The sequence below is a fragment of the Thermodesulfobium narugense DSM 14796 genome, from assembly GCF_000212395.1.
Lineage (GTDB): Bacteria > Thermodesulfobiota > Thermodesulfobiia > Thermodesulfobiales > Thermodesulfobiaceae > Thermodesulfobium > Thermodesulfobium narugense.
In genome coordinates this window covers 1,421,030-1,882,402 of the sequence record NC_015499.1, presented here as the reverse complement: position 1 = coordinate 1,882,402, position 461,373 = coordinate 1,421,030, and the positions used below count along the sequence as shown (strand labels likewise).

Below are 461,373 nucleotides of genomic sequence, written 5' to 3'. Positions count from 1 at the left end.
GCCAAGAAAAGGTTTTGATGAAGAGAGTATTTTGAAACTATCTGAATCAATAAAAGAACACGGAGTGCTTCAGCCAATAGTAGTAAGAGAAAAGGGACAACTCTATGAGCTAATATCTGGCGAAAGAAGGGTTAAGGCCTGTGAAAGGATAGGGATCTCAGAGATACCTGCAATAGTTAAAGAAGTAACCGATGAGCAAATGGCTATACTTGCTTTAGTTGAAAACTTGCAAAGAGAAAATCTTTCTGCAATTGACGAAGCTCGGGCATATGTTGAACTTCAAGATAAGTTTTCTATGACTCATGAAGAGATAGCGAATTCAGTTGGGAAATCAAGATCATATGTTACCAATACAATTAGACTTCTTCAACTGCCTGATGAAGTAATAAAATATATAGAGAACAATACTTTAAGTCCTGCTCACGGAAGGGTGCTGCTTTCGTTGAAGGATGAGATAGAAATATTAAACTTTGCAAGAAGAATTGTTAAGGATGGCATACCGGTAAAAGTTGCCGAAGAGTTAAAACTAGAATTTATTTCAAATAAAGATAGCATTAAGGGTTTATCTAAAAGCATTAAAAGCAAGTCTAGGCCTTTAAAAAGCCAAAAAGAGGTGAAACAAGATGAAGAGCTTAAGTTTATTGAAATTGAAATCTCAAAAAAACTTAAAACTCCAGTTCATATATCATTCTCCGGTAATGTTGGACGTTTTGTCATCGAGTTTTACTCGAAGGAGGAGCTCGACAGTCTTGTCGAAAAGATTTTTAGTATTTATGGGCTCGAGGATTAACTTGTAATAATTTTAAAATTTAATTTCTTAAGGAGGAAAAATATTTGGAAAGAACTTTAGTATTAATTAAGCCTGACGCCGTAAAGAGGCAGCTTACAAGCAAGATACTTTCAAGATTTGAGGATAAGGGATTAAAGATAGTTGGTCTTAAACTTATGCAGCTTTCTAAAGAAAAGGCGATGGAACACTACGCAGAGCATAAGAAAAAGCCATTTTTTGACAACCTTGTTTCTTTTATTACTTCTGGTCCAATAGTAGCTATAGTGTTAGAAGGAAAAGATGCGGTTACTGTGGTAAGAACTATGATGGGAACAACAAATCCTCGAGATGCTGCTCCAGGCACAATAAGAGGAGATTTTGCGATGGATTTGGGCAGAAATGTGATACACGGTTCTGACTCAGTATATTCAGCTGAGAGAGAAATCAAGATCTTCTTCGAAGAGGATGAAGTGTTAGACTATGAAAGGGTAATTGATAAAGACATATATGAAAATTTAGAATGACATATGGAGTTTTTAAAGGTTCTTGAAAACAAACTCTTTGATCTAAGGTCGAACTTTAACTTTAGATCTATAAGATCTATTTCAAATGGCGCCGAAAAATATATAACTATAGATGGCAAAAAACTTCTTAATCTTGCGTCTAATAACTATTTGGGCTTAACAAATAACAAAGTAATAAAAAATATGTCAATTGAAGGGATAAAAAGGTTTGGTACAGGGGCCTCTTCTTCAAGGCTTATCACAGGTAACAACATTTTATATGATGAACTTGAAAGAGAGATCTCTGATTTTAAAAATAAACAAAACTCTTTAGTGTTAAACAGCGGATATTGCGCAAATCTTGCGGCTTTATCCATCGCAAAGAATTGTGACATCTTTATGGATAGACTTTGCCATGCAAGCTTGATAGATGGTGCTATTCTTATAGGAGCAAGGTTTCACAGGTTTAAACATAATGATTTAGATCACCTGGAGAAAATGCTAAAGAGTTCAAATAATCAGAAAGTAATTGTTACAGAAAGCGTATTTAGTATGGACGGAGACAAATGTGATTTAGTTAATTTGGTTAAGCTTTCAAAAGAATACGATGCTTTCCTGATTTTAGATGAAGCACATGCTACTGGAATATTTGGGAATGGAAGAGGTTTGGCACATGAATATTCTTTGGAGAATGACGTTCATCTTAATGTAGGAACCTTTTCAAAGGCGCTTGGAAGTTTAGGTGGATACTTATCTGGGGATAAAGTTACTATAGAATATCTTATTAATTTTGCAAGATCTCTCATATATACTACTGCTCTCCCCCCATCTGTTATAGCTGCCAATCTTGCGGCATTAAAATTTATCAGAGAAAACCCATCTTGTGGGGCAGTGCTTCTTCAGATATCTGATGATGTTAGAAATTATTTAAAATCTTTGGGTTTTGAAACACTAAACTCGTCTTCCCAAATTATTCCTATAGTTTTGGGCGATAGCGAGAAGACTTTGAGAGCCCAAGAAATGTTGTTTGATATGGGCTTGTTTGTAGCAGCGATAAGAGAGCCAACTGTACCAACAAATTTTGCAAGACTTAGAATTTCTCTCAGATCCGATCTAAACTTAGATGAAGTTAAACTTATAAAGCAAGCATTTACTTCACTGGCAGGCAAAATTTGATATTTTTATCTGGTTGGAGCGGTTTTAGCGAAATATATCCTGAAATATCTAAAAGGTCTAAATTCATTGTTCCTTTTCAAGATTATAATTTTTTGGATTGGTACTTAGATGAGATAAAGCGCGAAGAGGATATGATTGTAGGGTGGTCTTTGGGAGCGAACTTAATCTTAAGAGATATTGATAAATTAAATGCAAAAAAAATAATTCTCATAGCGCCCTTTTTGAATTTTACTGATTACGTTAATGAAAGAATTGTAAATCTTATGATTCGAGCTTTTGAAGAAAATAAAAAAAGGTGTATTAGCGACTTTTGGACTAGAATAGGCATTAAAATGGATATAAAAACAAAAATAAGCAGTTCTCTTAAAGATGGTTTAATATTTCTTAAAGAGAGAAACAGTTTTAAAGAATACCCCCATAAGAAAAATATATGTTAACGGACAGTGATATTGTCACCCCTTAAGAAGACAGTAATAATGTCACTATGATGGGAGAGATATTTTTGAGTGTTAAGGAATCACGCAGAGTTTTTGTAATTGAACAAGCAATTGAAGGCAATATCACTAATAGACAGGCAGCTGAAGTTTTAGGCTTAAGTAAACGTCAAATTATTCGTTTGAAGGAGAGGGTGAAAACAGAAGGCGTTACTGGTCTGGTTCACAAAAATAGAGGCAGAGAATCAAAACAGAGAATACCTAAAGAAACTAGAGAAAGGATTGTTAAATTAGCTCAGGATAGTCTTCACAATGCCAGTTGTCAGCAAATAGCTGAAATACTTGAAGAGTTTTATAACATAGATGTTTCATCCAAGACAGTAAATCGTATCTTAAAGAAAAATAATATTCCATTAAGTCATACGCACAGGTCATCTAAGCTTAAGAGGTCACGTAAACGTTTACCTCAGGAAGGTCTACTTTCTCAAATAGACGCCAGTCCTTTTGAATGGCTTGAAGATAGAGGACCAATGCTTTCTTTGCACGGTTCTATTGATGATGCTACTAGTAAGGTTCAGGGATTACATTTTGAACTTCATGAATGTCTTTTTGGTTACTTAAAACTTATTCAACAAGTAGCACAGAACTTTGGAATACCTAAAAGCATATACAGTGATCGTCATACCATTTTCTTTTCACCTAAAGAGGATAAGTTATCAATTTCAGAAGAATTATCTGGGCAAACTGTTCCCTTAACTCAGTTTGGCAGAGCTATTTCAGAATTAGGGATTAGACATATACCCGCTCGTTCTCCACAGGCCAAAGGACGTATTGAACGTCTTTGGGGCACATTACAAAAGAGACTAACAATTGAACTGCGTATGGCAGGTATATCTACTATTGAAGCAGCAAATGAATTTCTACCAGACTTTATTAAAAGGTTTAATCAAAGGTTCGCTGTTGTTCCAGATAACCCCAAGTTAACTTATAGCCCTTGCCCTTCATTAGACAAACTAGAAGAGATTCTGTCATGGCATCAAGAACGCAAGGCATCTCACGGCTCTTATATATCTTACCTGGGTCATATCTATCAATTAGTAGATTCTAATGGCAAGGTAATACCTTTAACTCCTAAAAGTACAGTAAAAGTTCTAACTCATCTAGATGGATCATTCAGCGCATTATACGCTGATAAATATTACTTACTACAAGAATTACTCATACCACCTAAAGAAAAAGTAAAGAATGGCTCTAAAAACACTTCAACCAAAAAACCTTATATACCTGCTGCAGACCACCCCTGGCGTCATATGGTTATCAACAAGTTTAAAAGACCTAATTCAAATTCTAATTCAAGTTCTAATTCAAATTCAAATAGCAATGACAATTCATCATTATTTGATAAAAGAGGGGTGACAAAATCAGTGTCTCATTAATTTACTTTTGTAGTGACAAAATCAGTGTCCCTTGACACCCATAAGAAAAATATATTGACTATAGCTTTAACAAATGATAAAATCTTGCCCCTTAAGGCCTTTATGGACGTTCACAAAAAGATTTCTGGAGGACTTATTAAGATATATTCAAATCACTACGTTGAAGAGAAAATTTTAGAAAAGATTATTTTTGAAAATATATGATCCAGAAAATGCAATCTATAAAAAATTTTACCAAGAATTCATTTGATAGAGCTATTCTTTATGAAAGCCATACTCCTATACAAAAGGAGATAGCACATTTAATCTCGCTAAATATTGGATCAGAATATTTTGAGAGCGTTTTAGAAGTTGGCGCTGGAACAGGACATTTGACTCAATGTGTAACTATTGGCTTCAATAATTACACATGTATTGATATTTCAGATAAAGCCTTAAATAGACTGAAAAGCAAACTTAAGAATCGAAATGGCTTTGATTTTATAACTGATGATGTAGAAAATTACGACTTCTCTGGGAAACAATTTGACTTGATTTTATCTTCTTCCTCTATACAGTGGCTTCTTTACCCTGAAAAAACTTTGAAAAAGTTTATATATCTTTTGAAAGATATGGGTCAGATACATTTTGGAGTTTTTATTGAACCCACTTTTAAAGAAATGCAACTAACAAGCATTTTTTCTGGTTTTGGTTCTACATTGAAACTTAAAGATGAAAGGTTTTACCTAGATATTTTCAAAGATTTAAATTTGATTTATAAATACGTTTGCACCAAAAAGCTATACTTTCAAAATCCGATTGAATTTCTAAGATTTCATAAGGCTTCTGGTGCAAGATTTACAAATTTTAATTCACTTTGCCCTAAAGAAAAATTTAAAAAATTTTGTGATTTTTATGAAAAAAATTTTAAGACTAAAGATAGAATATACACAACTTACAGTTATCTTATTGCTGGTTTTTATAAATGATCAGAATTGTTTAACGAAAACTTTTCTATCATTTTTACAGTTTCTAAGTCGATTTTTGTACCTCTTGTTTTTAATTTTTCAATTAGATTTTTGTTATCTAAATAGCTTCTGTGTTGATCAAACTTAAATTTAGCGCTGATAAAAGAAACTTTTAGCTTAAATAACAATACATTTTCTATGACCTTTAAGTATTTTATATCTTCTATAGTAATAGGGTCAAAGCGTCCTTCGGGCTGATACTTTTTCATTAAGAGATTTAGATACTCACATTTTTTGAGACTATTTTCTATTTCATTTATTTCGCCCTCTAAATAAATTGAGGCATATAATTGACCTGCAAAGCATGCTTTTTTTTCATTTTTAAAATAAGACGGCAAAAAAGAATAGGGTTTTACTGCTAAAAAACAACCTAGTGGATTTTTCCTTATGATATCAACCTTTTTCCCTTTTGTTGCACTATGAAAGAAAATATTATTTTCAGAATAAAGGAAGCTTAAAGCTACTGAATACGGCTTATTGTTCAAATCAACTAAAGACAAAACCCCATATTCTATTTTATTTAATAAATTGTGTATTTCTACAGAGTCTGAGATTAAAAATTCCTTTCTTCTCATCTTTTTCCCATTTATATTGTTATTATGTCATCTTTAAATCTATACTTGATTTTGCGAGTAAGTTTTTCTAAAACATCAAAATTGTCAAATGTTGTCATAAAAAAGTCGTTTAGCGCAAAACCATATAAATTTATGCCTTCTTTTTCACAATAATATAAGTTTAGTAACGTTTGGTTTATACATCCAAGTTTGTTTGGCACAACTACAATAGTTCTTAGGTTCATTCTTTTTGGTATATCAACTATAAAGTTATTTTTGTCTAAAGGCACTAGTAAGCCGCCAGAGCCTTCTACAATTGTATAATCAACTTCCTCGCTTTTGAGTCGAGATATTGCTTCATCTACTGGAAAATTTTTAAAGATGAAATATGGAGCTAGGGGTTCTTTTCCAAAATACAATGTTTTTGCTTCAGCTTTTGATTTTGACACAAAGGCACTGTCATCATCTTCGGGGTAACCAGTTTGAACTAGTTTAATATATTTTGTTTTCTTTCCCTCACTTAAAAATTTTTTTGCTAGGAGATAGGAAAAATAAGTTTTGCCTACTCCAGTATCTGTAGCGCTTATAAAAAAAATCATCTATTTAATACCTCCAAATATGATTGGTGTGCCGCCTCAACCAAGGCTTCAATTTGATGCGGCTCTATTATATATGGTGGAAGAAAGTAAATTATATCTCCTAAGTTTCTAAGTAAGGCGCCTCTCTTAAGCGCTTCTCTGTAGATATTAAATCCAATTCTTCTTTTCCAATTAAAGGGCTTTTTTGTTTTTTTATTTTCTACAATTTCAACAGCGCTAATAAATCCAATATGTCTAATTTCTCCTACATGACTTAATTCACAAAATTTATCTTCTATAAGGCTTCTCATATATTTGTACTTTTCTTTGTTTTTCTCTAGGACATTCTCTTCTTTAAATATTTTTAAGGTTTCAACAGCTACAGCAGAGGATATGGCATTGCCATTATAGCTGTGACTGTGTAGGAAGGCTTTAAGAGTTATATAATCATCATAAAAAGCTTTATAAACTTCTTCGGTTGTAAGCACTACTGAAAGAGGTAGATAGCCGCTTGTTATTCCTTTTGAAAGGCACATAAAATCCGGTTTAACATTTGCCCATTCACACGCAAACATCTTACCTGTTCTTCCAAAGCCAGTTGCAATTTCGTCAAGGATTAAATGAATTCCAAGTTCTGAGGTAAGATTTCTTAATTTTACCAAGTATTCAGCGGGATAAATTTTGAAACCGCCTGCAAATTGTACTAGAGGCTCAACTATTACAGCGCATATCTTTTCGCTGTTTGACATCAATATTTTTTCGATATCTGAAAAGCATTCTGTATTGCAGGTCTCTCTTGAATATCCGAATTTACACCTATAACAATCTGGAGAAGGGGAAACAATATTTTTTGGCAAAATATTTTTATAAGCCTTTTTGTATAAATCTTCACCGCTAACAGAAAGCGCGCCTATAGTTTCGCCGTGATAACCATTTTTTAATGATACAAATTTTTTTCTTTTTCTTTGACCTATGTTTTGAAAGTAGTGAAAGCTCATCTTAAGTGAAATTTCTACTGCACTTGAACCAATTTCTGCAAAAAACATTCTAGAAAGATTGTCCGGCACAACTTCTGAAAGAAGCTTTGCTAGTTCTAAAGCTCGTTCGTGTGTAAAGCCGGCAAAAATTACTTGCTCAAGTGAAGCAATCTGATTAGAAATAGCTCTGTTTAATCTTTCATTGGAATGTCCAAAGAGGTTTACCCACCAGGAGGATATTCCGTCAATGTAAGAATTACCTTCAAAGTCGTAAAGATACACCCCCTTTGCGTTTTTTATCTTTATTAATGGATATTTTTCGTGGTCTTTCATCTGTGTACAAGGATGCCAAATTTGTATCAACAAAATACCTCCTAAAGCATAATTATTGTAGTGATTTATAATATTTATATGTTTAAAACACTCAATAATTATAGATCAGAATTTGTCTTACTTACCCTGGTTTTGTTCATCCTTTTTGGAATAGGCACATGCATATTTTTTTCTTTACCACTCTTTTTAGGATTAATACCTGCATATTGTATTTTGTTTGTTTACCTTTTAGCTTTAAAAAATGGCTTTATCCAACTACTTTTTGTTTCATTAGAGGGGGTACTGATGGTAAAAGAGGTAGTGGGTATACTTATAGGTGTTGGAATAATGCTTCCTTCATTCGCACTGTCTGGGACTCTAAACGAAATACTAAATATTTTTATATCTACCTTAAATCCAAGATATCTAGCTTTGTTTTCGTTTATATTTGCATCAATTCTTTCTTTGATTGTTGGAAGCATTACTGGTGCTTTGTGTATTCTTTCTGCTCCAATTATGGCGCTTTCAAATAGTGTACACTACCCATCTTATTTGGTGGCAGGTGCTCTAGTTTCTGGTGCAATGCTAGGGGATAGAACTTCTGTTTTTTCTTCTGCGCTTAGATTGACTGCAATATGTGTGGGGGTTGATGTGAAAACTCACTTTATGGCAATTTTACCTACTACGATAATTTCTGTTATTTTAATTTTAATCTTTTATTCATTAGTTTTGCCTCTTTTTTTTGAACTTTCCATTAATTCAGTTAACTTAAATATTAATTATTTGTCAAAAATTTCCTATTTTAAATTGCTTCCTATTTTAATCTTGCTTGTTTTGTTTATGAAGAAAGTGCCACTTTTTTTCTCTTTTCTTCTTTCATCTATATTTGCCCTCATTATAAGTAGTGTAAGTTTTAACATTAATCTTATGCAATATATTTTTTATGGAATAAGCATTTGGCCATTCAATCACTTAAACGGTATTTTTTCTATGTTACCCTTGGTAGCACTTGTTTGTATCTCTTCTGCATTTAATTCACTGCTTCAGAAGAGTAGACTTCTAGACTCCTTTATAAAGAGAATCATAAACCCTAAAAGCTATAATCAGTCAGTTTTTAGAGTCATAGTTCTCAATCTCATATCCTCAATGCTTTTTTGTAATCAAGCCTTGCCCATAATGCTTGCTGCACAGCAATTAAGAAATGAATGGAAAAAGTCGTTTAGCCTCTCTCTTTTGTCAAGAGTTATTGCAGATAGCGCGCATGTCTTTCCAGGAATTGTTCCCTGGAATCTACTGGCTCAAATATGCGCAATTTTACTTGGGGTTAAGCCAATATATTATATACCCTTTGCACTTCTTTTGTGGATCTTACCGATAACAAATCTTCTTTTTAGCTTTTTTGCTCAAAAAGATTAAATAAAATAATTTTTTTTAATTTGATTTGTCATTAATAAATTCAATATATTCATAATTATTCCTTTTGGAAAAACAATATTGTTTTATGGTAATTGAGTCTATAATAAAAATATAGTCAATATAAAACTAAATACTGTGAAGTACACCCCCTAACTATAATTAGTCTTGCCTTGAAAGAGCGAGGGTAAGACTAATTTTTTTTACCATTAAGATTAAACAAGCAAAGCATTGATTTCCAATTTAGAACTAAATGTAGAATCGCAAAAACACAAAAGACTATCCCAAATTCTACGTGCAAAAACAAAACCCAGGACGGTAAAAGAAGGCTTATAAGACCATCGTATTTAAGTGAAAGGATCATTCCAAGAGTTGCAGATATTACAAAAGATATTGCTAAGACAAAGTTACATATTTTTAGAAGTGTTTGTTTTTTTATTATTTTCTTCTGTACTAAAAAGCTAGATACTAAGGAAAAAAGAATTGCTAATATGGACAGTGTTCCTGTATTATAACTTTCAATAATTGAGCGTCTTCTTTCTCTGTTTGCTGCTTCAGCTATGTCGTCACCAAACAATGGTTGTGTGCTTTTAAAGTTTTCGTCTGTATTGGGTGAATAAGATGGATTTATATTGGATGTAGATTTTGGAGGTGGCTCTGAATAGTCACAGTAGCCATCGTTGTTTGTGTCAATGTATCTTGAGCATTTGCCAGGATATGGGTCATATTGAAGCCCTTTTGGGCATTGACCCCACACCTCGCTAGATGAATCCGCAAGTGAATCTGAGCTAATTGAAAACAACTTGAAAGCAACAAAGCTACCAATAAGTTTTTTAATAAAAGATCTTCTGCTGCACACATTGCACATCTTTTACCTCCGAACTCACACTTTTTTATAAAGTACGTTAAGAATATGCTAATAGTAACAAAAAAAAGAAGAGAGCATTGTCTCTTCTTTTTTTTGTATTCCAAAAAACCCTTAGACCAAGGGACTAGCAGCCCGGTCCTCAGGAACTTTGTGGTGGAGCAAATAATTCACCGATTTTAGTCATCCAAAATTCTGCTTCCTCAGTCATGCCATACGTATTAAACACGTATTCTGATTCTGTTTTAAATTTTTCCATCTTATCTGGCAATATAAGGCCTGATCTTGCCATCGAGAGAATGGAATAATAGACTAATCTCGAGTAAAGTCCAACAAGTTCTGGCCTTTCTTTTAAAGAATCTATAACAATATCGATACTTTTTCTGAAATCGTCAATTGAATCTTGAGTTTTTGCTACCTCTACGTTGTTTATACCTCTGTTCATATAAGTTATAGCAAGGTCTAAGTTAAGAGAACTGTCAACTTTTGTTTCTTTTTCTAAAATATCTATGGCCTTGTTAAAGGCTTCAAAAGAAGATTCAAAATTGTTCATATTTTTTTGTGTAATTGCAAGCTGATTTAGAGCATGAGTATAGAGTCCGGCATTGGAAAGAGAGCCATTTTTGTAGCATTCTTCATATAACTTAATTGCTTCTTTGATTTGAGAAAGGGCTTCATCAAGCTTGCCCATCTGTCCTAAGTTTATTCCCTTGTGCGTTAATAACCGAGCAATATCTTCCTGATTTTTACTAAAATTTTCGCTAAAAAGAAACCTTCTAAGAGAAATCGATTCATCAAGATCTTTCATTGAACCTTCAAAATCTCTGCCATAGGCTCTAATAAGACTTCGTATATCCAGTGCAGTTGCAAGAATGTCTTTTTCTTCGTTTGTTTGACTTTCATAAAGCTCATCAATTAATTCTTGTAACACTTCCCTTCCTTGGTCGAGCTCGTTTTTGTTGACTAAGTCAACGGCATTTTGTAGCTTTTCTTTGTAATTGGTTAATGACATAATTCCTCCAAAAATTTTATTTACTAACTCACTTTATAAATACTATCTTATTTTTTTAAATTTGTGTAGAAGTTTGTGTAAACAATATTTTTTGGATCTTCACTCTTAGGAGCTAATATGATTTAATATATATAATGATATCTTTAACTAAAAAGGCAATAAAACTAATTGAAAGTAGCGGCAAAGAAATATATATCTTGCCATCGAGGGATTTGTTGTGTAGCACTTGAGGAACTGGTTCAGGAATCCCATCAGTTAGATGGGGAAGACCTAAGAAAGAATTTGATAAGTATGTTTGTATGTATTTTAATGATATTGTAGTTTATATACCGAAAAATTTTTCTTACGACAAAGATCTAGTGGTCGATGCAAAGAGAAGCTCTTATGGCAAGGAATATATTTTTATATATGCTTTAGATGGAGGTAAAGATGCCTAAATTTGAATTTGATAAAGAAGCTAAAGAATATATAAAATCAAAGGGTTCAAAGATTTTTTTTATAAATGCTTCATCATGTTTTTCTTGAAGTAGGGTTCCTTTGCCTCCCTCAGTTAGAGCGGGAGAACCACTTGAAGGTATAGCCTATAAAGTTTTTGAACAGGAGGGAATAGAAATTTATATACCAAAGGAGTTGAACCTTAAGAATAAGACAAGAATTGGTTTGAAAAAATTTTTATTTTTCAAAGAACTTATAGTGGTAGCTTGATATGTTTAAGGGTACTCTATTTAAAAGTTCTCTTTCAAGATATATTTCATTTAGAAAATCTTTAAAAAATTATCAGGAAAAAGGTTTTGCAACTTCGTTAAGTAAAGGTTTAGAAAAGATAAAATATGAAATTTTTAAAGCAAAAGATTTCTGGCAAGATCTAAGAGTTGTTAAGATAAATTTTGACTACTCTCCTAAAATTCCTGTTCAACATAAAGATGTTGCGTTTACTATAATTAACAAAGACGAGATGCACTACGCTCTTAATTTAAGGGATAGCTTTTTAAGAAATAATCCAGAAATTGATTTTGTAGTAGTAGTTGTAGACCTTTTAAAAGATATTAGAGAGTTTAGACTCTTTAATGAGTTAGTATCTAAAGGCATTAAATTTTTTTTCTTGTGTGAGCTTTTGTCAGAAATTTCCTGCAGAGATATGCATAAAGTTCTTTGGACATCCACAAAGGACGAAGCGAAAAACTGGATTTTGCCGTATGTTTTCGAATACTTTGCTTATGTTGGCTTTAAGAAGAGTTTGTACTTATCGAAAAATATTTTTTGCCTTTCTGACGTAAGGGGCTTATACGATCTTTTGGACGATTATGACGTAATTCGTTTCAAAGAATCAATATATGCCTTAAAAAACACCGAAGCTAATATTTCCTATTTCCATAAGAAAGAGATTTCAAAGCTTAAATATCTTGAGCTAGACGATTTGCAGTATACTTTGACTTTTTATAACGTTAAAAAAGAAGATATCGTATTTAAAGAATCTAGTTATTTTGTAAACAGAAAAAATCAACTTAGGAAATTGTCACTTTTTGAATTTAGTGGATTTTATTTAGATGACCTATTTTTGTTCGATCATGTGAGCTTTTTTGGATCAATAAACAAATCATATGTAAAGTTAATAAATGAATACTATAATAAAGACTTTTTCCAGAACAAAAGAAAGTTTGAAGAATTGCCATATTATTTCGAATACCTCCCATTAACAAAAATAAGAGTACCTCTTGAAGTAAGAAAGAGGTACTCAGAAGAAATATTTAAGAGATTTAGAAATCCATATTTACCTGACAGTGAGAACGTAAGAGCAATACTTTCCTTTCTACACCCAAAATATAGTTCTATAAGCAGGTTTGCGAGATGTGTGATCGAGTCGAGGCAGGATTTAAACTTAGCTTTTTCCAGTACGGGCACAATAAACACGGCAGCATTGAAGGATATCTTAAGGGTTAATTACAACCTCACTTATACTTCTCGTATTGAACATAGTTCCTTTGGGATAAATATTGTTGGGTTTTTTGAATCAAAAATTGGACTTGGAGTTCAGGCGAGATCTTTTTTTAGAAAGGCCTCTTCACTGGGCATTCCATGTTCTCTTTTCTTTTTGCCCGTTGCTTCAAATTTGAGAGTTTCTGAAGAAGAGATTAAAAATATCGCATGCTTTAATGTTAATAATCTGTCATTTAATAACACAATATTTTTCATTAACTCAGAGGATTTGGCTTATCTTAAAGATATATCGAGTAATATTTTTAGAGGCAGAACGTCTGCAATCTGGAATTGGGAATTTGACAAATATTTTGATGACCCAAGGGCTTTTTCTTTGGTGGATGAAGTTATGTGTTATTCGGATTTTGTAAAAGGTGCTTTAATAAAAGCTGGAGGAGAAAAAGTATATAAATTCCCATATCCATTCACTTACGATTGGAGAATATTACAACACAGAAAGAATCTTCGAGCAACCTTTGGTTTTTATGATTCATTTGTTTTCATGTTTATTTTAGACTTTTTCAGAGATTTTGACAGAAAAAGGCCGTTTTTGCTTCTGAAGGCTCTCTCGAGAGTTGTAAGAGAATGTAGCGATGTATATCTAATTTTTAAGACTTTTCAGGCTGCAAAATATTCTGAAAATCAAGTAAAACTTACAAAATACATTAAAGAATTGGATATTATTGACAATGTTGTGTTTGTAGACGAAACTACAAATAGAGATGGTTACATTACAATATTAAATGCTGCTGATGCGTATGTTTCGCCTCACAGCTGTGAAGGTATGGCTCTTCCTTTAATAGAGGCTATGTGGCTTGGAAAGCCAGTTATAGCTACAGCGTATGGTGGGAATCTTGAGTTTATGAATAAAGATAATTCCATACTTTTAAGCTATAAGTTTGAAAAAATAGGTCAGAATAATTCAGGATATAACCCAGATTGGGAATGGGCGCTCCCTGATGAAGATGAGTTGTATAGTGCTATGATTAAATTGGCTAAAGATAGAGATTTTGCTAGAGAACTTGGAGAAAGGGCAAGAGCTTTTGTGATGGAAAAGTTTTCCGTCCAAAACTTTTCCAAAGAGATGCTCAACTTTTTTGAAAGAGAAAGTAAATGATTGTAAAAGATGAAATTAAAAAAGCAATATCTGAATCGCTGGAGCTAAAAAATAGACTGCTTTCTGATGATAAATTTTTAGAAACTGTTAAAATGAGCGTTAAAGTTATATCTGCAGCGCTAAGATCTGGGAAAAAACTTTTGATTGCTGGAAATGGCGGTAGTGCTGCTGATTCTCAGCATATTGCAGCAGAGTTTGTTGGAAGATTCTTATTGGAAAGAAAAGCACTAAGAGCTATAGCTCTTACTACTGACACTTCAATTATTACTGCTGTTTCAAATGATTTTGGATATGAAAGCGTTTTTGCAAGACAGATTGAGGCACTGGGTGAGATGGGCGACGTCTTTTTTGCAATTTCAACAAGTGGAAATTCTAAGAATTTAATAAAGGCTTTAAGAATTGCTCAACTTTATCATATAAGCACAATTTCACTTACAGGTATGACTGGCAACGAAATGGAAAAACTATCTGATATTTGTATAAGCGTCCCATCAAAAAAAGTGCCAAGAATACAGGAGTGTCATATTATGATCGGACACATAATTTGTGATATGGTTGAAAAGACTCTTACTTCAAAATCTACTTGATTCAACCTATCTTAAATAAAATTAGTTTTTTTGTCGATAATTCGATAGAGTAATTATTTTTTAATAAAGGAGTATATAGTCTAAAGACAGAAAGGAGGTGAAGAATTGAATTCCTTGCCTTTAGTTAATTTGCCCATAGTGCAGTCTGGCAATTCTGTGTCAAATCAGAATCAGTCATCTATCTCACAGGACGAAGCCTTCTCTTCGATTTTAGAACAAATTGTTAGCGAAGCTACTCAAAATGAGACTAATGTAGCTCAAAGCTCACAAACCAATGTCCAAGCACCTACATCAAAATCTCAATTGCAATCTGGAAATGAAAGTAGCGATCAGAGCGTTTCAGGACAAATGCAACCTTCTGTCGTGCCAATTTCAGTATCAAATCAAATGCCAATTATAAATTTGCCAGTTCAAATTCTTGCTCTTCAGGGCTCAAATTCATCTCAGGATCAAATCAGCACTCAAAGCTCTTTAAAAGAGCAAACTAACGCAAGCATCAATACTCTTACTCAACCGAATACCCAGATCCTAGGACCACTGCAAGACGTTCAATTAGTTTCTATACAGCCACCTAATATTTTACTCACAAACCAAAGTAAAGATCTTGGTAATTTAATAAATAATGACAATATGCCTGCTAGTGTTCCTGTTTCTGAAAGCACTGTTATAAACCAGTTACTTTCAAATGTTTTAAATTCTCCTCCTGTCTCAAATTCTCAAATAAATAGTGTTGCAACTAATTCTCAAAGTAACTCTAATGTATCAAGTACTTTGCAAACAAGTAATCAAACTCCATTCTTATTAGATACCCAATTAAATATTTTTCAAGCACAATCAGCGCCTCAAAGTACACCTGTCCAAGCTGCTAATTCCACACTTTCTAATCAGCTAGCTCAGAACAATATTGTGCCTAATTTTAGCTATATTCAAACATTACAAACCCCTGGCAGTATGTCTCAGGATAATTCTGGAGCAAATGCTGCTACCTTAAATACTTTGTCAAATCTTTCGCAAAATTTAGAGACAATTTCTAACAAATCATCTAGCATCCTACAGTTAATGCCAAATTTGCAAGTCGTTATAAATCAATCAAATTTGCCAAATTCTGTTACAGGACCTCTTTTATCTTCTCAGAACCTAAACCAAGAAGCCTTTATCTACCAAAATCAGGTTGCGGCACAAAATATCTCAAACAATATTACTTCTCAGATACTCAGCAACTTAAGTATACCCTCTTCTGTGAACTCTCAAATTAGTGCTGCTAACATTCTCTCCCGACAAATAATCTCCAACTTTAATCAGACAAATTCTTTGTCTAATTCACCTGATAGCAAATTAACAAGTACAAATGAAGCTATTCTTTCAGGCTTGCCTAATGTTTCTATATCAAATAGCAGTAATATGGTGATGCCAAATCAGGGGATATCTTATCACTCCATTTCACTCGACGCTTATCAAAAGATTCAGAATATGATGCAGGATTTGAGATTTAATTCTCCAAAGGATATAGAATTTTTGCTAGAACCGCCAGATTTGGGCAAAGTAAAATTAAACGTTTCACTTGATAAGGCTACAAACTCTGTAAACATGACGTTTTTTGTTGTAGACGATCTTGCAAAGCACGCCATTTTGTCAAATATGCAAGATTTTAGGCAGATTTTGCAGTCAAATGGTTTTGCAACAAATAACGTAAACGTCTATGTAAACTCTGATCAAAAAGGCCAAGGATTCAGTCAGGATTTCAGTCACGTAATTTATCCTTTAGATAATAATAATAATGTTTCTTTAGATACTGCGCTTATAACAGGTATCCAAAGCCTTAAAAGCGGTGTTGATATAAGAGTTTAGAAAAAGGAGGCATTAAAATGTCAGTTTCAAGCGTTGGTTCAACGAGTAATAGTACTAGTGCAAGTTCTAATACCAGTTCAAGTTCGAGCGCTAATAGCCTGGCAAGCACCAATGCTTTTTTGACCCTTTTAATTGCTCAGCTAAAAAATCAGGATCCTCTTGACGCTATGAGCACAAACGAGTTTATGAACGAGTTATCAGCTCTTACTACCACACAACAAATGACAAACATGAGTAATTCCGTACAAAATTCTATGACAAACATAAACAATCTGTATGCTACCAACTTAATAGGTAAAAAAATTCAGTATACCGCTGCTGACAACAGCACACAAAGCGCTACAGTTACCCAGGTTACTATAAAAAATGGAAATCCTTCTTTGGTATTAGATAACGGTTCTACTATAAATCTTTCGAGCGTAGTAAGCGTTTCATGAAGATAGATAAAATTCAAGGACAAGGCACTTCTAATAGCAGTTTTCCAAAACTTCAGTCAGATTCAAGTTTTGCCCAGATTTTAAACAGTGAACTTAGTAACATAAACCTTACAAATCACGCCTCAAAGCGCCTTGAATCAAGAGGTATAAGTCTTAGTTCTCAAGATATTTCAAAGATGAACTATGCTATGGAAAAGCTTTCAAAAAAAGGTTCAAGAGAATCTCTTGTGCTTATGGACAACAGGGCTTTTGTAGTCAATCCTAAAAGCAAAACTATTATAACTGCTGTAAGCCAGGAGAATTTAAAGGATAACGTTTTTACAAATATTGATAGTGCAATAATATTATAAAATGGGCTGGACCGCATGTCGGAGGCCCTCGAAAAGTTAAGGAGGGTGAAATATGTTAAGAGCTATGTCTTCTGCTGTTAGTGGTTTACAAAATAACCAAACAGCTATGGACGTAATAGGTAATAACATCGCAAACGTTAATACTATTGGTTTTAAGGCGAGTACAGTTACCTTTTCTCAAATGCTTTCTCAAACTCTCAGCGGAGCGTCAGCTCCTCAAAACGGTTTGGGGGGGATCAATCCAATGCAAATTGGTCTGGGCACTCAAATCGCTGCTATTTCTACTCCATTTACTAGTTCTTCTACTGAAAATACTGGAGTAAATACCGATCTTGCTATACAGGGCAACGGCTTTTTTATCGTGAACAACGGCTCTCAAAATTTTTATACCAGAGACGGCTCGTTTAACGTAGATGCAAACGGAAATCTTGTAAATAGTGCAGGTCTTAAGGTTCAAGGTTGGCAGGCTGATTCTAGTGGTGTAGTAAATCCCTCAGGTCCTGTGTCTGACTTGAAGATTCCAATAGGACAGTCTATGCCTGCAAAACAGTCAAACAACATTACTATGACGGGGAATCTTGACGCATCCCAGTACGCGAACACATCATCTTCTACTACTCCGTATGCCGTTACGTCATCTGGGGCAATATATGATTCTCTTGGCGTATCCCACTCTGTTACCACAGTTATTACCCCAACTGGTACTCAAAACACATGGAAGTGGAGAACTCTTACAACTCTTCCGTCTGCTGATGTTCCAAGTAAGACCGCTGCTGCTCCTAGTGGACCTGCTACTGCAACAGGGAACATAACCCTTTCTTTTAATGGCTATGCAATCCAGAGCATTGTTGGAGACAACGTGCCCTACAATATATCTATTACAGTTCAAAATGGTGACACGACCTCTACAATAGAACAGAAGGTCATAAACGCTATAAACAACGATCAAATACTGAAAAATTATTTTGTAGCAAGCAATAATAGTGGTAGCGTTAATTTGCAGTCAAAATTGGTGGATCCGACTGGTACTTATGGAACGAACTGGTTAACAATCACTGAGAATGATGGTTCAACAGGAGCTGCTACAGGGCTTAATAATTTTTCTTATGCTTCATCTGATGTAGGTACTACTCCTGTTTCAAACGTTTATGCTACTTCTGGCTACGGTACACTAACATTCAACTCTAATGGCTCACTTTCAAATGTTACTACTACTTATCCAACTCCCTCTACTTCTACAGCAACACTTTTGATAAATCCGTCAACAGGTGCTTCTACTCCATGGACTCCCACAATTAACTTTTCCGGCATGACGCAATACGGAGGATCGTCTAGTCTAAACTTTGCTAGCCAGGACGGTTATTCTTCTGGTTCTTTACAGAGCTATTCTATAGATCAGTCAGGCGTTATTACCGGAACTTATTCTAATGGTCTTACAAACGCTATAGGTCAGATTGCACTAGCTAATTTCCCAAATCCATCAGGCTTAACCAGTAATGGATCGAACATATATAGTACTTCTTCAAATTCTGGAACTGCCCAAATTGGTGCTGCTGGTTCTGGCGGTATAGGAACGATTATTCCAAGTGCCCTTGAAATGTCCAACGTAGATCTTTCCCAGCAGTTTACGAACTTGATTACTACTGAAAGAGGTTATGAGGCGAATGCCAGAGTTATAACCACATCTGATCAAATGCTTCAGGATTTATTATCGCTAAAGGCTGCTCCGTAGGAGTTTGTGAATTTTAGGAGGTTAAAGTTATGGATAATTCTATTTTTACTGCTGTAAGTGGTGCCCTCTCCAGCCAGAGTGCTCTGGATGTAGTGGCAAACAATATTTCAAACGTTAATACGACGGGGTTTAAAGAAAGCAACCCTACTTTTGCTGATGTCTTGTCACAAGAGCTTTCATTTGCAACCTCCAGGACAAACCCTCTTCAGATCGGAGCAGGATCTAAGCTTGACTCTACGTCGCTATCTTTTACTCAGGGACCAGTTCTAACTACTAACGACCCTACAGATTTTGCAATCAGCGGTAGCGGATTTTTTGTTGTTTCTGATGGGACAAATACCTATTATACGAGGGATGGATCCTTTAGCCTAGATAGCAACGGCAACCTTGTAACTGCAGATGGTTTGTATGTACAAGGTACAAATGGTAATATAAATATCGATACTACATCTAAAAATTTCGTAAACTTTACAGTTAAGCCGGACGGTTCAGTTTATTCAAATTTCTCGAATGGGCAGTCTGTTTTGGATGGGAAAATTATGGTAGTTGATTTTATAAACAAAAATGCACTTATAAACGTAGGAGGAAATAATTTTAGTCCATCTGTAAATTCTGGAAATCCAGTAGCGCTAAGCAACGGTTACTCAATAATCCAAAATGCTTTAGAAGGTTCAAATACTGACCTTGCAACTCAGATGGCCAATTTAATCGATTATGAAAGAACTTATCAGGTAAACGCTCAAGCTATTACTACAAGCGATAGTATGCTTCAGACTGCAATAGGACTTATAGTATGATAAAATTAACAAAGTTAAACGATGCAGAGTTTATCTTAAATTCAGATTTGATAGAATCTATAGAGAGTTCACCTGATACGACTATAACTCTTTTTACAGGAAAAAAATTTATGGTAAAGGAGACTCCCGAAGAAATAGTTGAAAAAATAATCGAGTATAATAAAAAGGTAGGTTTAAGGTTTGCCCAGGCCAGAATGCAAAACACATCCGAAAACAAGGGTTAATATATGGACATAGCAACAGTTGCAGGCTTTGCCATTGCTTTTGGCTCTATAATGTTATCTGTCATTATTGAAGGTGGGTCATTTTCACACTATTTGAGCCTACCAGCTTTTGTGTTGGTGCTTGGTGGAACTACTGGTGCAGTAGTCATAAACACAACAGTGGATCAATTAAAAATGGTTCCAAAAATTGTTAGAAAGGCCTTTTTTGCACCTAAGGATAATCCTGTGACAGTTATAGATCAGATTGTAAGGCTTGCTGAAAAGGCCAGGAGAGAAGGTCTGCTATCACTTGAAGCCGAGCTTGAGGGCGTTGATGATATGTTTATGAAAAGAGGAGTTCAGCTGGTAGTAGATGCTGTTGATCCTGAACTAGTTAGAGCAATTTTAGAAAATGATTTAGAGATAATGGAAGCGAGACACAAATTGGGCGAAAATTTCTTTGTAGGGTTGGGGGGATTTGCGCCCACTTTAGGTATTCTTGGTACGGTTATGGGTCTTGTTCACATGCTTGCAAATTTGGAAGATCCAAGTGGCGTCAGTCAGGCAATTGCTGGCGCCTTTATAGCTACTCTATATGGTGTTGGCGTAGCTAACCTTGTGTTTTTGCCCATTGCTGGGAAATTGGGCGTTAGGAGCAAAGAGGAAACGCAAATTAAGACAATGATAATGGAAGGCATACTCTCAATACAGGCAGGGGATAATCCAAGAATAATAGAAGAAAAATTGAAGGTATTTTTGCCCCCTACGCTAAGGTTAGCGTATGAGGCACAAAAAGAAAAGGAAAGAGTTAGTGCATAATGGCTGATGTTTTAAGCCAAGACGAAATAGATGCAATCCTAAATGCCTTTAATACAGGTCAGGTTAGCGCTGATCTGCTTGAAAAAGAGCCAGAAAAGACCGTAAAGACTTACGACTTCAAAAGACCTAGTAAATTTTCTAGAGATCATCTCAGAACGCTTGAACTGATCCATGAAACGTATGGAAGGTTAGTAGCGACCTCTCTTTCAAGCCTGGTAAGAGGCAGCATGAGGTTAGATTTTTCTGCAATAGATCAAGTTCCTTACGAAGAGTTTATAAACTCGCTAATCCCCCCTGCAATGATTGTAATAATTAGTTGGGAAAATACCGGACTATCAATGGTTTTGGAAATGAATTTGAACATTACTTTGGCTCTTGTGGACAGATTGTTAGGAGGTTCTGGACTCCCACCGCCTAGTCCAAGAGCTCCAACAGACATAGAAAATGCTTTAATTGCTAAGCTTGTTGATAGGCACCTTGTAGCCCTTGAGGAGGCATGGAGAACAGTTTACCCTGTAAGTCTTACCTTTGTAGGAACAGAAACAAATCCTGAATTTGCACAAATTGTCCCAGCGAATGAAATGGTGGTACTAATTACTATGGACATAGGCATTGGAGATCTTAGTGGTATAATGTCCTTAGCAATTCCATATAGTTTGTTAGAACCAATAGTTAATCACCTTTCTGCTCAAAGATTTTTTGTAAAGAAAAAGGCAGAAAATGACATAGAAAGAGAATACGTTTATCAACATGTTTTGAACGTAATGGTTAACTTGCAGGTATGTTTGGGACATATGCATATTCCTTTGAGAGATTTGATTAATTTAAGAGTTGGTGACACTTTATTGTTAGATACGAAGGTTGATAAACCACTTGATGTTAAAATAGAGAAGAAACAAAAATTTTTAGGAGTGCCTGGAAGGGTTGGTAAGAATTTGGCAATAAAAATTACTGAGGTGTTGAGGGAATGAACGTATGAATCTAACTGACGAACAAATAGATGCTATTGGTGAAGTCTTAAATATGGCTATGGGCTCTGCAGCCACCACTCTTTCACAACTGGTTAATAAAAAGATATCGATTACTTCTCCAATGGTTGACATAAGCGATATTGAACAGATTGCAGCTGATTTCGAAGACAATTCCATCGGCGTGATGATAGGTTATGAAGGAGAAGTGGAAGGTTCCTCTTTGCTTGTTGTTAAAAAAACTGATGGTTCAATTATTGCTGATCTTATGATGGGCGGAGAGGGAAATCCAGAGCTTCCATTCGATGAACTTGCTGAATCGGCTCTGCAGGAAGCTATGAATCAAATGATGGGAGCAGCTTCAACGGCTCTTGCTAGCCTTTTAGGTGGCAGGATTAATATAATGCCTCCTAGTGTAGTCAATTTTGATGAACAGCCGATTGTAGAATCGCTGAAGCAGATAGCATCAGGGAAAGAAGCGGTAGAGGTATTATTTGATTTTACAGGAGAAAATGTTTTTCAAACGAAGTTGGTCATGATATTATCGGAGCCCGTAGCCCAAAAAATGGCTCAGATGGCTGTTAATAAAGCTAAGGCTATGATTGAAAACCAAGATGACAGCGCGTCTAAAGCTTCTTCCTTAGAGAATCAAAGCACTACTATGTCGCCTCAAAGTGCTTCACAGCCTTTAAGTGCTGCGGGTTCAACGGCTGTTAATTCTTCAATTCCTCAGTCTGGAGTTCAGCAACCCCCATATTCGTATCCGCCACAAGCATCGCAGCAAAACCCCTATAATTATCCACCACCACCATATAGTTATCCGCCACCTCCACCTACATACCAACAACAACCTCAAATACAGGCTTCTCAAGCCCAATTTCAACAGCTTCAGCCATCACCTCAAGGGGATTCGATTAACATTGAAAATCTCTTGAATATACCTCTTGAGCTTAGTGTTTCACTTGGTAATGCAAAGATGACGCTAAAAGACGTGTTAGAGTTAAGGTCAGGGTCTGTTATTGAATTAAATAAGCTTGCTGGAGAGGCTCTTGAAGTAATGATAAACGATGAGTTAATTGCTCGAGGCGAAGTGGTAGTTATAGATGAAAATTTTGGCATAAGAATCACAGAAATAATAAGCCCCAGAGAGAGGCTGGAAAAAATTTAAACTATATTTATTTTAGTAAACAATTTTAAAATCTTCAAAGTCTAAATCGTGTTTATCCTTTTTTATTTCTATGTCAATTACTTTTGAACCGGGTGATCCCTTTTTTAATTCTTTTATTAACTTATTTATTTTTTCTTCCTCTCCAACGGCTACAACCTCTACAGAACCATCGCTTAGGTTTCTAACTGTACCTCTAAGGTCTAATTCTCTAGCTATCTTTTGCGTGAAAGCCCTAAAATATACTCCTTGAACTTTTCCTATTACTTTGGCATATAGGGTCATTTCTCTTCCCTCCAAATCGCGTTTAATTTTTCCTCATCATTTGCAATTAGGTAAGCTGAATCTATTAAGTTATTTCTAAATGAGCCAGGTAATGAGCTTCTTTGCTCGGCTACCTTTCCAACTGATTTGAAAAATATGCTTGCTCCAAGAGAAGCCATTAGTAAATTATCACTTTCTATGGCTGCAAAGGAGGCAACAATAGATCCTAACATACAACCACAACCGGTTACCTTTGACATCAAAGAGCTTCCACCCTCAATTTCAAATACTTTATCACCATCACTAACAAAGTCTTTTTCTCCTGTTACCAAAACTATGGCTCTATATTTCTTAGCAGCCTCTTTTGCTATATTAGCATAATTTTTGTTAGAAGGGGTGGCATCTACTCCTATGCCTTCAGCAGGCAAATCAATAAGAGTTGCTATCTCAAAGGAATTACCCTTTATAATACTTATTTTCAAATTTTGCAAAAGATTTTTTGCTGTTCTTGTTCTAAACTTGCTTGCTCCTGCCCCAACGGGGTCTAAAATTAGGGGGAGGTTTTTAAAATTTGCATATTTTCCGGCAACGAGCATGTGATTTATTTCATCTTGCTTAAGAGTTCCAATGTTTAGCAATACTGCTGAAGCCATATTCGTTATATCATCTAATTCAACCTCTTCCAGCGCCATTATTGGAAGAGCTCCAATTGCAAGCGTTATGTTTGCACTATCGTTCATTACGACGTAATTTGTAAGATGATGAATCAAGGGTTTTCTTTCCTTTATTTTCTGTAATATTTTTTTAATCCATTCGTAATCATTCACTTCTTTGGCTCCTTAAAGTCTTATTTTAGAATCCTATATTTTATAATACTATAGATTGTTATGTAAGGATTACTGAATCTTAAAATGAACCTCTTAGTAGTTATTCTATTTTATAAATTAATAAAATTTATTAATAAATTTCTTTAAAAAACAGTTTAGTTTTTAGCGTTATAATGTTTTAAAGGGCTTTTTAGGAGGGTAGTAGAATTGCACAAAGACATATCGCAGTTTATAGACGTTAAAAGAGTTTTAGATGAAATAATAATTAAAGATGATCTAAGGATATTAGATCTTGGTTGTGGAGGAGGAGCAATCTCTATACCATGTGCAAAAATGCTTACCAAGGGAACAATATTTGCTGTTGATAAAAATACTGAAGTTTTAAACATAATGTTAAATCGTGCAAAAAGTGAAAATATTAATAATCTAATTGCTCTTAATTCGAGTTTTGAAGACTTAGAGTTTCAAGAAGAATATTTTGATCTTGTAATAATGTCTTCTGTATATCACGAATTAGAAGATGCTCCTTTAATTCTGAAAAGAATAAACAGGTGGTTAAGATCTACAGGCATACTTTCTGTAATTGAGTGGAAAAAGGAAAGAAAAGAGAATTTTGGGCCACCGGCTGTAGTTAGGGTAGAGGAAGATTTACTTCTGGGTACTCTAATATTCTCAGGATTTGATCTGATTCACATGGAAGACCTAACGCCTTCAATTTATCACGTAATATTAAAAAAATCTGACAGAATTAGTAATTCAGAACAAAAATTTTAATCAAATAAATGATTAGAAAGGGTTTAAATTGTGGTTGACGTTGAGAAAGCTAAAATTTTGATACTGCAAAATGCATCTCTTCTGGGAACGGAATATGTCTCTCTCAAAGACTCAATAGGCAGAATACTAGCTGAAGATATTAAAGTAGAAGAAGATGTGCCAGCTAGAAACCTGTCTGCTATGGATGGCTTTGCAATAAAACTGCCATGTGATGACAAGTGTAAAATAATTGGTGAGTCCAGAACGGAGAGACCCTTCCTGGGGGAGATTTCTCAAAATGAAGCTGTAAAAGTTTCAACTGGATCAGTTCTTCCAAAAGGAAGCAATGCTGTAGTTCTGATCGAAGACACGTTGGTAAGTTCTGATGTGGTTTATATTAAAAAAATGCCTTTAGAGGGAAGAAATATTTTTAAAATGGGCGAAGAATATGAAGCCGGATCAATTGTTTCTTATAATGGCTCAAAGATTTCGCCATTTGATTTTGCTACTTTTTGTAGACTTAATAAAACTAAAGTAAAGGTTTTTAAAAAGGTTAAGATATCTTTACTGGCAGTTGGAAAAGAACTTGTAAGTTGTGAAGAAGAAGGCCTTTATAAAAATTTTTTAACTCCCACTTTCGAGGAAATTTTAAGAAGGCCTCATATAGAAATTAAAAGAAATATTATATGCAGGAACAATTATGAGATTGAAGGCGAATTGAAGAAGGCACTTGATGATTCAGACATAATAATTTCTTTTGGAAATGCGTCGTTTGATTCAAGTGATGGTCTTTTTCCTGTTGTCCAAAAAATATTTGAACCAATTTTTTGGAGGGTAAAAATGCAACCCGGAAAATCTTTAATGGCTTTTAAAAAAAATAAAACGTATTATTTTGGTTTGTCTGGCAACGTTTGGGCTGCTGTCTTGGGTTTCTATCTTTTTATAAGGCCTTTGATATTTTTGCTTTCTGGTCAAGATTATAAGTTTAAATCTTTTGAGAGCGTGCTTGGGGAAGCCTTTAATAAAAATTCTAAAGAAGCAAGATTTTTGCGAGGTACTTTAATTGACAACAAGTTTTATTTTAAAAAATTTTCACAACACAGTCACTCTCTTAAAGGCTTTAGAGATATGACTCATATTGCTATGTTAAATCCTGGTCCTCCACAGGATATAGGAGCTAAAGTAAGGGTATTTGAATTTTCTTTGGAGGTTTAACAATGTATCCTTCTAAAAAGGTGCCGGTTGAAGAAAGCGTTGGTATGACATTGGGATACGATCTAACAAGAATTGTTCCTGGCAAGCACAAAGAGGCTGTTTTTCGAAGAGGACATGTTATTACTGCAGATGATATACCTATATTGAAAGAGATCGGAAAAGATTTCATATGGGATTTAAAAATTGCTGAAGACGAACTTCATGAGGATGAAGCAGCTTTAAGGCTTGCAAGCGCGATTTCGGGTGATAATCTAATTGTCAAAATGCCTGGTGAAGCTTGGGCTGATGTGATTGCAGCAAAAAAAGGCCTTTTTAAAGTTAGGGTGAGACAACTTGATGCTATAAATTCAAGGGGAGATACACTTGTTGCCACTTTGAGGAACAATACTGTGGTTGAAGAAGGCAGGGTTGTTGCAAAGGCGAAGGTTCAAGGACTGGTTATAAAGAAAAGAGAAATAGAATTAATTGAGGGTGAGTGTAAAAATCTTGGAAAGGTTCTAACCCTTTATCCATTTATAGAAATGAGAGTAGGTTTGATTGTTACTGGTTCTGAGATTTATTATGGCAGAAAAGAGGATTCATTTACGCCGCTAATTGTTAGTAAAGTAGCAAAGTTTAACTCTGAAGTAGTTATGAGAGAATGTTTACCAGATGATCCTGATCTAATATCTAATGCTATTTTAAAATTTGTTCGAAATAAAGTTCAGATCATAATTATAACAGGTGGGATGAGCCCAGATGATGTTTCTGCCGAAGGTATAAGAAGATCTGGCGCATCTGTAGTAAGTTATGGTGCACCACTTTCACCTGGTGCAATGTTTCTTGTGGCCTATCTTGGTGACATCCCAATTTTTGGTATTCCTGGAGGTGCACTTAGATTTGATCCTGGGGCATTTGACTTGTTTGGTCAAGTTGCCTTTGCTGGTTTGAGGATTACCTATGAGATGATTAGACATTCTGGGCATGGAGGCTTATTAAGATGAATCAATTCAAAGTGTGTTTTCACGTTTCAAAACTTGAAGACTGGCCGGTTGCCTTAAAAAATATTAATAATTTTATTAATGATATATCAGACGAAAGTGAATTTGATATAAAGGTTGTAGCTAACTCGGCAGGAGTATTAATTTTAACAAATGAACTAAGAAGTGAGCTTGAACCTACTATGAAAAAATTGTCTGATAAGGGGGTTATCTTTGAATTTTGCAATAACGCTCTAAATCTTTACAAGATAGATAAAAAATTAGTATTTGATTGGGCTAAGGTTGTTAAGGCTGGTATTACTGAGATAGTAAGGCTTCAAGAGTTAGGCTTTTCATATATAAAGCCGTAAATATTAAAGGGGGAGCAAAAATGAAAAAAATAATATTATTGATTTTGTTCTTTTGCTTTATTGTCAATTCTAATGCTTGTGCTCAAGGATTTGATCCAAATATTTATACCTGTAGGGACTTTGTTCAAAGCTATTCAAATGATTCTGGCAGCGTTGCTTTGCAGACACTGTGGGCATGGGGTTTTCTAACATTTAAAGACGAAAGTCTTATGTCTTTAAACAGCGATATGTTAAAGTCTTTAACTAACGAACTAAGTGAAGGCTGTTCTCAAAATTTAGACGCATCTTTTATTGAATTTGTCAGAAAATATTTTACTTTTAAATATGTAGGAAGTTCAAAAAAGGGTGAAAATGTAGCAATATTTAACCCAAAAAGGTATACATGTAAAGCGTTCTTAAGCTCTCTTAATTCAAGCGACACAACCTCAGACGACCTTGTAGGATATGCACTGATATGGGGTCTGGGATATACAGCCGCTTACAGACCAGACGACGTTGATGTAGTTGACGACCAAAGCGCTGGCACCTTAGCTGGTTTTATGAAAAATCTGGTATGTAAAGATCCGAACGAAAGTTTTTATAATTCACTTCACGAACTGTATAAAAAATTAGAAAAAAGGTAATTATTTAGCGTTTCTCATTTTTAAAAGTTTTTCTGAGATTGCGTATAAATCTTCTGCTACTTTTGATAATTCATTTATAGACATTGCTTGATCTTCTGACACTTTGGCTATATTTTGAGAACTTTCAAGAATTTGTTTTACAGACATGCTTATTTCGTTTAATGTTTCGTTTATCTTATTTGCAAATTTCATCGACTCAGTAGCAAGCTTTTGTATTTCACTGGCTACAACCCCAAAGCCCTTGCCATGAACGCCTGCTCTAGATGCTTCTATTGCTGCGTTTAAACCAAGGAGTCTTGTTTGATTCGCAATCTTTTTGATAAAAGTATTTATTGCGTCAGTTTCGTCCAATTTGTTTCTTGCTTCATGAACGATTGCTGCTGTTTCTTCGCTTGACGCAGCTAGTTCTTCAGAACTTGCCGATAGTGAGCTAAGCGTTTGGGTTAATGAAGAAGATATTTTTTGGTTTTTGTTTATAGTTTCAAATAATTTCATTTCTTCTATTCTTGCTTCTACCTGAAACATGAGATAATTTGAGATGATTTTTCCAAGAGCGTCAAACATTACAGTAAAATTTCCTATTCTCTCTCTTGGATTTATGTGGGCAGTTTTTAAAGTTTTAAGTGCTTCTTCTACGTTTTCAACTCCAATTTCAGCAAAATACCTTCTAAAGTGTTCTGTCATTTCTTCGTCAGGTTGTTTTGGCAGGCACTGTCCCCCTGCAATATTTCCAATTCTTTTGCCATAAAGCAAAATTGGAACTATAAAATCTTGAATATTTGCATGACAAAAGTAATATTGAGGTTTGCCTTGTTCCATTGCGTCTTTTCCGCGCTTTGCCGCTTCTTGCTTGCATCTTGCCAATCCCTTCTCAGTGCCGCGTATAATTTTGCCACACAGGTCAGAATGGTTTATCACAGGTATAACAGGAGTGCCCTCTGGGTCTGATACCGTTACCGCAAAATCAAGTTCTCTTGAAAGTTTATCAAAAAAATCGTATATCCATTTCTTTTCTTCCTCTGTAAGTAACTTTGATAATTTTAGCTCTTCTTCTCCAAAATAACTTATTGCCTCTTTCAATCTTTCTTCTGACGACATTTACTCCTCCTAATAGCTTTTATTAAATATAAAATATTTTAATTAATAAGTTACTTAATGAATTTTAACATCTAATCTTGGTATACTACAAAAAGTTAAGTTTTCTAAATATTCAGAATAGTTAATATATATCTTAATTAATTTTTAACTTTTTTTGATAAAATACTAACATGAGATTGAAAATTTTGTTAATAGTATTTTTAGTTTTTTACACCCTTGTTCCAAAGGCTAATGCAGGTCCTATTGATGGGAAAAAGGCTGTAATACTTCCTTATCTTGCTGAGACGACTTTTTTGGACGAAGATCCTGGATACTCTGAATCGCAAATAAGAGCTTTTGACAACACACTTCCTGGATATTCTCTTAAATACGTGGATGCTGATGATGTTAAATTGTTTGAAAAGAAATTTAAAGGGATAAATAAGGAATTTATTATGTCTTGCGCATACTTTGCCTTAGGAAGTGTTAAGAATGACGATATAGTAGTATTGCCAATTATACACCTTGTTGATATTGTTAGTCTTCCAAATTTAATTTTTGATAAATATGAAATCAATATATGGCTTGAAATAAGAATTTATAACGCAAAGACTGGAGATTTAATTTATGGAGTAGCTCAAAGGAATATAAAAACTTTTAATTCTGGTCCTGTCAAATATTTGCCTGGTGGATTTCCACAAAGGATTAGAGAGATAGAATATCTTCAATACTTACACAGCGAGATAAAAACCGCATTAAAGCCTTTTTTGTCTGGAGTTAGGATACTAAATGCTCCATATTATCCTCTCGAGAAAAAGACTTCGGGAGTTGTACCATCAATTATAGTTTTTCCCCCGCAAGCAAAAAATGGAATATATCTTGCTTCTTATGAAGAAATACCTTTTCCTATGAAGATGTTTGTAGATTCTTTAAAAAAATATAAAAGTGATGTTATGCTTTTATCCTTTCAAGATGTTGCAGCATTTAATCCTGTGAATATGACTACTGATTCAAGAGCCTTTATAGCAGACAAAATGGGCTTTAAGCCTGAAGAAACGCTCTTTTTGGTCACAACTATATCTCACGTCCCAAACTTTCCTCAACCTCTTTTATTGCCCCAGCCAATAGCATCAAGTCCTGGAGCTATTCTTGATCTTTTAAGTCTACCATCTTTTGGTGGCTCCTGGTGGGTTGGAAGATTTTTGTCTTTATCTCCAAAAAAGAAGATTCTTATGAACGTGGACTTCAAGTTGATTGATGTGGAAGGGAGAACAGTTTGGTCAGACGAGATAAAAAAAGAAATATCTTTTCATTTACACCAAAACGAAACGTGGGTCACTAGGAAACAAATTCTCTTTGAAGAGGGGAAGGTTCTTTCTGACTTAGTTCCTGAGGTCTGGCCTGACATAAACAACGCTATTAATAATTGGGCAACAGAATAGGGCTAGTTTACTTGAAATGCGAATTCTATTAACACAAATAAATTGTAATGCTTGCAATTTTGTAATAAATATTTGATAATGTGAATTAAAATTTAATCTTCAGGAGGTACAAAAATTGATCCAAAACAAGCATTATTTTTTCACCTCAGAATCTGTTACAGAAGGCCACCCAGATAAGATTGCAGATCAAATTTCTGATGCCATTCTGGACGCAATAATAGAAGATGATCCAGCGGGGAGAGTTGCGGCTGAGACTACTGTTGCTACAGGGTTGGTGCTAGTGGTTGGGCAGATCACTACAAAGACGTATGTGGATATTCCTAGTATTATCAGAAAGACTATCAAAGAGGTTGGTTATACTAGGGCAAAGTACGGATTTGATAGCGAAACCTGTGCGGTTCTGACCTCTATAGATCCACAATCACCCGATATAGCTCATGGAGTTGACGTGGCTTTAGAAAAACGTGGTGAAAAAGTGAGTGCGCCTGAAGAAGAGCTTGGAGCAGGCGATCAGGGAATGGTATACGGATTTGCCTGTGATGAGACAGAAGAATATATGCCACTCCCGATTACACTTGCCCATAATTTGGCCAAAAGACTAGCTTTTGTCAGGAAAAATAGAATAATTCCCTTTTTAAGACCTGATGGCAAAACTCAGGTTACTGTAGAGTACGAGGGTTTTAGGCCAATAAGAGTTGATACCGTTCTAATATCTACTCAGCATAAGCCCGATATTGAAAATGAAGAAATTGAAAAAGAAGTTATAGAAAAGGTTATTATGCCAGTAATTCCAGAGAATTTAAGAGATGATTCAATGAAGATATTAATTAATCCCTCTGGAAGGTTTGTAATTGGCGGTCCGCAAGGAGATTCTGGTTTGACTGGTAGAAAAATAATTGTTGATACTTATGGAGGTATGGCTAGACATGGAGGAGGAGCTTTTTCTGGCAAAGATCCTACAAAGGTTGATAGATCTGGTGCATATTATGCAAGATACGTAGCGAAAAACATTGTGGCTGCAGGACTTGCATCAAGGGTTGAGATTCAAGTTTCCTATGCTATAGGGAAAGCTAATCCGCTTTCTATAATGATAGATACTTTTGGCACTAATAATGTGCCAGAGGAGAGAATAGAAGAACTAGTTAGGGATGTTTTTGATTTTAGACCAAGATCTATTATCAATCAGTTAGATCTCAGACGTCCCATATATAGGCCACTTGCTGCTTATGGTCATATGGGTAGAGTTGATCTGGGGGTTAGCTGGGAGAAATTAGACAAGGTTGAGGAACTTAAGAAGGGTTTAAATTAGAGTTTAAATCCAGAGTTTAACCTTGAAAGCCTTAAAAGATTTTTTTGCCCTCCTATTTGGAGGGCATTGTATTTTATGTGACGATTTAAGCCTTGAATATGTTTGCCCAAACTGTGTTTCAACGTTTGAAAACGCATTTGAATTTTTTTATCCCCCCTTTCGGAAGTCTTTTGCTATTGGGATATATAAAGACAAGTTTAAAGATTTAGTGATAAAAGCAAAGTCAAACACGATAGCAATGGAAGTGATATCTAAGTTAGTTCTGAAATTTCTAAAGGACAAAAAGTTTGAAGGGTTTTATATTTCGTGTATTCCTGATGACAGGTTTGGACGCTCACATCTTGACAGAATTGTAAATAATATTTCTAGAGAGAAAAAGCTTCCTATATATAGATTTCAGAAGATAAAGGAAACGAAAAAACAACATCTTTTGTACTTTGGTGAAAGACGCCTTAACGTAGAAAACTGCTTTAAGGCAGAATTTAGCCCTGAAAAAATATTACTAATTGATGACGTTATTACTTCAGGAGCAACCTTAAGAAGCGCATATAAAGAGCTAACCAGATCAGGTTCTAAAATAGTTTATTCTTTGACCTTTGCTGTTTCACCAGTTTTTTGGGAAAATTATAAAAACTCAGTGCACAAATAATTTCCCAGCTTGATAAACAAGGGTAGAAACGCTATATGAAATAAACAGTAGCATACAGATTTCAAATATAGTCCATTTTATTCCGTATTCTTGAATTAAAACGCTAATAGTAACAATGCATGGTACAAAGAGTAAAATGAATATCATAAATGAAAGAGCTGAAAGTGGGGTAAATAAAGTTTTTAGCCTGTTGATAAGTCCTTCATCTTTTTCTTTTTCCTGAAATGATTGAATTGTAAAGAAATTTAAGAGATTTGAAGCAGCTTCAATAAAAGAATCCTTAAACCTTACAGCTACCTTTGAAGTATCGCTTAGAAAATTGTATTCTTCCGAATCTTTGGCTGTATTTGAATTTCCTTGCTCTCCTTCAAGTATCTGACCCAGAGTTCCAATGACCGCTTCTTTGGCAACTACGCTTGGCAAAAGGGTTGCGACCGCTTCCCATTTATCAAAACCTGCAGGAGCAAATATAAACGAAATTGCTTTTGAACCTTGTGCAAGATAACTTTCGCCGCTAGGTGCGTTGTATGGTAAAGAATTTACGCTCCACACAAGTATCATTGTGAATAGTATTACCGACCCGGCCTTTCTTACGAAAGACTTTACTCTAAAACCTGTGAGTTTCAAGAGAAATTTTAGAGGAGGGATTCTGTATGGTGGAAGTTCTAATATGAACGGCGTGGAGTCCATCTTTAGAGATGGGACTGCAAGTTGTAGTAATATGACAAGTATTATTGCAATAAAGGCTCCCAGGAAGTATAGACAAAGTATTACTAATTCTTTAAAGTTTTCAAAAAAAGCAGCAGTAAACAAAAGATATACTGGCAATCTTGCTGAACAAGACATTAAAGGTATCATAAGACCAGCAAGAAGCCTATCCTTTTGGGAATCAAGACCTCTTGTGGCGTAAATAGCAGGAACATTACATCCAAAACCAAGTATAAGAGGAATAAAAACTTTGCCACTTAGACCAATTGAACTCATGAGTTTGTCAATAAGAAAAGCTGCTCTCGTCATGTAACCGCTTTCTTCAAGAATTGATATAAACAAAAAAAATACCCCTATTAGTGGAAAAAAGCTTATTACCGAACCTACACCGCCTATAATGGCTTCCTTTATAAGTGATTTGAGTATATCTGGCAAAAACCAGAGAAGATAAATTGTATACTTTCCAACGTAGTCATTTATGAAATAACTGGTAAAGTCTACAAATGGTTTTGACAGATCAAAGGTAAGTTTGAATACTATAAACATCATTATGAAAAAGAGTGGCAAGCCGAAAAATTTATTCAAAAGTATTGAATCAATTTTTTGAGTTATTTCATTGCTGTCTTTGTGTCTTACCAAAATCTTTTTGCATATTGAGGATATAAGTTTGTATCTTGATTCGATATATGTTGTGTTGTCAACAGCAAGCTCTAAAATACCTTTATCGAGAAGCTTTTTGTCGTTTAGCTCACTTATCACTTGCTGATCGTTTTCTAGAATTCTTGCAGCTACAAAAGATAAAGGATAACCCAATTTCTCTTTCTTATCAGATAATATTTCTTTAATTCGCTTAAATCTTTTATCGAGTTTTTCTTCGAATAAGATATTTGGCAAATCTCTTTCGCTTACACTTTTGTAAATCGCTTTTTTAAGCTCATCTATTCCTATTCCTTTTATTCCTGATGTAGGAACTACTTCTATTGATAAAATGTCTCTTAATTTTTTAATGTCTATTTCTGTTTTGTTTTTGATCATTTCGTCAAAAAAGTTTAGAGCTATTACCATAGGTATTTCAAATTCTGATAAAGCAAAAGTTAAGAAAAGACTTTTTTCGAGTTGATTACTATCTACTACGTTTACTATTACATCTGGTCTTTCTTTGATTAAGAAATCTCTTGTTATTTTTTCTTCTAAAGAAAAAGGGTTTAAAGAATATGCACCTGGCAAGTCTACCAGTGAAAACATCTGGTTATTTATAATAATGTTTGCTTCCTTTTTTTCGACTGTAACTCCCGGCCAATTGCCAACCTTTAGATTCGATCCGGAAAGTGCGTTTATAAGTGCAGATTTTCCCACATTTGGGTTGCCTACAAAAGCGACCTTTACGATTTTTTCGCTTAAGTTGGCTATTTGTCTTCTTCTATAACGATGCCTGAACAAACCGAATTCCTTAGCGAAATATTTTGACCGTTTACGCAGATGTGTATAGGATCTCCTAGAGGAGCCTTTCTTATCATGTGAATTTTTCCGCCTTTTACTATTCCCAACTCTTGAAGTCTTCTTGCAAGCTTTTCATCTAGTTTTATGTCAATTACTCTATACTTTTTGTTTTTTAATGCCTTATTTAGAACCATCTTTTTCCTCCTTGGGAAAGGTTTCTAGATCACAGCAGTTAAAATCTTTTGTTTTACAAGCTTTGTTGGGACAACTGTCGCATATAGTTTTTCTTTTTGAGAAAATTTTATATAACACAAAAAAGGAAACAATGCCTACTAATAAAATAAATAAAATATCCATAATTTTTCCTCCAAAGTTAGTTTTGACTAACAATTAAAGTTTAGTATAATTGTTGGTTTTTGTCAACCAGATGTTTAAAAGGATATTTATAATTGTTCAAGTGTAAAGCTTATGCTTTTTTAAAATTAATCTAATCTTATTTCATTTATAATATATAATGTATTTAATATAGTTGATAGCTAAAAATAATAGCTTTAAAATTAAAACCTTAATTTTGGAGGGAATGTTGAATTTTATAAGAATTTTTTTAGTTTTTTTTGTAACATTGTTTTTGCTTACAGGCATTTCTTTTGCTGAAACTCCAAATGTAAAAGCAGATCAAGTATATCTTGATTTTGGCTCTGGCACTTGGGTTGCCGAGGGAAATGTTGTAATTACTTACAAGGACTACGAGTTTACTGGTGAAAAGGCAGAATATTATCCTAATACATCTGTCCTAGACCTTTTTAATGGCAAATTAAGTGGAAAAGATGTAAGTTTTCTAGCGAAAAAAATTATTTTGAAGAAATCAGATAACAAAACTAATGTAGATGCCTTTAACGTTAAAGACGGAGTTTATAAAGAATATTCTTTTTCCTGTAACGAGCTAACTTTGTCTGATGATATAGCTACATTAATTGGAAACGCTTCAATTGGTTCTTCTTCTTCCAGAATGACAGGTGATAAGTTTTCTATAAATTTAAAAACAGGTAAGATTGAAGGAACAAACGTGAAGTCAGCCAACGTAGAAACTTCTTCAAAAAAAGATACGAACAATTCTTCTGAAACTAATACAAACACAGGACAATGAGGCTTCTTTTAAATAAACTTTTTTGGTCTTATATATTGAAAGATTTTTTACCTTTTTTTTTCTTTGGCCTTCTTGCGTTTTCTGGATTGATGTTGGCTGGGGAATCAATGAGAACCATAAAATTAGTTGCTGATAATCAAGGGTCGTTTTTGACAGGCGCAAAACTTGCTGCTTGTGGGCTGCCTTATTCTATAGCGTTTGCTTTTCCAATGGCAACTCTTTTAGGTGTTTTGATGGCAGTTTCCAGGATTTCATCAAATTGGGAGCTTGTAGCTTTAAGATCTGCAGGCTTGTCTATTTTCAAATTTTCTTTGCCCTTTATAATAATTGGCATTATTTTTTCAACAGTCTCTTTTTTTACATTTGAAAAACTAGCCTATCCTCTGTTAGATAAAAGTAGATATATTATTGCAAAGGACCTAAAAAAAGAGCTTAATACCGAAAGGCAAAATGTTTTATTTAAGTTGCCTCCTGATAGCCCTCAACCAAAATTTATAATCTTCGCAAAAGACTATAAACCTGCTACAATGTCTTTACAAGACGTTTATATTCAGGAATTTGACAATGAGTTTTTGAAAAGAACAATTTATTCAAGTGAACTTTCATTTACAGGTAACAGATGGGTAGCATCAAAGGGATTGTCTTATGAATTTTCAAAGGATGGAATTATTGTGGGGAGACTTGATTTCGAAAAATTAATTGTTCCTCTTGGGGTTTTGCCTCAAACTGTAAAGGCTTTGCCTACAAAAAAGCCTAGAGATATGAGCTTTTTTGAGTTATTGAGCTATCTTTCAAATTCCAAAGACATTGTCGATAAGTCTTTGTACGTTGATTTATATAACAAACTTTCTCTTCCATTTGCGTGTTTTGCTTTTGCATGTATAGGTGTAGCTTTTGGAATAGCTTCTGAAAGAAAGTCATCTGCTATAGGTTTTGGCATTGCTATAACTACTGTTCTTTTCTATTATCTAATTTTTAGCCTGTTTACAACCCTAGGTTATATGAGTTACCTTCCTCCCTTTATAGCTTCATTCGGAGCGGACATATTAATTACAATCTTTGGGATATTTATGGTTGTCAAGTGGGACACTTAGAATTAGGGTTCTATTTTATACCAATTCTTCTTGTTCTTAGCGCGGTAGTTGCCTACATCGCAGATAAATTAGGGAAAAAAGCTGGCAAAAAAAAGCTTTCTATTTTTGGTCTAAGACCTAAACATACTGCAACCTTTATGTCTGTTAGTTCAGGAATTTTAATAGCTGCAATAACTGTTGTTGTTATGCTTTCTCTTTCTCAAAATGCGAGAGTAGCTCTTTTTGGTCTTCAGACCTTAAAAGAAGAGATTTCTGTTCTCACAAAAGAAAAAAATAATTTGGCACAAGAAAAGGATAGGCTTTTACAGGAGTACAATAAAAGTTCAGATGAATTGAAAAATCTTAAGCTTGATCTAGATAACGTCAATAATGAAAAGCGAAAACTTATTTTAGATACTATAAATCTAAAAAACGAAAATAAACTAGCTCTTTCTCATATAAAAGAAATGGAATATCAAAAATCCTTGCTGGATGAAAAAATTGCTTCTTTAAATTCTGAAAAAGAAAATTTATTAAACGATATTAGTTCTTCGAGAGCCTTGCTAGATAAGCTAAAAACATCAATTCAGTCTCTTAGGACAGGCAAGCTTCAATTTGAGGCACATCAAATAATTGCTCAAACAATAATTCAGGGCGGAGACAAAACGATGTGTGAAAGTGAACTAAATGATTTTATACAAAGGACCAACTCTATTCTTGTAAATGAATTGGGGCTAAAAAATACTGATACTGTTCTTTTTATCCCAAAGCAAAATATTGTTGATTCTATTAACTTGATGGCAAGAAACAATATTCAATTTGCGGTGAGGATACTTTCTGAGGGCAACGTTGTGGTTGGTGAGAAACATATTCTTGCCTCTCTTCAAGTTTTTGAAAACAATCTTGTTTTTAGAAAGGATGAAACAATAGTATCTGCTGAAATAGATCCAAATCTTGACAGCAATTTGCTTCTTGCTAAACTAGGACTCTTGTTACAAGAGACCAATCACGTAGCGAAGTTAAGGGGGATTGTTCCAGATCCTTTAACCGGAACTGTTGGGAACGTATCATATCCTGTTCTTTATAATGCGATAAGAAATATTAAAAATTTATCCTATCAGAGTAAAGTCAAGGTTAGTATTCTTGCAGCAGAAGATACTTATGCAATTGGTCCCTTACACATTCAAATAATGGTTAATTAGTTATGAGATATTTTAATCTTATAATCATAACTTTTTTGTTTTGTTTTACTTTGTCTTTTTTTCATAAAGCTTATGCAGGAGGAATTTTAGTTCTACAGGTTAATGGTGCAATAGACCCCGTGGTGGCAAGGTATATAAAAAGTGGTATTGATAGCGCAAACAACAATAATATGTCACTTATAGTAATAGAACTTGATACGCCTGGGGGGCTTGATCAATCTATGAGAGAGATAGTTCAATCTATTTTAAAATCAAAGGTGCCTGTTGCAAGCTTTGTATACCCATCTGGTGCAAGGGCAGCATCTGCAGGTACTTTTATTGTAGAAGCGTCCTCTTTGGCTGTTATGTCTCCCAATACTTCTATAGGCGCTGCTCATCCTGTGATGATTGGAGGGGGAAATGATAAGACCCTACTTGAAAAGGCAGCTCAAGATGCAGCTTCATATATTAGGAGTCTTGCGAAAATTCATGGAAGAAATGAAAATTGGGCTCAAAACTCGGTATTAAATAGTCAAAGTCTAAACGATTCAGAGGCACTTAAAGAAGGTGCAGTAGATATGGTGGCTAAAGATTTAGATTCTTTAGTTTCTCAAGCGAATGGTAGGACAGTTGTAGCTGATAATAATAAAGTGACCTTAAATTTAGAGCCAAATTTTGTGTATTATAAAATGTCTTTTTTTGAAAATTTTTTACATCTTATTTCAAATCCTACTGTGGCAAGTATATTAATGATGATCGGAATCTATGGAATTATATTTGAGTTGGCAAGTCCTGGGTTAATTTTTCCAGGAATTATTGGTTTCATATGCGTTGTGTTATCATTTTTTGCGCTTGGGAATATACCATTTAATATCACAGGACTACTTTTTATAGGATTTGCTGTTGTTCTTTTTGTTACAGAGATTTTTGTATCCTCTTTCGGTATTTTGACTATAGGTGGTATTATAAGTTTAGTTTTTGGGATGTTCATGCTTTTTGAACCTTCTGAAAGATTGGGCTATCCATCAGTTCTTACAGTTGCAATCCCGGCTGCTATATTAACTGGTTTATTGATAGCTATGCTTTTTTATCTTGTTCTAGGAACCAGAAGAAAAAAGCCATTTATAGATTTTTCCAATATTATTGACAAGGAAGTCGAAGTAAAAGATGTCAGAGAAGGCACAAAATTGCTTTTAGTTTTTTTCGATGGAGAACTTTGGAGTGCAAAACCAGTAGACGATCAAATTTATAAAGTTGGCGATATGGTAAAAATAGTAGGGAAAGAAGGTATTGTGCTTAAAGTGAGAAAAGTAGAAACAACTTAAGTTATATAATTAACTAAACTATATTAAAAAGTTTTGAAAGGAGGTTAAGATGTACGAGATTGTTAGATTTGCTTTTAGTTCAGTTTTAATTTTTATTTTATTTGTAATATTTGTAATTGCAATAGTTCTTCCAAGTGCTATAAGAATTACTCAGGAGTATGAAAGAGGTGTTGTTTTTAGATTAGGAAGATTTGTAGGAGTGAGAGGACCAGGTCTTATACTTTTAATTCCTTTTGTTGAAAGAATGGTAAAGGTAGATTTAAGAACTATTACAATGGACGTCCCTCCACAAGAGATCATTACAAAGGATAATGTTCCTGTGAGGGTAAATGCAGTAGTATATTTTAGATTAGTTGATCCTGAACTTGGAGTGCTTAAAGTTGAGAATTTTGTGAGAGCCACATCTCAAATTGCACAAACTACTTTGAGATCAGTTCTTGGTCAATCTGAGCTTGATGAAATGTTGTCACAAAGAGAAGCCATAAACCACAGACTTCAACAAATTATAGACGAACAAACTAACCCATGGGGCATTAAAGTAAGCGTAGTTGAGTTAAAAGACGTTGAAATACCTCAAGAGATGCAAAGGGCTATAGCTAAACAGGCTGAAGCGGAAAGGCTCAGAAGAGCAAAGGTTATTATCGCAGATGGAGAATTTCAGGCATCAGAGAAACTAAAACAGGCTGCCGAAGTTATGGCGCAGAACCCCTTAACCATTCAGCTAAGGTTTTTACAAACAATTGCTGATATTTCTCCTGAGAGAAACACAACTACTATACTTCCTATTCCAATAAACCTCTTGAGCCACATTTTCAATCCTGCATATTTACAAAGTGTAGAAAAAGAGGATAAATAAGCATTTTAAAATTTCAAAATCTGCACATTTGAGATATCTCTTTTGTAAAAATATAAGATGGAGGATGATGATGCAAGAAGATTTTGTTAAAGTTCTTTTGAGTAGGCGATCTCATAGAAAATTTTTACCTGATTCAGTCCCAAAAGAGGATATTGAAAAAATTATATATATCGCAACTATGTCTCCATCTGCAACTAATTCTCAACCGTGGGAATATGTCGCGGTGTATGATAATGGTGTAAAGGAAGAGCTTGCAAATGCAGTTCTCAAAAAGCTTGAATTTCTAGCATCTACTCTTGATAAAGAAAAGGATGCCAGGCAGATAAAACTCATTTCAAAATCGAGTTTTTATTTTACCTTCTTTAAAGAGGCTCCCGTTGTAATATTTGCTATTGCGAAACCATACAAGTCTGTAATGGATTTTATAAATGAGTACTTTGTAGAAGAAGATGAACCTTCTTTTGCCTACGAGGCATCAATACAAAGCGTTTCAGCAAGTATTTTGCAACTTCAGATTGCTGCACATATATTAGGTTATGGAAGTTGTTGGATGACTGCACCAAATATTGCAAGAAAGGAAATGGGCAAGATTCTTGGGATTCAAGAAAATGATAAGATTGTTGCTACTATACCTTTAGGAAAACCTGCAATAAAAGATCTGGTTCCACCAAAACGCAAAAGCGTTAGTGAAGTGCTACGCTTTATGTAACTTTGTTTATATAATATAGATATAATATTTAAAATATTTAAATTCTTGCTTAGATTGAAATGTAGGAGGTTTGCCCCTTGACTTCAGATGACATTAGACGCCTTTTTTTAAATTATTTTAAAGAGAGAGGCCACACTGTTTTACCAAGTTTTTCGCTTGTTCCAGAAGATCCAACAATTTTGTTTACAATTGCAGGAATGGTTCCATTCAAGCCATATTTTTTAGGAAGAGAAGAACCGCCCTTCAAAAGAGCAACCACTTCTCAGAAATGTTTGAGAACCAATGACATTGAAGAGGTAGGAAAAACCGCCAGACATCATACGTTTTTTGAGATGTTGGGTAACTTTTCCTTTGGCGACTACTTTAAAGAGAAAGCTATCCCTTTTGCGTGGGTTTTTGTTACAGAAGTTTTACATTTGCAAAAGGAAAGGCTTTTTATAACTATATACAAGGATGACGATGAGTCATATGAGATTTGGAGGTCTTTAGACATACCTGCTGAAAAGATTTATCGATCAGGTGAAAAGGATAATTTTTGGTCTGCTGGACCCGTAGGTCCTTGTGGCCCCTGTTCTGAAATATACTATGATAGAGGAGAAAATTTTGGTTGTAAGAGACCTGATTGTTCGCCTCTATGTGATTGTGATAGGTTTCTTGAAATTTGGAATCTTGTTTTTATGCAGTACAATAGAGATGAAGAATCTAACTTAACTTTACTTAGTAAAAAGGGTATAGATACCGGAATGGGACTTGAAAGGATAGCCTCAGTTTTACAAGGAAAGGATTCTAATTATGAGACAGACTTAATATATCCTATTATTGAAAAGCTCTCTTCTATTACGGGAATAGAATACAAAGGAAAAGGGATTATTCCATTAAGAGTTATGTCTGATCATCTAAGAGGTGCTGTTTTTGCAATTTCAGATGGGGTACTTCCTTCGAATGAAGGGAGGGGCTATGTAGTCAGAAGACTTCTGAGAAGGGCTCTTACCTTTTCACACTTGTCAGGATATCAGACTCCATTCATATATAAGGCAGTTCCAACCGTTTCTAACATTTACCGTCATTCATATCCTGAACTCTTTGAGAAAAAAGATTATATTATAGATGCTATAAGATCGGAAGAAGAAAAATTTTCTCAGAGTCTCAAAGATGGTTTAAGCATGTTTAACAAATTAATGCCTCAAATTAAAAAAGATGGTATTATTTCTGGAGAAATTGCATTCTTGCTTTATGATACTTATGGCTTTCCTGTTGAGTTAACTAAAGAAATGGCTGCAGAATTCAATATAGGGGTTGATATTGAGGGATTTAACGAACTGTTGATGCAAAGAAAGAATCTTTCTAGACAGGGGTCCCAGTTTGTAGACGAAATTATAACTACTTCTTTTACTTCAGAATTTGTTGGTTATGATAACCTTAAAACTAATTCAAAAATACTTGGTATATACAAAAATAATAATGAAGTAAGAAGCCTATTAGCTGGGGAAGAAGGCTATATTATCCTGAATAAGACTCCTTTTTATCCGGAGAGCGGTGGTCAGGTTTCTGATATCGGCTATATTGTATCAGAAAATTCTACATTTAGAGTAACAAGTGTGCAAAGGGAAAAGGATGCAATATTTCATTTTGGGAAGGTAGAATCTGGAAGCTTTTGCGCTGGGGATTATGTAGAGGCAGAAATTGATATAAAGCGTAGAAGATTATCTTCAAGCAATCATACCTGTACTCATATTCTACATGCTGTACTTAGAGAAAAATTTGGTGAGACTGTTAAACAAAAAGGTTCGTTTGTTTCAGATGAACTATTAAGATTTGACTTTTTTTCAAATGCTTTGTCTGATGAAGATATTGCTGATATTGAAAGATCTGTAAACAAAATAATAATGGAAAATTTTAAAGTTATAGTTCAGGAAATGGATCTTGAGGATGCAATAAAATCAGGTGCTATAGCTTTGTTTTCAGACAAATATAAGTCCAGGGTTAGAGTGGTAAGTATTGACAGCGTTTCTTCAGAACTGTGTGGTGGTACTCATGTGAAAATGACTGGTGAAATTGGTACATTTGTTATTGTGAAACAAGAGTCTATTGCAAGTTCTGTTAGGAGGATTGAAGCGTTTACTGGACTTAAAGCTTTAAAATATTTTCAACAAAAACGAAAAGACCTTGATGAAATAGATAAAATTTTGGATGCAAGCGGTTCTCCGCTGAAAAAGTCACTTTCTATTTTGAAAGATTTTGATGAAACTAAAAAGCGACTTAGAGAAGTTACCATGAATTATTTGAGAATGAAAGCTAACAACCTTACTGTAGAAGAGATTGGGAAATTTTCCTTATACTCTGAAAATTTAGATGGTTTTGCTAGCGAAGATATGCTTTTTTTTGTTGATTTGGCAAGAAATCGTTTTGATAATTTGATATTGTTTATTTATTCGGTTAATAATCAAAGCGCCAGTTTCGTATTGTCGATTTCAGACAAATTGTCACAAAGTTTGAGTGCAAAGGAATTAGCGAAGGTCATTACAAGTGTTACGGGTGGAGGAGCTGGTGGTCGAGACAAGGTTTCACAAGGTGGGATTAAAAATATTAACAAACTTAACTCTGCTATCATTGCTTTAAAAGATTTTTTGAAAACTGTATAAATATAAAAAATAAAAACCCCCGAAAATTTACTTCGGGGGCAAAGTTTGTTTTCTCTAAACTATTCTACAACATATACAGGGCAAGGCGAAGTTTTTACTACTCTTTCTGGTACTCCACCAAACAAAAATCTCTTTATACCTTTAAGCCCTCTGTTTCCAATTACAATTCTTACTGGTTTTATTTTTTTAGCAACGTCGCATATTATTTCACTTCTTTCGCCAAATCTTACAAGTCCAAACGCTTCGACACCTTCTGATCTGAGATAGTCTTTTGCCTTTGCAATCTCGCTTTCTGCTTTTTTAAGAAGTTCTTCTTCAGCATTAGGGTTATATACCCCAAGGAAACTAGAGCGCTCGACTATGTTCAGAAGATAAACGACAGCATTATTTGACCTTGCAATCCTTGTAGCCTCTTTCAAGACAGATCTGTCTACATTAAAGTTCTTAAAGGCTACCAAAACAGACTTCCGATCCATGTCAAACGCCTCCTTAAAATATTTACTAACTAAATTATATCACTTTAAATAATTTGTAAATACCTTTTTTCATTAGAATTCTTTCTGTATCCAAAAAATTAAGTTATTTATAACAACCAACTATCAAAGATGAAACTCTGTCATTTTTAATTATATATATCTTTAAATTAGACTATTTTTCACATAAAATTATGTGGTTGACTGATTGGTCAGTATTTACTAAAATAATACTTTATCAATAAGAAACTATTTAGGAGGAATTATGTCAGACCAACTTAAAGAAAACAATATCAAGGCTAAGTTTAAACTCCCACAGCCAAAAAAGCCTTCCAAAAAGGGTTTTCTTATATTTCTCTTAGTTGTGCTTGTAATACTTTCTCCTTTTGCTTACCAAAAGATAGTTTATTCTCTTACCCACCAGAGCACAGACGATGCATATGTTGAAGGCACGTATATTTATATTTCTCCTGAGATATCAGGCAAGATTGTTGCAGTAAATGTAGAGAGATATCAAGAAGTGAAAAAAGGTCAAGTTCTAGCTGAAATTGAAACTTCTGATTATACAAATGCCCTTAATCTCAACGAGGCTACACTAAACAAAGCTAAGGCAACAATCAATGAACTCGAAAGTTCTGAAAAACAAGCTGAAGCTGCCTTGCAACAAGCAATGGATAACTATTCATCAGCTAAAGCACAGGCAGAGCTTGCACAAAAGGAAAAGGTGAGGTATGAAGATCTTTACAAACAAGATGCAGTCTCAGCTGACGTTTATGATACCTATGTTACCAAGGAAAAGACTGCTGTAGCTGCAATGGAAGCCGCAAAAAAAGCCGTTGCTCAGGCTAAGGCGGCTCTAGACACCATCAGGGCCCAAAAGGTTACAGCTTTATATGCTATTAAACAAGCTAAGGCAAATCTGGATCAAGCCCTTGTTAACGTTAAGAGAACGAAAATTTATGCTCCAGAAGACGGCTATATTGCAAAAAAGTTTGCAGAAGTAGGAAACTATGCTGTGCCGGGTCAGACTTTGTTCATTTTAGTAAAAAAGAATGATCTATGGGTTACTGCAAACTTTAAAGAGACTCAGCTTGACAAGATGAGAGTGGGTCAAAAGGTAGATATATACGTTGATGCTTACCCTGGAATTAAGTTTGAAGGGCACGTTGAAAGTTTCCAACCAGGCACAGGAGCAGTATTTAGTCTTTTGCCACCCGAGAACGCTACAGGAAACTTCGTCAAAGTTGTTCAGAGGGTACCTGTGAGGATAGCAATTGATAGCCCATATGATCCTAAACATCCTCTTTATCCTGGGCTTTCTGTAAATCCTTATGTGGATACAGGATTTTAGTTAACAGACCTTTTTGAACAACTTTAATTAGTTAGTTTAAAGTTTTCATTCCTAAATGAAGAATTAAACAAACTTTAATTTATTGTGCTTATACTTTATTTTCAATTCTAAGGATGTGAAAAAACTAATAATGTCTACAGATACTGCTTTACCGAATAAATGGATGGTAACACTTACAATAATGATAAGCACGCTGGTAGCCGCCCTTGACACCAGTATTGTAAACGTTGCTTTGCCGAATATGAGGGGTTCTCTTGGTGCGTCAGTTACTGAAATTACCTGGGTTTCAACAGCATATATGTTATCAAATGTGGTTGTGATGCCCGCGGTTGGTTTTTTAAGCGACTTGTTTGGCAAAGTAAGATTCTTCACGTTTAGCGTGATTATTTTTGGAGTAGGTTCATTTTTGTGCGGCCTTGCTTGGAATATGGAATCGATGATCTTTTTTAGAGTTATCCAAGGGGTGGGCGGCGGCGCTCTAATTCCTATGTCACAGGCAATTCTCAGAGAAACGTTTCCTCCAGAAGAACAAGGAAAGGCTATGGGTATCTTTGGTATGGGGGTTGTTTTGGGACCCGGTATTGGACCTACACTCGGCGGCTATATTACTGATAACTATAGCTGGAACTGGATTTTTTATATAAATATGCCATTTATAATATTGAACCTAATACTAATCTCTTTCTTTTTAAAAGAGTCTTCTGATCGAGAGAGACATACCGGTAAAATTGATTATATAGGACTTATATTAATGACGATAGGCCTTTCAACCCTACAGATAATGCTCGAAAAAGGCCAGGAAAATTCTTGGTTCGAGTCTGATTTTATAGTAAGACTTGCTGTTACCAGTGCAGTTTCTCTTATATTGTTTATAATTTGGGAGTTAAAAACTGATAAACCTATTGTTGAGTTAAGGGTTTTAAAGGACCTATCCTTTACCAGTGCTACTGCACTTGGTGGGATTTTTGGCATGGGTCTCTTCGGGAGCTTGTTTTTATTGCCGATGCTTTTTGAGAGCCTTCTTGGTTATTCGGTGATGGAATCTGGCTTGGCTCTTATGCCAAGAAGCCTTGCTATGGCTTTTGCCATGCCACTTGCAGGAAGAATATATAATTTTTTGGGACCAAAAAAGATGATTTTTATTGCTACAGTATTGGCTACAATTAGCTTTTACCCTCTAACTGTAATGAATCTTAACACTAATGCTTGGGATATACTGGTTCCTCAGTTAATTCAGGGAGTTGCCTTTGCTTTTATATTTGTGTCCTTGAGCACTGCAGCTCTAATGACTGTTGAAAAAAGGTATATGTTTGGAGCATCTGGACTTTTTAATCTTATAAGAACTGTATGTGGCAGCGTTGGGATAGCTGTTTTTGCTACCATGCTTGAAAACTCCACAACTATAAACAGAGCATATATGGTAGAACACATCGTTACAAACAACCCATTTTATACGCAAAGCTCTTTGGTTAGCCCTGCTACTACGTCTCCAATACTTAGCACTTGGTTTGCTGGCCTAAGTGGAGCTTTGATGCAAAATGCGGGCTCTACACCTGCTGATTTGCCGGACAAGACTTTTGCGATTTTGAGCAATTATATTGACCGTCATGCAGCTATTATGGCTTATAATACTACGTTTTTTTGGATACTCTTTCTATTTATTGTAGCTACTTTGTTTAGCTTTCTAATTAGAGATACTAGACCTGATAAGCTAAAGAATAAAGAAGATTCAAAGGTTATAGAAAGTGTTGTTGAGCTTTGACAAGAAAAGGGCATTCTTTGCAATCTGGTTTCTTCTTACAAAATTCTTTTCCAAGTTTTACAATTAGAGCGTGATATTCTTTGAACAATTCAGTTTCATTTGGCAAATTCTTCATAAAGAAATCTTGTGATTTATGATAAATCTCCTTTTTGTTACCAGAAAATTTTATATTAAGCCTTTCGAGCCATCTTAGAGTGTATGTGTCAATTACAAATATGGGGTATTCAAGAGCATAAAGAAGAATAGAATCAGCAGTTTCATATCCAATGCCGTTTATACCGAGAAGAAATCTTCTTGCATCGATTAAATCTAATTTTTTAACCTCTTCGATTTTTTTGAAATTTCTATATATTTCTGATATAAGGTTTTTTAATCTTTTGGCTTTTATGTTGTAATATCCAACAGACTTAATAAACATTGCAAGTTTGTCCTGTTCAATATCAACCAATTTATTAAGGGTCAATAAATTTTCCTGTTTTAATTTGAAGATAGCCTTTTCTACATTTTTCCACGAAGTGTTTTGAGTAAAAACAGCACCAACTATAACTTCCAATGGACTATCAGCTGGCCACCAGCCCTGAGGGCCAAAAGTATCATATAAAATTTCATAATTTTTTAAAAGATCAATTTCTTTTGTCAACTAATCCTTATACTTCAGCAGATTTTCAATATATCTTGATATAACGTCGACTTCAATATTAACGAGTGAGCCTACTTTCTTGTCTGAAAGAGAAGTTTCCTTTATAGTTAGAGGTATGAGCGCCACGTCAAAAGAATTTTCTTTTACTGCAGCTATAGTTAAGCTTATTCCGTTTATAGCGATAGAGCCTTTATGAGCTATATATTTTTTTAGTTGGAGAGGGAATTCTACAGTAAGTATTGTATTCAACTTTTCACTCTTGATGGATGCAATTTTCCCCACAGCATCTACATGACCAAGCACGATGTGTCCTCCAAATCTTGAGTCGTGTTTCATTGCTCTTTCAAGATTCACTTTCATTCCAGCTTTCAAATGTTTAAAAGTAGTAACAGAAACAGTTTCTTTTGAGATATCGGCTTCAAAGGATTGACCGTTTATTTTTGTTACCGTCAGACAAACACCATCAACTGCGATAGAATCAGAAATTTTTAAATCATCAAATTGTTTTTTAAAAGAAATTTTAATTTTATAGCCATATCCTTGTGGAGAAAAGGAAATTATTTGGCCAACATCTTCTATGATACCAGTAAACATATTTCTATTCTTATTCTGTTACCGATTCAAATTCTTTTTTCAAGTCGCTTGCAAGAATACATTGTTCACAGCCTATTACAAAAGCCTTTAGCGGTTCCCCTCCTTCAATTATAAGCTGATAGCTTGCGCCTGAGGGTAAAAGGATAGACATGTCCTTTTTTACATGATATTCAACGTCATTAATGTTTACTTTTAGACTGCCATTGATTACAACAATTATTTCATCGCCCACCTCTGTGTCAAGTTTGATTTCTTCTCCTGGCACACCCTCATAAAGATGCAGTGACAAAAAATGATTGCCATCAGTGTTTGGAGAAAATACGATCTTTTTGTTTATGCCGTTTTTTCTTTCGAAAGCGAGTTTGTTTAAATTTTTTAGTCTTGGTAGCATTATTTCACCCTTACTTTATGGAATAGTTTGGTACCATGCACAAAAACCTGCAAACTTTTGTACCGGTATTTTTAACAGTATGAAATTCACCAGGTTTTATAAAAATGAAGGACCCTTCTGATACCTTTGTCTCTGAATTATCTGAGACTACAGTTGCCTCTCCTTCTAATACAAACATCTCGTGTTCAAAATCGTGTGAATGAGCAGGACTTTGTCCATTTGGTTCAATGGTGATCATCCTCATTGCAAAATTAGGTGCGCCGTCTTCAGGCGTTATAAGCCATCTAATACTTGCACCCTTAGCGCCATCTACCTCCATTTTTTTGTTTTCAACTTCAAAGGAATTTCCAATTTTAGCCACTATAACCTCCTAAAATTTATTTTTTATTTTAATAAATTATTTTTAAAAAAAGGAAGAATATACATCAAAAAGTTTTTTTGTTCTACATCAGTTTTTGATGAAGTGTTCATCAGTTCTTCTAAAATATTTTTGCTGTTTAGCTTTTCTAATGTAATCTTTTTAACCCCCAGTAGATTTTTCATGTAATCTATAGTGTCGTTAAGAGTACCAAGTTCATCTATTAGTCCAAGCGACTTTGCTTTTGCCCCAGAAAAAACTCTTCCATCTGCTATACTTTTTAGCTTGTCAAGAGGGATATTGCGTCTTGTTGAAACGTCGTATAAAAATTGACCATATGAATCTCCAATAAGGCCCATTAAATATTCTTTGTCTTTTGGGGTGAGAGACCTGAACATAGAACCTGTATCTTTATATTCTCCAGTTTTTAAGGTTTCTTCCTTTATGCCAATGTTTTTCATAAGTTCATGGATATCTAATATATTAGCGATTACGCCTATGCTTCCAGTGAGAGTGGACGGCAGGGCAAAAATTTTATCGCCCGCTAAAGAAACATAATAACCACCAGAAGCGGCCACATCTCCCATAGAAACAATAATAGGCTTTCCTGTACTTTCTTTGTAGTTCATTAGGGTCTCAAATATCTCCTGGCTAGCACCAACCGACCCTCCGGGACTATTTACCCTTAAAAGTATTCCCCTAATATTTGGGTCTTGCTTAGCTCTCCTGATAGCTGATGATACTGATTCGCTGGTTTGATCGTTTATCGTTCCATTTATTTCGATATAACCGACTTTAGCGCCTGCTGGCTTAAACTTTGCTGCCATATAGCCCAAAGAAAAAACAATAGTTAATATCAAAAGAAATATAAGGGCTAGACTAAGTCTTTTAAGCATTTTTGACTCTCTTCATAATTTAGTATTCTCCTCTCCTACTTTCTTTTTCCATTGTTCTCTTTTTAATAGTCTCTCTCTTATCATATAATTTTTTGCCTCTAGCGAGTCCAACTTGGACTTTTGCTATTCCTCTTTTCCAATATAACTTTAGTGGTATTAATGTGAGCCCTTTACGCTTTACAGCATTGTATAACCTAAGTATTTCACTTCTGTGAGCAAGGAGTCTCCTTTTTCTTTTCGGATCAAGATTGAAAATGTTCCCCTGTTCATATGGGGATATGTGAAAATCATAAATCCAAAGCTCGCCCCTTTCAACCTGACAATACGATCCAGAAAAAGAAGCTTTGCCAAGTCGAAGCGATTTTACTTCTGTGCCTTTAAGTTCTATTCCAGTTTCAAGGGTTTCCAGTATCTCATATTCGTATCGTGCTTTTCTGTTTTCTATTATAGGAGAAAAACTACTCATCTTATAACTGATAAAGTGGCTAGTCCTGTAGCATATAATATAGTTTTATCGAGGCTTTCTATTTGAGATTTTGCATAAATTAGGCGACCCTTGTCTTCAGTTACTTTAGCAAATACCCTTACATAGGTGCCTATAGTGATAGGTTTTTTGAATTTTACTATTAGCTGAGCTGTTACTACGTTGTGCCCTAATTTAACCGCTGCCCAGGTGCTTAATTCATCTAGAAGCGTTGATATTATTCCGCCGTGCACAATATTATTCCATCCTTGGTGGTTTTTTTGAAATTGAAATGTGGTAAATACGCCTTCATTGTCTTGAGATATCTCAAGACGAAGTCCTAATGGGTTAGCCCTTCCACAAGCAAAACACCAATCATCTGCTATCAACATAACGTCCTTTCTCAAAATATTAAATATTAAAAAATAATATAATTAAGCTTAGATCAATCGTGCACCCCAGCTTCGACAATAGAGATACAACCGCTTTCTGTAAGTGCAACTCCTGCAAGGGAGACTTACGGCACCCGGTCTGACCGCTTACCGTTGCTACCTTCCGGTCCTGGCGGGGTTCACGATAGCGCCGCCGCGTAAGGCCTTGCTATCAACATTGCACTATACAGGGCTGCGTTACATCTCTAAGCCTCGGCTGGGGAATTAAGCCCTGCTATGGCGGATTGCAGGTACAGGGCACCGCCAGCTCCCCGCTTAGCACAATAATATTCTAACATGAAGTAAGGGTAAATATGTTATCTATCTATTTATAGCAAAGAAAGTTACACTATTCATTTTATATTTTTGATATTATTTTTAATCTTATTTAAAACTAATATACTGGTAGTAAAATTAAAAGTTAAAGTAGTTTAGCTAATTTTTTAGTTCTATCTTAAGGAGGGAAAAAGATGAATTTAATTAACAAGGCCTTACTAATGGGACTTGGCGTGATGGATATTACTAGAGAAAAAGCTGAGAAATTAGTTGATGAATTAGTTAAGAGAGGTGAAGTTGCAAAGGAAGAAAAGTATAAGGTAGTAAACAATCTTCTTGATCAGATAGATAAGCATGAAAAGGAATTGACGCAAAAGGTTTCTGAAGTAGTTAAAAAAACTATATCCGAAATGGGTGTGCCTACCAAAGATGATATGGAAAAAATTTTAAGGAGACTTGATGAGATAGAGAAGAAAAATTCTTAAAGATAATTGTTAATCTGTGTTTTTACTTAAAATAGGGAGAAGTTATAGAGAGTTAAAGCGCTATTTAACAATATTTTCAGTTTTAATTCGCTATGGCTTTGAAGATATTCTTGATAAGGTTGAAGGGCGCCTAGGGTTTAGATTTTTTATTTTCTGGCAAAGGGGAACTGTTAGAAAGGAAAAAACTGGTATAGAACGTCTTTCTACGCCAGAAAGAGTACGTTTAGTTTTAGAGGAACTTGGGCCTACTTTTATAAAATTTGGTCAGATATTGAGCTGTAGACCTGACCTTCTCTCGAATCAATTTATAGAAGAGTTAAGCAAATTACAAGACAATGTCCCCCCGTTTCCTTTTATAAAGGTTAGAGAAGTCATAGAAAGCCAGTTTAAAAGGCCCCTTGAAGAGATGTTTACATCTTTTGATGAAACTCCCATAGCAGCAGGTTCTTTGGCCCAGGTACACAAAGCTATAACTAAAACTAAAAAAGAGGTAGCTGTTAAAGTCCAAAGGCCTGGAATAGAAAAGATTATTGAATCAGATATCAAAATTTTATACGACTTTGCTATTTTATTGAAAAAACACTTTTCAGAAATCGGTTATTATGAGCCTGATAGAATTGTTGAGGAATTTGCGAAGACTATTCGAAAAGAATTAGACTTTATTAGAGAAGGGCGCAATATTGAGAGATTTAGTAAATGTTTTAAAAACGATAAGACAGTTTATTTTCCAAAGGTTTACTGGGATTTAACTGCACCAAAAGTTTTGACAATGGAATATATAAATGGATATAAGCTCTCTGAGGTTGATAACTTTCCCGATCTAAATGTGGACAAAAAGAGCGTTGCTCTTAACGGTGCTCATTTTATCCTAAGAGAGATTTTTGAATGTCATTTTTTTCATGCGGATCCTCATCCTGGAAATATATTTCTTCTAAATAACAACGTTATGGCCTTTGTAGATTTTGGGATGGTAGGCATTCTTGATGATACTATTGTAGATTGGCTTATCAGTGTCTTGAGAGCTATTTTAGATAAAAATGTAAATTTATTGATAAAGGCTATTTTAAGTCTTAACATAGCTCCTCAACCAAAAGATATAATAAACTTTAGAATTGATTTATTTGATTTTTTGGAACGATATTATGAAGTCCCTTTAAAAGATCTTAACGTGGGGACGCTGATTGAAGAATTTTTAGACATAATTAGAAAATATAAGATTCGTTTCCCAACCACGTTAGTATTAATGCTAAGAGCTTTAGTAATTCATGAAGGCATTGGTAGAGTACTTTATCCAGAATTTAACATGATAGAATACTTAAGATCTCATATTAAAAACCTAATGTTAAAAGACATAAATCTTTCTAGAATTTCTAAAGATTTTTCTTTTATCCTTGGAGATACAACTTCACTCTTTAAGGAACTCCCTTCTAATTTAAGAGAGATTCTTTCAAAACTTAGAGATGACAATCTTACAATTAGATTCGATCACAAGGGATTAGAAAGTCTTATCAATCACATTGATAAATTAGGAAATCGTCTTAGTCTTGCTATCATAATTGCATCGTTGGTGATAGGTTCATCAATACTTTTTCAATTTCAAACGAACCTTAAAATATTTGGCTATCCTTTGCCTGGATTTTTAGGTTTTGTTTTAGCGATTCTATTGTGCTTAAAATTGCTTATTGAAATTTTAAGATCCTAAAAGTTATAAATGTTTATATTTATGCAATATTATTTAGAAATAATTACAGCTAACTTTGAATGTTAAAATAAGTAGATATATTTATTTACTTTGAGGAGAGTGTTAGATCAATTTGACTGTAACTGGTTTAGATACGTTCAAGATCTTAATTATGATCTTTTGTAATGCTTTGCTTCTTGCAGCGCTGTTTTACCTTACAAAGAGAAAAAGGATTTTATACTATAAAAAAGGTGGAATGCTTTTCTTAGGTTTTATGGGGGTTGCAGTAATTACAATGATGGACGAATTAACGTCTATATTTTATGCTCCCGGTGAGGCTTTTCACTTTATTGGCAAACATGCTGTTTTCTACCTTGTTTTTACTTTTGCAATGGTAACTTTATATTCCTTTTCTCTAACTGAAGTTGCTGAAATTCTTGAAAAAAATAATCTTAAAGGTGGCGGAGTATATAATTTTTCTTATTTGGTTCTTGGTCAGACCTTTTCTTTTGTTGCTGTTGCTTCTATAATAGTTGACTATATTACGACTGCAGCAATGTCAAGCGTTTCTGCTATAGACAATATACACTCTCTCCTAGCATTTCCCCATGAACTAAAGATAATATTTGAAGTTTCGATTATATTGTTTATTGCCTTCCTTAATTTGATAGGCATTAAGGAAAATGTTAAAGTAACTTATTCTATATTTGTAATTGCAGCTGTCGTATTGGTGAACGTTGCAATTCTAGGACTTTTTAATATCAATACAGGATTGCCTTTTCTTATTGATGCATATCATGCTAGCTTAAAAGATATTTTAACTTCCAATCCGATCCACTCATACACGTCTATTACTTTTAATATGTCGGCTACTATACTTGCTTTTTCAGGTATCGAATCTGTATTGCAGACGCATTCACTAGTAGAAAATTGGAAAACTATCAAAAAGGCATATATTACGCTTGCTTTAACAGTTGGGATTATAATACCGTTGGTTGGAACGCTTGCCCTCTCACAAGTACCAAATCCAATAGATCACTCAGAAGATCTTATAACCTTTTTTTCACGTATGTTAGGCGGCTTACCACTAGCAATAATAGTAGTAATACTCGCAGCTGTTACTTTGATATTTGCTGTAAATACTGCGATGGTAGCGTCTGTTGAGCTTCTTGATAGGGTTGCGGAAAAGTATAAATTTAAACCGCTAACGAAAACCAATAGATTTGGTGCAGCGTATAGAATAATTATTATTATGTCTACTGCATTTATTTCGATAATTTTGATAACATCCGGCAATCAGCATACTGTAGCACAGATGTACGCAATAGGTCTTGTAGCCACATTTGTAATAAACCTTTTTAACCTTATAGTATATAGGGCGTACAGGGGTAGAGAAGATGTAAAAGAATATTCTACAAGCATACTTTTAAATAGTTTCCTTTTCATATTGTTTTTGGGAAGCTTTATATTTTTACTTAAAGACAAGCCTGATGGTGCTCTTTTATGGCTCTCTTCGTTAATTGTCTTCTTGATATTTGGAACTATTATTATAAGAAGTAAGAATATTGATAAAGCTGTCAAGATATCAACAGAGAAGCCCCAAGACGTGATAAACTACATAAAGGAAAATGATATATCCAATATTCATATCTATTTTAGAAGGCCTATGGAACGTACATCAGAAAGAATCGATGACTCTTCAAAAATTTTTGTAACGTTTTTTATGTCCAGGCAAAGCATACCTAAACGAATATCAAATAATCATTTTATAATTCCGGTCAATCATTTTTGGGGGATTGACGGCGGCATAAATGGCTTGCTTGGCTTATTGCAGGAGAGTTTTCCGGACAGAAGGATAGTTGTTCATCTGGGCTGGCCTACTTCTTCCTGGCTTGAAAGGGTTGCTATGGGTTTAAGAACTTATCATATCTTGAGACTACCGACCATTTACCCAAAATTTGAATTCAAGATGGAATTTTTCCCTCAAAAAACACCTAAGAAATGATTCGTTTTATTATGTCCCTATAAATTTTTAAAATCTCAATCTGTAATACAAACCGACAAATGTACCTCTATCGAACGATGTGTTGTCTGTTATTGAGTTTCTAATAACAAAAGAAGTAACCTTTGAAAGTTGCATATCAGCTTGATAGGTGGCTTGAGGTTTTACTCCAAGCGTATAGGTGACAGAAGTTGAAATTTTTTCATTCCAGGATTTTGAAATTGTGATTTCTGGTTTGCCGTCTACAGACATTCCAAAGGATAGTCGAGACAATCCTAATGCCTGCTTTATCGGTTCAAACAATATTCCCTGTGCCTGTGATACGGCAGTTATAGGTGACATTGCCGCTACTGTTGAAGCATAAGTAACAGGATTTTTGCCAGTGCCAATTAGGGCTATTATCTGAGATTCGCTTAGTTCTGGCACTGACGAGAAGGAAAGCTTTGGACTCTCTAGTTGTCCGCTTACTGTAAGGTATACTTTGTATTCTGATATGCTGCTTTGGGCTAAAATATTTACAGTATGACTAAGTGGAGTATACTTAATGTGTCCTCTTGTAACCTGAAATGGTTGATCGAAAACAGAAATTCTACCCGAATTAATATTCAGGTCTGCAAATATAATTGGATTGTTTAATGTGCCTGCTACTTTGACATTTCCAGAAGGATACAAAGTATAAAAATCGTTTTGAAAATCAACATTTTTTCCAATGTTTACACTAAGATCTAATTTAATATTTGGCAAGACAGAAGCACTGCTATTTGAAAAGCCTATATGCCCTTTTGTTAAATTAATGTTGCCCTTTAAGATTGGGTCAAATACATTTCCACCTAAATTTAAGTAAAAGTCTGCCAATCCATTATAAGCTTTTCCAAGATTTGCAGGAAAGTTTTTTCCTAAAATATTTATATCAAGATCCTTTGTTCTGCTGTTTATATGTCCATCTAAGCTTGCAATACCACCGTTTTCAATAAGATACCCTGCCAGATTTATTTCGTTGCCCGCAAGCTTTGCGCTGAAATCTTTTAGCTTGATCTCTTGATTGTCTAGAAGTATTGTCATATTAGGTATGTTGGCGCTTCCACTAAGGGTTGGTGAATCAAAGCTACCAGAGACTTGAAGATTTATATCTCCTTCACTTGATTTTATAGACATATTTTTTGGTAACAAAAAGGAAAGTAGTGCAATGCTTGAGTTTGATATTGAAAGCTTTAAGTCAGTGGCTTCACTGCTTTTGAGCGCTTCTTTGTTCATTGGAAGAGTGCCCTTAAGGATTGCTGTATGCCCATCATGTTCTAATGAGAGTTCGTTTACTTTTAGAAATGGATAATCTAAGGATACGTCCATAGACAATTTACCGCCGCTCTTTCCGTTGTAAGAAATGTTGTCAGAAGTAAGATTTATTGTGCCTCTGGTAGAGGATTCTGAATGATAAAAGCTAAATGTAGAGTCAGCTAGTAAACTAAAACCTTCAAAGTCTACCGGATAATTTTTCGTTTTTCCACTGATATTTAAGACAGGGGCTATAAAACCTGAAAAATTTAATCTTCCTGAATCCTTGTAAATACTTGCATCGTCAATAAAGAATTCATTGTTATTGCCATGAAATTTAACATTTGCGCTGGAAAATGAATAAAAATTTGAGTAAAAATTTTTTATACTTGTTTCTCCCTTCCAACTACCATTGTCATAAGTTATCTCAAATGATGTAGTGCCTTCAAGATAAGTTGGCGGTTGATAGGGTTTTATGCTTTTTATAACGCTTTGATAAAATGAAAGATATGACTCGGGCGAGAGTATCGTAGTGCCTTTGTTTAAATCTACTGAATATACCTGATATAGAATTTTGTTTGATGGGGGTGTTGGAAAGCCTCTTATAATTCCGATGTCGTATAAAAATTTTAAATTTGGTTTTTTAATCAACTTCCCTTCCTCAAAGGTAAAGGGAGAGAGTTGATATAATGCGTCAATGGAAATATCTTTTCCGCTTGCAACAAATTTGTTTTGGTTGCCTTTGATGTATGCTTCATTTGTACCTGAAAATAAAGAAAAATCGAATTCTATGTTGCTAGAGTTTTTGGCACAAATAGATCCTATCCCCTTTAAGGAAGCTCCATACCTCGTTAGCATTGCAAAGTTGACCTTTGTATTTAGACCAGTGTTTGAAGAATAATTTATATTGAGTTTTGCGTTGCCGCTTTCTACGTCCAAAAAATCTTTAAGATTTAATTCAACCTTTGATAAAAGTGTGTTTTTTACGATGCTTCCTGAAAAATTTCCTGAACCTAATGTTCCTGAGAAGTCTATAGGGTTACTTGATAAGTTAATGATCGAATTAAAGGAGATCTGCCTATAATTAAACAAAAAATTGCCCTGAATTTGAGCCAGGTTATTTATTTTGTGAAGGGTAAAGTTAACGTTTCTATAATTTCCCACAAATGCAAATTTGTCAGCGCTTATAGCATATCCTCCAGATATTGGATAGCCAAAGAGTGAAGCTTCTAAAGTTCCATGTGAAGAATATCCGTCTGTATTAATTTTACCGCTTACATTTTTTAACTCAATATCGTTAAAAGACATGTTTGTGGCATTAAACCTGCCATAAAAATAAGGAGAGTTAATGCTATCTGTATATAAATAAGCGCTTACAGTGCAGTTAAGGTCTTTCAAAGGGTATTGCGGCAAAAATATTTGAGCTTTTCCATCAGACTCCAAATTATATGATAGGCTCACTTTTATTGGTCCAAAATTAGACTTCCTTGAAAAATAGTTTAAATTCAAAGATGGGTAATTAATATATAGCTCAAGAGGACCGGCAAGGGCTTGGTTGTCTACTTCTGTTGATATATTATTTGATGTGATATAAATGTTAGTTAAGGGCTTTTCTTTTTCTAATATAAAACTGCCATTTGCTGAAATTTTGCCTGACTTTAGTGCTATTCTTTTGTCAAGGTTAATAAATTGTAGTAGTTCTTTGGCTTCTACGTTGTGGGCATAAAATAAAAACTCTTTTTTATCTGGCTCAATTTTTACTGTGCAATTTATATCTCCGTAATTTGAATTTGAAACTGCTTTAAGGTTTAACGAATTGTTTTCGACAAAACCGAAGGCATTTACAGGAAGAGTTATCATGCTATTTTTTATAATTAGAGTAGAGTTATAGGCATCCAGTATAAAATTGGCAGGTGGGACGCCTTCTTTTGGGGTAAACGCTTTTAAAACATCTTCAGGCAAAGAAAAACCCTTATTTTTGGTGAATATCAAATTTAGCGAAGCGTCGTAAAGCTTAATTTCAGTTGGTGTTATTTTAAAAGGTATTAGAGAAATAGAAAAGCTTACATAAACCTTTTTTGCTTTAAAGTCATTATTGATGCTTGCGTTATGAATTATGATCTTGTTAAGGCTAATGTCAGCTGATTCAAAACTTGTTCCTTCTGGTAAATTTGAACTTATTATAGGATATATAAAGGTTTTTTTTACATTATCGATATTTAGGAAGAGGATTAAACAAAATATACATAATATAAAGCTACACGTACTGGCATATTTAAGACATTTTAATGCCATTTGAAATCGGAAGGTTTTAGATTTTTTATGAAGTCTTTAAACTTTTTTGTTTCCTCCTCCTCATCATCTATTTCCTTTTTTATAAAGCTTACCGATGAAGACTCAAAAAGATCTCTTTTGACGTATATTGGAGCAAGAAGTCTCACTGCAATTGCAATAGAGTCAGATGGTCTACAATCTAAATATTCTTCCCTATCATTTTGAGAAATTACTATTTGAGCATAAAAGACGCCGTCTTTTAAAGATTCTATAATTACTTTTACTACATTTAGATCAAATACTTGCATAATATCACTTATAAGGTCGTATGCTATGGGTCTTGGGGGTTTTATCTTTTCTATAGCCATAGCGATTGCCCCGGCCTCAAACGGGCCTACCCATATTGGCAAAACTCTATCTGAGTCAATTTCTTTTAGTATTACAACAGTTTGGTTGTTGGTCGGGTCGATCGTTACGCCTAAAACCTTAACTTCTACTAGCTCTGTGGCCAATTTTATCCCCTCTGTTCACTCCTTGTAATTTCTTATAAGAATTTCCGAGAACTTCATCAAATAAGACTCTAATGAAATCCCTTTCCACACTTTTTGGGTGTGGGATGGTCAATTCTTTATTTGCTACATTATAAGAATGGTTTAATATTTCTATCATATCATTACTTCCTATACAATAATTATAACTTAATATATCAATGTCAATAACTCTTGGCCCATATCTAAATGTTTTAAACCTCCCTATTTCCTTTTCTATGTGTTTGCACAAATGAAGGAGAGAGATGGGTGAAAGCTTTGTTTTGACTTTTATCAAACAGTTTGCAAAATATGGTTGATTGGTAACCTCAAGAGGTTCTGTAGTGTATATATTCGAAACAGCTAGCAATTCACAGCAGTTTTTTCTTAAAAACTTTATTGCTTTTTTTAAATATTTTTTCCTATATCCAATGTTTGATCCAAGAGACAAATATGCAAATGGCATTAAATATTTAATTTTCTCATTTCTTCTGCCATATCACAAGCAAGTCTTATTTCTTTTACATCGTGGACTCGAAGTGCATGTATTCCCTTGTAAACACATATGCTGGATACGCTAATAGTTGCTGGCAATCTATCCTCAGTAGGAACGCCCTTTGAAACAAGTCCAGTAAAACTTTTTCTAGAAGGGCCTATGAGGTGAAGGAAATTGTCTTTTAAAAACCTTTCATAATTTGAGCACAGTTTCAAATTATCCTTAAAACTCTTCCCAAAGCCAAGTCCAACATCTAAGAGTATATTTTCTTTTGTAAAACCAGCACTGATGGCCTTTTTAGCTTGAGCGTGCAGAAATTCTGAGATTTCGTTAAAGATGTTGTCATACTCAGGATTAATCTGCATTTCTTTAGGATTCTTTTTCATGTGCATTATAATTATGCCAGGCTTAGGATTAAATGAAGAAATTGTTTCTAACATGCCCTCAGATCTAAGGCCAAAGATATCGTTAATTATGATAGCGCCTTCTTCCAGAGCAATTTTTGCCACCTCTGGCTTGTAGGTGTCAACTGAAACGCTTATATCATTTTTGACCAATTCCTTTAAAACTGGCAGAATTCTTTCTATTTCTACATCTAGCGGGGTAGGATCAACAAAAGGTTTTGTAGATTCCCCGCCTAAGTCAATTATATCTGCGCCTTCTTCAATCATTTTGAAGGCTCTCTTTATTGCTATATCGGGTTCACACCACCTGCCGCCGTCATAAAATGAATCGGGCGTTACGTTTAAAATTCCAAAGATAATAGTTTTTTTCAAATCAAAACTTCTGTTACGTGCTTTAAATATCATATAAGCCTTCCGAAGATCAAACTAAGAACTTCAGATCTTGTAGAAGAAGAAGCCTTGAAGGCTCCCCTTAAAGCAGAGGTAACAGTAGTGTGCCCCGGTTTTTTTATCCCTCTCATGCTCATGCAAAGATGCTCGGCTTCTACTACAACTGCCACTCCCAAAGGGTTTAGCCCTTTCATTATTGTTCTGGCAATTTCTGATGTTAATCTTTCTTGAAGTTGAGGTTTTTTTGATAGTATGTCTACAACCCTTGCGATCTTAGAGAGTCCAACAACCCTGCCATCTTTTGGAAGATAGGCAACGTGTGCTCTCCCTATAAAAGGAATGAGATGGTGCTCACAGATGGAATAAAACGGTATATCTTTTATAAGTACCATTTCGTCGGTATTTTCGTGATATTCTACGTTGAGCACTGAGAGGGGGTCTTCGTTTATGCCTGAAAATATTTCTTCATACATCCTTGCTATCCTCTCAGGTGTGTCCTTAAGGCCTTCTCTATTTGGGTCTTCCCCAATTGCTACCAATATATCGTAAATTGCTCTTTTTATTTTTTCTTGATCCAAAATTATTCTCCTTAAATGAAATATTAATTTTAAGTGCTAAAGAAATCTAGTAAATTCTCATATTTCTTAACCTCTTTATTCTCTCTTCAAAAGGTGGGTGAGTGCTGAATAGGTTGGAAATAAAGTCGCCTTTTAAAGGATTTACTATATACATGTGAGAGAGTGCAGGGGAGGTATCTGACGGGACTAACTCTACTCCTCTGTGTAATTTCTCTAATGCATCGGCTAAAGCATCAGGATCGCGTGAGAGTTTTGCCCCTTCTTCGTCAGCAAGAAATTCTCTAGATCTTGAAATGGCAAATTGAATGAGCATAGCTGCTATTGGAGCAAGTATTAGCATTAATATACTTCCAACAAGGGCTATAGGATTATTATTGTCATCTCTTTCTCTATCAACGCCAAAAAACATTGCCCATCTTGCCATGTCTGCTACAAAGGTTATTGTAGAAGCCAACACAGCTGCAAGGCTGGATATTAAAATATCTCTGTGCTTTATGTGTCCAATTTCATGTCCTAAAACTCCCTTTAGTTCCCTTGCATTAAGGATTCTTAGTATACCACTTGTTACTGCTACTGCTGAGTGCTCAGGATCCCTACCTGTTGCAAAGGCATTAGGTGAGGGGTCATCGGTAATGTATATTTTTGGTTTTGGGATATTTGCCCTGTATGAAAGCTCTTCAACGATGTCGTGAAGTATTGGTGCCTCATCTCTTGATACTTCTCTAGCGCCTGTCATTTTTAGAACAATTTTGTCAGAAAACCAGTAAGAAATAAAGTTCATACTTAATGCAATTAAAAAGGCTATCAAAAGGCCACTTTTTCCGCCTATTAAACCACCCATGCTAATTAAAATAACGCTTAACAGTCCAAGAAGTAAGAAGGTTTTAATTTGATCTCCCATTTGATTTTACCTCCTCTACATATGGTTTTAACCAATTTTCAATAGTAGTTACGCTTGTTTCGCCTACGTCGACGTCCCTTATAACTCCGGATGGGTCAACAAAAAATACTGCAGGAATTGAATTAACTTTATATAACCTTGCTACTTCACCGTTTTTGTCAGGAAGTATAGGAAACGATAAAGGATAATCGCTCATAAACTTCAAAATCCTGCTTTCTTCATCTTCTTCGTTTATCCCAAAAACCAATACTTTTTCTTTAAATGATTTATATAGGTTGTTAATTTGAGGCATTTCTACTCTACAATGTGGACACCATGTTGCCCAAAAGACCAACAAAATTGGTTTTCCTCTATACTGCGATAAATTTACTTCAAAACCAGCCATGTCCTTTAGTTTGAAGTTTGGAGCTAATTTTCCAATTAGTTGGTTTTCGCTTTCATTTCTGGTAGTTTCTTTTTGTTCAACCCTTTGGCCGCATCCAGATAAAGCTAAAATTCCAATTAACAACAAGGTAAAAAGGATGTATTTCAAAGCAAATATCTCCTACTTTTCAGTTATTATATTTTAACAAAAAAATATACTTTTTTCAAATTAAAATTGAATTAAATTGTTGTCTGTAATTTTAAAAAATCCAGAAAACTACTGCCATTATCTGTGTTCTAGCTAAATTACTAAATTAAACGATGTATTTTTTTTGTTTTAGTATTAGAATGATTGAAATTATATTTTAGAAAACAAAAACGTTTGGGGGAAGATTAAATGTCTTTCTTAAAGAATAAAAGAATTTTTTTGATACTGATTGTTTTGTTCCTTATAGCAGGTCTATTTCTTTACAGAAACTTTAGTGGAAACAGAAACAATTTTTATCAAGAGAGCAATAACTATGCTAAAAATAACTATGAAAACACCAAACAACCTAAGGAATTTAAAGATATTGAGGTTAAAGGAACAATATATAATGTAAAGTTTAAAACATCCAAAAAAGGAAATGAGTATACAACATTTAAGATAAAAACTGAAAATGCTAATGTTTATAATTGCTTTTCTTTTGGATGGCTTCCAATAAAGAATAATGATGTTTTGAAACTAAGTGGAAGATACTATGATATCAGGCAAGTTGGGAAATATACTTTTTATAACGAAATTGATGTAAAGAATTTTGAAGTTGTTAATAAAAGATTTTAACAATATATTTTTTCTTCGTTTTTGGACTTATTTGAATTTTATTTTTATGTTTGTTTTATTTGATTTTGGTAGTAAAATCAGATCATGGAATTCAGGGGAAAAATATTTTCAATTTATTCTTTTTATATAGCTGAAGAAATAGATCTTGCGCTTGCGCAAAATCTTCTTAATGCCTCAAAAAGGGTCAATTTTAGGAGATCGAAATCTACTCCCAAAAGGCTTCAATATGAAACTCCTCCTATTACTGTCAATTTAGATATTCCATTTGACTTTGATATCATTGATGATTTTTATCCATCAAATATAAACCTCAAGATTTTTGATTTTGGAGCAGTTTCAATTTCGCTTTTGTGGAACGGGAAGACTGAATTTGTAAACTTAAAGTATATTTCTTCAGATCTTTTTGACAGCAACCTTGAAGAAAAAGTTTTAAGTTATGTATCTGAACTTAAAAATTATTTAACCAAAACTCTAAAGAAGCCATTTGATGAAATAATTTTTGAGGACTACATAGTATTTCAAACTGATGAAATTGATTCTAAGCCTTCTGAATTTCTTAGAAACAATAAAGAAACTATAGCTCATATACTCAGAATGGAAAAGGAAAATCTTTCTCAGATGGAAATAGATGAGGCTACTCAGATAGCTCTTAGTTACTATGAATTTGATATGGTTGTCATAGATTACAATGCTTCTTTTGTTATTGATGCTGACTATGAAGATATTTTAGAAATTATTGAGTTCAGTCAGGTTGAATTAGCTCAAATTAGAGCACTAGATAGAATACTTGACAAAAGTTTGGACTATTTTGAGTCAATAATCGAAAAGAGATCAATTTTTCTCCCACCAATAAAGGAGATAAGCCTTTTCTTCTTAAACGTTTCACTTAATAGAGAAAGACTTGATAATGCTCTAAAATTAATGGGAGATTTGTATCTTGCAAGGATTTATAAATCTCTAGGCTTAAAGCTTCACGTGTCAGAATGGGAAAATTCTTTAGAAAGAAATCTCAAGACTCTTTCTGATATATATCAGCTCTTACGTGAAGACTTTTTCCAAAAGATTGCAAACTTTTTAGAAATCACAATTGTAATCTTAATATTAGTGGAAATAGTTTTAGGATTATTAAGGATTTTATAAAACTTTTCATAATAAAAGAGGCCATGAAGTAAGTCCTACCTTCATGGCCGTGCTGTGGGGGGAACCCAGAAAGTATTATATCAAAAAATTTTGAATTTTGAATAAATTCTTATAAAATTTCTATAAGTTTTATTTATATAATATTAATTAAGCTACTTTAATCCCTCTAAAAATTTATAATAATGAAAGTAAAAATCAGTCTTTCATTTGTAAAAAATTGTTATAAAACGTTAAAGAGATGATTCCCAAAAAATTTATTATGAAGTGAGCAATCATTGGAGCTAGAATGGTTCCTTGTTGAATATAAAGCGCTCCCAAAATGAATCCGATAAAAGAGATATAAATTGCATAAAACAAGCCTTTTATGCTTATTTCAGGAGTATGTAGTATACCGAAGAATATAGATGCTAAATATATTCCAAGAAACTCCTGCATTAGACCTCTAAAAAACATCTCTTCAGAAAAGGCGCTAAGAATTGATATATATAGCATTTCTAAAATATTAGCCTGTTTAAAAACATTAATATAAAGCGCCTGATCTATCCTTTTTGCAAATAAAAAAATTTTTGAAATATAAAAGCCTAACAAAAACACCAAGATTCCAACCAGTACAGAAGTGCAAAAACCCAATAAATCAATGTTAAACTCTGGCATCTGTTGAAACCTTTTCAAAATAAAAACGCTTACAGCTAGAAGAAAGAGTTCTCCAATAGTAGAGAAAAACAAAAATTTATTTTTCATTGGAGCTTTTTCGATATTTCTTTAAGATCCTTTCTTATTCTTTCCTTTCTTAAGCCGTATTCTATGCCGTCAACCAGCGCAATGTAGCTTGCTTCGATGATATTGCTCGATACGCCAAGCGTTGTCCAGGTTTCTTCTGAATCTGTGTGATCTATTAGAACTCTTACTCCTGCCCCTGTGCCAGAACTACCTCCTAGAACACGAACTCTATAGTCAGATAAGTGTATCTTTTCAAGAGATGGAAAGTGATTGGACAAAGCTGATCTAAGGGCTTTGTCCATTGCGTTAACTGGTCCGTTTCCATCTCCGACGCTGTGGCTAATTTTACCTTCTACAATCAACTTTATTACCGCTTCTGCATAAATTTCCTTTAACCTTTCGTTATATTCTACAGTCGTTTTCCAATATATAAGATCGAATAACTCATCTCTTGTACAAAGGCCTTTCCACAAAAGTATCTCAAAAGAGGCCTCAGCCGCTTCAAATTGATATCCTTGGTTTTCAAGTTCCTTAATAATTGACAATATCTTTCTTGTTTCAGGCCTGTTTTTGCTCAAATCTATTCCCATTTCTTTTGCTTTGAATATAATGTTGCTTGTGCCTGAGAGCTCAGATATTACTACTCTTCTTTTATTTCCAATTAATTCAGGATCTATGTGCTCGTAAGTTTTAGGGTTTGCTAGGACTGCGCTTACGTGTATGCCGCCCTTGTGAGCGAACACAGATTTCCCAACAAATGGTTGATGGTCATTTGGCGTTATATTGGCTATTTCGTCTATAAATCTAGAAAGAGGGGTTAGAGCTTTTAGTTTTTCCTCGTCAAATAGAGGGATATTCATTTTTAGTTGTAAAATTGGAATTAAAGAACAAAGATTTGCATTTCCTGCTCTTTCTCCAAAGCCATTTATTGTGCCCTGAACTTGTAGGACTCCCTCCTGAACAGCTGCAATTGAATTTGCTACAGCAAGTTCGCTGTCGTTGTGACAATGGATCCCAAGAGCCACATTTTTGCCAAGATAAGACTTTACTTCTCTTATTATTTCTCTAACTTCGTCTGGCAAAGTGCCACCATTTGTGTCTGCTAGGACTATTCTTTTTGCCTTTGCGTCTTTAGCTCTTTTTAAGACTGCAAGCGCATACTCTTTGTTATTTTTAAAGCCGTCAAAAAAGTGCTCTGCATCGAAGAATACCGATTTACCTTTTGAATTAAGATATGATATCGTATCTGAGACCATATTTAAGTTTTCATCAAGTGTGGTTTTTAAGGCCTCTTTGACGTGAAGGTCCCAGGACTTTCCAAATATTGTAATTGTGCTTGTGTTAGCATTCAAAAGAGATATTACATTTTTATCGTTTTCTGCAGGTGTATTTGCTCTTCTGGTGGAACCAAAAGCAACTAATTTAGCAAAGTTAAGTTTTAGGTCTTTAGCCTGTTCAAAAAATTTCTCATCCTTTGGATTAGAACCAGGCCAACCGGCTTCGATATAATCTATGCCAAAATCGTCTAATCTCTTAACTATTTTTAATTTATCTTCTAGGGTTAAAGATATTCCTTCCCGCTGGGCACCATCTCTTAAGGTGGTATCGTATAGTTCTATTTTTCTTTGTGCTTTTTTCATAGCTATAACTCAGCAAGCATTTTGCCAACTTCTAGGCACTTTTTTATTTCTTCTGGTTTTAAAGAAAATCTTGTTTCAATTTTTTCTATGACTTCTACGCCAAGAGGCTTTATGGCATCTTCTATTTCCTTCACGGCACCTCCAGACCAACCGAAAGAGCCAAATATAACTGCCCTTTTGCCCTTTAGTCTAAGAAGCCTCATTAATCTTAACAATGGCAATATGTTCGGAAATACTCCGTTATAAACTGTTGGAGAACCTATAGCGAAGGCTTTACAGGTCATAATTTCTCCCATAATAACAGAAACAGGATCTTCTCTTAAGTCAAAAACCTTGACCTCACAATCATTTTTACACCCTGCCCCTTCAGAAATTAGCTTTGCCATTTTTTCAGTTGTGTGCCACATGGTTGTATAAACAACTATTACTTTGTTTTCTGTCGGGTCGTTTATTAATTTTTCTGTGACGTCAAAAATATATTTTATATCTTCTGGTCTTCTATAAAAAGGTCCGTGTGCAGGCAATATCATTGTAGGATTAAGGGACTTATAGTAGTCTAGAGCTTTTTTTGTAAGCGATTCAAACGGTCTCATTAAGAAAGCAAAGTAATCTCTTATAAAGGGATATATGTCTGATTGCAACTGATCGTAAAACGGCCTTGAAATAGAAATAAGGCTGCCAAAAAAGTCTGAAGTGAAAAGCCAGCCCTTTTCTGGGATATAAGCACTTGTGGTGTCAGGCCAATGAGTCATTGGAAGAGATTTTAAGACGAGAGTCTTTTCGCCAAGTGACAAACTTTCTCCAGACTTTAAGACCAAAACTCTTGAACCATCAAGGTCAGGCAAAAAATTTTTTATAAATTCATAATTCTTCTCCAAACATACTAGCTTAATGTTTTTGAACTCTTTGAAATATTCAGTAATTGATCCTGCATGGTCTGGTTCTGTATGTAAAGATACAAGATAGTCTACATCTCTTTCCTTTATTATTTCTTTTATTTTGCATATTGTTTCTTTACCGAAGCACTCTTTTACGCTGTCTATAATAGCAATCTTTTCATCTAAGAGGAGAAACGAATTATATTTGCTGCCTTGAGGTGTATATACTCCGTGAAAATCTCTTATTTCCCAGTCTAGTGCTCCTACATCGTATAGTGAATCCGCTAGTTTACAGTTCATGTTTTTCCTCCTCTTCTTATTTTCTATAAAGTATTACAGGGTTGTTTCTTGCGCCTTGAGCTGGCAATATTTCAGGATAGCCTACAATTATGGGCGCTACAGCACTATAATCTAAGGGCACGTTAAACTTTGCTTTTGTTTCTTCTAGGTCCATATACTCTCTTGCAAATCCTATCCAACACGTTCCAAGGCCAATAGCGTGAGCTTCAAGCATAAGATTTTGTGCTGCAAGTGCACAATCTTCTTTGGGATACAGGCCATAACTTTTGGCATAAATAGTTATTAGAACAGGTGCATTGTAAAAGATATTATAATCATCCTTTTCTAACATAGATTTGTATTTTTCAAGGACTTTAAACTTATTCATATTTTCAACGAGAAATCTCTTTGAATTATCTGACAAAACTTTTAAGGTTGATCGATCTTGAATTACTACAAAAGCCCAAGGTTGAGAATTCATGGCGCTTGGAGCCCATATAGCAGCTTCTATCAGACGATCTATCTTTTCTGGCTCTATCACTTTATCCTTGTACTTTCTAACAGATCTCCTTGATTTTATAATTTCAAGTATGCTCATCAGAACCTCCTCAGTAATTTTTAATATTTTGAATAATAACTTATTTTATACGAAATTTTGTAATTGTTAAAATATACAAGAAACCCTTGTTCAACATTTGTTATATGTCAAACGTTGTTGAACAAGGGTTTTAAAAAAATTAATTAATTAAATTTTAAATTTTGACGTTTTTTCGTTTAATTTTTCTACATGAGCATTTAATTTCTTTGAGATATCTTCCACATCTTCCATCATAGAACTTAATTCCTTTGCAAGAGCTGATTCTTCACTAGCTGCAACTGAACCTTCTTTCGCAATTTCTGAGAGGCCATTTATATCCTTTTTTAGCTCTGCTGTTGAAGCGTTCATTTCTTGAGCACTAGCTGTATATTCTTCTGAAAGGGCTGCAAGGTTGCTAATATTGGTCTCTATGCTTCTAATATCTTCTTCAACTTTGGCTACGTTATTTTGAGCCGATTGTATCTCTTGAAGCAATCTTTCGATGTTTTGGCTTATCTGTTCAAATGCCTCTTTTGAATCTTTTGTTATAGTCCTACCCTTTTTGACTTCTTCTAGGGTAGTTTTCATTGCCTCTGATGCTAACGCCGTTTCTTTTCTGGTTTGCTCTATTAATTCTCCAATATTTTTAGCTGCTCTTTGAGATTCTTCTGCTAGCTTTCTTACTTCATCTGCTACCACCGCAAACCCTCTTCCAGCATCCCCAGCTCTTGCTGCTTCAATTGCTGCATTTAGTGCTAACAGATTTGTCTGCTCGGAAATTTGTGATATGATATCTACTATTTTTACTATATCGTTTGATCTCTCTGAGAGAGACAGGATAGTCTTTGAAAGTTCTTCAACAGAGTTTAAGATTTGTAAGGATGAGGAATCGTTTTGCTCAATTAACAAAGATCCCATTTTTGACTTTTCTTCAGCTTCTGTTGCAAGAGAACCCACCCCTTTGGTGGTCTTGAGTAGAATTTGAGCGTTTTCTGAAATTTTGCCCATTTTTTCAGCAACGTTTGAGGCTGAATTTGCTTGGTCTTCAGCTCCTTTTGCAATTGATTCTATGGCGCTTAGCAAGATATTTACGTGATTATTTAATTTTTCTAACGTTTGACTCAATTCTTCAGAATTTTGGGCAGTTTTTTCTGCATAGTTTGCGCTTTCGCTTGAAGCATATTTGGCATCAGACGAAAGGCTTGACAACTTGTTTGAAGCATGTGACAAATCGTTTAAAACGTTCTTTATATCGTGTAAAATTTCAGAGAAATTATCCCTAAGTTTTAAAGATGCCTGAGCAATTTGACCGATTTCGTCTTTTGATGAGACGCTTATATCAGAACACAGATCTCCTGTAGAAAGACAGTCGATATCAGACTTTGCTCTTGAAAGCGGTTTAATCAAAATAAATTCTATTCCTATACCAATTATTAAAAGGCCTATTAAAAGACAAAGAATAATTGTAATTATTTGTACTATAAGTGAGTTGTAAATAGGGCCGTCAATAAGAGATGGTGGATATGAAAGAATATAAGAACCCACAACTTTGTCATCTGAATTTTTAAGAGGAACCATTACATTGTAATAATCTTGACCAAGAAAATTAAACCTTTGAATAAAGCTTTCGCCCTTGGTTAGCTTGTCATAGATATTTTGAGGTATTTTTTGCCCCTTAAAATCTTTATTAAGCGTTGAAGTTACTACTTCGTTGCCAAATGTAAACGTAGCATTAATGTTTAGTAACTTTTTCATTTCGCTTGCAAGTCTGTTAGAGTCAAAAATTGTATAACCTGCGCTCACAGCACCTATAATATTGCCATTGTTGTCTCTTACTGGAGATCCTGCACGGATAGAGAGTTTGACAACTTTCCCTTCCTCAATACCAACAGTATTTTCTCCCCTAAGTGCTTTTTGGATGTTTAATTGATTTGCTATAGAGTCGCCTGTTGGAGTGTTTAAAGAGTGTGCTCTAATAATGACGTCTCCTTTGTTATCGGTTACAACTATATATAAATCTTTATATTCTTTTATATAGGGGACAAGAACAGTTTTTAGTAGATCGAAATTTTTTGTCTCTACTCCCTTTATTACGCTTTCTTTATCTGAAAGTAGTTTTGCCATGTCCTTTGATCTGGACATATAGCTTTGTAAAAGTTCGTTTGATGCATCCATTGCATAGCGAAGCTTTTCTTCAGCATTTTTGTGTCCGTTGTCAAAAAACTGAAATGATGTAAGAGTTATGAGTGCGAGCCCGAATATTAAAAAACTAAGCAAAGTAATTGAAAGAAGCTTTTTTCTCAAAGACCAATTCTGAATAATGTTCATTTTTAGTTCTCTCCCAAATTAAAATAAATTTTTTAATTTAAACTTTATTTTAACACTTAAATATTTCAAATTTTTAGCTTAAATTTGTTTTAGAATTAGAATTATTTATTATATTATTTATTTAGTTTATTTTTCTCTATAAGCTTCCCATGCTGGTTAAAGTGTCCATCCCGCCCCTTGTATTGTATATAAGTGTTACTTTCAATCTATCAGTTTTTAGAAGCCTTTTTAGGTCTTCGTATATTCTCTTTGTAACTGCTTCTTGATAAATCCCTACATTTCTAAACGATGTAAGGTAATATTTCAAACTTTTAAGCTCTACACAGACTCCTCCATCTGGAAAATATTCGATTATTAGTCTCCCGATATCTGGCAGACCACTAAAGGGACAAACTGCGCTAAATTCTTTAGTTTCAATCTTTATGTATTCTTCAGCCCTGAAACTAAATCCTTCAAGGAAATCTGTCATAATATGAGATTCGTCTTTGAATTCAAAAGTCTTACCGCTTGCTTCTGGCATAAATACCCCTTTTCTATCACTATTTTAAATTTAATAATAAACAATTCTTATAAACATTTTTACTAATATTTTGTTAGACTAAAAATATATTAATTAATAATTATAAATTATAATAGTTAAGAAAAAAATATTGTCTAAATTTTCTGTCAATTTTAAGAGAATTGATTTATAATATTTCAAATAAATTTGGAGGAGACTATGGGTAGCAAGAGGGTTTATAGTATTTGTGCGATGTGTACAGGAAGGTGCCCTATTGTGGTTGATGTTAACGGAAATGAAGTGGAACACATTTGGGGCAATCCACATCTTTTGGGCGGGTATCATTTATGTCCAAGAGGGGCTGCTGGCAAAGCTCTATTAAATGACACAGAAAGGCCACAAACGCCTTTGATACGTGATGGAGAGAGGGGTTCTGGGAAGTGGAAAAGCGTTTCTTGGGATGAGGCTCTAGATTATGTAGCAGAAAAGTTAAAAAAGATAATTGATACTTATGGAGCAAAAAGTGTCGTGTTATCTGATAGAGGGGGCGCAATAACGGAATTTGAGAAGACGTTTATTGCCGCAATTGGTTCTCCAAATTACTTTAATCATCACGCGGCTTGTTCTAATTCTATCCACAATGCTCATCTGTCAGTTGCTGGCCTTGCAAGAAACGGCGTGACTTATGATTACAAAAACTGTAAATATTTGGTCAGTTTTGGTAGAAATTTGCTTGAATCTCTTGTCACAGGAGAGGCAAAAAATGTTATAGACATGATAGATAACGGCGGAAAACTCATACAGATTGACGTGCGATGGAACTATACAGCTGCAAAGGCTGATAGGTTCTTTTTGATTAATCCAGGTACTGATTATGCTTTGGCTTTAGCTTTAATTCACGTGATTATAAAGGACTCTCTTTATGATTCTGACTTTGTTAAGAGATGGACTGTGGGGTTTGAGGAACTTTCAAACTTTGTAAAGCCATATACTCCTGAATTTGCTGAAAAGGAGACTGGCATTCCTGCAGCTGAAATTGTAAAATTAGCTCATGATGTGGGAAATGCCAAACCATCGGTAATATTTCACCTTGGCTGGATGACTGCTTGGTATTCAAATGACTTTTATCTAAGGCGAGCCATTTGTTCTCTCAACGCGCTTTTAGGCGTATATGAGGCAAAGGGAGGCTTAATAATTAATAAAGGACCTGCAGCCGTCGGAAAGCCTCTTAAGTCACTTTTGGCTCAGGTTCCAAAGCCAAAAGATCCAAGGTTTGACGGTTGTGGAACAAAATATCCCCACCTTAGCGGTCAATGGGGGTTAGCACAGGAATTAGCTCACGTACTTCTTACCGATGATCCCTACCCTGTAAGGGCGTATATTGTCTTTAGACACGATCCGCTTGCTTCTTTGCCCGATCCAGACTTCTTTAGAAGCGCTTTTAAGAAGTTGGATTTGTTGGTATCTATTGATGTAAATTATAGCGAAACAGGTTGGTTTTCTGACGTGATTCTTCCAGAAGATACATACCTTGAGAGGACTGATCACGTTATAGCAAGAAATGGCCCAAAGCCCGGTTATATTCTTAGACAAGCAGCAGTACAAAGAAGGTTTGATACCAGACCAAGGTGGTGGATATTTAAAGAACTTGCAAATAGACTTGGTGTGGGTCAATATTTTCCATACAACAGTATAGAAGAGTTAATTGCCTGGCAATTGGAAGGAACTGGATACAAATTAGAAGACTTTAACGAAAAAGGTTATATTGAATTGGTAGATAAGCCTATAATGTGGGATAGGACTGATGGACTAAAATTTAAGACTCCATCTGGCAAGATAGAATTTATTTCCAAAAAGTTAGAAGATGCTGGTGTTCCTTCCTTTATCCCATATGAAAAGCCGATAGAACTAAAACCAGGAAGGTTTAGGCTAGTTACCAGTAAGTGTGCTTTGCACACTCAGGGTAGAACTACTTCAAATAATAGGCTTCTAAACGAATATGTTAGCGAAAATCATTTATATATACATGAAGACAAAGCAGTAGAACTTGGGATAAAAGAAGGCGATCTTCTTGAGGTAGAAAATGAAGGAGAAAAACAATATATAAAAGCAAAACTTACAAAGTATATACATCCTGATGTAGTATTTATGCTTCATGGCTTTGGCGATGACGTGCCCCTAAGAACTAGGTCTTTTGGCAAAGGTGCATCTGATATAAGACTTCAAAAGGGGCTTGCAAAAGTTGCAATTGGTGGGAACTGTCCATATACGGAGTGTACAGTTTCAGTTAAGAAGGCTAATTAATATAAGTATAAATAAAAAAATTTTGGAGGAGTAATGTGGGAAAGTATTATATATTTCAAGATCAGAAGAGATGCATAGGTTGTTATGCCTGTGAGCTTCACTGCAAGACCAAGAATAACGCTCCAGAAGGCGCAAAGCTTTGTAGAATAGTGCCAACTGGTCCTCAGGTAGTAAAAGGCGTTCCTAGAATGCACTTTGTATTTATGCCCTGTTTTCATTGTGAAAAACCATGGTGTGTGTATGCATGCCCCACTGGCGCAATGACAAAAAGAGCAAAAGATGGCATTGTTTACGTTAATCAAGACCTATGTGTGGGTTGTAAAAACTGTATTACTGCTTGCCCATGGGGAGTTCCTCAATGGAATTCAGAGACGGGCAAAGTTATGAAGTGCGATTTTTGTATGGATAGGATTGACCAGGGGTTAGAGCCTGCATGCGTTACTGGATGTACTACAGGTGCTTTGAAATTCGTATCTCCTAGCGAGGCATCACAAATTAAAAGAGAAAAATTTGCGAAAGATATATCACCTTTGAAAAAATAACTCTAAAGTGATAGTATTATAAATGTTAATATTTTAAAGTTTTTATTGCTTAATGTTATTTTATACGTAGTTAATTTTTAGTAACTGTCAAGGAGGTTGATATGAGCGAAAACGGGGTTAAGGAAAGAGAAATAGAGATTGCTGATGGGGTGAAAGCAATTCCAGCAGCGAACGCCATTGTCTCTCCTATTGACAAGGCGATTAATTGGGTCGTCAACTGGGGAAGAGTATCTTCGTTGTGGCCTATGACCTTTGGTCTTGCATGTTGCGCTATTGAGATGATGGCTGTAGGTGCACCGCACAACGACCTTGACAGATTTGGCATCCTGTTTAGGGCATCACCCAGACAGGCGGATCTTATGATTGTTGCTGGAACGGTAACTTTGAAAATGGCTCCTGTTTTAAGAAGGGTATATGATCAAATGCCGCAGCCAAGATATGTTATATCAATGGGCAGTTGTGCAAATAGCGGCGGAATTTTTAACACCTATTCAGTTTTACAAGGAGTAGATCAGGTTGTTCCTGTTGACGTGTATCTTCCTGGATGTCCTCCAAGACCCGAAGCATTGTTACATGCTCTCTTATATCTCCAGCAAAAAATAAAGAAGGAAAGGATGGTATGGGGAGCATGGAGATAAAGGATATTAAAGAACAAATTTTAACAGATCAAAACGTGTGTATACTTCCTGAAGCTGAGGAGAATCTCGATACAAAAGAGATGATCCTGAACATGGGACCTCAACACCCTGCAACCCACGGTGTGCTTAGATTGGTGCTTAGACTTGACGGTGAAGAAATAGTTGGCATGGAGCCTCACATAGGTTATTTACACAGAGGAATAGAAAAACTAATGGAATCAAAAACCTACGCTCAGGCACTTCCTCTTACAGATAGGTTAGACTATATATCAAGTCCAGCCAATAACACCGCTTACGCCATTGCTATTGAGAAACTATTTGGAATTGAAGCGCCCATTAGGGCAAAATTTATAAGAACTATTTTCTGTGAGATGTCAAGGATATGTAGCCATCTTTTATGGCTTGCTACTCATGCGCTAGATATAGGAGCAATGACTATCTTTACCTATTGTTTTAGAGAAAGAGAGTGGCTTTTGGATCTCTTTGAAATGACCGTAGGTGCAAGACTACTTACAAATTTTGCAAGAATTGGTGGGGTAAGGTGTGATATTAGCCCTGAATTCGTTCAAAGTCTAAGAGAGTTTACAAAAGTATTTCCTTCAAAGGTACAAGAATATGAAACGCTTCTTACCAAAAATCCTATATGGATGGAGAGAACCATCGGAATTGCACAGATTTCGGCTGAAGATGCTCTTAACTGGGGTCTTACTGGACCTTGTCTTAGAGGCTCAGGAGTGGATTATGATCTTAGGAGAGACCAGCCTTATGACGCCTATCCATATGTAAAATTTTATGTTCCGACAGGTAAAAACGGAGACGTTTACGATAGATATCTTTGCAGGATGGAAGAGTTAAGGCAGTCTAATGAGATAATTAAACAACTTTTGGATCAGCTCCCTGATGGAGAAACAGTTAGCGATGATACTCCTGACCTAGTAATCCCAACGCCTCCTAGACAGGTTGAGGCGGCAGGAAGCGTTGCAAGCGCTTTTATAACGCTTTCAAAAGAGAGAAAGATGATAAATACTGGTGATTTGTATAGCGCTGTAGAGGTGCCAAAGGGTGAACTTGGCATTTATGTTGTAAGCGATGGTTCTGGAAAGCCATATAGATTAAGGCTTAGAACTCCTTCTTTTGTGCACATTTCTGCAATGCCAGTTTTGTCAATTGGCCACATGGTAGCAGATATTATTGCAATTATAGGTTCTATCGATATTGTCTTAGGGGAGTCGGATAAATGAAGATACAAAAATTAATTAGAGATGTGCTTTTAGTAGAATGGTTTAGGGGACTTTCTGTAACTTTTAGAACTATGCTGAAAAAACCTGTTACTAGACTTTATCCACATGTAAAAAGGCAGCCATTTCCAGGTTTTAGGGGCAGACAGGCTCTTGTAAGAGATCCAGATAAACTTAAAGAACGCTGCATCATGTGTTTGAGGTGTAAAACTGTTTGCCCGTCAAACTGTATAAAAGTTGAAGTGGGTAAAGATGAAAATAATGCAAGAGTATTAAAGGAATATTCTATAGATGCCACAAGATGTATTTACTGTGGCTATTGTGTAGAGGTTTGTCCAGTAAATGCACTTGTTTTGACTGAAGAATATGAATATCTGGGAGACAAAAGATCAGATCTTTTGTTTAACAAAGATAAGCTTCTTTCTAACTGGGATGATTTTTTGGCCAATTATCCAGGTGAATTTTATTTTAACAAGTTTTGGAGACCACCTGGAATGCCTGAAAAGATGCTTACTCCCCAAAAGAGAAATGAGAAGCCAATCGAAATCAAGAAAAAGAACGAGGAGATCGCATCATGATGCCGGGATCATATGTTCCTATAGGGTACTTGCCAGTTTTATTTATGATGATTGCTGCCTTTCTTTTTGCAGTTGGAATCTTAGTTTTTGGAAGCTTTTTTAGACTAAAGAGAAGATACTCTGAATCCTTGATACCGTACGAGTCTGGAAACGATCCAATAGGCGAAACAGGTGAGAGATTTTCGGTAAAGTTTTACGTTATTGCTATGCTATTTGTAGTATTTGACGTTGAAATTGCATTTCTTTATCCTTGGGCGATAAACTTTGATAACATTTCTTCTGTAGCTATGATTAGCGTATTGATATTTATAGCAATACTTATTGCTGGTTATATTTATGACTGGAAAAAGGGCGCATTTGATATGTATCATAGGAGGAAGAGGCAATGACTGTGGAAGAAATCTTGAAAGTGGTTAAAGATGAATTCAAAGAAAGAATATTATCTGAAGAAATTAATTTTGGTCAGCTTAGCATTAGCGTTCCAAAGGATGACAATACTGAAGTTATTCTCTTTCTAAAAGAGCACGAGAATTTAAAATTTGATCACCTAGCTGATCTATGCGGGGTTGACTATTATAAATTAAGGGATGTTAGGTACGAAGTAGTTTATAACCTTTATTCTATTAAGTTCAAGCATAGGATCAGAGTGAAGATTCAGGTTCCAGAAGATGATATGGAAGTAAACAGTCTTACCTGTATCTTTAAGGGGGCAAATTGGCACGAATGTGAGTGTTATGATATGTTCGGGATAAAATTTAGAGGCCATCCTAACCTAAGGAGAGTTTTTATGCCAGACAATTGGGTCGGGCATCCGCTAAGGAAAGATTATCCTCTTAAGGGCATAGGAGTTTGGGAAGATCACGAAAAGCTTCTCAAGAAAGTTCAAAGCCTCTCTAAATATGAAGTCAGGAGAGGAGGTTAGATATGCTGTTAGACCTTATTATTCTGATTGTTAAGGTTGCAATAGTTCTAGGAGTTTTGTTGCTTCACGTTGCTTATGCAGTGTATTTTGAAAGAAAGATTCTAGGACACATTCAGGCAAGACTTGGACCCACGGAAGTAGGACCTTTGGGTCTATTTCAGCCTTTTGCAGATCTTATAAAACTCTTTTTTAAAGAAGATAATATCCCATATGGAGCAGATAAGGTTTTGTTTACAATTGCTCCTGTAATAGTAGTAACCTGCGTTATGACGTCCTTTTCAGTTATCCCATATGCTGCGGGGTGGGTATTGGCAAATATAAACGTAGGCTTGCTTCTTGTTCTGGCTATGGGATCTTTGGGGATATATGGAATAATTATTGCAGGTTGGTCTTCCAACTCAAAGTATGCATTTCTAGGTTCTCTTAGATCCAGTGCACAGATAATAAGTTACGAAATACCAATGGGCGTTGCACTTCTTGCAGTCTTGATTATGTCTGGCTCTCTTAATCTTTCTGATATTGTGTACGCTCAAGAAAAACTGCCCTGGGGAATGTTTATATTTCCTCAAATAATTGGTTTTTTTGTTTTTCTTGTTTGTGCGTTTGCAGAAACTAACAGAACTCCTTTTGATTTACCTGAAGCAGAAACAGAGCTGGTTGCTGGATACTTGACTGAGTATTCTGGTTTTAGATGGGGTTTATTTTTCCTGGCAGAGTATTCAGCAATGTATGTTATGTCATCAATGCTTACTATTTGTTTCTTGGGCGGTTGGACACTTCCGCCATTTTTAACTTCTCTTTTGCCATTTCTAAACTTAGTGCCGGGCATTGTTTGGTTTTTACTTAAAGTTTATTTTTTTATGTTTTTCTATATATGGGTAAGAGGTACTGTTCCAAGATACAGATTCGATCAATTACTTAAGATTGGTTGGAAGTTTTTGCTACCTCTTAGCCTAACAAACTTGTTTATTATTATGATTATAAAGAAGGTGTTCTTGCCATGAGTGTACCAGTTTTGTTCTTTTCATACTTTGCCCTGGCTTCTATAGTTATATCTTTGATTGTAATTACCAGAAAAAATTATATACATGCAGTCTTGTGGACACTTCTTTTATTTGTACATATCTCAGGAATATATCTTTTTTTGAATGCTGAATTCTTTGCTATGATTCAGATGATAGTATACGCTGGAGCAATACTTGTAATGTTAATCTTTGTAATTATGCTTTTGAACGTAAAGCACGAAGATCACCTTAGTGATGTAAGCTCTTTGTCAATCCCAAAAGCATTCCTTGTTTTTTGCGTCTTAGGCGTATTAGCAATTGTGCTTCAGACTTCCTATTTGAATACTACAGGAAAATTTTCTATAGACCTAGTAAATAAAGTTTCGGACGCGAAACTTTTGGGACAAATTTTTTATTCTGAGGCCAACTTGCCGCTTATTATTATGGGCGTAGTGCTTTTCGTTCCAATGATTGCTGCTATAGTCCTGGCCGGAAAAAGGAGTGATGAGTAGATGGTGCCATTAAATGCGTATCTGATACTTGCAGCCACAATTTTTGCGATAGGTTTGATTGGCTTTATGACAAGACGCAGCATTATTATGATGCTACTTTGTGTAGAACTAATGTTAAATGCGGTAAACATTACACTAATTTCATTGAGCCACTACATGCAAGACTTTATGGGACAGGTTATTGCCCTTTTGATCATTGCTAATGCTGGCGCAGGAATGGCTACAGGTCTTGCTCTCTTAATAAACGGATATAGACTTAAGAAGACTGTAAAGATAGATCTATTTAAGGATATGAGAGGTTAGAGCATGGAATATTTACCTCTAATAATAATATTAACACCTTTACTTGCAATTCCACTAATCTTTTATAGTGGTGAAAGAAATAGAAACCTAAGAGAGTTTTGGTCAGTACTTGCTAGCGTAATAATGTTTTTGCTTGTTTTGTCGCTATTGCCATCAGTTTTGCAAGGGAAAGACTATCATTTTACGTTATTTCAGCTTTTGCCTGGAATTTCATTTTCTTTTAGGGTTGACGCCTTAGGCTTTTTATTTGCTGTTGGCGCATCCTTCTTGTGGATATTGACAACTTTTTATTCTATTGGTTATATGCGAGGTCACAAAGAACTTAATCAGACCAGATATTTTTCGTTTTTTGCAGTAGCTCTTTCCACAACAATGGGCGTAGCGTTTTCTGCAAACTTATTTTCTATGTTTCTTTTTTATGAGGCGCTTACCCTTGCAACATATCCATTAGTTGGTCACGGAACGGACGATGAAGCAAAAAGGGGTTCAAGAAAGTATGTTATATATCTTTTGGGTGCTGCTAAGCTTCTTTTGGTGGCTGCAATAGTAATAACTTACAATCTTGCAGGTACTTTAGAATTTCATTACGGAGGCATCTTTCCTCAAGCAGCTATTGCCCAAAAAGTTTTGCTTTCAATTTTATACTTAATGTTTATATACGGTTTTGCAAAGTGTGCAATCATGCCGCTTCACGGGTGGCTTCCCGCTGCAATGGTAGCTCCAACTCCTGTTAGTGCGCTTTTGCATGCTGTGGCAGTTGTAAAGACGGGCGTTTTCACAGTGCTGAGAGTTACACTTTTTATATTTGGTGCTCAGACTTTGGCTACTTTGTGGGGAAGAGATGTGGCAATTTTTATGGCAGCATTTACTATCACTGTTGCCTCTATCATAGCTCTTACGAGAGATAATTTGAAAGCAAGGCTTGCATACTCGACAATAAGTCAGTTGTCATACATCCTTTTGGGCGCTTTTATGCTAACTCCAAGCGCAATTATGGGCGCTATTTTTCACATTACTACCCACGCGTTTGCTAAGATTACCTTATTTTTCTGTGCAGGCTCTATAATTGTTTGTTCACACAAGACAGAGGTCAGTCAATTAAGTGGTCTTGCTAAGAGAATGCCTATAACAATGACAGCATTTTTTATAGGGTCTTTGAGCATGATAGGAATTCCCTCGTCAGGCGGATTTATTTCAAAGTGGTTCCTTTTAAACGGAACTATGGAGATGCACTCTACAATTCTTTTGTTTGTATTTCTCCTTAGCACGGTATTGAATGCTGGTTATTTCTTGCCTGTTGCTTATAAGGCATTTTTTGAAAAGGAGAAAGTTGATAACCATTCCCATCACTATACGAAAAACATTATAGAAAATCCATTTATGGCTGTTCCGTTACTTATAACGGCTATTATTAGCATCTTGTTAGGTTGGTTTCCGGGTATATTTTTACATCTTGCAAGAATGGTTCTTGCTGGGTTTTAGGATAGATAAATTTATGAGTTTTAATTCAAGGAGGGTTTTATGAAAGAGGATCACGAGGAGCCTTTGATGGAGTTAAAGCACGATCCTAAACCAGGCTTTCCACTTGTTTTTGCGATAGCATTTATTATAGGAGTATTGTACCTTAGTTACATTTTGTTAAATGGAAATTATAGAATTGTTTCACACCACTAATTATAAGGAAGGGAGGCAAAGAGTTGAATCCATATAAATTTTTTGAAAAGCCAAATAGCTTGAAAATTACACTTATTGTTTTGTTTTCTTTCTTAGCAATAGTTACTGTTCTTGATCTAATAATTCCTAAAGAAGCAGAATATGGCTTTGAGAAATTTCCCTCCTTTTTTTCTGTCTATGGATTCGTCGCATGCGTAGTTTTGGTTCTTGCAGCAAAGTATATCCTAAGGCCAATTGTAAAACGCAAGGAGGACTATTATGACAATTAGCTTTATGCCACCATTTTTAATATTTTTGATAGGCTCGTTTTTTGCACTTTTCCTTAGAGGCAAGGTACTAAAGTGGTGGATAATTATTGTTCCGGCTGTAGCTTTAGTTAATGCCTTTATATTGCCTAAAGGCTTTGTCTATAACGTTCACTTTATTGGGCTTGATCTAGCTCCTGTGAGAATAGATCAACTCTCATATGTTTTTGGATTGATATTTTGTATTATAAGCTTATTGAATTCAATTTATGCTTATGGACTTGATGATTATCGCCACCACGTAGCAGCGCTTTTAACAGAGGCTGCTGCACTTGGAGTAGTATTTGCGGGAGATTACTTTTCGCTGTTTTTCTTTTGGGAGATAAAGGCTTTGTCAACGTCTTATCTGGTGGCAATAGGCGGCAGGGAAGATTCCTTAAAAGCTTCATTTAGATATCTTTTGATGCACGTTACTGGCGGCGTGTTTTTATTGGGAGGGATACTTCTTCATTTCCACCAAACAGGCTCGATAGCATTTAATTATCTAGGTTTAACAAATTTAGCATCTTTGCTCATTTTAATAGGATTTGGTATAAATGCAGTATTCCCACTTTTACATACATGGCTTCCAGACGCTTACCCTCAGGCAAGCTACGCTGGAACAGTAGTTTTGAGCGCATTTACAACAAAATCTGCAGTTTATACTCTTGCAAGAGCCTTTCCAGGCACAGAAATACTAATTGTTGCGGGAGTAATAATGACGGCTTTTCCGATATTCTTTGCTGTTATCGAAAACGATATGAGAAAAGTTCTTTCTTATTCTCTGATCAACCAGGTTGGTTTTATGGTGACTGGAATAGGAATAGGAACTGAACTTTCGCTAAACGGTACTGTTGCACATGCTTTTGCACACATTCTTTATAAGGCACTGCTATTCATGTCTATGGGCGCAGTTTTAAAACAGACAGGAAAGATAAAGGCTACAGAACTTGGAGGCCTGTTTAGAACAATGCCGTGGACTTTGACCTTTTGTATAGTTGGAGCTGCATCCATATCTGGTGTACCTCTGACAAGCGGTTTTGTAAGTAAATCTATGATAGTTGCAGCATCTGCTCATCAAGGCCTTACAATTGCGTGGTTTTTGCTGTTGTTTGCCTCTGCTGGTGTTTTCCACCATTCTGGTATAAAAATTCCATTTTTTGCCTTTTTCTCACATGATTCGGGACTCAGGCCTAAAGAAGCGCCATTTCACATGCTACTTGCTATGGGGATAGCTGCGTTTCTTTGTATAGCAATAGGAGTTTACCCGTGGGCACTTTATTCTATACTTCCTTATCCAGTTCACTATATTCCATATGCTCCAAATCACGTTATGGAGATGGTTGAATTGTTAGGATTTTCAGCTCTTGCTTTTACATTGCTTATGCTATCAGGCATCTATCCACCTGAAATGAGGGCTATAAATCTTGACTTTGACTGGTTTTATAGAAGAGGTCTACAGTTGTTTATGTACCTTGACAGAAAGGTATTGGTTGAGTTTGAAGATAGGATAGTAAATACAGCTTACGAATGGCTATTTTTAAATCCTATGATGGCTTTTGCAAAATTCTTTAAAGGAATAGATACCTACGTCGTTGATGGGACAGTAAACGGTAGCGCAAAGGTAACTTATTCAGTAAGCAAAACTTTAAGGAAGCTTCAGACAGGAAACTTGCAGGATTACATGATCCTGTTTGTTATCGGAATACTTATTCTTGCCTGTGTAATTATATTGTTGAGAGGGGGGATTTAGGTGAACTTTCCTATATTGTCTCTTGTTCTTTTGATACCTGTAATTGGTGCTATTCTTATGCTATTTATGAAAAATTCAACTCTTATAAAGTCTACTGCTTTAATATTTGCTTTGATAGACTTTTTTGTTTCACTTCCTCTCTGGTTTTTGTTTGATAAGAATTCTCACTCTATGCAGTTTGTAGAAGTTCATCCATGGATACCCTTTATAAACGCAAAATATGCAGTAGGTGTAGATGGTATATCAGTTTTGTTCGTTTTGTTGTCAACTCTTATTACTGTGATAAGCGTAAGCGTTTCCTGGAAGGCAATAGACAAAAAGGTAAAAGAGTTCTTTATAATGATTCTTCTCATGGAGACTTCAATGATTGGAGTTTTTGTATCTTTAGACCTTTTGCTTTTCTACGCCTTTTGGGAAGCTATGCTTATCCCTATGTTTTTACTAATTGGAGTTTGGGGCGGGCCAAACAGGGTTTATGCGTCAATTAAATTTGTATTGTTTACTTTTGCAGGCTCTGTGTTGATGCTTGTATCTATCTTGGTATTATATTTTGCAGGCGGACATACTTTTGATATCCTTGAGTTAACAAAGCTTAATCTGCCAGTAAACATGCAAATATTCTTGTTTATTGCATTTACTCTTGCTTTTGCTGTGAAGGTTCCTATGTTTCCTCTTCACACATGGCTTCCGGATGCTCATACTGAAGCTCCAACAGCAGGTAGCGTAATACTTGCTGGAGTCTTGCTTAAACTTGGAGCGTATGGATTTTTGAGATTTTCTATGCCATTTTTCCCTGAAGCTACTCTGATGTTTTTGAGCCTACTTCAAGTTCTGTCAGTGGTAGCTATTGTGTACGGTGCATTTGTGACATTAAAACAGACAGATCTTAAAAGGCTTATTGCATATTCATCTGTTTCTCATATGGGATTTGTAACTCTTGGCTTATTTACACTTACTCAAATAGGAATGCTTGGTGGAATTTTGCAGATGATAAATCACGGAATTGTAACAGGGGCTTTGTTTTGTCTAGTTGGTATGATTTACGAAAGAACGCATACAAGACAGATTGCTGACTATGGAGGGTTGAAGCCTGCTTTGCCTATATTTATTTTGTTTTATACATTTTTTACTCTTGCTGCAATCGGGCTCCCTGGAACTAACTCATTTATGGGAGAATTTTTGATTCTTTGTGGTGCATTCTTAAGGTTTATACCGCTCGGAGCTTTTGCGGTTATTGGAATAATTCTCGGAACTACTTATATGATATGGCTTTACTATAGGGTTGCATATGGCAATTTGAACGAAAAGATTAAGGATCTAATATACGACCTTGGTCCAAGAGAGATATTAACGTTAATACCACTACTTTTACTGGTATTATATATCGGTTTTCAGCCAGGGGTGTTTACCTCGTATATGCAATCTTCTGTGTCCAATTTGATAGCTACAAAATTTAGTTCTACTACAATAGCTCACACTTTACCCTTAGTGGGGTGGTTAAGATGACGATGTTTAAAGTTATTGCTCCTGAACTGTTTTTGATTGCGTGCTCAATATCTATTTTTCTCTCAGCCCTTTTTATAAAGAACAGAAGGACTTTTTCAATTCTTGCAATATTGGGACTCTTAATTGCTGGAGTTTGGAAGTATTCTTTGCATGGTGCAATATTTAATTTATCTTTTTCGGTAGATTCATTTGACATTTTAGGTAGTTGGATCATTATTTTAATAGCTGTTTACGTAATATTGATTTCAATAGATGACATTGCAATACCAAATACCAGTTACGGAGAATTTTTAACGCTTATATTAACTTCTGTTGTTGGGATGCTCTTTATGATAGGTTCAAGAGACCTGATAATACTGTATTTGGGACTTGAAACTTTGTCTTTGTCACTTTATATACTATGTTCTTTTTATAGAAAAGACAAACTTTCAAGCGAGGCAGGGCTTAAATATTATCTAATGGGAACAGTTGCAACTGCTATTTTGCTATATGGCATAGCGCTCATTTATGGCGCTACAGGCACTACAAATTTCTACGATATAACAAAGTCTTTATCCTCTACCAAGGTATTAACAGATCCTATGTTTATAGCAGGTGTTGTAGCAGTGATTGTGACTTTTAGCTTTAAGTCTTCTGTCATACCATTTCATGCATGGACACCGGATACCTATCAAGGAGCGCCTACTCCAATAACAGCATTTCTTGCTACAGCTCCGAAAACCGCTTTATTATTGGCTTTTGGTAGATTTTTTATTGGAAGTTTGATACCAATATGGATTGAACCAAAAACAGTGCTTATTGTTTTGTCCATATTTACAATGGTTGGCGGTAATCTTTTAGCCCTATCACAGAAGAACGTAAAGAGAATGCTTGCATTCTCGTCTGTGTCTCATGTAGGTTATATGCTTCTTGGGATAATTGTTGGGACCCAAGAAGGTCTGAGTGCAATATTAACGTATTTGATAGCCTATGCAATTATGAATCTTGGGGCATTTGGCGTAGTATTTATGTTGAAAAACGGTGATGACATGTCTACTTATAATGGACTGGCAAAAAGATATCCGTATCTTGCTGGAATAATGATGATATTTATGTTCTCTCTTGCAGGAATTCCACCAACTGTAGGATTCATTGCAAAATTTCAGCTCTTTTTGGCAGCTGTGAACGCTGGTCTTACATCGCTGGTAATTATTGCTGTTTTAATGACTATTACAAGCGCATTTTACTATCTAAGGATCGTAATGAATATGTATATGAAGGAGCCAGATGCAGAAACAGAGGTTATTTCGAGCGATTTTACAAAGGGATTGGTTTTAAGCCTTTCGATATTAGTAATAGTATTGGGGACTTTGCCCTCAATATTTATCCATTAGAATTTAATATTTAATAATAAGCCGTAAGGATTTTGAAAAACTTGCGGCTTATTTATATTGCCTTACAATAGATGTGTTTGCACTCGTTTAGAGATAGTGCTATAAAATTATCATCGATTTGAAAGTTGATTATATCTTTGTAGGATTGAATTCTTTTTATCTTTGAACCCTTTTTTAGATCGAGTATAGCTAATTTTTCTTTGCTAATTTGATCGAGATTAATGTGAACTATGATTGCTTCTTCATCGTCTTGAAGTTCAATTAAACTTTTAGTTTCATTTAATTCAAACTTTTCATCGCTATCGAATATAAACTTCTTAAACTCTTCAAAAATTTCTGGATGTTTTTCTTCAAGCATTTCTATGAATGCAATCATTCTTTCCATTTTTCTAAATGTACTTTGGCTGAAGTCATGTTCTAAAAGACAGGCGTCCTGCTCTGCTAGACTTTCTTCTATTCTTAGGATTCGTACCAAGAAGTTAACTATTGTATTTTTTCTTCTTGAGAGGTTTTGAGCAAGAACTCTTCCCTTATTTGTAAGCTCTATATGACCATATCTTTCTTGAGTTACAAGGCCTTTGTTTTTTAAAGATTCAATTGCTGCTACTGCAGAAGGCGTTTTTACTTTAAGTTGCTTTGCAAGGTCTCTTACTCTGGCAATACCCTTTGACTGATTTATATCATATATAGTTCGAAGATAATTTTCTAAACTAGGCGTTAGTTCTGAATGATCTTCGTTTATAAAGCCCTCTTCTAAACAAGATTTTTCCACTTTTTTCTCCTGGCTCAAAAATGATTTAATTATTCTTTTATTATTATTATAAACTAAAGCAAATTTCCAAAAATCAAATTGAAAATATTATTGTGTTATTCCTATTTTTACCCTATACTTTAGTTAAGTAAGTTTGTTAATAAATAAATTTTTACGGAGGAGAAAATGAAGAAATTTTTAAGGCTTTGTATTTTAGCAATATTTGTTCTTGGTATACTATCTTTCTTTAAAACGATTGGTTTTGCTGAAGGCGTCTATGTTCAGACGGACAACGGAAAGGTCTATGACTCGTCTCCAGAATTCAAAGAGATTCCAAAATGGTCCGGAAACGTGGACGCCAATGGATATGCTACAGGTCAAGGAGTTTTGCAGTGGTATTTGGATTCTAAACCAGTAGAAAGATACGAAGGAACAATGTTAGAGGGCAAGATGTCAGGACAAGGTACTTTTACTTGGCCAGACAAGACTAAATATGTGGGCTCTTTTTCGAACGATTTCAGAAATGGATATGGTACTCTTACCTGGCCAAACGGTGACAAGTATGAAGGCTATTTTGTAGATGACTTAAAATCAGGACAGGGCACTTTGACATGGTCAGATGGAACAAAATATGTTGGCACTTTTAAAAATGATAAAAGAAATGGATATGGTACTCTTACCTGGCCAAACGGTGACAAGTATGAAGGCTATTTTGTAGATGATACAGAATCTGGAAGAGGCAAGTTTACTTGGACAAACGGTGACAGCTATGTTGGGAATTTTTCAAATAATGCTGCCAATGGCCAAGGTATTTATACTTGGGCGAATGGAAATTATTATGAAGGCAACTTTGTAAACTGGTACAGAGATGGCTATGGCACTTACTATTCGAAAGATGGAACTATAATAATGCAGGGCAAGTGGTCTAAAGATAATTTTATTGGAAAATAACCTACCTAATTATAAGGAGAGGTGAACTTATGGAAACAATATTTTATTCTAAAGCCAATTCTAAAATTAACAAAAATAATGGACAAGGTTGTAACAAATTATAATCCAGAAGTTATAGTTCGTAGAAGAATAAGAAGACTATTTCTTTGGCAAAAAAACGAAAAACGCATTGTGGAGCCTATAAACGAACTCATAAGAGCCATAAAGAAAGTTTTATTTATAAGGTATGGGTAACTTAGAACTTCTTAAATTTCAGTTATCTAGTTTTTGGCCAAGAAGAATAAATATAGAACATAGACTCGTGCACACAGTTAAAGATAATAAAATTTTAATTACCCAATGTAGATATCACTACTGATTTTTTAAGAAAAGAACTTAGACTAACTATATTAATTATAGTTTAAAATTATTTAATTGACTCTTAGCATTGAGACTGTATAATTATCTTTAGAAGATGATGATTTTTTAGGCCAAAATTTTTGGAGGAATTAGATGAAATTTAAGATTGGAAAGTTTAATAGTGTGTTGTTTCTATTTTTGATTACTGTATTTTGTTTTACTGCTGTAGCAAATGCGGATTCTAGTGGTCTTACATCCGGTAAGATTTCTCTTAGCACCAAGATGAGTTCAAGCATTTTCTTACAGCCTGTCCCACCTGATAAGAAAATAGTATATGTAAGTGCAAGGAACACTTCTACTGCAACTGGTCTGGATTTTAGGAAGGAATTAGTAACAGAATTAACTAATGAAGGATACAAGATTACAGATAATCCTGATGAAGCTAATTTTATGCTTATGTCAAACGTTCTTTATATAGGTAAGGAAACGAAAGACTATACTGCTGAAGGAGCCCTTGCGGGAGGTTTTGGTGGAGCTCTTATAGGTTCTGCCTTTAACCCTAGCGGAAAGTATACTGGAACTATTGCTGGTGGCGTAATTGGAGCACTAGCTGGAGCAGCTATTGGGAATTCTATTAACTCAGATAAGTATATGATGGTTGTAGATGTACAGTTAGAAGAAAGACAACCCGGTACACAGACTGAAACTACTACCAATGCAACTCAAGGAACTGCTACTACAGAGACTTCAAGCAATTCTACTGTTAAAGATTGGGCTATTTATAGGGATAGAGTTGTTTCTGAAGCATCTGGCACGAATATAAAGTTTGAAGATGTTGAACCTGTACTAAGACAACAATTGGCTCATGCGATAGCAAACTTGCTCCCATAAATCTTTAAAAAATTTCTAAATCTTTTTTTGAATATCTTTCTAAGCTTTTTCTATAGCTTAATAGCATTTTTTCGACTAGATTTGAAGGTTTTAGTATAATAGCTCTTTGCCCAAGATATCTAAAAAGCTGAAGAAGATAACCCTCTTCTGATGGCTTAAAGGATATTTCAAACAAGAATTCTTTGGAATTTTCTTTTTTTAATACTGGGTTAAAGTCTATTAGAATCAAAAGGATTCTTTTTAAATCATCAGAATATCTTTTTTCAACACTAAAAAGTGCAGTTAAGTTTTTTTCATCAAAGATTTCTACTGCTTCTTTGCTAAGATCTATCTCTCTTTCAATTGTTTCAAGAAAGATAATAGAAGAAAATGGTGTTCTCATCATCTTTTTGTTATTGCTTAGATTTAACCAAAGTAAGTACCATTCATTTTTATAGAATTCGAACTCAATCTTATAAGGAAAACATATAGATTTAAATTGTTCAAAATTTGATGTACGATACTCTAATTTAATATTTTTACAATCAATTATTGCTTTTATAATAGGTTCTAAAAAAATCCAGGACCTTTCATCTCTCTTTGGTTTATTTTTTATTACTACTTTTGATAAATTAAATTTTTGGGAATCACTTAAGAAATTTTTTAATTTATCTATTTCGCCTTTTGTGAAGAAAAATTTTGATTCATCAGTATCTATAAGGAAATTTAACCATCTCATCTCTTCTTTGCCTAAAATCCAAAACTCTTCGTTTGTGAACTCTTTAATTTTTTTTAAAATTTCAAGCTTATATATTTTGGATATCATGCTTTGTTTTCTTTAATATAGAACTGTAAACTGATTCTAAAAATTGAAATTCCTTAACTATCTCATTTTGTAACTTTTCAGGCTTTAAAACTTCTATACTCGAGCCAAAACTTCTTATCCAGGGTTTGATCTCCTTTAGTTCTCTAACAGAAGTTTTTAATATAAAAGTATTGTTGTCAATAAATTTTATATCAGGATTTTCTATCTCTTTCGTTACTCTCTTTAATATAAAATTCTCAGAATTTGAAGTGTTTTCAAAATAAAATTTTAGCTCAACTTCTTTTTCAACAGAATCTTCTTCGACTAGCCACGTTTTTTTTATTGCATTAAATCTTTTATTAAATTCGTCATTCGACAGAGTTTTTGAAACATTAACTTTTTTAATATCAAGTATGCTATCTATTAAAATTTTTTTTGTGGGCCCACTTGCTATTAGATACCATCTTGCAAGTCGATAATCGAAAATTAAACAAAATGGCATGACTTTGATATTCTTTATGCCTGAACTTTTTGATTTTGAATATAAAGCTAATTCTAATTCATAAATCTTTTTGCTTTGTAAAATTTCTAATAAATAGAGTAAAATTAAGTCATCAAATAGCCTAACTATTCTTGAATGCTTGTAATTAATTGTTTCTTTCAATTTTTTCAATTTTTTATTGTTAATTCTTTTTTCTATTATGTATTTAATTATTAAACTTCTTGTGATTGAAATTCCTGTTTTAGTGAAAAAATCTAAGAATAGATAAAGTTTTATTAATATATTTTCATCTAAAGAATCTATTCCTTTTTTTAGATTATATAAAACTAACCTATTAGATTTTAACTTTTCAATAAATCCATCTTTTACTAATAAATTAAGATAATTTCTTGTAGTTCTAATTTCTATAGGACAATTTTTGGTGTGAGATGTAACATTGTTAAGCCCTTCTGTTATATCTTCAATAGTTAGTTTCTTTTTTTTTAGAAATTCTATTATCTTTGCATATCTTATAGCTTCTATTTTTTTTACTTGACCTGACATAAGAACAGTTAAGTATTCATCGAGTGCAGAATTAGGAACATATAAGTACTTTTTTGATTTTTGTAAGATAAATGGGGCTTTTTCAGATTCTAGTCTAATTTTTCTAATTTTCCTAAGAATGTTTTCCAGACTTCCTCTTGAGCCAAAAATATTAATGAGATTTTCTTTTGTATTAATCCCTTTTTCTAAGTTAATTATCTTTAAAAATTTTAAAATCTTTTGCTTATCTTCTCTAGGCATGATTTAAAACTCATACAACTTTTTTCCTTCTTATTTATATGTAAAAAAACTTATAATCAATTTAGCATAATAAACGAACCTTGACAACTGAATATCGAGTAAATAGAATTAACTCATAAAAGGGTTTTTTATACATTTAAGGGGGCAAATTTAAATGCTAAAATACAAGAAATTTATTTTAAATATTAGGCTCCTTGATGCGACAATACTTCCGAAATATAAGGGCATTACGCTAAGAGGGGGATTTGGGAATGTCTTCAAAAGCATTGCGTGTGTTCAAAAGGCTGTAGATTGTAGTGATTGTATTTTGAATGAAAGTTGCATATATAGAAGGATATTTGATAGTCCTAAGCCTAAGGATTCAATGAAAATGAAAAAATATCCATATATCCCCCACCCCTTTGTAATATTTTCCGAAAATTTTGAAACCTATTTTAGCGCCGGAGATATTTTCGATTTTGGATTAGTTTTGTTTGGAGAAAGTATTGAGTATCTGCCATTTTTTATCTATACGTTTATAAAATTAGGTGAAATTGGATTTGGAAAGAATAGAGCAAAGTTTGAAGTTATTAGCGTAAGAGATGGTGATAAAGAATTGTTTGATCAGAGGAAAAAAACAATCAGTTCATTTCTTAAAGAACCATCTTTTTTGGAAATTGACAAAATAATTTCTAAAGATGAAAAATCATTTGGCAAGTTAAAAATAAGTTTTCTTTCCCCAGTTTCACTTAGATTTGAAGGTAAAACTGTTTATAATCCTGAATTTCATATTTTAGCAAGGAATATTTTAAGAAGAATTTCTTTACTTGAGTTTTTTTACGGGGAGCCATCCTTTGATGCAGGATTTATAAGATCATGTATTTCAGAAGCACTGATTGTAAAGACTGTGGAATCAAACATATATCCTGAAATAATCAAAAGATTTTCTGGCAGACAAAAAAGATTAATTAGCCATATAGGATTGGTTGGAGATGTAAGTTTTGTTGAAGTACCTAACAAGTTGATTCGTTTAATTGACAACGTAAAGGAGATTTCTATTGGAAGAAATACAAGCTTTGGTTTCGGAAGGTATATTACTGAATTTTAATTTAAAGCTATTTTAGGGAGTGGATAAAATGGGGAAAAGTGTTTTACTGAGTTTTTTGGGTACTGGAGATTATGAGCCTGTTAAATATTTTATAAATGATGAAGAAAAGTTTTATTTAACAAAATATGCTCCTATTGCAGTAGCTAAGCTCAACAATATCGAAAAAATTATTTTATTTCTTACAAAAGAGGCCAAAGAAAAGCATTTTGAAAAGTTTAAAGAGGAAATTAAAAACAATATAGAATTAGAGGAAAAATCTATTCCAGAGGGTCGAACAGAACAGGAGAGATGGGAGATATGGGATAGAGTAATTGATAGCGCTGAAGGGTATGATCTAATTTCGTTTGATATAACGCACTCGTATAGATTGATACCTTTTTATGTATTTTTGACTATTGAGTTTTTGAGAAATATTAAAGGAGTTGAACTAGACGGTTTATATTACTGTTTATATGACAAGGAAAAAGAGAAGAATCCAATAATTAACTTAAATGAAGTTTTGGGAATATTAAGTTGGATAAACTTTTCAGGATTTTTTGTTAGAACTGGGATATTTACAAAGGATGCGAAAGAATTTATAAGAAGTATTCATGCAAAAGCATATAAGAATAATAATCCTATAAAGCCTAAATTTTTGCAAACAATTGCGGGAAACTTTGAATCCATTTCTTCAGCGCTCAACCTTTCTCAGGAAATAAAAATTGATATTTATATATCTGATTTAATTAAGAATCTGAGGCAAGAAAGTATTTTATTAAAAGAGGCTAATTATCTTTCTAAGCCATTTGTAAAAATCTTTGAAAGGGTTAAAAGCGAATATGAAGGCTTAGTTTTAGAAGATCAAAATAAACCATTTTTTTGGGCTAGAAGGGCAATTAATAAAGCTAAATGGTGTCTTGAACATGGTCTTTTGATACAATCAGTTTTACTCTTAAGAGAATCTTTGATAAATGCATTTATTAAAGATAAAGAAGAGTTAACTGATAGAGAAAAAAGAGAGAAGATTTATTCTGGTTGTAACTACATGTCCAAAACTATTTCAGGCAAATCTAATGCATTTTTTGAAGCCGTTGATAAAGTAAATAATTTAAGAAATCTGATAGCGCATTGTGGTTATAACAGGAATTTACTTGATGAAAAGAGTATTGAAAACAATATTAAAAATCTAATTGAGTTGATAGAGAATGCTATTACTGAAGACAATATTAAGGAGGTAAGAGATTTTTTGGACAATAAAAACTTTATTGAGATAGACCTTGGACAACTTTATAATGATGTAGCTAAAATTGACAAGATAGAAGAATATAAAAATAAAGCTTTAGAAATAGCTGGTAATGGAAAAGATGTTGTATTGACTGGTAATGCTCCTGTTTGGTTGTATTTATATGTAGCTCATGCTCTTCACGGAAAGGCAAAGAGTTTGAGATATTCATCCCCCGTATTAAAAGACTTTATAATATTTGATCACAATCCTTACTAGATGTCTGTGAAAATGTTTTTATCTATCTTTGGAAACGACGCTCTTTCGTCTATTAAGCCTATTTTAAGTTCTGAAATAAAGACTTCTTTAATAAAGCTATCTATCTCATTAAATATCTTTTCGTCTAAGGGGGTTATTCCGTGAGCAAGAAAAGAGAGATTTCTGGAGTCCTGGACTTTTTTGAAGGACTCTTTACAAAGTTGAAATGTTATGCCAAGTTCATCGTTCAAATTGTACAAAAGATCGTAAACAGCATTAAGTCCAAGCCCTTTTTTCCCTTTGTAAAGTTCTTTCCATTTAGACTTAGAATCTTCGGAAATCTTGAGTTTGTCAAAATCAACAGAAGAGCTGTCCTGTCCAAATTTGGTTTTGAGTCTTTCTTGAGCAATCATCTCAATCAGCCTATAAAGTCTCAATACAGCATCGTCAAAGTGACCAGCCAATGCCCTTCTTTGAGCATTTTCGTAAACGTCACTAAAGAGTTCAAGAGAGTAATCTTTAAATTTATTAGTGCTAACAGATATTACTTCGAGAAATTTTCTATTACTTTCAATAGCATTATAAAAGTCTTTGAATTTCTTTTCCTCAGAAATTCTTTCCATTACTGCAGGTCTAAAACATCTAATTGCTTCTTTGTAATGAAAGATATCCCAAAGATAATATCCTCTGTTTATCTCCCTTATAGCTTTAAAGAGAGTTTTTTTGGCAGTCTTTTCTATGATTTCAACAAGAATTCTGTCAGCTGCTGCAAAAAATTGAGAGTTAAAAAAATCAACAAATTGATTAATCTTTTCTTTTTGAAAAGTTTCAAGCGGGTTCTTTATTTCTATTATTTCTTCATAACCGCTTTCGACTACACCTATGCCTTCTTTTGTTCTCTTCTTTCCACCTATATAACAAAACCTTACCCTTTTATTGGACATTGCCATAAAAAGTCCTACAGACATAGCTTTTGTACCTGGAGTAAAGTCCACTACTATTTCTTCTGGAGTTGCAAACTCAGATATCCAATCGTATGCCTCATTTGCTTTGCAAAATGTTTCTTCGATAGATTGATGATCGTCAACAATAAACTTTTTGATCTTTGCAGTTGAGTTCTTTGTTTCTTGAGTTATAAAAATTATCTGATTTATAGAGTCTTGGCTAGCAATTATAGAGACATATTTTGGCTTATGACTCTTAATAGACTTAATTACTGGTTCTGGTGTGCCGCCTAATGTTATTATCATTGCTTTTGCTTTTCGCATTTTGAAATTCCTCCAAATTATTTTGAAAGGGGTGAGATAAATAAATAATAAAACAATTTTTTGATAATTTACAGTGTATTTTAAGGAGGTGAAATAATTTGATAGATTCAAGAAAAGAATTTCAAACTATAGCTCTGGCGGCGCTTTTTCATGACATAGGAAAGGTGCTAAATAGAACTAAGGATGGCTACGGTAAAAATCATACCGATCTTACTAAGCAATTTTTGGATGAATTGATGAAAAGGTGCGAAAATATCAAAGAGTTTGTCGACGAAAGCATATTTTCTCACATAGCATCCCACCATCATGAGGGCGCAAGCAAGCTCTTTAAACCAAAGGAACTTTCAGGTGAAAGAGAAAGGTTTCTTGCTACCATTATCAGTAGGGCTGACAACTTTTCGAGCTCTGAAAGATACGATGATGAAGATGCGAATCAATCTGACAGAAGCCGTTCTAGGATGAGATCGATATTTTATAACTTAAAATTTGAAAATGTCCAGGAGGTCAATCTAGAAGACGGGTTTTACGAGATAAGGGAGCTGGAGCCTGAAAGCGTCTTTTTAAAGAAAGAAAGTCAGTTGAATAGGGAAGGAACACAGTTTGCGTATAAAGAGTTAGCAAAAAAGATTACTGATAATATTATAAGGATTGAAGCTGGGGACAATTTTAATCTGTTCTTTTCTTCGGTACTATCTATTTTGGAAAAATATTTAGCACTAATTCCTTCAAGTACTCAGGTAGATAAACAAGATATTTCTTTGTTTGATCATCTAAGCACTACTAGTGCTATAGCTTGTGCTTATTATCTGTTTATTAAAGACAATCAAATTAACAAGGTCTCGGATCTGGACAAATTAGAAACAGATGAAAGTGTTAAGCCATTTGTTGTCTTACAAGGCGACGTCTCAGGAATTCAAAATTTTATCTTAAAAATTAAGGGATCAAATCCAAGAGGTTTGGCAAAAACTCTTAGAGGCAGATCTTTTTATATTTCAGCATTGTCAAGAGCTGTTTCTTTAAAGATTATAAACGATTTTGAATTGGTTCAATCTAATATCTTTCTTGATGCAGGTGGAAAATTTTCTATTCTTTTGCCCAATACTACTTATGTTAAAAAGAGGATTTCAGAGATTAGCAAAGAACTTGATAAATTTTTCTTTTCTGAATTTGCAGGTCTTTTAAGCTTAAATCTCACTGAACCAGTAGAGTTGGGAGTTAAGGATTTTGTGGTGGAAGATGAAAAGAAGAAAAAGGGCTTTAGGTCAATTTTTGAACAAGTAAACTTTAACAATCAAATAGCAAAGTCAAATAAATTTTTTAGCCTTTTTAAAGATGAAGTGTTATCTGATAAATATCTTGAAGATTTTTATAAAAAATTAAAAAAGGCTGAAGACCTTTGTGAATTGTGTGGTACCTTTCCTAAAGATGAAGGAAGTAATAAATGTAAAATTTGCAAGATAATGGAAAATATTGGCACAAAGATAACTAAAGAAAAGTTCTGGGCAATATATAGTATAAACAACAAAAATTGTGTTAATGAGATTATGCCTGGTGTATGTTTGGAGATATTAGAAAAAGAAGAAGAAATAAAAGAGAAGCTATATGACTCTTTTGTTGTGGATAGATTCTTTGATGTAGGAAGAGAAGAAGCTATTATTGGTGCAAGAAGATGGATAAACAATTATTTACCTCGCGGGAAAGACTTTGATATTGACATTGGCTCTGAAGAGCCTAAAAAGGATACTCTGTGTTATTTATGTAATGATAGATGCCACGTTGAAAAACAAGAATATGATGAGATTGTTAGAGAGAATGTAAAATATGGTCCTTTAACTTTTCAATGTATAGCAACTTACAGTAGATTTCTTGCATCAAACAACCAAGCTGAAAGAACAGGGGAAGATCATCTGGGTGTTCTAAAGGCAGACGTAGACAATCTTGGCAAACTTTTTAAAGATTCTATGAAAGAGAAATTCTCTATCTCAAGGGTTGCTACGGTTTCAAGGTTTCTAAACTACTTTTTTACTGAGGTTCTTCAGGATATTATTGAAAAAGATGAAAACAAAAAGTTTAAAGCTATTTATACCGTGTATTCTGGAGGAGACGACCTTTTTCTTATAGGACCTTGGATTATATTGCCTGATTTTGCGCTACATCTAAGCAAAAAGTTTAGAGAATTTACAGGAAGGGATGCTATTACCTTTTCTTGCGCTATTGAGATGTTTAGACCCAGGTCTTCAATTGGTAGAGCTGTTGAGATTGTTGACAGATCTCTTGAGATGAGCAAGTCTGGCCACTTGACTTTCGAAGAAGATACCTGTCGTGAATTCAAAAACAAGAATAATAATAAGAATAAAATTAAAGGGAATATAACTGTTTTTAAAAACACTGTAAGACTTTTCAAGAGAAATCCAGATGAGTTTGGTTTTGAAGAATTGCTTCAATACAGAGATAGACTTTGTGAGCTTTGCAAAAATAATGGTGAAAAGGAGGCGGGAGCTCTAATTAATAAAGCTTTCTTGTATAGGCTTCTAAGTATCTACAGGCCCATGTTTCTAAGAGCTAAAGGATATGAAGAAAGAGGCGGCTATATAAAGTGTATTGATAAAAATGTTATTTCTTATAGGTATATACCGCTCTTAAAAAGGGATATAAAAAGAAATATCGTTAAGGATAGAAAAGATAAAGATTTAGTTGAGAAAAAATTAACTGATATTAAAGTTCTAATGGAATTGGATGATAAAAAAGTAGGGCAATTTTACATGAAAAACTTAAAGATTCCTGTATTTTTGACTTTGTACAAATTGAGAGGAGGAGAATAAGGATGTTTAATGTTCCAAAAAAAAGAAATTTAACAAATAGCTCAGGATCCTATGGACAACAATCAGCTGCAAGGCAAAATTTTCAGCAATCAAATGCTGGAGGTATCAATGATTTTGTGGAATTTTCTTATAAGAGCTATGATGAATTTTTGAAAAAAGCAGAAGAATTTGCAGAAAATTTGGCGGGCGATGGTGAAGATTTAGGTAAGTCGCAGCTAAGAAAATTTTATGATGATGTGATTAATTTGAGAGATGAAATGATTAATAAACTTAATAATAATAAAGAAGAAAAAAAGGACAAAGAAATTAATGTTGATGAAATAATTAACGAAATAATATTTAAGCTAAAATTATTACAGGCGCGAGTGATTTATTTGGCTAATAGAAAAAAAACTAATAAAAAAACATACATAAATTCTAATGCAAGGAAATATTTGTTGGGAATATTAGAGAGAGGTATAACACTTTGTAGACAGAACGAAGGAGATATTAAAAAAATTATAAGCGCATTGAAAAAATTTTCTAATGAATTTGAGGCAATATATGCATATTTTTATCAATTTTCAAAAGATAAAGACTAATTTTGGAGGTGTGAAATAATGTTAACATATAAGAATTTGACAGGAAAAATTTATTGTGTAACAGGCTTAAGGGTTGGAACCAGCACGGGTTCTGTTGAAATAGGGGGCAACGATAATCCGGTTATTAGAAACCCATACAATGATGAGCCATACATACCAGGGTCTTCTATTAAAGGAAAGGTTAGATCTATACTTGAATGGGCATTGGGTAAAGTCAGTGGTGATGGAAAGACTCACTCTTGTGGAGAACCTGATTGTCCTATTTGTAATATATTTGGAATTAGCGCATCTAATAGTATTGAGGCTGATTCAAATTCTCCAAGGATTGCTCGAGCTATTTTTAGAGATGCATTTTTAACAAATAATACAAAAAAATGGCTTAAAGATAGAGATATAGTAAAGTTTACTGAGATAAAATACGAAAACTTTATAAACAGATGCACTGCAAAGGCGGAAAATCCAAGGCCAATAGAAAGAATTCCTGCAGGAGCAGAGTTTGATTTTTCTCTAAGCTTCAGGATGTTTAAAGAAGATGACAAAGAATATTGGAAGACTTTGCTTTGTGGCCTTAAGTTATTAGAAAATGATTCTTTGGGAGGGTGCGGTTCAAGGGGTTATGGAAGAATAAAGTTTAGTGAATTAAAAGATGAAACCGGACAGGATATGTTAGAGCAATTAAGGTCAATAAACATATAGACATAAAAATACTACTAAGTTTTTTACAAAGAGAGGTGATATTAGTGAATCTTTTTAAGATAAGCATTAGGCCAACGTCGTTTTTTCACACGCCGCTAAGATCGGACATTATCTGGGGACACATTTGTTGGGCTATTTTTCGGTTGAAAGAAGAATTAGAACTGAAAGACTTTTTGGATAAGTATAAAAAAGGCAATTTCCCAATCGTAGTCTCTGACGTCTTTCCTGAAGGATATCTTCCTGCGCCAAAATATCCTGGCATTATCAGATATTTTAGCGAAACTAAAGTTGATATTGATTTAAAAGAGCTTAAGAAAGCAAAATACATCCCTGTCTCAATTTATGAAAAATTAAAAGAAAGTTTTGAAGCGTTTTTAGAAGGTCTTAAGATCTATTTTAGTAACGATGAGGATAAGATAAGTAGCTGTTTTCTGAATTTTGACGAGTGGCATTGTAGCATAAATAGACTAACTGGGATAGTCGAAGAGGGAATGCTTTTTTCAAAGGAGTGTATGGTAGCAAGAGAGGAAGTAAAGCCTATAGTCTACGTAAAGACTTTATTTGATAAGTCATATATTGAGGAAATTTTTAAATTTATAGGGGAAAATGGTTATGGGGCAGATGCTTCTGTTGGGAGGGGAAGATTTGAGTTTGATATCTCAGATGCTACTTTGCCAGAATCAAAAAAACCTAACTCTTTCATAGCACTTTCTCACGGCTTTGAAAGCCTGTCAGAGTTTAAAAGATGCTTTTATGATGTGGAGGTAAAATTTGGAAAAGTTGGTAACAATATTAGTAAAAATCCATTCAAGAGGCCAGTAGTAAACTTTAAACCAGGATCGCTTTTTATACTGAAAGAAAATAGCGAACCAAAAGCTGCGTATGGCAGGATAAAAGATAGCGTTCATAGTAGTATAGACTTTGTTCACGAGTGTTCCTTACTTTTTCCCTTTTTTGTGAGGTGGCAAGATGGCTAAGAGGCAAATTTTTGAGACCAAGACTTATAATTTAAAGATCCTTTCTCCTATCCACATAGGTACTGGAGAAGATATGGATCCAATGGATTATGTCTATAAGGACAAAAAACTCTATAAGATTTCATCTGATACCTTTTTTAACATCCTTGAAAAAAGAGGATTGAAAGAAAAAATAATAAAAGAAAACATTTCAAAACTAAATATTAAAACTATTGCAAGAAATATCAATGACATCTTTGATAGAAATAATGATGATTATGTGTATTATATAGAAATTGAGGACAGTTTGGAGGGCAGTTTTGCAACGAGGTATTTTAATCCAGATGCGCAGATGCAAATTGGCCTTACACTTAGATCAGGGGATGACATCATAATTCCAGGTTCCTCTACCAAAGGAGCTATTAGAACTGCATTTCTCAACTTTTTATCAGAGCAATATAATAGTGAAGTTTACAATAACCTTCTTCAAGGCAGAAACCTTATGTTAGAAAAAGATGATGAAAGAAATTTAAAAAATATTATAAACGATCCTTTTAAGTTTGTAAGTGTATCAGATGTATCTATATCAAATGAAACTAGAATAGTGGAAATGTTTAGAGTTGGTTCAAAGGGCAAAGGCATACCTATAGTAAAGGAGGTCATTGTTCCGAATAAAGATAAGAATAACAATCTGACTATTTCGATTAAAACAAATTTAAGAGATTGTTGGAACAATAAACCTCTTAATTTGCCGAAACTAAAAAAGGAATTAATTAATTTAGATCTGAAGACTTTACTTGAAAAAACAGACAGGTTCTATAGAAGTCTTTTAAAGGTAGAAAAAGACGTTTATAAGCGCGCTTATCCAAGTTTTGATAATAGTTTTTTTGCACTTATTGATAAAGAAAAGGGTTATCTTATTCGACTGGGATTTGGCTGTGGAAACTTAAGTTACACAATTAAAGGTTGCAGTAAAGAGGTAAAGCCAGGTAAGACAAGGTTTTTGGTTAGTTTAAAAAATAAAATGCTGCCATTGGGCTATGCGATATTAACCGAAAAAAATGAAGCCTACACAGATCATTGAGTTGTTTTCAAGTGGCAAAGAAAAGGAGGCGTATGAGGCTATCGTCTCATGCGCTCCCTTTATAGAAATAAAAGATTCTGAATTTCATTTTGAGATTTATAAGATCTTGCTTTGCTTTGACCTCTTATCCTTAGCAGAAAAGGAATTGGAGCTCTCAATTAGGGATGATAAGAGAAATCTAAAAGCAATTCTTGCTATGGCAGAAATGTATATTGAAGATTCAAGATTGGACAAAGCAGAGAAGCTTTTTTTAAATTCTATAGAAAGAATGCCAGGTGAAGCAGAATTATATGTTAGATATGGCTCGTTTCTTGAAATGCAAGAGAAGACTCAAGCTGCAATTGCTCTTTATAAAAAAGCCTTTGAGAATACGGGAGAGTCAATATTTAATTCTCTTATAAAGGATAGAGAGAATAGTTATATAGGATCTTCAGATGTTGAAGAAAAAGATATTCTTGAGCCAGAAGACAGACACATTTTAAAATTTTTACAACTTTTTAGAGGCAGGGAAGGAATATATGCTCGTCAATGGAAAAATGCGAGAGGAGAGCAAGGGTATTCTCCGATAAGTGAACCCTTTACTATAGGCGTAGCTAAAAACCACATATTGGGAAATCTTACTGTGGGAGTTTATCAACTTAGAATTGACAATAGCGTTTGTTTTATAGTATTTGATATAGACGTTGAGAAGTCGAAGCTTTTGGATTATTTTCAAAAGCCTACAGAAAGAAGAAAAATAGATTCTTTACTATTATCTACTGCTCAAGAAATATACAATATTTGTACTTCATTAGATATATTCTCTTACATAGAGGATTCAGGATATAAAGGTCGGCACGTTTGGGTTTTCTTAAGACAAGGAATTCAGGCTCACAAAGCAAAAAAATTTGGAAACTATATAATTTCTAAATTGGGCAAATTATCTAAAGAAATAAATATAGAACTTTTTCCAAAACAAACCTTTGTTAAAAGTGGTGGCTTAGGAAATCTTGTGAAATTACCATTAGGAATACATATTAAATCAGGAAGAAGAAGTATATTTCTAAATCCTGATGGTACAGAGCCTGAAAATCAACTAATGTTTCTGATGGATATTAAGTTAAATGAGAGGGAAAAACTTAAAAACTTTGTTGACAGTATTGAAATAAGTAATTTAGACGCATCAGTAAATAAAAATTTTGAGATAGAAATGAAGAATGAAATTGATAAGATTGTTACAGACGAAGATATAAAGGCTCTAACTCCCTTACAAGGAAAGTATACAGAACCAGAAGAGTTTAAATTAGATGAAAATTTGGAATACTTAATTTTAAAAAGTTCTTGCCCAGTACTTGGCATTCTCTGTGATAAGGCATTAAGTGGGATTGGGCTCAATTCTCTAGAAATTCAGGTTATTACATTTACGCTTGGAAATTTAGAGTTTGGCAATTTTATTGTTAATGAACTGTTAACTAAAGCAGGAGTATCTGATACCAGACTTTATCTTAAAAAGCCGCTTCGCTCGAATCCTATGAGTTGTAATAAAATAAAAAATCTTATTCCTAATATTACATCTAATTATTGTGTTGAATGCTTTAGTTTGAAAAAAATTTTTACATATCCTAACCCTTTGATACATTTACACAAAAAAGATAATTTTTCAAAGTTGGATACCCTCATTTTAAGACTAATTGATCTGTCTAAGAAAAAAGAAGAAATAGATGTTATATATCAATCTACTCTGTCTTTAGTAACAAATGAACTAAGAAAAATAGATGTAAAAGAAAGACAAATTGGCAGTTATAAAATATTTTTTGATGATGAAAATATGCTAAGACTCTTAGATTCAAATGAAAAATGATACTTTATATAGTAGAGCACGGGACAAGAATACACAAGGATCTTGATAGATTTGATATTTTTAGAGGTTCAGAACTTATAAGAAGTTATCCAGCAAGCCAGATTGAGAGTATAGTTATTATGGCAAACGCATCCTTTACGCCACATGCAATTAATTATATTTTAAAAAATAATATTGATGCAGTTTTTTTATCATCTAAGGGCTTGTATAGGGGAAGATTGGTAGGAGGGATGCCAAGAAATGTAGAGCTTAGAATTAAACAGTTTAAATTGTATATGAATGAGAAATTTAAGGTAGAATTTTCAAAAAAAATTGTATTTGGAAAAGCGAATAACTGCAAATATCTTCTCCAAAGATACAATTGGGAAAGGCGAAATAGCAAGGTTAAAGATTGTATTATTAAGATAAAGTCTTTAATTGCAAAACTTGAATTTACAGATGACATTGATCAAATTAGAGGAATTGAGGGCAAAATTGCATCAATTTATTTTGAAGCTTTGGCAAATTTGTTTATACATAAAGAATTTAAATTTTTTGGTAGAAATAGAAGACCGCCTCTTGATCCTATTAATGCTCTAATGAGCTTTCTTTATGTTTTGCTCTATCAAAGGGTTGAATCGGTTTTGTATGAATGTAGTCTTGATCCATATTTGGGATTTTTTCACACTACTGATTATTCAAAACCTTCTTTAGCTTTGGATCTAATGGAAGAATTTAGGGCATTAGTTGATGGTTTGGTGCTTAGACTAATTAATAAAAATATCTTTTCTTCTGAAGATTTTTGGTATAAGGAAGAATATCTGGAAGACGATAATGCTAAGGAAGTGAATAGCGTTGAGGCAGTATATTTAAACATTGAGGGAGTGAAAAAAGCATTAGTTTATTTTCAAGAACTTTTGGAAAAAAATAAATATATTAGTACATTAGGAAATAATATTAATCTTTTTCAGATCATAAGGGAGCAGGCTAGAATATTTGTGAGGTGTTTGAGTGAAAATGAAACATATAAACCATTTATTCAAAAACAATGAGCATTAAAGCTTACTCATTTTATGTTATTTCCTACGATGTAGTTGAAGATAGGAAGCGTTATAAGATAGCTAAGCTTTTGGAGGGTAAAGGGACAAGAGTACAAAAAAGCGTTTTTGAGTGTTATCTTACAGAAAAAGAATTGATTAAATTAAATAAAGAAATAATGAAAAAAATTAATCCAGAAACTGATTCAGTAAGAATATATCTTCTTTGCAAAAGATGCAAGGCTGCAATTTCTGTTTTAGGTAATGGTGTTCCTCAAGAGCTATCAGAATACGATATTTTGTAAAAGTTAGATCTGAAGTTTTAATTTAATTTAAAATCTTGGAGGTCAAAATGAAAAAGAATTTAAAAATTATATTTCTTTTGGTATTTTTAGTACTTTTAACAGTATTTGTTTTAAATTCGACTAAACTAAAAACTGCAAATGCTAATTATAAAGAAAACATTGCGCTTGTTTGTTTTTACAAAGGGGAGATGCAATCAACATTTAATAAAGTTTGTTTCTATGATTGTTTAGGTACTGTTTATGCAATAAATATAAAGTCATACAAAATTTGTCCATTAACTATAGATAGAGATTAAACATAATTTTAATTGGAGGTGATAAAATGAATCTAAGCCCTTCTTCTTTGAATCTTTTATTGACTTGTCCATTTGCGTATAAATTAAAATATATAGATAGGGTTCAACCAAAATTTAATATAAATACTATTGCTGGTTCAGCTTTTCACTTTGCTCTGTCAAAGTATTTTAAAACAAATAGATATGATTTTGAAAGTTCTTGGAAAGAATATCGAAACTATAACCCAGAAGTACTGAGCTTATCTTTTAATGAAGAAGATAAGATTAAAAATAATCTATTTGCTATGCTCAAGATTTATGAACCATTTGCTAGAGATTTAAAGGTAATTTCTTCAGAAGAACCTTTCAATATAGATATTAATGATATAGGATTTAAGGGGATCGTAGATGCTATAACTGAAGATTCTATAATTGATTTTAAGACTACAAACAGAATTCCATCTGATATTACAAGTTCTCATATTATTCAAACATCTATTTATTCTATTTTAACTGGCATAGATAAAGTGGAATTACATTATATTTCCGAGAAAAGAGTAGTTATTTATAAAACACAGGTTTCTAGTGAAATGAAAGAAAAAACCTTGATGTTAATCGAAAATGTTAAGGATATTTTAGAGAATAAAATTTTTTTACCAAATGGTTTAGTACATCCTTATGCTTGCAAATATTGTTCTGTTTCGAATTTTTGTTACTTTGTTAATGGAATTTCTTAAACTTATAACTTGTTGACTTTATTATTTAAAGTATAATATATATATTAATAAGTGTATAAGTGTAATAAGTGCTATGCAAATCGAACTTTGATAACAAAATAACGTTTTTTTTCTAACTGAAATACTGGTATTCCACTGAAGTTCAAAAAATGGCTTAACTTCGTTTTCATCCTAGGGAAATTATTTGGCTTTATAAGGGTATAGATGAGGATTGGGTATCGTCTGCAATTATGATAGAAAATCATACCCACCCTATTCCAGGATTATATTGATTTGACCGTTGATTAATCAAAGTTTATAATGGTTACAGTTAGAAAAATTCCCTGAAGAATAAGGGATTGCGACGTATTTCTCTCAATAACTGTTTGAGAGATTTACCTTCTGTTAGAAAAATTCCCTGAAGAATAAGGGATTGCGACTTTAACACCCCCTTTAATCCAAAAACTTCAGAATCAATATGTTAGAAAAATTCCCTGAAGAATAAGGGATTGCGACTATTTTCCTTGATATTAAATAAAATTTTTGTCTTTCAATAGTTAGAAAAATTCCCTGAAGAATAAGGGATTGCGACACATTTTTCAGTCTTGAATGTATTTTGAATAATTTTTCATGTTAGAAAAATTCCCTGAAGAATAAGGGATTGCGACGGAAGTAGTGAGAAAGATTATTTTAAAGAAGAAATTGTTAGAAAAATTCCCTGAAGAATAAGGGATTGCGACTTTTGACTTTTCTTTTGCAAATAATACGCTCGCTGCGCCACCAAGTTAGAAAAATTCCCTGAAGAATAAGGGATTGCGACTTGAATATCAAGAATATTTTTTCTTGTAAGCCTTCTACAGGTTAGAAAAATTCCCTGAAGAATAAGGGATTGCGACTTCTGTATTGTTTCTTGTGGTTTTGTTGTAGTAATAATTTGGTTAGAAAAATTCCCTGAAGAATAAGGGATTGCGACTGGTACAGAGACTACTTTTTCAACTGCTGATTTTACATTTGTTAGAAAAATTCCCTGAAGAATAAGGGATTGCGACTCTTTACTAACCCGTGCCAATTTTTCTTTCTCTCATCAATAAGTTAGAAAAATTCCCTGAAGAATAAGGGATTGCGACATTTTTCTTTCTCTCATCAATAATCTTCCTTATCTGTCTTAAGTTAGAAAAATTCCCTGAAGAATAAGGGATTGCGACTTGCAAATCAGAGTCTTCAAGTTCGAAGACTCTAAAATTGGTTAGAAAAATTCCCTGAAGAATAAGGGATTGCGACCATAAAACGGATCTGTCCAGCTCCAATGAGCCAATCACAGTTAGAAAAATTCCCTGAAGAATAAGGGATTGCGACAATTTTGATTACATCTTCTCTTGGATTCATATGATTAGTTAGAAAAATTCCCTGAAGAATAAGGGATTGCGACTAAACACCCACTTGTTACCGTACACACATGGCACGTGTTAGAAAAATTCCCTGAAGAATAAGGGATTGCGACTATGAATTTCTCCAAGACCTACATTGTACGCAACACCAGTTAGAAAAATTCCCTGAAGAATAAGGGATTGCGACATATATTTGTTGAAGTAGTCGAGCCCGTATATAACAGGCTCCCTTGTTAGAAAAATTCCCTGAAGAATAAGGGATTGCGACACACTTTCCGAGAAAGACCTTCTCGGAATTAAAATTCCAAGTTAGAAAAATTCCCTGAAGAATAAGGGATTGCGACCTTACAATTTTTTCAAAAATTACCCTCATTTTTTACGTTAGAAAAATTCCCTGAAGAATAAGGGATTGCGACAAAAAGGACGGCCTCACGGTCGTCCAAATTGAGTGTATATGTTAGAAAAATTCCCTGAAGAATAAGGGATTGCGACTTTTACACTCCTTAAGTATGGCAACAAGTGACCAAATATCTTGTTAGAAAAATTCCCTGAAGAATAAGGGATTGCGACTGGACAACATTCGTCCAAGATGTATAGATATGGAAGTTCATGTTAGAAAAATTCCCTGAAGAATAAGGGATTGCGACTTTCAAATCCTTTTAATTCGTAACCGCATACACCGTTTTGGTTAGAAAAATTCCCTGAAGAATAAGGGATTGCGACTTGAGCCATCGTCCTGAAGGACGATGTCATCTGCTTGAACTGTTAGAAAAATTCCCTGAAGAATAAGGGATTGCGACTTCCTATTGTGAAGCTACCACCATGGTGCTTCACGTATTCAAGTTAGAAAAATTCCCTGAAGAATAAGGGATTGCGACAGGAATACTTTCTCCTCGGCAAAGTTCCAAAAACTAATGGTTAGAAAAATTCCCTGAAGAATAAGGGATTGCGACAGACCCATCCATACTCTCAAAAAGGACGGCCTCACGGTCGGTTAGAAAAATTCCCTGAAGAATAAGGGATTGCGACTAAAACACTTAGGAAAATTACCGACGCCCCAATAAGCTGTGTTAGAAAAATTCCCTGAAGAATAAGGGATTGCGACTTTTTGAAAGCCTCGTCTACATTGTGTTGCAACAACCCTAAGTTAGAAAAATTCCCTGAAGAATAAGGGATTGCGACCATATTGTTCTTCTACTTCCCTTCCACATATCTTACAAGTTAGAAAAATTCCCTGAAGAATAAGGGATTGCGACCCAAATCTGGGTACGTACAACCCATATTGTTCTTCTACTTGTTAGAAAAATTCCCTGAAGAATAAGGGATTGCGACCTTTGGGCGAGCCGGCAAGGGAATGTCCTTGCTGGCCCTTGTTAGAAAAATTCCCTGAAGAATAAGGGATTGCGACATATAAACCCAAAAACGTCACCATCTACGTCGATGGCAACGTGTTAGAAAAATTCCCTGAAGAATAAGGGATTGCGACTATCAATTCCTTTCCCATCTTGTTAAATAACATTAATCTACGTTAGAAAAATTCCCTGAAGAATAAGGGATTGCGACCAGTTCCATTCATTGCTAATATCATATTCCCTGCTTCAAATGTTAGAAAAATTCCCTGAAGAATAAGGGATTGCGACAATTTTTGACCTCTTGGACTTTTTAACTGCTACTCCATTTCCGTTAGAAAAATTCCCTGAAGAATAAGGGATTGCGACTTTCCCAGTGGTACTTGTAGATCTTGTCCCTTGCAGGACAGGTTAGAAAAATTCCCTGAAGAATAAGGGATTGCGACTATTCAAAATATTCAGGATCTTCTGAATTAAGCATAAATAGTTAGAAAAATTCCCTGAAGAATAAGGGATTGCGACTTGCAAAAAACCATAAAATAATTAAAGCTCTTAAAAAATGTTAGAAAAATTCCCTGAAGAATAAGGGATTGCGACTTTCATATTTGTATTGTTTCAAATCTTCTTTTTTTCTTAGTTAGAAAAATTCCCTGAAGAATAAGGGATTGCGACTCTTGTACTTCTTCAGAAGTTCAAGAAGAACTAAAAAATGTTAGAAAAATTCCCTGAAGAATAAGGGATTGCGACTTGCTCAGGAACTACCATTCCTTTCACAATATTGTATATTCCGTTAGAAAAATTCCCTGAAGAATAAGGGATTGCGACATAAGATTAAATTTTTACCATGCATATAGCAATGAGGATAGTTAGAAAAATTCCCTGAAGAATAAGGGATTGCGACTTTCATCAACGCTAATGATCATCTTTTTTAACCTTTTTTCAGTTAGAAAAATTCCCTGAAGAATAAGGGATTGCGACTTTTTTGTCAGCAATAGTACAATGATTTTCATTATCATTTGTTAGAAAAATTCCCTGAAGAATAAGGGATTGCGACCCAAGAAGCCTGAAAAACCTACTATTTTATAGTAGGTTTCGTGTTAGAAAAATTCCCTGAAGAATAAGGGATTGCGACCTTGAAAAGTGCTTTTTTTGCACTCTTCAAGCAAATTGACTAGTTAGAAAAATTCCCTGAAGAATAAGGGATTGCGACATAGCGATGTTCCTGTTGCCATTAGTCGTAAATACAATCGGTTAGAAAAATTCCCTGAAGAATAAGGGATTGCGACATTTTGATAAATTCTATAAATCTCTTCTCGACTAATCATAGGTTAGAAAAATTCCCTGAAGAATAAGGGATTGCGACGATGGAAAAACCATCCATTCCATTCCTAGTAAATCTCTTGAGTTAGAAAAATTCCCTGAAGAATAAGGGATTGCGACGAGCACCCCATTTATTCCCTGGATGGAAAAACCATCCATTGTTAGAAAAATTCCCTGAAGAATAAAGGATTGCGACTAGCTTCTGGACGTATCTTTGTTGGGTCTATAAGATTTGAGGTTAGAAAAATTCCCTGAAGAATAAGGGATTGCGACCTTACTGTATGTTAAGTTTATTAGATATGTAGCCTGTCTAAGTTAGAAAAATTCCCTGAAGAATAAGGGATTGCGACTACACTCAACCCCAACCTCTACACCGTTATTTTCATCATATGGTTAGAAAAATTCCCTGAAGAATAAAGGATTGCGACTTTACTTCTTTTGATACATATTTACTCCAATAAAGTACAGTTAGAAAAATTCCCTGAAGAATAAGGGATTGCGACTTGGGTTTGGAGCATATACCCTATGAGTAGTCCAGTTCCAGTTAGAAAAATTCCCTGAAGAATAAGGGATTGCGACTTAATTTTTTACTCTCTTTTTTCATTTTTTTAAACCTACCTTGTTAGAAAAATTCCCTGAAGAATAAGGGATTGCGACCCTGAAAGCCACTGAAGCCTACTATAAGATAGTAGGCTTCATTGTTAGAAAAATTCCCTGAAGAATAAGGGATTGCGACTATTTTGATGCTTATTTTCAAATTTAATAGCTTTTTTTAGTTAGAAAAATTCCCTGAAGAATAAGGGATTGCGACAAGAGCTGACCTGTTACAAAGGACGTAAATCCGTCCTTGTTAGAAAAATTCCCTGAAGAATAAGGGATTGCGACTTTTAACTCCGCCAGCTGCTCGCTGGTCGGAGTGTGACATGAGTTAGAAAAATTCCCTGAAGAATAAGGGATTGCGACATAAATGCCTCGTGAAGAGAAAAACGAAGACTGCAGGTTAGAAAAATTCCCTGAAGAATAAGGGATTGCGACTTTGCACTTGCGCAAATCCCTAATTATTTCCTTGATTGTTAGAAAAATTCCCTGAAGAATAAGGGATTGCGACTCATCAAATAAGATTAAATTTTTACCATGCATGTTAGAAAAATTCCCTGAAGAATAAGGGATTGCGACTAGTTAGTCCTCCTTATTATAGTATTTGAAAATCATATTGTTAGAAAAATTCCCTGAAGAATAAGGGATTGCGACCTTTACCTTTAACATACTTCACCTCCAAGTCCAAAGTTAGAAAAATTCCCTGAAGAATAAGGGATTGCGACACCTGTACTAGACTCGCTATATAGCGAGTCTAATTCTAGTTAGAAAAATTCCCTGAAGAATAAGGGATTGCGACTATACAGTGCATCAAGTTCTAAAATAACCTTTTCATCAAGTTAGAAAAATTCCCTGAAGAATAAGGGATTGCGACCCGTAAATACAATCGTACTTTTACCTGTACTAGACTCGCGTTAGAAAAATTCCCTGAAGAATAAGGGATTGCGACTTTCTGTGGGAGCCACTTTCGTCAATTTCATCTTTTTGTCCTGTTAGAAAAATTCCCTGAAGAATAAGGGATTGCGACTTTTGTGAATCTACTTTTCTCTCTAGTTTCAATTTCATTGTGTTAGAAAAATTCCCTGAAGAATAAGGGATTGCGACTATTCGTAAGGCTCCGACTCATAACAGTATGGCTGCCCCTCCAGTTAGAAAAATTCCCTGAAGAATAAGGGATTGCGACCAATTTTCGTTTAGCCTCTTCCAGTATTTCACTTTTTTGTTTGTTAGAAAAATTCCCTGAAGAATAAGGGATTGCGACGGACCCGTCCTCGTCTATAAAGACGTTCCTCCCCCATGCGTTAGAAAAATTCCCTGAAGAATAAGGGATTGCGACTAGGAGAAGACGAAGAAAACCAAAGAAACTCTTATAGTTAGAAAAATTCCCTGAAGAATAAGGGATTGCGACTTTCAGAGTAAGCGTAGAAAAGTGGGACATAAAGCCCGTAGTTAGAAAAATTCCCTGAAGAATAAGGGATTGCGACTATACGAGGGGTCCTCGTAATACGGATACCACCTCCCAAAGTTAGAAAAATTCCCTGAAGAATAAGGGATTGCGACTTTCAGAGTAAGCGTAGAAAAGTGGGACATAAAGCCCGTAGTTAGAAAAATTCCCTGAAGAATAAGGGATTGCGACAAATTTCCTGAACTAAGAAGTGCACACCCCAAGAAGGGCGCGGTTAGAAAAATTCCCTGAAGAATAAGGGATTGCGACTTTCTTGAAATAGCTTCTTGGCAGGTTTACCCCTGCCTTGGTTAGAAAAATTCCCTGAAGAATAAGGGATTGCGACCTTAGTCATTTTTGTCCTCCTTTTTTTAAATTTTATCTTCTAGTTAGAAAAATTCCCTGAAGAATAAAGGATTGCGACACTCCTCGTGAAGAGAAAACAAAAATCGCAGGTTGCGAGAAGTTAGAAAAATTCCCTGAAGAATAAGGGATTGCGACACACCGGCGTAAGTCTTTCAATATCTCTCTAAGTTCTTCTTGTTAGAAAAATTCCCTGAAGAATAAGGGATTGCGACTCCCTTTACCTTCAACATACTTCACCTCCAGGTCCAGAAAAGTTAGAAAAATTCCCTGAAGAATAAGGGATTGCGACTTATGCCTGCCAAAAAACCTGAAAAGCCTACTATCTTATGTTAGAAAAATTCCCTGAAGAATAAGGGATTGCGACAAAGGACTCTATTTCAGAAATTTTTAATTTTTTCATTTTTTGTTAGAAAAATTCCCTGAAGAATAAGGGATTGCGACTCATCGATAAAAGAAGTGAAACAGCTTCTTTCATTTTTTCAGTTAGAAAAATTCCCTGAAGAATAAGGGATTGCGACTAACAACAAGCTTTCTTAATTTTTTTTCTTTCATTTAAAGTTAGAAAAATTCCCTGAAGAATAAGGGATTGCGACAGGACTGACCCGTCCTTGTCTTGGACGACATCCCTCCCCCATGTTAGAAAAATTCCCTGAAGAATAAGGGATTGCGACTAAAATAATTCGCAGGCAGGTTCACACCTGCCAAGGTTAGAAAAATTCCCTGAAGAATAAGGGATTGCGACTCTTCATACTCTTTGATTTCATCTTTGATATTAATGTTAGAAAGTTAGAAAAATTCCCTGAAGAATAAGGGATTGCGACTTTAATGAACCCTTGAAACTCTTTTAAAATATAGCCTCGTCCTGTTAGAAAAATTCCCTGAAGAATAAGGGATTGCGACAGTGTGAATAGAACACCAAAGATTAGTCATTTTTGTCCTCGTTAGAAAAATTCCCTGAAGAATAAGGGATTGCGACCAATCCTAATAGCGTTGTGTTAGTTAGCACAACGCTATATTAGAAGAATTCTTTGAAGAATAAGGTAGAAAAACAATTTGACTTTATTGAGCGCCACAATCAGTTCTTTGAAAGAGAGAGAGAACTCTTAATTTCTTTGCCTGAAAAAGAGCTATTTTTATCATCATTTCTTGAATCAAGAAAGATAACTTCAGATTGTCTAATAAGCTACAATGGTAACAGATATTCTGTACCGCATTATTTTTCAGGTAAAGAGGCTTGGGTTACAACCTATAAAGGAATAAAGCTTTATATATACTCACAGACTAAGAAATTAATAGCTGAGCATACAATACCAAAAAATAAAGGAAATATTGTAATAAACAAGAGTCATAGAGGAATTGATGACAGAACTAATAAGAGCTAATATTAGCGCTAAGATAGCTGAGTATGTAGAATTACTGTCAAGAATAGACTTAATAATAATTGATGAGCTTGGCTACCTTGAAGTCAACAAGTCTGCTTCATCTCTGTTTTTTAAACTTGTGTCAAAGAGATATGAAAAGAAATCTATAATATTGACCACTAATAAGCCATTTGAAGAATGGGGTGAAATATTTGGAGATGATGTAGTAGCATCAGCAATATTAGACAGGTTGTTAGATCACAATTATCCCTTTTTGATAACTGGAAAGAGTTATAGAATGAAAGAACTCTTCAAAAAAATAGAAAGGGATAAAAAAGATTAATTTTATGAACAACAAGGGTGGGTTAAAATTCGTGATAAAAAAGGGTTAGTTTTCATGATAATTAACACATACTTGATTTAAAAGAGTGTGCAGCTATTTATGTGTTTTGCAGTAAAAAAACTATGTCTGTATTTAAAGCTATGAAATATTTGTCTTAGCCAATATCAATTAATGAACTATTAAATTTTATAAAAAAAGAAGGCGGTGAAGTTATCTATACAAAGAACTTAAGCAAAAATGACATTAATTAAAAAATAAGTTTATAATTTATTATTATATTTTGAAGGGTAAATTATAAAATGTCTGTGGATCAAGATTTTAGTGAAAAGCTTGCTAAGAAATTTTTAATTGAATCTGAGCTGGTTAAAAAAATCTCTAAAAATATTCGCAAAAAAGACTTTAAAAATATAAAAGATTCTTTAATCTCAGAATTGGTTGAAGAATATTATGAGTTTAGCAAACAAATTGGATATTCTATCCAATTAAATGCCCTCTTAGGACCTTATTGCATTTTAAATATCTCTCAGAAATTTTGGAAGAAATATAATGATAAATTTGCTTAAAATAAAAAAGAGCTGGCATTTTAAGCCAGGTCTTTACTGATTAGATGTGTCTAAATTGTTTCTATTTTTGCAAACCTTGGCTCATGCAAAGGAACTATGATATCAGCCAGCTCTTTAACTTTTACTAAAATATCATATGCTTCGTATGAATTTATCAGAGTCCCAGGTGGAATTACCTCCATTCCCATTCCCAGTACTTGTGGTGGTGGGTTAAAGTTTTCGTCTATCACACAAAATCCTGTTATTAAAACTTTACCCTTCTCAGTGTTAATCAATACAGACATTCCACCAGGCGAGTGTGCAGGCGTATATATCGTTTTTATGCCAGGCAAGATATCGGTATCACCTTTTAAGGTAACGATTTGATTGTTTTCCTCTACGTCTAAAATAAAGTCTTCCATATATCTATAATCTAAAGGGTGAGGGTTGTGAATTTGTTTTAGCTCGTTTTCGTGAACGTAGAATGTTGCATTCTTGCACTTTGAATCGTTTTCACAGTGATCGTTGTGTAGATGGGTATGAATTACAATGTCTATTCCTTCAGGGGTAAGTCCATACTTTCCAAGCCCTTCTTCAAAGCTATATATTTTTGCTCCCAGCGCATCTTCTCTGTCTTTGGACTTTAGGGGCATAAATTCGCCTGTATCTATTAAAATACTTTTATCGCCACCTTCTATATACCAGCTATAAATAGGGATCACAAAAGGCTTACCATAGTTGAACTGATAGGTCATCATGCTCTTGTCAAAGCTTTTGCTTCCTAAAACTATTGGATGAATCTTATATGTAATCTCCTTCAATTTAATTACCTCCTGATATGTTTATATATATTATTTTATCACAATATATAAATATAATTATAGTAATTAGTTTAGAGAATGATGTAATGGTTAGTGTTAGATATTATTAAAGATTTTTAAAAACTTAAGTATATTTTTGAATTATAATAAGTAACAATATACCTGAATTCTATATTTTTATTTTATTTTTAGCTTAGTTAGATGGGAGGTTTGTTATGAATTTATTAGCTATAAATGGGAGTCCGAGAAAAGATTTTAATACTGGAACGCTGTTAAAGTATTCTATTGAGGGAGCTGTTTCAAAAGGCGCAAACGCTGAAATAGTTCATCTTTACGATTTAAATTACAAAGGTTGTGCAAGCTGTTTCAATTGTAAGTTAAAGGGAGGTAAAAATTATGGCAGATGTTCAGTAAAAGATGAATTAGAGCCTATTTTAAAGAAAATTGAAGAAGACGTGGACGCTTTAATACTTGGTTCTCCTATTTATTTTTCAAGCGTGACAGGGCAAATGAGGTGCTTTTTAGAAAGGCTTCTTTTTCCATATATGGTTTATGACGAAAATTATTCTACTCTTTTTAAGAGAAAGATGCCTGTTGGATTTATCTATACTATGGGCGTAAATGAGAAGATGATGGAAGAGCTCTCCTACAAGAAGATATTCGAAAGAACTGAGTTTATGATTTCAAGAGTTTTTGGCTCAGTAGAGGTAATGTATGTTACAGATACCTATCAGTTTACAGATTATTCTAAGTATGTTGCGCCAAAATTTGACGTAGAAGCAAAGGAGAGAAGGAGAAGGGAAGTTTTTCCTAAAGACTGTCAGAGAGCATACGAAATGGGAAAAAGGTTTGCTGAATCGATAATGGCTAAATAGCGCTCTTATTCATAAGCCAGTATACTATTCCAAGTATCAATACCAGGAAGCCAAGCACTATTACCTCCACAGAGTTGTGAGGCTCAAGTGAAAATATTAATATTTTTCTTAACATGGCTGCCATTGCAAGACTTATGAATATATTGAGCGCAAATTTTTTCCCTTTTAACCTTTTTAACTCTTCTTCTAAAAGCTCTCTAATAGTCCAGATTATAAGCATAGCGCCAAGTATGTTTACTACGCTAGTCTCAAAAGAAGAAGCGCTCCTTAAGAAGTTGTAGATATCTGACAAGAATAACACAAATATCATAAAGCTTGTAAATACAAGCGCTAATATCAGTGCAATGTCAAAATAATAAGATATTTTTGAACTAATCCTTACTATTTTGCTTTCTATTTTTGTTCTTGCTATATAGATTTTGTTCTCATCTACATATGAGCTGGTTAATATATCGAGGTTTATGTCTAAAATCTTGTCTACAGATTCTCTACAGTTCTTTCTCTCTTCCTCATTAGGACAGGAAAGAAGTATTCTTTGATGAATATAATTTCTTATAAAACTCATTGTAGCGCTAACGTAATGAGTAGGTAGTCCCATATCTGCGTGAACTTGTCCAATTTTTTGAATTCTTATAATGTAGCTCTCGTCATATTTTCCACAAAAAAGATCTATAAACCAAACCTTAAACTTTTCTTCGTGTCTTTTTCTAACTTCCTGTTTGCCTAAAAATTTGTGATAATCTGGGAAGGTACTAAGAAAGTTATACAGGTTTTCTATAAAGTTGTCAACGTTTTGTCTTGCTGCAGCGCATAAAGACTCAAGATTGTCTTTATCCGTTTCTTTGAAATTGTAAATTTTTTTGATGCTTTCAGAACTTTCCAAATTATTACCCCTTTTTAATTAATAATTAATTTAATTCTAACACAAAAAAATATTTGCTTGCATGAAATTTACTGATAAAATCTATGAGATTATAGAAAAACATTCTGGAGGTTATAATGATTGACTTAGAAAACTTTGACCCAGAAAGTAAATTAAACGAGTCTGCAATATATGGCCTTTTGAATCTTGACACAGATCGTCTGCTTATGATTGCAAAAAGGATAAAGGAAAAATATGTTTCCTCTTTTGAATTGTGTTCGATAATAAGCTATAAGACAGGAAGTTGTAGTGAAAATTGTTCTTTTTGTGCTCAATCTTCCTACTTTAATACTGGCGTAGAGTTTAAAAAGGTTAGTGTGGAAGAAGTAATTGCTAAGGCAAAATTGATGAAGAGATACGGCTCAAAAAGGTTTTCTCTTGTCTCAAGCGGTAAAGGACCTTCTAAAGCTGATATGGATGATCTACTGCCTATTTTTGAAAGGCTTAAAAGAGAAGTAGATATTGATCTGTGTGCTTCTTTGGGGATAATTGGAGAAAGAGATCTGAATAGATTAAAGGAAGTGGGAGTTTCTACCTATCATCACAACCTTGAGACTTCAAGAAGCTTTTTTGGCAACATCTGCAGTACTCATTCTTACGATGAAAGAATTGATACAATCGAGGCTGTAAAAAGAGCGGGCTTAATTCCTTGTGTTGGAGGTATAGTAGGACTGGGCGAGACCTTTGAACAAAGAATAGAATTTGCTATTACTCTTAAAAATCTTGGGATAAAATCAGTTCCTTTTAATATATTAATTCCCATTAAGGGGACTCCTCTTGAAGGGCTTGAACTTCTTGATAGATCAGAAATCTTAAAAACCCTTGCTATATTTAGAATTGTTCTTCCTTATGCCACTATCAGACTTTGTGCAGGAAGAGAGAGCGTTCTTGGAAAATACCAAAAATTAGCGTTAAACTCAGCTGCTAACGCCTTGATGATAGGTGGATATCTTACTAGACCAGGCGAGGAAATAGAAAAGGATCTTGAACTAATAGGAAGTTTAGAGCTAATTAAAGTTTAAAAAAATATAAAATACCCAGAGAAACTTGCACGCTCTCTGGGCAATAAATTTAAGATGGAAGTAAGTTTGGAAAGATAGAAGTAATTACCATAAGTAAAGTTAAGATTATTAGGATGATAGTAGTGAGCCATGCTATTATGTTAAATGTTTTTGAATTTGTATATTCGCCCATTATATCTTTGTTATTAATGATCTTTAGCATATATAGCAATACAAATGGCAATATTACGCCGTTTATAACCTGTGACCAAAACATTATGGGCACTAGGGGTGCGTTGGGCATCAATATTGCAATTGCGCCCACCATGATTAAAAAAGTTGTTAGTGAATAAAAAACTGGTGCCTCTTTCCATGTAAAGTCAAGTCCTGCATTAAATCCCAATGCCTCACATACATAATATGCTGTTGCAAGAGGAAGTATACAGGCTGAAAAGATAGAAGCATTAAATAGCCCTATTGCAAATAAAGTGGATGCAAGATTTCCCGCAAAGGGTTTAAGTGCAAGTGCTGCATCTTTAGCGTCTGAAATATTGACGTTATGAACAAAAAGAGTTGCCGCGCAGCTAACCACAATGAAAAGCGCTATTACGTTTGTCATTATATTTCCAGTTATTACGTCTAGTCTTAAATACTTATATTCTTTTTCTGTTAATCCCTTTTCTACCGTAGAAGACTGGATATAAAATTGCATCCATGGGGTAATGGTGGTACCTATAAAACCAATAAGTACAGATAAAAAAGAAGGACTAAACTCTATATGGGGTATAACTATATTCTTTGCAACTTCTCCCCACGGAGGGTTAGCCATAAAGGCAGATGGTATATAGCAAAGATAAACAAGACATGCAAATAAAAATATTCTTTCTACAAACTTATATGAACCCTTTAAAACTGTCCACCAGACAAATAATGCGCAGATAGGAACTGAGATATATTTTGTTATGTTAAAGATTTCCATACTTGCGGCAATGCCTGCGAATTCAGATATGGTATTTCCAAAGTCAGCTACAAGTATTCCTAAGAGTATTAGAAAAGTCATTTTTACGCCAAAATTTTCTCTAATCAAATCGGCTAGGCCTTTTCTCGTTACTGCTCCCATTCTTGCAGCCATTTCTTGTACAACTATGAGCGCAATGGTCATTGGGATCAATACCCATAGAAGCTTATAGCCCGTTGTTGCGCCTGTTACAGAGTAGGTAGTAATTCCGCCTGCATCGTTGTCCACGTTTGCAGTAATTATTCCTGGGCCCATTATGGTTAGAAATAGAAGTATTCTTCTAAATAATGACAACTTGTTCTCCATAGCTATACTATTCACCACCTTCTCTTAAGAATTTCTTCAATGAATCAAATCTTGAGAAGGTGTCGGTATCACTTCTGTCTGGCATAAGAAGTCTTAAAACGTCGTCAACTGTAATTATTCCAAGAAGCCTGTTTTCGTTATCTATTACAGGCATTGTAAAGAGATTATATTTGGCAAACATTTCAAGTGCTTTGTCGTGATGGTCAAAATGATTTAGACTTATAACATTTTTTTGCATGATATCTTTTATTTTTTCATCAGGTTTGGCAATTAACAACTCCCTTAAAGATACTACTCCTATTAATTTCTCTTCACTGTCAACTACATATGAAACGTAAATAGTTTCTACTTCTTCAGCCATTTTTTTGATTTTATTCAGAGCTTCTTCTGAAGTTTCATCTCCGGTAAGAGTTATATAATCTTTTGTCATCAACGATCCTACGTCTTCGTCTTCATAGTTCATTAATTCTATTACTTCATTTGCTTCTTCTGGATCCATATGTTCTAATATTTCTTGAGACTTCTCTTCATCTAACTCGCTTAAGATATCAGCAGCGTCATCAGATGGCATTTCTTCTAGTATATCAGCAGCTCTTTCTGCATCAAGAGAGTCAATTACGTTTACTTGAGTTTCAATATCTGCTTCTGCCAATACCTCTGCAGCGCTTTCTATATCAAGGCTCTCTATTATCTTCTCTCTGTCTGGTTGGCTGAGCTCTTCTATAATATCAGCAATATCAGCTGGATGAAGGTCTTTTAAACCCTCAAATTCGGTTGCCAGTTGTAAGTTTGAAGTTCTCTTTTTTATTGGGGCAAGATAATTCCAACTTATTAACTGAGGTTGAATTTTGCTTTCTAAAAATTTAATGCCAAGTCTTCTAAGAATGCCAGAAAAACCCACATCTATAGCAAGAAGTATTAATTTTTTTTCTAAGTCTTTGGAATAAAAGGATATTTTTATGTCGTTTACTCTGACTAACTTTTTGCCTTTGAGGTCTATAAGTTGTTTGTCAAGAAACCACTTTACTATATATATGTCTTCATCTCTTGCTACGATGTCAGCTGCCTTTTCAAGGCTTGTAGCGAGAACTATTGCATCCTTCGTCCATTCCTTTATGTGGTTTATATTTATTAGCTTGTTAGAGTCCTTTAAAAACTTGATACCTCTGCCAATTGGAACTTTCTTATCCCAACAAACAGCAATGTCTCTCAGGTGGGCAACCTTTTTGTTTTCATAGTCAATAATTGGTTTGTTTAGTTCCTGGCTAAGGTAAAACTCTGTTATAGCGCTTGTAAAAGACACGATATACCTCCTCACTTTTTGGTGATTTGCAAAAGCGCTTGTCGTAAGAAAATCTTATGAGGCATAAATCGGGTATATCATCCATGCAAATCACCTCCATGAGAAAGTATATTCGAATGAAAGTTTAGCAGATTTGAATTGCTATGTAAACATTTGAAATATCTATTTTAGTTTCTGAAAATTTATAATATAATAATATAAATATTGAGAACTTTATTATTTTATAAAAATACTAAATAAATGTAGGAGGATTTTATGAAAAAAGTTTTGGTATACCAATTGATTTCTGAAATTTTTAAAACTCTTGCACACCCATTAAGGATTCAAATATTGATGATGTTAAGCGAAAAGGAAAGGTGTGTATGTGAGCTTTTAAACGAGATAGGTGTTGAGCAATCAAACTTATCTCAGCACCTGAGGATCTTAAAAAAACAAGGCATTATAGATTCAAGAAAAGATGGGCAGAAGATGTTTTATAGAATAAATTTACCATCTGTATTAAACCTTGTAAGCGATGCTAAAAAGACTTTGAACGATCAGGCCAAGGGTCACGAGGAACTATATAAAACTATAAAGAATATTTAATAATTTTTAAATTACTATATGTTAAAATTTAATTAAACTAATAATCTTTGGAGATAGGAAAATATGGAATGGCTTAGATCTTTATTTTGCACCACCTGAGCTACTTCAACTTTTCAAATGGCATGGATTGCCATTACTTGCCTTTTTAGTCTGAAGCTCTGGTTTAGAGGACGCAAGAAGTAATTTGCGCCCTCTAAAGAAGTAATAGAGTTTATATTTCTATCTTTGCTCCAAGAAGTTTTACAAATTCTCTGAGCCAGAGAGGATGATTTGGCCAGGCTTGAGCAGTAATAAGATTATTGTCTACTACTACGTCCTGGTCAACCCAATTTGCCCCTGCAATCATACATTCAGTAGCACAGGCTGGATAGCTTGTAACCTTTCTACCAGAAAGGACACCGCATGCCGCCAATAGCTGAGAGCCGTGACAAATAGCTGCAACAGGTTTATTTAAGGCGAAAAACTTTTTTGTAACTTCTACTACTTCATTGTATCTTCTGATGTATTCAGGAGCCCTTCCCCCAGGTATTACCAATCCTATATAGTCTTCTACATTTACATCCTTTGTGGCTATATCTACCGGAATTCTGTGTCCCGTTAATTCGATATAGGTGTCAAGGTTAGTAAAGTCGTGTACGACAAGTTGAAGCATATCCCCAGCCCTTTTGTTTGGGGCACTAATTTCTACGTCATAGCCCAAAAGCATCAAGGCTTGTTGGGGTACTTTTACCTCATAATCTTCTGCGCAATCGCCTGTTAAGATTAAAACTTTTGGCATAAAACACCTCCTCAAAAAAATATATAAGAACTTACTTATATTTTAGCACTTTAAAAATTTTAAAATTACTCATCAACTTTCATTGAAACGTCAATATATCTTGCCCTTCTTATAAGTGATGACATAGAGATAAATTCTACTCCAGTTTTAGATACTTCTTTTACGTCTTCTTCCCTTACCCCAGATGCCTCTACAAGGTAATGTTTTTTTGATTGCGATATAATTTCCACTGCCCTTTTTAGGTCCTTTACTGACATATTGTCCAATAATATTGCGTCAACCCTTCCATCTGAAAGAACAGTTTCTAAGTCTTGAATATTGCCGACTTCTATTTCAATTTTTGTTAAAAACTTTGAATTCTTTAATGAGTTGTCAATGGCAGATTTTATTGAACCAAAAATTGCTATGTCGTTGTCCTTTATTAATATACCGTCAAAGAATCCTGATCTGTGATTTTTACCGCCTGCAAGCCTTATAGCATATTTGTGTTCAGGTCTGAATAAGGGATCATTTTTTCTTGTGTCCAAAAGAAAAACACTGGTATTTATTTTTGACAAAATTTCTTTCACATGAGTAGCAATTCCTGACAATTCAGATAGAATATTACAAATTGTCCTCTCTGCTTTCAGTAAGACGTTTGCATTTGCATATACATACATAATTGTCTCTTTCGAAGATACTTGTTCTCCGTCTCTTTTTAAGATCTCAAATTTGTACTTTTTTGATTCCTCAAACTCTTCAAGAAAGAATTCTTCTTCAACGATCTTTACAATTGTTGGGACAAATATTGTTCCTGCAATTGTTGCGCTCTCTTTGAAAATGATTTTAAATTTTGAGTAGGGATAGCCTTCTTTTCTGTAAAAATCAAAGCCTAAGTCATGGTGGATTCTTTCTTTTAATATATCTTTGAAATTCATTAATAATCCTCCCTATAGTGAGCTCCTTTACTTACTCTATTTCTTCTTGCACAAGAAGCAATTTCTATAGCTATCTCAATAGCATTTCTAAGACCAATTAACTCATCTGAAAGCTTTGACGTTCTATACATTTCAATTATGTCTATAGAAAGCTCTGTTAACTCTCTTATCGCCCTTAAAAGTTCTTTTTCGGAGCGTACAATGCCTACCCTTTCCCACATTATAGTCTTAATCCTTAAAAGGTAATCTTTAATCAAATTTTTATCGGGCTCTTTTAATACAAATCTTTCGTCCCAATCGGATATTTGGAAACTTTTTATGTCTTCCTTTGAAAAGTTTCCAATAATATTTTCGGCAGATCTTACTCCCCACACAAGCCCTTCTAGAAGCGAAGTAGAAGCAAGCCTGTTTGCTCCGTGAAGGCCTGTGCAGGATGCCTCACCAATTGCATAAAGCCTTGCAAGATTAGTTTTGCCCCATTCGTCAACCCTTATGCCTCCGCAAAGATAATGTGCTGCAGGAGCTACTGGTATGAGGTCTTTTCTTATATCAATGCCACATTCAAGACAATCTGAAAATATTTTGGGGAATCTTTCTTCGAGCTTTATGCCTTTTTTTATAATTGGTTCACATGAAAGCCAAACGTTTTTGCTTGAACTCTTTTTCATTTCTTTATATATCAGCCTTGTTAGTTCATCTCTAGGCAAAAGTTCAGATTCTACAAATCTTTCTAATTTATCGTTTAAAAGTATTGCCCCTTCTCCTCTAACAGATTCTGATATGAGAAAAGATTTACAGTTGTCCTTCTTAAAGGCAGTTGGATGAAACTGAATATATTCCATGTTTATTACATGAGCTCCTGCTCTTTTTGCCATAGCAATACCGTCACCTCTTGCGCCTTCAGGATTGGTGGTGTACTCGTAAACAGCCCCAACTCCGCCGCTAGCAATAACTGTATAAGAAGAGAGGATCTTTTGTATCTTATTTGAATTTCTTTCGAGGACATATGCGCCAAGAATTTTTGTTGCCTGATATATTGCATCCCTGTTTTTAGAATGATGGGTTGTACTAATAAGATCTATAGCAGTAGTAGACGAAAGTATCTTTATATTTGGATGATTTTTTGCCTCTTTTAGTAGAGCTTTTTGAATGGCGAGTCCTGTTTGATCTGCTACATGAATAATTCTATTTTTAGAGTGTCCTCCTTCAAGGGTTTTATGAAGGTTCCCAAACGGATCCTTGTCAAAATTTATACCGAGCCTATCAATTAAGAAAGATTTAACTAATACCGGCCCGTCTTCTGCAATGATTTTTATAGCGCTTTCCCTTCCTATCTCGTCCCCAGCCTCTTCAATGTCTGTTTCTATTAGTTCAGCTGAGTCATCTTCACCCCACCAGACTATTCCTCCTTGAGCGTATTTTGTGTTGGACTCTTCGGGATCTTCTGAACGATTTATTACTACTACGTTTTTCCCTCTATCTGCAAGTTTTATTGCGCAAGTAAGACCTGCAATTCCTGCTCCAATTATAAGAATTTCGCATTCAATAGTGTTCATTTGATCTCTAACATTCTTTCTATTGCAACTCTTGCCTTCTCGGCGACTTTTCGAGGCAGGTAAATGCCGTCTTCTCTGAATTCTACCTCTTCTGTGTCAGAAATAAATATCTCATATCTATCGCTTTTTAAGGATTCAAGGAGTTTTTCAAGGGTGTTTTCTTTCATATACTCACACTGTGCAAAATCTATTGGCAAGAATTCCTTTTCTGGAACTTCCTTTCTAAGTCTATATACCATACCCTTTTCGGTTCCAACTATAAAGCTTTTTGCTGAAGAACTTTTGGCAGAAGAAACCATCTGTTCAGTAGATACAATAAAAAGCTTCTTTTTGAGTTCTTTGTCTTTTTTTGTCATCTCGTAAAGCTTGAAACTGCAACTACACTCAGGGTGAATTAACAGATCGCTTTCTTTATACTTGTCTATCAAAGACAAGATATAGTCCAAGCTTATTTTTTCGTGTACGTGGCAGTATGCTTTTTCTTGCTCGTACACTTCTATGATATTTGGATCTACGTCAGTCCCTTCTTCCTTTAAGGAATCTATTGCCCTTGCCTTCATTACTTTGCCCAGATTTTTGTCTGGAAGTATTAATACCTTCTTGCCCTTAAATTTTTTAATGGCATTTATTATTACCTTGTCTGCATTTCGAGATGTGCAAATATAATCGCTTAATGACTTTGTGTATATGTCGCTATTGACGTAGCTTATTACAACGCCGTCATATTTTTCTTTCCAGTTTTTTATGTAGGTCGTATCTATTGAATCTACAAGCGAACAGCCAAGGTTTTCTGGCTTATCTGGAACAAAAAGTCTCTTTTCATTTCCAACTATAATTTTACTGGTTGATCCCATAAAAAAGACGCCCTGAAAATCAACTCTCTTACACTTTTTTTCTTTGACAAATAGGCTCAAGCCCAAAGAGTCCCCTATATTATCAGAGATTTCATGAAATTCTGGGTAAAGATAGTTGTGAGAAAGTATCAAAGAATCCTTTTTTTGTTTTAGATCTTTTATTTCAAAATAAATATTTGCAAGGTCTTTACACTTTTCATGGGTATATCTACCAGGATAGAGATCCTCAGCATATCTATTGAACAGATCGTAGAACTTTTTAGCTAAAGAGTTAGCTGAAATATTTTCTTGCAAAGTTGTCACCCCTTAAAATTGTTTGTTATAGCTTAAGTTTATATTTTAGATCTTATTTTTAACATATCAATTTTTTATGAGTATATCAATTTTATTTATGTATGGTCAAATATTATTGTATAAGTCCAAAATGAAATTGGCTATATAAAAATATTAATATAAATATATTTGACAGGCTAATTACATAAATATACAATATTTTTATTAAAAACATTTATTTGGTTTATGTTTTTAATTCAGGAGGTGGTGGATTATTGATTCTAATCTTGTTATATGCTCTTTAGATTTATGCAGATTTTATTGAAATTGGTTTTTTTAACTTTAACGCTGCAAAAATTAATCGCTTTTAAGAGGAGGGAGGAAACAAAATGTCAAATGAAAAGGACGAAGTAGTGAAAAGCGCTCCGCCAAAGTCAAGATGGACAGATCTATATCTAAAAGAAGACTGGTGGGCTATCTGGCTTGGTCTTTTTATTGTTCTAGCTGCCTATTTTGCTTTTGCGTCGGGTAGTTCCTTTGTAAAGGCTATTTCTATCAATCCGGGGGGTCTAAAGTGGGACAATGTAGGTCAGGTTTTTGCTCATCTTGGAGCAAATGCCCCTCAATACATTATGCAGTATGTATTTTGGTTGGTATTTTTTACTGTTTCTACAGCAATTATGGGGGTAAAGCCTTCTAAATTTATACCGTCATTTACTCTTCTTTATATCTTTTCTATTATAATTTTCGCTATTGGCGGTTGGAAATATGCACAATATTTTAACCTTGAGCCCCCTCTGGTTGCTCTTGTTTTAGGTCTTATTCTTGCTAATGTTTTTCCTATTCCTCGCTGGTTGGATGAAGGTTTCAGAGTAGAATACTATATCAAGACTGGTATAGTTCTACTTGGCGCTACATTCCCTATTATTCTTATTGTTTCTGCTGGTCCTGTTGCTATTACTCAGGCAACAATTATTTCTGTAATTACCTGTTTAACTATATTCTTTGTTGGGACTAGATACTTTAAATTAGACAAGAGATTTGCCTCAATATTAGGAATGGGAGGCGCTATATGCGGCGTTTCTGCTGCTATGGCGGGTGCCAGCGCTGTTGGTGCTAAAAAGGAACACCTTTACTCTACGGTTACTCTGGTTGTTATAGCTGCATTGATAATGATTATTGTCCTTCCATTCGCATCAAAGGCTCTGGGCTTGCCTGCTGGTGTAGCAGGTGCATGGATTGGAACTTCAGAGTTTGCTGATGCAGCTGGCTTTGCAGCTGCTGTTTCCTATGGGCACATGGTAGGTAATGAAAATGCAGCACTACATGCCTTTACTCTCATGAAGGTTATAGGTAGAGATATCTGGATAGGAATTTGGTCATTTATTTTTGCTCTTATAGCTTGTTTAAAGTGGGAAAAGGAAGAGTGTGGGGTTGCTCCTTCTCCGATGGAGATATGGTGGCGCTTCCCTAAGTTCGTTATAGGATTCTTTGTGGCATCCATTATAATGACTATAATTACTTCAGGTTATTCGGCAGCAGAATTTTCAAAGAACGTTCAACCAAACTTAATTGTTCCTATTTCTTCCCTCAGGACGTGGACCTTTATATTCTGTTTTGCAAGTATTGGTTTGACAACCAGATTTAAGGAATTGAAATCTGTCGGCTGGGCAGCTACTGCTGCATTTACAATAGGAGTTATAGTAAACGTATTTCTTGGATGGCTTATGTCCACACAGGTATTTTATGGCTTTTGGAGTGTTTTGCAATAATGAAAGTTTCAAATAATTGTGCAGGATGTGCCTTTTTTATGAACGATCCTGCGAAATTTGAAAGAACCTTCCCGGGATTTACTGTGCTTAGCTCTGCATATGGAAGTACCAGAGCAGATGCTGGTCTTTGCACTAAAAAGGACAGGATTTTTCTTCCATCAAGAAAGGCTTGTAAGGAATTTGTACCAAAATAAAAAAAACCACGGGGCAAAATAAAGTCTTGCCCCGTGTTGTTAGTTAATATTTAATTATAAAACTTATACTTGTCTAATTCGTTCTTTAATTCATCTGCTCTTTCAGCTAATTTGTTGGCTTCTTTGTCTATTTGTTCTGCCATTGTTTCGCTCTCCTGAGCAGATGCTGCCACCTCTTCGCTGGATGCTGCCATCTCTTCGCTGGTAGCTGCAATTCCCTCTACATTTGTAGAAATTTCTTTGGCAGATGCTGCCATCTCTTCACTTGATGCGCTGTTTTCTTCTGAAAGTGCTGCAAGGTTTGATACCTCTGATTCAATTTCTTGAACTTCTTTGGTAATAGTAGTAATGTTTTGAGTTGTTGTGTCTATCTTTTCAGATAGTTTTTCTATTGCGCTTAAAATGTTTTTAAACGCTTCGCTTGTCCTATCGCTCATTGAAGATCCTTTCAAAACTCCTTCTTTTGTCTCGTTCATAGAGTTTGCAGCGTTTTCTGTCTCTTTTATGGTCTGATTTATCATGTTTCCAATTTCAACTGCTGCCTTTTGTGATTCTTCAGCTAATTTCCTAACCTCGTCTGCTACCACTGCAAAGCCTCTTCCCGCATCTCCTGCCCTTGCTGCCTCAATTGCAGCGTTTAAGGCAAGTAGATTAGTCTGCTCTGCTATTCCTGATATCACGTCAACAATCTTTCCTATTTCAAGAGACCTCTCTTTGAGGCTGTTCATCACGCTTGAGAGGTTCTCTACAGAAACCACTATAGCGTTCATGGTGTTTTGTGTCTCCTGGATTATCTTTGCGCCTTCTCTTGCGTCCTTATTTACGTTGTTGGTTAGTTCATCTACTGCTTTTGCATCTGTGGCAATCTGAACAGATTTATCGGCTATTGCAGCAGTCCTTTCTGATAGATTAGATGCACTCTTTGCAAGTGACTCGGAGCCTGATGCAATAGAGTCTATTGCACTAAGAAGTTGTTGAACCTGATTTGATATCTCTTGAGCGCTCTGAGATAGGTTTGTGGCTGCATCTGCCATATTCTCGCTTGCTTTTTTGCTTTCTCCTGCTGCAAGCTTAGAGGCTTTTGACACTTCCAACATATCTTTGCTAGAGGAGTGTATTTCGCTTTGTATCTTGTTTATTCTTGAAAGTATGTCAACAAGATAACCTCTTAGCTTTTCTACAGCTTCTCTTATTCTTCCAAGTTCATCCTTGTTCATTTCAGGAAGCTTCAAGGTAAAATCCCCTGTAGAAAGATCCTCTATGCCCTTGGTAAGAGAGCTAATAGGCTTTGCTATAGATCTCTTTATGAAAGCTAAGAAAATGCCTATCAAGACGATACATACTAAAATTATTGTGCCAATTAACGACAGAAATATATTTCTAAAATAATTATCGTATTCTGCAGTGCTTATTGAAGTAGAATTCATACCTATTATATTACCGCTTGAATCCTTAATGGGCCCAAAGCGTGTAAGGTAGCTCTTGCCGCCATGTTCAGTTTTTACAATAGGACTTTCGCCATTTTTCAAGACTTCTTCTATTATCTTTTGATTTTCTTGTTTTGAACCTACCTTTACATCTTCTAAAGTAGTGGCTACCCTTTCATCTCCAAGATACCAGGTTACATCTGAACCGGTATCTTTTTTTAGCTGGTCTACGAATAGATTAGAGTCAGAAATCTTTTTCCCTACATGTACAGTTCCAATAAGCTTGCCGCTATCGTCGTAAATAGGGCTATATGCCCTTATTGCTAACTTTACCAGTTTTGTGGTTTCAAAGCCTACGCCTGACTTACCTGACAGAGCTGCTTTTGCAGGGGGTTGAGTGCTTACATCGGTTCCAACAAGATTTTGTCCAAGAGTGGTATATATAATTTTTCCAGTTTGATCGGTAACTACGCAAAAGAAATCTGGGTTTTCTTTTAGATCTAAAAATGAATTTACAAGATTTGACAGGGCATTCATGTTGTTTGACTGTATATCTGTCTTGATTCTTTGAGTGTTTGCAATGTCTTTTGTTAAGCTTTTTACAGAATTTTCAATTCCGCCTACAACTTTGTCTATTGTCGTGTCATTTTTAACTGTAAGCTCTCTCATCAAAGTTTGATTATAATTTACCATCTGAAAAGATACTACACCAATAACTAAAAGGCCGATAACCACGAATGAAAGCGTAGAAACTAAAATTAGCTTAGCCTGCAAAGACATGTTTTTGAGCATTACATAATACCCCCTAATTGTTTAAATATAATTAGCTAAAATGCTTAAGTAGTAATTATATATATTATTTTTTTTTTTTTGTCAAATTTTAGTTAATATACTATGCTTAAAATTTCTTACTCCCTGCTATTATGAATATGCTCATGCTGGTTCCAAGAAAGAACAATATTAGAAGTATAATGTTAATAAAAGATCTGCCTTTTTTCATCTTTCCTCCCACATATCTAATGATGGATTAACTTTTATATCAGAATATACCTTTGAACTTTTAAAAGTTTTATAATAAAATTAAAGTTTTTTAATTTTTGTTTAATGCTAATATAAGAAGATAATGTTTAAATATTTTTTTAAGTGAAGAGTTAAATTTTTAGTTTTAGTCCTAAGTTTAATTTGTTTCTAATCTATGCTGTATTAAAATTAATTAAATACTTATAAATTGGTGGTGTTTATGGAAAAAGAGTATAGAATCCTTGTGGTTGAAGACGAATATAATCTTGCAAGATATTTGCAGTTAGAGCTTGAACACGAAGGGTATCTAGTAGACACTGCTGATAATGGTTATGAGGCAATAGGTCTGTTTTCTGAGAAGGATTTTGACTTAGTTTTGCTGGATTTGATGATTCCAGGCATCGATGGGTTCGAAGTTTGTAAGAGAATGAAGGCGCAAAAAGACGTTGCGATAATAATTCTTACGGCAAGAGATGCAGTAAAAGATAAAGTAAAAGGGCTTGATCTAGGAGCAGACGACTATGTGACCAAGCCATTTGTGATTGAAGAATTGATAGCTAGAATAAGGGCAAGACTAAGAAAAGGCACAAAGGACTTGGAACAGATAGTAGTTGGCGATCTAGTAATATCGCCGCAGACAAGAGAGGTAAAAAGGGCAGACAAGTCAGTAAACCTTTCAAAAAAGGAGTTTGACTTGCTAAAATATCTTGCTGAAAATGTGGGCAAGGTCTTAAATAGGGATACTATCTTAAATCACGTGTGGGGTTATGACTACTATGGCAGCGAAAATGTAGTTGACGTGTATATTAGATACCTTAGAGCAAAGATTGACGATCCGTTTGAAAACAAGATTTTACATACTGTAAGAGGAGTTGGTTATGCCCTAAAAATAGATTCGAATGAAAAAGCTTAAGAATTACATTGAAAGCTCAATAGGTATAAGGCTTACACTATATTATTGCGCTATACTTCTTACAACGTTAGTTTTGTGTGGTTTTGTAGTAATATTTGGAATGAACTTTGCTCTTACAAAAGAGGCAAATTCAAAGATAAAGGTAGCAATTTCAAATATTCAAAACTCTCTTCAAAGCGAGGAAAATCCTAATCTAAACGATCCTGAATTAGTAGATCAGGCTGGTAGTTTGGAGCTCTGGATACAGATATATAAAGATAATAAACTTGTCAGTAAATCTCCAAATTTAGGGAACATCAAACTCCCATTTTACAATGGTCCTGTAAAGTCTATTCTCATTAACGGCCAGGAGGTTTTGATTTCGGGCAAGGATATTGGAAATGGTATATTTGTTGAAGTAGCGCATCCCTTAAAGAGAGAAAAACACTTTCTTGCGGTTCTGTCAGGTTTGCTGATCTTTCTCATGATGGGGGCTACTTTGTTTGCAATGACAAGCGGATACATAAGCGTAACAAATACTCTTAGACCTCTTGCCATACTTACCAAAAAGGTTAAGGAGATAAATACTGGTAAATTGGATGAGAGAATTCCTCTATCGGGTCCAAAAGATGAGCTATATTTGCTGGCTCAAGCTTTCAACGAGATGCTTGAAAGGCTGGAAAAGGGTTTTAAAAGCCAGCAGGAATTTGTTGCTGCAGCTTCCCATGATTTAAGAACTCCTCTTTCTGTAATAAAAAGTTATAACGACCTTCTAAAAAGATGGGGGAAAGATGACAAGAAGATACTCGAAGAGTCTATTCAGACTATTGCAGTAGCTACGCAAAGGATGGAGAGATTGGTAAATGATTTGTTATTTCTGGCAAGAGTAGAATCGAAGCCGAGAATAAACTTTGTAAAGGTTAACACAAAAGAGCTTATCGAAGAGATTGCAAAAGAGGCACAAGCTCTCTCGCAAACTATAACTGTTACCTTTTCGACTTGTGATCTGTACGTTAATGCCGATGAGGACTATCTCAGGAGAGCTCTTTGGGCATTGGTCGATAATGCAATAAAATACAATAAGGAAAACGGAGAGGTAAAGATACTGTCAAGAGAAGAAGGGAATTTTGCGGTAATAGACATAATTGATACTGGAATAGGAATAAAAGAAGAAGCTCTACCTAGATTATTTGAAAAGTTTTATAGGGTAGACTCCTCCAGACAAAGCTCCGGCTTTGGCTTGGGGCTTTCTCTTTCTAAGGAGATAATCCAACTACACGGTGGAGATATAAAAGTAAAGAGCAAATACAAGGAAGGAAGTACCTTCTCAGTGTATTTGCCTCTTTATCCACCTGCTATCAAGGGGAAAAACGCTATTCTTTGACCCTCTTTGACTATATATTCTCTATCTTTTAGAGATCTGTCTACAAATATATTTGCGACTTCGTCTTCTGGCAGATCGAGAAATTTTATTATATCGTTTATTTTTGACCCATCTGGTACTTCCAAATCAAACTCGCTCGCGCCCTCTGGAGCATGAGCGCGAGCTTTAAGACCTGCATAAAGAGCAACTGTTATCTTTGGCATTACTTCCAGATAGAATCTAATTCAGAATCAGCCATATCCCAAACCATATTGTGTGGAGGAACAGGCTCAAGTTTCATAAATTCAGGTGGCCTATCGTCGTTGGCAGTAAAACCTGCAGCTAGGTTAAACTGATGCTCGGTTTTTAAGATATTTAAACCTATTTCATAGGCATCGCTAGTAGTCCAGTTGGCTCCAGTGACTGCGTTGCATGCTTCTACCATTCCCTCAAAGCCGCTTGGGATATCAAGTATGGCAAAGGCTGTAAACACGCAGCAACCAGTCGAGTCAATAAAGCAAGTGGTTGCCTGGAAGTCTTTTGACAATTTCACCTTGCCTTCGTTTGTATGAGGGTCAAACTTTCCACCAACCCCGAGTATTTCTGGGGCAATTGAATATCCTGCTGTATGATCTGCACCCATTGGTGTGGTGATATATGTTACGCCTATACCCTTGATAACTCTTGGTTCATAAGCTGGCATGCCCTGATTTTTTACAGCGGGCACTCTTCTGACGCCGAAGACCTTTCCTACTGTGCTGCATCCAGAACCTATGATCTTTCCAAGTGGGTTTCCTTTCCTTACTTCTTCAAGTAAAGCTATTGCTCCTTTTGCGTCTCCAAAGGGAAGCAGACCCCCTTCCATTGCTACTGCAACAGCATCACCGAATTCTATTGTGTCAAGCCCAATGTCGTTACACATAGTGTTCATCTGTGCTATGGCATCAAGGTCATCTATTCCGCAGTTTGCACCAATTGCCCATAAAGTTTCATATTCAACTGAAGTATGAGACTTTCCTTGTGCGTCTGGATATACCACACTGCAACCTATTACACAGCCAGGATGGCACCTGTGACCCATCATGCCAGCTTGTGGATTTTTGGCTGCTGCTTCTGCCATAGCTTCGCCAGATATCTTTTTTGCGCCTTCAAACGTTCCACTAGAGAAATTTCTAGTAGGAAGTGCTCCTGCCTCGTTTAATATGTTTACTAGTACAGCGGTACCATAAGTATTTAGTGCGCCCTTTGGTTTGGTTACTGCGTGCTCTTGAAGAGCTGCAAGAAGTTTTTTCCTACCGGTTTCAAATAGTTCGTTATTTAAGATTGTAGCCTGTCCAGTTACGGCTTCTACTACAATTGCCTTCAAGCCCTTTGATGCAAATGCGGCTCCTACTCCGCCTCTTCCCGCATATCTGGCCGGTCTGTTTTCAACATCGTTGAAGGCCACACCAGTTCCAGCTAAAAGGTGTTCTGCTGCTGGGCCTACACATGCTATTCCCACATCTTTGCCATATTTTGCTGCTAATTTTTCGTTAAGTTCGTAAAGCCCCATAAACTTGTACTCATCTGCACCAATTAGCTCTACTTTTTCCTTGCTGATGTTCAATAAATACCTAGATTCTTTATTCTTCGGTTGTCCTTCGACGATAATAGCGCTGTAACCCATTCTTTTGAGATACTGGCCAAATTTTGCTCCTGCATTTGCTTCTTTTATGCCACCTGTTAAAGGAGATTTTGTGCCAACAGAAATTCTTCCTGAGGACGGAGCTGTGGTACCACTCAGGATACCAGGCGCAATTACCACCTTGTTCAAAGGACCTAGAGGGTGGCACGTAGCTGGCACTTCATCCGCTATTATGGAGGATGTTAGCCATCTGCCTCCCATTTGTTCGTATTTCTTTGGTACATCCTCGACCTTTACAGAAAGGTCTGACATGTTAACGCGAATCCACTTCATCAAAAACCCCCCTTTAGGGATAAATTTTTTTAGATATTAAATATATTATAACATTTTTAAAAACAAATAAGTTGAACTATTTGGGAAAATTTTGTTAATTTGATCATGTTTTCTCTATATATAACAAAGATTCATGCGCCCACTTTATGCTTTCATAAATTATTATTTCGATTTTGTTAGGATTTATTCCTAACTTTTCTGAAATCTTTTTCATCTCCATCCAATTAGCATTTTCTATTGAGAGCCTTAGATTAAATAAATCTGTGAATATTCCGTTTCCAAGAAGTGAAGCCTTAACGTCATCCGTAACGGGCACTTCTTTTATAAACTCTTCCATAGATATATCTGTCATTGCAGGCGCAAGAGAAAATAGGCCAACCAGAAAGGCTTCCTGAGATCTCTCGTAAAGCCCTACATAGTTGGATATCAATTCCATAAATCTTGCTCTTTCTGATGCTCTATAAACTATCTCTTCAGGTTTGCCTTCGTTTAGCTTCCCAAGAATTACTAAGGTCAGCCATCTAACAAACTCCTGCTGACCCAATATTACAAGAGCTTGTCTTATAGAAGTTATTGTAGTTTTAAAACTAAAAAAGGCAGAATTAATAAACTTTAAGAGTTTTATTGTTAAATATGGATCTTTTTTTATCTTTTCTTCAATCTTTGAAAAATCAAAGTCCTTTTGTCTTACATCTTGAAGAATACTCAAAATAATTGCTTTTTGAGGAGATAATTCTTTCCTTGCTATTATTTCGGGTTGAATAAAGAAGTCGCCTTCAAAAAGTTCATATCCGGAAGTTACAGCTTTATTAAATATAGGCTTTTCATTTACTTCAACGAGAAGTTTTCCGCCATTAAAGATGCTAGGTATTTTAGTCCAATCGCCTTGAAAGCTTGAGACAGAGATTTTTACGTAATCAAAGTTTTTAACTTCTTCAAGGTTTGAGAGATCTGAAACATTTGCGCAAAGCATTATTCCCTGATTTTTTAACTTTTTAAATATTTCTTTATTTGATATTTGAGAGGGATTAACTATAAAAATTGCCTTTTTGGGCGGGATCATGTCTCTTAGGTTATCGAATTCGAATATTTCAGGTGGAACGTTTAAGAACAAATATTTTTCTTTGCTTAATACGTTTAAGCCAATTGTATTAAGACATTCTTCAAGGCAAGACATAAATGAACCTTCGTAAAAGCCTTTTATTTCGTAACCAAAAAGCTCAAGATTCTTTTTAAATATCGGGATCCTGGTTATAAACGACATTTTGCCCCCTAGGGTTTTTTATTAATTTTAATTATTATTATAATACGACAGTTGGAATTTTTAGGTGAAATATATTTTGATTTTGTTTATTTCTATATAACAAAATACCATTAAGATAGGTCGTGGTCAAAGAGGAGATGGCTTGTAAGTTATTTGTAATGATTTTGCCGATATCGTTTTGAGATTCTGGGATAATCTTTTCAAAAGAAATTGCGTTGTCAAAGAATTCTATATTGACAAAATCATTACTTCTTGTTAATAGAACCCTAATTTTGAAATTTCTCTCTTTCTTATGTTTTGACTCTTCAAGCATATTTTTAGTAATTATAGAATATATCGAAAGCACAACGTCTCTGAAGATTTCTTTATCCTTGGGGTATGTTTTGACTTCGTCGTTTATAGAGAACTCAAAATTTATATTATTGCTTTCCCAAATCGGCTTGTACATGTCGCTACAACTACTAAGAATACCTATTACATCATTATTCTCTTTAAGCTTTGTTGACTTTAAGCTCTTAAATTTGGATATGTTTAAATTTATTAGCTCAAAATAAGCACTACACTCTTTAAATACCTTTGACAGATCGCTTTCTAAAAGGTTTTTTTCTCTCAAAGTATTTTGAATTTTATTTATTTTCTGATAAATATTTTTTAGGTTTGACTCTACGTTTTCGCATATAAAATCTGTAGAAAACTTTAGCGCCTCATAACCAGTACGAATTAGCTGAGTTCTTTCCAAATTTAGTTTTTTTTCGCATTCAAGATTTATTATAGATTCTAAACTCTCTTTAAACCTTATATTTTCTCTCTCCCTTTCAAGAAGCTTTCTCATAAAAATGTTTTTCTCAGTTTGATCTTCTAATATACATAGGATAAAATCATTTTTTCCAGATCTGTGGAAGGAGCAGTTCATTGAAATGTCTTTTATTCTAGAATTTTTGCATCTCAAATGGACGCTGTAAGTGCCCGAACCTTTGGAATAGAGTTCCTTTGAAATAATAGTTAATTTCTGACTTTCTACAGGGAAAAGCTCAAAAAGGCTTTTATCCTTTAAATCCTGATCACTAAAGCCAGTTAACTTTAGAAATGAATTGTTAAAGTCAAGTATTTTTAGATTGTCAGGGTTAAAAGTAAAAATTATAGAAGCATTTTTCTCAATAAGATCTGAATATAAATTCTTGTACTCTTCTTCAAAACAAGATTCATCTTCTAGTTGTAGAGTAACTCCAGATAGATAGGTTAAACCGTACTTTTTTGTGGATTTTGCTTTAGCTAAGCTAACCAACTCTATTTTCCCATTAGGAGTTTCAATGTTGTATCTCGTTTCTTTTATCCCATCACTTTTAAAGGAATTTATAAAAGCAATAAGGGTTTTGTATATAGAATTGTCCATAACCCTTTCAAGGGATTCAAGGGTATCAAGTTTAGCACTTTTATCGATTGAGTGTAGTTTTTTCCATTTGGTAGAGGCGTGAAATCTTTTTGATTTGTAATTATAGCTAAAAAACGCACAGGGCGTTTTTGATGATACCAGTTCCATACTTTGTTCATGGCTTATGATATGTTCCTTTTTCGAAAGAAGTTCGCTTATATCAGAAATTACCGCAAAAATTCCAAAAACCGAAGAGTCCCCCAACTTGAGATAATTCCACCTTACCCAAAGATTTATTATTTCTCCATCTGATCTTAAACCCCTCATAGGTATTGAATGAGGTCTTTTGCTCTTTTCAACAATTTCTTTAAAGATCTCTTTGGCTCTTGGCCTATCCTCTTCTGGTAGCAGTTCATACCAATATTTGCCAATAAGGGTGTGTGCTTCATAACCAAACACGTTTTTGTGTGATTCGTTGCAGAAGAAAAGTTTTCCTTCTAAATCTATTACTTCTACACAGTTTGGTGAAAGGTTCAGAAGATGAAGATACCACTCGCCGTCTTGCTCGATAAGCTTTAGCATATTGCGCTTCATAGCATTAGAATCAAATTGTTCCAGTTTTTTACCTCTTCCTTTAAATTTAATCAAAATGCAAGCACTATTATACTATATATTTTTGCTAATTATGTTAATCTTTAATGAAGTTTAAAAAATAAGTGGGATAAAACTTTTTTTAAAGTTGTAGCATATGGTAAAGTTTTTTAAATTGGCTGCGAAAGACTAAAATAATTAGTTGATTTTGTCGATCTAATCTTATAGTATTGTATTAAGTAATTTTGTTTTAGAAAAGAGGTGAGATTTTGGTTAGAGGAATAGAGGCAGCGGCTAAAGGGATGATTACACTTTCTGACAAACTTGACAGCGTGACAAACAATCTTGCAAACATTTCTACCCCAGGATTTAAGCGCATAATCCAAAACGTTTCAGAAAGTGAGAATTATCCTGTAAATAGAGTTTTTTTACAAAGTGATGGAGGTAGGGCTCCGTTTATGGGATATCTTGGCAACGGTTCTGAGATTTCTACACAGGCTGTGGATCTGTCTGCTGGAGGGCTTGAGCACACTTCTAGTAAATTTGATGTTGCTATTACTCTTAACAATAACGCATTCTTTCAGGTGCAAACCCCTAATGGCATTAGATACACAAGGGATGGAAATTTTACGCTAAATAACAATGATGAGTTGGTTACACAAGATGGATATCCTGTTCTTTCAAGTGCAAATGCTCCTATTACTATTGATGGCCAAAATGTCGTCATATCTTCTGACGGTTCTATTCAAGTAGATGGCCAACAAACTGATACTCTTGGGATAGTATCTCTTGACAATCCATCTTTAATAGTGCCTCAGGGTTCTAATCTTTACAACTACAACGGACAGGTTGTTAATGCCTCCAACTTCAAGGTGCTCCAGGGATATCTTGAAAGTTCTAATGTAAATACCGTTAGAGAGATGGTAGATATGATAGCCTTGGAAAGAGCCTATGAGAGTGGACAAAAGGCAATTGTTACCGAAGATAATGAAACAGGTCAAATGTTAAGCCAATTTAGAATTTAAAAGTATATTTTGGGCTGGACCGCTTGTCGGGGGCCCTTAAAATGGGAGGTTTGAATAAGAGCTCTTTGGACGGCAGCGTCTGGTATGATAAGCCAGACTACTAATGTTGACGTTATTACTAATAATCTAGCCAACGTTAATACTACAGGGTTTAAAACAGCAAGAGCTGAATTTGAAGACTTAATGTATCAGGAAGTCAGACCAGCTGGGGCAACTAGTGCATCGGGCAATATGCTTCCTACAGGTTTGGAAATAGGCTTGGGTTCAAGGCCTGTAGCTACTGTCAGGATTTTTACAGAGGGTCCACTTCAACAGACTGGGAATCAATTGGACCTTGCAATTCAAGGGGATGGCTTCTTTCAGGTAACGCTTCCTGATGGCTCTACTGCTTACACAAGAGCGGGTAATTTCTCACTGGATTCTGCAGGCGAAATAGTGACCCCCGAAGGCTATCTACTTCAGCCTTCAATTGTAGTTCCGACGAATGCTGTCTCAATAAGCGTTGGCAAAGATGGATCTGTTTCTGCTAAGATGCAGGACGGAACTGTACAAGACTTAGGCACAATTCAACTTGCAAGGTTTATTAATCCATCTGGACTTACTTCTCTTGGATCCAACTTATATCAGAGTACACCTGCTTCGGGCGACGCTATTCTTGGTACACCTGGTACTCAGGGCATTGGTTGGGTAGAGCAAGGAATGTTGGAAATGAGCAATGTTCAGGTCGTAGAGGAGATGGTAAATCTTATAACTGCAGAAAGAGCATATGAATCTTGCGCAAAAGGGATGACAGTTTGCGATCAGATGTTGAGCGACGCAAACAATGTCAAGCAACTCCCATAATTTAAATAATTATGTTTAAGTTCTTGATAAGATTTTTAATAATTTCTCTAATCTTTATATCGTTGAATTTATGGTGCGTAGCTTTAGCAAATAATCCTGACTCTCTGGTTCTTTCTGCTGTAAAGGATTCTCTTACGTTTCAACCTTCAAAAATTGCTATTGAACCAATTTATGCTCTTCCAGATCTGGACTACACAAAGGCAATGAGTATGGGAGCCATTCATTCTGGAGTTAACAAATTTGTAATATTTTACAATCAAGAGGGCGTGCAAAGATTTATTGAAGCAGATTATCTAGTTAGAATATGGTTAAACGTATATGTTGCTAAAGTTCCACTAAAAGCTGGTAGTGTAATAAACGTAAACGATAATGTCGTGAAAGATGAAAGAGAACTTTCAACCCTACCTAAAGATTTTGCAATAGATGATAACATAAACGGTTCAACTCTTAACGCAAACATTGCAATGGGTCAGGTAATAAGATTGGGTTTGATTTCGAAGCGAATTGATATAAGATTAGGCCAGCGGGTAATAGTAGTAGGCAAAGTTGGCAACGCAACCTTTTCCTTGCCTGCTGTAGCCCTTAGCTCTGGATCAATTGGCGATGATATAAAGGTTAGATGTATTACGAACAACAAAGTTTTTATAGGCAAAATAATATCCTCAAGCGAGGTTCAAACGGGTGGTTAAGATGAAAAAAATTTTGTTAGCTTTATTTTTGTTTATTTGTATGGGCTATGTATCGTATGCGTCTGATGTATTTAAGTCAGATCCATCGTATGTAAATCTTTATTCAGATGTAAAGGCACATTCAGTAGGGGATACGGTAATGGTTCTTCTTTCAGAAAATCTTAATTCTTCAACTTCAACTTCAACCAAAAAACAGGGAAGTTATTCGAATTCAAATAGCGCTACCCAAGTTCCTTTTGTAAAAAACCCTCTAAAGACAAATATGTCTGCTTCTGGAAGCGGTCAGTATTCCGATCAGGGTTCTAATGGAAGATCAGCAACTATTACTGGAGATATAGAAGCAAGAATTGTTGAAGTTTTACCAAGCGGTCTCTTAAGAATTGAAGGGCAAAAGAACATTCAAGTTAACAAAGAAAAACAAAGCATAATTATAAGTGGCCTTATAAGGCCTGAGGACATTAGTAATAACAATACCATCTATTCATATCAGATATCCGATGCACAAATTACAATTAAGGGCACATCTCCAACAGGTGCGAAGGGAATTTTAGGAGCTATTGGGAATTTTTTTGGAAATGTAATAGGAATAGTCTTTCCATAGGGTGATCTTATGAAAAATTTTTTAATATCAATGGTACTAATATGTTTATATCTCCTAATTTTTAGTGTGCCATCTTCAGATGCCGAGACTAGAATAAAGGATATTTGCTATACGGATGGTACAAATTCGTTTCAGCTTGTAGGATACGGTCTGGTTGTAGGATTAAATGGAACGGGGGACTCTGATAAAATTCAATCTACAATTAACTCCTATGCAAATATGTTGAAAAGATTTGGAGTTAATTTTGATTATTCTCAATTAAAAGCTAAAAACGTGGCTGCAGTAATGGTTACTGCAAGCGTTTCAACTCAGAGCATTGCGGGTGAAAGAGCTGACGCAGTAGTATCAAGTATGGGAGACGCAACCTCTATAGCAGGTGGAACTCTCTTGATGACTCCTATGTTTGGACCTGATGGAATTCAATATGGTTTTGCACAGGGTCCAATATCGGTGGGAGGAGCGTATTCAATTGGAGGCGGGGGAACCAGAACAGTAAAGAACTTCCCAACGGTAGCAAATTTGAATAATGGTTTGGTTCTGATTAAGAGCATTCCCGCACTGTTTCAACCAACAAATGAGGTTAGATTTTTCCTTAGAAAGGCAGATTATACTACCGCTGAAAGGATTGCAAAGGCTATAAACTCTTCATATGGTGATATTGCAAAGGCCGTTGATGCAAAAACTGTGGAAGTATCTATTCCAAGTGAATTTACAAATAACAGCGTGGCTTTTATATCGAGTATAGAACAGCTTCCAATAAATCCTGATAATAAGGCAACAGTAGTGGTTAACGAAAGAACCGGAACAGTAGTTATTGGTGCTAACGTCACCCTAAAGAGTGCAGTTATTGCTCATGGAAACTTAACGGTTCAGATAAAGACTACGCCAACTGTTTCTCAGCCAAATCCGCTCTCTGGAGGAGTTACAACAACTGCTCCTAACACACAAGTTACTGCTACAGAATCCGCAGGTTCACTGGTTCTCGTAAACGGAACAGTTGACGATCTAGTAAAGGCCCTAAACAGCATTGGGGCGACGCCAAGAGATATAATAGCTATACTCCAAGCTCTTAAGGAAGCAGGATCTTTGGAAGCGGACTTGATCGTAATGTAGTAAATGTGAGATAAAATTTTTAGGTAGGTGATATGTGTTGAATAATATAGATAGCTTTAATATAAATAGTTCATCAAAGATGGTTTTAAAGCCTTTAGAGTCAAATGATAGAGTCAGCGTTAAAAATTCAAAGGACTCCCAAAAATTGCAACAAGTAGCAGAAGGATTTGAATCCCTTTTTATATATCAGCTTCTTGAGGAGATGAAAAGAACTATCCCAGGTGAAAATGAATGGAAACCAGATAAGAGTATAGAATATGACATGTTGCTTCAAAATATTGCTGATACCGTAAGTAAAGGCGGTGGAATAGGTATAGCTAACTATATAAAAGATAAACTTGTTGGAGGTGATGAGGGTGCCGTTGATAAACTGCGCGCGATGCAATCGACTGTTCAACTCTCTGGGTTACGACCTTTGCCCTGAGCATGTAAAAGAAGAAGATGAAATGCTAAGAAAGGTTAACGAATATCTCAGAAAACACCCCAATTCCAGCCCGAATGAAGTTTCAGAGGGAGCTCAGGTTGATGAGTTTTGGATCCTTCGATTTATAAAACAGGGGAGAATAAAAACTGTTTCACCTTCTGGTGAAGTGGACAAGGAAGCTTTGTTAAGACAAAAACTCGGCAAAGACCTTGAAAAGGTAGCTCAAGAGTTGAAGAAAGAAACTGAGAGAAAAAAAGGGTTTCATATTGATGAAGGGCTTAAAAAATAAAGTTCCTCCTGTCGATAAATACTTATAGCAGAATCGAGGAGGTAATGTGAAGTGAAAATATATGGAATCTTTCCATCGGGATCATCTACTCCGATTACAAAATCTGGAAAATCAGATAAGACTCAATCGTTTAGCGATAATCTGGCTCAAAGCGTTAGTGTAGTAGACTTACAGAAAAAGGCTCTCGACGTTTTGCCCCTTACCAAAAGTAGTGATGAACTGGAATCCATAGCTTCAAGACTCAATTCTAGTGGAGTGAAATCAAGCCTTGAACTATCTAAAGCTATAAATTCTTATTTGGGTAACTTGAAGCAATGAAGCTTTTAGATGATGCAGTTGACATCTTAGAACAAGAGAAAGATATCTTGATCGCTGATGACGTAAAGGGTCTTGTTGAAATTACTCAAAAAAAGGAAAAAGTTTTTAAGCTTTTAGAAAATGCGTTAAAAAATAGGAGATTTTTGCCATCTGAGAAAAAAGAAGTCCTTTCTCGTTTAGAGGAAATCAAAAAACTAAACGAAAGAAATATGCACCTTTTAAGCGTTGCAAAAGCTTTAAACGAATATACTTTGAAAATTTGTGGGATTCCAATGCTTGAGGGTAAGCCTATTCAAAACTTTTCTTTTGAGGCAAAGATATAATGAGTACAATTTCGTCGTTTTTAGGTCTTCAAATTGCACAAAGTGCCCTTGCTTCCAATCAACTTGCAATGGACGTTACTGGGCATAACGTTGCAAACGCAAATACTGCTAGTTATTCTCGCCAGTCGCCAGTGTTTGTTCAAAATACTCCCTTAAGCTATCCCACATCGGGGGAAGTTGGCACTGGAGTTAACATATCTACTATAAAAAGATATAGGGATAGTTTTATAGACGCACAGCTTAGAAATGCAAGCAGTTTGCAATCATATTATGACACTTCATCTACCTTGCTTCAACAAGTTCAAACTGCGCTTGCAGAGCCAAGTAATATCGGTCTTCAAACTAGTTTGCAAAACTTTTTTAGTGCCTTTCAATCACTTGCAAACAATCCGTCCGATTTGTCTACCAGACAGCTAGTTATATCTGATTCACAGAACCTTATCTTTTCTTATCAAAGTCTTTACAACGGTCTGATAGATTTGAGAAATCAGCTCAGCAGTAGCCTTTCTACTCTTGCTACAAACGTTAATACAATTGCACAAAATATCTATACCTTAAATAAGCAAATTGCAGTGGTTAATGCAAGTGGTCAACAACCAAACGACTTATTGGATCAAAGAGACAATTTGGTTGATCAGCTTGCTAAGTTGGTGAACGTTAGTTATACTACCGATCAGTCGGGAAATTTGTTGGTCTCTATTGGAGGACATTCTTTGGTTTCTACTGCGGGTTACGACTCGCTTACTGTTATTCCTGATACATCAAATCCATCAGACCCAAACGATCCCACATCTCAACCTATGTCAAAATTAGTTTGGTCAAGCGATGGCATGAACGCTAACGTTTCTGGAGGTCAGATAGGTGCTACTTTAGACATGAGGGATATTAACCTTGTAAACTATCTTAATCAGCTTAATTCTCAGGCAACATCTCTTATGTCAGCTGTAAATTATTTGAATTCACAGGGATATCCACTCAATTCTACGTATCTAGTTAGCGATATAAGCCCAACGCTAAACTTCTTTACAGGAAATAGCATTACAACTATGGGTATAGATTCAAGAATTATAAATAATCCAGCTTTAATTGGTGCTTCTTCTACAGGTGGAAGTGGAGACGGCGAGATAGCTCAAGCTATTGCAAATTTACAAAATGAACCCATTTATGGTTTTCCTGTTAATCAGACAAGCGTTTCTGGCTCTGTCTTACCAGTTCAATATCTTAGTTCTACGGGATATAACCTCTCAAGCGCAAATATAGATGTAGGTTCTAGCGGGATTTATAACCTGGATTTTTCTAACGCAACTACGGCTCAGAGAACTCTTACTATCCAGTTGGGAGGGCTTCCTTCTCAGAGCATCATAATAGATCAAAATAATTTTGGTAGCCTTGCAAATTTAATTAGCGATATAAATTCTAAAATAATGGCTAATAGCGCTCTGACATCGCCCCCTCATGCAATAGAGGACTCGCCTTCGACTTTGAATCTTGCTTTGGGATCAGCAACTCAGGCGCAAAGGACACTAACTGTAAATGGCGTTAATATAACTGCTGATGCTGCTAATTACAACTCAGTTAATGATTTAATTAACGATATAAATACCCAGATAGCCGCATCTTCTCTTTCTGGCCATGTCCAGGCTTACAATGATGGTGGTCTTTTGGGGTTTAAGGTTATAGATTCTTCGACCTCATCTCTTTCTGTTTCGGGTGATACAAGCGGTCTATTGGGATTTAGCTCTGTTGGAGTCCAAAATGCAAATTCTACGCCACTTATACAGGCATATCAGGATGGCAATCTTTTAGCATTTAAATTGGTAGATAATTATCAAGGCTCTACTCCAATACAGGATGCTAATTTTAAGGGTTCATCCTTCATTGCTTCTGGGCTTCAAGCACTAGCTTTTCCTACTGCTATAGGAAGCGCTCTAACTTTTCCTCTTAACATAGCTACAACAAGCAATGCAACGCTTAACTTTACGCTTAACAATGCTTCAAGTCCTACGACCATTAGCATACCCACTGGGACTTATACTAACATAAATAGCCTTGTGAGTGCCTGGAACACTGCTCTTGGCTCATCATCACTGAAGGGACAGGTTTATGCAGAAAGCATTAATGGAAACCTTGCTTTCTATACTCCAAATCTTGGCATTTCATCCCTAACGGTTACTGGAGATGGTACTCAAGGTTTTGACTCTACAGGCATTACTAATTCTGCTCAAGCTGATAGCAATCTATATAATTTTGCGATGTACGGAGCTACCGCAAACGGCGTAGATCCAAGATCAAGAACTTTGACGGTGATGTTAACAAATAATCTGACAGGGCAGGTAACTACAAGTAACATTTATTTGCCTTCGGGCAATTATTCTAATGCCAGTGCTATTGCAAGTAAATTAAATTCTATTTATGGCTCGAGCGGTATGCCATTGTATGGCATTACGGTTGGGACAGACGGGGAATCTTTAACTTTTGTTACATCTAATCCCAATCAATCGATAAGAGTCCTTGGTGAGTATTCATCTGCGCTGGGTTTCAAAAATTATGACGGTTCTTTTACGGTAGCAAATGCATATATTAGTATGACAAGTAATATTGGTACTCAAGGACAGCAAGCAACTACAAATTATACAAACCAAAGTAACGTTGTTACCCTTTTGCAAAATCAACAACAAAGTGTGCAGGGCGTGAGTATGGATGAAGAGATGACCAATCTTATCCAATACCAAACAGCTTACTCAGCTAGCGCAAGGGTTATAAATGCAATTAATTCTATGTTGGATAAACTTATAAACTCAACAGGTTAGAATTGGAGGATAGAATATGTCTAGAGTAACTATGAATATGATGATCAATCAGTTTAATTCTGATTTAAATAACCAGTTGATTTCTATTGCAAAAGATTCTTATGAACTTTCTTCTGGGAATGCAATTCAGCTTCCTCAGGACAATCCCGTTTCCAATAACTACATTATGAGCTTTAAAGAAAAGATTAATGGAATAAATAACTACCAGAACAACATTACTGCAGGTCAATCTATTTTGAACTCAACTGATTCTGCCCTTACTTCTATTTCTACAATTCTTAATAATGCTAATACTATTGCTCTTCAGGGTGCAAACGTAACCAATCAAGATTCTCTGGCTTCTTTGGAAAAAAGCGTGGAAGCGTTAAAGCAGTCACTTCTTTCTGTGGCTAATACATCTGTTGGGAATACATATATATTTGCAGGTTCTAAAAGTTCTAGCGCTCCTTTTTCTCTGGATTCGAATGGCAACGTCGTTTATTTAGGCGATTCAGCTTCTATAAATTATTCTGTAGAACCTGGCGCAACTACTACAGTAAATATTGATGGCACTCAATTGCTCCCTATTTTTAAAGCCCTTGATAACCTTCAATTGGCGCTTAAGTCGGGAAATCAAGTAACCATATCAAATACTGTTTCTGACATACAAAATGCTATTAAAACAGTAAACGATCTTCAATCAATTGTGGGTTCTAGACAAAATATGATGCAGTATTTGTCTAATTATTATTCTAACGCCCTTACAAACTACAACTCCATTCTTGCTAATTATCAGGATGTAGATTTTCCAACTGTAGTTACGGATTATGCTACACGACAAACTGCATATCAGGCAGCATTAAAAGTTGGAGCCCAAATACTGCCTCAATCGCTTGTAAATTACTTACAGTAATTTTTTAAAAATTTATCGCTAAAAGAGGATATAATGCAAAAAAAAGATGAGATTAATAATGAGACAGGAATTATAAAATTCCCACGGGGGGTATACGGTTTTGAAGGGGAAAAGAATTTTAAGATATCGATCCCAGATAAGTCAATGCCTTTAGCTTATTTGCAAGAGATCTCTTCTAATTTGAGATTTATAGTTGTTGATGCTTTTAGCGTGTTTAAAGATTATGACGTTGTTATAGAAAAATATGATGCTGATGCAATAAATCTTGAAAAGGAAGAAGATGCTATAGTTCTTTGTATAGTAAATATGAAAAATCCTGTTCAGGATTCTACTGTCAACCTGCTAGCTCCGCTTGTTATCAACAAGAAGAACAAAGTTGGAATCCAAATCATAATGGATAAGTCTTCCTATTCTGTTGAAGAGCCGCTGTTTTTAGCGACAAAGAGCAGTAGTTAATTTAAACTGATTAAATTAACTTTTTTGTGTATAATATTTACAAGAGTTATATCCTGTTAAAGGGAGTGATTTTTGTGTTCTTAAGAACTTTGGAGATTGCAGGTTCAGGGTTGACAGCTCAAAGGCTAAAGATGGATGTGGCTGCAAATAACCTTGCAAATGCATATAGCAACGTGAAGGACAAAAACGGCCAGATATTTAAAAGGCAAATAGTAGAATTACAGGAATCTACGGGAAAAGATGGCAGTTTCCTTGGAGTAAAGGTAGCGGGTATTATAAGCGATAATTCGCCACCTAGAATGGTTTATGACCCTGGTAACCCTGAGGCAAACGCTGATGGATATGTCGAATACCCAAACGTTAATCCCATTCGTGAAATGGTATCTTTGATTAATGCTTCTCGATCTTATGAGGCAGATCTTAACGTTGTTAGCGCTACTAAATCCATGATAGGTCAAACTCTGGATGAACTGAAATGAAGCCTGTAGAACCTATTAACCCAAATATAACGCCAATTAATTTAACAGGGAAATCTGAGCCTACTTCAAACTTCAAGGATGCCTTGATGGATTTTTTGGGAAATGTAAATTCATCTCTTAAAGAAGGGGATCGTGCTGCGGAACAGCTTGCAGCAGGCAAAATCGATCTTCCCACGGCTCTTATAAAACAAGAGGACGCAGTTCTTTCTATGCAACTTTTAATGAGCGTGAGAAGCGAGCTTATAGGGGCATATCAGGATCTGTCTAGAATAATTACATAAAATTATGGATAGAGTTCGCGCGCTCTTTTTTAGCTTGCGTGATAGGTTTTTGGCGCTGTCACCAACGAGGCGCTTTTTGCTTTTATCAGGGGTATCTCTTGTCTTTATTTTATTTGTATTTGGTTCTTTGTTCCTTTTTAAGCCTCAGATGGCGCCGCTTTTTACTCATCTTTCCTCAAGTGATGGGGCAGCTATTGTAGCGAAGCTTAAAGAGCAGAAGATTCCATACGAATTAAAAGATTCTGGGACAACTATTTTGGTGCCCAAGGATAAGGTTTATGAGCTAAGGCTTTCTTTGGCTGCTCAGGGCCTTCCAGAAGGTTCTGGGGTTGGCTTTGAGATATTTGACAAGAACAACCTTTTTACTACAGATTTTACTCAAAGAGTTGATTATGTCAGGGCGCTTCAAGGCGAGCTTGCGAGAACTATTTCTCAGATAAACGGCGTAGAAGGTGCGAGAGTTCATATTGTACTGCCTAAAACTGGAGTTTTTGTTTCTCAAGACATACCTGCCTCTGCTTCAGTTATGTTAAATCTAAAACCAGGCCAGAGTATTTCTGAAAAGGAGACTGAAGCTATAGCTTTTTTAGTTTCGAGAGCCGTTGAAGGATTAAAACCGGAAAACGTAACTATTATGGATACAAGGGGAGAACTTCTTTCAGCAGATCTTAATTTTAATAAATCTGGACTTTCTCAAAGAGAGTTTGACATAAAAAGAAAATATGAGAGCGAAGTTCAGAGAAAAATACAAACAATGCTGGATACAATGCTTGGTCCTGGGAAATCTGTAGTTAGGGTTTCTGCTGAATTGAATTTGGCCTCTTCGGAGGTTAAGAAAATAACTTATTCACCTGTAGTAGGCCAAAATGGAATTGTTATATCCAGCAAAGTTACTACTGATACTTCGAAAAGTCAAAACACTACACCTCAAACACCTTCAGCAACAGTTCCTCAAGGCATACCTTCGTATCAGACTCCAGCTCCAACCTCTTCATCATCGAGCAGAAAAACAGAGGAGATTACAAATTATGACGTAAACAAGCAGGAGGAAATGATAAAGAATCCATCAGGGGATATTAAAAGGCTGACTGTTTCGGTAATTGTTGACGGAACGCCTCAAACTGTAAATCTTCAGGCACTAACTGCGGCAGTGTCTAACGCTGCGGGCATATTGCCTCAAAGAGGTGATAGCGTGGACGTCCAGGCAATGCCCTTTGACAGGACATATCAACAAAAAGAGCTTCAGGCAATGCAACAAGCACAACTGATGGATACTATAAAAAGCATTGCTATGTGGGTTGCGATAGTTATTGCTGCTATAATAGCAATTATATTTTTAAGAAGAACTATAGCTTCTTTGAAAAAGAGTCAGGAGCAAAGAGGTGCACAAATTCTTGATGCGACGGTAGGAGCTGAAGGAATTATCCATGAAAAACCTCTTACTCCTGAAGAGTTAGCAAGAAAAAAGGCAAGAGATGAGGTTGAAAGGCTTGCGAAAGAAAAACCATCAGAGGTTGCTAACCTCATAAAGACTTGGTTAAGAGAGGAATAAATGAAAGGTCAACGTTTTACGAATAGACAGAAGGCTGCTGCGCTTCTTTTGCAACTTGGCCCAAATGAGGCAGCTAACGTCTTAAAACATCTTTCTGATGAAGATGTTGAGCTTTTGACTCTTGAGATTGCAGGTCTTGGAAAGATAGATACCAGTGAAGTGGATGAAGTTTTGGAAGAGGCATTTCAGACTATGTATGCCAAAGAGATTGCTGCAAGAGGAGGGGTAAACTACGCTAAGGAACTTCTCGAAAAGGCGTTTGGTCCAGAAAAGGCTCAAGAAATTTTGACCAGACTTTCTTCTTCGCTTCAGGTAAGGCCCTTTGAGATCGCAAGAAAAGCTGATGCAAGACAGCTTTTGAACTTTCTTCAAAACGAGCATCCACAAACAATTGCACTTGTCCTTGCTCATCTAAAGCCAGAACAGGCAGGGACGATCCTAAGCGAATTACCTCCTGCTATTCAATCCGACGTATCTTTTAGATTGGCAACAATGGATAGAACTTCGCCAGATATCATACGTGAAGTTGAGAGCGTGCTTGAAAGAAAACTTTCTACTATTGTTAGTCAGGATTTTACAGAAGTTGGAGGGATTCAGACTTTGGCACAGATTCTTTCCAGATCTGGTAGGGCCGTTGAAAAATCAGTTTTAGAGGCATTAGATGAAAAGGACCCAGAATTGGCTGAAAATGTAAGAAAATTGATGTTTACTTTTGATGATATTGTAAATCTTGACGACCGTTCGATACAGGTTGTTTTAAGGGAGGTTGATTCTAAGGATCTTAGCGTTGCTCTAAAGGGTAGTTCTGAAGAGGTAAAGGAGAGAATTTTGAAAAATCTTTCACAAAGAGCTGCGCAGATGTTAAAAGAGGAGTTGGAATATATGGGGCCTGTTAGATTAAAGCAGGTAGAAGAAGCACAAAGTAAAGTTGTAGCAATAATTAGGAGACTTGAAGAAGCTGGCACGATAGTCATCTCGCGTGGCGGAGAAGATGAGATTGTCTACTAATGAAAAAATTTCTTTTTAGATTTGAGAAGATAAAAAAACTTAGAGAAATAGAAAGAGATCTCTCACTTAACGCCTTTTCAAGATCGTTAAAGAAATTTATGGACAAAGAAAATGAATATAAGTTTGTACTTAAAAAAGTTCTTAATGCGAGAAATGAATTAAACTTCGCTTTAGAAAGTGGCTTTAGTGTATATGACATAAATGTTTTATTGAACAATCTATATATATTAGAAGAACTTCTAAGAGCAAAGAGAGATGAACTGTATTCGGCTTATTTAAAAGCAAAAGAGGATAAATCTGATTTTTTACTCAAAGACATGAAAAAAAAGATTATGGAAAAAATTAAAGAACATCACCTTCGGCTATATCTAAAAGAATACTTTAAAGAAGATCAAACCAATATTGATGAGATATCAAGTAATATTAGTGAGTTAAAGCGGAAACTGAAGTAAATGAGCGCAATCTTTTCTCGAACTGAAACTGTTCTTGCAGGATTGATTATGCTAATTTTGGGAATCATGATGATTCCATTGCCCCCCACCTTAATGGACGTTCTGCTTTCTCTTAACATTTCACTTTCGATCGTTACTCTTATGGTAACGCTAAGCGTTAAGACTCCTCTTGATTTTTCTGTCTTTCCAACACTAATTTTGATAATGACAATATTTAGAATTTCTTTAGAGATAGCTGCTACCAGACTAATATTGCTGCATGCCTTTGCGGGCGAGGTGATAAATTCTTTTGGGACATTTGTGGTTGGTGGAAACTATGTGGTTGGCCTTATTATATTTTTAATTCTTATAGTTATTCAATATTTGGTTATTACAAGCGGTGCTACGCGTACGGCTGAAGTAGCAGCAAGATTTACATTGGATTCTATGCCAGGGAAACAGATGGGTATCGATGCAGATCTTAATGCTGGCCTGATAAATGAAGAACAAGCAAGGGAAAGAAGGAAAAATATCCAAAGAGAAGCGGACTTTTATGGTAGTATGGACGGTGCATCAAAGTTTGTGAGAGGGGATGCTATATCTGCGATTGTAATTATGTTTATTAACATAATAGGTGGTTTTATTATAGGTATAATACAGCATAATATGAATATCGATCAGGCGCTTAGCACTTACACGCTTCTGACTGTAGGAGAAGGACTTGTTTCTCAGATTCCGGCACTTCTCTTGTCTACTTCTACGGGAATAATAATAACAAGGGCATCAAGTAAGGATGGCTTGGGGACTGATACGTTTACTCAGTTGGTAGCTCAGCCTTCAGCTATTCTCTTTGCTGCCTTGATAATGTTAATAATGGGAATGATTCCGGGACTTCCAAAATTGCCCTTTTTCATACTTGCCCTTTTCTTTGGTTTTGTAGGGTATTACTTTATACAAAGGGCTAAAAAGGAAGAAATTATTGAGGAGGAAACTCAAGTAGAAGCGCCAGTTACCCTTCCTCCTGTAGAGATTGATCCCTCAATTCTAAGAGTTGAAACACTGGAACTTGAAATGGGTTATGCACTGGTTCAGCTAGCTGACGTAAGTAGAGGAGAGGGGATCCTTCACAGATTAGCTCTTACTAGAAGAAAGCTTTCAGAAGAGATGGGTTTCATTATCCCACCAATTAGAGTAAGGGATAATCTTCAACTTAATTCTACAAGGTATCAGATTAAAATAAGGGGTAATATTGTAGCGTTTGGAGATGCTTATCCAAATAAACTACTTGCTATGCCTCCAGCTGGTCAAGAAATTACTATAAGTGGAATAAGAGTTAAAGAGCCAGTTTTTGGGCTCAACGCAGTTTGGATAGACCTAGAACAAAAAGAAGTTGCTGAACTATCAGGTTACACTGTAGTTGACCCATCTTCGGTAATTGTAACTCATATGACGGAAGTTATAAAAGCTAATGCTGTCTTAATCTTAGGTAGGCAAGAAACTTCCGTACTTATTGAGAATTTAAAGTCTACTCATCCGGTACTTGTTGAAGAGGTAATTCCGGAACTATTGTCAATTGGAGACGTTCAGAAGATTTTGCACGCTCTATTAAGTGAGGGTATATCTATTAGAGATATGGTTACAATTTTTGAAGCTCTTGCTGATAATGCCAGACAGTTAAGAGACGTAACCTCACTTACTGAAGCTGTGAGAAAAAGGTTGGGCAAAGCTATTACTCAGATGTATGAGGATTCTCCTGGAGAAATTAGTGCAATTGTTATAGATGCCAATCTTGAAAGCGAAATTTATTCTAGTTTAGCTGAAAATAAAGTTCTTGATAATCAATTTGCTCAAACTGTTGTAAACAGTATTACCACGTCAATACAGGAAGCCTTATCTCAGGGCAAAAGGTTTGTAATTTTGACTACTTCTAGAATAAGACCTCACATTAGAGCGCTTACGCTTAGGGCGTTGCCAAGAATACCAATAATGTCTTTTGAGGAACTTGATCCTGGTGTAAAACTTAAAGTTATTGGGACAATTAGGAAATAGTGCAGTTTTTACCTATAAAATTTGAAAAGATTGTTAGCTCTGGCAGAGCTCTTGGGAGAAATTGCGGCAAAGTAGTATTCTGTTATGGAGTTTTGCCTGGTGAGGTCGCTGAGGTAAGGTTTGTAAGGGAGAAGAAAGACTACATTGAAGCAGAGCTTGTAAATATAATTGAGCCATCTAGGTTTAGAATTCTTCCGAAAGAAAATCATTATCTAAGCTGCTCACCCTGGCAGACTATAGACTATGAGTATCAAATAGAACTGAAAAAAGGCATTATTGAGGAAGGATTATTTCAAACAATTAGAAAGCAGATCAAGCTTGGCTCTTTTTATAAGGCTAAAAATATATATGGTTATAGAACAAAGATCGAATACAGATTTGAAAATACTAACTCTAATTTGAATTATGCTTTTTATAAGAGAGGGACAAAGGATCTTGTGATTCTTGAAAATGGATGCAAACTAATAGACGATAGAGTAAATTATATTGCGTACAGTCTTTTAGATTATATAACCTCTTTAGATATAGATAAAAGAGCTCTAGACAAAATTGTTTTTAGAAATAACACAAATGGTTTAGTGTTAGGGATAATTTATTTAAGCAATAAAAGTGATATATTAACAATACCTAAAATTGAAAATTTGGCTGGCCTTGTCATTGATGGTGCAAATAGTAGGCAAATATTTGGTCAGGAATTTTTAGAGCAGGATCTTTTGGGAACCAAGATTAAATATGGTTATGATTGTTTTTTTCAGAACAACATTGAACTTTTTTCTAAGGTATTAGAGATTATTAGAAACGAGATTAATAGTGCGAGAAAAATAGTAGATTTATATTCTGGAGTTGGATCTATAGGACTTAGTCTAAGAGATCTAGCAGATAAGGTAGTTTTAATAGAGTCTTTTAGAAATTCGAACCTTTATTCAATTAAGAATATAAAAGCGCTTGGTGCAAAAAATGTGGTGCCTATTTTATCTAACTCTGAAACAATTAGTAAAGATATTTTGCAAGAATCTGACGTTGTTATCCTTGATCCGCCTAGAGATGGTGCTAAGAAAATACTTTTAGATAAATTATTAAAAAACTTGCCAAAAAAGATTTGTTATCTTTCGTGTAATCCTATAACTCTTGGTAGAGATCTTTCCTTTTTATTGAAAAAGTATGATTTAAAAAAGATTTACGGTTTTGATTTCTTTCCTAATACAGTTCACGCTGAGGTTCTGGCTTTTCTCGAAAGATAAGTCATCTTCTTAAGATAAACTTTTAAATTTGACAAAGTAAGATAAATTTGGTACTATTAAAACACTTCAGGAACAATGGCGTTCCTTAAAAAAGGATGCGTTAAAGATTCTTACTCTATCTCCTCTTTTATTTTTCCTCTCATCTTTTTCCTATTTAAGAGGTATGGCAGCTTTTTCTGATTGTATTTTCAGGCTTTGTTTTAGTTTGTATCCTTTTCGTTTTTACAATTCAGATTTTACAAAAGAATTTGAAAGGGGGCTTTCAGCTTGTTTAAGTACATAATTGCAATCGTTAGACCTTACAAGTTAGATGAAATCAAAGAGGCCCTTATGGAGGCGGGATTTGTTAAGGGCATGAGCGTATCCGAGATTAGGGGCTTTGGAAGGCAGCGCGGCCATAAAGAAAGATATCGTGGTTCTGAATATGTTGTGGACTTCGTGGAGAAGATAAAGCTTGAGATTGCAGTAGAAGATGAATATTCAGATAAGGTAATCGAGATTATTAGAGAAGCTGCCAAAACTGGCGATGTTGGTGACGGCAAGATATTCGTTCTTCCGATGGAAAATGTTATCAGAATAAGAACTGCAGAAGAGGGCAAAGAGGCACTATAAAATTTAAGGAGGGAAGAATATGTTTTATGTTCCTGAAGGCTTGTCTACTATTTTTATAACTCTGATAATGTTAATTATAAGAACCTTTTCTTTGAAATCAAATCCTCTATTTAAAACGCTTCCGTCATATCTAAGATATATCTTACTTACTGGCTATTTTCTTTTTTCCCTAATTATCATTCAAAGTTTTGGTTCTGTTAGTTATGCAGATGATGCTACGACTACTCCCGAACTTAATGGCGCCGATACTGCTTGGATGATGGTTTCTACTGCACTCGTAATGCTTATGACCATGCCTGGCCTTGCTCTGTTTTACGGTGGTTTGGTAAAGAAGAGTAGTGCATTAAACACGATGTTGATGTCAGTCGGTGCTTATGCCTTGATTTCCGTAACATGGTTTGTTTTTGGATATCCACTTGCTTTTGGCAATGATGTAGGCGGCATAATTGGTCAATTTGTTAGTCCATTTTTCTATAATATTGTTGAAACAAATTCTCTTACTGGGACAATACCTACAAGCGTATTCGCAGCGTTTCAGATGACGTTTGCTGCTATTACCGTAGCTCTCATATCTGGATCTGTGATTGAGAGGATGAAATTTTCATCATGGATGTTATTTGCTCTTATCTGGTCAACTGTGGTTTATCTTCCTATTGCTCACTGGGTATGGGGCGGCGGATGGCTTATGAAGCTTGGAGCTCTTGACTTTGCGGGGGGTACGGTTGTACACATAAATGCAGGTTTAGCTGGTCTTGCGCTAGCACTACTCATTGGAAAAAGAAAGGATACGAGGCTTATGCCTCATCAACTTGGTATATCTATAATTGGTGCAGGTCTTTTATGGTTTGGTTGGTTTGGATTTAACGCTGGAAGCGCTCTTACTTCAGGACAATTAGCTGGTGCGGCATTTATCAATACAAACACTGCTACAGCAATGGCTCTTCTTACATGGATGGCATTAGATTTTATAAAAGATCACAGGGCTACAGCTCTTGGAGCTATATCTGGTGCAGTAGCTGGTTTGGTTGCAATTACGCCTGCTGCTGGATTTGTAAATATCGCAGGTGCTCTTGCTATAGGTGTTGGTGCATCAGTTCTTTCGTTCTTGGCTGTTTCATACCTAAAACCATTTTTCAAATATGATGATTCTCTTGATGTTTTTGGTGTTCACGGTATTTCTGGAATCTGGGGTGCTCTTGCAACAGGTATATTTGCTTGCCCATGGATTAACAGCGCTGGGACAGGCCTTATATTCGGCAATCCATCTCAAGTTGGTATACAGGTTCTGGCGATACTTGCAACAGGAGGCTATTGTTTCGTAATGACATTAATTATCGGCAAGCTTATAGATGTGACCATAGGTTTAAGAGTAAAGCCTGAAGATGAGATTAAGGGTCTTGATGCAAGCCTTCACGAAGAGAGCGCTTATGGTTTGTAAATTTTTTGATTTTAACTTTTAAATAAGAATTACTTTAAGTTAATCACAAAGCAAGGGTAACCTAATTATGGTTGCCTTTGCTTTGTGATTAAAAAATTTCATAGCAGAAAGGGGTATTGTTTTGAAAAGAATTTTGTTAGTTTTTTCAGTTTTGTTTATTGTTTTGGATCTATCTGTGAAGTCAGCTTTTGCTCAAAGTTTAAATACCATTAACAAGGCTGACACTTCCTGGATGATGGTTTCTACTGCACTCGTAATGCTTATGACATTTCCTGGATTAATTCTTTTTTACAGCGGACTGGTTAAGAAATTAAGCGCTCTTAACACGATGTTGATGTCTATCGTTTCATACGCGATTGTTTCTGTTATATGGTTTGTTTTTGGTTTTCCACTAGTTTTTGGCAAAGATTTTTTTGGAATAATAGGTAGTTTTACAGATGTTTTCTTCTCTCATATTACTTCAGTTTCTGGTTCAATACCCACAATACTTTTTGCAGTTTATCAGATGACATTTGCGGCTATTACTGTCTCTCTAATTTCTGGAGCCCTTGTAGAGAGAATAAAATTTAAGAGTTGGATAATTTTTACAGTTTTATGGGTTACCTTTGTCTATATTCCACTTGCCCACTGGGTATGGGGTGACGGATGGCTTGCCAAATTAGGAGTATTAGATTTTGCTGGGGGCATTGTGGTTCATATTAGCGCAGGGATCTCTGCACTTGCAATGTGCCTAATTCTTGGTAGGAGAAAAGATATGAGGATTTTACCTCATCAATTAGGCTATTCTGTTATTGGTGCAGGTCTTTTATGGTTTGGTTGGTTTGGGTTCAATGCAGGAAGCGCTCTTTCTTCGGGTCAACTTGCAGTAGATGCTTTTATAAATACAAATATTGCTGCATCTAGTGGTCTTTTGACATGGATGGCAATAGATCTCATAAAAGATAATAAGGCAACTGTTTTAGGGGCAATATCAGGTTGTATAGCTGGTCTTGGCGCAATTACACCTGACGCAGGATATGTTAATATTTCAAGCGCTCTTGTTATTGGTATAATTTCATCTTGTCTTTGCTATTTTGCGATTACGTTTATTAAACCAAAGTTCAATTATGATGATACTCTTGACGTTTTTGGAATTCATGGCATCTCTGGAATTTGGGGGAGTTTAGCACTTGGCATCTTTGCTAATCCTTTGATAAACGGAGCAAAGGGTCTCCTTTTTGGTTCAGCTACTCAGATTGTATCTCAAATAATAGGCGTGGTTGTAGCTATTATTTATTGCTTCACAATAACTTTCTTAATTGGTTTACTTATTCAAAGGTTTTTTGGCCTAAGGGTTTCAAGAGAATCTGAGATCAAGGGTCTTGACGAAAGTGAACACGAGGAATCAGCTTATGAATTCTAATAGCATTTATCTAAATTAGATAATTTTAATAACTGTGATCTATGAGTATTTTTATACTTCATAGATCACAGTCTATTTTTTATAAATCTTCTGGAGCCCTAGGAGTTCCCATAACGTGATAACCTGCATCTACATAAATAATATCGCCTGTAATATTTTTAGATCTATCTGATGCCAAAAAGGAAGCAAGATTCCCAACATCTTCAATGGTAATTGTCCTCATAAGCGGAGAATTTTGCTCATTATGTTTTAGTAATTCACTAAATCCCTTTATGCCAAAGGCTGCAAGAGTCTTAATTGGACCTGCAGAAATTGCATTTATTCTAATCTTTTTTGGACCAAGATCGTATGCCAAAAATCTTACAGACGCTTCTAGCGCAGCTTTACAGACTGCCATTATATTATAGTGAGGCACAACCTTTTCTGCACCGTAATATGTCATGGTTATGATTGATGCCTCTCTCCCCTCCATAAGAGGATAAAAGGCGTTACACATAGCAATTAGCGAATAACAGCTGGTTTCCATTGCTATCTTGAAGCCTTCTCTTGATGTTTGTAACAAGCCTTCTTCGAATTCTTCCTTTGGAGCGAATGCCACAGAGTGAACTAATATATCAATTGAGCCCCATTCATTTTTTATTGAATCATGAACTGCTTTTAGATCTTCATTTTTATTTACATCGCAAGGAAGAACAATTTTTGCTTCCAGGTTTTCGGCAAGAGGTTTGACCCTTTTCTCCATAACAGGAAGATAAGTCAAAGCAAGTTCGGCCCCTTCATCTTTAAACGCTTTAGAAATGCCCCATGCGATGCTCTTGTCATTAGCAAGGCCGAAAATAAGAGCTTTTTTACCATCTAATATGCCCACTAGATACCTCCTTATTTTTAAAAGTTATAGAATTTTATCATTATAACAAAAAACATAATTTTTAACTTCTTTAAAATCACTTATCAAAAAAGAATCTTTATCAGGATATAAACTTTCTGGCCTTGGTCCCCACAGGGCTCCAAGAAATTTTATATTGGCTTGTTTTGCAGCCATCTGATCATACTGGCTATCTCCGACCATAAATGATGCTCTTTTATCAGAGTTGGTCCTTTCCAAAACTCTTTCTATTGGTTCTGGATCTGGTTTTGGTCGATTGACATCTTCACTACATACTACTTCTTGAATAAATTCTTCAATTTTTAGATGTTTTATTCCTTCATATGTAGTACGACGCCTTCTAGATGTTACAATTGCTTGGACTACGCCCTCTTTTGAAAGCTCTTCAATGGTTTCTCTTGCTCCTGGATACGCTTTTATCTTGTATTTGAATACAGATTCGTGATATTGTCGATAATAATCTAACAGTTTGTCTATGACATCCTCTTCGAAGCCAAGCGCTATAAAGCTTTCTCTCATAGGAAGAGAAAAAACGCTTAATATCCTTTCTCTTGGAAATTCAAAGCCAAAAAAGTGTTTGAAGGTTTGTTGGTAAGATTCTATTATAAGATCGGTAGTATCAGCAATTGTTCCGTCAAAATCCCACATTATTGTATACTTCATTTGAATTACCTCCAAAATATACTTGTAAAATAGCTTTGTTTGACATTATAATGAAGCAATAATTTAATATTTTACTACATTTAAGGAGGTTGACTTGAACAGGAGGGAATTTTTGGGCATCCTGGCTTTAGGTACACTTCTTAACCTTGAATCATTTAATGATATTGCATTTGCACAAGTCAATGGTTCGTCAGAAGGGAGTGAATTGTTTGCCAATAAAGAATTCTCTTATCAAGCTCTTAGGACACTTTCAAAGACTTTTTCTTCCTGTGCGGACATAAAGGAGTGTTTTTTGGCAATCAAAAGTATTAAAGATAACGATACCAATAGTTGGTATGAAGGATGGAAAGCCCAGGGAGATAGATTGTATTCTCTTGCAGAAGAGTATTATTCCGAAGGTTTTCTTGTAAGCGCAAGAGAAGCCTATTTAAGAGCATCCAATTATCTTAGGACTTCAGGCTTTTTCCTTGGCACCAACCCAAAGGACCCAAGAATTTTCGATACTTATACGAAGAGTAGAACTTCCTTTGTAAAAGCTGCATCTCTTTTTGATCCAAAAATTGAGTCTGTAGAGATTCAATATCAGAATACTACTATTCCTTTATATTTTGTGAAAGCTTCGAATGATTCTGTTCCCAGACCAACTATAGTTATGGTAGGTGGATTTGACTCCAACGCTGAAGAGCTTGTTATGGATTGGGGATTTGGAGCTGTGAAAAGAGGGTTCAACTTTGCAACCTTTGACGGTCCTGGACAAGGAAGAGCACTTGTACTTCAGGGACTCTACTTTAGGCCTGACTTTGAAAAGGTAAGCAAACCTGTAATAAATTATATTGTTACCAGAAAGGATGTAAATCTTAAAAAGATAGCGATGTTTGGGGTGGATCTTGGGGGTTATTTTGCGCCAAGAGCCTGTGCTTTTGATAATAGAATTGCTCTATTGGTAGCTGATGGGGGAGTTTTTGATTATTATAGTTCTTTAATTTCACTTTTACCTCCTGTAGCAAAAAATCTTCTTGAAACTGATAAGGCTGCTTTCAATAAAGCTATGGCTGAAGCGCTAAAGGACAACATTACCTTTAGGTGGGCGATTCATCACGGTATGTGGGCATTTAATGCTCCTACCATTGCGGAATTTTTCTTAAAGACTAAACCATATAATTTGAAAAATATTATATCGAATATCAATTGTCCTACTCTGGTTGTAAACTCTACAAACACGTTCTTCTTTAGAGGTGAGTCTAAGAAATTCTATGATCTACTTGAGTGCCCAAGAGAGATGATCAATATGACGGCTAGCGAGGGCGCAGAAGAGGGCTCTCAAATAGGAGCTCTTGGTTTTGCTCAGGGAGTAATATTTAATTGGCTTGAATATCACTTCAATAAAATTTCTTAAATTTTATTATTATTGTATAATTCCAATATAGTTTCTATTTTAAAAATCTTTTTTAAAGGGAGAGTAATAATGATAGAAGTCGGCTTAAATGCAGAAATTGAGACGATTGTTACTGACAATGATACAGCAGCATTTTATGGTAGTGGATTGGTAAACGTGCTTTCTACACCTAGAATTGTTAGCCTTCTTGAGGGAGCTGCAGTAGAAGCTATCAAGAACAATCTGGCTTCGGGCGAGACTTCTGTGGGGACGTTGATTAATATAGAACATATTGCTCCCACACCTGTAGGGATGAAGGTTTGGGCGAGCGCAAAGCTTATAAGGGTAGATGGTAGGAGATTGATATTTGAAGTTTTAGCAAGAGATGAAGTAGAACAGGTTGCAAGGGGTACGCATGAGAGATTTATTGTTAATTTCGACAGATTTATTAAAAAAGCAGAAAAAAAGAAAAGTTTTTAAAAAACAATAATTAATCTGTTAAAAATATTTTTTCAAGAAAAAGGAGGTTTTTTGCTTAAAAGATTAATAATAAGTCTTTTTTTCTTTTTAGCTTTCTCTACTTCAATTGCTTATTCTCAGGGTTTAGCAAGCAAGAAAGTTTTGATTTTGAACTCTTATAGCCAGGATTATATTTGGACTATTGAAGAACAAGAGGGGATTTTGTCCCAGCTTAATTCTATATTCCCTTCACCTGAGATATTTATAGAAAATATGGATTCGAAAAGGTTTAATTCAAAGAGATATTTGGATGATTTTTCTAATTTTTTGATGAAAAAATACTCAGGGTTTAAATTTGATGCAATAGTTACAACAGACGATCCAGCTTTTGTATATGCTTTAGAAAGAAGAAATCAGTTTGGAAACCCTCCAATATTTTTTTGTGGTGTAAATACCTATAGCGACGATATAAAAAATTTTATTCCATATAAAGTTTATGGTGTGAAGGAAGAAGAGAATTTAGAATCTACTCTTTCTCTTATGCTAAAGCTTTTTCCAAATGCAAAAAAGATTTTGGGCGTTGCAGATGAAAGTGTAGCGTCTTATTTCAAAAAGCAATTTGACGATTTTTTTGCATCACATAACGATATATCAAACGAATATTTTGTTTCAAATAATTTAGAGAAAATAATAAATAAGATTAATTCAGAGCCGAAGGATATCCTTGTTCTGGATCTAATAGCTCATACTGTCGACAAATATGGTGATGACCTAATTGGATCTGCTCCCACACATGAACTTTATAAGAGAGTAAACGTACCAATTTTTGGAACGTTTGACTATCAATTGGGTAACGGAATAGTTGGTGGTATGATTACTAGTGGGCTTGAACAGGGCAAGATTGTGGGTAAGTTAGCATACGATTATCTTTTTGATAACGGTGCTGGTTGGGAGAACTCTAAGATTATAAATAGTTCTGAGTCAAACTATTATGCCTTTGATGAAAATTTATTGAAAAAATTCAACATAAAAAAGGAATTACTTCCTCCAAACAGCAAGATAATTAATCATCAAGAAACATTTTTTGAGAGATATTCAAAGGCAATCCTTTATTCTTCAATAGTTTCTTTAATGTTACTTCTAATAATTGCTTTGCTTGTGATTATATTAATTCAAAAAAGGCGAGAATATAAAAAGCTTTCTGAAAGCGAGAAATATTTTAGACTCCTTTTAGATAACTCAAGCGATATGATTCTGGTTGTAGATATAGACGGCGAAATACTTTTTGAAAACGACTCTTTATCTATGCTATTTTCTGACGTTAACGACATTGAAGCCAAAAACTTTTTGAACTTTTTAGAAAATGAAGAAAGAGAAAAGTTTAAATTGTTATTTGAGAAAATCTTAACTACAGAACAAGATTCTATCTTTCCTTTTAAATTCTATCTCAATACAAAGAATGGAGCAAAGGTTGCTTTTGAAGGAAAAGCAAAAAAGATTTCTGGTAGGGTAGAGGATTTTATACTGCTGACAATCTCTGAAGTTACAGAAAGAGAGAGAGTTCATAACTCTCTAAGAGAAAGAGAACAAGAATACGAGACGCTATTTAACAACATAAAAGATGTTGTATTAGTACTTGATTCAGATTTTAGAATTATAAAGTCAAATGAAGAGCTTTATAGAACTTTTGGATACAAACCTGAAGATGTAATAAGTAAAGATGTAATAAACTTTGTGTATCCTGAAGACAGAGATTATGCAAAGTCTCTAATTGAAAAAGTACTGAAAGAAAATATAAAAGGGATGTCTTTTGAAATCAGGGCTATTGATGTCAACAATCACATCAAGGTCATTGATGTTAAGACTAATACTGTATACAAAAATGATAAGAGAATATACTTTCTCGTTTGTAGAGACATAACAGAAAAGAAGCGCTCTGAAGAGGCTCTTCTTCAGAAGCAAAGAGAACTAAATATCCTCCTTGATAGTCTACCAGGTTATATTTATTACAAGAATAAAGATGGCATATATATTTTTGTTAACAATAATTTTGCTAAATTGCTGGGAAAGGACAGGAAAGAGATTATTGGCCACACTGATTACGAAATATTTGACAAAGAACAGGCAGAAAAGAATCTTGAATTAGATAGATCAGCAGTAAAGCTTGGGATGGTTCACTTTCAGGAGGAAATGCTCAGAAAACCTAATAAAGAATCTATAAGTGTTCTCACCCAAAAGGTGCCAATTTTTGATGAGAATAGAAATCTTCAGGGGCTGATAAGCTTGAGCTACGACGTTACTGAGCTAAAGAGTGCTTATAATTTGGCAAAGAATATTGAAGAAAAATACTTTGAAATAATTAGATTAATAAGTGACGTGGTATTTGAACTTGACTATTCTGGAAGATTTAGCTTTATAAGTGAAAAAATATATGATTATACAAAACTTCAGCCGAGAGATTTCCTTAACAAATTTTTTGTTGACTTTTCATCTCCTGCTGAGAAAGAGAAACTTACTCTTTTGTTTATGTCAATTTTGAAAGGAGATAAAAAGGACGCTGTTTTTGAGGTTGGTATTAAAAACGATAAGGAAGAGTACATAAACTTCGAGATGAGAATAGTTGCAAAATATGAAGGCAGGGTTTTTAGAGGCGCTCTTGGAAGCTTGAGAAAACTTTAGATTAACTCGTCGTCTTTTGGAAAAACTATCCCTTTTATTTCTTCTTCTTTTAGAAGCCCTTTTGAAATAGCATATCTTACAATATCCGATCTTCTTCTTAAATCAAGCTTGGTGGTTATTCTTTGCCTATAGGTCTGAACTGTTTTGGGGCTAATTTGAAGCGTTTGGGCTATTTCTTTGGCGCTATATCCCAAAGCCAACAGCCTTAATACCTGATCTTCTCTTGAGCTAAGGGTTTTTGAGGCGTTATCTGAAAGAAGCCCTTTTAATACTATTCTGGAATATGATGCGGGTACATACAGATCATCGCTCTCTGAGATAATTTTTAGCGCTTGGATACACTCTTCTGATACCTCACTTTTCGGAATAAAACCTGATGCGCCTTCTTTTAGGGTTTGGACTATAACAGACTCATCCTGATACATGCTTAGAACAAGAATTTTTGTGTTTTGAGAAATTTTTTTTATCGGCTCTATTATATCAAGACCGCTTCCATCAGATAAGGATAGATCTAATATTACGATATCGGGTTTAAGTTTTTTTACTAATTTCAGGGCTTCAGAAGCGCTAGGGGTTTCTCCTACAACCTCAAAATCTTCTTTTGATTGACTTATCAGAAATTTTAATCCCTCTCTTAACAGAGCGTGATCGTCAACTATTAGAACCTTCTTTTTTGAATGGGATGCTTGCATAAATCTTTGTGCCACCTTCCTTCTTTTTTTCTATGTTTAATGAACCTCCAAGACTTTCTGCTCTTTCTTTCATATCTATAAGTCCAAAACTATTGGTATATTTTTTGTCTTCATAATTTATTTCAAAACCTGAACCATTATCTTCAATTGTTAGTTCTATTCTATCATCATTTTCTTTTATAATAACGCTTACGAAACTTGCGTTAGCGTGTTTTATTACGTTATTTATAGCTTCTTGGATTATTCTAAACAATGATAATTCCAGATAATCCTGAAGTTTTGATCTAATATCAAAAATTAATTCTACATCAAGATTATTGCTTTGCTCTGCCCTTTCGAGCAGTGTTTCTATAGACCTTTTTAGGCCAACTTCTTCTAAGATGCGTGGTCTAAGATTTATTGTCAGGTTTCTTAAATCATTTGTGGCATCTTTAAAGATGTTGTATGAAATTTTTAACCTTTCTCTGAGATCTTCTGGAATTTTGTCGCTATTTATAACGTGAAAAAGGTTAATCTGCCCTGATGCTAAAGTTTGCATAACTCCATCGTGTATCTCCATAGAAATTCTTTTTCTTTCCTTTTCTAAAGAGGAAATCTCCCTTCTTAAAAGCTCCTTTCTCTTTTTCTCTTCTTCTTCCTTCTTTAGTCTTTCCTCCATCTTCAATCTCTCAATTTTGTGAATTTTTAAGTCGTTTGCCATAGAATTCATTGATTTAGCGAGTAGCTCTAGCTCATCTTTAGATCTTATATCAACTCTTGTATCAAAATCTCCAACTGAGACTCTTTTTGCAAGATAAATTAGTTTGTTTATATTTCTAACTATTGAACGGGTCAAAAAGAGAAAAAGCATTAAAGAAACTACAATAACTATAAAGCTGAAAAACAGAGATTGTAATATAAAGTTGTTGATCCTATCCTTTATCAAATTATGAGAATAACCAATGTGAATTGTTCCAAAACTACCACCTAAAAGCGGATAGTTAAGATCGTACAATGTGCCCTCTTTGGTATTAAATGTTCTTACTAATTTTTCATTCGAACTTGTAAGACTTAATAGTTCTATTGGAAAACCGTCCTCAAATGTTGATGCAAGAATTCTACCAAATGGTCTCTGGATATATATATACACAATCTCTTTGTTTTGTTGTTTTATATTTTTTAGAATTCTATTGGCTTCGATGCTGTTATTTGTGGCAATGCTGTCTATTATTGAATATTCAATATCTGAACAAGTAGTTTGCATTCTTTTGTTTAGATTTTCAAGTAGGTTCTGGGTGAGGGTATATTTCATAAACAGTAAGAGAGCAAGAGTACATATAAGAGATGGTAAAATGACAGATATAGCGATTTTAAAACTTATTTTCATTATTTTTACCTAACCATTCTGAAATTGGTTCAAAAAAGTTGCTATTTACTTCAACATACTTATCATAGCCCAATATACTAAGAACTTTTTTCCCTTCTGTGCTTTTATCCATATCCATAAAAAGTTTTTGAAATTGAAGTTTTGTTTTATAATCCATATCCTTTATGGCTATTACTGGCGGATTTGGAATCTCAATTGGGGACTCCCATATTATGTGTAATGAGTTTGAAATTTCTGGATTTTTCTCTTTTAATTGCTCATATGTATTACTGTCAATAGTAGCTGCATCAGCCAAGCCCTCTTTTAGAGCGTCTATTGATGAATTGACACTAAAGGTAAAAAAGTGTTTTGAAAAAAAATTAAGGTTAAGGCCATTTTTTCTAAGATAATTTTCCAATACGATATACCCAGCAAAGGAATATGGGTCAGTAAAAGCTATTGTCTTTCCCTTTAAGTCAGATAAATTTTTTATATTTTCTTTTTCTGCTATAATATATGATTTATAATATGTTTTATTGTTTATCATAGGTACTGCCAGCAAATCTAACTTATTTTTATCAACGTAAAAGGCGCCTGAGCCTATGATGCCAATTTGTGCATCGCCTGCAAGCATAGAATCTAGTGCTTCTGAATAGGTCTTTCTTGTAAAAAGAACAATATGTTTATTTGTTGCTTTTGAAAGATATATTATTAGGGGTTTGTAAATTAAGGTAACTTCCTCGATTGGCAAAGTAGAAGATACAACTATGCCAATTGTGTTTGGTTCATTTTCAGTGGAAACAGGAAGAGATTTTTTGGTTAGATCTAGATTTAAAGAAGAAGTAGGGAAGAAGTTAACGTTAATAATTAAAAGTGCGCCAATGACAAACAACAAGACTATAAAAAATAGCATAAAAAAGATATCTTTATAACTTAAAAATTTTTCTCTTATGGGATTTTTTTGTTTCATGATTTATTTACAGCGCTTTTTTCAGGCTCTTTATGGGGATGCAATAAACAGGAAAATCAGCTTCTGAAATAACTCTGTATGCAATGCTTCCTATAAGAACTTTTTTTACGGTATTTGGATTTTGTGTTCCTAGAACTACTAGATCATAATTTTCTTCTGTAGCATAATTAACAATGTATTGTGCAGGGTCACCAAACCCCCCTGAGTGGGTATAAATAGGATAATTTTCCTTATAAGCTATTTCTCTTGCTCTTTCAAGAATATGTTTTGAAGTTTGGAGTAAAACTTCTTTTGTGTGAACGCTTGAAAAAAGGTTTATTTCAGTAAGAAGAGGGTAGACGTGAATTGCAGTAATATCCCACTTAAACCTTTTTGCTATGCTAATAGTCCTTTTTAGCGCGTTAACTGAAGTTTCAGAACCGTCAAAGGCAAGAAGTATATTTTTGTACTTTTCTTCAAACTTGCCCTCTTTATAATTTTTTATAGTTAATACGTCACACGGAGCATCCCTAATTACGCCTACAGTTACACTTCCAACGTTTATCACTCTATTGTATCCCTTCGTGCCTATCAATATTAGATCGGGCTTTAGAAACTCTGCGAACGATACTATTGCATGATCTGGTGAACTTACCTTTTTGGGTATTTGAATTTTTTCGTTTGATTCGATGTTTGTGTAAGTTGCACTATCACCTGCAATTGTAGCAAAGAAAGCATTTATTTTATTGTTTTTCTCTTTTGATTGCTCGAAGGCGTTTAGAAGCATTGAAAATAATTCTGATTCAATCCTTTCTGATTCCAGAGACGATATTCCGAATATCTCTGTAGGTAAGTCAAATACGCTTATAAGCGTAATATATGAGTTAAAGGAGGCACTTATTTCTAGTGCCTCCTTTAGTGCGCTTTTGCTACTTAATGAACCGTCATATGCAACTAATAATTTTTTGTACATATAATTATTTTAATCGTTTATCTTAACCTGTGCAATAGCACTTGTCCTCCTGAATTCTCTTTTTCCTCTTACCATACTAAATACTATTATTATTGCACCAGCAAGAAGCGTTAGACTCATTATCATAAAGCTAGTCTGATCGAGTGCGCTCAAAGCTTGCTTTTCAAGATGAATTATGTTTAGCTCACTTAAATACTGAGGAACTGCAAGGATTCTTGACCCGGCTACCAAAAGCATTATGAAGCCCATTACAAACTTTATAAGATACGGCTTTACAAATGTTGTGGCAGCAGCTCCTATTTGTACTCCAATTAAAGATCCAGCAAGAATTATAAGAGTTAGTCTAATATCTATCATTCCGTTCATTGCCCACTTTACAGATCCAACCAGACCCATTACAAAGGCTATAACTAACTCTGTTGCTGTGCCTACAGTACTTGTAGCGCCCAATATATAAATCATTCCAGGAACTCCAATGAATCCTCCTACTGCTATAGTTGCTGCAAGAAGTCCTGTACAAAATCCTATTGGGAATGTAACCCAGAATGATATCTTTGCTCCGATCTTATCAAAATATATCATTGGCGGTATATTTATACTTTGTATTCTCTTTGCAAGTGCGGTAGACTCTTCTTTTGTGTTCTTTGACTTTGCCATATTTACGGCATCCTTAAATACGTAAGTTCCAACTATCGTTAAAACAATTATAAACATGGTACTGACATAAAGGTTTGAACCAGCGTTTCCCCAGGTCTTTAATATGGCTTCTTGAATCTGTATGCCTACCTGAACTCCAAGTATTGCTGATATCGCCATAATAAGACCTAACTTTATATCTACCTGACCATACTTCCACCTCTTGTATGCTCCAACCATTGCCTTTGGAAACTTGTGGCACATATTGCTTGCAACTGCTATTGTTCCTGGAACTCCAATGCTCATCATTCCTGGCGTTAGGACAAATGCGCCGCCAGATCCTATAAAGCCGCTAACCAATCCACCAACAAAGCCGACAAACAAAAGAAAAAGCATGTTTGTAGGGTCAAGAGTGATAAAGTTTGACAAGATCCCCATAGAATTTCCTTCCATTTTAATGCGCCTCCTTCTTTATTATTGCTTCAACGCCAATAAATGGCAACAAATAACTTGCGAAAGCTCCATGTACAAAAGAGAAATAAAATGCAAAGAGTAATGGAACTACTGAAAAAATACCACCCCTTGTAGAATAAAACAATAACTCATTTTGAAATAGGAAAATCATCAGATAAGAACTTAGTGAAAGAGTACCCCATATTATTAAGGGTATTAACTTCTTATTATTTTCCTTTTTCATTCTTCTTTCCCTCCTTAAAATTTATTTATAAATTCGTTTCTAAACTGGTTAAGAGCCGACAACAATTACGGGACAGTGAGCGTTGTTTATGACATCCGAAGCTGTGTTGCCAAGAAAGATTCTCTTTATTCCGCTTAACTTGGAGCTTTGAACTATTATTGCTTCGGGATCAAACTTTTTTGCTAATTCTTCAATCCTGTCGTGATAGGAACCAATCTTTACGATCCCTTCCACCTGGCAGTCGATCTGACCTAATTCGTTCATAAACTTTGAAATTTCGCTTTCAGCTCTTGTGACGATAATTTCTTCTGCTTCAGGGTTAAATACGCCAAGATCTTCGGATCTGTCTATAATCTTCAACAAATAGACCTTCTCGATATTATTTGTTGCTACATAATTTCTTGTTTCCTTGATTAGTTTTGCCTGATTTTGCTTTGTATCCTTAAGAACGACAAAAACATTCTTTTTTCTTGCCATCTTACTTACCACCTTTCATTACTAATTTTTATCTTTGATATTATTCTGACTTATCAATAAGTCGAAAAAAAGTCGGAATAAGTGAATTTATGGGGTCATCAAAATAAAGTATTTTGTAGTGGTTACTCGCAGTACTTTGTAATGGAATTTTATATTACTGTTTGTAAGTTTTTGGATTACAACAAACTTTAGTTAACTTATTTATAACTTTCTTTTTAATTTATAAATAAGGTTGGTTGGTATATATTTGAGTTATAATTAAATCTTATGATGTTGACTAACTTTTGGGAGGTAATTTTGAAGAGGTTAATTGGTTTTTTGATTGCAATATTTTTATTGACTGGTTCGTGTGCTAACGCTGCTAACACAGTTCAGGTTGGTGATGTTGGAGTTGCAAAAACCACCATAATGGGTTCTGAAATTTCGACCTTTAATGTTGAAATAATAGGTATAGTTAACAATCCCGGTTTATACCCTTCTTATTTAATTAAGGTTTGGGGGAAAGCTATTGATTTTACTGGTGGTATTGCTGAGGGTATGAGCGGAAGCCCAGTTTATATTAATGGAAAATTAATAGGCGCTATTTCTGCTACTTTCCAAAATGCAGATCCGCATATTGGACTTGTTACGCCAATAGAAGCCATGAGAACCCTTTGGAATTATGAAGAAAAATCCCCTGAAATAAGCAAACTAGAAAGACCAATTACTATAGATAACAAGGTTTACACTGCGGTTTCAAGCGTACCAACGAAGGAAGACGGTGTTTTGGTTGAACGACCTTGTGTTTTGTATTATGAAAAAGGTTTTTCTGGAAGAGTGCTATCTATGCTTAAAAAAGAAATGCCTTTAGTTTCAGACGTTTCATCTGAAACGTCTCACGAGTGGACTGCTCAGCCAGGAGCTTCTATTGCTGTTCAGTTTGCGAGGGGTTCAGTGGAGCTGGGGGCAGTAGGAACTCTTACTGAAATAGATGGTAATAAGATTTTGGCTTTTGGTCATCCCGCTACAGATGCTGGAAGCGTAGATTATTTTTTGTCATCAGCTTATACATACTATACTATAAAAAGCCAAGTTTTGCCCTTTAAAGTTGCTTCTATAATTTCTCCTATAGGGAAGGTTGTACAGGATAGAACTTATGGTATAGCTGCTTATCTTGGAGCATTGCCTCCTACTACTACTATTGACGTTAACGTTAACTCAAATGGAGAACATAGTTTTTTTGTTCAATTGCCAGAAAGCGAAGATATGCTTCTAAAATATGCTTCTAAAGTGGTATTACAATGTTTGGACGATTCGCTTTTGAGTCAGCATGGTGGTTCTAGCACCGTTGATATAACTCTAAGGCTTTCTGATGGGACCAATATAGAAAGAAAGAATATATACTCTGATCCTGATGACATATCTTATAAAAGCGTTCTTGAGTTAGACGAAATTTTGTACAAACTGTTAACCAATCCTTTGAGAAGGGCCGTTCCTGAATATATTGGTTTTAAAATAAATATGTCAAATAAAATAAAGAGCGCTCAAATTGATAAGATCAATATGGAAAATTTTGTAAAGAAATCGAGACCAATTAAATTTGACGTTTCTTTGAGGCCGTACAGAGAAGAACTTTATAAAGAACAAATTTCAATCGACCCGAATCTACCTAAGGGAAGTTATACAATGATTTTAACTGGAAGTGATGAGTCAACTTCCCAAAGGGCGAAAACTTCTGAGAATGCTTCAAATAAGCCAAAAGAAGAGGTTATTGAGACATTTGATGAACTTGTTAAATCTATTACAGATAAGCCAAAAAACAACCAAATGGTCATAGAAATTTATTCCTCTCAGGCCACTTTGAATCAAGACAAACCTGAACCAATTTTTAAGAAATATGTAGATTTCCCGTGGGTAGTTACTGGCATCGCTACAAAAACTTTTGAAGTAAGGTAGACTGTGAAGATTATTATTATCTCAGAAGGCAGACCTGGGCATTACAATCAATCTGTGTCTTTGGCAAAGTCGATTGGTCTGGACTATGAAATAAAAACTATACCGTTTGTTGACTTTAGAACTGAAATATTAAGAATTTTTGATAATTTTATTAGTAAAGAGCTCGCTAAGCAACTATTCATAAAATTTTTTGGTACGGAGCCAGAAAAGTATATAGGAGCTATAGGTACGGGCAATAGAGTCCACCCCTTTTTGGTGCTCTTTAAAAAGGCTACAGGTTTGCCTACAATTTCTATCTTTTATCCAAAATTTTTGCCAGATGTCTTTGATATGATAATTGTGCCTTATCATGATAGAGCGCCAGATAATTCGAAGGTTTATCGCATATTCGGGGCTATTTATTTTAAAGAAAAGCTAAAAAACGAAGAGATTAGTAAATTTAAAGCTAAACTAGGTTCAAATGGTCCATGGATATCAATTGTAATTGGTGGAAATAGCAAGCATCATAGGTTTGATTCTAATGAAATAATAGAAGGTTTAGAATTGCTATTTAAAAATGAGAATCTTAAAGATTATAAATATTTGTTGTCTACTTCGAGGCGAACTCCTGAGGATTTTGAAAGACTTCTTGAAAAGAAGAATTATCCGCTGGATTTTTCCGTGTATTATCACAAAGATAGAACAAACCCTCTTAGGTATTTTTTTGAAATATCTGACTTTGCAATTATTACTTCTGATTCCATTTCTATGATAACTGAAGCTATTAATTGCGGTTTATTTTGCTATTGTATTAAAATTCCTGAAAAAAGCAAAACAAAGTTTAGTAATTCGTTTAAAATGTTGGAAAGACAGGGTTTTATTAAGTTAATAAATTACGATGAATTAGTTAATATAACAAAAAAAGAAAGAATAAAGTTTGAAAATGCTAATATAATATACGATAAAGTTAGAAACTTATTTAAAAGTAACCAATAGTTAAACTTTACTTATAGCATTGAGATATTTAGTATAAAATATTATTAATTTTAAAAAACTTCATATGAGGGGAGTTATGATCTGTTTTAAATATTTTTTAAAGCTAATATATAAAAATAATTTTGGCATATTATTTTAATTATGAAAGTATTACTTGTTGCTCACGAGAAGGATGCGGGAGGAGTGTCTCAACACGTTCTTAAGCTTTCAAGTGAGCTTATAAAGCTTGGGCATCAGGTGAAAATTGTCTGGCATACCCCAAACGAACCTGATTATATAAGTTTGCCGCTACACAGTAAAGATCCTGTGTCGCTGTTTCTTTCTTCTTTTGGACTACTAAAACTTCTTAAAGATTTTTCTCCTGACGTTGTTCATGTGCATTCAAGGATGCCGTTTTTAGCTGTTTTGCCATGGGTTAAGGCTCTAAAAATTCCCGTAGTTTATACTGCACACGGAAACTATAGTCCTCACAGGTTATCAAAGTTGATTTCTTTGGCTAATGTAGTCATAGCACTTTGTCTTACTCATCAAATTTATGTTACCAAGGAGTTAGGCGTAGATGCAGAGAAAATAAGAATAGTTGGGAATGGAGTAGACACAGAAAGATTTAAACCAAAAAAAGTTGAAAGGACGAATGATGATATAGTAATAGGTTTGGTAGGAAGATTGGTTAGCGCAAAGGGCTTTTCATTTTTTCTTAAAGTTTTTAGTTATCTGCCCATACAGACAAGGCTTGTAATAGTAGGAGACGGAGAACTAAGGGAGACATTAGAAGAAGAAGCAAAGAATCTTAATATATCGTCTAGAGTAGTCTTTATGGGGAAAAGGGATGACATAGAAAATATTTATCCAACTTTTGACATATTTTGTCTTCCCTCTATAAAAGAGGTATATCCGTTAGTTCTTCTAGAGGCAATGAGTTCAGGTATTGCATGTGTAGCTTCTGATGTGGGATGTATTCCTGAGATAGGGAAAAATTCAATTATTGTTTTGCCTAAATCCGATCTAAATTTGTGGGTGAAATCTCTTTTGAGACTCATAGAGGATAAAGAAGGCAGACAAAGTTTATCAAAGAGGGCACTTGAAAGAAGCAGGACTTTTAGTTGGGAAAATGTAGCAAAAAGAGTTGAAGAAATTTATTTAGAAGTCATTAGGAATGAAAGATAAATTAGAATTTTCAATAGAACCTAAAGAGTTTAAAACCAGGATTTTATTTATTAGATTTAGTTCCTTTGGTGACATAATTCTTGCTTCTGGAGTAGTGTCTATTTTAAAAAGTTTGTATAAAAATTCAGAAATTACATGGATAATGGGAGAAGAATTTGTGCCTGTATTTCAGGGCAGAACGCTTGCAGATAGGGTTGTTGGCATAAATAGATTTGGAATAAAAGGCTATATCTCTATGATTTCTTTGGCTAAATCTCTCAGGAAACAGATTTTTGATATAGTTGTTGATATTCAAGACAATAGAAGGTCAGCGTTTCTTTTGAAAATGCTCAAATATAATTTAAGAACAAGATCTATGTCATCTCTTGAAGAAAGAGGTGATGATCATGCTTATTATCATTTTTCTAGGATCTTAAAGTCTATAGGAATTGATAAGATGCCTAAAAAACCGCATTTGTTATTTAACGATTTGGACGAAGAAGTATTGAATAAGAATTTATATTCCTTAGGCTATAAGAATGAGCCTCTCGTTACATTTGCTACTTCTGCTAGCCAAAGCCTGAAGAGGTGGAACGTTGAACATTTTAAGGAATTAGCAAAAATTATTATTTCAAGAAACAAAGTATCTATTGCGTTAATTGGTGCAAAGGGTGAGGAAAAGTATGGTTTTGAAGGTGAAAATATATATAACCTTATAGGGAAACTCCCATATTTTTCTTCAATTCTTTTAATAAAGAAATCAAAACTTCTCGTAACAAACGATTCGTCTCCTTTGCACATGGCTTTTAGTGTTGGTACACCAGCAGTTGTGCTTTATGGTCCTACAAGACCAAATTGGTCTCTTCCTGAGGGGCCGTATTTTGCTGTTCAAAGTCCTCTAAGCTGTAGTCCATGTATGAAGAAGAGTTGCCCTAAGGGTTTAAATTGCTTAGATGAAATACTACCTCAAAATGTGTATAATGTAATATTAAAAAACAAGGAGAGAATAGGATTTGAGTTTTCAGTTTGAAAGCGCAGGGGAATCACACGGCAAAGGTTTGATCGTTTTTATAAAAGGTCTTCCTGCAGGTCTGACTATTGAACTAGATAAGATAAACAAGAGGCTAAAAGAGCGCATGTCAGGATATGGTAGAGGCAAAAGAATGAATATAGAAAGAGATTGCGTGGAAGTTGTTACAGGTTTGAGAGGCTCTAAAACTCTTGGTTCTCCATTGGTTTTCTTGATTAAAAATAATGATTATGAAAATTGGTCTGAATATATGGATCCAATTACAGGCTATGGTAGAGAAGTTTTGAGTGCAAGGCCTGGACATGCAGATTTTGTTGGGGCTTTAAAATATAATTTTGACGATATGAGAAACGTTTTGGAAAGGGCTTCTGCTAGGGAAACTGCTTCGAGAGTAGCGGCAGGAGCAGTTGCTGAAATATTACTTGAAAACTTTGGCGTTAAGATTGGTTCGTTTGTAACAGGTGTTGGAGAGCATATTTTTCCTCTTCCTGACGATCTTTTAGTTGGTTATGAAAGATCGCGCAAATCTATTTTTTTTACTCCCTTTCCTGAAGAGGATGAGAAAATAAAGTCATATGTAGATGAAATAAAGCTCAAAGGAGATACTTTGGGAGGAAGCGTATTGGCTTTTGCATTGAACGTGATACCTGGCATTGGAAGTTATACTTCATACAACGAAAGGTTGTCCGCTATCATATCATTTCATATCTCTTCTATTCCTGCCACAAAAGCTGTAGAAATAGGTTTGGGTTCACAATCATCAAGGATGTTGGGATCAGAATTTCATGATGAGTTTACTACAGAGCAAAAACCCTCTGCTAAAAATCTTTACGGAGGTCTAAACCAATATTTGCCCAAGGGAATATTTAGAAGATCAAACTTTGCAGGAGGTATTGAAGGGGGGATGTCTAACGGTGAGCCAATAATAGTGAAATCATTTATGAAACCGATACCATCTACTGCAAAACCTTTAAACGGCTTGAATATCAGATCAATGAAAATTGAAGAAGCATCTTATCAAAGATCAGATGTATTGGCTATTGCTGCCTATTCAGTAATAGTTTCAATGCAACTTTCTATAGCTCTTGCTGGTTGTTATCTTAAAAAATTTGGTAGTGATAATATAAATGAAACTTTAGATAATTTTGCCAGATACAAAGAATATATTTTTAAGAGGTTTTCAACTTGAAGAGAAATATAGTTTTGTCTGGTTTTATGGGTACAGGGAAATCGACCGTAGGGAAGGCCCTTGCTCAGAGATTGGGATGGGGATTTGTTGATACCGATGAGCAAATAGAATTATTATCCGGCATGAAGATATCAAAAATATTTTCTGAGTTTGGTGAGGACGTATTTAGAAGATTTGAAACGCTGATAGTTTTTAACGTCTCCAGGCTATCAAACTATGTTATATCAGTTGGGGGAGGAACTTTGATAAACCCTTACAATAGAGAAATTTTAAGCAAGAATTCTCTTATAATTACTTTTATGGCTCAGCCTGAAGTAATTTATTCAAGAGTTTGCTCAAATAGGGATAGACCACTTTTGAATTTGGGCAGAGAAGACCTTATACTTGAGCGAATAAGAGATTTGCTTGAAAAAAGGATGAAATATTATTCTATGTCAGATTTTATTTTGGACACCTCATTTAAAGAAATATTTGAACTCGTGGACGAGATAATAGATCAAATTTATAACATTGTTTTTTAAAGTTTAAAATAATAAAAATGGGTGATGATATTTATGATAAAGATTTTAAACTTTAGTTCAGATGATGTAAAAGTATATTTTAAATCTCTTGATGAGGCTTTGGATAAGATATTGGAAGATGAGTATTCAAAAATACTGGCCGTTACACATCCTGTATTGTTGAATATCTATGATTTAAAAGATATTTTTAAAAAGAGAAATATTGATATAGTTGTGCTCCCGGAAGGTGAGAAAACAAAATCTTTAACAAAATTTATAGAACTTTCAAAAATCTTTTTTGAACACTCATTAGATAGATATTCTCATGTCATTGTTTTAGGAGGAGGGGTATTAGGTGATCTGTGTGGTTTTTTGTGTTCTGTTTACATGAGAGGTATATCGTTTTCTCTAGTACCTACTACTCTTTTGTCCATGGTTGACAGTTCGATTGGTGGAAAGAACGGCATTGATTTGGATTTTGGAAAAAATCTGTTAGGCAGTTTTTATCACCCAAAAAATATAGTTATAGATTTGAATTTTTTAAAATCTCTGCCAGAAAGAGAAATTTCTTCAGGGATGGCAGAAGTTATTAAATATGCAATACTTGATGACTCTTTTATACTTGATGAGATTAAAAAAGAAAAACCTGATATCGGAAAGTTGGTTGAACTCTCGATTGATATAAAGTCTAAATATGTAAAGGAAGATGAAAGAGAGAAAACAGGAAAAAGAGCATTGTTGAATCTTGGCCACACTCTCGGGCATGCCATAGAGGCAAGGACCTTATATTCTAGATTCACTCATGGAGAGGCTGTATCAATTGGGACTTGTTTTGCCGCCTTCTTTTCTTATTGTCTTGGATATGCCAATATAGAACTGTACAAAGAGGTTAAGTCTTTGTTTTATAAATATAATTTGCCTACTTTATATCCGATTGATTTAGATGTTGAGTCACTTAGAAAGTATATATTAAAGGATAAAAAAAATATCTCTTCGAAAATAAGATTTGTTATTTTTAAGGATTTTTCTGATGTTTTTATATATCCTACTGATTTTTCACAAATAAAAAATTGTCTCTTGAAGTGGATTGAGTATGAAAAGAGTTAGTGGCTTGATAGGAAAAGATATTTCTTACTCGTTATCACCTGCAATGCACAATAGAGCATTGGAAAAATTAGGTATTGATGCGGTATATTTATTGTTTGACCTTGAGAGGGAAAATTTGAACGATTTTCTGAAGGTGATGATTGATGTGGAGGCCTTGGGATTTAACGTAACTATTCCATATAAAGAAACTGTTGTTGATCTAATTGATTGCGTTGACCGTGATGTTATAGGAGCTAGAGCACTTAATACTATTGTTCTGGTTAATGATAGATGGTGTGGCTATAATACTGATATTTATGGTATAAAGAAGTCTTTTGAAAATATCAATTATGATTTGAAAAATAAGGTAGTAGGAATTTTTGGGGCTGGGGGGGTGGCAAAGGCTGCGATATACCTTTTTCTTAAGGAAGGTGCAAGTGTTTGGGTGATGGGAAGAAATCTTGAAAAAATAAGAGATCTTTCGAAATTGTATGGTGTTGAGACTATAGCTTGGAGTGAGAAGTTGCCATATTTTGATGTTTTAGTTAACGCTACACCATTAGGCAAGAATTCTGTGGGGATGCCTCCTTTCCCCAAAAATTATGATATTAGCGGCAAGGTTTTTTTTGATATGGTTTATGTACCACAATATACCCCCTTTTTAACAGAGGCAAAAAAGTTTGGAGCTTTTGTAATATCTGGAATTGATATGCTTTTATATCAAGGCGTAAAGTCATTCGAACTAATTTTTAAGGTTAGTCCTCCGATTGAGGATATGAGGGACGAATTGTTGAAGAGAATTAGGACTAGTTAGAGTGAAAGTTTCAGTATGTTTTTTGGAGGCATAAAATTGGACGAAGATCTTAGGGAAGACAAGAAAGAAATTTTTGAAAAAGACAATAATCTAGAAGAAGAACAAAAAGGTTCTAAAAGTCTGAAAATGAGATCTTTTTCAATTTTTGTAATTAAAAACTCATGGTTTAACATTTTTGAAGCATCTTTGATATTCTTTCTTGTAGTAATTTCAGTCTTTTTTGACTCATTTTATGGTTCTTTCCCCTTTAGGACATCAGTTTTTATATGGTTTGTTATATTTTATATAGTTTATTCTCTAATTTTTTTAATAATTTTGAAAATAACTTCAATTTATAAGATTTTAACATTAGTTATCCTGTCATTAATTTTAGACGTGATTTTATTTTATTTCTCTTCTTTAATAGGAGTATTTCCGTATAAGGGGTTTGAGATTGAATTTGGGCCCTTTATGATTATTTCTTCAGTTTTATTACCTTTTGCTATAGTTCTTATAGATCGAAGCTTTAAGGAGGAAAATGATGTTAACCTTACTGCTAAAGAGCCTGTAAGTTTAAATAATGACAAAAGCGTTATAGATGATCTTGATAACCCATTGGATAATCAAAAATATAATTTATCTAATATTTCTAAGGTTGAAGATTTTACAGACATACAGCTTCCTTTGAGCATTTCTGGTTTTTCTCATTATGCAGATAATCTTGTTGGCTCGTGTGGGTATATTCTGGTTAATAAAGATGGAGTTATTTTATCTGAAAGAAACTTTTTTGAGAATAGTGAGGTGAAGGCATTAATCTTGGATTCTTTATCAAAGATGATAAAGGATTCTCTTTTAAGATTAGATTTTGGAAAGTTGCAAAATATGCTTTTACTTGATGATCAAATAGGCGTTATGGCTTTTTTGTTAAGAGACGGGGCAAAGTTTTTTGTGTTTTTTGACTCAAGGCTTGACAGAAGCGCTCAATTTGAGCTTTTTAATGAGGCTTTTAAACTCTCTTCCAGATTGGTTTTTGACATAATTTAGTTAATTTAGGGAGGTAAAATGCTATTTGAAATTATTAGTTTTGTAGGGAAAAGCGATTCTGGAAAAACTACCTTTCTTGAAAAATTGGTTTCTGAACTTACAAAAAGAGGTTATAAAGTAGGAGTTTTAAAACATGACGTTCATGGTTTTGAAATGGACAAAGAAGGTAAAGATACGTGGAGGATGGCAAAGGCAGGGGCATGGTCGGTTGGAATATCGCATTCTGAAAGGATGGCAATTATTCAAAGAGTCTCGAAAGAGCTCTCTCTGGAAGAAGTTGCAAAATTTTTTGAAGGGATAGATATTTTATTTACCGAAGGATATAAAAGAGAAGGCAAGAAGAAAATTGAGGTAAGGAGAAAAGGTATAGATCCCCTTTGTAAACCAAATGAAATTGTGGCACTGGTAACTGATGACTTTACTTCTGATGCCGTGCCACAATTTCCAATTGATGATCCTGCTCCAATTGCTGATTTTATTGAGGAAAAATTTATTAAGTTCAGACGTGTTGAATGTGCTCTTTGGGTAAACGGAAAAGAAGTGGAATTAGGATCTTTTGTCGAGAAAGTCATAAGAGAGGTTAATCTTGCTTTGATAAACACATTACACGATGTAGATCCAAATATAAGGTCTGTTGATTTGAAAATTAGAATCTAAAACTTGATAATTTTAAGATGGAAAAGTACGAATTTTTTTATCAAGAGGCTATAAAACTTGAACTTATGTCAGTATCTGAAGCAAAGGAGTTTCAAAATAACTTAAGAAATATGTTAAATTTTTGTAATTTTGACGTTTCAAATGACATAAAGATACTTGGTTTGGACGTTTCTTATAAAAATAATCTTGCTAAAGCAAGCGCAGTAGTTTTTAGCTTAAAGTATAAAGAGGTTCTTCAAACAAGCATTTCAAGATGCGCTGTAAGATTTCCATACATTCCAGGCTTTCTTGCTTTTAGAGAAGTAAAGCCATTGATTGCTGCTCTGAGGGATATTACGGTTGATTTTGACGTTGTAATGGTTGACGGTCAGGGCATAGCCCATCCAAGAAGGGCAGGTCTTGCTTGCCACATTGGCTATATTTTGAAAAAACCTACTTTTGGTTGCGCTAAGTCTAGGCTTTTTGGAAAAGAGTTAGGTGAACTTGGGCCAAAGAAGGGTAGTTTTGCTAGGCTTGTGGACAAAAACGAAACTATAGGGGTAGTGTTGAGAACACAGGATAATGTATCCCCTGTGTATGTTTCTGTTGGAAATATGATCAATTTGACAAATGCAATAGAGATAACTTTAAAGTGTTCCTTCTCAAGAATACCTGAACCATTAAAAATTGCAGATAAACTTTCTAAAATAATGGCTGAGGCTTAATGTTTATGTTTGTGAAAATAATAGCGCCCAGGTCTTTCTGATATGATTCATCGTTTAGTTCATTCATAACTTTTTCGGTTGCGCTAAGAAGCATCACCCGATTTTTTAGAGAGTATTCTACTTTGTTCCACATCTTTTCATAAGGGAAGAGAACTTCGGGAAATATATTTTCTCCTAGTAGAATATTTGGCAAAAGAAAACATATTCTCTTTTCGTTATATTTTGGTGGTGTAAATACCTGATTTGATTTTTCAAGTTTTTTCTTATAAAAGAAAAAGTCCCACGGATGTATTCTATATACCCCTACAAATGGTATTCTTTCTTTTAAAATCCTTAAGACCATTGTTCCAGAAGTTACGATTGCTGCCTCAACCCTTTTTATTGTTTTCTCTTCTACGTTTACCCTTTTTGAAATCAGAATTTTAAATATGTTTTTTTCTAAAGGTCCAAATGGAAATATGTTGAAGGTAAAGTCGGTTTGCTTTTGCAGACATTCATCTAAGACAAAGGGTAAAATCCAGTCCACTTCTTGAGACCTGCTTCCTGGAAATATGCCAATATTAACTTTTCCTTTCCCAAAGGAAAGCGATCTTGCGGGGAAAATTTTGTTATTATCGTCTAAGATGGGATTTTTTATCAGGAAAGTTTTTTTTCCAGTATTTTTGTATGCATCGAGATAAAATTTATACGGCACAAGAAATAGGTCGAAAGGTTGTGCAATATTATTCATTTCGTCCTGAGTCTTGCCCCATGGGCCAGGAGGAAAAAGGTATACAAATGGTGATTTTATGCCAATAGACCTCATTTTTTTCGCAAGTCTAACGTTTGTTCCCCCAAAGTCAACAAATATAAGGATATCTGGATTTATTTCTTTGATCTTTTCAGTTATTGTTTTAATATAATTTGCAACTAATAGGGTTTTTTGAAGAGATTTTACCAGACCAATGGCACTAAGATTACTTGTATCATAAATTATTTCACAATCTATATTTTCTGCAAGAAAGCTGGAAGAAGCGGCATAAAGCTTGAATGGTTGAATTTTTTCGATTGACCTTAGAAGATTTAAGGAAATTTCTTCTGCTGAACGCTCAGCTGTAAAAATTGCTATCTTTAGCAATTACAACATACCACTGTCTAATTCTGATGGCTTCTCTACAAGCAGATAGTCTGTTCGCTTTATGACGTCCTGGTCAACGTTTGTAGCATAAGTAGATTCTATTGCATATTCATTCATTAAACCTGAAGAGTCAACTTTTATTCTTATAATAGCTGAAAGTTTTGGAGGTATATCCACATAATAGAAACCGTTTTCTTTTGGAAGGACTTGATTGTTTGTGGTTGTGGCTGTAGCTTTTATTCCCAATGGATAGTCAAGATATATATATACTCTTACTTGATTTGTAGTTAGGTTTTGGATTGTATGGAAGAAAAGCGTCTGGGTAAAGGGATACGTGCTATAAGGAATAGGATACGAACTTATGGGTTCGCCCTGGCTGACATTTATTGAGACTGCCATGGCTTTTGTTTGTGCTAAAACTACAAGTAATAAGGTCAAAAATATTAGTTTCCTCATGACTAAGTATTTTAACACAAAATTTACAGTCTTTGAAAGATCTGTTAATATCTGTTAACAATTTATTTTTTTTTGGATTTAGTTGATCTTGGCACTTCAATTTTTAGTCTCTTTAATTTTCTAAAAAAAGTACTTCTTGTAAGACCAAGTTCTTTAGCAGTTAAATCTCTATTAAAACCATTTTTTTTGAGGGCGTTTAATATAATTTCCCTTTCTTTACTAATTATTCCCTCTTTTATATTAACTTCTTTTTGTAAAATTTCTGGCAGATGACTTATATCAATTCTTTCTCCTGAACACATAAGAACTGCCCTTTCAATGATGTTTCTAAGCTCTTCTATATTTTCAGGAAAATCATAACTAATAAGAGCATTTATTGCTTCTTGGGTAAAGCCTGAAAGGTTTTTGCCGTATATTTTGCTAAAATGAAATAAAAAGCTTTCAGCACAAAACATAATGTCTTCCTTGCGAAATCTCAACGGTATTATTTCAAATTTGAACTCATTTATATTGAAGTAAAATTCATCTCTTGGTAAACAATCTTCACATGACGAAAAGATTATGAGTTTATTTTTTATATTAACATTACTTATATTCTTAAGAAAACCTGAAAGTTTTGACTTAAATTCTTCAGTTATAAAATCTAAGTCTTTTATATGGATTGCATCAAAATCTGAAAAAATTCTTTCCAGGTTCAATTCTTTAATTGTTTTTAAAGAAAATTCCGAAAAATCTTTAATATTTTTGTTTTTTAAGATCCACTTTACGAGTGTGCTTTTGCCTGTTCCTCTCTCGCCAATGATATAGATCTTATTTACATTAGGTAGAGCGGCTTTTAATAGGGAAAAACTTTTTTGCATTTGTAAATTCTTGCTTGTGAAACAAAAATCCTCTTCAACTTTAAGAACTTCTTCTCTTAATGCCATTATTTCAGATTGATCCCTAAATATTTGTGCTACGCTTACTATTTCGTTGGATAAGTTTCTTATTAAAACATTTGAAACGCTGATAAAAACTTTGTTCCCAGAAGAATCTATTATATAGCCGTATCTTTTAGTGCACTCTCCATTTTCAAGTGACTCCTTTATTGGACAATTGTTTAAACACATATTCGATCTGAAAACGTCATAGCACCTTTTGCCCATTGCTTCATCCTTTGTTACTCCGGTAATATGTTCGGCTGCCTTATTGAAAAAGATTATTTTAAAGTTCATGTCAACTGCATATATCCCATCGCTTACGCTGTTTAATAGCAAAGCGCAGATCTCTGAAGTATTTATATTATCTAAATCAAAAAGGGCTATGACGTTTTCCAATACAACTCCTTAAAATTAATTAGCTTTCAACTTTTCCCACATATCAATTATATCCTGTGCTGACGGGATATTTGATTCTACAATTGTTTTTGCTTCTATTTGGGATTGAGTAACTAATTTGTCATATCTGATTTTGCCAATTACTTGGGCCTTCAGTTCCTTTGCTATTTTTTCAATTTTTTCTGTTATTTCAAGATTAAGATCAAATTTGTTTATTGCTACATAAGGTTTTATCCTAAAATGATTTGCAAGGGATACTACTCTTTCAAGGTCATGAATGCCCGAGATTGTTGGTTCAGTAACTACTAAAACGTCCGTTGCTCCAGTAATAGATGCAATTACAGGGCATCCTATTCCGGGTGGTCCATCAATAATAATCAAATTTTTGCCTTTTTCTTGAGCAAGCTTTCTTGCTTCGCTTCTAATTAAAGAAACCAGTTTGCCAGAATTTTCAGCTGCAATGCCCAATTTTGCATGAACCATAAACCCAACTCTGGTTTCTGACTTCATCCACTCTCCACAAAGCCTATCTGGGAAATCTATAGCCTTTTCAGGACAGAATTCTACACATACCTTGCAACCTTCACAGGATGTTGGTTCCACACTAAATTTGCCATTACTATCTTCCTTTATTGCATCAAATCTACATAAATTTTTACAAGTTGAGCATCCTATGCACTTTTCCTGGTTTATTTTAGCAATGTGACCGCTATAAAATTCATGCTTTTCAATAGAAATAGGATTAAGCAAAAGATATAAGTCAGCTGCATCTACATCACAATCTGCAACTATGCAATCCTTTGACAGATATGCTAAAGAAGCGCTAATACTTGTCTTGCCTGTACCGCCCTTCCCACTTATTACCACAATCTCTCTAGGCTTATTGTTCATTTTGAATCACCATCCCAATCTTTTCTAAAACTTCTTCAAAGCTCTTTTTGTATTCTGGTAAATTTCCTAAAATAATTTTACCGTTTGAATACAATTCTGCTATTTTTCTATCGTCTGGAATTTCTAATATGATTGGGATGTTTTCTTTTTTACAATATTTGTGTACTCTATCATCGCCTGAACCTACTCTGTTTATCGCGACAGCAAATCTTTTATTGAGCTTTCGCGAAACCTCAACTGCTAAAATCAAGTCGTTTAGACCAAAGGGGGTTGGTTCTGTTACAAGAATGATGTAATCTGCATCCCTTATTGCCTCTATTACTGGGCAAGACGTTCCCGGAGGCGCATCAATTATGTTTAGCTCCTCCTTGTTCTCATGTTTTTTTACCGCCCCAATTAAAGGAGGGCTTAGTGGACTTCCAACGTCTAAGAGGCCTTCGATAAGACTTATTTTTCCTGATTTATAAAAATTGATCACTCCGATCCTGTGATCGACCTCGTGTATAGCTTTTGGCTGGCAGACAAGGGAACATCCGCCACAGGAATGGCACATTTCTTTAAAAACAACTGGCTTGCCTTTGAGGGATACTATAGCGTTATATTGACAGAAATCGCTACATGCTCCACATTCAGTACAAAGACTTTCATCAACCTCAGGAATTTTTACGTTTACAATTTCTTCATTAACTTTTTCTCCGTTTATAAAAATATGAGAGTTTGGCTCTTCTACGTCACAATCCAATAAAGTTACCCGATCGTATTTTTCGGATGCTATTACTGCAAGGTTGGTTGCAATTGTAGTCTTGCCTGTACCGCCTTTCCCTGATGCAACAGCTATTGTCATCTCCAATGTCCGCCCTTTGTAGGTGAGTTTGCTATTTCAAGTTTTTTATTTTTAAAGTCTTCTATAGCTTCTTTAACAGTTTTTGCATTCGATAGATAGATTTTAATGTTGTTTTCAGATAAAACGTAAAAAGCATTCGGTCCACAATTTCCAGTAACCACTGCATCAACTTTAGCGTCAACTAACTTCTTGGCTGCACTAATTCCTGCTCCATGACCAGATTCTACTCCTGCCATATTCTCTAAGACCTTAGTTTCATTAGTATCTGTATCATAAATTATAAAATACATTGCTCTTCCGAATCTTTCATCAAATTGTGAGTCTAAACTATTTCCTTGTGATGTAAAGGCAACTTTCATACCTACCTCCTGTAATAAATTAATAATTAACGTGTATTCAATTAAAATTAGGAGAGGACATAGTCCTCTCCTAATAGAGTTTACTCCTTTTCTTTTTCTATGGCGTTTAGTCTATTCTTTATAGCTTCTATAGTGTTTTCAAGGGCGCTTAGTTGATTTTGCAAAATACTCTTTTCTGCTTCTGGATTATTATATGCGTTAAATATTGGCCAGCCAAACCAACCAAATCCTCTGCCAAAAAATCTTCTGCCGCGACCAAAAAATCTTCTTCCAATCCCATATCCTGCTGCAACAAACCCTGGTAAAGTGTTTCCAGAGCAATATCCAAGACCTCTGCCCGTCATTGGCCCCAGTCCTAATGGTCCTGTTCCATCGCCTCTTGGCATTACTGTCACCTCCTTTCATAGCTATATTCTTAAAAATCCTAAAAACCACAAAACTAAGAAAACTGCAGTCCAACCAAGTACTAATTCAACTTTGCCCATTATTAGAGAAATAATAAGTCCAAATAAAAATATTAGAAATACTACAGATGATCTGTTGTTTATAAAAACATTGCCATAAAAACCCCTTTGGCCTAGGAACCATCGAGGGTTACCTCTTCTCATACCTCTCATAATTTTTTGCTCCTTAATGATATCTACATCTTTAACCTCTAATCATCATTGTTCCACATTTTGGACACTTTTCCTGTACACATGGTACCCCTGGTTTATGAGGAATTCTTGTTCCACAGTTTGGGCACACGCACTCTCCTCCAGGTCCAAAGCCCTGTCCTCCCATGCGGCCTCTTCCTCTACCTAGTCCAGAGCCTATTGGCCCCTGTCCTAATGGTCCTGTTCCATCGCCTCTTGGCATTTTGTTCACTCCTTTTGAAATATAATTTTTTAGAAAATGACCCCTAAATCTGTTTCTTTTGCATCCTGGCATTAAAAAGTTGCTAAAATTTTTATTTTTCAAAAGTGCTGAAATAATTTCTTCTTTGTTTCCACATATAAATGAAATAACTCTGGATAGTGCTGATAGTTGAAATTCAAGTTGTTTAGTGATTGCTCCGCAGATAATTAAATCAACACTATTTCTCAGAAAAAAACTAAAAATATCTGCCAGATCAATTTTGTATACCTTTCTGCTAATAATTTCGCCGTCATTAATTTCGATAATTTCTATGTTGTTTGATGAATCGAAAACAGGAGCAATAATTTCGTTGTGCACGGACAATGCAACTTTCAATCTTCTCTTCCCTTTCTTATAATTTTAGTATCAATAATTACACTATATATTATATCATAAAGTATCAAAAATGATACTAAAAAATAAAAAAAAGAATCTATTGGCTTAATATCAATACTTTTAAAGTTTAAAAATGAAGATGTCAGCTAAAAGAAGAGTGAATCCACAAAGTATTAAAGTTGATTCTATACCTATAGAATTTGAAAGGAAACCAATAACAAGTGCACCAAAGGGAGATAGACCTATGAATGAAAGCGAATAAATGCTCATCATTTTTCCACGAATGTTATTGGGCGTTTTTACTTGAATCAGAGTATTTGTTGTGACTGCTAAGGATATTAGACCAAATCCGGATAAAAAGAGGAAGATCATACTGCAAATAAAGTTTTGAAACATAGCTATGCCTATTAGGCTGACAGATAAGAGGAGCGAAGAACGCTTTATAATGTTTATAAGGTTGGATGTATTTTTTCTCGTTCCCAAAAAAAGCGCTGCAACTAGAGATCCCAATCCAGAAGACCCCATTAGGAGTCCGTAACCTTGAACGTTGGTGTTTAAGATTATTTTTGCAATAGCAGGCAAAAGAACCATATAAGATATCCCAAGAAAGCCAGCCATTGAAAGTATAGTTATTGACATAAGTATTTCCTTGCTATTAATTGTAAAATTGTATGCTTCTTTAAAGTTTACTCTTACTCTTTTGGTTAAATTCTCTCCCTTTTTTGTTTTTATAAAAAAAAGTGAGGTAAGGACTGCAAGAAATGAGACTGCGTTTATCAAGAAACAAATTGCTTCCCCAAAAAGAGCTACCAAAAATCCAGCTATACTTGGTCCTATTATTCTTGCTGCATTAAACATTCCAGAATTAAGTGCTATAGCTTGTGGTAAATCTTCTTTGTTGCTAACTAGTTCTACTACAAAAGCTTGTCTTGTTGGCATGTCAAAAGCAGCTATAAAGCCAGATATGCTTGTAAGCAAAATAAAAAACCAAAAATTTGCGTGTTCGATGGTAGCTAAGAACATTAAAAGGGCTACAAATGTGAAAGCTGTTTGTGTGATATACAATATTTTCTTCTTTTGAAAAGTATCAGCTATGTCACCGCCTAAAAGTGTAAATATTGCCATTGGAACTTGAGCGGAAAAGGTTAAAAGGCCAAGAGCTGATGTTGATGAGGTTATTTTATAAACAAGCCATGAAAGTGCAGCGCTTTGGATCCAACTTCCAACTAATGATATCCCTTGCCCCCAAAAATACAAGCTAAAATTAAGTTGTTTTAAAGGGGCTGGAATAAAATTACAAAAATTATTAGACAATTCTTATCAACTCCGAAAATTTAATTTCATAATTAATTTAGTATATTGTAACAACTTATATTGAACATAGATATAATCAAAAACAGGCATAACTAAGCTTATCGCAGTAGCTAATATCTAACCATTAGAAAAGTACGTGTCGATTTAATATTATTGGTTTAAAATATAGCTTCAATTAATGTAATCTTTTGTTTGGCTTTGTTTGTAGGTATGTTAAAATAAATCAATATGACAATTACTTAAGGGGAGATTATTTTGTCAAGTTTGTTTGGATGTAATAAACTATGAAAGTCGGATATCTAGGCCCAAAGGGTTCATATTCAGGTGAAGCCTTGTTTAAACTAAATTCTCTGGTTGATTTTGAAGCAATCGAAATTTCTGACTTCAGTACTATTTTTGATATGCTCCAAAATAGGAGTCTCGATTATGCAATTGTTCCAGTAGAAAATTCAATCGAAGGACCAGTTGGCATAGTTCTTGAACTAATGCTTAAGCACGATTTTGTAATTCAAGAAGAAACTGTACTGCAAATTCAAAATTCCTTGATGGCTCTTCCTAACGTTAGACTTAGCTCTATTGAAAAGGTTCTTTCACATCCTCAGCCTCTATCCCAATGCAAAAACATGATAGCAAAATTATTGCCTTATGCTAAGGTAATTAGTTGTTCATCGACAGCTGAAGCTGCAAGGCTAGCTTCTTTGGATCCAAAATCTGCTGCAATAGGATCTCCGAAAAATGCTGAGCTATATAAACTTGAAATTATTTTGAACAGCATTTCAGACGAGGAGTATAACTTTACTAGATTTTTTTTGTTGGGGAGAACAAATCGTTCAAGGACTGGTTGCGATAAAACTAGCATAGCATGTTCTACGTATAGAGATAGACCAGGAGCTCTATTTTCAATACTTTCTGAATTCGCTTTCAGGAAAATTAATCTTACAAAAATTGAATCAAGACCTAGCAAAAGAGTTCTTGGAGATTATATATTTTTCATAGATATGATAGGACATAGAGAAGACTTACATGTAAAGGAGGCTCTTTCAGCTCTCGTAGATAAGACTTCTTTTATAAAAATTTTTGGCAGTTATCCAGCTTTTCAAGAAAAAAATAATCAAGGAGTTAGAAATGCTTGATATTAGGTTTTTAAGGGAAGATTTTGAAATTTTAAAGGACTCTTTAGCAAAAAGAGGGGTAAAATTAAACTTTAGTCTTGATGATTTAAGGGAACTTGACTTGAAACTAAAAAATCTAAGAAATGAAATATCTAACCTTAGAGAGGCTCAAAATAAATTATCTAAAGAGATTTCAGTTCTTAAAAAGAATAAAGAAGATGCAACTGAGCTTGTTGAAAAATCTAGAAGTATAGGAGATGAGATTTCGAAACTTGCAGAAAACGAGAGGGGTTTAGATTCTCAATTCAAAACCATGTGGTATCAACTGCCAAATATACTCTTGCCAGATGTACCGTTTGGTACTGATGAGACACAAAACGTTGTGGTTAATTATTTCGGTAAACCTAAAGAATTTGACTTTGAAATTTTGCCACACTGGGATTTGGGCAAAACACTTGGTTTACTTGATATTGAAAGGGCGGGAAAGGTTACTGGGTCAAGGTTTTCCTTTCATGTAGGTTTGGGGGCAAGGCTTGTAAGAGCTCTGTTAAACTTTATGATGGATATGCACAGATCTGATGGTTTTGTTGAATTGTGGCCTCCATACCTTGTCAATGAAGCTTCGATGTATGGAACGGGACAGTTGCCAAAATTTAGGGATGAGCTTTTTAAATGTGCAGACGATCCGTATTTTCTTATACCTACCGCAGAGGTTCCTGTGACTAATTTTTTTAGAGATGAAATTTTGTCTGATGATTCTTTACCGATAAGGTTTTGTGCATATTCGGCATGTTTTAGAAGAGAAGCAGGTTCCTATGGAAAGGATGTTAGAGGGATAATTAGACAACATCAATTCGATAAGGTTGAGTTGGTTGTCTTTTGTAGACCAGAAGACTCTATGAACGAATTAAGCATTATAACCGAGCAAGCACAAAAAGTTTTAAAACAGCTAAAATTGCCATATAGAGTCATTGAACTTTGTAGTGGAGATTTGGGTTTTGGTTCTGCTAAAACATATGATATTGAAGTATATATGGCATATTCTAAAAATTATAGAGAAATTTCTTCTTGTAGCAATTTTACTGACTTTCAAGCGAGAAGAGCAAATATACGCTATAAGCCCAAAGGTGGCAAAACTAGGTATGTCCACACATTAAATGGTTCGGGTCTTGCAATTGGCAGAACTCTTGCAGCGATTTATGAATATTATCAGGATAAAGATGGTTGTTTGATTGTACCAGATGTGCTGGTTCCTTATATTGGTATGGAGAGGATTGAGCCTAAAAAATGTTAGTAGATCTAAATAGCGATGTTGGTGAGAGTTTTGGAGTTTATAAATATGGTAGTACTGAAATAATAGGTTTTGTTAGTTCAATAAATGTTGCTTGTGGAATGCATGCAGGAGATCCAATGGTAATGTTAAAGACAGTCGAAATGGCAGGAAAAAATAACGTAGCAATTGGAGCTCATCCTGGATATCCTGATTTGATTGGCTTTGGAAGAAGGGAATTTCATATGTCGAAAGACGAGCTATATGCATATACCTTATATCAAATTGGCTCTCTTTATTCCTTTCTACGTGCAAAAAAACTGGATATGCAGCATGTAAAGCCGCACGGCTCTCTTTACAACAAAATAGCTAAAGATAAGGATGAAGCATACGCCTTTTTATCGGCTGTTAGAGATTTTTCAAAAGATTTATTAGTTTTTTTGCCTCCTGGTTCAAAATCTGAAGAGGTTGCTCTGGATATTGGCTTAAAGGTTGTAAGGGAAGGTTTTTTGGATAGAGCTTATAATTCAGACGGCAGTCTTGTTGCTAGAAATATTCCAGGAGCTGTCTTAAAAGACGAAGATTTTGTAGCGAAAAGGGCAGTAGATATGATCGTGAATAAATCTGTAAAAACAATTGATAATAAGACAATTTCTGTTGATTTTCAAACATTTTGCGTTCATTCAGATACTCCAGGAGCAGAAAATTTTGTGAAAAAGTTATTAAAGGTCTTTTCAGATAACAATATTTCAATTAAGAGTGCAAGAGATTGGGTATAGAGGCAAAATTTTCCTTTGTTTCAGAAAGTTCGTTACTGATTGAGATCTCAGACAAGATTGATTATGAGATATCTGAAAAAATAAATGCCCTTTCTTTGGCATTGAAAAAATTAGACATTATAGATATAACTATATCTTACTCGAGTTTATTAGTTGATTTTGATCCATTAAGACACAATTTTGATGAGTTTATGTCTGAAGTAAAAGCAATTTATAATCTTACAATGTTGAGTTTTTCTACAACTAATAAAGAGCCAAACATACGTGAGGTTTTCGTGAAATTTGGAGGTCAATTTGGCCCGGATCTTAAATATGTGGCAGAGTTTCATGGTATTTCCGAAGAAGAGGTAATAGAAGAATTTACTTCGAAGATCTATAAAGTATTTATGTTAGGTTTTACGCCTGGCTTTGCATATATGGGGATTTTGTCTGATCGAATTGCAACTCCAAGGTTACCTGTTCCAAGATTAGTTGTAGAGGCAGGTTCTGTGGGGATTGCAGGGAATCAAACTGGAATATATCCTACAAGATCTCCTGGAGGTTGGCGAATTATTGGCAGGACTGAACAGGTAATGTTTTCTCCTGAAAAAGAAGATCCGTTTTTCTTAAAACCGTCGGATTATGTAAGGTTTATCAGAATTGACTGCGAAAGTTGAAGTTGTAGAGTCTAAATTCCACGCAATTATTCAAGGCAATCCAAGGCTGGGTTACAAATCTTTTGGAGTACCAGAAAGTGGACCTGTAGATCCCTTTACCTCTGTGCTTGCAAACTTGTTGTTAGATAACGATCCTTATGCGCCTTTATTAGAAATTACTCAGGGGGGCTTTGAATTTTTGGTTCATAAAGATACTTATATTGCTATTTCGGGAGCAGATCTGAATGCGACCTTATTAAGAGGGGGTAAGTCCGTTGCAATACCGACAGGAATACCTATTAGGCTTTTGGATAAGGATAAAATTGTGTTTAATGGTTCAAATAAAGGTTTTAGGTGCTGGTGTGCTTTTTGTGGTGGAATAAACGTTTCTCCTATACTTTCTAGCACATCAACTCTTGAAACGTCTAACTTAGGTGGCATATTTGGTAGGAGATTATTAAAAGGAGATGTATTTGAAGTCAAAAACGACACTCAGCCGAAAAACAAGATTCTTTTGCCATTGTTAAATATTGAAAACAAAGAAACTGTTTGTTTAAGAGTTGTAAAGGGTTCGCAATACGATAAATTTTCAAAGGATGATGTAGATAAATTTTTTAATAATTCTTATAGAGTGCTTTCAAACAGTAATAGAATTGGAATCAGACTCTCTTATGCTGATAAAAAAATCAAACCTATTAAGGGATTTAATATTCTGTCTGATCCTAGTCCACTTGGGGCTGTTCAAATTACAACTGATGGAACTCCAATAATTCTTTTGCAGGATAGAGGTACTGTTGGAGGTTATCCTAAGATTGCTACTGTAATTAAGGCTGATTTAATTAAAGTGGCTCAATTAAAACCGCATCAATTAGTAAATTTTAAGTTAGTAAGCATTGAAGATGCTATAAATGAATATTATAATGTATTGAAATTGATGGAGAAATCAGTATTGGAAATAAGTGTGAATTTTATAATAAACTATATAAAGTTATTTAAGGAATATGATATAAGCTATTTTGGATATAATTTTAAAAACTTTAATTTTTTGTTAAGACGAGACTAATTATAAAGCAGAGGATGTTGAAAGGGTGAGAACGAGAATAAATCTTTCAAAATTAGAAGAGGATTTAGGATATGTATTTACAAACAAGAAGTGGCTGATGACCTCTCTCACACACTCTTCTTATTCTTATAATCATCCTGAGGTAAAGGATTTTGAAAGGCTTGAATTTTTGGGAGATGCTGTCTTAAAGCTTGTAGTGAGCCATAAGCTTTTTGTTCTGTATCCTGAGATGAGCGAAGGCGATATGTCAAAATTAAGAGCATATCTTGTTTCTGACAAACATTTAACAAAGATTGCAAAAAAATTAAATCTTCAAAATTACTTGTTGATCGGCTCTAGCGAACGCACAATTAAAGATTCTATTTTATCTGCTTCTTTTGAAGCTATATTAGGAGCAGTTTATATGGATTCAAGTCTTAAACAGTGTTATAAAATAATTGATAAATTAATGAATATAAAGATTGAGGAATATGAAGAAGACTCTAAAACTGTTTTGCAAGAGTTGACTCAAAGCTTGTTTGGGGTTCTTCCAGAATACAAGGTTATAGATGTAAGAGGTCCCTCGCATTCTCCAATTTTTGAAGTTCAATTGTCTATAGATAACAAATTTTTCTACACTGCTACCGGTAGTTCCAAGAAACAAGCACAATCAGAAGCAGCGAAAAAGGCACTAAATGATTTGAGAAATATTAGGAGGGACAATATTGATTAGATCTGAAAACCTTGTCAAAAAATATAACAAGTTATTTGCTGTAAATGATGTTAGTATAAAGATAGGAAAGGGTGAGGTGGTTGGGCTTCTTGGTCCTAACGGGGCAGGGAAGACTACTACTTTCTATATGATAGTAGGTTTGACTAAACCTACTTCTGGATCAATATACAAAGACGATTTAAATATTACCAGGTTCCCTATTCACAAAAGAGCAAGTTTTGGAATTGCTTATCTTCCTCAGGAGCCATCAGTTTTTAGAAAGTTAAACGTTTATGAAAACCTTTCTTTAATCTTAAGCGTTTCAGGGAAGAAAGTGGACAAAAAGAAAATTAGGAAAATTTTGGACGAATTTGGAATATCTAATATAGCAAGAAAAAGATGTGAGCTTTTATCAGGAGGAGAAGCAAGGAAGGTTGAAATTGCTAGAAGTATGATACTAGATCCTGATTTTTTGCTCCTTGATGAACCTTTTTCTGGCATAGATCCTAAATCCGTTTCAGAAATGAGAGAGATGATAGTTAACTTGAGAAAAAGAGGGATTGGAGTTCTTTTGACTGACCATAACGTTCGCGATGCCTTAAAAATTATTGATAGGGCATACATTATTTCTAAAGGAAGCATATTATTTTCTGGAAGTCCAAGAGAGATAACAGAACACATTGGAGTAAGAAAGGAATTTTTGGGAAATGACTTCTCCCTATAAAGATAGACAGGCAAAATTATCAAGTGAAATAGAAAAAAGAGGAGCACAGGGTTTTATTAGCACTTCTGTGGCAGATATGCTTTATCTGACTGGTTTTTCAGGAGAAGGATTGATTTTTTTTCTTCCAGAAGAAAAGCCATATATTATCACTGATGGAAGATATGTAGAAGAAGCTATGAAATTAAAAGATATAAAATTAGTTCAGGTGAAACCAGGAAATGGATATATAAAGACGTTTTGTATGCTAATAGACAAACCTATATCACTTTTTTGTGGCAAGGACTTTCCTTTTAAATATGCTGAATATATAAGGAAAAATTCATCCTTTGGGCTTTTTGATGCAGACGATTTGACCTGTGAAATAAGAAGAAGTAAGTCTAAAGAAGAGATAACTCTTTTGAAAAAAGCTGCAGAACTTTCTTGTACTATTTTTTATAAAGTTAAAGATATGCTGAAAGCTGGCATTACGGAAAAAAAAGTTGCAGCTATGATTGTTTCAGAATCACTTGAGCATGCAGATGGAGTTTCTTTCGATCCTATTGTGGCTTTTGGCGCTAATTCGTCTATTCCTCATTATAGACCCCAAGGCATAGAGTTAAATAAAAAAGACATAGTTCTGATAGATATGGGTGTGAAATTTTCTGGATATTGTGGCGATATAACAAGGACTTTTATTTTCAATGGCGAAGATAGCCTTTTTTTTGAGCGCTATCAGTTGCTTTTTAAGGCCAGAGAGAAGGCCATTAGTTCAATAGCTGAGAATGTAGAGCTGTCTGTTCCTGAAAAAATTGTAAGGGAATTTCTTGGAGATGAAGCAAAATATTTTATCCATAGCCTTGGGCATGGTTTGGGTCTTGAAATTCATGAAAAACCTGTTTTAACTTCTGTAAACGAAATTAATCATATTAAAAATTTTATGGAAGGAGATGTTTTTACTATAGAGCCAGGCCTATATTATCCTGGCTGGGGTGGGATAAGAATTGAAGATGATTTTGTCATTGAAGATGGGATTGTAAAAAAGATTACCTTCTAAAAAAATTTATTCAAGAAAAAGTTTTTATTTTTAGTAATATTCAGCAAATTTATAAATAATTGTCAAGCAATTTAAAAATACATAAAAACAATTTATAAAAATCTATTTTAAATTAATTGTCTGATAATATTGACAATTCTGATAATTCATTTTAAAATTGTTTGTAATTTAAAAATTAAGGGAGTGATGTGAATAACAATTCAATTTTAAACGTTTTTGTTCTTTAAATTTTGTAAAAGAAGGAGGAAAAGGATGGAGGAGGTAACTCAAATTAATGGGACTGGAATTTCAGAAGCTGAAATAGGGGCCTATTGGCTCGAAGAAGACTATATTTATCCGAGTGAAGAATTTGTAAGAAAAGCTTATATTCAGAATCAACCGTTTTTAAACAAATTTAAAGAAGAAAATTTTCCTGAATGTTTTCATGAGTATGCCAACTTGCTAAGTTGGGATAGATATTGGACTACTACTCTTGATAGTTCAAATCCTCCTTTTTGGCGATGGTTTGTCGGCGGTAAATTAAACGCATGTTATAACTGTGTTGACAGACATCTTGACAAATATAAAAATAAAGCTGCTATTATTTGGGTTTCGGAGTCAGTAGACGAACCTGATAGGATTCTTACTTATCAGGAATTGTACGTAAAGGTTAATGAATTTGCATCACTACTTCTTGAAATGGGTTTAAAAGCTGGTGATACGGTAACATTTCATCTTCCTATGGTGCCAGAATTGCCTATTTCAATGCTTGCGTGTGCAAGACTCGGAATAATCCACTCCGAGGTTTTTGGAGGATTTAGCGGTCAGGCATGTGGAGAAAGAATTGCAGACTCAAAGAGCAAAATTCTTATAACAATTGATGGTTATTATAGAAGTGGGAAGTTTATAGATCATAAAGCAAATGCTGATATTGCGGTTGCCACTGCTGAAAAGCTTGGGCAAAAAGTTGAAAAGGTTCTGATCTGGACAAGGCATCCTGGAACCTACTCTTCCAAAACGCCCCTAGTTGAGGGAAGAGATCTTTTGTTAGATGATTTAATGAAGAAACACAGAGGCAAAAGGGTAGATTATGTTCCAATGCCTTCAGAATCAATATTATTTTTAATGTATACTAGCGGTTCTACAGGAAAACCCAAAGGGTGTGCACACAGTACAGGTGGTTATCTATCCTATGTTGCTGGAACAAGCAAATTTATACACGATATTCATCCTGAAGACGTTCATTGGTGCATGGCTGATATTGGATGGATAACAGGGCACAGTTACATAGTATATGGGCCTTTAGCAAATGCTGCTACATCTGTTATGTATGAGGGGGTTCCCTTATATCCCAATGTAAACAGAGTATGGCGTATAGCAGAGAGATTAGGGGTATCTATATTACACACTGCTCCCACAGCTATCAGAATGCTTATGAGAGCTGGGTCTAATCCTACTCAATATAAATGTGATTTTAGACTGTTGGTAACAGTTGGCGAGCCTATAGAACCTGAAGTTTGGAGATGGTATTACAAAGTGGTAGGTAAAAAAGGAGCAGTCGTCTTAGACACGTGGTGGCAGACAGAAACTGGAGGTTGGTTGTGTACTACCATTCCTAGCGTCATGCCGATGAAGCCTGGGAGTGCGGGGCCAGGAGCTTTAGGAATATATCCTGTTATATATGATGAACTTGGTAATGAAGTATTACCTGGTTCTGGTAAGGCTGGTAATTTATGTATAAAAAATCCATGGCCAGGGAGGATGCTTACAATCTGGGGAGATCCTGAGAGACTTGTAAAACAATATTACGAAAAATACTGTAAAAATAGAGACAGCAAAGATTGGCGTGATTGGCCATACTTTTCTGGTGATGCAGCAACTATGGCAAAGGATGGATATATTAGGGTTTTGGGAAGAGTTGATGATGTCATTAACGTTGCTGGGCACAGGCTTGGAACTAAAGAAATTGAATCAGCTGCGCTTACGTGTGAGGAGGTAGCTGAAGCAGCAGTAGTTCCAAAAAGCGATGAATTGAGAGGTCATGTACCTGATTTATATGTTTCTTTGAAGAGCGGTTATGAAACAGATAACAAGCATCTAGAAGATAAAATAAAACAAGCTATCTCTTCAATAATTGGTCCCATTGCAAGGCCTGCAAATGTTTATGTTGTCTCAGATATGCCCAAGACCAGATCTGGAAAGATTATGAGAAGAATACTTGCAGCTATTTCAAATAACAGGGAAGATTACGGTGATATAACAACTCTTGTTAATCCTGATGTTGTTGAAGAAATTCGTAATATTGTGCGCGGCGAATAAATAAAAAAATAGGAGGTTGAAAAAATGTCTAATTCAGAATTGAAAATGGCAAACCCAGGTGCTGTAGGTTTGGCAGGTTTTGCTTTGACTACTTTTGTATTAAACGTTGCAAATGCAGGACTTGTGCCTGCTGCACTTTTTGCTGCCTTGCCACTAGGTTTGTTTTACGGAGGGCTTGCACAGTTTATTGCTGGAGTTTTAGAATTTAGAACTGGTAATACATTTGGGATGGTAGCTTTTACTGGATATGGTTCTTTTTGGATGGCTTTAGCTGCTCTTATTTATTCTCCTGCCTGGGGTTGGATGCCAAAAGATGCTTTAGGCGCTGCTTTAGGAGTAACTTTGATTGCTTGGACAATCTTTACAGTTGTTATGACTTATCTTTCTTTCATGAGCAAAAATAGAACTGTGCAGATAATTTTTGTTCTTCTTTCATTATTGTTTATATTACTTGTTATTGCACATTACACTGAAAGTACAGCTATAAAGATATTTGCGGGGTATGAAGGAATTGCTACTGCAATTTCAGCTTGGTATGGCATGTTTGAGATAATTAAAGCTCAATTTAGCACTAAATAATTTATACAATTTTTTACAAATAAGAGAGATGCGTTATTAGAGAGCATCTCTCTTATTTTTTTTTGTCTTCTAAATTAGTAATTAAATAATTTACTTAGTTTATTATATTATTTAAATATCTTCTTGTTTGAAAAAAATAATTTTATGTTATATAATTTTTTGTATTAAACCAACTTGGCAGCAAAAAGCATATTTATTGAAGAAAATAATTTTATTTTGTTTAAAATATTATGTAAGGAGGCCAATTTGTGGATAACCCAAAAGAACAATTAGATACAATAAATAAAAATTTGGCACGTTTCTCAAAAGAATGGGGAAAGCAATCATCAGCTTTTTTTAATTTGTCCAAATCTATAAAAGCAGAAGGTGCTCTTTCAACAAAAACCAAAGAGCTTATTGCGGTAAGTCTTGCAGTTATTCTTAAATGTGAGTGGTGTATTAATTCCCATGTGAAAGCAGCGCTTGACAATGGAGCAACAAAAGAAGAGATTATGGAAGCTGCATGGGTGTCAGTTTTAATGGGTGGAGGCCCAGCACTAATGTATATGCAGTATGTTCAAAATGCCTTAGACAATTTGTCTAAATAATTTAAATTTTTTGTGTAAAATCTAAAATAGAGTAAAATCATTTTACATCACTTAAATGTGAGGAGCCAAAAAATTTGAGATATATAAATGAATGAAGATTTAAAAAAACTCAATAGCTTTCATAAAAAAATATCTTTTTTATTTTCTGCAGTTGTCTTTTTGATCTATTTTAGCTTTATTTACGTGGTTGCATTTGACATAGATTTTTTCTCAAATAATTTTTTGTTTAACTTGAATAGCGTTTTATTGTGTAGTTTTATTGTTATAATTTTGTGTTTGTTTATTACAGGAATCTATGTTTGGTGGAATAATAACTTTTACGAAAAAAGGCTTAACAAGTTAAAAAAATAAAATAAAGTTTAATAATTAATTTATAATATCTTATATGCAAAATAAGTTTAATGCTTTTCAAAATGCTTTAGCTCTTTTTGGTGACTATGTTGGGGCTGCTTCTTTTCTTGGGATAGCTGGCTTGACTGCTACTAAGGGGTTTGATGGTCTTTTTTATGCTGTTGGCTGGATAGTAGGTTGGCCCATAATGCTTTTTTTGGTAGCTGAACCTATGTCGAGAAGAGGGGTATCAACTTATATAGACCTGATTGCTCTCAGATTTAATGGTAGAGACGTTAAAGTTGCGCTTAGCTTAACAGGACTGTTGTGCATAATTATTTTCTTGGTTGCAGAATTAATTGGTGCTGCATGGCTGCTTTCTTTGGTTACTGGAATGGGTTATAATTTATCTCTTTTTATGGTCACATTTATTGCTGTTTGTTTTGTTTTAATGGGCGGGATGTTTGGAACTACATGGTTCCAAATTTATAAAACTGTAATATTATTTTCTCTTACTTTGATAATTCTTTTTCTAACCCTTTTCAAAATGAACACAAGTAACTTTTTTTTGACAAGTGGATTATTAAATAGTTTATTTTTGCCTCAAACTATTTTTCGTTATCCATTCGACTATTTTTCTCTCTCTTTTGCTCTTCTTTTTGGTACAGCTGGGCTTCCTAACATTTTGATAAGATTTTTTACTGTACAAGACAGAAGATCCGCAAGAATATCAGTTTTTCTTGCGACTTTATTAATTAGTATATTCTATCTAATAGTTTTTTTCCTTGGTGTTGAATCTAGATCTATTCTTGATAAGAAGGATTTAAATGACGGAGCTAATATGGTTTTGCTACATCTTACTTACTATATTGGACACGATTTACTGTTTTATATTACTACCATGATAACCTTCGTTACAATATTTGCTGTGTTAAGTGGGCTTTTTGTGGCGGGGGCTACAACTTTAAAAGAAGATGTATTTAATAGCAAAAAATCATATGTATGGGTTTTTTGTGTTATTGCGATTGGAATTATTGCTTTTTTATTAGCTATGGTCTTTATTGGACAAAATGTTGCATTTATGGTTGGACTTTCTTATTCTCTTGCTGCAAGTGCTAATTTCCCTGTACTTTTTTGTTCAATATATTTAGACAATATTTCTAAAAACGCACTAATATTAGGAAGTTTGGTGGGGGCGACTTTGGCCATAATTCTTACAATACTTGGACCGACCGTTTGGGTAGACATCTTTCATTATAAAGCACCAATTTATCCTTTTATTGACTCAACTTTAATTTCAATGCCTATATCTTTTATAACTATCATATTTTTTTCAAGATTTTACAAATAGAAATGCTCTAAATTCAAATTAAATGAATTGTCAGAAAAATACCAAAATTTAGTTTTATTATATTTTTTAAGTAAGCAATATATAATTGGATATTAATAAAAAAATATTTTTTTGACAGGAGGAGAAACGTGGATCTTAAGACAATTAAAGAAGAGGCTAGAAAGAAGTTTAACAATTTTTGTAGGGTTTGTGTTGTTTGTGATGGAAGAGCATGTGCAGGAGAAGTTCCTGGAATGGGGGGAACTGGAACAGGAGAATCTTTTAAACAAAATGTTAGAGCTTTGTCTGATATAAGGTTGAACCTCAGAGTAGTGCACGATGTTTTAGAACCTGATACTTCAATTAATCTTTTTGGGATAAACCTTTTGACTCCAATAATGGGGGCACCCATAACAAACGCATCGCTTAATTGTGGCGGTGGTCTTACTGAATTTGAATTGGTCTCTTCTCTTGTTAAAGGATGTCACGATGCAGGAAGTCTGGGGTGGATAGGGGATCCTGCAATTCCTAGCATGTTTACGGATGGTCTAGAGGCAATAAAGTTGGCTACAAGGGGTGTTGCAATTATTAAGCCAAGAGTGGATCAGGGGGAGATAATAAGAAGATTCGAAGATGCTATTCAAGCGGGCGCAATAGCTGTAGGTATCGACATAGATGGTGCTGGTCTTGTAACTATGAAACTTAAAGGGCAAGCTGTGGGGCCAAAAAACATAAGTAAGATTAGAGAACTGGTTAATTCTGTAAGTGTACCGTTTGTTGTAAAGGGGATTATGACCCCAGATGAAGCAGTTGCTTGTTTTGATGCTGGTGCAAATGCAATTGTTGTTTCTAATCATGGAGGCAGGGTTCTAGATTTTACTCCTGGTGTAGCTGAAGTGCTTCCTAAAATAATAAAGGCAGTAGGTAAAGATGCTATAGTTCTTGCAGACGGTGGGGTAAGATCTGGAGTTGATGCGTTGAAACTAATAGCGCTTGGTGCAAAGGGAGTGCTTGTGGGAAGACCCCTAATAACTGGAGCGTTTGGCGCTATGTCTGAAGGAGTAAAGTTTATAATTGAAAAATATACTCAGGAATTGTATGCTGCGATGATCCTAACAGGGTGTAAAAGCATAAAGGATATTGATTCAAGAATAATTTTTGAAAAGTAGTATACATTATTGTGGGGGGGTAATTTTTAAGACACCAGACAATTCTCCTTAAATATAGAGACAATAAAGCAGGATAGTGACTTAGATTAACTTTTTAAATTTTTTAAAATAACAAAGATTTTCTTTGTTTTTAACGTTAGTATGAGATCATAGAATGTTATAAGAATAAACGTTAGCAAACTTACAAAAATTATTGTTATTTGATAAATAAAAAAGATCCCTGTCGCATCATCGAAATCTATTCCATACTTTTTTGACGCCATCCATATTCCAAAACTCAAAAGTCCTATGTTTACAAAGAAGGTTGATATCAAAGATTCGATAAGTAGGATTTTACCTACTAAATTGAAGTAAAGTAAGAGTATTCCCAATGAAATTAATAACAAACACAGAATATTTGCCAGATAGACTCTTTTGAAAATACTGCTTTTTGTTAGATCTAAAAAAGGATGAACCAAAAGCCAAAAATTAGGGAATCTAATTTTGAAGTGTTTGAATTTTTTCCTTATAAATATCGATAGGAAGAATAATATTAAAAAGATAATAGTCATAACTATCGGCAAAAAAAGAATATTTATAGAAATTTTGACTCCTATACACAGACAAAAAAGACCAAGTGTTAATATTGTAAAAAAGTCTAAAAGCTGTTCGGTAGCTATGCTAACCAAAACCGATGGAAATGGTAAATTGGATGTTTTTGATAGGTATATGCCTCTAATCAAATCTCCTAATCTCAATGGTAAAAATGAATTGATGGCAAATCCTACTCCTTCACCTGCAATTAAGTGTCTAAAACTTAGATCTTTTGATATGTTGGCTAATAAATTTTTCCAGATATAAGCCCTAAGATTTAGCACAATAAAAAACAACACAAAAAAAGCTATTATAAATTCTTTATTAAAGTTAAAAACAACTTCTAAAACTCTTTTTATATCAATATTTATAGCTAGTAAATAAACTAAGAATAACGATATTAAAACGCTTAAAAGATTTTTGACAAGCCTTGAGTTCATTAAGATAATCTTAATTTTTTTTAAATTATAAGAGATCTTCCTGTCATCTCTTCTGGCTGAATTATTCCCATAAGTTCAAGAACTGTTGGCGCTACATCTGCTAAAATTCCATTTTCTCTTAGAGGTTTTTTGTTTCCTACAATGACAAATGGAACGGGATTGGTGGTATGAGATGTCATTGGCTCCCCTGTATTTTTATCAAGCATCTCCTCGCAATTCCCATGATCTGCAGTTATCACAATAGGAAATTTGTTTTCAAATAAGTCAAATATTTTGCCCAAACAGATGTCCACAGCATTAAGAGCTTTTTTTACAGCTTCAAAATTGCCAGTATGTCCAACCATATCGGGATTTGCAAAGTTTACTACCGTAAAGTCATAATTTTTATCAAACAGGGATTTTAAAAGACTTTCCGTAAGTTCAAAAGCGCTCATTTCGGGTTTTAGATCATAAGTTGCTACCTTTGGAGAATGAATTAAGATTCTCTCTTCTTTATCAAATGGTTCTTCTCTGCCGCCATTGAAGAAAAAGGTCACGTGTGCATATTTTTCTGTTTCTGCTGTATGAAGCTGAAACAAGCCTTTATTTGATATAACTTCTGCTAGGACGTTTTTTGGTATTTCATTTTTAAAGGCTACTGGCAGTGGGAACTCTTTATCGTATTCTGTAAAAGTTAATGGAAATAGTTTAAGTTTTATCACGTTAAACTCTTTGAATTCAGGATCTAAGAGCGCTCTGGTAATTTGTCTCATTCTGTCTGCTCTAAAATTGAAAAATATAATTGAATCGCCATCTTTTATTCTTGTTTCATGCGAGTTGAGACCTACTGAAAATGGTGTAAAAAATTCGTCTGTTTCGCCTTTTCCTGACAAATAGATAATTGCTTCTTCGTAAGTTTTAAAATTTGTCTTATCCCTGCCCGTAAACACATCATATGCTTTTTGGGTTCTTTCCCATCTTTTGTCTCTGTCCATGGCATAATATCTTCCTGAAACAGATACGATTACTCCAGTTCCCTCTTGTTTTGTATGAGCTTCTACTTCCTTTAAGAAATTTATAGCAGTTCCTGGTTGAGTATCTCTGCCATCAGTAATTGCATGAACGTAGACGTTCTTTACTCCTTCCTGTTTTGCCATTGTGATAAGAGATTTTAGGTGTTCAATATGGCTATGAACTCCACCGTCAGAAACGAGACCAACAAGATGAAGGGCTTTTTCTCTTGCTTTGTTCATAACACATTTTAATTCTTTATTTGTGAAAAAGCTTCCATCTTTAATGGCTTTATTAATTCTTGTGAGTTCCTGATACATAATCCTACCTGCCCCGAGGTTTAAATGACCTACTTCTGAATTTCCCATTTGACCTGGTGGAAGGCCAACTTCTTCACCTGATGCTACAAGGAGGGTATTTGGATATGTGTTCATAATTCTTCTGTAGTTTGGCATGTGAGAAACTGCAACTGCATTGCCGTAAGTTTCCTTGCTAAAACCAAAACCATCCAATATTATAAGCAATATCTTATTCACTTTTCCCTCCTAGTTTTTAGTCAGAATTTGCTTTATTTATTTTAAGACATGTTTTCTATAATTTTTGAAAATTCTTTTACATCAAGGCTTGCCGAACCAACCAATACGCCTTTAAATCCTGCATCAATAAATGATTTTGCGTTTTTATGATTGACTGAACCACCATAAAGACAATCCGGGAGGGCTCCTAATTTTGATTCTAATTCTTTAATTAAAGCAAATGATCCTTCTGCGTTAGCAGTTTTACCAGTTCCTATTGCCCAGACTGGTTCATATGCGAGAATTATATTTTCGAAAAAGCTTTTTACTAAATTTAACTGATTAAGCGTTACTTCAAGTGATTTGCCAGCGTCTCTTTCTTCTTCTGTTTCGCCAAAGCAATAAATTACTTTTAATCTATTAGCTGCAGCTTTAACCTTTTTAAACAACAAATCATCTGATTCTTTGAAGTAGTGTCTTCTTTCAGAGTGACCAATTATCGCGTATTTTACTCCTACACTTTCTAACATTCCAATGGATATCTCTCCTGTGAAGGCGCCTTTTTCTTCGAAAAATAGATTTTGAGCGCCGATCTCTATTAAGGATCCAAAGGAGGCTTTCACGGCTCTTTCAAGAGAGACAAAGGAAGGACAAATTACAGTTTTAACGCTGTTTTTTAGATTTTGTCTTAATTCACAAATATATTCATCTACTTCATCTGAAGTTTTATTCATTTTAAAGTTTGCGATAGCGTAATTCATTTTAGCTCCTTTCTGGGAGGACTGATATACCAGGCAAATCAGCTCCTTCCAAAAATTTTAATGCTGCCCCTCCGCCTGTTGATACGTGAGTGAAGTGCTGATCAAGGTTCATCATTCTTACAACTTCAGCAGTGTCTCCGCCACCTGATACGGTAATTGCGGATGAAAGCGCGATGTACAAGCCTACTATTCTTGTCCCGTATGAAAAGTCCGGAATTTCAACAATTCCAAGTGGTCCATTCCAGAATATTGTTTTTGCCTTTGATATTTGAGCTTTAAACATTTCTATAGTCTTTGGCCCTATGTCAACTCCATACCAATCAGGCGGAATTTCGTCTACATTAACTACTTTGGATTCTGATGCTGGTCTTAGTTCCTTTGCTACCATCACGTCTACAGGTAATAATATCTTTTTTCCATTGTTTCCTAATATTTCTTTTGCTACAGCATCCATGTTGTCTTCTACATATGATCTTCCAATTTCATATCCTTTTGCTTTTAAGAAGGCAAAACTCATTCCACCACCTACACAAATGCTATCTACCTTGTCTATTAAGTTACCTATAACCTTTATTTTGTCAGAGACTTTTTTACCACCTGCCACTACTACTAGCGGTTGTTCAGGATTGTGCAACAACTTGTTTAAAGTATTTATTTCCTTTGCCAACAAAAATCCTGCCATAGAAGGTATTAACTTTGGTACCGAGGAAATTGATGCATGTTCTCTATGGCATGCACCGAATGCTTCTGCTACATATATATCTCCAAGTGAGGCTAAGAATCTTGCATATTCTGGATCATTTTTTGTTTCTCCTGGACAAAACCTAAGGTTTTCAAGGAGCAATACTTCTCCATTTTTTAGTTCTTTTGATAATTTAACAACATCTTCTCCCTGACAGTCAGGTGCTAGGTGAATCCTGAAACTTGATAATTCTTCAAGTCTTTTTTTTACACCTCTTAGTGAAAATTCCTTTTCTCTATTTTTTGGGCGACCAAAGTGAGATGCAAGAATAACCTTTGCTCTTGCGTTTACCAGATAGCCAATTGTTGGTAATACTGCTCTTATTCTCATATCTCCTGTGAGATTTCCTTCAGAATCTGCTGGATCGTTAAGATCTGCTCTTACGAAAACTCTTTTTCCTTCTAACTGGTAGACAGGGAAATCTATAAGTAATTTTTTATTAAATTCCATTTCAGCCTCCTAAAGTAACTAATCTTTTTTTTTAAAATATAAAACCACGTATTTATTTGCTGTAGGTCTAAAATTAAAATATTTTTAATTCTTACTTAAAGGCTGGTATAAGTTTTTTGGCCAAATCTACGACCCTACATGCATAACCGTGCTCATTGTCATACCATGCGTAAATTTTATATATATCTCCTGTTTTATTTAACATTAAGCCGTCAATTATTGAAGAATAAAATGTGCCGATATAATCAGATGAAACCAAAGGAGTTTCTGTATACTTCAGAATCCCCTTTAAAGGCTCGCATGATTCAGCTTCCTTATAGGCCGATTTGATTTCTTCAATTGAGGGCTGTTTTTCCAAAATAACGCTAAGATCAACCATTGAACCTGTGGGAACAGGAACCCTTAGCGCTACTCCGTCCATTTTGCCATTTAATTCTGGTATGACCTTTCCAATTGATTTTGCGGCACCCGTTGAAGTAGGCACAATGTTTATGGCAGCAGAACGCGCTCTTCTAAAATCTTTTTTGTGTGTACCGTCAAGTAGTCTTTGATCCATAGTGTATGCGTGTACGGTTGTCATAAAGCCTGAGACTATTCCAAACTTATCAAATAATACTTTTACAGCGGGTGCGAGACAATTGGTTGTGCAAGATGCGGCTGAAATTATTTTGTGATTATTTAAATCTAGTATCTGGTCGTTTACTCCTACAACAATAAAAGCGTCAACATCTTTCCCTGGGGCAGTAATTAGAACCTTTTTTGCCCCTGCTGTTATGTGGTTTTCAGCTAGTTCTCTTTTCGTAAGTTCGCCTGTTGACTCTATTACTAGGTCAATATCAAGTTCTTTCCATGGGAGCTTTGTTGTGTCCTTTCTTTCCTCGAGAATTTTTATTTTTTTTCCTTCAATAATTAAATTGTCATCATCGAAGCTTACTTCTTTGCTCCAGGTTCTGTATGTAGAATCATACTGCAATAGATGAGCTAACTGAGGTATTTTCCTTGAACTGTTTATTGCTACTATTTCAATATCTGGCAATGAAAAGGCAAGCCTAACAAATAAACGCCCAATTCTTCCAAAACCATTAACTGCTACTCTCATGTTCTCCCTCCTACAGGTTAAATGTTAATTTCCTTATTTGTCTAAATACAGATGAAACTTGATTTTTTGACATTCCAAGATGTTCTCCAATTTCTTTCATGGAAAATAATGGGTGATCTTTCTTTAAGGCCATCATTTTTTGCCATTTTATAGGCAATTTATAATAATTTTCAGAACTTTCAAGAATATTTATTGATCTTAATATTTCAAGAGATGCCTTTATTTGCCTTTTTATATTGCCAGTTTCATAGTTTACTTCTCTGTTTATTTCGTTATTAGCTTCCTTTTTTATGGCTTCTGCTTCAAGGTAGGCACAGAAATTATGCACTTGAATATATGCTAAAAAGGAAACTATTTCGTTAAAATTTTTTAAAAAAAGAGAGTAGCTGTTGGCTTTTCTTATTTTAAAATTAAAGCCAATTTCTTCTAGGAGTGCAGAAAGAAAACCAAATATTTCGCTATTTGTGATAATTTCGAGGTGATAACCATTTTTTGTGCTTAAATAACCTGAATTTAGAAATAATCCTCTTAAGAAACTCTGGATGGATTTTTGAGATGGAAATGTTTCTGGTGGATCTGGCAATAAAAACTTTTCTAATTTTACCATTGTAGTCTTTTGAGTTTCTTGAGAATTTTTTGATTTTTTGGATTTTTGATATAACTCTGTTTTTATATTTAGAAAATGAGCTAACATAATTGTTCTTTTAGCTACTTTAAAGTTTTTACACTTTATAATAATTCCCTTGTCATTAGCTTTCGAGTGAGAAAGCATTATGCCTTTCAACTCAAATTTTGACAGTCTTTTGTTCTCTATGGGTAAAGAAGCTATTTCACTTCTTATTATTTCATTTTCGTCATTTTTTAATTTCAACATTTTTCCACCCGTCCAGAGACATTATACCATCTAGCAAATTCGAAAAACAATTGTGTGCAAAATTCTCTTTAAATTAATTTAAATACACTAATTTTATCATATCACACTTTTATATTAAATTATTCTGATAACCCTTTTTTAAACCTAACTAATGTAATTTTTTGTTACTTTTAAATATATTGTCAAAAATGATTTTTGCTAATTTTTTGTGATCGTGTCTTATATGGTTTTCTTCATATAACAAATCCGCCAGAACTGTTTTAACTTTAAATTTTTCGAGTTCAGGTAGGTCGTTAATTACTATTTCAGAGCCTTTTTGTTCATAATAGTCTATAAGTTTTTCGGGCTTTTTGTTGTTTAGAAGAACTATGTCAAATGGCAAAAAGCCTAGTATCTCCAAAAAGGCTCTAACGTGGTCCGAAGCTTTATAACCTCCTGTTTCTCCCGGTTGTGTCATGATATTACAGACATAAATTTTTATTGCTTTCGAATCTTTTATTGCTTCTAATAGGTCTTTCATAAGTAAATTTGGCAAAATACTTGTAAAGAGACTCCCAGGTCCGATAACAATTGCATCCGCTTCATTGATTTTTTTTATGGCTTCCGGGAAAGCGCTGGGAGGTAAAGGATCTAAAAATATAGTTTCTATTGGGTAAATACTTCTTGATATATTTGATTCTCCCTCAACAATTGAGCCGTCTTTCAGTTTTGCGCAAAGTCTTGTATTAAATAGAGTTGAAGGTATAACATGTCCTCTTGCTGAAATTATTTTTTCAACCATATTAATAGCTTTTAGAAAATCTCCAGTTATTTCTGTGGCAGCAGCTAAGAGGATATTCCCTACTGGATGTCCTTCAAGTCCAGGTATGCCCTTAAATCTATATTGCAAAACAGCTCCGAGCAAATCTTCCTGGAGAGATAAGGCGGCTAAACAATTTCTTATATCTCCAGGAGGAAGAAATCCTAATTCTTTTCTTATGAACCCTGAAGAACCGCCATCGTCAAAAGGAGTTACTATTGCAGTTAGATTTATAGGATAATATTTCAAACCTCTAAGAACTGTAGACTGGCCTGTTCCGCCGCCAATTGCAACTACCTGTGGCCTTTTTTTTAACTGTCTTTCGAGCCACAGCAGCTCTACCACGTCTCTTCTTGATCCTATTTGCATAGGCTTAACAATTTGTTTTACTAAACCTCTAATGGAATAAATTAATGCTACAAAGCCTATCAAAAACAATAATAGAGAGATTATCTGAATTGGTATTTTTGAAGAAATTTCATGAATAAAATAAGATAAACTCTTAATAAACGATCTTGTTATCGAAATTGCTTCTAAAGATAATATTAAGCTTGTTACTATTAAAAGCAAAGAAAAGGAACCAAGAAAGATCCATCTTTTTATTCCTAAACCGGGTGTTAACCATCTTAGCCACTTTAAAGGTCTAAAACTCATTTAAGCGTTTCTCCCAATTTTCAGATCTCTGTGCCACTCAAAAATTTTGAAGCCTAAATTTCTGTATCTTCTTGCTAACTCGCGAACTATTGTAACAGACCTGTGTTCTCCTCCTGTGCAACCTATTGCGATGGTTACATTGCTTTTTCCTTCTTCCATGCACTTTGGAAGAAAAAATAAGAGATATTGATCTAAAACCTTAAGAAAATTTTTAGTAACCTCTTGTGAGAGTATAAATTCTTCTACGGGAGCGTCCATACCTGTTAAATTTTTTAGGTGTTCTTCATAAAACGGATTTGGTAGAAATCTCACATCTATAATCATATCTGCATCCATAGGTATGCCATATTTGAAGCCAAATGAAAGAAGGGTTGTATTAAAAATTTGTTCTTCTTCTGAAGTAAAATAAGCTCTTAGCCTTTCTTTTAGTTGATTTACTTTCATATATGAAGTGTCTATAACTATATCTGACATCTCTCTTATTACTGAAAGCATTTCTCTTTCTTTTATGATTCCCGCAGAGAGGTATCCTCCCTCTTGAGATAGTGGATGGCGCCTTCTCGTTTCTGAAAATCTTCTGATTAGCACCTCGTCACTAGCTTCAAGAAAGAGTGTGGTTATATTTATTGGTTGTTCCTTTATCTTTTTTAGGATATTTTGTAAATCAGGAAAAAGAGTTTTTCCCCTAATGTCTATTACTACTGCCATACGAGAAATTGGAAATTTAGGCGAAAAAGAGAATCTTGTAAGCTCAGGCAGCAAGAACGGCGGCAGGTTATCTATGCAAAAAAAGCCTAAATCTTCAAGAGCATGTAAAGCTTGAGATTTTCCTGCGCCAGAAAGGCCAGTTAATATTATAAGCCATGGTCCAGCATTCATAGAGAAACTCTCTCCTTTAATATTTCACTGACGACATCGATACTTAGGATTATATCATTTTCGTTTATCTCTTCTTTTTTAGGTGAATTTCCTTTCTTGTATCTTAACAAAAACATTCCTGTTTCCTGACTTACCAGACTCATCCACCTTGCATTAGAAAGAATTCCAGTGTCAATTGTTATTGGCTTGATGTTATTTTTTAAAAATATCTTTTTTGAAATTTCGATGAGTTTATCTGAAAAGATATGAGGAGAATGAGATGTTTGGCTTAAAATATCTATTTGACAACTTTCTTCTTCAGATATTTTGTTTATCATGTCTTTAAGATTATTAAGAAGTTCGCTCCTTAATTTCAAATCTGGCGATCTTAGATCTAGATTAAAGTTTATTCTAGTTGGAAAGACTCCCATGACTTTTGGTTCCATATTAATTTCGTATACTCCACCGAACAGCTTATTTTCTTTCATCATTTTATAAAGAAGATCCAAAATCTTTGTAAAAGCATTTAAAGGGTTTTTAATTAAGTTAGATGGGGTGCAACAGGTATATTGTATTTTGCCTACGATGGATAATTTTAAAATAACAGGTCCTTGTTGGTTTTTTACCATACAAATTGGTATGGATTTTTCACTTAATATGCCTGAAAAGTCGCTTTCTAGTTCCAAAAAAGTATATATATCATCTTTAAAAAATGTAGGAAAACTACTTGAAAGCCCAAGACTTCTCTTTATTATTTCATCTTGTAATAATACTCCATCTTTATCTGAAAGATACAGATCTCTTTCATTTAGCTCTCCTACTGCTCCTCTTGAACCAATACAGCCCCTCGAGAATCTGTTTGGAGAAGTGGCTCTAAAGATTATTAAGCCAACTGTTTTCTTTGGATAAAAATCTTTTTCTAATAATTTATTGATAGATCCAACTGCTACTATCATAGGAAGCGACGATGAATATTTGCCACTAAATGGAATTGTATCGAGGTGAATGCCGAGTAAAACCTTTTTAGCTGAAGGGTCTTCATTGTACATTGCAATTAGATTGCCAATATTATCTGTCTTAATTTCGAAATTTTTTGGAAGCAATTTCAAAACATAGTTAATAGCTTTGTCTTCTTCCTCTGAATACCCCAAGCGAAAGACTTCGTCGTTTTTTGAACTAATTTCTGAAAATTCTTCAATTATTTTCTTAATATCTATTGTTTTTTCCTCCTTAAAGCATTTTTAATAAGTTGTTTAGAATACAGCAAAGAAGAGATTATATATGGTAAATTATTTTTTTCAAATATTCTTGACATTCTTGGTCACTTAACTTTAAGTTATTTTCTTTTGTAATATAAAATGCATCTTCAGCCCTACCCTCCCAGGTAGAAATTTTTGCTGTTTGTATATAAAGCCCAAGGGAGGATAGAGTCTGAGTTAATCTATACAAGAGTCCGTGTCTATCTTCGGCAATTATTTCAATAACAGTTGATTTTGGAGATATATTGTTTAAACAGTTAACATTGAAAAGTTTTACTGGAAATTCTATGTCCTTGTTTTTTTCTCTTAATAATTCAAATATATCCTTTTTTAGGCTAAGAGTATCGCTCAAATCTTTCTTTATTGATTGCGCTAAAAATTCAGGTACTGGTCTATTTTTGAACGTTGTCCAAATTTCGTTAATTACCACTGGTGGCTCTGTAGAGAACTTGTATAATTCAGCAGTGTGGATATCTAAATTGTGTCCATAGAATACTGCTGCTATTTTCCACAATAGTCCCTCAATTTCATATGTAGCAATAGTGACTTTTGAAAAATCTTTGTTGATTGATTCTTCGAAATATACTTGAGGCGTTTCATTTTTTAGTCTGGAAATAAGATCTAAATGAAACGCAATAATATCTTGTGGTATGTTCATTAAATAGGTAGCAGGCATGTTGTCAATATAAAGATTGATTTCATCTTTGTTTGGTAAACTCTTTTTTATATTCCTTTTAAATACATCTTTAAAGTTTGTCTTCGATATAGGTTTCAACAAATTTGATTGACTCTTTTTGAAAAGTTCGTTTAGCTGATAAATTGATATTGGACTTGGTTTCTTTTTTGACAAAGAATATAGATCTGCATAAGAAATAAGATATAAGTTTTTCAGCCTTTCTGTGTCTGAAACTAATTGAGCGAATTCTTCGATAGTTTCTTCTCTATGTAGATCTCTTAATCTTGAGGTTCTTACCATCTGTAGATGATTTGCTATGATAAAATTAACGTTGTTTATTGTGTTTTTATCTAATTTAGTTTTCTTTGCCCAGTTAGAAAATATCTTTGCACCTTCTATGTCGTGATTTTCTGAATTTTTTAACTTTGCAATATCATGAAATAAAGCTGCAAGATATAAAGTGAGTGGATCCGATAAGGAATTAAATATTTCTGCTATTTCTTGTCCGAAATCGCCTCTTTCGAACATTTCGAGAGTTTCAATCATAACCATTGTGTGTTCTCCAATGGTAAATTCATGCATAGGATCTTCAGGCAAAGTATAAAAAATTCCCCTTGATTCTGGTATTAGTATCTCAAATAAACCTAAGTATTGCATTTTTCTTAATATAGAGGCTTTGTTTTTTCCATTTTTTAGAATTTTTAAAAATACGTTCATGGTTTCATCGTTGGGTCTTAATTTGCTTCGTTGTTTAATAAGCTCTTCTTCGAGATTTATTGATAATTCCAGATCGTAAAGAGATTTATATTCAAAAGCTCTTATAAAATCGAATCTAAAAATTTGAATAGGAGAGTCGTATTGATAAGTAATATTATTACCCTTTATTGAAAAACAACTAGAAATTTGAAAGCCTTCTTGAAGTATCTTTTTTATACCTCTATTAGATATTTCTGAAATATTTTCAAGACAATAGATTAATTCTTTCATAAATTCTACTGAATTTTTATAACCTAAAAATTCTGCTAACCTTGATTGATAATTTTTTGAGAGATAATCTTGTCTTTTTCTTGCCATTATATGTAGTAAGATTCTTATCTTTCTAAGAAATCGATATGAAGATTCGAGTTTATCAATATCATTTTTATCTAAAATATTTGTATCTTCTACATCTTTGATAATTGAGCAGTTTGGAAGCGCAAATCTGCTCTGAAAAATCCACTTAAATGTATGATAATCTCTAAGTCCACCTTTACACTCCTTAAGGTTTGGACTTAATAAATAAGGATTATCGCCGAACTTTTGAGAGGCTATTTCTCTTTCTGATAACTTTGCAAATATGAATTCAGTTAAGTTTAATCTGTTCCAAAAATTTCTTTTAAATTCTTGGAAAATGTTGTTATCTCCAGAAATAATGTTAGAATCTAAAAAACTGGTTCTGGTTATGTGATCGATGTGTTTTATTTCTGTGGTTCTGAAACTGTAGCCGACTTCTAAGTCTATACCAAAAAAGATATCTGATAAAAGCCTATATCCTCTTTTTAAAACGTTGTCTAAAAAAGGTCCTTCTTCGTTTTGGGACAAGAAAACTAAATCAATATCTGAATAAGGCGCCATTTCACATCTGCCAAAGCCCCCAACAGCAGCTATACATATGTCTTCTTCTGGAAATCCCTCTTCCCTTGCTTCTATTATGCAGAACTTTAATATATCAGAACACACTTCCCTGTAAAGTTTATTTAAATAACTTTCTACTTCCAGAGGGTCGATGAAACCACAAATAGTTCTTTCAAAAAGTATTTTTCGACCGTAAAGAAGACGGTCGCGCAAGTGATATATTACAAAGCTTTCCCTTTCTTTTTTATCCTTTTCATAATAAAAATCTAGCTCCATTTGATATATTTTATAATGAATTTGACAAAAGAGAATAGCTTTTGTTAATTACCTCATTTATTAGTTTACTTTGAAATAATATTTTTTCAGATTACTTAGCTATTCCATTAGAGATTTTTGTTTTATAAAAAACAAGAATTTTAAATTTTAGATAAAACTCTATACTACTTAATTTTTATTTTCCACTAAATTATATTATTATATTCCAAAAAAGTGACTAAAAATATAAAGTATTATATAATTAAAATAATGCTTATAAATTATTTTTTAATTCAAATTTTAGGTTCGAAAAATGGATTTTGAAAATCAATTAGAAATTCTTAAAAATGAAGCCGAAAGGGAATATAAAAAACTAGAAGAAGAGCTTAAAGCTCTAGATCTTGAGATTGAGGACAATATTGTAAAGCTCTACGAGTCAATTTTTGGAGAAAGTGAAGAGGATATTTCAGAAGATTTATAGTTTTTTGGGTTTTTAGTTTATAATTACAGTAAATTGTTAAATTATTCTCATGCGCTGTTTAAAATTTAAGGAGGTGAACCGTAGTGTTTTATCAGATTGTAGATTCATCTAGTCAAATAGGCAATTATATTTCCGCTACTGAACTGCTTTCTTCTTTATTGAAAATTTACTACGGTGAGCAGAATGGAATGTTAGCATTTGACCCTGAACTCTTTATGGAAGAGAATAATTTTAGCGTTCAAGATTCTATTTATCTTCAAAATTGCAATATTTATTCTGCAGAAGAATTATCTCATGCTATTGCCAGGACTTCAAAGGTTTTAACCTTTAAAGTCATATATAAACTTTTAAAGGAAATAGAAAAAAATTCAGCTTAATTTTGGAGGTTTTATGGCACAGATAACGGTATATGCTTTAAGTACTTGCCCCTATTGCAAGAAGGCCAAAACCCTTCTTAAGGAATTGGGGGCTGATTTTGAGGCTATTGATGTAGATCTGTTACCAAAGGAAGAGCAAAACAAGATTCTTGAAATAGTCAAGAAACTTGCTGATAGTTGTAATCCAAAGGTTAATCCTGGATTTCCTACTATAGTGAAAGGGAAAACTATTATAGTGGGTTTTAACGAAACAAAAATTAAGGGATTGGTATAAATTATGGCTCCTGTAACCCCTGAAAAGCTATTCGAAATTTTGACAAAATATGCACATTCTAAGGGGCAAGAATTAAACAACAATTTAGAACATACAATGTCAATAATAAGGGGAATTTTGGAAAATGAAAGGAGGAATGGTTACAGGGGTTGTCCTTGTAGGTTGAATTCTGGCGATAGAGAAAAGGATAAAGATATTATATGTCCATGTGCGTATAAAGATAAGGACGTTGAAGAATATGGGTCTTGCTACTGTGGCCTATATGTTAGCCATGAGTGGAACCAAAACCCAGATAAAAGAGTAACTGTTCCAGAGAGAAGACCATTCGACAAGCTTTTTGGATAAGGATGTGCTATTTTTGTTGTTCCTTTTCTTGTAGGAAGTTAAAAAATTCCATTCCTTCGTTGATGGCTTCACCAATTATTTTATAGATATCACCCATTAATCTCTGAAACCTGTATTGTGATTCGATTATTTTTCTGCCTTCTGGTATTGCCATTACAAGATCATGAAGTCTTTTTAAGTTGTCTTTCTTTTCTTTATTTTCTTCTTTGCCAGAAAGCATATCTATCTCTATCTGTGTTTTTAATGTGAAGAAATTTTTAACCATTTTGTAAAGATTCTCATCACTTTTTACTAATTCTATTGATTTAATTAGTTCACTATATTCTTGTGAATCTTTGATTGATTTAGCCAATTCATGTGCCTTGTCGTATGGGTTTAGCACCTTTTCCCTCCAACTCCAAAAATCTTTCTAATAATATTTTAGCATCTCTTGCTTGAGTACCAGGAGTTTCAACTATCACTCTCCCCCTTATAGAATTTTTTAAGAGACTTAATAGGAAAGGATCAATTGGTGGTCCAAAACCTGAGTTTAATGACTTGTGTCTCACTTCTCCTTTATCATTAAATTCTATCTGACTAAAATGTATGTGAAATTCTTTATAGTCTTTAAACTTTTTAAAGATGTTAGTAAAGTCCCTTTCCTGAGTCAAGTTCCCCTTGCCAACGGCAAAAAGATGAGCAAAATCTATAGCTGGCAAAAAGATATCGGGATTTATTTTGCATATTTCTACTATTTCATCAACATTTCCTAAGCTGATACTTTTACCATGCGTTTCTGGACAAAGCTTTATGTTTTCTATTAATTTCATATTTTTACAGATAAATTGTTCCAAAAAAATTATAGATCTTTCTAACACAATTTCTCTTTCATCCCCCTTAGAACTTCCTGGGTGAAATATTATTCTATCAGCGCTCATTAAATTTCCAAACTGGATGGCTTTTATTAAATGTTTTTCGCTTTTTTCTAATATTTCAGGGTTGGGGCTTGTTATATTTATGTAATATGGCGCATGAATGCTGAGCTTTATGTTTTCTCTCTTAAAGGATTCTCCTATTTTTACAGCGGTTTTCTCGCTTAATCTTATACCGTGAGTGAGTGGATATTCAAATGCAAAAAGCCCCATCTTTGAGATATACTTTGCAGAATCTAAAGTTGATTTGAATCCCGATCTATAAAAAAGTTCTTCGTTACCAGCTGGTCCAAAGATTAAATTCATGATAATTTGTCGAATTTTTGTAAAGTAATAACACCTGAAACTATTAAAGTTCCGCCAATAATTTGAAGAATTGTTAAACCTTCTTTGAGCCAAAAAAATGCTACAATTGAAGCTATAAATGGCTCTAAACAAGCCGTAATTCCTGCATTTGTGGGGCTTATTATTGAAACCCCTTTAAAGTATAGAAAGTATGGAATTAAAGTTGAAAATATAGAAAAATAAATTAATATAAACCAGGTTGATTTGGGCAGACTGAAGATTGTTGTGTCAAAAGGAGTAATAATATTAATAAAAATTGCTGCAAAGCCAGAAGAGTAAAGTATAAGGGTTAAGGGACTATACTTTTTTAAAGACTTTCTGCCATGAACGCTTATAAATGCCATACCTAATGCAGCTAGCATCCCGTAAAGTAATCCCTGAAATTTTAAAGATGTTTCTGTCATGTTGGTCACAAAGCATGCGCCCCCAGTTAAGGAAAGTAAAATTGCGATTACTTTTGGTATTGAAATAGGATTTCTTTCAAAAAAGTACAAATATAAAGCCATTAAAACAGGTGATGTGTACTGTAAGAATACAGCTGTAGATACATTTGTGTACTTTATGGCCATTAAATAAAATAGTTGCATTGTTGACATTCCAAATACGCCTAAAATCAAAAAATATGAAATATCAGATTTATCTATAAGTATATGTTTTCTATTAAAAAAATAAAGATAAATAAAAAGCAGAGAAAATGACAGAGCAAGTCTTATTTTTACAAACAATAAGGGGTCAATGGAGCTATTGAAAGCAAATTTTGCTACACAACCTCCAAAACCCCATAACGATGCGGCACCAATGGTAAAGATATATCCTATTAAGTTATTTTTCGTTAAATCAACTTTCAACTTAACTTTGAAATTTTAACACAGAAAAGAGATATTAAAAATTAATTAATATTGATATATAATTATAGAAACAAAAAAAATAGGTGGTGCGGGATGGAAGAAAATTTAACTAATGATTCTAAATACCAGCAAAGGTTTCGTTATTTGGGTCTTACTATAGAAGACCTGCAAAGAATGGCAAAGTTTAGGCCTTATTTTGAAAAGAGAGCAGATAACTTTGTAAAAAGATTTTACGATCACATTACTGGATTTTCAAACCTTAAAGAAATAATTGAGAAAAATTCTACGATAGAAAGATTAAGTAAAACTATGAGAGATTACTTTATATCTCTTACAAGTCCTGTAATAGATGAAGAGTACTTTCAAAGAAGGCTTTTTGTTGGTAAAAGGCACCAATTAATTGGGCTTTATCCCTCGTGGTATCTAGGAGCCTACAGACTTTATTTTGAGGAGATCTCCTCTATAGTTCACGAAGTAGAGAAGGATGAATCTGAATTCGTAAAATCCTTTAACGCATTTGTCAAAAGAATCATACTTGACATCCAATTAATTATTGACAATTACTTTGCTGAACAACTTGAGCACATAATTAAAACTCAAGAGCAGGTATCAGAGGCTGTGAAGGTTGTAGAAAGCATTGCAGGTAGGACAAATATACTTTCTTTGAATGCCAGCATAGAGGCAGCTAGGGCAGGCGAAGCAGGTAGAACGTTTGCGGTAGTTGCCAAAGAGGTTAGAAAATTAGCAGAAGATTCTTCAAGGTCTTCAAAAAGGATAATGGAAATGATAGATAAAAATATGCGTGAAATTAGACAAATAAAATATCAGGAAGAAACTTCTTAGAACTTTAGGGCTCTATTATATAGGTCCCTTTAAGAGATTCTAAGATAGAGAACATATTGGAAACCTTGCCTACTGCAAGTTTTTCTTTAACGTTAAAAAAGTTTAGGCAGGTTCCACAAACTAGTACTTCTGAACCCTTTTCGCTTAGCATTTTAATTTCTTTTAGGCATTCCGAATCTTGTAGGGTTAGAAAAACACCAGAATTCATAAAAGCAATTATTTTTGGGTGGTCTTCAAAATATAAGAGTGCATCAAAAAAGGCATTTATAAGATTTTTGCCAAGCTCATCGCTCCCGTGCCCTAGAGTATTCGATTTTACAAAAACGCTCCATGGGACTTGTCCGTAAGAGTTTTCTAGCTTTTTTTTAAGAGGGTTTTCGGTCTTATTTTTCTTTATCTTACAATAATATAAATTGTTTTTTTCTTCTACTTCGAAGTGCATATTTTTGTCCTTTGCAAGATTGTTAATGTTATCTCTTGAGGTTTTATTGTCAACTATAACTATTATTTCATCGTGCTCTTTAAGAGCTTGTTTTGTTAGAACTACTGGTTTTGGACAAACCATTCCTCTACAATCAAGTTCAAACATTTTTCCTCCTGAAAAGTTCTTTTTTTAGCTTATTATATCAAAACTTTAGAATCATGCTAAAATAATTAATTATGAATAAATACGAGAGGCTTAAAATTGCACAGGATTATTTAGATGAGGCAAGGGATCTACTTTCTTTTGAAGCAGATAACCACTATATAATGAACGCTCTTTATTATGCTATGTTTAATTCTATATTGGCTATATTAGATATTGATGATTTTTCTGGTTACAGTCATGATTTGATTTTTGAACTATTTGATAAAAAGGTCGTAAAAGAAAACAAGTTTCCTGAAGAGCTTTTTGATGCTCTAAAATTCGCTAAAACTTTTAGACACAAATGTGACAACGATTCGATTTGTAATTTGAGATCGAATCCAACATTAGAAGAGGTTAAATCTCTTTATCCAAAAGCTGTAGAGTTTCTGAACACATCTAAACAATTAGTTTAGTTAGAACAAAGATGCAAAATTTATCTAAAAATCTTTCACTAAATTTCAAATTTATTATTCGTTGTTTGACAATAGGTTCGACTGTGTTTGGTGGGCTTGCTATGATTTCTTATCTAAAAGAGGAATTTGTGTCAAGAAAAAGATATGTTGCAGAAGAGGACTTCCTTAAAGGCATTGCTCTGACACAACTTTTGCCTGGTCCTATTATGATAAATTTAGTCGGATATGTAGGTTACAGGAGATTTGGTTTTTTAAGCGGGTTAATTGGAGCTCTTGCTCTTGTTTTTCCATCTGTAATTCTAATTTCTATTCTTGCATATTTTTATAAATCTATTAATATAGCTACTATTGACGTTTTATTCCACGGTCTAAAGCCATTTGTAGTAGCGTTTTTTGTTTGGGCATTTTTAAATTTTTATAGAAGATATGTAGATATAAATTTTGGAAGAATATTGCTGTTACTGTGCTTTGTATTTTATATGATAGGCATAAATATTTTTTTAGTTTTTTTGCTTTCTTTTTTTATTTCTATATTTTTCAGAGATTTTCTCCCAAAAGGAAGCGTTTTTAGCAATGTTGTTTCTGAACAAAAATTATATATTCCAAAAATTGAACTTATTATAGGCATTACTGCTATCTCTTTACTCATAATTTCAGCTTACATTATAACTCCTAATCTTATTCCTTTTTATTTTAAAATTACCCAGATAAGCTTTTTGGCATTTGGTGGGGCTCAAGTTGCTCTGCCTTTATATCAAAAAACCTTTGTAGATTCTATGAAGTTAATAAGTCAGGAAAACTTTCTTGATGCGATAGTCCTTAGTCAAGTAACTCCTGGGCCAATACTGTGCATTACATCATTTATTGGATTTTTTATTGGATCGTTTTCTGCAGCAATATTTTCTTTTTTGTTTACCTTTGTGCCTTCAATTGTGTTCACAATAATAGTTTCACCATTTTATGAAAGAATATCACATCTTTCCTGGATTAGGGGAGGAATTTTTGGGCTTTTAGTAGCATTAACTGGACTTTTGGCTTCTATGTCTGTTAACTACTTTCCAATGGCTGTAAAGGATCCTCTTTCCTTTTTTTTCTTACTAATTTTTCTTGTAGGGTTATATAGAAAAGTAAATATAGTGTTGCTTATTTCAGTTGCAATTTTGGGCTCCTTTATTTTGTTTGGGGTTTTTCATTTATATTAAGCATTTTCTTAAATTTATTTCTTGATTTTTTTCTACTATTATTTATACTTTGTAAGTAGTTAATTCAATTTAAAATGTTTTAATTATAAAATGCTATTTATTTGGAGAGGAGAAAAATGGATGTCGTTGTAGCAAGACAGCCAATTTTCAACAAGGTTGTAAAAGTTAAGGCATATGAACTTCTTTTTAGAAAAAGTATAGATTCAATCTCATACGATGCATTTGATGGTGAGAGCTCTACTATTGAACTTCTAAAATCTAGTCTTTCTGTTATTGGTCTTGACGTTTTGACAAATGGTTTGCCTGCCTTTATAAATTTTACTGGAAAGCTCTTGAGAGATGATGTCCCAAGTCTTTTGCCTCCAAATAAAGTAGTAATAGAGGTACTTGAAACCTCTTACTATGACCTGGGCATATCTGATACAGTTAAAGCCATTAAGAAAAAGGGTTATAAAATTGCCCTTGATGATTTTTTTTTCAAAAATGAGTTCAAAGATTTAATTATGAGTGCAGATTATATAAAGGTGGATTTTCTTCAGGTTACTGACGAGGAAAAGAGAGAATATCCAAAAAAAATTAGTTCTATAAAAGATAGTATCACTTTCTTGGCAGAGAAGATAGAAACATATGATGACTTTTTATTAGCTAAGGAAAGTGGGTATTCACTTTTTCAGGGATATTTTTTTAGTAAACCCTCATATGTGTCAAGAAAGAGTGTTCCTTTAAGAAAGCAGTTTATTCTTAACCTGTTAGACGAAGCATATAAAGAGAATTGGAGGCCGGCAGTCTTAGAAGATTTGATAAAAAGAGACCTATCTTTATCATTTAGACTGTTAAAATTTATGAACAGCATATACTTTGGGTTTAGAAATAGAATAAATTCTATTAAACAAGCCATAGTCTTGCTTGGAAAGAACGAATTTCTAAAATGGTTGAGCTTAATAGCTTTGGGAGAACTTGCTGACGATAAGCCAGAAGAGTTAGTTACTTTATCTATTTTTAGAGCGAAGATGTGCGAAAATATCGGACAATTTTTAAGCAAGAAAAATGACGATTTGTCCAATTTTTTTATGACAGGGCTATTTTCTTCTATTGATGCGCTTCTAGATAGGCCAAGATCTGAATTGATTAATGAACTTCCTATAAACGCTCTTGTAAAGGCTGCTCTGATGGGAGAAAAGAATATATATTTTCAAGCTTTAGAGCTTGTTATTTCTTATGAAAAAACAGAAGTAGATAAATTTTATAAATTGTTGGAAAAATTGAAGTTAAATTTTGATGATGTGATGAAGGCATATTTGGAAGCTATTAGATGGTCATCCCAGCTTATAACGTTTTGAAAAATCTAAAATATTGGTTTAATTAATACTTGACATAATTTTTTTTTGTATTATTATGAAATATATTTCATAATAATTAGGAGAAATAAAAATAGCAAGGCCACCGAAAGAAAGAAGATTATTTTGCATACCAAATATAAAGTGTTTTAAACCTGTAGATTGTGAGCCTTCTTGTATGAGCGGCACAAACGTTTTAACTTATGAGGAAGTAGAGGCTTTAAGGCTGGTAGATCTGGAAAACTATGATTTCCAGGAAGCAGCTGACAGCATGCAGGTATCAGCGCCAACTTTTTGTAGAATTTTAAAGTCGGCGAGGTTTAAGGTTTCTCAATCTATATGGTTTGGAAGACCCTTTGTAATATCTGGTGGCAATTATACAATTCTTGATCCAGGCAAGACTTGTGGAAAAAGGTGCAAAATGTGTTGGAAAAAAGAAATTAAAGAATGTATTAAATTTAAAAACAATGAAATGGAGGATTAGGTTTTGGCAGATAAGGATAAAAATAAAGAGAAGCTTGAAAGGTTGGAAAACTTTTTAAAAAAGGTCTCTAATAAAATTATGGTAATGAGCGGTAAAGGAGGAGTAGGAAAGAGCACGGTTGCTGCCAATTTGGCAGTTTTTCTTTCTAATAGAGGTTATAAGGTTGGTCTTCTAGATGTAGACGTACACGGGCCAAGCATAGGTACAATAATGGGTATAGTTTGGCAAAGGATTTATCCTTCTGGAGAAATGTTAAAACCAGTCCTTTGGAGCAAAAATCTTAAAGTAGTTTCTGTACAGTTTTTACTTGAGAATCCAGATGATGCAATAATATGGAGAGGGCCTATAAAAATTGGTATTATAAACCAGTTCTTGTCTGATGTAGATTGGGGAGAGTTAGATTATCTTATAATCGATAGTCCTCCGGGAACTGGCGACGAGCCTTTAACTATTGCTCAAACAATTCCTGATTGCAAAGCATTAATTGTGACCACGCCACAAAAGCTTTCTCTTGCAGACGTGAGAAAGTCTTTGACTTTTTGTAAGCAGGTAAACATTGATGTTCTTGGAGTTATTGAAAATATGAGTGGTTTTGTATGCCCAAATTGTGGGACTGTTCATAACATATTTAAATCAGGTGGCGGCGACGAGCTTTCTAAACAATATAAAATAGATTTTTTGGGCAAAATTCCTATAGACCCAAAGATTGTTGAGGAAAGTGATGAAGGAAATCTTTTGGACAAATATAATGGAAAAGTAAAAGAAATCATGAATGAAATTGTTGACAAAATTATTAATAAATTATCTAAAAATAATAAAGGAGGAGAAAGTTTTATGAGAATTGCCATACCTATGGCACAAGGAGAATTATGTGCTCATTTTGGTCATTGTGAAGTTTTTGGAATAGCTGATGTGGAGGATGGTAAGATTGTAAAGGAAGAATATCTCACACCACCACCACATGCTCCAGGTGTGATACCCAACTGGCTTGCCAAGCAAAAAGTTAACGTAGTTTTAACAGGTGGAATGGGTCCTATGGCTAAAAATTTAATGAGACAAAACGGTATTGAGGTAATTACTGGTGTATCAGGTGGAACCTTAAGAGATGTAGTAGAAGCTTATTTGAACAATAAACTGGTTATAGGTGAAAACTCTTGTGATCATGAGCATGGCAAAGGTCATGCACACAAGCACTAGTTGAGAAATGAGAATAGCATTTACAGTTTTTGATAAGGATAAGATGATCATAGACGAAAGCTTTGGAAGAGCTAAACTTTTTCTTGTTTATGATAGTGGAGAAAAGAAATGGGAAGAATTCGAAAACGTTCAAAATTTCAAAGCTCCTCAGGGTGCAGGTCTGCAGGCTGCTCAAACGATTATAAATGCCAATGTAGATGTCGTGATTTCAAAGAATATAGGGCCTAAGGCATTTAATCTTTTAAGATCACAAAATATAAAAATTTATACTACTGATGAAAAGGACATTAAAATAGTTCTAAAATTGTTTTTAGAAGGTAAGTTAGAAGAGCTAAAAGATCCAAATCAATTCGGGATGGGCTAGATAAGTAAAAAAATAATATTTATTTTAGGACCTATGATTTAAAACAATCATAGGTCCATTTGTTTATTTGATTTTTTTTTAAAAGAAATTTAAAATATAGTATTGATTATTAATATTAAGGGGTGATATTATGCCAGCAGTTCAGTGGAGCGATGACTTAAGTTCTGGGTTTAAAGAGATTGACGATCAGCACAAAGAACTTATAAACAGAGTAAATAAGCTTTTAGATGCTTGTAATTCTGGTAAGGGGAGACAGGAAATAGGTGAGACACTAAATTTTTTATCAGATTACGTTGTTGAACACTTTAATTCTGAAGAAAAATATATGAAACAATACAATTATCCTGGTTTAAATGAACAAATCGAGCAACATAAATATTTTGTTAACTATGTAGGAGATTTAAAGAAAGATTTTGAACAAAATGGACCTTCAATTTCTCTTACAATGAAATTAAGCAAAAACCTAGTAGATTGGCTGGTCAATCACATAATGAAAGTTGACAAAAAAGCTGGAGCTTTTTTGAAAGAGAAGGCGCGTTAATATGGAATTCAATTTAACTGTTCCAGTAAAGGATAATATTTTAGAAAGCTTAAATATTGGTGATAGAGTATTTTTGAACGGTATTATATATACAGCAAGGGATTCAGCACACAAGAGAATTATAGAAGCACTTGATGGTGGAAAAGATTTGCCCTTTGAAATTAATGGTAGTTTTATATATTATGTTGGACCTACTCCGGCAAGGCCAGGTTACGTGATAGGGTCTGCAGGTCCTACAACAAGTTATAGGATGGACAAGTATACTCCTCGTTTACTTGATTTAGGTTTAAAAGGGATGATAGGCAAGGGAAATAGATCTGATGAAGTTATACAGTCCATTATAAAAAATAAAGCGGTATACTTTGCTGCAACTGGTGGTGTCGGTGCCCTCCTCTCTAAATGTATTGTAAAATCTGAAATCATTGCTTTTGAGGATCTTGGTCCTGAAGCTATAAGAAGACTTGAAGTGAAAAATTTTCCGGTAGTTGTTGTAATAGATACAAAGGGGAATAACCTCTATGAAGAGGGGATAAAAAAGTATAGAATTGCGTAACAAACGTATTTAGTTTAATTTTAAAAACAAATAGCACCTTTTGGTGCTATTTGTTTTTAAAAAGAATAAAATTAAACAGAAACTTCTCTAAGTTTTTCTATAAATTTTTTTATTGTAAACTTTACTGGTTCAAGACTTTCAAGATCTAGTCCTGCAGATTTTAATAGTTCTAAGGGGAAATTTGATCCTCCAGATTTTAAGAACTTTATATAACTTGCTGTATCTTCATTTAAAATTCTTTGCGCAAAATAGTTTGCACAAGAAAAGCCTGTTGCATATTTATATACGTAAAAGGGACTATAAAAATGAGGTATTCTTGACCATTCAACTCCTGAGTATTCATCAGTCTCAAACAAATCGCCATAATATTCTTTATTTAAGTTATCATAAATATTATTAAGATTTTGTGCTGTTAAGGGTTGAGAATTATCTATTAAGTCAGATATTTTCATTTCAAACTCTGCAAATTGTATTTGCCTATACAAGGTGGTTCTGGTATTCTCTAAAAATTTATTTAAAAAGAATTTTTTCTCATTTTTATCTGAAGTATTTTCTATTAGATATTCTAGAAGCAACATCTCATTCGTAATAGACGCAATTTCTGCAGAAATAATGCTATAGGAAGATTTTGGATAGGGTTGGTTTTTATTTGTCAAGGCACTGTGAATAGCGTGACCCAATTCGTGTGCGAGAGTAAAAACGTCTTCTAAATTTCCATGATAGTTGAGGAGTATATATGGATGCACATCATAACATGAAGTGGAATATGCGCCAGAGGCTTTATTTTTGTTTTCATAAACGTCTATCCATCTTTCACTGAAAGCTTTCTGGGCTAGATCGATATACTCTTTGCCAAGAGGCACGAGAGAATTTATGATGATCTCTATTGAATCTTGATAGCTAATATCTTTTTCGAAATCAAACAATGAAACGTTAAGGTCAAAAAGCCTGACTTTTTTCAAACCTAAAACTTTTGATTTTAATTTTATATATGAATGAAGAGGCTGTAGGTTTGATTTTACAATGTCTATTAGATTTTTGTAAAAATTTTTGCTTACGTTATCTGAAAATAGAGAATAATCTATTGAAGATTCATACTTTCTTGCTGATGAATAGAAATTTAAGAATTTAAATGACATATCTAAATTGGAAGCAAGCATATTTTGATGGTGTTTATAAGTTCCAAAGAGTGATTTGTATGCGCTTTCTCTTAAAGTTCTATCCTTATTATGTACGTATAAAGAATATGTTCCCTGTGTTACGGGATATGGTTTGTTGTTTGAATCAAATGCGTCGGGAAACTCAAAATCGCTAATAGTCAAGTGGTGATAAATATTGGAAGGGGAAAATGCAAGAAGAGAGGTTTTTGCTAATAGTTTTTCCTCGTTTTGGCTTAAAGTGTGTGGGATTTGTCTGATTAGATTAATTATTTCAAAATTATAATCTTCAAAATCAGGGTCTAAAGAAATTTCATTTAAAAACTTTTCACCTAAGGATATTAATTCGGGTTCGATAAAGGCGATCGATTCCTCAAAGCTTTGAAAAAGCCATTGTACATTGGAAAGTATTATTTGAGATTCTTCTATTGATGAATCCTCATCGAATTTCATGTGTGAATAAGTATATAGTTTATCTAAAATTTTTGAAATTTCATCTCTGAATTTTAAGCATTCTAAAATTTTCTCTTTACTATTTAGAGTATTTTGATAATTTTTAATGTCTTGAATAAATTCTTTTGCCTTTTTGAAATCAGACTCAAAAGCTTCTTTTGATATATATAGATCTTCTATCGACCACTTATAAGTACTGTCAATTTTATTTCTTTCAAGAATTTCAGTTTTGTTATCTTTCAAGTTTATTCCTCCTTAAAAATTTTTTATCTATTGACATATCTGGTTAAATATCCTTAAATTCTATCATTAACCTTGAGATAAGAAAGAGGAGGAAATATGAGAGTAGAAGAAAAAGAAAAGAGCGTTGAGAGTCTAGAGTTTGAAAATATTAAAAGTTTTTTAAAAAATATTGCTGAAAATAGCCCTTTTTACAGGAAAAAATTTAGAGAAATAGGATTTGAAGTGAATGATTTTAAGTCGATGGATGATTTTTCTAAGCTTCCATTTACAACAAAAGAGGATTTAAGAGATGCATATCCTTTGGGAATGCTTGCCTGTCCTGAAGAGAAGATAGTTAGGATACATTCTTCATCTGGAACTACTGGCAAGCCAGTCATAATACCATATACGCAGAAAGATATTGACGATTGGAAAATTATGATGAAGAGGTGTTACGAGATAGCCGGAGTAAAGCCAACTGATAGGGTTCAGATTACACCAGGTTATGGTTTATGGACTGCTGGTATAGGATTCCAACTTGGAGCTGAATTATTAGGTGCTATGACAATTCCGACTGGTCCAGGCAATACTGATAGACAAATAGAAATGATGCTAAATTTAAAATCTACTGTTCTTACTTCAACCTCTTCTTATGCTCTTCTATTGGGGGAAGAAATAGAAAGAAGAGGTTTAAGAGAAGATATATCTTTAAGAATTGGGATAATAGGTTCAGAAAGATGGGGGGATCGTATGAGAAAAAGAATTGAGGAACTTTTGAATATTGAGTCATTTGACATATATGGCCTTACTGAAATTTATGGTCCTGGCATTGGCCTTGATTGCAAATATCATAATGGAATTCACGTCTTCGACGATTTTATGTATTTTGAAGTAATAGATCCTGACACTTTAGAAGTGTTGCCTGATGGAGCAAGAGGTGAGCTGGTAATCACTACTTTCAAAAAAGAGGGCGCTCCACTTCTTAGATTTAGAACTAGAGATATTACTTCAATAAATCATGAATTGTGTGAATGCGGCTTGAAATATCCAAGAATAGAAAGGTTAACTGGAAGATCTGACGATATGTTTAAGATAAAGGGGGTAAATTGCTTTCCTGCACAAATAGAAATAGTTTTAAGAGAATTTGATGAATTGTTTTCTGAATATCAGATAATTTTGGATAGATTTGAAGGTAAAGATAGAGCTATTTTAAAGGTTGAGTGTAGTGAGCCAGACAACACAAATTTATCAAAAAAGATATCCAGAAGAATAAAGGATAGAGTAGGAGCAACTTTTGACGTTGAACTATTGACATTTGGGGCTTTACCAAGAAGTGAGAAAAAAACTAAAAGAGTTTTTGACTTAAGAGATGAGGTTTAGTCAAGTTATAAGGAAACTCAAATACAATTTATAAATTTTTCATATGCTTTTAAAATTTATTTAAATAAATAAATCAAACTGATTTTATATTTTTAAAGTGTTATCTGACAATTTTGAACTTTTTCATTATTTTGAATATATAATTTATTTGTGTAAGGGCAAGGGCGGTTGAAAAAAAGAATAAAATAAATATCTTTTATATTCATATAAGTAAAACTTATATAAAAAAATTATTAATGCTATTGTAAAAAATAGTTTTATAAAGTAAGATATAAATGATGTGTATGAATCTATTAGAGAAATCTATAGATAAAAGAATAGGGCTTAATAAAAATTTAGGGATAAGAGTATGCGAAAGGAGTGGGGCAATTTAATGAGACTAGTATTTTTAGGTGCACCAGGGGCTGGCAAAGGAACACAGGCGAAGATGTTAGTAGAGCAACTTAAGATACCTCAGATTTCAACAGGGGATATGTTAAGGAAGGCGGTAGCAGATGGTACTCCTCTGGGGAAGGAAGCTAAGAGTTATATGGATAAAGGCGAACTTGTTCCGGATAGCGTAGTAATAGGCCTTATAAAGGAAAGGCTTCAAGAGCCCGATACAGAAAATGGCTTTATTTTGGACGGTTTTCCAAGAAATGTTTCTCAGGCAAAAGAATTAGACTCTCTTCTTGGTGATTTGGGCAAGCCACTAGATGTGGCACTAGTATTGGATGTTCCATTTGAAGATCTTATGAAGCGCTTAACAGGAAGAAGAACGTGTAAATCCTGCGGTCAAATGTACAACATTTATTTTTCTCCACCAAAGGTTGAGGGAAAATGTGATGTTTGTGGTGGAGAGCTATACCAACGTGCAGATGATAACGAAGAAACAATTAAGAAAAGACTTGAGGTATATCAGAGTTCTACAGAACCTCTAATAGAATACTATAGAAATAAAGGTATATTAAAAGTAGTTGAGGGTACGGGCGATATTAATGCGATATATAGAAAAATTCTTGTTCAGCTTAACCCAGTCGTTTAAAAAATACTATATAAATTACTCTAAAGGGGGTAAAAGGCATTGAGTCAACATGTGGCAGTAGACAACACGCTTTCTCCTCATGGCGGCAAACTTGTTTACAGGGTTGTCGAAGATAAGGAAAAGGCGAAAGAGCTTGCGAAAAAGGCAAAGGCACGAGTTCCAGTGAGAGGACAAATTGCTAGAGAGTGCATAAGCATAGCTTATGGATTTTTCTCTCCACTGGAAGGATTTATGGGTGCAAAGGATGTAGACAGCGTAGTTCATAACATGACTTTGGCAAATGGATACGTTTGGTCTATACCAATCGTATTTGACATGTCAGAAGAAGAGATCGAAAAGTATGGAATTGCCAAGGGAGATAGTGTGCTTTTCACTTACAAAGATCAGCCCTTAGCGATTTTTGATGTTGAAGAGATGTTTGTTTATGACAAGATTGCAATGGCTAAGCACGTTTATGGCACTGATGATGAAAAGCATCCTGGAGTAAAGAGAACTTACGATTACAAGGCCAAATTTTTAGGCGGCAAAATTACTCTTATCAACCCTCCAGTTTTTAATCCACCCTTTGATCGTTTCTGGTTTCCACCGGCCGAATCAAGAATGCAATTTATGAAAAATGGTTGGACAAAAGTAGTTGCTCATCAAACCAGAAACGTGCCTCACACAGGTCATGAATGGCTTATGAAGGGTGCATGGTTTGCTGCTAATGCAGATGCTGTATTAGTTTCTTGCGTTGTTGGAGAGAAGAGAAAGGGCGATTATATAGATGAGTGTATAGTTCTAGGACAAGCTGCACTAAGAGAATACGGTTATTTCAGAGAAGATGTTCATATGACTTCGATGATTCTCTGGGATATGAGGTATGCAGGACCTAGAGAAGCAGTATTTCATGCAATTGTTCGTAAAAACCTTGGATGTACTCACCATATGTTTGGACGTGACCACGCTGGCGTTGGTGACTATTATCCAACCTACGGTGCTCACGAGATCTTCAATGGCCTACCAGATCTAGGCATTAAGTCTGTCTTAACTAAAGAATGGTACTATTGTCCGGTTTGTGCCGGGATCGTTTATGAAGGATTTGATGGACACAAAAAGCAAAAGCAAAAGTTTTCTGGCACAGTAATTCGTTCTATCATTCAACAAGGCGTTAAACCAACAAGACTCATATTCAGGCCTGAGGTATTTGATACTGTTATGATGTGTGCAGAGAAATATGGCTTTGGTTCACCTTTCGTAAATGACAACTATCTTGAGAATCGTAATCCAGTCTTTACGATTCCTCCAATGGAGGTGTAATCGCAATGAGTAACGGTGATTTGAAACTTACAATATCACTTTGGGTTGGACCTGAAAGAGAAGAAGCTTTAAAAAAGGCAAATATGCTTGAAATTCCTGAACTTCAGGAGGCTTTTGCAGGATTAAAGAGGTTAAGTGTTCCTATTACCTACGATCAGGCTCAGAAGCTTAAAGAAGTTTATCCTTCAGCAAAGATAGACACTTCTTCTACTCAAACGGTAGAGTTGTTACCAAGGGAGTGCCTGGATAAGATATTTGCAATGGTAATTGAAAAAAAGAATGTAAATGTAATACAAGATCTTTTAAAATCTTTAGGGAAGTAAACTAAAAATAATTTTTTAAACTTCTCGAGGAGGTGAGATACCTCAAAAGCTATTTGCAACAAAATTCTCAATAATTTAAGAAATTTAACAAGGAGGAAAAGAGTATGCCAAGTTGGGTAAATCCCGAAAAGTGTGATGGTTGTAAAGCACAGGATAAGACTGCCTGTCAGTATATTTGTCCAAACGATCTTATGACGTTGAACAGAGAAATTATGAAAGCCTATAACCAAGAACCAGAGTATTGTTGGGAGTGCTATAGTTGTGTAAAAATTTGTCCCCAGCAGGCAATTGAGGTAAGAGGATATGCAGACTTTGTACCTCTTGGTGGAAATGCTATACCACTACGCGGATCCGATAATATCATGTGGACCTGTAAGTATCGTAATGGCAAGGTAAAGAGATTCAAATTCCCAATTCGTACTGTTCCAGAAGGTTCAATTAAGCCTTATGAAGGCTTTGAGGCCGATCCAAATATGGCCGATCTCGATAAACCAGGTTTCTTTACGCATAATATGCGTGGGGACACTTTGCCAACAATCTAATACTTAAAAATTTTTTCGGGAGGTTAAGTAATGGAAAGAGAAGCTTGTACATTCTCATATTGTGAGAAACCAGCCATTGTAGAGAAGGAAGTAGACCTTCTAATCATTGGCGGTGGAATGGGCGCATGTGGCGCAGTATATGAAGCCGTTAAGTGGGCAAAGCCACATGGTTTGTCTATACTTTTAGTAGATAAGGCTGCTCTTGAAAGATCAGGTGCTGTAGCACAGGGTCTTTCTGCAATTAACACATATATTGGAAGAGATAACAAACCTGAAGATTATGTAAGAATGGTTCGTACAGACCTTATGGGCATCATCCGTGAGGATTTGGTATTCGATCTTGGCCGTCATGTAGACGATTCAGTGCACCTTTTTGAGAAGTGGGGACTTCCAATATGGAAAGCTATTGGCACTGACAAAAATTTGAAATTAGAAGAGGGCGGCGTGCCTCGTAGAACTGGTCGTTGGCAGGTTGCTATATCTGGTGAATCATATAAGTGTATCGTTGCAGAGGCTGCAAAGTCAGCAATGGCGTCATATGACAAAGCAGAATATCTCGAAAGAGTATTTATTGTTAAACTCCTGTTAGATTCAAAAGAAGAAAATAGAGTTGCAGCTGCAGCAGGATTTAGCGTTCGTGAGAACAAAGTTTATTTCATAAAAGCAAAGGCAATCATCATAGCTTGTGGTGGAGCAGTTCACATATATCGTCCGCGTTCAGTCCTTGAGGGAATGGGTCGTGCATGGTATCCAGTATGGAATGCTGGCTCTACTTATGCTATGCCTTTCCAGGTTGGCGCAGAGGCGACAATGATGGAAAACAGGTTCGTGCCTGCTAGATTTAAAGATGGTTATGGACCTGTCGGTACCTGGTTTTTGCTCTTTAAAGCTACTGCCACAAATGCAAGAGGAGAGGACTACTGCGCGAAGACAGAATATATTGAAAAATATGCTCCATATAATAAGAACCTTGGCACCTGTATCAGAAACCACATGATGATTGAAGATTTCAAGAGAGGTCTTGGCCCTATGTATATGAACACAGACAAAGCTCTTGCTGAACTTGCAAAGACAATTGACGCAAAGCACGCAAAAGAGCTTGAGTCAGAGGCATGGGAAGACTTCCTTGACATGACTGTTGGACAGGTTGGTGTATGGCTTGGAAATAATATAGAACCTGATAAGATGCCTTCAGAGATTATGCCAGCCGAACCATACCTTCTCGGATCACACGCTGGTTGCTGTGGACTCTGGGTTTGTGGTCCAGAAGATCTGCAAAACGATGCAACGAGAAAAGCGGGATATGTCTGGGAATATAAAGGCAAAATTTACAATCGTATGACTACTGTAAATGGATTGTTTACTTGTGGAGATGGAGTTGGAGCTTCTGGACACAAATTCTCTTCTGGTTCACATGCTGAAGGACGTATTGCAGGTAAACAAGCAGTAAGGTTTATCCTCAACAACAGAGATTACACTCCATCAGTTGATAAGACAGCAGATGAATTGGCAGCTGAGATTTATGCTCCTATGGAACTCTTTGAGAAATATAAGACAGTTTCAACTACTCCATATACTGTTAATCCACAATATATTACTCCAAAGCAATTCCTCTTCCGTTTGAACAAGATAATGGATGAGTACGTTGCAGGTACTATAGGGTGGTATTCTACCTCAGAAACACTTCTTACTAAAGCACTTTACTATATGGAATTGCTTGAAGAGGACAGCTATAGGATGGCAGCATGGGATCTACACCAGCTCATGAGAGCATGGGAAAACTATCACAGGTTCTTGACTGCCCGTATGCATCTCAGGCATATATTGTTCCGTCAAGAAACTCGTTATCCTGGATACTACTATCGTGAAGACTTTAACTTCATAGATGATGCTAATTGGAGATGCTTTGTAAACTCTAAGATGGATCCAAAAACTGGAGAGATTAAGGAATTCAAGAGAGAGTACGTTCAGCTTATTCCAGACTAATCGAAATAAGATTTAAGTATCACATATTAAGTGCTGTGGGGGCAAAGCCTCACAGCACTTATTTTTTAAATTATTTGGAGGTAGGGTAGATGATAGAATTTCAAGGAAAGGTACTAGTTATCGGTGGTGGCATTAGTGGTGTTACTGCTGCTATTGAAGCCGCTGAAACGGGTGTAGGGGTTTACCTTGTAGAAAAAAATCCTTATTTGGGCGGTAGAGTAGCCCAATTGACTAAATATTTCCCAAAACTTTGTCCTCCAACATGTGGTCTAGAGCTTAATTTTAGACGTATGAGGGAAAATAAAGGCGTTGAGATTTTGACACAAACAGAAGTCTTAAAAGTTGAAGGTTCAAAAGGCAACTTTAAGGTTACCCTTAAAAAAATGCCTCGTTTTGTAAATGATAACTGTACTCTGTGTGGAGAGTGTTTTAATGTTTGTCCTGTAGAAAGGGAAAATGAATTTAATTTTAATATGAATAAGTCAAAAGCTATATACAGCCCCTTTGAGTTTGCCAATCCTCCATATGCAGTTATCGATCCGAACGTTTGTCTGGGAGAAAAGTGCTCAAAGTGTATTGATGCGTGTAAGTATAATGCGATTGATTTAAAAATGAAAGAGAAAATTATAGATATAACCGTTGACTCGATAATTGTAACTACTGGATGGCAACCTTATGATGCTACAAAAATTGACAATTTGAAATTCGGAGTAGTTCCAAATGTTATTACAAATATGATGATGGAGAGACTCGCATCACCGTCAGGGCCTACAGGCGGAAAGATTTTAAGACCATCAGATGGAAAGCCTGTTAAAAATGTTGCGTTTGTTCAGTGTGCAGGTTCAAGAGATGAAAATCACCTTCCTTATTGCTCATATATATGTTGTATGGCATCTCTTAAACAGTGCACTTACCTGTTAGATCAAGATCCAGAAGTAAAAGCTACAGTTTACTATATTGACATAAGAACTCCCGGCAGATATGAACAATTTTACTGGAGTGTCAAGGAAAATCCAAATATATTCTTTATAAAGGGAAAAGTTGCAAATATTGAAGCAGATCCTTCTGGTGATGTGTGGGTAGAAGCAGAAGACATTTTGGCAGGTTCAAAGAGCAAAGAAAGATTTGATATGGTTGTTTTGGCTACAGGTATGCAACCTACAAGTGTAGACTGGAATTTACCATTTAATGCTAAAAAGACTCCTGAAGGTTTTATAGATCCTGACAGTTTGCCAGATGGCATATATCTTGCCGGTTCTGCTGTTATGCCCTTTGATGTAATACGCTCTTTGCACTCAGCAACAGGCTCAGTGCTTAAAGCCCTTCAAAGCATATCAGGAAGGGGGAATTAATAAATGGATAAGAAAATAGGCGTTTATATTTGTTCTGGATGTGAAATTGGCGATGCAGTTGATATTGAGAAACTGGTAGAAATAGCTAAAGAAAAAGGCGTGTCTTTGGTTAAAACAAACGCTAGCGTTTGCAATCCCGACTTTGTAGAAGAAATAAAGAACGACATTGCTAATGATGGCATAAATACAATAGTTATTGCTGCTTGCAGTCCGAGAGTAAAGACTGATATCTTTAATTTCCCTGGTTGTATTGTTGAACGTGTAAACATTAGAGAATTTGTTGCCTGGGTTATGGAACCAAAAAGTGATGATGCCCAGATGGCAGCACAAGATTATCTTCGTATGGGCATTGTTAAGGCAGAGAAGACTAATTTGCCTGAACCATGGATTGGTGAAGACCTGTCAGAAGAGATCCTGGTTGTGGGTGGAGGTACGTCTGGTCTTTCAGCTGCTATCGAATCCTCAAAAGCTGGTTTTAAAGTTACAGTAATTGAAAAAGAAGACAAACTTGGCGGTTGGGCAGCAAAATGGTACAAGACCACTCCAACAAAGTATCCATTCACTTCGCTGGAAGAGCCTGCTGTTTTTAAGATGATTAAAGAGGTAGAAGCTGATCCTAATATAACTGTTTTACTAAATACAAAGATTGTTAAAACTGAAGGAATGCCTGGACTTTTTGATGTTACATTAAACGTAGCTGGTGAAGAAAAGGTAAAAAGATTTGGTACTATAATAGCCGCAGCTGGCTTCACTCCATATGACGTTTCAAAACTCGATAAGTTAGGTTTTGGTATTTCTCCAGATGTAATCTCAAATGTAGATTTTGAAAGAATGGTAAGGGAAACTGGAAAGATAACGAGGCCATCTGACGGTAAGGTTGCTAAAAGAGTCGCCTTCGTGCTGTGTGCTGGTTCAAGGGACCCAGAGCATCTCCCATATTGTTCTGGATATTGTTGTGCTGCTTCTCTAAAACAAGCAAAATATGTCAGAGATATCAATGATGGAGTAGCTTATGTTCTTTATAAGGATATAAGAACGCCTTCTCAGTTTGAATTGTTTTACAAAGAACTTCAAAACGATCCAGGCATCCTTCTGACAAAATGTGAAATAAAAAGCGTTTCTTTGTCGGAAGATACTTCTTTGAACGTTGATATAACTGATACCCTGCTGGGTGATGAACTCTCTATAGAAGCAGATTTGGTTGTTCTTGTGGTAGGTATGGTTTCTAATGCAAACCAAGAGAAGCCAGATATTTTGAATTTGCAGTACAGACAGGGGCTTGAACTACCTCTACTGGATACTGGCTACTATCCTGACTCTAATTATGTTTGCTTTCCGTATGAGAGTAGGAGAACTGGGATATACCCATGCGGTACGATAAGGGCACCGATGGAAACATATGGATGCATACAGGATTCTGTAGGAGCAGCTCTAAAGGCAGTTCAATGTATGTGGCACTATGAAAGAGGTTTAGCTGTTCATCCAAGAGGATGGGAGAAGTCCTATCCACAGGTATTTATGCAAAGGTGTACTTCCTGCAAGCGTTGTACCGAAGAGTGCCCATTTGGCGCAATAGATGAAGACGAGAAAGGAACCCCATTCTACAAATTTAACCGTTGTAGAAGATGTGGAACCTGTATGGGCGCATGTCCTGAAAGGATCGTTTCTTTCCACGACTTTTCAATTGACATGGTTAACTCAATGATAAAAGAGATTGAAGTTCCAGAAGATGACGAAGAAAAACTTCGCTATCTGGCTTTTGTTTGTGAAAATGATGCCTATCCTGCTCTTGATGCTGCGGCTTTCCTGAGACATAGGTTCCCACCTGGTATTAGGTTTATTCCTCTTAGATGTGCAGGAAATATGAACCTTGTCTGGATTGCTGATGGACTTGGAAATGGTTTGGACGGTGCATTGGTTCTAGGCTGTAAGTTTGGTGAAAATTATCAATGTCACTACATCAAGGGATCAGAACTTTGTAACTATAGATTTGGAAAGGTAGGAGAAACTCTTGATAGACTTGGTCTTGAATCCGAAAGGGTGGAGATGATGCAAGTTCAGATCTCTGATTATGTAAATATAGCGGACATTCTAAAGGGTTATGTTGATAGGGTTAAAGAAATTGGTCCTAACCCATTCAAGGGCTTTTAGGGGAGGATGAAAATGGCGAAAAAAATTGTAAAGACTGATTTAGATTTCATAAAGGAAATTATTGCTAATGGTGGCGATAGCGTTAAAAAGTGCTACCAATGTGCTACGTGTTCTGTTGTCTGCAACCTTGCTCCCAATAATTCACCATTTCCAAGGAAAGAAATGGTTATGGCACAATGGGGGATGAAAGATGCACTTCTTAAAGACGCTGATATTTGGTTATGTCATCAATGCGCAGATTGCACGGCGTATTGTCCAAGAGGTGCAAAGCCGGGTGACGTTTTGGGCGCTTTAAGGAAAATTACTATAGAAGAATATGCACCAGTAAAATTTTTGGCTAAACTTGTAAGCAAACCTGCAATGTGGCCATTTGCTTTTCTATTGCCAGTTGTTATACTCTTGATAGATCTTATGCTTAATGGGAAATTACAATACCTTGCAAATCCACAGGCTCTAGTAGATCTGTCTATTGAGGGTGAACATTCAACTGTAGGTAAAATTGTTTTTGCAAAATTATTTCCAACTGTAACTGGAATAGATATCTTCTTTTTGCCTGCTGCCCTGTTTGCTGTAGTTTGTTTTTGGATAGGTTTATCTAATTATTGGAAGGCTTTAAATTCTGAAAGATCTTATCCTGTTATGTTTCAGGGCAGTATTATAGGATTATTTGCTGGTGTTATCTGGGAAGCTCTTACTTCTGCGAGGTTTAAGCTTTGTAATACTATGAAGGTCAGATCTACTACCCACTTACTTGTTTTTTGGTCTTTTGTCGGGTTAGCCCTTACGACTGCTACTGCTTCGGTATATGAGTGGGTTTTGAGATACCCTTCCCCTTATCCTTTGTATGACCCTGTAAAAATACTTGGTAATATTTCGGGGATAGCACTAATTATAGGGGCAATCTGGATGATAAATACAAGATCAACTCTTAAGGTTGGTACGAATTCAAGCTTTGATTGGCTTTTGTTGATCGTTGTAGCAGGACTTGGGTTTACTGGAATGGGCGCAGAGATCTTTAGACTTATGAATCTTGCAAGCATTGCATACTGGACATACTTTATACATCTTGTATTTGTAATGTTTTTGTTTATATATGCACCTTTCTTTAAAATTGCACACCTTGCTTATAGAACTTTAGCTCTCGCATATTCTAATTTAGCCAACCGCGGAGAACCAGATGCCCTTCAAGAATAGTTTGGAAATGAGGTTTTTTTATGCCTAATATGGATGTTGTTGAAAGGGTTGCGCTGGATAGGTCTTCTAAGTTTACGTTTAGCTGTAATAAAGATTTGAGTTGTTGGAATTTATGTTGTAGAGATGTTGATATACTTTTAACTCCCTACGACGTATTAGAAATGAGGACTGCTCTTGGGCAGTCCTCAGGAGAATTTTTGCAAAATAACACTAAAGTAATTATTGATCCAAAAACTAAGATTCCAATGGTTCAAATTATGCTAAAGCCTAACGAAAGATTGTGTGTTTTTAGTAAAGAAGAAGGTTGCAGCATTTATCAAAATAGACCACTTCTTTGTAGGACTTATCCTATTGGGATAGCTGCTTTAAGAAAAAAAGACGATCCAAATCCTGAAGATGAGTTTTTCTTTTTTATTAGAGAAAAGTTTTGTAAAGGCTTTTCTCAAGGCAAAGAATTTACAGTAGGCGATTGGCTTCAAGATCAAAATGCTGATTATTTGTTGGAAAAGAACAAGGATTGGCTTGAATTTATTCTTAGAAGAAATGTGATGGGAGTAGAACCATTCAACGAGAAGGAAGCTTCTTTGTATTTTATGGCAGTCTATGACCTGGATAAGTTTAGAAAATTTGTTTTTGATACTAAATTTTTGGATATTTTCGAGATAAGCAAAGAGAGAATTGAAGCAATGAAAACAAGTGACGAAGAACTTCTGAAATTTGGTATAGACTACTTGTTTTTTATGTTCAGGATCAAAAAAACTCTTGAGCCAAAGAAAACGTAACTTTTTATAAAGATCCGGGAGATTTCCCGGATCTTTGTTTATTTGTAACTTAAAAGTTTTTTTATATCGAGGATCTTTATTTGTTTTTTTTCTAATTTTATAATGCCTTTTTTTTGTAGCATGTTAAGAGCTTTTGTAGTGGTTTGTCTACTTGTGCCCACTACCTGAGCAATTTCTTCATGCGTTAAGTTCAAAGGAATTTTTATGCCGTCTTCATCGTCTATTCCCCATTTGAAAGAAGCTTTATATAAGAAAGAAGCAAGTCTCTTTGAGACATAATTAGAACTAAGGTTGTGCACATTTTCTTCGGCTTCTCTCATGCGCGCAGCTAAAAGTCTCATTATTTTAAGAGAGATATTAAAATCTTCTTTTATTAGATTGTAAAAATCTTCTGTTTTTAAGAAACCTATTTCTATATCTGTAATAGCAACCGCATTGCAAGTTCTGTTTTTATTTAACAAAACTTCGGCTAATCCTATGATTTCTTTGGGATTTCTTATACAACCAACGACAGATTCTTTGCCATCTTTTGAAATTCTTGAAATTTTTACCCATCCAGATTTGATTATAAAAACTCCTTGAGATTTTTCTGATGCAGAAAAAACTGTAGAACCCTTAGGAAGTTTCATGACTATTGCTCTTTCTAAAAGCTTATGCCACTCTTGTTCTGTAAATTCTTTAAGTTCTTTGTCTAAAAGCAAAATATTATCCAAAGTTATCTCCCTCATAATAAGTTTATAAATATATTTTACTAAATAATTATAGTGTAACATAGCTGACATTTTTTAGTAATAAATATGACTGAAAAATTTTTTATAAAAAATAATAATTTATATATTAAGTGTATTAATAAATAAGGAGGACTTATGCGAAACTATTCTGAGATTCAGGATTTTTTTATGAAAGAGTTTAGATTTATGCACTTACCTGTCGCAGTGAAATTTATTTTTAAAGACGAAGAACTGCAAGATTTCAAGAAAGATGTAAAGGATTATTATGTACCAAATAAACCTCTTACATTTTGCCAAGCAGAAATTGGACCTAGAATGAAAGGAATTACAGTTCTTCAGGAAAAGGAGTCTTTAGGCTGCTCTAATGCTGCATATGTATTTGGGTGGAAGGGTTTCGATGAAGCTGAGGTAAAGAGCCACTTAAAGTATGTAAGAGATATGAAACAGGCTGAAAAATTTCTTCTTTCAAAGCCAAGATTGGAAGAAGGAAAACTAAGGGCAATTGTTGTTTCGCCACTTGCAAAGACTCATTTTGATCCTGATGTCGTTCATTTCTATTGCGATAATATGCAAGCCTATCAACTTAGTGTAGGTTGGATGGCAGTAAGAGATATTCATCCAATGAGGCCAAATGTTACGATGAATTCAGCGGCTTGTGCTGGTAACGTTTATGCTTATAATACCAAACTTGCATCTACCCACCCTGCTTGTAGCGGTAGCTATAATGCTGGCAAAACCGAGAGGGGTGAAACTAACGTAGTAATTCCTGGTGAGGATATAGCAGATTTGTTTTCCTGGTTTAAGGAAAGAGTTGAAAGGTACGGGAGTCTTTCTATAGTAAAGCCTGGAGATGAATTCCCTGGTTCGGATGTTTGTAAAAATTGCCCATTGATTGTCTTTAAAAAAGGTGAAAACGCAAAGTAAATGATTTTATTTAATTTATTATTTATATCTTAATATCTTAGAAAGGAGGACGTATGATTTTTCCAGTAGATTGGCTTCAAGTTGGGGATCAAAAAGTTCAGATTGATGCAGTAGTTTATTTTCTTTGGTCAATTTGGAACGGTTGGATTATGGCAACGGTAGGTGCATTTGGGGGTATTATGGCAGGTTTTGGCCATATATCTGTATTAGGTCTTGGCGCAAAGGCTAGCTCTCTAAAAGGTATAAAGGCTACAGTAAATGGCAAGGAAGTAGATTCAGGAAAGTATCTGTCAGACAACATAAGGCTGTCTAACTCACTTATTACAAGCGTAAATTCTACTATGGGTACTATCCAGTGGTTTTTAAACAAGAGGTTAATTTGGACTGCTGGCCTTGCTATGGGTATTGGTAGTGTACTTGGTGCTCAAGCAGGAGTATGGCTTACAGGCGGCAAGCTAAACATGTCAAGCGTTATAGGTATATTTGGTTGTCTTACACTTCTTGTATCTATATTTATGTTCTATCAAGTAACTCCTTTTGCTGCAAAGGCAAAGAGCAAAGGAAAGGATGCTGCAAAGAGGTTCCAAGAAGAAGTAAAAAAACTAAAAGCTGAAGGACGTCTTAATGAATTAAAGGGCATAGAAAATCTAAAGCTTAGTTTAGCAGCAGTAGAATTTGACTTCTTTGGAGAACACTTCAAGGTAAAGAACTTTGGACCATTTTTGTTTGGAATAATAGTAGGATTTGTATCTGCTGTAGCAGGAGTAGGTGGAGGATTTCTATACGTTCCATTTCTCTCAATAGTCCTTGGACTTCCTTTCTACATCGTTCCAGGTGCATCAGTAATGGCAGTAACTCTTGGAATGCTTTCAACAATAGTAGGTTGGTTGGTCTTTGGCATAAAGATAGCGCCACCAATTCTTATAGGTATGGCAGGAATACTAATTGGCGCATACATTGGCCCTAAAACTCAAAAGTATTTGCCTATGAACTTTCTCTACATTCTCTTTGGAGTCCTTGCAATATATGTAGGTGTGGGTTATATAATGAAGGGCTTTTTCGCAATAGCGCTTCCTGGAGTATAAAGATTATATACACTATCTTGTGATATAATGAACATAATATTAAACTAAAAGGGAGTGAAAAAAATGGCCCTTAACAGAATTGATTCCGGATCATTGTTAAATATTACTCAAAGTACAGCAACCAATAAAAAGGCAAACCTTTTCGAATCAATGGTGAATCAAGAAGTGTCTAACCTAACACAAAACTCCAAACCGCTAAAAGGAAGTGGTAACAATCCAAACTTACAACTTAAAGCAAATACTTTACAAAATAGCAATATTCAATCCAAATAGCTTCAAATTTTTCTAAAAAAAGAGGGAGAGAAATCTCCCTCTTTTTTTATTTTTGTTATTAAAGAACATATTTGAGATAATTCAGAATATTCTTATTAATTTATTATTCCTAAAAATGTTTAGTATAATCTTAATATAAAGTATTTTAAAGAAAGAAGGTGAAAAATGATTGTAAAATTATTTTGTATAAGGGATTTATAAAAAAACATGGGGGTGATATAGTGTGAAAATGAGTGTGATCTTACCTGTTGTTTTGCTTTGTGCTATTGCTTTATTTGTTCTTTCTTTTCTTATGAGCATTCCAAGTGCAATTTTACTTTTGGTATTCGGATTTTGCTTATGGGCGGTTGGGTATAGATATTACAGTGCCTGGCTCGCTGCTAAAGTAATGTGTTTAGACGCTACAAGAGAAACACCTGCATGTAAAATCAATGATGGAAGAGATTATGTACCTACAAACAAGTACGTGTTGTTTGGACATCAATTTGCGGCTATTGCAGGGGCAGGGCCTCTGATTGGACCAGTTCTTGCTGCACAATGGGGCTTTATGCCTGGGCTTCTCTGGATCGTTTTGGGAGCTGTAATAGCTGGTGCAACACATGATTTTGTTGTTTTAGTTTTATCTGTTAGACAGGGTGGTTTGTCTATTGCAGAAATTGCTAGAAAGGAGATATCAACTCCGACTGGTAGAGTAATGTCACTTGCAATATTTCTCATAATGGTTCTTACTCTTGCAGGTTTGAGCATTGCAGTGGTAAATGCCCTCAAAGGCTCTCCGTGGGGGACTGTTACTGTAGGATTAACAATTCCAATTGCATTTCTTATGGGATTTTGGATGTTCCACTTTAGACCTGGCAAAATAGGTGAAGCCTCATTAATTGGCGTTATATTGTTATTTGTTGCAACATGGCTTGGAAGCGTTGTACCTGGCACAGAATTTGCTAAATATTTTACTTATAGCGAACAAACAATGAAAATTTTGCTTCCAACTTATGCCTTTTTTGCATCAGTACTTCCTGTTTGGATGCTTCTTTTGCCGAGAGATTATTTGTCCAGTTACATGAAAATAGGTGTAGCAGTAGCGATTGCTTTGGGAGTCTTAATAGCTCATCCAATGCTTCAAATGCCACCATTCACTAAATTTATAAGTGGTGGGGGCCCCATTATTCCAGGTCCACTATTTCCATATCTATTTATAACAATAGCTTGTGGTGCTATATCTGGATTCCACTGTATGGTTGGAACCGGTACTACTCCAAAGATGTTGAGCTGTGAGACTGATGCAAGATTTATTGGGTATGGTGCAATGATAATGGAAAGTTTTGTTGCTGCTCTTGCTCTAATTGCTGCATGTGTGTTGCCTGTAGGAGACTATTTTGCTATAAATACTGCGCCTGCTGTTTTTCAGAAGCTTGGTATGCACACCCAGCAAGTTGCTTACATTTCTCAATTAGTAGGAGAAAATCTTGTTGGTAGACCTGGTGGTGCCGTTTCTTTGGCAGCTGGTATAGCTTATATTTTTGACAATGTTCCATTTCTTACTGGTATGATGGGTTACTGGTATCACTTCATAATAATGTTTGAAGCAATGTTTATATTATCTGCAGTAGATGCAGGAACAAGAGTCGGCAGATATCTTTTACAAGAATTTTTGGGAATATTTGTTCCTAAGTTCAAAGATATACACTGGAACTTCGGAATAGTATTAACGGGTTTTTTGGTTTCGTTTTTCTGGGGTTACCTTCTTTATTCTGGTAGTGTTTCCACTATATGGCCTATGTTTGGAGCATCAAACCAGCTTTTGGCCTGCCTTGCGCTCTTGATTGCAACTACTGAAATTTTAAGGAGAACAAGAAAGATATCTTATTCTTTGGTTACAATGATCCCAGGAGCATTTATGGTAACAATTACCTTTACTGCGGCGTGGATGAACTTTGCCAACATATTCTTACCGATGGCACAAAAGGGGAATGTAGCAGGAGCAATCAACGCATTTTTGTCAATATTGCTTCTTGCTATGGGAATATGGGTACTCTTTGACTCAATAAGAGTTTGGTTAAAGATACTTTCGGGATCTGATGCAGTAAAGTCTACAAGTAACTAATAGTTAAATAGTTATACTCTTCTTTTATTTTGATTGGCAGGGGAAGTATGTCTCTCCTGCCAATTTTTATGTTTTTTTTTTTTTTTATAAAAATGTGATATATTTACTTAAATCTTATGGGAGGAAATACTATTAGCCTCAGGATATTATTTCTAATTATATTATTCTCTTTATGTTTAAAAACAGGTTGTGCTTATGCTTCAGGTAAAGTTAATGTAGTTCTTTTTTGGAGTCCAACCTGTCCTCACTGTCATGATGTAATAGAAAATGTACTCCCACCTATTCAGGAAAAATTTAAAAATAGATTGTTGATCACCTATATAATGCTTTACAAAGAGAGTCAGGCTGAACCTTTTTATGAATTGGCAGCAGAATATGGTGTTAAGAGAAGCGATGTTGGAATTCCCTTTATGATTGTAGGAAAAAAGGTTTTAATAGGGACGGATGAAATAAAGAAGAATTTGCCAGATTTAATTCAAGACGGTATTAATCATGGTGGCATACCTTTTCCCGAAAGGGTACTTCATTCTGAATTTGCTAAAGATATAGATATTAAAACAATTAAAAGCGAGAATTTTGTAGGGGAGTCCTTTGCAATTTTTACTGTTATATCTTTATTAATATTCGCTTCTTATTCTCTTTTGAGTCTTAAATTTACAACTTTGACAAAATATTTAAGTTTTATTAGAGTTTTTAGAAATTACCTAATATTCCTTCTCATTTTTGTAGGTTTTTTAATATCTATTTATTTACTACATTTAGAGACAACCAGTTCCTCTGGAGTATGTATAATTTTTTCTGGTTGTAATATTGTACAAAAAAGTTCTTTCTCGCGCATTTTTGGAATAATTCCTGTAGCATTGTTAGAAATATTTGTCTTTTTTGTTCTTTTTGCCTTATGGATATATTCTTGTAAGTTAAAAAGAGATAAAATATTTTTCTTTAATTCAAGAATGATTCTTTTTTGGATTAATTTTGTTGCTGTAGTTGTTGCTATTAGTCTGACAGTTCTTGAAATATTTGTAATAAAATCTGCTTGTATTTATTGTTTAATATCTTCTATAATATTAGGTTTGTTGCTAATTCTATTTAATCCGAATTTTGATAGAATTAACACAACTAACTAACTAACTAACTAACAACAAAATACTATTTTAAAACAGGAAGGAGTAAAGGCTTTGTCTTCAGGATTAAAAAAAAGAGAGACATTTTCTTCTGGAATTGCTGTTTTCTTTGCTACACTTGGATCTGCCGTAGGATTAGGCAACATATGGAAATTTCCCTATTTGACTGGCATTTTTGGAGGAGGCGCATTTTTACTTATTTATGTTCTTTGTGTTATATTTGTCGGCATACCAGTAATGCTTGCCGAATTTTTTATCGGGAGAAGCACACGTTCTAATGTAATAGGAGCGTTTAAGAAATTGGCTCCAGGTACAATGTGGAAGCATGTAGGCACTATGGGGGTGCTGGCTGCATATTTAATTATGTTTTTTTATAGTTGTGTGGCTGGATGGGTTTATTATTATTTGTTCAAATCTATAAGAGGGGATTTTGTTGGTGTTACATTGGAGAGTGCAAAAACTCAATTTGCTCAAACAATAATAGGACCATTTACACCGACCTCTGGCAGGCAATTGTTATGGTAGTTGTTGGAGCGATTCTTATTATGGGTGTTCAAAAAGGAATTGAAAGGGTTACAAAAACGCTTATGCCAATTTTGTTTTTGTTAATTATAATTTGTGATATTAGAGCTCTTACTCTCCCAGGTGCCTTTGATGGGGTTAAGTTTCTTTTTAGCATAGATTTTTCAAAACTGACTGCAGTTGCAATTTTGACAGCGCTTGGACTTGCGTTCTTTAAACTTTCTCTTGGTATGGGCACAATGGTTACTTATGGCAGTTATTTCACAAAAGACAACAATCTTTTTAGAACAGCATTTTCAGTTGCTTTTTCTGATACTCTTGTGTCTATCTTGGCTGGACTTGCTATCTTTCCTACGGTTTTTGCTTTTGGGATGCAGCCGGGCGCTGGTCCTGGGCTCTTATTTATGACAATTCCTCTCGTTTTTTCAAAAATACCTCTGGGAAATTATTTACTCGTTGCTTTTTTCTTTCTTTCTTCAATTGCTGCAACTACAGCAATGCTCTCTCTTGTAGAGGTATTGGTAGCATATTTTACTGAAGAGTTTAATGTCTCAAGAAAGACTGCAAGTATTGTAAACTCTGTAATAATTGTAATAATAGGTTCAACGGCCGCTCTTTCAGTTGATGCCAATTCCCTTTTGGGTTCTATGAAGTTTTTTGGTAAGGGATTTTTCGATTGGTATGACTATATTTCTTCAAATATTCTATTGCCCATAGGAGGATTTTTTATTGCTATATTTGTTGGATATGTTATGAGTCAGAAGAAAGTTTTGGATGAACTTTCTAATAATTCTTTAAAACTTAAATTTGCTACTAAAGTATATTTGTTTGTTCTAAAAACTATAACGCCAGTACTACTTATTATAATTTTCTTAAATTCTATAGGTATTATTAATTTTAGATAGATTTACGTTCCCCATGCTTGTTTTTTTAGACCTTCTTCGTCTAATATTGTGACAGTCTTGTTGTTTGTAGAAATAATATTTAAATTCTGGAACTTTGTAAATACTCTTGAAAGAGTCTCGGGCATTGTGCCAAAATATTTTGAGAGCTCTGTTCTAGTAAGAGGCAATTCTATTTTTGAACTCTTTTGAATTTCTTTTTGGTACAAAAGATAAGATGCTAATCGTCCCGAGACTTCTTTTAAGGATAGAGCTTCAATAAGAGAAGTAAAGTTTCTAAGCCTAAAAGATACAGCTGATAATATGTTCATTGTAAGGTTAGGATTATTTATTATAAGATTTTTAAAACCCTCTCTGTCGATTGCTAAAAGAGTGCATTTCTCAATACATTGAGCATTCGCTGGATAATCAAGCCCCGCGAACATAGGTGCTTCTGCAACTATATCTCCAGGGGTCATTATGTGAAGTATTTGTTCCTTTCCAGATGGAGAAATTTTAAAAACTTTCATTTTGCCGCTTAAAACTATAAATAGATTTAACGCCAAACTTCCCTCGGTAAAAAGTATTTCGTTGTGATCTAATACTATTTTATGAGAAATATTTAAAATTTTTGCTATGTCTTCATCACTTAAATTTTTAAAAAAAACACAGGACTTAACTATGTCTTTCATATTGATTATATGCCTCTCTTTAAATAATTTTTTCTATTAATTTTACAATATTGATCTAAATCAATGATCTGTTATCTTTAAAGTTTTATTCTATTCCTTAATAAAAAAGTAAATAAAGGAGAGTGATTTATAATGTTTTGTTATCAATGTGAACAAGCGGCAAAAGGGGTAGGATGTGAAATTCAGGGAGTTTGTGGTAAAGATGAAACTACAAGTAACTTGCAAGATTTATTGATATTTTCTTTGGAAAGTCTTTCGTCTGTAGTTCAAAGCGCAAAGGAAGTAGGAATAGAAGTAAATGAGACGTTGGGTCACTTTGTTTGTCAAGCTTTATTTTCAACATTAACAAATGTGAACTTCGATCCAGAAAGGTTAAAAGATTGGATCAAATCAGTAGAGCAAAAAAGAGACGACTTAAAAAAATCTGTAACTGAAAGGTCAAAAATAGAATTTTCTGATATTGCTAACTTTAAGTTTGCAAACGATATTTCAGAATTAGAGACTCAAGGAAAAGAGTTTGGATTAAAAAACGATCCAGAAACCGATCCAGATAAAAGGGCTTTAAAGCATACTATACTTTTTGGCTTAAAGGGTATAGCAGCTTATGCTGATCATGCAGCTATTTTAGGAGAATATAGTAAGGATCTTTATGATTATATGTTCAGGGCTCTTTTTGAACTTACAAGAAATGATATATCACTAGAAGATTGGGTAAACAAAACTCTTGAAGTAGGTAAATATAATCTTCTTGCTATGGAGCTTCTTGATAGAGCAAATACGAAAGCTTATGGCGATCCTGTCCCGACAAGCGTTCCTCTCGGACACAAAAAGGGGAAGGCGATATTAGTTTCAGGGCACGATCTGAAAGATTTGGAAGAGATTTTGAAACAAAGTCAGGGTAAAGGGATTTATGTATATACCCATGGTGAGATGCTTCCTACTCACGGTTATCCGTTGCTTAAAGAAAAATATCCTCACTTTTATGGACACTTTGGAACTGCATGGCAAAATCAAATAAGAGAATTTCCTTACTTCCCCGGACCAATTGTTATGACTACAAACTGTATTCAAAGACCGCAAAATAGCTACTTTGACAATATTTTTACAACAGGTGTCGTAGCCTGGCCAGGTGTTAAACATATAACAAATTATGACTATTCTTTAGTTATTCAAAAAGCCCTTGAAATGAAAGGATTTGAAGAAGATCTAGATAAAGGTTCTGTAATGGTTGGCTTTGGTAGAAAAACACTTCTTTCAACAGCTTCGAAGGTCATAGATCTTGTAAAGAACAAAAAAATAAGACACTTCTTTCTTGTAGGAGGGTGCGATGGTGCAAAGCCGGGAAGATCTTATTATTCTGAATTTGTAGAAAAAGTTCCTGAAGATTGTATTGTGTTGACCCTAGCTTGTGGGAAATTTAGATTTTTCGATAAAAAGTTAGGTGAAATTGATGGACTCCCCAGGCTTATAGATGTTGGACAGTGTAATGATGCGTATTCAGCAATAGTACTTGCTGATACTTTGGCAAAGGCGTTTAATGTAGGAGTTAACGATTTGCCGCTTTCTTTGATACTTTCATGGTATGAACAAAAAGCGGTGGCGATTTTGCTTAGTTTGTTATACCTTGGAATAAAGAATATAAGACTAGGACCATCTTTGCCAGCCTTTATAACGCCTAATGTTCTTGACGTGTTAGTGAAAAACTTTAATATTGCTCCAATTAGAACTCCTGATGAAGATCTTAAGGCAATTTTAGGATAGACATTAAAGAAAGAAAGAGCCGTGAATATTTTAAACGTTAGTCACGGCTCTTTATGTTAGATCTGCTTTAATACGAAAAGAAGTTGGTTTTCCACTACACTTTCATTAAGATTTACACATATTTCTTTTATCATGCAGTCATATGGGGCAAGAAGGGGAGTTTCCATCTTCATAGCTTCGAGATTTGCTATCTCTTCGCCTTTGTGATATATGTCTCCTACTTTTATAGGATCTCTTTTTGGATTGCCAAGCCTCCATAGATTGCCATTGATAGGAGACCCAAGCTCATTAGAACCTCTTGCAAATCTAATTTCCTTTTTCTTCGCCCTTGGCGTTTCGACTTTGTAAACTCTAGTTTTGTTATTTACTTCCATAACTACGTGGATAACGCCTTCATGTTCTTTGCCTATAGAAACTAATTCAAGGGTATAGGGCTTTTCTGAAAAAGTAAACTCTACTTTATCTCCTGGATTTTTCAATCCGTTGGTAAAGACATTTGTTGGAAGAACCATTGGTGCATCTCCATACTTTTCTCTAAAATTAATCATTTCTACAGCATCCTTTGGGTGCATTAGATAAAGAATAAATTCTTCTTCCGAAGGCAATCTTGAAATTTTTTCTTTCAATTCTTCTCTTGCTCTTTCTAAATCTTCTTCTTCAATGTGTTCTAATGGTGATACATCAACTCTTGACTTTATTTTTTCTTCCCACTCATCTGAAAAAGTGCTTTGATAAACCCAATTATCAGGCCATCCCACAGGAAGTTTTCCATAAAGTCCAAGAAGTAAATTTTTAAAATCGCCTGGCGCGCTTTTGAAAAGCTCTAATAATTCTTTTTTTTCTTCATCGTTCATTTCTTCAAATTTGCATTCTTTTTCTTCAACGAATTTCTCTAAAAGTCTTATAATATGTGTTACTCCAGCCTCACCCTTTTCTTTTGAATATCTATTAATTATTCCGCTACATGTAACCCAGGTTATTTGCGATCCTGGAGTTACATCAAAATATTTAACTATTCTATTGTAAAGAGACATTAATTTTAAGATATGTGGCATTAAGTGTAAAAAACCGCCTTTTTGAGCTTGTTCAAATGAGCTAGGAAATGCTCCGCCAGGCATCTTGTGTTTGGTTACAAAATAATCAAACCCTTTGAAAGGAGACTCGGCCCATTCGTAATGCTTTATCCATTCTCTTACTGTTTGAATTGCTTCATAAGCTGCTTGTGTGTTTAGGTGAACGTTTATTCCAGATTCTGTAAGGTAAGCGTAGGTGCTCATAATCGGAGGTTGTCCGTAAAATCTAACCAATGAATCTTCCTCTACGTCTAATATTTTTGCGCCCGCTTGTGCTGCAGCAAGATATGCTGGAAGAGCAAGACCATCTGTAGTATGCCTGTGATAGTGAATTACAAGCTCTGGGTATTTTTGTTTTATTGAGTCTATTAAGCTGTATATTCTTTTTGGACTGCCAACTCCTGCCATATCCTTTATGCAAAGTATTATTTCATCTATTCCAGAACATAGAGAAACAATTTCATCTACTGTTCTTAAGTAATATTCGTTTGTAGCCCATTCTACTTCAGTAAAGGATATTGCGGGTTCAAAAAGCTTTCCTCTATTCATTACTACTTCTGCGACTGTTCTCATATTTCTTATGTCGTTCAAGAATGAAAAGCATCTCCAAACATCTATGTCTACCTTAGAAACAACATATTCAATTACATTTTTTGGATACGGTCTGTAACCCCAAAGATTGGTTTCTCTTACTAAAGTTTGAAGCAATACATTAGGCATCAATTCTCTATATATCTCTATTTCTTCAAAAGGTGATTCCTTTCTGTTCATTACTCCTACATGCCACCTTGCACCTCCATGACATTCCGAACTAAAAAGTCCCATTTTGTTATAAAGTGGTGCAAGAGTTTTAAGGTCATAAATTCTGTGTCTATTTTTAAAATCTGATTGTCCAGCATCTCTCATCCCTGTGGAAGTAAAACAAACTCCAGCCAAGTTCCTAACACTATTAACTATTTCTGAGGGACTCATTCCAGGTTTGACAAAAGTATATTCAAACATAACTTCACCTCACATCCACTTTTGTTGTCCAAGTGCACTTATTTCTGCAACATAACGAGCAATCTTTAACACTTCATCTTCCGGGTCTCTTTCTTTAAAAGAAGATATCAGCTCATCCATATGTTCTTCGATGAACCTTGTTGAGAACTCTCCTGAAATAAATTTTGGATGCCTTAGTATGCTAAGAAGTAGTGGAGCAATTGTTTTAACACCCTCAACTCTTAATCCTCTAGACAAAGCTCTGTCCATTGTTCTTATTGCATCTGTTCTGTCTGCACCAGCACTGATTAAAAGCATAAACATCGAATCATAAAAAGGAGGGATGGATGCTCCCTCATATGCACCAGGAGAAATTCTTATACCTGGTCCATGTGGAACCTGAAGTCTTGTAATTCTTCCAAAGGAAGGAGAGAAATTTTTAGGGTCTTCAGCGTTTAATCTACACTCTATTGACCACCTATTTTGATGTATATCAGACTGGTTGAAAGGTAATTTTTTACCTTCTGCTATGTCTATCATTAGGCTTACAATATCAAGTCCTGTTGAGAGTTCCGTAATGCCATGCTCTACCTGAAGCCTTGTGTTTACTTCAAGAAAATAAAATTTTTTTGTGTTTGAATCATATAAAAATTCAACTGTTCCAGCAGATGTATAGCCAATTTCTCTCATAAACCTTACTGCCGTAAAACATATTTCTTGTCTAAGAGTATCGTCAAGACTTGGAGAAGGTGTTTCTTCAATAATTTTTTGATTTCTTCTTTGAATGGTGCATTCTCTTTCGAAGAGATGACATATAGAACCATATTCATCGGCTATAATTTGGACTTCTATGTGCCTTCCTCTTTCTATATATTTTTCTACAAGAACTTTATCATCGCCAAAGGATTTAAGGGCCTCAGATTTTACCTGGGTAAAAGCATTCTGTATATCTTCTGCTCTTTCAACCTTTAACATTCCCTTGCCACCACCACCAGCTGAGGCTTTAACTAAAATTGGGAAAGATATATCTTCTTCTTTCATCCAATCTATGATTTCTTCGTAACTTTTAGCGTTGTCAATGCCAGGTATTACAGGAACATTTGCGCGTTTTGCCCATTTTTTTGCTTCTATTTTGTCTCCCATAGCTTTTATAACTTCTGGTTTTGGCCCGATCCATATAAGACCTGAGTCTATGACCCTTTGTGCAAATATGTGGTTTTCTGAGAGAAATCCCCATCCTGGATGCACGGCATTACATCCAGTTTTTAAAGCCGCTTCAATTATCGCATCCATATTGAGATAGGATTTTATTGGTGGAGCTTCTCCGATGTGTACTGCAGAGTCAGATGAGAGCACATGTAATCCCAATCTATCAGGAGTACTATATACAGCTGTGGTTGGAATTTTTTTGTCTCGACAAGTGTGCATCACCCTTACTGCGCTAACTCCTCGATTTGCAATAAGTACCTTTTTTATTTTCCTTTCCATCGTTACACACCCTTTTCTGCAGTATATTAGTGCATATTATATATGCAAAAGTTAATTTTTGTTAATATTTATTGTTTGATAAAATTTATTTCATATAAAATAATTTTTGTTTTATAATTAATTAAATTTATATAGTATGGGGTGAAGTAAAATTGATGGACCTTCTTAGAAAAATTCTTCGTCTTGAAGAAGATAGGATGACTTATGTAGATCCAAGATTTGCAATGGCTGCTGTCAGGACATTTTTAGCATGGGTCAGGACGGCTTTTAATATGCTGGGGTTTGGTATTGCTCTTGATAAAGTTGACGTGTGGTTACAAACTCAACCTGGTGTTTCTTCTTACATTCGGGGGACAGTGGGTTCTATACACGTGATTGTTATTATGCTTCTTATTATGGCTGTGTGTACTATACTTGCTGGTGCAATAGATTATGTACAGAACGTTAGAAAGATTAGGGCTGGATATTTTCAGTGTTCTCCAGAATATCATATAGGATATATGTCCTTTGTGGTAGCAGTTTTATTGGTATTGGTACTACTCGTTCTTATTAGAGCTTAGATTAAACTTTAGGGGAGTCTATTAGTTTTGTTTTCAAAGACAAAAAGAGAAAATAATAATGAAGATGCCAGAGAAAGCATGGCTGCTGTCAGAACTCTTCTTTCCTGGATTAGAACATCACTTGGACTGATGGCCTTTAGCGTTCTTCTTGACAGATTCGATCTTTTTGTTCATTATCTTGGTCCTTCACTTGGGATTCCTGAAGAAAGGACCCTATATCTTTATTGGGTAGCCGTTGTTTTTGCAGGACTCTCCTTTTTAACTGTTATTGTTGGGCTTATAGATTATATTGTGGTAAAAAGAAGAATCGGACTAGGTGAGTATAAGTCAAATGCCTTCATATATGTTTTTTACACTCTAATAGTAATCCTTGTTCTAGGGGTTTTAGGATATAGTGTTTTTATACATCGTTAGTCAATTAATCTTATTCTTAAAAACTTGATTGCCATGAATGTAAAAAATATACATGTTATTAGCAATACTATTATGTTTGTTATATCTATGGGCTGTGAAAGATAGAGTTCTCTTGAAATTTTTACTGCATAATAGAGGGGAAAGATGGCCTTTAAGATTATTTTTAGAAATATGGGCAATATATTAATTGGGAAATATGTCCCAGAAAATAATATCATTGGATTTATGTACACAAAATAAAGATAATCGAAAAACATTATATTAGGCACTACTGAAGTAAAAAACATGCCAATTGAAGCAAATGTTAAACCAAGAAGTGGCAAAACTAAAATTATTATTAAAAAGCCTAAATTTTTTAGCAAACCAAAACAAAACAAAACAAAGATTACAATAGTTGCATATATTGTTCCTCGAAAAGCTCCCCAAAGCATTTCTCCCAAAACAATATCTTTTACAGTAGCATTTGTAGATAGCCAAGCTGTATAAATGTTTTCGTAATACATCCTTACGAAGGCGTTGTAAGTTGTCTCAAAAAATGATCCATATAAAACGCTTATAATAACCATTGCAGGCGCTATAAATTCAACATAAGATAAGCCCTCAACATTAGGAACAAATTTTCCTATACCAAAACCAAAGGCTAAAAGGAAGAGTAAAGGATCTATTCCACTTATCAACGCGCCCCATGCACGCTTTTTAAATGAAATAATATTTCTTTTGAATATTATTAAAAATGGTATCAAATTTTTTCTCCAGTAAGATACAAGAAGAGGTCATCAAGAGTAGTTTCTCTTATTGCGGATGGTTCTATTCCAAATAATTTTAGCTTTGAGAGTAAAAGTTCTTTGCTTGGAGTAAAAATAAAGGTTTTGTCTTCATATACATAACTTTTGTAGTTATCTGTTGATATTTTTCCCTTTATTTCAAATACGAAACTTTCAAGGACATTTTTTATAAGTTCTTGCGGTTTTCCGCTTAAAATCAACTTGCCCTTATTTATGAAAGCAATTTTGTCAGCCAGAAAGTTTGCTTCTTCCATATAGTGTGTAGTGAATATTGTCGATACGTTTTGCGACTTTAAATTAATTATTATATCCCAAAATTGTCTTCTGATAGATGGATCGAGTCCAATAGTAGGCTCATCAAGAATTAACAGTTTTGGATTAGTCAAAAGCGCTCTGACAAGCATTATTTTTCTCTTTGTCCCACCGGAGAGATTTCTTATATCCTCGTGTTTATATTTATCAAGTCCAAATTTTTGTAGCAAAGCGAGAGATCTCTTTTTAGCAATTTTTGCGTTTAAACCGCATAGCTCTGAGTGTATTATAAGGTTTTCAAGCACATTGATGTCTTGATCAAGATTATTTTCTTGAGAGACCAAGCCGATTTTATCCTTTACTTTTTTGAAATCATCTACACTTTTTCCAAATATCTTGATCTCTCCAGAATTAGCTTGAGAGAAGCCAGATATTATTTTTGTAAGCGTGGTTTTTCCTGAACCGTTTGGTCCAATAAGAGAAAGTATCTGTCCTTCTTCCAACGAAAAACTAACATTATCAAGGGCTTTTAGATTTTTATAGTATTTTGTTAATGATTCGACTTGAATAACGCTCATCTAATTTCGAATACTTTTTTACAGCGTTTCTTAGCGTAAGTACCCATAAAAAGCACTCGCTTGACAAAGTAGCGATCGCAAATAATTATTCCGACCCTTACTTTGTCGCTCATCTTTACTTCCCTAAAATTTAATTTTTTTAAGTCCTTGTTCTAAAAAAAATAAAATGGTGCCGGGGGTGGGACTCGAACCCACACGGGGGATACCCGACGGATTTTAAGTCCGTTGCGTCTGCCATTTCGCCACCCCGGCATCTTTTGTGGAGGCGACGCCCAGATTCGAACTGGGGAATGAGGGCTTTGCAGGCCCTTGCCTTACCGCTTGGCCACGTCGCCATAAATCTTTTGGAGCGGGCGAAGGGGCTCGAACCCTCAACCCTCGGCTTGGGAAGCCGATGCTCTACCATTGAACTACGCCCGCTAATAAACATTTAATGTATTTGAATTATATCAAATAATTTAACATTTGCAAACGTTATTCTGGATTTTCTTTATTTACATTATTAAAATAAATTTCTAATATCTTTTCCCTTGTGATCATGCCCAGTAGCACGTTTTTATCTACAACAGGCAAAAAAGATATATCGTTCTTATACATTATAAATAGGGTGTCGTAAAGCGTATCTTCAGGGGATATTGTTATTACAGGAGAGTTCATTATCTCTGAAACCTTTTTCTCTTCTGTGTTTTTATAGTTGTTTAAGATATCCTCATGGCATATTACTCCAACTAATGAATTGTTTTGAATTGAACACACAGGTATTCCTGAGACTTTGTATTTTTTTAATATTTCTGATGCGACTTTTATGTTGTCTTTCTCGGTTACAATTGGTACGTTCTTTACTAATACTTCTTTTACTTTTACTTTTCCAAGAATAGGCTTATAGTAGTCAAATTTGTGGGCTGGAGATTCGGATGGTGATTTTACCTGTGAACCTATAAACCAAGAAGCCGCTTAAAAGGCCGCCAATTGTAGTAGAAACTGGAATCATCCAATACCTTAATATAGGAACTATTTTTGTAGCCCCCTCTCCAGCTGGAGAAGGGGGGTAGCACCCTAATTATTCTAAAAACTTTGATATTAAACTTTCCCTTTCGTTTTGACCTTTATTTAATATTTTTTCTACATCGCCTTTGTCTATTTTTTCGTAAGACTCTAATAATGACTCTCCCATTCTCTTTATTTTTCTAATAAAGTATTCTTCCTCGCCTTCATCAAGCATTATTGATTTGAATCGTGGGCTTAGAACTTTTGTTATCTGAATTTCACTGTTGTTATCGCTTTTATACGATAAAATTATCTCTTCTTTAAATGGATTTTGCAAATCTTTGAAAAGATTTCCTTCGGTAGCATGAAGAAGAGCTTCGTTGAAGTCTATTTCGTGTCTTTTTTCAATATTTTTATGTTTGACGTTAAAGTATGCTCTTTTGTTTTCGAAATCAATTTGCATATCTACTATATAAGGCTCATCAGAGGATCCAATATTTAATCTCCATTCCTTATGACCAACTTTACCCTCAAAATTCCACCCATAATTTTTTAGTCTTTCTATGTTCGTCATAGTTTCACCCCTTAAAAAAATAGCCCGAGGAAATACCCCCGGGCTATTTGAGATTTTGTTAATTATTAAACTTTAAACTTCTTAACTTCATCAGATATCTTTTCTGTATTTTCTATTAAAATTCTTGAAATTTCCTCAAACTCCTTAACTATTTTATCACTTTCTTCTGTGGTAGATGCGAGCTCTTCTGCAGAAGCTGATGACTCTTCCGATATTGCTGCAAGGCTTTCTATTTCGTTGGATATATCTTTTGATGATGCTGCCATCTCTTGCGCTGAAGCGGTATATTCTTCTGAGAGGGCAGCAAGGTTGCTGACGTTTACGTTTACAGTAGAGAGGTTGCTAATTAATTTCTCACTTATCTTTTCTCTTTGTTCTAACAACACATTTACTTTGTCTATAGAAGCAAGTATTGCCTGAAAAGTCTTTGACGTAGCTTCTGATGCCTCAAGTCCTGTAGTTACGTCACTTAGAGTCTCTTGCATTGAGTTCATCGCATTTCTTGTTTCTTTGTTGGTTTCGCCTATTATCAAGGCTATCTCATTTGCAGCTCTTTGAGATTCTTCTGCAAGCTTTCTTACTTCATCTGCTACTACAGCAAATCCTCTTCCAGCATCTCCTGCTCTTGCAGCCTCTATTGCAGCGTTTAAGGCTAAGAGGTTTGTTTGATCTGATATGCTAGATATCAAATCTACAATCTTACCTATATCTTCTGATCTCTTGCTAAGAGATTGGATAACTTCAGCTAATTTTTTCACAGATTCAAGGCTCTTGTGAGAACTCTCATTTGTTTTTGCCATAAGAAGGTTTCCATCCTGTGCCCTATCCTTCATTGTTATAGAAAGATCTGTAAGCTCTTTGTTGTCTCTTTTTAGTCTCTTCCATAATAGAGTTTATCTGTTCTACCATCTGTGCAATCTGTTCTGTATTGTTTGCTTGTTCTTCTGCCCCCTTTGCAATTGCCTGAGTGGTGCTTGAGAAGGTATTTACTTTATTGGAAAGTGTTTGAGCTATCTTTGATATCTCTTCCGCTCCTCTTGCCGTATTTGAAGCTGCCTGAGAGACTTCTCCTGATGAACGAGATAGTATGGTAGCGTTTTCTTTTACTTTTTCAGATGCGCTTTGTAAGTCTGAGATAAGGCTCTTTAGCCCCTGTATAACAGATTTTGTATTTTCTGCCATCTTCTTGGTACTTTCTGAAAGAATGCCCAACTCTCCAAAGTAGTTGGTATTAATATCTATGTTAAGATCACCTTCTGAAAGCTTCTTGTTTACTTCTACTATCTCTGAAAGAGGTTTTGTAATGCTTCTTGATATGAACTTGAATATTATGAAGGATATTATAGAAATTATTATGATGGCTATAAATATTATTGTAAGAAGGTTATATAGTCCTGAATAAAAGTCTGATAATAAAACAGGAATTGATAGTATCCAGCCGGTAGAAGGAATTCTGTCCCATACAAGTATCTTTTCCTGTCCAAGAAAAGTATATGTGCCAAATCCTGTAGGTTCACTTACTACCCTCTTGCCAAGCTCAGCAAGGGATGGAGTTATTAGTTTACTAACTTTTGTAATGTTTTCCTTCATAACCATTTCTTTAAGAGGATGAACTACAAAAAGACCATTCTTATCAAGTAAAAAGCCATATCCAGACTTGCCAAATTTTATATTTGATATCATCTCATCTATAGCATCAGCCTTTACGGCATCTGCAACAGCACCTATTGTTTTGCCTGACTGATTGAATACAGGTACAGCAATTACAAAAATCTTTTTTCCTGTGCTTTTGGATATTAGTAAAGATGATACTGCGGTTTTCCCTGTGGACATAACCTCTTTGAAATAGTCTCTATCTGATAAGTTCGCATTGGCTGGTCCTGTATCAGTAATGTAACTACCATCAGTTTTAACAAAGAAAATTAGTTCTGCTTCTGGAAACATCGGAAAGACAGATTTTAAAGTGTCTGTTATAACTTTTGGATTTTCAGTTTGAAATGCTGGATTTTTTGCAAGATTTTGAAGAGCTTCAATTCTATTAGTTACGTAGTTGTTTATTCCTGCTACAGAATCTTTTGTAGTCTCTTGCATTGCAGCAATTGTTTGAGCTTTTACACTTTGTTTGATTACGTAATTTGAGACGAGCATAACGGATGCACCTAAAATTACAATAATCAAAATTATTGATAGCGTTAATCTTGAACCGATGGTATTCCATAACTTTCTAGAACCGAATTTAAAAAGCTTTTTCTCATTACTTTCTTTCATTTATCCTCCTTAAGTTAACTTAAAATTTTTATTATTTTTATATGTTTTCTGAAAGAAACTATATCATATATTTATATGTTTGTACATTGTAATTATTTTAAGGTTTGGCTTTATTATACATTACTAAAAGCTTAGATCATGGGTATGTTATAAATTTAAAATTCTGTTGGTTCATAATATTTTATAAATATATAAATAATTTAAAATAACATTAAAGTAATATTGTATTTTCTTAATTATTTGAATTGTCAATCAATTCTTAATATTGATTAATTCTTGATTTTCTATTGTATACCACATATAATAGAATGCCAAAGGCAAATAAATGGCTTAAATATCGAAAGGGTGGTGATAGGTATTAACAAATTTTATGGTTTCAATAAAAAATATAAGGGGGTAATTTATGTTTGTACAAAATTATGATCCGTTAAACAATTTTGCATTATCTGTTTTTTGTGCTGCATTGCCTTTGATAATTTTGCTTTATTTGTTGGCACTGCATCCGGGAAAAGATTCTCAAGGAAGAAAGAAACTTGGAGTTGATGCGCGTTTTGCTACTGTGACTGCTGCAATAGTTGCTCTTTTAATTGCGATAGGCATTTATAAAATGCCAGCTACTCAGGCATTTCTTGCATGGTTTTTGGGGGCTTTAATTGGATTATATCCAATTTGCTGGATAGTAATTACAGTTCTATTTCTTTATGAAATGACTGTAATTTCTGGCTCTTTTGAAGTTATGCGCCATAGTATTATGAAGATTACTCAGGACAAGAGGGTACAGGTCTTAATAGTTGCGTTTGGTTTTGGAGCTTTTCTTGAAGGGGCTGCAGGTTTTGGAACTCCTGTTGCAGTATGTGCAGCGATATTGGTAGGAATGGGAATTGCACCTCTTGAAGCGGCTCTCTTGTGTCTATTGGGTGATACCGCTCCAGTCGCATTTGGCGGTGTAGGCATTCCTATGATTATGATGGGCCAAGTAACAGGACTTCCTGTAAATGATATTACAGCAATGGTAGGAAGAATTTTGCCATTTTTCTCTTTTTTGGTTCCGTTTTGGATTATGTTTACCTATGTAATTTTGCTTGAAAAGAAGAGCATGTCGGAGCTTTTTGAAGTTTTCCCTGCAACATTCGTCTCGGGAATATCCTTTGCTCTTACTCAATTCTTTTTGGCTCAGCACCTTGGGCCTCAATTAATAGACATCCTTGCAGGTATAGTATCTATTGTATGTCTTGCAATATTCCTTCGCTTTTGGTCTCCAAAGAACGTCTGGGTTGCTGATTGGGCTAAAGAGGCTAGTAAAGAGTATTCTGCTGGAGAAACGTTTTATGCATGGGTACCATGGCTAATTTTGGTTGTTATCATAATCATGTGGGGTACTCCTTCAATATCAAAGGCACTTGGTTCAGTGCTAGTTTTCAAATTCCCGATGGAAGGTTTAAACGGTTTAGTTACAAAGATGCCTCCTGTAGTACCAAAGCCTACAGTCTTAAAGGATGCGGTATTTGTACTACCTTTACTTAGTGCTACAGGAACGGGTATTTTGATTGCAGCTATTCTTTCAGGTTTGTGGCTGAGGCTATCTGGATCACAGTGGGGTAGCGCTTTTAACACCACCTTTAATAGGATGAAGGCTCCATTTATAGTTGTGCCATCAATTGTTGGGATAGCATTTCTTTACAAGTATGCAGGTATGGACGTTCAGCTTGCGTTGGCTTTTGCCTCTACAGGCTCAGCTTTTCCGTTTTTCTCGTCTATGTTAGGATACTTAGGAGTGTTCTTGACGGGTTCGGACACCTCTTCAAACGCACTCTTTGGCAACCTTCAAAAGATTACTGCAGAGCAATTACACATAAATCCAATTTTGTCAACTGCTCTTAATAGTGCTGGCGGTGTAATGGGCAAGATGATAAGTCCACAGTCTATTGTTGTAGCTTTGGCCGCTACGTTTTCTGACAGAAAGGTTGCGGAAGAATCCTTTGCACCACTTTTTAGATCGGCGCTTATTCATAGCTTTTTGCTTGCAATCCTGGTAGGATTGGTTGGACTGATGTATGCTTATGTATTTCCTAATTTGATACCTGTTGTAGGCAAGTAATTGATAATGCCACCTTCATTAAGATATAATGGAGGTGGCAAGTTTTTATTTTATACCAAGACTTATAAATACAGTTAAAATAATTCCTGTTAGAAATGTGAGAATTATAACTGGTAAGATGGCCTTTTTCATAAATTCTGACTCTTCCTTTCCGCTACATCCTATTGTCATAGCTGCGTTAGTAATTTTTGCTGGAGTTATGGCTGAGGCAATTCCTCCTGCAACCGCGTGTGCACCAAAAATTATCATAAAATAGCTGTCGTAACCTACACTTTTTACAGATTCATATAATATCTTTGCAAAGAACACGTTTGAAGCAGTTTCTGAACCGCCTATGAACGAACCTATTAAACCAAGATATGGTATTAATGTAGTAAATACCGTTCCTGAAAGCATTGCTATTTTTATGGCTATAATTCTGTCCATATTGAAAGATGAGTAATAAGCACCTGGTACTAACACCCCAGAACTATTTGACATTGCAGACCATGCCATTATCATGGCGATCGAAAAACATACGGAATATGCTACAAAAGGGGAAAACGATCTCTTTAGCCACAATTTTATTGTTGAAGAAAGCTGCTCATTGGTAGGTCTTAGTAAGAAAATTGATATTATCGTTGTTATCATTATCCAAAACCAGATAGAGGATAATATGTTAAGATCGACGGATTGATTTTTGTAAAGGGTGATTACCTCGTACTTTCCAGGTAAATCTGATAAAAATTTGCTCGTGCCTGGAAGGTTAGTTACCAATGCAAAAAAGAAGAGCAATATCCAAGGAGAAGTTGCTCTTAATAGCGACATATTTGGCTTTCCCTTTTCCTCAATAGGATTTTGGACATTGGTTATTCTTTGGTATATAAGTACAAAAATCATGGTTAAAAGGCCAGACAGCGTTCCTATTATTTGTACTGGAAATATCTTTGTAATAGAAAAAGTTAAGCAACTAAATCCAAGAACTAAGCCGCTCAAAAGTGCGCTAATAAAACCTCTCTTAAGAGAATTTATGCCATCTATAAAATAAAGCATTATATATGCGAATCCAACAGAAATAAATGGTAAAAAAATTGAAATATCTATAGTAAATGTATTTATAAAGTGTTCAAGATTTGTTATTCCTTGTGGCTGTATTTTGAATGCCTGCCATGCAACCTCTGATGGCACGGTTATAGGGATCGACAATAGTGCAAACGATGTGAGGGGATCATAGCAAAGAACCGATATAGCAATAGATGAAACAGGGCTAAATCCCAATGTGAGAAGAAGCGGTGGAAATAGCGCAGGAGTTACAACTCCTAAAGATGTCGCAAGAGAACCGAAGCCAAGTCCTAAAAACATCACCTGTTCTTCTTTTGTTTTGCACAAGTTCTTAAGCTTGTAAGCAATTGAATCGAGTGCTTTTGTTGCCTTCATTATAAAAATTAATAACATAGTAAAAAATACTGCCAAAGAAATGCTTAGAGATTTTAAGATGCCAAATATTGTTGCGCTCAAACAAACGTCAAATGGAGTTTTAAAAAAGACAAGTGCTAAAAGGAACGTAAAAATCCATGCTAATACTGACATTAGAAACCCTGATCTTGAAAAAATTGTCATTCCTAAAAGAATGAGTACAATTGGGCTAATAGCAAGCAAAAAGTCCATCCATCCCTCTCCTCTCTCATCTGTGAATCTTGACATAAGCTTGTATATTGTAGCATACCAAAAAAGATATTTATATCTTTGAATCGAATGTAAGAATTAAATAAGACTTATTTCGCTTGCGTTATAATTTGATGCGTGCTCCTTTTTTGCTTGCCAAAGTTTAGTTAGCCCTTCAGCGGCAAAGAATACAGCGTCTTTTTTTATTTTTTTATTTAATAAATCTATAGTTTTCATTAGATTGTGTTTTTTTTCAATTTCTAAATTTGTAAACAAATTCCCTAAACAAACGCAACTTGTTAAATCTTTTAATATTACGCCAGCTTTTTTATATTTTGTATTTTCTTTGAATATTCTATTTAGACATTTTTCGGCAGCTTGTAATATAAGAAATGTATCTCTTGTATAAAAATCAAAATTAATTTCTGCCTGATTGGCATAATATTCTTTTTTAAATGGATTAGAGGTTATAAAAACGGACAATGTTTTTGTGTATAGATTTAGACTTCTCATATTTTTAGCTGCAATTGCCGAAAAATGCGAGATACCTTCTCTTAATTCTTTATAATTATCAATATCATGTCCAAAAGACCTTGATACTATTATTTCCTTTTGGCTGGGCTTTTCTTCTTGTAAATTTATACATTTTACCCCTCTTAATTCAAATACTGTAGCTAAGCCCTTTATGCTAAGAGTTTTTTGAGCAAGTGAATTATCCATTTTTGATAGATCCATGGCGTTTGTTATTCCCATATTTCTAAGACAATTAGCTTTGCTCTTGCCGATTCCCCAGATATCTTCAACGTCAAAAGTCCTGAGGATTTCCTCTTCCCTTCCTGTTATGTCAAATATTCCATGAAGATCTTTGTTTTTTTTGGCTATTTTATTTGCAATCTTTGCCAGGGTTTTTGTTTTGCCTATGCCTATAGAGACTGGTATTCCTATAAACTGATATATCTCTTCTTTTAGTTCTTTACAAAACTCAAATCTTCTCTTTTTAAAAGTTCCCTTTAATTCTATAAAGGCTTCATCTATTGAATATGCTTCTACAAAACATATTTTGGACTTTATTATATCTATAAATCTCTTTGATATATCTTCGTATATTTCATAATTTGATGAGATAACCGCAACCTTGTTCTTTTTAAGAAAGTCTCTTATTTGGAAATACGAAACGCCCATCTTTATTCCTAATTCTTTTGCTTCGTTGGATCTTGCAATTATGCATCCATCGTTATTTGATAATACAACTACGGGTTTGTGTAATAGGGCAGGATTATATAACCTTTCACATGATACGTAAAAGTTATTACAGTCTATTAAGGCAAAAAAGCTCTCACAATTTTCTAATGACATAGGTAATTTTGCCGAATATTTCTGTTTCTGGTTTTATATCAGAAGTATCTTTTATTGTAAGACGTCCGTCCAGCAAAACAACTGATAATACGGATTTTTTCGGATTCTTTGATCTATCTACTATTATGATATCTCCATTTTTTAAGCCTAATTCTTTATAATCTCTTTTCGTTTTAAAGAAGAATGTTGAGGAAGGACTATCTATTAGTAGTTTGTTAAAATCTAGATCAAGCTTTTCGTAATTTCTTGCAGGCGATGGGAATCCAGTTCTTTGCATTTTTTCACCCCTATTGTTTATTTTTCATAATAATAAATTTTTTATGATAAAATGTCAATAGGGGTGAAAACTTTCTAATTGGTTAAAGTTAAGGCTGCCCCCAGTGCACCTGTATACCTTGATAACTCATTTTTTTTGACTTTTAAATCAAATCTTTCGAACAAAATCTCTATGTTTTCTAATTCTGAAAGACCGCCCAAGAGCAATATTTTTTCATCTATTTTATTTGTTCCAATTAGGGCTTTTGTTCTAAATATCAATGACTTCATTATTCCTGCAGAAATGTCTTCTATCTTTTCTCTAGAATGAATTAAACTTATTATTTCACTTTCTGCAAATACGGTACACATTGAGTTTATATTAGAAGGTTTTTCGGATCTAATTGCTATGTTTATAAAATCTTGAATTCCTAAATCTAAAATTTTTGCCATATTCTCAAGGTATCTACCTGTTCCGGCTGAACATCTATCATTAAGTTTAAAGTCTATAATTTTTCCCGATGCATCGAGTATTATAAACTTCGTATCCTGTCCTCCAATATCTAGTAAATGATGACAATTTGGTTCTATAAATCTTGCTCCCTTAGCGTGACAGGTTATTTCTGAGACTATCTTTGGAGATTCTGCTCTTAGTACGTTGTTTAAATTATGTCTGCCATAACCGGTAAGGCCAATTTTATCGAAGGGTGGGATAATTTCCTCTATCCTTTCAAGATTGTGTGGAGTACTGTCTAATATACCCTTTTCTAAGAGACAACTAGAACTCGCTTCATAAAGTATCCACTTTATACTTCTTGAGCCTATATCCAAACCAAGTATTTTCATAGGTTTTCTATAAATGCTTCTATTCTCGTTCTAAGTTGACCTAGATCCGAAAATGAGTAGTCTGATTCTACTGTCATCATAGGTATACTGTTTTCTTTAGCTACTTTTCTTATTCTTTCTGCTTCTACCATATAGGTAGTACAAAAGCTAAGAGATACGTAAACAATGCCATCACATTTATAATCTTTACAAAGTTTTAGTATGTCTTCCTCTCTCCCTCTATTTGGAGAAAAGCATGCACAATTTATGTTATTTATGTATCTATCTGATATATTCTTGAGTAAATCTCCCTTGCTTGATGCATTTTCTATTGAAACATTGTCCTTGAAATATCTTGTGCCCGTGCAATTTTCCTCAACTACCACATCTGCGCCGCTTGTTTCTATTACATGATGGATCTTCCAATTGGGCACAACCATTGGAGAACCTGTAACCAAGATCCTTTTTCTACCATTATTTTTAAAATTTGATAATACTTTTTCTTCACATTCTTGTGCGAGGGCATTTACCATTTTTGTATATCTTTCTATGTCATCATAAAAACCTATTTGCGTAACTAACAGGGCATCTATTCCTGATATTGGAGTAGGAGAATTTTTTCTAGTTTCATAAAGTCTATTTAGTGCACTTCTTTTTGCATTTACTTTCTGAATTGCATCTAAAAGAGAATCGAAGCTGATGGATTTACTAAATTTTTTTTCTAGAAAATTACATAAATTTTTTACTTCTTCCTGCCAAAGTTTCAGCCCTAACTCGCTTTTTTTGTTTGGCATATCCATTACATACATCTCGACCATATCGGAAAATATTTCCCATGCCTTTTTCTTACCATCACAGGTATTTTCTCCTATTAATAAATCTACTACCTGAAAGTATGGGCAAGTTCTTGAATATTTTGCTCCAATACCTGCTTTTATTAATGGGCACAGATTTTTTGGTACTATCTGTTCACCATATGGAACCCAAAAATCAGCTCCTGCACAAAGGCCTACTAGCTGTCCACATGCAGCCAAAATTATTTCTTCTGGTACGTAAATACAAAATGAACCAATAACTGGTCCTTTATTTTTGTGTTCTATTAATTCTTTTACCCTTGCTCCGTGTATATCTGCAACTACTGAATAAAAATATGAGAGGCCTTTGAGATCCTGTTCTTTATTTAGAAAACATTCTTTGAATAATTCTGGAAGTGCCCCCATTAGGGTATCGTGGGCATCTAAATCTATACCAAGCGATTTGTACATTTTGGTGTTGTCCATAATATTTCTCCTTTTTCTAATTTTAGGTATTGTGATACGTAAACTACGTATCTGTTTAAAATTTTGTTTCAAAATCATCTGATTAACATGGACAACACCTCCTTTATTTATTTATAATTATATTTTTTATATTATAATAAACATAATTATACTTTAGAAAAGTGGTGTATTATGAGTCAGGTTATTTGTTATTGCTTTGGTTTTACTGATGAAGAGATTAAAGAAGATGTGTTAAAGAACAACGGCACTTCCAAGATCCAACAGTTTATAGTAAATAAAAAGAAAGATGGTAAGTGTGCGTGCCATTTGAACAATCCCAAGGGTACCTGATGTCTGGCTGATGTCCACCGTGTAGTGGAGGAGTCAAGAAAGGAGTTAAATAAAGACTAAAGGGTCTTTCACATTGTTTAATTCAAATGCCTCAAGCCTTTCTGTACATGAACCGCATTTTAGACAGGGTTTTTCCTCTCCTTTATAGCATGTCCATGTCATTTCATAGGGGACTTTCAATTCCAGGCCTATTTTTACAATTTCGTATTTTTTGAGATCTAAAAAAGGTGCAAGTATGCCTATTTCACTATAGTCTGAAACCTTTGCAACATCTTTCATCTTGTTTATAAAAACAGGGCGACAGTCTGGATATATTGCATGGTCTCCTGCATGGACTCCTATTGATACTGCATCAAAGTTTGAGGATATTGCGTAAGAAATTGCGATTGATAGAAAAATCATATTTCTGTTTGGAACTACTGTAGATTTCATATTTGTATCATTATAGTGGCCTTCAGGTATATCCATGTCACTAGTTAGAGAACTCTTTCCAAATATATCTTTTAGAGCGCTTAGATCAATTAATTTATTTTCTATATTTAGCTTTCTGGCAATATTTTTTGAACATTCAAGCTCCTTTTTATGCTTTTGGCCGTAGAAAAAGCTTATTGTCTTGACTTTATGGCCTTGGTTTAATAGATAATACAAGAGAGTTGTGGAATCTAATCCTCCTGAAAAAATATGTACTATGTTCATTTTTCTCCTCAATTTTAATTTAATGTGTATATAAAAATATTATATATGTTTAAGAATTTGTAAAGAACCATTTAGAGTTTCGTTTGATATAATTATGAGCATGAATAAAGGCTATCTTTTAGAAGGTGTAAAGGTTGGTTTCAACAGAGGACTAATTACAACTTTTAATCTTGCAAAAATAGTTGTTCCTGTTTTTTTTGTGGTAACAATTCTTAAGGCTACTCCTGTTATGTATTATTTAGATGTTTCGTTCTCACCTTTTATGAAATATTTTGGGCTTCCAGGAGAAGCTTCACTTGTTTTGATTACAGGCTATCTTTTAAACATATATTCTGCAGTTGGTGTAATAATGGGTTTGAACCTTAATCCGAGAGAGATTACTATACTTGCAACGATGGTCTTGATTGCTCACAGTCTTATTCTTGAAGGGGTTATTTGTTCAAGAATAGGTGTTAATCCCTTTTTCATAACTATCTTTAGGATTTCAACCTCTTTTATTGTAGGTTTTTGTCTTAATGTGATGCTAAGATGACAGGAATATTAAAAGAAGCTGTTTTTGGATCGCTTGGAACTGTTTTTACCATAGCTATGATTGTTATACCTCTTATGATTTTTATTGAAGTCTTTAAGAGGAGCCCGTTTTGGAACAATTTTTGTGACATTATCTCAAAGATTATTAAATATCTTGGTTTTTCTAAAAATTCTGCAATCCCTTTGACAGCTGGAATAATTTTTGGACTCATATATGGTGCAGGAACTATGATGGATGAGGTAAAGAAAGGGCTTATAAGCCCAAAGGAGATAGTCTTAATAAATATTTTTTTGGTTCTATCTCATGCAATGATTGAAGATACAGCTATATTTGTTGCTATTGGGGCAAACTTTGAAATTATATTTTTTGGAAGAATAATTATTACAATTTTGTTAGTTATATTGTTCGGCAAAATTTTGGACGTCTTTAGAAAACTTGCTTGATTATTTTAAAACGAGTAAGCTTAGAATCATTAACAAAAGTGTGGTGGGGAAACCTATCTTTAGATAATCTAGAAATTTTATTTCAATTTTGTTCTTTCTTGCAATTTCAGATACTATTATATTTGCTATTGAGCCTGTGAGAGTTAAATTTCCTGCTAACGTGGATATAATAGCTAAAATTGTCCATCCATAATTAGCGTTTTCGTTTGGTATAAAGTAATGAAGCATCATCACTGTTGGCACGTTTCCGATGATATTTGATAAAGTTGCTGTTAAAAAGGCAAAAAGATAGGCATTGTCAAATATTTTAAATCCTAAATTGTTTATAACTATATTTATTGCACCGCTTTTTTCTACAGCACCTATTACTATAAAGAGTCCAATAAAGGTAAGCAAAAGACTGTAATCTACCTCCTTAATAAGTTTTTCTGATTTTATTCTTCTGGTTAACATTAAAAAAGCAACGCCAAGGCTAGAAATTACAACTTGATTGAGGTTTAACAAGAAACCTAATACTACAAAAAGCAAGATTGAAATACTTTTGTAAATTAGATATTTGTGAAAAGCAAACTTTTTATACTTTATTTCCAAAGTTTCTTTTGGTAGTCTGTCTTTATATAGAAAGTGCAGTGATATTGATATTAAAAAGAGACCAATTATACTTATTAAGCACGTGTGAGAAAAATATTGAAGGAATGAAATTTTTGAGAGATTTGCAATCATTATATTTTGAGGATTTCCGATCAAAGAACATGCACTGCCTATATTGGACGCAAGCGCTACTCCTATCAAAAATGGTATAGGGTATGTTTTGGTTCTGTTACATATTATTACAACTATAGGAGTGAACAACAAACAGACAATGTCGTTAATTATAATCATAGAAAGAAATCCTGTAATAAAAATAGTCAGGTATAATAGAGCAATTCTATTTTTTGCGTTTGAGATAAGAAATGAGCCAGCCATTGGAAAAAAGCCTGCTATTTTTAAGCTTCCTGATAGAATCATCATATTGAATAGTAATACTATTGTTCGTATATCTACAGCATTTACTGCTTGATCGAAATTTAAAATTCTAAAGATTATAACAAAACAAGAACCAATAATTGCACTCGAAGCTCTGTTTATCCTAAAATATGGGGATTTTCCGACTGAAAGGACAGATAGCAAAAATAAAAGAATCAATAAAGAAATAAGAGTTTTTGTTTCGAATAAAATTATCTGTTCTATTAAATGCATTTAACTTGTTGTTTCTTCTTGATTTGAGAGATCTATTTTTTCCTCTTCTTTTAAAAGGCCCTCTTTGATCGCGTATTTTACAAGGTCAGATTTTTTTTGAGCGTTTATCTTTTCTGAAATCCTAAGCTTGTACGTTTCTATGGTTTTAACTGAAAGGTTGAGTTTTTTTGCCATTTCTTTATTCCCATATCCTAATGCAGTATATCTTAAGACTTGACTTTCTCTAGTGCTAAGCTTCGTTTTCTTGTCTTTATTTAACATTCCCCTAAGAACTGTCTTAGCAAGACATGAGGGGATGTATACGTCTTCTGCTTTAGATACAGTTTTGAGTGCTTCAATTAGTTCTTCGTATGCTAATCTTTTTGGTATAAATCCATTTGCGCCCATTTTTAGTGCCTTAACAATCAATGTCTCATCTTCGAACATGCTTAATATAAGAATCTTAGTATTTGAAGACCATTTTTTTATTGAGTCTATTAAATCTAATCCACTTATATCTGGCAAAGAGATATCTAATAGAACAATATCTGGTTTTATTTTTTTTATCTTATCAATAGCTTCAGCCCCATTTGACGCCTCTTCTACTACGTTAAATTCTTCCTGATGCTCTTGGATCAGTGCTTTTAAACCTGCTCTTAATATAGCGTGATCGTCAACCAATATCATCGTTTTTGGGCTTTGGGAGGGAGATTTTGACAATTGTACCACCTCCTTTTGTAGAACTTATAAAGAATTCTCCTCCGTAAGTCTTCGTTCTCTCTTTCATATCAACTATTCCTAAGCGGTTTGACTTTTTACTTAGCGTTTCATCCACGTCAAATCCTTCTCCATCGTCTTTCACTTCTATTTCAATTTTATCGTTTATTTCTTTTATTGAAACGAAAGCGTTATTTGCGCCTGAGTGTTTAACAATATTTGATATTGCCTCCTGTATTATTCTATAGATATTAATCGACCAAGTCCAGTCCAACTTTTCTTCACTTATTGAGAAGTCAAAGTTAGTTTTCAAGTTGTGTCTTTTTTCAGTTTCATTAAAAAATGATTCTAAGCTTGATTTTAAACCTAATTTTTCTAATTGAGGAGGTCTAAGGTTATTAGCAATATTTCTAAGCTCTTCTATAGTTGCTTCTATTAGTTTTTGTATATTTTCTAAATCCAATTTTTCTTTTTGATCTAACTTTGACTGGAATATTTTTAACATTATATTTATGGATGCGAGATTTTGCATAACAGAATCGTGAATTTCCATTGAAAGTCTTTTCCTTTCCTTTTCAAGGGTTTCCATAGTCCTTTTCAAGAGTTCTCTTTTAATCTCTTCGTCCTTTAGTTTTGTAATTAGTTGTATTTCTTCTTTCGAAGATCTTTCTAATGCTTTAAGCATATGTTTAAATGATATGAATAATTCTCTTACTTCATCATTGGTTTTAATAATAGGTTCTAAAACTTTATTACCAAGTGCTATGTTTTTAGCATACAATGTTAATTTTTTTAAGTTAGCGGTTATTGTGTTTGTAAGTTTGTAGAGTAGAAGAGATGCTAATAAATTAATAAAGAAACTCAGAAAAAGAATTTTTTCCATAATTTCTTGTATTCTTTGTCCTACTTCCCTTTCTGTAACGCCAATGTGAATATATCCTAGAGATCCGTCTGCAATTGGATATTTGACATCGATGAATTTGCCCATTTCAGAAGAAAATACTGCTACATTGGACTCTGTCTTACTGATTTGTAAAAGATAAAGTTCTTTTGGAAAGCCATTACTAAAAGTGCTGCTGAGTACTTCGTTTTGATTACTTAGTATGTCTATATAACCTACTTCAGAATTGTTTTCTTTGTATTGGGTAAGAATTTGATGGGTTAAGTAAACGTTGTTAGATAATAGCGGTTCTATAATGCTATCTGAAAGGATTGACGCCATATTACTAGTTCTTAATATTAATCTGTCTTCGAGATTTTGAGTCAAAACAAACTTTATTTCAAGAGCTATTCCTAAAGTTATTATAAATATTGAAAAGATGTTGATGATTAAAATTTTTGTTTTTAAGCTCATTGTTCAAGTTTTTTGAGTATTATTTTTATAGGCAAATACAGAGTTGGTTGGGGTTGTGAAAAACTATCATATCCGAGAGTTTTAAGAATTTTTTGACCTTCTGGATCATTTGACATGTTTATTAGAGCATCTTTAACTCTTTTTTCGATTATGGGATTTATGTTTTTTCTAGCTACTATTGGAGGATTGCCAATTCTTATTGGGGATTGCCAGACAATGTGTAAATTTTTTGCTTTTTCAGGATTTTCTTTTACATATGTTCTAAAAAATTTGCTATTTAAAGCTGCCGCATCAACTATATCGTCCAAGAGAGCCCGAATAGAATCTGAACTATTAAATGTGAAAATGTGATCTGAAAAGTAGTTTATATCGAGATTGTTTTCTTTTAGATAATACAGAGGTATAAGATATCCTGAAAACGATGCAATGTCAGTAAATGCTATTGATTTTCCTCTCAAATCTTCAAACGTTTTTATGTTTTCTTTATTTGAAACTATAACGGATGAAAAGGTTAAGTCATTATTTATTACAGGTATTGCTAAAATGTCCATTTGATCCTCATCAAGCACATAGGCACTTGCAGTTATTATCCCGATATCAACTGCTTTAGAATTGAATAAATCTTTTATTTCAAAGTTGGTTCTTTTTTGAATTAACACTGATTGAAGTCCAGTTTTTTTTGAAATATATTGAAGCAATGGTTGGTAGATATATATTGTTTCCTTTGGATTAAGGGTGGATGAAACTACCACCCTTAAAAGATTGGTTTTGTTTTGTTCTAGATAACTATTTGAAAGTTTTTCGCTAAAGTTTATATATGAAGTTGGTTGAAGGCTAAAATCTGTTTTTATAACGATTAACAAAAAAATTAAAGATATTAATGTTAAACTAGCTATTAATATGGTATATGGATTTTTTATTACATATCTCAAAATTAAAATCTTATATTTTTTAAAGGTAGTAATACCCCCACTTTTTTTAATAATTTTAACACAAAGGGGGTATTTTATTTTTTCCCAACAAGTAACACTGGGCATGTATCTTCGAAATTGTTTCCTTCCTTGTTGCTATGTCCGAATACTAACTTTTTAAAGCCGCTTATTTTTTTCTGGCCAATTACTATTAGCTTTGCTTTTATTTCTTTTGCTATTTCATTGATCTTTTCTTCTAATGAGCCTATTTTGACCATTCCATAAACGTTAATTCCTAATCTTTCGCCTTCTTCAATTGCTTTATCAACTTCTTGCCATGCTTTTTGAACTAGATATTCTTCAGCTTCTGGATTGTATACCCCAAGATGTTCTGGCCTTTCTATTATTTTTGCTATAACTGCTGGCCTTCCTTCTTCGATTGCCTTTTCAAGTCCACTTTTTAAAACTTTTTTATCATTTTTTAGATCTCTTATTATTATTAGGATTGGATTCACTTGTCTCACCTCGTTTATGAGATTTTTAAGAGGGCACATATTTAATTAATGTGCCCTCTATGTGAATGTTGCCTACGCTTCTTCTCTGGGCTTCTTGCTTAACTTTGATATTCCAGCACCTTCTAGTAGATACATCAGAGAAAAGCCATACCAGCATGTGTATAGTAGATAGAATATTATTAGTCCACTAAGAATTATCATTTCTCTAACTCCGATGGGGCTTTGCTCTATGCTTGGGTAGTGTCTAAGTGCGCCAATCGCATACTCGCCCTCGGCAGGCTTTGGAGATCCAGCAGCTACTATTCCGTCAAAGTTATATGCTGGTTCTATAGCCCTTTCCAAAATTTCTCTCACAAACTTCAATTCTGTAGCCTGATTGTTCCTTAAATAATATTTTTCGAGAGCTTGTTGTGATAAATATATTGCATATAATCCGTCTTTGCTATCAAATCCAAGTACGTTTGTCATCTCTTTTCTTTTGTTATTAAAGAAATCTTCGCTGTATGAAAGTATTCCTTGCGAAACCTTTCCTAAGTCTCCACTAATTGTTAAAGACGTTCCCTGAGCGTCAACCTTCGCACCAAAGGATGTATATAACTTTTCGAGCATCTTTGCTTCGTTTTCATTGGTTGCCTTATAGTTAAGCACGAATGGCTTGCCTACAAAACTTTCGCTCTCTTTAAAAACTTTTGGAAATTGATAGGCTGATGCCTTTGTAAGTCCGTTGAAGAACTGATCTGCCCATTGAAGTCCGGTTAGGTGTCCAGGTGCGACAGGACTAAGCCAAACTATTAACATTGCCATGAAACTTATTATTCCTATAAGCCCTAATTGAAGCTTTCTTCTATTTGATAACATTTTCTTCACTCCTCTCTTAATTAATTAAATTTTCAAGAAATCTTCTTTGATTCAATGGCTTCCCTGACAGACTTCTTTGAGATTATGACGTTAGTAAAGAATGTGTACAACACAAAGAATCCAAACACTGCTACCAGGCCAAAGAATACAACTGTTCCAACCATCGTTAATGCGTTTGATGTTTCCTTGCTAATAGCTATAATATTGGCGTCTGAGAGCCTTGGCGGAAGTGCTGCAAGTCTGTTAACAAAACCTGCAAGAATAGTAAGGGCATAGAATAGCTTAATTGTTGAACCCTTTACGAATGTAGTAACCATGGCGCCTATTTGAACACCTATGAGAGATCCAAGAAGCATTGTTATGGCTATGCTGTAGAAAATGTAACCATATATTGCATAATTAAAGATTGAGGAGTATGCTGTTGTGAAAATTATTTGAAGAATATCTGTACCTACTGTGGTGAAAGTTGAAACCCCTAAACCGTATACAAATAGAGGAAAGGTCAAAAATCCGCCGCCGACACCCATTATTGCTGCTACAAAACCGACTGTAAAACCACATATAATAACTGGATATACTGATATACTTAGTCCACCTTCGAATATGTGATCGTCAAACTTTATTCTAGGCTTTAATGGTATGCTTTGAAGCCAGCGTGAAAAATTGGTTCTAACATCTAAAATTGCCTTTCTTGATGTATCCTTTTGTCCTCTTCTTAGCTTTATATAATCCATAGTTGAATAAAATCCAAGTATCCCAAGCAGTATTACGTATACTGTAGAAATAAACGCGTCGCTTAATGCAGGGCTTAGTGCATAGATGCTTCTATTGATAGCTGCGCCTGTTGTTACACCTACAAAGGAACCTACAACAAACCAAACCGCAAGCCAGAGATTTACGTTTCCTAATTTTTTGTGTAAGGTAGTACCTAGTATTGCATTTGCAAAAATTGCAAATTGATCTGTTCCGACTGCCATAATCCCCTTTACTCCAAGTGTCATAAGTGCAGGGGTAAGTACATATCCACCACCAGCTCCTATAACGCCGGTAATTAATCCAGATAATAAACCTATTACAAGTATTCCAAGAAGCATCTGAGTAGTAGCTACAGCTGGCATATAGGCATGCCCACCTCCAATATAAGCTGGCCCTGCTGCAAATGCACACTGCATAGCCGCTCCTGCAATTACTGGAAGAAACAACAAAAATAAAATTTTCTTTCTCTTCATCAAGATCGTATTGCTGGTTTCAAGCTGCCACCTGCCTTGAGCCTTAGCCGCTTCAGTAATAAATCCTCCTGTCTTATAAAGCTTGTCAAAAAAACCTTTTAACATCTTTGTTTCCCTCCCTTAAATTTTTTATAATTTCTACTAAACGAGAGTTTTTGAATAAAAATCTTTTAAATTTTTCACCTCCCTGACTTATTTATAAATTTTATTTTAATTTATAATAAAATTTGCTTATGTAAAAAAATAGTTAGGGAAAGGTGAAATTTTTATTAGGGAAATCATTGGATTGAAGTAAGAGAAATCCCTTATATTATGAATTTATATTTTTTTGATAAGTTATAACTGAAATATATAAATTTAATAAAAATATGTTATAATTGACATAAGTAAGAACTACGTCTTGTAAGTGTTTTCACTATATAAATTTTAGTCATATTTATTACCTGTAATGGGGGAATAATAAAATTGAAGGGAGATGTAGAGATGGACAAAACTATCAGTAGCTCAGGGCAAAATATTGAAACTCCAATTGATCAAGAAAGATATGCATTAGTTCTTAAATGGTCTGCAAGGATTGGTCTTTTTTCTATTTTGTTTACATTTTTTATCTATATTTCTGGACTTATTTCGCCAGTAATACCTCTTGAGAGATTGCCGCGCTTGTGGGTAAAGAGTTCTACGCTGCTTAACGAAAGTTTTGGAATAGCTACAGGCTGGGGGTGGATGAGTTTAATATTTAAATCAGATATGATGGCAAAAGCCGCGCTTACTTTTTTGGCTTGTGTTCCAATTTTGTGTTATCTATCTGTTTTGCCAATTTACATTAAGAAAAAAGAAATTGCAATGGTTTTCATAGTTGTAATGGAAATATCTATTCTTATTTTGGCTGCTAGCGGATTACTTAAAGTAGAATAGGAGGAATATTGTGACTTTTTCAAAAAAAACGATCTTGCTTGGCTTCTTTCTTATTTTATTTATTTTTTTGTTTTTTTTAACACCTCATGCTTTTGCTGCAAAGGATATTATTCTTGCTGAAGAAACTTCCTTAAAAATACCATGGTGGATATGGCCCTTGTCTTTATTTGTCTTTTGTTTTGGTTTAGGGATTATAGCAGTTTTAGCAGGTGTTGGAGGAGGTGTTCTTTTTGTCCCTATACTTGGAACGTTTTTCCCATTTCATATGGACTTTGTAAGGGGCGCTGGTTTAATGGTAGCTCTAGCAGGGTCTCTTTCTGCTGGTCCCGGGCTTTTGATGAGAAATCTTGCTTCTCTTAGACTTTGTATGCCAATGGCTTTAATTGCGTCGATTTCTTCAATTATGGGTGCTATGGTAGGGTTGGCTTTGCCTCAAAATATTGTTAGAATTGCTCTTGGACTGGTCATTCTTGCCATCTGCTTTGTACTTCTTACCTCAAAAAGATCTGAATTTCCAGAAATAACAAAGCGTGATAAGATTGCTCAGATTCTTGGTATACATGGTATTTACTATGAAATAACACAAAGAAGAAACATTAATTGGCAAATTCAAAATTCACATATTGGTTTTATACTGTTTTTTCTAGTTGGTTTTATTGCTGGCATGTTTGGATTGGGCGCTGGTTGGGCTAATGTGGCCGTTTTTAACTTAGTTTTAGGTGCTCCATTAAAAATTTCGGTAGCTTCGAGTAACTTTTTACTGTCTATTACAGATACATCTGCTGCATGGATATATTTAAACAATGGAGCAGTGTTGCCCATTATCGCAGTTCCTTCAGTAGTAGGTATGATGCTAGGTTCCCAGGTTGGTGTGAGACTCCTTGCTCGTACCAAGCCCAGAATTGTAAGGTGGCTAGTAATTATTTTACTTTCTCTTTCTGGTTTGATGAGCATTTTAAAAGGTTTTTCAGTAATATAAGTTTAAATAACTTAGGAGGAGTAATGTTTAGAAAAATATTATTAGCAGTTGATTCGACATCAAAAAGATACGATGTATTAAAAATGGGTTATGAAGTTGCAAAGTTAAGTAATTCTAAAATCATACTCTTACATGTTATTGAAATGCCTACACAGGTTGCTGATCTGAATCCGGAAGCAGAAGAATTGAGGTTCGAAAAGGCCAAAGAGCTATTAGAAGAACTTAAGAATGAAATAAAGGATAAAGATATTATTGAAGAAGTTGTACTTCAAGAGGGAGAAAATCCTTCAATGGAAATTTATAATGTTGCGAAAAGATTTAATGCTGATTTAATAATAATAGGGAGAAAATCTGGTTTTGAGGCCTCAATTATGCACCATTCAATAGCTAAGTTTTTAATTGAAAAAGCAAAAATGCCCATATTAATAGTTTAGTTACGACTTTCTCTTAAGTAAAAATCTTGATATGTTCAAAGCGATTATAATATATATTATCAAGCCGAGTTCCCATTGCCATAGCTCGGAGAAACCTAATCCTTTTAAGATAATGCCTCTTACTATTACTAAAAAGAATGTGGCTGGAGCAATATAACTTAGGTAATATATTATTCCTGGCATTGCCTCTCTTGGGAACATGAAGCCGCTCAGTAAGAAGATGGGCACCATAAGGAAAAAAGACATTTGAAGTGCTTGCTGCTGGTTTTTTGCAAGAGTAGATATTATATACCCAAGGCTTAAGTTGGCTAATATAAAAGGCAGAGCAAAGATATACAACAAAAGCAAATTCCCCTTTATGTTAAGATTGAAAAGTACTATAGCAGCTATTATTACAAGAGTCATTTGTGCATATCCTATAATGGCATATGGAGTTACTTTTCCAATAGTTAACTCAATTGGTCTAAGTGGGGTAATTATTAATTGTTCATATGTTCCTCTTTCTTTTTCTCTTACAATTGCCATAGCTGTTAGGACTAGTGTTGATAAACTAATTAAAACTGCAATTAAACCAGGTACCAGAAAATAAGTTGATAAAAGATCGGGGTTATACCAGGCTCTGACGTCAACTTCGAAAGGGTTTTTGTTGGGCAATATTATACCATTTTGCTGTAGTTTTTTTGTTAGTATTTCTTGATTTTCCATCAAACCTATCATTTGAGATGCGGAAAGGGCAGAACTGGATGACATAGGATCAGATGCATCGATTATTACTAAAATTTGACTTGATTTGTTGCCCAGTATGTTAGATTCTAGCTTTGGGGGAATGATAATGCCTACTTTTGCTTGGCCATTGTCTATTGCCCTTCCAACTGCGTCAGAGCTGTTTACAAATTTCTTTATATCAAAATATTGGGAACTTTGAAATTTATATAATATATCTCTTGACATTACAGATCTTGATTGATCGTATACAACTGTAGATTGATGCTTCACGTCAGTATTTATAGCGTAGCCATACAAAATAAGCTGTATTAAAGGAATTGAAATAGCAGTGACAAAAGTAACTTTATCTCTGAAAAATTGGATAAATTCCTTGATAAATACAGCCCATATCCTTTGAAGAGAAGCTCTCATCAAATAGACCCTTCTTTAATAACAATTGTGCCAGGATTAAAAACTGAACCCTTTTTGACAACACCTATAATGTGCGCGCTCACTTTGTTATTGATTAGAAATCTTAAAACATCGTCTACAACACTTGGTTTATAAGTGGAAAGTAGGCCTCCAGAAGTTTGTGGATCGTAGACAACATACCTGTAACTTTCTGGGATCTTTCCTATTTCAACTACGTTGTCTTTGTAGAAGTCAATATTTGCAAATATTCCTGCAGGTAATACTCCATCATCTGCGAGTTCTAGTACTTTTTCAAAAACAGGCAAAGAATTTGCAAATATTTCAAATATAACATTACTAGATTTTGCTATGTTAACTGCATGACCGATTAATCCAAAACCTGTAATGTCTGTGCCAGAACTCGCTTTAAACCTTTTTTGTGCTTCACCTGCAAAATAATTTAACTCTTGCATAGAGTTGAGAGCATCTTGCATATCTATTTCGTCAATAAGCTCAATTTTTAGAGCGGAAGTTAGTATCCCGGTACCAAGAGGTTTTGTGAGAACTATTATGTCTCCAGGTTGTGCGTTACTGTGAGTTATTAACTCGTCTTTTTTTGCAATTCCCGTAACGCTAAGTCCATATTTAAGTTCTATATCGTCCATGCTGTGGCCACCAAGTATCAGTGCGCCAGCTTCTTTTATCTTTTCGTGAGAGCCTCTAAGTATTTCATTTATAACGTTTAGTTCAATATCATATCTTGGAAATCCTAAAATATTTAAAGCTGTAATAGGTTTTGCACCAACTGCATATAGGTCGGAAAGAGAATTAGCTGCTGCAATTTTACCGTATAGGTCAGGGCTATTTACCACAGGAGGGAAAAAGTCGACAGATTGGACAATGGCTATGTCGTCTTTTATAACAAAAGCTCCAGCATCATCAAGGCCGTCAGAATTGAAAATAAGGCCTGGATGTTCAAATTTTGGTAAATCTTTTAGAACCTCACCTAGGTCCTTTGGATTTAATTTAGCAGCTCAGCCAGCACAACGAACTAAAGAAGTAAGCTTTGGGAAGTTGCCCACTTTTTCACCTCCTTGATAAGTGTTCTTTTCAGTTAATTAAACTTAGTATATGACAGTATAATTGTAAAATTAACTATAGATATTACTTTAATATGCAATTAATGTTATAAATTTATATTATATCCCTTTTGCAGTGCAAAAATATGTTTAACTTCTCTTACTTAATTATTTTAAATCAGATACTTCATAAGGTATTTTTTTTGCTTAGCTAATTTTCCATAAACCACAAAAAGGCATCCTCAAGATTTCCAATTTTATTTGAGTTTTCGAAATAAATCTTTTTTGCAGAGTTTGGAGTTCCAACAAATTTTAATTTTCCTGAGATAATAAAACCTATTTGATTGCAAAATTCTGCTTCATCCATATAGTGTGTTGTAACCAGTACAGTTTTTCCTTCTCTTGCATAACTATAGATAGCGTCCCAAAAGTTTATTCTGGCATCGGGATCCACGCCGCTTGTTGGTTCGTCAAGAACTAAGATATCGGGATTATGAAGGATTGCTGTGCAAAATGCAACCCTTTGTCTTAGTCCACCGATATCTCTTACCAAAATATTTTTTACTTCTTTAAGGTGATATTGTTCTAACAAAAAATCTATTCTTTTCTCTAAGTCTTTTCGTGAATAACCATAAATAGAACCATAAAAAATCATATTTTCAAAAACTTTTAGGTCATAATATAAAGAGAATTTTTGAGACATGTAACCCAATTTCTCTTTTGAAAATTTTTCTATATCTTCTCCAAAAATTTTTATTTTGCCGCTTGTCTTGTTTATTAATCCAAGAATTAGCTTTATAGTTGTGGTCTTCCCAGCTCCATTTGGGCCTAAAAAGCCAAATACCGTGCCTCTTTTTATTGAAAAGCTGATATTATCAACTGCTGTGAAATTACCAAATCTTTTTGTTAAATTTTCGACCTCAATTACATTTTCTATGTCGAATGCCATAGATATATATCTTCCAGGTCAGGTTTGTCTATTTTTACTGTTTTATTATTATTAACAAGAATTTTTTCAGAAATTTTACTGAATTCTTCATTTTTGGATAATAATATTCTGATATGTTCATTTTTTAACCAGTATTTAAATTCAAATTCCTTTTTCTTTAAATCGAAATAAAAGTTCTGTAAATTTTCTCCTTCTATCTTATATACTATAAAATCAATATTTTCAAGAAGTTCTTTGGGTTTCCCAGATAAAACTGTTTTGCCCTCTTTAATAAACACAACTTTGTCTGATAGCTCTCCTTCCAAGAAATATGGTGTAGTTACTATAATTGTTTTACCTGAATTGGTGAGCTCCCTTAAAAGTTTCCAAACACTTTTTCTTGAGGCAGGATCTACGCCGACGTTTGGCTCATCTAATAAAAGTACTGGGGGATTGTGTATTAAAGCACAGCCAATAGCAAGTCTAGTTTTCATTCCTCCAGAAAGAGCTTCAGCAAACCTGTGCTTAAAACTTTTCAAACCTATAAACTCAAGTATAAAATCTTCTCTTTCATCGAGTTCTTTTCCGGATAGCGAATAAAGATTTCCGAAAAATCTAATATTTTCACTGATAGTAAGATCTTGATATAATGAAAACTCTTGTGCCTTGTATCCTATAAGCTCTCTTGTTGATGAGATATTCTTTGTAATGTTTATATTATTTATGAATATTTCGCCTGAGTCTGGACGAAGTAGTCCAATAATAATCTTTATAAGAGTAGTTTTTCCTGATCCGTCTGGTCCTAAGATAGTTAAAATCTTTCCCTTGTCCAGCTCAAGATTTATATTATCTAATACTTTCTTTTTACCAAAGCTCTTAGTTATGTTAACAATTGAAATCATTGAGCTTTTTCTATATAGACATCTGCTGGCATGCCGGGTTTTAAAATTCCTTCAGGGTTACTGATTTTTACCTTAACCCAAAACATATATTTAACTCTTTCATCTTTGGTTTGAATAAATTTAGGGGTATATTCTGCTTTGTCTGATATTGCTTCTACATAGCCACTAAAATTTTTATCTGGAAAGGAATCAACCTTTATAGTGCAGGGAGCATTTAATTTAACAAAGCCAATATCCTTTTCGCTGACATACACTTTTACGTACGTACTATTCAAATCGTAAAGAGTTAATACAGGAGTGCCAGAAGAGACAAATTCTCCTACTTCTGAATCTTTTGAAAATACAACGCCGTCAATAGGCGAGTAAATTTTAGTATATCCTAAAATTGTTTTTGCCTGCTCTACCTGAGCGATGCTTTCTTTATATGCTTCTTTGGCAGATTCAACTTCCTCTTGCCTGTAGCCTGATTGCAATTCTTTAAGCTTTTGCTCGCTTGCTTTTAATGCCTCTTTAGATGAAAGATAAATACTTTTGATATCGTCGAAGCTAGAGGCTGGAATTGCATCCTCCTTGTATAACTTTTCATATCTAATGTAGTCGCTCTGTGCCTTTTCAAACTGAGCAAGCTTAGCGTCTCTATCAGCTTCAGCCATCTTTATGTCTTGAGTTCTATATCCCGAAAGATATTGATCATATAAAGCTTTTGCCTTATTCATATTGTGTATAGCAGCCTGCAAGGAATCTTCAAGATCTTTTCTTGAAAGGGTAGCAAGTAGTTCACCCTTTTTTACTTTATCTCCTTCTTGTACCTTCAAAGAGGATAAAGTTCCATAAATTTGGAAAGAAACGTTGTATTGATCTGCTTCTATATTTCCAGAAACTTCAATGACATTATTTGGTGGTTCTTTTCTTATTAAAAACCAGTATACCAATATTGCTGCTATTAATATTAGCAAAAAAATAACAATTGCTTTTTTGTTCTTCAAAAATACCTCTTAAATTTTGATTTTTTATATTATACCATTTTTAGTGCATTCTTTCCTATGGCCAGGACATTGTGTATTTCTAAATCTTCTAATGAGATTATGAACTCAACTTTTAATCCCTTTTTTGTTTTGTAACTAAAACTGCCTGTTTCTGGAATAGTAAAGCACTTTGGAATACCAACAACATTTGACCACCTTATTTTACATTGTTTCTTAGCTAACTTTTTCATTTTTGTCCCCTCTAAAATTTTATTTTGATTTATGATGTTATAATGTAAAAAATCTTTTGTATATCACTCAAAAGGGGTTATTCAGTTGTTCTTCAGGTATTATTTGTCTTATTTAACTAGAGAGAGATTTTTACTTTCTTTTTCTTTAGGATTGTTATTTGTTTTTCTATGGCTATTTTTTCTTGATGGCCCCTTTTTGTATGTGGTGGCTGAACGGTGGCATACTTCTTGTGCTATCTTGTTTAGAGCTTTTTTGTTTGTTCAAGCTTTAACTTTTTTTGTCATCGTAAAGCTCTTTGAAAATAAAAATTTTATTAAAATAATTAATCCAACTATTAAAATAGTTTCAATTCTTTTTTCAGTTTTCCTATTGGGACTATTTTTTGGAAGTTATATTTTTGATAATATTTTTATTCCTATCTTTTTAATTGCCCTTTGTTCTATTTTTTTTACTTTCTTATTTGTTTTAACACTTTTAATGTTTTTTAAAGAAAATTTTGTTTTCTGGTCTGTTATTTTTGCTATTTCGACTCTTTTTGCTACCATTGTAATGTTTTTGTTAAACAAAATATTCAATAACTTTTCATACTTGTCTTTTTCTTCGTTTCCTTTATTAATGTTTGTTTTGTCTAAAATTAATTTTGATTCATATTTTCGAAAAAATTTTAGCAAATTTGATTTTGGAGTTTTTCCTAAAAAAATTATTTTTGTTTTTCTGGGGTTTTATTGTTGTGGAGGAGCAGTTTATAATTTTCTTTTAAATTTTTCAACTAACAACGATTATTTTCTATCAAATATAGCTTATTGTATTAGCGCTCTGGTTTTACCTATTTTTATTTATTTCAAGAAACTCGAAATTTCTAGTCTTTATAGACCATCGTTGGCCATTTTGATTGTTGCATTTTTTTGGTTTCCACTTTATTTTGAAAATCCATTTTCGCTTATAATTTTTTCTCTTTTCCAGATTGGATTTGCGATCTTTGATTTTTATTCTTTAGCTTTAATTTTATCCTTTTCTATCCAAAAAAGATATGATATAAGAGTTTTGCCCTTTGGATATTTTATAATTACTAGCTCTATTTTTTTCGGTGATTTATTATACTTTTTCATTCGTCAAATTCCGCAAAATTTCGAACTAGTTAGTTTGTTGTCTTATACTGCAGGTATTATTCTGATTCTTTTGTTTGCTTTGATAAAAGCTGATTATTATGAGCCCTTTCTTTTCTTTAGAAAGGAAAAGCATGTAGTTACAGTGGAGGATTCTAAATTTGAAACTATTTTCGAAAAGAAATTTAATTCTTTTGGCTTAACCCCAAGAGAAAAAGAGATTGTTAAGTATATCTTAATGGGTAGGAATGGTAGATATATTGCTGAAATTATGCATATCTCTGAAAATACTTTTAAGACTCATATGAGGAATATATTCAGGAAGTGCAATGTGTCAAATAGGCAGGAATTAATTGACATAATGAGGAAAGATTAATTTTATCTTCTAAAACTGTTATAATATATTTACTGAGTTATTTAGGAGGAAATTATGAAAAAAAGAGAGAGTAAAATTATAAACAATGAATATAAATTAGAAGCTTTATCGCTTATAAATTGCACTTTTAAAATGAAGCCGCTTCATTCGCCAGAGAGTTCAATATCTGTGGACATAAAGCCATCTATAAAGAATACAATTGACAGGACGCATGAGGTGGAAATTGTTACAAACATCAGGGGGACTGAACTAGATGAGAATATGGAAGAGGGAAGTAGTAGTAGGAGAAAAAAGCCTTGGCTTGAGTTTTCAGCCACTTATTTTTTGGTAATAACTGAAACTAAAAAAACAAAGGAAAAAGATAACATGGTTATTGAGGCTTCCATAAAGGCTGTTTGGCCATTTATAAGAGAATTTTCACAAAATATGTTTTTCAGAGCTGGTATTCCTGCAATAATTGTTCCGATGAATTTATTGGAGATTGAAAAGTAATAAGACAAATAAACTAATCTTTAGATCTTAATATTTCCTTACCCTTTCTAATTGAGGTTAAAAGCTTGTCTATTTCTATCTCAAGTTTTTGCAAAACATTTTCTGAGTAGTCTCTTGCTTCTTTCATAAGTTTATTTGCTTCAACTCTTGCTTCATTTTTAATTTTTTCTGATTCTTCTCTTGCCCTTATAATTAAGTCGTTCTCATCCAATTTTTGCTTGGCTTTAAGATCTGCATTTAGGATTATTTCATCAGCCTTTTTTTGGGCTTCGTTAATTATATTCTCTTTTTCTTGCAAGAATCTTTGAGCATCAACTATTTCCTGAGGTATGTTCATTCTGATTGAATCTATAATTCTAAATATCTCTTGTTCATTGACAAATACCATATTTGTAAGCGGAATCTTTGGAGAGCTCATTACTAAAAGTTCAAGGTCTTCTATGAATTTTAAAAAAGTTTGACTCATTTTTTCCCCTCTCTTCCTAATAGTTTTTCATTTAGTGCATTTTTTACAACGTCTGTTACCCAGGGAGTTACGTTCCCATTTAGAGAAGCAATTTCTTTTATTATTGTAGAACTAATATATGAATAATCTTCATGCGTCATTAAAAAAACCGTTTCTATCCTTGGATCCATTCTCCTATTGGTAAGAGCCATCTGGAATTCAAACTCAAAATCAGAAATTACTCTCAAACCTCTTATTATTGAGCTAACATTTAATGATTTTGCAAATTCAATTGTTAAGCAGGTGTAACTAGTTACGTGAACGTTTTTTGGCATATTTCTTTCTTTGAGAGACTCTTTTATAAGATTTACTCTTTCTTCTATGTTAAACAAAGCCTTTTTCTTTTCATTATATGCAACTGCAATGATTACTTCATCAAAAAGGTGAGAAGCTCTTCTTGCAATGTCTAAATGACCTAATGTTATAGGGTCAAAACTGCCTGGATATAAAGCTCTTTTAATCATCTATAGAATCTTCTGGTGCATAAAAAGTAATTGAATTGCTTGAATAGGTTCTTGAATCTAACATTTTCCAATAACCTAGCTTCTCCTTCGGTTTATATTTAAAAAAGTGATGCAAAATAAACATTGATTTTTTGTGATAACCTTCAAAATTAGAAAAAATTTGTAAGAGCTTTTCTAAATCATAAGAAAAAGGTGGATCCATATAGATTATATCAAATTTTATATCATGACAATTAAGCAAAAATTTTTCTACAGAATAATTTAGTATTGTGCATCTATTGAGCAAGTTAAAATTTTCTAGGTTCTTCTTAAGAAAGCTTGCAATTTTTGGGTTTTTTTCAACGCTAATTACACTTTTGGCACCTCGAGAGAGAAATTCTATGGAAACCGAGCCAATTCCTGCAAAAAGATCTAAAAGCGTGCACTCAATTACTCTACTTCCAACGATATCCATTAGAGATTTTCTAACTCTTGAGCTAAGAGGCCTTACCTCATTAGTTTTTGGACTAACTAAAGATCTATTTTTAAATTCTCCGCCCACGATTGAAGTTTTCAAATCGCCTTTATTACCTCTCTATCTTTAAAAGTTTTTTCCATCTTTAATTTTAACTCTTTAAAATATGTTAGATCAGGATCTTTTGATATAATTAACTCTGCAACCTTTTGGGCTATTCTCATTATGTCCGTATCTTTTAGGGGATTTGCAACTTTTAATGTTTGATCTAAACCGCTTTGCTTAGATCCAATTATCTCGCCCTGACCTCTTAGTTCTAAATCCCTTTCGGCAAGTTCAAACCCATTGTTTACTTTCTCGAAAATTTGTACTCTTCTGGAAGAATATGATTCTTCGTCTGCTAGCAAGTAGCAAGTTGAACTTAGATTGCCTCTTCCTATTCTTCCGCGAAGTTGATGCAGTTGTGCTAAGCCAAATCTTTCTGGATTTTCTATTACCATAATATTTGCTTGAGGAATATCGATACCTACTTCGATTACTGTTGTAGAAACAAGTATTTTGATCTTTCCTGTCTTAAAGTCTTGCATAATTTTGTCTTGTTCGCTTTGACTGAGTCTTCCGTGTATGAGGCCTACTTCAAATTCTGGGAAGATATTCACTAGTTCTTTGTGCCTCTTTTTCACGGATTCTAGTTTTAGAGAATTAGAGTCTTCGATTAGTGGACAAACATAGAAGACTCTTGAGTCATACTGTTTTAGATTTTCACGTATTATTGAGTAAAGTTTCTTGATATCGCTTTTGTTGATTATTTTTGTAACTATTTCTTTTCGCCCTTCTGGCATAGTTCTTATCTCAGAATAATCTAAGTCAGCATAAAAAATTGATGCTAGGGTTCGCGGTATTGGAGTTGCTGTCATCACCAGGGTATGCGGACATATGCCTTTTTCTATAAGGCTTAATCTTTGCCTTACTCCAAACCTGTGTTGTTCGTCTATGACCACTAGTCCAAGATTTTTTAGTTCAAGACCTTCAGTGATAAGTGCATGAGTTCCAGTAAGGATTAATGGTACGCCTTTATTTATTTCTTCTATTATTAAGTTTCTTTCAGATTTTTTAGTTGAACCCGTTAGAAGATAAATTTTTACTCCCATAGGCTTAAGCCATTCGCGTAGTTTTTCATAGTGTTGCTTTGATAGTATTTCTGATGGGACCATAAATGCGGCCTGAAAACCAGAAGATACAGCACACAATAGGGCACTAACTGCAATTACAGTTTTTCCTGAACCTACATCTCCTTGAAGAAGCCTTTGCATTGGTTTGTTTTTACTTACGTCGGAAAAGATCTCATCAATAACCTTTTTTTGGTCTTCTGTTAGTGTAAATGGTAAAGAAGATAAGAATTTTTTTACCAGATCTGATTCTGGGTTTAATATTGGGGCACTTTTTGAGCTAAACTTTTGTTTTTCGGTTAGTATTGTTAGCTTCCATTGTAAAAGTTCATCAAATGCAATTCTTTTTCTTGCACTCTCAAGACTTCTTAAATCTTTTGGAAAGTGTAGGTTATATAGAGCATCCTTAAGCTTCATTAACTTTAATCTATTTATTAAAGATTCTGGCAGAGTTTCTTTTATTTCTTTCTTTTCGTCAAATATGTCTTTTATAGTTTTTCTAATTTCACTATCGTTAATTTCTAAGCAATATTCAGGATATATTCCAGAGTCTGAGTAAATGGGATCTTTGCTTATAATGGGATGATAGAAAACAAGTTCTCTGTTATTAAGAACAGCTTCTCCGGCGAAATATGCATTTGGTCTTAATTTTAAAATTTGATTCTTTTTGTATGGCTGGTTAAACCAACAAGCGCTTGCTTTTTTCCCTTCAATATTTAGTTCAACTTTTACTAGTCTTTTTCTTTCAGGGTAATAAACAGGCATTCCTATTTGTGCTTTGAAAGCAAGGCTTTTTCCTGGTACCACGTCTTTATGGGATCTAACGACTGTAACCTCTCTATATCTTTTTGGGAAACAATAAATGATGTCATCTATTGAGTCTAAAAAGAGATCTCTTAAGAGATCTGGCAACTTAATAGACTTCAAAGCCATAAGATATTAAAGTCTAATTACTATTTCACAGTTGCAATCTTTAATAGTTGTATTGTTTCAATTAGAGATAGTGCACAATCAAAACCTTTGTTGCCAGCTTTTCCACCAGCTCTGTCAAAAGCTTGATCCATAGTGTCTGTGGTTAGTATGCCAAATGATATGGGAATTTCTTGTTCAAGAGAAACCAATGCAACTCCTTTTGACGTTTCTGCGGCTACATAATCGAAATGAGGAGTTTCTCCTCTGATTACAGCACCAAGAGCTATAATGCCATCAAATTTTCCTAATTTGGACAATTTTTTTAAAGTAAGAGGAATCTCCCATGCACCAGGTACATAGTATATGCTTATATTTTTATCTTGACACTCATGTCTATTTAAACAATCCAGCGCACCATCTAAAAGTCTGGAAGTAACTATGCTGTTAAACCTACTCACAACAATGCCTATTTTAAGATCTTTAGCACTAAGCTTTCCTTCAAATATTTGCATTAATATCCTCCTAAAATAAATTTTTTAAAAGAACATATTTAAAACATATGTCCCATTTTTTCAACCTTGCACTTTAGATAGTCTTTGTTATAAGGATTAGGATCGATTTTTATGGGTACTCTTTCAGTTATCTGAAGTCCGAAGCCCTTTATGCCAAGCAATTTTTTTGGGTTATTAGTGAGAATTCTTATGGTTGAGAGGCCTAAATCTTTCAACATCATTGCTCCCATTCCATATTCTCTTAAATCTGGGGGAAACCCAAGCTTTATGTTTGCTTCAACAGTATCTAAATGACAGGTATCTTGAAGGTGATAAGCTTTAATTTTGTTGGCAAGACCAATGCCTCTGCCCTCTTGTCTTAGATAAAGAATCACTCCTAAACCTTCATCGTTTATCATCTTCATAGCTGTGTGTAATTGGTCACCACAATCACATCTTAAAGATCCGAAAACATCTCCTGTAAGACACTCCGAATGGACTCTTACAAGAACGTTTTGCTTGTTTCTGACGTCGCCCTTTACAAGAGCGACGTGTTCGCTTTTATCCATTAGATATCTATAAGCGTATATTTTGAAATTACCATATTTAGTTGGTAAATCTGCTTCAGCCATTCTCTTTACCCATATTTCACTTTGCAATCTATGTTTTATAAGATCTGCAATGGTTAGGATTTTTATATTGTGCTTTTTGGAAAATTCAATTAGATCTGGCATTCTTGCCATTGTTCCGTCTTCTTTCATAATCTCACATATTACCCCTGCCGGGAACAAACCTGCCATACTAGCAAGATCAACTGCTGCTTCTGTATGTCCTGCTCTAATGACCACTCCTCCCTTTCTAGCCTTAAGCGGGAAAACGTGACCAGGTTTTACAAAGTCTTCAGGTTTTGCATTTGGATCTATTGCCTTTCTGATGGTCTGTGCTCTGTCAAAAGCACTTATTCCAGTGGTTGTATTGTTTTTTGCATCAATTGGCATTGCGAAAGCTGTATAAAATGGATCAGGGCTATTGCTTTCAAGCACTTCTATATCAAGCTGTTTGAGCCTTTCTTCGGTAAGTGGAAGACATATAAGTCCCTTTCCATAAGTTGCCATAAAGTTAATGTGTTCTGGCGTTACCTTTTCTGCAGGGATGAATAGATCTCCTTCATTCTCTCTATCTTCATCGTCTGTAATGATTATCATTTTAGAATTCTTTATGTCATCAAGAGCTTCTTCTACACTTGCAAATTTGAAATCTTCCAAAGTTTAATCCTCCTTAAATATTAAAAATCTAAAAATAGCATATGATTGCTATGATAAAATGACTACTAATTAATTATATATTATTTTTCTAACTTTTAAGGAGGGAAAAAGATGAAATCAATAATCTTGACTATAATTTTTCTCTTGATCTTCCAAAATTTAGCCTTTTCAAAAGATTCTAATGAAATTAGCAAAGATTTAAATAAAATTGTAGAAAACGTAATTAATTTGGAAGGTGACAAGAGAGCTTCAATTTGTGTAGTTTATGGTGATAAATATTTTTTAAAAGATTTTGGCAAAAGTTCTGAGAATTTTAGTGAAAAATATAATATTGGTGGTCTTTCAAGAATATTTATTGGAGTAATAGCAGTAGAGTTTAACGAGACTGGAAGAATAAATTTTAACGATTCAATTTCAAAATATTTATCTGAACTAAGGAATAAATACCAAAGCAATATCAGGATATCTGATTTATTAGAAGATCATACTTATCTTCCTTACAGCTATCCTTACAAAATAGATTCTGCAGAAGATTTTTGGAACTTTTTAATAAAAAATGAAAATATCCTAAAATATAATGAATCATATAATAGATCTCAAATTTCGAACGATATCTTGCTTTTGATTATTGAAAAAATTGAAAAAAATAGTTTTAAAAATTCCTTTGTTGACCTATTTAAAAAATTTAATCTTAATAATACTGACTTTTACAATAATCAAAAGAGCGAACAATTTCCCCTTTCAAATAGATTTTATAGTTCTCCTGAAAACATGAGTAAATTTTTATCAGCCATTATGTCAAATAAGAAAATTTCTGAAAAAATATTTGAGAGATTCGCAAGAACTTCTTACGATCAAGACTTATATTTTACCCCTTCCTTTATTTCTCAAGATATTACCCTGATAGATGAAAACAACGTTTATAATAAATACAATTTATATTATCAATATGACGATTCAACAAGTTCTTTTGTTTTTGTAATCCCTCAGAAAAAATTTGCTATTGTTTTTCTATCTAACTTTCCAATTAGCTTTGATAAAAAGGACTATTTGTCAAAGGAGCTATTAAAAGTATCCTTAAAGGATTTTCTCAACATGGATATCTTTGATTATAGAGCTAACTTATCTTTAAAAAAAGTTGAAGATAAAAGTGATCTTCTGGATTTTTACAAAGGTTTTTTTGAAAATAGGAAAGGAATTACTGAATTTCATGTTGTGGATAAAGATTTGATGTGCAACATGAATAAAAAGTTTTATTTTGTTAGATTTTATATCGATTCAAGTTTTAGTCTTATTCCAGTAGAGGACAACAATGATTACATTAAAGAACTAAGGTTTAGATTTACATATATCAATGGGATTAGGTATCTTGATTTGTTGAATTTTGGACAAAATATACTTTTTGCAAGAGAAATTGAAGAACCAAGATATAGTGATATCTGGAAAGAAAGATCAGGTAAATGGATTAGCGTTAGCAAAAATAGTTTGATAAAGGATGTTGAAATTGAAAGATTTAGAGGCTTTTATATGCTTGATTATACTGATTCGGTGGGTGAAAGAATGAGTCTCGTTTTGGTGCCAGTTTCTGATAATAGCGCGAAATTAATTGATTTTAGCGATCTGGTGATAAATTTTGATTCAAACGATCAGAATATGAGTTTTAATTTTTTGGGAGATAAATTTATAAAAGGAAACTAATCTTGTTTTTTAGGCTTGTAAGCTGAAATCATAAAATTTGAGCAAAGAAGTCCTGTAACTAATGCAATAGCCCTCAAACTCATATTAAAAGCTGCCATAATGCCCTCATTAATATCCTTTGATAAAAAGGAAGAGAGACTTTGATAGCCGACTACGCCAGGTACAAGTAATATCAAACCAGATATTAGCGGAATATATTGTGAGCCCTTGCTAAATCTTGCCCAGGAGTTGGAGAAACTCCCAAGTACTAAAGATGCGAAAAAAATACCAATCTGATCGCTTATAATTCTATTTCCAAAATAAAGTCCAATTTGAGCAAGAAGAGAAGAAACAAGCATTACCGGTGCATCCTTTGTTCTTGCGTTAAGAATAGCAATAAAAGTTAATGGTGCCAAAAGGGTTGCAATATATTTAAAGGGCAATGGGAAAGTTAAATTTTTTATATTAAGTATGTATGAATTTTCGTGAGGAAAGAATAAATCTGTTCCTAATGCAACTCCAAACACTATAAACATTAGTATAAAGATTGCAGAACTAAGTCTTGTTGTGCCCGATACAAGATTTCTATTTGCGATTTCATCGATTCCTGATATTAAAGTAAGTCCAGGAAAGAGTACTATTAATCCAGAGATAATTGATACAGATTGATCATATGGACCAATTGTTGTGTACAGAATATTTGACAGTGCCCCAACTGATGCTGCACAGATAAATTCTAATAATCTTGTGAGGTTTAATTTATTGGTAATTATAAAAATAATTCCAGTTATAAGTCCAAGAAAACTGGATACAAAAAGTTCTTTTAGCCCACCACCCATAATGATGGAAACCATTGCAGAAACTGCAGCATATGAAAATACAATGATCCAGAAAGAAAATCGATTGTCTTTTGACATCACCCTTTTTAGAAGGTCAACACCCTCTTTCGCTGTTATTTTATTTTCCAGAACTCTATTTGAAATCTCGTTGGTTAATGCAATTTTTTCGAGATCAAGAATTCCTGGTTCTACTCTTAATATAGTTGTTGTAAAAGCATCTTGGTCTTCAAAAGATAGAAAAATCCCTGTTGGAGAAGAATAGACTTGCAAAGCTATATTAAATTTAGAGGCTACTTCCATAAGTCTTTCTTCGAGGGCATATGAAGAAAAGCCGCACTTGTGGAAGGCTTTACCAAGTTCAACAATAAATTTAACTTCAGGACTATTTTTACCGGGAAATAAAACTTTTTTACTGTTCATTTCAAGCATAATTTGATATATTTAATGTTTAAAACAAAAAAATTAGGAGGCAAGATGAAATTTAAAGATTCATTAATTTTGTACCTACCCGCAATTTTATTTTCTTTTATTGGCATTCTTTTAGGCTCTCTCCCATTTTGTAAGTTTTTGACATCACAAGATCTTTTGACTCAAAGCGTCACGTTTAACGATATAACTAATAATCCTACTATAGCTTCTATGATAAAAATACAAAATACTAACCTTGGTTTTATATCAGAGCTTATATACTTTTCTACTGCTTTTGGAACTCTTTTTTGGTTGGTTAGACCTGCAAAAAATTTAACCAAATTGGTTTGTGGTACTTTGAGTTTTGTGCTGCTTGCAGCTTATTTTGTATTCTCCTTTACTATTGGTATTGTAGCAAAAACACAACATATAGCTACTCAGTTTCAGTGGGGATTTTTTGTGATTTTGGCTTTTATTGTTGTTTTAAATTCGTATTATATGTTTTATCTTTTAAATGCAATTTTGCCAGGAAAAACTAAAAATTAGGTTTTGAATATTTTGCTTTTATGTTATCCCATTTATCAAACTGATCTTCGAGCTTTTGTTTGCTAATAGAAAGCCAGGATGCCAAAGTTGTATTATCAATTCTAAGTTTTTTTTGTAAATCTCTTGTAGTAGTGTAGTGATTTAAAGCAAACTTTACCATTTCTGTGTCAAATGGCCCGTTTAATGATTGCAAAATTAGCCTGAGTTCTTCATAATTAAAAGCAGAATAATTGAAACCAAGAAGAAATAGATTGTTCTTTTTATCTTCCTTTGTAAAATTCTTTTCTTTTGATAGTATACAGCTTTCATAATCATATTTATCTTTGTTGTTTTCAAATTTATTTGTAGAAGTTTCAAAGCATCCTTTTGCTAGATCATAACCAGATTTAAATTCTGAAGATATTTCATCAGAGTTTAAATGGCTACTGGAGAATAAAAATAGAGTAGTGAATACAAATAGCAAGCAAAAACTTATAAATTTACAACTAAAAATTTTCATTTTTTCTAATAGGTCTTGCAGGCTCTGCGTGGATTTTGTGCCCCTTTATAACCGATTTGTGCAATACTGCAATTATTCTTTCTGATGCTTCTTCTGGCACTTCGAGGAAGGTAAATTTATCTAATATTCTTATATTTTTTATATCCTTTTTCTTCATATCTCCTTCTTCACAGATATAGTTTACAATATCGTCTTTTGAAATGTTTTTCTCTTTGCCAATATTTATAAAAAGCCTTGTCATGCCCTCTTTTGCCCCTGTTTTTTTGAACTTTTCTTTGTCAACTTCAAGTTTTTCTTCTGGTTCTCCTTCCTGATATAATCTGATTGCGGCAGCAGCAATTTTTTCTGGTTCAAATTCTTCAGTCATCTCTTCGACTATTGAAAGATAATGAGATATGTTTTCTTGTCTAATTATTTTAGAAATTAAATTCTTTAATTCATCTTTTTGTTTTTCTAAAAGATCTGAAATACTTGGAACTTCCTTTCTCTTAATAGTTGTTCTAATAACTTTTTCAATCAATCTTAGTTGTCTAAATTCTCTGGGAGTTATAAAAGTTATAGCTATACCTGATTTGCCTGCTCTCCCGGTTCTTCCTATTCTGTGAACATATGATTCTGGATCTTGAGGTATATCGAAATTAATTACGTGACTAACATCAGAAATATCGAGTCCTCTTGCTGCTACGTCTGTTGCTACAAGGACCTCTAAATTTCTTTCCCTAAATGATTTCATTACCTTATCTCTTTGGGCTTGTGTTAGATCTCCGTGCAAGCCTTCGGCGCTATACCCCCTTGTGTTTAATGACGCAACCAGTTCATCTACGCCTTTTTTTGTTCTGCAGAATATAATTGTTTTGTCCATATCTTCTGTTTCTAATATACGGCATAGGGCTTCAAGTTTATCTTTGGCCTCACAGTAAAACTGATCTGTCAAAGGTACTGTAAGTTGCTCTTTGCTTATTGAGACTACTTTTGGATTTTTCATGTATTTTTTGGTGAGTGCCATGATTGGATCTGGCATGGTTGCTGAAAATAGCAGAGTTTGTATATTTTCGTTTTTAATTGATTTCATAATTGTTTCTATATCTTCAATAAATCCCATATCAAGCATTTCATCAGCTTCGTCAAGTACAAGTATTGAAATTTTGGACAAAAATAATGTTCCTCTTTTAATGTGATCAATCAACCTTCCAGGTGTACCGATTATTACCTGGGCTCCATTTTTTAGAGCTTTTATCTGCCTTTCAATAGATTGACCGCCGTAAATTGGAACTACTCTAAGCCCTCTGTATTTTGATATTTTAGATATTTCTTCAGCGACCTGTATTGCAAGCTCCCTTGTAGGTGTAAGTACTAGTGATTGAGGAACCCTATCTTTGGTAGTTTTTTCAACTATTGGGATTCCAAATGCTGCAGTTTTACCTGTCCCAGTTTGCGCCTGGCCTATTACATCAAATCCTTGCATTACAATTGGTATTGTTTGTTTTTGAATTTCGGATGGTTCTTCGAAACCCATCTCTTTAAGAGCTAAAACTGTATCCTTGCTTAATTCAATTTCTCCAAAATAAGCACTTTTTGACAATTTGATTCTCCTTTTTTCTTTTTCTTTTTATTGCTAAAATTGTATCATTAAATCTATAAAGGTAGAATGGAGGTTAAAGATGAACATAGAGTTGAAAAAGATAAATTTTCCAGGCGATGCCAATATAATATTGGGACAAGCTCATTTTATCAAAACAATTGAAGATATTTATGAAATTATTGTATCTTCTAATCCAACTGCTAAATTTGGCATTGCATTTTCTGAAGCCTCAGGAGATTGTCTGATTCGAACAGAAGGCAATGATGAAGAACTTGTAAATATTGCTGTACAAAATTTGATGTCTCTCTCTTGTGGGCATAGCTTTATTATTGTTTTGAAAAATGCGTTTCCTATAAACATACTTAATTCCTTAAAGGGTTGTCAAGAAGTTGTGTCAATTTTTTGTGCTACTGCAAACGATGTTAAGGTCGTAGTGTCTTATGATGATGAAGGAAATGGAGGAATATTGGGTGTTATTGATGGGCTTAAACCCAAAGGCGTTGAAAACTTAGATGACAAGAATAAGAGAAAAACCTTTTTAAGAAAAATAGGATATAAACTTAGTTAAGCTATTGATTCAAGGGTACTTTCAGCCCAATTGATCGCTTCCACATAGAGGTTCCCCATCCTTTCGTGCCTGATTCTAAGTTCATAGCACATTGATATAACTTTTTCCCAGTCTCCTTTTTCATAGAGTTCTACAAGCTTTAGAGCTTGTATATATCCTCTTGTTTGGGGAGTGTCTATGCCCTTTATAGCGTTTGAAATAGCCTCGCTCAGCGGAAGATGAACCAAAAGATTTTCTTTAGAAAAACCAGTTATTACATCAAAAAGAGAGAGCAAACCAATTAAGTAATATTCATCCTCTTTAAACTTTTTTGAAGTTTCCTGAGCCAAAAGTTGCATTAATCTTGCTCTCGTAAGAGTAATTTTTAGAAGTTCTAAAGGAGCACTAGTTTTTTCAGTAAGAAGTATCATGATAAGCCACTTTATCATCTGTTTTCTTCCCAGCAGAACTATTGCTTGTAAAACTGATTTTACTTCACATCTAAAACCGAAAAATGAAGAATTTACGAGCTTTAAAATTTTAATTGTCAAATATGCGTTCTTTTTTATCTCTTTTTCAATCCTATCCCATCTTAAATCTTCAGCCAAGAGCATTTTTAAGATATTTAAGATTTCAATTTGTGATGCTGTAAAATCCTTTTTTGTTAAGGTTTCTGGTTTTGAAAAATAAAAACCTTGAAAAAGTTTATATCCTTCTTCTAAAGCTTCCTCATATAAGTGATTATCTTCTATCTTGTGAGCAATTAATATTTTGTTTTGAGGTATGTGTTTTGGCAAAAGAGATCTTCTATCCTTTGGAGTGATGGAAAAGTCGATTTTTATTGCTTTGAAGAAGCTTAAAACTGATTGGTGAGGCAAATCTGATCCCTGATGTGATAAATTAAAACCAGAATAGTAGAGCTCTCTTATAAATGGCACGTCAAAGTTGCTGCTTATTTCGTTTTGATTTATTTCAAAAAATATTGATTCTTTTGGAAAAGGTGGAAGTGATTTTTTTAAGGTATACAGTGGCGTATTTATAAATACAGGTAAACCTTTCCCTATATAAGTAATACCGTAGTTGGTAAATAGATCTACTAAAACCTTTAAAGATGCTTCTTCTGGGATTTCTTTTGGGAATTCGCTTTTACTTGAACCTCTATATAAAACTTCATATCCATAAGTTTTTTTATCGTTATTTAATATCGGTTGTCTTGCAATAAAAGAACTCACAATATGCCTCTTTTAGAAATATTTTTTAGTTCTATAAATAATTGAGAGTTTTTTATTATATCACAAAATATATCACAACAAATTTTGCAAATTTAAGAGCTAAAGATTTCGTTTTTAAAATTTTCTATACCAAACTTTTCTATAAATCTTGCGGTTCTGTCCTTTGGATTGGCTTTGTCAGTATAGACCTTTATAGCTTTTTTTATCAAATCTATAGCTTCTTCGTCAGATAATTCTTCTTTTATTACGTCTCCGATTCTTGGTACTCTACCAGAATTTCCGCCAAAAACTAATTTCCAACCCTTGACAGTGCCGATCAGGCCAATGTCTCTAGTAAAGGCTTCACCACAATTAAATGGACATCCTGATACGCCAATTTTTAATTTTGCAGCTGTTGGCAAGCCATATAGGATATTTTCCAATTTCATACCCATTTCGAGGGAATTTCTTTGTCCAAACCTACAAACGCTTGTTCCAGGGCACGCTTGAACGTAATGTAGGCATGGTTCAAGAGCTCTTCCTATGCCAGTTTTTAAATCTGACCACACAGAATCTATTTCATCAGGTTTGATGCCTACTAGGACAATTCTTTGTCCTGAAGATATTTTTATTATGGGTATAGAATATTTTTTTACTACTGAAGAAATAGTTTCCATTGTTTCAAGAGAAAGAATGCCACAAGGAATTCTTGCAACCACAGCATATGTCTCTTTGTCTCTTTGTAAGATTGCGCCATTTTTTTCAAATTCCATTTTTGTCCCCCTTGAAGTTGTATTTTTTAATTATAATTATACACTTTTAAAACAGAAAGCCTCTCACAGTTTTTAAAAACTGTGAGAGGCGTTTGAAAGATTGGATTTAGTTATCTATCTCATAGACATTAAAATTCTTTGTTCAGGAGTCAGAATTTCTAAAATCTTAATTCTATAATTAGTGTTTAGATTCATTATTTCGACTCTTGTGTTGTTTATTTCTTTAATCTTTGACTCAAGTTGAGATGTGTCTGCCTTGTTAACAACGAGATTTCTGTAGTCGTTGTTTAAATTCCAGAGTTTTGTTCTTAAGACTTTAAGTTTTGCATATTTGTCGTTTAAAAGTGATTTGATTTGGTTGACTTGATCGTCTGTAAGATTGAGTTTCTCTTTCATCCTTTCTAATTGGAAATTTTCTCTTCGTTCATAATTAAAGCCTTGTCCGTTGTGAAATTGATCAAACGCATAACCATGACCCGAACCTGGTCCAAAAGCCCCTGGAGAGAATGCAAAAGAATTTCCCATAAACCATACAGAAGCAAGTAAAGCTAAGAGCATAAACCCTACAAAAAACTTTTTCATTTTTAACCTCCTTAAGTGTTTAATTCAAATTTTTAGATACTTTATATACGGATGCTTTCATTAGAAAGTAACAAAATTTTTTAATCTTTAATTATTGCAATATGCTACAATGTATTTGTTCTTAAAGATAATCTTTTCGTATAAGGAGATGATTGTAGTGCCAAGGCCAAAGTTAAAGAGGTTTATTCAAATGGAGCCAAAGTACAGCGTATATGCTCCAAAAGGTGTAGGAAAAACTAAAGAAGAGATCTTAATGGATCTTGATGAGGTAGAAACCTTAAGATTGGTTTTTGGTGAAGGGTTGGATCAGGACAAAGCAGCAAAAAAACTTGGTGTATCCAGGCAAACCGTAGGTAGGACTGTAGATATTGCAGGTAAAAAATTGGCCGATTTCCTAGTAAATGGTAAAGTTTTGAAAATTAAAACCGATGGCAACTACGAATTTATTAATAAAGATTCTAACGAAGAAAGCACTAAATAACTATTTGTAGCCTTTTATAAGAAAAAGAGGAGCGCTGTGCCTGTCTATTACGGCTTCTGGATCTGAAAGGGCTCGCAGATACCCACGCGATGTGTAGGTGTTAACCTCTTTGAAGTTGGTTTTTTTGTAAATATCTTGCAAATATCCAAGCCTTTCAAAATCGTTTAATTCGGACCAAAGTAAAATTGATTTTGGCTTGAAGTATCTATTTGTAAATATTGTTACAAAAGAGCCATCAGTTTTTAGAACCCTCTTTACCTCACTCACAAATTCGTGTGGGTGAGGTATGTATTCGAAACAAAAACTACATATTACGATATCGAATTGATTGTCATAATAAGGGAGACGAAAATCCTTAAAGATATTTTTATTATTAATTGATGAAATTTTTTTGTTTAGTGTGGATACTTCTTTATTTAATCCAATAATTGTTATATCTGGATTATTTCTTAAATAAGGTGTAGTTCTACCCATAATGTCAAGTATTTTTGAATTATCACCGATAATATTTTCTAAAACTTCACCTATTTTATTCTTTAAAACTAAATCAATATTTATTATAGAAGAGTTGCTTTCATAAAATATTCCACTCTCATCTGGGTCTTCAACAGTAAAAGAATTTTCAGAATAAAAATCTGTTTCAATTTGTTTAAATTTTGCCTGCATTCCAATGCCAAAGCCAAATTCTGACAACCAATCATAGCAAATTCCCCCTGTGCCACACTTTACATCTGATTGCTCTACTACCTTTATTATCTTGGCTCTAAGAGTACATTTTTTCTCTGATAAAGGATGATTAAAATCGGCAAAGAACAGGTCATCTCTTTTTTCTATGCACCTGAAAAAAGGCTTTTCTATTGAATTTTTTCCCTCTCTGCCCTTTAATGTTTCAAGAGGATAAAATCTGCCGACTTTAAAAAATTTTTTTTCTTCTTCTGAAATCCACTTTATTGGAAGTATATTTTTTGACGAATATGGTTCAAATAACTCTCCTGCGCTGTAGGTAGATTCAAATATGTCTCCTACCTCTTTTCCTTCTAGCCACTCGTATAAATTTCTTGGCAGAGTATCAGCATCAAGCCACATATGCGGTCTGATAAAATAATTTTCAACGTGTTTGACATTGTCCTCTTCCCATATTAAGTCTATTGACATTGATATCCTTGAATCTTTATTAACTTTCAAAATTATCACCTCTTAAAAATAATTCTTATTTCTATTGACTTTTAGGTATTAATAACTATAATTTATTATAATAAAAAAAGAAAGGGGGAAGATTATGGATGCTGTAATGTTATCGAGGTTGCAATTTGGTGCAACCGCGATGTATCACTTTATTTTTGTCCCATTAACTTTGGGTCTTGGTGTTCTTGTTGCTATAATGGAAACCCTTCATTACAAAACAAAGAACGAAGTGTATCTGAAGATGACGAAGTTTTGGGGAAGACTATTTCTAATTAATTTTGTTTTAGGCATTGTCACTGGTATTACACTTGAGTTTCAATTTGGGACCAACTGGGCTCAGTACTCTATTTATGTAGGAGATATTTTTGGTGCGCCTCTTGCAATAGAGGCTACGCTTGCTTTCTTTCTTGAATCTACATTCTTGGGAGTATGGCTTTTTGGTTGGAAGAGAATATCTCCTAAGATGCACTTAATTAGTATCTGGCTTGTAGCATTCTCATCAAATCTTTCTGCTTTATGGATACTCATTGCCAACGCCTGGATGCAAGATCCTGTTGGTTTTGTCTTAAGGAACAACAGGGCAGAGATGACAAACTTTTTTGCTGTAGTGTTTAGTCCTTATGCATGGCTGAAATTTACCCACACTATTACAGCAGGGTTTGTGGTAGGCTCATTTTTTGTAATGGGAATTTCGGCTTATCATCTTTTGAAGAAGCAAAATGTAGAACTTTTTAAAAAGTCTTTTTACATTGGGGCTACTTTTGGTTTAATTGCTAGTATATTGGTTTTCTTGATTGGAGATTTTCATGCTGCTGAGGTAGCTCACGTTCAACCTACAAAGTTAGCTGCAATGGAATCTCTTTGGAATACTGAAAAAGCTGCACCGATATATTTGATTTTAGTACCTGATGAATCGAAGAGAACCAATATGGTCGAAGCATTTCCAATACCATCTCTTCTAAGCTTGCTTGCATATCACGATCCCAACGCCACAGTAAGAGGATTAAATAGCTTCCCTAGTAATGATATTCCTCCTGTAACCCCTGTTTTTTTGAGTTTCAGGATCATGGTAGGATTAGGGACTCTTTTTATAATACTTACAGTTTTGGCCTGGTGGTATGCAAGGAAAGACAAATTACTTGAACATAGAAATTTTTTGAGAATAATGCTTTACTCACTTCCTCTCCCATATGTTGCTACTCAGGTTGGTTGGATTGTTGCAGAAGTAGGCAGACAACCATGGATTGTGTATGGACTATTAAGAACAGATGACGCTGTTAGCAAAAATTTAACTGTTGGAGACGTGTTATTAACCTTTGGAGTTTTTATTGTTTTATATACTGCACTTGCAGTTCTTGATTTTGCACTTTTAATCTACTATGCCCGTAAGGGTCCATTAGAAACGGATTAGGGGGTGAAATTGTGTTAAACATTCTGTGGTTTATTATTTGGGGACTTCTTTGGGCTATGTATTTTGCGCTTGACGGTTTTGATTTAGGCATAGGAATACTCTTTCCTTTTTTTGCTAAAACAGATCAGGACAAAAAGACAATGCTTGAAAGTATTGGACCTGTTTGGGACGCTAATGAGGTATGGCTTATAACTGCGGGTGGCGCAACTTTTGCAGCGTTTCCCACTACTTACGCTTATATGTTTAGTTTTCTATACCTTCCACTAATGCTCATTTTATATGGTTTGATAATAAGAGCGGTTTGTCTTGAATTTAGGTACAAAGTAAATAATCCGACTATAATTTCTTTGCTGGAGATTGGATTTTTCCTTGGAAGCTTATTGCCGGCACTTCTTTTAGGGGTTGCTTTCGGGAATATATTCCAGGGGCTTCCAATAGATCAAAATGGTTATCATGGAAATTTGCTGACCCTTCTTAATCCATTTGGTTTGATCACTGGAATTTTGTTTGTGGTAGCATTTTTATTACACGGTTCTCTTTGGCTTTCTTTTAGAACTGAAGGAGATATAAACGTTAGAGCTAAATCACTTGCTAAAAAACTATGGTTTATAACACTATTTTTTGCAGTTTTGTTCCTTGTAAGCGCTTACTTTGTGACAAATCTTTACTCTAATTACTTTTCTATACCCATTCTTCTTGTAGTACCCATTCTTTGCGTGCTTGGGCTTTTGGGAGCAGGAATTTTTATTAACTCTTCAGAAATTCTGGCTTTCTTGTCGTCAGCTATATGTATAATTTTCTTAACGTTTACTGGTGTAGGAGGTCTGTATCCAAACCTTATCCCATCTAGTATTAATAATGCTTTTAGTTTGAGCGCTTTTAATTCTTCTTCAAGTCAGTACACTCTTGCTGTTATGACGATCGTTGTAATAATATTTGTACCGATAGTACTATTTTATAAGTTTTGGACATATAAAACGTTTAGTTACAAGATAAAAGAGGGTGAAGGAGAAGGTTATTAAAAATTATTAAGTAAAAACAACAAGGTGTTTGAACTGATAAAAATAGTTCAGACACCTTGTTAAGATTTTAAAATAATTGAAGATATTGTTGCTAGTTAAACATTAAGTAATAAACTTTAATAATTCAGAACAAGATCTGCTTCCATCATTTCTTTGAGTGCTCTTCCAGCCTTTATCATTTGAACACCATCTATGAGTTGATCTTTAGGTATCTCTTTTGAGATGCAGGCTGGAATACATGCAAGAAGTTTTCCGCCGTTTTCGATAAAGTTTTCGACGTGCTCTTTGATACTCTCATGATCAACTGCTTTTATGTGTTCATATGTGCCTTTTGTTACATTGTAAATGCCATTTGACTGAAATATCATTGTTACGTCCATTTCCATTATCAAGGCTGTATTAGCCATAATAAATGCAAATGTGGCTTTTTCTGGATCATCAGGACCCGCTGTTACTGTTACGACAAGTTTTTCAGACATGTTACCTCCTTAACTATTTTCTATAATCTTGATAATTATACATTCTATTTTAATTTATGTTAAAATATCTTAACTTGAATTGGAGGTGTATCAATTGAAAGAAGGAATTCATCCTCGATTTTACGAGGACTGTGTGGTTACATGTGCCTGTGGCAACACTTTTACTACAGGATCAACCAAGAAGTCAATAAAAGTAGAAATATGTTCAAAATGTCATCCATTTTTTACAGGGACCCAAAAGCTTGTTGATACTGAAGGTAGAATAGAAAAGTTCAACAAGAAATATAGCAAGAAAAATAAGGGAGAAAGCGAAAATTAAAGTTTCTCTAATTTACAATACTCCAGACCCTGTCAGGGCTATTGCCCTAGGGGCAAGGGTGTCTATTACAAATAAATCTATTTTTGATGTTTATTCTGAACTCAAAGAAGATGAAGCTCAAGATCTTGTGAAAAGGTTATATAAAATGGGGCATCATACTCCCTTTGAGCACGCTTCTTTTACGTTTGGTATTGAAAACATTTCTAGATCCTGTTCTCACCAGCTTGTAAGACACAGAATTGCTTCGTTTACCCAGAAAAGCCAACGATATACAAGGTTTGGTGCAAAAGCCTTAGCTTCAGGTTCTGACAAAAGAGTTGAAATTGAGGATTTATACGTTTTTCCTCCATCTTTTCAAAAACATTCCTCGATTTTGACTAAATATAGGGATTATTTGGAATTGGGCAGAAGGCTCTATGAGGATCTTTTGTCTAAAGGAGTTCCTGCTGAGGATGCAAGATATATTTTGCCAAATAGTACACACACCTCTCTTGTTATGACAATGAATTTCAGAGAACTTATGCACGCTTCAAGTCTCAGACTTTGTCAAAGAGCTCAGTGGGAGATTCGATCAGTTTTTGAAGAGATTAAAAAGAGGGTTTTTGAGGTTTCTCCTTTTCTATCAGAATTCTTGTGTCCAAAGTGCGAAATCATAGGATACTGCAATGAGGAGAAATCTTGTGGTAGAAAACCAAAAAAAGAGTCCTGAAAGAAGTGCTTATTTCAAATTTTGATGACATAATAGACGGCCTTACTGCTGATTCTTACTTTTTAAGAACCTTTAGAATCCTTAAGGAAAAAGGTGTTAATAAAAAAGTTGTAGCTGAAATTAAAGCCTCTTCTTTTCCGCCCGGTTATAATTGGGCTATTTTTGCAGGCATTAATGAAGCCAGATTAATTCTCAATGAGTTAAAAGACATAGAAGTTTTATCCCTTAAAGAAGGCAGCATTTTTTATCCTGATGAACCTGTTTTAACAATAAAGGGAAACTATTTGGATTTTGCTATTTTTGAAACTGCCTTGCTGGGCATTCTTTGCCAGGCATCTGCAGTAGCTACAAAGGCAGCTAGAATTAAAAAGATTATAGGATCTAAAGAGCTTATTTCTTTTGGTTCCAGACGTGCACATCCTTCAATTACTGCTCACCTTGAAAGAAATGCTTATATTGGAGGATGTGATGGCGTCTCAAGTATTATTGGAGCTAAAGTAATAAATCAAACTCCAAGAGGTACAATGCCTCATTCTCTTATACTTCTTATAGGTTCTTTAAAAGAAGCGCTTAAAGCTTTTGATGATGTAATCGAAAAGGATATTCCCAGAATTGCTCTAATTGATACTTTTTGTGATGAGAAATTTGAAGCCATTGAAGCTGCCAGGCTTTTGGGCGAAAGGTTGTATGCTGTTAGGCTTGATACTCCTTCATCCAGAAGAGGAAATGTGAGGAAAATTGTAGAAGAGGTAAGATGGGAACTTGATATAAGAGGTTTTGAGAAAGTTAAAATTGTGCTTTCTGGGGGTATAGACGAATATATAGCTAAAGATCTGTGTGATGTGGTAGATATTTTTGGTGTAGGTACCGCTTTAACAAATGCACCTATAATAAATTTTTCAATGGATATTGTAGAGATTGAAGAAGAGCCAATTGCAAAAAGGGGTAAAAAATCAGGACAAAAAGACTTAATATATTGTCCTGTATGTGATAAGAGATTTGTTGTTTTTAAAGAGAAAAATCCTGAATTTATTTGTCCAGCTTGTAAGTCAAAAGCAACATCTCTTCTTGTCCCTATTGAAGAGCCCTACCCAGATGATGCAACAATAAGAAAAAGAACTCTCGAAAACATTTCAAAAATAGATAGTGTTTTTTAGTTTACGTTTACGAATACGCTTACAGCTGCACAACAAATAATTATTTCGTTGCTAATATCCTTTAGTTCTTCTATTTTAAGAGCCCTTATTGACATTCCTCCCTCTTTAACTATTACTTCTATATTGCCTTGAATTGGGAAAGCTTTTTTCACTTCTTCAATGTTCACTTCTGCAGGATGAGGAAGTGCTAATTCAGCAACGATTTCAATCTCGCTTAAATTTTTAACGTTGAATATCTCTATTAAACCAGTTATATATACGTTTTGAATTGCGTTTTTAATAGCCTTTATTGCTGCTTTAGTAGGAGATTGGCCATGTTGGTCAACTCCCATACCCATTTCAATTAATAGTCTCTTTTTCATAAACTTCTCCTTTTTTAACCTTAAGAATTCTTTTGCTATGCTTGTGGAGAGAAAAATAAATATATCCGAATAGGGTAATTGTAATTACGAGAATTAAGGATGCTAAGAGTGAATTTTCTTTGAACATCTTTATGCTTTCTATTCCAGAAAATCCTACTATTAACACAAAAATGCTCCAGACAGAACTGCCTATTGTGGTGGGAAGAAGGAAATTCTTTAAGTCAACTCTTGAAATACCTGCAATGTAAGAAGAAAAATGTCTAATTCCAGGCAAAAAACGTACAATTATTAGTATAATAAAACCTTTTTCTCCCTCGATAAGGTATAAAATACGATCTAATATATTTTTGTATTTTGCACTAAGTTTAGACGTAAAGAACTTTAATCTTGTCCCTATCAAAAAGGACAAACAGGCTCCGAAAACTGTAGAAAAGATAGTTAAAATAACTGATTCTAGTGGATTTATAAAGCCTGCTCCTACTAGAGCACCAGTAATTAGCAACATCCCCTCATAGGGTAGCGGCAATCCCATTGAGTCTAAAGAAAGCCAAACAAAAGCAATAAAATAAAAGGTCCATATACTTATGTTCAAATTTATAACATTGGTGTAGATTACGTTTACTAAATTAGAAAGTTGTTCCAAAGTTTTACTCCTTTTATAGTTTAAAATATTATATCAATTATAGTCTGATATAAGTTATTTTTTAATTAAATTGAGCTAAATTTTCTAAAGTTAGGAGAGAAAAGACATTTTTGAAATTAATGCATTTGCTAAAGTTAACTTGAGTCTTGACATAATAGGCAAATATCCGGATGGTTATCATGAAATAAGATCGGTGTTTCATAGTATTGAACTTTTTGATTTATTACGCTTAGAACTTGTAAAGGAGAAAAGATTAGTAATTGATTCTAATGCTGAAATAAAGGATAACATTATCCATAAAGTGTGGGATTATATGTCTTTGAATTTTGATATTAAAAGTGGTCTATATTTATATTTAGGTAAAAACATTCCTCTAAAGGGTGGTTTGGGAGGGGGATCTAGTGATGCTGCAGCTTTTTTATATGCTATTAATTTGATTTTTTCTTTAGGATTATCTAGAGAAGAATTAGTTGCTATATCAATGAATTTTGGATCCGATATAGCCTATTTTTTTTATGGCGGAATGTGCCTGGTGGAAGGTAGGGGGGAAAGGGTTTTTAAATTGGATGACTATTTGAACGAAGAAATAATATTAGTAATTCCAAATAAAGGAATATCAACTTCCTTTGCCTATGACTTGTTTGATAAAAATCCTCAAGTTAGTAATTATACAAAACAGTTTTTTGATGCGAAAAAGAAAGATATTATTAGACCTGGCAATGTTTTTGAAGACTTAGTTTTGTCCTCAGATGTTGAATTGAAAAAAATTAAAGAAATCCTAAATGAAGAGTGTGAATGGAATTTGATGAGCGGTTCTGGTTCAGTTTTTTTTGCTAAAACAAATAAACCAAAGCAGATAGAAAAAAAATTATCTGAAATGGGGAGAATAGTTAATTCACGCATAAAGCCTTTCGAGTTGAGACTTATTGAATTCTAACAGCTCCATAATATCTACTTTTCCAGTATGGATCATCCAGAGAACAGATGCTCACTCCTGTGCTAGTATTTGCTGCTATAAACTTGCCGTTTCCAATATATATACCATCATGAGATGCTCCAGGAAGATATGTAGTAAAGAATACCAAATCTCCTGGTCTAAGCTCTGATATTGAAATTGGCCTCCCTGCATCATATTGTAGATCAGCTGTTCTGGGAAGATATATGCCGTTTAGCCTAAAGACATATTGAACGAATCCAGAACAATCAAATCCTGTAGATGGAAGCTCTCCTCCCCATCTGTATGAGATACCCATAAACCTTATTGCAGTTCTTATTATAGGATTTGAATTAAAGTCCATTTGTCTAGCCAATGACGCAAGATCAAAAGTCTTATACTTTTCTATTACAGTCATTCTTCCCATTGTGAGACACTGATATGTTATATCATCAACTATACCAGTGATTGGCAGTTTTGCTTCCTTTTGATAAAGTTTTACAGCTCTTTCGGTCTTTTCATCGTAAACTTTGTTAACTGTGACGTTATAGCCTAAGTCATAAAGTTTTTCTTTTATATTTTGGACGTCATCTGATATGTCCCCCGGCTTAAGAGTAATAGCAAAGGAACAACTACTGAAAGTTATGCTTATAAAAAAGAACAATATTAAAATTAGTATTTTTCTCTTCAACACAACCTCTTTTAAATGTGTTAGTTAATCCATTATAAACCTAAAAATTAGAAGAGAATTAAAAATAGACTAGAGCTTTCTCTTATTTAAAATTTTAAAAGAAAGATGGCGGTTTTAGTGGCGGGGTGGACGAGATTCGAACTCGCGATCTCCTGCGTGACAGGCAGGTGTGTTAGGCCTCTACACCACCACCCCTTTGAATGAAAAGTATATTATCACATTTAAAAATTGTTTGCAAGAGTTTTTTATTTTTTTGATATTGCCTTAAATTGTTTGTTCAATTACAAAAACTTTGCGTGATTCTTTAAAACTCAAAAAACTTTGCCATCATAGTGACAAAATTAGCGTCTTCTTAAGGAGTGAAATCACTGTCCGTTAACAGTTAACACCCTTAAGGCGTGTTGCCTCATTTAAAAACCTAAAGGAAGTTGTATTCGTTGCCTCACTTAAAATTCTAAACATAACCATAACATATTTTATCTTTGTTTTTGCTAATTTTTTTAATAGAGTTTCTTACTTCTTCCTTTATGGATATATCTTCTAGTAATTTTTTTTGAAGTTTTACTATTTCTCTTTGAAGTTCAGCTGGATTTAATTTTGTATACTGTTCTATTAGCTTTTCTTTATCTATTTTTTCTACACCAGGATTTTCTAATATTCTTTGATAAGGAGTTCTTGCTTTATCGTATTTTTTTGTAACTTTACTTCCAATTCTTTCTTTTGAGATTTGTTTCATTACAGGCTGAAAAAAGTTTATATATAGCCTTAGGCTTTCATAAAGCCTTTTTAAAGTTATTAGCTCAACTTCTCTATCATATCTAAAATAACCAACATATTTTCTTACTACAGAGTAGTTTTTCTGTTCAACATAGCAATTATCGTTTTTTCTATATTTTCTTGACCTTGTGAACGTTATATTATTTTCAACACAATAGCGATGAAGTTGATGATTTATAAACTCTGCTCCATTATCAGAATCAATTCCAAAGAGTTTAAAAGGCAAGCGTTTCTTTATTTCATCTATTGATTCAAAAACCCACCTTTGAGCTTTATTTCTTAAAGCATCTATTTCTATCCAACCGGTGCAAATGTCAACTGCAGTTAGAGTTTGGATAAATTCTCCTCTTAGATCTCCTCCTTCATGACCTACAAGGTCTATTTCTAAATATCCAGGTATACTTTCGTCCCATTCTGAAAATGTCCTTATAGGGATCTGGCTTTTAAGAAGGCTGCCTGGTTTTGTATATGTCTTTCCCTTTGGTTTATTCATTCTTTTGTATTCTGAAAGTATTCTGTCTATAGTAGATGCGCTTATCTTAAAGAGTTTTTCTTCTACATCCCTTTCAATTTGTATTTCTTTAAACTCTTTAAGTTTATATATTATTTCAGGAAGAACAGGTTTTAACCTTTTGCCACATGGACAATCTAAAACGTCCCATACCTTAATTAACGCCTTTTTTACATCATCATCATAATATTTGCTTTTCTTTTTCTTTTTCTTCATCGTTAAATCTACTTTTAAAACTCTGTTATTCATCCTTACTATCTTCTCATGACTGCTTAAAAGAAAAGATGCATAACTACGATTGTATCCAGTCAAAGCTATTAACTCATCTAAAATTATGCCTTTTTGTTTCTTGCTTGCTTTTTTATATCTTTTTGCAATTTCACTCACCACTGATTTTCTTTCCTTCATCGTTAACCCCATTTCTAGCCTCCAGAGTTATAGTAACTACTATTCTAAGAGGCTTATTATTTTCATTTAGATTTTTTATTTGAGGCAACGATTGTATTTCGTTTAGATTTTTGATGAAGCAATTCGTAAGGTTGACACTTAAATTGTTTTTTGATATCATCTATGCAACTTAGCATAGCTAAGATTGCCCTAAATGAATTAGGGTTTTTAAATTAATAAGGTTGTTATCAAAAAGCCATGAAGGCGAAGGCGTAATGGTTATTACGTTTAGCTTTCGTGGCTTTTTCTTTTGAAAGGAGGTTATGGATAATGAGTTAGTCATATTTGTTTTATTTTAATGTTTTTACGCCTAATTCGATTAGGAATCGAATGCAATTGGAGTTGTGGCCAGGGATTGCGGTTGTTTGGGGGGGAAGAAGGATCCCCCCCAAAATTAAAAATGCCAAAAAAAAGTATGCCAAAGGAGGGATTTTTATGAGTAGTACTACACAGCCTGTAACTACCTTTTTGCCAGGCCCGGACTCACGGGTAAAGGGACCATTGCCTGAAGGTACTTATAGACCAGGGGAGTTAAAAGGAATAATAAAAATTAATCAGAATAAATGTGTAGGATGTGATACTTGTAGAGAGCAGTGTCCAGCAAATGCAATAAGGGGAGAATTAGGAGTTGCTCATTCTATAGACATAATGAAGTGTATTACCTGTGGACAGTGTTTGATTAATTGTCCCTTTGGTGCAATTGAGCAAATGAGTTTTGTTGAGGAGGTTGCAAAAAAACTTGAAGATCCTCAAACAACTGTTGTAGCAATAACAGCTCCTGCTGTTCGTGTAGCAATAGCAGAAGAATTTGGATCCCCGCCAGGAACGCTGACAGTCAAACGCCTTCACAATGCGCTAAGAAAAGCAGGTTTTAAAATGTATGAAAACAATTTAGCTGCCGATCAAACAATAATGGAAGAGGGATTTGAATTTATAGCTAAAGTAAGATACTGGCTTCTTGGAGAAAGAAGCGAGGAGCTAAAGGAGATGGCAGACCATCCGCTGCCACACTTTACAAGTTGTTGTCCTGCATGGATTAGATATGCAGAAATATATCATCCTCAACTTCTCCCTCATATATCAGGAGCAAAATCGCCCATGCAAATGGCAGGCCCATCTGCGAAGACCTGGGCTGCTTTAAATATATGGAAAGTAGATCCAAGAAAGGTTTATACAGTTGGAATAATGCCTTGTACTGCTAAAATATTTGAGGCTAGTAGACCAGAATTTAAATCAGCATATGAATTTTTAAAAAATAATGGTTCGATTCCAAAAGATACTTCTCCTTTCCCTGACATTGATGCTGTACTTACAACAAGAGATTTAGCAACACTTCTTAAAATGAAGGGGATCAATCCTTTAGAGATGCCGGAAGAAGGGGAAAATGATCCTTTAGATATTTATACTGGTGCTGCAACAATATTTGGCAATAGCGGTGGGGTTATGGAGGCAGCTCTTAGAACTGCTTATTACGTTCTTTCAGGAAATGATCCTCCAAGCTGGGATATCTATGCTGTTAGAGGACATACAACGGGTTTGAAAGAAACTGAAATCCGAATTCCTCTTAAATCGGGCAATTCAATAGATGTAAAGGTTGCAGTAGTTAACGGAATAAAAAACCACTTGGATGAGGTTATTGGTGATGTGATACAAGGAACTTCTAAATATCACTTCATAGAGGTGATGAACTGTCCAGGAGGATGTATAAATGGTGGGGGACAACCGGTTAATCCAATGGGGACGTCTTGGATAGACCCGTTACTTCCTTTGGGATTAAAAGCTTAAGCAAATTTGGATTTAAGGAGGGAAATAGATGGAAGATATAAGAGTTCCTTTCAAGTATGAAGAAAAACCGTCTTCAGCTTTGCTAAGTAGAAGAACCTTTTTAAAAATTACAGGGGTTTTAGTATCTGTTTTAGCAATAGGTGGATTTGCTGCAACAGATGTTATAAAAAAGAGAAATAAATATATAACAATGAGACAGGCAGGTCTCTACAAAGACGATCAAAGATTGCAGGGAGCAGGTTTGGCAGCTTCATTTGAAAATCCCACAGTACAAAGATTTTATAAAGAATTTGCAGGACATCCTCTTAGCAAAATTTCAGAACAGCTACTTCATACAAAAGGATATGTTGTGAGATCTGATTTAATAATGCAAGGAGGGAAATTATAATGGATAATAACGAAAAAGTATTAAGGTTTCCTGTTTCTGAAAAAGTATTTCACAATGTAAATGCTATTACGTGGTATATTTTAGCCATTACTGGAATACTTGTTTTTTTCAAATTAGTTCCTGAAGATATAGCAGGATTTTTGATGCAAGTTCACATTTGGACAGCAATAATCTTTACGCTAAATTTGATTTCTTTCATTTTGATTAGTCCTGATAGGTTCTATATTTTACTTAGAAATCTTTTAAAGTGGGATAAGGATTCTTTGGCTTGGTTTAAAAATTTAGGTGGTTATCCTAGAAAATTTGGAATTCCTTTTGGTCCTGAAGAAACTGCTCCTCAAGGTAAATATAATACAGGCCAACAGCTGGCATATCTTTTGTTTATCTTTATGATATTTGGACTAATTGTATCGGGTTGGGCTCTTTATCTTATGAGACAAGGACTTGGTAAAGAAGTGGTTAGTTTTCTATTTTATTTTCACGTGTGGGGCAGCATAATCACTACTATTCTTGTAACCGTGATTCATCTACCCCTTTCATTAATTAACTTTGACGACTTCAAGGCTATGTGGCGATTAGGGAGCGGTTATATGCCTTATCAAGTTGCCAAGCATCACTCACCTAAATGGGTAAAGGAAGATTTGATTGAGATTGGACATATAAAAAACGAATAATATTTATTTAAGTTAAACGGTTCTTTTTATTTCTATAAACTAATAATTTTGATGATTATGAGAGACTTTAATTTGAAAGAAAACTTGATATAATTGTAAATTTTTAGTTTTTGTAAGTGAGATTTGTTATTTTATGAATAAGTCTCCCCTTTGATAGCAATTTAACATTATGTTAGTAAAAAAAGTATTTTTTAAAGATTTTGAAAAAATTATCAAAACTTTAAGGATAAAAAGGGGAGACATGTAATTGTTTTTTTAGTTAAATTTTATAAGATTTTAAAAAAATTAATATAACATTGGGCAACTTATAACATTAGCTAAGAGTAATTTATCAAGGGGAAAGGGTATTACGCCAGCGCGAAATTGTTGCGCTATATAAGTGCCACAAACTTCCATTTGAAAACGAGGATATGGCAATATTGCTGCTGTCATCAGATCGGAAACCAATACCTTGATACAACGATATGTTCTCAAATATATTTTGTTTAAAGTCTATCTTTTAAATATTTAGCTCCGATTTCTCCTATATATTCATAATCAGCGTCCCAGTAAAAACGGGCACTTATAGCAGTGTGGGGTAAGGGAATAAACTGCCTTTTTTGATGTAACAATCTTTCGTAGAAGGGATCAGCAATGATGTAATCGACATCAGATTTGCTCATCAAATCAGCAATTGTTGATTCAGAATTGATTGGTATATCTTCTTCTGAAGGCATAATAATAGTGTTTTTAAGACCTTTTTGTGGTAATAAGAGTTCTTTAAATGGCAGAATTGAAATAACCTTAGTCTTAATGCAAAGCTCTCTTTCTAAAAAAAGTTTAAGGCTAAAGGCTCTAACTGGTTCTCCAATAACAAGAGCCTTTTTAAAATAGTAAGAAGCAGTTGGTAAATGGTATGGCTTATCTTTTAGGATGTTGAAGAAATATTCCTGCATTTTTTTGCCGATGGGGAAGCCAATAATATAAGGAATGCCGAATGTTTCATACATGTATTGAGCTAAACTTAATCCGCTTAGACCTATTACTATATTTAAACTGGCTGAACTTGACCTTTTAATATCTTCTAAAGGAGAGTGCCCCCATATGCTTGTTATCTTAACTTCGGAATTTTCTAAAAAAGAAATTAAAGGCTTAAGGTGTTTGGGATGTCCTGTATCTAAGTGGATGGCTCCTAAGATATTGATAGAATTTGGTATTTTGGGAAGTTGTTTTAAAAAAGTTTGTGCTATTTTAATAGATGATTTTTTAGCTCCTTCAAGATAGTTTTCTGTTCCAGAAGTTTCAATGCAAAGTGTAGGCGTGTAAATCCTTTTTTGAATGGCTTGGGTTAGACCTTTTAAATCTGCACCGATAATGGCAGAAACTGGCGTTCCACACAGAGCCACAAAGTTTCTATTTAAGTCACGGGCTACACTGACAATTCTTTCCACAAATTCTGAATCCTTTCCTAAGATAACATCCATTTCTAAAAGTCCAGCTCCGATTACAGTTGTTTTTCCACGATACCATCTGGGTTCATCTTCAATATTTATGTGCCAAGCACCACCAGCTGGGCCATAAACAACGATAAGCCCATCCAAATCATAAAGAGCACTGCTAGCGCCAAAATATCCAGACGGAAGTGGTAAAAGATTATAAAAAAGGTTCATGTTTCCTCCTAAATTAGAAGATTATAATTGTAAATCCAGTCATAGTTGCTTATAGGTTTAGTGATATTTTTTGTGACTTCTTCAAAAAGCCATAAAAGAGTTTCAAAACCATATGTTTGATTTTGATAACGTGAAAGCGGAATGTTGATAGCTTTAGAACAATAAATACCGGCATCTACTCCAAACACAAGTTCTATGTCATCAAATATATTTATTGATTCGTTTAGATAAGGGTGTGCAACATTATATATATAGGTTTCAGCGCTATTATCTGAAAGCCACTCAACGTATTCCCATTCGTATGGTTTAGGGGTATTTCTAAGGAAAATAGCTTTGGGTTCAGCGCCAAATTGCTTTAAGGCACAAGCTAGTTCTAATGGACTTCCGTTAATACTACAACCAATAGCTACTCTTTTATTTTTTAAGATATCCAATGGGAGCTTTTCAATGTTTTTTTTGTAAAAGGTATAATTTAGTTTTTGTCCTAATCTTTCTTCTAATTTTTGATATTGTTGTTCAATTTCTTTTGTTCCGTAGCTTTGAGGGCAAAAGACATAAGGAATACCCATTCCTGTTTCCATCTTTTTTGCCAGGATATTACCGAGAGGATGTATTACGATATTTAAGCAAACATTAGCCATTTGCTTTAGCTCATTAATGTCTTTGCAGGTAGGAATTTGATAGATGCTTTTATAGCCAGCCTCTTTTAACAGACTATAAAACTCACTTTTTTCTGATAATGGTAAAAAGGTACCTAAAATATTGATAGCCTTTTGTTCCTTCTCTTCCTTCCTTTTGTCTTTTAAAAATTCGTAAAGGGCAGTGTAAGCAATCTCGAATGGTGAAGGCTTAAGGCCAATGGTTAAAGGAGCCATCACCAGATAAATGACTTCGATCCCTAATTCTTTTTTTAGTTCCTGCATTATTTCTTTATAATCAGTACCTAAAATATGATCACAACAAGTGCCTGCTAAAATCAAAATTTGAGGCGAGTCCTTCAAAGCAATTTCCTTTAAGGATTCTTTTACTTTAGAAAAATGTTTGCCCATAACAATTTCTACTTCTTCTAAAGGCAGCATATAAAAGCGTTTATAAAAACTACGAGCCTGTGCCATAAAAGCCGAATGTCTTAAACAGGCAAGTGGCCCTACCATCAGACAAACGCTGTTTGGTAGAAGTAAACTGGTTTCCACCACTCCCCAGCCAGAAAGATTAGGACCTACTGCTTCTAAGGGAGCAAAGGGAAAATCCCTTTTACTTTTAAAATCGGTTATTTTTATTCTGGACTTTTCTATTAGCATTGATTTTCCTCCAGTAAAACTCCAGCCAAGCTAATAAATGTTTGACTTATTGGAAGGCTTTCGTCAAGCTCAACTGTGGTCTTTCCCTCAAGTTCAGCCCTATTTATGTATTCATCTTTGGGAATAATACCTAAGATTTTGGTATGCATTTTTTTGGCAAAGTTTCCTACCTTTTCTATTTCCTCAGGGATATTTCTTCTATTCAGAATCAGGCCGCTAAGACGGGCATAATTTCGATCGGAAAAGTTTTTAATTGCTTGAATAATATTTTCTGCTGCATAAAGTGCTAATTTTTCCCCAGAAGTTATAACAAGCACTTTATCAGCATACCCTTCTCGCATAGGTACTGCAAAACCGCCGCAAACCACATCTCCCAAGACGTCATAAAGCACGACATCAGGTCTATATCTTTGGTAAACTCCTAAGTCATCTAAGAGTTCAAAGGCCGTAATAATACCTCTCCCGGCACAACCAATTCCTGGAGTGGGGCCGCCTACTTCAAGACAGATGACTTTTTTAAAGCCAATTTTAACAATTTCTTCTATATCTTCAGGTTGTCCGTATTCTTCAATATACCTTAAAATAGGTTTAGGTGATTTGCCTCCAAGTAAATTCATTGTGGAATCAGTTTTGGGGTCACAGCCAATTTGCATTACCCTTTTGCCTAAAGTGGCAAAGGAAGCTGAAAGATGAGATGTTATCGTTGATTTGCCAATACCCCCTTTACCGTAAACAGCGATTTTTAACATTTTTACCTCCTTTTTAGCGAGTGTCCCTTATCTTGAGCGATCTTTCTACCTGCCATTTTTAGAATTTCTTTAGCTTCATCAACACTAACATATCGTTTCTTAGGAGCACACTGAAATTCAAACTCAACCTTTTTTTCTTTGCTTTCAGCAAAGGGATTGCAATTGGGCATCAAGACATTGCATCCACCTTTAACGAAGCACAAATATTGCCCTTCTATGGGTCTTAAGGTAGCTACAGTATTAGCGGCAGCTATATGGGTATTTAATGTTACAATGCGAGTTAGAGCAAAAACCTTAAGCATAAGATCGAAGTCTCCTGGAGGATAATCCTTTAGTGGCGTTTGTTTGTGGGGTATAAATGGACCAATGTTTATCATATCTGGCTGGAAGTCTTGGAAAAAGAGTATATCTTTGGCCAGATCTTCAATTGTCTGCCCTGGAAGCCCTACAATATTGCCGGTTCCTACTTGGAAGCCAATTTCTCTCAAATATTCCAATGCTTTTAAGCGGTCTTTTAACTTGCGGCCAGGGCGCATTTTTTCATATAATTCTTCATTCATGGTTTCATGTTTCATCAAATATCTGTCAGCGCCTGCTTCATAAAGGCGTTTATAATCATCACAACTTCTTTCGCCAAGACTTAATGTGATGGCAACATCATGTAGCCTTTTAATTTCTTTTATAATTTGACAGAGCATTTTACAACTATAAAAAACATCTTCGCCAGATTGTAAGACAATAGTCTTAATTGAATTTTTAGCGATTTCATCAGCTAAAGAAATAATTGTTTCAGTATCCATGCGAAACCTTTTCATTTCTTTATTGCTTTTCCTAAGACCACAATAAAGATCATCGCAACGGCAGTAATTAGAAAAGTGAATTACTCCTCTTAAATTAGCTGTATCACCACAATATTGTTTTCTTGTGTCATCAGCTTTAGAAAAAAGTTCGTCTTCGGCAGTTTTATCAGTTAAATAATGTATTATCTCTTTTTTTACTAATGGCATTTTATCTTCTCCAATTCTTTCTCAAATGCTATTAATGCTGCAGGGAAAGGGCTTAAAGTACGTTTTAAAACTCCCTGCAATAAAGAAATACTAATACCGTAATTAGTAATTGGTACGCCCACTTCCTTTGCCATTTGAATGCGTTCAAGCATTTCACGCCGATTGAGGGTGCAGGCACCGCAATGAATAACCAGTTTGTATTCACCTAAATTATCAGGATAATCTCTACCAGCATAGAAATCAATTTGGAGATCGCTGCCTACAAATTGTCTTAACCAGCGAGGAATCTTAACTCGACCAATATCATCTTCAATAGGGTGGTGGGTGCAACCTTCAGCTATAAGTACTTTGTCTCCAGTTTTTAAAGCCTCAATATGAGCCGCTCCCTTGGCCTGTTCTATCAAGTCACCTTTGTATCGAGAAAAAAGTATGGAAAAAGTCGTTGCTGGAATACCCTTAGGGGTATCTGCACACATCTTTAAGACTACCTGGGAGTCACAAACTACAATGTTAGGCTTTATTTTCAAAATATTTAAAATATGTGCTAGCTCTCTTTCTTTAACCACAAGAGCAGCAGCGTCATTATCGAGAGTATCTCTTATGGTTTGTACTTGAGGTAAAATAAGCCTTCCCTTAGGAGCTTCTAAATCAATAGGTACAACCAAAACTGCTAATCCACTTGGCGGCAGCAAATCACCTATTAAAGGCGGTGGTTGTAGAAAATCTGGCGGGCAAATCTTTAAAAGTTGTGTTTTAAAGGCATTAACGTAGTTGTCCCGATTTTTCTTGTCCAAGGCTGAAATAATAACTACCTGTCCTATACGTGATCTTAATTGATTGATAAAGTTGTTTGAAGGTTCTTTAAGGTCAATTTTATTAATAATGGCGATTAGAGGGATCTCTCTTTTTTGAGTCTCTTTTAATATTTCCTCTTCATAATCAGTCCAAACTTCAGGTTCTAATAGTAAAACAGCAACATCAGCTCTATTGAAAACATTATAGGTTTTTTTAAGCCTTAAGTTTGCTAATGTTGACTTGTCGTCAAAACCAGCAGTGTCCAAAAATAATACAGGGCCAATAGGTAGAAGTTCCATAGCCTTTTCTACGACGTCGGTTGTGGTACCAGGTATTGATGAGATAATAGAAACATCTTGTCCTGTGATCATATTTAAAAATGAAGATTTGCCTACATTAGTTCTGCCAAGCAGTGCAATATGGAGCCTGTTTCCTCGTGGTGTCTTATTCATTGTCGATATCCTAAGGCTGTAAGTTTGTAAGGAGAAAGTATATCTTTAACTACATTTTCTCCCAGTCGTTGAGATAAGAATTCTTTTAAGTCGACACCCTTAAGGTTTAAAAATTCCTTAACTAAAGCTTCAGCCTGTTTATAGCCAATTAATGGTAAAAAGGCAGTAATCAGAGTAAGACTTTTATTAAAGTATTCCTGACATTTTTCTTCATTGGCATTGATATTGTTAATATAAGCAACTACTTTTTGATTAAGTATAATCAATAAGTCCAGTGATTCTAGTAAGGCATGGGCTAGAATAGGCAAGAATTCACAAATTTGAAGCGTGCTACGACTGGTGGCTTCAGTAATCAAAAAATCATTGGCCATAACTTTAAGCCCGATTTGAATGGCAGCTTCGCAGAGTACTGGATTGATTTTACCTGGCATAATAGAAGAGCCTGATTGTAGGGCAGGAAGCATAATTTCTCCAAAAAGGTTTAAAAGTCTTAAGTCATTATTAATTTTTACTAAATTAGAGGCATGAGCTTTAAGTATGCCAGAAACCTCTACAAAAGGATCGGCGTTGGCTGTTTCTCCTGGGACATTTTCACCGCGGCAAAGTCCAAGCCCTGTAATTTCTCTCAATTTCTCAATGACTAAAAAAATATATTCCTTTGGTGCTGTTAGCCCAGTCCCTATTGCAGTACCACCAAGATTAACTACTCTTAATCTTTCTTCGCATTTAAATGTTCGCCATCTATCTCTGGCAATAGCTTCAGCAAAAGCTGCAAATTCAGTTCCCAAGGTTAAGGGTACAGCTTCTTGAAGTTCAGTGCGTCCAATCTTTACAATACCAGCAAATTCTTTTTCTTTTTTTTGGAAGGCACCCTGAAGTCTAGCAATGGCTTCGCTAAGTTCTCTTAGTTTAAATATTGCTGCTATTTTGATAGCAGTAGGGAAAACATCGTTTGTAGATTGATGAAGATTGACATCATGTAAGGGATGAACTAAGTTATAATTACCCTTTAAGCCACCAAGAGTTTCAATGGCTCTATTGGCAATAACCTCGTTTAAATTCATGTTAATAGAAGTACCAGCGCCCCCTTGAAGAGCATCTAGTGGAAACTGATCACTAAACTTTCCTTCCATAATTTCATCACATGCTGTAATAATAGCTTTAGCCTTTTTTTCTTCTAAGAACCCTAATTCATAGTTGGTTATGGTGCATGCCTTTTTGACCATAGCAAGAGCAAAAATAATGGCCATATTTACTTTGGCAAAACCAAAATCAAAATTTCTTTTAGCTCTTTCGGTATGAATACCCCAATAAATATTAGTAGGGATATTCATACAACCAATTAAATCTTCTTCATGACGATAAGTAAACATTAGCTTACAATAACCTCACTTCGCTAAAATGATAAAGAGTTCTTCATTGTACTTTATGTACTGAAATGAGACCTACAGGATCATTAGAGATCCTGTAGGATTATAGACAGAAACAATTTCAATCTTCTTTTTTAAGAGCTCTGCCTCCTAATTTATTAATTTTCAAATCAACATCTATTTATAATTTTGTTTTCTTAATGTTTAGCAAACTTTTTCTATTTTTTAATTACTTTTACCTCTTGGCGTGTAGTGGGTATGAAGAAGTTGATGTGATTTGTGTCCAAGAGGTTCTTTGAGAAATTCTTTATAAATTGCTTGAATTTCAGGATTTTCATGGCTTTTCCTGATTTTAAGTTTTTTATCTCTTTCGTATATCCCTTTGATACGATTTTCTCTTTCCTCAACTGTAGTTGGAATTGGCTGTCCACCTCCACCAATACATCCTCCTGGACATGCCATAATTTCTATAAAGTGATAATCTTTAAGTTCTCCCGCTCTGACTTTATCCAAGAGTTGTCTAGCTGCTCCGAGAGAATGTGCAACAAGTACTTTTACTGTAAGTCCGTTCATATTTACTGATGCTTCTTTAATTTCTTTCATTCCTCTTACATCTTCAAAATCAAGTTTTGGCAGCGTTTTTCCAGTGATAACTTCATATGCTGTCCTCAGAGCTGCTTCCATAACTCCACCTGTTGCACCAAATATTTGTGCAGCACCTGTGCCTTCTCCCATGAGAGGATCGTATGGTTCATCAGGAAGGTTGGCAAAATCAATTCCAGCCTCGCGAATCATTCTTATAAGCTCTCGTGACGTCAAGACAACATCAACATCTCTTGTGATATTTGGATTGTTCCAGTAAGTAGCTGCCGCATTCATTTCTGGGCGAGCAGCTTCGTATTTCTTTGCTGTACAGGGCATTATTGAAACAACGAAGATATCCTCGGGATTAATTCCTTTTTTTTCAGCATAATAAGTTTTCGCGATGGGTCCAAACATTTGCTGAGGTGATTTGCAGGACGAAATATGGGGAAGCAAATCAGGATAAAATTCTTCACAGAATTTTATCCAACCAGGGCTGCAAGATGTAAATTGTGGAAGAACGCCTCCATTTTTAATTCTATGAATTAACTCGTAACCTTCTTCCATAATTGTAAGGTCTGCAGACCAGTTTGTATCAAATACTGCATTAAATCCAAGTCTTTTAAGTGCTGCAACCATTTTTCCCGTGATATCTGTTCCAACAGGTAACCCAAATGCCTCGCCAATTGTTACATGTGTAGAAGGTGCAGTCTGAACAACAACATGTTTTTTCGGATCAGCAAGCGCTTTCCATACTGTTCCTGTATCATCTTTTTCTAAGATCGCGCCTGTTGGACACACAAGAGCACACTGGCCACAAGCGACGCACTGTGTTTCAATAAGAGGTAGTCCACCTTTTGGTCTTACGACAGCATCATATCCATTCCCATAAAGTTCAAGAGCATCAACTGTTTGAAGAACTCGACAAGCAGTAATACATCTTTGGCAGAGAATACATTTATTTGGATCTCTTATTATGGAAGGAGACGAATCATCAATTGGCAATTCTTTTTTTTCTCCCTGAGGTCTTATCTGTCTTACATTGAGTTCTGCACAAAGTTTTTGCAATTCGCATATACCATTCTTTGGACATGTTGGACAGTCAAGGTGATGATCGCTCAACATCATTTCAAGATTTAGTTTTCTTGCTGCGATAATTTTTGGGGTGTGAGTATGAATAATCATATTTTCTTCAACAGGAGTATTACATGATGTTACAAAATCCTTTTTTCCTTCAACTTCTACAACGCAAACCCTACATTCTCCCACTTCATGTTTTACATGTCTTAATCCAACATGTTCAAGATAACAAAGAGTTGGGATTTTTACCCCTACTTGCTTTGCAGCATTAAGTATTGTTGTGCCCTCAGGTACACTAACTCTTTGTCCATCAATCGTACACGTTATATTTGCCATATGCCTTATCCTCCCTCAGTTATTTTAATACTATTGCTTTCCAGCCTGGATTAGCTGGAACTGAATACCCACAGCCCCCATTTCTGTGAGCATCTATATCATCTTTACAGTACTGTAAGGTGAACTTCACAGCTTTGCCTGCCATTTTTCCAAGGTCGCATTTACTTGATGCTCCAATAACTTCTGACAATTCATTGAGAATAGAAATTTCCTCTTCTGAGACGGAACCATTTGAAATTTTTTTAACGATTTCTTGCATCCTCTTTGACCCAATCCTACATGGGACACATTCGCCGCATGAATTTTTTTGAGTATAATCGAGGAAGAAATCGACCATTTCTACCATGCATTTATTTTCATCCCAGAAAAGCTTTCCTGCTGAACCAACAACAGCTATTGTTCTTGAGAGAGTAGCCCAATCTATTCTTGTAGGAGTTTTAATTGATATTGGACCAAGGTTTTTAATTTTTTCTGTAAAACTTTTTGCAACTTGAGAAAATCTTAAACCTTCTGCCCCTGAAACCCATTCAAGTTTCACTCTTTCTTTTGAAATTCCAATTACTTCGAGAAATCTGGTAAGAAGATTAAATCTTCGATTAGCATAATAATTTCCCGTCCCATAATGGCAATCCCCTGGATGGCAACCTGAAACTAAAACACCATCAGCACCTGACAATAAAGCTTGAACGATAAACTCAGGTTCAACTCTTCCTGAACAAGGAACACGAACTGCGCATAAGTTGGGTGGATAAGTATAATGTAATGAACCAGCCAAATCTGCTCCTGCATAGCTGCACCAATTGCACAAAAAAGCAACAATTTTAGGCTCAAAGCCCTGATCCATAGTAAACCTCCTCAATTTTTTATCTGGGCTTTCTTAGCCTTTAACCAACCTTCAGGAAAGTATGTATGATTACGAAATAATTTCAAATTGCGTTTAGACAACGCCTTTTTGGTATCAAAAAGGAGCTTATGGCCAGAGGATTTGCGGCTACAGCTATATTATCTCTTTATGCCTTCTTGGCAAAATTATTTATTAATGAATTATAGAAAAAAATTTAAAAGGTTGTCAAATAAATGAATTATTTTTTGTTAATAGATCCTGATTTTGGCTTTTTAAGGAGAGGATAATTTTGTTATTGTTACTTATTTCAGTTTATTCAATAAAGATCTCTTCTTCAGCAAGAAAGTAGCTTTTACAATATTTTTTACAAAAACTCTTGCATAATTTTTTTACTTCTGAAACTCTTTCTATTATTTTTTCATAATTTAGGTGATTCTTGTTGCTTACAGATGATATTGAGATGCTCATAATTGGAAAATTTTTTTGAGATCCATCTCTATCAAGGGTAGCTATATACCCTCTCTCTAAGTCTTCTCTATTATAAAATCTTTTTATATTAAAATCGAACTCTTCTATGATATTCTTGCATAAATTTTTTATATTATATGATTTCACAATGGCGACAAAATCATCTCCACCCACGTGCCCTAAAAAGGCATTATCATTAAAACTAATATGTCTTGATAAAATGTTTGCAGTATACTTAATGACCTTATCTCCTCTTTCAAAACCATAATAGTCGTTAAAGGATTTAAAATTATTTAAATCGAAATAAATTAGGGAAAAAGGCGTTTTCTTGTCTATTGCTTCTCCAATTTTTTCTTCAATTATTGGATTGCCAGGCAATCCTGTAAGGGGATTTGAATATTTTGCCATATATAGTTCTAATTCCATAGATTTTTCTAAAAGATTTATGATTGGAACTACTCCAAAATATTTTTCTTCCTTTTCAACTATTACATAGTCATATAGTTTATGTTCTTCTCTATTTGCTATTCTTTTTATCACTTTATTGATTGGTGTGTAATAGTCAACTAATAAAGGTTCTGTATCCATAATCTTTTCTATAGGCTTTTTTAAATAAAGCTCTCTTCCGAATCGAGTGCCAAGTTGTGTGAAAAAGTCTCTCTTTGTGATTAACCCTACAACCCTTTCGCCTTCTAGCACTGCTATACCATGTAATCTATAATTATTTAAAAATATCTTTTCTATATCAGCTGATAGAGTTGAAAATTGAACTGCTTTGTCTCTTCTTGCTAATTTGCCGATGCTAATTTCAAAAGCAGAAGTGAATTTTGTCTTTTCTAAAGAAGATTTTATTTCCTTAATAAAGTTTTTTAGGGTTACATTCATTTCCAAAAGTTCCTTTGCTGGCCTACTCAACAAAAAACCCTGTGCTAAAGGAATTCCTAATTCTATTACAGTCTTTAGTTCATCTAATGTTTCTATTCCTTCAGCTATAAGCTTTATGTTTGTGTTGTCAGCTAATTCTACAAGTGCTTTTACTATAGATTTCTTGAAATTATCTTTGTCAATATCTCTAATCAGAAACATGTCAATCTTTATATAATTTGGCCTTACTTCTGAAATAGTAGTTAGACCAGAATACCCTGACCCAACGTCGTCAATTGCAATTTTGTAACCCTGAGTTTTGTAATTTTGGATAATTTCTTTAAACTCTATGTAATCTTTTATTGCTGTTTTTTCTGTAATTTCAAAAACTATGTTCGAAGTGTTAATTATATTTTCAAATAAGTGTTTTGTAGCGCCCTTAGTAAATTTTTTGTCTTTTATTATATCTGGGTCTACGTTTAAAAATAAAATCTTATCTGTTTTAAAATTGCAAAATTTTTCTATAGCGCTTAACCTTGTAGATAGTTCAAGTTCCCATAGCAAATTTTCACTTTTTGCACTTTCAAATAGTTTTTCTGGATTGTAGTAAATAGAGTTCTCTGGGCCTCTCGTAAGGGCCTCATAACCTACTACTGTAGCATTTGAAAGTGAAAATATAGGCTGAAATAGTGTAGTGAAATTTTTATTTTCTAATATATTTTTTAATAAATCATTCAAATTATTCACCTCCAGTAGAAGGTATTAAATAACAAAATTGTTAATTTTTTGTAAAAAAAAATATGCAGACTTAACTTATAAAAAGAAAATTTTATGACGTATTATTGTTTTTGGTGTTAAAATGTAAAAAAATTTTATCAGGGAGCCATTATGAAAAAATTTGCTATCGACAGACATAAGATTTCTTTATTATTCTTTTGTCTTTTTTTGTTTTCTAATCCTTTAAGTAATGCTGTTGATTATATTTTTTTAACGCTTTCATTTTTAAGTTGTTTAACTAAAGAAAATTTATCTGTTTTGAAAAAGGGAATATTGCCTTACGCTTTGTTGTTATTTGGATCGGCTGTATTATCTGGTATTGCAGCAGCAGATAAAGAATTGTGGCTGAGGTGGACTAGTACTTACCTTGAATATGCTATTGTGATATTTGTTACCTATTGCATTATAAAGTCTAAAAGTGACGTTATTTTTTCTTTTGTAACAATGACTTGCTCTTCTCTTCCCATCACAATATATGCGTTTTTCTTTCAATGGTTAAAGGGAAAAGAGGTTGTAGGTAGTTTTCATTATTACACAGCTTACAGCGCCTATCAAGCTCTTGCTCTTTTGGCGCCATTTATTCTTGCGGTTTATAACTTTAGAAAAAAATCTTTTTATTTTTGGTTTGTTATCTATTTCTTTGAATTTTTTGTATTGTACATTTCGAGTGCGAGAGGAAGTTTTATCTCCAGCGTAATAGGTCTTTGTCTGTTTGTAATACTAATTTTCAGGACAAAAGGTTTAATTGTTGCTACAGCAATTTTCTTGTTTGGTTTGCTTGCACCTATAAAAAGGAATGTGGGTATAACGAATTTTCTGGATCTTCTAAACTTCACTTATACAGCTAATCACGAAAGAATAATGTTTTGGAAGGTGGCTATCTTTAAGATTTTTCCACTTAGTCCAATAATCGGTGTAGGTGCAGGACATTTTGCATATCATTATAGATATCTTAACCCAAAGGATCCTCTTGCAAATTCAGTGGCTCATGCACACGATACCTTTATTCAGGTTCTAACAGACATGGGGATAGTTGGTTTAGCATGCCTTTTAACCTTGCTTTATCAATATTATAAGCAGACTATAAACATATTCAAGAACTCAAGTGGTTTTCAGTGGGCACTATCTTCAGTATTATTAACTTTTATAACTGGATATTGGATTGGTGAGGGACTTACAGGTAATATGTTTTATGGTAGGATGCAACTTGAAATACTAGCTTACTTTATGACTCTCTCAACAATAAGGCTTACTGATTAGATAGAATTTCTATCGCTTTTTTATAAACTTCATCAGGGGTAATTTCTTTCATACATACGTTGTCTGGACATTCTTTGTCAATGCATCTATTAGAGCAAGGAAGGTTTTTATATATTACTTTGTGATCTAATTCTTCTTCTGGAAGAGGTCCATATATTATCGGCGAAGTTGGTCCAAAAAGACTAATAGTTTTTGTGTCAAGTCCTCTAGCAATATGAAGGCTTGCTGTATCGGGGCAAATTAGAAGGCTTGAACTTTCAATAATCTTGCAAAGATCCAGAAGATTTTTTGTCTTGTTAACCATATTAGTAACTGCTGAATTTAATGCAATAATATTTGCTTTTTCTATATCCTTGTCTGAACCTACCAAAACTATTTCGTGACCTGCTTTGCAGAGCATATTCGCCAGAAAAGCAAAATTTTCAGGTGGCCATTCTTTACGATGCCAGCTAGAGCCAATTGAAAAAACTATTCTATTTTTCACTTTTTTTATATTTTGTTTTATAATCCATGGCCTTGGATTAAACTCTTTTATTCCTATAGTTTTCAAGATATCAGCATAATAGTAAATAATATTTTGATTCTCGTTCGGGGTTATATGCTTGGTTAAGAAGATCTTATTTATCCCGTAATCAAATCCTATTCTATTTTTTGCGCCTGAAAGAAAAGAGACTATAGAATTTCTTGGAGAATGATGCAAGACTACGGCAAGGTCAAATTTTTCCTTCCTAAGGGACATACATAACCTAAAAAAGGATAAATTACTTTTGTGTTCTATATTTTTATCGTAGAAAACAACTTTTTCACAATGAGGAATGATATTGAAAACGCTTGAAAGAGATGAGATTTTTCTTACAAAAAGAGTAAATTCTACTTCATTGTAATAATTGTATAATGCTCTTAATACCGGTGAAGCTAGTAATATATCACCAATACCAGGGTATCCGAATATGACAAGAATCTTTGTTTTTTCTTTGAGTGGCATGTTATTATTATATACTACTTAAATTTCCAGTTAACTTAAACAAATTTTATTAAGCTATTATTATGTAGAACTTTTTTCTATTAACTCTAAGCTTATTTTATGTTATACTCTTATAAGTTCCTGCGGTGTTCGTGATGCTCTTGAGATCTTGAGCTAACACCGAAGTTCGAGGGCTGATCTCTTCTTGTATTATGTTCGCTTTTTGCGAACGACTGCAGGAAGGTAAGCCCATTAGTGTATGAGGCTTGGGTTCAAGACTCTTGGTACACGGCACTGTGGGAGTATTTTCTTAGGAGGTCTTTATCTGGATAATTGTGTTTTTTGTCTTATTGCTGAAAAGAAACTTAATTCTAAGATAATTTATGAAGATGATATCTCTTTAGCTTTTTTGGATATACATCCTGTGGCGCCTTTTCATGCTCTTGTAATACCAAAAAAGCATATAAGGAGCTTAAGTGATGTTGAGGATTTCAGTCTGGTTTCTCATTTATTATATGTATGCAATTTGGTTGCTCAAAGAGAAGGACTGACAAAGGGGTATAGAGTTGTAACAAACGTTGGAGATGATGGAGGTCAGACCATATTTCATCTTCATTTTCATGTGATAGGCGGTAGGCCTATGAATTGGCCACCGGGATGATAATTTTGAGGAGGTTGTTAAACTTTGCCAGAAATTCGTATTAACAAAGATGAATCAATAGACAGTGCTCTAAAACGATTTAACAAAGTGGTTCAGCAGGAAGGGATTCTTTCTGAAGTTAGAAAGAGAGAATTCTACGAAAGTCCTAGTGTAAAGAAAAAGAAGAAGAGGGCTGAGGCAGCAAAAAAAAGAAAAAAAAGATAATTTAAATTAAAATGAACTTTAGCCGCTTTGGCTCTCTTTTGGGGCAGCTGAAGCCTTTTTGGTCTCGCTTTAAAGGGGAAGAACTCTTTAGTTATTTGTTGATTGCGTTTTTGTTAGCAGCCCTTCTTTATAATTTAAGAGGGGTCTATCCTACTTTGACTGTGGGGAAAATGGTTCCTTTCGATGTAGTTTCTCCTAAAGATGCCCAGATTGTAAATAAAGTTGCTACAGAAGAGTTAAAAATTCAAAGAGAAAGAGCTGTACCAGATGTTTTAGTGGTAACATATGATAAATTTGGTTCTATTCATGATTCTATTAATTATTTCCTTTCAAATTTAGAATCTACAAAAAATCTTCCCGAAGCTCAAAGGGTTGCAAAACTTAAAGACATCGCGCCCTTTTTAACTGAGAGAGATATAGAGACGTTAATCTCATCAAATCCAAAAGAATTAGAAGCCGATACTAACAAAATTTTTGCGCTCTTGCAAAAGGAAGAAAGATTGGACGTGTTGTCTAATAGAGTAGCAAGTATTATTAGTTCTTTGAAGTTGGATCCAGATACTTCGCAGGCGTTTATGAATTTGATTTTAGGTTATTTCAGGATTAATGCGACTATAGACAATAAACTAACCAATGAGCTTAAACAAAAAGCAATTGAAGGGATTGCTCCAGTTGTAATTGATGTTAAAAAGGGGCAAATACTGGTTAGAAGTGGAGAGATCTTGACTCCAGAAAAAGCTTATTTGTTAAAAGAGCTGGGAATTATGGACAACCTTTCTGGAGTTAGAAATTTTGTTAGTCTATTTTTCTTTTCAGCGCTGATGTTATTTGCTTTTAGATTTATTGTTTATAATTTTTCACCGAAAATAACTCTTGATAGAGGACACTTGATAGTTCTTGGTGCTCTTTCTTCTGTTTATATACTTTTTGTTTTTGTTTTGTTTCCTATTTCGCCAATTATTGTGCCTCTTGCAAGTATTTCTTTACTTTTGTCTTTGATTTTTACTCCTGCTGTTTCTCTCCTTTATTCAGTTATATTGTCAATTTTGGTTTTCTTTTTTGGCAATTTTAGTCTTCTTGGCTTTTACATGGCGGTCATTAGCGCTTTTGCAGGTGCATTCTTTGGTAGAGGGATACAAAGAAGAGGAGATTTGTCTGATACGGCTTTTTTGTTTTCGTTGACGTTTTTTTTAGCAGTTTTACTTTGGGATGTCTGGAGCGGTATAAACGTGCTTGATTCCCTTAGCCAGTTTGCCTTTGCTATTGCAAACGGATTTTTATCATCGATTGCAGCAATGGGCGCGCTTCCTTATATTGAGAGCACTGTTGGAGTTCTTAGCCCATTGAAATTAATGGACCTATCAAATCCTAGCCATCCACTGTTAAAAAGGTTACAAATGGAAGCTCCTGGAACTTATCACCACAGCATAATAGTGGCAAATCTTGCTGAGACAGCAGCTGAAGAAATTAACGCTGACCCTTTGCTTGCCAGGGTTGCGTCTTATTATCATGATGTTGGAAAACTTAAAAGACCTCAATTTTTTGTAGAAAATCAAAAAAATGGCGTAAATTTACATTCAGAAATATCTCCCTGGTTATCTGCTACCATTTTGATTTCACATGTGAAAGACGGTGTAGAAATTGCCAAATCATATGGCATTCCAGACAAGATATTGGACATAATTTCTCAGCATCATGGTACAAGTTTGATTGTGTTTTTTTATCATAAGGCACTGCAATCGGGTTTTTCTGAAGTCGAAGAGAAAGATTTTAGATATCCTGGGCCCCTTCCCAAAACTAAAGAAGCTGCTATAGTAATGCTAGCGGATGCGGTAGAAGCTGCTGTGAGGGCATCATCTGGTTCAGTTTCGCCAAAAATAGATAGTTTGGTTGATAGAATTTTTAAAAACAAACTTGAAGATGGTCAATTAAGCGAATCGCCAATCACTCTTCAAGAGCTTCTTAGAATAAAAGAAGTTTTTATAAGATTGTTTATAGGATCTTTTCATCAAAGAATTGAGTATCCCGATCTTGCTAATCTCAATAGAAAATAATCTTAAAGCGTTGGAGGTTTTTTTACACTGAAAAATAGTGCGTTTCATTTTAATATATTTAATATAATTTTAAGGTTTGCAATTCTTTTATGAGTTTAGTATTATCTAAAAGAAAAAGGTATAAGTTAAACTATATCAAATTAAAAAAGGCAATTAAAGAATCTATGAATTTTCTTGGTGTAGGGGATTGTGAGCTTAGTTTATTGTTAACGGACAATAACGAAATTAGGATTTTGAACAAAGAGTTTCGTAAGAGTGATTGTCCTACAGATGTTCTCTCTTTCGAAGGGGATATGAATTTAGGCGTTTTGGGAGATATTGTAATCTCTGTAGAGAGGGCAAGGGAGGATTTTGTATCTGGTTCCTATGGTGAGATAATTCCTGAGGTTGCTAAAAAAAATTTTGAAAGCTACTTGCTTTGGCTTGTTATTCACGGGATCCTACATAATTTAGGATTTGACCACAACGATGATGTTAGCGAAAGAAAAATGAGATCTAAGGAGAGAGATTGTCTTGAAAAGGTCTCACAATATTTATAAAAGTTTTTATTTTGCAATAATGGGTCTTTTGATAGCTTTTAAAGAAGAGAGAAATCTAAAAATTCAGTTAACAATGTTTTTTTTACTGTTAGCTATTGGATTAATATTAAGATTTAAACCTATTGAATGGATTATTGTTTTATTGTCTTCATCTATTGTTATTGTTTCTGAGATTATTAATTCAGTTGTAGAAAGAATAATGGACTATATAAATCCAGAATTTGATGATAGAGTTAAGATAATAAAGGATATGTCTGCCTCATTTGTTCTTATTGCATGCCTTTTCTCTGTAATTATTTTTTTGATTTTAATTTTCAACCGATTTTTTCCATATATTTTTGGATTAAACAATTCTTTTAAGGATATTAAACTAACATGATAACTTATTTTCTTTTATCTTTGTTTTTAATAATTTGTTCAGCTTTTTTGTCATGTAATGAAACTGTTTTTACTAAAGCCAGTAGAATTAAAATTATGCAGTGGATTAATGACAAAGAATCCGGACACGAAAAAGCAGGATTTCTTCTAACACATCCTCAAGAAGTGATTACAACCCTTTTGCTATTGAATAACTTCGTTAATATAGCGCTTTCTACTTTGGTAACGTCTTTTATGATAGAGCTATTTTCTTTAAATAATATTGGTTCTATAGCAATTGCTGCTACTCTATCTGTAATTATTTCTTCGCTCTTTATTATTGTTATTGGTGAAATTGTACCGAAAACTATTGGTTACTATTTTGCCGATAAGTTATTTTTTGTTTTTATATTCTTCCTTTATTTTATGACTCATTTAAGCAGACCATTTGTTTTTGTGTTTACTTCTATATCAAGGACTTTCTTATTTCCATTTGGTATAAAAAACGTTAAAGGATTGCCGTCAATTACGGAAAGCGAATTGAAATATCTTGTGAACGTAAGTGAAGAAGAAGGGGTTATAGAAAAAGAAGAGAAAGAGATGATAAGTGGTGTTTTTGAATTCAAAGATAAAGTAGTAAGAGAAATTATGGTTCCAAGAATCGATATGGTATGCATAAAAAAGGGGACTACTTTGAGCGAAACTTTAGAAATTATAAGAAATGAAGGGCATTCAAGATATCCTGTTTATGATAAGGATATAGACAACATTGTAGGCATTTTATATGTAAAGGATATTCTTATGAATTTGGGTCCTTCTACTGATTATTCCAAAAGTATTGACTCATCGCTTAGAGAAGCTTACTTCGTCCCGGAAGGGAAAAATATTAGCGAACTATTCAGAGAGCTTCAGGCTAAGAGGTTGTACATGGCTATTGTAATAGATGAATTTGGGGGTACTGCAGGGCTTTTGACAGTAGAAGATCTGGTTGAGGAAATAGTAGGAGAGATAAGAGACGAGTATGATTTTGATGAAGAGGCGCTCGTGAAAGATTTTAACGAAAATAGTTTTATTGCAAATGGAAGATTAAGCTTGAGGGAATTTGCAGCCAAAGTTGAGCTTGATTTTGAGGATTTTATTGATGGTTACAATGAAGAAACGCTTGCAGGTCTTTTGTTTGCCCTCTTTGGAAAGATACCAAAAGAGGGCGATAAAATTTCGTTTAAAGGCATCGAATTCAAAATTTTGAAAGTGGATGGCAGAAGAATAAGGGATGTATTGGTTACCAAAGAGAAAGGAGATATAGATGAAGTCAAACAATAATACAAAATTTGTTTTCGTTACTGGTGGAGTTACCTCATCTTTGGGAAAGGGCATAGTTGTCGCTTCTTTGGGGAGAATATTGAAATCTATGGGTTTAAAAGTAAACGTTATTAAGCTCGATCCATATTTAAACGTAGACCCAGGCACAATGAATCCCTATCAGCATGGCGAAGTGTTTGTAACCGATGATGGAGCTGAGACTGATCTTGATCTTGGGCACTATGAAAGATTTATAAATACCAATCTTACAAAGTCATCTAATTTGACTTCAGGTATGGTTTATCAAGAAATACTTTTAAAGGAGAGACGAGGAGATTTCCTGGGAGGCACTGTTCAAGTTGTGCCACATGTAATAAATGAGATAAAGTCAAAGATCAGAGAGGCTGCAGAGTTGCTCAACGATGGTGGAGTTCTAATTTGTGAAGTTGGAGGTACAGTAGGAGATATAGAGGGAGAGCCATTTTTGGAGGCAATTAGACAGTTTAAAAAAGACGTTGGTAGAGATAATACCCTTTATATTCACTTAACTCTTGTTCCTTATTTAAAGGCTGCAAAGGAACTTAAAACAAAACCAACCCAACACAGCGTCAAGGAGTTAAGGAGCATTGGAATTCAACCAGATATAATAATACTTAGATCTGAAAAATCTATTAACAATTCCATAAGGGAAAAAATATCTTTATTTTGTGATGTAGAGCCTGAAGCAGTAATTCCTTTGGAAGATGTGAAGTATGTAATTTATGAAGCGCCAATTATGCTTGAGTCCAACAAATTAAGCAGACTGGTAACAAGTAAACTAAAGATTGAACCATACGTAGAACCGCAGTTGGATAGTTGGATCAGAATAGTTGAAATGGCTAAGAATTTGAAGAATACAGTTGAAATTGCTATTGCAGGCAAATATGTTGGATTGCCTGATTCTTATATTAGCGTAGTGGAGTCTTTGAGACATAGCAGCTTGCATTTGGGATATGAATTGAAAATTAGATGGATAAATACTGAAAATATTAACTCAATGGATGATGCAAAAAGAATGCTTGAGGGAGTAAAAGGCATCGTGGTGCCTGGTGGCTTTGGAGTCAGGGGAATAGAGGGGAAGATATTGGCAGCAAGATTTGCTCGTGAAAATAATATTCCGTACTTTGGATTGTGTTTGGGCATGCAGATTATGTGTATTGAATTTGCAAGAAATGTGCTTGGATTAGAGGGCGCAAATAGTACAGAATTTGATGAGAATACAAAATTTCCTGTAATTGATTTAATGGAAGAACAAAAGAGTGTGATTGATAAGGGAGCCACGATGAGGCTTGGAGCATTTCCCTGTAAGTTGATGGATAACACTCTTGCAAAGCGTGCCTATAACCAAGATTTGGTCTTCGAAAGGCACAGACACAGATATGAATTCAATAATATGTTTAAAAAAGAGTTTGAAGAACATGGCATGATTGCTAGTGGCATATTTGAGGAAAAAAATCTAGTAGAAATTGTAGAGTTAAGAGGTCATAGATGGTATTTGGGGACCCAATTTCATCCAGAATTTAAATCTAGACCCAATAAGCCTCACCCATTGTTTTTTGACTTTATGAAAGTAGCAATATCTGATAAATCTTGAGATAAAAGTTTCTGACTTTATAGTTTTAATTTTTAATTTTTAAACAAATAAGTATAGATTTGGTTATTTTTAGATTTTTATTTGGAGAGTAGAGATTTGGATATAGAGAAAGAAGTAAATTTGCTTTTAGATTCTAAAAACAGAATTGACAAAAACTTAATAGAAAAACTTATAGACGAAGCTAAGAATGCTTCAATGTATTCTTATTCGCCTTATTCAAAGTTTGCAGTTGGAGCTAGTTTGTTGTTAAAAAGCAGAAACATAGTTCAGGGTTGTAATATAGAAAATTCCTCTTATGGATCCACTATGTGTGCTGAAAGAGTAGCTTTTTTTAAAGCCATATCTTATGGAGAGCGAAGTTTTTTATGTCTTGCAGTATACAATAAAAATATTTTGCCATATCCGTGTGGATGTTGCCTTCAGGTTATGTCTGAATTTGTGGACAGTAAGTTCCCAATTATTTTGATTTCTGATAAAGAAAGAAGGATTATGAGTTTTTCGGATCTTTTAAGACATCCATTCAGCTTGTATAAATGACTAATCAGGTGATCTTTTTAAAGTCTTATCCTATTAAAGAAAATAGCTTTATTGTTAAAATCTTAACTGATAGTGAAGGTTCTTTGCCAGCTCTCCTAAGAGGTAGTAAGAAGAATATACTTAGAAAATTAATTTTTCCTGGCACACTTATGGATGTTGAACTTGTTAAAACAAAGGGAGAGATTATGATATTAAATGAGTATAGAATAATAAGATCGCCAAATATAAGTTCTTTTAGACAATCTATTTTGCTTTCTTCATATCTAGACATTATAGATAAAATTGCAAGAGGTCATTTTGAATCTGTTCAAAGAGTTTATACAAACATATTTTTTGAGGATGAAACTCAATTTAAAGATCTTGATTGGTTCATAAGATGTTTGAAGGAAGAGTTTTATTATGCTGGTTTTATGGATAAATTGACTTATGAAAAAGACGTTGGTGACTTTAAGACAATAAAGAGGCAAATAATTGAAATTTTAGGCTATTTACCAAAATCAATTAGGCTGATTGAAAAGGAATTTTATGAATAGAGTCTGGCTTTTTGAAGACAAATACTTTTTAAGGCTGTGGATAGCTCAGATTTTTTCACAGTTTTCTGATAAATTTTTGATGGCAGCCTTAATGATTGCAGTTTCAAATATAACCAGTACAAATATTAGCGTTTCTTCTCTTATGGTATCCTTTGCTCTCCCATCGGTAATCATAGCTCCTTTTATAGGAGTTTTTTTGGATAAAGTGGATAGAAAGATTATCCTGGTTTCAATTAATATCCTAAGAAGTTTGCTGTCTATTTTATTAGTTTTTTTTCTAGAAAATTTATTTGCAATCTATTTGTATAGTTTTTTAATAGCTTCATTGATTGTTATATTTGCTCCAGCAGAATTTGCAATGATACCAAAAACTGCTTCGAAAAAAAATTTGCCAGCTGCTAACTCGCTCTTTAACGTTACATGGGTAATGTCATTTATACTTGGTTTTGCAGCTATTAGCCCAGTTGTGTTGTTTTTTGGTATAAAAGTAGCAGTAGTGCTTGCAGCTATGTCTTATTTGGTGGCTGCTGTCGTTTCTTCAATTTTGCCAAATGACAGACCGCATTCAGAAGTAAAATATTGTTCTTTCAGGAAGGCTCTCTTTGATTCCTTTACCTATATAAAATCCTCAAAGCTCATTCAGGTTTTAATACTTGAACAATCTGTAGCAACTTCTTTGATGGGAATGGTAAGCGTTCTAGCTGTAGGTTATGTTAGAGAGGTTTTGCACCTTAGTGAGGCTAATTTTTCTATAATAGTAGTTCCTGCAGGGCTTGGAATGGTTTTAGGTTCTTTAATAATTGGGCACATTAAAACCCCAAATTTTAAAAATTCTACCATTGTAAGTATAGGAATATTGTTTGCCAGCTTGTGCTTGGTGCTAATGTCTATAATTACTCAAATGCTTATTATACCCATCATTTCCTTTTTGTTAGGTATTTCTAATGCTCTTGTAAACATTCCGATTCAATCTATGATGCAAAAGGTTGTAAAAGAATCTTTCAGGGGGAGAGTCTTTGCAATACTAAATATGTTTATTAGCTTTACTTCGACATTTCCGATTCTTTTTACGGGTGAATTAGCTGATATGTTTGGTGTAAGAATTTGTTTTCTAATTCTTGGTATTCTAACTTCATTTTTATATTTTTCTATGAAATCTGTTGCATTGGAGGCTGATAAGATTGAGTAAACTTAAAATACTAATTCTTGGCAGACTTTCTCCTGTTGATGGTAATTCAGTTTATGTACAGGAAATCAAAGAAAAACTTAGTGAAAGAGGACACAACGTCCATTTATTACTTTTTGACGAGGGTGAAGACGAAGAAGACAAGAGCTTTTTGCCCTATTTATTTAAAACCCAACCATACATTATGATCGCTCCTTCAACAATAAAAAAATTAAAGGACATTGTAAAAGCTGTAAAGCCAGATTGTATTCATATATCTTTGACACTGTCCTTCTTAGATTTTTTTATCCCGGATCTATTTGACGATATTCCTGTAATTGCCACATTTCATCCTCCTTTTGACAAAAACAAAACTCTTTGGGGGGTCTTTTCACAGGTTGTTTACAACGTTTATGCGCCCTTTTTAAACAATTATGATAAGATTATTACTCTTTCATCTGTGCAAAGCGACTTTCTAATAGAAAAAGGGGTGAAAAGAGAAAAGCTTCAAATAATACCAAACGGAGTAGACCCTATAAAATATTCACCGGGTTACTCTAATCTTAAGGAAAAGTTAGATGCTGACTTCCTTTTTCTTTATCTAGGGAGAATAAGTCCTGAAAAGAATGTAAAAGTATTATGTGAGGCCTTTTTAGAGAACGAGTTTCCAGAGAAGGTTAAGCTATTAGTTGTTGGTGACGGAATTGAACTTTTGAGATTAAAGAAAGACTTTGATTGCGAGAACATAATATTTTTTGGTGAAGCAAAACAGGATAGAAAACAGGAAATTTTTAGATCTAGCGATGTCTTTGTTTTGCCATCATCAATAGAAGGGCTTCCTCTTGCTCTTTTGGAGGCAATGAGTTTTAAATTAATGTGCATAGCAACAAATGTAGGAGCTACAAAGGATGCGCTTCATGATTCTGGAATACTGATTAATCCTATGAGATTAAAAGATGAATTAACAAATGCTTTAAAAATTAGTTATCAAAACAAAGAACTAAGAAATAAATTTTCGAGTAAAGCGAGAGAAAGAATTATAAGTGACTTTAATATATTTAGACAAATACAAATTTTGGAAGATGTCTACTATAATGTAATAAATTCAAGGGATTTTTTGAAGAATAACAAAGTTTAAATAAATAAATATTTTTTATCAAATATTTGGAAGGTGTGAAAATTAACCAAAAGAGAATAGAAAAGAAGAATATTGTATATTTTGGACAGGAGAAATCGGAAGAATTTAGATCAAGCATGGTATCTTTTATATTTTTTAATCTGTCAAAATACAAATCAATTTTATCTTCGATATTTATTCTTGTTTATTTTCTTGTATGGTTCTATGTCAGAAAGATTATAATAGTCCTTTATGTTTTCTCTATAATAATATTTTTTGTTTATCTTTTTTTTCTCATTAAGAAATTGAAAAGTAATAATAATATTAGCAGTTTAAAACAAAATGAAATAAAAAGAAATGACATTCCCTGTGACTTTAGCATTTTAATATGTGCTCACAACGAAGAAGATGTTATCGAAAATACTCTAAGAAAAATTACTGAGTTGGAAGGGAATTTTGAAATAGTAATAGTAGATGATAGATCTGAGGACAAAACAGGTAAAATAGTAGATGATTTTGTATTCACATATAAAAAGGAATCTCATTCTGGTAAGAAAATTAAAATTTTACATAGAGCTCCTGGTTCTAAACCTGGGAAATCGGCTAGTTTGAACGATGGGATAAAACTTTGTGTGGGCGATTATGTAATTATGCTGGATGCAGATTCATATTTTGCTGAAAAAGATGCCTTGCTTAAAATTTCTAATTTTATAAGCGAGTTTAAACCCGATGCAATTCAATTAAGAAAGGTTTCATCAAATCCAAATTATAATCTTATCTCCTATTTATCCTATCTTGAATTGTGTCTGGATTCTTTTATGCAAAAATCTAGAAACGCGTTTGGAGGGGCTGTTGAACTTCGTGGTACAGGAATGATTATTAAAAGAGATGTTTTGAAAGAAGTTCATGGGTTTGATGAAGAGTCTATTACAGACGATCTAGAAATGTCTTCGAGATTGTTCTTTAATGGAAAAAAGATAGTGTTTCTTGAAGAACCTTTTGTCTATGAACAAACTGTTTTTGATATCTTGTCTTGGTGGAGACAAAGGTTTAGATGGCTTGAGGGTTCACTCAGGAGATATATTAAATATTCAGCGCTTATCTTAAGAAGAGCGATCTTAAACAGGCCAAGTAATTTTTTAAAAGAAATTTCTTTTGAATCAACTAAATCTAACATTGATTTTTTTCTTTTCTTTATTTCAGAATTTTTGATACCTTTTTTTGCTATACTCTCTATATTTGAAGAATTGGGATTGTTGATTTTTGGGAAAGGTGATATTTTAGTATTTTTAGTTATTATTTTGTCTTATCCAGCTTTAATATTTCCAGTTTCAATGTATTTTTTAAAGGACTATTTTAATATGAGTTTTATAAGAAGAATTTTACTTTCTTTGTTTTTTTCTTGTTATATGTTGACCTGGATGTTTATAATGTTTTTTGTTTTTAAAAGAGTTTTGTTTGACAATAAACCCAGCATATGGGTTTCCCCAAAACGTTTAGGAGGTGTTTGAAATCAAAAAATTAAATTTTCAACAGATCATATTAAAACTTCAGGATTTTTGGACAAAAAATGGGTGTGTATTACTTCAACCGTATGATGTGGAAAAGGGAGCTGGCACGATGAACCCTTCGACCTTTTTGAGGGTTTTGGGGAAAGACAGTTGGAATACCTGTTATGTTGAGCCATCTAGAAGGCCTACTGATGGTAGATATGGGGAAAATCCTAACAGACTTCAGCACTATTATCAGTTTCAGGTTATATTAAAACCTGCTCCAACGTTTACTCAAGATATATATATAAGAAGTCTTGAAGCATTGGGCCTTGATGTAAAAAAACACGATATTAGGTTTGTAGAAGATGATTGGGAGTCTCCAACTCTTGGTGCTTGGGGTATAGGTTGGGAAGTGTGGTTGGATGGCATGGAGATAACCCAGTTTACTTATTTTCAACAGGCTGGTGGAATAGATCTTGATCCCATTTCTCTTGAGATTACCTATGGGTTAGAAAGAATAGCTCTTTATCTACAGGATGTAGACAATGTTTTTGACATAAAGATTAACGATAAAGTAACCTATCGAGATGTTCATTTTAACGGTGAAGTAGAGTGGTCAAAGTTTAATTTTGAAGAAGCTGATATTTCGATGCTAAAAAGGCACTTTGATGATTATGAACAAGAGGCTTTAAGATTAATAGAATTAGACTTAATAAGGCCCGCTTATGATTATGTGCTTAAGTGCTCGCATAATTTTAACCTTTTGGACGCAAGGGGTGCAATTGGAGTTTTAGAAAGGACACATTATATATCAAGAGTTAGAAATCTTGCAAAAGAGGTTGCAAAAAAAATTGTAGCTTTTGAGAAAAATAATAAAGAGAACAAAAGTAAAAATGTTTAATTTAAAGTTTATTATTTTAAAGAAAGAGAGGAAATGTAGATAAAGGTATGAAATACTTGTTGGAAATAGGCTGTGAAGAGATGCCGTTTAACTTTGCTTCAAGCGTTTGTGTAGACTTTAAAGAAATATTTTTAAGCAAATTTTCAGAGATATTTGATGGTAAAGATTTAGAAATGATAAAACAAAGCACAGAATGTTATGCCACTCCGAGAAGAATTGTCTTATTTTCTAGTTTGCCCGATTTTACTCCGGAAACAAAACAAAAAATAAAAGGACCTCCTGTAAGATTTGCTTACGATTCCAATATGAAGCCTATGCCTGCGTTGTTTAAATTTGTTGAAAAATTTAATATTTCTGTTGATGATGTAATGATTGATAAGAGCGAAAGTGGAGAGTATGTAGTATTTTATAAAACGGATAAAGGCTTGAAGATTTCAGATATCATCCCAAATATTTTGCCCAAAATAGTTTCAGAGTTGAAGATGCCAAAGAGCATGAGATGGGGGGCTGGAATTAGGTTTGTAAGGCCAATAAGATGGATTTTATCTATTTCTGACTCTGGACATGTAAAAGTCCATCTTGGAAGATTGGAATCGGATAAATTTACTTTTCTTGAAAGGTTTGCTCCAAACGAGCAGCATGAAGTAAATTCAATCGAAGATTATTTTAATATTATGAAAGAAAAAAATATTATCGTCGATCATAATGAAAGAGCAAAGATGATAGATTTTGAAATTAATAAAGTTTTGAATAAGAGCCAAAAAATTGTTTGTGATGAGAATCTTTTAAGAGAAGTGTTGTTTTTGGTTGAGAGTCCAAAAGCATTTTTAGGATCATTTAATTCTGAATTTTTGAATCTTCCCAGAGAAGTTCTCATAACTGTCATGGCAAGGCATCAAAGATATTTTGCTGTAGTAGATAATAATAACCAGATAATGCCAAATTTTGTAGGAATAATAAACGGTGTAAACAAGGATACGAAGATAGTTAGAGCGGGGAACGAAAAGGTTTTGAAAGCAAGATTGTCTGATGCAATGTTTTTTATGAAAAAGGATTTAACAAAAAAGTTAAGGGATAGATTAGACGATCTCGTTAGCGTTTCTTATCTTGAGGGATTGGGGAACTATCTTGACAAAACCTTTAGGATTAGAGAATTATCTCTTGCATTTAATAGGTTTTTTGACATAAATCTTGACGAAGAGCTAATAAAAAATTCTTCGACGCTTTTAAAGTGCGATTTAGTTACTCAGATGGTTTTTGAATTTCCAGAATTGCAGGGTATAATGGGAAGAATTTACGCTGAAAAAGAAGGAATCGATCCTGAAATTGCCCGTGCAATAGAAGAGCATTATCTCCCAATAAGCATGAAGTCTCCTCTTCCTACTACCTTATTAGGAAAGTTATTCTCTTTTTCTGACAAATGCGATCACCTATTTATGTCCTTTTTAAACAACTTAACTCCATCAGGTGCAGGTGACCCCTATGGTCAAAGAAGGGCAAGTGCAGGAGTATTGAGAATATTGATGGACATCGGTTATGAAAATGAACTTGAAGAAATATTTAACTTTGCTCTGAATTCTATTTCATATATAACCACACTCCCTTCAAGAGATATTAGCCAGTTAATTAGTTTTATGAAAACTAGGATGTCATCATTATTTATTGATATGGGTTATAGATATGATTTGGTTGACGCTGTATTAGACATTACTTCTTCACCTGTAAAAGCCAAAAGAAGATTGGACGTTCTTACTGAATGGTCTAAGAGAAAGGATTTCTTTGATATTGTAAGTACCATTATCCGACTTGGAAGAATTATTTCTGACAAAGAAGAGTTGGTAGCTTTTGACTCATCTTTATTAGTTGAAAGAGACGAAAGGGAGCTTTACGAAAAATTTATTAACAATAAAGATAAATTGGAAGATGCAATAATAAATAAAAAATACGATGAGATTCTAAATATAATTATTAACCTGTCTGGACCAATTCACACATTTTTTGAGAATGTGCTCGTTAACGTGGAGGATAAGAAAATTAGAGACAACAGAAAGGCATTATTAAACTTGATATCATTGCCATTTTTTAGGCTGTGGAATTGGAAAAAGATTGTAAGAAATCAATAATAACTTTCCTTATTAAGGAGTCAATATGAATATTCTAATATTATCTGATTCAACTGGTCACACTGCGCAGGCTGTAGCTGTGGCTGCAACAAGCCTTTTTCCTGATAATGCTGTGGATTTTCGAATTAAAAGAATTCCTTATGTAACTGATGATAAAAAACTTATTGAAATTCTAGAAAACATTAACCCAGAAGACACATTGATACTCTACACGATTGTTACCAGTCAACTAAGATCACTTTTGAAGGATGAAGTAGAAAAAAGATCTATAAAGGCTGTAGACGTTTTAGGTCAAACAATTGATGCAATAAAAACGTTTACAAGACAAAGCCCAATTGAAAAACCAGGAATTTTACACAAACTCGATACTATGTACTTTAGCCGAGTAGAGGCAATAGAGTTTGCTGTGAGATGTGATGATGGAAGGGCAAATGTAGGCGATTTGTTAAAAGCTGATTTAATATTAATTGGCGTATCTCGAACTTCTAAAACTCCACTTTCAATGTATATGGCACATCAAGGATACAAGGTTGCCAATATTCCTTTGGTATTAGGGATAGAACCGCCTAGTATTTTGTTTGAGTTGCCAAAGGAAAAAATAATTGGTTTGACTATTGAGCCAAATGCTCTTGCAGCAATAAGGGCAAAGAGATTGGAAAAAATGGGCATTACTGGTATGAAAGCATACATGGACATACGATTTGTAGAAGAAGAGCTTGCTTTTGCTAAAAATATTATGAAAAGGATTGGTTGCAAAATTGTGGATGCTACAAATAAGGCGGTAGAAGAAACTGCCACAGAGATACTTAATATTTTAAGCAACAATAGGATCTCTTAGAAGGTTTATACTTTCTCTTTGTGCTAAAATCTAATTTAGTAATTCAAAGTACAAAAAGGGTTTAAATTCTATTTTAGGAGGAGTGAGCATGGGGAAATGGGTATATTTATTTGAAGAAGGCAACGCTTCCATGAGAGACTTGCTGGGTGGTAAGGGTGCTGGACTTGCAGAGATGACAAACATCGGTTTGCCTGTGCCCCCCGGATTTACTATTACAACTGAAGTTTGTAATCTCTATATGGAAAAAGGGGAAAAAATCATCGAAGAGCTTTGGCCGATGGTTTTGGAAAATATCAAGATTGTTGAAGAAAAAACTGGGAAAAAGTTTGCTGCAAAGTCTGGGTTGCCCCTTCTTTTTTCGGTTAGGTCTGGTGCAAAGTTCTCAATGCCGGGAATGATGGATACTGTTTTAAACATAGGATTAAACGATGAAACAGTAGAATTGTTTAGTAAGGAATCTTCTAATCCAAGACTTGCTTATGATTCTTATAGAAGACTTGTTCAGATGTTTGGTGATATTGTTCTTGATATGGGTTTGCAGCCGTTTGAAAATGAACTTGAGAATATGAAAGCCAAAAAAGGCATTAAATATGATGTGGAATTAAGTGCTGAAGACCTTAAGGAACTTATAAAAAGATACTTCGATATATACAAGAGGTTTAATAAAGAATTTCCACAGGATCCATTTGTTCAATTGAAAATGGCTATAGAGGCTGTTTTTAAATCATGGAATGCTCCTCGTGCAATTACTTACAGAAAAATTAACAATATTCCAAATGATCTTGGTACAGCTGTAAACGTTGTTACTATGGTCTTTGGAAATATGGGTAATGATAGCGCTACCGGTGTGGCATTTACAAGAGATCCAAAGAAAGGCGACAAGGGTGTATTTGGTGAGTATTTAGTAAACGCCCAGGGTGAAGACGTGGTTGCTGGCATAAGAACGCCAAAGCCAATAATTGAGTTAAAAAAGGAAATGCCAAGCGTTTATGATGAACTTCTAAAGTTTTGTAAGGTCCTTGAAGAACACTATAAAGATATGCAGGATATAGAGTTTACCATAGAAAAAGGCAAACTTTATATGCTTCAAGTTAGAACTGGCAAAAGAACACCTGGTGCAGCCGTAAAACTAGCTATGGATTTTTTGAATGAAGGGTTAATTAACGAAGAAGAAGCAATTCTAAGAGTTGAACCTTCACAGGTGGACTTTTTACTTCATCCAAGAATTGATGTTTCCTCAAAGCTTCAGAGCATAGCAAAGGGCTTAGGAGCATCTCCGGGTGCTGCTACTGGTAAAGTGGTCTTTGATGCTGATCTTGCCGCTAAGATGAGCGATGAAGACGTAATTTTAGTTAGACCAGAAACTGTACCAGATGACATTCATGGTCTGGCTGCTGCAAAGGGTGTTCTTACCGCAAGAGGTGGCATGACAAGCCATGCTGCTGTGGTAGCTAGAGGAATGGGAAAGCCTGCTGTAGTAGGCGCTGAATCGATAAAAATAGATCTAAAAGAAAGGCTCTTTACTGTAAATGGCGAAACTGTAAAGGAATTTGACGTTATAACTATAGATGGAACTTCTGGAAATATTTTTAAAGGTGTTGCTCCACTTATTATGCCTGAACTTAGTGAAGATCTTAAGAATTTGTTGTCTTTGTCTGATAAATTAGCAAAGATTCAAGTTAGGGCTAATGCTGATACTCCAGAGGACGCGAAAAGAAGTTATGAATTTGGGGCAAAGGGTATAGGCCTTTGTAGGACTGAACATATGTTTATGGCACAGGATAGGCTTCCTGCTATGCAGGAGATGATAGTAGCCGAAACTATAGAAGAAAGAAAGGCTGCACTTGAAAAATTGCTTCCTATGCAAAGAGAAGATTTTTATGGGATATTTAAAGAAATGAAAGGATATCCTGTAATAATCAGACTTCTTGACCCGCCTTTGCACGAATTTTTGCCAAAAAGAGAGATCTTGAAAGAAGAGATAGCCCAGCATGAGAAAAATGGAGAAAAAGACCTTGTAGAGAAAAAGAAAAGACTTCTTAGAAGAGCAGAGGCTCTAAAGGAATCTAATCCAATGATGGGCTTTAGAGGGTGTAGGTTGGGTCTTGTTTATCCTGAAATAAATGAGATGCAGGTTAGGGCTATCCTGGAAGCAGCAGCAATGGTAATCAAAGAGGGCGATAAAGTCTTTCCAGAAATAATGGTGCCACTTGTGGGCCATATAAATGAAATAAGACTTGTCAGGGAAAAGCTTGAAGAAGTTGCAAAAGAAGTTATTTCAGAGCAGGGCATTCAGATACCATATCTATTTGGGACAATGATAGAACTTCCAAGGGCGGCGCTAAAAGCTGATGAAATAGCAAAATATGCTAGATTTTTCTCTTTTGGTACAAATGACCTTACTCAGATGACCTTTGGCTTTAGCCGAGATGATGCAGAAAGCAAGTTTTTACCGGTGTATTTAGAGAGAGGAATACTGCCTGTAAACCCATTTCAAACTCTTGATAGAGACGGAGTGGGCGAGTTGATGAGGATTGCTGTCGAAAGGGGAAGAAAGGCAAACAAGGAACTTGAAATTGGCATATGTGGTGAACATGGTGGAGACCCTGAGTCAATAGCTTTTTGCTATGAAATAGGCCTTGATTATGTTAGCTGTTCTCCTTTTAGGGTCCCGGTTGCTAGGCTTGCTGCTGCAAGGGCAACTATTCTTGCAAAAAGGCAGTATGAAGCCGATAAATAATATTTAATTAATTTTTTAGAATTTGATGCTGGTTTATAGAACTACTCAGGAAGAAAGAGAAAAAAGATATCTTTCAAAATTGGCGGCTCTTAGTTCAAAGACTTTGGGTCGCCAGACTCCTGAGCCTGAATGTGAATACAGAAATCCATTTCAAAGAGATAGGGACAGAATTATTCATTCAAAGGCATTTAGACGCTTGAAACATAAAACTCAAGTTTTTATTTCTCCTGAAGGAGATCATTTTAGAACGAGACTTACTCATGTTCTTGAGGTTTCTCAGATTTCTAGAACGTGTGCAAGAATTTTAGGTTTAAATGAAGATCTTGTAGAGGCAATAAGTCTTGGTCACGATCTGGGGCATACTCCATTTGGTCATATAGGCGAGGATGTATTGAATAGGCTGTTGCCTCCATTTAGACACGAGGAACAAAGTTTAAGAGTTGTTGACATTTTAGAAAAAAGAGAAGGGAAAGGGTTTGGGTTAAACCTTACTCAAGAGACAAGAGACGGTATTCTAAGGCATAGTATAAACGATAAAATTAAACCTATTACTCAAGAGGGCTTGTTGGTGAGATATTGTGACAAAATTTCTTATATATGTCATGACCTCGATGATGCAATAAGAGCAGGTTTATTGAAATACGATGATTTGCCCTCCTTTGTTAAAGAAATTGGCAAGACTCATAGTGAGAGGGTAGATACTCTTATTAGGCTTATTATTAGTGGATTTGACGAAGAAGAAGGATTTAAAGATGATGCAAAATTTATTGGTGTAATTAAGAGTTTAAGGGATTTTATGATGCAAAGCGTATATTCAGCAGAAATTCTAAGAAGAGAAGAAGAAAAGGTTACTAGAATGTTTAACTTTATAATAGAGTATTTGAAGTCAAATATTGACAAAATTTTGAATTTGCCTGAGGTGTATGGGTGGTATAATTCTGATTCAGAAAAATCAAATATTGCTATAAAGGATTATATTTCAGGCATGACTGATTCTTATATAGTCTTATATTTTGAAAAAAACTTTTTACCTTCAAGCTGGCCACTTAAGTTGGATTTCTAGCTAAATGTGTTAAAATTTTTATATTATTATATTGTAGTTATTTTTCAAATTAATTTCACTAAAAGGGGGTCAGTATGCTTTATCAGATTGCGTTGCATGTAAAAAGTTGTGATACATATAGGTTGGGGATTGCAATTGATCAGGTTGAAAAGCTTTACCAAAAGGTAAGTCCAGGATCTATATCGGTAATATTTCTTTTTACATTTGAGGGGATTGATTTGTTCTATAAGCGCATAGTTACAGAAGACCTTGTGAAGAGAATGGAAAATTTAAGTACTTATGGCGTAAAATTTAAGCTAGTATTACCCAATGCTGAAAAAGTAAAATCCGACGAGTATCCATTTTTAGATATTATTGATGCTGGTCTAATAGAACTGGTAAAGCTTTATAGATCAGGATATTTTTACATAAGCATATAAAGACTAATTTTTGGGAGTTTGACTATGCAAATTTTGATGCCTGAAGTAAACAAGGATAGTATAAGAAATAGATTGGTAAAATGGTTAAAAAAAGAAAACGATCTGGTAAAAGTTGGCGATGAGATAGCTTTGATTGAAAATCAAAGGGTGACAAGCGTTATAAAGTCTCCCTATTCTGGAAGGCTAATTAATATGCTTCAAGAAAATAGTTTTATAAATGTAGGTCAACCAGTTGCTGAGGTTGTAGATGTCTTATCTAATGAGAGCCCTTCTCTAGGTATAAATAAGGATTTGGAAACTCGAGTAGAAAAAGTAAAAATAGAACACAAAGAGGAACCTGAAGAACTTGTAAAAGTACATAGGGGAAATTTTTTGAAGCTAAAGATTAGGGTTAACGTTTTAAGAAGCACTAATTTTATTAGAAGAAATTCTATTACTCTTTCGAGTTATTTATTCTTCTGTGTTTTAAAATCATATATTAAATATCCCTTTTTTGGGCAAGATTATTCTATTAACTTTTTGGAGTTAACTGATAAAGGTTTAGAGAGTAGTTTTTCTTATTCAGATAAGTTACTTAAGAAAGTTCAGATTGAGGGGTTAAGATCTATAGAGGAATTTAAAACAGAAAAAGATGAAGTTGTAGATTTTTCAGCAAATGAAGGGTTGTATATAATCCTTTGTAAGGGTATTGAGTTGGATGAGGTAGAGTTAAATTTGAGCAGTAATACATCTGTGCTTTTAATTTCTGCTTATAATAAAGCAGAATTTGAAAATGAAGAGCCTGAGGATGAGCTAAGCATATTTTTTGAATGTATTTTTCAAAAAAACTTATCCTTTGTTTTGAATTTTATGAAACAATTAAGGGATTTTTTAATTAATCCTGAGAATTTAGTCATCTAAGTTTGTATTTATTTTATTTGTGGAGGAGATAAAGATGATTAGTGTAGTGGTATCGGGTATTGGTGGAAAGATGGGAAGAATGGTTTCTGAAACCATTTTAAAACAGCCAGACATGAAGTTGGTAGGTGGGGTTGACCCTGCTGTTGGCGGGAAAACTCTCAGCGAGTTATTTAAGATTGATGATCCTACTACTGTAAGTTCTACTATTGAAGACCTGTTGGTAAAAACTCAGTTTGACGTGTTGATAGATTTTACAAGGGGAAATGTAGCCCCGCATACTATTGAAAAGACTCTTGAATATAGGAGAAACGTGGTAGTAGGGACAACGGGAATTGATGGCAAAGAATTGGATCGCCTGGGCAAGATGGCAAATGAATTAAAAGTAGGATTTTTCCTGGCCCCTAATTTTTCTTTAGGTGCTGTTTTGATGATGGAGTTTGCTAAAAAGGCAGCTAAGTATCTGGATCATGCTGAAATAATAGAGCTTCATCACAATCAAAAAGCTGATGCCCCTTCTGGGACTGCTTTAAGAACAGCGTATTTGATGTCAGAGGGTTCAAAAGTTTTTAATAAAGATACTGTTCAAGGCGAAGAGAAGATAAAGTGTGCCCTCGGTGGAGAGGTAAACGGTATTAGAATCCATTCTGTAAGACTACCTGGTTTTGTAGCACATCAAGAAGTTCTTTTTGGAGGCGTGGGTGAAATTTTGACAATTAGGCATGATTCTTTGTCAAGAGAATCATTTATGCCGGGCGTGCTACTTGCAATTAGAAAAGTAAAGGACCTAAACGGTTTTGTAATAGGTCTAGAAAACTTGTTATAAATGGAATTAAGTTTTTATGGTAATAACTTTATCTATAAGTCCTCGCAGCTAAATTGACTGCGAGGTTTTTTTTAGATTTAAAGAAACTTAAAATTAGTTTTTTTTAAAAATATGAAAATTTTGTAGTTATTTTCTTATTAACATAAAATTAACATTATTGTGATAAATTAAGATGTGTATCTTATGCTAACTTTAAGGAGTGAAAGAGCTTAGTGTTCAAAAGAGCTAAGTTTTTGTTTGATTCTAGTTCTTTTAGGCTTGAAAATTTTTCTTTTTTTGACTTATTGTTAAAGTTTTCTGCACTTTTTCTGGTACTATTGCCTGCTTTGATTTTTATAGTTTTGTTTATAAATTCTTTACCTGCAATAGAACATTTGGGTTTTAGTGTGTTTACTACGAATAACTGGGATCCTGTAAACGATAAATTTGGTGTGATAGCGCCTTTGCTTGTAACAGTTATGGTTGGCGTTATTAGCACAGTTTTGGGTTTGATGATTTCAACTCCAATTGCCCTCTTTCTTTCATTTTATTCAAGAGGAAAAATTTCTTCTTTTTTTTCTACAGTTATAGATGCGCTTGCGTCTATTCCATCAGTGGTTCTTGGCTTATGGGCTATTTTTTATGTGGCTCCACACATTGATAAAGTTGAGACTATAATAAAAACTTTCTTTGGTTTTATCCCATTTTTAAATGGAGATCCTTCTCCATTTGGTCTTTTTACTACTATTCTAATCTTGACCTTGATGCTTGTCCCGATTCAGACGGTTTTGATCAAGGAATTAATAGTTTTGGTTCCTAAAAGTCTAATTGAGGCTGGTTTTAGTCTTGGAATAACAAAGTTTGAGATTGTAAAGGGTTTGATTCTGCCATTTATCAAAGAGGGAATAATAGCTGTAATTTTTCTCTCTCTTGCAAGAGGCATGGAAGAGACAATGGCTACAGCAATGCTTATTGGAAATAGACCTTTTTTCCCAAATTCTCTCTTTTCTCCTACCGCAACGCTAACAAGTATTATTGCAAATGAATTTGCGGAGGCTTTTTCTAGAATATATCTATCTGTTTTATTTGAGCTTGGACTTATTTTGTTTGTTCTTGTGTTTGTTACTAATGTTTTTGCTAAGCTCTTACTAAGGTTTTTGTATAGGAGGGCATAGTTTGAGATTTATTGTTGATAAAGTTTTTCAAGTTTTTACGCTTGGGGTGGCAATTTTTGTATCTTTAATTTTAGCCTTTATACTTTTTCAACTTATAAAAGATGGGATTAGTTCGCTAAGCATTAATTTTTTTACTGAAACGGCAAGGCCTGTAGGTTCTAGTTCAGGAGGATTCAAACAAGCAATTGTAGGTTCTATAATTATTGATTCAATTGCAATGATAATAATTGTTTGTTTATCTATTTTGGGAGGTCTATATTTGCACCTTTATTCTGGAAGTTTTTTTGCCAAGGTTCTAAAAGAATCGATGTCTTTGCTTCAGGGGACTCCAACAATTGTTTGTGGTATCTGTGTTTATTATATAGTAGTAAAGCAAATGGGACACTTTTCTGGTCTTGCTGGTTCGGTAGCGCTTGCGTTAGTTGGAATTCCATATATGGTGCTTGCAAGTGAGCAGATTTTTAATATGACTCCTACCCTTTTGCTTGAGGCGGCTTATTCGCTTGGTCTTTCTAGAACAAGGGTTATTTTTTTCGTGGTACTTAGGTTTGCAAAATTTCCACTTCTTGCTATTTCACTTTTAACTCTTGCACGAATAGCCGGTGAAACAGCTCCGCTTCTTTTTACAGCTTTTGGAAATAGCTTTTTAGAGTTAAACCCTACAAGGCCAATGGCTGCAATACCGTTGCAAATATTTATATATGCAATCTCGCCATATGATGAATGGCACAGATTAGCCTGGGCTGGAGCCTTAGTTCTAATAACTTTTGTTACAGTTTTGAGTATAATTTTAGGTCGTTATAGAAGACTCGGAGAGTAGGCGAAAGATATGATAAAGATGAAATTGCAGGATGTTCACGCTTTTTTTGGGAAGAACGAAGTTTTGAAGGGCATTAACCTTGATATTTATGATAAGGCTGTTACAGCAATAATTGGTCCTTCTGGATGCGGGAAAACAACGCTTTTGAGGTGTTTGAATAGAATGCACGAACTCGATAAAAATGCATCTGTTAAGGGGAAAATACTTTTAGACAATGAGGACATTTTCAAGATGGATTTATATAAAGTGAGAAGAAAGGTTGGAATGGTTTTTCAAAGACCTAATCCCTTTCCCTTTATGTCCATACAGGATAATGTCCTAGCAGGATTTTTGATGAGCGGAAAAAGACTTTCAAAAAAACAAAAAGAAGAAATATGTGAAAAGAATTTAATTAGAGTTGCTTTGTGGGAAGAAACTAAAGATAGGTTAAAAGATCTTCCAACGAATCTTTCAGGCGGTCAACAACAAAGGCTTTGCATTGCAAGAGCCCTTGCAAACGATCCCGAAATTATCTTGATGGATGAGCCTACATCGGCACTTGACCCAATTTCTACTGCAAAAATAGAGGAATTGATAGTAAATCTGAAAAATGAGATAGTAATTGTCATAGTTACACACAACATGCAACAGGCAGCAAGAATTTCTGACTTTACTTCATTTATGTATCTTGGAAGTTTGATAGAATATGGTGTAACAGAACAGATATTTAAAGTTCCAAAAGAAAAGCTTACAGAGGACTATATAACTGGCAGATTTGGTTAAGAAAGAGAGGTGTATCTTTGGAGAGACATTTTGATATAGAAATCAGGGAATTAACAAAAAAGCTTTTCGAAATGACAACTCTTGTAGAGAGAGCGATAGATCTGGTAATTCTTTCCATTCTGGAAAGGGATTCAAGAATTGCTCAAGAGGTCATCGAAAGCGAAAAGATTACCGATGAACTTGAGATAGATATAGAAGAACAGTGTATGACTATGTTGGCGCTTTATCAGCCGGTAGCAAGGGATCTTAGATATATTGTTATGATTATGAGAATAATAGTAGATCTTGAAAGGATGTCTGATGAGACGAAGAGCATCGCTGTTTCTGCTATAAATTTGTTAAAGGATCCTCCAATTGAACTCTTTATGCAAAAAATTCCTGATATGGCTAAGAAAGTAAAGGTTATGGTTAGAAATGCCATTACCTCACTTGTGGAAAGAAACGAAGAGATGGCACTTAGCGTAATAGAAGATGATGATGCTGTAGATGAGGATTATCACAATATACTACAAAATTTAAAAAAAGAACTTGCTGAAAGGCGTTTTAACTGTGAGAGAATTATTGATTGGCTTTTTATTACCAGACATTTTGAGAGATTGGGGGATCATGCCACAAATATTGCAGAGGACGTTTTGTATATTGTAAGAGGAAAAAATGTAAAGCATATGAAGCCTTAACTGAAATTAAATTTAGCTGTGAGGGGAGTTTAGTCTTAAAAACTAAAGGATTTTTAGTTTGAAGTGGGGAGATGCAATTATGAAAATAAGAGTAACAAATGAAGCAAAAAAGTTTATTCAAGCGAGAACAAAAGGTACAGCTTACATTATAATTAGTGCACCTATAAAATATTGCGGTGCTTGAGCAGATCCAGAGCCTAGCAGTTTGCAGGCAAGAATAGTGACGCCGGATCAAATTAACAAATTTAAGCATGATCTGATTTTTTGGGAAGAAGGAATAAATGTGTACATTGATTTCCTTACAGATAAATACTTTGGTCAAATTGATCATGTTTTAGATCTTTGTTATGATGATGTTACTGAAGTTCCATATTTATGTGTAAATCCGGATCCAAGACTTCTTATGGATCTGGCAAAAGTCTAAAACATAACTTAAGGAGGTAAAGATGAAAGTTTTAGTTGCTGTGGACGGTTCAAAACCCTCAATGAAAGCTGCCGAATTTGCTTTGAATTTGGCAAAGGAACACAAATCGGTCGAAGTAATACTTATGACAGTAGGCTGTTCATATGACTGGACATATGTTAGCGATGATGTTTTTGTGGATCCAGAGAAGATTAATGAAGCCTGTGATTTGGCTTTTTCAAAAAAATTGGATGAAGCTAAGAAAATTTTTGATAATAGTGGAGTGAATGTAAAGGCTATACTGATATCAGGTGGCGACCCTGCAAAGGAAATTTTAAAATATGCTGAAGAAAATAATGTTGATAGAATTGTGGTTGGAAATAAGGGTTTAAATCCTTTGTCTGGGCTTTTGGGCAGCGTTGCTTATGCTATATTAAAAAATGCAAAGGTTCCAGTAATTCTGGTTAAATAGAATAAATTAAACAAAAACTAAATAATATTTTAAGGGCTATTTAGCTTGAAGGTATTCTTTTATTTTTTAGGGAGTGAGTAAAATAAGCGCCTTTACATCATTGGGTGAATACTTATCTTTTTTAGAAAAGAAAAATGAGTTAAAGAGAATAAAAGTTGAAGTTGACAGATACCTTGAAATAACGGAGATTGCAGATAGATTTGTAAAGGTAGGAGGACCTGCTCTTTACTTTGAAAGGGTAAAAAATTCTAATTTTCCTTTGGCTATTAACATTTTCGGTACTTGGGATAGAGTGATAAGTGCAATAGGAAATCCTGAAGACATTGCTAAAAGGATTGAAGAATTGCTTAAGTTTCCAACTAAGAAAGTTGGTTTTTGGGATGCTTTGAAATCTTTACCGGATGTTTTGGGACTTATAAATATAAAACCAAAAATTGTAAATAAAGCTCCGTGTCAGGAAGTAATATTAAAGGGTGACGAAGTAAATTTAGGCGATCTACCAATACTACATTGCTGGCCACTTGATGGTGGGCCGTTTATTACTCTTCCGCTTGTTATTACTCAGGATCCAATAACAAAAGAGAGAAACCTTGGGATGTACAGGATGCAAGTGTTTGATAAAAATACGACAGGTATGCACTGGCATCACCATAAGGATGGGGCAAGACACTATTCAAAATTAAATCCTGGTGAGAAAATGCCTATTGCAGTAGCTATTGGCGCTGACCCTGCTACTATTTATGCTGCTACGGCACCTTTGCCGCCAAACGTTGACGAATTTGTTTTTGCTGGTTTTTTGAGAGGTTCCGGTGTAGAGATGGTTAAAGCTGTAACTTCAGATTTATTGGTGCCGGCTCAAGCTGAATTTGTGTTAGAAGGTTACGTGGTGAAGGGAGAACTTAGACGAGAGGGGCCATTTGGAGACCATACTGGATTTTATTCTTTGGAAGACGATTTCCCTGTTTTTCACGTTGATTGTATTACTCATAGAAAAAATCCTATTTATGTAGCTACTATTGTGGGAAGACCTCCTATGGAAGATGCATATCTTGGCAAGGCTACTGAAAGAATATTTCTTCCTATGCTGAAGATGACTTTGCCTGAGATAGTGGATATAAACTTGCCAATTGAAGGGGTATTTCATAATTTGGCAGTAGTTTCAATTAAAAAGCAATATCCAGGGCATGCGAGAAAGGTTATGCATGCGCTGTGGGGACTTGGTCAGATGAGTTTTACGAAATTTATTATAGTAGTTGATGAAGATGTAAACGTACACGACATGTCCTTTGTGAGATGGAAAGCGCTTAATAATGTAGATCCAGAAAGGGATATTGAAATTGTAAAGGGTCCAGTGGACGTTTTAGATCACGCTGCTCCCTATCCGAGATTTGGTTCCAAGATGGGGATAGATGCAACAAGGAAGATGAAAGAAGAGGGGCTTGTAAGAGAATTTCCTCCTGATATTGTGATGGATAAAAAGATAAAAGATTTGGTGAGCAAACGTTGGAAAGAATATGGATTTTAGCATTGATTGAAAGGAGTTTGGGAATATAATAAATCAATTTATATTGAAACTAACGAACATTCTCAACGATATAAGAGTGGAACATACTGTTTTTTCACTGCCCTTTTTATTAGCCTCTGCATTTATAGCTTCAAATGGTTTTCCTGAAATTGATAAATTAATTCTTATAATATTGGCACTTTTGTTTGCAAGGGCTGCGGCTATGTCCTTTAATCGATTTGCAGATGCAAATATTGACAAATTCAATCCAAGAACCGCAAAGAGATCTATTCCAAAGGGTGCAGTGAAAAGAAAAGATATGTTTTTGTTTGTATGTTTTTGTTCGGCAATGTTTATTTTAACCTCGTACTTTCTTGGAAATTTGACATTTTTGCTGTCTCCTGTAGCACTTTTTATAGTTTTTTTCTATTCATATACGAAAAGATTTACTGCACTAAGTCATATAGTTTTAGGTCTTGCCCTAAGTCTTGCACCTGGTGGAGCGTGGATTGCATTGAGAAATGATTTTGGTTTAGTCCCGTTTTTTATGATGTTTGCTGTAGTTTTCTGGCTTGCAGGATTTGACGTTTTGTATTCTCTTCAGGATCTAAAATATGATATAAAACAAGGACTCCACTCTATACCTGTTGCAATAGGCGAGAAGAATTCTTTATATGTGGCAAGGTTTTTTCACTCCCTTACCATACTCTTTTTGTGCCCAATAGGAATATTGGCTCAAATAAGTTTCGTTTACTATCTAGGCTTAATTATATTTGCAGGCCTTTTGCTGTATGAGCATTCCTTGGTAAAGCCAAACGATCTTTCTAAAATAGATGTTGCTTTTTTCAACGTTAACGCTATTTGTTCATTTATATATGCTTTTTTTGTAATTTTTTCTGTTTTAATAAAATAATACTACTAAGGTGGATAAAGTTGAAAAAGATTGTAATAGGTATTACTGGAGCTAGCGGCATTAGATATGCTTTAAAAATAATTGACGTTTTAAAAAGAGAATGTGATTTGTGTGTGATATATACTAGGGCAGCAAGACTTGTGATGATGGATGAAGAAGGTATTGACATTAGTGAGATAAAAGAGAGACATGGCGATGTAAAGTTTTATGATGAAAGTGATTTTAGTTGCAAATATGCATCGGGCTCACAAAGACCAGATGCTGTAATTGTTTGTCCCTGTTCTGCTGCAACGCTTTCAAGCGTTGCCAATGGTTTGTCTTCAAATCTTTTGGAGCGCGTTTGTGATGTAGCCCTCAAAGAGGGTGTAAAGCTAATTTTAGTTTTTAGAGAAACGCCTCTAAACTTGATTCATATTGAAAATATGAAAAAGGTTGCTATGGCAGGAGGTATTATTTTGCCTGCCTGCCCAGGATTTTATAATAAACCAAAATCAGTAGAAGATATGGTAGATTTTGTGGTAGCGAAGACCTTAAAGAGGATAGGAATTGACAGCGAACTTTTAAAACCCTGGGAAGGTGACAATAAATCTTAAACTTTAAGGAGAGTAAAAAATGGGAAAAGTTTTTTTAGTTGGTGCAGGTCCTGGGAATGATGGACTCTTTACTATACGAGGGATGAATATTTTGAAAAAGGCTCAAGTTCTGGTTTTTGATAGACTTATTCCCAAAGAGCTATTACAGATGGTTCCAGAAAGCTGTGAACAAATTTATGTAGGAAAAGAATCGAGCAAACATGCAATGAAGCAAGATGATATAAACAAGTTGCTTGCTGATAGGGCATCTGAGGGCAAGTTGGTAGTCAGGTTAAAGGGAGGGGATCCATTTTTATTTGGTAGGGGAGGAGAAGAGGCTTTGTATCTTAAAGAAAGGGGTATAGAGTTTGAATTGGTTCCAGGAATTAGCGCGGCTTTAGCTGTACCTTTGTATGCAGGAATTCCTGTTACACACAGAAAGGTTGCTTCATCATATGCTATCTTTACTGGTCATGAGGACCCTACCAAAGAGGACTCTACTATTGATTGGGAGCACTCTCTTGGGGCAGATACTCTTGTTTTCTTTATGGGGGTAGAGAGGCTTGATAAGATAGTAGAAAAGATAATTGCTGTTAGAAAGGATAAAGAAATTTCTTGTGCACTTATTCAAAACGGCACTCTTCCCACTCAGAAGGTAGTTGTTGGAAACTTGTCAAATATAGTAGAACTTGCTGAAGAAAATTCAATCAAACCTCCTGCACTGTTTGTGGTTGGAAATGTCGTAAAATTGAGAGATGATCTGACATGGTTTGAGAAAAAATTATTGTTTGGAAAAAGAGTTGTAGTAACCAGATCAAGAATAAAAGCAAGTCTATTAAGTGAAAGGTTAAAGGAAGAAGGAGCAGAGGTATTTGAGATACCTGTTATAAAGTGTGTTCAAATAGCCGATCAAAGCGAATTTGATTTTATTTTTAATAACTTATGTAGTTATGATTTTATTATTTTTAGTTCATCAACGGGAGTAGATATCTTTTTTGAAAACCTGTTTAGATCTGGATATGATAGCAGGTGCATAAGATCTAAGATTGCTGTAATAGGTGATGGAACTAGTGAAGCACTTTTGAAATATGGGATAAGGGCGGATATCGTACCTGATAAGTTTGTGGCTGAAAGCCTTGTCGACAGCATTGAAAAAACTAATGAGCCTAAGAAAATTTTAATACCGAGGGCAAAAGAAGGCAGAGATGAGCTAGTAAGAGGTTTGTTGGAAAAAGGGTATGTGGTAGATGATTTTCACATATATTCTGTACAACCTGAAAAAATTTTAAAGGATGAAGTTGAAAAGGTTTTTCAAGACGAGAAAGAAACTTTTATAACCTTTGCAAGCTCTAAGACAGCTGAGTATTTTTATGAATCACTTGGGGAGCACAAAGATATAGCGCTTAGAAAAGCTAAAGTAGTGTCTATTGGGCCTATTACTTCTGAGAAAGCGAAGAATTTGGGATTTAATGTAGTGGCTCAGGCAGAAGAGTACAACATAAACGGATTGGTAAAGGCTCTAATAGACTACGTAAAAAAATGAGCTAATAGGAATTTTTGGAGCTTTTTTTAAAATATAGGAGAACTGATAACAAAACAAAGCTTATAAAGTTCCACAAAACTATTGGCATTTGGAATATAGAGAGGCCATATATTACCCAGCAAAATACTCCTATCCACATCATAACTAACATTATGAGGGATATGTCATTTGTTGAGCGCGTCTTCCATGCCTTTATTACCTGTGGCACAAGAGAGCTAGTTGTAAGCATTCCGGCAAATAATCCAAGATATGTTTCAAACATAAGAATATTATAACTTAAAAGATTTTTTGTTAAAAGTGAAATAAAAATTAAGTTTACTTTTATTGTCAACTATTTTATAATATTAATCATGGAGGTGATATATATGTGGTGTTCTGGTCCAGGATTTTATGGTCACGGCTTTTATGGAATGCCGTTTTTTGGTATGCTGTTTCCTATATTTTTCCTTGCAGTTTTAGTTTTTGCTCTTTTCTACTTCTTTAGACCAACGATGAGTAGATGCTCTGTGCTTAGTAGTAGCACTTCAAACGAAGAACTTATAAAGGAGATAAATAGCTTAAAGGAAGAGATAAAGAGGTTAAAAGAAGAAAAATAAATTTTTTCGAAGTCGAAGGGCATTGGTCATAGAATTGGTCAATGCCCTTTTTTATTGTAAATTTAACCTTTTAGATGTAAAATGGGCTTAGTGTACTTAGAATAAGTAAAAAAGGAGTGAAAGGTATGTATAGGCCATATAATGATGAGCTAACGAGTAGAACAGTTGCTCTTGACGTATCGGGATTTTTTAGAGGAGTATTTACGTGGATGTTTTTGGGGCTCTTGTTTACAGGAGTGATTTCATATTTAGTAGCATCAAACGATTCAATTTTAAGGTTTATTTTGAGTAACCCAATCTTGTTTTATGGGATAATTGCTTTGCAATTTGCAGCAGTGATAACCCTTTCTGCTGCTATTACAAAGCTCCCTGCTGAGGTTGCAGAGTTTATCTTCATATTGTATTCTACTTTAACTGGAGTAACCTTTTCGACGCTATTTGTAATTTATACTTCTAGTTCCATAGCTTCTACCTTTTTTGTTACTGCTATATCTTTTGGCGTAATGGCTCTACTTGGATACACAACAAAAGCAGACCTGACTAAGATGGGAACATTTATGATGGCTGGGCTTATTGCAATAATAATAGGTTTTATTATAAATATTTTCTTGCACAGTAGCGCTTTGGTGCTTCTTTTGTCTGTAGTAGGCGTGATTGTCTTTTTGGGACTTACTGCATATGATATGCAAAAGCTTAAAAAGATATATGCTGCTGGCCTCTTTGACGAGAGAAAAGAGACAGTACTTGGTGCTCTTACATTATATTTGGACTTCATAAACCTATTTCTTATGCTGCTGAATATAATGGGAAATAGAAGAGACTAAATTTTTATTACTAAAAAATTTTTAGGAATTGGCTATAAAATATTTTTGTCCATTCTGCAAAGCTGAGTTGCCAGAAGATTTGGAAATCTGTCCCTTTTGCAAAACTGATTTGAGGGATAATGTTTCTTATGATGATAAGATAATATTGTCTTTAGACCATCCAATACTTGATGTTAGAATGTTATCTATTAAGTTGGTTGGAGAAAAGTGCATAAAAAAGGCCTTGCCAAAACTATCTGATCTTGCAAACAAATCAAGCGATCCGTTGGAGCTAATTGCTATATACAAGTCTTTAAAGCAAATTGGTTCAAGTGAAGCTAATAAGATAATAGAAAAGATAAGACAAAAGAATAATAAAATTGTGAACAACTATATAGATGAAATTACATCTTGATTGTATAGTTTGTTTTCAAAAACAAGCTCTCTTTGCTACAAAAGATTTGGATGAGAGCTTGCGGGCAAAGATATTAAAGAAAGTGATGCTTTTTCTGTGTAATGCTGATTGGGAGACTTCTCCTGATGAGTTAGCAAACGAGGTTCACTTTATTATAAGAGAGGTCTCTGGCTTATCAGATCCATATAAAGAAGTTAAAGAGAGAAGCAATAGAATTGCTCTTGAGATGTGCCCTGAATTAAAAGAAATTTTGGATAGAGAAAAATTTGAAAATAGGCTTTATACGGCTGCGAAGCTAGCTATTGCGGGAAACATAATAGATTTTGGTCCCTCTAATGAGTTTGATCTTAAGAACACTGTGAATGAAGTAATGAACAAAGATTTGGCTATTGATAACTTTGATAGTCTTAAGAAAAAGATAGTTTCTTCTGAAAGACTACTCTACTTTGCAGACAACGCAGGAGAGATAGTCTTTGACAGGATATTTATTGAAGAGATGTTAAGAACAAGAGATAGGCCATTTAAACAAATTAGCTTTGTAGTAAAGAGCGGACCTATAATAAACGATACAATGTTGGAAGATGCTTGTAATGTAGGAATTGACAAACTTCCTAATGTTAAATTCTTAGAGATTTCAAACGGAGAAAAGAATAGTGCTCCCTCAAGAAGAAGCGATGAAGTGAGAAGATATATAAATGAACATGATATAGTAATTTCAAAAGGGCAGGGGAATTTTGAGGGATTAAGTGAGTTTCATAATATTTTCTTTATGTTGATGGCAAAATGTAACATAATAGCAAAGGAACTTGGAGTTGATATAGGAAGTAGCGTTATAAAATATAAGAAATAACTGAAAAATTTTTTGTTCCAAAATTGCTTCTTGAAGAAAGGACAGTGTGAATAATGAGAATAAAGGTTTATAAGGAATTTAGCTTTTCTGCTGCACACAAGCTAGTAGATTATAAAGGCGATTGTGCCAATCTTCATGGGCATACTTACAGGTTAGGAGTCGCAGTGTCTGGACCTATTGGAGAAAACTCTATGGTAATAGATTTTAAAATCCTTAAAAATATTGTAGAAGAAAGGATAATTTCTAAATTGGATCACAAATACTTAAACGATATTATATATAACCCCACTGCCGAGAAGGTTTGTGAGTGGATATTAAACGAATTAAAAGATTCTGTACCTGAAAGCGTAAAATTAGAATTTGTAAGGCTTTGGGAATCAGAAACATCTTATGTGGAGATATCTGTATAGTGATAGCGATTCATTCTATATTTGAAAGCATATCAGGGGAAGTAGGATTTATGCCTCAGGGTTCCTGGTGCACAATAGTAAGGCTTCAAGGGTGTAATTTGAGATGTAGATGGTGCGATACAAAGGATTCTCAGAGCATTGAAGCTAAATATATGCTTTCAATTGATGAGGTTATAGATAGGTGCAAAAACCATAAGGTGCTCATTACTGGGGGAGAGCCACTTATTCAAGAAGAAACTCTCAAGTTGATAGATCGCTTGATAGAGAGACATCACTTTGTTCAGATAGAAACTAATGGAAGTATATTCTTACCAAGTGGTTATTCGTCCGATTGTGGTTGGGTGGTGGACTACAAGGGTCCGTCTTCTGGGATGATGGACAGGATGCCTTCATTTGAGGAGTTTATAGATAACTGGATAGAGCACAGGGTTATAGTGAAGCTAGTAGTGGACAACTCTAAAGAGGATCTTGAATTTGTTTTTCAAATCCTTTCAAAGATGTACGGTCTTTTTCAATTTGCGATTAGCCCTCTGGATGCAAAGGGAGAAAAGATCTTAGATATTGTAAACTTTATTAGGGAGAGGGACGAAAAATTATTGGGCGATCTGATATTTTCAATTCAGATGCACAAGGTTGTGGGGCTTTTGTAGGGGGTTTGGATTATTCAGTAATTTCTAATTAATACCTCTGTTATCTTGCCCCTTCCTTTTGCGTTTGAATTAATAGCGCGCGATGCAAAGACCTTTTTAATATTGTATGATTTGTATAGCTCGTTTATAACTTCCGTATCAGAATTGGAGAGTAAAAATTTTGCGCCTTTTTTGTCAATTTCATCGCAAACAGCTTTGAGCTTAAACTGCATGTCAATGTTAAATCCTTCTTTTGTGTATGATGTGAAGCTTGACGTTTTATTTAAAGGAAGATATGGGGGATCAAAATAGACAAAGTCGCCTTTTTTTACGTAGTTTAATATTTCAACAAAATTTTTACAACTTATCTGTGTATTTTTTAAAATTTTCGAACAATTGAGAATATTTTCTTCATCAACAATTTTTGGGTTTGAATAATTTCCAAAAGGTACATTGAATTGACCCTTGCTATTAACCCTATAGAGCCCATTGAAACAAGTTCTATTTAAGTAAACAAAGCGGCTTGCCTTTTGGACATCTGACCAATTTCTATAGCTTGCATTCCTGTCAGCGTTTCTAATTTTTAGGAAATATTCTTTCGTATTTATGTGTTTGCGTAAATCGGCTATTAACTGTAGGGGATTATTTTTTACTACATTGTATAAATTTATCAATTCTTCATTTGTATCAGAAATGTAGGCATTTTCAGGTTGTATTTCAAAGAAAACAGCGCCGCCTCCTATAAAAGGTTCGAAATAGCGATTGAAATGTTTGGGCATGTTTTCTTTAATTATCGAAATTAACTGCCTTTTCCCTCCTGCCCATTTAACAATCGGATGAGCCTTTAGTTTTTCTTTATAATTTTCTTTTTCTAAAACTATTGGCATAGCACCTCATTTTATTTTCTAAATTTATCTTTGACAGCTTTAGTAAACAAAAATCTCAAGAATTACTGATAATGCAAGAAATTAACAATCTTTTTATTGCTAAAAAGTGAGTAATATGTTTGTAAATTATAAATTGTATAAAATAAATTATTCTATAGTAACTCTTCTCATTTTTTCTTCCATTCCACCTTCTTTTCTGACTTGAAGTTCTCAGTAAAATGAAAGCAAAATCTTCGTTCCCACATCGGGCGTGCTCTCTATTTCAATCCTGGCATTGTGCAGATCTAAAATTTCCTTTACAAGGCTTAGGCCCAGTCCTAAACCTTCAATTTCTTTTGACCTGGAAGGATCTGCCCTATAGAACTTGTCAAACACCCTTTCAAGCGATTCTTTTGGTATTCCGATACCACTATCGACTATCTCTACGCGTTTTTCTGGATGAATGAAAATATCTATCGTGCCGCCTTCTCTATTATACTTGATTGCATTGTCTATAAGGTTTAAAAAGACCTCCATAATTAGCGTTTCATCAGCATCAATCAAAAATGTATTGCCTTGTATGTTGCAAATTAAACGTTTCTTTTCTATTTGATCTTTTAATAGTGTGACTGATTTATGAATTATTTCTTGTATATCAAGAATTCTCTTCTCCAGAAGCTGTGTGTTTTCTATTTTTATAAGCTTGAACAGAGTGTTTATAATGCTTTTCATGTGTTGGGCTCTTTCTTTAATCTGTTTAATGGTATTAATATATTCTTGTATGCTTCGTTGTTTTCTGAGCGAAATCTCTGTTTCCATCATTATTACGCTAAGAGGAGTTTTTAATTCGTGAGAGACGTCTGAGACAAATTGTTTTTGTTTAGTAAAAGCATTATCAAGTTTTTTGAACGTTCTATTAAAAGAAATAGCAAGAGGCTTGAGTTCATCTACTACATTTTCGTCGATGTGGCTCTGGAATAGATTAGATTCTGAAAGTTTACTTATTGTGTAAGAGATCTGTTTAATTGGCTTGAGCATTATGTTTACGATAAATAGGCTACCTAAAGCGCTCAATAAAATTGCCCCAAAAATTGATAAAAGTAGTACGCTTAAGTAAGTTTGGAGCAAATCTATTCTATTTTCAATGTCTTGAGCACATTCTATTAAAAGATGTTCATTATTTATAGTTATATTGTATGGTACGATTCGAAGGATTCTATTTTTAAAGTAGAAAGTTTTTGCCGAACCTACAATAGGCAAATTATCAGATCCTAAGGATTCAGATTTTTCTACAATTTTTGAGTTCTGAATTATCTGGAAATACTGATTTGAGTTTTTTGAATATTCTTTTAGAATCTCATCAGAAAACTGTAAGTTTATGCCGTTGTCTTCGTCTATAAGAGTAGCTATTGCCTTAGACTTTACAATAAGAGCATTATCAATTGATTCTAGAACGATACTTTTAAGACTAAAGAACAAAAAAGTACCTAATATCCCAAATATTATAGATGATATGATAAGGTAGAATATAAATAGTCTAAATTTTATAGAATTCACTCTTTTAGGCTGTAACCAATGCCACGATATGTGTGAATCAACTTTTTGTCAAAATCTTTGTCAATTTTATTCCTGATTCTATTGATAAATACATCTATAACGTTGCTATATAAATCAAAATCTTCATCGTATAAGTGCTCGATTATTGATGTGCGACTTATTACTTTATTTTTGTTTAAGGCTAAGTATTCAAGAAGAGCATATTCCTTTGCGCTAAGATCAATTCTTTTATTGCCCCTTTTGATAGTTTTTTGTGCAGTATCAATTACTAAATCAGAAATTTTTATTATTGGGCTGGATGTTGCAAATCTTCGCCTTATCAAAGCCCTTACTCTGGAAAGCAGCTCTTCAAAAGAGAATGGCTTTGTAAGGTAGTCGTCAGAGCCGCTGTCCAAACCGAGTACCTTATCCTTTACAGAGTCTTTAGCTGTAAGTATGATAACTGGCGTTGAAATATTTTGTTCCCTTAACTCTTTCAATAAGCTAATGCCGTCAATAATTGGCAGCATAATGTCAAGCACTATGGCATCATAAATATTGTTTTTTGCAAAAAAAAGACCATCCTCGCCGTTGTATGTGACATCTACGGCATAACCTTCTTCTTCAAAGCCCTTTTTTATTAAATTCGCAAGAGTCTTTTCATCTTCTACTATCAATAGTCTCATTGTGCTCATATTAACTTAACTTTATAGAATTTTCAATAAATAAATAAATAATAAAGAGGGGGGACAAAGCCCCCCAAAAAAATTAATCTCTTTCTTCAACACTTTCTTTTTGGTTATCTACCTGATCTATTCCTGTGCTTAAAACCTTGGCATCCTTTGCATCTACTTTTACTTCATACATCTGGTTGTTGGACACGACGTCTACATTCCAGACCAAAGTGCCGTTTTCATCTTCAAGCTTTGCTTTGATAACCTTTCCTGGTTGGGCTGAAAGAGCACTTGACACTGCCTGATCAATTGTTGTGCGCGACAGATCTGCATAGCTTGCCTCGTTATCCTGAGTAATCTTGATAGATCCTGTTACATGCTGATCAGCTTTTGCTACTCCAAATGCTGAAGTTGTCAGTAATAGTCCTCCAATTGCTAAAACTGTAAACTTTTTTACACCGTTCATAACACACCTCCGTTTTTTAATTCTTGTAAAGAACTATACACGAACGAATATTAACGGAAGATGAACGAGTAAAAGGGAGTTTTTTATAAATAGACTTGACTTAATATGTTGTTGTAATATTATCAAATAATATGATAATTGAGGTGATGTTATGAATAGTATTATCAGAAAAACAATTATGATTGATGAAAAAATATTTAAAGATATTAAACACATAAATCCTAAAGCAAATTTTAGCGACATAGTGAGAAAAGCTTTGTCTGAATACATAGAAAAGATGAACATTAAAGAGGCTTTAATCTAAAGGGTAAATGGCAAGAAGAAATAGAAGATCCAATTAAATTTGTTGATGGATTAAGAAAAGAGGAGGATAGGCATATTGGTGAGTGGGGTAATAGCAGAAGCTCTATCCAGAAAAAGAACTAAATATTAAATCCGAAATATCATATTTTTTGTTATGTGCTTCGCAAGCTGGCAAAATATTCGTTCACATCATTTAAGAAGTAGGACATTGGCACTTTAAAAGCTGTCAGAAAAATCTTGTTTACCGGTACACCGCTATGAAGGAGTTGATAGAAATAGATAACGTTCTCAAAGCCATTGCCCTGAATTAACTTGTAAGTCATAAGTACTGCCATTTGATATACTGGATATTTTTTCATCATTTCATCCAGACACGATAGTCATAGGTGACCAGTTTGTGAGCGTCAGGGATTGAGGGAGCCTCATGGCAAACTTCATAACACCATATCCATCATATGTTCCATTCTTCCATTCACCATCATAAACTATGCCATCAGGCCATCTGAATACACCTTGCCCGTTTCGCAGGCCGTCTTGGAAGTATCCGTCGTATGAATATCCATTTGACCATTTAAGATTTGCCTTGCCATTTAGCTTACCAGCTTTCATTTCTGCGCTGCCTTGAACCTTTGTCTCTTTATCAGGAATTTTATAGACACAGGTTAAGTTTCCTGGACCATCTGCCATTCCATTTACTACCGCCCCTGACCAGCTTACTGAAACTAATGAAGCACTATTGTCACCGGATATAATGCAAATTTTTGCACCATTTGTAGGATCAACTCCACAAAGTTCTGTCCCTTGCGCTGCTGAATTGTCTGCAGAAACTGCTAACCAAATCACTATACATAACCCTAATAATAATGCTCTCTGAATCGAATTGAACTTTTTAATGGCTTTGTATAATAGTTGACTTACTTCATTTTCTCCTTTCAGGTTATTTTTATTTTTTACTTAAAATTATATATTTTGTAGACAATATTGTCTATTTCTTAAATTGGTTTTGGCTAAAGATTAAATTAAGATGGGCATAATCTCAAATAAAAAATTTTTATGAAAAAAGTTAACAAAATATAAACGAAAAGGGAAGGGTATTATAAATTTAAATTGTAGAGTTTAAAAGTTGGCCGCTCAATTTTTTCTAAATTTTTTGTCTGAAAATTGAGTTTTACTTTAGAAGTATGGAATTAATTTATTAATTTTTTTATTCATATGCATAACAAGTTATTATGTAATATCTTTGTATTTTTTCTTAAATTCGTCAATTATTTTGTAATCATAAAAATCTTTTTTAGGACTTTTGATATTTTTGGGGTCTAATCTTCTGGTATGTTTTAATTTTGGATTACCATTAATTATATCTTTTCTAAACTTGTGAAATTGTTGATTCATTTTAAAATTAGGTATATCTTCCTTTAATTTGTTGCATAATACTTTATAGTCTAATGTAAAATTTTCGGGAACTGCATCTACATTTTTATACTTAGTAAAAACAATTCCAACATCTTTTAGAATTTGTCTTTGTTCTTCTGTTAAATCTCTTTCATTTATAAATTTTATTGGTAATGTATCTCTACTTTCGTGATTCACAACCTGTATTAATATTGCTTTAAAAGAAAATTGTCCAGATTCCCAGATTTCTGTTGATAATGTCGATCTAAATGCTTTTATAAATTCAACAATTTCAATTGCATTTTTCTTTTTTAATTCTTTTTTTGATGCTTCTATAAAATTTTTTGGACTTTGAAAAATCTGAATAGAAAAAGATAAAAATGTATCAATTCTATGTTTTTCTCCAAAGTATTTATCTAAATAGCTATTAAGGTTCAAAACACTTGATTGACATTCACCGAATATTGATGCATCTAATTCTGGTAAGTAGCTATGTACAATTAAATTTCGTAAACCTGATAAAAATTCAATATTTTTTTGAACGGCAACATCTGGATTAATTTTAAAAAATTCTTTCAAACATTTGTTTAGATCTCACCATTTTCTATATTTTGTAACTTTACCATCTTGCGATTTCTCTTCTATATACATATATCTTGGCTTTATACTTTTTTCATTTTTACGATAAAATGGTTTTATTTTGTTTTTTAAAAAATATGCGTGAAATAGCGAAGTCCAGCTAATACATATCATAACGATGAAACCTCCAGATTTAAAGGAAACGGCAGGTTTGTTATAATATTCAATTGCTAATAGTGCAGTATCTTTAGCTTTTTGAAGCATTTGTTTTACTATACAAGGTTCTCTTCTCATATAATTATTTTCCTGATTCGATAATTTCTATTTCTTCTTCGGTTAATTCATAAAGTTTATAAACTAAGCGATCTATTTCTTTCTCCCATTCACTCGTATCTGCCTGTGGATTTTGTTTCTTAGCAGCCATAATGTTACTTGTAAGTGTTTCTATATTTTGTACTATTTCTTGATTTGATGAGGTTATGGGAGCAATGGGCATAATTTCAACATATTGATTGGAAAGTCTAAAGCCAGTAAAACCATATTGATGAACAATCATTGAAACATATTCATATATCAATTTGGAATCTAAAACTGCCATAATGTATTTTAAGTTATTACCTGTAAAAAAAGCCATGCTATCAAGTACAAAGACATTTGGTTCGACGAGACAAAAAGTTGGTGCCTGTGTAATTCTTTGCCACACCACCTTCTCTTTCTCAAACTCGGATATATGCGATGCAGAGTCTACTTGTAATTCGTACCATTTGTAAGATACTGTATTGGGATCGCCCGCAATTTTAGCCCCTCCTGTTCTTAATTCTAATCTGTTTTTATAAGGTTTTAAATAATTGTAAATCGTTGGATATTTTGAAATATCTATGCCTTGATAAACCCATAAAAGCCACAACCCCGCCCACTCATAATAATATCTTTTTATATCCCTTCCTCGAAGAATTGGTCTTATAATTTTACTTGTTCTTTCTCTTTCTTCTTCAGTATTGCAATTTTTAAGTATTTCGTCTCTTTTCTCTGTAGTTATAATAAATGCTTCATTTAGGCCTGTTAAAATGCCACGATAAATTTTTACATCCCAGTCTTTTAGCGGTTTTCCAATTCTTTCTATCTTTTCTTTTAGCTTTTGTTCAGCGCTACTTCCTATGAACCAAGCGTCTTTAGAAAGCTTATCTAAGATTACTCCTCTTTCTTTTATAGCGTTTAATATGTTTCCCTTATCTTCCTTTTGTAATGTAGTAGCAACGAGTTCTTTCTGGTTTTCTTTCTTTTGAACGAGCAAGATATTTGTATCTACTGTTGCGCTTTCAAATACTCCAGGTCCTAAATCAACTAATATCTTTGGATTATACTTTGTAAAAAACTCTCTTAGCTTTTTTCCATAACCTGCTCTCATCCACTTGTTTGAGGTTATGAAGCAAAGATGTCCATTTTTCTTTAATAACTTTATGCCCTTTTCATAAAAAAGAGCGTATATGTCTCCCATGCTGTCAAATACTTTGTAATTAAAGTTTTTATAATTTTTTGCAAGTAGTCCTGCATTCTTTTGCAGTTGTATATACGGCGGGTTTCCAATTACAATGTCAAAGCCACCGCCACGCATTACCTCTGAGAAGTAAACTTCGAAGTCAAATTCTGTATGTTTGCCTGTAAGATTTTTGATCTCTTCATCGATTTGTTTTTTTAATTCTCTCTTTTTATCTGAATTCGTCTCTGTTTGATGTTCTTTTTTAAGAGCTTCTAAATTATCAAAGTCTTTATAATTATATAAAATTCTCTCAATATTTAACAAGGAATCGCCTGATACCAGCTTGTAGTCTAAGTTTGGAAGAGGCTTTATCTGAGTAAGGTCTTCTTCGTCCACTACTAAAGACAGCCAGAATCTTAGCCTTGTAATTTCTATGGCTCCTTTGTCTATATCTACTCCATATAGAGAATTTTGGATAGAGTGGCACTTGAAGTTGTATGCGGTTCTATCTGTATCATCAATATATGGACTTAAAATTTCTCTTGCCTTTACGATTTCGTGCATAAGGCCTATGGGGAAAGCTCCAGATCCTACAGCAGGATCTAATATTCTTATATCTTCTAAAAGTCTGTCTATTGTTTTAGCGTTTTCTTTTATAAAACCAGGGATCATTGAATTGTATATTGAGGTTTTTTGTTCGCCCATTTCAATTCTTTCTTCTTTTTCCATTGCAGTTTTATCATTTTCTATAAAGTGTTCAGAGTGACAGATAAAGTTCTCTATATCTTCTTTTAGACTTTTTAAATTTTGAGATATGCTTTTAAGATTTTCAAACAAATATTCAACAAGGGCGCTTTGTGCCATAAAGTGCACTATCTCTCTTGGAGTGTAATAGACCCCGTATTCTTTGTTAAACCTGTTTTCAGAGCCCTTGCTCTTAAGCGCCTTTTTATATTCTTCAAAGTTGTCTTCTCTTATTGCGTTGAGCTTCTCATAGATTTTACCCAAAAGCTCAGGATCTACTGCTACCTCTTTTTCAAGCGGTTCGTCTTCTTTCACCGTAAAGTTAAATAGATCAAATACGTCTAAGATTCCATCTTCATTATTGTTTGAAAATAGATCGTTTGGTATCAATAGATCTATATTTTTCCAGTCGTAGTCACTAAAAGGTTCAAAGAGGCCGCCGTTTAAAAACGGTATTTTGCAGCCCAGACGCTCATGCCAGCTAGGATCTGCCTGATGGCTTCTTTCATTATTTAGGGCATCGTAGAATAGATATTCCAAGTAGTCGTTAAAAAAGTTTTTCTTCTCATCGATGCACCTTTTAAATAGTGAACGGAGGAAATTTTTATCCCCTTCACCCCAATTTTTATCTTTAGAGACTCCCAGCCAACCCTTTTTTTGCAAGAAATACAAGAAAACAATCTGACCCAGTAACTTTTTGGAAAAATCTACAACGCTTATATTTTTGATTTCAAATTCTTCTCTTAGGGATTTGTCAATATCAATTCTCTTTTTTATTTCATCTACTGTTTTTATAAATAGATTTTTATATTCTTTAAAAAACTCATCAGTTACCCGTTCGGCTTTGAAAGCTTCTTCCAGGTCGTCGAGTGTCGGTTTTCTGTCAGAAAGGACCAAAGTGTGAAAGCGAGACTTCGCTGTATGACTGTTTTCATTTCTTCCTACTAGAAATGAAAACCTTTTTGCTGGACTAAGCTTTTCTATTACATTGCCTTTTTCATCAAACCTGTATTCCATTTTTACTAAGGAAAAGCGCCAATCTTCTTGATTTGGCGACACAAAGGCAACGAGCGCTGCATCTTTAAGTTTTCCGCCTCTACTGCCGTTTAGATACCATCTGATAAAATTTCTCTGGGCAGTTCTTGCCCTTAGTAGAGAGGTTTCACTTTTTAGTTCAACTATTAATAGATCTATTTCTTTTTTGCCATCATTATATTTGCCAATTCTTTCTAAAGAGCTAATATATGGCTTAAAACATTCTCTAACATAAATGCCGACATATCTGAAATTATCCTTTTCAAATTCTTTTAGAAGTGCTCCTAAAAATTTTATAAATTTAGTTTTTTCAAATCTATCTTCAAAGGTATCTTTTATTAAATTTTTGAATAGATTTTCGTTCATTGCCCCTCCTTTAGATACATAGACAAAATTACTTCTGTTTTATTTGAGATGTCTTCATCAGATGAAGAGCTTGAGTAGTGTTCTTTTAATAGCCTTTCTGGCAAGGCGCTTTGAATTGCACCCAGAATTTTTAAAGAATTTACCTTTTGTTCTTTTAGGTTTTCTATAGATTGCAAAATCTTAGTTAAGGTTTTTTTAGGGATTTCGCCATTTTCTAATTTCTCCTGCAAAGTTTCTATATATTGTTCTTGTGTGTCGGTAAGAGGAGTTTTGTCTATTGCTTTAAGGTATCTTAGTATGGTTAGAGATTTATCCCTGCCTCTTCTTGTGGGCATGGGTTCAGTGCTATTTAAAGTTTGTGAAAATTGCTCTGTGTTTAAGTTTAAAAGATCATAAAAATTTTCTGGTAATTTTACTCTTAGATCTTCTGGTGCGCTTTCCAGGAGAGATGCTGCGCTCATAAAATCTAATTCAGTTGATTCGCCTCTTTTTGCAAGATAAAATTTTTCCACCTTTCCCTTTCTAAAATATGTAAGTAAACCTGACTTTTTATGACTTATCTTTGCACTTCTTGCCTTCTTTGGCAGATATTTAATTTTTTGGAACAAATCTGGATTCTTTTCTCTAATATCTTGAAGAATTCTAAAGTATTTTAATTCGCTTTCTTCTATTTCGCTTTCTCCGGTAATTGTGGTCTTTGAAGTTAATTTTCCAAACAATTCATGTGATCCTATTGGTTCGTCTTCAGTTAGCACTGCTGCATCGTCACCCAATAAGGTCAGGAATGCCTCTATCTTTGATTTGGCTATTTCTTGAAGTTTGATCTGGTCATTTGACTGCTGAGTAGGAAAGAAGTTAAAAACGAACAATTCGTCAAATTTTGTGCCGACGCGGTTTATTCTTCCAACTCGCTGCATCATTCTTGTGGGATTCCATGGAATATCGTAGTTTATAATTACGTTTGACCTATGAAGGTTTACGCCTTCGGACAATACTTCAGTAGAAATTAAAATGTTGTACTCGTCTTTTTGATTATTTGAATTAGCATCAAAGTTTTCTATTACAATATCTTTTATTTTCTCGCTTGATGAGCTGCTAAATACTAGTATTTTTTTATTAAGATCATTTTCAATTTTTTCTGCAATATAATTTACAGTATCTTTGGATTCGCTAAATATTATTAACTTTTTATCCTTTAAAATCTTATTTGTCTTTAATTGTTCAAGAAGTTTCTTAAGTTTTGGATCTCTACTAATTCTTCCCCACATTGTTTTTATTTTGGAAAAAGTTTCATAATCTCTTTCTAAATCTTCTTTAAATCTTTCCTCAAATTCATCGCTTGAATATCTTTCAGCTTTATCCTCTTCTATTAACTTTTGGATAGCCTCATCGTCGTCATTTTCTATATATTCGAATATTTTATTTGTATATTTTTTGCTTATATACACGTTGCCTTTCTTAAATTCATCTATAAATTTTTTATAGTTATCTATAAATCTATCTATTGTCAGACGAAATGCGTGAAATGAGCTCTCCAGCCTCTTTACAAGTAGCACTTTCATAAATGTGCCCATGTTTAGCTGACCATATTTTTCGATGATTGATAGATCTTTTGATTTTAAGTAAAGAAGCGGGGTGTATCTTGCGTAGCTAATTTGTTTAGTTATTAACCTTATAGTTTCGTCAAAAATTTTGTTTTCTTCATCGTTTAACTCATAAAAGAGCGCTATTGGGTCATTTACCTGAGGAAATTTTAACTTATTTTTCTCTAAATCTTTAGGAAAATACTTTTCTATTTCACTTCTTGTTCGCCTTATCATAAGATATTTTAAAATTTTTTCTCTTATTAGATATGCGTTTTCTTTAACTGCTTCGATGTATTTTTCAGGATTTTCTTTTTTATCTATGCTTTTAAGCTTTTTTTTCAGATTGTTAAAGAAGCTTTCTAAATCTATTATGCCTGGAATCGTGCTTTTTCGAGGGCTCTGAAATAGTTTTATCTGAGATAAAATGTCCTGTGGAGAATTGTTATATGGGGTTGCGCTAACTAATATTATCCTTTTGCCGCGACATATTTCAGAAAGGAGGGTATAAGATACTGTGTCCTCAGTTCTGAATTTGTGAGACTCATCTATTATTATATTTTTGTATTTATCAAGATTATACGTTTCTTTTACCCTTTTTAATTGGCCAATAGATTCTGTATCAAATTTTAAGTTAAACTCCCTGAACACGTTTACCCATGAGCCAGGATTTTTTGGGTTAATTAAAACAGGAGAGGCCAATATTAGCGTTCTGCCATCAAGCTGTGAAGCGAGCATTGCTGCCATATAGGTTTTTCCTAATCCCACCACGTCAGATAAGAAGACTCCACCGTATTCTTCCAGTATGCGCCTTGCGTTTATGACCGCCTGCTTTTGGTATTCAAGCTGCAAAAAATTATTTGGAAGTTCTAGGTTATATAGCTCGCCTGACTCTTCCAGGTCACGTTTGAAATATTCGTACAAAAACTTCAAAAATAATTCGTAAGGGGATATATCATTTCTTAGCCATGTTTTTTGTTCGATAGTTGTAATATAGTCTTCACTTACATCGACTGAGTTTTCCCATAATTCTTCAAATTTTTCTTTCGCGAATTTGTAATCGCTAACATTTTTTAGCTCGACGTTGAATTCTAAATTATTGGACAAGCCAGACTGGCTGAAATTACTTGAACCTGTAATGACTCGTCCTGCATCCCTGTCGCTTTCAGAAAAGCTCATTATATATAGCTTTGCGTGCAAGTTCCTTTCAGGATAGGCTTTAATCTGAATTTTGCCAGATTTGAGCCACTCTTTAAAAAGCTCAATTCCCTTTTCTACTTCATATTTGTTTTCTGAATCCTCTATTTCTTCTTTTACTTCATCTGAATACACTTCTTTTACGTGATGGTAAGATCTAATAAGCTCATGTGTTTTTTTATCCGTGCCGATTCCAATTAAAATCCTAATCCTTTTTGTTTTTACAAAGGCTTCATATAGATTATGAAATCCGCTCGTATAAAAATACCCAACCAAGCAATCAAAAAACTCAGCGTCCTTTATCAACACCTTAAAGCGCTCAAGTAGGCTTTGTCCATTTTCGTTTGTAATAAAGGTTAGGTCTGTATTGATTTTAATTCCCCTTATAATGTAATTTTTAGTCATAATTTTAAACTTATTTAGATATTTGTTCAATATTTTTTTACCTGTGAATATCAAACTGTCCCTGTATGATCTTTGTCCCTTATTTGACAGTTCCTTTTTATTGTGTTTTAATCAATTTATGGAAGATATATACCAGACACATGATAAATTTTTTAAACAGATAATCTCAAATATTGAGAATGCAAAAAGCTTTGTTGAATTCTCTTTGCCAAAAGAGATTTTAGAACAACTTGACCTTGATACAATAAAACCTATAAACACAGAAAAGATTTCAAAGAAGTATAAAAGGTTTAATTTAGACATAGCTTTTAGATTTCAGACAAAAACCAGTTCAGCCCAGGTGTATTATCTACTGGAGCACAAATCAGAGACGGGAAGCTTTAGTAATATCCAGATACTCTCATATATGCTTGCAATATGGGAAGAGGATATGAAAAACAAAAGGCCAATAGAGCCAATTATTCCAGTAGTTTTCTATCACGGAAAAACAAATTGGGACAAACCTATAGATTTTTCAGATCTATTTGAAGAAAAATATATCTATAAAGATTATCTGCCTGCTTTTAAGTATATTCTGATAGATACAAATAAAATTGAAGAAGAGAGATTTCGCCTTAACATAAATAACAAATGTCTTCTAAGCGCATTATTGCTGTTTAAATTCATATTTTTAGGTAAAGACTTAAATAAATATTCTGAGATACTCTATATCGTAAAAGATTTAGATTTAGACGAGTTTTTGATATACTTGATGTATATTACAACTGTAAATGACCTGGAAGAAGAAGAAATAAAAACTATATTAGACTCTACTGTAGGAGGTGATAAGATGGCACCTGTAATTGAGAAGTGGATAGAAAAGGGAAGAGAAGAGGGCATTAAAAAAGGTAAGGAAGAAGGACTATTAGAAGGTATGGAGAAAGGTAAGATAGAGGGTATGATTATTGAAGCCCAGGATTTACTTTTAGATGCCATTGAAGCCAAATTTGATAAAGTCCCAAGAGATATAAAACTAATGGTGAAAAAAACAAAAGATAGGGATAAACTAAGAAGCATACTTAAAGCGACCATCAAGGTTCAAAGCATAGATGAAATAAGGGATATGTTTTAAGCTCAGGTTAGTCCAGGATTTTATCACTTCACATCAAACTTATTTACCTTCGCATACCTAATTAGCCCTGCAAGGTTCATCTCATCTGGATTTGCAAACTGGTAGAAGTCTCTAACTTTTTTGTCTGTGAAAAACGAGTCTACGTATTCTTTGAATATTGGAAATAGAGTATTGTAATCGTCTGAAAATTTTATTTGTTTTCTTATAAATTCGTCATATTTTATCAAGTTTTCTTTTAAGATTTCAAGGTGATCTAATGCATCATCAAAGCATCCAAAGTGTGAAGGACATATATAAGTGGGTTTAAGGCTCTTCATCTTCTCTATAGTTTTTAACCACAGGGGGATATCTATATCTGGAGGTGGAACTGCTGGCATAATTGGGCCGTCATTAATCCTTACTCCTCCAGTATCGCCTGTAAAAAGGTGGTCTTCAATAAGATAAACGTTGTGATGTTTTGCATGTCCTGGAGACTCTATTACTCTGACTTGAACGTTTCCTATAGTTACAATTTGTTCATCTGAGGTCTCTATTACCTTTTCTTCGTCAATAGGAAGAGTGTCTCCCCAGAGTTCACGAGTTCTTTCTTTATAGACCATTGTAGCCGATCTAATAAGCCTATCTGGATTTACAAGATGCTTTTTGCCGTTTGGGTGTACGTAAATTTTTGCACCTTCACTTGCAAACCTGAATGCAGCGCCAGAGTGATCCAGGTGTATGTGGGTGATAAAGACATTTTTAATATCCTTTATTTCATAGCCGGCTTTATTCAAAGCAGTTTTTAGATTTTCAAATGTTGAATCTGGGCCTGTTTCTATTAAGAAAGGGGGATCTGTTTCTACAAGATAACTACTCAAAACGTGTTTTGAATTTAAGAAATTTAAGTCAAGCGTTTGAATTCTCATCCTTCCTCCAGAGTGAGTTTTATATTAAAAAATCGATAAAGAATATTTTATATTAATTTTGTTAAAATTAAGCTTTAGAGGTGATGATAAATGAAAGGTCGTCGTTGTGGACATGGAATTGGAAGGCATCATAGGGGGAAAGTGGGGCGTTTTTCAAGGAATAATTTTAATAACCTTTTTGGAGTTGGAGCGGTTAATTCACAGATTGAGAATATTCAAACAAGTACGGTTGAAAGTACTAACGATAAAGCTTTAAAGACACCAAGAAAATTAAAGGTTGCAAGAGTAGACCCTATTTTGTGCAAAGGATGCGAAGTGTGCCTAAGGTTTTGTAAAAAGGGAGCAATATCGATTGTAGATGGGAAGGCGCGTGTGGATGAGCCCAAGTGTGTGGGCTGTGGAGCTTGCGTAAAGGGTTGCAAAAATGGTGCCATAAGTTTAGTTGATAGGTTATGACTATTTAAATTTATTAACTATATAGTAAAATACATCTAAAGCAGTTGCCCTAAGTTCCGCCTGTTGGGAGTAGGGTTTGTGGTGGCGGACTAAAAATATCCCAACCTGAGATCTGTTGACTCAGCCAAAGAGTAGGAGATGATGAAATATTTTAAACCCGAAGTGGAGCTTTTGCCCAGGAAAGAGATAGTTAGTCTCCAAGAATCAAGACTTAGAAGGTTAGTGCGTTATGTCTACGAATTTGTCCCATTTTACAGAAGGAGATTTAACGAATTGGGGATAACTCCATCTGATATTCGAGATATTGAAGATATCAGAAAGCTCCCCTTTACGTTAAAGAGCGATCTTAGAGATAATTATCCATTTGGTATGTTTGCAGTAAATAGAGGAGAGATAGTCAGGCTTCACGCATCAAGTGGGACTACAGGAAAACCTACTGTGGTTGGGTATACCCAAAACGATCTGAACGTTTGGGCTGATCTGGTAGCAAGGGCACTTGTGGGTGCTGGGGTGAGCAAATATGATACCGTACACATTGCGTACGGATATGGACTTTTTACAGGTGGTTTGGGACTTCATTACGGAGTTGAAAGGCTTGGCGGCACAGTAGTTCCATCTTCTGGTGGTCAGACGAAAAGACAGATTCAACTTATTATGGATTTTGAGGCAACAGTTATAGCTTGTACTCCATCTTATTTATTACACCTTGCAGATGTGGCTGAGGAGATGGGACTTAGCCTTAAAGATTCAAAGCTAAGAGTTGGAGTGCTTGGGGCTGAACCGTGGTCTGAAGAAATGAGAAAAAAGATTGAAGAAAGAATTGACTTCACTGCAGTAGATATTTATGGTCTTTCTGAGATAATGGGTCCGGGAGTGGCTTGTGAGTGTCTTGAAAAGGATGGACTTCACGTTGCAGAAGATGCGTTTATTGCTGAAATAGTCGATCCAAACACCTTAGAACCTCTGCCTCCTGGTGAGGTTGGGGAGCTGGTAATAACCACACTTCTAAAGGAGGGCATACCTCTTATTAGATACAGAACAAGAGACCTGACAAAACTTAACGTTGAACCCTGCATATGTGGCAGGACTCATGCGAGGATTTCAAGGATACTTGGAAGATCTGACGATATGCTTATTATCAGAGGAGTAAACGTATTCCCTTCCCAAATCGAATCTGCACTGGCTCAGGTGGAAGGCACTTCTCCTCATTATTTGATAATAGTAGACAGAGAAAAAGAGTTAGATACTATTGAGGTTTGGGTTGAGGTTTTGCCAGAACTGTTCACTTCAGAAGTAAGGTCTTTGGAAAGGCTTCAAAAGAAGGTGGCGGACTCTATTTATAACATCTGTGGCATATCAGTAAAAGTAAAGCTTGTTGAGCCAAAGAGCATAGAAAGGTCAGAAGGTAAGGCAAAAAGGGTGATAGATAAAAGAAAAATTAACAAATAAGTTCTTAAGGGGTGTGTGAATTTTGAAAAAGATAATGTTGGGCAACGAGGCTATTGCAAGGGGAGCATGGGAGGCAGGAGCAACATTTGCATCGGCATATCCTGGAACGCCTAGTACTGAAGTTATGGAGAACCTGAAGAAATATGAAGAGTTGTATGTAGAGTGGGCTCCAAACGAAAAGGTCTCCCTTGAAGCTTGTTTTGGAGCTTCTCTTTCAGGTAATAGAAGCATATGTTCTATGAAACACGTTGGGTTAAATGTTGCTGCAGATGTGCTTCAGACTATGACTTATACGGGAATAAACGCAGGATTGGTTATTGTGGTGGCTGATGATCCTGGCATGCACAGTTCTCAAAACGAACAAGACACAAGATATTTTGCAAAGATGTCAAGGGCAATAGTTCTTGAACCTTCAGATTCTCAGGAAGCAAAAGATTTAACCAAGTGGGCATTTGAGGTTTCAGAAGAGACCGACTTGCCTGTAATAATCAGATCTACTACAAGGCTATCTCACTCTTCTTCAATAGTAGAGCTTGAAGATAGAGTAGAAGTCTTAAAAAAGGATATAGATAAGAGGCCAGAAAAATATATTGTTTTGCCTGCCAATGCAAGAAGGCTCAGAGCAAATCTTGACAATAAAGTAAAAAAGGCTGTTAGCATTTTTGAAAAATCAAACTTTAATAAAATTGAGGGAAATGGAAATACTGGAGTTATTGCTTGCGGCGTTGCTTATGAACATGCAAGAGAAGTCTTTAAATACGCTTCATTTTTGAAACTTTCCACTACCTATCCCTTGCCTAAGTCCCTAATATCTGATTTCGTTAGAAGATTTGACAGAGTATATGTCATTGAGGAATCAGATCCCTTTGTGGCGGATGAAATTAGAGCAATGAATTTGGGGGTCGAGATTATTGGGAAAGAGGTTTTTGAGCCATCTCTTGAGATGTCACCCGATTTGATAAGAAAGACGCTTTTTAATGTGGAGGCGCCAAAATACGATTTGCCAGTTCTTCCCAGGCCTCCGCTTTTTTGCGCTGGATGTCCTCACAGAGGAGTTTATTATGCGCTAAATAAAATAAGGATGAAGAAAAAAGACCTTTATATAACATCTGATATTGGCTGTTATTCTCTTGGGGCGCTGAAGCCTCTGGACGCAACTGATACGATTATATGTATGGGGGCAAGTCTTGGAATGGCTGCAGGGCTGGCTCAAAACCTTAAATCTGATGACGGCATTAAAGTAGTAGCTACGTTAGGAGATTCTACATTTACTCATGCAGGGCTTCCCGGAATTGCTGAATTAGCTTACAATAAGGCGCCTGTTCTTGTAATTATATTAGATAACAGGACTACTGCTATGACAGGACACCAAGGAAATCCTATGTCTGGCATAAGGGCAAGAGGCGATGAAACAGATCCCATAAAGATAAAGAAAGTCTTGAAAGGCTTAGGGATAAATCACGTAAAAGTTGTAGATCCTATAGACTTTAAAAAGCTTCAGAAGACTATTGAAAAGATGTTAAAACTTAACGAGCCATGCGTTATTGTTTCAAAAAGGCCATGCGTTTTGGTTGAAAGGGCCCAAAACGTTAAATATACTGTGGATGAAGAAAAGTGCAAGGGTTGTAAGATATGTCTAAATGTAGCATGTCCTGCAATGAGTTTTAATAAGGATATAAAAAAGGTAAAGATAAGAGCTGATCTGTGTTACGGTTGCAGATTGTGTGTGGACGCATGTCTACACGGCGCAATAAAACAATTATAAAGGCTATTTTAGACTTGGGAGGAAGAATTGATGGATAAAATTGACTTCTTGTTTGTAGGCGTAGGAGGACAGGGGGTGTTAACTGCATCTAGGTTGGTATCTAGTGTGGGATTTAAGAGCGGTTATGACGTAAAACTAACTGAGGTTCACGGCATGGCACAAAGAGGGGGAAGCGTAGAGAGCGCTGTAAGGCTTGCTAAAAAGGTGCACTCTCCTCTTTTATCAAAGGGCGAAGTTGATTTTCTTGTGGCTTTTGAGTGTTTGGAGGCTGCAAGGTATTTGGAATATCTAAAGCCGGACGGCAAACTATTAGTTTCAGATGAGATGTTGCCTCCCTTGTCCGTGATATCTGGAAAAGCTGAATATCCTGTAGACATAATGGATAAGATAAAGGATCTTGGTTTTGATTTCGATCTCGTTAACGCTTCAAAATTGGCAAAGGATGTGGGAAATCCAAAGACAATAAACATTATTATGATGGGGCTATTATCAAAATATCTGGATATTCCAGAAGATTTGTGGATAGAATCTATAAAGGAGTCTTTACCCGAAAGGCTTCATGAGATTAATTTGAAAGCTTTTATGGTGGGGAGAAAGTACGAGTAAAGATTTATAAAAAAAAGCCTTAGGAGGAGGAGAATATGAAAGTAAGACAATTAGCAATATTTATGGAGAATAGGGCAGGAAGGCTTGCTGAATTGACAGAGGTTTTAGCAAAGGGAAAGATTGATATCAGGGGGTTTTCTGTAGCCGATACTGCAGAGTATGGTATATTTAGAGTTCTAGTAGACGACCCTGCAAAGGCTAAAGAGATGCTTAAAAATGAGGGATTCACTGTAAAAGAGACCGACGTTATATGCGTTGACGTTCCTGATATCCCAGGAGGACTACATAAAACTCTTAAAATTCTTGCTGATGAAGGGATAAACGTTGAGTATCTGTATTCTGGCGTTGGTGGATTTGTGGTTTTTGACCTTTCGGATACAGAAAAAGGAATAAAAGTACTTCAAGATAACAATATAGGAATACTGTCTCATTCTGACATTGTAGCAAGAAAAATAAATAATTAAACTAATTTCTAAGGAGCCTGTATATGATATTTAATCCAGACTATGAATGTATGCCAAGAAAAAGGATTAAGGATTTGCAGCTTTCAAGATTGAGAGGGATTCTTTCAAGGGTTTGGGAAAACGTTAAATTTTATAGGCAAAAGATGGAAGAAAAGGGTCTGTCTTTGAAAGATTTAAGAACTCTTGAAGATTTCTCAAAATTCCCCTTTACTGTAAAGCAAGATCTTAGAGATACCTATCCCTTTGGGCTCTTTGCCGTGCCCGAGCGCGATGTGGTGAGGCTTCATGCATCGAGCGGAACTACAGGAAAGCCTACTGTAGTAGGTTATACTGCAAGAGATTTAGAGACTTGGGCTGAGCTTACTGCAAGGGTACTTTATGCAGGTGGTCTAAGACACGACGATAAGGTACAAAACTTTTTAGGATATGGTTTGTTCACTGGGGGTCTTGGGATGCATTATGGTGCTGAAAAGATTGGCGCTACAGTTATTCCCACTTCTGTAGGTAACAGCGAAAGGCAGATAAATATTATGAAAGATTTTGGTACTACGGCTATAATAGGAACCCCATCGTATACTCTTCACCTGGCTGAAGTTATGAAGGATATGAATATAAAGAGAGAAGACTTAAAATTGAGAGTAGGGTTTTTTGGAGCTGAACCATGGACGGAAGAGATCAGAAAAGAACTGGAGTCAAGTCTTGGAATTATTGCAACAGACAATTATGGACTATCTGAAATAATGGGGCCTGGAGTGGCAGGTGAGTGTCAGCTAAAATCCGGCATGCACATCTGGGAGGATCACTTCCTGGTGGAGATCATAGATCCTGAGACATTAGAGCCGGTAGAACCTGGAGAAGTGGGAGAATTGGTAATTACATCACTTACCAAAGAAGCACTGCCCATCATCAGATATAGGACAAGAGACATTACATATCTTATTGAAGAACCCTGTGGTTGTGGTAGAACTATGGCAAGGATAGGCAAGATAAAGGGCAGAACGGACGATATGCTTATTGTAAGAGGTGTTAACGTCTTTCCTTCTCAAATTGAGGAGGTCTTAATTAGCACTCAAGGAGTATTGCCTCACTATCAAATAGTTTTGGACAGAAAAAATCATCTGGATATTATAGAGGTTTTTGTTGAAGTATCAGATAATATCTTTCAAGATAAGATGAGGTCTTTAGTGGAGATGGAAAGAGGACTTACCCATAAACTAAAATCAGTTCTTGGGATAGACGTAAAGCTTAGGCTTGTTGAACCAAAGACTATAGAGAGATCTAGCGGAAAGGCAAAAAGGGTGGTGGACAAGAGAAAATTAAGCCCTTAAAGGAGTTTTAAATAAATGATAGTTCTTGGTATAGAAACGTCCTGTGACGATACAGGCATTGCTGTTGTAAAGGATGGATCGTTAATTTGCGAAGTAAGATCTACTCAAGAAGAAGTTCATAAAAAATTTGGTGGTGTAGTGCCTGAAGTAGCTTCTCGGGAACACTTTAAGACACTTTTGCCGCTTTATGAAATAATAAAAGAAAAATTTAGCGAAAAAATTGATGTAGTAGCTGTAACTGTAGGTCCAGGACTTCCTGGCTCTCTTTCATTGGGACTTTGTTTTGCAAAAACTATAGCGCTTTGTGAGAATGTGAAAATAGTTGGAGTTAATCACCTTGAAGCTCACTTGCTAGCTTGCTTGTTGGAATATCGCTATCCTAAGTTTCCTACATTGGGAGTAATAGTCTCTGGTGGTCATACCGAGATAATTTTATGGAGTGGGTGGGGTGTATACGAAAGGATAGGTTGGACAGTGGATGATGCAATAGGAGAGGTCATTGACAAGATAGGAAGAGAGATGGGCATATCATACCCTGCAGGGAGCGAGATAGAGAGATTATCTCAGAGCGCTAAAGGTGAAATCAAGATATCGAGGCTTAAAATGGAAGGTTATATGATGAGCTTTAGTGGGATAAAGACGGCTGCTTTGAGAGAATTTAGAAAAATTTCTTCAAAAGAGGATTATCCTTCATTTGCACTTGGACTGCAAAATTCTCTTTTTAGCTCTCTTTCTACAAAGATTGAAAAAGTGATAGAAGACTATCAGATAAAGGAAATAGTGTTAGGAGGGGGTGTTGCGGCAAACGGCATTCTAAGGAATAAGGTTGAAGAAATTTGTAAAAAATATGGCCTTGGCATGATGGTACCGTCTCCAAAATTTTGCGCTGACAACGCTGCCATGGTGGCAATTTGTGGATATGATAAGACCCTTAGAGGAATTTCTGACGATTTGAGTCTAGATTATAGACCAGATTGGAAGATTTGACGACTTGGATCTAGCTTCTATATTTAAAGATTTTAAAACCAAGCACAAGGCAAATCTAACTGTATTAAATTGGTCAAAATATCTTGGTCCCGGCATTCTAATTACTGTTGGATTTATAGATCCTGGCAACTGGGCATCAAACATTGCTGCTGGCTCTGACTATTCTTATAGTTTGCTTTGGATGGTTACTCTTTCCACAATAATGCTAATTTTGTTGCAGCAAAATGCATCAAAGATAGGTATGGTTACGGGGCTTTGTATGTCTGAGGCAACCATGAAGTTTCTAAAGCCGATATATGGTTACTTTATTCTTGGAACTGCACTGATTGCCTGCGTTTTTACCTATTTTGCAGAGGTTTTGGGGGCGGCGATAGCTCTTAATATGTTATTTAAGATACCTCTGATAATAGGTGTTGTTCTCACGAGTCTGATTGTTGTCTTCATGCTATATTCACAGTCGTATGCACACATTGAAAGATATATTATAGCGTTTGTTTCACTGATAGGTTTTTCTTTTATATACGAGCTTTCAATCATAAATGTAGACTGGAGAGCTGCTGCTATTGGCTGGGTGATGCCCAGTATACCTCACGGATCAATTTTTGTAATTTTAAGCGTATTGGGTGCGGTAGTAATGCCTCATAACTTGTTTTTGCACTCTGAGATAATACAAAGCAGAAAATTTGACGTAAGCGATGAAAAAAAATTCAAAAAACAGGTTAAGATGTCATATTTTGACACTATTTTTTCGATGGGCATAGGATGGGCTATAAATAGTGCGATGATCATCCTGGCTGCGGCAACCTTTTTTGCACATGGACTTCACGTAGACGAGCTCCAAAAGGCGCAAAAGATCCTTGTGCCACTGATTGGCGATACGTCATCTCTTGTATTTGCTCTGGCTTTGCTGTTTTCTGGTTTTTCATCATCTATCACTGCATCTATGGCTGGGGGGACTATACTTGCCGGGATGTTTTCTGAACCGTATGACGTAAAGGATATCCATACTAAGGGCGGGATATTCATAACAGTATTTTTTGCTCTGATTTTAATGTTTTTCACATCAGACCCGTTTCAGGGGCTTTTGTTATCTCAGGTACTCCTTAGCTTTCAGCTTCCTATTACGATTATTTTGCAGCTATATCTTACCTCTCAAGCAAGAGTTATGGGCATGTACAAAAATTCCAGATTCTTAAATGCTATCCTTTGGATAATCGCAATAATCGTCATATATTTAAATGCGCTTTTGCTCTTGCAAACCTAATCAACTCACAAAAAAATTTCTGCACTCTTCTAATTAAATCCTTGTATAATACCGACTTTTCACATTTTTTAAATTATATTTTGGTATAAAGCTAATTGAAATTAAAAGTATAAAGAGCAAATGTAGATAAACTGAGAAAAGGATCTAAGGAGAGAAAAATGATAATTTCAAAATCAAATGTAAATTTGCAATCTGTCTCTTCTTATGAAAAGAGCGTTGTAAAAAATGAGAAATTGCAAATTTTTAACAATAATTCAAATGGAAAATTAAGCACTGCAGATATTTTGAACGATGGTTTAAAGAAAGCTTTTGGCGATCTTTAAACTGCAATCCAACCAAATGTAGCTCAAAGTAGCGGCAACAATTGGGGAATGATTTTTACAAAAAATGAATCGCTGCACGAGGTTGAATCCCTTAACTTCAGCGCGTCTGGAACACTGACGACTGCTGCGGGTCAAGAAATTCCAATTAATCTAAATCTAAATCTGGGCAGGGAGTTCTTTCAGGAAAATTCTACATCTATCAGCGCTGGAGATGCAAAAAACGTGGATCCACTGGTGATAAATTTCCAAAACAATACTATTGCCTTTTCAGAAAAGACTTATTCATTTGATCTAAATTCAGACGGCAAGCCCGTACAGATAAGCTTTCCTACAAATGGCAGCGGCTTTCTTGCGCTGGACAAAAATAACGATGGTGTCATCAACAACGGCAGCGAGCTCTTTGGGCCAAATACAGGCAATGGCTTTAACGAGCTAAGCGCTTATGACTCTGATCACAATGGCTTTATAGATGAAGGGGATCTTGTATATAGCAAGCTAACCATATTAACCAAAGATCCCTCTGGCAGCGATCAACTACATTCCCTAAAGGATATGAATATTGGGACGATAAGCCTTCAGAATACAGCAACAATTTATAATTTTAAAGACTCAAATAACGTCAGTCAGGCTGCTCTGAAAAGAATGGGATTCTATGTATCGAATGATTTTAGAGCTGGTTCTGTGATGGAAGTTGATCTAAAAATTTAGATCTCTTCAATAATATCTTCTCATAAATATTTTGCTTAGAATTGTCTTTTTACAATTACATCTATGGCACTTGACAAATATTGTTTTAAATACTAATCTTAGTTCAATAAAAGCATCTTTGTATATATCTTAAGCATTCTTCAGAAAGAGGAGGGAGGCTTTACATATTAGGCTTAAGAAATGTAGAAGGCTTTTATTATGGTAAACAATATTTCCTAAAGGGGGTAATTCAGAAGATGAGAAAATTAGCTTTTGTCTTTTTATTAGCATCACTTCTCGCCTCCCTTGCAGTTCCAGCTATGGCAGGACCATTCTCAGATGTACCAGCTAATTCCTGGGCATACAAAGCAGTGCAAGATTTAGCAGCAAAAGGATTGGTCATTGGTTATGGCGACTCAACTTTTAGAGGCGAAAGAACAGCCACTCGTTATGAGATGGCAATGGTAGTTGCAAGAATGCTCGACACCTATGAAAAAGGTCAAAACGCTCAGGATCAAAAGATCCAGTTAAATGCTAACGACATCGCAACACTTATGAAGTTAGCAGAAGAGTTTAAATCAGAGCTTGCATCGCTAAACGTCAGAGTTGCAGCACTTGAGAAAAAAGCAGCTCTTGACACTGTGAACTTCACAGGAGATGCAAGATTTAGATTTGGCAGCGAAAAGGCGACATATTATAAGCTTGCATCAGTTTGGCGTGGTGATGTGTGGAATGTATATCCTGTAGTTACTTCAAATGCTTCTCAAAATGGATTTATTACGCTTGGTGTAACTGATTATAATCCAGCTACAACTGAATTTCCTGATCAAAAGAACAATACCTTTATGCGTTATAGAGTTAGATTAAACGTTGCAGCGCCGGTTGCAGACAACATATCATTTAACGCAAGGCTTACTATGGAGAAGAATGCTGGAGTAAACAGCAACGGATCTTCTAATAGCAATCCAATTTATGCATCTCTTACCGGTTATAACGACGATAGCAACACTCTTTATGTAGAGAGATCTTACATCACATGGACTCTTAACCCATATCCTGTAACCTTCGTCCTTGGCAGACTTCCTACTATGGATTCAGGAGCATATTACAGCAACCTATTTATGGACACAGGCACAGAGGGTGGAATGGTGGTATTCGATCTTAGCAATATGCTACCATCCACCTCAGTTTCTGCAGCATGGGTCAAGCTCTTTGATGCAGGCTCTATTACCTCTTCACAAGAGGAGAGCGGTCTTAAAGACAAAGATGTGTATATCTTGAACCTCAAGACGAAGCTCTTTGACGCTATTGGTTTAGAAGCAGACTACGGCAATATTAATAAATTTAACTGTTTTGGCGGCTTGGATTATTCTATTAATTATGGAAATAATAATATATTAAACTTTATTTCTAATTACCCACCTCTTACATATGGAAAATTCAATTGGTGGGCAATAATAGCTAACTGGAATATTTATAACGTAAATATGTGGGCAGGATACAATGGTACTTCAATTGATATGCCAAGCTATGATGTGAGTGGAGATCGTTTGATGGGAGTTAACTCTGTAAATGGCGGAGCATTCAGAATAGGCGCTACCATTCCTCTTCCAGTAGGAGCTATTACAGGCGACTTCTGGTTCGGTAACAACAAGTGGTACAATCCGATGATAATCAATACTATGGGCTCAACTGATTACAAAGACTACTACAACGTCTACTACACGCTCCCAATAGCAAAAAACGCAACCTTAACTCTTAACTACGACTATTGGAAAGGCAAGAAGCCATATAATTCTGATTTTGTGAACGGTTGGTATTATACCTTCAACCCAGACCAAGTTGATAAGGATCAAAGATACTATATTCAGATGGACGTAAAGTTCTAAAAACTTAACTTCAGCCCCCTGAGAAATCAGGGGGGTCTTTAATTTTTGCTTCATATTTTATCATGTTTACTTCCTGCAATGCCCTCTCCTGAGAATGTTTTAAGATCTTTTTTAAATGAAAATTTTTTGAAAGAAAATTTAGGTAATATTTTTTGATTGTGATAATAATATACTTAATTTATAAATTTTTAAAAAATAAAAATATATATAAAAAAAATAATATTTTAATAATTTTGAAATTCTAAAAAAATATTAGAAATGGCTTGAAATAAAATAAAATTTGTTGAAAGAAATTTAAATTCAATTAGTAATTTTTAAATAATTGATAAAAATTGTGTATATATATTTTTTAAATTTGAATGATATAATTTTAAAGACTTATATAAAGTAGGTCTTTTTAAGTACTGTTAGAAAATGGCAGACAATTCTGATAGAAGGGAGGTTGAAATAGGGATTGTAAAAATTTTTCAAATTTTTTTATTTTATCTATTTAAGGGGGTCAGTGAATGAGCAAGACGAATTTCAGGTGGGTAATTATCGGTTTAGTCTTTTTTATTACAGTTATTAACTATGTAGACAGAAGTGCAATTGCATTTGCAATGCCAATTTTGAGTAAATTATTTCATTTGAGTCCAGAGGACATCGGTTTAACTTTGGGAGCTTTTAATATTGGCTATGCTTTGATGGTGTTTGTGGGTGGATTGCTTGTTGATAATTGGGGAGCTAGAAAGGTTTGGTTTTGGGGAGCACTAATTTGGTCGGCAAGCATATTTTCAACAGCTTTTGCAACAGGATTAGCATATCTTTTTATTGTGAGACTACTTCTTGGTTTGGCCGAAGGCCCAAACTTTCCTGCAATGAATAGGGTAGTAGGCGATTGGCTTCCACTAAAAGAAAGGTCTACTGCTTTAGCAAATGGTTTGGTTGCTGTTCCTTTCGCACTAATGATTGGTGGACCAATAGTTACATCTCTTTCAACATTATTTGGATGGCAAGTTATGTTTATGATTCTTGGTATTGTAGGTATGATTTGGGCACCTGTTTGGCTTTATTTCTTTAGAAACTTTCCAGAAAGGTCAAAATTTGTAAACGATGCAGAGCTAGCTTATATTAGAGAAGAAGCTAATGTTGATAGAAATAGAACAAGCCTTGAGATTAGGCGCGAACACACTAAGGTACCAAAAGGTCTTTGGAAATTTTTACTTACTAATCCCACGCTTTTATCTAACGATTGGGCCTTTTTTGTATTTGGTTATAATTTGTTTTTCTTTATGGGATGGTTACCGACATTTTTGGATAAGACTTATCACATGAATGTTATGAAAATTGGCTTATTTACGGTTTTGCCATGGGCTTTAGCTACAATTTTGTTGTTCCTTGATGGCAGGCTTTCTGACAGGATACTTGCAGCTACGAAGAGTCTAAGAAAAGCTCGCTCACATCCAATCTGGATAAGTCAACTTTTAAGTGGTTTAAGCCTTATTCCTATCATGCTTTATCACGATGTAAATATTGCGATGATATTTATTGCTTTGGCGGTTGGATTGGGTATGGCTGCAAATCCAAATTATTACGCTACGAACATTGACGTCATAAGACAAAGATCAGGAACGGCACTTGGAATAATGGATTTTGGGTTTGCTGTAGCAGGACTTATTGCATCTACTTTGACAGGTTTGATCGTTCAGGTTACAGGTTCCTTTGTAGGTGCTTTTGGATTTTTGCTATTTCTTAACCTTACATCAGTGGTTGGTGTACTCTTGTTTCATCATCCGGATAGAGAACAATTTAAGGCTTAAAAACAATAAATTTCCAGGTGGGACTAATATTCCCACCTGGAAAAGATTGTGAAATAAAATAAAGAACTTTGTTTTTTTGGGCAATTAGGTTCTAAAGAAAGAGTTCTTAAGAAAGGAGGGAAGATGGACCTGGTGTAGGGGCTTAGTCTTCAGGAAAAGAAAAACTTTTCTTAAAGATTAAGTTAGATCTATGTATGAATTTTAGTAAAAGGAGATGAAGATTTTGAAGTCAAAACTAAAAAAGGAGCTAAATCTTCTAGATCTAACTATGTTAGGCCTGGGTGGAATAGTAGGTTCTGGCTGGCTTTTTGCTTCACAAAAAGCAGCCAATCTTGCTGGGCCTGCTGCAGTTTTTGCATGGGTAATTGGTGGAATTTGTGTATTTTTTATTGCTTTAGTTTATGCTGAGCTTTCAGGAATGCTTCCAGAATCGGGCTCTTTGATTCGATACCCACAATATACCCACGGGAACTTTGTGAGCTATGCTTTGGCTGTTGCATTAATTATAGGTGACTCTTCAGTTATAGCCATTGAAGCTCTTGCAACAGTTCAGTTTGCAAGTTCCTATTTGCCATTTTTGTACAATAATCATCAAGTAACATTTGTAGGTTGGCTGTTTACGATGGGTGTAATAGTAATTTATTTCTTGTTAAACTACTGGAGTATAAGAATTGCTGGCAAAACTAATACAATTATTACGATATTTAAGTTTTTTACTCCAACTGCAACGGTGTTAGTTTTGTTTACCTGCTTTAACCCAGCAAATCTTACTCAACATGGAGGATTTGCCCCATTTGGATTTCCTGCTGTTTTGGCTGCCGTTTCAAGTGGCGGTATAGTTTTTGCATACTTAGGATTTAGACAGGCTGTAAACCTTGCAGGAGAGGCGAAAAATCCAACAAGGGATGTTCCACTAGCTGTAGCTATGGCTGTAGGGCTAGCAATAGTATTGTACGTTTGTTTGCAGTTGGTATTTGTAGGGTCTTTGCCTCCCCAAGAGATTGCAAAGGGTTGGGGACATATTAATTTCAGATCGCCTTTTGCTGAAATACTACTATTGTTGAACATTCATTGGTTAGCTGCTATAGTATTTGCCGATGCTGTAATATCTCCTTCTGGCACGGGTCTAATCTACATGACTTCAACGTCAAGAATTATAAACGCTCAATCGCTAAACGGTATTTTCTGGAAGGTATTTGTAAAAGTTGATGAAAAGACTGGCGTTCCGAGATATGCCCTCTGGCTAAGCTTGATTTTAGCTTTAATATGGACTGCTCCTTTCCCATCATGGAATAAATTAGTAGGTGTTGTTTCAAACGCAATTGTGTTGACTTATATGATTGGTCCTGTAAGTGCGGTAAGTCTTAGAAAATTTGCTCCAAATCTTTATAGGCCATTTAAAGCTGAACCTATAACCCTTATATCTTTGATAGCATTCATTGTGTGTACTCTTCTCATAGACTGGAGTGGATGGTCAAACGTTTCAGTTCTAATTGCTGTAGACTTGATTGCATTTTTGCTTTATTTCTATTTTGTAGCTACCAGAGATGAGCTGAAGAAGGATCTTGGCAAGAATGTAAGGTCAGGGATATGGCTTATATGTTACATGCTTTTTGTTGCCCTTATGAGCTACATTGGAAGTAAGCACTTTGAAGGACTCGGAATCATAGAATATCCGTTTGATCAATTTATATTAATTCTTGTATCTATAGTTTTCTTCTTCTGGGCTGTAAATAGTGCACATTATACTGATGACATAAAGGAAATAGTAGAAGAAAGAGGTGACGAAGTATCAAAATTTGCTGCAAAATAGTTAATAATATATAAAATAATAATAAAAATTATTATTGGGGGCGCTTTTAAACGCCCTCAATAATTTAGAGGAGATTGCATGGAAATAGCGGATCTTTCTAAATGTAAGCGTATCTTTATACAACTTTTAATATTTGGTTCAGTAATAGAACAAATTATGAGAGCAAGGTAAATTTCAAAACCAAATAGTTTTTAGGATTTAATTAGAATCGAAATTGTTGCTATTTTTTTTACAAATTGATATCATTTACATATGCTAAAACATGTCTTTGTAAGAGTAGAAGGAATAGTTCAAGGAGTTGGTTTTAGGCCCTTCATATATAGACTTGCTAAAGAACTATCTTTAAATGGTTATTGTTTGAACGATACCGAAGGTGTAACTATTGAGGTTGAGGGGGAAGAAGAAAAACTCGATAAATTTTTGATAGCGATAAAAAACGACTTTCCTCCTCTAGCAGTAGTAAACAGCATTCGTTCAGAAAAGAGAGAAATGGTAGGATATAAAGATTTTGTTATTGAAAAGAGCAAACAAACTGACAAAAAGACGACTTTTATATCTCCTGATACAAATATATGTGATGATTGCCTTAGAGAGTTATTCGATAAAAACGATAGAAGATTTCACTATCCTTTTATAACCTGCACAAACTGTGGACCTAGATTTAGCATTATATATGACATACCCTATGACAGAAAAAATACTACAATGAACCATTTTGAACTTTGTCCTGAATGTAAAAAAGAATATCTTGATCCGCTTGACAGAAGATTTCATACCCAACCTACTGCATGTCCTTTGTGTGGTCCTAGCGTTTATTTATATGATAAAGACAAAAACCTGATTAAAGAGAAAGTTGACGATGTAGTACAAGAGACCTATAATCTCTTGATGAAAGGAAAAATAATTGCAATTAAGGGTGTAGGGGGATTTCACCTTGCTGTTGATGCAAAAAATGACGAAGCTGTGTTAGAACTAAGAAAGAGAAAAAGAAGACCATTTAAGCCATTTGCTCTCATGGCAAATATTGAGACTATTAAAGATTTTTTATATACAACAAAAAAGGAACTAGAACTTCTAACCTCACGAGCAAGACCTATAGTTTTATTGAAACAAAAAGAAATTGCTTTAGAAAAGATCAGCAAATATATTGCACCACATCTAACCTATATTGGAATAATGCTTCCTTATACTCCATTTCAGTATTTACTTTTTGATAAAGGCAAATCTATGGTTCTAGTTATGACAAGTGCAAATTTGTCTGATGAACCAATAGTCTATAAAGATGACGTTGCTTTTGAAAAACTTTGTAATATTGCTGACTACTTCGTCACGTACAATAGAGAAATTGCAATCCAAAGTGATGACAGCGTAATGTTTGTCTTAAATGAAAAGGAATTCTTTATTAGACGTTCGAGAGGTTTCGTTCCAGTGCCTTTTTTTACAAAAAAATTTAATAAACATATTTTTGCAGCAGGAGCTGATCTAAAGAGCAGTTTTGCGCTATCTAAAGACAATGTAATTTTTTTGAGCCAGTATCTTGGAGACCTTGAATCTGTAGATACTTACAACGTTTTTAAAAATACCCTAAAACACTTTGAGAAAGTTTTCGATATAAAACCCGAAATCTTCATTTCTGATATGCACCCAAATTATTTTACAACGAGGCTTACTAATGAGATATCTAATAATTCACAAAGGTTTTTTATTCAACATCATCATGCACATGTTGCAGCTGTGATGGAAGAACATGGTATAGAGGATGAGGTTATTGGGGTTGCATTTGATGGAACAGGATATGGTTTAGATTCTAAAATATGGGGTAGTGAGTTTTTGCTTGCTAACAGGAAAGAGTTTAAAAGAGCTGCTCACTTTTCATACTTTAAGCTGCCAGGATCCGAGAAGGCAATTAAAGAAGTATATAGAATAGGCCTCTCTTTACTCTATGATTTAGGGTTGAATAACAAAGAAGTGACGAAATATATAAATTTTGATAATAAAGAGAATATAGAAATTGTCTTAAACATGTTAAAAAGGAATATAAATTGTCCGCTAAGTTGTAGTATTGGAAGGCTTTTTGATGGTATCGCTGCAATATTGGGAGTTTCAAGCGTAGTCAGTACAGAAGCTGAAGCAGCACAAAAATTGGAAGAATTAGCCTTAGTTGGGAAGAAGATATATCCGTTAAAAATAGAGCTTGATTTGTCAGGTGAAATTGAAGTCCCTGTAAAGGAAATAGTTAAAAATATTTTGGAGTTAAAAGAAAAAGGTGTGCCTGTCGAAGATATTGCTTTATCCTTTCACAACGCTGTTTCAGAAATTAGCGTAAATTGTGTCCAGGCTATCTATGATAAATACAAAGTCAAAAAAGTTGTTTTATGTGGTGGGTCATTTGTAAATAAAATTTTGTTGAAAAGGATTTGGGAAGTTTTAGAGCTTTTTGGTTTTGAGGTTTTTTTACCCCATAGAGTTCCTTTAAACGATTCGTCTATTGCACTTGGTCAGATATGTGTTGGAAAAGAGTTAATAAAGTAATAATTTTTTACTTTTTTAGAATTTTTGTGATAATATAAAGTTTATCTTGTTTTTCCGAATTGAAAGAATATGCCAAAAATTAAAAAATTTATTTTATTAAATATTATCATACTCTTAGGTTATCTATTGCTTTCATGGATACCTTCTATTTTGTTTTCTGGCATCTCCCCTTTCTGGCCACCGGATGCCCTTGCAGTTTTTTCAGTGCTCATATGGAAAGAGTACCCCCTTCTTGGCATATTTTTGGGATTATATTTTGCTAATATATTGTTTTTTAATTGGGGGATAAATTTTTCATTTTTTGTAGCTTTTGCAGATACTTTTGCACTTTTGATTAGTCTTCTTATTATGAAAAGATTAAGATTTGATTTTAGCGATGTATTCAAGGATGTTAAAAATTTCCTGATTTTTGCAGTTTTTTTATCCATCATTAAACCGCTTGTTTCTTCTTTATGCGTTTCATATATCTTTCTAATCTGCGAAAAGATTCTTTATAGTGATTTATTAAGTTTTATAGAGAACTGGTTTATATCAGAATTTGCTACCATCATATCCATTACACCCTTTCTTTATTTGCTCTGGATTAAGCGGAAAAATTTAAAAAACGTATTTAAATCAAAGAAAGACTTTGTAGAATTTTTTATACTTACTTTTCTAACTCTTGTTCTTTGGCACTTTTGCTTTATGTCACCAAATTTAGATAATGGCATAAGAATAGGACTCTTATTTGTTGTAATTTTGCCAACTGTATGGTCTGTGTTCAGTCTTGATTTTCTTATTACATATTTTCTCATTGCTTTAGTATTTTTGTTAATGTTTTATGCGACTGTGTTTGGGTTTGGACCATATTATTTTCTTATGAAAGGAAGCCCTATTTTTGATGCTGAAGTTTTTTCTTGTGCAATGAGTTTTGCTGTATTACTATTTTCTGTTTTAAAGAATCAAATAGAAAGAGGACAGGCTTTCAATAACGCAATGGTAGAGCACACCCTTGCTGGGATAGTTGTAGTGAAAAATAGAGTAATTTTATCAGTTAACAAGAGATTTTTAGAGATGCTTGGATATAAAAATATGAGCGATCTTGTTGGAAAAAGTTCCAAGATATTGTATTTTGACGATGATCATTTTGAAAGGATAGGAAAACTTTATGAGGAACTTACTACTAAAAAGACTGCTCAGTTAAGAGACGTTAAACTTTTAAGGGCTGATGGGGGGTATTTAATTTGTGATATTTCTGGTGGAGCTATAAACGAAAAAGAAAATCTAATGAATGCAGTTACTGTATGGACCTTTTTTGACGTTACTGAAAGGTATCAGATGCAAAGGGAAAAAGAACATGAATATGTAAATCAGTTAAAGAAGTTATCGAGAATTAATACTCTTAGAGCAAGTGTGAATAAAATAATCTTAAGCACGGAGTCTGAGAAAGACCTTTTTCAATCTGTATGTGATCTTACTCTTTATTATACAAGAATGCTTTTTTCTTATATAGCACATCCAGATCGAGAAGACAAAATAGTTTTTTTTGCAAGGTCAGGAAATGCTGATTTTTTAGAGAGAATTGATTTTAGCGTAGATTTAGAAGAGAGCATAATTAAAAACGTAATGTCTTATGTTTGGAACGAAAAAAAGCCTGCCTATATACAATCTTATGAAGAATTTGATGTGTCTAAAGGCATAAAAGAAAAGCTTTTAGCTTTAGGGGTTAGGTCTGTGGCCGGTCTGCCAATATATTTTCATGAGAAGTTGTATGCTATTTTTGTTTTAGCAAGTGATGAAATTAATTATTTTGATTCAGAACTAAAAGATGTTTTAGAAGATTTAGCAAGAGATATTTCTAATGGTTTAGAAAGAATTGAACTTTTGCAAACTGAACGAAATCTTATGGTTATTCAGGAAGCCCTTCTTGAGAACACATTGGCTGGAGTTTTAATGACTAGAGAAGAAAACATAATTAACGTAAATTCAAGGGCTTTAAACATTTTTGAGTATCATTCGATTAATAATTTAATGGGAAAATCTATGGAAATCTTGTTTTCTTCTGCAAACGATTATGAAAAGCTAAAGAAAGTTTATTTTGATGCGAAAGACTATAAAAAGGCATTTATAAATAATGTAAAGATGATAACGCAGAATAAAAAAGAGATTTACTGCGACATAGGACTTCGTCTTGTAAAAATAAGAGATGAAGAATTAGCCATCTGGACACTTATTGACGTTACAGATAGATTTAATTTGGAGATTAAGCTGCACGATCAGGCGAGAAATGATCCTCTTACAAATCTGCCAAATAGAAGAGCTTTAATGGAAGATTTACAATATGTTGTGGCAAGAGCGAAAAGAAATAAAAATATGTTTGCAGTTTGCATGATAGATCTTGACGATTTCAAAGTTGTAAACGATACTTTTGGCCACAGCATGGGAGACAAACTTCTTAAAGAATTTGCAAATAGGCTTCGACTAAATCTTAGATCTAGTGACCTGGTGACAAGGATTGGCGGAGACGAATTTATAGTTGTAATAGAAGAGCTTACTGGCGAAGAATATATAAATCAACTAGAGAGCGCTTTTAGTAGGATGCATCTTGCAATTGAAGAAGAGTTCGAATTAATACCTGGAAAAAGTGTAAAAATTGGAATGTCACTTGGAGCATCAATTTACCCGATTGATTCGACTAAACCAGACGAATTAATTAGAAAGGCTGATGTTGCAATGTATCAAATAAAACAACAAAAAAATAATAGAGTAAATTGGTGGCAAATAGGAGTAAAATAGAAGTTAGATAATTTATTCCTGGGATCACGTTACACACTATCTAACTCGTTCTGTTGGAGGCGTAGGAGAGAGCTCCTTAGGAATCCGTATTGGCTGCTGCATGCAGCAAAGGTGTTAAAACAAAAGATAGAATGACCTGTTCAATACTTAAGAGCTAAGATAGATTAGGTAGATTTTTTTAAGTTGGCTTTGTATTTGTCATAAAAGCTAAATATGTGTCTTATTCTTTCTACTAAAGGCGGATGTGAATAGTTGAAGAATACATAGAGTGGGTGAGGTACAGGATTTGATAGGTTATCTTTGTATAATTTAACAAGAGTATTTTTAAAAGTTTCGGGATCCATAGTTAGTTTTATCGCAAATTCATCCGCTTGATATTCATTTAATCTCAATATAGGCATAAATATCAAATTAAAAATAATGTTTCCAAGAGGCAAGAATATTGTGAATATTATAAATATTTTGTTATACAAAGAATTGTTAAAACCAAAGATATTAGTTACAAAGTTCATTTGAAGCAGTTTTTCGCTAACAAACATGGCCAAAAATATTACTAAAGCGTTTAGCAAGAACATTTTAATAATGTGATTGTGTTTGAAATGACCTAATTCGTGAGATAGAACTGATATTATCTCAGAGTGATTGTGATTTTTAAGAAATGTATCAAATAGGACCAATCTTTTTTTCTTTCCAAAACCTGTAAAATATGCATTTGAGTGAGTCGATCTCTTTGATGCGTCCATTACGTAGACGTTTTCAAGGGAAAACCCTGTTTTTTCCAGAATATCCTTTATCTTTAATTCCAATTCTGTATCTGTTAGAGGTGTGAACTTGTTAAACATTGGGGCAATAAATATGGGATAGATATATAGAATAAAAAAGCTTAACAATATAAGAAAACAAGAAGATAATATCCACCAAATTGGCCCTGATATGCATATAAAGTTTATTATTATGAACAAGACCACAAAAAGCAAAATTGCTCCCAAAATTGTTTGCAGGCACATATCCTTTAAAAACAATTTTTTTGTTATTTTACTAAAGCCGAAAAATTTTTCAATGTAGAAGGTATCAATAATAATAAAGGGCAACTCAACTACTTTAAGTGCTACGTAAAAAGAGACAAATAATAAAAAGGCCTTTATAAATTCAAATGTTTGGAGCTTATATATTTCTTTTGATATTGATTGGATAATATTTGTTGCAAACAAATAAAAAAATACAAGGATCTCTACAACTCCTTTAACTATTTGAATAGCTATTTTTGACTTTTGGTATTTTATTAAGGATGTTGGATTTTCCACAGTGAATATTTTTTTAATTTTTTCTAAATTATTTATGTTAATATTCCTGAGATTTAAAAATTCTAAGAAAACTCCAAACAAATTTACTGTTATCACAAGAAAAATAAATAAGTAGCCTGTCTGCTGCAAAGATGTCCTCCTTAAATAATAAATACTTTATTTCCAACATATTAATTATACTAGTAATATAATTGTTTTTACCTTTCAAAAAAAATAAATAATTTGTAGTAGAATAAAAATAACATAAATAATTAAGAACAAGCCACAAATAAATATTTGAATTGCTTAGGAGGATATTTTGAAAGGCAAAGTTGTAAACTGTGCTATTTCAACTGAAAGAGGAGTTCCGAAAAGCAGCGTTCAATGCATTGAACTTATTGAAAATTATGGCGCAGTTGGAGATGCGCATGCTGGTCTTTCTCAAAGACAAATTAGTGTATCAAGCCTCTCTACGTATTCAAAAGGAATTGCAAAAGAACTTAACTTGAAGCCAGGCGACTATGCTGATAATATTACAGTTGAAGGAATAGATGTATATAAGATGGGTATAGGTACTAAATTTAAAATTGGACAAGAGGCTATATTACAAATAGTTGAAATAGGCAAGGGGCCAAATGAGCATCTTGAAAAATCTAGATATTTGCAGTTTAATAGACCTCACAATCAGATGTTAAAAGAGGGCGTATTTTGTAAAGTTTTAAAAGGTGGTAAGGTTTGTGTAGGTGATATTGTAGATTTTGACATTTGATGTTTGACAATTTTTAAAAGGGTTTTTATAATAGCTTCGTTTGAAAGGTAGGGTTTCAGATGAGAGTAGATGTCTCGCAAATCCTTGATGATGTGGGAAGCAGTATTAGAATTAAGACTCAAGAAGCTGCTCAATTTGACGAGCCCTCTCTTGAATTTTGTTCGCCAATTGATTTTGATTTGACTTTGACAAATGTAGGAAAAGCTATATTGGTACAGGGCAAAATTAAGGGAACGCTTGTGATGGAGTGTGCAATCTGTCTTAATAAGTTTAAGCAGAAGATTGAGTTTGAGCTTAACGATGAATTTGTTAAGGGTAAGCCTAATGAGGATCAATTTGCAATTCATGGTAAAGAAATTGATCTTTCGGAGCTATTGAGGCAGGAGTTTTTGTTGTGGTTTCCAATGAAACCTGTTTGTGTTCTTTGTAGAGAAGATATTAAGGAGGTTAATATTAGTGGGAGTACCAAAAAAGCGTCGTTCTAAAATGCGTCAAAATACTAGAAGACCGTATATTATAGAAGGAGATTTACCAAATATTATTGGTTGTCCTCATTGTGGGGCCCCAACACTTGCGCATAGAGCATGTTCTAAATGTGGAACGTATAGAGGAAGGGTTGTACTTACAACCAAAGCAGAAAAGGCGGAAGAATAATTTAAGGTAAGAATATAACAACTTGATTTCTATAGCTTTTGACCTTTTAGGCGGAGATAAAGCACCAGAGGAGACTGTGCGCGGTCTCGTTCTTGCAATGGAAACGAGATCGGATTTTATTACTTATGCTGTAGCTACAAAAGACGTTTTTGATAGATACCAAAAAATCTTAAATCCTTTTTTGTCTTCTGGCAGATTAAAAGAAATTACTTGTGAAAACGTTTTTGAAATGGATGATGAGCCTGTAAAAGCTTGGAAAGAAAAAAAAGGTTCTAACTTGCATAAGATGGTAGATTTAGTTAATGAAGGATTTGCTTCTGGTTGTATATCTTTGGGTAGCACTGGTGGTTGTTTGGTAGCAGGCACATTGGGGATAGGTAGGCTAAAAGGTATTGAGAGACCTGCTATAGGTGTTCTTTTGCCTTCAAAGCAAGGGGGGTTTCTTCTAATTGATGCAGGAGCAAATGTTGACGTAAAGCCCAAAAATATTTTGGATTTTGCTAGAATGGGCAGCGTATATATGAAATTTCTTGGCTTTGAAGATCCAAGTGTAGGTCTTTTTAATGTGGGAGAAGAAAAAAGCAAGGGGGACAGACTAAGGCAAGAGTCATATGAGCTTCTTTCGAGAAGTGATATTAATTTTGTTGGAAATATGGAAGGAAAGGATGCTTTTTTTGGTAAGTGTAGCATTCTCGTTTGTGATGGATTTATTGGAAATATTTTTTTGAAAACTACAGAAGGAGTTTCAGATTATTTAAGATATGAAATGAGAGATGCTATAAGACAAAGTTTTATGACAAGATTAGGCGGAATGCTTTTATATCCTGCTTTGGCAAGAATAGTGAAACGTGCTGATTACTCCAATTATGGTGCTGCCCCTCTTTTGGGTGTAAAGAAGGTTTTTTTGATTGGGCATGGAAGAAGTGGACGTATTGCAGCGAAGAATGCTATATTACAGACTGTAAAGCTTTGTTCTGAAAATCTAATAGAAAAGGTAAAAATCGTAGGTGAAAGTTAAAGACGTAGGAATATACGGTTGGGGTTCATGTGTACCTGAAGGCGTAGTTACAAATTTTGAGCTTGAAGGTATGGTTTTGACCTCTGATGAGTGGATAAGAGAGAGAACTGGTATATTAAAAAGACATGTTGCATGTAGAGGAGAAAAAACGTCTAATTTGGCTATTACTGCTTTGCAAAATGCATTAAAATTAGGAAACGTAAAACCTGATGAAATTGATCTAATTATTGTGGCAACGTCTTCTCCAGATATGCTTTTCCCTGCTACTGCGTGTATAGTACAGGATGCTATTGGAGCAAAAAAAGCAGCTGCTTTTGATTTGTCTCTGGCATGTACTGGTTTTGTATATGCACTTTGTGTAGGAGCACAATTTATACAAAACAATGCTTACAAATGTGTTGCGGTTATTGGAGCAGATATTCTTACAAGATTTATTGACTGGTCCGATAGAAAGACTGCAATACTTTTTGGAGATGGTGCGGGCGCCTGTATTTTGAAGAGTAAGCCTGGCAATGAGTGGTGGTTTTTTTTGGGAAGTGATGGAAGTGGAGCAGATCACCTGAAGATATCTGGAAGTGGTTCTAGCGATCACGATCGCTTTGGAACTTCTCAAAAAAGATTGCCAACTATACAAATGAACGGACAGGAGGTTTTTAAATTCGCTGTAAGGTCTATGGTCCAATCCGTAAAGAATGTTATTGAAGAATCAAAATTAAGCTTTGATGATATATCAAAGATTGTTCCTCATCAGGCAAACAAGAGGATAATAGAATCTGTAAGAAAACATCTTAAGCTAGATAACGAAAAGTTTTATGTGAATGTGGAACGCTTTGGCAATACTTCTGCAGCATCAATACCTATTGCTATTGACGAAGCCTATAGATCTGGCGTTATCAGATCGGGCGATAAAATAGTTCTTGCTGCGTTTGGAGCCGGTTTTGCATTTGGATCGGGGTTGATATCTTTATGAGTAAAAAGACTGTTTTGCTCTTTCCAGGACAGGGATCTCAATATTTGAATATGCACTTAAAGTTGAGCGAAAAGTCGCAAGAATTTATAAGAAAAATGTTAGAAGATTTAGATTTGACAAATATATTAAAATTAATGTCAACATCTGAGGAATCTTTGTTGCCTACTAATGTTTCACAAGTTGCTATTTTAGCTACAAGCTTAGGTTTTTTGAAAGATCTAACTGATAAGGACTTTTGTTTTGAGGCTTCAGCCGGTCATAGTCTTGGTGAATATGGAGCTCTGGTTGCTTCAGGTGTACTTTCCTTCAAAGATGCTCTGAAATCTGTTTATGTTAGAGGACGTCTTATGGGTGAGTGCGCCGCAAAACGTGGAGGTAGTATGGTAGCTTTGCTGGGATTTGATATAAAGATGATTGAATCTCTTTGTAAAGAGGCTTCACGCTTTGGTGTGTGTGTTGTAGCAAATGAAAATTCTAATCAGCAAATAGTAGTTTCGGGTGAAAACAGTGCAATAGACTGGGTTTTGGAAAATTATAAAAGTTTTGAGATAAAGAAAGCTATAAAGTTAAAAGTAGAAGGTGCATTTCATTCTCCTCTGATGGAGGACGCAGCAAAGGAATTTAGAAAATTTTTAGAGAGTTTGGAATTTAAAGATTTTAAAATTCCAGTTTATAAAAATATTGATGGGCTTCCTTATAAAGATAATAAAGATATTCCAGATATTTTGTCAAAGCAAATAATTAGTCCAGTAAAGTGGACTGATACTATTGAGAATATTATTCGTGATGGATATGAAAGTTGTGTTGAAGTTGGTCCCAAAAATATACTTACAACAATGTTAAGGCGCTGGACTAAACTAGAGTGCAGTGCCTTAGATGGAGAGTGATTAGACATGACGTTAGAAGGAAAGGTGGCCATAGTTACTGGTTCAAGCAGAGGTATAGGTAAGGCTATAGCTAAAGCCTTTGCTGTGGAGGGGGCGAAAGTTTTGATTAATTATGCCTCTAACGATGAAGCAGCTAAGAAAATTAAAGAAGAATTAGTTAGTATGGGTTGTACAGTTGAAATTTTTAAGGCATCAGTTGAAAAAGAAAGTGAAGTGAAAGCGCTTTTTGAACAAGTAGACACTTTATTTGGCAGAATAGACATCCTTGTGAATAATGCTGGCATAACAAGAGATGCATTAATATTAAGAATGACAGAATCCCAATGGGATGAAGTAATAGATGTGAACCTTAAAGCTGCTTTTTTGTGTTCGAAGGAGGCAGCTAAAAGAATGATAAAACAAAAGAGCGGCAGAATTATAAATATTTCTTCAGTTATTGGGCAAATAGGAAATCCAGGTCAGGCTAATTATTCTGCTTCAAAATCGGGATTATTTGGGTTGACGAAATCTCTTGCAAAAGAACTGGGTTCAAGAGGAATACTTGTCAATTCTATTGCTCCTGGTTATATTGTTACAGATATGACCTCAGGGCTTTCTGATGAGATAAGGAACAAATTACTTTCATCGATTGCCCTAGGTAGGCTCGGTACTCCTGAAGACGTTGCAGAAGTTGCGTTGTGGTTGGCTAATTCTGCGAATTACGTAACTGGGCAGATTATTTCTGTAAATGGTGGCATGTTTTAAATTTGAAAGGAGGTGAATTTAATGAGTGAAAACGAAATATTTGATAGAGTTAAAAAGATTATTTCAAATCAGCTTGGAATAGAAGAGGGAACAATAGAGATGAATTCTTCCTTTGTTGACGATTTGGGAGCTGACTCGTTAGACACAGTTGAGATGGTTATGGCTTTCGAGGAGGAATTTGGAGTTGAAATTCCAGATAAAGAGGTTGAGAAAATTAAAACTGTTGGAGATGCTGTAAAATTCCTATACGAGAAAGTAGGAGAATAGGAATTCGTGTTTTTTAAATAAATTTAAAAATTTGTTTGGTTATTATAAATTTTTTTAGGAGTTAGCGAAATTTGAAGAGCAGCATCCTTAAACCACTTAAGTTTGGGAAAATAACGATCCCCCTGCCGATTTTGCAGGGGGGAATGGCTATTAGGGTATCGACTGCGCCCCTTGCAGGAGCTGTAGCAAGGGAAGGTGCAGGTGGCATTATTGCGGCAACAGGTATGGGTGACGAAGAACTTATAAATCAAATCAGATTAGCAAGAGAGATTTCTGAAGGTAATGGAGCTATTGGCATAAACGTAATGTTTGCTTATAGCGAATTTGAGAGAGTAGTTAAAACAGCTATTGCAGAGGGAATTGATTTTATTGCTACTGGTGCCGGGTTTTCGAGAGATATCTATAAATGGGCTAAAGAATCTGAAACACCGATTTTACCCATTGTTTCTTCTGCTAAATTGGCCAAACTTGCCGAGAAGTTGGGAGCAAGTGCGATAATACTTGAAGGTACAGAAGCAGGAGGTCATTTGGGGACTGACAGATCTACCTGGGACATTATGCCTGAAATTTTGGAAGTTATTTCTATTCCGCTTATAGTAGCTGGTGGAATTTATTCTGGCAAAGAAATGGCCAGGGCTTTGAAGATGGGTGCCAGTGGAGTTCAGGTAGCCACAAGGTTTGTTCTTTCAGAAGAATGTGATGTTAGCCCTGTCTTTAAAAAAGTACTATTAGAAGCAAAAGCTGAAGATGTAGTTAAGATAATGAGTTCGGTGGGCTTTCCCGGAAGGGCCATTCTTACTCCGTTATCAAAAAAGATTATTGAAGGCAATCCCCCTAAGCCGAAAGTATGTGAGGGTTGTATTAAAAAGTGTACTCGATCGTTTTGTATTAGATTAGCTCTAGAATCGGCAAGGCTTGGTGATTATGAAAATGGACTTTTCTTCAGCGGTTCAAACGTTTTCAGGTATAATGATATTCTTCCCGTGAAGACAATTATAGAAAATTTTGTACGTGAAGCCGAGGAGGAGCTGTCATGAAAAAACGTGTAGTTATTACAGGAATGGGCTGTGTTACCCCGCTTGGCAATGATGTAGATACATTTTGGAATATGCTTAAAAATGGAAAAAGTGGCATAATAAGAATTGACGATTTTAAGCAAGTATTTCCATCTATGATTGCTGGTAGGGTAAAAAACTTTGCTCCTGAAAGATATTTTGATAAAAAGGATGTAAGACGTACTTCTAAGTTTGTTCAATTTGCTGTTGCTGCTGCTCAAGAAGCAATGGAAGATTCAGGTCTTTTAGATGTAGCAGATAGAACCAATATAGGCGTATGTATTGGTTCAGGCGTTGGCGGAATAGATATTATGGAAGAACAAGCTGTGGTACTTTATGAAAAAGGGCCAATGAAAGGATCGCCATTTATGGTTCCTATGATGATTGTAAATATGGCTTCCGGCTACGTAGCTATTAAGTTTGGACTAAAAGGTCCCAACTTTGCACCTGTTTCTGCCTGTGCTTCAAGTAATCACGCTATTGGAGAGGCATTTAGAAGTATAGTTTACGGAGATGCAGATGTAATGCTTTGTGGGGGAGCAGAGGCTGCTGTTACACCACTTGCAATAAATGGTTTTTGTGTGATGAGGGCATTGTCTACCTGTAGAAACGATACGCCAGAACTTGCAAGCAGGCCATTTGATAAGTCAAGAGATGGCTTTGTAATGGGAGAGGGATCTGGCATAATAGTTTTAGAGGAGTTGGAACATGCTTTAAAAAGAGGTGCTAAGATTTATGCCGAACTTGTGGGTTACGGCGCATCTTGCGATGCATATCATATGGCAGCCCCGGATCCTTCAGGTGATGGCGCATATACGTGTATAAATAGGGCCTTGAAGGATGCAGCTATATCATATGAAGAAATAGATTTGGTGAATGCGCATGCAACAAGCACTCCTGCAGGCGATGAAGGTGAGTTGAAAGCTATAAAGAGAGTTTTTAAGGAACACGCAAAAAATATTTTTATTACTTCAAATAAGTCGATGATAGGACATTTGCTCGGTGCAGCTGGTGCTGTAGAACTAATTGCTACTATTATGTCTTTGAGGGAAAATTTTGCGCCACCTACCATCAATCTTGACGATCCTTGTGATGAGGCTGAAGGGTTGAATCTTGTGCCAAATAAGGGGCAGGAAATGAAAAGGTGTGAATATGCTATATCTAATTCCTTTGGATTTGGCGGACATAATGCCTGCTTGATAATTAAAAAGTTTAGAGGCTAAAGTGCCAAAAAAAGAATTAGTTTTGGAAACGTTTTCTAAAATATCAAATGTTTATGATTATATGAATGATTTCATGACCTTTGGCATGCACAGAGATTGGAAAAACTTGCTTGTAAAGGAAACTTTTAAATTTTATAAAGGCTCAGACGTTCTTGATATAGGAAGCGGAACAGGCGATCTGGTTTTTTTGATCAAAAAAAAATTTCCAGATGTTAAAGTTGTAGCTCTTGATATAAACGATAACATGATTGAAAAATTAAGATATAGGTTAGAGAGAAAAAAAATTAAAGATGTAGAAATTGTAAAATCTTTTGCTGAAGACATGCCTTTTGAAAATGAATCTTTTGGTGCTGTTGTTTCTTCTTATACTGTTAGAAATCTGGAAGATGTAGAGAAATCTTTTAAAGAGATATACAGGATTACAAAGAAACCAGGAGTTTTTGGCTTTCTTGAACTTTCTGAGCCAAAGGTTTTTAAGAATTTGTTTTGGCTTTATTTAGATAAAATTTTGCCCTTTTTTGGGGGTAAGATAGGTTGTAGAGAAGAATATGAGTATCTTGGGCAATCTCTTAGAGCTTTTTTGTCACCCGAAAAGATTGCCCTTTTACTAAAAAGTGTAGGCTTTAAAAAGGTTTATATTGCACATGTATGTGCGGGGGTTAGTACTATTTATATTGCAGTAAAGCAATAAACTGCTTACAGATTCAAGACTTTAGGTTATATTCAGACCTCTTATCGTTAAAGATTTATTTTAAATAAAAACATAAAATTCAGCAAAGATTTTAACCTTCTGGTATATTTCACTATGAAATACCACATATAATGTTGCGAATTGTCTGAATTTAACAACATACAATTTATTTAAAAAATAGTTGTAAAATGCTATTAGGAGGTGATATTTTGCTGGACAAAATTAAAATAAACGAACTAATAGATATTGTTGGAAGTTCAAACGTTTTGACAGATCCAAGTGAACTTATGCTTTACTCATATGATGCTACTCAATTGCATAGAGTTCCTGATCTGGTTGTAATTGTACATAGTGCTGAAGATATTGCAAAGATAATAAAATTTGCTAGAAAGAACAATATAAACGTTTATCCAAGAGGTTCAGGGACAAATCTTAGCGGTGGTTCAATTCCAGCTGATGGCGGTATAGTTATAGAATTAAACAGATTGAACAGAATTATAGATATAGATATTGAAAATAGAATAGCTATAGTTGAGCCGGGCGTGATAGCTGCTACTCTTGACTCTGAAGTCGCAAAAAAAGGACTCTTTTATCCTCCTGATCCTGGAAGTCTTGCAGTTGCTACTATTGGAGGATGTGTTTCTGAAGGTGCAGGAGGTCTTAGGGCACTAAAATATGGTACTACAAAGGATTATATTATAGGTTTGGAGGTAGTTCTTCCTAATGGAGATATTATAACAACAGGAAATTTTTCCTCGTTAAGAAGCTCTCCTGGATTTGACTTAACTCATTTATTCGTTGGTTCGGAGGGGACGCTTGGGATAATAACTAAGATTGCTGTAAAGCTTATTTATCCTGCAAAAACAAAAAAAACTCTCTTGGTATTATACGACAGCGTAGTTAAAGCTGGAACTGCAGTAGCAAAGATTATAGAAAATAAGATTATTCCATCTACAATGGAATTTTTAGACAAGATAACTATTAATGCAGTAGAAGACTTTAAAAAAATTGGCCTTCCGAGAGATATTGAGGCACTTTTACTTATAGAGGTTGATGGAGAACCAGAAGATGTAGAAACCTCAGCAAAAATTCTAGAAAAAGTATGTATGGACGTAGGCGCAAGGTCGATTTCTGTTGCTAAAAATGATACTGAAAGAATGGAACTTATGGAAGCAAGAAGGGCTGCCTTGCCAGTCCTTGCGAGGCTTAAGCCTACTACTATATTAGAGGATGCTACTGTTCCAAGAAGTAAGGTTCCTCAGATGCTTGAAAAAATTCACGATGTTCAGGACAGGTATAATTTGATGATAGGAAGTTTTGGCCATGCTGGGGATGGAAATCTTCACCCGACAATTCTGGTTGATAGAAGAAATAAAGAAGAGATGAAAAAAGTTGATATGGCTATTAAAGAAATATTTAATTATTGTATAGAACTAGGAGGGACCTTGACAGGTGAACATGGAATAGGCATAGTGAAAGCGCCTTTTATGGAAAAGGAATTTAAAAAAGAGGGGCTTAGCTTTTTTAGAGATATAAAGAAAGCGCTTGATCCGGATAACAAATTAAACCCAAACAAGATTGTATGTACTAAGGAGGTTCACCTTGACTACATCTAATGTTAATTCTTTGCCTCTAATAGAAGGATATTATGAAGAACAAATAATTAGGTGTATGAAATGTGGAATGTGTCAGAGTACATGCCCTGTCTATTATGAAGATTCTCTTGAGACAGGTTGCGCAAGAGGCAAGCTTGCCCTCTCAGAAGCTTTGTTGCACGGCAAACTCGAACCCAATCATAAAATTGAAATGATTTTTAACAAGTGCTTGCTTTGTCACGCATGTGCTCAAGCCTGTCCAGTAGGACTTTCTCCCGATAAGGTCTTTGCTGCTGCACGTGCTGAGATGGTAAAGAGATATGATATGCCTTGGATTAAATCTATAATATACAGAAAGCTTTTGGGTGAAGGGAAGCTTTCTTCTTTAACTGGTGTTCTCTCTCTTGCAAATAGGTTAAAACTTTTTAGTCTTGCAAGGTCTTTGTCAATACCGAAAATGTTAGGGAAGAGCGTTGAAAGACTCTCTTTTGTGGATTTGCCAGACATTCCTTCGAGATCTTTTATGGACAGATTCCCTGAGATACTTGAGCCGAAGAGTAAAGTCATAGGAGATGTTGGATATTTTGTGGGTTGTGCCCAAAACAGTGTATTCCAGGATGTTGCTGAGGCTTCAGTAAACGTTCTTCTTTCTTTGGGTTATAGAGTAATAATCCCAAAAGATCAGGGATGTTGTGGTTTTCCTCACTATGGCGCAGGGGATTTTGAAACTCTGAAACAAAAGATAGTGCAAAATTCAAGTGCTTTTAAAAAATACAAATTAGATGCAATCATAATTTCTTGTGCTACAGGAGGGTCTGGTTTGAAAGATGTTTATCCTGAGATGACAAAAGAAGATAATATAAACACTCTTGGTGCAAAGGTCTATGATATATCTGAATTTTTGGCTGAGAAACATCTTGACGATTTGAAAAAGATGATGCCAAAGAATATAAAGGAAAAGGAAAAGGTAACTTATCACGATGCCTGCCATTTGAACAGACTTCAGGGAGTATTTAATCAACCTAGAGAACTTTTGAACATAATGCCTTCTTATGAATTTGTAGAAATGGAAAACTCCACAAAGTGTTGTGGTGAAGGAGGAGGATTTACAGTCTATTATCAAGATATTTCTACCAGCGTAGCCAACAGAAAGAGAGAAACTATAAAAAATACTGGGGCAAAGGTTGTGGCTCTTGGATGTCCTGGCTGTAGGGCACAAATTTCAGGTGCTCTTAAACAAGAAAGATTAAATATTGATACAAAACATACAGTTTGTCTTTTGTGGGACGAGATCAAAAAAGGCAAAGGGCAATGAACTTTGATGTGTTTTGACCAGCTTTATTAGAGAAAGGAGTGAAAATACTTGGTAGAGACTGAAAAGATAGAAAAAAATTTGTTTGATAAAAATATGCCTTTCAACGATGAAACGCCTTACTCTGTAATTTATCCTGAAAATAACAAGGATGTGCTTGAAGCTCTTCTTTGGGCAAATAAGGAGAAGATAAAAGTTATTCCGAGAGGTTCAATGAGTAGTTTGTCTGGTGGTAGTAAGGCTGTAAAGGACTCATTAGTTATTGATTTCTCCAAAATGAATAAAATTATTGAAATGGATACTCATGACTTAGTACTTACTGTGGAACCTGGAACCAAGCTAAAAGATATTTATTCTGAGGTTGAAGGATCTGGTTTTTATTTTCCAATTGATTCTTTTTCTTCTTATAATGGAACTGCTGGTGGGGCAGCAGGAGAAAATTATCAGGGCATGAGATTTGCAAAATATTCAGATACAAGGCTTAACACGATGCAAATTGAAGTTGTCAATCCTGTTCACGGTATCGTTACGCTTGGGGGGAAAACTGTTAAAAACGTTTCCGGATATGACGCAAAAATAGCTTGGATTGGTAGCGAGGGTACCTTAGGGATATTTACTAAGTTAATGTACAAACTTCTCCCGTTACCTGAGAAAAGATCAATAATAATTTTGCCTTTCGAATCAGTTGATGAATTTTTCAGTTTTAAAAGAGAATTTGATTCTTTGAAGGTATTTGCTAGTGCGCTTGATTTTATGAGCAACAAAATTGCGAATTATATTCTTAAAGTTGATTCAAAATACTCAGCGTTTATTTTAATAGAGGGAAGAGAATTGGAGGTAGAAAGACTAAAGCAAGAGATTTTAAAATTTGGCAAGTCAAGTGAGGCACAAATATTTGAAGGAAAAGATTTTACTTTTATGTATGAAAACAGACTAAGCATGGGAAGTAGGTCATTAAATGACAAACTTTTTGCTGATGACGTTACGCTTCCAATTAAATCTTGCCCAAGTTTTTTGAAATATTTGGAAGGAAAAAATTATGATTTTTTGCTTCACGCTCAGGATGGGGGAATGCTTGTTTTTAGGGAACGAATTCCATTAGCAAATGATGAAATCTATAAGATAGTTTTGGATCAAAAAGGCTCATTAATTGCAGAAAGACAGCTAGGAATACAACCAAAGAGAAAATTGTTTCTTGAAAAATCAGGCAAAGTTTATGTGGAACTAATGAACTCTTTGAAAAAGTCAGTAGATCCTAATTTTATTCTTTCTCCTGATAGGTACGTTTTCTAGTTGGGGTTTTATAAATATATTCGTTGGTACTAAAAATTTATGGAGGCGATGTGTATAAAATGGACAGATTGGATATGTTTTTTAAGCCAAGATCTATTGCAATAATTGGTGCATCAAGCGAAGAAAAAAAATTAGGCTATGCGGTATTAAAAAACGTAATTGATGGTGGATATAAAGGAAATATTTATCCAATTAACCCTAAGGCTGATTATATTTTGGGTTACAAGTGTTATAAAAGCGTTTTAGATATCCCAGATGATTTAGATCTTGTTGTGTTTGTTATTCCTTCAAAATTTGTTAATCCTGTTATGAGAGAGTGTGCTCAAAAAGGTGTAAAAGGGGCCATAGTTATTACAGCTGGATTTAAAGAGACAGGTTTAGAAGGTGCAAAGCTAGAAAGAGAATTAAAAGAAATAGTTAAATCAAATAACATCAGGCTTGTTGGTCCAAATGTTTTAGGCTTAATTGATACGCATAATAGCATTAACGCTTCATTTGCTTCATTTATGCCAAAGAAAGGCAATATTGGTTTCATATCACAGTCTGGTGCTTTTGCTACTGCAATTATGGACTGGGCTGCTGCTAACGATATTGGGTTTTCAAAATTTATTAGTATTGGGAACAAGGCTGATGTGAATGAAATAGATCTTTTGGAAGTTCTAAAGGATGATAATGATACAGATGTAATATTAATGTACTTAGAAAGCATCGATAATGGAAGAGCCTTTATGGATATAGCATATAAAACGTCTAAAGTAAAACCTATAATAGTTCTAAAATCAGGTACTACAGCTGCTGGAGCAAAGGCTGCAACAAGCCATACTGGTTCTCTTGCTGGTTCTGATCAGGCTTATACTTCTGCTTTTAAGCAGTGCGGTGTTATAAGGGCATCTACGGTAGAAGATCTGTTTGACCTTGCTATTGGTTTTGCATATCAACCACTTTTAAACGGAAATAATATTGCTATTATTACTAATGCTGGTGGGCCTGGTATTATGGCATCTGATGCTATTGAGAATTTTGGATTGAGACTTGCAACTCTCTCGAACGATACAGTAGAAGAATTGAGGAAAAACCTTCCTTCTGCTGCTGCAGTTTATAATCCTGTAGATGTGCTTGGTGATGCCCTTGCCGATAGATATGAATTTGCTCTTAGCAAAGTTTTGAGAGATGAGAATGTTGATGGGGCTATGGTAATACTCACTCCTCAGGTTTATACTCAGGTAAATGAAACTGCTGAAAGTATTGTTAAGGCTAAAGACCCTAAAAAACCAATTTTTTCAATATTTATGGGTGGAAAAACAATATCAGCTGCAACAAAATACTTAATGGAAAATAGCGTGCCAAATTACTCGTTTCCAGAAAGGGCAGGATTTGTTTTCAAATCTATGCACGACAGAAGAATCTGGTTGAATAAACCTGAGCCTGTATATAGGAAGTTTGATACGAAGTTTGAACTGGCTGAAAAGTCTTTGAGATCAGAAGATAGAAGCAGAAGACCAAGTTTGGGTGACTGGGAAGTAAGAGAGGTATTTGAGGGATATGGTTTTACTCTCCCAAAAACGCTTCTTGCAACTACTAGTCTTGAAGCAAGTGACTTTGCCGAGGAATTAGGTTTTCCTGTAGTTATGAAAATAGCATCTCCTGACATTTTGCATAAGACTGACGTAGGCGGAGTAAAGGTAGGTCTTAGAAATAAAGATGAAGTAATTAGAGCCTTTGATGATATTATGATATCTGTTAGAAGATATTTCCCCGATGCTGAAATATGGGGTGTATCAGTTCAACAAATGCTCCCTCCTGGCAAAGATGTAATAATAGGTTCTGTTAAAGATCCTCAATTTGGACATATGATTATGTTCGGTCTTGGGGGTATCTATGTAGAAGTCCTAAAAGACGTTTCCTTTAGAATAGTTCCTGTTTCTGAGAGTGACGCAATGAATATGATTAGGGAAATTAAGTCCTTTAAACTGCTTTCGGGCGCAAGAGGTGAAAAGGGCGTTGATCAAAATGCGATTGTTGATGCTATACTAAGAGTATCAAATCTGGTTACCGATTTCCCGGAAATTGTAGAATTGGACATCAATCCATTGAGGGTGTTTGAAGAGGGAGCGGTAGCGATTGATATGAGATTAACCGTTGGAGGTGGGACAGAATGAAAGGGCTTTACTTTGTATCACCAGAATCGTTTGTGGGAAAGAGCACAGTGCTTTTGGGAGTTGGAAGAAATTTCCAAACTCAGGGGAAGAAGATTTCGTATTTTAAGCCTCTTGGAAATCTCCCAACAAGAGAAGAGGGTTTGTTGACAGACGAGGATGCCGTTTCTGCTCGTAAGGCATTGGGTTTAAAAGATCCTCTTGATGAAATGGTGCCTGTTGTAATGACGCCTGATTTAGCTGTCCTGTTTCTAAAATCTCAGGTGACAGACATTACAAAACAGGTAAAGGAAAACTATGAAAAACTTTCAAGCAAAAACGACGTCATTCTCGTAGAGGGAGTAGGTAACTTTACAGAGGGCAAGATGTATAACCTTGCTCCAAAAGATGTAGCCGAACTGCTAGATCTAAAGGTAATAGTAGTTGCAAGGTGCGAAACAGACATTCTTGCAGATCACATTCTTGAAGCGAAAGAGATCTTTAAAGACAGACTTATAGGCTTTGTTGTAACAGGTGGAACACAAGCTTGTAGAGAATATCATCACAGACTCTTGATCCCATATCTGACGGGTAAGGGCATTAATTTCCTTGGAGCAATTCCTCAGGATGAAACTTTGAAGTCTATCAGCATCCGTGAGTTGGTCGAGGTATTAAATGGTGAAATACTTTGTCAGGAAGACAAACTTGATGAACTAGTTGAGAGATTTCTTGTTGGTGCTATGAGTGTAGATAACGCTCTTAGGTACTTTAGACGAGTAATAAATAAGGCTGTTATAACTGGTGGAGATAGGTCAGATATTCAAATGGCTGCTTTGGAAACGCCTACTAAAGTACTTATTTTAACAGGAAACTTTTACCCAAGCAATGTCGTTTTAGCTAAAGCTGAGGATGCAGGTGTTCCTATTGTTCTTGTAAAGCAAGATACTCTTACTGTAGTTGAGCTCGTAGAGAGAGTTTTTGGTAGAGCTCGCATCAGAGAAGAGAAAAAGATCCAGAGGGCAACTACTATGGTAGAGGAGTTTGTGGACTTAAAAGCTATTAGTAAAGCCCTTGATTTATAATCATACACATTAAAAACCCCGTGAATTTAATTTCGCGGGGTTTTTAGTTATTTTACTTTAGTTTTTTGGCGTTAAATTAAATTCTATTCCTACTGAATTTCCCAATTCTTTTAGTTCTTTTACTACGTTTTCACCTAAAGGAGTTCCTTCTTTTATATTTTCTGATTCTCTAATATATTCAATTTCTCCTGGCATAAATATTTCTTTTGTACCCTCAGCTTTGGGAGATTCTTTAATTGTCTTGATAAAATCTGTTATTCTTTCATTGAATTCATCTATATCTATAAAGGCTTCTAATTTTACAGCCATCATAAAGAATCCTAAGTTTTGAGGTTTTTCTGGTTCTTTATAAAGTTCTCCTGTATGAATGAGATAACCTGCACCACTTAATACTGAGCTTAAAATATCGCCTATTACAGCCAATCCGTAACCTTTATGGGCCCCAAATGGAAGCAAGGCGCCTTTTAAAGCTTCATTTGGGTCATCGGTAGGGATTCCTCTTTCGTCAACAGCCCAAGTAAGAGGTATTTTCTCATTGTTTAACTGTGCTATTTTTATCCTTCCTCTAGATGTTACCGAGGAGGCCATGTCTAGAATTATTGGGTGAAATTGTCCTCCTGGAAATCCAAAGGCAATTGGGTTAGTGCCAAGGATCGCCTTTCTGCCACCAAAGGGAGCGAGGAGAGGGGATGTGTTTGTAGTAGCTATACCAAACATATTTTTATTTAATGCCATTTCAAGGTAATGAGCAACTATTCCAAAATGGTTGCCATTTCGAACTGATGAAATGCCAACAGAAGTTTGGTTTGCTTTTTCAATGGCTTTTGACATGGCAAATTGTCCTGCTACCTGGCCCATTGCACTGTCAGCATCAATTAAAGAAGTTGCTGAAGTTTCTTTTAGGATCTTAAAGTTTGGTTTTGGGTTTATACCGCCCTTTTTTATTCTTTCAACATAAATAGGTAACCTTGCCAGACCATGTGTTTCAATTCCTCTCAGATCCGCTTTGACAAGGATTGTAGCTGTAGTTTTTGCATCTGATTCAGGCATGGATGTTTTTTTTAATACTTGTGTTGCCCATTCTACAAGTTCTTTTTGATCAAATCTGATTTTCAAATTTCTCCTCCTCCTAAAATTAAATTGATGTACAAAGATAATTGTTTATTTGACATCATTATATTATAATAGCCGTGTTTAAAAAACTTAAGAATTGGAGATATCTTGACTAGAAGGAATTTTTTAACTTTTTTAGCTTTGTCTGGTTTCTCTCTTGTTTCTGGTTGTTCTGCAGTGAACCTTCCTAGGGACAGCCTTGTTTTGTCTTTAGGAAGCGATCCTGTAACCCTTAATCCTATACTTGCTTCTGATTCAGCCTCTTTTTCTGTTATAGATTTTCTTTTCAATGGAATTATAAGGGTTGATGAAGATCAAAAGATCCGACCAGATTTAGCTGAGAGTATAAAAATTTTAAATAATGGCTTGGTGTACAGAATTGTTTTGAGAAAGGATGTTTATTTTCACGACGGTGTTAGATTGACAGCTGATGATGTCGTTTTTACGTATGAAAAAATTCTTGATCCAAAAACAAATACTGTTAGAAGATCTGACATGATTGTAGATAATGTGCCTATAAAAATTATAAAGGTTGATGATTTTACTGTTGATTTTGTCTTGCCAGGGGTTTTTTCGCCATTTATGTCTAATCTAGGAATAGGGATATTACCCAAGCATATATTGGAAAATCAGGACATAAATATATCTGATTTTAATAGAATGCCAATTGGAACGGGTCCTTTTGTTATGAAAAAATGGCAGGTTGCTGACAGAATATTGCTTGAGCCTAATAAAAGATATTATAGGGGAAAACCACTATTAAATTCTTTAATTATGAAAATAATTCCTGATAGTAACTCACAAGTTTTTTCTTATGAAACAGGTGAAATAGATATGGTTGATCTCAGACCAAAGGATGTGGCTTGGATAAAAGAAGATCCAACTAGTACAGTTGTTTCTTATCCTATAAAGGCTTATACTTATTTTGGGTTTAACCTGAAAAATAGTTTGTTTGAAGACAGAAACGTTAGACTTGCAATTAGTCATTCAATTGATAAAGATGCTCTTGTAAAAGCGGTGTTGATGGGTTATGGAGGAGCGCTTAACTATCCAACATGTCCGCTTGATTGGTCTTATCCTGAAGGGATATGGTATCCGGAATATAATCCTGAAAAGGCGGATGAAATTCTTGATAGTACTGGCTGGAAAAGAGGTCCTGATGGATTAAGGTATAAAAATAACCAACTATTTAGATTTACCTGTCTTATAAGACAGGGCAGTAAAGACAGAGAGATGGCTGGAGTTATTATTCAACAATACCTTGAAAAAAGAGGAATAAAGATGGATTTGGTTACTTTAGAGTGGAGCAGCCTTTTACAAAGATTGACTTCAGAAAAAAAGGATTTTGATGCCACAATAATGGGCTGGGGTCTGGGTCTTGATCCGGATCCATATGGGATATGGTATTCAAAAGAGTATCCTAATGGGTTTAATCTAAATGGTTATAATAATCCAGAAGTAGATAGATTAATTATATTGGGCAGGCAAACAATTGATCAGGAAGAAAGAAAGAAGATTTATAGAAGAGTATATGAGATTATAGTTCAAGATCAACCGTATGTATTTCTTTGGTACCCAAAAAGTATTGTGGCTTATAGAAATTGGGTAAAGGGACTCTCTAAACCAGGTCCTTCCGGGCTTATTGTTTATCCAGAGAGAATATATGTTGAAAGGATTAAAGTTTAGATTTTGAAGTAATAAAATAGGTGTGATAGAATTTACTTTATAAAAATAAAAATTCCGGGAGGATAGATGAAATTTTTGAGACTTTTAATATTTTTGTGTATCCTTTGCGTGTCAACATTTATTTTTACTTCTTACGACTTTGTGTTGAATACCAATGTGCCAGCCAGAGCGGAAAGCGATCAATTTGTTTTTTATAAGGTTTATAAAGTTTGGTTTTCTGATGGCACTTTTGTTAAAATTGAGGCGAGAAGAGCCTGGATGGTAGATTGGGATTTAAGCGTTTCTGGTGTAAATATTGGCACTATTGAAGGAGATATTACTAAAGAAAAGGTCGCTGATTTCGCAAAGAATTATTTTGAAAAAGATATCACCAAGATAACTGGTGGATAATCGACAGAAACCTATTCCACCAGATCCAATAGTCGTCGCCAGCAACAACTGTTCCTGTCTTTATCGTGGGCATTGTGGGTAGACCAAATTCTTCGTCCAATTTTATAGCCTTGAAAGAGTTCTCAAGCTGTAAATTTTTTGTAGACTCTTTAGCGATATTTAAAAGATCATTGTCAATTTTATAAGCCAGATTTTCATATAGGTTTTGTGTGTATTCGTTGAAGTGACCTGGCAGGGCATATTTGGAACAACTATCTAATTATTAAAATTAATATTATGTAAATAAAAACTTGTTTATTTCTTCTCTGTCCAATTGAAAGACATTGAAGCTCTGATCTTTGTCAGAAAGAACTATTTCAATTTCTTTTCCCTTTTCATCGTTGAACGATGCTGTAATTTTAGCATAGAAAATGCTTTCTTCTTCACTTACTGCCTCTTTCAAAGGTAAAAGATAGCTTCCTTTGTCATTTTTTGGCATAAAGTAAGTGATTCCAAGCTTATTTGCGTAATCTTGAATCATTTGGTTTTCTCTTTCGCATCGGCCAGTTATTAGGAGATTATTGTATTTCTCAACAAAAAGTACTCTTGAATTTTTTATGAGTTTACAAAAATCTGCTGTTAACATGTCTAGCTCAATTAATTTCTTAATCTTGTTTCCAAATTGTTTTTCTGTAAGGATGCAGCCTCCAGCTGGTGCCGGATATCTTTTTATGTTTAAAAGGTTTGCAAGTTCCTTTTGTCTCTTTCGCGATCTTCCTGAGATGTCTTCAAGAAGTTCCCTATTTACAATTTTAGACCTTTCGATACTGGTTTCTGGTAAGAGTTTAGCTGAAAGTGGTCTTAGCACTAAATCTGAGTAATTATTTGCAACTAATTTTAAACTTTTTTTATTTTGTGACATTGGTCTTTCGCCTACGACCTCTCCGGTTATAACAAATGATGCGCCAAAATGCTTAAGCAATTTTATGCTTTCCTCGATCATTAATTTATGGCAATCTATGCAAGGGTTAAGAGACCTTCCGAAACCGTATTTTGGATTCTTTAATATTTTAAAAAACTGATCAGTAATATCAAAAAATATTGGATTTTTTAATCCTGCTTCTCTTGCATATAATTTAACTTTTTCATCAGATTCGAAAAAGGGGGTAGTAAACTTTATTGGAATGACATCAATATTTTGATCCTGTATAATTCTCCCTGCAACTAGGGAGTCTAAACCTCCTGAAAAAAGAAGTAATGCCCTATGCATTGAATAGATTTTCTACTGAAAGATATCTTTCTCCCGTATCTGGAAGTATAGCGACTATTGGTTTTTCAATGTTAAGTTTTAAAGATGCGGCCACGCTTGCTCCTGATGATATACCTACGAAAAGGCCCTCTTTTTTTGCTAAATATCTGGTCATTTCGTATGCTTCTTCATCTGATATGCATATAATGTCGTCTACGACATTAGGATTGTATATGCCAGGGACAAAGCCAGGTGCTATACCTTGAATTTTGTGAGGTGCACTGATGCCTTTTTTAATTGTTGGACTTAACTCTGGTTCTACCCCTATTATTTTTATTTCTTTATTTATTGATTTTATGAAGTTTCCAATGCCCGTTATAGTGCCTGCACTTCCTATTGGGCAAACGATCGCCCCAATTTCTCCTTTCATATCTCTATATATTTCGGGAGCAGTACTAATATAGTGTGCCATAGCGTTAGATGGGTTGTTAAACTGATCAACATAGAATGCATTGGTTGATTTTGCAAACTCCTTTGCAGCTATCACAGAACCAGAAATACCTTCATCTTTTGGAGTAAGAATCAGCTGAGTGCCAAATGCCTTTAAGATCTTTTTTCTCTCTTCGCTCATGTGTTCTGGGAGATAAATTCTTAGCTTGATATCCTTAACTGCACAAACAAAAGCAAGTCCTATTCCTGTATTTCCGGACGTAGCTTCTACTACTGTGGTTTCAGAGGTAATTTTTCCTTCTTTGATCGCTGTTTCTATCATATTTAGGGCTGCTCTGTCTTTTATTGAACCCATAGGATTTTTTGCTTCCCATTTTCCAAATATATTTTTATCGCTAAAACTACTGAGCTTTATTAAAGGAGTATTTCCGACATTATCTAATATGCTCAATTTTCACACCGTCCTCTAAAATTATAACCGGGATAATTTTGTTAACCATTATAGCAGCGTTTATTATAGTTGATTTTCCAATATTTACAATAGGTTTGATTGAGTGATGCGAGTGTCCGTGTATTGCAAGAGGGATATTAAATTCTAATATTATTTTCTCAACCTTGTCACTTCCCAATAATTCTAAACTTTCTTCGTTTTCTCCTTCCAATGTTCTGTATGTTGGAGCGTAGTGACTTACATAAACTATTCTGTTAGTTTGCTTTTTTAGACTTTCAATTATAGATCGTATTTCACCTAACTTTCTTTCGTAAATTCCTTCTGCATCTTTCATATGCTTTTTCTGCCAGGCAGTAGGTTGTGCCAAAATACCTCTTGTAAAGAAAAATGTCCATTCAGGATTTCCTAATTTTATAAAATCTGTATCTAAATAAATAGGATACTTAAGCTTTTTTAATTTTGGCTCAGTGTTGAAATACTCTTCATTTCCAAAACACGTAAAAAATGGTACAAATTTGTTAAACTTATGGACAATTGTTGAAGTTAAGCTATTAATAGCCAGACTTGCCCCCTTGTATATCAAATCTCCTGCTCCAATTATAAGATCAACATCATTGTCTAACGTTTCTAATTTTTTCTTTAACATCCATAAATATTGAGGAGTGTGAACGTCGCTTATTGCAATAACCTTCATTATTTTCTTTTTAATAAGTATTGGTAGATTAAGAGGAAAGCTATAGAAAATAATAGTATTTTTGAAATTATGGGTATAAGAACGCTTAATGCAAAAAGTACGGCGACACCAAGGATTAAATTGTTTTTAGAGATTTTTGGCAACATTTTCAATTGCCTCAAGGGTGGCATCAATATCTTTTAGTGAGTGAGCTGTAGAAACAAACCAAGCCTCAAATTGAGATGCTGGTGGATATATGCCGTTATTTAAAAGTCCCTGAAAGAATTTTGAATATATTTGTGTGTTTGACTTTGTTGCCGAATCAAGATCTATAACCTTTTCACTGCAGAAAAAGGGGGTGAACATTGAACCACACTGTGAAATATATACATCTATTGAGTATTTTTTGAATATATTTTTCATTTCTTCTGTAAGATATTTGGTATTTTTTTCTAATTTATCGTATGGGGGGTCTTCTAAAAGCATCTTTATGGTAGTTATCCCAGCTGTGCAGGCTATTGGGTTTCCAGATAATGTGCCCGCCTGATAAACTGGACCTTCAGGGGAGAGCAAATTCATTATTTCAGTTCTTCCACCAAATGCAGCAAGAGGGAATCCTCCTCCTATAATTTTTCCTAAAGTTGTAATGTCAGGCTTAACGTTATAAATCCCCTGTGCGCCACTGAGCCCTAATCTAAAGCCAGTAATAACTTCGTCGAATATTAAAAGTGATCCATTTTCACGTGTAATTTCGGCCAAAAAGTTGAGGAAGCCATCTTCTGGCTTTACTATGCCCATATTTCCTGCTACTGGTTCTACTATTACTGCACTGACCTGATTCTTAAAGGTGTTGAAGAGGTTTTTTATATCCTCTTTGTTGTTGTAGTTGGCCAGTAGAGTATTTTTCGCTACGTCTTCAAGAACACCTGGTGAGGTAGGAGTAGAAAAAGTAAGTCCTCCTGAGCCCATTTGTACAAGAAAGCTGTCAGCGTGGCCGTGGTAACAACCCTTGAATTTGATTATTTTATCTCTTTTTGTGTATGCTCTTGCCAACCTGATAGCGGTCATTGTGGCTTCTGTGCCCGAGGATACTAATCTTACTTTTTCAATGCTAGGAACGCACTTCGATATAAGTTTAGCTAACTCAACTTCAACTTTTGTAGGAGCACCGTAAGTGAAGCCGTGGTATAAGGATTCTTCAACAGATTTTATAATTTTCTTATTTGCATGACCAAAAATAAGTGGACCCCAAGAACAAACATAATCTATGTATTTGTTTGAATCTTCATCATGTAAATAAGCTTTTTTGGCGCTTTTTATAAAAACAGGGTCACAACCAACAGCTTTAAATGCTCTGACTGGTGAGTTTACTCCACCAGGTATATACTTTCTTGCTTCGTTGTAAAGTTCTTTTGATTTTTCAAAAGACAAATTTTTCACTCCCTTTTTTATTTACCCTTTTTATCTGTAAAATAAGCCATATGGGTCTTTTTTAATTCCTTTATGCTGTATAACAAGATATAGTCAGATACTTTTATCTGATCTGATAGACTTTTGGCAATTTTGTCTGCTTCTGACTTACTTTTGCAGTGTATCATTGTATAGATGTTATATGGCCATTCTTCTGAAGTTGCTCGTTCATAGCAGTGAGTTACATCTGGATTTTTTGCAAGGATATTTCCACATTCTTCTATTCTTGATTCGGGAATTTTCCAGGCTATCATTGGATTGGCATTTATACCTATCTTTCTGTGACTAATTCTTGCTCCGAATCTTCTCATCAGACCACTATTTAGAGACTTTTTTATCCAAGAAATTACTTCCTTTTCAGGTATGTTTAACTTTTTTGATATTTCTAAAAAAGGCCTTTCTACTAAGGGGATATCTTCTTGTAGAAGCCTTATTAGTTTTATATCTAAATCATTTATCTTCAATTTATTGTCTTTATCCATAACCAACTCTCCTGAAAAATATAATATTTAGTAGCTATTTTATCCTAAAAAATTTGCTTGATGTTACCTTTGTGTTATTTCCTGATGTGGCAACAATGTAAAATTCATAATCGCCATTGGTAAAGAGCTTTTTAATATCGGGATTGCTTGAGACGTCAAATTCATTTTCGTTTGAATTAAACTCTTTTGATAGTATAGTAGTTTTTCCTTCCTTTTCAACTCTTAATACTATCAAATTAATTTTGTCTGCGTTTTCAGACTTCCAAATAAATTTTAAATCATCTACGTTAACAAAAGAGCCAGGTGGAGTTTCAGATCCTGGTTCAAGAATTTCAACTATTATTGGACTTACAGTGGTGAAATAAAGATAATTATTTGTAGTAGAGCTTTGCATATCAGTAACTGTCCAAAAATAAGTTTTGTTTGGCAACAAAACGCCATCTGGAACCCTGAGAGATGTATCTTTTATAAAAAGCCATTCCCTAACAATTTTTGGCACTAAAGAATTGTTATCTCTGATATATATAGTAACTTTAAAATATGAGTTATTTTTATCAGAGTTCCAGGTTAGAACGGGATTAAGATTGGATATATAATCCCCAGGGGGGCTTGACTTACCTGGTCCTAGTAACTCTATATTTGCAAAAGCTAAATTTGTGTTTAAAGTTATAAAAAATAAAAAAATTAAAACTACATATAGCCTTTTCATATTTACCCCCAATGTGCTTTGGAATATTAATATAATAACATATGAAGTTTTAAACTGATAAATAGCGAAAAATATGATGAAAAAAAGTTTGACTTTTGGATCGAATTTGATAAAATTATAAAATTAAAGCTTTAGGACAAAGCCATGAAGGCTTGTGCAAGAAGTGCGCATGCTTTTATGGCTTATTTTTTTAGGAGGGATAGTTTGGCAAAACTAATATTAAATCTTGCAATGGTAGGTGGGGACCCTGTTTTAGTGCTTTTAATAATTTTAAGCATTTTATCTGTCGCTTTTATTTTAGAAAAGATTTTTTTTATGAGAAAAATAGAAAAAGAGCTCTTTAGTTATACTCCTTCAGATCTGCGATCAAATCTTAATAAAAGACTTGGTTTTTTTGCAACTGTCGGAAGTAATGCACCATTTATAGGCTTGTTTGGTACGGTACTTGGAATTATGAAGGCGTTTCACGATCTTGCCTTTTCTCAAGATTTTGGAGTAAGAATAGTAATGAATGGAATTGCTGAAGCTCTTAGCTCTACTGCACTAGGGCTATTTGTCGCTGTACCGTGTGTAATTGCATATAACTATTTCGTTAGAAAGGCAAGAGATTTGAGCTATATATATGAGGAGCACGCTAATAATGCACAATCCAAACCATGATGACGAGATAGCAGAAATAAACGTTGTTCCATTGGTAGATGTTGTCTTAGTCATTCTTATAATATTTTTGGTTACTGCGACTTTAATAGCTCAGGGTGCTATTCCGATTGATTTGCCACAAGCTAAAACTGCAGTTATAAAGGAAGATCTTAAAGATATTTCGCTTACAATAAAAAGTGATGGAACGATGTTTATTAATGAAGACAAAACTGATCCAAAATTAATTACTGAAGTTCTAAGAACACTTAGAGCAAATAACCCGAATATAGTTATAAAAATTCGTGCTGATAAAAATACTCATTTTGATTATGTTGTAAAGGCTATTGATGCGTGTAGGGCAGCAGGAATAGAAAGATACAACATAGAAACGCTCAAGGATGAGAGAGTTTGAACAAACGCTTCTCTCTTAGCTTTATATTTTCCATAATATTTCACTTACTACTCTTTGGCAGCGTTTTTCTATTAGGTGCGGCGAACGTTATAAAGAGTGAACCAATATTCATTATGAGTCTAAATTCTCTTCAAGAGAGTCAAAAAGATTTAAGCAAAAAGATTAATGAGGATAAGAGTAGCAAGACTTTGGAGAAAAATGTAATTGAACAAAATCCTCAAAAAGTTTCTGATAATACCCAAACTGTAAGTATAACTAATTTATCGACTAATCAGGTTTCAAGTGTAGATGTTCCGGGTCAAGTTAACAGTGGTTTTATAAGTGCTGACAAAAGAGGTGAGGGTATCAAAGATGGTTCTCAGAGAGAAATGGGCAATAAAATATATTCAAAGTCATTTGGTTCGTCAGATGGTCCGAAATTTATAAGAAGAGTGATTCCAGAATATCCTGTTAGAGAGAAAAGGTTGGGGATTGAAGGAAAGGTAGTATTAGAGTTATTAATTGACGAAAATGGCCGACTTATAGGCGTTAGGGTGATAGATAGTACGAATGATGATTTTGCACAGGCAGCTATTAATGCTGTAAAACAGTCAACTTTTAAGGCGGCTACAGAAAATGGGATATTTGTTAAGTCAAGAGCAATTTTGCCTATTAGATTTGTATTAGAAGATTAATTAACGTTTTATAAAAAGAGAGTATAATTTCAAAATATATGAAAAAGGAGAAATCTATGGAAGATAAAATTGAATGCAAATTTGTACCTATTGGTTATGTGAAAAATAGTTCCGAGAGCATTCCCAGACACTGGAGTGTTTCTGACGTTGAAGGGGAGCTGGTTATATCCCCTGAATATAAAGATGGAATAAGGGATATAAAGCCAAAGGAAAAGATATGTGTAATCTTTTGTTTTCACAAATCACCTCCGTTCTCTCAGGAAAAGCTTATTCAATACCCCCCTCATATAGGCATACAAAAAGGAGTGTTCAGTATATGTTCGCCTTATAGGCCAAACCCAATAGGATTTTCTGTACTTGAGGTTTTAGATAAATCAGATAATATAATAAAGGTTAGAAGACTTGATATGTTGGATGGCACGCCCATTCTGGACATAAAACCCTACGTAGAGTATAAAGAGTTGTAGCCCCCAAACTCAAGAATTTGAGGGCTTTTAAGTGGTTAAAAAGTTAGAGTTAAAGATCCAAATACGCTTCTTCCTGGCATTGGATAACCAAATACCTCTTGGTACTTCTTATTAAAAATGTCATAGATCATCAGATCCATCCTCAGGTCGTGCTTTGGCATAAGATACGATATTCCAAGGTCTGCAGTATAATAAGGCTTTATCGAAACAAGCTCAAGCTTACTGCTATTTGGTGCATACAGCAAATTTTGCTTTGATACGTAGTGATTGTCAAAATCTAAAATCAAGCCATTATCAAATTTTTTCTGAAACGTTAAATTTGCCATATTTCTTGGAAAATAATCCAAACCGTTTAACAGATGCTGGCTGTCGAGTGCATCGTTAACCTTTGTGCTTCTCTGATAGGTATATGTTAGTATTGTATCAATGCCCTTTATTTTCTTTTTGAGCGTTGTTTCAACTCCATACATATTTACTTCATCTACGTTGTAAGCCACTCTGTTTGTAGGATTTGGATCAATTCGAAACATAATATAGTCGTGAATACAGTAATAATAGCCATTAATAGAGTAGTCAAATCCAATTCTCTTTCCTTTAATACCAAGTTCTACTGCATTTTCTTTTTCTGGTTTTAAAAGATAATTTACCGGTCTATATCCGGGGGCAGGAGCGCCATTTGCGAGCTTTGCTCCACTATAGCCTGTAAGCCACCAATAATATTCAGGATTAGTGGGCATCCTTGCAGATTTGAAAACTGAAAGCGTTGCAGTATCGTTTTTGGTTAGTTCGTAGTCTAAACTTATCCTTGGGGTAATTGCACTACCTGTGAGAGATATACCCTGGACGTTGGTCCCCCTTCCGTCCTGCAACATAGGTGCTCCCTCTGCGTGAAAGCTATCATACCTTATACCCATATAAATAGATGATTTCTTTGATATCTTAAACCTGTCATCAAGATATGCTGAATTGTAAATTATCTTTTGACTAGATGGGCTATTTTGGTCGTAAGTAGGAGGATTTGTCTTTTCATAGATTATAAATGTATCCCCTGAGCCCTGATTCTTAAAGTAATAGCCAAATCTTACGCGGTGCTTTGAAAAATCCTTGCTAAAATCCATATAGAATCCATCAGTTTTGTCAGGCTTTAGATCCCTTATAAGAAGCCCAGGATTTACCTCGTATCTTTCTTCTCTGTTTGTGAAGCCTGCGAATTTTGCCTGCCAGCCAAATATTTCTCGTTCATATGAAAGATCCAGAAGAGTCTTTTCCTTTTGCCAATAAGCGCCCATTACAGGCGTCCTGGTGGGACCACCGCCAGGCGGCATAAATTCTCCAAGTGATGTAGGATATGAGGGATCAATTGGGACATTCCACAATGGACTTTGAGGATCGTTTGATTTTCTATTGTTTACTATAAGGCCTCTTTTTACCTTTGTATAATAGACTGAGGCATTAATTTTGCCATCAAAAACGTTTGGAATAACCGTGGAAAAGTTAAAAGAGTTTGAGAGGAAATTGTTGTTTCTTAAAAATGGGTCAGAAGAGAGATGATCGATAGAAATATTGAATGGTATATCCTTTATCTTGTTTTCGTAATAAAATCTATAATTTTGAGTATCCCTTGTGCCATATGAACCAAATAACTCTGTTATCGGGGTGCCAGTTGGAACTCTATTCTTAATCTCTACTGCACCGCCTAAAACTCCAAGCTTTGCGTCTACACCGCTTTTTACAACCTTAATAGAGTCAACGTTTATTGGCGGTATAGTGCTCCAATCCACATAAAAGCCGCCGTAGACGCCTGTGGCATTGATATCTCTTCCATTCTCAAATACTTTCAATCTGTTATTGCCAAAACCTCTTATTTTGACTATATCGCCCGTGTCTCCCAGAAGAGATTTTTCTGAGATCTCTACTCCTGCCATATCCTTGAGATAATCAGTAATAGAAAAGCTCATAGCAGGGTTTACTTTGAACACGTTTACCACATCTACATTCTTCTCTTTTTCCTTGTTCCCGTAAACTACAATTTCTTGAAACTGAGAGGAATCATCACAAAATCCAATTTCTGCCGAGCTTGAATAAAAAAACGCAAAGAACAAAAAAACAAACACAATAAACAAATATCCTCTACCTCCCTTAAAAAAATAAACCATGAAGACAAGAAGCCTTCATGGCTTTAATACTAAGTTTAGAAATTTAAAAGTACTCTAATTCATTTAGAGTTTATTTTCTAATAAAATTTTAATCTTATTTTAATATATCAAAAAATTTTCTAATGTCAAGAAGAATATTCTTCATTTCTACTTCGATTTTAATATCCTAAAAAACAAAAACAGACTGAAAACCACTCCTACAAAAATTGCGAGCATTTGCAAATAAAAAGCATTTGGGCTAATAGCTTTATAATTTTGACTTACTATATTTGAATTTTGGTTAGCTGCATAGTTTTGCATTTGACTTGATTGATTAATATGTTGATTATTTGAGTGTAAAGTAGCCTCTCCCTGACTGCTATTTGAGCTCTTGTTACTCATAGTACTACTTTCAGGCATAACCTTCGGCCTATTTGGATCGTCTGGACTCCACATAAGAGCATGAGATACGCCAGATAATATACATAAAAAGATTAAACTAAGAAGTAAATATTTCATAGTTTTACTATCTCTACCGTCATGCTATAGTTTGCCGGCATATTTGGATTTTTTGGTAGAGGAAACCAGGGAGTAACAAAGTATCTTAAGCGATTATCGTATACGTATTCATCTTGATAACCATTTGTTAGAGCACTACCATTAAAGAAACCCCATACTCCATGCCAGTTTTCAACTAGCATACCTCTTGTGAGGGCATAGCCGAGCAAATTATCGTTGCCATAATTCACTGAGAAGTATGGATAATTTGAGGTGTCCGTAGGATCGCCGCTTGCAACATTACTATAATAGTGATAATTATCAAATACCCCCACCTTTATAGTATTGTCATTATTCCCAGTTTGAGTCCCAAAGGTAAGAATTTGCCCATCAAATGAGTAGGTTTGATTGTCAGAAACGTTTACCCCATCATTGGCATAGTCGGCCTTAGCAGGAGGTTTATTGGCATTAGATTTTACATTTAAGAATATATTCCTTGCCACAAGCCCAAGTAAAAATCTGGAGTCATTTGTCCCAGAATAAGATGTAAAGCTCCCATCAGGATTAATGAGCCTTTCAGGATATGTAAGGCTATAATTAAGATAGTTGGTCCCACCATCTCCAATTACGATATCGCCCGCTGCTGCCACAGTAAGCCTTCCAGACACGTAGTATTGCCAGGGATTATTGGGATCTTTAGGCTTGGCAGGAGGTTGCCCCGCAACCAGATCTGCTAAGTCTTCGTTTGAACCATTCCCATGACCCGAAAGCTTTAGGGCGTTATAAAGATCGCTTGAGGAGTTATAATCTCCTTGTGGCAGAGTGCTTGTTTGCATTTCTTGAACGTGACCGTTTATATATATTAGATTAAAGTCTGTTTTATCCGTTACTACATAAGGGTTACACTTGTCGCTATTTATAGTAAGAGGGCAGGATGAAAATGGAGGATCTGTTGTATATTGCCATTTGCCACTTCCATAATTAAATTTTTGAACATAAAAAATCTTTGTAGATAGTTCACTGTCAGTAGCAGTTGAACCGCTTGCTCTTGGTATATCTATTAGCCATATTCTATATCTTTTACCTGAGTCTGATGAGAGAGTAATTCTGTAGATTGATGCATATTTAGACATTCCGTTAACCTGAAAGTTCATCCTCATAGAGGAGAACTCGAATTGATCCACAGAGTAGTTGCTATTTATTGCGCTTGGATTGATGTATAGGGAATAATAACTTCCTCCTACAATAGAGCTAAACCCGCTATTAAAAGCTACAAAACTGCTGTTACTGCCTGTTAGCGTACTGTTTCCTTTCGCTTCATTTGGTAAAAGATTGACCCCTCTCCCCAAAACGTTTTGTGCAAAAGAATATTTTGGGTAATTTGTCTGAACGCCCACATTTCCCTGATAGGCAATCTTTTTCCAGTCTGAGGAACTAACAGGTTGGGTACCATACCATATAATGTTTCCGCCAACTCTCAAATCTGGAAGCGCTGGAGCCGTGGGCACGAATCTATTTAGAGCATCAAACATCGGTGCAGTAGGAGGGTTCGTATTAGCGTTTGCGTTTTGCCAATAAGCGATGCCCACGCTATCGTTTGTGTAATATGGTCCTACCACCCTGCTAAAGCCTCCCAGCCACCAGTTGCCTCCGGATGTTCCACCTGAATTATAATCTTTATTGGTGAGAAGAGCTGCGTTTGGAGGAGAGTTATTTATGTCAAAGTGTACGTTGTATTGCAATATATTTTTACCACTATTTAAATCCTTGGCTATAAAAGAAAGATCATAGTGACAATCTGTCCAGTTAGTTTGATCAGGGTAGAATACATAATCAGCGCTTGCTAAATCCACCTCTATATTGGGATTTCCTATACCTCTTGTATTGTATTGTAGACTTGTAGATATTCCTAAGCTGTTTGGATCTGGAGGTTGTCCTTGGTTTGCTATAAATTGCTGTTTTATAGCGTTTATATACTGACTCGAGAAATCCTGTGCTGCATAAACAGCCTGATCGTATAGGGCATTTTTCTCTGCAAATTTAATAGGATTTAGTCCTAGAGCTGCTAAACTTACCGAAATAGTTAATATCAAAGCCATAATTATTAAGACGATTATCAAAGCTGAACCATTTTTATTCATGCTTAATTCCCCCTTACAAGAAAGATTGGAGTAACCTGAAATGTTCCTGTTTGACTTCCTCTTAAAGAGGGGTTAATTTTTGTGTCTGCTTCCAATGTAATGGAAATTTGAATGCTTTGCACGTTTTTACTCAGATCTATTGGATTGGTGTTATTTATTGAACAAGCGACAACATTTGGAGGGTTCACTATAGATGAGCAAGTTGAATTACTACAATAGTTGTAGCACGTAGCAGTTACATTTGTTACGTTTACGTTTTTTGGTGTTATAGCATTATCTATTGGGCTTCCTACTACTGTAGTCCAGTCCGATTGATAAAAGGTTACTATTCTGTGAAGACTTTTTGAACCATCTGGGTTGTTTTCTAAACTATATTCTATCTCTTTTCTGGGCGCCAGATCTCTTGCAGTACAGGAAACGTCATACACAGGGTTGTTTGGATCTGTCCCAATTTGATATGAAGTATTGTATTGATTTGAACTATTATAATAAACGCATGCAGTCTTAAATCTGATTATTCCGCCAGCAGTCTGAACAGGCACGAAAGTAGTAGCATTTGCCATACTTTGACCAACATCTAAATTTACACCCCTGCCGGCCAGAGCAAGATCCTTAGACATAAGAGTTTGAACTGTAGAGACAGCAGAGCTTGTAATGTTTCTATTTTGAGATGAGATAAGCGTGTTGTTTGCATTGATAAGAAGGATTGTAACACCAGCTGTGATTATCACAAGTATGGTCAGGGTTACCATTAACTCTATAAGAGTAAAGCCAGACTTGTTTCTCATGGTGAAACTGCTTGGGGTTTATCTATATGCTCAAATCCCTGAACCTGGCAAAGCGCTCCTCCAGGCTTGCCGCAATTATAGCTTACTGTTACTATTACATCTGCATATTCATATTGAGTGCCTGGATTGTTGTCTATAATAGTTACCTTTCTAGTACCAGTTAAAGAATGATTTATTGTGACTGTTTCTGTAGAATTATTTTGAGCAAGAAATGTATTCCATCCAACAGTTACATCAGAGCTATTTTGAAGATTTGCCATAGCAGATAGCTGAGCTAGCTTTTGGTTCACCAACCCTTGAGCGTTTGTTTGCTGCGCAGCTGCTTCTTGAGCTCTTATAGATCCTAATAGAGAAGCAGCAAGCGTCATAAGGCCAAAGGCGAGAAGAACTGCCGCCACCATCAGCTCTATTAGCGTAAAACCCAATTTATTTTTTTTCATGCTAAAAAACGCCATAAGAACCCCTTCTTAAGGATTAAGTATATCTCAAATTGTATTACAAAATAAATAAATTGCAATATTAACAATATTCAAATTTAAGATGCTGGTTCATGCCATGAGCCTGTAATGATGGGAGCACTTAAATAATTTGACAAAAGATTGGTTATATTACTGAAAGTAGCAGGATTATAAACTATGCTACTACCAGCATTTACTTGTAAGTTTCCGCTTTCTACTAGTAAGGCACCATTTATATTTGAATTAGAATTCATCTGTACAGTTGTTTTTCCTATTTGGGCTGATCCAGAAGCGTAGACGAGACCATTTATGGTATTGTTGCTACTAATAGTTAGATTGCCCAACAAAGATGAGCCAGAACTGTCTCCCACGTAGATTAAATTATTATTTAACCCTTGTACATTGGAGTTAAAGGTTAAATTTCCATCATAAATTACAATATTACCGCCAACAGTAGAATTGCTGTTGAATGTTACCGAGGTATTATTTCCAGTTGTAATGATACTTCCTGAAATTGTATCTGAATTGCTGTTTAAGATGAGGTTTGAGTTGCTACCCGTTAAAATAATGTTGCTGGCTATATTAATCTGTGAGTTAGAATTATCTGTTACGCTGCCGTTTGCGTATAAATTTTTGCTAACAATTAGACTGGCATTTGAGTTCAGGTTAAGGTTATTTGACCACATATTACCATTTACAGTGAGAGAACTATTTGTATCAATTACAAAATTTGAAGAATTTACTACAAGATTGCCATTTATGGTGAGATTACATTTATTTGGAAGATTACTCGTCAAAATATAATTTCCCGTCAACGTTTGACCGCAAGTGAAATTAGAAAGTAAAGTATAATTTGTGGGTGCTGGTGGTATGCTTGGAGTCATACTGCTGACTACCTGATGGATAGCGTTCTTATAAGGGGTAAAGTCTGGAAGAAACTGTGGAGGCCCTATAACAGATGAGTTTGAATCTTTTGTTAGAGTCCCACTAAGAAGTGCTCCAGGAATATTTGGATTGTTTGTAGTAATTTCTGAGTTGCTGTTCATATTTATATCCCCATTTGCGATAACTGCACCAGGAATTACGTTCCCCAGATAGACTGTTACAGATCTCTTTTGGGGTGCGCTTACAGATGCAGTTATAATTTTTGTAATATAACTTGAAGAACCAGAGGGACTTGTAATGCTAATGTTTACGTTTAAACCCTCTTTAGAAGTATATTGCGTGTTTCCAACTGGAAGATTTTTAGATGATGCATAGGATACTCCTTCTTCGCAGGCAGCTAGAGCCTGAACAGAGCCTGTTTGTGCAGAGGAAGCTTTAAATAGAGATAGGTTTAAAGCTGCCCATACTCCAATTACTATGATAAAAAATATTAAAGCTCCAATTGCAATTGGCAAAGCGAACCCGCTTTTGTCAGAAAGTTTTTTACTGAACATTTCTTAACTTCACCTCCTTTGTGAACGTATAAGAATTATTACCAGATTTTAACTTTGCGGTTATACCAATCTGGACTATATTATAATTTCCTGAAGAGTCTGTCTGATTTGGAACAAAATTAACACTTGAATTTACTGTCCCAAGTGTGGGCGAAAAATCTGTAAAGACAACATTTGGGGGATTAAGTGTTGTGCAATTTGTATTGTTTACACATCTTGATAGATTACCATTTTGCAATTGATATTTCACTACGCTATATGTGCCTGTTCCATCAGGATTTTGAGAGGTAGGAATATCAAGGTTAAAGGATATATAACCACTACTTCCCTGAGCACAAACTACGTTTGGATTTACTATCGCGATTGGGTTTTTTTGTAAGTTTATATATCCAGCTTCTCTAATTTCTCTTGACATACTATAAAGAATGTTTGGGACACTAACAGATATATTGTCTATTTCTTGATTTTTAACAAATGATTTGCCGCCGCTTGATAAAGCATATATTACAGCAAGTGCAATCATTGATGCTATTACAATAACTACCAAAAACTCAGTAAGTGTAAAACCACTTCTTTCTCTCATTGACACGCCTCAGATTGCAAATTTATGTCCTTAAACCTTGGAGGTGATTTTGTATCGCTGACAGTTACACTTAGTATGTCACAGCTAGAGTTTGGATCTTTTGAGCGGACAGCGGTTAGATTAAAGCATATCTTTCCATTATTAACGCAGTAATTTGGGTTCTGAATGTTTACAGAAGTCCCTAAACTTAGAGCTCTTAAACTTTCCATCTGAGAGTCAGCAAGTATATTAGCTTGATTTAGAATATAGTTGTTTGTTGATGCCTTTAGGGATGATGACAGACCCCAAGCAAGAATGATGAGGGCAACAAGCAAAAAAACAGATGCAACCAAAAGCTCTATCAAAGTTACCCCTCTTTTATTCACTTTTTTCTCCCTATATTTTAGTTAACTAATTTTAAGTATATACCAAAAAAAAGATAAAAGATCAATTTATTTAACAAGTAAGATGAAAGAGTGCTATTGGTGAATGATTGTTACTTATTAACTCATTAAACTTATCGGCAGCCTTTTTTGTATTGTATACCAAAACTTCCTTTTTTGCATCTTTAAAATATTTGATTAGATTATCTTCAACTCTTACCATTCCATATGCGCCGGTTCCACATATTATGTGTGTAACATTTTCTACTTTATTAAGTATACTTTCAATATCAGAAAGAGAGAATACATGTCCTTCTTTCCTCCACCACGGATAAACAAGTATTTCATCCTTTGTAAAAATCAGGTCTTTTGTATACTCTTTGCCATTTATCTCTATAGAACCAAATTTATAAAAATTTATCACTAATTCTCACCCCTTCTTTAGGTAGTTTTAGTCTTAAATATTAATTTACTACATATATTGTAAAACTATATATTTCATTATAAAGATGTTTAATTTTTACAAAATAATAAAAATAATATACAATATTGATATGGCAGACATAACACAATTTGATTACTATATAGGCATTGATATCGGCGGCACAAGAACAAGGGTGGGGCGCTTTTCAAGGAGTTTTAAATTAGAAGAAAAGGAAGTTATAGAAACTTTCCGCTATAAAGATAATCCTAAGTTGTTATTGGAAGAGATTGCGAAAAAAATTTTGAGTTTAAAGAAACCAAATTCAAAGTTTGCAATCGGCATATCCGCTCCTGGTCCTTGCGATACAAAGTTGGGCATAGTAAAAGATCCACCAAATTTGCCTGGTTGGGGTGAGGTAAGAGTTAGTGAATTTTTTAAAAATAAATTTGATACCTATGTACGTCTTGAAAACGATGCAAATGCTGCGGCCTTTGCTGAATACAAAATTGGTTCTGGCAAGGGATATAAAAACTTAGTTTATTTTACCCTGTCTACTGGAATAGGCGGGGGAATTATTATTAATGGTAGGATTTACAGAGGTTTTATGGATAGTGCAGGAGAATTTGGTCACCAGATAGTTCTTCCAAATGGTCCAAAGTGTAGGTGTGGAAGCAGGGGATGTTTAGAAGCTGTTTCTTCAGGTTATGCCATCTCAAGAGATGCAACCTCTAAGGCTTTGGTTAGGAAATCTGGCATTCTTTACGAAATTTACAAGAAGAACGGCACAATTAGTGCAAAAGACGTTTTTTATGCATCCAGTCAGGGAGACGATACATCATGGAAAATTCTTAACAGGGCTATTATGTACCTTGGAATTGGAATTAGCAACATCATCACAATACTTTCCCCTGAATGCGTAGTTTTAGGAGGCGGTCTTTCGAATCAGGAATATATTATTGAGGAAATTAGAAACTTTGCGAAAGAACACGTAAAAATGGCTCCAATAAATAAAATAAAGTTAGTGAAAAGTTTTTTTGGTGACGATTCATCTCTTTATGGGAGCGTGTTAGATTTAGATATAGTAGATTCTTTCTAAAAATCCTTTTTTGAAGATTAACTTTAAAGGGGGTGTTTTTTTGGACGAGATCAAAAAGAAGTCAATTGTTTTCATAATTCTTGTAGGACTACTAAGTTTATTTGCAGATATGACTTATGAGGGGGCAAGATCAATCTCAGGACAATATCTTGAGATACTGGGTGCCAGTTCAGCAGTAGTAGGATTTATTGGCGGACTGGGAGAACTTCTAGGATATGCTATTAGATATTTTTCCGGAAGACTTGCTGATAAAACTCATAGATACTGGGTACTAGCTATTGTAGGTTATTTTATTAATCTTCTATCTGTACCATTAATAGCTTTTTTCCCTTTCTGGCAGTGGGCAATACTTCCAATGATGACGGAAAGGATCGGAAAAGGTATTAGAGTGCCTCCTAAAGATGCAATGCTATCCTTTGCTACAAAATCTGTTGGAAGAGGTTGGGGGTTTGGAATTCATGAATTTCTCGATCAAATAGGTGCTGTTAGCGGTCCTATTTTTGTAGCTTCAGTTTTATTTTTTTTGGGAGAGAATAATTTTAGATATGCGTTCTTTTTTCTCTTTTTACCAGCATCGTGTGCAATAGGAATATTATTCTTATCGAGGTTTTTATATCCTGTTCCGTCTAAGTTGGAGATAAATTTAATAGAGCTTGATTCAAAAGGATTGCCAAAACTTTTTTGGATATATTGTTTTTGTGTGTTAGGCTTTGCGGTTGGGTTTTTGGACTTTGTTTTGATAGCATTTCACCTTGAAAAGACTGAGATAATATCACAACCGATGATACCATTACTATATGCCTTTGCTATGGGAGTAGATGGAGTGAGTGCAATTTTATTTGGCAAACTTTTTGATAAAAATGGATTTATTGCACTTTTATTTGCAATTGTTATATCAGTTTTTGCAAATCCTCTAATATTTTTGTCAAGATCAATTTATCTCATAGTAGTTGGAATGATTTGTTGGGGGGTTGGTTTAGGAGCACTTGAATCTATTATTAGGGCTGCAGTGGCAAATATAGTTCCTGTTAACAAAAGAGGTAGTGCCTTTGGTATATTTAACACGTTACTAGGCGTATTTTGGTTTGTTGGAAGCTTTGCTTGTGGAATTTTATACGGTATATCTCCAGTATACTTAGTAATGTTCTCATTGATTGCACAACTTTTCTCAGTAGCAAGCTTTATATATTTTAGAAATAGTCTTAAGGTATAATTATTTTCAGTAAAAATTTAACTGTGGAGGTAAAGAATGTTATCGATAGGTTCAGAAGCTATAAGCTTTTCTTTAAAAGATCAAAATGACAGCGTTGTATCTCTTGAATCTTTAAAGGGTAAAAATGTTCTTTTATCTTTCCATCCTCTTGCATTTACTCCTGTGTGCGAAGAACAGATGAAGTCGCTTGAGAAAAACTTTGATACCTTTAGGTCTCTTAACACAGTTTGTTTGGGTATCAGCGTTGACTCAGTTTATTGCAAAAAGGCGTGGGCAGATATAATTGGCATAAAGAACATATCTTTGCTATGTGATTTCTGGCCACATGGTGGCTTAGCGCAGCAATATGGCGTTTTTTTAGGCGATTTTGGCTTTTCGGGCAGGGTGAATATACTTCTTGACGAATCTCATAAAGTAATATTTAAAAAAATATACCCTATAAAGGAAGTTCCTGACATTAATGAGATTATAGATTTCTTAAAATCAAGAAAATAAATTAGAAGTTAGATAATTTTAAATATCTTCATCTTTTGAGTGTAACCAAACATATATAAAAATGATAGAATATTATATATGATAATTTAAATTTATGAGGTGAAAAGTGCAAAAACGAGTTGAGAGTGGTTTAGTTGCTTGTTTTGTAAACGACGGTATTATATATCAAAAAAAGGATATGTTAAGGATTTTATCTGATCTGTTATTTGTTAAATACGAGCAGTATGACTCAAGCGGCCTAAAAAAAACTGGTGAAGGAAGAGTTTTTAGGGTTTATAATAACGCTACAAATTCAAGCATACTAATGAATGGTCGCATTTATTTAAATGTAAATAGCTTTGAATATTTACAGATACATACAGATCCAAACACAAATACGTCTTATTTCGAGTTATTCACTCCAGATTTTTCTATAAGAATTTATCCTTTGGATGCTGAAGATAAAGAAGTTCAATGGCAAATGGATACTATTTCGGACAAAGATTTTTTTGAGGGAGAACAAGAAGAAGATTAAATTTAGACCAAATAAAAAAGGGCGCTGATGAGCGCCCTTTTTTTGTAGACAGTAATTAATTAATAAATGCCATTTCTTTCACGAAGGATTTTTATTGCCTCATTTAATTGGGGATCTTTTTCAGGATTTTTGCCTATATCCTGCCAATCCTTTGGATCTGGAATAATTATATTAGGTTCTATTCCTACTTTATTAATATCATGTCCTAAAGGAGTTAAATATTTTTCAGTTGTTATTACAAGAGCGCTATTGTCATACAAAGGTATAACTGATTGAATCAATCCTTTACCAAAAGTTTTTTCACCTATTAGGGTATATCCGTAGTCTTTCATAGCACCAGATAAGATTTCTGCGGCGCTAGCTGATCCTTCATTTACAAGCACTACTACAGGAATATCTAACTTTGAATTCTTATAAGCAGAGTAAACCTTTGTTTGATTGCCGTTTCTGTCTACGGTTATTACTACTGGGTTGTCCCCAACAAAGTATCCTGCGATGTCCAGACATGTCTTTACAGTACCACCAGGATTGTTCCTAAGATCTAAAATCAACGCTTTCATTTTTTCTATTTCTGGTAAATAAGACTTGAATTCATCATATGTCTTATCATTAAACGTGCTAATTCTCAAATATCCTATCTGATATGTAATAGGTCTAAATGTAACGCTATTAATCTCTATAGTTTCTCTTGTAATGTCAAATTCTTTAAGCTCTCCTTTTCTTTCTATCCCTATTTTTACCTGAGTTCCTACCGGTCCGCGAATCAGCTTTACTACTTGATTTATGTCCATTCCATCAATTGGTTTACCATCTACTGAAACTATTCTATCATTTGCCTTTATTCCAGCTTTGTATGCGGGAGTTCCTTCAATAGGGGCTATGACTACTATACTTTTGTCCTTAACTCCCATTTCAATACCTATGCCGCTAAACGATCCTTCTAGTTGGTCTTTCATCTGAGCAAAGGATTCTGGATCGACGTATCTTGTATATGGGTCGCCTACTGCCTGTACCATACCTCTGATTGCGCCCTGAACAAGTTTCGTGGGATCTAAAGTAGAAGGTGCTACATAATAATTTTCCACAAGATTATAAACGTACTGCAACATTCCCCAATTGGTGCTACCTGAAGCCATATTGCTCTTTAGAGTAAAACCTGCCGAGAACGCTATTACTGAAACCAAAAGCAAAATAAAGCCATACTTAATCCTTTTGCCCATGACGTCTCCTTTCAAAATATTAAAAACATAATGAAAATTATATCACTTAACACTATTTTAACTTTAAAATTTTCAAAATTGTCTTACTTACATCCTCAATGCTTATAAGATCAATGCACTTCATATTATAAGGGCAAGAATAAAGGGAGCATGGTGCACAGTTAACGGTAGTTTTTAAAACTACCGAATTCTTTCCAAGTGGGCCGCAAAGGTTTGGATTTGTTGAACCATAAAGTCCTATTACAGGGATGTTTTGAAACGATGCAAGGTGTAAAGGACCAGAATCGTTGCCTACCGTAAGCGTAGAAAGTTTGAGTAGTGCAGCAGTTTCTTCAATTTTGAAATCATCAGGCATTGTAATTGCATTTTTTGTAAAATTTGAGATCTTTTCCAAAACCTTTTTATCTTGTTTAGATCCAATTAAAATTGATTTGTAACCAAAATTTTCGTACAGATAGTTTATAATCTGAATATAATTTTCTTGAGACCAATTCTTTAGGTCATATCCCGAAGAAGCTACTATTGCAACGAACTTATCGATATTTTTTTCTTTTAAGAAAATTTTTGGTTTTTTAAAATCAATTTCAAATAAATTTAATTCACAAATTAGATCTGGAACTATCCCTAAAGGTTCTAAAAGTCTTAAGTGATGCAAAGCATTGTGTTCTTTTCTTCTGAGTGAATCATCGGATTTGAAGGTCGAAAAAATTTGTTTCATTGAAAAGCTTTGAAATATTCTTACCCCAGAAAATTTGGTTAATGTCGTTATTAAAAAGTGTCTTTGGAGATCGAATATCAGATCGAATTTTTCTTTTCTGTAATTAAGGAAGAAATAAAGCAGATCTCCTGGAATCTTTTGGACTTTGTACTCTTCATAGTAAATTATGTCGTCAATATTTTTTGATCTTAAGACTAAAGGTTCTGTATATTCTCTAAGGTTCCCAATAAAGTATATTTCTGCTTCAGGAAAATTTCTTCTTAAGTTAGAAAAAAGAGGAAAAGAGAACAGAAGGTCACCAAGCCCAGGATTACCCACTATTACGCCTATTTTTTTAATATTTTTGATGTCAATATTTTTCAATCTTTTCTTTTATTATCCTTTCAACTTCTATTAAATCTTCTATTGTATCTACGCTCTTTGTGCTGAAAGGGATCAGATTCATGCGAATTGAAAAACCGTTTTCAAGGACTCTGAGTTGCTCTAGAGATTCTGCTTTTTCTAGGGGAGTAGGGGGTAAACTGGAAATCATTAGTAAAAAGTCTCTTTTATAAGCGTAAAAGCCTAGATGCTTATATCTAGTAATACCAATACCGTCTCTATCAAATGGAATAGAATACCTGGAAAAATATAAGGCATCCATATTTTTTTTACACACTACCTTTACTACTGCAGGATCAGATTCCTCCTCTGGTTTGATAGTGGTCATAAGCGAAGTCATATTTACCTCTTTATCCGAAAACGGTTCTATAAGAGCATTAACTATCACGTCGTTTACCATCGGTTCATCGCCCTGAATATTTACTATGATGTCATAATCTGTTAACATTTTCGCAACTTCAGCTACTCTGTCTGTGCCACTTCTACAAGATTTTGATGTCATAAGCGTTTTTGCACCAAAAGTAGTTGCTATATTTGCTATAGCTTCTGAGTCAGTAGCAATAACAAGATTTGATAGCAAATTACTTTTGGATGCTCCTTCATATACCCATTGAATCATTGGCTTGTTCAAAATTTTTCTTAATGGCTTCTCTGGTAATCTTGTGGATTTTAATCTGGAAGGAATTACACCTAAAATTTTATACATCTTTATTCCCTTCTGAAAAAATTTCTGCTTCGATTGATAGTGCATATAATAAAAAGTTCGGACTTTTTAAAAAGTTAAATTTTACTATATCCTTTTCTGTAGTCAAAAAAGCATCAACATTTAGAGTCTTTGATTTATTATACAGCCTTAATAAATCCTTTTCCGAATATCTTGTGTGATCTGGAAAGGACATTGAGCCAACTATATTTATTCCTAAGTTCTTGCATGTAAGAAAAAAACTATCGGGATTACCGATACCACAAAATGCGAAAATTCTTTTGCCATTTAAGACGTTTAAATTATATTCTCTATATAATGACATATCTACCAGTTTTTTAAAGACATACCTCATTAGTAATATTTTTGTATTAGGATTTATACCTCTTATCTCTTGCATTAATTTTAGTAAATCTTTATGGTCTATGAGATCAAACCTTGATATTACTACTACATTAGCTCTTGCTAAAGATTCTTTGGGTTCTCTTAGAAAACCTCTTGGAAACATATAGCCACAACCCCATGGGTTAATTGCATCGATAGTTACGATATCTAAATCTTTTTTTATGCTCCAATATTGATACGCATCGTCTAATATCACAATATCGCAGTTGTATTCATTTTGAAGAAATTCAATAGCTCTTTCTTTGACTCTATCTACAATTACTATTGTACCTGGCACCTTTTTTGAAACAAGGTATGCCTCGTCTCCTGCAACATAAGGAGTAGATAAGATATTTTTTCCATCTTGGACTAGTAATGTGCCTCTTGCTTCACCTGCATATCCTCTAAAAACAATTCCTACTCGTAAGCCTTTTTCTAAATTCTTCTTTGTAAGCCAGATAACCAAAGGTGTTTTTCCTGTGCCACCAAGAACTATATTTCCAACTCCAATAACTTTTAAATTAAATTTCTTTTTTGGAAGAGCTAAGATTTTTTCCCTTCTTCTTAAAACAAATAACTTGTATATATGGCTCAAAAAGGATAAAAATGACAAAAATATTTTATTTTTCTCGTTTTTAACACATTCTATCCAATAAAAAGAAAGTCTTTCATACAAAAACATTAAACTTATCCTTTAGTAAATTATAAGTTCTCTCAAGTGAATGTGAGGCATATTCAAACTTTTTTCTGGCTATCTTGCCTTCTTCAAGCCAGTTATTGTTTTGAAGCAAATATTTTACTAAATCATAGAATTGATCAAGACTTTCTACTACATAAGCCCCTTTATACGTGTTATTTGAAATTTCTTTATTTTCTTTTAGTAATGTATCTGCCATAAAAGATTGTCTCTGATAATATTTCCCAAAAAGTACTGGCCTGGAACATATTGCTGGTTCAAATAAGTTGTGTCCACCAATCTTTTGAAGCGTCCCACCAACAAACCCAATTTTACCAAGAGCGTATATATCAGAAAGCTCTCCCATTGTATCTATCAAAACTATTGATTTTTGGTTTTGGTTTCTCTTTATAAAATCCTTATCTTTAGACCACAATAAGAAGTTAATATCATTTCTTTTTAATTCAGCTATTATCTCGTTCAATCTTGAAAGGTGTCTGGGAGCTATTGCGAGTGATATATTTTTCTCAAACTTCAAATACAAGTTGATCAGAACTGATTCTTCGCCTTTGTGGGTGCTACCTGCTACTAGATCAAATATACTTTCTTCTGAACAAAAATCTTTGTAACTTTGATAGGCTTTAATATCTCCGACTGTAAATACTTTATTCTCATTTATTCCATATTTAATTAAATTATTATTATCTTCTTCGGTTTTTGTAAAAAATGCTGTAATTTTTGAAAATGTATTTTTAAATAAAAAGTTAAAGTTCTTATATCTGTTAAGAGCTTTTTTGCTAAATCTAGTGCTGACGTGAAATATTCTCCCATGTTTAGAAAAGATATCTATTAAATTAGGCCAATACTCAGCTTCAACAATGATAATATTTGGAACTTGAAGTATAGAGCACAGTCTTGAGATTAGCCAGCTGAAATCCAGAGGAGATATTCTTACATTTATGTAATGGTATTTTTCTCTAATTAGTTTTAGCGCTGCATAATTAGTTACAGTAAGAAATATTGGATAATTTTCGTATTCTTGTCTTATTTTGCTAATAAGATTCACAGCTCCCAGAACTTCTCCTACAGAAGCTGCATGAATCCACAAACCACTAAATGAGCTCTTTTTTTGCTGATTCTTAAACTCTTTTAGCACTGGTTCATCTTGAGAAAGAGTAAACCTGTATTTTATAGTTTTTCTATAACTTTCGTTAGAGATAGATTTTAAAATAACATATGTTGAAGCAATTAATAATAGCAAATCATATATTATTGATCGAAATTTCATAGGGAAGCGAACATATTTTCTTTTGTTTGAAGCTCGAATAACATCCTGTATTTTCCATTTTCTTTGTTCATTAGTTCACTGTGGGTACCTTCTTCGACTATTTTCCCATTTTCCAGATACAGTATTTTATCTGCAAATATTATTGTTGAGAGCCTGTGAGCTACTATTATGGTAGTTCTTCCTTTTAAAACTCTCTTAAGAGCTTCTTGAAACTGAGATTCAGAGGAGGCGTCAAGATTGGATGTTGCTTCATCTAACAAGAATATCTTTGGATTTTTTATTACAGCGCGCGCAATAGAAATTCTTTGCCTTTCACCACCCGAAAACCTTACTCCTCTTTCGCCAAGAATAGTGTCATAACCTTTTTCCATCTTATCAATAAAATCGTGTGCATTAGAAATTTTTGCAGCCCATATTATATCTTCAGTAGTAGCATCACTTTTTCCATATGAAATATTTTCAGAAATTGTAGTATTGAAAAGTATAACGTCTTGAGGTACAAGCCCCAAATGTCTTCTAAGAGATCTCATAGATAAATCTCTTACGTCATAACCGTCAATTTTAACGCTTCCACTTTGAGGGTCATAGAACCTCATAATAAGATCAATAATCGTAGTCTTACCAGCTCCTGAAGGTCCAACAATTGCAAAAACTTGACCGGGCATTATTTTAAAGCTTAATCCCTTCAAAATATATTCTTCGTCATCAGGATACTTGAACCATACGTTGTCAAATTCTATCATGCCCTTGATTTCTTTAATTTCGATTGCATCCTCTTTGTCTTTTATGCTAGGTTCTATATCAAGGACAGAAAATATTCTATGTGCGGCAGCCATTGCTTGTTGGATATTTCCAAGATTTGAACCCATTCTTCTCACAGGAGTGGTGATGATACCAATATAGCCAATAAATGCCATAAGATCTCCTATAGTCATATGGCCATTTATAACTCTATAACCGCCATACCAAAATACAGCTGCTATTCCCATTGCTCCTAATAGTTCCATTACTGGCGTATAAATAGAATTTAGTCTGCCAGCTTTTAAAACTGCTTTAACGGATTCTCTATTTATTTTCTTAAAGCGCTCGCTTTCTTTTTCATAGGTTGCAAAACCGTGCACAATTTTGATAGAGGAGAGAATCTCTTGCAAAACTGCAAAGACGTCAGCAGACCTCTCCTGAATTCTATAACTAACGCTCTTTAACCTCCTGCCAAATTTTTGAACTGCGAGGAATGCAAGAGGCAAAATAAAAATCGTTGCCATTGTTAATTTCCAATCAATATAAAATATAAAACAAACTACCCCTATTAAAGTAAGAGTATCAAGTACTAAGCTTACTAGCCCTGTAGAAAAAACTTGTTGCAGAATAAAAGTGTCGTTTGTCAATCTAGACATTAATTCACCTGTAGAATGCCTTTTAAAGAATTCTAGAGGCATTAGTTGCATATGAGAAAAAAATTGTTCTCTAATATCAGATATAACGTTGTTTGTAATATAAATCATAAGATAATTCTGACAAAAGCTTAGTATTCCTTTGATAACATATAAGCCTATCATGGAAAGGGCCAAAATATTTAAAATAAAGGCATCTTTCTTTATTAACGCAGAATCTATCAGAACCTTCAAAGTCCACGGAATAGCTACCATAATTGCTGAAACCAAACACATAAAAAATAGCGCCAAAATAAAATACTTTATGTATGGCTTCAAGTATTTTAAAAGTCTAAAATATATATCTTTCAACTCCTTTTTTTTCACAATGTCTGAATAAAATTATATATCACTTAATTAATCTTGGGCATAAAGTAAAAAATAGTTAATTCTTTAATTTTTAGTAATAAAAATCAAAAGAAAAAGTTATAGTATGCTTTAAAACTAATATGATTTAAAAACCCTTATTTTACTTTTTTAAAAATATTTTCTGTATTGATTTTAGGTAGTCTTCAAGAACGGCATTGTTTAAAGAACATAAGCCGTATTGACCCTTTCTGTTTATTTCAATTAAACCTGCATCGTTTAAAATCTTTAAGTGATGAGAGACTGCGGGTTGGGTGATATCGAGAGCTTTGATAACTTCAGTGCAAGAAATTTTAGGGTTTGAAGAGATCGATTGAAGAATCTTAAACCTTGAATCATTTGCTAAAGCATTAGAGATTTTAATAATCTGATCCAAATTCAATTTTTTTACCTCCGTTATTAAATTAATATAGATTTAAATATAATCATATCAAATTTTTCTTTAAAATGTATAAAAATATCTTATATAAAATTTTATGAAATTTTAATTAAAACTTAATCGAGTTTTAATGTATAATGTAAGTCAAATGTTTTCTTTTTATTTGTGGAGGGCAAAAATTTTATGGTAAAAATGGAAAATGTAAACAAGTATTTTGGTACTCATCACGTTCTTAAAGATATTAATCTTCATGTAAAGTTTAAAGAAAGACTAGTGATAATGGGACCTAGTGGTTCAGGAAAAAGTACTTTGATAAGATGTATTAACTTTTTAGAGAAACCCTCATCAGGAAGGATCTTTGTAAATGGAGTAGAAATAACTGCTAATAAAGTTCAATTAAATAAAGTAAGGCAAAAGATAGGCATGGTTTTTCAGCATTTTAACTTATATCCTCATAAGACAGCGCTTGAAAATGTAATGCTTGCACCTATTCTTGTTGAAAAAAGAGATAAAAATGAAGTTGAAAAAAGCGCGATTGCTCTTCTTGAGAAAGTTGGTTTAAAAGATGCATATAATAAATATCCGTCTCAACTTTCTGGTGGGCAACAGCAAAGAGTTGCGATTGCAAGAGCTTTGAATATGAAACCGGATCTTTTGCTGTTTGATGAACCCACATCAGCTCTTGATCCCGAAATGATTCAGGAAGTTCTTGATATTATGGTAGCCCTTGCAAAAGAGGGCATGACGATGATTGTGGTAACCCACGAAATGGGATTTGCAAAACAAGCTGCTGACAGAATTGTTTTTATGGACGATGGTCAGATTATGGAAACAGGTACTCCTGATCAGATTTTTAATAATCCTCAACACGAAAGAACTCAAGCTTTTCTTGAAAAACTTAATAAGATTCAGGTTTAAGATTTGTCTTCATTTGAAATTTTAATAAATTCAAAAAAGGAGGAATGAAAATGAAGAATTTGAAGTTCTTATTTTTAGGCTTTATTGTTCTTCTGGGCTTTGTAATTGCTGGATGTTCTCAACAAGCACAAAAGCCTCAGGAGAGCTCAGCGGTACCGCCAGACATTAAGGCCATAAAAGATCGCGGTGTTCTTAATGTGGGTGTAAAGTACGATGTTCCAAAGTTTGGATATAAAGATCCAAAAACAGGTAAAGTTGAAGGTTTTGAAATTGATATTGCTCACGAAATGGCGAAAAAGATCCTTGGCAATCCCGATAAAGTTAACCTGATTGCTGTTACACCTAAAACAAGAGGACCTCTTTTGGACAACGGTGAAGTTGATATGGTTATTGCAACCTTTACTATTACCCCTGAGAGAGAAAAAAGTTTCAACTTTTCAATACCATATTTTACTGATGGGGTAGCACTTTTGGTAAAGAAAGACTCTGGAATTAAGAGTTTTACGGATTTAAATGGCAAGACTGTTGGAGTTGCACAAAGTGCAACTACAAAGGGTGCAATAGAAGCTGAGGCTAAAGCAAAGGGTATAAAGGTTAATGTACTTGAATTTGCTAGCTATCCAGAAATAAAGGCAGCACTTGAATCTGGAAGAGTTCAAGCCTTTTCTACGGATGGCGCAATACTTTATGGCTATTTGGACGATTCTACTACCATACTTCCTGACAGGTTTGCTCCACAAAATTATGGCATAGCAATGAAAAAGGGAAATGACGGCCTGCTTAAATTGGTAAACTCAACTCTTGAAGAGATGCAAAAGGATGGCACACTTCAGAAGCTAAAGGAGAAGTGGGGACTTAAGTAGTGTTTGATACGGGACCCTTTGCATTATTTAAATGGGAGAAATTATTTTCTGATTGGAGGATCTTTGCAGAGGGTTTCGTTACTACGATATCAGTTTCATTTCTTGGCCTCTTATTAGCACTTGTATTAGGCTTAATTTTTGGAGTTCTTGCAACCAGTCAATTTAGAAGCGCTAAGATAATTAATCGAATATATGTTGAATTTATCCAAAATACTCCTTTAGTGATCCAGGTATTTTTTCTTTATAACGGGCTTCCACATTTGGATATAGTTCTACCTGTTTTTGCTGTTGGAGTAATTGGGGTAGGAGTTTATCACGGAGCGTATATCGCAGAGGTTGTAAGGGCAGGAATTCAGGCTATTCACAGAGGTCAATTGGAAGCTGCTTATTCTCAAGGTTTTACCTTCTGGCAAGCTATGAGATATATAATCTTACCTCAGGCAAAGATAATAATATTCCCTCCCTTAACGAATCAGGCTGTCAGTTTGATAAAAAACACTTCAGTAATGGCAATGGTAGCTGGGGGAGACCTGATGTATCATGCAGATTCATGGTCAAGCAATAATCTATACTATGGGCCAGCATATATAGTAGTAGGTCTGTTGTATTTAAGCCTTTGTTTACCACTTGCTAGGTTTGCAGACTATCTTGAAAGAAAGGCCAAGATGAACCCATGATAGAAGAACTTTTTGCTCCTAACATTTTAATTTTTTTACTAAAAGGATTGCAGGTGACTCTTACCATAGCAGTATTTACTATAATTTTTAGTACATTTTTTGGAATAATTCTTGGAGTAGCAAAATATTCAAAAAAGCCTATTGTTAGTCAAATTGCTGCAATTTATATAGATTCTATTAGAAACATTCCACTTTTGTTGTTTATACTTGCTTGCAGATTTATGATACCCATTCCACCAATACAAGCGGCCATCCTTGCTATGACTATTTTTACTACCGCAATGATAGCAGAAATTGTTAGAGGGGGACTTAACTCAATCGATAAGGGTCAGTGGGAGGCCGCTGCATCGCAAGGGTTTAGTTATACTCAAACGCTTATTTATATAGTCTTGCCACAAGCCATAAGAAAGGTTATACCTCCTCTTATATCACAATTTATTACAACTATAAAGGATACATCTTTTACGTGGGCTGTAGGCATTGAAGAGTTAACGGGTAGGGGGATGATAATTATGGGACAATATGCTGAGCCTGCTCAGGTTTTTGTGCTATTTGGAATGATAGCATTAACTTACTTTGTGATTAACTATACTCTTTCGGTTATAGCAAGAAATCAGCAAAAGAAGATGATTTATCAAAGTTATTAATTTTTTGCAACGAATAGCGCTCAATTGAGCGTTATTCGTTGCAATAGTGTGTTTTACTTCATATATAACTTAAATATTGCCTGAGTACCGCTATTGTCTTCGCCCATTTTTGATAGTTCTTCATATAAAGAGAGAGCGAGTTCTAATCCAGGGAGCTTTAATCCCATTTTTATTGCTTCATCTAGAGCTATTTTCATATCTTTTATAAAGTGTTTTACATAAAATCCAGGGGCAAAATCTCCTTTTAACATCTTTGGCCCAAGGTTTACCAGAGACCAACTGCCAGCAGCGCCACCACCAATGCTCTTTAACACTTTCTCAGGGTCAAGTCCTGATTTTATAGCATAATAAAGCGACTCTGCTACACCTATCATACCCGTTGCTATTACAATTTGGTTACACATTTTGGTGTGTTGACCTGAACCAGCACTTCCTTGATAAACAATATTTTTACCCAATAGATTAAAGATTGGAAGAACGATATTAAAGATTTCTTCACTTCCTCCTACCATTATGGAGAGGGTAGCATTTTTAGCACCAATATCCCCGCCAGAAACAGGTGCGTCTAGGAAATATACGCCCTTCTTTTTTGCTTCTATGTCTATCTTTACAGCAAGGGAAGGAGGAGAGGTAGTCATATCAATTAAAATTGAATTTTCTCTGGCATTTTTTAATAGACCATTATTACCTAAATAAACTTCTTCAACATCCTTTGGGAATCCAACCATAGTTATTACTAGATCACAAGTTCTGGCCAATTCATCAATTGGCAAAAATACAGCCCCCTTGTTCAAAAGCTCTTCAGCTTTTGATTTGGTCCTATTGTAGACAAAAAGATTATATCCAGCATCTAAAATGTGCCCAGCCATGCTCTTTCCCATAACTCCTGTGCCAATGAATCCTACTTTGGTAGTTTGTGGGTTAATTTGCATTTTCTAACCTCCAAGTTAAATATTTGAAATTTTAAAAAGCTATTTATTTCCCAGGTATTATATTATTTTACTATTATAATTAAAGTTTTATATAACTTTTAAAAAATAATACAAAATTAAAAACTTATTGTATAATAAAAAAAATAAAGAGTTGAACTCTTTTAGGGAGCCATGAAGGCTGTTTGCTGAGTAGATTGTACTAATAGCCTTTGTGGCTTATTTTATTTAGGGAGGTTTAATATGCCAAAAATTTTGGTTTGTGGAAGAGGTGGATGTGGAAAGAGCACTCTTACAGCAATTGCAGCTAACACTCTTTCAAAAAGAGGCGAGGTTTTTGTCCTTGATGCCGACGAATCTAATCTTTGTCTTTCTAACATGCTTGGCATTGATTCTGAAAAGACCCTAATGGGATATTTTGGTGGTAAAGCTGAAGTAAAAAAAGCACTTTTATCTTTTTTAAAATCTGAAGGAAAAGAAAAGACTCCGATGTTTACAACTGAACTCACTTTTGAAGACCTGAAAAATTTTTCTTCCTGGAGGGATAATATAGGTTTCATTCAAACTGGCAAGATTGAACACGGTATGGAGGGTTGTGCGTGTCCAATGGGAGCTGTAACAAGAGAGTTTTTAAAAAAGTTAAAAGTTAAAGATAGTCAATATGTTTTGGTGGATACTGAAGCTGGAATAGAGCACTTTGGAAGAGGTGTGCACGAGGCTATAGACCTGGTATGGCTTGTGATAGAGCCTTCCTTTGAATCAATTTCGCTTTGCGAGAAAACTATAGGGTTAATTTCAGAAGGAAAGCATGTCAAACCATATAAAGTAATATTAAACAAGGTCAATGATGAGAGTAGATCAGAACTCGAGGAACTGCTTCTTAAAAGAAAAATAAAGGTAGATGGCTTCTTACCCTTTAGAAGTGAGATCTCAAAGGCAAATCTCAAGGGAGAAAAGTTGACTATTGAAGACTCAAATCTTATAAATTCAATCTTGTAATGAAATTTTTAAAAATATTTTTTTTCATATGTACATTGTTCTTTATTTCGGGCTGTGATAATGTAGCTCAGAAGGGTAATTATAGTTTAACCGTGACTGATGCGCTTGGAAGGAAGGTTACCCTGAAAGAAATCCCTGTAAAAAGAATCGTAGCAATAGGGCCTGGCGCACTAAGACTTATCTCTTATATGAGACTTGCAGACTCGGTAGTAGGGGTAGAGGATTCTGAAAGGGAATGGGATGCTTTTTCAAGGCCGTATATTCTTGCGTATCCACAGTTAAGAAGTCTACCAGGAATAGGCCAGGGCGGTCCTCGTCCAAGCCCAAACCTTGAAAGTATCATATCACTTAAACCAGATGTTATATTTGCTGCATATCTAACGAAGGATCAGGCTGATGCAATTCAGTCAAAGACAAACATACCTGTAATATTGCTTAGCTATGGCCAATTTGCTAGCTTTGATATGAACGATATATTTAATTCTTTAAGAATTATTGGTGAGGTTTCAGGAAGATCTGATAGGGCAGATCAGCTAATCTTATATATAAAGAGTATAGAAGAGGACTTAGATAGTAGAACGAAAAATATTTCACCAGATGAAAAACCGAGCGTTTACGTAGGGGCACTTGGTATGGCTGGTGTTCACGGAATTGAAAGCACTCAGGCTAGATATTTGCCCTTTACTTTGATAAACGCAAAAAATGTTGTAGATAAAATAAAGAATTCAGGCAGCCTGATGCTTGACAAAGAATATCTGGTAAAGTTGAACCCTGATATCATCTTCATTGATGAAGGAGGACTCTCTCTGGTAAAGGAAGATTATAGAAAGAACAAGGCTTTTTACGATGAGTTAAAGGCTTTTAAGGAAAACAAAGTTTATGGGCAGCTACCTTTCAACTACTATACTACAAATATAGAGATAGCTTTGATAGACAGCTACTTTGCTGGAAAGGTTATTTATCCCGATAGATTTTCTGATATAAATATTAGTACAAAAGCAAATGAAATATTTAAAGAATTTTTGGACAAACCAATGTTTAATGAGATTGTGAAAAATTATCCTGGTTTCACAAGAATAGTTTTTTAGATTATATGGATAAAAAGGACATTCTAAAGAATTACAAAAGTTATTATAAGAAAAAATTTTTCATTCTAATATTTTTGTTTTCTATTTCTTTGTTTTTTATAATATTTTCTGCAAAAATTGGCACATTTAATCTAAGTTTTTCAGATATAATTTTGTCGTTTTTTAATCCAAATTCAAGAGAGGCTTCGATCTTGTTTAATGTACGCCTTCCAAGAATAGCGTCATCCTTTGTGGCTGGATTTGGTCTTGCAATAGCAGGTTGCGTGATGCAAAACGTTTTAAGAAATCCTCTTGCATCTCCATTTACACTTGGTGTTTCTCAGGGAGCTGCGTTTGGGGCTTGTGTAGGAATAGTGTTGTTGGGACAGGGTTCTCTTGGTACGAATATTATTATTAATAATCCATATTTTGTAACAGTTTGTGCGTTTTTTGGATCTCTTTTGTCTACCTTTACTATAGTATTTCTTTCAAAATTTAAAGGCTTTAGCCCTGAGTCAATAGTTCTTTCAGGCGTTGCCCTTGGAGCACTCTTTTCTGCTATGATCATAATGCTTCAGTACTTTTCAAATGAAGTTGCAGTAACCAGTATGGTGTTTTGGACATTTGGAGATGTAGGTAGAGCATACTGGAACGAGATCTTGATAATGACTATCGTGATAGCATTATCTTTTGTGTATTTTTTACTCAACAGTCTAAACTATAATGCTATGCAAATAGGTGATGAGAGCGCTAAGGGTTTGGGTATCGATGTTGACAAAATAAGATTCGTATCAATGATAGTCTCTTCTCTTATAACCGCAGTGATAGTTTCATTTTTAGGAATAATAGGTTTTGTGGGATTGGTAGCGCCTCAAGCAATGAGAAGAATGATAGACTTTGATCACAGGTTTATCCTTCCAGCCAGCGCATTTATGGGAGCAATTTTGCTAATAATAGCTGATATAGTTAGCAGAACAATTTTGTCACCTGTTATCTTGCCTATAGGAGCTGTTACATCTTTTTTGGGAGCGCCATTTTTTATTTATATTCTATATTTAAAAGGAAAAATCAAGTAATGTTTATCCAGATCAGAGATATAAGATTTTCTTATAATAGCGTTGATGTGTTAAAAGATATAAGCTTTCACATAGAAAAGGGTGATCTTATTGCTATACTTGGAAACAATGGCGTAGGCAAGTCTACTTTGATAAAGTGTATTAATAGAATTCTTAAACCAAAATTAGGGACAATATTGATTGAGGGACAGTATATAGAAGAATTAGGTGCAGATGTTGCCAAAAAGATTTCTTATGTTTCCCAACAGAATCAAGCTACTAGACTTACAGTCTTTGATGCAATACTACTAGGAAGGAAACCGTATGTTAGCTGGGGGATATCAGATAAAGATCTTGAAATTACAAAAAAGGTTATAGAAATGCTTTCACTCCACGAAATTTCTATGAGATTTGTTGACGAATTAAGCGGCGGAGAGCTTCAAAAGGTGATAGTTGCAAGAGCATTGGTTCAAGAGCCTATACTAATTCTTATGGATGAGCCAACGAATAATCTTGACATAAAGAGTCAGATCGAAGTGATGAACATTATAAAACGAATTATAAAAGAGAAGAAAATCTCGTGTCTAGTTGCTATTCACGATATAAATCTTGCGCTTAGATTTATTGACAAGTTTATTTTGATGAAAGATGGAAAGATATTCTCCTCAGGAGGCTTAGAAATTATAACCGAAGAAAACTTTAACAAAGTTTTTGGGGTTAAGGTAAAAATTCAAAATATCGATGGAAGGCCATTTTTACTATTTTAAATTTTGGAGGAAAAATGGATACGGTAGATTTTTTTGATAGATTATCTGATGAGTGGGACAGTATATTTTCAAGAGGAGATATAAATGTTCTAGAGAGAGGACTTGATCTTGTAGATTGGAATTTATTTACAAGAGTGTTGGAAGTTGGTTGTGCTACAGGAATTGAAACCGGCTATATTTTAAAGAGATTAAAACCTACTGCAAGGTTGTTTGCAATAGACATATCTGCAAAGATGGTTAGAAGGGCAATTGAAAGAATTCATGATGCAAGATTTACAGTTAATATAAAGAATTTTTTTGAAGTGGAGGGCATTTTTGACCTTATCCTTATGATAAATGTTTTGCCGCATTTGGGAGATTTGGAAAGCTTGTTTACAAAATCTTCACAGTTATTGGACAGAAGAGGCGAAATTTTAATACTCCATAACTCTTCAAGGGAACATATAAATATGGTTCATTCAAGAAAAGAAGAGGTAAAAGATCACGTGCTTTTACCCGTTGAGACAGTACAAGAGACGGCAAAGAGCAAAGGATTTTCAATACTAAATACAAAGGATGATGAAGAAGGCTATATTCTTCACCTGCAAAAGTTTACTCAAGAAATTTTCTAATAGCTAGTGATATTTCTGATGGCATTTGATAAATGAGCGCGTGACCTGCGCCTTTGAATATTACTAATTTTGAATTTGGCAAAATCTTATGAAGTATTAATGCGTTTTCGGGTGGAACTACCAGGTCTTGATCAGATGAGAGAATAAGGGTTTTAAAATATTTGCCATCAAGTTCCTTTTGATTGGTATTATCTAGATACCATCTATATATTATCTGTTTTTCATAGTTAAAAACTTTTGGGGTAATATCAGGAGCAGATCTTTCATAAATGAGTGCCATCTTAATTTTGTAATTGTCAATTTCATCTTTTGGGAAAAGTACTTTCATAATTCTTTCACCCTGCTTTTCTAAATCTGGCAACGGGTTGAAAAGTGCATCTATTACGTAATCTTGAGGTTTTATAGCGCTAGATCCTCCTGCATCGGTGCCTATTAATATAAGGGAATCTACCATATCAGGGTACATCCGTGCGAATTGTTGAGCTACAAAACCTCCCATTGAATATCCAAGAATATTTGCACTCTTTATCTTCTCATTCTTTAAGACATTTTTTACGGCTTGTGCCAATTCGCCTATATCTGGATCTTTGTTTGAAAGGAATTTTGATTGTCCGATACCTGGATAATCTATAAAAATAAGTCTGAAATTCTGCAAAAGATTCATTACAAATGAATCATCCCAACTGTTCATGCTGCTTGAAAAAGGCTCCAACATTACGATGGTCTTTTTATTTTTTTCGCCTAAAACTTTGTAGGCTATCATTGAAGACTCAGTATTTGTGTATCGTGTGTATGTGTTGTTTAACAGATCGTAAAACTCTTGGTTTGCATAGGCGCTTTTTGACATCAAGATAAATAGTATTAGAAAAATTGAAACCACTAATCGCTTCATAATTTCCTCCAAAGTCGTATAAGTTTAAATGATTTAGGATATTAGATTCTAACACTTCTTACATTGTGGGATCAAATTGGCTGTGATTGTGAGACTACTACTATATTTCAGCGGTGACAAGTAATTAATAATTTATATAACCAAATTGTTATTTGACAAAAATATTTTTTTATTTAATATAAATCTAACTTAATTTTTATTTAAAATAAGCCTTTGTAAAGATCTGATGCATTCTGCAGAAAAAGGAGGCATATATCTCTATAAAGCAGGCGTGAGATCTGTATAAAGGTTTATATGAAGGGGACAAATAATTTTTCCTTGAAGGGGGCTCTAAATTTGAAAAAATTTGTTTTTGTTTTTTTAGCGATATCAATTTTCATACTTATGACACTACCCGCTATGGCAGGACCATTCTCAGATGTACCAGCTAATTCATGGGCATACAAAGCAGTGCAAGATTTAGCAGCAAAAGGATTGGTCATTGGTTATGGCGACTCAACTTTTAGGGGCGAAAGGACAGCCACTCGTTATGAGATGGCAATGGTAGTTGCAAGAATGCTCGATGCCTATGAAAAGGGCCAGAATGCACAGGATCAAAAGATAGAGCTTAATGCAACTGACATCGCAACACTTATGAAGTTAGCAGAAGAGTTTAAGTCAGAATTGGCATCACTAAACGTCAGGGTTGCTGCACTGTCTATTACACCCTTCCTGTTGCAAATAACGCAACCTTAACCTTTAATTATGACTACTGGAAGGGCAAGAAACCTTATAATACAAGCTATATACCTTCGAAACAACCTGTTCCTCTTTATTGGACATTTAATCCAGATCAAGTGGACAAGGATCAAAGATACTATATTCAAATGGACGTAAAATTCTAAAAAAGTTTCTTTAACCCCCTGAGAAATCAGGGGGCTTTTTTATGTTATATTATAATATTATGCCAAATTTAGGAGGGATGAAGATTTTATGAGAGCTAAACTTCTTCTTGTAATAGGTCTTGCAATAATATTTTCTTTTTCGAAATCAGATTCTGCCCTTGCTACCAACTGGCAATATGTTGGAACACTGACACTTTCATCGGGAGAGGTTAGAAAAGATTATGTGGATGCTGATAGCGTGGTATATGACAAAAATGATCACACTATGAAATTCTGGGTTCTAAGCGAGGTACACTTTGATAAGGACGTTATTAAAAGTCTGAAGAGGTATTCTACAGACATAAGCGATATTTTGTTACCTACCAGGATGCTGGAATATAAAACTTTCTCTGATAACAACACCATAATATTAGAGAATAGAACACCCTCAACGATAATCGATTACCCAGAAGACATCTCTCTTTTAAGTAGAGCTATAGATATAGCTGAGGATTATATCAAGAAATAATTAGCCTTGCTCTTCCTTTATATTCACAGAGATAGACAATTCATCAAGCTGCTTTCTGTCCACCTGTGAGGGTGCGTCGGTAAGAAGGCAGGTCCCGCTCTGGGTCTTAGGAAAGGCTATGACATCTCTTAGGGATTTTGCACCAGTAAAGAGCATGGTTATTCTGTCGAGCCCGAGCGCAATGCCTCCGTGCGGAGGGGCGCCGTATTCCAGCGCTTCCAGAAGAAAGCCGAATTTTATTTGTGCCTCCTCAGGCGAAATGTCGAGTAGCTTAAATATCTTGCTTTGTAAGTTAGTATTGTTTATTCTGATGCTTCCGCCACCTAATTCATTTCCGTTTAGAACGATGTCATAGGCAAGGGATCGAACAGAAAGGGGATCTGTGTCTAACTTTTCCAGATCTTCTGGGTGTGGGGCAGTAAATGGATGATGAACTGAGTTTAGCCTTTTCTCTTTTTCGTCGTATTCAAACAAAGGAAAGTCTACAACCCACAGGTATTTAAATTCGCTTTCATTTACTAAATTAAACTCGTTTCCAAGAAATAGTCTTAGTGAGCCAAGAGCTTCTAAAAGGCCGTCTTTACCTGCAGCAAGGAGGATAGCATCTTTGTCGCCAAGGTCAAATGTTTTTTTAAAAGAGCTTATCTCATTTTCAGATAAAAACTTTGCTATTGGAGACCTTACCTCAGATCCGTCAAATAGTATCCATGCAATGCCTGGAAGTCCAAAATCTTTTGCCATGTTGTTTATCTTTTCAAGAGTTGGCCTAGTGGGATGACACTCTTTATTTTTTAATATGAAACCCTTAATATATCCATCTTTTTCGATTACACTTCTAAATATTTTTAATTTTGTATCTTTTAGAATTTCAGTGAAATCAAGTATTTCAAGAGGATTTCTAAGATCTGGTCTATCAGTTCCATATTTATTCATAGCTTCTGTGTAACTTATTCTTTTAATGGGGTAGTCGCATTCTATGCCAAATTGTACATTTAATTTTTTGAATAGCTCTTCTGTTATGGTCATTACATCGTTTGGTTCTACAAAAGACATCTCAACGTCTACCTGGGTGAATTCTGGCTGTCTATCAGCTCTTAGATCTTCATCTCTAAAGCACCTTACTATTTGAAAATATCTATCAAATCCGCTCACCATCAAAATTTGCTTGAAAAGCTGAGGGGATTGAGGAAGTGCATAAAAAGTGCCTGGTTGGAGTCTTGATGGCACAAGAAAGTCTCTTGCTCCCTCAGGTGTGCTTTTGGTAAGATAGGGTGTTTCTATTTCGAGAAAATCGTTTTCTAAGAAGTGATTTCTTATTGTATTGGTGATTAGGTGTCTTTTTATAATATTTTCTTTTTTATCAGTTCTTCTAAGATCAAGATATCTGTATTTTAATCCTAATTTTTCGTCGTAGTCTTTTTGTTCATCTGAGATAGAAAATGGCGGCACTTTTGATCTGTTTAATATGTTTATATTGCTTGCAACCAACTCAAATTCGCCGGTTGAAATTTTTGTATTTTCTGTGCCTAAAGGTCTTTTTCTGAGTTCTCCAGTTATTTGCAGCACGTATTCAGATCTGATTTCTTCTGCCTTCCTAAAGGTTTCTTTGTTTTCTGAGTCTACTACAACCTGTAAAAGAGAATATCTGTCTCTGATATCTAAAAATATAAGATTGCCGTGGTCTCTCCTTTTGTTAACCCAACCGCATACAGTAATAGTTTTATTTTCCAAAGATCTGTTTATCTCTTTTAACGTATGTGTTCTATAAGCCAAAATTGCACCTCTCATTACTTATGATATTTAGAAATTCATCTTTAGAAAAACTCTTTTGTTGGCCATTTTCAAGATTTTTTAAACTAATCATATTATTTTTTATTTCATCTTGGCCTATTAATACTACGTAGTCACAGTCTAATTTAGAAGCAAGCTTCATAGAAGATTTTAAGTTTTTATAATCGTATGGAAACAAAGAGCATACAAAGTTTCTTAATTGTGCTAAAAATTCTAAAGCAAAGTCAAATTCATTTTCTGTTACAGGAATTACCATAAATTTATGTTCTTTTTCATAGGTTTTATCTAATCTTTCTAAAATAGTAACAAGTCTTTCTATTCCTGAGGCGAACCCTACTCCTGGGAGATTCTTCCCTCCCAGTTCTTCTGCTAAACCATCATATCTTCCACCACCTAAAACTGCATTTTGTGAACCAAGCGAGAAATTTAGCGCTTCAAATGCAGTTTTTGTGTAGTAATCAAGTCCTCTTACAAGACGAGGATCTAATATATATTCAATTTTAAATTTCTTTAAATAGCTCTGAAGTTTTTCAAAATGAATTTTACACCCATCACACAAATAATCTGTAATTTTAGGAGCAGCTGATGTTATAAGTTTACATTGATCTTCTTTGCAATCCAAAACTCTTAGCGGGTTTTTGTACATTCGGGTTTTACAGTTCTCACAAAGCTCGTTTTCGTGATTTTTCAAAAAAGTAAGCAAAACCTCTTTGTAAACGTTTCTGCAATCCATGCAGCCTACAGAGTTAAGGTGCAATTCATATTCTACTCCTAATTCCTTTAATATTTTTATGGAAGAATCGATTATTTCAAAGTCAGAAATTGGATCGTGTGTTCCAACAATTTCTGCTCCAAACTGATAAAATTGCCTAAATCTACCTGCCTGAGGCCTTTCGTATCTAAACATCTGTCCCGTATAAAAGAGCTTTATCGGACTATTTTGTGCAAGTTTATTTTCTATTATCGCTCTTATTACTGGGGCTGTACCTTCTGGTCTTAGAGCAAGCAATCTGTCTCCTTTATCTTTGAATAGATACATCTCTTTTTGAACCACATCTGAGGTTTCACCAAGACTTCTTACGAAAAGTCCTGCGTCCTCAAATATCGGAGTTCTTATCTGTGAAAAGCCATACAAATTCATAATTTTTTTGCTAACGTTTTCTATTTTTTCATAAATTTTAGCTTTTTTCCCGAAAATATCAAAAGTTCCTTTTGGTGCTTTGTAGTTCAATTTTCTCTCCTTATGCTCTACAAAAAATTAACACTTTATTTTAACACAAGAATATAATATCAAAATTTTCTATATATAAAATAAAAGATAAAACATATTGAAACAAAGCCGATATTTTTTCACGATGAACTTAAATTAAAGGTATAGAACTCAAAAGAATTACTAAATCTGCTCCATCTTTTCTGGCATAATCAATATATGGTTGAATGAAACTGCCTGGTATTAATTCAGCAACTTTTTCTGGATTTGATATGCCTATTATTGCAATTTTTAGCCCACCTCTTTCAATGAAAGTGTAAGCTGATAACTCAAGCATATTTTTCAATCGCTCGTTGTTTATAGAGATGGCAGGAAAGCTTAGCCTTTTTAACAAGCCTGAGATCACGTATGTATTTGACATTACTTCAGAAAATCCCAGATTCATTGCGTCAAATTTAAGATAATTCATAAACTCAATAACAGGTTTTTCTCCAGAATAACTTGATAAAAAGGATCTATTAAAAATATCTCCAATGGATATTAGAATAGTATTGTTTGGATTTTCTGATATGGCGACTTCTATCATATTAATACCATATTAATTTAATATCATATTAATTATTTGTTAACTTCTATTTTTGATTCTAATATATAATAAAGTTTTCAAATAATTTGAGACTTAGAGGTGTGTATTTTGGATTTAAATTTAAATGAAGATCAAAAAAGGGCAGTTTATTCTGATAGCAGAGCGCTTTTGATAGTGGCTGGAGCAGGTACTGGCAAAACAAGAGTTTTAACAACTAGAGCAGCAAGACTTATAAAAGAAAATCCAGATGCAAGATATCTTCTACTCACCTTTACTAAAAAGGCAGCAAGGGAAATGACCACAAGAGTTAGAGAATTGATTGAAGAGGATACGAAAAATAGACTTTACTCTGGCACATTTCATTCTTTTTGTTCAAATATAATTAGGAGGCGTTCTGAAAGGGTTGGGTTGACCAATGATTTTGTTATCATTGATGAGTCTGATTCTCTTGATCTGATGAAGAAGGTATTTTCTAGGATCTATAGCAAAGAGAAAATTGATTCGCTAATATTTAAGCCAAAGGATATTTTATCATTATACTCATACGCAAGAAATAATAACCAAGACTTTATTGAGATTGTTCAAAGAAAATATAAATATGTTAATTTTGAAGATATTAAGAAGATTATAAGTTTATATGAACTAAATAAAAAGGAAAGAAATTATCTAGATTTTGACGATCTTTTGATGTATGGATTACTTGCAATTAAGACTCTTGAAAAAAGTCCTTTTGACGAAGTTTTAGTAGATGAGTTTCAGGATACAAATCAAATTCAAGCTGAAATGCTGTATTACTTTTATGATTTGGGTTCAAGGATAAGTGCGGTTGGCGATGACGCTCAAAGCATTTATTCTTTTAGAGGTGCTTATTATGAAAATATGTTTAATTTTATTAAAAGACTTGACGCTGAAAAAATTATTCTTTCTTCAAACTATAGATCAACTCAACAAATTTTAGATATTGCAAATTCTATTATTCAGTCTTCTTATAGTTCTATCAAAAAAGAGTTAGTAGCAAATGTGAGATTAAAAGAAAACGTTAAACCTAAATTGGTAATTGTTAGCGATGACTGGGAAGAAGCAAGATATGTAGCTAGAGAAATGCAAAAATTTGGCGAAAAAGGATTGAAGGTAGCTGCTTTATATAGAGCAGCGTATATTGGCAGAAACCTTGAGAGCCAACTTAACTCAATGGGAATAAAATATTCATTTTATGGTGGTCAAAAGTTAACTGAAAGCGCTCACGCTAAAGACTTTATGTCGTTTTTGAGAGTTTTTGTAAATCCAAAGGACGAAATAGCGCTAATCAGAATTTTAAAGATGTTTCCTGGAATTGGGGAGAAAAAAGCAGAAAAGATTAAAGATGCTGTGATTAGTGGGGATAACTTAAAGAAGGCATTGTCTAAGGAAAAAAATCTTGAAGAATTAAATATTTTTTTTGATAAATTATTTAAAATTACCGATTGGCATGACCTCTTGGAGTTGGTTTTTGATTTCTATAAAGATATAATGAACAGACTTTATCCTGAAAATTATGAAGAGAGAGAAGAAGATTTAATCAAATTCATGGATATGAGCTCTAATTATGATAATTTGGTAGAATATCTTGAAGCCTTTACTCTTGATCCGGTTGAAAAATCTGAATTTGACAATAATAATGTAATTTTAAGCACTATTCATTCGGCAAAAGGATTGGAATTTGACGTAGTATTCCTATTATCAGTGATAGAGAGCGTTTACCCACACTTTAGGGCCCAATCGACTGATGAAATTGAAGAAGAAAGAAGATTATTTTACGTAGCAATAACTAGAGCTAAGCAAAGACTTATATTTACATTTCCTAGACATTCAAAGAAAAGCAGGGGCTATTTTGCGAAAAACACTATTAGTCCCTTCTTAAGGGAAAAGGATAATTATCTGGAAGTTTTTATTGCAAGATAAAGAACCCCAGAGAATAAAAAATTCTCCGGGGTAGAAATTTTTTATTTATTATATCTTGCTCTCATAATTTTTGCAGCCTCAACCATATTTTTTAGTGAAGGTATGGTTTCTTCCCAACCTCTTGTCTTGAGACCACAGTCAGGGTTAACCCAGATGAGCTTTTTATCAATAACTTTTATAGATCGCTCTAATATTTCGAGTATTTCGGAAACAGATGGTACTCTCGGACTGTGGATATCATAGGTTCCAAGTCCTATACCGTGATCGTATTTGAATTTTTCAAAAACTTCTAGGATATCTCCTTTGCTTCTTGATGCTTCTATAGAAATTACGTCAGAGTCCATAGCATAGATTGCATCAATCATTTCGTTGAACTCTGAATAACACATATGGGTATGAATTTGAGTATTCTTTTTTACATTGCTATTTGTCAATCTGAATGATTTTATAGCCCAATCAATATACTTTTCTCTATTCGATTTTCTCAAAGGCAAACCTTCTCTAAATGCTGGTTCATCAATTTGAATTATTTTAATGCCGCTTTTTTCAAGATCTAAAATTTCTTCTGCAAGAGCAAGAGCTATTTGATATGCTACTTCTTCTCTAGGAATGTCTTCTCTTACAAATGACCAATTAAGTATCGTAACTGGACCTGTAAGCATACCCTTTACGGGCTTTTTTGTTAGTGATTGAGCGTATATTATTTCATCCAAAGTCATTGGTGCGTTTCTCTTAATATCAGCATAAATTATAGGTGGTCTTACACACCTTGAACCGTAAGATTGAACCCAAGCAAACTTTGAGGTGGTAAAGCCCTGAAGTTTTTCACCAAAAAATTCTACCATATCAGTTCTTTCAAATTCGCCGTGTACAAATACGTCAAGACCCAACTCTTCTTGTTTTTTGATTACATCTTCTATAAGGCTTTTGATATATGAAGTATACTCTTCTCTGGAAATCGTACCCGATTTGAAAGCTGCTCTTTTCGCTCTAAGTTCTTTGGTTTGTGGGAAACTGCCAATGGTGGTAGTAGGAAACAATCCAAGTTTAAGTTCGTCCATTTGGACTTTGTATCTTTCTTCGAAGGGTTCCTTCCTTATAAAATCTTCCTTTTTTAAATTCTTTACTTTATTGTGTACTTCTTCTATGAAAAAGGTTCCAGGAGTTTTTTCCCATATCTTGTGTGATTCTTCTATCTTTGAAGAAAAAGAATTGTTGCCGTTTAAAAATTCCTTTAAAATATATAGCTCTTTAAGTCTATCCTTTGCAAAAGAAAGCCTATTAATTAGTTCTTTAGGAAAATCCTCAGAGTTTTTGTCAGAGGAAGGAATGAACATTAGAGAACAGCTTGTAGAAAGTATAATCCTATCTGGATGTACTTTGGTTTTAATTTTATCCAAAACCTTTATTACTTTTGTTAAGTCTGATTTCCAGATATTTCTGCCGTTTATTAAGCCTGCAACCAAAAACTTATTTTCAGGAAAGTCTGTATTTAGAATCTTGTTAAGATTTTCATCAGACCTACAAAAATCAAGTCCAAAACCCTTAAATGGCAATTCATAAAGCATTTCTAGTTCTGGTACGCCTTCAAAATAGGTTTGTAAAATAGTTTTGCAACTTAAATAAGGCAAAATGTTGTAATAAAATTCTCTGAATATTTTTAGTTCATCGGATGTAAGG

The 461,373-nt window shown here is 34.4% G+C and carries 457 protein-coding genes, 4 tRNA genes, 2 other RNA genes, 7 pseudogenes and 1 CRISPR repeat array (2 of these 471 only partly in view); of the genes and pseudogenes, 281 read left to right on the top strand and 189 right to left on the bottom strand.

Annotated elements, in window-relative coordinates:
- The 7 genes in view from THENA_RS09335 to THENA_RS09305 are tightly spaced (at most 54 nt apart) and all read left to right on the top strand, a layout consistent with a single transcriptional unit that may run on beyond the window.
- Window positions 1–790, top strand: partial view of a ParB/RepB/Spo0J family partition protein gene (locus THENA_RS09335; RefSeq protein WP_013757160.1) — the 3' portion only. It extends 110 nt beyond the left edge of the window; only the last 790 of its 900 coding nucleotides appear in the window; the start codon falls outside the window, past its left edge; it ends in the stop codon at window positions 788–790.
- 44 nt (window positions 791–834) lie between these two features.
- The gene (gene ndk, locus THENA_RS09330) at window positions 835–1,293 is read left to right on the top strand and encodes a nucleoside-diphosphate kinase (protein WP_013757159.1); all 459 of its coding nucleotides are present in this window, start codon (window positions 835–837) and stop codon (window positions 1,291–1,293) included.
- Window positions 1,294–1,296: 3 nt separating this feature from the next.
- Complete coding sequence (locus tag THENA_RS09325; RefSeq protein ID WP_013757158.1) at window positions 1,297–2,448, top strand: aminotransferase class I/II-fold pyridoxal phosphate-dependent enzyme; 1,152 nt, start codon at window positions 1,297–1,299, stop codon at window positions 2,446–2,448.
- Window positions 2,445–2,885: a hypothetical protein gene (locus THENA_RS09320; RefSeq protein ID WP_013757157.1), complete on the top strand. Its 441-nt coding sequence runs from the start codon at window positions 2,445–2,447 to the stop codon at window positions 2,883–2,885. Before THENA_RS09325 ends, THENA_RS09320 begins: the two co-directional genes overlap by 4 nt.
- Before the next feature lie 47 nt (window positions 2,886–2,932).
- Window positions 2,933–4,318: an ISNCY family transposase gene (locus tag THENA_RS09315; protein WP_245523246.1), complete on the top strand. Its 1,386-nt coding sequence runs from the start codon at window positions 2,933–2,935 to the stop codon at window positions 4,316–4,318.
- A gap of 54 nt (window positions 4,319–4,372) precedes the next feature.
- On the top strand, window positions 4,373–4,522 hold the full coding sequence (locus THENA_RS09310) for a hypothetical protein (RefSeq protein WP_169309434.1): 150 nt from the start codon (window positions 4,373–4,375) through the stop codon (window positions 4,520–4,522).
- Window positions 4,519–5,286: a methyltransferase domain-containing protein gene (locus tag THENA_RS09305; RefSeq protein WP_013757154.1), complete on the top strand. Its 768-nt coding sequence runs from the start codon at window positions 4,519–4,521 to the stop codon at window positions 5,284–5,286. The genes THENA_RS09310 and THENA_RS09305 overlap by 4 nt, the downstream gene beginning before the upstream one ends.
- Here the strand turns inward: THENA_RS09305 and THENA_RS09300 are convergent.
- Genes THENA_RS09300 through bioA form a run of 3 tightly spaced genes read right to left on the bottom strand, consistent with a single transcriptional unit; the run spans window position 5,277 to window position 7,797 of the window.
- A complete protein-coding gene (locus THENA_RS09300) occupies window positions 5,277–5,900 on the bottom strand; it encodes a pyridoxamine 5'-phosphate oxidase family protein (RefSeq protein WP_013757153.1) in 624 nt (207 codons plus the stop codon). The two genes, THENA_RS09305 and THENA_RS09300, sit on opposite strands and share 10 nt — an antisense overlap.
- 11 nt (window positions 5,901–5,911) lie before the next feature.
- Window positions 5,912–6,478, bottom strand: coding sequence for a dethiobiotin synthase (bioD, locus tag THENA_RS09295; protein WP_013757152.1), 567 nt, complete (start codon window positions 6,476–6,478; stop codon window positions 5,912–5,914).
- Window positions 6,475–7,797, bottom strand: coding sequence for an adenosylmethionine--8-amino-7-oxononanoate transaminase (gene bioA, locus THENA_RS09290; protein ID WP_013757151.1), 1,323 nt, complete (start codon window positions 7,795–7,797; stop codon window positions 6,475–6,477). The genes bioD and bioA overlap by 4 nt, the downstream gene beginning before the upstream one ends.
- Window positions 7,798–8,052: 255 nt before the next feature.
- On the opposite strand from bioA, the gene THENA_RS09285 reads away from it, so the two are divergent.
- Window positions 8,053–9,162, top strand: a complete 1,110-nt coding sequence (locus tag THENA_RS09285; RefSeq protein WP_041438061.1) for a Na+/H+ antiporter NhaC family protein — start codon at window positions 8,053–8,055, stop codon at window positions 9,160–9,162.
- A gap of 190 nt (window positions 9,163–9,352) precedes the next feature.
- Here THENA_RS09285 and THENA_RS09755 read toward each other — a convergent pair whose 3' ends face one another.
- Window positions 9,353–10,027 carry a DUF4405 domain-containing protein gene (locus THENA_RS09755; protein ID WP_013757149.1) on the bottom strand — a complete coding sequence of 225 codons (675 nt, stop codon included), beginning with the start codon at window positions 10,025–10,027 and terminating at the stop codon, window positions 9,353–9,355.
- A gap of 139 nt (window positions 10,028–10,166) precedes the next feature.
- Window positions 10,167–11,036 (bottom strand): tetratricopeptide repeat protein, encoded by an 870-nt coding sequence (locus tag THENA_RS09275; RefSeq protein ID WP_013757148.1) that lies wholly within the window; start codon window positions 11,034–11,036, stop codon window positions 10,167–10,169.
- A gap of 299 nt (window positions 11,037–11,335) precedes the next feature.
- Here THENA_RS09275 and THENA_RS09980 point away from each other — a divergent pair, with 299 nt between their 5' ends.
- From THENA_RS09980 to fliY, 13 genes are all read left to right on the top strand, one after another.
- Entirely contained in the window at window positions 11,336–11,473 is a 138-nt protein-coding gene (locus tag THENA_RS09980) for a hypothetical protein (RefSeq protein WP_013757147.1), read from the top strand.
- Window positions 11,466–11,741 carry a CC/Se motif family (seleno)protein gene (locus THENA_RS10210; RefSeq protein ID WP_264175344.1) on the top strand — a complete coding sequence of 92 codons (276 nt, stop codon included), beginning with the start codon at window positions 11,466–11,468 and terminating at the stop codon, window positions 11,739–11,741. Before THENA_RS09980 ends, THENA_RS10210 begins: the two co-directional genes overlap by 8 nt.
- Before the next feature lies 1 nt (window position 11,742).
- Window positions 11,743–14,130: a glycosyltransferase family 4 protein gene (locus THENA_RS09270; RefSeq protein ID WP_013757144.1), complete on the top strand. Its 2,388-nt coding sequence runs from the start codon at window positions 11,743–11,745 to the stop codon at window positions 14,128–14,130.
- Entirely contained in the window at window positions 14,127–14,717 is a 591-nt protein-coding gene (locus THENA_RS09265; protein WP_013757143.1) for a D-sedoheptulose-7-phosphate isomerase, read from the top strand. The genes THENA_RS09270 and THENA_RS09265 overlap by 4 nt, the downstream gene beginning before the upstream one ends.
- A 105-nt stretch (window positions 14,718–14,822) precedes the next feature.
- Complete coding sequence (fliK, locus tag THENA_RS09260; protein ID WP_013757142.1) at window positions 14,823–16,565, top strand: flagellar hook-length control protein FliK; 1,743 nt, start codon at window positions 14,823–14,825, stop codon at window positions 16,563–16,565.
- A gap of 17 nt (window positions 16,566–16,582) precedes the next feature.
- Window positions 16,583–17,002: a flagellar hook capping FlgD N-terminal domain-containing protein gene (locus THENA_RS09255; RefSeq protein WP_013757141.1), complete on the top strand. Its 420-nt coding sequence runs from the start codon at window positions 16,583–16,585 to the stop codon at window positions 17,000–17,002.
- On the top strand, window positions 16,999–17,352 hold the full coding sequence (locus THENA_RS09250; RefSeq protein WP_013757140.1) for a TIGR02530 family flagellar biosynthesis protein: 354 nt from the start codon (window positions 16,999–17,001) through the stop codon (window positions 17,350–17,352). The genes THENA_RS09255 and THENA_RS09250 overlap by 4 nt, the downstream gene beginning before the upstream one ends.
- Window positions 17,353–17,404: 52 nt before the next feature.
- Window positions 17,405–19,084: a flagellar hook protein FlgE gene (locus THENA_RS09245; RefSeq protein ID WP_013757139.1), complete on the top strand. Its 1,680-nt coding sequence runs from the start codon at window positions 17,405–17,407 to the stop codon at window positions 19,082–19,084.
- Between the two features lie 29 nt (window positions 19,085–19,113).
- Window positions 19,114–19,881, top strand: coding sequence for a flagellar basal-body rod protein FlgF (gene flgF / locus THENA_RS09240; protein WP_013757138.1), 768 nt, complete (start codon window positions 19,114–19,116; stop codon window positions 19,879–19,881).
- Window positions 19,878–20,105: a flagellar FlbD family protein gene (locus tag THENA_RS09235; protein WP_013757137.1), complete on the top strand. Its 228-nt coding sequence runs from the start codon at window positions 19,878–19,880 to the stop codon at window positions 20,103–20,105. Before flgF ends, THENA_RS09235 begins: the two co-directional genes overlap by 4 nt.
- 3 nt (window positions 20,106–20,108) lie before the next feature.
- The gene (locus tag THENA_RS09230) at window positions 20,109–20,903 is read left to right on the top strand and encodes a flagellar motor protein (protein WP_013757136.1); all 795 of its coding nucleotides are present in this window, start codon (window positions 20,109–20,111) and stop codon (window positions 20,901–20,903) included.
- Window positions 20,903–21,874, top strand: a complete 972-nt coding sequence (gene fliM, locus THENA_RS09225; RefSeq protein WP_013757135.1) for a flagellar motor switch protein FliM — start codon at window positions 20,903–20,905, stop codon at window positions 21,872–21,874. The genes THENA_RS09230 and fliM overlap by 1 nt, the downstream gene beginning before the upstream one ends.
- Before the next feature lie 4 nt (window positions 21,875–21,878).
- A complete protein-coding gene (gene fliY / locus THENA_RS09220) occupies window positions 21,879–23,039 on the top strand; it encodes a flagellar motor switch phosphatase FliY (RefSeq protein ID WP_013757134.1) in 1,161 nt (386 codons plus the stop codon).
- A gap of 12 nt (window positions 23,040–23,051) precedes the next feature.
- On the opposite strand, the gene THENA_RS09215 is transcribed toward fliY, so the two are convergent.
- Together THENA_RS09215 and thiM are read right to left on the bottom strand one after the other, a co-directional pair.
- Complete coding sequence (locus tag THENA_RS09215; protein WP_013757133.1) at window positions 23,052–23,321, bottom strand: acylphosphatase; 270 nt, start codon at window positions 23,319–23,321, stop codon at window positions 23,052–23,054.
- Window positions 23,318–24,127 (bottom strand): hydroxyethylthiazole kinase, encoded by an 810-nt coding sequence (gene thiM / locus THENA_RS09210; RefSeq protein ID WP_013757132.1) that lies wholly within the window; start codon window positions 24,125–24,127, stop codon window positions 23,318–23,320. Before thiM ends, THENA_RS09215 begins: the two co-directional genes overlap by 4 nt.
- Window positions 24,128–24,334: 207 nt before the next feature.
- Between thiM and THENA_RS09205 the strand changes: the two genes are divergently transcribed.
- The 5 genes from THENA_RS09205 to THENA_RS09185 are packed head-to-tail and all read left to right on the top strand — an operon-like array spanning window position 24,335 to window position 28,048.
- Window positions 24,335–24,901, top strand: coding sequence for a class I SAM-dependent methyltransferase (locus THENA_RS09205; protein ID WP_013757131.1), 567 nt, complete (start codon window positions 24,335–24,337; stop codon window positions 24,899–24,901).
- A gap of 30 nt (window positions 24,902–24,931) precedes the next feature.
- Window positions 24,932–26,095 (top strand): molybdopterin molybdotransferase MoeA, encoded by a 1,164-nt coding sequence (locus tag THENA_RS09200; protein WP_013757130.1) that lies wholly within the window; start codon window positions 24,932–24,934, stop codon window positions 26,093–26,095.
- A 2-nt stretch (window positions 26,096–26,097) separates the two neighbouring features.
- Complete coding sequence (locus tag THENA_RS09195; RefSeq protein ID WP_013757129.1) at window positions 26,098–27,078, top strand: molybdopterin-binding protein; 981 nt, start codon at window positions 26,098–26,100, stop codon at window positions 27,076–27,078.
- Window positions 27,075–27,425, top strand: a complete 351-nt coding sequence (locus THENA_RS09190; RefSeq protein WP_013757128.1) for a DsrE family protein — start codon at window positions 27,075–27,077, stop codon at window positions 27,423–27,425. The genes THENA_RS09195 and THENA_RS09190 overlap by 4 nt, the downstream gene beginning before the upstream one ends.
- A gap of 20 nt (window positions 27,426–27,445) precedes the next feature.
- Window positions 27,446–28,048, top strand: coding sequence for a hypothetical protein (locus tag THENA_RS09185; protein ID WP_013757127.1), 603 nt, complete (start codon window positions 27,446–27,448; stop codon window positions 28,046–28,048).
- Here THENA_RS09185 and THENA_RS09180 read toward each other — a convergent pair whose 3' ends face one another.
- Window positions 28,049–29,146, bottom strand: coding sequence for a PocR ligand-binding domain-containing protein (locus THENA_RS09180; protein ID WP_013757126.1), 1,098 nt, complete (start codon window positions 29,144–29,146; stop codon window positions 28,049–28,051).
- Window positions 29,147–29,316: 170 nt separating this feature from the next.
- On the opposite strand from THENA_RS09180, the gene THENA_RS09175 reads away from it, so the two are divergent.
- The 3 genes from THENA_RS09175 (at window position 29,317) to THENA_RS09750 (ending at window position 32,525) form a co-directional block, all read left to right on the top strand.
- A complete protein-coding gene (locus THENA_RS09175) occupies window positions 29,317–30,567 on the top strand; it encodes a hypothetical protein (protein ID WP_013757125.1) in 1,251 nt (416 codons plus the stop codon).
- Window positions 30,568–30,682: 115 nt separating this feature from the next.
- A complete protein-coding gene (gene metK / locus THENA_RS09170; protein ID WP_013757124.1) occupies window positions 30,683–31,876 on the top strand; it encodes a methionine adenosyltransferase in 1,194 nt (397 codons plus the stop codon).
- Between the two features lie 208 nt (window positions 31,877–32,084).
- Window positions 32,085–32,525 carry a ComF family protein gene (locus THENA_RS09750; RefSeq protein ID WP_154645354.1) on the top strand — a complete coding sequence of 147 codons (441 nt, stop codon included), beginning with the start codon at window positions 32,085–32,087 and terminating at the stop codon, window positions 32,523–32,525.
- Here the strand turns inward: THENA_RS09750 and feoB are convergent.
- From feoB to THENA_RS09970, 3 genes are read right to left on the bottom strand one after another with little or no spacing between them, the layout of a single operon-like run.
- Complete coding sequence (feoB, locus tag THENA_RS09160; protein WP_013757122.1) at window positions 32,511–34,673, bottom strand: ferrous iron transport protein B; 2,163 nt, start codon at window positions 34,671–34,673, stop codon at window positions 32,511–32,513. The two genes, THENA_RS09750 and feoB, sit on opposite strands and share 15 nt — an antisense overlap.
- Complete coding sequence (locus tag THENA_RS09155) at window positions 34,640–34,867, bottom strand: FeoA family protein (RefSeq protein WP_013757121.1); 228 nt, start codon at window positions 34,865–34,867, stop codon at window positions 34,640–34,642. The genes feoB and THENA_RS09155 overlap by 34 nt, the downstream gene beginning before the upstream one ends.
- Complete coding sequence (locus tag THENA_RS09970) at window positions 34,854–35,030, bottom strand: hypothetical protein (protein WP_013757120.1); 177 nt, start codon at window positions 35,028–35,030, stop codon at window positions 34,854–34,856. Before THENA_RS09970 ends, THENA_RS09155 begins: the two co-directional genes overlap by 14 nt.
- 226 nt (window positions 35,031–35,256) lie before the next feature.
- Here THENA_RS09970 and THENA_RS09150 point away from each other — a divergent pair, with 226 nt between their 5' ends.
- The 7 genes from THENA_RS09150 to alaS all read left to right on the top strand — a co-directional run bounded on the left by THENA_RS09150 (window position 35,257) and on the right by alaS (window position 43,606).
- A complete protein-coding gene (locus THENA_RS09150; protein WP_013757119.1) occupies window positions 35,257–35,820 on the top strand; it encodes an OstA family protein in 564 nt (187 codons plus the stop codon).
- Between the two features lie 35 nt (window positions 35,821–35,855).
- Window positions 35,856–36,914 (top strand): LptF/LptG family permease, encoded by a 1,059-nt coding sequence (locus THENA_RS09145; RefSeq protein WP_169309433.1) that lies wholly within the window; start codon window positions 35,856–35,858, stop codon window positions 36,912–36,914.
- A complete protein-coding gene (locus tag THENA_RS09140; RefSeq protein ID WP_013757117.1) occupies window positions 36,902–38,095 on the top strand; it encodes a DUF3084 domain-containing protein in 1,194 nt (397 codons plus the stop codon). Before THENA_RS09145 ends, THENA_RS09140 begins: the two co-directional genes overlap by 13 nt.
- 2 nt (window positions 38,096–38,097) lie before the next feature.
- On the top strand, window positions 38,098–39,399 hold the full coding sequence (locus THENA_RS09135) for an NfeD family protein (RefSeq protein WP_013757116.1): 1,302 nt from the start codon (window positions 38,098–38,100) through the stop codon (window positions 39,397–39,399).
- Between the two features lie 49 nt (window positions 39,400–39,448).
- On the top strand, window positions 39,449–40,255 hold the full coding sequence (locus tag THENA_RS09130; RefSeq protein WP_013757115.1) for a slipin family protein: 807 nt from the start codon (window positions 39,449–39,451) through the stop codon (window positions 40,253–40,255).
- A gap of 70 nt (window positions 40,256–40,325) precedes the next feature.
- A complete protein-coding gene (locus THENA_RS09125) occupies window positions 40,326–40,964 on the top strand; it encodes a nitroreductase family protein (protein WP_013757114.1) in 639 nt (212 codons plus the stop codon).
- Window positions 40,965–41,041: 77 nt separating this feature from the next.
- The gene (gene alaS / locus THENA_RS09120; protein WP_013757113.1) at window positions 41,042–43,606 is read left to right on the top strand and encodes an alanine--tRNA ligase; all 2,565 of its coding nucleotides are present in this window, start codon (window positions 41,042–41,044) and stop codon (window positions 43,604–43,606) included.
- A gap of 59 nt (window positions 43,607–43,665) precedes the next feature.
- Here alaS and THENA_RS09115 read toward each other — a convergent pair whose 3' ends face one another.
- The gene (locus THENA_RS09115) at window positions 43,666–44,082 is read right to left on the bottom strand and encodes a universal stress protein (RefSeq protein WP_013757112.1); all 417 of its coding nucleotides are present in this window, start codon (window positions 44,080–44,082) and stop codon (window positions 43,666–43,668) included.
- Window positions 44,083–44,344: 262 nt separating this feature from the next.
- On the opposite strand from THENA_RS09115, the gene THENA_RS09110 reads away from it, so the two are divergent.
- Together THENA_RS09110 and THENA_RS09105 are read left to right on the top strand one after the other, a co-directional pair.
- On the top strand, window positions 44,345–45,430 hold the full coding sequence (locus THENA_RS09110) for an HlyD family secretion protein (protein ID WP_013757111.1): 1,086 nt from the start codon (window positions 44,345–44,347) through the stop codon (window positions 45,428–45,430).
- 115 nt (window positions 45,431–45,545) lie between these two features.
- The gene (locus tag THENA_RS09105) at window positions 45,546–47,192 is read left to right on the top strand and encodes a DHA2 family efflux MFS transporter permease subunit (RefSeq protein ID WP_245523245.1); all 1,647 of its coding nucleotides are present in this window, start codon (window positions 45,546–45,548) and stop codon (window positions 47,190–47,192) included.
- On the opposite strand, the gene THENA_RS09100 is transcribed toward THENA_RS09105, so the two are convergent.
- From THENA_RS09100 to ffs, 8 genes are all read right to left on the bottom strand, one after another.
- On the bottom strand, window positions 47,167–47,832 hold the full coding sequence (locus tag THENA_RS09100) for an endonuclease III domain-containing protein (protein ID WP_013757109.1): 666 nt from the start codon (window positions 47,830–47,832) through the stop codon (window positions 47,167–47,169). The two genes, THENA_RS09105 and THENA_RS09100, sit on opposite strands and share 26 nt — an antisense overlap.
- Entirely contained in the window at window positions 47,833–48,426 is a 594-nt protein-coding gene (locus tag THENA_RS09095) for a riboflavin synthase (RefSeq protein WP_013757108.1), read from the bottom strand.
- A 10-nt stretch (window positions 48,427–48,436) separates the two neighbouring features.
- Window positions 48,437–48,817 (bottom strand): cupin domain-containing protein, encoded by a 381-nt coding sequence (locus tag THENA_RS09090; RefSeq protein ID WP_013757107.1) that lies wholly within the window; start codon window positions 48,815–48,817, stop codon window positions 48,437–48,439.
- A 10-nt stretch (window positions 48,818–48,827) separates the two neighbouring features.
- Window positions 48,828–49,178, bottom strand: coding sequence for a cupin domain-containing protein (locus THENA_RS09085; RefSeq protein WP_013757106.1), 351 nt, complete (start codon window positions 49,176–49,178; stop codon window positions 48,828–48,830).
- 23 nt (window positions 49,179–49,201) lie between these two features.
- Window positions 49,202–50,071, bottom strand: a complete 870-nt coding sequence (sppA, locus tag THENA_RS09080) for a signal peptide peptidase SppA (protein WP_013757105.1) — start codon at window positions 50,069–50,071, stop codon at window positions 49,202–49,204.
- 19 nt (window positions 50,072–50,090) lie between these two features.
- On the bottom strand, window positions 50,091–50,537 hold the full coding sequence (smpB, locus tag THENA_RS09075) for an SsrA-binding protein SmpB (RefSeq protein WP_013757104.1): 447 nt from the start codon (window positions 50,535–50,537) through the stop codon (window positions 50,091–50,093).
- Window positions 50,534–50,923 carry a PaaI family thioesterase gene (locus tag THENA_RS09070; protein ID WP_052296082.1) on the bottom strand — a complete coding sequence of 130 codons (390 nt, stop codon included), beginning with the start codon at window positions 50,921–50,923 and terminating at the stop codon, window positions 50,534–50,536. The genes smpB and THENA_RS09070 overlap by 4 nt, the downstream gene beginning before the upstream one ends.
- Before the next feature lie 60 nt (window positions 50,924–50,983).
- An RNA gene (gene ffs / locus THENA_RS09845) (signal recognition particle sRNA large type) lies at window positions 50,984–51,250 on the bottom strand.
- 185 nt (window positions 51,251–51,435) lie between these two features.
- Here ffs and THENA_RS09065 point away from each other — a divergent pair.
- From THENA_RS09065 to THENA_RS09055, 3 genes are all read left to right on the top strand, one after another.
- Complete coding sequence (locus THENA_RS09065) at window positions 51,436–51,726, top strand: phasin family protein (protein WP_013757102.1); 291 nt, start codon at window positions 51,436–51,438, stop codon at window positions 51,724–51,726.
- A gap of 16 nt (window positions 51,727–51,742) precedes the next feature.
- The gene (locus THENA_RS09060; protein ID WP_013757101.1) at window positions 51,743–53,428 is read left to right on the top strand and encodes an ABC1 kinase family protein; all 1,686 of its coding nucleotides are present in this window, start codon (window positions 51,743–51,745) and stop codon (window positions 53,426–53,428) included.
- Window positions 53,429–53,540: 112 nt separating this feature from the next.
- Window positions 53,541–55,412, top strand: coding sequence for an APC family permease (locus THENA_RS09055; RefSeq protein ID WP_013757100.1), 1,872 nt, complete (start codon window positions 53,541–53,543; stop codon window positions 55,410–55,412).
- Between the two features lie 27 nt (window positions 55,413–55,439).
- Here the strand turns inward: THENA_RS09055 and THENA_RS09050 are convergent, their stop codons facing one another.
- From THENA_RS09050 to THENA_RS09020, 7 genes are read right to left on the bottom strand one after another with little or no spacing between them, the layout of a single operon-like run.
- Complete coding sequence (locus THENA_RS09050; protein WP_013757099.1) at window positions 55,440–58,976, bottom strand: translocation/assembly module TamB domain-containing protein; 3,537 nt, start codon at window positions 58,974–58,976, stop codon at window positions 55,440–55,442.
- Window positions 58,967–59,467 carry a bifunctional nuclease family protein gene (locus tag THENA_RS09045; RefSeq protein WP_013757098.1) on the bottom strand — a complete coding sequence of 167 codons (501 nt, stop codon included), beginning with the start codon at window positions 59,465–59,467 and terminating at the stop codon, window positions 58,967–58,969. The genes THENA_RS09050 and THENA_RS09045 overlap by 10 nt, the downstream gene beginning before the upstream one ends.
- Window positions 59,442–59,948, bottom strand: a complete 507-nt coding sequence (gene folK, locus THENA_RS09745) for a 2-amino-4-hydroxy-6-hydroxymethyldihydropteridine diphosphokinase (RefSeq protein ID WP_013757097.1) — start codon at window positions 59,946–59,948, stop codon at window positions 59,442–59,444. The genes THENA_RS09045 and folK overlap by 26 nt, the downstream gene beginning before the upstream one ends.
- Window positions 59,948–60,787 (bottom strand): dihydropteroate synthase, encoded by an 840-nt coding sequence (gene folP, locus THENA_RS09035; protein WP_013757096.1) that lies wholly within the window; start codon window positions 60,785–60,787, stop codon window positions 59,948–59,950. The genes folK and folP overlap by 1 nt, the downstream gene beginning before the upstream one ends.
- Window positions 60,784–61,353, bottom strand: coding sequence for a GTP cyclohydrolase I FolE (gene folE / locus THENA_RS09030; RefSeq protein ID WP_041438050.1), 570 nt, complete (start codon window positions 61,351–61,353; stop codon window positions 60,784–60,786). Before folE ends, folP begins: the two co-directional genes overlap by 4 nt.
- A gap of 43 nt (window positions 61,354–61,396) precedes the next feature.
- The gene (locus THENA_RS09025) at window positions 61,397–62,251 is read right to left on the bottom strand and encodes a zinc metalloprotease HtpX (protein ID WP_013757094.1); all 855 of its coding nucleotides are present in this window, start codon (window positions 62,249–62,251) and stop codon (window positions 61,397–61,399) included.
- Window positions 62,235–62,783, bottom strand: coding sequence for a TlpA family protein disulfide reductase (locus THENA_RS09020; RefSeq protein ID WP_013757093.1), 549 nt, complete (start codon window positions 62,781–62,783; stop codon window positions 62,235–62,237). The genes THENA_RS09025 and THENA_RS09020 overlap by 17 nt, the downstream gene beginning before the upstream one ends.
- 228 nt (window positions 62,784–63,011) lie before the next feature.
- Here THENA_RS09020 and THENA_RS09015 point away from each other — a divergent pair, with 228 nt between their 5' ends.
- Together THENA_RS09015 and THENA_RS09010 are read left to right on the top strand one after the other, a co-directional pair.
- Window positions 63,012–63,437, top strand: coding sequence for a hypothetical protein (locus THENA_RS09015; protein ID WP_013757092.1), 426 nt, complete (start codon window positions 63,012–63,014; stop codon window positions 63,435–63,437).
- Between the two features lie 84 nt (window positions 63,438–63,521).
- Complete coding sequence (locus THENA_RS09010; protein WP_013757091.1) at window positions 63,522–64,577, top strand: hypothetical protein; 1,056 nt, start codon at window positions 63,522–63,524, stop codon at window positions 64,575–64,577.
- 195 nt (window positions 64,578–64,772) lie between these two features.
- On the opposite strand, the gene THENA_RS09005 is transcribed toward THENA_RS09010, so the two are convergent.
- From THENA_RS09005 to queF, 6 genes are all read right to left on the bottom strand, one after another.
- Window positions 64,773–65,318: a CPBP family intramembrane glutamic endopeptidase gene (locus THENA_RS09005; protein ID WP_013757090.1), complete on the bottom strand. Its 546-nt coding sequence runs from the start codon at window positions 65,316–65,318 to the stop codon at window positions 64,773–64,775.
- Window positions 65,315–66,937, bottom strand: a complete 1,623-nt coding sequence (gene cimA, locus THENA_RS09000) for a citramalate synthase (RefSeq protein ID WP_013757089.1) — start codon at window positions 66,935–66,937, stop codon at window positions 65,315–65,317. The genes THENA_RS09005 and cimA overlap by 4 nt, the downstream gene beginning before the upstream one ends.
- A gap of 2 nt (window positions 66,938–66,939) precedes the next feature.
- Complete coding sequence (locus tag THENA_RS08995; protein WP_013757088.1) at window positions 66,940–68,115, bottom strand: FprA family A-type flavoprotein; 1,176 nt, start codon at window positions 68,113–68,115, stop codon at window positions 66,940–66,942.
- Between the two features lie 16 nt (window positions 68,116–68,131).
- Entirely contained in the window at window positions 68,132–68,692 is a 561-nt protein-coding gene (locus THENA_RS08990; RefSeq protein ID WP_013757087.1) for a nitroreductase family protein, read from the bottom strand.
- A gap of 147 nt (window positions 68,693–68,839) precedes the next feature.
- The gene (locus tag THENA_RS08985) at window positions 68,840–70,999 is read right to left on the bottom strand and encodes a methyl-accepting chemotaxis protein (protein WP_013757086.1); all 2,160 of its coding nucleotides are present in this window, start codon (window positions 70,997–70,999) and stop codon (window positions 68,840–68,842) included.
- Window positions 71,000–71,135: 136 nt separating this feature from the next.
- Window positions 71,136–71,519: a preQ(1) synthase gene (queF, locus tag THENA_RS08980; RefSeq protein WP_013757085.1), complete on the bottom strand. Its 384-nt coding sequence runs from the start codon at window positions 71,517–71,519 to the stop codon at window positions 71,136–71,138.
- 198 nt (window positions 71,520–71,717) lie between these two features.
- Between queF and THENA_RS08975 the strand changes: the two genes are divergently transcribed.
- From THENA_RS08975 to THENA_RS08905, 16 genes are all read left to right on the top strand, one after another.
- Window positions 71,718–73,802: a molybdopterin-containing oxidoreductase family protein gene (locus tag THENA_RS08975; protein WP_013757084.1), complete on the top strand. Its 2,085-nt coding sequence runs from the start codon at window positions 71,718–71,720 to the stop codon at window positions 73,800–73,802.
- 35 nt (window positions 73,803–73,837) lie between these two features.
- Window positions 73,838–74,344: a 4Fe-4S dicluster domain-containing protein gene (locus THENA_RS08970; RefSeq protein ID WP_013757083.1), complete on the top strand. Its 507-nt coding sequence runs from the start codon at window positions 73,838–73,840 to the stop codon at window positions 74,342–74,344.
- 101 nt (window positions 74,345–74,445) lie between these two features.
- Window positions 74,446–74,982 carry an NADH-quinone oxidoreductase subunit B gene (locus tag THENA_RS08965; RefSeq protein WP_013757082.1) on the top strand — a complete coding sequence of 179 codons (537 nt, stop codon included), beginning with the start codon at window positions 74,446–74,448 and terminating at the stop codon, window positions 74,980–74,982.
- On the top strand, window positions 74,964–76,223 hold the full coding sequence (locus THENA_RS08960; RefSeq protein WP_013757081.1) for an NADH-quinone oxidoreductase subunit D: 1,260 nt from the start codon (window positions 74,964–74,966) through the stop codon (window positions 76,221–76,223). Before THENA_RS08965 ends, THENA_RS08960 begins: the two co-directional genes overlap by 19 nt.
- A complete protein-coding gene (gene nuoI / locus THENA_RS08955; protein ID WP_013757080.1) occupies window positions 76,220–76,798 on the top strand; it encodes an NADH-quinone oxidoreductase subunit NuoI in 579 nt (192 codons plus the stop codon). Before THENA_RS08960 ends, nuoI begins: the two co-directional genes overlap by 4 nt.
- Window positions 76,795–77,187: an NADH-quinone oxidoreductase subunit A gene (locus tag THENA_RS08950; RefSeq protein ID WP_013757079.1), complete on the top strand. Its 393-nt coding sequence runs from the start codon at window positions 76,795–76,797 to the stop codon at window positions 77,185–77,187. Before nuoI ends, THENA_RS08950 begins: the two co-directional genes overlap by 4 nt.
- Window positions 77,184–77,720, top strand: a complete 537-nt coding sequence (locus THENA_RS08945; RefSeq protein WP_013757078.1) for an NADH-quinone oxidoreductase subunit C — start codon at window positions 77,184–77,186, stop codon at window positions 77,718–77,720. The genes THENA_RS08950 and THENA_RS08945 overlap by 4 nt, the downstream gene beginning before the upstream one ends.
- 2 nt (window positions 77,721–77,722) lie before the next feature.
- Window positions 77,723–78,724 (top strand): NADH-quinone oxidoreductase subunit NuoH, encoded by a 1,002-nt coding sequence (nuoH, locus tag THENA_RS08940; RefSeq protein ID WP_013757077.1) that lies wholly within the window; start codon window positions 77,723–77,725, stop codon window positions 78,722–78,724.
- Complete coding sequence (locus tag THENA_RS08935; RefSeq protein WP_013757076.1) at window positions 78,721–79,236, top strand: NADH-quinone oxidoreductase subunit J family protein; 516 nt, start codon at window positions 78,721–78,723, stop codon at window positions 79,234–79,236. Before nuoH ends, THENA_RS08935 begins: the two co-directional genes overlap by 4 nt.
- Window positions 79,237–79,539, top strand: coding sequence for an NADH-quinone oxidoreductase subunit NuoK (nuoK, locus tag THENA_RS08930; protein ID WP_013757075.1), 303 nt, complete (start codon window positions 79,237–79,239; stop codon window positions 79,537–79,539).
- A gap of 3 nt (window positions 79,540–79,542) precedes the next feature.
- Window positions 79,543–81,021: a monovalent cation/H+ antiporter subunit D family protein gene (locus THENA_RS08925; RefSeq protein WP_013757074.1), complete on the top strand. Its 1,479-nt coding sequence runs from the start codon at window positions 79,543–79,545 to the stop codon at window positions 81,019–81,021.
- A 39-nt stretch (window positions 81,022–81,060) separates the two neighbouring features.
- On the top strand, window positions 81,061–81,213 hold the full coding sequence (locus THENA_RS09965; protein WP_013757073.1) for a hypothetical protein: 153 nt from the start codon (window positions 81,061–81,063) through the stop codon (window positions 81,211–81,213).
- 23 nt (window positions 81,214–81,236) lie between these two features.
- The gene (locus THENA_RS08920) at window positions 81,237–81,482 is read left to right on the top strand and encodes a hypothetical protein (protein ID WP_013757072.1); all 246 of its coding nucleotides are present in this window, start codon (window positions 81,237–81,239) and stop codon (window positions 81,480–81,482) included.
- Complete coding sequence (locus THENA_RS08915) at window positions 81,472–83,250, top strand: Na(+)/H(+) antiporter subunit D (RefSeq protein WP_013757071.1); 1,779 nt, start codon at window positions 81,472–81,474, stop codon at window positions 83,248–83,250. Before THENA_RS08920 ends, THENA_RS08915 begins: the two co-directional genes overlap by 11 nt.
- Window positions 83,251–84,756 (top strand): complex I subunit 4 family protein, encoded by a 1,506-nt coding sequence (locus THENA_RS08910; protein WP_013757070.1) that lies wholly within the window; start codon window positions 83,251–83,253, stop codon window positions 84,754–84,756. It abuts the gene before it with no gap.
- Window positions 84,753–86,129: an NADH-quinone oxidoreductase subunit N gene (locus THENA_RS08905; RefSeq protein ID WP_013757069.1), complete on the top strand. Its 1,377-nt coding sequence runs from the start codon at window positions 84,753–84,755 to the stop codon at window positions 86,127–86,129. The genes THENA_RS08910 and THENA_RS08905 overlap by 4 nt, the downstream gene beginning before the upstream one ends.
- A 52-nt stretch (window positions 86,130–86,181) precedes the next feature.
- On the opposite strand, the gene THENA_RS09740 is transcribed toward THENA_RS08905, so the two are convergent.
- On the bottom strand, window positions 86,182–86,901 hold the full coding sequence (locus THENA_RS09740; protein WP_013757068.1) for a metal-dependent transcriptional regulator: 720 nt from the start codon (window positions 86,899–86,901) through the stop codon (window positions 86,182–86,184).
- Between the two features lie 165 nt (window positions 86,902–87,066).
- Here THENA_RS09740 and THENA_RS09735 point away from each other — a divergent pair, with 165 nt between their 5' ends.
- The 3 genes and pseudogenes from THENA_RS09735 (at window position 87,067) to THENA_RS08885 (ending at window position 89,061) form a co-directional block, all read left to right on the top strand.
- Window positions 87,067–87,831, top strand: coding sequence for an MORN repeat-containing protein (locus tag THENA_RS09735; RefSeq protein ID WP_013757067.1), 765 nt, complete (start codon window positions 87,067–87,069; stop codon window positions 87,829–87,831).
- 114 nt (window positions 87,832–87,945) lie between these two features.
- Window positions 87,946–88,189: pseudogene (locus THENA_RS10275) on the top strand (Txe/YoeB family addiction module toxin).
- A 134-nt stretch (window positions 88,190–88,323) separates the two neighbouring features.
- Window positions 88,324–89,061 carry a complement resistance protein TraT gene (locus tag THENA_RS08885; protein WP_013757066.1) on the top strand — a complete coding sequence of 246 codons (738 nt, stop codon included), beginning with the start codon at window positions 88,324–88,326 and terminating at the stop codon, window positions 89,059–89,061.
- 4 nt (window positions 89,062–89,065) lie between these two features.
- Here the strand turns inward: THENA_RS08885 and THENA_RS08880 are convergent, their stop codons facing one another.
- Both THENA_RS08880 and THENA_RS08875 read right to left on the bottom strand, forming a co-directional pair.
- Complete coding sequence (locus tag THENA_RS08880; protein ID WP_013757065.1) at window positions 89,066–89,866, bottom strand: WYL domain-containing protein; 801 nt, start codon at window positions 89,864–89,866, stop codon at window positions 89,066–89,068.
- Window positions 89,847–91,130 carry a WYL domain-containing protein gene (locus THENA_RS08875; protein ID WP_013757064.1) on the bottom strand — a complete coding sequence of 428 codons (1,284 nt, stop codon included), beginning with the start codon at window positions 91,128–91,130 and terminating at the stop codon, window positions 89,847–89,849. The genes THENA_RS08880 and THENA_RS08875 overlap by 20 nt, the downstream gene beginning before the upstream one ends.
- A 154-nt stretch (window positions 91,131–91,284) precedes the next feature.
- On the opposite strand from THENA_RS08875, the gene cas6 reads away from it, so the two are divergent.
- Complete coding sequence (gene cas6 / locus THENA_RS08870; RefSeq protein WP_013757063.1) at window positions 91,285–92,217, top strand: CRISPR system precrRNA processing endoribonuclease RAMP protein Cas6; 933 nt, start codon at window positions 91,285–91,287, stop codon at window positions 92,215–92,217.
- A gap of 28 nt (window positions 92,218–92,245) precedes the next feature.
- Window positions 92,246–93,697 (top strand): TIGR02221 family CRISPR-associated protein, encoded by a 1,452-nt coding sequence (gene csx2 / locus THENA_RS08865; protein ID WP_013757062.1) that lies wholly within the window; start codon window positions 92,246–92,248, stop codon window positions 93,695–93,697.
- Here csx2 and THENA_RS08860 read toward each other — a convergent pair.
- Complete coding sequence (locus THENA_RS08860) at window positions 93,694–94,944, bottom strand: TIGR02710 family CRISPR-associated CARF protein (RefSeq protein WP_013757061.1); 1,251 nt, start codon at window positions 94,942–94,944, stop codon at window positions 93,694–93,696. The genes csx2 and THENA_RS08860 overlap by 4 nt on opposite strands.
- A 98-nt stretch (window positions 94,945–95,042) precedes the next feature.
- Here THENA_RS08860 and cas10 point away from each other — a divergent pair, with 98 nt between their 5' ends.
- The 13 genes from cas10 to THENA_RS08795 all read left to right on the top strand — a co-directional run bounded on the left by cas10 (window position 95,043) and on the right by THENA_RS08795 (window position 113,966).
- The gene (cas10, locus tag THENA_RS08855; protein ID WP_013757060.1) at window positions 95,043–97,766 is read left to right on the top strand and encodes a type III-A CRISPR-associated protein Cas10/Csm1; all 2,724 of its coding nucleotides are present in this window, start codon (window positions 95,043–95,045) and stop codon (window positions 97,764–97,766) included.
- Window positions 97,767–97,768: 2 nt separating this feature from the next.
- On the top strand, window positions 97,769–98,347 hold the full coding sequence (csm2, locus tag THENA_RS08850) for a type III-A CRISPR-associated protein Csm2 (protein WP_013757059.1): 579 nt from the start codon (window positions 97,769–97,771) through the stop codon (window positions 98,345–98,347).
- 18 nt (window positions 98,348–98,365) lie between these two features.
- Window positions 98,366–99,043 (top strand): type III-A CRISPR-associated RAMP protein Csm3, encoded by a 678-nt coding sequence (csm3, locus tag THENA_RS08845; protein ID WP_013757058.1) that lies wholly within the window; start codon window positions 98,366–98,368, stop codon window positions 99,041–99,043.
- Window positions 99,044–99,087: 44 nt separating this feature from the next.
- On the top strand, window positions 99,088–100,020 hold the full coding sequence (gene csm4, locus THENA_RS08840) for a type III-A CRISPR-associated RAMP protein Csm4 (protein WP_013757057.1): 933 nt from the start codon (window positions 99,088–99,090) through the stop codon (window positions 100,018–100,020).
- Window positions 100,013–101,083, top strand: a complete 1,071-nt coding sequence (csm5, locus tag THENA_RS08835; protein ID WP_013757056.1) for a type III-A CRISPR-associated RAMP protein Csm5 — start codon at window positions 100,013–100,015, stop codon at window positions 101,081–101,083. Before csm4 ends, csm5 begins: the two co-directional genes overlap by 8 nt.
- Window positions 101,061–102,923 carry a CRISPR-associated primase-polymerase type A1 gene (locus THENA_RS08830; protein WP_013757055.1) on the top strand — a complete coding sequence of 621 codons (1,863 nt, stop codon included), beginning with the start codon at window positions 101,061–101,063 and terminating at the stop codon, window positions 102,921–102,923. Before csm5 ends, THENA_RS08830 begins: the two co-directional genes overlap by 23 nt.
- A complete protein-coding gene (cas1, locus tag THENA_RS08825; RefSeq protein ID WP_013757054.1) occupies window positions 102,920–103,954 on the top strand; it encodes a CRISPR-associated endonuclease Cas1 in 1,035 nt (344 codons plus the stop codon). Before THENA_RS08830 ends, cas1 begins: the two co-directional genes overlap by 4 nt.
- Window positions 103,951–104,244 carry a CRISPR-associated endonuclease Cas2 gene (gene cas2, locus THENA_RS08820; RefSeq protein WP_013757053.1) on the top strand — a complete coding sequence of 98 codons (294 nt, stop codon included), beginning with the start codon at window positions 103,951–103,953 and terminating at the stop codon, window positions 104,242–104,244. The genes cas1 and cas2 overlap by 4 nt, the downstream gene beginning before the upstream one ends.
- Before the next feature lie 47 nt (window positions 104,245–104,291).
- The gene (locus THENA_RS08815) at window positions 104,292–104,540 is read left to right on the top strand and encodes a hypothetical protein (protein ID WP_013757052.1); all 249 of its coding nucleotides are present in this window, start codon (window positions 104,292–104,294) and stop codon (window positions 104,538–104,540) included.
- A 26-nt stretch (window positions 104,541–104,566) separates the two neighbouring features.
- The gene (locus THENA_RS08810) at window positions 104,567–105,256 is read left to right on the top strand and encodes a PD-(D/E)XK nuclease family protein (protein ID WP_013757051.1); all 690 of its coding nucleotides are present in this window, start codon (window positions 104,567–104,569) and stop codon (window positions 105,254–105,256) included.
- Window positions 105,257–105,565: 309 nt separating this feature from the next.
- Window positions 105,566–112,675: direct repeats of the CRISPR family, unit length 36 nt; unit sequence GTTAGAAAAATTCCCTGAAGAATAAGGGATTGCGAC.
- 52 nt (window positions 112,676–112,727) lie between these two features.
- Window positions 112,728–113,081, top strand: a complete 354-nt coding sequence (locus tag THENA_RS09960) for a Mu transposase domain-containing protein (protein WP_407635117.1) — start codon at window positions 112,728–112,730, stop codon at window positions 113,079–113,081.
- Complete coding sequence (locus THENA_RS08800) at window positions 113,059–113,403, top strand: ATP-binding protein (protein WP_245523243.1); 345 nt, start codon at window positions 113,059–113,061, stop codon at window positions 113,401–113,403. The genes THENA_RS09960 and THENA_RS08800 overlap by 23 nt, the downstream gene beginning before the upstream one ends.
- A gap of 305 nt (window positions 113,404–113,708) precedes the next feature.
- Window positions 113,709–113,966: a hypothetical protein gene (locus tag THENA_RS08795; protein ID WP_154645350.1), complete on the top strand. Its 258-nt coding sequence runs from the start codon at window positions 113,709–113,711 to the stop codon at window positions 113,964–113,966.
- Between the two features lie 50 nt (window positions 113,967–114,016).
- Here THENA_RS08795 and THENA_RS08790 read toward each other — a convergent pair whose 3' ends face one another.
- Window positions 114,017–114,757, bottom strand: coding sequence for an N-acyl homoserine lactonase family protein (locus THENA_RS08790; RefSeq protein ID WP_041438721.1), 741 nt, complete (start codon window positions 114,755–114,757; stop codon window positions 114,017–114,019).
- 224 nt (window positions 114,758–114,981) lie between these two features.
- On the opposite strand from THENA_RS08790, the gene THENA_RS08785 reads away from it, so the two are divergent.
- On the top strand, window positions 114,982–115,641 hold the full coding sequence (locus THENA_RS08785) for a flavodoxin family protein (RefSeq protein ID WP_013757048.1): 660 nt from the start codon (window positions 114,982–114,984) through the stop codon (window positions 115,639–115,641).
- On the opposite strand, the gene THENA_RS08780 is transcribed toward THENA_RS08785, so the two are convergent.
- The gene (locus THENA_RS08780) at window positions 115,634–116,524 is read right to left on the bottom strand and encodes a protoglobin domain-containing protein (protein ID WP_013757047.1); all 891 of its coding nucleotides are present in this window, start codon (window positions 116,522–116,524) and stop codon (window positions 115,634–115,636) included. The two genes, THENA_RS08785 and THENA_RS08780, sit on opposite strands and share 8 nt — an antisense overlap.
- Window positions 116,525–116,640: 116 nt before the next feature.
- On the opposite strand from THENA_RS08780, the gene bioB reads away from it, so the two are divergent.
- Entirely contained in the window at window positions 116,641–117,585 is a 945-nt protein-coding gene (gene bioB, locus THENA_RS08775; RefSeq protein WP_013757046.1) for a biotin synthase BioB, read from the top strand.
- A 49-nt stretch (window positions 117,586–117,634) separates the two neighbouring features.
- Here bioB and THENA_RS08770 read toward each other — a convergent pair whose 3' ends face one another.
- Entirely contained in the window at window positions 117,635–118,888 is a 1,254-nt protein-coding gene (locus THENA_RS08770; protein ID WP_041438719.1) for an Nramp family divalent metal transporter, read from the bottom strand.
- Between the two features lie 7 nt (window positions 118,889–118,895).
- Window positions 118,896–120,191 (bottom strand): magnesium transporter, encoded by a 1,296-nt coding sequence (locus THENA_RS08765; protein WP_013757044.1) that lies wholly within the window; start codon window positions 120,189–120,191, stop codon window positions 118,896–118,898.
- A gap of 255 nt (window positions 120,192–120,446) precedes the next feature.
- Between THENA_RS08765 and THENA_RS08760 the strand changes: the two genes are divergently transcribed.
- Entirely contained in the window at window positions 120,447–120,776 is a 330-nt protein-coding gene (locus THENA_RS08760; RefSeq protein WP_013757043.1) for an ArsR/SmtB family transcription factor, read from the top strand.
- A 211-nt stretch (window positions 120,777–120,987) separates the two neighbouring features.
- Here THENA_RS08760 and THENA_RS08755 read toward each other — a convergent pair whose 3' ends face one another.
- From THENA_RS08755 to THENA_RS08740, 4 genes are all read right to left on the bottom strand, one after another.
- Entirely contained in the window at window positions 120,988–121,554 is a 567-nt protein-coding gene (locus THENA_RS08755; protein ID WP_013757042.1) for a DJ-1/PfpI family protein, read from the bottom strand.
- A gap of 65 nt (window positions 121,555–121,619) precedes the next feature.
- Window positions 121,620–122,471 carry a carboxylating nicotinate-nucleotide diphosphorylase gene (gene nadC, locus THENA_RS08750; RefSeq protein ID WP_013757041.1) on the bottom strand — a complete coding sequence of 284 codons (852 nt, stop codon included), beginning with the start codon at window positions 122,469–122,471 and terminating at the stop codon, window positions 121,620–121,622.
- Window positions 122,471–124,027, bottom strand: coding sequence for an L-aspartate oxidase (gene nadB / locus THENA_RS08745; protein WP_013757040.1), 1,557 nt, complete (start codon window positions 124,025–124,027; stop codon window positions 122,471–122,473). Before nadB ends, nadC begins: the two co-directional genes overlap by 1 nt.
- Window positions 124,024–125,175: a quinolinate synthase gene (locus tag THENA_RS08740; RefSeq protein ID WP_013757039.1), complete on the bottom strand. Its 1,152-nt coding sequence runs from the start codon at window positions 125,173–125,175 to the stop codon at window positions 124,024–124,026. Before THENA_RS08740 ends, nadB begins: the two co-directional genes overlap by 4 nt.
- Before the next feature lie 368 nt (window positions 125,176–125,543).
- Between THENA_RS08740 and THENA_RS08735 the strand changes: the two genes are divergently transcribed.
- Together THENA_RS08735 and THENA_RS08730 are read left to right on the top strand one after the other, a co-directional pair.
- Window positions 125,544–126,926 carry a YeiH family protein gene (locus THENA_RS08735; protein WP_013757038.1) on the top strand — a complete coding sequence of 461 codons (1,383 nt, stop codon included), beginning with the start codon at window positions 125,544–125,546 and terminating at the stop codon, window positions 126,924–126,926.
- The gene (locus THENA_RS08730) at window positions 126,926–127,120 is read left to right on the top strand and encodes a hypothetical protein (RefSeq protein ID WP_013757037.1); all 195 of its coding nucleotides are present in this window, start codon (window positions 126,926–126,928) and stop codon (window positions 127,118–127,120) included. Before THENA_RS08735 ends, THENA_RS08730 begins: the two co-directional genes overlap by 1 nt.
- Window positions 127,121–127,170: 50 nt before the next feature.
- Here THENA_RS08730 and THENA_RS08725 read toward each other — a convergent pair whose 3' ends face one another.
- Window positions 127,171–129,339 carry a methyl-accepting chemotaxis protein gene (locus THENA_RS08725; protein WP_013757036.1) on the bottom strand — a complete coding sequence of 723 codons (2,169 nt, stop codon included), beginning with the start codon at window positions 129,337–129,339 and terminating at the stop codon, window positions 127,171–127,173.
- Window positions 129,340–129,787: 448 nt separating this feature from the next.
- Here THENA_RS08725 and THENA_RS08720 point away from each other — a divergent pair, with 448 nt between their 5' ends.
- Together THENA_RS08720 and THENA_RS08715 are read left to right on the top strand one after the other, a co-directional pair.
- The gene (locus THENA_RS08720; RefSeq protein WP_013757035.1) at window positions 129,788–130,480 is read left to right on the top strand and encodes a response regulator transcription factor; all 693 of its coding nucleotides are present in this window, start codon (window positions 129,788–129,790) and stop codon (window positions 130,478–130,480) included.
- Window positions 130,467–131,843, top strand: coding sequence for a HAMP domain-containing sensor histidine kinase (locus tag THENA_RS08715; RefSeq protein ID WP_013757034.1), 1,377 nt, complete (start codon window positions 130,467–130,469; stop codon window positions 131,841–131,843). The genes THENA_RS08720 and THENA_RS08715 overlap by 14 nt, the downstream gene beginning before the upstream one ends.
- Here THENA_RS08715 and THENA_RS08710 read toward each other — a convergent pair.
- The 4 genes from THENA_RS08710 to THENA_RS08695 form a co-directional block, all read right to left on the bottom strand.
- Complete coding sequence (locus THENA_RS08710) at window positions 131,804–132,046, bottom strand: MoaD/ThiS family protein (RefSeq protein ID WP_013757033.1); 243 nt, start codon at window positions 132,044–132,046, stop codon at window positions 131,804–131,806. The genes THENA_RS08715 and THENA_RS08710 overlap by 40 nt on opposite strands.
- Window positions 132,046–133,779 (bottom strand): aldehyde ferredoxin oxidoreductase family protein, encoded by a 1,734-nt coding sequence (locus THENA_RS08705; RefSeq protein ID WP_013757032.1) that lies wholly within the window; start codon window positions 133,777–133,779, stop codon window positions 132,046–132,048. Before THENA_RS08705 ends, THENA_RS08710 begins: the two co-directional genes overlap by 1 nt.
- A 103-nt stretch (window positions 133,780–133,882) precedes the next feature.
- Window positions 133,883–135,043, bottom strand: coding sequence for an EAL and HDOD domain-containing protein (locus THENA_RS08700; RefSeq protein ID WP_013757031.1), 1,161 nt, complete (start codon window positions 135,041–135,043; stop codon window positions 133,883–133,885).
- Between the two features lie 37 nt (window positions 135,044–135,080).
- Complete coding sequence (locus THENA_RS08695; protein ID WP_013757030.1) at window positions 135,081–137,063, bottom strand: PAS domain-containing protein; 1,983 nt, start codon at window positions 137,061–137,063, stop codon at window positions 135,081–135,083.
- A gap of 212 nt (window positions 137,064–137,275) precedes the next feature.
- On the opposite strand from THENA_RS08695, the gene THENA_RS08690 reads away from it, so the two are divergent.
- The 22 genes from THENA_RS08690 (at window position 137,276) to THENA_RS08585 (ending at window position 157,282) form a co-directional block, all read left to right on the top strand.
- Window positions 137,276–138,031 carry a flagellar hook-basal body protein gene (locus THENA_RS08690; RefSeq protein ID WP_013757029.1) on the top strand — a complete coding sequence of 252 codons (756 nt, stop codon included), beginning with the start codon at window positions 137,276–137,278 and terminating at the stop codon, window positions 138,029–138,031.
- Between the two features lie 54 nt (window positions 138,032–138,085).
- Window positions 138,086–138,874 (top strand): flagellar basal-body rod protein FlgG, encoded by a 789-nt coding sequence (gene flgG, locus THENA_RS08685; RefSeq protein WP_013757028.1) that lies wholly within the window; start codon window positions 138,086–138,088, stop codon window positions 138,872–138,874.
- An 11-nt stretch (window positions 138,875–138,885) separates the two neighbouring features.
- Window positions 138,886–139,563, top strand: a complete 678-nt coding sequence (gene flgA, locus THENA_RS08680) for a flagellar basal body P-ring formation chaperone FlgA (RefSeq protein ID WP_013757027.1) — start codon at window positions 138,886–138,888, stop codon at window positions 139,561–139,563.
- A 1-nt stretch (window position 139,564) separates the two neighbouring features.
- Window positions 139,565–140,164 (top strand): flagellar basal body L-ring protein FlgH, encoded by a 600-nt coding sequence (locus tag THENA_RS08675; RefSeq protein ID WP_052296081.1) that lies wholly within the window; start codon window positions 139,565–139,567, stop codon window positions 140,162–140,164.
- Window positions 140,165–140,173: 9 nt separating this feature from the next.
- Window positions 140,174–141,277: a flagellar basal body P-ring protein FlgI gene (locus THENA_RS08670; RefSeq protein ID WP_013757025.1), complete on the top strand. Its 1,104-nt coding sequence runs from the start codon at window positions 140,174–140,176 to the stop codon at window positions 141,275–141,277.
- Window positions 141,278–141,314: 37 nt separating this feature from the next.
- The gene (locus tag THENA_RS08665; RefSeq protein WP_041438033.1) at window positions 141,315–141,701 is read left to right on the top strand and encodes a hypothetical protein; all 387 of its coding nucleotides are present in this window, start codon (window positions 141,315–141,317) and stop codon (window positions 141,699–141,701) included.
- Window positions 141,634–141,990 (top strand): hypothetical protein, encoded by a 357-nt coding sequence (locus tag THENA_RS08660; RefSeq protein WP_013757024.1) that lies wholly within the window; start codon window positions 141,634–141,636, stop codon window positions 141,988–141,990. The genes THENA_RS08665 and THENA_RS08660 overlap by 68 nt, the downstream gene beginning before the upstream one ends.
- Window positions 141,991–142,041: 51 nt before the next feature.
- Entirely contained in the window at window positions 142,042–142,308 is a 267-nt protein-coding gene (locus THENA_RS08655; RefSeq protein WP_013757023.1) for a hypothetical protein, read from the top strand.
- The gene (locus tag THENA_RS08650) at window positions 142,305–142,631 is read left to right on the top strand and encodes a flagellar protein FlgN (protein ID WP_013757022.1); all 327 of its coding nucleotides are present in this window, start codon (window positions 142,305–142,307) and stop codon (window positions 142,629–142,631) included. The genes THENA_RS08655 and THENA_RS08650 overlap by 4 nt, the downstream gene beginning before the upstream one ends.
- Window positions 142,631–145,441 (top strand): flagellar hook-associated protein FlgK, encoded by a 2,811-nt coding sequence (flgK, locus tag THENA_RS08645; RefSeq protein WP_013757021.1) that lies wholly within the window; start codon window positions 142,631–142,633, stop codon window positions 145,439–145,441. Before THENA_RS08650 ends, flgK begins: the two co-directional genes overlap by 1 nt.
- Window positions 145,442–145,457: 16 nt before the next feature.
- Window positions 145,458–146,333, top strand: coding sequence for a flagellar hook-associated protein FlgL (gene flgL / locus THENA_RS08640; RefSeq protein ID WP_013757020.1), 876 nt, complete (start codon window positions 145,458–145,460; stop codon window positions 146,331–146,333).
- 33 nt (window positions 146,334–146,366) lie between these two features.
- Window positions 146,367–146,789: a flagellar assembly protein FliW gene (gene fliW, locus THENA_RS08635; RefSeq protein WP_013757019.1), complete on the top strand. Its 423-nt coding sequence runs from the start codon at window positions 146,367–146,369 to the stop codon at window positions 146,787–146,789.
- Window positions 146,790–146,863: 74 nt separating this feature from the next.
- Window positions 146,864–147,268, top strand: a complete 405-nt coding sequence (gene flgC, locus THENA_RS08630) for a flagellar basal body rod protein FlgC (RefSeq protein ID WP_013757018.1) — start codon at window positions 146,864–146,866, stop codon at window positions 147,266–147,268.
- Window positions 147,265–147,549, top strand: coding sequence for a flagellar hook-basal body complex protein FliE (locus THENA_RS08625; RefSeq protein WP_013757017.1), 285 nt, complete (start codon window positions 147,265–147,267; stop codon window positions 147,547–147,549). Before flgC ends, THENA_RS08625 begins: the two co-directional genes overlap by 4 nt.
- 4 nt (window positions 147,550–147,553) lie before the next feature.
- Entirely contained in the window at window positions 147,554–149,101 is a 1,548-nt protein-coding gene (gene fliF / locus THENA_RS08620; RefSeq protein ID WP_013757016.1) for a flagellar basal-body MS-ring/collar protein FliF, read from the top strand.
- A complete protein-coding gene (fliG, locus tag THENA_RS08615; RefSeq protein WP_013757015.1) occupies window positions 149,102–150,109 on the top strand; it encodes a flagellar motor switch protein FliG in 1,008 nt (335 codons plus the stop codon).
- Window positions 150,109–150,561 carry a hypothetical protein gene (locus tag THENA_RS08610; protein WP_013757014.1) on the top strand — a complete coding sequence of 151 codons (453 nt, stop codon included), beginning with the start codon at window positions 150,109–150,111 and terminating at the stop codon, window positions 150,559–150,561. The genes fliG and THENA_RS08610 overlap by 1 nt, the downstream gene beginning before the upstream one ends.
- Window positions 150,562–152,589: a flagellar biosynthesis protein FlhA gene (gene flhA, locus THENA_RS08605; protein WP_013757013.1), complete on the top strand. Its 2,028-nt coding sequence runs from the start codon at window positions 150,562–150,564 to the stop codon at window positions 152,587–152,589.
- Window positions 152,589–153,830 carry a class I SAM-dependent RNA methyltransferase gene (locus THENA_RS08600; protein WP_013757012.1) on the top strand — a complete coding sequence of 414 codons (1,242 nt, stop codon included), beginning with the start codon at window positions 152,589–152,591 and terminating at the stop codon, window positions 153,828–153,830. The genes flhA and THENA_RS08600 overlap by 1 nt, the downstream gene beginning before the upstream one ends.
- Window positions 153,831–154,097: 267 nt before the next feature.
- On the top strand, window positions 154,098–154,442 hold the full coding sequence (locus THENA_RS08595; RefSeq protein WP_013757011.1) for a P-II family nitrogen regulator: 345 nt from the start codon (window positions 154,098–154,100) through the stop codon (window positions 154,440–154,442).
- Between the two features lie 19 nt (window positions 154,443–154,461).
- On the top strand, window positions 154,462–155,880 hold the full coding sequence (locus THENA_RS08590; protein WP_013757010.1) for an ammonium transporter: 1,419 nt from the start codon (window positions 154,462–154,464) through the stop codon (window positions 155,878–155,880).
- 121 nt (window positions 155,881–156,001) lie between these two features.
- Window positions 156,002–157,282: an ammonium transporter gene (locus THENA_RS08585; RefSeq protein WP_013757009.1), complete on the top strand. Its 1,281-nt coding sequence runs from the start codon at window positions 156,002–156,004 to the stop codon at window positions 157,280–157,282.
- A gap of 79 nt (window positions 157,283–157,361) precedes the next feature.
- Here the strand turns inward: THENA_RS08585 and THENA_RS08580 are convergent, their stop codons facing one another.
- Together THENA_RS08580 and THENA_RS08575 are read right to left on the bottom strand one after the other, a co-directional pair.
- Window positions 157,362–158,150, bottom strand: a complete 789-nt coding sequence (locus tag THENA_RS08580) for an enoyl-ACP reductase FabI (protein WP_013757008.1) — start codon at window positions 158,148–158,150, stop codon at window positions 157,362–157,364.
- Window positions 158,151–158,174: 24 nt separating this feature from the next.
- Entirely contained in the window at window positions 158,175–158,831 is a 657-nt protein-coding gene (locus tag THENA_RS08575; RefSeq protein WP_013757007.1) for an HAD family hydrolase, read from the bottom strand.
- 94 nt (window positions 158,832–158,925) lie between these two features.
- Here THENA_RS08575 and THENA_RS08570 point away from each other — a divergent pair, with 94 nt between their 5' ends.
- The 3 genes from THENA_RS08570 (at window position 158,926) to THENA_RS08560 (ending at window position 163,344) form a co-directional block, all read left to right on the top strand.
- Window positions 158,926–160,227 (top strand): alpha/beta hydrolase family protein, encoded by a 1,302-nt coding sequence (locus THENA_RS08570; RefSeq protein WP_013757006.1) that lies wholly within the window; start codon window positions 158,926–158,928, stop codon window positions 160,225–160,227.
- 69 nt (window positions 160,228–160,296) lie between these two features.
- Window positions 160,297–160,686 (top strand): thioesterase family protein, encoded by a 390-nt coding sequence (locus THENA_RS08565; protein ID WP_013757005.1) that lies wholly within the window; start codon window positions 160,297–160,299, stop codon window positions 160,684–160,686.
- Window positions 160,687–160,737: 51 nt separating this feature from the next.
- Entirely contained in the window at window positions 160,738–163,344 is a 2,607-nt protein-coding gene (locus THENA_RS08560; RefSeq protein ID WP_013757004.1) for a PAS domain-containing protein, read from the top strand.
- Here THENA_RS08560 and THENA_RS08555 read toward each other — a convergent pair.
- From THENA_RS08555 to THENA_RS08525, 7 genes are read right to left on the bottom strand one after another with little or no spacing between them, the layout of a single operon-like run.
- Window positions 163,341–164,036 carry a response regulator transcription factor gene (locus THENA_RS08555; RefSeq protein ID WP_013757003.1) on the bottom strand — a complete coding sequence of 232 codons (696 nt, stop codon included), beginning with the start codon at window positions 164,034–164,036 and terminating at the stop codon, window positions 163,341–163,343. The genes THENA_RS08560 and THENA_RS08555 overlap by 4 nt on opposite strands.
- The gene (locus THENA_RS08550; protein WP_013757002.1) at window positions 163,996–165,402 is read right to left on the bottom strand and encodes a sensor histidine kinase; all 1,407 of its coding nucleotides are present in this window, start codon (window positions 165,400–165,402) and stop codon (window positions 163,996–163,998) included. The genes THENA_RS08555 and THENA_RS08550 overlap by 41 nt, the downstream gene beginning before the upstream one ends.
- Window positions 165,386–166,351 carry a phosphate/phosphite/phosphonate ABC transporter substrate-binding protein gene (gene phnD, locus THENA_RS08545; RefSeq protein WP_013757001.1) on the bottom strand — a complete coding sequence of 322 codons (966 nt, stop codon included), beginning with the start codon at window positions 166,349–166,351 and terminating at the stop codon, window positions 165,386–165,388. Before phnD (THENA_RS08545) ends, THENA_RS08550 begins: the two co-directional genes overlap by 17 nt.
- A 7-nt stretch (window positions 166,352–166,358) precedes the next feature.
- Window positions 166,359–167,303: a universal stress protein gene (locus tag THENA_RS08540; protein WP_013757000.1), complete on the bottom strand. Its 945-nt coding sequence runs from the start codon at window positions 167,301–167,303 to the stop codon at window positions 166,359–166,361.
- 9 nt (window positions 167,304–167,312) lie between these two features.
- Window positions 167,313–168,392, bottom strand: a complete 1,080-nt coding sequence (locus tag THENA_RS08535; protein WP_013756999.1) for a sulfite exporter TauE/SafE family protein — start codon at window positions 168,390–168,392, stop codon at window positions 167,313–167,315.
- 1 nt (window position 168,393) lies between these two features.
- The gene (locus tag THENA_RS08530) at window positions 168,394–168,636 is read right to left on the bottom strand and encodes a hypothetical protein (RefSeq protein ID WP_013756998.1); all 243 of its coding nucleotides are present in this window, start codon (window positions 168,634–168,636) and stop codon (window positions 168,394–168,396) included.
- 48 nt (window positions 168,637–168,684) lie between these two features.
- Entirely contained in the window at window positions 168,685–169,113 is a 429-nt protein-coding gene (locus tag THENA_RS08525; protein ID WP_013756997.1) for a universal stress protein, read from the bottom strand.
- A 297-nt stretch (window positions 169,114–169,410) separates the two neighbouring features.
- Here THENA_RS08525 and THENA_RS08520 point away from each other — a divergent pair, with 297 nt between their 5' ends.
- From THENA_RS08520 to THENA_RS08470, 11 genes are all read left to right on the top strand, one after another.
- A complete protein-coding gene (locus THENA_RS08520; protein ID WP_013756996.1) occupies window positions 169,411–171,048 on the top strand; it encodes a SpoIVB peptidase S55 domain-containing protein in 1,638 nt (545 codons plus the stop codon).
- A 3-nt stretch (window positions 171,049–171,051) separates the two neighbouring features.
- Window positions 171,052–172,023, top strand: coding sequence for an ELM1/GtrOC1 family putative glycosyltransferase (locus THENA_RS08515; RefSeq protein ID WP_013756995.1), 972 nt, complete (start codon window positions 171,052–171,054; stop codon window positions 172,021–172,023).
- Between the two features lie 141 nt (window positions 172,024–172,164).
- Entirely contained in the window at window positions 172,165–173,190 is a 1,026-nt protein-coding gene (locus tag THENA_RS08510; protein ID WP_013756994.1) for a glycosyltransferase family 4 protein, read from the top strand.
- The gene (locus THENA_RS08505; RefSeq protein ID WP_013756993.1) at window positions 173,180–174,199 is read left to right on the top strand and encodes a glycosyltransferase family 9 protein; all 1,020 of its coding nucleotides are present in this window, start codon (window positions 173,180–173,182) and stop codon (window positions 174,197–174,199) included. Before THENA_RS08510 ends, THENA_RS08505 begins: the two co-directional genes overlap by 11 nt.
- Window positions 174,183–175,388, top strand: coding sequence for a chorismate synthase (gene aroC / locus THENA_RS08500; protein ID WP_013756992.1), 1,206 nt, complete (start codon window positions 174,183–174,185; stop codon window positions 175,386–175,388). Before THENA_RS08505 ends, aroC begins: the two co-directional genes overlap by 17 nt.
- Complete coding sequence (locus tag THENA_RS08495; RefSeq protein ID WP_013756991.1) at window positions 175,385–175,909, top strand: shikimate kinase; 525 nt, start codon at window positions 175,385–175,387, stop codon at window positions 175,907–175,909. The genes aroC and THENA_RS08495 overlap by 4 nt, the downstream gene beginning before the upstream one ends.
- Window positions 175,910–175,942: 33 nt before the next feature.
- Window positions 175,943–176,995: a 3-dehydroquinate synthase gene (gene aroB / locus THENA_RS08490; protein WP_052296080.1), complete on the top strand. Its 1,053-nt coding sequence runs from the start codon at window positions 175,943–175,945 to the stop codon at window positions 176,993–176,995.
- Window positions 176,982–177,788 carry a shikimate dehydrogenase gene (gene aroE, locus THENA_RS08485; protein WP_013756989.1) on the top strand — a complete coding sequence of 269 codons (807 nt, stop codon included), beginning with the start codon at window positions 176,982–176,984 and terminating at the stop codon, window positions 177,786–177,788. Before aroB ends, aroE begins: the two co-directional genes overlap by 14 nt.
- A 36-nt stretch (window positions 177,789–177,824) precedes the next feature.
- Window positions 177,825–178,811 (top strand): hypothetical protein, encoded by a 987-nt coding sequence (locus tag THENA_RS08480; protein WP_013756988.1) that lies wholly within the window; start codon window positions 177,825–177,827, stop codon window positions 178,809–178,811.
- 18 nt (window positions 178,812–178,829) lie between these two features.
- On the top strand, window positions 178,830–179,468 hold the full coding sequence (gene mobB / locus THENA_RS08475) for a molybdopterin-guanine dinucleotide biosynthesis protein B (RefSeq protein ID WP_013756987.1): 639 nt from the start codon (window positions 178,830–178,832) through the stop codon (window positions 179,466–179,468).
- 17 nt (window positions 179,469–179,485) lie between these two features.
- Window positions 179,486–180,172 (top strand): endonuclease V, encoded by a 687-nt coding sequence (locus THENA_RS08470; RefSeq protein WP_013756986.1) that lies wholly within the window; start codon window positions 179,486–179,488, stop codon window positions 180,170–180,172.
- On the opposite strand, the gene THENA_RS08465 is transcribed toward THENA_RS08470, so the two are convergent.
- The 10 genes from THENA_RS08465 to THENA_RS08420 all read right to left on the bottom strand — a co-directional run bounded on the left by THENA_RS08465 (window position 180,150) and on the right by THENA_RS08420 (window position 187,702).
- Window positions 180,150–181,289 (bottom strand): glycosyltransferase family protein, encoded by a 1,140-nt coding sequence (locus THENA_RS08465; RefSeq protein WP_013756985.1) that lies wholly within the window; start codon window positions 181,287–181,289, stop codon window positions 180,150–180,152. The two genes, THENA_RS08470 and THENA_RS08465, sit on opposite strands and share 23 nt — an antisense overlap.
- On the bottom strand, window positions 181,290–181,727 hold the full coding sequence (locus THENA_RS08460) for a hypothetical protein (protein WP_013756984.1): 438 nt from the start codon (window positions 181,725–181,727) through the stop codon (window positions 181,290–181,292). It abuts the gene before it with no gap.
- Between the two features lie 80 nt (window positions 181,728–181,807).
- Complete coding sequence (locus tag THENA_RS08455; protein ID WP_013756983.1) at window positions 181,808–183,061, bottom strand: AAA-type ATPase lid domain-containing protein; 1,254 nt, start codon at window positions 183,059–183,061, stop codon at window positions 181,808–181,810.
- A gap of 15 nt (window positions 183,062–183,076) precedes the next feature.
- A complete protein-coding gene (locus tag THENA_RS08450) occupies window positions 183,077–183,952 on the bottom strand; it encodes an ATP-binding protein (protein WP_013756982.1) in 876 nt (291 codons plus the stop codon).
- Window positions 183,942–184,796, bottom strand: a complete 855-nt coding sequence (locus THENA_RS08445; RefSeq protein WP_013756981.1) for a nucleotide-binding protein — start codon at window positions 184,794–184,796, stop codon at window positions 183,942–183,944. Before THENA_RS08445 ends, THENA_RS08450 begins: the two co-directional genes overlap by 11 nt.
- Complete coding sequence (locus THENA_RS08440; RefSeq protein ID WP_013756980.1) at window positions 184,793–185,155, bottom strand: NifB/NifX family molybdenum-iron cluster-binding protein; 363 nt, start codon at window positions 185,153–185,155, stop codon at window positions 184,793–184,795. Before THENA_RS08440 ends, THENA_RS08445 begins: the two co-directional genes overlap by 4 nt.
- A gap of 80 nt (window positions 185,156–185,235) precedes the next feature.
- On the bottom strand, window positions 185,236–185,541 hold the full coding sequence (locus tag THENA_RS08435) for a DUF5320 domain-containing protein (protein ID WP_013756979.1): 306 nt from the start codon (window positions 185,539–185,541) through the stop codon (window positions 185,236–185,238).
- A 21-nt stretch (window positions 185,542–185,562) separates the two neighbouring features.
- The gene (locus THENA_RS08430) at window positions 185,563–185,772 is read right to left on the bottom strand and encodes a hypothetical protein (protein ID WP_013756978.1); all 210 of its coding nucleotides are present in this window, start codon (window positions 185,770–185,772) and stop codon (window positions 185,563–185,565) included.
- Window positions 185,773–185,803: 31 nt separating this feature from the next.
- On the bottom strand, window positions 185,804–186,388 hold the full coding sequence (locus THENA_RS10050) for a DUF5320 domain-containing protein (protein ID WP_013756977.1): 585 nt from the start codon (window positions 186,386–186,388) through the stop codon (window positions 185,804–185,806).
- Window positions 186,389–186,508: 120 nt separating this feature from the next.
- Window positions 186,509–187,702, bottom strand: coding sequence for an MFS transporter (locus THENA_RS08420; protein WP_013756976.1), 1,194 nt, complete (start codon window positions 187,700–187,702; stop codon window positions 186,509–186,511).
- A 284-nt stretch (window positions 187,703–187,986) separates the two neighbouring features.
- Between THENA_RS08420 and pheA the strand changes: the two genes are divergently transcribed.
- The 14 genes and pseudogenes from pheA (at window position 187,987) to THENA_RS08350 (ending at window position 201,302) form a co-directional block, all read left to right on the top strand.
- A complete protein-coding gene (pheA, locus tag THENA_RS08415) occupies window positions 187,987–188,835 on the top strand; it encodes a prephenate dehydratase (RefSeq protein ID WP_013756975.1) in 849 nt (282 codons plus the stop codon).
- Entirely contained in the window at window positions 188,828–190,108 is a 1,281-nt protein-coding gene (gene serS / locus THENA_RS08410) for a serine--tRNA ligase (RefSeq protein ID WP_013756974.1), read from the top strand. Before pheA ends, serS begins: the two co-directional genes overlap by 8 nt.
- Window positions 190,102–190,863 carry a 5-oxoprolinase subunit PxpA gene (locus THENA_RS08405; protein WP_013756973.1) on the top strand — a complete coding sequence of 254 codons (762 nt, stop codon included), beginning with the start codon at window positions 190,102–190,104 and terminating at the stop codon, window positions 190,861–190,863. Before serS ends, THENA_RS08405 begins: the two co-directional genes overlap by 7 nt.
- Window positions 190,854–191,519: a 5-oxoprolinase subunit PxpB gene (gene pxpB / locus THENA_RS08400; protein WP_013756972.1), complete on the top strand. Its 666-nt coding sequence runs from the start codon at window positions 190,854–190,856 to the stop codon at window positions 191,517–191,519. The genes THENA_RS08405 and pxpB overlap by 10 nt, the downstream gene beginning before the upstream one ends.
- The gene (locus tag THENA_RS08395; protein ID WP_013756971.1) at window positions 191,503–192,561 is read left to right on the top strand and encodes a 5-oxoprolinase subunit C family protein; all 1,059 of its coding nucleotides are present in this window, start codon (window positions 191,503–191,505) and stop codon (window positions 192,559–192,561) included. Before pxpB ends, THENA_RS08395 begins: the two co-directional genes overlap by 17 nt.
- A gap of 10 nt (window positions 192,562–192,571) precedes the next feature.
- A pseudogene (gene rnc, locus THENA_RS08390) lies at window positions 192,572–193,273 on the top strand (ribonuclease III); the annotation flags it as partial.
- The gene (gene lptB / locus THENA_RS08385; protein ID WP_041438021.1) at window positions 193,263–193,976 is read left to right on the top strand and encodes an LPS export ABC transporter ATP-binding protein; all 714 of its coding nucleotides are present in this window, start codon (window positions 193,263–193,265) and stop codon (window positions 193,974–193,976) included. The pseudogene rnc and the gene lptB, both read left to right, overlap by 11 nt.
- Entirely contained in the window at window positions 193,960–195,009 is a 1,050-nt protein-coding gene (locus THENA_RS08380) for a M24 family metallopeptidase (protein WP_013756968.1), read from the top strand. Before lptB ends, THENA_RS08380 begins: the two co-directional genes overlap by 17 nt.
- A gap of 252 nt (window positions 195,010–195,261) precedes the next feature.
- Window positions 195,262–197,307, top strand: coding sequence for an acetate--CoA ligase (acs, locus tag THENA_RS08375; protein ID WP_013756967.1), 2,046 nt, complete (start codon window positions 195,262–195,264; stop codon window positions 197,305–197,307).
- A 24-nt stretch (window positions 197,308–197,331) separates the two neighbouring features.
- Entirely contained in the window at window positions 197,332–197,886 is a 555-nt protein-coding gene (locus tag THENA_RS08370) for an acetate uptake transporter (protein WP_013756966.1), read from the top strand.
- 248 nt (window positions 197,887–198,134) lie between these two features.
- Window positions 198,135–198,473: a carboxymuconolactone decarboxylase family protein gene (locus tag THENA_RS08365; RefSeq protein ID WP_013756965.1), complete on the top strand. Its 339-nt coding sequence runs from the start codon at window positions 198,135–198,137 to the stop codon at window positions 198,471–198,473.
- An 87-nt stretch (window positions 198,474–198,560) separates the two neighbouring features.
- Complete coding sequence (locus tag THENA_RS10270) at window positions 198,561–198,824, top strand: DUF485 domain-containing protein (protein WP_013756964.1); 264 nt, start codon at window positions 198,561–198,563, stop codon at window positions 198,822–198,824.
- 34 nt (window positions 198,825–198,858) lie between these two features.
- Window positions 198,859–200,154, top strand: coding sequence for a sodium:solute symporter family transporter (locus tag THENA_RS08355; protein ID WP_013756963.1), 1,296 nt, complete (start codon window positions 198,859–198,861; stop codon window positions 200,152–200,154).
- A 128-nt stretch (window positions 200,155–200,282) separates the two neighbouring features.
- Window positions 200,283–201,302, top strand: a complete 1,020-nt coding sequence (locus tag THENA_RS08350; RefSeq protein ID WP_013756962.1) for an alpha-hydroxy-acid oxidizing protein — start codon at window positions 200,283–200,285, stop codon at window positions 201,300–201,302.
- 86 nt (window positions 201,303–201,388) lie between these two features.
- On the opposite strand, the gene THENA_RS08345 is transcribed toward THENA_RS08350, so the two are convergent.
- The 10 genes from THENA_RS08345 to THENA_RS08300 form a co-directional block, all read right to left on the bottom strand.
- A complete protein-coding gene (locus tag THENA_RS08345; protein WP_013756961.1) occupies window positions 201,389–202,315 on the bottom strand; it encodes a lysylphosphatidylglycerol synthase transmembrane domain-containing protein in 927 nt (308 codons plus the stop codon).
- Between the two features lie 20 nt (window positions 202,316–202,335).
- Window positions 202,336–203,841: a 2,3-bisphosphoglycerate-independent phosphoglycerate mutase gene (gene gpmI / locus THENA_RS08340; protein ID WP_013756960.1), complete on the bottom strand. Its 1,506-nt coding sequence runs from the start codon at window positions 203,839–203,841 to the stop codon at window positions 202,336–202,338.
- Between the two features lie 41 nt (window positions 203,842–203,882).
- Entirely contained in the window at window positions 203,883–204,581 is a 699-nt protein-coding gene (tpiA, locus tag THENA_RS08335) for a triose-phosphate isomerase (protein ID WP_013756959.1), read from the bottom strand.
- A gap of 1 nt (window position 204,582) precedes the next feature.
- On the bottom strand, window positions 204,583–205,773 hold the full coding sequence (locus tag THENA_RS08330; RefSeq protein WP_013756958.1) for a phosphoglycerate kinase: 1,191 nt from the start codon (window positions 205,771–205,773) through the stop codon (window positions 204,583–204,585).
- A gap of 91 nt (window positions 205,774–205,864) precedes the next feature.
- Window positions 205,865–206,872 carry a type I glyceraldehyde-3-phosphate dehydrogenase gene (gap, locus tag THENA_RS08325; RefSeq protein ID WP_013756957.1) on the bottom strand — a complete coding sequence of 336 codons (1,008 nt, stop codon included), beginning with the start codon at window positions 206,870–206,872 and terminating at the stop codon, window positions 205,865–205,867.
- A 10-nt stretch (window positions 206,873–206,882) separates the two neighbouring features.
- A complete protein-coding gene (gene whiA, locus THENA_RS08320) occupies window positions 206,883–207,746 on the bottom strand; it encodes a DNA-binding protein WhiA (protein ID WP_013756956.1) in 864 nt (287 codons plus the stop codon).
- 148 nt (window positions 207,747–207,894) lie between these two features.
- Window positions 207,895–209,199 carry a gluconeogenesis factor YvcK family protein gene (locus tag THENA_RS08315; RefSeq protein ID WP_013756955.1) on the bottom strand — a complete coding sequence of 435 codons (1,305 nt, stop codon included), beginning with the start codon at window positions 209,197–209,199 and terminating at the stop codon, window positions 207,895–207,897.
- Window positions 209,200–210,078 carry an RNase adapter RapZ gene (gene rapZ, locus THENA_RS08310; RefSeq protein ID WP_013756954.1) on the bottom strand — a complete coding sequence of 293 codons (879 nt, stop codon included), beginning with the start codon at window positions 210,076–210,078 and terminating at the stop codon, window positions 209,200–209,202. It lies immediately after the preceding gene.
- On the bottom strand, window positions 210,075–211,208 hold the full coding sequence (locus THENA_RS08305) for a zinc-binding metallopeptidase family protein (RefSeq protein ID WP_013756953.1): 1,134 nt from the start codon (window positions 211,206–211,208) through the stop codon (window positions 210,075–210,077). The genes rapZ and THENA_RS08305 overlap by 4 nt, the downstream gene beginning before the upstream one ends.
- 124 nt (window positions 211,209–211,332) lie before the next feature.
- The gene (locus THENA_RS08300; protein ID WP_013756952.1) at window positions 211,333–213,882 is read right to left on the bottom strand and encodes a [protein-PII] uridylyltransferase family protein; all 2,550 of its coding nucleotides are present in this window, start codon (window positions 213,880–213,882) and stop codon (window positions 211,333–211,335) included.
- A 292-nt stretch (window positions 213,883–214,174) separates the two neighbouring features.
- On the opposite strand from THENA_RS08300, the gene THENA_RS09955 reads away from it, so the two are divergent.
- The 4 genes from THENA_RS09955 (at window position 214,175) to THENA_RS08285 (ending at window position 215,338) form a co-directional block, all read left to right on the top strand.
- Window positions 214,175–214,342 (top strand): hypothetical protein, encoded by a 168-nt coding sequence (locus THENA_RS09955; RefSeq protein ID WP_013756951.1) that lies wholly within the window; start codon window positions 214,175–214,177, stop codon window positions 214,340–214,342.
- Between the two features lie 83 nt (window positions 214,343–214,425).
- Entirely contained in the window at window positions 214,426–214,719 is a 294-nt protein-coding gene (locus tag THENA_RS08295; protein WP_013756950.1) for a hypothetical protein, read from the top strand.
- Between the two features lie 13 nt (window positions 214,720–214,732).
- Entirely contained in the window at window positions 214,733–214,993 is a 261-nt protein-coding gene (locus THENA_RS08290) for a glutaredoxin family protein (protein WP_013756949.1), read from the top strand.
- Between the two features lie 3 nt (window positions 214,994–214,996).
- Window positions 214,997–215,338: a ferredoxin-thioredoxin reductase catalytic domain-containing protein gene (locus THENA_RS08285; protein WP_013756948.1), complete on the top strand. Its 342-nt coding sequence runs from the start codon at window positions 214,997–214,999 to the stop codon at window positions 215,336–215,338.
- Between the two features lie 7 nt (window positions 215,339–215,345).
- Here the strand turns inward: THENA_RS08285 and THENA_RS08280 are convergent, their stop codons facing one another.
- Genes THENA_RS08280 through THENA_RS08270 form a run of 3 tightly spaced genes read right to left on the bottom strand, consistent with a single transcriptional unit; the run spans window position 215,346 to window position 217,442 of the window.
- Window positions 215,346–215,720, bottom strand: a complete 375-nt coding sequence (locus THENA_RS08280; protein ID WP_013756947.1) for a YlbF family regulator — start codon at window positions 215,718–215,720, stop codon at window positions 215,346–215,348.
- Entirely contained in the window at window positions 215,692–216,555 is an 864-nt protein-coding gene (locus THENA_RS08275; protein ID WP_013756946.1) for a TIM barrel protein, read from the bottom strand. The genes THENA_RS08280 and THENA_RS08275 overlap by 29 nt, the downstream gene beginning before the upstream one ends.
- Entirely contained in the window at window positions 216,552–217,442 is an 891-nt protein-coding gene (locus tag THENA_RS08270; RefSeq protein ID WP_013756945.1) for a DMT family transporter, read from the bottom strand. Before THENA_RS08270 ends, THENA_RS08275 begins: the two co-directional genes overlap by 4 nt.
- 93 nt (window positions 217,443–217,535) lie before the next feature.
- Here THENA_RS08270 and THENA_RS10205 point away from each other — a divergent pair, with 93 nt between their 5' ends.
- A complete protein-coding gene (locus THENA_RS10205) occupies window positions 217,536–218,285 on the top strand; it encodes a globin-coupled sensor protein (protein ID WP_013756944.1) in 750 nt (249 codons plus the stop codon).
- A gap of 4 nt (window positions 218,286–218,289) precedes the next feature.
- On the opposite strand, the gene yedF is transcribed toward THENA_RS10205, so the two are convergent.
- Complete coding sequence (gene yedF, locus THENA_RS08260; RefSeq protein WP_013756943.1) at window positions 218,290–218,874, bottom strand: sulfurtransferase-like selenium metabolism protein YedF; 585 nt, start codon at window positions 218,872–218,874, stop codon at window positions 218,290–218,292.
- A 71-nt stretch (window positions 218,875–218,945) separates the two neighbouring features.
- Between yedF and THENA_RS08255 the strand changes: the two genes are divergently transcribed.
- The 8 genes from THENA_RS08255 to THENA_RS08220 all read left to right on the top strand — a co-directional run bounded on the left by THENA_RS08255 (window position 218,946) and on the right by THENA_RS08220 (window position 225,004).
- Window positions 218,946–219,326 (top strand): HEPN domain-containing protein, encoded by a 381-nt coding sequence (locus THENA_RS08255; protein ID WP_013756942.1) that lies wholly within the window; start codon window positions 218,946–218,948, stop codon window positions 219,324–219,326.
- 11 nt (window positions 219,327–219,337) lie between these two features.
- Window positions 219,338–220,528, top strand: coding sequence for a chromate efflux transporter (gene chrA / locus THENA_RS08250; RefSeq protein ID WP_013756941.1), 1,191 nt, complete (start codon window positions 219,338–219,340; stop codon window positions 220,526–220,528).
- Between the two features lie 116 nt (window positions 220,529–220,644).
- The gene (locus tag THENA_RS08245) at window positions 220,645–221,868 is read left to right on the top strand and encodes an EAL and HDOD domain-containing protein (protein WP_013756940.1); all 1,224 of its coding nucleotides are present in this window, start codon (window positions 220,645–220,647) and stop codon (window positions 221,866–221,868) included.
- 85 nt (window positions 221,869–221,953) lie between these two features.
- Entirely contained in the window at window positions 221,954–222,349 is a 396-nt protein-coding gene (locus THENA_RS08240; RefSeq protein WP_083816183.1) for a DUF134 domain-containing protein, read from the top strand.
- A gap of 3 nt (window positions 222,350–222,352) precedes the next feature.
- Entirely contained in the window at window positions 222,353–223,546 is a 1,194-nt protein-coding gene (locus THENA_RS08235) for an iron-sulfur cluster carrier protein MrpORP (protein ID WP_013756938.1), read from the top strand.
- 7 nt (window positions 223,547–223,553) lie between these two features.
- A complete protein-coding gene (locus tag THENA_RS08230; protein ID WP_013756937.1) occupies window positions 223,554–223,910 on the top strand; it encodes a NifB/NifX family molybdenum-iron cluster-binding protein in 357 nt (118 codons plus the stop codon).
- Between the two features lie 130 nt (window positions 223,911–224,040).
- The gene (locus tag THENA_RS08225; protein ID WP_013756936.1) at window positions 224,041–224,451 is read left to right on the top strand and encodes a bacteriohemerythrin; all 411 of its coding nucleotides are present in this window, start codon (window positions 224,041–224,043) and stop codon (window positions 224,449–224,451) included.
- Window position 224,452: 1 nt separating this feature from the next.
- Window positions 224,453–225,004 (top strand): Fe-S-containing hydro-lyase, encoded by a 552-nt coding sequence (locus THENA_RS08220; RefSeq protein ID WP_013756935.1) that lies wholly within the window; start codon window positions 224,453–224,455, stop codon window positions 225,002–225,004.
- A gap of 71 nt (window positions 225,005–225,075) precedes the next feature.
- Here THENA_RS08220 and pepF read toward each other — a convergent pair whose 3' ends face one another.
- Window positions 225,076–226,857, bottom strand: a complete 1,782-nt coding sequence (gene pepF, locus THENA_RS08215) for an oligoendopeptidase F (RefSeq protein WP_013756934.1) — start codon at window positions 226,855–226,857, stop codon at window positions 225,076–225,078.
- A gap of 96 nt (window positions 226,858–226,953) precedes the next feature.
- Between pepF and THENA_RS08210 the strand changes: the two genes are divergently transcribed.
- From THENA_RS08210 to THENA_RS08165, 10 genes are all read left to right on the top strand, one after another.
- On the top strand, window positions 226,954–228,216 hold the full coding sequence (locus tag THENA_RS08210; protein WP_013756933.1) for a phenylacetate--CoA ligase family protein: 1,263 nt from the start codon (window positions 226,954–226,956) through the stop codon (window positions 228,214–228,216).
- A gap of 373 nt (window positions 228,217–228,589) precedes the next feature.
- The gene (locus THENA_RS08205; protein WP_013756932.1) at window positions 228,590–229,240 is read left to right on the top strand and encodes an adenylate kinase; all 651 of its coding nucleotides are present in this window, start codon (window positions 228,590–228,592) and stop codon (window positions 229,238–229,240) included.
- A gap of 39 nt (window positions 229,241–229,279) precedes the next feature.
- The gene (gene sat, locus THENA_RS08200) at window positions 229,280–230,539 is read left to right on the top strand and encodes a sulfate adenylyltransferase (protein WP_013756931.1); all 1,260 of its coding nucleotides are present in this window, start codon (window positions 229,280–229,282) and stop codon (window positions 230,537–230,539) included.
- Window positions 230,540–230,544: 5 nt separating this feature from the next.
- A complete protein-coding gene (locus tag THENA_RS08195; RefSeq protein WP_013756930.1) occupies window positions 230,545–230,862 on the top strand; it encodes a DUF6955 family protein in 318 nt (105 codons plus the stop codon).
- 104 nt (window positions 230,863–230,966) lie between these two features.
- Window positions 230,967–231,404 carry an adenylyl-sulfate reductase subunit beta gene (aprB, locus tag THENA_RS08190; RefSeq protein ID WP_013756929.1) on the top strand — a complete coding sequence of 146 codons (438 nt, stop codon included), beginning with the start codon at window positions 230,967–230,969 and terminating at the stop codon, window positions 231,402–231,404.
- Between the two features lie 30 nt (window positions 231,405–231,434).
- The gene (aprA, locus tag THENA_RS08185) at window positions 231,435–233,390 is read left to right on the top strand and encodes an adenylyl-sulfate reductase subunit alpha (protein WP_013756928.1); all 1,956 of its coding nucleotides are present in this window, start codon (window positions 231,435–231,437) and stop codon (window positions 233,388–233,390) included.
- 89 nt (window positions 233,391–233,479) lie between these two features.
- Window positions 233,480–234,742 carry a CoB--CoM heterodisulfide reductase iron-sulfur subunit A family protein gene (locus tag THENA_RS08180; RefSeq protein ID WP_013756927.1) on the top strand — a complete coding sequence of 421 codons (1,263 nt, stop codon included), beginning with the start codon at window positions 233,480–233,482 and terminating at the stop codon, window positions 234,740–234,742.
- A 3-nt stretch (window positions 234,743–234,745) separates the two neighbouring features.
- On the top strand, window positions 234,746–236,893 hold the full coding sequence (locus THENA_RS08175; RefSeq protein WP_013756926.1) for an FAD-dependent oxidoreductase: 2,148 nt from the start codon (window positions 234,746–234,748) through the stop codon (window positions 236,891–236,893).
- A 12-nt stretch (window positions 236,894–236,905) separates the two neighbouring features.
- Window positions 236,906–238,087 (top strand): quinone-interacting membrane-bound oxidoreductase complex subunit QmoC, encoded by a 1,182-nt coding sequence (qmoC, locus tag THENA_RS08170; protein WP_013756925.1) that lies wholly within the window; start codon window positions 236,906–236,908, stop codon window positions 238,085–238,087.
- Between the two features lie 20 nt (window positions 238,088–238,107).
- The gene (locus THENA_RS08165; protein WP_013756924.1) at window positions 238,108–238,869 is read left to right on the top strand and encodes a YkgJ family cysteine cluster protein; all 762 of its coding nucleotides are present in this window, start codon (window positions 238,108–238,110) and stop codon (window positions 238,867–238,869) included.
- A 38-nt stretch (window positions 238,870–238,907) separates the two neighbouring features.
- Here THENA_RS08165 and THENA_RS08160 read toward each other — a convergent pair whose 3' ends face one another.
- Complete coding sequence (locus THENA_RS08160) at window positions 238,908–239,582, bottom strand: Crp/Fnr family transcriptional regulator (RefSeq protein ID WP_052296078.1); 675 nt, start codon at window positions 239,580–239,582, stop codon at window positions 238,908–238,910.
- Window positions 239,583–239,735: 153 nt separating this feature from the next.
- Here THENA_RS08160 and THENA_RS08155 point away from each other — a divergent pair, with 153 nt between their 5' ends.
- The 6 genes and pseudogenes from THENA_RS08155 to THENA_RS08130 all read left to right on the top strand — a co-directional run bounded on the left by THENA_RS08155 (window position 239,736) and on the right by THENA_RS08130 (window position 246,537).
- Window positions 239,736–240,524, top strand: coding sequence for a DUF169 domain-containing protein (locus THENA_RS08155; protein WP_013756922.1), 789 nt, complete (start codon window positions 239,736–239,738; stop codon window positions 240,522–240,524).
- Window positions 240,525–240,577: 53 nt separating this feature from the next.
- Window positions 240,578–241,609, top strand: a complete 1,032-nt coding sequence (locus THENA_RS08150; protein WP_013756291.1) for a sulfite exporter TauE/SafE family protein — start codon at window positions 240,578–240,580, stop codon at window positions 241,607–241,609.
- A gap of 63 nt (window positions 241,610–241,672) precedes the next feature.
- Window positions 241,673–241,882, top strand: coding sequence for a hypothetical protein (locus tag THENA_RS08145; RefSeq protein ID WP_013756921.1), 210 nt, complete (start codon window positions 241,673–241,675; stop codon window positions 241,880–241,882).
- A gap of 229 nt (window positions 241,883–242,111) precedes the next feature.
- Window positions 242,112–243,986, top strand: a complete 1,875-nt coding sequence (locus THENA_RS08140) for a carbon starvation CstA family protein (protein ID WP_245523242.1) — start codon at window positions 242,112–242,114, stop codon at window positions 243,984–243,986.
- Window positions 243,987–244,294: 308 nt separating this feature from the next.
- Window positions 244,295–245,113: a vitamin K epoxide reductase family protein gene (locus tag THENA_RS08135; RefSeq protein ID WP_169309431.1), complete on the top strand. Its 819-nt coding sequence runs from the start codon at window positions 244,295–244,297 to the stop codon at window positions 245,111–245,113.
- 51 nt (window positions 245,114–245,164) lie between these two features.
- Window positions 245,165–246,537: pseudogene (locus THENA_RS08130) on the top strand (sodium-dependent transporter).
- Between the two features lie 2 nt (window positions 246,538–246,539).
- Here the strand turns inward: THENA_RS08130 and THENA_RS08125 are convergent.
- Window positions 246,540–247,205 carry a Crp/Fnr family transcriptional regulator gene (locus THENA_RS08125; protein ID WP_013756918.1) on the bottom strand — a complete coding sequence of 222 codons (666 nt, stop codon included), beginning with the start codon at window positions 247,203–247,205 and terminating at the stop codon, window positions 246,540–246,542.
- A 132-nt stretch (window positions 247,206–247,337) separates the two neighbouring features.
- Here THENA_RS08125 and hcp point away from each other — a divergent pair, with 132 nt between their 5' ends.
- On the top strand, window positions 247,338–248,966 hold the full coding sequence (hcp, locus tag THENA_RS08120) for a hydroxylamine reductase (protein WP_013756917.1): 1,629 nt from the start codon (window positions 247,338–247,340) through the stop codon (window positions 248,964–248,966).
- Window positions 248,967–249,022: 56 nt separating this feature from the next.
- Here the strand turns inward: hcp and THENA_RS08115 are convergent, their stop codons facing one another.
- Both THENA_RS08115 and THENA_RS08110 read right to left on the bottom strand, forming a co-directional pair.
- Entirely contained in the window at window positions 249,023–251,041 is a 2,019-nt protein-coding gene (locus tag THENA_RS08115) for a biotin/lipoyl-containing protein (RefSeq protein ID WP_013756916.1), read from the bottom strand.
- A 9-nt stretch (window positions 251,042–251,050) separates the two neighbouring features.
- Window positions 251,051–252,508: an acetyl-CoA carboxylase biotin carboxylase subunit gene (locus THENA_RS08110; RefSeq protein WP_013756915.1), complete on the bottom strand. Its 1,458-nt coding sequence runs from the start codon at window positions 252,506–252,508 to the stop codon at window positions 251,051–251,053.
- Window positions 252,509–252,663: 155 nt separating this feature from the next.
- On the opposite strand from THENA_RS08110, the gene THENA_RS09730 reads away from it, so the two are divergent.
- Both THENA_RS09730 and THENA_RS08100 read left to right on the top strand, forming a co-directional pair.
- Complete coding sequence (locus THENA_RS09730; protein ID WP_013756914.1) at window positions 252,664–253,068, top strand: YidH family protein; 405 nt, start codon at window positions 252,664–252,666, stop codon at window positions 253,066–253,068.
- A 27-nt stretch (window positions 253,069–253,095) separates the two neighbouring features.
- Window positions 253,096–253,482 carry a YidH family protein gene (locus THENA_RS08100; protein WP_013756913.1) on the top strand — a complete coding sequence of 129 codons (387 nt, stop codon included), beginning with the start codon at window positions 253,096–253,098 and terminating at the stop codon, window positions 253,480–253,482.
- Here THENA_RS08100 and THENA_RS08095 read toward each other — a convergent pair.
- The 9 genes and pseudogenes from THENA_RS08095 to THENA_RS08055 form a co-directional block, all read right to left on the bottom strand.
- Window positions 253,479–254,225 (bottom strand): ABC transporter permease, encoded by a 747-nt coding sequence (locus THENA_RS08095; RefSeq protein ID WP_013756912.1) that lies wholly within the window; start codon window positions 254,223–254,225, stop codon window positions 253,479–253,481. The two genes, THENA_RS08100 and THENA_RS08095, sit on opposite strands and share 4 nt — an antisense overlap.
- Window positions 254,222–255,097, bottom strand: a complete 876-nt coding sequence (locus tag THENA_RS08090) for an ABC transporter ATP-binding protein (protein WP_013756911.1) — start codon at window positions 255,095–255,097, stop codon at window positions 254,222–254,224. The genes THENA_RS08095 and THENA_RS08090 overlap by 4 nt, the downstream gene beginning before the upstream one ends.
- A gap of 167 nt (window positions 255,098–255,264) precedes the next feature.
- A tRNA-Leu gene (locus THENA_RS08085) sits at window positions 255,265–255,349 on the bottom strand.
- An 8-nt stretch (window positions 255,350–255,357) separates the two neighbouring features.
- A tRNA-Cys gene (locus tag THENA_RS08080) sits at window positions 255,358–255,432 on the bottom strand.
- Window positions 255,433–255,442: 10 nt separating this feature from the next.
- Window positions 255,443–255,517: transfer RNA gene (locus THENA_RS08075), tRNA-Gly, on the bottom strand.
- Between the two features lie 54 nt (window positions 255,518–255,571).
- Window positions 255,572–255,973, bottom strand: a complete 402-nt coding sequence (locus tag THENA_RS10040; RefSeq protein ID WP_281054594.1) for a CBS domain-containing protein — start codon at window positions 255,971–255,973, stop codon at window positions 255,572–255,574.
- Window positions 255,974–256,157: 184 nt separating this feature from the next.
- The gene (locus tag THENA_RS08065; protein ID WP_013756910.1) at window positions 256,158–256,658 is read right to left on the bottom strand and encodes a hypothetical protein; all 501 of its coding nucleotides are present in this window, start codon (window positions 256,656–256,658) and stop codon (window positions 256,158–256,160) included.
- Window positions 256,659–256,723: 65 nt separating this feature from the next.
- Window positions 256,724–257,422, bottom strand: a pseudogene (locus tag THENA_RS08060) (methyl-accepting chemotaxis protein); the annotation flags it as partial.
- 58 nt (window positions 257,423–257,480) lie between these two features.
- Complete coding sequence (locus THENA_RS08055; protein ID WP_013756908.1) at window positions 257,481–258,926, bottom strand: PDC sensor domain-containing protein; 1,446 nt, start codon at window positions 258,924–258,926, stop codon at window positions 257,481–257,483.
- A gap of 403 nt (window positions 258,927–259,329) precedes the next feature.
- Between THENA_RS08055 and THENA_RS08050 the strand changes: the two genes are divergently transcribed.
- Complete coding sequence (locus THENA_RS08050) at window positions 259,330–261,024, top strand: L-lactate permease (protein WP_013756907.1); 1,695 nt, start codon at window positions 259,330–259,332, stop codon at window positions 261,022–261,024.
- Window positions 261,025–261,069: 45 nt separating this feature from the next.
- Here the strand turns inward: THENA_RS08050 and THENA_RS08045 are convergent, their stop codons facing one another.
- The 5 genes from THENA_RS08045 to THENA_RS08025 form a co-directional block, all read right to left on the bottom strand.
- On the bottom strand, window positions 261,070–262,707 hold the full coding sequence (locus tag THENA_RS08045; protein ID WP_218914878.1) for an L-lactate permease: 1,638 nt from the start codon (window positions 262,705–262,707) through the stop codon (window positions 261,070–261,072).
- A 60-nt stretch (window positions 262,708–262,767) separates the two neighbouring features.
- Window positions 262,768–264,024, bottom strand: coding sequence for a Y-family DNA polymerase (locus tag THENA_RS08040; protein WP_013756905.1), 1,257 nt, complete (start codon window positions 264,022–264,024; stop codon window positions 262,768–262,770).
- The gene (locus tag THENA_RS08035; protein ID WP_013756904.1) at window positions 264,005–264,301 is read right to left on the bottom strand and encodes a S24 family peptidase; all 297 of its coding nucleotides are present in this window, start codon (window positions 264,299–264,301) and stop codon (window positions 264,005–264,007) included. Before THENA_RS08035 ends, THENA_RS08040 begins: the two co-directional genes overlap by 20 nt.
- 74 nt (window positions 264,302–264,375) lie before the next feature.
- Complete coding sequence (locus THENA_RS08030) at window positions 264,376–265,125, bottom strand: acyl-CoA dehydratase activase (RefSeq protein WP_013756903.1); 750 nt, start codon at window positions 265,123–265,125, stop codon at window positions 264,376–264,378.
- Window positions 265,122–266,387 (bottom strand): double-cubane-cluster-containing anaerobic reductase, encoded by a 1,266-nt coding sequence (locus THENA_RS08025; RefSeq protein ID WP_041438658.1) that lies wholly within the window; start codon window positions 266,385–266,387, stop codon window positions 265,122–265,124. The genes THENA_RS08030 and THENA_RS08025 overlap by 4 nt, the downstream gene beginning before the upstream one ends.
- Window positions 266,388–266,555: 168 nt before the next feature.
- Between THENA_RS08025 and THENA_RS08020 the strand changes: the two genes are divergently transcribed.
- The gene (locus THENA_RS08020) at window positions 266,556–266,714 is read left to right on the top strand and encodes a bacterioferritin-associated ferredoxin (protein WP_041438009.1); all 159 of its coding nucleotides are present in this window, start codon (window positions 266,556–266,558) and stop codon (window positions 266,712–266,714) included.
- A gap of 45 nt (window positions 266,715–266,759) precedes the next feature.
- Here THENA_RS08020 and queC read toward each other — a convergent pair whose 3' ends face one another.
- Window positions 266,760–267,410, bottom strand: a complete 651-nt coding sequence (gene queC, locus THENA_RS08015; RefSeq protein ID WP_013756901.1) for a 7-cyano-7-deazaguanine synthase QueC — start codon at window positions 267,408–267,410, stop codon at window positions 266,760–266,762.
- A 94-nt stretch (window positions 267,411–267,504) separates the two neighbouring features.
- Between queC and THENA_RS08010 the strand changes: the two genes are divergently transcribed.
- Both THENA_RS08010 and THENA_RS08005 read left to right on the top strand, forming a co-directional pair.
- Window positions 267,505–267,942, top strand: a complete 438-nt coding sequence (locus THENA_RS08010; protein ID WP_013756900.1) for a nucleoside recognition domain-containing protein — start codon at window positions 267,505–267,507, stop codon at window positions 267,940–267,942.
- The gene (locus tag THENA_RS08005; RefSeq protein ID WP_013756899.1) at window positions 267,939–268,385 is read left to right on the top strand and encodes a hypothetical protein; all 447 of its coding nucleotides are present in this window, start codon (window positions 267,939–267,941) and stop codon (window positions 268,383–268,385) included. Before THENA_RS08010 ends, THENA_RS08005 begins: the two co-directional genes overlap by 4 nt.
- On the opposite strand, the gene THENA_RS08000 is transcribed toward THENA_RS08005, so the two are convergent.
- From THENA_RS08000 to THENA_RS07970, 7 genes are all read right to left on the bottom strand, one after another.
- The gene (locus THENA_RS08000; protein ID WP_013756898.1) at window positions 268,386–269,624 is read right to left on the bottom strand and encodes an ArsB/NhaD family transporter; all 1,239 of its coding nucleotides are present in this window, start codon (window positions 269,622–269,624) and stop codon (window positions 268,386–268,388) included.
- On the bottom strand, window positions 269,625–270,332 hold the full coding sequence (locus tag THENA_RS07995; protein ID WP_407635116.1) for a response regulator: 708 nt from the start codon (window positions 270,330–270,332) through the stop codon (window positions 269,625–269,627).
- Entirely contained in the window at window positions 270,277–271,674 is a 1,398-nt protein-coding gene (locus THENA_RS07990) for a HAMP domain-containing sensor histidine kinase (protein WP_013756896.1), read from the bottom strand. The genes THENA_RS07995 and THENA_RS07990 overlap by 56 nt, the downstream gene beginning before the upstream one ends.
- Complete coding sequence (phnD, locus tag THENA_RS07985) at window positions 271,671–272,537, bottom strand: phosphate/phosphite/phosphonate ABC transporter substrate-binding protein (protein ID WP_169309430.1); 867 nt, start codon at window positions 272,535–272,537, stop codon at window positions 271,671–271,673. Before phnD (THENA_RS07985) ends, THENA_RS07990 begins: the two co-directional genes overlap by 4 nt.
- A gap of 143 nt (window positions 272,538–272,680) precedes the next feature.
- The gene (locus tag THENA_RS07980; RefSeq protein WP_013756894.1) at window positions 272,681–273,100 is read right to left on the bottom strand and encodes a universal stress protein; all 420 of its coding nucleotides are present in this window, start codon (window positions 273,098–273,100) and stop codon (window positions 272,681–272,683) included.
- A gap of 72 nt (window positions 273,101–273,172) precedes the next feature.
- Entirely contained in the window at window positions 273,173–273,958 is a 786-nt protein-coding gene (locus THENA_RS07975; protein WP_013756893.1) for a hypothetical protein, read from the bottom strand.
- A gap of 32 nt (window positions 273,959–273,990) precedes the next feature.
- A complete protein-coding gene (locus tag THENA_RS07970) occupies window positions 273,991–275,292 on the bottom strand; it encodes a sulfite exporter TauE/SafE family protein (RefSeq protein ID WP_013756892.1) in 1,302 nt (433 codons plus the stop codon).
- A 360-nt stretch (window positions 275,293–275,652) separates the two neighbouring features.
- On the opposite strand from THENA_RS07970, the gene THENA_RS07965 reads away from it, so the two are divergent.
- From THENA_RS07965 to THENA_RS07955, 3 genes are read left to right on the top strand one after another with little or no spacing between them, the layout of a single operon-like run.
- The gene (locus THENA_RS07965) at window positions 275,653–276,102 is read left to right on the top strand and encodes a hypothetical protein (RefSeq protein WP_052296077.1); all 450 of its coding nucleotides are present in this window, start codon (window positions 275,653–275,655) and stop codon (window positions 276,100–276,102) included.
- Window positions 276,103–276,112: 10 nt separating this feature from the next.
- Window positions 276,113–277,081: a sulfite exporter TauE/SafE family protein gene (locus THENA_RS07960; RefSeq protein WP_013756890.1), complete on the top strand. Its 969-nt coding sequence runs from the start codon at window positions 276,113–276,115 to the stop codon at window positions 277,079–277,081.
- 23 nt (window positions 277,082–277,104) lie between these two features.
- A complete protein-coding gene (locus THENA_RS07955; RefSeq protein WP_013756889.1) occupies window positions 277,105–277,515 on the top strand; it encodes a universal stress protein in 411 nt (136 codons plus the stop codon).
- Here the strand turns inward: THENA_RS07955 and THENA_RS07950 are convergent, their stop codons facing one another.
- From THENA_RS07950 to THENA_RS07920, 6 genes are all read right to left on the bottom strand, one after another.
- On the bottom strand, window positions 277,516–278,652 hold the full coding sequence (locus tag THENA_RS07950) for an ABC transporter permease (protein WP_013756888.1): 1,137 nt from the start codon (window positions 278,650–278,652) through the stop codon (window positions 277,516–277,518).
- Window positions 278,652–279,713, bottom strand: a complete 1,062-nt coding sequence (gene selD / locus THENA_RS07945; protein ID WP_013756887.1) for a selenide, water dikinase SelD — start codon at window positions 279,711–279,713, stop codon at window positions 278,652–278,654. Before selD ends, THENA_RS07950 begins: the two co-directional genes overlap by 1 nt.
- A 208-nt stretch (window positions 279,714–279,921) precedes the next feature.
- A complete protein-coding gene (locus THENA_RS07935) occupies window positions 279,922–280,659 on the bottom strand; it encodes an ABC transporter ATP-binding protein (RefSeq protein WP_013756886.1) in 738 nt (245 codons plus the stop codon).
- A complete protein-coding gene (locus THENA_RS07930) occupies window positions 280,644–281,540 on the bottom strand; it encodes an ABC transporter ATP-binding protein (protein ID WP_013756885.1) in 897 nt (298 codons plus the stop codon). Before THENA_RS07930 ends, THENA_RS07935 begins: the two co-directional genes overlap by 16 nt.
- Complete coding sequence (locus THENA_RS07925; protein ID WP_013756884.1) at window positions 281,537–282,526, bottom strand: HlyD family secretion protein; 990 nt, start codon at window positions 282,524–282,526, stop codon at window positions 281,537–281,539. Before THENA_RS07925 ends, THENA_RS07930 begins: the two co-directional genes overlap by 4 nt.
- A 29-nt stretch (window positions 282,527–282,555) precedes the next feature.
- Complete coding sequence (locus THENA_RS07920) at window positions 282,556–282,756, bottom strand: hypothetical protein (protein ID WP_013756883.1); 201 nt, start codon at window positions 282,754–282,756, stop codon at window positions 282,556–282,558.
- An 85-nt stretch (window positions 282,757–282,841) separates the two neighbouring features.
- Between THENA_RS07920 and THENA_RS07915 the strand changes: the two genes are divergently transcribed.
- Entirely contained in the window at window positions 282,842–284,239 is a 1,398-nt protein-coding gene (locus THENA_RS07915) for a helix-turn-helix transcriptional regulator (RefSeq protein ID WP_041438003.1), read from the top strand.
- A gap of 54 nt (window positions 284,240–284,293) precedes the next feature.
- On the top strand, window positions 284,294–284,731 hold the full coding sequence (locus THENA_RS07910) for a hypothetical protein (protein ID WP_013756881.1): 438 nt from the start codon (window positions 284,294–284,296) through the stop codon (window positions 284,729–284,731).
- Between the two features lie 13 nt (window positions 284,732–284,744).
- Here the strand turns inward: THENA_RS07910 and THENA_RS07905 are convergent, their stop codons facing one another.
- From THENA_RS07905 to THENA_RS07880, 6 genes are read right to left on the bottom strand one after another with little or no spacing between them, the layout of a single operon-like run.
- Window positions 284,745–285,197, bottom strand: a complete 453-nt coding sequence (locus THENA_RS07905; RefSeq protein WP_013756880.1) for an ATP synthase subunit B family protein — start codon at window positions 285,195–285,197, stop codon at window positions 284,745–284,747.
- Window positions 285,194–285,700, bottom strand: a complete 507-nt coding sequence (coaD, locus tag THENA_RS07900; RefSeq protein WP_013756879.1) for a pantetheine-phosphate adenylyltransferase — start codon at window positions 285,698–285,700, stop codon at window positions 285,194–285,196. Before coaD ends, THENA_RS07905 begins: the two co-directional genes overlap by 4 nt.
- Window positions 285,693–286,256, bottom strand: a complete 564-nt coding sequence (gene rsmD, locus THENA_RS07895; protein WP_013756878.1) for a 16S rRNA (guanine(966)-N(2))-methyltransferase RsmD — start codon at window positions 286,254–286,256, stop codon at window positions 285,693–285,695. Before rsmD ends, coaD begins: the two co-directional genes overlap by 8 nt.
- A complete protein-coding gene (gene recG / locus THENA_RS07890) occupies window positions 286,253–288,256 on the bottom strand; it encodes an ATP-dependent DNA helicase RecG (RefSeq protein WP_013756877.1) in 2,004 nt (667 codons plus the stop codon). The genes rsmD and recG overlap by 4 nt, the downstream gene beginning before the upstream one ends.
- 20 nt (window positions 288,257–288,276) lie before the next feature.
- Window positions 288,277–288,747: a 6,7-dimethyl-8-ribityllumazine synthase gene (gene ribH / locus THENA_RS07885; RefSeq protein WP_013756876.1), complete on the bottom strand. Its 471-nt coding sequence runs from the start codon at window positions 288,745–288,747 to the stop codon at window positions 288,277–288,279.
- Between the two features lie 38 nt (window positions 288,748–288,785).
- Entirely contained in the window at window positions 288,786–289,991 is a 1,206-nt protein-coding gene (locus THENA_RS07880; protein WP_013756875.1) for a bifunctional 3,4-dihydroxy-2-butanone-4-phosphate synthase/GTP cyclohydrolase II, read from the bottom strand.
- A 111-nt stretch (window positions 289,992–290,102) separates the two neighbouring features.
- Here THENA_RS07880 and THENA_RS07875 point away from each other — a divergent pair, with 111 nt between their 5' ends.
- Window positions 290,103–291,689 (top strand): serine hydrolase domain-containing protein, encoded by a 1,587-nt coding sequence (locus tag THENA_RS07875; protein WP_013756874.1) that lies wholly within the window; start codon window positions 290,103–290,105, stop codon window positions 291,687–291,689.
- Here the strand turns inward: THENA_RS07875 and THENA_RS07870 are convergent.
- On the bottom strand, window positions 291,686–292,927 hold the full coding sequence (locus THENA_RS07870) for a threonine/serine exporter family protein (RefSeq protein ID WP_169309429.1): 1,242 nt from the start codon (window positions 292,925–292,927) through the stop codon (window positions 291,686–291,688). The two genes, THENA_RS07875 and THENA_RS07870, sit on opposite strands and share 4 nt — an antisense overlap.
- Window positions 292,928–292,981: 54 nt before the next feature.
- On the opposite strand from THENA_RS07870, the gene THENA_RS07865 reads away from it, so the two are divergent.
- Complete coding sequence (locus THENA_RS07865; protein WP_013756872.1) at window positions 292,982–293,461, top strand: hypothetical protein; 480 nt, start codon at window positions 292,982–292,984, stop codon at window positions 293,459–293,461.
- Here THENA_RS07865 and THENA_RS07860 read toward each other — a convergent pair.
- Both THENA_RS07860 and THENA_RS07855 read right to left on the bottom strand, forming a co-directional pair.
- Window positions 293,451–293,924 (bottom strand): hypothetical protein, encoded by a 474-nt coding sequence (locus THENA_RS07860; RefSeq protein WP_013756871.1) that lies wholly within the window; start codon window positions 293,922–293,924, stop codon window positions 293,451–293,453. The two genes, THENA_RS07865 and THENA_RS07860, sit on opposite strands and share 11 nt — an antisense overlap.
- 22 nt (window positions 293,925–293,946) lie before the next feature.
- On the bottom strand, window positions 293,947–295,542 hold the full coding sequence (locus THENA_RS07855; protein WP_013756870.1) for a DEAD/DEAH box helicase: 1,596 nt from the start codon (window positions 295,540–295,542) through the stop codon (window positions 293,947–293,949).
- Window positions 295,543–295,621: 79 nt separating this feature from the next.
- Between THENA_RS07855 and THENA_RS07850 the strand changes: the two genes are divergently transcribed.
- The gene (locus THENA_RS07850) at window positions 295,622–296,110 is read left to right on the top strand and encodes an adenosine-specific kinase (RefSeq protein ID WP_013756869.1); all 489 of its coding nucleotides are present in this window, start codon (window positions 295,622–295,624) and stop codon (window positions 296,108–296,110) included.
- On the opposite strand, the gene THENA_RS07845 is transcribed toward THENA_RS07850, so the two are convergent.
- The 3 genes from THENA_RS07845 to THENA_RS07835 all read right to left on the bottom strand — a co-directional run bounded on the left by THENA_RS07845 (window position 296,107) and on the right by THENA_RS07835 (window position 298,655).
- Window positions 296,107–297,321: an EAL and HDOD domain-containing protein gene (locus THENA_RS07845; protein ID WP_013756868.1), complete on the bottom strand. Its 1,215-nt coding sequence runs from the start codon at window positions 297,319–297,321 to the stop codon at window positions 296,107–296,109. The genes THENA_RS07850 and THENA_RS07845 overlap by 4 nt on opposite strands.
- Window positions 297,322–297,413: 92 nt before the next feature.
- Window positions 297,414–298,073, bottom strand: a complete 660-nt coding sequence (locus tag THENA_RS07840) for a nitrite/sulfite reductase domain-containing protein (RefSeq protein WP_013756867.1) — start codon at window positions 298,071–298,073, stop codon at window positions 297,414–297,416.
- A gap of 114 nt (window positions 298,074–298,187) precedes the next feature.
- Complete coding sequence (locus THENA_RS07835) at window positions 298,188–298,655, bottom strand: Spy/CpxP family protein refolding chaperone (RefSeq protein WP_013756866.1); 468 nt, start codon at window positions 298,653–298,655, stop codon at window positions 298,188–298,190.
- A gap of 157 nt (window positions 298,656–298,812) precedes the next feature.
- Between THENA_RS07835 and THENA_RS07830 the strand changes: the two genes are divergently transcribed.
- Window positions 298,813–299,136, top strand: a complete 324-nt coding sequence (locus THENA_RS07830) for a DUF134 domain-containing protein (RefSeq protein ID WP_013756865.1) — start codon at window positions 298,813–298,815, stop codon at window positions 299,134–299,136.
- Here the strand turns inward: THENA_RS07830 and THENA_RS07825 are convergent, their stop codons facing one another.
- On the bottom strand, window positions 299,137–300,321 hold the full coding sequence (locus THENA_RS07825) for a methyltransferase domain-containing protein (protein ID WP_013756864.1): 1,185 nt from the start codon (window positions 300,319–300,321) through the stop codon (window positions 299,137–299,139).
- Between the two features lie 94 nt (window positions 300,322–300,415).
- On the opposite strand from THENA_RS07825, the gene THENA_RS07820 reads away from it, so the two are divergent.
- Window positions 300,416–301,732 (top strand): cytochrome ubiquinol oxidase subunit I, encoded by a 1,317-nt coding sequence (locus THENA_RS07820; protein ID WP_013756863.1) that lies wholly within the window; start codon window positions 300,416–300,418, stop codon window positions 301,730–301,732.
- 8 nt (window positions 301,733–301,740) lie between these two features.
- Window positions 301,741–302,754 (top strand): cytochrome d ubiquinol oxidase subunit II, encoded by a 1,014-nt coding sequence (cydB, locus tag THENA_RS07815; RefSeq protein WP_041438001.1) that lies wholly within the window; start codon window positions 301,741–301,743, stop codon window positions 302,752–302,754.
- A gap of 116 nt (window positions 302,755–302,870) precedes the next feature.
- On the opposite strand, the gene THENA_RS07810 is transcribed toward cydB, so the two are convergent.
- A complete protein-coding gene (locus THENA_RS07810; RefSeq protein ID WP_013756861.1) occupies window positions 302,871–303,233 on the bottom strand; it encodes a DsrE family protein in 363 nt (120 codons plus the stop codon).
- A 94-nt stretch (window positions 303,234–303,327) separates the two neighbouring features.
- On the opposite strand from THENA_RS07810, the gene rpmE reads away from it, so the two are divergent.
- Genes rpmE through THENA_RS07795 form a run of 3 tightly spaced genes read left to right on the top strand, consistent with a single transcriptional unit; the run spans window position 303,328 to window position 305,418 of the window.
- On the top strand, window positions 303,328–303,552 hold the full coding sequence (rpmE, locus tag THENA_RS07805) for a 50S ribosomal protein L31 (protein WP_013756860.1): 225 nt from the start codon (window positions 303,328–303,330) through the stop codon (window positions 303,550–303,552).
- Window positions 303,518–304,261, top strand: a complete 744-nt coding sequence (gene thyX, locus THENA_RS07800; RefSeq protein ID WP_083816179.1) for an FAD-dependent thymidylate synthase — start codon at window positions 303,518–303,520, stop codon at window positions 304,259–304,261. Before rpmE ends, thyX begins: the two co-directional genes overlap by 35 nt.
- 5 nt (window positions 304,262–304,266) lie before the next feature.
- Window positions 304,267–305,418: a nicotinate phosphoribosyltransferase gene (locus tag THENA_RS07795; RefSeq protein WP_013756858.1), complete on the top strand. Its 1,152-nt coding sequence runs from the start codon at window positions 304,267–304,269 to the stop codon at window positions 305,416–305,418.
- Here THENA_RS07795 and THENA_RS07790 read toward each other — a convergent pair.
- On the bottom strand, window positions 305,415–305,780 hold the full coding sequence (locus THENA_RS07790; protein WP_013756857.1) for a Lin0512 family protein: 366 nt from the start codon (window positions 305,778–305,780) through the stop codon (window positions 305,415–305,417). The genes THENA_RS07795 and THENA_RS07790 overlap by 4 nt on opposite strands.
- Window positions 305,758–306,423 (bottom strand): DedA family protein, encoded by a 666-nt coding sequence (locus THENA_RS07785; RefSeq protein ID WP_013756856.1) that lies wholly within the window; start codon window positions 306,421–306,423, stop codon window positions 305,758–305,760. The genes THENA_RS07790 and THENA_RS07785 overlap by 23 nt, the downstream gene beginning before the upstream one ends.
- A gap of 106 nt (window positions 306,424–306,529) precedes the next feature.
- On the opposite strand from THENA_RS07785, the gene ispE reads away from it, so the two are divergent.
- A complete protein-coding gene (ispE, locus tag THENA_RS07780; RefSeq protein WP_013756855.1) occupies window positions 306,530–307,360 on the top strand; it encodes a 4-(cytidine 5'-diphospho)-2-C-methyl-D-erythritol kinase in 831 nt (276 codons plus the stop codon).
- Here the strand turns inward: ispE and THENA_RS07775 are convergent.
- The 4 genes from THENA_RS07775 to THENA_RS09950 form a co-directional block, all read right to left on the bottom strand.
- Entirely contained in the window at window positions 307,347–308,048 is a 702-nt protein-coding gene (locus tag THENA_RS07775; protein WP_013756854.1) for a C40 family peptidase, read from the bottom strand. The genes ispE and THENA_RS07775 overlap by 14 nt on opposite strands.
- A 118-nt stretch (window positions 308,049–308,166) precedes the next feature.
- Window positions 308,167–308,243 (bottom strand) — tRNA-Asp (locus THENA_RS07770).
- Window positions 308,244–308,502: 259 nt separating this feature from the next.
- Window positions 308,503–309,756: a DDE-type integrase/transposase/recombinase gene (locus tag THENA_RS07765; RefSeq protein ID WP_013756853.1), complete on the bottom strand. Its 1,254-nt coding sequence runs from the start codon at window positions 309,754–309,756 to the stop codon at window positions 308,503–308,505.
- The gene (locus THENA_RS09950) at window positions 309,716–309,904 is read right to left on the bottom strand and encodes a hypothetical protein (RefSeq protein ID WP_154645346.1); all 189 of its coding nucleotides are present in this window, start codon (window positions 309,902–309,904) and stop codon (window positions 309,716–309,718) included. Before THENA_RS09950 ends, THENA_RS07765 begins: the two co-directional genes overlap by 41 nt.
- Before the next feature lie 314 nt (window positions 309,905–310,218).
- On the opposite strand from THENA_RS09950, the gene THENA_RS07760 reads away from it, so the two are divergent.
- From THENA_RS07760 to THENA_RS07750, 3 genes are read left to right on the top strand one after another with little or no spacing between them, the layout of a single operon-like run.
- Window positions 310,219–311,568 (top strand): [Fe-Fe] hydrogenase large subunit C-terminal domain-containing protein, encoded by a 1,350-nt coding sequence (locus tag THENA_RS07760; RefSeq protein WP_013756852.1) that lies wholly within the window; start codon window positions 310,219–310,221, stop codon window positions 311,566–311,568.
- A gap of 28 nt (window positions 311,569–311,596) precedes the next feature.
- Window positions 311,597–311,956 (top strand): iron hydrogenase small subunit, encoded by a 360-nt coding sequence (locus THENA_RS07755; protein ID WP_013756851.1) that lies wholly within the window; start codon window positions 311,597–311,599, stop codon window positions 311,954–311,956.
- Entirely contained in the window at window positions 311,956–312,630 is a 675-nt protein-coding gene (locus THENA_RS07750) for a cytochrome b/b6 domain-containing protein (RefSeq protein ID WP_013756850.1), read from the top strand. The genes THENA_RS07755 and THENA_RS07750 overlap by 1 nt, the downstream gene beginning before the upstream one ends.
- 285 nt (window positions 312,631–312,915) lie before the next feature.
- Here the strand turns inward: THENA_RS07750 and THENA_RS09945 are convergent, their stop codons facing one another.
- From THENA_RS09945 to THENA_RS07705, 11 genes and pseudogenes are all read right to left on the bottom strand, one after another.
- A complete protein-coding gene (locus tag THENA_RS09945; protein WP_154645345.1) occupies window positions 312,916–313,104 on the bottom strand; it encodes a hypothetical protein in 189 nt (62 codons plus the stop codon).
- Window positions 313,105–313,115: 11 nt separating this feature from the next.
- Window positions 313,116–314,279 (bottom strand): nitrogenase component 1, encoded by a 1,164-nt coding sequence (locus THENA_RS07745; protein ID WP_013756849.1) that lies wholly within the window; start codon window positions 314,277–314,279, stop codon window positions 313,116–313,118.
- Window positions 314,280–314,287: 8 nt separating this feature from the next.
- On the bottom strand, window positions 314,288–315,580 hold the full coding sequence (locus THENA_RS07740; protein WP_013756848.1) for an oxidoreductase/nitrogenase component 1: 1,293 nt from the start codon (window positions 315,578–315,580) through the stop codon (window positions 314,288–314,290).
- Entirely contained in the window at window positions 315,574–316,329 is a 756-nt protein-coding gene (locus THENA_RS07735) for a nitrogenase iron protein NifH (RefSeq protein WP_013756847.1), read from the bottom strand. Before THENA_RS07735 ends, THENA_RS07740 begins: the two co-directional genes overlap by 7 nt.
- 2 nt (window positions 316,330–316,331) lie before the next feature.
- Entirely contained in the window at window positions 316,332–317,336 is a 1,005-nt protein-coding gene (gene hydE, locus THENA_RS07730; RefSeq protein ID WP_013756846.1) for a [FeFe] hydrogenase H-cluster radical SAM maturase HydE, read from the bottom strand.
- Complete coding sequence (gene hydF, locus THENA_RS07725; protein WP_013756845.1) at window positions 317,327–318,583, bottom strand: [FeFe] hydrogenase H-cluster maturation GTPase HydF; 1,257 nt, start codon at window positions 318,581–318,583, stop codon at window positions 317,327–317,329. Before hydF ends, hydE begins: the two co-directional genes overlap by 10 nt.
- Window positions 318,580–319,956 (bottom strand): aspartate ammonia-lyase, encoded by a 1,377-nt coding sequence (locus THENA_RS07720; protein ID WP_013756844.1) that lies wholly within the window; start codon window positions 319,954–319,956, stop codon window positions 318,580–318,582. Before THENA_RS07720 ends, hydF begins: the two co-directional genes overlap by 4 nt.
- Window positions 319,957–320,178: 222 nt before the next feature.
- Window positions 320,179–321,951: an NADH-dependent [FeFe] hydrogenase, group A6 gene (locus THENA_RS07715; RefSeq protein ID WP_013756843.1), complete on the bottom strand. Its 1,773-nt coding sequence runs from the start codon at window positions 321,949–321,951 to the stop codon at window positions 320,179–320,181.
- A gap of 19 nt (window positions 321,952–321,970) precedes the next feature.
- Window positions 321,971–322,288 carry an NADH-ubiquinone oxidoreductase-F iron-sulfur binding region domain-containing protein gene (locus THENA_RS10150; protein WP_245523271.1) on the bottom strand — a complete coding sequence of 106 codons (318 nt, stop codon included), beginning with the start codon at window positions 322,286–322,288 and terminating at the stop codon, window positions 321,971–321,973.
- A 111-nt stretch (window positions 322,289–322,399) separates the two neighbouring features.
- A pseudogene (locus THENA_RS10145) lies at window positions 322,400–322,795 on the bottom strand (hydrogenase iron-sulfur subunit); the annotation flags it as partial.
- Window positions 322,796–323,107: 312 nt separating this feature from the next.
- A complete protein-coding gene (locus tag THENA_RS07705) occupies window positions 323,108–324,865 on the bottom strand; it encodes a GGDEF domain-containing protein (RefSeq protein ID WP_052296074.1) in 1,758 nt (585 codons plus the stop codon).
- 150 nt (window positions 324,866–325,015) lie between these two features.
- On the opposite strand from THENA_RS07705, the gene THENA_RS07700 reads away from it, so the two are divergent.
- Entirely contained in the window at window positions 325,016–326,164 is a 1,149-nt protein-coding gene (locus tag THENA_RS07700; RefSeq protein WP_013756840.1) for an O-antigen ligase family protein, read from the top strand.
- Here THENA_RS07700 and THENA_RS07695 read toward each other — a convergent pair.
- Entirely contained in the window at window positions 326,154–327,149 is a 996-nt protein-coding gene (locus THENA_RS07695; protein WP_013756839.1) for a glycosyltransferase family 9 protein, read from the bottom strand. The two genes, THENA_RS07700 and THENA_RS07695, sit on opposite strands and share 11 nt — an antisense overlap.
- A 114-nt stretch (window positions 327,150–327,263) precedes the next feature.
- Between THENA_RS07695 and ssrS the strand changes: the two genes are divergently transcribed.
- The 31 genes from ssrS to cobA all read left to right on the top strand — a co-directional run bounded on the left by ssrS (window position 327,264) and on the right by cobA (window position 357,350).
- Window positions 327,264–327,435: non-coding RNA, 6S RNA (ssrS, locus tag THENA_RS10285), on the top strand.
- Complete coding sequence (locus tag THENA_RS07690) at window positions 327,433–327,789, top strand: histidine triad nucleotide-binding protein (protein WP_456119696.1); 357 nt, start codon at window positions 327,433–327,435, stop codon at window positions 327,787–327,789. Before ssrS ends, THENA_RS07690 begins: the two co-directional genes overlap by 3 nt.
- A gap of 24 nt (window positions 327,790–327,813) precedes the next feature.
- Window positions 327,814–327,993: a 30S ribosomal protein S21 gene (gene rpsU, locus THENA_RS07685; protein ID WP_013756837.1), complete on the top strand. Its 180-nt coding sequence runs from the start codon at window positions 327,814–327,816 to the stop codon at window positions 327,991–327,993.
- Window positions 327,994–328,004: 11 nt separating this feature from the next.
- Window positions 328,005–330,047 (top strand): HD family phosphohydrolase, encoded by a 2,043-nt coding sequence (locus THENA_RS07680; RefSeq protein WP_013756836.1) that lies wholly within the window; start codon window positions 328,005–328,007, stop codon window positions 330,045–330,047.
- Between the two features lie 164 nt (window positions 330,048–330,211).
- Window positions 330,212–330,586 carry an rRNA maturation RNase YbeY gene (gene ybeY / locus THENA_RS07675; RefSeq protein ID WP_169309428.1) on the top strand — a complete coding sequence of 125 codons (375 nt, stop codon included), beginning with the start codon at window positions 330,212–330,214 and terminating at the stop codon, window positions 330,584–330,586.
- A complete protein-coding gene (locus tag THENA_RS07670; RefSeq protein ID WP_013756834.1) occupies window positions 330,561–330,965 on the top strand; it encodes a diacylglycerol kinase in 405 nt (134 codons plus the stop codon). Before ybeY ends, THENA_RS07670 begins: the two co-directional genes overlap by 26 nt.
- Window positions 330,962–332,266, top strand: coding sequence for a hemolysin family protein (locus THENA_RS07665; protein WP_013756833.1), 1,305 nt, complete (start codon window positions 330,962–330,964; stop codon window positions 332,264–332,266). Before THENA_RS07670 ends, THENA_RS07665 begins: the two co-directional genes overlap by 4 nt.
- Window positions 332,250–333,878 carry a CTP synthase gene (locus THENA_RS07660; RefSeq protein WP_013756832.1) on the top strand — a complete coding sequence of 543 codons (1,629 nt, stop codon included), beginning with the start codon at window positions 332,250–332,252 and terminating at the stop codon, window positions 333,876–333,878. Before THENA_RS07665 ends, THENA_RS07660 begins: the two co-directional genes overlap by 17 nt.
- 96 nt (window positions 333,879–333,974) lie before the next feature.
- Window positions 333,975–334,415, top strand: coding sequence for a cytidine deaminase (gene cdd / locus THENA_RS07655; protein WP_013756831.1), 441 nt, complete (start codon window positions 333,975–333,977; stop codon window positions 334,413–334,415).
- A complete protein-coding gene (locus THENA_RS07650; protein WP_013756830.1) occupies window positions 334,412–334,948 on the top strand; it encodes a recombination protein O N-terminal domain-containing protein in 537 nt (178 codons plus the stop codon). Before cdd ends, THENA_RS07650 begins: the two co-directional genes overlap by 4 nt.
- Window positions 334,941–336,137: an MFS transporter gene (locus THENA_RS07645; RefSeq protein WP_013756829.1), complete on the top strand. Its 1,197-nt coding sequence runs from the start codon at window positions 334,941–334,943 to the stop codon at window positions 336,135–336,137. The genes THENA_RS07650 and THENA_RS07645 overlap by 8 nt, the downstream gene beginning before the upstream one ends.
- Window positions 336,130–337,251 (top strand): glycosyltransferase family 4 protein, encoded by a 1,122-nt coding sequence (locus THENA_RS07640; RefSeq protein WP_013756828.1) that lies wholly within the window; start codon window positions 336,130–336,132, stop codon window positions 337,249–337,251. The genes THENA_RS07645 and THENA_RS07640 overlap by 8 nt, the downstream gene beginning before the upstream one ends.
- Before the next feature lie 35 nt (window positions 337,252–337,286).
- The gene (locus tag THENA_RS07635) at window positions 337,287–338,741 is read left to right on the top strand and encodes a glycosyltransferase (protein ID WP_013756827.1); all 1,455 of its coding nucleotides are present in this window, start codon (window positions 337,287–337,289) and stop codon (window positions 338,739–338,741) included.
- Between the two features lies 1 nt (window position 338,742).
- On the top strand, window positions 338,743–339,624 hold the full coding sequence (locus THENA_RS07630) for a glycine--tRNA ligase subunit alpha (protein WP_013756826.1): 882 nt from the start codon (window positions 338,743–338,745) through the stop codon (window positions 339,622–339,624).
- 47 nt (window positions 339,625–339,671) lie between these two features.
- Window positions 339,672–341,747, top strand: coding sequence for a glycine--tRNA ligase subunit beta (gene glyS / locus THENA_RS07625; RefSeq protein ID WP_013756825.1), 2,076 nt, complete (start codon window positions 339,672–339,674; stop codon window positions 341,745–341,747).
- 25 nt (window positions 341,748–341,772) lie between these two features.
- Complete coding sequence (locus tag THENA_RS07620; RefSeq protein ID WP_013756824.1) at window positions 341,773–342,585, top strand: pyruvate, water dikinase regulatory protein; 813 nt, start codon at window positions 341,773–341,775, stop codon at window positions 342,583–342,585.
- Between the two features lie 88 nt (window positions 342,586–342,673).
- On the top strand, window positions 342,674–345,325 hold the full coding sequence (gene ppdK, locus THENA_RS07615; protein ID WP_013756823.1) for a pyruvate, phosphate dikinase: 2,652 nt from the start codon (window positions 342,674–342,676) through the stop codon (window positions 345,323–345,325).
- A 28-nt stretch (window positions 345,326–345,353) separates the two neighbouring features.
- On the top strand, window positions 345,354–346,388 hold the full coding sequence (locus tag THENA_RS07610) for a deoxyguanosinetriphosphate triphosphohydrolase (RefSeq protein WP_407635127.1): 1,035 nt from the start codon (window positions 345,354–345,356) through the stop codon (window positions 346,386–346,388).
- A 74-nt stretch (window positions 346,389–346,462) separates the two neighbouring features.
- Complete coding sequence (locus THENA_RS07605; protein ID WP_013756821.1) at window positions 346,463–346,807, top strand: hypothetical protein; 345 nt, start codon at window positions 346,463–346,465, stop codon at window positions 346,805–346,807.
- A gap of 24 nt (window positions 346,808–346,831) precedes the next feature.
- The gene (locus tag THENA_RS07600) at window positions 346,832–347,707 is read left to right on the top strand and encodes a lipoyl domain-containing protein (protein WP_013756820.1); all 876 of its coding nucleotides are present in this window, start codon (window positions 346,832–346,834) and stop codon (window positions 347,705–347,707) included.
- 28 nt (window positions 347,708–347,735) lie between these two features.
- Entirely contained in the window at window positions 347,736–348,530 is a 795-nt protein-coding gene (gene dapB, locus THENA_RS07595) for a 4-hydroxy-tetrahydrodipicolinate reductase (protein ID WP_041438632.1), read from the top strand.
- A gap of 212 nt (window positions 348,531–348,742) precedes the next feature.
- Window positions 348,743–349,684: a phosphate ABC transporter permease subunit PstC gene (gene pstC / locus THENA_RS07590; RefSeq protein WP_013756818.1), complete on the top strand. Its 942-nt coding sequence runs from the start codon at window positions 348,743–348,745 to the stop codon at window positions 349,682–349,684.
- Window position 349,685: 1 nt separating this feature from the next.
- A complete protein-coding gene (gene pstA / locus THENA_RS07585) occupies window positions 349,686–350,504 on the top strand; it encodes a phosphate ABC transporter permease PstA (RefSeq protein ID WP_013756817.1) in 819 nt (272 codons plus the stop codon).
- Window positions 350,505–350,513: 9 nt separating this feature from the next.
- Window positions 350,514–351,266, top strand: a complete 753-nt coding sequence (gene pstB / locus THENA_RS07580) for a phosphate ABC transporter ATP-binding protein PstB (protein ID WP_013756816.1) — start codon at window positions 350,514–350,516, stop codon at window positions 351,264–351,266.
- Window positions 351,267–351,283: 17 nt separating this feature from the next.
- The gene (gene phoU, locus THENA_RS07575; protein ID WP_013756815.1) at window positions 351,284–351,943 is read left to right on the top strand and encodes a phosphate signaling complex protein PhoU; all 660 of its coding nucleotides are present in this window, start codon (window positions 351,284–351,286) and stop codon (window positions 351,941–351,943) included.
- Window positions 351,944–352,163: 220 nt separating this feature from the next.
- A complete protein-coding gene (locus tag THENA_RS07570) occupies window positions 352,164–352,367 on the top strand; it encodes a hypothetical protein (protein WP_013756813.1) in 204 nt (67 codons plus the stop codon).
- Window positions 352,368–352,389: 22 nt separating this feature from the next.
- A complete protein-coding gene (locus tag THENA_RS07565; protein ID WP_013756812.1) occupies window positions 352,390–352,818 on the top strand; it encodes a universal stress protein in 429 nt (142 codons plus the stop codon).
- Between the two features lie 100 nt (window positions 352,819–352,918).
- A complete protein-coding gene (locus THENA_RS07560) occupies window positions 352,919–354,343 on the top strand; it encodes a menaquinone biosynthesis decarboxylase (RefSeq protein WP_245523240.1) in 1,425 nt (474 codons plus the stop codon).
- A 43-nt stretch (window positions 354,344–354,386) separates the two neighbouring features.
- A complete protein-coding gene (locus THENA_RS07555) occupies window positions 354,387–355,235 on the top strand; it encodes a UbiA-like polyprenyltransferase (protein ID WP_013756810.1) in 849 nt (282 codons plus the stop codon).
- Window positions 355,236–355,255: 20 nt separating this feature from the next.
- A complete protein-coding gene (locus THENA_RS07550) occupies window positions 355,256–355,828 on the top strand; it encodes a UbiX family flavin prenyltransferase (RefSeq protein ID WP_013756809.1) in 573 nt (190 codons plus the stop codon).
- A 19-nt stretch (window positions 355,829–355,847) separates the two neighbouring features.
- Entirely contained in the window at window positions 355,848–357,350 is a 1,503-nt protein-coding gene (gene cobA, locus THENA_RS07545) for a uroporphyrinogen-III C-methyltransferase (protein WP_013756808.1), read from the top strand.
- Between the two features lies 1 nt (window position 357,351).
- Here cobA and THENA_RS10265 read toward each other — a convergent pair whose 3' ends face one another.
- Window positions 357,352–357,579, bottom strand: coding sequence for a SemiSWEET family sugar transporter (locus THENA_RS10265; protein WP_407635126.1), 228 nt, complete (start codon window positions 357,577–357,579; stop codon window positions 357,352–357,354).
- 136 nt (window positions 357,580–357,715) lie between these two features.
- On the opposite strand from THENA_RS10265, the gene THENA_RS07535 reads away from it, so the two are divergent.
- The 6 genes from THENA_RS07535 (at window position 357,716) to THENA_RS07510 (ending at window position 361,074) form a co-directional block, all read left to right on the top strand.
- Window positions 357,716–357,946: a hypothetical protein gene (locus tag THENA_RS07535; RefSeq protein ID WP_013756806.1), complete on the top strand. Its 231-nt coding sequence runs from the start codon at window positions 357,716–357,718 to the stop codon at window positions 357,944–357,946.
- 125 nt (window positions 357,947–358,071) lie between these two features.
- On the top strand, window positions 358,072–358,770 hold the full coding sequence (locus THENA_RS07530; protein WP_013756805.1) for a Bax inhibitor-1/YccA family protein: 699 nt from the start codon (window positions 358,072–358,074) through the stop codon (window positions 358,768–358,770).
- Window positions 358,771–358,798: 28 nt separating this feature from the next.
- Window positions 358,799–359,164 carry a HEAT repeat domain-containing protein gene (locus THENA_RS07525; RefSeq protein WP_013756804.1) on the top strand — a complete coding sequence of 122 codons (366 nt, stop codon included), beginning with the start codon at window positions 358,799–358,801 and terminating at the stop codon, window positions 359,162–359,164.
- Window positions 359,148–360,014, top strand: a complete 867-nt coding sequence (locus tag THENA_RS07520; protein ID WP_013756803.1) for a damage-control phosphatase ARMT1 family protein — start codon at window positions 359,148–359,150, stop codon at window positions 360,012–360,014. Before THENA_RS07525 ends, THENA_RS07520 begins: the two co-directional genes overlap by 17 nt.
- Window positions 360,015–360,067: 53 nt before the next feature.
- On the top strand, window positions 360,068–360,424 hold the full coding sequence (queD, locus tag THENA_RS07515) for a 6-carboxytetrahydropterin synthase QueD (RefSeq protein WP_013756802.1): 357 nt from the start codon (window positions 360,068–360,070) through the stop codon (window positions 360,422–360,424).
- A complete protein-coding gene (locus THENA_RS07510; RefSeq protein ID WP_013756801.1) occupies window positions 360,424–361,074 on the top strand; it encodes a 7-carboxy-7-deazaguanine synthase QueE in 651 nt (216 codons plus the stop codon). Before queD ends, THENA_RS07510 begins: the two co-directional genes overlap by 1 nt.
- A gap of 14 nt (window positions 361,075–361,088) precedes the next feature.
- Here THENA_RS07510 and THENA_RS07505 read toward each other — a convergent pair whose 3' ends face one another.
- The 4 genes from THENA_RS07505 to THENA_RS07490 all read right to left on the bottom strand — a co-directional run bounded on the left by THENA_RS07505 (window position 361,089) and on the right by THENA_RS07490 (window position 364,595).
- Entirely contained in the window at window positions 361,089–361,940 is an 852-nt protein-coding gene (locus THENA_RS07505; RefSeq protein ID WP_013756800.1) for a DNA adenine methylase, read from the bottom strand.
- A 210-nt stretch (window positions 361,941–362,150) separates the two neighbouring features.
- Window positions 362,151–363,476: a sensor histidine kinase gene (locus tag THENA_RS07500; protein ID WP_013756799.1), complete on the bottom strand. Its 1,326-nt coding sequence runs from the start codon at window positions 363,474–363,476 to the stop codon at window positions 362,151–362,153.
- Window positions 363,473–364,141, bottom strand: a complete 669-nt coding sequence (locus tag THENA_RS07495; RefSeq protein ID WP_041437991.1) for a response regulator — start codon at window positions 364,139–364,141, stop codon at window positions 363,473–363,475. Before THENA_RS07495 ends, THENA_RS07500 begins: the two co-directional genes overlap by 4 nt.
- Before the next feature lie 82 nt (window positions 364,142–364,223).
- Window positions 364,224–364,595, bottom strand: a complete 372-nt coding sequence (locus THENA_RS07490; RefSeq protein WP_013756797.1) for a PepSY domain-containing protein — start codon at window positions 364,593–364,595, stop codon at window positions 364,224–364,226.
- A 151-nt stretch (window positions 364,596–364,746) separates the two neighbouring features.
- Between THENA_RS07490 and THENA_RS09940 the strand changes: the two genes are divergently transcribed.
- Window positions 364,747–364,899 (top strand): hypothetical protein, encoded by a 153-nt coding sequence (locus tag THENA_RS09940; protein ID WP_013756796.1) that lies wholly within the window; start codon window positions 364,747–364,749, stop codon window positions 364,897–364,899.
- 151 nt (window positions 364,900–365,050) lie between these two features.
- Here THENA_RS09940 and THENA_RS07485 read toward each other — a convergent pair whose 3' ends face one another.
- The 5 genes and pseudogenes from THENA_RS07485 to THENA_RS07465 all read right to left on the bottom strand — a co-directional run bounded on the left by THENA_RS07485 (window position 365,051) and on the right by THENA_RS07465 (window position 373,679).
- Complete coding sequence (locus THENA_RS07485) at window positions 365,051–365,257, bottom strand: hypothetical protein (RefSeq protein ID WP_041437989.1); 207 nt, start codon at window positions 365,255–365,257, stop codon at window positions 365,051–365,053.
- A gap of 4 nt (window positions 365,258–365,261) precedes the next feature.
- Entirely contained in the window at window positions 365,262–365,741 is a 480-nt protein-coding gene (locus THENA_RS07480) for an MORN repeat-containing protein (protein WP_013756795.1), read from the bottom strand.
- Between the two features lie 384 nt (window positions 365,742–366,125).
- A pseudogene (locus tag THENA_RS07475) lies at window positions 366,126–367,133 on the bottom strand (DUF3644 domain-containing protein).
- 34 nt (window positions 367,134–367,167) lie between these two features.
- Complete coding sequence (locus THENA_RS07470) at window positions 367,168–370,494, bottom strand: Eco57I restriction-modification methylase domain-containing protein (RefSeq protein ID WP_013756794.1); 3,327 nt, start codon at window positions 370,492–370,494, stop codon at window positions 367,168–367,170.
- Window positions 370,491–373,679: a helicase-related protein gene (locus THENA_RS07465; protein WP_052296109.1), complete on the bottom strand. Its 3,189-nt coding sequence runs from the start codon at window positions 373,677–373,679 to the stop codon at window positions 370,491–370,493. The genes THENA_RS07470 and THENA_RS07465 overlap by 4 nt, the downstream gene beginning before the upstream one ends.
- A gap of 118 nt (window positions 373,680–373,797) precedes the next feature.
- Here THENA_RS07465 and THENA_RS07460 point away from each other — a divergent pair, with 118 nt between their 5' ends.
- Complete coding sequence (locus THENA_RS07460; RefSeq protein ID WP_013756792.1) at window positions 373,798–374,790, top strand: Rpn family recombination-promoting nuclease/putative transposase; 993 nt, start codon at window positions 373,798–373,800, stop codon at window positions 374,788–374,790.
- Window positions 374,791–374,813: 23 nt separating this feature from the next.
- Here THENA_RS07460 and THENA_RS07455 read toward each other — a convergent pair whose 3' ends face one another.
- Window positions 374,814–375,695, bottom strand: coding sequence for an MBL fold metallo-hydrolase (locus tag THENA_RS07455; protein WP_013756791.1), 882 nt, complete (start codon window positions 375,693–375,695; stop codon window positions 374,814–374,816).
- Window positions 375,696–375,785: 90 nt separating this feature from the next.
- Between THENA_RS07455 and THENA_RS07450 the strand changes: the two genes are divergently transcribed.
- The 15 genes from THENA_RS07450 (at window position 375,786) to THENA_RS07385 (ending at window position 395,832) form a co-directional block, all read left to right on the top strand.
- Window positions 375,786–376,151 carry a DUF362 domain-containing protein gene (locus THENA_RS07450; protein ID WP_013756790.1) on the top strand — a complete coding sequence of 122 codons (366 nt, stop codon included), beginning with the start codon at window positions 375,786–375,788 and terminating at the stop codon, window positions 376,149–376,151.
- 141 nt (window positions 376,152–376,292) lie between these two features.
- Complete coding sequence (locus THENA_RS07445; protein WP_013756789.1) at window positions 376,293–377,600, top strand: phenylacetate--CoA ligase family protein; 1,308 nt, start codon at window positions 376,293–376,295, stop codon at window positions 377,598–377,600.
- Between the two features lie 22 nt (window positions 377,601–377,622).
- Window positions 377,623–379,365: an indolepyruvate ferredoxin oxidoreductase subunit alpha gene (gene iorA, locus THENA_RS07440; RefSeq protein ID WP_041437986.1), complete on the top strand. Its 1,743-nt coding sequence runs from the start codon at window positions 377,623–377,625 to the stop codon at window positions 379,363–379,365.
- Between the two features lie 30 nt (window positions 379,366–379,395).
- A complete protein-coding gene (locus THENA_RS07435) occupies window positions 379,396–379,971 on the top strand; it encodes an indolepyruvate oxidoreductase subunit beta (RefSeq protein WP_013756787.1) in 576 nt (191 codons plus the stop codon).
- 35 nt (window positions 379,972–380,006) lie between these two features.
- A complete protein-coding gene (locus THENA_RS07430) occupies window positions 380,007–380,435 on the top strand; it encodes an ACT domain-containing protein (RefSeq protein ID WP_013756786.1) in 429 nt (142 codons plus the stop codon).
- A gap of 23 nt (window positions 380,436–380,458) precedes the next feature.
- The gene (locus THENA_RS07425; protein WP_013756785.1) at window positions 380,459–381,763 is read left to right on the top strand and encodes a phenylacetate--CoA ligase family protein; all 1,305 of its coding nucleotides are present in this window, start codon (window positions 380,459–380,461) and stop codon (window positions 381,761–381,763) included.
- A 15-nt stretch (window positions 381,764–381,778) separates the two neighbouring features.
- Window positions 381,779–382,750 carry a tRNA (adenosine(37)-N6)-threonylcarbamoyltransferase complex transferase subunit TsaD gene (gene tsaD, locus THENA_RS07420; protein ID WP_013756784.1) on the top strand — a complete coding sequence of 324 codons (972 nt, stop codon included), beginning with the start codon at window positions 381,779–381,781 and terminating at the stop codon, window positions 382,748–382,750.
- 4 nt (window positions 382,751–382,754) lie between these two features.
- Window positions 382,755–384,014, top strand: coding sequence for an Nramp family divalent metal transporter (locus tag THENA_RS07415; RefSeq protein ID WP_013756783.1), 1,260 nt, complete (start codon window positions 382,755–382,757; stop codon window positions 384,012–384,014).
- A 158-nt stretch (window positions 384,015–384,172) separates the two neighbouring features.
- Window positions 384,173–384,337 (top strand): hypothetical protein, encoded by a 165-nt coding sequence (locus THENA_RS09935; protein ID WP_154645342.1) that lies wholly within the window; start codon window positions 384,173–384,175, stop codon window positions 384,335–384,337.
- A 48-nt stretch (window positions 384,338–384,385) separates the two neighbouring features.
- Window positions 384,386–385,045: a hypothetical protein gene (locus tag THENA_RS07410; protein ID WP_052296071.1), complete on the top strand. Its 660-nt coding sequence runs from the start codon at window positions 384,386–384,388 to the stop codon at window positions 385,043–385,045.
- 236 nt (window positions 385,046–385,281) lie between these two features.
- Window positions 385,282–386,913: a DUF3373 family protein gene (locus THENA_RS09720; protein WP_013756782.1), complete on the top strand. Its 1,632-nt coding sequence runs from the start codon at window positions 385,282–385,284 to the stop codon at window positions 386,911–386,913.
- 506 nt (window positions 386,914–387,419) lie between these two features.
- Complete coding sequence (locus tag THENA_RS07400) at window positions 387,420–388,712, top strand: MFS transporter (RefSeq protein ID WP_013756781.1); 1,293 nt, start codon at window positions 387,420–387,422, stop codon at window positions 388,710–388,712.
- 223 nt (window positions 388,713–388,935) lie between these two features.
- Window positions 388,936–390,525, top strand: a complete 1,590-nt coding sequence (locus tag THENA_RS07395; RefSeq protein ID WP_013756780.1) for an APC family permease — start codon at window positions 388,936–388,938, stop codon at window positions 390,523–390,525.
- A gap of 252 nt (window positions 390,526–390,777) precedes the next feature.
- Window positions 390,778–393,057 (top strand): carbamoyltransferase HypF, encoded by a 2,280-nt coding sequence (gene hypF / locus THENA_RS07390; protein ID WP_013756779.1) that lies wholly within the window; start codon window positions 390,778–390,780, stop codon window positions 393,055–393,057.
- Window positions 393,058–393,126: 69 nt separating this feature from the next.
- On the top strand, window positions 393,127–395,832 hold the full coding sequence (locus THENA_RS07385) for a sensor domain-containing diguanylate cyclase (RefSeq protein ID WP_013756778.1): 2,706 nt from the start codon (window positions 393,127–393,129) through the stop codon (window positions 395,830–395,832).
- 164 nt (window positions 395,833–395,996) lie between these two features.
- On the opposite strand, the gene THENA_RS07380 is transcribed toward THENA_RS07385, so the two are convergent.
- Window positions 395,997–397,265 (bottom strand): M48 family metallopeptidase, encoded by a 1,269-nt coding sequence (locus tag THENA_RS07380; RefSeq protein WP_013756777.1) that lies wholly within the window; start codon window positions 397,263–397,265, stop codon window positions 395,997–395,999.
- Between the two features lie 169 nt (window positions 397,266–397,434).
- Here THENA_RS07380 and THENA_RS07375 point away from each other — a divergent pair, with 169 nt between their 5' ends.
- From THENA_RS07375 to THENA_RS07300, 16 genes are all read left to right on the top strand, one after another.
- Entirely contained in the window at window positions 397,435–397,884 is a 450-nt protein-coding gene (locus THENA_RS07375) for an MOSC domain-containing protein (protein WP_013756776.1), read from the top strand.
- 59 nt (window positions 397,885–397,943) lie between these two features.
- A complete protein-coding gene (locus tag THENA_RS07370) occupies window positions 397,944–398,369 on the top strand; it encodes a YceD family protein (RefSeq protein ID WP_013756775.1) in 426 nt (141 codons plus the stop codon).
- Window positions 398,341–398,538, top strand: a complete 198-nt coding sequence (gene rpmF / locus THENA_RS07365) for a 50S ribosomal protein L32 (protein WP_013756774.1) — start codon at window positions 398,341–398,343, stop codon at window positions 398,536–398,538. Before THENA_RS07370 ends, rpmF begins: the two co-directional genes overlap by 29 nt.
- Before the next feature lie 22 nt (window positions 398,539–398,560).
- Complete coding sequence (gene plsX, locus THENA_RS07360) at window positions 398,561–399,556, top strand: phosphate acyltransferase PlsX (RefSeq protein ID WP_013756773.1); 996 nt, start codon at window positions 398,561–398,563, stop codon at window positions 399,554–399,556.
- Window positions 399,546–400,526, top strand: a complete 981-nt coding sequence (locus THENA_RS07355; RefSeq protein WP_013756772.1) for a beta-ketoacyl-ACP synthase III — start codon at window positions 399,546–399,548, stop codon at window positions 400,524–400,526. The genes plsX and THENA_RS07355 overlap by 11 nt, the downstream gene beginning before the upstream one ends.
- Complete coding sequence (locus THENA_RS07350; protein WP_013756771.1) at window positions 400,523–401,413, top strand: ACP S-malonyltransferase; 891 nt, start codon at window positions 400,523–400,525, stop codon at window positions 401,411–401,413. The genes THENA_RS07355 and THENA_RS07350 overlap by 4 nt, the downstream gene beginning before the upstream one ends.
- A 6-nt stretch (window positions 401,414–401,419) precedes the next feature.
- Window positions 401,420–402,157 carry a 3-oxoacyl-[acyl-carrier-protein] reductase gene (gene fabG, locus THENA_RS07345; RefSeq protein ID WP_013756770.1) on the top strand — a complete coding sequence of 246 codons (738 nt, stop codon included), beginning with the start codon at window positions 401,420–401,422 and terminating at the stop codon, window positions 402,155–402,157.
- A gap of 21 nt (window positions 402,158–402,178) precedes the next feature.
- Window positions 402,179–402,424, top strand: coding sequence for an acyl carrier protein (locus THENA_RS07340; protein ID WP_013756769.1), 246 nt, complete (start codon window positions 402,179–402,181; stop codon window positions 402,422–402,424).
- A gap of 71 nt (window positions 402,425–402,495) precedes the next feature.
- On the top strand, window positions 402,496–403,461 hold the full coding sequence (locus THENA_RS07335) for an NAD(P)H-dependent flavin oxidoreductase (RefSeq protein WP_013756768.1): 966 nt from the start codon (window positions 402,496–402,498) through the stop codon (window positions 403,459–403,461).
- Window positions 403,458–404,702 carry a beta-ketoacyl-ACP synthase II gene (gene fabF, locus THENA_RS07330; RefSeq protein WP_013756767.1) on the top strand — a complete coding sequence of 415 codons (1,245 nt, stop codon included), beginning with the start codon at window positions 403,458–403,460 and terminating at the stop codon, window positions 404,700–404,702. The genes THENA_RS07335 and fabF overlap by 4 nt, the downstream gene beginning before the upstream one ends.
- 1 nt (window position 404,703) lies before the next feature.
- Window positions 404,704–405,393: a ubiquinone/menaquinone biosynthesis methyltransferase gene (locus THENA_RS07325; RefSeq protein ID WP_013756766.1), complete on the top strand. Its 690-nt coding sequence runs from the start codon at window positions 404,704–404,706 to the stop codon at window positions 405,391–405,393.
- Window positions 405,394–405,602: 209 nt separating this feature from the next.
- Window positions 405,603–407,009 carry an FAD-binding oxidoreductase gene (locus THENA_RS07320; RefSeq protein WP_013756765.1) on the top strand — a complete coding sequence of 469 codons (1,407 nt, stop codon included), beginning with the start codon at window positions 405,603–405,605 and terminating at the stop codon, window positions 407,007–407,009.
- On the top strand, window positions 406,996–408,303 hold the full coding sequence (locus THENA_RS07315; RefSeq protein WP_013756764.1) for a (Fe-S)-binding protein: 1,308 nt from the start codon (window positions 406,996–406,998) through the stop codon (window positions 408,301–408,303). The genes THENA_RS07320 and THENA_RS07315 overlap by 14 nt, the downstream gene beginning before the upstream one ends.
- A 48-nt stretch (window positions 408,304–408,351) precedes the next feature.
- Window positions 408,352–409,593: an FAD-binding oxidoreductase gene (locus THENA_RS07310; RefSeq protein ID WP_013756763.1), complete on the top strand. Its 1,242-nt coding sequence runs from the start codon at window positions 408,352–408,354 to the stop codon at window positions 409,591–409,593.
- Between the two features lie 59 nt (window positions 409,594–409,652).
- Complete coding sequence (acs, locus tag THENA_RS07305; RefSeq protein ID WP_041438613.1) at window positions 409,653–411,752, top strand: acetate--CoA ligase alpha subunit; 2,100 nt, start codon at window positions 409,653–409,655, stop codon at window positions 411,750–411,752.
- Window positions 411,749–412,810, top strand: coding sequence for a phosphotransacetylase family protein (locus THENA_RS07300; protein ID WP_013756761.1), 1,062 nt, complete (start codon window positions 411,749–411,751; stop codon window positions 412,808–412,810). Before acs (THENA_RS07305) ends, THENA_RS07300 begins: the two co-directional genes overlap by 4 nt.
- Before the next feature lie 57 nt (window positions 412,811–412,867).
- Here the strand turns inward: THENA_RS07300 and THENA_RS07295 are convergent, their stop codons facing one another.
- Window positions 412,868–413,926, bottom strand: a complete 1,059-nt coding sequence (locus tag THENA_RS07295; RefSeq protein ID WP_013756760.1) for an Ldh family oxidoreductase — start codon at window positions 413,924–413,926, stop codon at window positions 412,868–412,870.
- A 105-nt stretch (window positions 413,927–414,031) separates the two neighbouring features.
- Here THENA_RS07295 and THENA_RS07290 point away from each other — a divergent pair, with 105 nt between their 5' ends.
- Both THENA_RS07290 and THENA_RS07285 read left to right on the top strand, forming a co-directional pair.
- Window positions 414,032–415,609 carry a peptide-binding protein gene (locus THENA_RS07290; RefSeq protein ID WP_013756759.1) on the top strand — a complete coding sequence of 526 codons (1,578 nt, stop codon included), beginning with the start codon at window positions 414,032–414,034 and terminating at the stop codon, window positions 415,607–415,609.
- 66 nt (window positions 415,610–415,675) lie between these two features.
- On the top strand, window positions 415,676–415,999 hold the full coding sequence (locus tag THENA_RS07285; RefSeq protein WP_013756758.1) for a hypothetical protein: 324 nt from the start codon (window positions 415,676–415,678) through the stop codon (window positions 415,997–415,999).
- A gap of 274 nt (window positions 416,000–416,273) precedes the next feature.
- On the opposite strand, the gene THENA_RS07280 is transcribed toward THENA_RS07285, so the two are convergent.
- From THENA_RS07280 to THENA_RS07255, 6 genes are all read right to left on the bottom strand, one after another.
- Window positions 416,274–417,248: an adenine nucleotide alpha hydrolase family protein gene (locus THENA_RS07280; protein WP_013756757.1), complete on the bottom strand. Its 975-nt coding sequence runs from the start codon at window positions 417,246–417,248 to the stop codon at window positions 416,274–416,276.
- Window positions 417,241–418,128 (bottom strand): PLP-dependent cysteine synthase family protein, encoded by an 888-nt coding sequence (locus tag THENA_RS07275; RefSeq protein WP_013756756.1) that lies wholly within the window; start codon window positions 418,126–418,128, stop codon window positions 417,241–417,243. The genes THENA_RS07280 and THENA_RS07275 overlap by 8 nt, the downstream gene beginning before the upstream one ends.
- Window positions 418,112–418,822 (bottom strand): metallophosphoesterase family protein, encoded by a 711-nt coding sequence (locus THENA_RS07270; RefSeq protein ID WP_013756755.1) that lies wholly within the window; start codon window positions 418,820–418,822, stop codon window positions 418,112–418,114. The genes THENA_RS07275 and THENA_RS07270 overlap by 17 nt, the downstream gene beginning before the upstream one ends.
- A gap of 126 nt (window positions 418,823–418,948) precedes the next feature.
- Window positions 418,949–420,232: a glutamate-1-semialdehyde 2,1-aminomutase gene (hemL, locus tag THENA_RS07265; protein ID WP_013756754.1), complete on the bottom strand. Its 1,284-nt coding sequence runs from the start codon at window positions 420,230–420,232 to the stop codon at window positions 418,949–418,951.
- A 17-nt stretch (window positions 420,233–420,249) separates the two neighbouring features.
- Window positions 420,250–420,753: a siroheme decarboxylase subunit beta gene (gene ahbB / locus THENA_RS07260; protein ID WP_013756753.1), complete on the bottom strand. Its 504-nt coding sequence runs from the start codon at window positions 420,751–420,753 to the stop codon at window positions 420,250–420,252.
- A 34-nt stretch (window positions 420,754–420,787) separates the two neighbouring features.
- Window positions 420,788–421,462 carry a hypothetical protein gene (locus THENA_RS07255; protein ID WP_013756752.1) on the bottom strand — a complete coding sequence of 225 codons (675 nt, stop codon included), beginning with the start codon at window positions 421,460–421,462 and terminating at the stop codon, window positions 420,788–420,790.
- 144 nt (window positions 421,463–421,606) lie between these two features.
- Between THENA_RS07255 and THENA_RS07250 the strand changes: the two genes are divergently transcribed.
- From THENA_RS07250 to tsaA, 4 genes are read left to right on the top strand one after another with little or no spacing between them, the layout of a single operon-like run.
- Window positions 421,607–422,122 carry a MotA/TolQ/ExbB proton channel family protein gene (locus THENA_RS07250; protein ID WP_013756751.1) on the top strand — a complete coding sequence of 172 codons (516 nt, stop codon included), beginning with the start codon at window positions 421,607–421,609 and terminating at the stop codon, window positions 422,120–422,122.
- Complete coding sequence (locus THENA_RS07245) at window positions 422,103–422,513, top strand: ExbD/TolR family protein (RefSeq protein WP_013756750.1); 411 nt, start codon at window positions 422,103–422,105, stop codon at window positions 422,511–422,513. The genes THENA_RS07250 and THENA_RS07245 overlap by 20 nt, the downstream gene beginning before the upstream one ends.
- Complete coding sequence (locus tag THENA_RS09715; protein ID WP_013756749.1) at window positions 422,510–423,187, top strand: energy transducer TonB; 678 nt, start codon at window positions 422,510–422,512, stop codon at window positions 423,185–423,187. The genes THENA_RS07245 and THENA_RS09715 overlap by 4 nt, the downstream gene beginning before the upstream one ends.
- 56 nt (window positions 423,188–423,243) lie before the next feature.
- Window positions 423,244–423,654, top strand: a complete 411-nt coding sequence (tsaA, locus tag THENA_RS07235) for a tRNA (N6-threonylcarbamoyladenosine(37)-N6)-methyltransferase TrmO (protein WP_013756748.1) — start codon at window positions 423,244–423,246, stop codon at window positions 423,652–423,654.
- Between the two features lie 35 nt (window positions 423,655–423,689).
- Here tsaA and THENA_RS07230 read toward each other — a convergent pair whose 3' ends face one another.
- The 9 genes from THENA_RS07230 to THENA_RS07190 form a co-directional block, all read right to left on the bottom strand.
- Entirely contained in the window at window positions 423,690–425,768 is a 2,079-nt protein-coding gene (locus tag THENA_RS07230) for a TonB-dependent receptor plug domain-containing protein (protein WP_245523270.1), read from the bottom strand.
- A gap of 189 nt (window positions 425,769–425,957) precedes the next feature.
- The gene (locus tag THENA_RS07225; protein WP_013756746.1) at window positions 425,958–426,308 is read right to left on the bottom strand and encodes a hypothetical protein; all 351 of its coding nucleotides are present in this window, start codon (window positions 426,306–426,308) and stop codon (window positions 425,958–425,960) included.
- Window positions 426,305–428,428, bottom strand: a complete 2,124-nt coding sequence (locus tag THENA_RS07220; protein WP_013756745.1) for a hypothetical protein — start codon at window positions 428,426–428,428, stop codon at window positions 426,305–426,307. The genes THENA_RS07225 and THENA_RS07220 overlap by 4 nt, the downstream gene beginning before the upstream one ends.
- A gap of 2 nt (window positions 428,429–428,430) precedes the next feature.
- Window positions 428,431–429,216, bottom strand: a complete 786-nt coding sequence (locus tag THENA_RS07215; protein WP_013756744.1) for a PilW family protein — start codon at window positions 429,214–429,216, stop codon at window positions 428,431–428,433.
- Window positions 429,213–429,671 (bottom strand): type IV pilus modification PilV family protein, encoded by a 459-nt coding sequence (locus THENA_RS07210; RefSeq protein WP_013756743.1) that lies wholly within the window; start codon window positions 429,669–429,671, stop codon window positions 429,213–429,215. Before THENA_RS07210 ends, THENA_RS07215 begins: the two co-directional genes overlap by 4 nt.
- An 80-nt stretch (window positions 429,672–429,751) precedes the next feature.
- Window positions 429,752–431,113 (bottom strand): hypothetical protein, encoded by a 1,362-nt coding sequence (locus tag THENA_RS07205; protein ID WP_013756742.1) that lies wholly within the window; start codon window positions 431,111–431,113, stop codon window positions 429,752–429,754.
- Window positions 431,103–431,696 (bottom strand): PilW family protein, encoded by a 594-nt coding sequence (locus THENA_RS07200; protein ID WP_013756741.1) that lies wholly within the window; start codon window positions 431,694–431,696, stop codon window positions 431,103–431,105. Before THENA_RS07200 ends, THENA_RS07205 begins: the two co-directional genes overlap by 11 nt.
- Window positions 431,693–432,061 carry a type IV pilus modification PilV family protein gene (locus THENA_RS07195; RefSeq protein ID WP_013756740.1) on the bottom strand — a complete coding sequence of 123 codons (369 nt, stop codon included), beginning with the start codon at window positions 432,059–432,061 and terminating at the stop codon, window positions 431,693–431,695. The genes THENA_RS07200 and THENA_RS07195 overlap by 4 nt, the downstream gene beginning before the upstream one ends.
- Window positions 432,062–432,131: 70 nt before the next feature.
- Window positions 432,132–432,482, bottom strand: a complete 351-nt coding sequence (locus tag THENA_RS07190; protein WP_013756739.1) for an Mth938-like domain-containing protein — start codon at window positions 432,480–432,482, stop codon at window positions 432,132–432,134.
- 130 nt (window positions 432,483–432,612) lie between these two features.
- On the opposite strand from THENA_RS07190, the gene THENA_RS07185 reads away from it, so the two are divergent.
- From THENA_RS07185 to THENA_RS07170, 4 genes are all read left to right on the top strand, one after another.
- Window positions 432,613–433,578 (top strand): ROK family protein, encoded by a 966-nt coding sequence (locus tag THENA_RS07185; protein ID WP_041438600.1) that lies wholly within the window; start codon window positions 432,613–432,615, stop codon window positions 433,576–433,578.
- 40 nt (window positions 433,579–433,618) lie between these two features.
- Window positions 433,619–434,791, top strand: coding sequence for an MFS transporter (locus THENA_RS07180; RefSeq protein ID WP_013756737.1), 1,173 nt, complete (start codon window positions 433,619–433,621; stop codon window positions 434,789–434,791).
- A 36-nt stretch (window positions 434,792–434,827) separates the two neighbouring features.
- Window positions 434,828–435,286 carry a redoxin domain-containing protein gene (locus tag THENA_RS07175; RefSeq protein WP_013756736.1) on the top strand — a complete coding sequence of 153 codons (459 nt, stop codon included), beginning with the start codon at window positions 434,828–434,830 and terminating at the stop codon, window positions 435,284–435,286.
- A gap of 106 nt (window positions 435,287–435,392) precedes the next feature.
- Window positions 435,393–435,800, top strand: a complete 408-nt coding sequence (locus THENA_RS07170; RefSeq protein WP_013756735.1) for a hypothetical protein — start codon at window positions 435,393–435,395, stop codon at window positions 435,798–435,800.
- A 59-nt stretch (window positions 435,801–435,859) separates the two neighbouring features.
- Here the strand turns inward: THENA_RS07170 and THENA_RS07165 are convergent, their stop codons facing one another.
- The 7 genes from THENA_RS07165 to THENA_RS07135 form a co-directional block, all read right to left on the bottom strand.
- Entirely contained in the window at window positions 435,860–437,020 is a 1,161-nt protein-coding gene (locus THENA_RS07165) for a S41 family peptidase (RefSeq protein WP_013756734.1), read from the bottom strand.
- 52 nt (window positions 437,021–437,072) lie between these two features.
- Window positions 437,073–438,101 carry a glycosyltransferase family 9 protein gene (locus THENA_RS07160; RefSeq protein WP_013756733.1) on the bottom strand — a complete coding sequence of 343 codons (1,029 nt, stop codon included), beginning with the start codon at window positions 438,099–438,101 and terminating at the stop codon, window positions 437,073–437,075.
- The gene (gene kdsB, locus THENA_RS07155; RefSeq protein ID WP_013756732.1) at window positions 438,088–438,825 is read right to left on the bottom strand and encodes a 3-deoxy-manno-octulosonate cytidylyltransferase; all 738 of its coding nucleotides are present in this window, start codon (window positions 438,823–438,825) and stop codon (window positions 438,088–438,090) included. Before kdsB ends, THENA_RS07160 begins: the two co-directional genes overlap by 14 nt.
- On the bottom strand, window positions 438,818–439,888 hold the full coding sequence (gene lpxK, locus THENA_RS07150; RefSeq protein WP_013756731.1) for a tetraacyldisaccharide 4'-kinase: 1,071 nt from the start codon (window positions 439,886–439,888) through the stop codon (window positions 438,818–438,820). The genes kdsB and lpxK overlap by 8 nt, the downstream gene beginning before the upstream one ends.
- Window positions 439,875–441,143, bottom strand: a complete 1,269-nt coding sequence (locus THENA_RS07145) for a 3-deoxy-D-manno-octulosonic acid transferase (protein WP_169309426.1) — start codon at window positions 441,141–441,143, stop codon at window positions 439,875–439,877. Before THENA_RS07145 ends, lpxK begins: the two co-directional genes overlap by 14 nt.
- Before the next feature lie 23 nt (window positions 441,144–441,166).
- Window positions 441,167–442,915 (bottom strand): ABC transporter ATP-binding protein, encoded by a 1,749-nt coding sequence (locus THENA_RS07140; protein ID WP_154645340.1) that lies wholly within the window; start codon window positions 442,913–442,915, stop codon window positions 441,167–441,169.
- A gap of 157 nt (window positions 442,916–443,072) precedes the next feature.
- Complete coding sequence (locus tag THENA_RS07135) at window positions 443,073–443,345, bottom strand: ArsR/SmtB family transcription factor (protein ID WP_169309425.1); 273 nt, start codon at window positions 443,343–443,345, stop codon at window positions 443,073–443,075.
- Window positions 443,346–443,531: 186 nt separating this feature from the next.
- On the opposite strand from THENA_RS07135, the gene THENA_RS07130 reads away from it, so the two are divergent.
- Genes THENA_RS07130 through THENA_RS07115 form a run of 4 tightly spaced genes read left to right on the top strand, consistent with a single transcriptional unit; the run spans window position 443,532 to window position 446,453 of the window.
- On the top strand, window positions 443,532–444,266 hold the full coding sequence (locus tag THENA_RS07130; protein WP_013756727.1) for an amino acid ABC transporter ATP-binding protein: 735 nt from the start codon (window positions 443,532–443,534) through the stop codon (window positions 444,264–444,266).
- 50 nt (window positions 444,267–444,316) lie between these two features.
- Window positions 444,317–445,129 carry a transporter substrate-binding domain-containing protein gene (locus tag THENA_RS07125; protein WP_013756726.1) on the top strand — a complete coding sequence of 271 codons (813 nt, stop codon included), beginning with the start codon at window positions 444,317–444,319 and terminating at the stop codon, window positions 445,127–445,129.
- Window positions 445,129–445,806, top strand: a complete 678-nt coding sequence (locus tag THENA_RS07120; protein WP_013756725.1) for an amino acid ABC transporter permease — start codon at window positions 445,129–445,131, stop codon at window positions 445,804–445,806. Before THENA_RS07125 ends, THENA_RS07120 begins: the two co-directional genes overlap by 1 nt.
- Window positions 445,803–446,453, top strand: coding sequence for an amino acid ABC transporter permease (locus tag THENA_RS07115; RefSeq protein WP_013756724.1), 651 nt, complete (start codon window positions 445,803–445,805; stop codon window positions 446,451–446,453). The genes THENA_RS07120 and THENA_RS07115 overlap by 4 nt, the downstream gene beginning before the upstream one ends.
- Before the next feature lie 53 nt (window positions 446,454–446,506).
- On the opposite strand, the gene THENA_RS07110 is transcribed toward THENA_RS07115, so the two are convergent.
- Window positions 446,507–447,385, bottom strand: coding sequence for an NAD(P)-dependent oxidoreductase (locus THENA_RS07110; RefSeq protein WP_013756723.1), 879 nt, complete (start codon window positions 447,383–447,385; stop codon window positions 446,507–446,509).
- A 240-nt stretch (window positions 447,386–447,625) separates the two neighbouring features.
- Between THENA_RS07110 and THENA_RS07105 the strand changes: the two genes are divergently transcribed.
- Genes THENA_RS07105 through THENA_RS07085 form a run of 5 tightly spaced genes read left to right on the top strand, consistent with a single transcriptional unit; the run spans window position 447,626 to window position 451,881 of the window.
- A complete protein-coding gene (locus THENA_RS07105; protein ID WP_013756722.1) occupies window positions 447,626–448,381 on the top strand; it encodes an ATP-binding protein in 756 nt (251 codons plus the stop codon).
- A complete protein-coding gene (locus tag THENA_RS07100; protein WP_013756721.1) occupies window positions 448,381–449,469 on the top strand; it encodes an iron ABC transporter substrate-binding protein in 1,089 nt (362 codons plus the stop codon). The genes THENA_RS07105 and THENA_RS07100 overlap by 1 nt, the downstream gene beginning before the upstream one ends.
- A 5-nt stretch (window positions 449,470–449,474) precedes the next feature.
- Window positions 449,475–450,524: a FecCD family ABC transporter permease gene (locus THENA_RS07095; RefSeq protein WP_013756720.1), complete on the top strand. Its 1,050-nt coding sequence runs from the start codon at window positions 449,475–449,477 to the stop codon at window positions 450,522–450,524.
- Window positions 450,524–451,270 carry an ABC transporter ATP-binding protein gene (locus THENA_RS07090; RefSeq protein ID WP_013756719.1) on the top strand — a complete coding sequence of 249 codons (747 nt, stop codon included), beginning with the start codon at window positions 450,524–450,526 and terminating at the stop codon, window positions 451,268–451,270. The genes THENA_RS07095 and THENA_RS07090 overlap by 1 nt, the downstream gene beginning before the upstream one ends.
- A gap of 14 nt (window positions 451,271–451,284) precedes the next feature.
- Window positions 451,285–451,881 carry a class I SAM-dependent DNA methyltransferase gene (locus tag THENA_RS07085; RefSeq protein WP_013756718.1) on the top strand — a complete coding sequence of 199 codons (597 nt, stop codon included), beginning with the start codon at window positions 451,285–451,287 and terminating at the stop codon, window positions 451,879–451,881.
- Here the strand turns inward: THENA_RS07085 and THENA_RS07080 are convergent.
- A complete protein-coding gene (locus THENA_RS07080) occupies window positions 451,862–452,773 on the bottom strand; it encodes an alpha/beta fold hydrolase (RefSeq protein ID WP_013756717.1) in 912 nt (303 codons plus the stop codon). The two genes, THENA_RS07085 and THENA_RS07080, sit on opposite strands and share 20 nt — an antisense overlap.
- A gap of 384 nt (window positions 452,774–453,157) precedes the next feature.
- Between THENA_RS07080 and THENA_RS07075 the strand changes: the two are divergent.
- Window positions 453,158–453,469: pseudogene (locus tag THENA_RS07075) on the top strand (S-layer homology domain-containing protein); the annotation flags it as partial.
- Window positions 453,470–453,745: 276 nt separating this feature from the next.
- Window positions 453,746–454,165 (top strand): hypothetical protein, encoded by a 420-nt coding sequence (locus THENA_RS07070; protein ID WP_013756716.1) that lies wholly within the window; start codon window positions 453,746–453,748, stop codon window positions 454,163–454,165.
- Here the strand turns inward: THENA_RS07070 and aspS are convergent, their stop codons facing one another.
- From aspS to THENA_RS07055, 3 genes are all read right to left on the bottom strand, one after another.
- On the bottom strand, window positions 454,166–455,953 hold the full coding sequence (gene aspS / locus THENA_RS07065; protein WP_041437977.1) for an aspartate--tRNA ligase: 1,788 nt from the start codon (window positions 455,951–455,953) through the stop codon (window positions 454,166–454,168).
- Entirely contained in the window at window positions 455,928–457,187 is a 1,260-nt protein-coding gene (gene hisS / locus THENA_RS07060; RefSeq protein WP_013756714.1) for a histidine--tRNA ligase, read from the bottom strand. Before hisS ends, aspS begins: the two co-directional genes overlap by 26 nt.
- Before the next feature lie 130 nt (window positions 457,188–457,317).
- Window positions 457,318–457,752, bottom strand: coding sequence for a bifunctional UDP-sugar hydrolase/5'-nucleotidase (locus THENA_RS07055; protein ID WP_041437976.1), 435 nt, complete (start codon window positions 457,750–457,752; stop codon window positions 457,318–457,320).
- A 108-nt stretch (window positions 457,753–457,860) separates the two neighbouring features.
- Here THENA_RS07055 and THENA_RS07050 point away from each other — a divergent pair, with 108 nt between their 5' ends.
- Window positions 457,861–459,693, top strand: a complete 1,833-nt coding sequence (locus THENA_RS07050) for an ATP-dependent helicase (RefSeq protein ID WP_013756713.1) — start codon at window positions 457,861–457,863, stop codon at window positions 459,691–459,693.
- 41 nt (window positions 459,694–459,734) lie between these two features.
- Here THENA_RS07050 and metE read toward each other — a convergent pair whose 3' ends face one another.
- Window positions 459,735–461,373, bottom strand: the 3' portion of a protein-coding gene (gene metE / locus THENA_RS07045; RefSeq protein WP_013756712.1) for a 5-methyltetrahydropteroyltriglutamate--homocysteine S-methyltransferase. 626 nt of this gene lie beyond the right edge of the window; 1,639 of the gene's 2,265 nt are visible here — the last part of the coding sequence; its start codon lies off the right edge, out of view; the stop codon is at window positions 459,735–459,737.

What these genes read in the sequence shown, in the direction of transcription:
- THENA_RS09325 (WP_013757158.1), top strand. Translation starts at nt 1,297, where the DNA reads ATGGAGTTTTTAAAGGTTCTTGAAAACAAACTCTTTGATCTAAGGTCG.
- THENA_RS09315 (WP_245523246.1), top strand. Translation starts at nt 2,933, where the DNA reads ATGATGGGAGAGATATTTTTGAGTGTTAAGGAATCACGCAGAGTTTTT.
- THENA_RS09305 (WP_013757154.1), top strand. Translation starts at nt 4,519, where the DNA reads ATGATCCAGAAAATGCAATCTATAAAAAATTTTACCAAGAATTCATTT.
- THENA_RS09300 (WP_013757153.1), bottom strand. Translation starts at nt 5,900, where the DNA reads ATGAGAAGAAAGGAATTTTTAATCTCAGACTCTGTAGAAATACACAAT.
- bioD (WP_013757152.1), bottom strand. Translation starts at nt 6,478, where the DNA reads ATGATTTTTTTTATAAGCGCTACAGATACTGGAGTAGGCAAAACTTAT.
- THENA_RS09285 (WP_041438061.1), top strand. Translation starts at nt 8,053, where the DNA reads ATGGTAAAAGAGGTAGTGGGTATACTTATAGGTGTTGGAATAATGCTT.
- THENA_RS09755 (WP_013757149.1), bottom strand. Translation starts at nt 10,027, where the DNA reads ATGTGCAATGTGTGCAGCAGAAGATCTTTTATTAAAAAACTTATTGGT.
- THENA_RS09275 (WP_013757148.1), bottom strand. Translation starts at nt 11,036, where the DNA reads ATGTCATTAACCAATTACAAAGAAAAGCTACAAAATGCCGTTGACTTA.
- THENA_RS09980 (WP_013757147.1), top strand. Translation starts at nt 11,336, where the DNA reads ATGTATTTTAATGATATTGTAGTTTATATACCGAAAAATTTTTCTTAC.
- THENA_RS09270 (WP_013757144.1), top strand. Translation starts at nt 11,743, where the DNA reads ATGTTTAAGGGTACTCTATTTAAAAGTTCTCTTTCAAGATATATTTCA.
- THENA_RS09265 (WP_013757143.1), top strand. Translation starts at nt 14,127, where the DNA reads ATGATTGTAAAAGATGAAATTAAAAAAGCAATATCTGAATCGCTGGAG.
- THENA_RS09255 (WP_013757141.1), top strand. Translation starts at nt 16,583, where the DNA reads ATGTCAGTTTCAAGCGTTGGTTCAACGAGTAATAGTACTAGTGCAAGT.
- THENA_RS09250 (WP_013757140.1), top strand. Translation starts at nt 16,999, where the DNA reads ATGAAGATAGATAAAATTCAAGGACAAGGCACTTCTAATAGCAGTTTT.
- THENA_RS09245 (WP_013757139.1), top strand. Translation starts at nt 17,405, where the DNA reads ATGTTAAGAGCTATGTCTTCTGCTGTTAGTGGTTTACAAAATAACCAA.
- flgF (WP_013757138.1), top strand. Translation starts at nt 19,114, where the DNA reads ATGGATAATTCTATTTTTACTGCTGTAAGTGGTGCCCTCTCCAGCCAG.
- THENA_RS09235 (WP_013757137.1), top strand. Translation starts at nt 19,878, where the DNA reads ATGATAAAATTAACAAAGTTAAACGATGCAGAGTTTATCTTAAATTCA.
- THENA_RS09230 (WP_013757136.1), top strand. Translation starts at nt 20,109, where the DNA reads ATGGACATAGCAACAGTTGCAGGCTTTGCCATTGCTTTTGGCTCTATA.
- fliM (WP_013757135.1), top strand. Translation starts at nt 20,903, where the DNA reads ATGGCTGATGTTTTAAGCCAAGACGAAATAGATGCAATCCTAAATGCC.
- fliY (WP_013757134.1), top strand. Translation starts at nt 21,879, where the DNA reads ATGAATCTAACTGACGAACAAATAGATGCTATTGGTGAAGTCTTAAAT.
- THENA_RS09215 (WP_013757133.1), bottom strand. Translation starts at nt 23,321, where the DNA reads ATGACCCTATATGCCAAAGTAATAGGAAAAGTTCAAGGAGTATATTTT.
- THENA_RS09195 (WP_013757129.1), top strand. Translation starts at nt 26,098, where the DNA reads ATGTATCCTTCTAAAAAGGTGCCGGTTGAAGAAAGCGTTGGTATGACA.
- THENA_RS09190 (WP_013757128.1), top strand. Translation starts at nt 27,075, where the DNA reads ATGAATCAATTCAAAGTGTGTTTTCACGTTTCAAAACTTGAAGACTGG.
- THENA_RS09185 (WP_013757127.1), top strand. Translation starts at nt 27,446, where the DNA reads ATGAAAAAAATAATATTATTGATTTTGTTCTTTTGCTTTATTGTCAAT.
- THENA_RS09180 (WP_013757126.1), bottom strand. Translation starts at nt 29,146, where the DNA reads ATGTCGTCAGAAGAAAGATTGAAAGAGGCAATAAGTTATTTTGGAGAA.
- THENA_RS09175 (WP_013757125.1), top strand. Translation starts at nt 29,317, where the DNA reads ATGAGATTGAAAATTTTGTTAATAGTATTTTTAGTTTTTTACACCCTT.
- THENA_RS09155 (WP_013757121.1), bottom strand. Translation starts at nt 34,867, where the DNA reads ATGGTTCTAAATAAGGCATTAAAAAACAAAAAGTATAGAGTAATTGAC.
- THENA_RS09970 (WP_013757120.1), bottom strand. Translation starts at nt 35,030, where the DNA reads ATGGATATTTTATTTATTTTATTAGTAGGCATTGTTTCCTTTTTTGTG.
- THENA_RS09135 (WP_013757116.1), top strand. Translation starts at nt 38,098, where the DNA reads ATGAGATATTTTAATCTTATAATCATAACTTTTTTGTTTTGTTTTACT.
- THENA_RS09130 (WP_013757115.1), top strand. Translation starts at nt 39,449, where the DNA reads ATGTACGAGATTGTTAGATTTGCTTTTAGTTCAGTTTTAATTTTTATT.
- THENA_RS09125 (WP_013757114.1), top strand. Translation starts at nt 40,326, where the DNA reads ATGCAAGAAGATTTTGTTAAAGTTCTTTTGAGTAGGCGATCTCATAGA.
- THENA_RS09115 (WP_013757112.1), bottom strand. Translation starts at nt 44,082, where the DNA reads ATGGATCGGAAGTCTGTTTTGGTAGCCTTTAAGAACTTTAATGTAGAC.
- THENA_RS09110 (WP_013757111.1), top strand. Translation starts at nt 44,345, where the DNA reads ATGTCAGACCAACTTAAAGAAAACAATATCAAGGCTAAGTTTAAACTC.
- THENA_RS09095 (WP_013757108.1), bottom strand. Translation starts at nt 48,426, where the DNA reads ATGTTTACTGGTATCATAGAAGATGTTGGCCAAATAATTTCCTTTTCT.
- THENA_RS09090 (WP_013757107.1), bottom strand. Translation starts at nt 48,817, where the DNA reads ATGCTACCAAGACTAAAAAATTTAAACAAACTCGCTTTCGAAAGAAAA.
- sppA (WP_013757105.1), bottom strand. Translation starts at nt 50,071, where the DNA reads ATGCTTAAAAGACTTAGTCTAGCCCTTATATTTCTTTTGATATTAACT.
- smpB (WP_013757104.1), bottom strand. Translation starts at nt 50,537, where the DNA reads ATGAGTAGTTTTTCTCCTATAATAGAAAACAGAAAAGCACGATACGAA.
- THENA_RS09065 (WP_013757102.1), top strand. Translation starts at nt 51,436, where the DNA reads ATGAATTTAATTAACAAGGCCTTACTAATGGGACTTGGCGTGATGGAT.
- THENA_RS09050 (WP_013757099.1), bottom strand. Translation starts at nt 58,976, where the DNA reads ATGGCATTAAAATGTCTTAAATATGCCAGTACGTGTAGCTTTATATTA.
- folK (WP_013757097.1), bottom strand. Translation starts at nt 59,948, where the DNA reads ATGCCATTTGCATATTTGTCTCTTGGATCAAACATTGGATATAGGAAA.
- folP (WP_013757096.1), bottom strand. Translation starts at nt 60,787, where the DNA reads ATGATATTTAAAGCACGTAACAGAAGTTTTGATTTGAAAAAAACTATT.
- THENA_RS09025 (WP_013757094.1), bottom strand. Translation starts at nt 62,251, where the DNA reads ATGGGAGATCAAATTAAAACCTTCTTACTTCTTGGACTGTTAAGCGTT.
- THENA_RS09015 (WP_013757092.1), top strand. Translation starts at nt 63,012, where the DNA reads ATGTCTTTCTTAAAGAATAAAAGAATTTTTTTGATACTGATTGTTTTG.
- THENA_RS09010 (WP_013757091.1), top strand. Translation starts at nt 63,522, where the DNA reads ATGGAATTCAGGGGAAAAATATTTTCAATTTATTCTTTTTATATAGCT.
- THENA_RS09005 (WP_013757090.1), bottom strand. Translation starts at nt 65,318, where the DNA reads ATGAAAAATAAATTTTTGTTTTTCTCTACTATTGGAGAACTCTTTCTT.
- cimA (WP_013757089.1), bottom strand. Translation starts at nt 66,937, where the DNA reads ATGAAAAAAGCACAAAGAAAAATAGAACTATACGATACCACCTTAAGA.
- THENA_RS08995 (WP_013757088.1), bottom strand. Translation starts at nt 68,115, where the DNA reads ATGAACTGTAAACTAGCGGATTCACTATACGATGTAGGAGCACTAGAC.
- THENA_RS08990 (WP_013757087.1), bottom strand. Translation starts at nt 68,692, where the DNA reads ATGAGCATACTTGAAATTATAAAATCAAGGAGATCTGTTAGAAAGTAC.
- THENA_RS08985 (WP_013757086.1), bottom strand. Translation starts at nt 70,999, where the DNA reads ATGAACATTATTCAGAATTGGTCTTTGAGAAAAAAGCTTCTTTCAATT.
- queF (WP_013757085.1), bottom strand. Translation starts at nt 71,519, where the DNA reads ATGCCAGAAGCAAGCGGTAAGACTTTTGAATTCAAAGACGAATCTCAT.
- THENA_RS08975 (WP_013757084.1), top strand. Translation starts at nt 71,718, where the DNA reads ATGGGTAGCAAGAGGGTTTATAGTATTTGTGCGATGTGTACAGGAAGG.
- THENA_RS08965 (WP_013757082.1), top strand. Translation starts at nt 74,446, where the DNA reads ATGAGCGAAAACGGGGTTAAGGAAAGAGAAATAGAGATTGCTGATGGG.
- THENA_RS08960 (WP_013757081.1), top strand. Translation starts at nt 74,964, where the DNA reads ATGGGGAGCATGGAGATAAAGGATATTAAAGAACAAATTTTAACAGAT.
- nuoI (WP_013757080.1), top strand. Translation starts at nt 76,220, where the DNA reads ATGAAGATACAAAAATTAATTAGAGATGTGCTTTTAGTAGAATGGTTT.
- THENA_RS08950 (WP_013757079.1), top strand. Translation starts at nt 76,795, where the DNA reads ATGATGCCGGGATCATATGTTCCTATAGGGTACTTGCCAGTTTTATTT.
- THENA_RS08945 (WP_013757078.1), top strand. Translation starts at nt 77,184, where the DNA reads ATGACTGTGGAAGAAATCTTGAAAGTGGTTAAAGATGAATTCAAAGAA.
- nuoH (WP_013757077.1), top strand. Translation starts at nt 77,723, where the DNA reads ATGCTGTTAGACCTTATTATTCTGATTGTTAAGGTTGCAATAGTTCTA.
- THENA_RS08935 (WP_013757076.1), top strand. Translation starts at nt 78,721, where the DNA reads ATGAGTGTACCAGTTTTGTTCTTTTCATACTTTGCCCTGGCTTCTATA.
- nuoK (WP_013757075.1), top strand. Translation starts at nt 79,237, where the DNA reads ATGGTGCCATTAAATGCGTATCTGATACTTGCAGCCACAATTTTTGCG.
- THENA_RS08925 (WP_013757074.1), top strand. Translation starts at nt 79,543, where the DNA reads ATGGAATATTTACCTCTAATAATAATATTAACACCTTTACTTGCAATT.
- THENA_RS09965 (WP_013757073.1), top strand. Translation starts at nt 81,061, where the DNA reads ATGAAAGAGGATCACGAGGAGCCTTTGATGGAGTTAAAGCACGATCCT.
- THENA_RS08915 (WP_013757071.1), top strand. Translation starts at nt 81,472, where the DNA reads ATGACAATTAGCTTTATGCCACCATTTTTAATATTTTTGATAGGCTCG.
- THENA_RS08905 (WP_013757069.1), top strand. Translation starts at nt 84,753, where the DNA reads ATGACGATGTTTAAAGTTATTGCTCCTGAACTGTTTTTGATTGCGTGC.
- THENA_RS09735 (WP_013757067.1), top strand. Translation starts at nt 87,067, where the DNA reads ATGAAGAAATTTTTAAGGCTTTGTATTTTAGCAATATTTGTTCTTGGT.
- THENA_RS08885 (WP_013757066.1), top strand. Translation starts at nt 88,324, where the DNA reads ATGAAATTTAAGATTGGAAAGTTTAATAGTGTGTTGTTTCTATTTTTG.
- THENA_RS08880 (WP_013757065.1), bottom strand. Translation starts at nt 89,866, where the DNA reads ATGATATCCAAAATATATAAGCTTGAAATTTTAAAAAAAATTAAAGAG.
- THENA_RS08875 (WP_013757064.1), bottom strand. Translation starts at nt 91,130, where the DNA reads ATGCCTAGAGAAGATAAGCAAAAGATTTTAAAATTTTTAAAGATAATT.
- cas6 (WP_013757063.1), top strand. Translation starts at nt 91,285, where the DNA reads ATGCTAAAATACAAGAAATTTATTTTAAATATTAGGCTCCTTGATGCG.
- csx2 (WP_013757062.1), top strand. Translation starts at nt 92,246, where the DNA reads ATGGGGAAAAGTGTTTTACTGAGTTTTTTGGGTACTGGAGATTATGAG.
- THENA_RS08860 (WP_013757061.1), bottom strand. Translation starts at nt 94,944, where the DNA reads ATGCGAAAAGCAAAAGCAATGATAATAACATTAGGCGGCACACCAGAA.
- csm2 (WP_013757059.1), top strand. Translation starts at nt 97,769, where the DNA reads ATGTTTAATGTTCCAAAAAAAAGAAATTTAACAAATAGCTCAGGATCC.
- csm3 (WP_013757058.1), top strand. Translation starts at nt 98,366, where the DNA reads ATGTTAACATATAAGAATTTGACAGGAAAAATTTATTGTGTAACAGGC.
- csm5 (WP_013757056.1), top strand. Translation starts at nt 100,013, where the DNA reads ATGGCTAAGAGGCAAATTTTTGAGACCAAGACTTATAATTTAAAGATC.
- THENA_RS08830 (WP_013757055.1), top strand. Translation starts at nt 101,061, where the DNA reads ATGAAGCCTACACAGATCATTGAGTTGTTTTCAAGTGGCAAAGAAAAG.
- cas1 (WP_013757054.1), top strand. Translation starts at nt 102,920, where the DNA reads ATGATACTTTATATAGTAGAGCACGGGACAAGAATACACAAGGATCTT.
- cas2 (WP_013757053.1), top strand. Translation starts at nt 103,951, where the DNA reads ATGAGCATTAAAGCTTACTCATTTTATGTTATTTCCTACGATGTAGTT.
- THENA_RS08815 (WP_013757052.1), top strand. Translation starts at nt 104,292, where the DNA reads ATGAAAAAGAATTTAAAAATTATATTTCTTTTGGTATTTTTAGTACTT.
- THENA_RS08810 (WP_013757051.1), top strand. Translation starts at nt 104,567, where the DNA reads ATGAATCTAAGCCCTTCTTCTTTGAATCTTTTATTGACTTGTCCATTT.
- THENA_RS08800 (WP_245523243.1), top strand. Translation starts at nt 113,059, where the DNA reads ATGACAGAACTAATAAGAGCTAATATTAGCGCTAAGATAGCTGAGTAT.
- THENA_RS08785 (WP_013757048.1), top strand. Translation starts at nt 114,982, where the DNA reads ATGAATTTATTAGCTATAAATGGGAGTCCGAGAAAAGATTTTAATACT.
- bioB (WP_013757046.1), top strand. Translation starts at nt 116,641, where the DNA reads ATGATTGACTTAGAAAACTTTGACCCAGAAAGTAAATTAAACGAGTCT.
- THENA_RS08770 (WP_041438719.1), bottom strand. Translation starts at nt 118,888, where the DNA reads ATGGAGAACAAGTTGTCATTATTTAGAAGAATACTTCTATTTCTAACC.
- THENA_RS08760 (WP_013757043.1), top strand. Translation starts at nt 120,447, where the DNA reads ATGAAAAAAGTTTTGGTATACCAATTGATTTCTGAAATTTTTAAAACT.
- THENA_RS08755 (WP_013757042.1), bottom strand. Translation starts at nt 121,554, where the DNA reads ATGCCAAAAGTTTTAATCTTAACAGGCGATTGCGCAGAAGATTATGAG.
- nadC (WP_013757041.1), bottom strand. Translation starts at nt 122,471, where the DNA reads ATGAATTTCAAAGATATATTAAAAGAAAGAATCCACCATGACTTAGGC.
- nadB (WP_013757040.1), bottom strand. Translation starts at nt 124,027, where the DNA reads ATGAACACTATTGAATGCGAAATTCTTATAATTGGAGCAGGAATTGCA.
- THENA_RS08735 (WP_013757038.1), top strand. Translation starts at nt 125,544, where the DNA reads ATGTCAAATGAAAAGGACGAAGTAGTGAAAAGCGCTCCGCCAAAGTCA.
- THENA_RS08730 (WP_013757037.1), top strand. Translation starts at nt 126,926, where the DNA reads ATGAAAGTTTCAAATAATTGTGCAGGATGTGCCTTTTTTATGAACGAT.
- THENA_RS08725 (WP_013757036.1), bottom strand. Translation starts at nt 129,339, where the DNA reads ATGCTCAAAAACATGTCTTTGCAGGCTAAGCTAATTTTAGTTTCTACG.
- THENA_RS08720 (WP_013757035.1), top strand. Translation starts at nt 129,788, where the DNA reads ATGGAAAAAGAGTATAGAATCCTTGTGGTTGAAGACGAATATAATCTT.
- THENA_RS08715 (WP_013757034.1), top strand. Translation starts at nt 130,467, where the DNA reads ATGAAAAAGCTTAAGAATTACATTGAAAGCTCAATAGGTATAAGGCTT.
- THENA_RS08710 (WP_013757033.1), bottom strand. Translation starts at nt 132,046, where the DNA reads ATGCCAAAGATAACAGTTGCTCTTTATGCAGGTCTTAAAGCTCGCGCT.
- THENA_RS08705 (WP_013757032.1), bottom strand. Translation starts at nt 133,779, where the DNA reads ATGAAGTGGATTCGCGTTAACATGTCAGACCTTTCTGTAAAGGTCGAG.
- THENA_RS08700 (WP_013757031.1), bottom strand. Translation starts at nt 135,043, where the DNA reads ATGTCGTTTATAACCAGGATCCCGATATTTAAAAAGAATCTTGAGCTT.
- flgA (WP_013757027.1), top strand. Translation starts at nt 138,886, where the DNA reads ATGTTTAAGTTCTTGATAAGATTTTTAATAATTTCTCTAATCTTTATA.
- THENA_RS08675 (WP_052296081.1), top strand. Translation starts at nt 139,565, where the DNA reads ATGAAAAAAATTTTGTTAGCTTTATTTTTGTTTATTTGTATGGGCTAT.
- THENA_RS08670 (WP_013757025.1), top strand. Translation starts at nt 140,174, where the DNA reads ATGAAAAATTTTTTAATATCAATGGTACTAATATGTTTATATCTCCTA.
- THENA_RS08650 (WP_013757022.1), top strand. Translation starts at nt 142,305, where the DNA reads ATGAAGCTTTTAGATGATGCAGTTGACATCTTAGAACAAGAGAAAGAT.
- flgK (WP_013757021.1), top strand. Translation starts at nt 142,631, where the DNA reads ATGAGTACAATTTCGTCGTTTTTAGGTCTTCAAATTGCACAAAGTGCC.
- flgL (WP_013757020.1), top strand. Translation starts at nt 145,458, where the DNA reads ATGTCTAGAGTAACTATGAATATGATGATCAATCAGTTTAATTCTGAT.
- fliW (WP_013757019.1), top strand. Translation starts at nt 146,367, where the DNA reads ATGCAAAAAAAAGATGAGATTAATAATGAGACAGGAATTATAAAATTC.
- THENA_RS08625 (WP_013757017.1), top strand. Translation starts at nt 147,265, where the DNA reads ATGAAGCCTGTAGAACCTATTAACCCAAATATAACGCCAATTAATTTA.
- fliF (WP_013757016.1), top strand. Translation starts at nt 147,554, where the DNA reads ATGGATAGAGTTCGCGCGCTCTTTTTTAGCTTGCGTGATAGGTTTTTG.
- fliG (WP_013757015.1), top strand. Translation starts at nt 149,102, where the DNA reads ATGAAAGGTCAACGTTTTACGAATAGACAGAAGGCTGCTGCGCTTCTT.
- THENA_RS08610 (WP_013757014.1), top strand. Translation starts at nt 150,109, where the DNA reads ATGAAAAAATTTCTTTTTAGATTTGAGAAGATAAAAAAACTTAGAGAA.
- flhA (WP_013757013.1), top strand. Translation starts at nt 150,562, where the DNA reads ATGAGCGCAATCTTTTCTCGAACTGAAACTGTTCTTGCAGGATTGATT.
- THENA_RS08590 (WP_013757010.1), top strand. Translation starts at nt 154,462, where the DNA reads ATGTTTTATGTTCCTGAAGGCTTGTCTACTATTTTTATAACTCTGATA.
- THENA_RS08575 (WP_013757007.1), bottom strand. Translation starts at nt 158,831, where the DNA reads ATGAAGTATACAATAATGTGGGATTTTGACGGAACAATTGCTGATACT.
- THENA_RS08565 (WP_013757005.1), top strand. Translation starts at nt 160,297, where the DNA reads ATGATAGAAGTCGGCTTAAATGCAGAAATTGAGACGATTGTTACTGAC.
- THENA_RS08555 (WP_013757003.1), bottom strand. Translation starts at nt 164,036, where the DNA reads ATGCAAGCATCCCATTCAAAAAAGAAGGTTCTAATAGTTGACGATCAC.
- THENA_RS08550 (WP_013757002.1), bottom strand. Translation starts at nt 165,402, where the DNA reads ATGAAAATAAGTTTTAAAATCGCTATATCTGTCATTTTACCATCTCTT.
- phnD (WP_013757001.1), bottom strand. Translation starts at nt 166,351, where the DNA reads ATGAAACAAAAAAATCCCATAAGAGAAAAATTTTTAAGTTATAAAGAT.
- THENA_RS08540 (WP_013757000.1), bottom strand. Translation starts at nt 167,303, where the DNA reads ATGTACAAAAAATTATTAGTTGCATATGACGGTTCATTAAGTAGCAAA.
- THENA_RS08535 (WP_013756999.1), bottom strand. Translation starts at nt 168,392, where the DNA reads ATGGAAGGAAATTCTATGGGGATCTTGTCAAACTTTATCACTCTTGAC.
- THENA_RS08530 (WP_013756998.1), bottom strand. Translation starts at nt 168,636, where the DNA reads ATGAAAAAGGAAAATAATAAGAAGTTAATACCCTTAATAATATGGGGT.
- THENA_RS08525 (WP_013756997.1), bottom strand. Translation starts at nt 169,113, where the DNA reads ATGGCAAGAAAAAAGAATGTTTTTGTCGTTCTTAAGGATACAAAGCAA.
- THENA_RS08510 (WP_013756994.1), top strand. Translation starts at nt 172,165, where the DNA reads ATGAAAGTATTACTTGTTGCTCACGAGAAGGATGCGGGAGGAGTGTCT.
- THENA_RS08505 (WP_013756993.1), top strand. Translation starts at nt 173,180, where the DNA reads ATGAAAGATAAATTAGAATTTTCAATAGAACCTAAAGAGTTTAAAACC.
- aroB (WP_052296080.1), top strand. Translation starts at nt 175,943, where the DNA reads ATGATAAAGATTTTAAACTTTAGTTCAGATGATGTAAAAGTATATTTT.
- aroE (WP_013756989.1), top strand. Translation starts at nt 176,982, where the DNA reads ATGAAAAGAGTTAGTGGCTTGATAGGAAAAGATATTTCTTACTCGTTA.
- mobB (WP_013756987.1), top strand. Translation starts at nt 178,830, where the DNA reads ATGCTATTTGAAATTATTAGTTTTGTAGGGAAAAGCGATTCTGGAAAA.
- THENA_RS08470 (WP_013756986.1), top strand. Translation starts at nt 179,486, where the DNA reads ATGGAAAAGTACGAATTTTTTTATCAAGAGGCTATAAAACTTGAACTT.
- THENA_RS08450 (WP_013756982.1), bottom strand. Translation starts at nt 183,952, where the DNA reads ATGAACAATAAGCCTAGAGAGATTGTGGTAATAAGTGGGAAGGGCGGT.
- THENA_RS08445 (WP_013756981.1), bottom strand. Translation starts at nt 184,796, where the DNA reads ATGACAATAGCTGTTGCATCAGGGAAAGGCGGTACAGGCAAGACTACA.
- THENA_RS08440 (WP_013756980.1), bottom strand. Translation starts at nt 185,155, where the DNA reads ATGAAAGTTGCCTTTACATCACAAGGAAATAGTTTAGACTCACAATTT.
- THENA_RS08435 (WP_013756979.1), bottom strand. Translation starts at nt 185,541, where the DNA reads ATGCCAAGAGGCGATGGAACAGGACCATTAGGACTGGGGCCAATGACG.
- THENA_RS08430 (WP_013756978.1), bottom strand. Translation starts at nt 185,772, where the DNA reads ATGAGAGGTATGAGAAGAGGTAACCCTCGATGGTTCCTAGGCCAAAGG.
- pheA (WP_013756975.1), top strand. Translation starts at nt 187,987, where the DNA reads ATGAAAGTCGGATATCTAGGCCCAAAGGGTTCATATTCAGGTGAAGCC.
- serS (WP_013756974.1), top strand. Translation starts at nt 188,828, where the DNA reads ATGCTTGATATTAGGTTTTTAAGGGAAGATTTTGAAATTTTAAAGGAC.
- THENA_RS08405 (WP_013756973.1), top strand. Translation starts at nt 190,102, where the DNA reads ATGTTAGTAGATCTAAATAGCGATGTTGGTGAGAGTTTTGGAGTTTAT.
- THENA_RS08380 (WP_013756968.1), top strand. Translation starts at nt 193,960, where the DNA reads ATGACTTCTCCCTATAAAGATAGACAGGCAAAATTATCAAGTGAAATA.
- acs (WP_013756967.1), top strand. Translation starts at nt 195,262, where the DNA reads ATGGAGGAGGTAACTCAAATTAATGGGACTGGAATTTCAGAAGCTGAA.
- THENA_RS08370 (WP_013756966.1), top strand. Translation starts at nt 197,332, where the DNA reads ATGTCTAATTCAGAATTGAAAATGGCAAACCCAGGTGCTGTAGGTTTG.
- THENA_RS10270 (WP_013756964.1), top strand. Translation starts at nt 198,561, where the DNA reads ATGAATGAAGATTTAAAAAAACTCAATAGCTTTCATAAAAAAATATCT.
- THENA_RS08355 (WP_013756963.1), top strand. Translation starts at nt 198,859, where the DNA reads ATGCAAAATAAGTTTAATGCTTTTCAAAATGCTTTAGCTCTTTTTGGT.
- THENA_RS08345 (WP_013756961.1), bottom strand. Translation starts at nt 202,315, where the DNA reads ATGAACTCAAGGCTTGTCAAAAATCTTTTAAGCGTTTTAATATCGTTA.
- tpiA (WP_013756959.1), bottom strand. Translation starts at nt 204,581, where the DNA reads ATGAATTACGCTATCGCAAACTTTAAAATGAATAAAACTTCAGATGAA.
- THENA_RS08330 (WP_013756958.1), bottom strand. Translation starts at nt 205,773, where the DNA reads ATGGAATTTAATAAAAAATTACTTATAGATTTCCCTGTCTACCAGTTA.
- gap (WP_013756957.1), bottom strand. Translation starts at nt 206,872, where the DNA reads ATGAGAGTAGCAGTTAATGGTTTTGGAAGAATTGGGCGTTTATTTGTT.
- whiA (WP_013756956.1), bottom strand. Translation starts at nt 207,746, where the DNA reads ATGTTGAAATTAAAAAATGACGAAAATGAAATAATAAGAAGTGAAATA.
- THENA_RS08315 (WP_013756955.1), bottom strand. Translation starts at nt 209,199, where the DNA reads ATGAGTTTTAGACCTTTAAAGTGGCTAAGATGGTTAACACCCGGTTTA.
- rapZ (WP_013756954.1), bottom strand. Translation starts at nt 210,078, where the DNA reads ATGAATGCTGGACCATGGCTTATAATATTAACTGGCCTTTCTGGCGCA.
- THENA_RS08300 (WP_013756952.1), bottom strand. Translation starts at nt 213,882, where the DNA reads ATGGAGCTAGATTTTTATTATGAAAAGGATAAAAAAGAAAGGGAAAGC.
- THENA_RS09955 (WP_013756951.1), top strand. Translation starts at nt 214,175, where the DNA reads ATGGATTTTGAAAATCAATTAGAAATTCTTAAAAATGAAGCCGAAAGG.
- THENA_RS08290 (WP_013756949.1), top strand. Translation starts at nt 214,733, where the DNA reads ATGGCACAGATAACGGTATATGCTTTAAGTACTTGCCCCTATTGCAAG.
- THENA_RS08285 (WP_013756948.1), top strand. Translation starts at nt 214,997, where the DNA reads ATGGCTCCTGTAACCCCTGAAAAGCTATTCGAAATTTTGACAAAATAT.
- THENA_RS08275 (WP_013756946.1), bottom strand. Translation starts at nt 216,555, where the DNA reads ATGAATTTAATCTTTGGACCAGCTGGTAACGAAGAACTTTTTTATAGA.
- THENA_RS10205 (WP_013756944.1), top strand. Translation starts at nt 217,536, where the DNA reads ATGGAAGAAAATTTAACTAATGATTCTAAATACCAGCAAAGGTTTCGT.
- yedF (WP_013756943.1), bottom strand. Translation starts at nt 218,874, where the DNA reads ATGTTTGAACTTGATTGTAGAGGAATGGTTTGTCCAAAACCAGTAGTT.
- THENA_RS08255 (WP_013756942.1), top strand. Translation starts at nt 218,946, where the DNA reads ATGAATAAATACGAGAGGCTTAAAATTGCACAGGATTATTTAGATGAG.
- chrA (WP_013756941.1), top strand. Translation starts at nt 219,338, where the DNA reads ATGCAAAATTTATCTAAAAATCTTTCACTAAATTTCAAATTTATTATT.
- THENA_RS08245 (WP_013756940.1), top strand. Translation starts at nt 220,645, where the DNA reads ATGGATGTCGTTGTAGCAAGACAGCCAATTTTCAACAAGGTTGTAAAA.
- THENA_RS08230 (WP_013756937.1), top strand. Translation starts at nt 223,554, where the DNA reads ATGAGAATAGCATTTACAGTTTTTGATAAGGATAAGATGATCATAGAC.
- THENA_RS08225 (WP_013756936.1), top strand. Translation starts at nt 224,041, where the DNA reads ATGCCAGCAGTTCAGTGGAGCGATGACTTAAGTTCTGGGTTTAAAGAG.
- THENA_RS08220 (WP_013756935.1), top strand. Translation starts at nt 224,453, where the DNA reads ATGGAATTCAATTTAACTGTTCCAGTAAAGGATAATATTTTAGAAAGC.
- THENA_RS08210 (WP_013756933.1), top strand. Translation starts at nt 226,954, where the DNA reads ATGAGAGTAGAAGAAAAAGAAAAGAGCGTTGAGAGTCTAGAGTTTGAA.
- THENA_RS08205 (WP_013756932.1), top strand. Translation starts at nt 228,590, where the DNA reads ATGAGACTAGTATTTTTAGGTGCACCAGGGGCTGGCAAAGGAACACAG.
- THENA_RS08195 (WP_013756930.1), top strand. Translation starts at nt 230,545, where the DNA reads ATGAGTAACGGTGATTTGAAACTTACAATATCACTTTGGGTTGGACCT.
- aprB (WP_013756929.1), top strand. Translation starts at nt 230,967, where the DNA reads ATGCCAAGTTGGGTAAATCCCGAAAAGTGTGATGGTTGTAAAGCACAG.
- aprA (WP_013756928.1), top strand. Translation starts at nt 231,435, where the DNA reads ATGGAAAGAGAAGCTTGTACATTCTCATATTGTGAGAAACCAGCCATT.
- THENA_RS08180 (WP_013756927.1), top strand. Translation starts at nt 233,480, where the DNA reads ATGATAGAATTTCAAGGAAAGGTACTAGTTATCGGTGGTGGCATTAGT.
- THENA_RS08175 (WP_013756926.1), top strand. Translation starts at nt 234,746, where the DNA reads ATGGATAAGAAAATAGGCGTTTATATTTGTTCTGGATGTGAAATTGGC.
- qmoC (WP_013756925.1), top strand. Translation starts at nt 236,906, where the DNA reads ATGGCGAAAAAAATTGTAAAGACTGATTTAGATTTCATAAAGGAAATT.
- THENA_RS08165 (WP_013756924.1), top strand. Translation starts at nt 238,108, where the DNA reads ATGCCTAATATGGATGTTGTTGAAAGGGTTGCGCTGGATAGGTCTTCT.
- THENA_RS08155 (WP_013756922.1), top strand. Translation starts at nt 239,736, where the DNA reads ATGCGAAACTATTCTGAGATTCAGGATTTTTTTATGAAAGAGTTTAGA.
- THENA_RS08150 (WP_013756291.1), top strand. Translation starts at nt 240,578, where the DNA reads ATGATTTTTCCAGTAGATTGGCTTCAAGTTGGGGATCAAAAAGTTCAG.
- THENA_RS08145 (WP_013756921.1), top strand. Translation starts at nt 241,673, where the DNA reads ATGGCCCTTAACAGAATTGATTCCGGATCATTGTTAAATATTACTCAA.
- THENA_RS08140 (WP_245523242.1), top strand. Translation starts at nt 242,112, where the DNA reads ATGAGTGTGATCTTACCTGTTGTTTTGCTTTGTGCTATTGCTTTATTT.
- THENA_RS08125 (WP_013756918.1), bottom strand. Translation starts at nt 247,205, where the DNA reads ATGAAAGACATAGTTAAGTCCTGTGTTTTTTTTAAAAATTTAAGTGAT.
- hcp (WP_013756917.1), top strand. Translation starts at nt 247,338, where the DNA reads ATGTTTTGTTATCAATGTGAACAAGCGGCAAAAGGGGTAGGATGTGAA.
- THENA_RS08115 (WP_013756916.1), bottom strand. Translation starts at nt 251,041, where the DNA reads ATGTTTGAATATACTTTTGTCAAACCTGGAATGAGTCCCTCAGAAATA.
- THENA_RS08110 (WP_013756915.1), bottom strand. Translation starts at nt 252,508, where the DNA reads ATGGAAAGGAAAATAAAAAAGGTACTTATTGCAAATCGAGGAGTTAGC.
- THENA_RS09730 (WP_013756914.1), top strand. Translation starts at nt 252,664, where the DNA reads ATGGACCTTCTTAGAAAAATTCTTCGTCTTGAAGAAGATAGGATGACT.
- THENA_RS08090 (WP_013756911.1), bottom strand. Translation starts at nt 255,097, where the DNA reads ATGAGCGTTATTCAAGTCGAATCATTAACAAAATACTATAAAAATCTA.
- THENA_RS08065 (WP_013756910.1), bottom strand. Translation starts at nt 256,658, where the DNA reads ATGACGAACATAGAAAGACTAAAAAATTATGGGTGGAATTTTGAGGGT.
- THENA_RS08055 (WP_013756908.1), bottom strand. Translation starts at nt 258,926, where the DNA reads ATGAAAGAAAGTAATGAGAAAAAGCTTTTTAAATTCGGTTCTAGAAAG.
- THENA_RS08050 (WP_013756907.1), top strand. Translation starts at nt 259,330, where the DNA reads ATGTTTGTACAAAATTATGATCCGTTAAACAATTTTGCATTATCTGTT.
- THENA_RS08045 (WP_218914878.1), bottom strand. Translation starts at nt 262,707, where the DNA reads ATGTCAAGATTCACAGATGAGAGAGGAGAGGGATGGATGGACTTTTTG.
- THENA_RS08040 (WP_013756905.1), bottom strand. Translation starts at nt 264,024, where the DNA reads ATGTCATTAGAAAATTGTGAGAGCTTTTTTGCCTTAATAGACTGTAAT.
- THENA_RS08035 (WP_013756904.1), bottom strand. Translation starts at nt 264,301, where the DNA reads ATGCAAAGAACTGGATTCCCATCGCCTGCAAGAAATTACGAAAAGCTT.
- THENA_RS08030 (WP_013756903.1), bottom strand. Translation starts at nt 265,125, where the DNA reads ATGAAAATACTTGGTTTGGATATAGGCTCAAGAAGTATAAAGTGGATA.
- THENA_RS08020 (WP_041438009.1), top strand. Translation starts at nt 266,556, where the DNA reads ATGAGTCAGGTTATTTGTTATTGCTTTGGTTTTACTGATGAAGAGATT.
- queC (WP_013756901.1), bottom strand. Translation starts at nt 267,410, where the DNA reads ATGAACATAGTACATATTTTTTCAGGAGGATTAGATTCCACAACTCTC.
- THENA_RS08010 (WP_013756900.1), top strand. Translation starts at nt 267,505, where the DNA reads ATGAGCATGAATAAAGGCTATCTTTTAGAAGGTGTAAAGGTTGGTTTC.
- THENA_RS08005 (WP_013756899.1), top strand. Translation starts at nt 267,939, where the DNA reads ATGACAGGAATATTAAAAGAAGCTGTTTTTGGATCGCTTGGAACTGTT.
- THENA_RS08000 (WP_013756898.1), bottom strand. Translation starts at nt 269,624, where the DNA reads ATGCATTTAATAGAACAGATAATTTTATTCGAAACAAAAACTCTTATT.
- THENA_RS07990 (WP_013756896.1), bottom strand. Translation starts at nt 271,674, where the DNA reads ATGAGCTTAAAAACAAAAATTTTAATCATCAACATCTTTTCAATATTT.
- THENA_RS07975 (WP_013756893.1), bottom strand. Translation starts at nt 273,958, where the DNA reads ATGTTATCAAATAGAAGAAAGCTTCAATTAGGGCTTATAGGAATAATA.
- THENA_RS07970 (WP_013756892.1), bottom strand. Translation starts at nt 275,292, where the DNA reads ATGTTAAAAGGTTTTTTTGACAAGCTTTATAAGACAGGAGGATTTATT.
- THENA_RS07955 (WP_013756889.1), top strand. Translation starts at nt 277,105, where the DNA reads ATGTTTAGAAAAATATTATTAGCAGTTGATTCGACATCAAAAAGATAC.
- THENA_RS07950 (WP_013756888.1), bottom strand. Translation starts at nt 278,652, where the DNA reads ATGAGAGCTTCTCTTCAAAGGATATGGGCTGTATTTATCAAGGAATTT.
- THENA_RS07935 (WP_013756886.1), bottom strand. Translation starts at nt 280,659, where the DNA reads ATGGCATTCGACATAGAAAATGTAATTGAGGTCGAAAATTTAACAAAA.
- THENA_RS07930 (WP_013756885.1), bottom strand. Translation starts at nt 281,540, where the DNA reads ATGATTTCAATTGTTAACATAACTAAGAGCTTTGGTAAAAAGAAAGTA.
- THENA_RS07920 (WP_013756883.1), bottom strand. Translation starts at nt 282,756, where the DNA reads ATGAAAAAGTTAGCTAAGAAACAATGTAAAATAAGGTGGTCAAATGTT.
- THENA_RS07910 (WP_013756881.1), top strand. Translation starts at nt 284,294, where the DNA reads ATGAAAAAAAGAGAGAGTAAAATTATAAACAATGAATATAAATTAGAA.
- THENA_RS07905 (WP_013756880.1), bottom strand. Translation starts at nt 285,197, where the DNA reads ATGAGTCAAACTTTTTTAAAATTCATAGAAGACCTTGAACTTTTAGTA.
- coaD (WP_013756879.1), bottom strand. Translation starts at nt 285,700, where the DNA reads ATGATTAAAAGAGCTTTATATCCAGGCAGTTTTGACCCTATAACATTA.
- recG (WP_013756877.1), bottom strand. Translation starts at nt 288,256, where the DNA reads ATGGCTTTGAAGTCTATTAAGTTGCCAGATCTCTTAAGAGATCTCTTT.
- ribH (WP_013756876.1), bottom strand. Translation starts at nt 288,747, where the DNA reads ATGCAAATATTTGAAGGAAAGCTTAGTGCTAAAGATCTTAAAATAGGC.
- THENA_RS07875 (WP_013756874.1), top strand. Translation starts at nt 290,103, where the DNA reads ATGAAATCAATAATCTTGACTATAATTTTTCTCTTGATCTTCCAAAAT.
- THENA_RS07870 (WP_169309429.1), bottom strand. Translation starts at nt 292,927, where the DNA reads ATGAACAGTAAAAAAGTTTTATTTCCCGGTAAAAATAGTCCTGAAGTT.
- THENA_RS07865 (WP_013756872.1), top strand. Translation starts at nt 292,982, where the DNA reads ATGAAATTTAAAGATTCATTAATTTTGTACCTACCCGCAATTTTATTT.
- THENA_RS07850 (WP_013756869.1), top strand. Translation starts at nt 295,622, where the DNA reads ATGAACATAGAGTTGAAAAAGATAAATTTTCCAGGCGATGCCAATATA.
- THENA_RS07840 (WP_013756867.1), bottom strand. Translation starts at nt 298,073, where the DNA reads ATGGAATTTGAAAAAAATGGCGCAATCTTACAAAGAGACAAAGAGACA.
- THENA_RS07835 (WP_013756866.1), bottom strand. Translation starts at nt 298,655, where the DNA reads ATGAAAAAGTTTTTTGTAGGGTTTATGCTCTTAGCTTTACTTGCTTCT.
- THENA_RS07820 (WP_013756863.1), top strand. Translation starts at nt 300,416, where the DNA reads ATGGATGCTGTAATGTTATCGAGGTTGCAATTTGGTGCAACCGCGATG.
- THENA_RS07810 (WP_013756861.1), bottom strand. Translation starts at nt 303,233, where the DNA reads ATGTCTGAAAAACTTGTCGTAACAGTAACAGCGGGTCCTGATGATCCA.
- THENA_RS07790 (WP_013756857.1), bottom strand. Translation starts at nt 305,780, where the DNA reads ATGAAAAAGAGACTATTAATTGAAATGGGTATGGGAGTTGACCAACAT.
- THENA_RS07765 (WP_013756853.1), bottom strand. Translation starts at nt 309,756, where the DNA reads ATGGGGTTAACGATGAAGGAAAGAAAATCAGTGGTGAGTGAAATTGCA.
- THENA_RS09950 (WP_154645346.1), bottom strand. Translation starts at nt 309,904, where the DNA reads ATGATATCAAAAAACAATTTAAGTGTCAACCTTACGAATTGCTTCATC.
- THENA_RS07760 (WP_013756852.1), top strand. Translation starts at nt 310,219, where the DNA reads ATGAGTAGTACTACACAGCCTGTAACTACCTTTTTGCCAGGCCCGGAC.
- THENA_RS07755 (WP_013756851.1), top strand. Translation starts at nt 311,597, where the DNA reads ATGGAAGATATAAGAGTTCCTTTCAAGTATGAAGAAAAACCGTCTTCA.
- THENA_RS07750 (WP_013756850.1), top strand. Translation starts at nt 311,956, where the DNA reads ATGGATAATAACGAAAAAGTATTAAGGTTTCCTGTTTCTGAAAAAGTA.
- THENA_RS07745 (WP_013756849.1), bottom strand. Translation starts at nt 314,279, where the DNA reads ATGAACCTTTTTTATAATCTTTTACCACTTCCGTCTGGATATTTTGGC.
- THENA_RS07740 (WP_013756848.1), bottom strand. Translation starts at nt 315,580, where the DNA reads ATGCTAATAGAAAAGTCCAGAATAAAAATAACCGATTTTAAAAGTAAA.
- THENA_RS07735 (WP_013756847.1), bottom strand. Translation starts at nt 316,329, where the DNA reads ATGTTAAAAATCGCTGTTTACGGTAAAGGGGGTATTGGCAAATCAACG.
- hydE (WP_013756846.1), bottom strand. Translation starts at nt 317,336, where the DNA reads ATGCCATTAGTAAAAAAAGAGATAATACATTATTTAACTGATAAAACT.
- hydF (WP_013756845.1), bottom strand. Translation starts at nt 318,583, where the DNA reads ATGAATAAGACACCACGAGGAAACAGGCTCCATATTGCACTGCTTGGC.
- THENA_RS07720 (WP_013756844.1), bottom strand. Translation starts at nt 319,956, where the DNA reads ATGTTTACTTATCGTCATGAAGAAGATTTAATTGGTTGTATGAATATC.
- THENA_RS07715 (WP_013756843.1), bottom strand. Translation starts at nt 321,951, where the DNA reads ATGGCAAATATAACGTGTACGATTGATGGACAAAGAGTTAGTGTACCT.
- THENA_RS10150 (WP_245523271.1), bottom strand. Translation starts at nt 322,288, where the DNA reads ATGGTCGATTTCTTCCTCGATTATACTCAAAAAAATTCATGCGGCGAA.
- THENA_RS07700 (WP_013756840.1), top strand. Translation starts at nt 325,016, where the DNA reads ATGAAAAAATTTGCTATCGACAGACATAAGATTTCTTTATTATTCTTT.
- THENA_RS07695 (WP_013756839.1), bottom strand. Translation starts at nt 327,149, where the DNA reads ATGCCACTCAAAGAAAAAACAAAGATTCTTGTCATATTCGGATACCCT.
- THENA_RS07680 (WP_013756836.1), top strand. Translation starts at nt 328,005, where the DNA reads ATGAACTTTAGCCGCTTTGGCTCTCTTTTGGGGCAGCTGAAGCCTTTT.
- ybeY (WP_169309428.1), top strand. Translation starts at nt 330,212, where the DNA reads ATGAATTTTCTTGGTGTAGGGGATTGTGAGCTTAGTTTATTGTTAACG.
- THENA_RS07665 (WP_013756833.1), top strand. Translation starts at nt 330,962, where the DNA reads ATGATAACTTATTTTCTTTTATCTTTGTTTTTAATAATTTGTTCAGCT.
- THENA_RS07660 (WP_013756832.1), top strand. Translation starts at nt 332,250, where the DNA reads ATGAAGTCAAACAATAATACAAAATTTGTTTTCGTTACTGGTGGAGTT.
- THENA_RS07650 (WP_013756830.1), top strand. Translation starts at nt 334,412, where the DNA reads ATGACTAATCAGGTGATCTTTTTAAAGTCTTATCCTATTAAAGAAAAT.
- THENA_RS07645 (WP_013756829.1), top strand. Translation starts at nt 334,941, where the DNA reads ATGAATAGAGTCTGGCTTTTTGAAGACAAATACTTTTTAAGGCTGTGG.
- glyS (WP_013756825.1), top strand. Translation starts at nt 339,672, where the DNA reads ATGAAATACTTGTTGGAAATAGGCTGTGAAGAGATGCCGTTTAACTTT.
- THENA_RS07620 (WP_013756824.1), top strand. Translation starts at nt 341,773, where the DNA reads ATGAATATTCTAATATTATCTGATTCAACTGGTCACACTGCGCAGGCT.
- ppdK (WP_013756823.1), top strand. Translation starts at nt 342,674, where the DNA reads ATGGGGAAATGGGTATATTTATTTGAAGAAGGCAACGCTTCCATGAGA.
- THENA_RS07605 (WP_013756821.1), top strand. Translation starts at nt 346,463, where the DNA reads ATGCTTTATCAGATTGCGTTGCATGTAAAAAGTTGTGATACATATAGG.
- THENA_RS07600 (WP_013756820.1), top strand. Translation starts at nt 346,832, where the DNA reads ATGCAAATTTTGATGCCTGAAGTAAACAAGGATAGTATAAGAAATAGA.
- pstB (WP_013756816.1), top strand. Translation starts at nt 350,514, where the DNA reads ATGATAAAGATGAAATTGCAGGATGTTCACGCTTTTTTTGGGAAGAAC.
- THENA_RS07565 (WP_013756812.1), top strand. Translation starts at nt 352,390, where the DNA reads ATGAAAGTTTTAGTTGCTGTGGACGGTTCAAAACCCTCAATGAAAGCT.
- cobA (WP_013756808.1), top strand. Translation starts at nt 355,848, where the DNA reads ATGGGAAAAGTTTTTTTAGTTGGTGCAGGTCCTGGGAATGATGGACTC.
- THENA_RS10265 (WP_407635126.1), bottom strand. Translation starts at nt 357,579, where the DNA reads ATGCTTACAACTAGCTCTCTTGTGCCACAGGTAATAAAGGCATGGAAG.
- THENA_RS07535 (WP_013756806.1), top strand. Translation starts at nt 357,716, where the DNA reads ATGTGGTGTTCTGGTCCAGGATTTTATGGTCACGGCTTTTATGGAATG.
- THENA_RS07530 (WP_013756805.1), top strand. Translation starts at nt 358,072, where the DNA reads ATGTATAGGCCATATAATGATGAGCTAACGAGTAGAACAGTTGCTCTT.
- THENA_RS07520 (WP_013756803.1), top strand. Translation starts at nt 359,148, where the DNA reads ATGAAATTACATCTTGATTGTATAGTTTGTTTTCAAAAACAAGCTCTC.
- queD (WP_013756802.1), top strand. Translation starts at nt 360,068, where the DNA reads ATGAGAATAAAGGTTTATAAGGAATTTAGCTTTTCTGCTGCACACAAG.
- THENA_RS07505 (WP_013756800.1), bottom strand. Translation starts at nt 361,940, where the DNA reads ATGCCAATAGTTTTAGAAAAAGAAAATTATAAAGAAAAACTAAAGGCT.
- THENA_RS07495 (WP_041437991.1), bottom strand. Translation starts at nt 364,141, where the DNA reads ATGAGACTATTGATAGTAGAAGATGAAAAGACTCTTGCGAATTTAATA.
- THENA_RS07490 (WP_013756797.1), bottom strand. Translation starts at nt 364,595, where the DNA reads ATGAACGGTGTAAAAAAGTTTACAGTTTTAGCAATTGGAGGACTATTA.
- THENA_RS09940 (WP_013756796.1), top strand. Translation starts at nt 364,747, where the DNA reads ATGAATAGTATTATCAGAAAAACAATTATGATTGATGAAAAAATATTT.
- THENA_RS07485 (WP_041437989.1), bottom strand. Translation starts at nt 365,257, where the DNA reads ATGAAAAAATATCCAGTATATCAAATGGCAGTACTTATGACTTACAAG.
- THENA_RS07470 (WP_013756794.1), bottom strand. Translation starts at nt 370,494, where the DNA reads ATGAACGAAAATCTATTCAAAAATTTAATAAAAGATACCTTTGAAGAT.
- THENA_RS07465 (WP_052296109.1), bottom strand. Translation starts at nt 373,679, where the DNA reads ATGACTAAAAATTACATTATAAGGGGAATTAAAATCAATACAGACCTA.
- THENA_RS07460 (WP_013756792.1), top strand. Translation starts at nt 373,798, where the DNA reads ATGGAAGATATATACCAGACACATGATAAATTTTTTAAACAGATAATC.
- THENA_RS07455 (WP_013756791.1), bottom strand. Translation starts at nt 375,695, where the DNA reads ATGAGAATTCAAACGCTTGACTTAAATTTCTTAAATTCAAAACACGTT.
- THENA_RS07450 (WP_013756790.1), top strand. Translation starts at nt 375,786, where the DNA reads ATGAAAGGTCGTCGTTGTGGACATGGAATTGGAAGGCATCATAGGGGG.
- THENA_RS07445 (WP_013756789.1), top strand. Translation starts at nt 376,293, where the DNA reads ATGAAATATTTTAAACCCGAAGTGGAGCTTTTGCCCAGGAAAGAGATA.
- THENA_RS07435 (WP_013756787.1), top strand. Translation starts at nt 379,396, where the DNA reads ATGGATAAAATTGACTTCTTGTTTGTAGGCGTAGGAGGACAGGGGGTG.
- THENA_RS07430 (WP_013756786.1), top strand. Translation starts at nt 380,007, where the DNA reads ATGAAAGTAAGACAATTAGCAATATTTATGGAGAATAGGGCAGGAAGG.
- THENA_RS07425 (WP_013756785.1), top strand. Translation starts at nt 380,459, where the DNA reads ATGATATTTAATCCAGACTATGAATGTATGCCAAGAAAAAGGATTAAG.
- tsaD (WP_013756784.1), top strand. Translation starts at nt 381,779, where the DNA reads ATGATAGTTCTTGGTATAGAAACGTCCTGTGACGATACAGGCATTGCT.
- THENA_RS09935 (WP_154645342.1), top strand. Translation starts at nt 384,173, where the DNA reads ATGATAATTTCAAAATCAAATGTAAATTTGCAATCTGTCTCTTCTTAT.
- THENA_RS07410 (WP_052296071.1), top strand. Translation starts at nt 384,386, where the DNA reads ATGATTTTTACAAAAAATGAATCGCTGCACGAGGTTGAATCCCTTAAC.
- THENA_RS09720 (WP_013756782.1), top strand. Translation starts at nt 385,282, where the DNA reads ATGAGAAAATTAGCTTTTGTCTTTTTATTAGCATCACTTCTCGCCTCC.
- THENA_RS07400 (WP_013756781.1), top strand. Translation starts at nt 387,420, where the DNA reads ATGAGCAAGACGAATTTCAGGTGGGTAATTATCGGTTTAGTCTTTTTT.
- hypF (WP_013756779.1), top strand. Translation starts at nt 390,778, where the DNA reads ATGCTAAAACATGTCTTTGTAAGAGTAGAAGGAATAGTTCAAGGAGTT.
- THENA_RS07385 (WP_013756778.1), top strand. Translation starts at nt 393,127, where the DNA reads ATGCCAAAAATTAAAAAATTTATTTTATTAAATATTATCATACTCTTA.
- THENA_RS07370 (WP_013756775.1), top strand. Translation starts at nt 397,944, where the DNA reads ATGAGAGTAGATGTCTCGCAAATCCTTGATGATGTGGGAAGCAGTATT.
- THENA_RS07350 (WP_013756771.1), top strand. Translation starts at nt 400,523, where the DNA reads ATGAGTAAAAAGACTGTTTTGCTCTTTCCAGGACAGGGATCTCAATAT.
- fabG (WP_013756770.1), top strand. Translation starts at nt 401,420, where the DNA reads ATGACGTTAGAAGGAAAGGTGGCCATAGTTACTGGTTCAAGCAGAGGT.
- THENA_RS07340 (WP_013756769.1), top strand. Translation starts at nt 402,179, where the DNA reads ATGAGTGAAAACGAAATATTTGATAGAGTTAAAAAGATTATTTCAAAT.
- fabF (WP_013756767.1), top strand. Translation starts at nt 403,458, where the DNA reads ATGAAAAAACGTGTAGTTATTACAGGAATGGGCTGTGTTACCCCGCTT.
- acs (WP_041438613.1), top strand. Translation starts at nt 409,653, where the DNA reads ATGGACAGATTGGATATGTTTTTTAAGCCAAGATCTATTGCAATAATT.
- THENA_RS07300 (WP_013756761.1), top strand. Translation starts at nt 411,749, where the DNA reads ATGAAAGGGCTTTACTTTGTATCACCAGAATCGTTTGTGGGAAAGAGC.
- THENA_RS07285 (WP_013756758.1), top strand. Translation starts at nt 415,676, where the DNA reads ATGAAATTTTTGAGACTTTTAATATTTTTGTGTATCCTTTGCGTGTCA.
- THENA_RS07280 (WP_013756757.1), bottom strand. Translation starts at nt 417,248, where the DNA reads ATGCATAGGGCATTACTTCTTTTTTCAGGAGGTTTAGACTCCCTAGTT.
- THENA_RS07270 (WP_013756755.1), bottom strand. Translation starts at nt 418,822, where the DNA reads ATGAAGGTTATTGCAATAAGCGACGTTCACACTCCTCAATATTTATGG.
- ahbB (WP_013756753.1), bottom strand. Translation starts at nt 420,753, where the DNA reads ATGGATAAAGACAATAAATTGAAGATAAATGATTTAGATATAAAACTA.
- THENA_RS07255 (WP_013756752.1), bottom strand. Translation starts at nt 421,462, where the DNA reads ATGAAAAGGCTATATGTAGTTTTAATTTTTTTATTTTTTATAACTTTA.
- THENA_RS07250 (WP_013756751.1), top strand. Translation starts at nt 421,607, where the DNA reads ATGAAGGCTTGTGCAAGAAGTGCGCATGCTTTTATGGCTTATTTTTTT.
- THENA_RS07245 (WP_013756750.1), top strand. Translation starts at nt 422,103, where the DNA reads ATGCACAATCCAAACCATGATGACGAGATAGCAGAAATAAACGTTGTT.
- tsaA (WP_013756748.1), top strand. Translation starts at nt 423,244, where the DNA reads ATGGAAGATAAAATTGAATGCAAATTTGTACCTATTGGTTATGTGAAA.
- THENA_RS07225 (WP_013756746.1), bottom strand. Translation starts at nt 426,308, where the DNA reads ATGAAATATTTACTTCTTAGTTTAATCTTTTTATGTATATTATCTGGC.
- THENA_RS07220 (WP_013756745.1), bottom strand. Translation starts at nt 428,428, where the DNA reads ATGAATAAAAATGGTTCAGCTTTGATAATCGTCTTAATAATTATGGCT.
- THENA_RS07215 (WP_013756744.1), bottom strand. Translation starts at nt 429,216, where the DNA reads ATGAGAAACAAGTCTGGCTTTACTCTTATAGAGTTAATGGTAACCCTG.
- THENA_RS07210 (WP_013756743.1), bottom strand. Translation starts at nt 429,671, where the DNA reads ATGGCGTTTTTTAGCATGAAAAAAAATAAATTGGGTTTTACGCTAATA.
- THENA_RS07205 (WP_013756742.1), bottom strand. Translation starts at nt 431,113, where the DNA reads ATGTTCAGTAAAAAACTTTCTGACAAAAGCGGGTTCGCTTTGCCAATT.
- THENA_RS07200 (WP_013756741.1), bottom strand. Translation starts at nt 431,696, where the DNA reads ATGAGAGAAAGAAGTGGTTTTACACTTACTGAGTTTTTGGTAGTTATT.
- THENA_RS07185 (WP_041438600.1), top strand. Translation starts at nt 432,613, where the DNA reads ATGGCAGACATAACACAATTTGATTACTATATAGGCATTGATATCGGC.
- THENA_RS07175 (WP_013756736.1), top strand. Translation starts at nt 434,828, where the DNA reads ATGTTATCGATAGGTTCAGAAGCTATAAGCTTTTCTTTAAAAGATCAA.
- THENA_RS07165 (WP_013756734.1), bottom strand. Translation starts at nt 437,020, where the DNA reads ATGGGCAAAAGGATTAAGTATGGCTTTATTTTGCTTTTGGTTTCAGTA.
- kdsB (WP_013756732.1), bottom strand. Translation starts at nt 438,825, where the DNA reads ATGTATAAAATTTTAGGTGTAATTCCTTCCAGATTAAAATCCACAAGA.
- lpxK (WP_013756731.1), bottom strand. Translation starts at nt 439,888, where the DNA reads ATGTTTTTGTATGAAAGACTTTCTTTTTATTGGATAGAATGTGTTAAA.
- THENA_RS07130 (WP_013756727.1), top strand. Translation starts at nt 443,532, where the DNA reads ATGGTAAAAATGGAAAATGTAAACAAGTATTTTGGTACTCATCACGTT.
- THENA_RS07125 (WP_013756726.1), top strand. Translation starts at nt 444,317, where the DNA reads ATGAAGAATTTGAAGTTCTTATTTTTAGGCTTTATTGTTCTTCTGGGC.
- THENA_RS07115 (WP_013756724.1), top strand. Translation starts at nt 445,803, where the DNA reads ATGATAGAAGAACTTTTTGCTCCTAACATTTTAATTTTTTTACTAAAA.
- THENA_RS07110 (WP_013756723.1), bottom strand. Translation starts at nt 447,385, where the DNA reads ATGCAAATTAACCCACAAACTACCAAAGTAGGATTCATTGGCACAGGA.
- THENA_RS07105 (WP_013756722.1), top strand. Translation starts at nt 447,626, where the DNA reads ATGCCAAAAATTTTGGTTTGTGGAAGAGGTGGATGTGGAAAGAGCACT.
- THENA_RS07100 (WP_013756721.1), top strand. Translation starts at nt 448,381, where the DNA reads ATGAAATTTTTAAAAATATTTTTTTTCATATGTACATTGTTCTTTATT.
- THENA_RS07095 (WP_013756720.1), top strand. Translation starts at nt 449,475, where the DNA reads ATGGATAAAAAGGACATTCTAAAGAATTACAAAAGTTATTATAAGAAA.
- THENA_RS07090 (WP_013756719.1), top strand. Translation starts at nt 450,524, where the DNA reads ATGTTTATCCAGATCAGAGATATAAGATTTTCTTATAATAGCGTTGAT.
- THENA_RS07085 (WP_013756718.1), top strand. Translation starts at nt 451,285, where the DNA reads ATGGATACGGTAGATTTTTTTGATAGATTATCTGATGAGTGGGACAGT.
- THENA_RS07080 (WP_013756717.1), bottom strand. Translation starts at nt 452,773, where the DNA reads ATGAAGCGATTAGTGGTTTCAATTTTTCTAATACTATTTATCTTGATG.
- THENA_RS07070 (WP_013756716.1), top strand. Translation starts at nt 453,746, where the DNA reads ATGAGAGCTAAACTTCTTCTTGTAATAGGTCTTGCAATAATATTTTCT.
- aspS (WP_041437977.1), bottom strand. Translation starts at nt 455,953, where the DNA reads ATGAGAGGTGCAATTTTGGCTTATAGAACACATACGTTAAAAGAGATA.
- THENA_RS07055 (WP_041437976.1), bottom strand. Translation starts at nt 457,752, where the DNA reads ATGATAGAAGTCGCCATATCAGAAAATCCAAACAATACTATTCTAATA.